The sequence below is a fragment of the Devosia beringensis genome (genome assembly GCF_014926585.1).
In the GTDB taxonomy this organism is placed as follows: domain Bacteria; phylum Pseudomonadota; class Alphaproteobacteria; order Rhizobiales; family Devosiaceae; genus Devosia; species Devosia beringensis.
The window spans coordinates 1,595,707-2,044,570 of the sequence record NZ_CP045422.1; the positions used below are offsets into that span (position 1 = coordinate 1,595,707).

The following is a 448,864-nucleotide window of genomic DNA, read 5'->3' on the forward strand; positions in this document are numbered from 1 at the left end:
CCGGCGCCCACCTTCATGTCCACCGGCTGGCCCTGCTTGAAGACGATCAGCGTGGGCATGTTGCGCACATTGTACTGGCTGGTAATGGCGGGATTGCCGGCGACGTCGAGCTTGACGATCTTGACGGTGCCGGCCAGCGTGACGGCGAGTTCATCCAGCGTCGGCGCCATGGCCAGGCATGGCGCGCACCATTCGGCCCAGAAATCGACGAGGACGGGTTGGTCGGCGGCGAGAACTTCGCGGGCGAAACTGGCATCATCAACGTCCAGGGCCATATGGCTGCTCCCAAGATTAAGCAGGGAGGCTAGACCTGGGGGCTGGCGCCGACAAGGCATACAGCATCTGGTTGCGGCCCGCGGTTAGAAAGTCTTTCCACCGGCGCGGCGCAAAGCAAAACGCCGCCGGATTGCTCCAGCGGCGTCAGAATTCTCGCGGCGCCGATGGTCAGGCGGCAGCGTGGCCTTCGAGCCATTTGGTGAGGCCTGCCTTGGGCGTGCCGGCACCGATCTTCATGTCGGCGGCTTCGCCGCCCTTGAAGAGGATCATGGTCGGGATGGAGCGGACACCATATTTGCTGGCGGTACCCGGATTGTCATCGACGTTGAGCTTGACGATCTTGACCCGGCCGGCCAGTTCCGTGGAAAGCTCGTCGAGAACGGGCGCAATCGCGCGGCAGGGCCCGCACCACTCCGCCCAGAAATCCACGAGGACGGGCTCTTTGGAGTTGAGGACTTCCTCGCCAAAATTGGCGTCGGAAACATGAGTAGTCATGGGAATTTGCCTTTTGTTCTAAGCGGCGGTCTGTGTGCGCCCAAAGCTGGTGAGAGTCCAGCACGGGTACAACGCAGATCACTGCAAGGTGAAGCCTTCAGTGCCCGCCGCCAGCGCGTCTGAGGGCAGTTTCATCAACGATTCCAGTGTTGTCCAGAGAATGGCCGCATGCGCGGTCCGTCCGGGGAAGAGCTGACTTGCAACCAATGCATACAATCCCAGCTGAGTAAGATAGTTCCCCGGCACGGCGCCCGGCCCCCCGGGCACGACCGCATCGGACTTGTAGTCGATCACCATTACCCCGTGGTCGTCAATCACCAGACGATCGATGCGGCCACTGAGGCGCACGGGCTGGCCATGGCGGGAGATGTCCAGCAGGAAGGGCACTTCGGCGCGGCTGCCCGGACCAAAGATGGATGCCAGTTCGGGCCGGCTCAGGATGGCGATCGCCTTGGCGGCGAGACGGGGATGGTCGGCAGGCGAATCAGGCAAGAGGGCAGCCAGCGCCTTGTCGGCGATGGCGGGCCAGATATCCGGATCGAGCTTGCCCAGATGCTGCAGCAAAGCGTGCAGAGCAATGCCCTCGCGCCGGGCGGCATCGGCATCGCGCACCTGTTCGGCCAGGCTATCAAGCGCGGCGCCGGGACCGGTGGCCGTACCGGCCAGCGAGGGCGACAGCAGGGTAATAGTCTGCGCCTCGGGCAGCGGGGCAAAGCTCAGCGGCAGATGGCCGGGACCGGTGGCGGCACGGGCTGGGCCGGCCGGCAGCGGCGCGATGCGTTCGCGCGGATAGACCAGAGCCACTTCGGCGCCGCCGGCATCGGTCTGGCTCTGCGCCTGCGGGCGCAGGGCGGTGTCGATGGCGTCATACCAGCTGCCGGCCAGCTGGGTGGCCGCGTCCGAGCCGGGCGTGAGGGCGCCGGTGACATAGAGCTCGTCCTCGGCGCGAGTCATGGCGACATAGAGCTTGCGCCAGTATTCGCGCTCGAGATTGGCGTCGACCTCCTGCTTGATGGGCAGGGTCGTCGCCACGTGATCGGCAGTGCCCGCGGCGTGCATCAGCAAGGGCCCTGGCGCCTCGGCCAGGACATAGACCGGCTTGCCGATCATCTGCTTGCGCTGTTTGGCGGCGGCATCGGCGAGGATGACGATGGGGGCCTCGAGCCCCTTGGCGCCATGCACGGTCATGACGCGGACGCCGGCGCCCGATTCGGGCAGCTCGCGCTTGATGGTGCCCGAGCGCTGGCGCATGTCGGCGACAAAGCCCTGCAGCGAGGGCTGCGGCCCCTGCTCATGGTTGAGCGCCAGCTCCAGCAGTTCGGCCACCACGTCATCGACCTCGCCGCCAAAGCGGGTGTGGAAACGGCGCAGCCCGCCTTCGGCATAGAGAACTTCCGTCAGGAATTCGAAGGGGCGCTCGAAATCGAGCTCTCCGCGCCACCGGGCGAGGCGGGCGGCGGCGGCGATCGCGGCGGGATGGGCGTGGGCGGCGAGCGCCTGCCAGAGGGTCTGGCCGCGGGCGCGGGGCTGGGCCAAGGCGAAGAGGGTTTCCTCGTCGATGTCGAACAGCGGCGAGCGCAAGAGGGCCGCCAGTTGCAGATCATCAGCGGGATTGAGCAGCACGTCGCAGAGCGCCAGCAGGTCCATGACGGCGATATGGCTGGTGACGCCAAGGCGGTCGGCGCCCGGGGTGGGCAGGCCGGCATTGCGCAGGGCGCGGATGACTTCCTGAAAGACCGGGCCGCGCGACTGCACCAGGATCAGCACATCGTCGGCGGTGACGGCGCGGCCGCGGCCGGTGAGCGGGCGGCGCTGGTCGATCCAGGCCTTGATCTGGGCGGCGATGCGCTCGGCCACCTGGCGCGGCGCGCTGCGCTCGGTTTCAAGCACCGTGGTGGGCCAGGCACTGCCGGCAGGAGCATCGGCCACCTGCTGGGCCGGCGGCCAGAGCGTCACCGAACCGCCGCGCATGGTGCGGGCGGTATTGTGGTGCAGCTTGTCGGCTTCGAGCAGAGCCGCCTGGATATCCTCGCGATCGGCGACGAGATCCACCGCGGCGAGGATTTCGGGCAGGGTGCGGAAGCTGGTGCGCAGTGGCACGGGCTCAAAGGGCAGATCGACCAGGTCGGCCTTGGCGGCAAAATCCTGGCCGGTGGCGCCGAACAGAGCCGGCTCGGCGCCCTGGAAGGAATAGATGGACTGTTTCTGGTCGCCCACGGCAAAGAGCGAGCGCGGCCGGGTGACGGCCCCTGCCCCCGCAAAATACTCTTCGGCAATGGCGCGCACGACGCGCCATTGCTCGCCATTGGTATCCTGGCTTTCATCGACCAGGATATGGTCGATGCCGGAATCGAGCTTGTAGCGCACCCAGTCGCCGGACTGGTGCTGGAAGAGATCGGCTAGACGTTCGACCAGATCGTCGAAATCGAGCAGCGAGCGGGCGCGCTTCTGCGCCTGGTAGCGCTGGCCGACGGCGGCGACGATATCGAGCAGGGCATCGCTGCGTTCGATCAGGGTGGCTGCACGGCGGGCGGCGGCCAGTTCGGCCAGGCGTTCCGCTTCGGCGGTCAGCCGATCGGCTAGATCGGGATCGGCACTGCTGACCGCCTTGACGACGAGACGGGCGGGTACGGTTTCGTCGGCGGTGAGGAAGGCGCGCAGCCAGGCCGCGGGTGACGGATTGGCCGGGTCGATGGCGGCGAGCTTGTCCTCGAGCTTGCGATTGCCGCCCGAGGGCGGGCAGAGGGCAAAGAGCTTGTTCAGGTCATCCTGCGTCACCAGGCGCTCGGCAATGATGGCGGCATCGAGTTCGGCCGGCGAGCGGCTGGCCGCCGCGCCGATCAGGGCGCGCAGATTGGCCTTGGCCCGCTCGGGCTCGGCCAGGACCAGCTTGAGTTTGCGGCCATCGGACAGTGCCGCATTGATGGCATTCTTGATCTGCTCGTCGCTGAGGGTGCGAAACAAGGTTTCCACCGCGCCATCGACATCAAGCCCCTGCGACAGCACGGTTTCGCGGGCGGAGAGCAGCATGGCGGCGCGCTCGTCATCCTCGATGACAGCGAAATCAAAGGGCACGCCGGCCTCGAGCGGGAAGCGGTGCAGCACCGATTCGCAGAAGGCGTGGATGGTGACGATCTTGAGCCCGCCGGGGGTTTCGAGCGCCTTGGCAAAGAGCGTCCGGGCGCGCTCGCGCAGTTCCGGCGTCACGCCGGGGCCCTCGATTTTCGCCAGTTCGATATCGAGCTCGGCATCGTCCAGCAAAGCCCATTTGGCCAGCTCGCCGGCGACGCGGCGGCGCATTTCGGCGGCGGCGGCCTTGGTATAGGTCAGGCACAGCACCGTTTCGGGCGCGGTGCCGGCCAGCAGCAGGCGCAGCACGCGGCGGGTGAGCACGAAGGTCTTGCCCGAGCCGGCATTGGCCGACACCCAGATCGACCAGGCCGGATCGGCGGCGCGCGACTGGTGGGCGCTGGTATCGAAAGGGACGACGAGAGGGCCGCGATCGCTCATGGTTCGCCCTCCGATCCATCGACAGCAGTCCATTCGGCCAGCCGCGACAGGTGATCATAGGCGCCGGCAAAGCGCTGGCCGGGCAGCGGCAGTAGCCGGGCGGGCATGGGCGTGTCGCGCAGCAGGAAGAGTTCGACATGGCGCTGCATGCGCTGCGTGATCTCGTCGGCAGCGCCCATCAGGTCAAAGCCGTCGGCGGGGATGAAGGGCTTGGCCGTGAAGGCATCGGGGCCGAGGCCGACCTTGATATAGGTGAGGGCCGAGGTGGGCGCGGGGGCGATACCATCCTTGAGCGTACCGGCCTGGGCCATCTGGGCTTCGAGCAGCAATTGGGGGACCTCGAAGGCCTGCATGGCGCCCTTGGTGGGGGGCGAACCGGTCTTGAAGTCGATGATCTCAAGGGTGCCGTCAGCGAGCTCGTCGATGCGGTCGGCGCGGCCGCGCAGGGTGAAGGGCTCGCTCAGATGCAGCCTGAGCTCGCCATCGATCTCGGCGTGGCGCTGCGCCACCAGGGGTTCGCGGGCGCGCTCGAAAGCGAGGAACTGGATGGCGGCGGTATGGAAGCGGCGCAGCCAGATATCGCGGCGCTCGCCAATGGCGTCGAGGCCGGAAAACTTGTCGGCGGCGATGGCCATCAGCGTGTCGATGGCATCGGGGGCCGTGACCGCGTGACGGCGGATGACGAAGGTGGCGAAGATGTCGTGGATGATGGTGCCGCGCTCGCGGCTGTCGGGACTGTCGCCCAGCGGATCGAGCGGCCGCAGACCCAGCACGTGCTTGGCATAGACATCATAGGGCGAGCGCATCAGGGTTTCGACTTCGGTGACCGAGAGGGCGCGCGGCCTTGTGCTGGCAGGCGGATTGGGCAGGGGACGCGGGGCTGGCCTGGTCTCCTCCACCGCATCGAGCCGGCGCGCCTGATCGAGCCAGATGGCGCCGGCGGCTTCCCAGGCATCGGCCGTGGCCTTGCCGGCGAAGGCCTGCAGCCGCTGCAGCAGGCGCGAGGCAATGGCAGGGCTGGCGCCGATGCGGTCGGCATGGGCGATGATGACCTGGGGATTGCCCATGGCCTGGGCAAAGTCATGCGCGGCCAGACCCTGGCGGCGCTCGGGCGGGTTGAGCCCGGCAGCCAGGCGCATGCCGCGGCTGAGCCAGGGGCCCGGATCGGCCGGTTCGGGCCATTTGTCCTCGTTGAGCGCGGCCAGGATCAGCAGATCGGGATTTTGCAGCCGGGCTTCGAGCTGGCCCCAGATGGCAATGTCCTGCCCCCGCTCTTCATGCGTGCGCACCTGGGCGCCCAGCATCAGCGCGCTGAGCACCCCGTCGAGCTGGCGCGGGCGGAAGCTGTGGCCCTCGCCACCAAGGCTCGCCATCTGCCCGGCCCAGTCGGCCAGTTCGCGGCGACCCGGGATCTCGGCGCCGTCGGCCACGGCGTCAAAGGCGCTGCAGAGGGAAGCGGCCAGGGCGCCGGCGCGGATGGATTTTTCCCCCAGCAGGGCAAAGAGGGGCGTCAGCGCCGTCTCGATCTGGTCGAACAGCGCCAGGATCGGCGCGCGATCGGCCTCGGTGAGGCGGCGGGCCGGATGGGTGGTGGTCTTGTCGATATTGGCGGCCAGCAATTGGCGCAGGCCGGCCAGACCGGGATTGGCGCGCTGGCCGCGCAACAGGCCCAGCTCTATGGCGTCGGCCAAGGCCGAAATGGCGGCGCGGCTCTGCCCGAAACGGGTGGCGCGGTTGCGCAGCAGGGCCATGAGATCGACGGCCGAGCAACCATTGTTCGCCAGCGCCAGGATCTGGCGCAACAGGCGCCCGGCGGCCGACTGGAATAGGGGCGCGCCGGCGGCATCGTCGACGGCAACGCCAAAGCGGCGCAGTTCGGCGGCGATGCGGCGGGCCAGATTACGATCGGGCGTGACGATGCCGACGGTTTTTTGGTCACTGAGGGCCTGGCGCGCGGCGAGAGCGATGGCGCGGGCCTCCTCGTCCTCGGTGCGAGCGCGGATGACGGACAGGCCATGGCTGGCAAGGGCGAGCTGGTCTGGCGTGAGGCGCTGGGTGGACCAGCGGGCGGTGTCGCGGGTGAGCGCGAGGGCGCGATGGACCAAAGTGGTGCGGGGATGGTCGGTGGGCGCCAGTTCGGTGACGTCGCTGATGGCAGCGCCCATGGCGCGAAGCAATTTAGCCAAGCCATATTGCGGATGGCCATGGGGATTGTTGGCCGGATCGAGCAAAGCCGCGTGATCGGCCGGGGTCATGGCGCAATCGAGGCCCGGCAGCACCACGGCGCCGCGCGGCAGGGCATTGATGGCGGCTAGGAGGCGCGCGGTGGCGACGATCGAGCCGGTGGAGCCGGCGGCAATGACCGGGCGGGTGCCATAGACCAGAGGGGTGGCCGACGCCTGGCGATCGAGGCGCTGGCCGCGCAAGGCGGCGATATCGGCCTGGCCGCTGGCGGCCAGTCGTAGCGGCCAATAGGTCAGGGCGATATCGAGAAAGGTCAGCGTCTGCTGCCAGTATTCGCCCAGATTAGCCTCGATCTCGGGCACGATGGCGCGGATCTCGGCGGCGCCGCGCTCCTCGGTATGCAGATCATCGATCAGTACGCCCAGCGATTCGGCCATGGAGAGGATTTCCCCGGCCGTGGGGGGACTGGAAAAGGCGCGCTGGCCGGCGGGTGAATTGGCCCATTGATCGACGAGGCTGGAGAGCACTAGCCGGCGTTCGAGGCCCGAGGCCGCCGGCAGCGGAATGGGCGCGTCGAAGGGCGGCAGGAAAGGCTCTTCGTCCTCGACCTCGCCGCCAAAGGTGCGGATATCGGGCAACAGGCCATGGCCGCGGCGGGCAAATTCATCGGCCAGAGCCTGCTTGGCGCGGCGGGTGGGGAGGACAATGGTGACATCGGTGAGCCAGAAGGGCGCGGTCTGGTCGGCGCCGCCCAATAGCGTGCCATCGATGACCCGATCGGCCAGGGTAGCGATGAAGCGGGCATGTGGGGCGATGGAGAAGAGGGTCATGGCGCGGTGGGGGCGGCGAGGCGCCGCTCGGCCTCGGCGAGCCCGGCCGGATCGCCAACATGAAACCAAGGGGCATTGAGCGCGACGCCATAGAGGGTTTCGCGCTCAAGGCAGGCATCGAACAGGTCATTGAGCGAGAAGGCGCCATCGGGCGTATCGGCGAAGAGCGCCTTGCCCATAACGGCGACGCCGCAATAGATCACCGGGGCGCCATAGTCGCGGGTGATCTCGCCACTGGGGGCGAGGCAAAAATCATGGCTGCGGGCAAAGCCGGTGGCATCGCGCGGGTGCACGCAAAGCAGCACGATCTCGGCTTTTCCCGCGGCAAAGCGGGCGAGCAGCCGGGCCAGCGGCGCATCGCTGCCGGCAGGCCAGAAGGCATCGGTATTCATCACCAGGATCGGGTCGGAATGCAGCATGGGCAGAGCCCGCTTGACCCCGCCACCGGTATTGAGCAGGTCCTCCTCGCGGCTGAGCTTGAGCAGGCCGCCGAAATGGGCCAGCAGCTGGTCGGCGCGATAATGGCCATTGGCGACGAAGCGCTTGGCGCCCTCGGCCCTGGCATTGTCCATGACCCGCTCGATCAGCGGCACGCCGGCCACCGGCACCAGCGGCTTGGGCATGGAATCGGTGATGGGCCGCAAGCGTGTGCCCAGGCCCGCGGCCAGCAGCATGACGTCGGGGAATCGGCTGGGTTCGGTGGTGTCGGTCATGGGCGGATAAGACCGATGTTAGCTCGCTTCGTCCACCCCTTCCCTGCCCCCTACCCGGGTCCCCGCCATTCGAGCGTAGCTCTCATGGCCTCCTCACCTAAAATCGCTCCACTGGAGCGATTTGCCTGCGGCCGGTTCGAAGCCCCCTGAAGGGGGAGGGGCGGTTCGGTGCGTGGGGTGAGTTCGCCGCGTCAGGTGCGCAGCACGCCGCCGGTGGACTTGGTGACGGCGGCGACGACGGCGGCGGAGACCTGGTCGATGTCTTCGTCGGTCAGGGTCTTGTCCATGGGCTGGATGGTGACGGCGATGGCGACGGACTTCTTGCCGGCTCCGACATGGCTGCCTTCGAAGACGTCAAAGATATTGACGTCGCGGATCAGCGCCTTGTCGGCGCCGCGGGCGGCGCGCAGGATGGTGGCGGCGGTGACTGCGCTGTCGACGACAAAGGCAAAGTCACGGCTGAGCGGCATGAGCGCGGACAGCGCCAGAGCCGGCTTGGTGCGGGTAGCCTTCTTGCGCGACTCGGGCAGCGCGTCGAGATCGATCTCGAAGGCGGCGACCGGGCCGCTCAGATCGAGCGCTGTGGCCCAGGCCGGATGCAGTTCGCCGAACCAGCCCAGGGTGACCTTGGGGCCCAGGGCAATGCGGCCGCCGCGGCCGGGATGGCTCCAGGGTGCCGGTTCGGCCAGGATCTGCACCTTGTCGATATCGACGCCCAGCGCATCGAGCACGGCGGCCAGATCGGCCTTGGCGTCAAAGACACCAACCTTGTCGGCCTTGCCCGACCAGTGACGACCCGAGCCATTCAGGCCGGCCGTGCCGGTGCGGATGCCGGTGGCATAGGTGTGCTGGCCCTCGGGGCTGGCCGAGAGGAAGACCTGGCCGACTTCAAAGAGGCCGAGATCATCCAGGCCGCGATTGGTGTTGCGCAGGGCGGCCGCCAGCAGGCCGGGCAGCAGGGAAGGCCGCATGTCGGTCATGTCGGCGGCGATGGCATTGGCCAACTGCAGCTCTTCCTGGCCGCCACCGAAGCGGGTGGCTTCGGCATGGCTGATGAAGCTCCAGGTGACCGCCTCGTCCAGCCCGCGCGATGCCAAAGCCCGGCGGGCGATGCGGCGACGGTTCTGGATGGTGGTCAGCATGCGCGGGGCGACATGGCTCAGCCGAGCCAGCGGCTCGACCGGGATATTGTCGACGCCGACCATGCGCATGACCTCCTCGACCAGATCGGCCTTGAGGGTGACATCGGGACGCCAGCTGGGGACTTTCACCGTGAAGACATCGCCCTTGGGGGTGAGCTCGAATCCGAGCTTGGAGAGGATGGCGGTGACGATCATCGGCTCGACATCGAGGCCGGTGAGGCGGCGCACTTCGCTGAGCGGGAAGTCGATGGTGGTATCAGCATAGACGTCCTCGCCCGACACAGCCGGCTCCATGGCCTGCCCGCCGCAGAGCTCGAGCACCAGGCGCGTCGCCAGCTCGAGGCCGGGATCGGTCAAGGCCGGATCAACATGGCGCTCGAGGCGATAGCGGGCATCGGAGACGATGCCGGTCTTGCGGCCGGTGCGGGCGATGAGATCAGGATCCCAGCTGGCGCATTCCATGAAGACATTGGTGGTGGCGTCGGTGACGCCGGAGCGGATGCCGCCCATGATACCGCCGAGGCAAAGCGGGCCGGTATCGTCGGCGATGACGGTCATGGTCTCGTCGAGGACATAGACCTTGTTGTCGAGCGCGTCGAAGCTCTCGTTGCGGGCATTTCGCAGCACGGGCTGGCCGTCGAGCTTGTCGGCATCATAGGCGTGCAGCGGCCGGCCCCAGCCGAGCGACACCCAATTGGTGATGTCGACAATGGCATTGATGGGGCGCAGGCCGACGGCGCGCAGGCGCTGCTGTAACCAGGCGGGGGACGGGCCGTTCTTGACGCCCTTGATATAGCGACCGCCGAAGCGGCGGATGGCCTTGGGCTCGTCCGCGCCGAACTGGTGCGGCAGCGGGGCGATGGGGCTTTTGCCCTGCGAGGGCACCGGGGACATATCAGTGGTCTTGAGCGTGCCCAGGCCATAGGCGGCCAGATCGCGGGCAATGCCATAGACGCCGGTGGCGTCGCCACGATTGGGCGTAATGGAAATGTCAAAGACCACGCCGTCAATGCCGGCATAGCTGGGATAGCTGACGCCAATGGGGGCGTCGGCGGGCAGCTCGATAATGCCGTCGTGGTCCTCGGAGAGTTCGAGCTCGGCATTGGAGCAGAGCATGCCATTGGAGACCTGGCCGCGGATATTGCCCTTGCCGATGGTCATGTCCTTGCCCGGGATATAGGTGCCGGGGAAGGCAAAGACGGTCTTGAGGCCGGTGCGCGCATTGGGGGCGCCGCAGACCACGTCGATCAGCTCACCGGTGCCGGCATCGACCTTGCAGACGCGCAGGCGGTCGGCATCGGGGTGTTGCTCGGCCGAGACCACATGGGCGGTGACGAAATTGGCCAGCGCCTTGCCCTGGTCTTCCATGGCCTCGAGTTCGAGCCCGATCAGGGTCAGCGTCGTGCCGATTTCAGTGGCGGACGCATCGGTGTCGAGATGTTCCTTGAGCCAGTCGAGGGTGAATTTCATGGATATGGGCCTTTAGCGGAAGTCGCTGGCGCTGCCGGTAATGGCCGGCAGGCTGCGGGAAATCTTGAACAGTTCGACCAGCACATTGGCAAAGCCGCGGGCGTCGTCGATGGCACGGTGGGTATGGGCGATGTGACCGTAGAATTCGGCCGGCAGCTTGCTCATGCCCCAGTCGAGATAGGGCGCGCCACGCAGGGTGCCGGCCATGGTATAAAGGCAGATGCCGCCGCCGCGAAAAATCTGGCGGCCCTTGAACGGACCGGACAGGGCGCGGGTGCCGGCATATTCATCGAGATAATGATCCATCCACAGCCCGTCAAAGATCATCGGCGCGGCGACGAAGACCTTGGGGCCGGGCAGACTGTCGACCCAATCGGCAAAGCGCGGCATGACCACGGCCGGGTCTTCGGCATTGGTCGTGGCGGCCGCCCAGGCCTCGGGCTGGGTTTCCCACCATTCCATGGTGGTCTCATTGGTGGTGCGGTCGGGGCGCTGCAGCAGCTGGGCCTCGAAGTCGCCATAGGAGGTGCCGTCGGCGGCGATGGCGACCGAGGCAAAGCTCAGCATGGAATTGTGCAGCGGGGTGGGGCCATCGCTTTCGATATCGGTGACGATGAAGATGGGCGTGGCGACCTGGTTATAGACGTCGCGCCCGGCCGGCAGCACGGTTACGAGGCGGAAGGTCTCGCAGACCAGCTCCATATCGGGCGAGAAGCCGCCATTGCGGGCGAAATAGGCCTCGTGGCCGGCGCGCCAGGCGGCGTAGTCGCCCTCGCCTTCCCTGTCGGTGAAGTCCGGGCCAACATCGTCGAAGCGCCTTGTTTCGACGCTGAGCGTCTCGATGACGCAGGCGGGCACACCCGCGCCATTGCGCACCACATCGCGCCGCCCGGGCTCAGGCATGGGCTCGCCGCCGGGACCATAGTCGCGCAGCGCGCCACAGGTCGCGGTCTTCCTGCCGGCCAGCACCAAAGCCAGCAGTTCATCGGCCAGTTCGGGCGAGTCGCCGAAGCTGAACTGGACGGCGTCGGCATAAAGGGGCGGGAGGTCGACCATTGGTCTAGCTGCTCAAGCCGCCAAACAGGGTCGGCAGATCCAGCGGGCGGAAGCCGTAGTGGTCGAGCCAGCGCTGGTCGGCGTCGAAGAAGGCGCGCAGGTCCGGCATGCCGTATTTGAGCATGGCGATGCGATCGATGCCCATGCCCCAGGCAAAACCCTGGTAGATCTCCGGATCGAGCCCGGCATTGGCGATGACATTGGGATGGACCATTCCGCAGCCGAGGATTTCGAGCCAGTCGCTGCCTTCGCCGATCTTGACCTCGGCGCCGGAGCGATCGCACTGCACATCGACTTCCATAGATGGCTCGGTGAAGGGGAAGAAGCTGGGGCGGAAGCGCAGGGTGACGTTGGGGACCTCGAAATAGGCCTTGAGGAATTCCTCGAGCACCCAGCGCAGCTGGCCGATATGGCTGGACTTGTCGATCACCAGGCCTTCGACCTGGTGGAACATGGGCGTGTGGGTCTGGTCGCTGTCATTGCGATAGGTGCGACCGGGCATGACCACCCGGATCGGCGGATCCATGGCGGGGGTCAGATAGGCGGCGGAAGGCTTGTCATTGGTCTTGTGCATGACGCGCATCTGCACCGGCGAGGTATGGGTGCGCAGCACCTTTTTGACGCCATCGGGGCCGGGCTTCATGAAGAAGGTATCGTGCATTTCCCGAGCCGGATGGCCCTCGGGGAAATTGAGCGCGGTGAAGTTGAGATAGTCGGTCTCGATATCGGGACCTTCGGCGATGGAAAAGCCCATGTCGGAAAAGATCGCGGTGATCTCGTCGATGGTCTGGCTGATCGGGTGGATGCGGCCACGCGCGGTGGGCGCCGGTTGCAGCGGCAGGGTGATGTCGAGGGTTTCAGCCGCGAGGCGGGCGTCGAGGGCGGCGGCGCCGAGCGCGGCGCTGCGGGCCTCGATGAGGCCCGCAATTTCGGCCTTGAGGCCGTTGATGGCCGGGCCGGCGCTCTTGCGCTCTTCTGGCGCCATGGAACCAAGCGAAGCCAGCAGCGCCGAGACACTGCCCTTCTTGCCCAGCGCGGCAACGCGGACGGCATCAAGCGCGGCCTCATCGGCGGCGGCGGCAATGGCCGCGCCAAGGTCGGTGCGCAGGGTATCGATCTGGGTATCCAGGGACATGGTATTTCTCGTCAATTCGGTTGGCTGCGTTAGAGCATTTTGAATGCGCGGAGTCAGGTGGAAAGTGCAGATTGGCCCTTTGAGCGCCGCTCTCATAGCCTTCTCACCTGAAGCGCTCCATCGGAGCGATTTGCCTATGGCAGGCTCGAAGGGCAAAGAAAAACGCCCCGCGCCAGCCCAAAGGGCAGCGCAAGGCGTCAAATTCGACCTCAGCAGGGCGGGGGAGAGTTAGGCGGCGGTGACGCGGGCGTGGGTAACGGTGTCCACGCTCTCGAGATATGCCAGAGCAGCCTTGGCCTTAGCGACCAGCACGTTGAACGCTTCAGGCTGGGTGATCGCGAGATCGCTCAGCACCTTACGATCGACGGCAATCTCAGCCTTGCTGAGGCCGTCGATAAATCGACCATAGGTCAGGCCCTGATCGCGCACGGCAGCGTTGATACGCTGGATCCAGAGGGCGCGGAAATTGCGCTTCTTGATACGACGATCGCGATAGGCATACTGGCCGGCCTTTTCGACGGCCTGCTTGGCGATACGGATCGTCGACTTGCGGCGGCCATAATAGCCTTCTGCAGCCTTGAGAACTTTTTTGTGGCGGGCGTGATTGGTAACGCCTCTTTTAACGCGTGACATGTGTCAGCTTCCTTTCAGCGTTAGCGATTGTACGGCATGTACCACTTGACCAGACCCTCGTCGCCCTTGGACAGGATCTTGGTACCGCGGTTCGTGCGAATGTACTTGGCATTGTGGTTGATCAGGCGGTGGCGCTTGCCGGCGACGCCTGCCTTGACACGACCGGTCGCTGTGAAACTGAAACGCTTTTTGGCGCCAGATTTCGTCTTCATCTTGGGCATTTTGCGGGTCCTTATAAGAGATTGGATGGATTTGGCCCATCGCATTCAGAGATCGCCACGGCATGCCTGTTGGCCGGGCGATCCGGAGAAGTCGGCTCTATAGGCGGAAAGCGGGCGCAGAGCAAGAGCCCCAGGGGCTGCAAACGCGCGCTGGCCCCGCCTTGATCACCCCTGCCGGCAGCCGGTGGCCGGACCCGCGGCAAGTCAAGGGCGGCTCGGCCCCGTGCCATGCCCGCGAACGGGTGACCGGGGGACCGGGTCGAGGTGGCAATCCAGACGGGATTGTCAGACGTAAACAAGAGGTCGGTCAAAAAGGCCGGTTTGGCGCGGCATGCGACAATCTGGCACCCGGGTGGCGCTAAACCCCGGAGCGCCCGGCAATTTCAGGAAACATTTTCGACGTTATCACGCGTGAGTGTTCAGTTTATACGAACACCCAGTGAAACCTTTGTGGGGGGCTGAGCGTAACTCCTCCCGAGATCACAAACGACCTCTACCCAGCGTCACAAAGGATTACCCAAAATGAACATCTTCAAGACCTTCGCCCTGACCGCAACCCTGTTGGCCGGCGGCGCCACTGCAACCCTGGCTGCCAGCCCCTATGACGTCATGGACGGCGTGAGCTCGCTCGGCTCGATCCAGGAAGCCCGCGGCGCTACCGTGCTGCAGGTCAATGCGAACGAAGCCTTCACGCTCAAGTTCGACAATGACGTCAGCTCTGTCCAGGCCCGCGTCAAGAACAACCCAAGCCTGATCGAGACCATCGAGCGCCAGGGCTATACGATCGAGCAGATCGTCGGTGTCGCCGGCGACTTGAACAGCCTGACCCTCTACGCACTGTAAGAAGTCGACAGCCAGGGGCGGCTTGAGCCGCCCCCTCCCCTCTCTGCAGACCAGAACTGCCCAGCGACCCGAGCGGGTCGACGGCCGGCCCATGCCGGTCCGCTTCGGGCAGTCCCATCATCACCCAAAGGATATCATCATGACCACTCTCAAGATTCTCGCCCTGACCGCAACGCTGCTGGCCGGCGGCGCCACTGCAACCCTGGCTGCCAGCCCCTATGACGTCATGGACGGCGTGAGCTCGCTCGGCTCGATCCAGGAAGCCGGCAGCGCGACCGTGCTGCAGGTCAATGCCAACGAAGCCTTCACGCTCAAGTTCGACAATGACGTCGCCTCGGTCCAGGCCCGCGTCAAGAACAATGCCCGCCTGCTCAATGCCGTTGAACGCCAGGGCTATACGCTCGAGCAGATCGTCGGCGTCAGCGGCGACCAGAACAGCCTGACCCTCTACGCGCTGTAAGACCTGATCCGTCGCGACAGCATGGCCGGCCCCTCGTGGGCCGGCTTTTTTCGTTCAGGCAAGGCGTGGCTCGAGGTGATCCTCGAACAGCAGGCCGGGCCGGGCGGCCAAAGCCGGGCCGTAAAGCGGCTCGGCGGTGAGGGAAATCTCGAGAAAGCGCGTCAGCCCGGGCAGTTCGGCTGCCGGCAGGCCATAGTGATTGCCGGCCAGGCGCTTCAGCAGGGTGGTCTTGGATTGCATCATGCCGGCGGCAACATTGGCGCCGTTGCTCATCGAGGCGGCGCGCTTGATGTAGTCATGCAGCGGCGTGCCGAGATGGAAAGAAGCCGGCACCTGGCCATAGAGCTGCAGCAGAAATTCCAGATCGGTCATGTTGCTCATGGTGGGGTCATAGCGGCCATCGGCGCGGCGGCGATCCCAGACCAGCATGGAATCCATCGACAGGCTCACCCATTTGTGCTGGCCGGGGGTCAGGAGACGGTCTGGCCCCTGCCCGACAAAGCGCAGGTGCCGAAAGCTGTCATCCATGACATCGAGGGCGGTGGTGACGATGGCATGGTCAGCCAGAGCGGCCACGGCGCGTTCGAGCTTTTGCGGCTTGAAGCGATCATCGGCGTCGAGAATGGCGGCATAGGGGGTAGCGAGGCGGTCGAGCGCCACATTGCGGGCACGCGAGGCGCCCAGGCCCAGACCGCCACTCTCCAGGCAGATGATGCGGGGATCGGCGATGCCCGCGGCGGCCAGGAAGGCGGCATAGTCAAAGCCGTCATCGGCGACCAGCCAGAGCTGCCAATCGGCATGGGTCTGGGCCAGCACGCTCTGCACGGTGGTGACAATGGTGGCCTGCGCCTTGAAGGCCGGCGTGATGATGGAAACAGCCTGCGACATGGCGACCAGATCCTGACCTTGAACGAAGCGCGTTGAGGTCCCATATTTCAGCCAGACGCGCGATGCCACACTTATCGGGTCGCGGGTCGATACGTTGCTTGATGATCAAGGACGGCTGGCATGTCGCGTATTTCGGTATTTTCCGCCCCATTTCTCCTCGGCTTCGACAGCTTCGAGGAGCGTGTCGACCGGTTGGCCAAATCCGCCGACGGGTATCCGCCGTACAATATAGAGCGCACCGTCGATGCAGCGGGCACCGAGCAGTTTCTGGTGTCCATTGCGGTCGCCGGCTTTGGTGCTCACGAGCTCGAAGTGATGGCCGAAGACAACCAGATCATCGTGCGCGGCAAGCAGAAGGATGAAACCGGGCGGGAGTTCCTGCATCGCGGCATTGCCGCACGGCAGTTCCAGCGCGCCTTCCTGCTGGCCGACGGCATGATCGTGAAGGATGCAACTTTGGGGCATGGTATGCTCGTTATTGCCATAGAGCGCCCACAGACGCCCAAGATCGCTCGCCGTATCGAAATTCGCTCAGTCTGAGGAAAGGGCCGACCCATGCATGAAAAACGAAATGAAATGGCCGCCGCCAATCGCGTCATCCATCCGCTGAAATCGCTGACCCGCGCGCAATTTGCCGCGCTGGGCGGGGACGCCGTCGCCTATATGCGGCCCGTCAGCGGCGCCGTGCTTGGCACGATGATCACAGACGCGGTGTTCGAGGCCGAGGCGGAGTATCAGCTGCTGATGGGTGCCGATGGCACGCCGCTGCTGGTGACCGATACCGAAGATTCCGTCAGCGACTGGCTGGGCGAGAACAATCTGGGCCTGGCGACGCTGCATTAGCCGCTCTTCTCCCGAAACGACAAAACCCTCCGGACACGCCGGAGGGTTTTTTGTTGGCCGGCACCCAAGCTCAGGCGGCGTAGGTGACGGGCAGCGGCGCGGTGAGGATGGCATAGAGGCCGACCGGATCAGCGGTGGCGCGCAGCGCGTCGACAACCGATTCGGTGCGCAGCAGGCGGGCGACGCGCGACAGCGCCTTGAGGTGATCGGCGCCGGCCCCCGTGGGGGCCAGCAGCATGACGACCAGATCGACGGGCTGGTCGTCGACCGCATCGAAGTCGATGGGTTGATCGAGTCGGGCAAACAGGGCAGTCACGCTGCCCAGGCCGCCCAGCTTGCCATGCGGAATGGCGATGCCGTTACCGAGCCCCGTCGAGCCGAGGGCCTCGCGGCTGGTGATAGCCTCGAGGATCTCGGCCTGCGGGTGCCCGGTCAATGCAGCGGCACGAACGGCAAGGGTTTCAAAGAGCTGGCGTTTCGCGGTGATGTCCGTGCAAAACAGCACGGCACGCTCAGCCAGAATATCGGCCAGTTCCATTCAAATCGCCTTGAGATCAACTGCGCATATTGCGGCTCAAGGAGCGATCAATTCGCCCCCAGGGCTGGATCAATCCAGCCAATATTGCCATCGGAGCGGCGGTAGACCACATTGAGCCCGCCATGTCCAGCATGGCGGAACATCACAACCTGGCTACCGGTCAGATCAAGCTCCATCACAGCCTCCTCGACGCTGAGCTGGCGCAGGTTCTTGGTGCTTTCGGCGATGACTGGCGGTGCATAATCGGCATCGAGCTCGTCAAACTGGCTGCCGGCGTCAAAGACGGTGTACTGGGCGGTCACATCGTCGCCATTGCCGCGGCGAATCTGCTTGAGCTTGCGATTGTAGCGGCGCAGGCGCTTTTCGATGTTGAGCGCCATGACTTCGTAGGCGGCGGTCGGTTCGCCCCCCTGGGCGCTGGCCTGCAGGGTCGCGCCGGAATCGAGGTGAACCACGCAATCGGCGCGGAAGCCGATGCCGTCGGGGGTGAGGGTGAGATGCCCGTCATAACCACCATCGAAATATTTTCCGACGACGGCGGCGAAATGATCTTCGGCTTTACCCCGCAGGGCATCGCCGACATCCATGTTCTTTCCCGATACGCGTAAGGTCATGGCTTGTCTTTCCTTCTTGTCGTTGTGCGACGTCAGGACCTCCGAAAGCCGTTCCCGGTCTTCGGGATGACGCCTGTCGCCTGCCTTTTGGATATGGGTAGACGACAGGGGCAATGCTAGACCTGCGTGCCCTGCCGGTGCAATGCGCAAGTCCGGCATGAGGTTGGTTTATTGTGCAGACAGGACAAACAAAGCAGACTAACTTCTGCGGCGGCCCTTATCGCTTTGGCAAGCAAACCGGGGCGCTCAGGCCATCTGCTGGGCGTTCTTCATGCGGCGGCGGCGCATGACCGATGAGGGAATATTCATGCCCTCGCGGTATTTGGCGACGGTGCGACGGGCCAGTTCAATGCCCTGTTCCTGCTTGAGCAGGTCGGCAATGGTGTCGTCGCTGAGCACGGCAGTGACCAGTTCGGCCTCGATCAGCTGCCGGATGCGGTGACGCACGGCCTCGGCGGAATGATCATTGCCACCATCGCTGGCGGCAATGGCGGTGGTAAAGAAATACTTCATCTCGAACAGGCCGCGCGGGGTGGCCATGTATTTGTTGGCGGTGACCCGGCTGACGGTGGATTCGTGCATGTCGATGGCTTCGGCCACCATGCGCAGGGTCATCGGCTTGAGATGGGCGATGCCATGGGTGAGAAAGCCGTCCTGCTGGCGGACGATTTCGGCGGAGGCCTTGAGAATGGTCTGGGCGCGCTGGTCGAGGCTCTTGGTGAGCCAGTTGGCGGTGGCCAGGCAATCGGAGAGGAAGGCCTTTTCACCGGGGCCGCGGGCCTGACGGGTGACGCTGGCATAGTAGACGCGGTTGACCAGAACGCGCGGCAGCACCTCGGAATTGAGCTCGATCTGCCATGCGCCGTCAGGGCCGCGCCGCACGAAGACGTCGGGCACCACGGTTTCGACCGGCCCGCTATCAAAGGCCAAGCCGGGGCGTGGATCGAGCCGGCGCAATTCGCCCAGCATGTCGAGCAGGTCCTCGCGGTCGCAGCCGAGGACGCGCATCAGACCGGCCATGTCGTGTTCGGCGACCATGCCGAGATTGCCGAGCAGGGCCTGCATCATCGGATCGAGGCGGTTGCGCTCGCGCAGCTGGATGGCAAGGCATTCGGGCACGGTGCGGGCAAAGACACCGACGGGATCGCAACCCTGCAGGGCCGCGAGCACGGCCTCGATATCGGCCAGCTCGGCGCCCAGCTGATCGGCCAGCGCCTCCAGGTCGGTGGTCAGGTAGCCGGCCTCGTTGAGGCCGTCGATCAGATGGCGGGCGATCAGACGGTCGGCGGGGGTGCGCAGGATGAAGTTGGACTGGCCTTCCAGATGCTCGCTCAGGACCGGGCGGGAGGCGACGAACTGGTCAATATCGGGGGCCTCGCCGGCCGCGCTGGCGCCATTGCGATCGAGCCGGCTGGCGGGATTGAGCTGGTCCTGCGCGCTCTGGTCGGGAAAGACATTGTCCACCGCCGTATCATAGCCATCGGCAATGGAATCGGCGTCCTGGATGCGGTCGCCGCGATCGACGGTGTCCTCATAGGCGCTGATCTCGGTGGAGCGCTCGGGCGCCTCGGCGGGCTCGGCATCGGGCGCGGCGCCATCCTCGCGCTCGAGCAGCGGATTGCGCAGCAGCTCTTCCTCGACGAAGCTGTTGAGCTCAAGATGGCTGAGCTGAAGCAGACGAATGGACTGCATCAGTTGCGGCGTCAGGGTCAGGCTCTGGGCCTGCCGGAATTCCAGACGCGGCGAAAGTGCCATTAAGCTCTAGACCTTTAGCGCAAGGATAGGCCGCATGCGGCCGGGTTCGGAGGCAAAGCATGACGCATTATCGGGCAGCGGGCAAGCAGGCGGCAAAGGCGGCGGCAAAATTCGTGCCAAGTCCGATCACGCCATCGTGCGCCGAACCGCGGCGTCAGATGGCGAAATTCTCGCCGAGATAGACGCGGCGGGCATCGGGATCGGCGCTGATGACTTCAGGGGAGCCCTGAATCATCACCTTGCCGCCATGGATGACATAGGCGCGATCGACCAGGCCCAGCGTCTCGCGCACGGCGTGATCGGTGATCAGCACGCCGATGCCGCGCTGGGTGAGCTGGCGCACCAGGCCCTTGACCTCGGCCACGGCGATGGGATCGACGCCGGCAAAGGGCTCGTCGAGCAGCATGAAGGCCGGATCTGCAGCCAGGGCGCGGGCGAGCTCGACGCGGCGGCGCTCGCCGCCCGACAGGGCCAGCGCATTGGACTTGGCCAGATGCTGGATGGAGAATTCGGCCAGCAGCGCGGCGAGGCGAGCCTGGCGCGCTGCCTTGCCGCTGATATGGTTTTCCAGCACGGCCAGAATATTGCCGGCAACGGTGAGGCCGCGAAAGATCGAGGGCTCCTGCGGCAGATAGCCGATGCCGAGCTGGCCACGCTGGAACAAAGGCAGATGGGTGATGGCGCGGCCATCGAGCTGGATGGAGCCCGAATCGGGTTTGACAAGGCCCATGATCATGGTGAAGACGGTGGTCTTGCCGGCGCCATTGGGGCCGAGCAGGCCCACCGCCTCGCCACGGCGCACGGCAATGGAGACGTCGCGCACGACGACGCGCTTGCCAAAGCTCTTGGCGAGGCTATGGGCGACGAGCCAGCCGGACTGATCGACGCGCGGCTGTGACGGCTGGGTGGACAGGGTCATTGTGAGGAAAAAGTTCCGGTAACCCGGCCGCTCTGGCCACTGGTGAAGGTCGAGACATTGGTCTCCAGATTGACCACGAGCTCGTCGGCATTGACGGTGCCGCCGGCATTGATGACCACGACATTGCCGGTCAGCCGCAGCAACTGGTCGCCGGGGGTGAAGACGGCGTGCTCGCCGGTGGCCTCCTGGTCATCGGTCTTGAGGCGGACATCGCCGGTAGCGTCGAAGGTCTTGAGGTCCGTGGTGCCGCCGGCGCCATAGGTGGCTTCCACCTTGGTGGCCCAGACCGTCACGGTGGGGTGGACGACCACGACATTGCCGGTGAACACGGCCGTGTTGGAGGTCTCGTCGAGGGTGAAGAGAGCGGCGGTGATATTGACCGCCTGCTGGGCAAAAGCCGGGGCAGCGAACAAGGTGAGCGCGAAGAACGCAATCAGGCGCAGCATCATGGGGTTTCCGATCCAGGCGTCGACGGCAGCGTGACGTTCACGCGGGAGAAAGTCCAGACTGCCTCGGTGACATCATAGGTCATGCCGATGCCGTCAAGCGAGGACCCATCGGCATAGTCGACATGCACCCGCCCCCTGGCCACCAGGGTCTGGGCGGCGTAGTCGAACACTAAATCCACAACCGTCGCGGTGGTTCCGGTGGATTCGGCGATGATGGCGACGCCCGGGATGGTCACGGTCTCGGCGCCGCTGTCGAGCCGGGCTGCGTGGGCGGTTACCTCGGTCACCACCCCGCCGGGCCGGTTCATGGAGAGCGCTGCCTCCTCGAGGTCGATCTCGTTAGCGGCCGTAATGGCGGCCTGGGCCGATCGGGCCCAGACGCGGTAGCTGGTGCCATCGTCAAGCACGCCGGAATATTGCGGGGTTTCGATGGTGACCGCCTCGCGCGACACCTCGATGCGGCCGACGCCGAAGCGGGCCGAGAGGCTTGAGAGGTAGATCTGCCCGACCAGCAGGACGAGCACCAGGATGCCGAGCGCCGGCACGCCGACGCGCAGGATGGCCACCAGGCGGTTGCGGCGCGCCAGGCGCTGATAGATGGCCTCGCGCTGGGCGGCATCGGCCTGCAGGTTCATCACCGTCATGGCCATCAGCTATGGGCGAAGATGTCGATCTCGCCCCAGCCCAGCAGATCGAGTTCGCAGCGCGTCTTGAGAAAGTCAAAGCACTGCCGGGCGAGCTCGGTGCGGCCTTCGCGCGCCAGCATGCGATCGAGATGGCGCTTGAGATCGTGCAGGTAGAGCACGTCGGAAGCGGCATATTCGAGCTGGGCGTCGCTGAGCTTGTCGGCGCCCCAGTCCGAGCTCTGCTGCTGCTTGGACAAGTCGACGCCGAGCAGTTCGCGGGTGATGTCTTTCAGGCCGTGGCGATCGGTATAGGTGCGGACCAGCTTGCTGGCGATCTTGGTGCAGTAGATCGGGCCGGTGACGACGTCGAAGCGGTTCTTGAGCGCCGCCACGTCGAAGCGGGCATAGTGGAAGATCTTGGTGACGGCGGGATCGGCCAGCAGCTTGACCAGATTGGGGGCCTGGCTGACATCCTTGGGGAGCTGGACGATATCGGCGCTGCCGTCGCCGGGCGAGAGCTGGATGACGCAGAGCCGATCGCGATGGGGGTGTAGGCCCATGGTCTCGGTATCAATCGCGACTTCGCGGCCGTCGTAATTGGACAGGTTGGGCAGATCGCCGCGGTGCAGACGGATGGCCATGGAAATCCTCGCAGGAAGAGTAGCTCCCTGATGCCACAGCATCACGGCATTGGAAAGGCTGGGCAGGGGACGGGCGGCAGTGCCGCGATCACAAAGCCGGGCGGCGGCGCCGGCGCACCAGGACGGACAGGCCGAGGCCCAGCAGCAGGGCAATGAGCAGGGGCCAGTAGCGGAGCTGGCTGAACGGGGTGGCAGCGAGCCGTTCATCGGGACGCACGTCGAGGGCATCCATCTGCAAGACCGGCAATTGCGCGGTAATGCGGCCGAGCGGATCGGTGGCAAAGGTCAGGCCAGAATTGGCGGCGCGAACCAGGCTCATGCCCTCCTCGACGGCCCGGATGCGGGCATGATGGGCGTGCTGGGCCGGGCCGATGGAGTGATCGAACCAGGCATCATTGGTGATGTTGAAGAGGAACTGGGCCCCTGCCGTATCGCCCAGATCGCCGGAAAACAGGATTTCGTAGCAGATCAGCGCCAGCAGAGCGGGCTTGCCGGGCAGGCTCATCAGGCGGCGGCGGGCGTCGCCATGGCTCCAGCCTTCGGCGCCGGGCACGAACTGCTTGATGCCCAGGCTGGCAAAGAAGGGGGCGAAGGGCAGGAATTCGCCGAAGGGTACCAGATGGGCCTTGTCGTAGCTGGCAATGATCTCGCCATTGCTGTCGATGGCCAGGATGGCATTGAAGGGCGGGCCGGAAGGCGTGGTGGTGCCGGGCTCATATTGCAGGCGCGGCGCCCCGGCCAGCAGGGTGGTGCGCTCGGGCAGCAGGCGGGCAATGCGGGCCAGCGCCTCGGGATAGGTGGAGAGATAAAAGGGCAGGCTGGATTCGGGCCAGACCAAAAGGTCGATATCGCCGAGACCCTGATCATCGGGGCCGGTGCGCATGTCCGAGAGCATGAGCAGGCGATCGATCAACGCCACCGGATCGGCATTGTTCCAGTCGGCATGCTCATAGACCAGCGGCTGCACCAGCCGCAGGGCCGTATCGATGCGTGGGGTGACCGTGGTGCCGGTGAGGCGGTTGTGGCCATAGCCGAGCTGGGCAGCGATGACAGCAATAGCGATGAAGAAGGGCAGGAGGCGCCGGCTGAGGCTGCGCTGGTCGGCCGGCCAGATCAGCGCCGGGGTCATGGCCAACAGCGCGGCCAGCAGGGTCAGGCCATAGATGCCGATAACGGCGGCCAGCTGCATCATCTCGTCATTGGGGGTGAGGGCATAGCCGAGCAGATCGAAGGGGAAGCCGGTCAGCACGTGACCGCGGGCCCATTCGGCCATGGTGAGGAAGGTGGCCAGAGTGACGATGCGCCAGGGGCCGTGGCTCCACAGCAGGTGGGCCAAGGCGCTGGCCAGGCCCCAGAATAGGGCGATCAGGGCGGCCAGCGCCAGGATGGCGAAGGGCATGATGACCAGCATGACCCCGCCCTCGACGAAGAAGGCGGCGCCCAGCCAGTGAAAGGCGACGGTGAAATAGCCCCAGCCAAAGGCAAAGCCGATGGTGAAGGCCGGGCCGAACAGGCGGCGCCAGCCACGGACGGTTTCGGCGCCATCGAGGCACCAGATCCAGACCGGAAAGGCAATGAACAGCGCCGGCAGGACAAAGAGCGGCGGCACCGACAGGCCCGCCAAAGCACCGGCCACCAGCAGCAGCACGAAGCGCCGCCAGCCATGACTGAGCATGGCGGTCTCGGCGAGCCAGGTCATGGCAATGGGCTCAGCGAATCAAAATCCATGGGCGCAAGCTGGCTGGTGGGGCAGAGAGCGTCAAGACGGGCAGGTTACAGCAGGCGGCTTGCCGGTGTCAGCATTGCAAAAGCCAATGCATGGTGTCAAAATCCGCTGCAATATCGATAGAAAGATAAGCCAAACCGATGGACCTCGACCAGCTACGAACCTTTGACAGAATCGTGCGGGAGCAGAGCTTCACCCGCGCGGCGGCCCATCTCAACATTACCCAGGCCACCGCCTCGATGCGGATGCGGGCGCTGGAGGGGTTGCTGGGCGTGACGCTGTTCCGGCGCGGACGCACGGTGACGCTGACCGACCAGGGCATGACCTTCCTGCCGTTTGCGCGGCGCATCATCGGCACGGCGCAGGAGGGGCGCGAAGCGCTGCGGCGGGTGGAGCGCGGCCGGATAGCCGTCGCCTCGCTGCGCAGCCTTGTCACCCCGCTGGTGACCGAGCCGCTGCTGCGCTTTCAGGCGAAATATCCGGGCGTCGACGTGGTGGTCAATGAAGGGCGGCAAAGCCAGATCGTGGCCATGCTGCATGAGCGCGAGGTGGAGATGGGCATCTTGTGCTGGCCCAATATCGATCCGCTGGTGGTGGACCTGGTGCCGCTATTGGTGATGCGCGAACGGGTGCCGCTGGTGGTTTCGCCCGAGATCGCGGCGCAGCTGTCGGCAGAGCCGAGCATCGAAGAGGTGCTGGCGCTGGTGCCGCGGGTGATCTCGCTGCGCTGGTGGCAGGCCGAGCCTGAGACGGCGGCGGCGCTGGTGCGGCTGGCCCAGACCAGCGTCGAACTGCCCACCGGGCCGGCGCGACGGCTGGCCACCAAGGGCCAGGGGCTGGGCTTTTTCGTGCATTCAGCGATTGCTGAGGATGTGGCGGCCGGCCGGCTGGTAGAGATTGCCCCGGTCAATTTTGCGCCGCTGCACCGCGACACCGCCATGGTGGTGCGCTCGACCAGCGCGCTGGAGCGCCCCATGCTGGCCGATTTCGTCGCCGAGATCGCGGCCGAATGCGCCGAGGTCGGCATGATCGTGGAAAACCGGCTGGGCAGCCTGTAAGTGCAGCGACTGGGTGGGCAAGGGGATAGCCGCCGACATCGTCGCCGCCGTCAGGTCAGCAGGCCGGCGGCTTTGACAGCCGTCAGGTAACTCCGGCTGATGGGCACAGTGGTACCGTCTTCGAGCTCCAGTACCGGCTTGCCCGCATGGCGGCTCGTCCTGCGCACGGCATCAAGGGCGATCCAGTGAGAGCGGTGGACCTGGAGACCGCGTACCGGGGCGGTTTCGCGGATGGCGTCGGAAAGACGAAGCAGCAGCAATGCGCGCCCCTTATCGGTGATGACCTCGACATAGTGGTCGGCCACAGCCAGATGTAGCAGCCTTCCCCGTTGCGGATGCGGCAACCGCTCAAGCAAGGCTGGCAAGGCTGACGCCTGCAATGCCGGAGGCGGGGCGACCTGGCGCCCGAGCAGGAAGGAGGCGGTAGTGACACCCAGCGAAACCAGCGGGCAATAGACCAATAGCGTGACGAGGCCCATCAGGTCCGCCTGCCCGAAGCCAAAGCTCAACCCGTTGATGAGAAAGACCATCAGGGCAATAGGAATGCCCGGCAGCACACCCGCTACCGCTATGCGCAGCCATACAGGTCGCAGTCTGCCCTCCAGCCAGGCGCCAAGGCCGGTGGCCACGGCAAAGCCGGCGGCATAGCTGAGAGCACAGACGGCCAGCCAGTAAAGCAGCCGCGGCAGCGGGTCGATAAAGGCAAAGGTGCCGAAGGGGCCGACCAGGCCGACCAGCACGCCTACGATCAGAATGCCCAGCCAGGTCCGCCGGTCCACGAAATGGGCCTGCGTTTGGCGCAGCGTGAAATGCATGGCTTTGTCGTTCACGTATGGCAACGTCCATCGGCGCAGGGGTTCTTGCCGGGGCAATCTAGTCGCGGCATGGCCAAGGGCAAGTGCTAACGGGAACCTTGCCATGTCGCTCACACCGCTGCTTGCCGCAGACCTCGCCATCCAGATCCACGCCTTTGCCGCCATCGCCGCCTTTGGCATCGGCGGCCTCGTGCTCTGGCGCCATAAAGGCACCGCCCTGCACAAGGCGCTGGGGCGGATCTGGGTGCTGTTGATGCTGGTGGTGGCGACCAGTTCGCTCTTCATCAACGAGATCAGAATGATCGGCCCGTTCAGCCCGATCCATCTTTTTGCGGCCCTGACCTATCTTGGCATCGGCCAGGGGCTGTGGGCCATAATGGTGAGGCGGGACGTGCGCGCGCACAAGGCGGCGATGCAGGCCGTCTACATGGGCGCGCTGATGCTGGCTGGAGCCTTCACTTTCCTGCCGGGCCGGCGCATGCATGACGTGCTGTTTGGCGCCGAGGCGGGCTGGATACCGTCACTGGTGCTCATAGCCATCGCCCTGGTGGCGACTGGCACGCTGTGGTTCCGCCTGACGCCGAAGCGGGCCGGCCCGGTGGCCCGCTGAACTAGGCCATGCCGATGAATATGCCCGCAGCAAAGACCAGGGCGCCGCCGACCACGACCTGCAGGGCAGCCCGCCAGAACGGGGTCTGCATGTAGCGGTTCTGGATGAAGGCGATGGCCCAGAGCTCGATGAGCACCACAATCACGGCGATGGTGGTGGCAATGGCGAAATCGTGGATCAGATAGGGCAGCGCGTGGCCGAGGCCACCAAGGGTGGTCATGATGCCGGCGGCAAAGCCGCGCTTGATGGGGGAGCCACGGCCGGTGAGCTTGCCATCGTCAGAGGCCGCTTCGGTAAAGCCCATGGAAATGCCGGCGCCGACCGCGGCGGCGAGGCCCACCAGAAAGGTCTGATGCGTATCGCCGGTGGCAAAGGCAGCGGCAAAAACCGGGGCCAAGGTGGAAACCGAGCCATCCATCAGGCCGGCCAGGCCCGGCTGCACATAGGTCAGCACGAACTGGCGATGGGCCTCGCTCTTTTCGGCGTCGCGGCCGGTTTCACCCAAGACCTCGGCGTCGATGCGATCGGCGGCCTTGGCGTGCTTGCGCTCCTGTTCGGCCAGATCGCCGAGCAGTTTGCGGATGGCAGCGTCGGTGGTCTGCTGAGCGGCGGCGAGATAGAAGCGATAGGCGCTTTCCTCCATCTCCCAGGCCTGCTGGCGGACCGCTTCCAGCTTCATGGTGGCCATCAGCCAGAGCGGCTTGCGGGTCAGAAAGCCGCGCACATGTTCGCGCCGGATCGGCACGAGATGGGGCCCGAAGCGGGTGACATAAAGATCGAGCAGGCGCCTGCGGTGCTCATTTTCTTCGGCCGCCATGCCCTCGAACAGGGCGCCAGACCCGGGATAGGTCGGGCGGAGGCGGGTCGCAAACTCGATATAGATGCGGGCGTCCTCCTCCTCGGCCGAGATCGCCAAGGCGAGGATTTCACGTTCGGAGAGGGAGGAAAAGGCACGACGATTATCGGGCAGGAAGCTGAGCATAGCGGCAACTTATTAGAATGGTTCTAAACAATGTTTAGAACCATTCCAAAGTGAAGGCAAGTGCCTCGGCGCTGCTCTGCCGCTAGACCAGCATGGACTGCTGGGCAAAGATTCCGGCCATGGCGCCATGCGACGAGGCCAGGGTAACGCTGGCCATGGGATTGGCGAGATCGCCGGCGGCATAGATGCCCGGCAGGCTGGTCTGGCGCTGGTCATCGACCTTGAGGGCGATGCCGACGGGGGTCTCCACGGTCTCAAGACCCAGGGCCGCGTGCAGGCTGGCCGATGGCTGGTTGCGCGGATGGGCGAACAGCACGTCCAGCGCGACATGGCGACCGGTGTCGAGATTGACGCTGGCGATCTGGCCGGCCGTGTGGGCGATCTCGACCAGCTTGCCATCGACGACATCGACTTGGCGGGCCACCAGATCAGCGCGAATGTCGGGCGCAATGTCGTGGCCATCGGCAAAGACCGTCAGATGGTCGGTCCAGTCGTGGAACAACGCCACGGCATGCTGGGACTGCGGGCCGGACCAGAGCAGACCCCAATGCTTGTCCGCCACTTCAAAGCCATCGCAATAGGGGCAGGGCACGATGGTCTTACCCCAGCATTCGGCAAAGCCGGGAATGGGGGGCATCTGGTCGGCGACGCCATAGCTGAGCAGGACACGACGGCCCCTGAGGCTGTCGCCGGCATCGGTATGGACGGCAAAATCGTCGATAGTGCCGGTGAGGCTGTCGGCGCGGGCGCTGACCAGCTTCACCGTGACGTAGCGGGCGAGCTGCTGGCGCGCCGCAGCCAGGATATCGAGCGGCGACTTGTGGTCGTGGCCGAGCAGGCCATGGGAATGGGCGGCGAAGCGATTGCGCGGCATGCCGGTGTCCAGCACGGTGACCTGGCGGCGGGCGCGGCCAAGCTGGAGGGCCGCGGCGAGGCCGGCAAAGCTGCCGCCGATGATGATGACGTCATCCATGAGGGGAGGCTCCGAGAGAGGGATGCAGGGGATGGGGGGTAGCCTGTTTGGCAATGTCGGCGAGCGAGACCCGGGCCAGGCGCGCGGCGAGCAGGGCCTCGGCATCGGCGAGGAAGTCGCCCATGACGGAATCGACGGCGCGCACGATGCCGCAACCCTGGTCGCCCGGATCGCTGGCCGTGCGGATCAGCAGGCTTTCACCCATGGCGGCATAGATGGCGTATAGGCTGATGGCTGTGGCGGGCTGCAGCAGGCGCCAGCCGCCGTCATGGCCCTTGGTGGCGCCGACAATGCCGGCTTCGCGCAGGGTGCCCAGCACGCGGCGCACGACGACCGGATTGGTCATCAGGCATTGCGCCAGGGTGGCCGAGGTCATGGCGGCATCGGGCTGCAGGTGCAGATGTACCAGAGCGTGCAAGGCGAGTGAAAGGCGGCTGGATCGTTTCATGTAACAATAATAGTTACATGTGATCCGACCTGTCAACCGTATCGACAGGGACTTGTTTCTGCCGCCACAGGCCGATGCTATGGTGCACTGAGCCTGTGCCAGCCCAAGGGGAGCCAATGCCGATGAAGACCCTGCTTGCCGCGATTGCCCTGAGTCTGGCGTCTGTCGTGACCGCCCACGCGTTCGATGCGGCGACCGAGGCAGTGATCGACGCCCAGAAGACCGGCAAGCCGATGGCGATCGAGGATGTGGCCGCTTTGATGCAGGCGAGCGAGCGCTGGTGCTATCTCGAGGAGGCCGGAAGCTGCGCCTGGACCGATGTCTATCTGGATGTCAGCCCGGACGGGGCGGAATATGAAACCGGCAATGCCTGGGACGAAACGGTCGACATTGCCCTGATCGACCGCGGCCGCTTCGAGAATGGCCGGGCGATCTGCGAGACCCACAGAGACTGGATGCCCAGCCTGCGGGCGACGCGGCGGACCGATGCCAGCCTCGTGAGTGGCCGCGCCCTGCGCGACCTCAAGGCCGAGATCGCCGCGGTGGTGGGCCCACCGAGCCAAGACTGCTTTGACTATGTGTTCCGCGGCGCCAACACGGCGACGCAGACGATTACCCTGCTGCAGCGACAGTCAAGCGAGGGCGTGCATGACCCGGCGCAGGATACGCTGGTGACGCTGCATTTCGACCCCGATACGGCAGCACGGCTGAGCCTGCGCTGGTAGGCGGCGGGCGGGTGGCGTCTGGGCGGTTGACGCCCCGGCGCTGAAACGACATTGTCCGGCCAAATCGAGCCCCGGACCCATGAACTTGCTGCCCAAACTGGTTGTTATCCTTGCCTGGGCGGCGCTGCTCGCCGGGCTGACCCTGCCCACGCCGACCCCCGAAGTGGCCAATATTACGACGCTGGTGCTGATGGGCGTGGGAATGCTGGTGCTGGCCGTGGTGCCGGCGTCGCGCGCCGTGTTGCGGCAGCCCGCCATCGCGCTGTCGCTGGGGGCGGGCCTGGTGCTGCTGGTGGCGCTGGCGTTCACCGCGACCTCGCCGCTGCATATCGCGGTCATCATGGTGCTGGCGCCGCTCTGGCTGGCCGGGGCGCATGCGGGCCTGCTGACGCGACTGGGCGAGACGCTGACGCCGCTGGCGATTGCCAGCTTTGCCCTGCCCGGGGCGGCGGCGGGCGCCGGCATTGCCGGTTATGACGTGCTGGTGCGCCAGTTCGACCGCGGCGGCATGCTGGTGAACAACCCCATCCATCTGGCCGACCTGACCCTGATGCTGGGCTTTGTCGCGCTGGTCGGCCTGCTCGACCGCCGGCCGGTGCGCTTCGTGTTTCTGCTCGGCCCGCTGCTGGCGCTGGTCGCCGTGTGGTTTTCCGGCTCGCGCGGCCCGCTGCTGGCCTTTGTGCCCATGCTGCTGGTGGGGACCGCCATGCTGGCGGCGATGACGCTGCCGCGCCGGCAGGTTGTCATGGTGCTGGTCGCCGTGGTGGCGCTGATCGGGCTGGCGGGTACGGCGGTGCTTGGACTGGGGCTGGGCGGAAGGCTGGGCGAGCTGGGCGGGGCGGCCGTGGCGCTGGTCACGGGCGGGGCGACCGACGGGGCAATCGGGGAACGACTCTACATGTACCAGACCGCCTGGAATGCCTTTTGGGCCTCCCCCCTTTACGGATATGGCATGATCGAGTTCACCACCAGCGCCGCGCCCTTCGCGCCGCCGGGGCCGGGCTATGCCCCCTCCTCGCACCTGCACAATGACTTGGCCGATTTTGCGGTGATCGGCGGGCTTTTAGGCCTGATCAGCTATGGTCTGCTGCTGGCGGCGCCGATTGCCGGGGGGCTGGCCACGCGTGGACGGCACCGCCAAGCCGCGCTCTATCTGGGCGTGCTGGCGAGTCTGGGCTATTTCGCCATGGGCATGACCAATGCCATGTTCGGCATCCTGACGCAGACGGTGGTCTATGGCGTGCTGCTGGCGCTAATCGCGGCGCTGGCGCAGATCGGACAGGAAGACCAGGCATGACCGGCACACCGATCCATATCGCCCTGACCTTTGACGATAATTTCTGGGCCCCAGCCTATGCGCTGATGCGCTCGATATGCCTGGCCAGCAAGCGGCGCGCCGACATTGTGTTCCACCTGCTGCACCTGCCGCTGACCGAGGCGCATCTGGACGATCTCAGGCGCATCGAGAGCGAGTTCGGGGCGACGCTGGTCTGGTACAACCTGGCGCACAATGCCGAATTCGACGCCTTCGTCGCCGGCCTGCCCACCAGCACGCAATGGCCCAAAGTGGTTTATGGGCGGCTGATGCTGGGACGACTGCTGCCCGAGACGGTAACCCGCGTGATCTATCTCGATTGCGACATGATGGTGCGCGATCCGATCGAGGCGCTGTTCGATACGGACCTCAAGGGCTTTCCGCTCGGGGCGGTGCGCGATTCGGTGCATCCCTTCATCGTGGGCAAGCGCGACATGGCCCAAAATAGCGACCTGTTCGACTATGCCGACCCCTATTTCAACTCGGGCATGCTGCTGATCGACCTGGTTGCCTGGCGCGCCATCGACATCCAGGCCGAAGTGAGGGCCCTGGCGGGACGCGGCATCATGGACCGGCTCTATTACGACCAGGACATGCTGAACCTGATCTTCAGGAACAATTGGCTGGAACTGAACTGGCGCTGGAACACCATCGATGCCCATGCCGCCCATGAGGGGATGAACCCGGCTATCCTGCACTATACGCGCAAGAGCAAGCCCTGGGGGATCATGTCAGGGATCTTCCATTCCAGCGCCCATGCCCGGTTCTACCGACATGTGATGACCAATGAACTGTTCTACCGCTTCGCCCGGCACCGCTGGCAGCGCTGGTGGAAGAAGCTGCTGCGGCTGCGCTGACAGCTATCAGCCGAGGGCAATGCCTTCGCGCTGGCACAGGGTCCAGAGGGCGCTGCCCGGCTCGGGCAGCGGCATGTCGGCCCGGCCGCGCCGGGTCAGCTGGCTGCGCCAGAGATGGACGGCCAGGGTATCGGGACCGATGGCGCCATCCACGCTGGAGCCAGACTGCATCAGCGCAGGAATGCCTTCATAGGGAATGGGGTAGAGCGCCGAACTGGGCCGCACCAGATGCTCAAGGCCACGCTGGCGCATGTAATGGGTCAGCGCCATGGGGCCGGTGGCGCCATATTGCATATCCTCGGGCGCGATCTTTTCCCCGAGCAGGCGCCTGGCGGCGACTTCGAGGCGGCGGAACAGCGGCAGGTGAGGCTCCAGCAATGGCCGTTTGCTATCGGTGAAGATCGAGAGCAGGTCGGCCAGCAGCGGCGCGTCGGCCGGAATGTGCAGCACGGCGCCATTGATCGAGCCGGTCCGCTCATAGGCCATCAGGTAGTCGGGCGGGCCCTCAATGGGGCGCACACAATAGACATCAAGATCGGCATAGACCCCCCTGCCCTGGGCCAGCACTGCCATGCGGAAATAATCGGAGAAGACGCCGGGCGTACCCTTGCCCTTGTAGAAAACCAGCTTGTCGCGCGGCAGGACTTCGGTGGCGTCGCACTGGAGGGCGCCGGCGGGCAGGTTGTCGATGGGATCGAAGGAATAGACTTCCACGGCGTGACCGTGGCGGCGGAACGACGCGATGGAGAGCGCCTCCAGCCAGCTCATGGGGCCGTGCCAGAAGCTGACAATGGTGGGCAATTGGGTGGTCAGCGACGTGGGCATGGCAGTCCGGGGTGACGATGGGCCTGCGCTGTGCTTAGCCCAGCGCGGTCCACTCTGTCACCCCGGCGCTATTCGGTCAGGCCAGCACGCCGTCTTTCAGCGAGGTCGCCAGCGGCGCCGGCCGCTCGACGGGCGTCTTGATGTCAATGGTCCGACCCTCGCGCGACGCCGTCTCGAAGGCTTCCATGACCTCAAGCACGTGCAAGGCGAGATCGCCATTGGCGCGGTGCGGCCGGTTGTCGAGAATGCCCAGGGCCATGTCGGCGACGCCGAGCGAGCGGTAATTGCCGTCGGCATAGGGCGCGGTCACCGGGACCGGGGTCCAGGGCTCGTCGCGGCCGCGTTTCTTCATCTCGACATCGCCGCCGAAGAAATTGGGATCGGGGACGATGAGGCTGGCCTCGGTGCCATAGAGTTCGAGCGGCACATGCTTGTGGCCGGCCACGTCAAAGCTCATGGCGACCTGGACGATGGCGCCATTGGCAAAGCCGAGCGCGCCGGTGACATGGGTATCGACATGCACGTCCATGATCTGGCCCTTCTTGGGCTCGGACAGGACCGGGCGCTGCAGGCGCAGGCGCGAGGCCATGGCCGAGACGCGGGCGACCGGGCCCAGCAGGTTGACCAGGTCGGTGATGTAATAGGGGCCCATATCGAGCACCGGGCCGCCGCCGATATCGTAGTAGAAGGCCGGATCGGGGTGCCAGGCCTCGTGGCCGGGGGCCTGCATGAAGGCGGTGCCGCCCACCAGCTGGCCCAAAGCGCCGCTATCGACGACGGCGCGGGCCTGCTGGTGCGAGCCGCCCAGGAAGGTGTCGGGCGCCGAGCCGATGCGCAGGCCGGCCTTGTTGGCAGCGTCGAGCAGGGTGCGGCCCTCGGCAAAATTGATGCCGAGCGGCTTTTCCGAATAGACGTGCTTGCCGGCGGCGAGGCAGCGCAGGCCGACCTCGACATGGGCGCGCGGAATGGTGAGGTTGACGATCAGCCCGATCTCGGGATCGGCCAGCATGGCTTCGATGGACATCGATTTCAGGCCGAACTCGGCAGCGCGCGCCTGCGACGCCTCTGGCCGCATATCGGCCAGGCCCTTGATGTCGAGCACGGGAAAGCCGGCCATGGTCTCGTGGCCGGTCATGGCCCTCAAGTAGGCCGACGAAATATTGCCGGTACCGATAAAGCCGATACCGAGGCGCTTGGTGGTCACTATGCTGTCCTCCCTGACATGTTAGTGGCAAACTAACGGGGAGCGCCGCGCGGCGCCAGAGCGGGGAAAGGTTTATTTGGCTGCTGCAGCCTGTTCGGCAAGCCAGGCCGCGTCAGGCGGGATCGGCGTGATGATGTCGAGCAGCACGCCATCGGGATCCATGGCGATGACGTGGCGCTGACCGAAGACTTCGTCGCGCAGCGGCTGAAGGATCGGCACGCCGGCGGCCGCCAGGCGCGCCGCCTCAATGGCGGCGTCCTCGACCTCGAAGCTGAGAATCAAGCTCCGAGTCGGGCCGCGCCCACGGGCCGGGATGGTTTCATGGTCGTTGGCGATCACCGCCAGTTCGATGGCCGGTCGGGCTGTTGAGCGCAGCTGCACATACCAATTGCTGGAAAACACCCGCTCGAAGCCGAGATGGGTCTCATAGAAGCTGGCACTGGCCTCGACATCGGCGACCTGCAGCAGTGGATAAAAGCCGGTGGTGCGCATGGGATCTCCTTGCTTTACCGATCAATTAGATACATTCTGCGTGTATCTATCCGTAAAATGCAAGGTGTATGTATGCAGGTGCGCCAGAGTCAGAGGGAACGGCGCGAGGGAACGCAGCGGGTGTTGATTGCTGCGGCGCGGCGGCTGTTTGCCAGCCAGGGTTTTGCCGCGACCGGCACGCCGGAGATCGTGGCGGCGGCGGGGGTAACGCGCGGCGCGCTCTATCACCACTTTGCCGACAAGGCGGCGCTGTTCCAGGTGGTGGTGGAGGAAGAGCATGCCCTGCTGGCCATGGCCATCAATGGCGCAACCGCGGGCGAGGACGAGCCCGGCCCGGTCAAGGCGCTGATCGCCGGGGGCGATGCCTTTCTCGACGCCATGCAGGACGAGGGGCGGCGGCGCATTCTGCTGGTCGATGCCCCTTCTGTACTAGGCCGGGCGGCGGTCGACGCCATCGACGCGCGGCATGGGCTGCGCACGCTGATCGAGGGTGTTGCTGCCGCCATCGAGGCCAAGGCCATCCGGGACCTGCCCGTGCTGCCGCTGGCGTATCTGCTCAATGCCCTGTTCGACCGGGCCGCCCTGGCAGCGCCGGCGGAGCTGGCCGACTACCGCAAGACTATCAAGGCACTGATCCGCGGGCTCAAGATCTAGAGTCGAGCGCGGCCAGGCGCGCCGCCAGGGTCTGTACAGCGGCGATCAAGGGGGCGATGAACTGGTCATAACGCAGGCCCTGTTCGCTCTGTGGATCGGCCGGATCGACCAGAACGTGGCCGGCGAAGTCACGTTCGCCCAGCACGGCCTGTACCTGCTGGGCCAGCAGGCCATAATGGGTGCGGCCACCTTTGATCGGCGTGCCATCGACTGCCTGACCGCCCACGGCGTAGCGGAACCTCACGGGCTCCAGCGCCAGGATGAAGTCGAGCCCGAGATCGGTGGGCGCGATGGCGGTCTTCTGCCTGATATCGGAGGTCTGGATGGTGCCGGTGGCCGCCCAGATGGCGGACCAGCGGGCGCCGGAACCGCCCAGGGTCATGGCATTGTCGGTGGCGGGACGCAGGGTGGCCGCGACCGTGGTCGCCCCGGTGGTGGCGTTGACGGCGAGCGCCGTGATCCAGCTGCTGCCATCGGGGCTGACCTTGAGAGACCAGTTGTCGCTGCCGGCCAGACCCATTTCGGCCCGGCCGGACCAATTGGTCTGGAACAGCAGGCTCGCCGTATCGCCCGGTGCCGCCTTGTTGAGCTTGAGCTGATGGCCGGCGCCGGCATGGGTGAAGAGGCTGGCCGGGGAGGCCACGGCGAGACGGTTGGTGGTATCGGCGCCGGTGTTGACGCCCAGGCGCGGCAGGCTGCTGCCGAGCGAGGCCAGGGGGTGCCAGCTGCCGGAATCAAAGACCAGGCCGGTTTGATCGGCCTTGCAGTAGAGCTGCCAGCCAGGCGCCGGATAGAGGAACAGCCAGGCGCCGGACTGGAAGCTGGCGATTTCATCCGCGTGACCGGCCCAAGCGCCGGTGGCGCCGGCGGGCACCAGATAGGTCTGCCCTTCGATCGGGGTAAGTGGCGGGGTGGTCAGGGTGCGGCTTTCGATGGCGGGCTGCACCAGGGCGTCGAGCGCCTGCAGCGCCTCGTTGTGGGTGATGTGCTTTTGCGCCTGGCCCGGCATGATGAAGGGCAGCGTGAGGCGGGGGGTGTGGTCCATGGCGGTCTCCTTTGGCAAGGAGTATCCGGCCGGTGGGCGGGGTCGGGGATAAGTGGATGCTAGAGTGCCACCCGCGGGGGTCATCGCGGGTGGACTGCTTGCGCTCAGGTCGTGGCGAGATCCACGGATCGCCGCGTCGTGGTGACGATTAAGGTCACGATGAAGGTGGCGCTCATCAGCAGCACGATGGTGGGGGCCGGGGCGCTGTCGATGAAGAAGCTGAGATAGATGCCGAGAAGGGAACTGAGCACCGAGATGGTGACGGCGATCAGCATCATGGGCGCGAAGCGCCTGGAGATGAGGAAGGCGATGGCGCCGGGCGCCACCAGCAGGGCAATGACCAGCACGATGCCCACTGCGGTAAGGGCGGCGACGATGGTCAGCGACAGCAGAGCCAGCAGGCCATAATGCAGCAGCCGCACCGGCAGGCCGATGGCCCCGGCCTGCTGCGGATCGAAAATGAACAGCAGCAGGTCGCGCCATTTGGCAAGGACGATGAGGGTGACCGCCAAGGCAATGATGCCGGTCTGCAGCAGGTCGGCCGGGCTGATGCCCAGGATATCTCCGAAGAGGATGTGATCGAGATGCACGTCGGTCTGGATGGAGGTGTAGAGCACGATACCAAGGCCAAAGAGGCCCGAAAACACCACGCCCATGACGGTATCCTCCTTGATGCGGCTGTTTTCCTTGAGGAAGCCGACCGAGAGGGCGCAGGCCATGCCGGCGGCAAAGGCGCCCACGCCGAGCGGCAGGCCGACAATATAGGCCAGGACCACGCCGGGCAGAACGGCATGAGATATGGCGTCGCCCATCAGCGACCAGCCCTTGAGCACGAGAAAGCAGCTGAGCAGGGCCGTCGGCACCGCGACCATGACCGCGATAGCCATGGCATTGGTCATGAAAGGAAACTGGAACGGCCAGAGGGCGTAGATCAGAACCTCGTTCATGGCGTGAGCTCGCTGGCAATATTGGCGTCGCGGCGGCGGCGCGAGGCCAGCATGCCGTGCTTGGGGGCAAAGAAGAAGGCGGCGAGGAAGACGGCGGTCTGCAGCACGACGATGATGCCGCCGGTGGCGCCATCGAGGAAGAAGGAGAGATAGGCGCCAACCAGCGAGGACAGCGCGCCCACCGCAATCGCGATCAGGATCAGGCGGGGGAAGCGGTCGGTCAGCAGATAGGCGGTGGCGCCGGGGGTCACCACCATGGCGATGACGAGAAAGGCGCCGACGGTCTGCATGGCCGCAACGGTGCAGGCGGCCAAGAGGGTGAAGAAGATCACCCGCAGCAAGGGCGGATTGAGCCCGATGGTGCGGGCATGGCTTTCATCGAAGAAGGTAACCATGAGGTCCTTCCAGATGACCAGCATAACGGCCAGCGTCACCATAGCGATGATGACGAGCTGGATGGTGTCCTCGGGAGTGACGGCCAGGATATTGCCCATGACAATGGTCTGGATGTTGACCGAGGTGGGCGATAGCGAAATCATGAACAGGCCGAGGCCGAAAAAGGCGGTGAAGATCAGCCCGATCACCGCATCTTCCTTGAGCTTCGTGCGCTGGGTGAGAAACAGCATGGCCGCCGCGGCCAGACCACCGGAAAAGAAGGCGCCCAGCGAAAAGGGCAGGCCCAGCATATAGGCGCCGGCAACGCCGGGGACGATGGAATGGCTGAGGGCATCGCCGATCAGCGACCAGCCCTTGAGCATGAGATAGGCCGAGAGGAAGGCACAGACGCCGCCGACCAGAGCCGAGACCCAGATGGCGTTGACCATGTAGCCATAGTTGAACGGCAGCAGCAGGGTTTCGATCATTTGCCATCCACCGGATCGGACTGGCGCGTGGTCATCTTGCCCTTCTCGCCATACATGACCAAGGGCCGCTCGTCGTCGGTCAGCACCGAGATGTGGCGCGGATCGTCGTCATCGTGCAGGCCGGCGCCGGCCAGCACGAAGTGGCGCAGGGCGCCGCCAAAGGTCTTTTCCAGCCATTCGCGGGTAAAGATCTCGCTGGTCGGGCCGGAGGCCAGCACGGTGCCCTTGACCAGCACGGTGCGATCGCAGAATTCGGGCACCGAGCCCAGATTGTGGGTCGAGACCAGCATGACCTTGCCCTCGTCGCGCAGGCCGCGCAGCAGGGCGACGATGGCGTCCTCGGTCTGCACATCGACGCCGGTAAAGGGTTCGTCGAGCAGGATGACCTCGCTCTGCTGGGCCAGGGCCCGGGCGAGGAAGACGCGCTTTTTCTGGCCGCCCGAGAGCTCGCCGATCTGGCGATGGCGGAACTCGACCAGGTTCACCCGCTCAAGCGCCTGGGTGACCATGGCGTGGTCGATGGCCTTGGGGCGGCGCAGTGGACCCATATGGCCATAGCGCCCCATCATCACCACGTCCTCGACCAGCACGGGGAAGTTCCAGTCGACGTCTTCCGATTGCGGCACATAGGCGACCAGATTGCGCTTGAGCGCCTGCTTGCCCGGCACGCCGAGGATCTCGACCGAACCGCCGGACAGCGGGACAAAGCCCATAATGGCCTTGAACAGGGTGGACTTGCCCGAGCCATTGACCCCGACCAGAGCGGTGATGGAGCCGCGTGGAATGGCAAAGCTGGCCTGCTTCATGGCCGTGGTGCCATTGCGATAGGCGACGGTGATGTCGCTGACGACGAGGCCGCTGGCGGCAAGGTCATTCATGGGGCAAGGCCTTTGACGATGGTGGAGGTGGTCACCGACAGCAGGTCGAGAAAAGTGGGGACCGGACCGTCGGCTTCGGACAGGGAATCCACGTAGAGCACGCCGCCATAGGCCGCGCCGGTTTCCCAGGCGACCTGCTCGGCCGGCTTGGGCGAGATGGTGGATTCCGAAAAGATCGCCGGAATGGCGTGTTCGCGCATGGCGTCGATGACCAGGCGGACCTGTTGCGGCGTGCCCTGCTGATCAGCATTGATCGGCCAGAGATAGAGCTCCCTGAGGCCGAAATCGCGCGCCAGGTAGGAAAAGGCGCCCTCGGACGTGGCGAGCCAGCGGCGCTCCTCAGGGATGGCGGCAATGGCGGCGCGGATCGGCTCGACGGTGGCGGTGATGGCGGCGCCATAGGCGGCGGCATTGGCATCATAGATGGCGGCATTGGCCGGATCGGCAGCGCCGAAAGCGGCGCGGATATTGTCGACATAGACCAAGGCGTCGCTGGGCGACATCCAGGCATGCGGATTGGGCTTGCCGGCATAGGGCCCGTCGCCAATGCCCATGGGCGCGATGCCATCGGTCACCACAACGGAGGGCACGTCGCCCAGATTGGCAAGGAACTGCTCGAACCACTGCTCGAGATTGAGTCCGTTCCACAGGATGAGGTCGGCGTCCTGGGCGGCGATCAGGTCGCCCGGGGTGGGCTGGTAATTGTGGATTTCCGAGCCGGGCTTGGTGATGGAAACCACGTCGGCCGCGTCGCCGGCCACATTGGCCGCCATGTCGGCGATGATGGTGAAGGTGGTGACCACCTTGAGGCGCTTGGGCGGCGCGTCCTGGGCCATAGACGGCAGGGCAGCAAAGATGGCGGACGAGATGAGCAGGGCAGAAAACAGGCGACGATGCATCTGGCACTCCGAACCGGCGAGGCTTCGTATCTAGTGCAATTGCAAATCATTCGCAAGAAGCAAGTTGATTCCGCAATTGGGTTGGGCGGTCGCTCTAAGCAAAGAAAACCAGACCGGCAGGCCATGCCGGTCTGGTGATACGGTCAACGCTCGACCGGCAGATCAGGCGGCGTTGCGGATGATGGCGGCGATATCGCCGGCGCTGTGATTGGTGAGTTCCTTGTCGAGTGTCAGCGCAATACTGGCCTCGACGGTCTTGTGCATGGCACTGCGCAACTGGCCCAAGGTCTGGGGGTCGGCGACCAGGACCATGTGGTCAAACTTGTTGGCCTGCTTGAGGCTGAAAAGTTCTGCCGCCAGCTGCTTGGCAAAGGTGGCCTCGTCGGTCTGGCGCGGGCTCTGCTCTTCGGGGCGCGAACCGGACGGACCTTCGGCGGCCAGGTTCTGCGGCGTGAGCTGGCGCTCTTCTGTCAGGGTCATGGCGTCATTGACGCCATGGGTGCGGAACAGCACGGCACGATGCCCATCGGCCACCACGACAAGGGTCTGCTCGGGGATGGTCTTTGACTCGGTCATGGCAGGCTCCATTGGTTTGTTGCCCGAAATCCGGGCTCTCAACTCAACGGCTGGCGGCAGTGAACGTTCCGGCGCGGCGGAGCCCAGGCCACCCCGCCTGATGGGGTGGCCTGGGGTGAGGCAGGCGGCTAGTTGTCGTTGACACGGCGGCGATATTCGCTGGCGAGGTAGATCACGGCCAGGGCAAAAACCACGCCGATGCCGACCTGGGTCCAGTCCAGGCCGCCCAATAGATCGCCGGCAAAGGCAAAGCCGTCAAAGCGGGCGGCGCTCATATTGGGCTCGAAGCGATCGCCCAGGCTGGCGATCCAGTTATCGGCATAGTTGGTGGCCGGCGCGGCGGAGCGGTACTCCATGAAGGCCCAGGTGCGGGTGGCAAAGGGGTGCAGTCCGCCCAAAGTCACCCATTCGAGCGCCGAGATGATGGTGGGCAGCAGCAGGGCGATGGGAATGGCCCAGCGCCCGACCACTGTGGCAATGGCGCCGACCAAAGCGATGAAGGGCAGATACCAGATCAGGCCCGCCAGCAGCACGGTGAACAAGGCCAAAGCGACCTGGCCATAGATGACGACGATATCGCCCAAAGCGGCAAAGCCGGCCGTGCCATTGATCAGCATGGTGACGAAGGCGACTGTAAACAGCAGCACGCCGCTGAGCAGGGCCACGGCGAAAACCGTGAATGGCAGCAGGGTGATGGCGGCCACCAGCTTGCTGAGCAGAACCTTGAAATCGCTGACCGGCATGGACTTCCAGAACAGCATGGCATTGTTGCGCTTGTCGGCGGCAAAGCCGTCGGCGCAGTAGAAAAACAGCGTCGCGGCCAGATAGAGCGACCAGCCGAAACCCAGACCGAGAAAGCCCAGTTCATAGACGATCAGCGGCACCACGGTGAGCATGGCGCCCGACAGGTGCACATCGACCCGGCCGACGGTGAAGGCCAGAATGACCAGGCCGAAGATGATGGCCAGCAGCAGCAAGGGTCCGGTCAGGAAGGCGCCCCTGTGCTCGATGAACTCGCGATGGACGAGTGCGGTGAAAGCCTTCATCGCGCGGTCTCCGGATTGGCGGTGGGCCGCTGCATCAGCGCCACGAAAAGATCGGAAAGGGTCGGGGTCGAGAGCTGGCCGAATGGCTCGAGCAGGTTGCGATCGACGCCATCAAAGATCAGCACGGTCTGGCCGAAGCGGGTTTCCTCAAAGACCGGGCCCAAGGCGCGAGCCGGCGCCAGGCGGGCAGGATCGGTTACCACCAGCTGGGTGAACTTGTCGTTGACGGTTTCCATCTGCATGTGCAGCACCAGATTGCCATCGCGGATGAACATGATGTCGGAGAGCATGAACTCGATCTCGTCCACCTGATGGGTGGTGATGAGCAGAGTGCGCTCCTCGGTCATGTAGTCTTCGAGCAGGCGGCGGTAGAAGCGCTTGCGATAGGTGATATCCAAACCAAGCGTGGGCTCGTCGAGGACCAGCAGCTTGGCGTCGATGGCCATGACCACCGCCAGATGCAGCTGGGCCATCATACCCTTGGAAAGGTGCTTGACCTTCATTTCGGGACGGATATCGGTGCCTTCGAGGAAGCTGCGCGCCTTGTCCTGGCTGAAATTGGGATGGATATTGGTGAGCAAAGCAAACAGTTCGCGCACCCGCAGGAAGCGCGGCAGGCTGGCAACGTCGGAAATGAAGGCGACGTTTTCCATCAGTTTGGCACGCTGGGCAAAGGGGTCCTCGCCCAGGACGCGGATGGTGCCCTCGCAATTGGTGAGACCCAGCATGGCGTTGAGCGCAGTGGTCTTGCCGGCGCCATTGTGGCCGATCAGGCCATAGATGCGGCCGGCGGGGATGTCGAAATCGAGCCCGTGCAGCACTTCCTTGCGGCCAAAGCTCTTGCGCAGACCGCGCGCCGAGACGATGGGGGTGCCGCCCTGCGGCAGGGTGTCGAGGGAAAGCTCATTCATGGGTCTGCCCCTGGTCGGTGTTGGCTGGTGTGAGTAGGCTTTTGAGATCGAGGTCGAGCGCCCTGATCTGGGCGGCGATGCGCGGCCAGTCCTGCTTGAGGAACTTGTCCCGCTCATGAGCCAGCAGTTGCGCGCGTGCGCCCGATTTGACGAACATCCCCAGTCCCCTGCGTTTTTCCACCACACCGATATCGACCAGGGCATCGAAGGCCTTGGTGACCGTCAGCGGATTGACCGAGAGCTCGCCGGCAATCTGGCGGACCGAGGGCAGTGCCTCACCCTCCGCCACATTGCCAGCCAGGATCATCTCGGCCAGCCGCTGGCGGATCTGGACGAAGATCGGCTGGCTGGTGTGAAAGTCATCCATGTGTCTTGCCTAACTAGTGTGCTACACACCTAACACACCAATGCAGCCTGTCAACGGGATTTTTCAGCTTGCCGCGCGGCCGCGCCGATACTATCCAATACAATACCAATTGGAGACCACTCATGAGCAGCCACCCGTTCAGAATAGAAATCTGCGTCGAAGGCACCGATGGCCTGATCGCGGCGCAGAATGCCGGGGCGGACCGGGTGGAACTCTGCGCCAGCCTGATCGAAGGCGGGCTGACGCCCAGCCTGGGCGTGATCCGCGAGGCGCTGCGGGTGGCGACCATTCCCTTCCACGTGATCATCCGGCCGCGCGGCGGCGACTTTTTATACTCGGATGTCGAGTTCAATTCGATGCTGGAAGACATCAAGGCGCTGCGCGACATGGGCAGTGTTGCCGGCGTGGTGATCGGGTGCCTGACCGCCGATGGCCGGATCGACGAGGCGCGGACCACGGCGCTGGTCGAGGCTGCCCGGCCGATGAACGTCACCTGCCATCGCGCCTTTGACATGACGGCCGATTATCGCGAGGCGATCGAGGCGCTGGTGCGCTGCGGCGTTGACCGGGTGCTGACCAGCGGCCAGCGCGACACGGCCATCGAGGGCAGCGCCATTCTCAAGGACAGCGTAGCGCTTGCCGCTGGCCGCATCGTCATCATGGGCTGCGGCGAGCTCAATGCCGGCAATATTGCCCAGGTGCGCCGCGAGACCGGCGTCGACGAGATGCATTTTGCCGCGCTCAAGACGCTCAAAAGCGCCATGACGTTCCGCAACCCGCATGTGGGCATGGGCGGCACGGCCATCGAGCGCGAATATGAGGTCACGGTGACCGACGAGGCGGCCGTCCGGGCCACCATTGACGCGGCCCGCGCGGCGGCCTGACACCAAGGGCCGGCCCTGCGGCAGGGCGGCCCTTTTTTCTTTGCTCCGGTGGCGCTAGAAGCGGTGCCATGACCCGCAATTATCTCTTCGCCCAGGACGCAGCCGACGCCGCCACGACGCGGCTGATCGCGACCGCGGCGCAGGTGACCGGCTTCATGAAGGGCGAGCCCGGCCCGGCGCGGGAAGGCTGGTATGTGGCCGGTGGCGACAATGCCTATTTCATGGCGGCGCTGCACCAGGCGCTGGCGGCGACCTATCGGGACGCCGGCCCCCCACTCTGGGCGGTGCGGCTTTGGACCAATCTGATCTGGCAGCCGGCCTATCTGGCTGTCATCGCCACCCATATCCATGGCGCCCTGCCCGACCTCGCCCAGCTCAGCCAGCAGCGGCGCGGCGTTTACGTCGATGGCTACCGACTGGTGCCGGGCATGCAGAGCGGGGGTAGCGAGACAGAGCGCATTGCCCGGGCCACTGCCATGCTCAACACGTTCACTGCGCAGCTGCTCGAAGAGGTCAATGGCCTGGTCAAGCTGCGCCCCCTGAACGCGCGGCGCCTGCTGGCCGACCGCATGCTCAGCCTGATGGTCTGGCTCAGCCAGAAGCGGCGCGACCTGCCGCCGGCGGTGATCGAGGACTATTGCAACCAGTGGCTGGCCGGCATGGGGCTGAGTGGCCAGGGTGCGTTGCAGACCATTGTTGCGCCGGACGGGCGGGCCGTGCTGATCGTCAAGCGCAAGGGCTGTTGCCTGGATTACCTGCTCGATCCGGACCGGCTCTGCGCCAGTTGCCCCAAGCAGGCCGAAAATGTGCGCGTGGCGCGGCAAAGCGCCAATGCGCTGGCGGAACTGGATTAGTCGAAGACCTCGTCGGGATAGACACCCCAGAGCTCTTCCTGGCGGACATAGCCGGCATAGCTGGCGGCGCGGCCATTGCCGGCAGGGCTGGTGGCGCTGACATCGCACCAGGCCCCGTCACACTCGCGGATGATGACCTTGAAACCGGCGCCCAGCCGGGCGCGCAGGCTGGCGGTATCGGACGGGGTGGCGCGGATGGCGACCTCGCCATTGGCCAGCAGCGGGGTGGCATAGCCGGCGCGGGTGCCCTGCAGCAGGTTCTGGTGCACCCAGCCTTCGGTGCCATCCATGTCGCGAATCTTGCGCCAGGTGTCGAATTCCTGGACGATCTCGACCGGAATGACCGATTGCAGGTAGGTCCAGGCGACCTCGTATTTGGTGCCGGGGCCGACGCGCACATTGATGGGATCCGACCGGGTCGAGGCAAAGCGCGGCAGCGGCAGGCCACTGGGATTGCCTGCCTGGGCCAGCACCGGCGGCACACAGAGCAGCAGCGCCAGCAGCAGCCCGACAAGGACGCGCAGCAGAGTAATGGGGCTGGTGTGACGGCCAAAGCCGCCATGAAGGGGCTGGTCAAACATGGCTTTGCAGATGAATTCGAATTGCCTTATCACTAGCCGATGATCCTTAATGGGCACTGAAGGGCGTGGTTTTCCACAGCCCGCGGCCCGCACCCCGGAACCTCATGGCCAGCCACAAACCCAAAATCCTCGTGACCCGGCGCCTGCCCGAGACCATCGAGGCGCGGATGGCGACACTGTTCGAGACCGACGTCAACGAGGCCGACGTCACCCTGACGCAGGACGATATCATTACCGGGCTCGAGGGCAAGGAAGTGCTAGTCTGCTCGATCACTGACACTGTCGATGCCGGGCTGATCGCGCGCCTGCCCAAGAGCGTGCGGCTGATCGCCCAGTTCGGCAATGGCGTGGACAATATCGACGTCGAGGCCGCCTGGGCCGCCGGGCTGACGGTGACCAATACGCCATCGGTACTGACCGAGGACACGGCCGACATGGCCATGGTGCTGATGCTGGCACTGCCGCGGCGGCTGGTGGAAGGCACGCAGATGCTGGTGCGCGACGGGGTCTGGGCCGGCTGGTCGCCGACCTCGATGCTGGGACACCGGCTGCGCGGCAAGGCGCTGGGCATTGTCGGCATGGGCCGCATTGGCACGGCGGTGGCGCAGCGCGCCCGGGCCTTTGGCCTGCATATCCATTATTATTCGCGCAACCGCCGCCCGCCGGCGATCGAAACGCCGCTCGAGGCCACCTACTGGCCCGACCTCGATGCCATGCTGGCGGCGGTCGACATCGTCTCGCTGCATACGCCGCATACGCGCGAGACCTTCCACCTGCTGTCGGCCGAACGGCTGGCGGCGATGAAGCCGGACAGTTTCGTGGTCAATGTCAGCCGGCCCGAACTGCTCGACGAGGCCGCGCTGGTGGCGCAGATCGAGGCCGGTCATCTAAGCGGCGCGGCGCTCGACGTGTTCGAGAACAAGCATGGCATCAATCCGCGGCTGCTGGCGCTGGCCGAGGCCAACAAGGTGGTGCTGACCGCCCATATGGCGTCGGCAACGCTCGAAGCGCGGGTGGAGATGGGCGAGACGGTGATCGTCAATATCCGCGCCTTTATGGACGGGCACCAGCCGCCGCACCGGGTGCTGCCCGAGGGCGGGCGCGGCTCGTTGAGCTGACCGCCGGACGCGACACGCCCGCCGCGCATTGGGGGGCAGATGCGCTGGCGGATTGACGCGGGCCCGCCGAGGGCATAATTCCCGCCCATGAGCAAAGATAACAAGCAAACCGGCCCGACCCAGCGCTCGCTGCGCATGGGTGAACTGGTCCGCCATGCGATGGCGGACATATTCGCCCGCGGCGACATCGATGACGATGCCCTGCGCGGCACGGTGATCACCGTGCCCGAAGTGCGCATGAGCACAGATCTCAAGCTGGCCAATGTCTATATCATGCCGCTGGGCGGCCAGCATGCCGACGAGATCGTCGCGGCGCTGAACCGACACCGCAAATATGTCCGCGGCCGGGTGTCGCCGGCGCTCAACGTCAAATTCGCGCCCGAAGTGCGGTTCTTCGTCGACGAAACCTTCGAGGAAGCCGGCCGTATCGATGCGCTGCTGCGCTCGGAAAAGGTCAAGCGTGACCTGGCCGACGATGACGGCGAGACCGATTGAGCGCCCCCAAACGCGTCAAACGCGCGATTTCCGGTTGGGTTGTCCTCAACAAGCCCTATGACATGACCTCGACCCAGGCGGTGGGCAAGGTGCGCTGGCTGTTCAGCGCGGCCAAGGCCGGCCATGCCGGCACGCTCGATCCGCTGGCCACCGGCATCCTGCCGATCGCGCTGGGCGAGGCGACCAAGGCTGTGCCGCAGGTGCAGGACGGCACCAAGGTCTATCGCTTTGCCATTGCCTGGGGCAGCGCCACCACCACCGACGATACCGAAGGCGCGGTGATCGCTACCTCCGACGTGCGACCCGACAGGGCAGCGCTCGAAGCGGTGCTGCCGGCCTTTACCGGCACGATCCTGCAGCGGCCGCCGATCTTTTCGGCGCTCAAGATCGATGGCGAGCGGGCCTATGACCTGGCGCGGGCCGGTGAAGTCGTCGAGCTGGCGCCGCGCGAAATCGATGTCGACGCCATCACGCTGCTCGAGCATGGCAGCGAAAGCTCGGTGCTGGAGGTAACCTGCGGCAAGGGCACCTATGTGCGATCGCTGGCGCGCGATATCGGCGAGGCGCTGGGTACGCGGGGCCATGTCAGCCTGCTGCACCGCTCCGCCGTCGGGCCGTTCAACGATGCCGATGCACTGACCATCGACCAGCTGGAAGCGCTTACCCTTGAGGAACGCGACCGGCTGCTCAAGCCGGTCTGGTCCGGCTTTGTCGACCTGCCCGAAGTGCGGCTCGATGCGCTGCAGGCCACCGCGGTGCGGCATGGCAATAGCGTGCTGCTGACGGGGGCCGGTGCGCCGGTGACGCTGGACGAGTGCTGGGCCAGCTTCAAGGGCGAGGTGCTGGCAACCGGCTGGGTCGAATTCGGCCAGTTCCAGCCGCGACGCGTATTCAACTGAAAATGAAAAAGGCGGGGATTGCTCCCCGCCTCGGTCTTGTCGTCTCTTAGTTGATAAAGAAGACGATGATGATGATCAGCCAGATCGGCACGCCGAGCAGCCAGAGTCCAATGCCTCGAAACATCTGATTTCCTTTCCTTAGAACCGGCGGAACACGTCAGCAAAGACGCTGTTGTTGTCGCGATGATTGCCACCCTTCTGGGCAGCCCAAAAGGCACCAATGGCCGAGATCAGCAGCGATGCTGCGAGCAGGAAAGCGGCGATGATGGCGGTGTTGCGGGCAATGCGGGCAGCCTCGATGGCTTCCTGGCGGGCAGCTTCAACGCTGGTGATGGCCTGGTCGACGCGGGTTTCGGCTTCAGCCTGGGCAAGACCGGTATTGGCAGCCACGACGCTGGCCAGATAGGTCCGGTCGGCATCGGCAACGGTGCCATCGCCTAGCGCAGCCTGGGCAAAGATACGACCGGCTTCAGCGCGGGCCTGCCCTGCTTCAACCGGCTGGGTGGAGCGGAACATGGTGTCGATGAAGTAGGCGTTCGGATCCATGGCTTCAGCCGAACCTTCGGCCACATTGGAGGCGGCCGTTGTCGCAGTCGCGGCAACATTGCCGGCGGTGGACACAGCAGCGCCAATACCGCCAATAGCAATGACGGAGCCCAGAATGGCGGCGCCAGCCCAGACGAGCAGGCCATGCGCACCGTCGCGCAGGTCACTTTCGTCTTCATTGGCGTCGAAGTGGCGACGGCGCAGGCGGCCGGTCAGGTAGCCGCCAGCCATGAAGCTGGAAATCTGCACCCAGAGGAACCAGCTGGCTGCCACAATGCCGATGACCAGCGGGTTGGCATCGGTGCCATAGCCGAAGTCGAGGAAATTGAGGCCAACGGCGGAGCCAAAGCTGATCAGCACGAGGCTGATGGCGGTGGCCAGCGCAATGCCGGCAAAGATGGCAGGCCAGTCAACATAGCTGGACTGGTCGCGATCGGTGGATTCAGATTCGATAATGGCGACGCCCGCGGGCGCATCAATGCTCATTGTGGCAGCTCCTGAAAAGGTGGGGTTCGGATGGCCGGAAGGCTCAAGCCAGACCAATGAAAGACAGGATTGCCATGACGACAACGACCAGACCGACGAGGTAAATAATGGAGTTCATTTTCAAATGCCTTGTTGAGTGACGCAGGTGCCGTATCAACAGGGCGTGAGCAAATTCGTTCCCGGAGCGCAGCAAATATGTGCAGAACAAGGCAAGCAAAAAGGCGGGACTTGCGCCCCGCCTCTGCTGTTTTGGCAGCCGGAAAAGCCTATTTCAGCGCGTCGGTGACGACGGTGGAATAAGCGCCTTCAGGCTGGGCTTTGATGATCTTCTGGTCGAGCAGGGCCTTGACCGTGCGCTCATAAGTAGCCGTGTCGAGGGCCGGGTCCGTAGCGTCGACCAGCTTGGAGACCTCGCCGGTCATATAGAGCTGATGCTCGAGCGTGGCGGCGCCGGTCTCATCCATATCGACGACGATCTGGGCGGCTTCTTCGGGGTTTTCCAGGGCATAGGCCCAGCCCTGCATGGAGGCCTTCACGAAGCGGGTATAGGCATCGACCTTGGCGGGATCGGCCAGGGTATCTTCCATGACATAGAGCCCGTCTTCGAGCAGGTCATTGCCCATTTCGGAATAGTTGAAGATGGTCAGGTTGTCCGGGCCGTAGCCGGCGTCGAGGGCCTGGCCATATTCGTTATAGGTCATGACCGAAATGCAGTCGGCCTGGCCCTGGATCATGGGCTGGATGTCAAAGCTCTGCTGCAGCACGGTGACGCCGCCTTCCGAACCGTCGGTGGCAATGCCTTCCTTGTTCATCCAGGCAAAGAACGGATATTCATTGCCGAAGAACCAGACGCCCAGCGTGTGGCCGGGGAAATCGGCAGCCGTCTTGATGCCGGTTTCGGTGGGGCAGATCATCATCAGACCCGAGCGCTTGAAGGGCTGGGCGATATTGACCAGCGGCACGCCGGTTTCGCGCGCGGCCATGCCGGCGGCCATCCAGGTGACGATGATGTCGGCACCACCGCCGGCGATCACCTGTTCGGGGGCGATATTGGGGCCGCCCGGCAGAATGGTGACGTCGAGATTTTCCGCGTCATAGAAGCCCTTGGATTCGGCGACCAGATAGCCGGCGAACTGCGCCTGGGTGACCCATTTGAGCTGCAGGGTCAGCGCGTCCTGTGCGAATGCCGGCGTGGCCGCAAGCGCCAGGGCGCTGACGAGCAGACCTCCGATAAGTTTGTTCATTGTCGTTCCCTTTTCCCTGTTACGCCCGTCCACCACGGACAGACGGATGCCAGAAAGTGACCCCGCGCTCGATGAGCGCGATCACCCCGTAGAAGGCGGACCCCGCGATCGCGGCAACCGCGATCTCCGCCCAGACCAGGTCGATGGCGAGACGCCCCACCCCGGTCGATATCCGGAAGCCCATTCCCACAACGGGCGTCCCGAAGAATTCCGCTACGATGGCGCCGATCAAGGCCAGAGTCGAATTGATCTTGAGGGCGTTGAAAATGAAGGGGGCGGCAGCGGGCAGCCGCAACTTCAAGAGCGTCTGCCGATAGGAGGCAGCATAGGTGGCCATGAGGTCGCGCTCGATTGCCGAGGCGGCGTTGAGCCCCGCCACGGTGTTGACCAGCATGGGAAAGAACGTCATGGCGACGACAACGGCAGCCTTGGATTGCCAGTCAAAGCCGAACCACATGACCATGATCGGGGCGATGCCGATAATGGGCAGAGCCGACATGAAATTGCCGATCGGCATGATGCCGGCCTTGAGGAAGGGCGAGCGGTCGACCAGGATGGCGACGCCCAGGCCGGCGAGGCACCCGATGGCATAGCCGGGCAGCACCGACTTGACGAAAGTCTGCACGAAATCGGCCCAGAGGATGGGGATTTCCGTGACGAAGCGCGCGCCGATGGCCGAGGGCGGCGGCAGGATGACCGGGGGCACATTGGCGCCGCGCGTCACCACTTCCCAGATGACCAGCAAGGCCAGGCCGAAAACGGTGGGGATGAGCAGGCTGGTACCGGTTTCAGGGAGGCTGCCGGCGCGGATGGCCGCGGCGAGGCGTTCGACAAAGAGCCAGGCAAAGGCCCAGCCGGCCAGCAAAGCCAGCCAGTGATGACCGGGCAGCGTAACTCCGGTTGTGAGGCCGGCCAGCAGCGCGATGGCAGCCAGAACCGCCAGGGCGCCATCGAGCCATACAGTCAAGGGCAGGACGAAGCGCGCCAGCGACACGGTCGACAGGGCGAAAAACAGCGCCAGCAGCGGCGCAGCGCCCAGGCTGGGCAGACTGAGAACCAAGCCCACCAGGCCGGTCAGCCCAGCAGCGAGGGCCAGCACCATCTGCAGGCGCGAGAGGCCAGCGCGGTTCATACCCGCACCCCCATGCGCGCATTGACCCAGCGCTCGGCGCTACCGACGATGGCGACCAGAATGGCGGCGAGGCCAGCAGCAATGAACAAAGCCGCCCAGATCTGCACCGTCTGGCCGTTATAGGAACCGGTCAGCAGGCGCACACCCAGGCCACCGCCGGCGGCATTTGAAAGCTCGGCCACCACGGCGCCGATCAGCGAAATGGCGATGCCCACCTTCATCGAGGCAAAGAGGAACGGCATGGCAGCGGGCCAGCGCAGCTTCCAGAAGACCTGCCAGGAGCTGGCATCATAGGTGCGGAGCAGGTCGAGCTGGATGGCCTCGGGCGAGCGCAGGCCCTTGACCATGCCGACGACCACCGGGAAGAAGCTGAGATACATCGAGATCAACGATTTGGGCACCAGCCCGGTCAGGCCCATGGCGCCGAGGCCGACCACGACCATGGGCGCCACCGCCAGGATGGGAATGGTCTGGCTGGCAATGATCCAGGGCATGAGCGAGCGGTCCGACGCGTCATTGTGGATGATGGCGACGGCCAGGCCCACACCGAGCACAGTGCCCAAGGCAAAGCCCAGCAAGGTCGCCGACAGGGTAATCCAGGCGTGAAAGGCCAGCGAGCGGCGCGAGGTGAATTCGAGCGCCACGGTGGCGTTCCAGATCTCGCCGACCACCTGATGGGGCGCCGGCAGCACCGGCTTGTCCTGGTTCCAGGTCTGGGTGGCAAAGCTGGCAAAGGACAGATCGACCAGTTCGGCGCGGGTGTTTAGCGTGGTCTGCCAGGCCGCATTCATCGGGATCGCCGCCGCGTACCAGATGACGAGGATGGCCAGAACAATGGTGAGGACGGGGATGAAGCGGTTCATCAACGCGCCCCCTGGGTGAAGAAGACATCGAGGGTAACGGCGCGTCCCGAATGGGCATCGCGCAGCTTGACCGAAAATCCGGCCTGTCCGGCCGGTTCGCCCTCGCCGGTTTCAAAACGCAGGTCCAGCAGGGCCGGATGGAGTATATTGGGGCCCAAATAGGGGCCTTCATAGCAGACTGCATCGGCGGCTACCTGCCGCGCGCCCGCCGGATCGCGCGCGGTGATGTCGCACAGCACGCGTACGGTGCCGTCACGCGGCTCGGGATTGCTGAAGATGATGGCCAGGGACCCCTGTTCGCCGGGGCCATAATGGCTCTTGCCATCGAACTGAGGCGGCTCGGGCCGCTGGAACATGTCGTACCAGTTCATATTGTCCGTTACCACGACAATGCCGGTGAACCTGCCATCGCTCTGCTTGTCCATGCCGGTATCGGCCGCTTGCGACAAAGCCGCGCCGGCGCCACCGAGCGCCAGGAGCATGGCCAAGGCAATGGCACGGATCAAGCCGGACATGGGCCTAAACCTCGTCATAGCTGTGCCCGGCCCGCAACCCGTCGCGGACGCGGGCCGCGATGGCCAGAAATTCGGGGGTTTCGCGGATGTCGAGCGGGCGCTCGGGCGGCAGGGTGCTCTCGATGATGTCGGTGACGCGGCCGGGGCGCGGCGACATGACCACGATCTTGGTCGAGAGATAGACCGCCTCGGGAATGGAGTGGGTGACAAAGCAGATGGTCTTCTGCGTCCGCGCCCAGAGCTTGAGCAGTTCGGAATTGAGGTGGTCGCGGACGATTTCGTCGAGCGCGCCAAAGGGCTCGTCCATCAGCAGCAGATCGGCATCAAAGCTCAGCGCCCGGGCGATGGAGGCGCGCTGCTGCATGCCGCCCGACAGCTGCCAGGGATATTTCTGCTCGAAGCCGGTCAGGTTCACCAGTTCCATGGTGCGGGCGATGCGCTCCGTCTGCTCGGCCTGGGCATAGCCCATGATTTCGAGCGGCAGGGCGATGTTGCGGGCGATGGTGCGCCAGGGATAGAGCGCCGGCGCCTGGAACACATAGCCATAGGCCCGGTCCTTGCGCGCATTTTCGGGCGTCTGGCCATTGATGGTCAGCGTGCCCGAGGTGGGCTGTTCGAGATCGGCAATGGTGCGCAGGAAGGTGGTCTTGCCACAGCCGGAAGGCCCGATGAAGGAGACGAACTCGCCCTTATTGATCGTCAGGTTCACATCGCTGAGGGCAATGACGTCGCCATCATTGGTGGGAAAGGTGAGGCCAAGATTTTGGGCCGAGACGACCAAACTCATGTCAGCGTCCCCGCCGCCTGAGGGAGGCAGAGGGTGAGCGGCCCCATGGGGCCAAGGCCATCGAATTGTACAAAGAACGCCTCATCGGCACTGCCCATCACGGTCACCGTATCAATCCGGCTCTCTTCCTCACCCTCTTCAAAACAGACGCCGCTGACCACCAGGACGTCGTCACTGGACGATACCAAGTCGGCAAAGTCGCAGGCCGAGGCATAGGCAGAAAAGGTATCGGGGGTCAGCAGGAGATAGGCGTCGTCGTCGAAATTGCCGGTGAAATAGGCCTGACAGCCGGCGGGATTGCCATAGATGCCCACAATGGGCAGCACAGCGGCCGACGCGGTACCGCTGAGGCCCATGATGGTCGCAACGGTTGTCAGCGTGAAATGCAAGCTTGCCATCAGACCCCCGACGCCGGAATGCCGCTGCGCTCGACCTTGCGCGGGGCAACGAGGTCTTTCCACTGGCTGAGTGCCTGGTTGACCGGGTTCTTGGCCTCGCGGGCGACGAACTGGCCATGGCCGGGCCGGTGGCGCATCTCGTTTTCCACCACCGCGACCTGACCGCGGCTCAGCACGAAGCGCGGCAGGCCGGTGACCTTAAAGCCCTCAAAGACATTGTAGTCGATGGCCGACTGCTGGCTGGCCGCCGTGATGGTCTTGCTGCGCGCCGGATCCCAGACCACGAGGTCGGCATCGGCGCCGACCAGCACGGCGCCCTTTTTGGGATAGAGGTTGAGTATCTTGGCGATATTGGTCGAGGTCACGGCAACGAACTCGTTCATGGTCAGCCGCCCGGTGGCGACGCCACGGCTCCACAGCACGGCGAGGCGATCTTCGACACCGCCAGTGCCATTGGGGATCTTGGAAAAATCGCCAATGCCATTGCGCTTTTGCGCGGTGGTGAAGGCGCAGTGATCTGTTGCGACCACCGAGAGCGAGCCCGACTGCAGGCCGGCCCAGAGCGAATCCTGGTGCCGCTTGTTGCGGAAGGGCGGCGACATGACGCGACGGGCGGCGTGATCCCAATCGGGATTGGCATATTCGCTGTCGTCGAGCGTCAGATGCTGCACCAAAGGCTCGCCATAGACGCGCATGCCGTTCTGGCGGGCGCGGCGAATGGCTTCATGGGCCTGTTCGGAAGAGACGTGCACGACATAGAGCGGCACGCCGGCCATGTCGGCGATCATGATGGCGCGGTTGGTGGCTTCGCCCTCGACCTCGGGGGGCCGGGAATAGGCGTGCCCCTCGGGGCCATTATTACCCTCAGAAAGCAGCTTCGCGGTCAGCGCGGCGACGACGTCGCCATTTTCGGCATGCACCAGCGGTAGCGCGCCCAGTTCGGCGCAGCGGGAGAAGGACGCGAACATCTCATCGTCATTGACCATGAGCGCACCCTTATAGGCCATGAAATGCTTGAAGCTGGTAATGCCGCGTTTGACCACCTCGTCCATCTCGCGCCAGACCTGCTCGTCCCACCAGGTGATGGCCATGTGGAAGCTGTAATCGGCGCTGGCCTTGCCCGATTTGTTGTCCCACATGGAGAGCGCCTCGAGCAGGCTCTGGCCGGGGCTGGGCAGGCAGAAATCGACCACCATGGTCGTGCCGCCCGACAGGGCGGCGCGGGTGCCGCTCTCGAAATCATCGGCCGAATAGGTGCCCATGAAGGGCATTTCCAGATGGGTGTGCGGGTCGATGCCGCCGGGCATGATGTAGCAACCGGTCGCGTCGAGCACTTCGTCACCGCTCAGGTTCGGGCCGATCTCGACGATGATATCGCCCTCGATCTTCACATCGGCCTTGTAGGTGAGGTCGGCGGTGACGACGGTGCCGTTCTTGATGACTTTTGTCATGGTTTGCCCCTTACTGGTAGTGTTCACCTCAGCACGAAAAACTGATCCGCACCGATACCCCATCATTTGCTTTGATCACGTTCTCTACTAAGAGATCACACTCGGCTAGACGACCAGAAGTAGCGGCTCCGGAAGAGCCAATTTCCGTCATAACTCCGTCCAATGTCACAGGAATTATGTTCTTCTCTTCGTCGTAGTTTCCAATGAGCGCTCTGGTGCCAAAAGCGTGACACGTTGAAACCGCCGAGCCCGCCCTAACAAGCGCGGATACGCCGTCGGGCAGACAGTCAGGTGGGGAAACGGCCAGAAGAGCAGATGGTAGCGCGTCCGCTGCCGCTCTTAAATCACCTTTCTGAATGGCAGCTGAGGCTACCTCCAATGACTCATTGGTTTCGGCAGGCAGGACTTGCTGTACTTCTGGTGATCGCACCACAGCTAGCAAACTTGCCAGTGTTTGGTCCCTATACTCAGCGTTCTCGTACTCTAGTCGAACGTCGTTGCCGCCCTGCGAGTATGAGAGGGCCTTTTCCATCGCGAGCTTCTCACTGATGCCCGCGCCAGCCCAAGCATACCCACCCAAGAAAGAGCCAAGGAGTGCACTACCACCGCCGATCGATCCCCAAAATACCTTCCAGAATGAACCGCTCACTCCACGATCTCCGCCGTCTCGACCACGGCGTGGAACAGCACGTCGGCGCCGGCTGCGGCCCAGTCGCGGGAAATCTCCTCGGCCTCGTTGTGGCTGAGGCCCCCGACGCAGGGGCACATGACCATCGTGGACGGCGCAACGCGGTTGGTCCAGCAGGCGTCGTGGCCAGCGCCGGAAATGATGTCCATATGGCTATAGCCGAGCTTTTCGGCGGCGGCGCGGACGCGGTTGACCAGGGTCGGATCGAAGGCGACCGGGTCGAAATGGCCCACAGCTTCCATCGCATAGCCGACGCCGAGTTCGGCGCAGATCGCCTGCGCCCTGGCCTCGATCTGCTCGCGCATGGAGGTCAGCTTGTCCAGACTGGGCGAGCGGATGTCGACGGTAAAGACCACGCTGCCGGGCAGCACATTGCGCGAATTGGGCGAAAACTTCATCTGGCCGACACCGCCGACAGCGCCGGGCTGGTGCGCCATGGCGATCTCCTGCACCGCCTCGATGGTTCGCGCCGTGGCCAGACCCGCATTGACGCGCATATTCATAGGGGTGGATCCGGTATGGGCTTCCTTGCCGGTGAGGGTGAATTCGAGCCACCACAGGCCCTGGCCATGGGTGACGACGCCGATCTGCCTGTTCTCGGCCTCGAGAATCGGGCCCTGCTCGATGTGATATTCGAAATAGGCGTGCATCTTGCGGGCGCCGACTTCTTCTTCACCACGCCAGCCGATGCGGGCGAGTTCGTCGCCATAGGTCAGGCCCGCCTGGTCCTGGCGGGCATAGGCATAGTCCTGGGTGTGGATGCCGGCAAAGACGCCCGAGGCCAGCATGGCGGGCGCAAAGCGGGCGCCCTCTTCATTGGCCCAGTTGGTGACGACGATGGGGTGGCGGGTTTTGATGCCGAGGTCGTTCATCGAGCGGACCAGTTCGAGCCCGGCGAGGACGCCGAGCACGCCGTCATATTTGCCGCCGGTGGGCTGGGTATCGAGATGGGAGCCGACATAGACCGGCAGCGCCTCGGGGTCGGTGCCCGGCCTTGTCATGAACATGGTGCCCATCTGGTCGACGCCCATGGTGAGCCCGGCTTCGGTGCACCAGCGCTGGAACAGGCGGCGACCTTCGCCGTCTTCATCGGTCAGGGTCTGGCGGTTATTGCCCCCGGCAATGCCGGGGCCAATCCTGGCCATATCCATCAGGCTGTCCCAGAGCCGAACACCATTGATGCGAAGGTTTTCTCCTGGGGCAGACATGATGGCCTATTCCTATTTCACGCTCGGAAAGCTGAATTCGGCGCCGCCCTTGATGCCGGCGGGCCAGCGGGTGGTGACGGTCTTGAGGCGGGTATAGAAGTGGACGCCTTCGGGGCCATAAATGGCGTGATCGCCAAAGAGGCTGCGCTTCCAGCCGCCAAAGGAGTGATAGGCCACGGGCACGGGGATGGGGACATTGATGCCCACCATGCCGACCTCGATCTTGTCGGCAAATTCGCGGGCGGCGTCGCCGTCGCGGGTGAAGATGGCGGTGCCATTGGCGTATTCGTGGCCGTGGATCAGATCGACCGCGTCCTGATAGGTATCGGCGCGTACCACCGAGAGCACCGGCCCGAAGATCTCCTCGCGGTAGATGGTCATGTCGGGGGTGACATTGTCGAACAGGGTGCCGCCGACATAGTAGCCGCCTTCATAGCCCTGCAGCTTGAAACCGCGGCCATCGACGACAAGCTCGGCGCCCTGCTCGACGCCTGAATCGATGTAACCCAGAATCTTGTCGCGGTGCATGGAGGTGACCACCGGGCCCATTTCGGCGTCCTTGTCGGTGGACGGGCCGATCTTGAGGCTTTCGACGCGTGGCTTGAGCTTGGCGATCAGCGCATCGCCGGTCGCCTTGCCCACCGGCACGGCCACGGAAATGGCCATGCAGCGTTCGCCGGCCGAGCCATAGCCGGCGCCCATCAGCGCATCGGCGACCTGGTCGAGATCGGCATCGGGCAGGACGACCATGTGGTTCTTGGCGCCGCCCAAAGCCTGGACGCGCTTACCGGCCTTGGTGCCGCGCTGGTAGACATATTCGGCAATCGGCGTCGAGCCAACGAAGCTCACCGCCTTGATGTCGGGATGGTCGAGAATGCCGTCGACCATTTCCTTGTCGCCGTGGACGACATTGAGAATGCCTTCGGGGAGCCCCGCTTCCATGAAGAGGTTCCAGGCCAGCATGGAGGCTGAGGGATCGCGCTCGGAGGGCTTGAGGATGAAGGCATTGCCGCAGGCAATGGCGGCCGGATACATCCACATCGGCACCATGGCCGGGAAGTTGAACGGGGTGATGCCGGCGACGACGCCGAGCGGCTGGCGGTCGGAATAGGAATCGATGCTCGGGCCTACATTGCGGGAGAATTCGCCCTTGAGCAGCTGGGGGATGCCGCAGGCAAAATCGACGCAGTCGATGCCGCGGGCGACTTCGCCCAAAGCGTCGTCATGCACCTTGCCGTGCTCGCGGGAAATCTCGCGGGCCAGGTCATCGGCATATTGATCGAGCAGCGCCTTGAACTTGAACATGACGCGGGCGCGCTTCATCGGCGGGGTATTGCCCCAGCTCACCTGCGCGGCCTTGGCCGAGGCGACGGCGTCATTGAGCTCGCTCAGGGTCGACAGCGGCAGTTCGGCCGAGACCTCGCCGGTGGCCGGGTTGAAGACCGGCACGCGGCGGCCTGTCGAGACATAGCGTTTGCCGGCGACGGCGTTTTCAATGGTGTTCATCAGTCGATGCTCCGCAGGGCTGTGCGGACGCCATCGATCAGCTCGCCGATCTGGGATTCCGAAATGATCAGGGGTGGGCTCATGGCGATGATGTCGCCGGTGGTGCGCACCAGGAAGCCATCGTCATAGCATTTCAGGAAGGCCGAGAATGCGCGCTTGGTGGGCGCCCCGGCAATGGGCTCGAGCTCGATGGCGCCGACCAGGCCGATATTGCGGATGTCGATGACATGCGGCTCGCCCTTGAGCGAATGCAGCGCGTCCTGGAAGATGGGCGCCAGTTCGGCGCCCCGGGTGAGCAGACCCTCTTCCTTGTAGGTTTCGAGCGTGGCCAGACCCGCCGCCGAAGCCATGGGGTTACCCGAATAGGTATAGCCATGGAAGAACTCGATCATGTGCTCGGGTCCCTGCATGAAGGCATCGTGGATTTCGCCGGACACCAGCACCGCGCCCATGGGAATGACGCCATTGGTCAGGCCCTTGGCGGTGACCATGATATCGGGGGTGACGCCGAAATAGTCGGCGCCAAAGGGGGTGCCGAGGCGCCCGAAGCCGGTGATGACCTCGTCAAAGATCAGCAGGATGCCATGCTTCTTGGTGATGTCACGCAGGCGCTGCAGATAGGCCATGGGCGGGATCAGCACGCCGGTGGAGCCGGCGACGGGCTCGACGATGACGGCGGCAATGGTGGAGGCATCGTGCAGGGTGACGATGCGCTCGAGCTCGTCGGCCAGCTCGGTGCCATATTCGGGCACGCCCTTGGAATAGGCGTTCTTGCTGAGGTTATGGGTGTGCGGCATGTGGTCGACGCCGGTCAGCAGGGTGCCGAACATCTTGCGGTTGGTGACGATGCCGCCGACGGAAATGCCGCCGAAATTGACGCCGTGATAGCCGCGCTCACGACCGATCAGGCGGCTGCGCGCGCCCTCGCCCCTCACGCGGTGATAGGCCAAAGCGACCTTGAGCGCCGTCTCGACCGATTCCGAGCCTGAATTGGTGAACAGCACATGGTCGAGCCCCTTGGGGGCAATGTCGACGAGGCGATTGGCCAGCTCGAAGGCCTTGGGATGGCCCATCTGGAAGGCGGGGGCATAGTCAAGTTCGGCGGCCTGCCTGGCGATGGCCTCGACGATCTTGGGACGCGCATGACCGGCATTGCAGCACCACAGGCCCGCCGTGCCGTCGAGCACCTGGCGGCCATCGGAAGTGGTGTAGTGCATGTCCTTGGCGGCGACGAACATGCGCGGGGATTTCTTGAACTGCCGGTTGGAGGTGAAGGGCATCCAGAAGGCACCCAGATCGTTCGGCACCACGGCGCTAGAATTGGACACGGCTCTCACTCCCCTTATTCCGGACTGATCGCGATTGGCACTTGACGCGCGGCCGCAATGCTTCGAATTTTGACCAGTTGGAAAAATGTTAGCACTCCCAAACATTCTAGCAAGGCGAAAAATGCCGCCGACCAAAATGAACAGTGCCGAGATTGCCGCCAGCCCCAAGCGCCAACACAAGGCCGATGCCAAGGCGGCGAGCCATCCGCCGACAAAAGCCCGGCCGCTGACGCGCATCCAGCGCGAGAAACAGGACGTGATCCTGGAGGCGGCGCTGGAGGTGTTTTCCATGCACGGTTTCCGCGGCGCCACGATCGACCAGATCGCCGAAGTGGCGGGGATGAGCAAACCCAACCTGCTGTATTATTTCCCGCGCAAGGAAGAGATCCACCGCCGGCTGATGGCGGCGCTGCTCGAGACCTGGCTGGCGCCGCTGCAGGAAATGAATGCCGATGGCGACCCCTTCCCGGAAATCCGCTCCTACATTCGCCGCAAGCTCGAAATGGCGCGCGACTATCCGCGAGAGAGCCGGCTGTTTGCCAATGAAATGCTGCAGGGGGCGCCGCGCATCATCGAGATGATCGAGGTGGACCTCAAAAACCTGGTCGATGAAAAGGCCAAGGTGCTGCTGGACTGGATGGATGAGGGCCGGCTGGCCCGCACCGATCCCTATCACCTGATCTTTTCGATCTGGGCGACGACGCAGCACTATGCCGATTTCGACGTGCAGGTGCGGGCGGTACTGGGCAAGGGGCGCAATGGCGAGGGGCGCTTCGAGGATGCGGCGCGCTATCTCGAGCAGTTGTTCCTGCACGGGCTGACGCCGCGGCCGCGGGGTGCAGCGGAGGCGCGCTGAGCGATCAGGCGAAGAGCCGTTCGGCGCGCCCGGCCGGTTCGGGCGCCTTGCCGGCGAATTCGAAATTGCTTCCGGGCCGCGACTTGGCGCGGTAGAGCGCAGCGTCTGCCGCCGCCAGCAGGGTGGCGGGCAGCAGGCCGATATCGATATCGGCAACAATGCCCAGGCTGGCGCCGACCTGGACCGTACGCCCCATGACCGGCACGGGCTGCTCGATCAGGGTGATGCAGGTGCGGGCCAGCAAGGCGAGCGAGGCGGCATCGGGTCGGCTTACACAGAGCAGGACAAATTCGTCGCCGCCCAGCCGCGCCAGCTGATCGCCGGGTTCCAGTAGATCGGAGAGGCGCTGCCCCACGGTGCGCAGCACGAGGTCGCCGGCGGCGTGGCCCAGCGCGTCATTGACGGCCTTGAAGCGATCGAGATCGAAAATGATGATGCCAAAGGGCGTGGCGGCGGCGGTCAGCGCCTCCATGGCGGTTTCAAGCGCCAGGCGGTTGGCGAGGCCGGTGACCAGGTCGGTGCGCGATTGGCGGTGCGCCAGGCGGCGCTGGCGCTCTACATCGCGGACGAGGCCACGCACCCGCATCACCATCGCCAGCACAACGGCCAGCAAGGCCAGCATGAGCGGCACGCGAATGGGCACGAAGCGGGCATAGATCTCGTCGGCATAGCCGCTGGCGGTCCACACCAGATAGGCAACCGTGCCATCTTGCTGGCGCAGCAGGGGCAGGGCCTGCTCCCGTTCACCCGAGGGCAGTGTGGGGGACAGACGGACATCGTCCAGGCCGGCGATCTGGCGGATCAGCGCCATGCTGCGCGGATTAAGGCTCTCACCCTCCTGGGTCAGCAGATCGATGGCGTTGGCCGCGCGTTGCCGTTCGTCGGCGAGAAGGCCGCCATCAAGGATGGTGCGCACCTGCATGGCGGTAACGAGCATGACGACAGCGGTGACCATGAGCATGGCAATGCTGAGCATCAGCCAGCGGCCGATTGACCTGATGGCGTGGTGCTCGTCCAGCGCGGCCGGCGCAACGGGGCGCGGCACGCAAAAGCGGCGTATCGACCTGAATATCATTCCTGCGTCCTACAGCGCGCGAACAGTGAGCCCCAACAGGTTGGCAAATGGTTAGCAAGGGAGGGAATCGCCGGGAAAAACCTGCCGTAATAGCGTCACAATCGAGCCGGACGGCGACAGATTGGGCGCGGGGTTCCCGCCCAACAGCAGAAAACCGACGATTTCTGCGCTTGATGCCGGAACTGTTACCATTCGAGCACACCGGGCAAGATGAATCCTGAACAGCCGGTTTGCGCTATTCGGCATTCTAGCGATGCGGACAATGGCGGATTCATTTCCTCCAGATCTGGCAGGCGTCGGACAATGCGGCGCAGACAAGGCAACAATTACTGCGGCCCGATTGCAACAGAAGGACCCGCGGGGGGCAAATAGGCCAATCCAGGCACATTGTGGCCGGGCGACTGCACTAGTCAGCGGTCAACGCCAACTGCATTGAGATTCCGATTTGACTAGAAAAGCCGTCTCCGTCGCCGCACTTGCTGTGCTTGTGTTCTCCATTGCCACGCCCAGCTTCGCCCAGTGTGGCGGCGCCTCCTGGTACGGTCCAGGGTTCAACGGGAAAACTGCCGCCTCCGGCGAAACCTTCAATGAAAATGCCATGACCGCCGCGCACCGCTCGCTGCCTTTCGGCACCAAGGTCAAGGTGATCGACCAGAGCAGCGGCCGCGAGATCGAAGTGACCATCAATGATCGCGGCCCGTTTGTGGGCAAGCGGATCATCGACCTGTCCAAGGCCGCGGCAACCGAGCTGGGCTTCCGCAATCGCGGCGTCACCTCGGTGTGCATCAGCCAACTCTAGATTTTCGAGCGGAAGCGCTTGTCCAACGGGCCGTCCCCTGCCGGGGGCGGCCCGTCTGCTATAGGCGCAGGCCCAGGGCGTCGATGGCCTCAATCTGGGCGCGCTCGTGCGGGCCGCGCCGTTCGGCGGCCAAAGCCTGTTCCAGTTCGGCCACGTTCTTGACCCCCAGCACCAGCGTATCGACGCCCTCCATGCCCAGGGCATAGCGATGGGCGACGATGGCGGGGTCCTCGCCCCAGTGCCGGCATAGCGCCCGATAGGACGCCGCACGGGTGAAATCGGCGCTGGTGGCCGATTGCTCGGCGCGGTCGAGAGACCCGGTCAGGGCCCCCGCCTGCACCGCCCGCACCCCCATGACGCCGACACCGCGGGCCTTTGCAGCGGCGATAACGTCGCGCGGGCGGGGTGGCAGGCCGGTGCCGTTCATTTCGCCCGGGCTGTCGAGCAGGTTGGCAATGGCCTGCACCGCAGCCGGGCGCGGCGCCTCTTCCAGGGCAGCCATGGTGGCGGCGGCGTGGTTGATGCCGGTAATGCCCCAATGGAAGATCAGGCCCTCGGCCACCAGACGCTCGAAGGCGGGAATGACACTCTCGCGATAAAGGCTCAGACAGGTGGAGCGCTCGTCGCGCGGCGGTTGGCCGGGCGGATAGACGAAGTCATCCGGGCGGATTTCGCTGTGCAGCAGAAACATGTCCACCCGCTGCAGCCGCATGGAGGCGAGGCTGGATTCAAGCGAGGCCCGCAGGCGGGCGTAGACAGTGTCGGCGGGAACGGTGCCCAGGCCGTGCTTGGTGGTGACGCGCACACCCGCGGGCAGATGCCCGTCAAAGGCCTCGCCGATCATCGCCTCGCAGATCTTGTAACCTGGCGCCGCGTCGAGCAGGTTTATGCCGGCATCGACGGCGCGGCGCAGCGTGGCCACCGCGTCAGCAGGCGAGGCCGGCCCCCAGACCGTGCCGATGCCGCCCCCGCCCAGCGTCAGCCGGCTCACAGGCCCGAAGGTTCCCAGGATGTTGGTCTGCATGGTCGAGCTCCAGTTCAATTGCTTTGACGACATCGATGATGGCGTCGCGGGGGGTGCCGATGTCGACGAGCAGGTGATCGTCGAGCCGGCGCAGCTGGTAGATAGTGTTGGCCCGCTGCCAGCGCCGGACCAGAAAGTGCCAGAAAGCATCCAACATGCTTGACTCCAATAGCCAGCCGCACGCCTTGCTGGCGCCATAGCCGGCCTTTCAGATTTGATGGTATGGTGGTGGGCGGCTCACAGGATGTGCGTTCGCCTGTGCGTAATCTGGCGTCCTGCCAGCCAATTCTCTACGGGGAAGAGTGCAAGGCTCATTGCAGAAATGAAAAGCGATCTGAACTGGGACGATCTGCGGGTATTCCTTGATGTCGCCCGGCTGGGCGGCCTGAGTGCCGCCACCGAAACCACGGGCCTGAGTGCGGCAACGCTGGGCCGGCGGGTGACGGCGCTGGAGCGGGCGGTGGGCGAGGCGCTGTTCGTGCGCAGCCAGAGTGGCTACCAGCTGACCCCGGCCGGCGAAGACCTGCTGGCGCGGGCCGAAGATGTGGAGGCGGCCATGCTGTCGCTGCGGCGCTGGAAGGAAGGCAATCACGGCGACCGCATGGTGCGCGTTTCGGCGGGCCCCTGGACCTCGGCCTTCGTGGCCAGCCATATCGGCGACGTCTGGAGCGTGGCCGACCGGTTTGGCCTCGAATTCGTCACCGCCAACCAGAAGGTCGATATCGGCCGACGCAATGCCGATCTGGGCATTCGCAGCCAGCGCCCGACCGAGCAATGGCTGGCGGGCCGGCTGATCGGCCGGGTGGCGCATGCGCTCTATTCCGGGCTGAACCTGGTCAATGGCATTGCTGCCGGCTATTTCGTCGGCGTGGTGGGGGAAGGCGCGCAGATCCAGTCCGCCCGATGGCTGCAGGCCCATCATGGCGACCGCATCGGGTTGCGGGGCAATGATGCCATGAGCGTGCGCGAACTGGTGGCGGCGGGCGCGGGGCTGGGGGTGTTTCCCTGCTTCGTCGGCGACAGCGACACGCGCCTGATCCGCATCGCTTCGCCGATCCGGGAACTGGAAACCGAACAATGGCTGGTCAGCCATCATGAGGAACGTCACGATCCGTCGGTGCGGACGGTGGGCGACCGCCTGGCCGCGCTGATGGGTCAGCACGGCGCGCTGTTTCGCGGCGAGTTGCCGCGGCGATAAAGCCGAGACTCCGTCTTGCGGCGGGCAGTGTGCCCGGCGGGCAACGCTTTAGTGCAACGTTATAATTGCCCGGCTGAAACGTTTTCGTCCCGCTTTCCCTACGACGCGAATTGGCATAGCTTGCCCGCGCCTTCAGCCTCACGAGTGGTTCCAGATGACTATCGGCCTTGCCATGCCGCCGCATATCCGCGTGTTCGCCGCCTTCTTCATCTATTCGTTCTGCATGGGGAGCCTCTATCCGCGCCTGCCGGCCATCCAGGAGGCCCTGGGCGTGGCCGAAGGCGCGCTCGGCCTGGCGCTGATTGGCGCAGCCGTCGGCACCCTGATATCGCTGACCTTTGCCGGGCCGATCATCGAACGCATCGGCTATCGTCGCACGCTGCTGGTCGCCATCCCGCTGCTGTCGGTGTTCTACGCCGTGGCCGTCTGGGCGCAGGGCCCGGTGATGTTCTTCCTGCTGCTGGTACCGGTGGGCATCACAATCGGCTGCATCGAAATCATCATCAACCTCGAAGCCGACCGGGTCGAGCACGCCATGGGTCGCCGCATCATGAACCGCGCCCATGCCTTCTGGAGCTTCGGCTTCTTTTCCGCCGGCCTAGTGGGCTCGTTCATTGCCCAGGCGGGCATCTCGCCGCAGTTGCACCTGGCCATCATGGTGCCGGTCATCGGCGTGGTTTCCCTGCTGCTGCTAGGCCGCTATCAGCCCGCCGGGCATCGCAGCGGCGGCAGCACCGCGGCAGCGCCGCGCTTTGCCCGCCCGAGCGGCGCCATCCTGGTGCTGGTCAGCGTCTGTCTGTCGGCCATGATCCTGGAGGGCGCCGGCATCGACTGGTCGGCCATCTATATGCGCGACATTTTCGGCGCTGCGCCGTTCTGGGCTGGCTTTGCTGTGGCGCTGGGCGCCGGGACCCAGGCGGTGACGCGGTTCTTCGCTGACAGCTTTGTCGAGCGCTGGAGCCCGGCCGTGGTGGCGCGCAGCCTGCTCGCCATCTCCGGCATCGGGGCCCTGCTGGTCTTCTTCACGCCGATCTGGTGGCTGGCCTATGTCGGGTTTGCCCTGATGGGCGTGGGCACGAGTGCGCTCTTCCCGCTGGCCATGTCGGCGGCCGCACAGCGCACCGACCGCCCTGCCGCGGTCAATGTCGCGGCGCTGGCGCAGATTTCCTTTGTGGCCTTCCTGCTCGGGCCGCCGCTGCTGGGCTATATTGCCGAGCATTTCGGTATCCGCTGGGCCTTTGGCATCGCCCTTCCGCTGGTCGTGGTGGGGCTGGTCATGGCCGATGCCGTGGGGACACGCCGTCAGTCCAGCCAGGTTCCGGCCGAATGAGGATCGCGCCGCAACACCGCATCTATGCGTGCTTTTTTTCCTTCGCCCTGATTACCGGTGCGCTGATGTCGCGCCTGCCCGACATCCAGACGCATCTGGGTGTGTCGGAAGGCCAACTGGGCCTGACCATGATCGGCATGGCCGTGGGCTCGCTGATTTCGCTGACCGTGGGCACGCCTATCATTGAGCGGCTCGGCTTTCGCACCGCCGCCTTCATCACCACGCTTGGCTCGGCGATCCTGTTGGCCGTGGTGCCCTGGCTGCCGGTGGCCCCTGCCGTGTTCGCGGTACTACTGCTGGTTGGGCTGCTGGCCGGCGCGCTGGAAATCAATCTCAATGTCGAGATCGACCGACTCGAAACCGCGACCGGCGGGCGCTACATGAACCGCGCCCATGGCTTCTGGAGCGTCGGCTTCTTCTTTACCGCGCTGTTCGGGGCGATGATCCGGCAATCGGGGCTCTCGGCCGGGCTGCATCTGGCCCTGGTGGCGAGTCTCATCGTTGGGGTCACCGGCTATCTGATCTGGGGCGCCACCAATGCGCCGCAGACGGCGCGCAGCCAGACCGAAGCAGGCGGCCAGCGCTTTGCTTTCCCCAATCGCGGCCTGCTGCCGCTTTGCCTGATCGGCTTTGCCGCCTTCCTTGTGGAGGGTGCCGGCATCGACTGGTCGGCCATCTATATGCGCGACGTCTTTGCCGTGGAGCCGCTGGTGGGGGGCATGGGCCTGACGCTGTTTGCCTTTTTCATGGCGCTGATGCGCCTGACCGCCGACCCGATCGTCGCCCGGTACGGGCCGCGCCATGTCGCCATGGTCATGCTGAGCTTTGCCAGCCTGGGCGCGCTGCTGGTGGGTGTAGCGCCAGAAGCCTGGCTGGCCCTGCTGGGTTTTGCGATGATGGGGGCCGGCTGCTCGGCCGTCTATCCGCTGGCGGTTTCGGCAGCGGCGCAGCGCACCGACCGGCCGGCGGCCGTCAATGTCGCAGCCATCGGACAGGTCAGTGTCGTGGTGTTTTTCCTGGCGCCGCCTCTGCTCGGCTTTGTTGCCGAATTCGTTGATATCCGCGCCTCCTATCTGGTCTGCCTGCCGCTGCTGCTGGCCGGGCTCTCGGCTTCGAGCTTCGCACTGGGCACGCGCAAGCTGGAGGACCCAGCGGGTCTGCCGCCCGAGCCCCTGGCGCCGCTGGGCTAGAGCATGCAAGAGCTGCCGCCCATCGTCGATCTGCGCCAGTCGGCCACCGCACTGCGGGTGCAGCGCGGCGTGATGCGGCTGCTGCGGGAAAGCCATGACATGGCCTGCTATGCCGAGGTGACGTTGCGCAGCGGGCGGCGCGCCGATGTGCTGGCGGTGGGCCCCAAGGGCGAGATCTGGATCGTCGAGATCAAGTCGAGCCTGATCGACTTCCAGATCGACCGGAAATGGCCGGAGTATCGCAACTATTCCGACAAGTTCTTTTTCGCCAAGCCGCCGGAGCTGGATGCGTCGATCTTTCCCGACAGCGAGGGGCTGATCGTTGCCGATGGGCATGACGGGGCGATCCTGCGCGACAGCCCGCTGACGCCGCTGGCGCCGGCAAGGCGCAAGGCGCTGATGCTCAAGCTGGCCCGGCTGGGCGCCGACCGGATCCACATTTTGATGGACCCCGGTCCGAAGTGAGCACCGCCTTGAGTTCCGCCTCCAACATCCGCTGGCGCATCGTCGCGCTGTTCTTCGTGCATGCTTTGGCGCTGGGCGCCATCCACACCCGCATTCCCGACATCCAGCTGGCGCTCGGGCTGAGCGAGGCCCAGCTCGGCCTAGTGCTGATCGGCCAGCCGCTGGGCGCGCTCAGCATGTTCCTGTTCGCCAGCCGCATTATCGAACGCTTCAGCCCGCGGCTGGTCATTCTGGTGATGATGCCACTAGTGACGGTCAGCGCCGCCATGATCACCGTGATCCCCAATGCGATCGCCATGTTCGGGCTGCTGGCCGTCAATGGCGTCGGCTTTTCGCTGACCAATATCGCCATCAATGTCGAGGCAGACCGGATCGAAGCCGCATCGGGGGCGCGGATCATGAATACCTGCCACGGCGCCTGGAGCATCGGCTTTCTGGTGACCTCGCTGCTGGGCGCGGCCCTGCGCGGCCTTGATGTGGCCCCCTGGATGCACCTTTGGGCGCTGGTGCCGGTGGTGGGCGTGCTGATCGCGGTGGTGGTGGCGCCCATGCCCGTCACCCCGGCACGCGCCCATGCCGGCGATAACAAGCGGCGCCTCGCATGGCCGACCCTGGCCACCCTGGGCCTGGTGGCCTTCGGGCTGGGCGCTGGCCTCTCGGAAGGGGCGGCACGGGCCTGGTCGATCATCTATCTGCGCGACAGTTTCGAGGTCGCGGCCTGGATCGAGTCGCTGGCCCTGCCCGCGCTGCTGGTGACCATGTCAGTGGGCCGGCTGCTGGCCGACCGCTGGATCGACCGGTTCGGGCCGGTGCGCGTGGCGCGGGCGCTGGCCAGCATCGCCATTGCCGGCCTCGTGCTGCTGGTGGTCGCCCCCAATGCCTGGGCGGCTCTGGGCGGCTTTGGCCTCGTCGGCCTTGGCATCTGTGTGCTCTATCCGCTGATGCTATCGGCGGCGGCGCGGCTGGGTGACCGCCCGGCCTCGGAAAATGTCGCCGCCACCACGCTGATCTTCCAGCTGGTCAATCTGGGCGCACCGGTGCTGATCGGCACGGTGGCCGAGGCCTTCGACCTGCGGACCGCCTTTGCCATGCTGCTGCCGCTGCTGGCGCTGACCTGGCTGATGGCAGGAAAGCTGACGCCTACTCGTCCAGTGACTGGGTCTCCACGGGGGTAATCGGGGTCGGCCGGTGGCCCGGCGAGGACGGCGCCCCCAATGTGGAAAGCTGGTGCTGCAGCGCCTGCATCATGGCCAGTTTCTCCTCATCGCCGAGGGCCTGCAGCTGCTGGCTGAGCCTGATGGTGAAATCGGAAAACTCATTGTGCCAGTCGGTGTGGACCTGGTGGGGATCGATGCGCCTTGTGGCGGGCTGGGCCTTGCCGGCTATGCCGATGGCGGTCAGCTCGAAATAGTCATCGAGCTGGGGCAGGATGAGCTGATCGGCCGCAATGCCGGTGGCCATCAGGGCGTCACGGAGCGCCATGCGCTCCTCGTCTTCGCCATGGGTGAGAAAGATCGCCCCATGGGCGGGCAGGCGCGCCTTGATCCAGGCCATCAGTTCGGAATGGTCGGCATGGGCGGAGTAATTGCCCAGGGCGCGAATGGTGGCGCGGATCGGCACCAGCCGGCCATGGATGCGGGCCTGCTTGGCGCCGGTCAGGATGACATGGCCCAGCGTGCCGGGCGCCTGATAGCCGACAAACAGCACCGTGGCGTCGCGGCGGATCAGGTTGGCGCGCAGATGGTGCTTTATGCGCCCGGCATCGCACATGCCCGAGGCGCTCATGATGATGGCGCCGCCACGAATGGCATTGATGGCCTGGCTGTCGGCCACCGATTCGATGATGCGGAAGCGAGGATCGTTGAACAGCTCGTCGGCGCCCAGTTCGACATCCTCGAACATGCGGGCATATTTGCGATAGACGCCGGTCACCTTGCTGGCGAGCGGGCTGTCGAGAAAGACCAGCTGCGGATTGATGGCGCCCGATTTGATGAGAAAGCCGATATCGTGCAGCAGTTCCTGGCTGCGCTCGACGGCAAAGGTGGGAATGACCAGGTTGCCGCCACGCGCCAAGGCGGTGTTGATCTCGACCCGCAGGGCCTCGCGGCGCTGCAGCAGGGTATAGTCATCGCGCTCGCGCCCGCCATAGGTGGATTCGCAGAGGATGTAGTCAAAGCCGGCCGGGCCCTCGGGATTGCCGTAGAACACCTTCTCGTCGGGCCCGATATCGCCGGAAAACATCAGCCGCACCGGCTTGTCGCCATCCATGACCTCGACCTCGATGGAGGCCGAGCCGATGATATGGCCGGCATTCCAGTAGCGGGCGCGGACGCCCGGGCCGGGCTCGATCCACTGCTCGTAGCGGCAGGTCTGGCGGTGCCGCAGCGCCTCCTCGGCGTCGGCCATGCCGTAGAGCGGCTTGACCGGTTCATCGCCGCGGCGGCCGGCGCGCTCGGCTTCGCTTTCCTGAATGCCGGCGCTGTCGGGCAGCATGTATTCGAGCAGGCCGGAGGTGGGTTCGGTCATCCAGGCCGGGCCGCGCCAACCCTCTGCGTAAAGCTTGGGCAAGAGGCCCACATGGTCGATATGGGCATGGGTGAGCAGCAGGAAGTCGATGGCCTTGGGATCAAAGGGGGTCGGCTTGAGGTTGAGCGCGCGCACGCTGCGATTGCCCTGGAACAGGCCGCAATCGACCAGGAACTGGCCGCCCGGATGCTCGACGCGATAGCAGGAGCCGGTTACGGTTCCGGCCGCGCCGTGGAAATGCAGGGTGACGGTCATGGCGGGTTCCTGATTGTCTGGCTGGTCCGTCGAAGTAAGCGCCGGCAATTCGTCGTTGTCGAGACGGACGCTGCAAGGCGATCGCAAATAGCAAGCAAACACAAGGAGATCGACGATGACCTATATCGATGGATTCGTGGCTGCCGTGCCAAAGGCCAATAAGGAAGCCTATAGCGAGATGGCCCGGCAGGCCGCGACCATGTTCCTGGAATGGGGCGCAACGCGCGTGGTGGAGAACTGGGAGGATGATGTGGCCGACGGCAAGGTCACCGATTTCCGCCGGGCCGTCGCGGCCAAGGCGGACGAGGCCATCGTCTTTTCCTGGATCGAGTATCCCGACAAGGCCACCCGCGACGTGGTGCAGAAGAAGATGATGGAGGACCCCGAAATGGGGGCCATGCAGATGCCCTTCGACATGGGCCGCCTGATCTATGGCGGGTTCGAAACGCTGTTCATCGCCTAGAGCGTTTTCGGCAAAAGTGTCTCCACTTTTGCGGTTCGAAAACGCGACAGATCAAATACCTAGAGCGTTCAGCGCGGGGCGCGCTTGGCCAGGATGCGCTGCAGGGTGCGGCGGTGCATGTTGAGCCGGCGCGCCGTCTCTGAGACGTTGCGGTCGCACAGTTCATAGACGCGCTGGATATGTTCCCAGCGCACGCGATCGGCCGACATCGGGTTTTCCGGCGGCTCGGGCTTGTCCTCGCCGGTGGCCAACAGGGCATTGATGACGTCGTCGGCATCGGCGGGCTTGCTGAGATAATCCACCGCGCCCAGCTTCACCGCGGTGACGGCAGTGGCGATATTGCCATAGCCCGTGAGTACCACGGCGCGGGCATCGGCGCGCTTCTGGTGCAGTGCCGACACGACTTCAAGGCCGTTGCCGTCTTCAAGACGCAGGTCGACCACCGCATAGGCGGGTGGCTGTTCGGCGACGGCGGCGAGGCCCTCGGCGACGCTGCCGGCAATGCGGACTTCAAAGCCGCGACGCGTCATGGCGCGTTCGAGGCGCTGCAGAAAGGCCACATCGTCATCCACAAGCAGGAGGCTGGGGTCGGTGGCGAGAAGGTCTTCGATCGTGCTCATGACTTTCCCATAGGCTGTTGGCATTGATACGTCAAAAGCCGCGCGCTGGATCTATGGCTCGACGCGGTCCCGCGGCCAGACAATGCGCACCTGGGCATGGCCTTCGGGGGCAATATTGTGGAAGGCAAGGCGGGCGCCGGCCCGCTCGAGCAGGGTCTTGGCGATGAAGACGCCGAGGCCAAGACCACCGGGCTGGCTGGCATCGGGACCCTGGGGATCGCGCGGGCGGCTGGTGAGATAGGGCTCGCCCAGACGGGCGATCAGTTCGGGCGCAAAGCCGGGCCCGTCATCGGTGATCGTCACCGAAATGCTGTCGCGATCCCAGCCGGCCTCGATGCGCACGGTCTGGCGGGCGAAATCGGCCGCGTTTTCGATGAGATTGCCCAGGCCATAGAGCAGGCCGACATTGCGGGTGAAGACCGGGGGCGGACCGGCGGCGCGCTCGTAATAGAACAGGATCGCCTTGCCATGGGCCTCATGCGGGCGGGCCACCTCCGCCAGCAGGTCGGTGATGGGCACGGCGGCAAAGGGATCGCCGCCCTCATTGCCCAGATTGCGCAGCTTGGCGAGGATGGCGCGACAACGCGCTGCCTGGGCGATAATCAATTCGACATCATCGGCCAGATCGCTACCGGGCGGGGCGTCGGCGCGCATCTCCTTGGCGGCAAGGGCGATGGTGGAGAGCGGGGTACCCAGCTCATGGGCGGCGGCGGCGGCCAGGCCATCGAGGGCCGAGAGCTGTTCCTTGCGCGACAAAGCCAGTTCGGTGGCGGCCAGGGCATCGGCGATCTGGCGCGCATCATGGGCAACGCGGTTGGTATAGGCGGAGATGAAGACCACGCCGCAGATGATCGAGACCCAGATGCCGATGACATAGATGCGATTAAAGACAATGCGCTCGAGCGGATCCCAGGGCAGCGGCAGGTGCCAGACGGACAGGACAGAGGCGATGAGGGCGGCGAGCAGAGCGATGAAAAAGGTGGCGCGCTGCGGCAGGGTGGTGGCCGAGACCGATACCGGCGCCAGCAGCAGCAGCGAGAACGGGTTCTGCAGCCCGCCAGTCAGCGCCAAAAGGCCACCGAGCTGGCAGAGATCAAAGGCGATCTGGCTGGCGGCAAAGGCCGAGCTGGGCCGGTAGGCGGCGCCAAAACGCAGAACCAGCCAGAGATTGACCGCGGCCGAGAGCGCTATCAGGGCAAAGCATTCCAGCAGGGGCAGCGGAAAGCCCAGACCGAAGGCAACGAACAGCACGCCGATGGCCTGGCCGCCCACCGCCAGCCAGCGCAGCAGCACCAGGGTCTGCAGGCGCAAAGGGCGCCAGGTGGAGGGCAGCGGCAGCCCATCGGCCTGGGTCAGCGCCATGAGAGCACCTGCGGCGAGTAAAAACGGGCTGCGCTATGGGGAGAAAAAATCGTCATTCAAGGGCCATTTTTGCTCAGGCACATGCTTGATCCTGACCCGGGGCGGGCCACGTATTGCACATCGTGACTGGGAGAAAGTAACGGAAATGACCACAGCAATCATCAAACCACAATGGTCACCTTTGACCATCGCGCTCATGGTAATGGGCTTCATCATCTTCTGGCCGCTCGGCTTGGCCGTGCTCGGCTATATAATGTGGGGCGAAAAGTTCGGCGGCTCGCCGGAAAAGGCCCAGGCGTATTTCAACAAGGGCCGCGCCTGGTGCACCTCCAACAAGGGCGCCCACCGCAACTGGACCAACAACCACCGGAGCTATGGCATGAACTCGAGCGGCAATGCAGCCTTTGACGACTATCGCGCCGAACAGCTCAAGCGCCTCGAGGAAGAGCGCGCCCGTCTCGATGCCGAAATCGACGCCTTCCACGAATACATGGCCAACCTCAACAAGGCCAAGGATCGCGAAGAGTTCGACCGCTTCATGAACGAGCGCCGCGGTTCGCGCCAGGGCTTTGGCGACAACAAGCCCGAGCAGAACAATGGCGACCAGAACAACAATGGCTGGACCAACAATAACGGTTAAGCCCGCCTATCCGGCGACGCGCCCCCGCGTCGCCGCCTCCTTCCAAAGCCTGTCGTTCCCAACGACAACCCTAGCGCACTCAACTGGGCGCTTTTTTTGTCCGCATATCTGCCTGGGCGTGGCAAATTCCCGCTATGCTCGCCGCAGCGATTCACCGAGTTTCCATGAACCTGTTCTTCCGCAGCCAGCCCAAGATTCCGACCAGCACCACCATCAGCATTGATGGCGAGCCGGTCAGCGTCAGCGTGCGCATCAATGCGCGGGCGCGGAGCTATCGGCTGTCGCTACCCGCCAGCGGGGGGCCGCTGCTGACCCTGCCGCCACATGGCAAATGGAGCGAGGCGGAAGCCTTCCTGGCTCGCCAGCACAACTGGCTGGCCGCCCGAATCAAGCGGGCGCCGCCGGCGAGCAGCTTTGCCGATGGCGGCGTGGTGCCGCTGCGGGGCGTCGACCACCGCATCATCGGCACCGGCAAGCTGCGCGGGCGGGTAGAGCTGGCCGAGGACGATGGCGAGATGGTGTTGCTGGTGCCGGGCGAGCCCGCGAACCAGGCGCGGCGGCTGACCGACTGGCTCAAGGACGAGGCGCATGCCGATCTGAGCGCAGCCAGCGCCCTGCATGCGGCGCGGCTCGGGGTGACGGTCAAAACCATCCGCATGCGCAGCCAGGCCACCCGCTGGGGCTCGTGCTCATCGTCGGGCACCATCAACTACAACTGGCGGCTGATCATGGCGCCGCCCTTCGTGCTCGACTATGTCGCCGCCCATGAGGTGGCCCACCTGGTGGAGATGAACCATTCGGCCGCCTTCTGGGCCACGGTCAAGCGTACCCTGCCCGAGATGGACAAGGGTCGGGCGTGGCTAGAAGCACACGGTCGCGCGCTAATGGCACGCTAGCCGCCACGGCGGGGCGTGAGCCCGGCTACGGCCACCATGCTGCCGCATTCGCGCCGCTATCACCTCAGTATGCAGCGCCTCGTCGTCCTCATCGCTCTGGTCTTTGCCGTCGCATCCCTTGCCGGGATGACGACAGCGCATGCGCATCGCTATGTCAGCACGCCCATCGTGGTGCTCAATCACGTGAACAGCGACAATGTGGCCATTCCGGTGATGGTCCATATCCAGCGCGGCGAAATCGATCTGGGGTCGGGCATTTTCCTGCCCTGCGGCCCGCACAATGCCATAACCACCACCATGGCACCCGTCCTGCCTGGAGCGCCCGAAGGCGATTCGCCACTGGCAGCGCTGCATGACCAGCTGACACCTTGGCTGGGCGAGCGCCTGCTGCGACCACCGCGAGCCGCCTGAGCACGCCCGCCTCATCCCCATTGTGCTCAGCGCCCCGTTTGACGGGGTAAGGATTATTCATATGTCTATTGCTTTGAACGCGACCTTGTCGCGTCGCGCCGTCATGGCTGGCCTGGCCAGTGCGGGTGCTCTTGCTCTTGCCGGTTGCACCACGACAGGGTCGCGCCATACCGAAACCATGCCGGAACCCGTGGTGGTGCCGATCGACGTGCTGGCCATGTACGGCCCGCGGCTCGACGAGGAATTTCCCGTCCCCGCCGCCCCGATCGCCCAGCTCGATCCGATGTTCTGGCGCCAGGAAGTGGCCAATGTCACGGGCGAGCCCGAAGGCACCGTGGTAGTCGATACGCCCAACCGCTTCTTGTACTGGACCATGCCCGATGGGCGGGCCATGCGCTATGGCGCGGGGATCGGCCGGGACGGCTTTGCCTGGAGCGGCCGGGGCCATATCGCCTATGGCCGCAAATGGCCGGTCTGGACGCCACCCGGCGAAATGGTCGACCGCCAGCCCGAGCTCGAAATCTACCGGAACGGCCAGCCGCCCGGGCTCGACAATGCGCTGGGCGCGCGGGCGCTCTATATCCACAAGGGCAATGTCGACACGATCTACCGCATCCACGGCAATATGGATGTGAGCACGATCGGCAAGGCGGTTTCGAGCGGCTGCGTGCGGCTGCTGTTCCAGGACGTCATCGATCTCTACGACCGGGTGACCTGGGGTAGCCCGATCGTGGTGCTGCAGTAAACTAAAGGGCCGCCCCATGGGGCGGCCCTTTTTGGTTCGCAGTCGCCGGACGGCGGCAGGCTAGTTTTCCTGCCCGCCAAAGATCAGGTCCATCAGCGTGCGCTGGCTGTTTGGATTTTCGATGGGCACGGGCTGGCCCAAGGCGGCCGGCGGCTGGATGCCCTGCTGCTGGGCCGGGGCGCTGGGCACCCAGACCTGCTGGCCCGTCGCGGGATCGATGACCAGCACCATGGGCAGGCCGGTGCTCGGATCGATGGGGGCGGGCCCCACGCCATTGCTCTGGGCCTGCAGCGGCAGTCCGGTGACCGGGTCGATCGCCTGATCGGTGATCACCTGACCCACGGGCATGCCGGTTGCCGGATCGATCTGCTGGCCATTGGCATCGACCAGCATGCCACCAGCGGCCGGGGTCGCCCCGGCCGGCGCCAGCGGCTGGCCCTGGATCGGCTGGGCGCCCATGGGCTGACCGGTGGCGGGATCAATCACCACCTGCTGGCCCGTGGCCGGGTCAGTCATGGTCTGCACCGGCAGGCCGGTGGCGGCGTCGACATATTGCACCTGGGGCTGGCCGGTAGCGGGATCGATCACCACTTGGCCGGTGGCCGGGTCGATGACCTGCTGAGCGGCCAGCTGGCCCTGGTTACTACCGCCTGGAATGGGGGCGATCTGCTTGCCCTCATGCGCCTTGGTCATGAATTCGGACCAGATGGTGGCCGGCACATTGCCGCCCGACAGGGTGGTCTTGGTGGCATTGTCATTGCCCAGCCAGACGCCAGTGACCATGGCCGAGGTAAAGCCGATGAAGAGGGCGTCCTTGGCATCCTGGGTGGTGCCGGTCTTGCCGCCAAAATCCCAGCCGCCGACATTGGCGCGCTTGCCGGTGCCCACCTCGACGGCGGTGCGCAGCATGTCGTCCATCTGCGCCAGCACTTCGGGGGCGATGACGCGACCGGGGCCGGCATCGGAGGCCTCATAGAGCATGTCGCCACTGGTGGACTGGATGGTGGTGATGACATTGGGGATGACGCCATTGCCACCATTGCCGAAGGGCGCATAGGCCGCGGTCAGCTCGAGCAGATTGACTTCCTGGGTGCCCAGGGCAATCGAGGGCACGGCCTCGAGCGGGGAGGAAATGCCCATGCGGGTGGCCACATCGACCACCGCAGCAGGCGTGACGTCGATGGCCAGGCGCGCCGCAATGGTATTGATCGAATAGGCCAGGCCCTGGCGCAGGGTGACCGTACCGGCATATTTGCCGGTGGCATTGCGCGGGCTCCAGCCATTGTAGTCAAACTGGGCGTCTTCGGCGAGCGTGTCGGGCGTATAGCCCTTCTCCATGGCCGCCAGATAGACGAAGGGCTTGAAGGTCGAGCCGGGCTGGCGCTTGGCCGTGACGGCACGGTTATACTGGCTGGCCTGGTAGTCGACGCCGCCCACCATGGCGCGGACCTTGCCGTCGACATCCATGGCCACCAGGGCGCCCTGGGAAAAGCCACGATTGGCGCCTTCGGCAGCTACCTGTTCCTTGACGATGAACTCGGAGTCCTTCTGCATCTTGTAATCGATGGTGGTCTGGACGATCACATCGCTTTCGATGTCGCCGATATAGGCTGTCATCAGGCTTTCGACCCAGTCGGCCACATAGGATTCCGAGCCGGCGACGCGGGTGCGCACGCTCTGATTGGGATCGATCTGGGCGGCGGCGGCCTCTTCGGCGGTGATATAGCCCTCTTCGGCCATGGCGTTCAGCGACAGGCGCTGGCGCTGGATGGCGCGTTCGGGACTGGATTTGGGATTATAGGCCGAGGGTGCGGGCAGGATGCCGGCCAGCATGGCCGCCTGGCCGAGCGACAGGTTGCGCGCCGAGACGCCGAAATAGGTCTGCGCCGCCGCCTCGATACCCGTTGCCCCGGCGCCGAAATAGACGCGGTTCATATAGAGTTCGAGGATTTCTTCCTTGGTATAGTTCTGTTCCAGCCAGACCGCGAGAATGGCTTCCTGGACCTTGCGGCCCAGATTCTGGTCGGGGGTGAGGAAGAGGTTCTTGGCCACCTGCTGGGTGATGGTGGAGGCGCCACGGGTCATGCCGCGCGCCTTGACCATTTCGAGCACCACCGAGGCCATGCCGATCGGATCGACGCCGAAATGGCTCATGAAACGACGGTCTTCGCTGGCGATGAAGGCGGCTGGTACGTAATAGGGCAGTTCGCGATAGGTCACCGCCTCGCCGCCAGTCTGGCCGCGATTGGACAGCAGGGTGCCATCGGCGGCCAGGATGCGGATATTGGGCGGGCGATCGGGAATGGCCCAGGTATTGGACGAGGGCAGCTGGGCGCCGTAATAGACGATGATGCCGATAATGCCGATGCCGACCCAGAGCGAGGCGACAAAGCCCCACCAAAGCAGGCCCATGAGAAAACCGCCGCTGCGCGACTTGCGCGGCTTTTTGGCCCGCGCCGTGCTGGCCTTGCCGCGCCGGGGCGGCTTGCCGCCCCCCTTGGGACCATTGCCCGAGCCGCCGGCTGGGCGCTCGTCCAAGCTGAAGCCGCCGACCGACTGGCCCTTGGCGGACGAGCCCATGACAGGCTCCACCCGGCCGCCCTTGGCGGCAGCAGGCGAGCGGGGCTGGCTCGGCTTTTTGGGCTGGCCGCCAACGCGGTCATCGGCGGAAATGCGAAAATCCATCAAGCGAACCTACAGAAGTGCCTTTGGCCGCTTCTACCCGGTTCCACGCCAATGGGAAACCAGGGGTGAGCAGTTCCCGCCGAGCAATCGTGACCGACTCGCGGCCTGGCGTCCATAAGGCGCTGACCACGCGATCACGGCCAAGCTTCTCAGGGTAAAATGTGGCTGGTTTATGGGTGTTTGCCTGTGGCGGTGCGGCTGTTGCGCGGCGGTCACAGCCAGGGCTGCCAGGCAGCGTGTCAGGCGTAGCGCGCCAGGCCCAGATCATGGGTATCGATCTCGGGGGCGATGCCGCTGATCTGGTCGGCCAGCACCCGGGCCGAGCCGCAAGCCATGGTCCAGCCCAGCGTGCCATGGCCGGTATTGAGATGGAAATTGGCGTAGCGCGTCGGGCCCACGACCGGCGTACCGTCGGGCGTCATCGGCCGCAGCCCGGTCCAGAAGCTGGCCTGGCTGACATCGCCGGCATCGCCATAAAGGTCGGTGACCACATGTTCGAGCGTCTTGCGACGGCGCTCATGCAGGGTCGTGTCGAAGCCGGCGATTTCGGCCATGCCGCCGACGCGGATGCGGTCGCCCAGCCGGGTCACCGCCACCTTGTAGCTCTCGTCGAGCACGGTGGAAACCGGCGCGCGATCGGCGTGAACGACCGGCACGGTGATGGAATAGCCCTTGACCGGATAGACCGGCACATCGAGCCCGAGCGGCTTGACCAGAGCCGGGGTAAAGCTGCCCAGCGCGCCGACGAAAATGTCGGCCTCCAGCTCGCCGACCGAGCTGCGGATGGCGCGGACCTTGTCGCCCTCGGTGATGAGGCCATCGATGGTGACACCAAAACGGAACTCGACGCCCAGGGCACGGGCCATGTCGGCCAGCTTGGTGGTAAAGACAAAGCAATCGCCGGTCTCGTCATGCGGCAGGCGCAGGCCGCCGGCAATGCGGTCGCGCGCCCCGACCAGGCCGGGTTCGGCGGCAATGCAGCCGGCGGCATCGAGAACTTCGAAGGCTACGCCATCGGCCGCCAGCACTTCGGTATCCTTGTGCGCGCCCTCGACCTGCTTTTCGGTGCGGAACAGCTGCAGCGTGCCCTGGCTGCGGTGATCGTATTCGATCCCGGTATCGGCACGCAGGGCAACGAGCTGGTCGCGGCTATATTCGGCCAGTCGCATCATGCGCGACTTGTTGAGCTGGTAGCGCGCCAGCGTGCAGTTGCGCAGAATGGCGAGGCACCACTTTATGGTCGCGGCGTCGAGCCGTGGCTGCACGATGAGCGGGGCATGTTCCATGAACAGCCATTTGAGCGCCTTGCGCGGAATGCCGGGGCCGGCCCAGGGCGAGGAATAGCCGGGGGAGATCTCGCCGGCATTGGCAAAGCTGGTTTCCAGCGCCACGCCGTCCTGGCGCTCGAGCACCGTGACCTGATGACCGGCCCTGGCCAGATAATAGGCCGTGGTCACCCCGATCACGCCGCCGCCCAGAACGATCACCCGCATGCTTGCCATCCACTGCGCCGCCGGACCCGATGGCCCGTCATCAAGCCTTAATTCTGGCGCAGAAGCGATGAAATGTCCTTCGCTTTGTTGGATGAATATTGCAACAATGCGAGTATGACGCACGATCGTGCGGCCATTGTGCAGAAAGTTGTCGTGATGGACCGGATTGACCAAGCCATCGTTGCCCAGCTGCGCCGGGATGGCAGGATCAGCAATGCCAGCCTGGCCACGGCGGTGGGCCTGTCCCCCTCGGCCTGCTTGCGGCGGATGCGCGAACTCGAGACCAGCGGGGTGATCCGCGGCTATACGGCCATTGTCGACGAGCCGAGCACGGGCGAGACCATCGTGGCCATCGTGCAGATCACGCTGGAGCGGCAGACCGATGACGTGCTGCGGCGCTTCGAGCAGGCGCTGCGCGGCTGCGCCGAGGTGCGCGAATGCTATCTGATGGCGGGCCTGACCGACTATCTAGTGCGGGTAGAGGCCTCAAGCGTGGCCGATTACGAGCGGCTGCATACCGAAGTGCTGTCGCGCCTGCCCAGCGTGACCCGCATCCAGTCCAGCTTTGCCATCCGCAATGTGCTGCGGCCGGTACGCAATTGAGCATGGTCTTGCGCATCGCGGTCGCCACGGCGCTGTGCTGCCTCACGCTCGGCGCAAGGGCGGACGATCAGGCCCTGCTCGACCGCGCCCTGGCGACGGCGCTGGCGCAGGCGGAGCGGGCCTTGCCGGCGCTGGATGCCAGTGCGTTCGGCGTCGATGTCGCGGCCTATCATGCGGCCTTGCGGCTGCAGCCGTTTTCAAGCCTGGTCTGGGGTGGCGACATTCAGGTCGAATTGCAGATCCGCAGCGAGCCAACCGGCTCGTGCAGCCGCTATGCCGCCTTTGTGCGCATGCCGCCGGAGAATGGCCGCCTGCCGCTGGTGCTGTGCCCGCAATTCTTCACGTCGGGCGCCGACGCATTGCGCGTGCTCACCGTGCTGCATGAAATGGTGCACGTCGTTGCCGGGCGCGACGAGTGCCAGGCCATGGCCTTTGCGGCCCAGATCGAGCAGTCAGCGACCGGCCGGTTCACGCCCGTCGATGGCTATTGGGCTGCCAGCAATTGCGGGCAGTCGCCCTATTCTCTGCCCTGACATCGCCCTGTCATCTGCTTGTTCGATAGATATCGAAATAGCGCGATGAGGTCGACCATGCTCGAAGACAGTGCTCGCCAGCTCGAAGCCCTGGGTAATCCCACAAGGCTGGCAGCCTATCGCCTGCTGGTGCGGGCCGGACCGAACGGGCTGCCCGTAGGCGGGCTGCAGGCCGGGCTGAGCATTCCGGCCTCGACGCTGTCGCATCACCTGCACCGGCTGGTGGGCGTGGACCTCGTCAGCCAGGACCGGCAGGGCACCCAGCTGATCTGCCGCGCCAACTTTGCGGCGATGGACGGCTTGGTGGATTTCCTCTCCAGCCAGTGCTGTGCCGATGCCCGAGCAGAGACGGCCGCCTGAATTTTCCTGTGATCCCCATTTCCATCTTTCCGGCAGCACCGAAATGACCATTATCGCACCGCGGGCACCGGCCTGGCTGATCTGGGGCCTGGGCCTCACCCAGGTGATCGGCTATGGCACGCTCTACTACAGCTTTGGCCCGCTGGCGCCGCATCTGGCGGCCAGTTTCGGTTGGCCGGAGGCGGCGCTCTATGCCGCGCTGGCCGCCTCGCTGCTGCTCAGTGGCGCGGTGGCCCCCTGGGCGGGACGGCTGGCCGACCGGCATGGCGCCGGGCCGATGATGGGATTGGGTTCGCTGGCTGCTTCGGTAGCGCTGGTGCTCTGCGCCCTGGCACCCAATGGTCCGGCTTTCACCGCAGCGCTGTTTGCCATCGAACTGGCCGCCGCCTTCGTGCTCTATCCGCTCGCCTTTGCCGCGCTGGCACAGATCGCTGGCGCCGGCGCGCAGCGGCAGATCGTGCATCTAACACTGATTGCCGGCTTTGCCTCGACGCTGTTCTGGCCGCTGACCACTTTCCTCGTGGCGCAGCTGGGCTGGCGCGGCACCTATCTCGTCTTTGCCGGGCTCAATCTGGTGGCCTGCGTCCCGCTGCATTTCGCAATCGCCGGCCATATGCGGCAGAGCCGGGCCGCTGGGCGCGTGCCCACCGTACTGGCTGGCCTGGCCAAGCCGGCTCAGGCGCGGACACTGGGCTGGCTGATGCTGGCCGGCTTTGCGCTGACCGGGGTGCTGGCCGCATCGGTGTTGATGCATATGGTGGGCATATTGGCCGGGCTGGGGATCGGCACGGCCGGGGTCGCGGTGGCGGCTCTGTTCGGCCCGGCCCAGGTGCTGAGCCGCGTGGTCAATATGGGCTGGGGCAGCGGCTTGCCGCAGCCCTGGCTGGCGGTGATCGCTGCCGGGCTGATGCCGCTGGGCGTGCTGGTGCTAGTGCTCACCGCGCCCTCGCCCTGGGGCGCCATGGCCTTTGCCGTGCTGTTCGGCTTGGGCTCGGGCCTGTTCAGCATTGTCGGTGGCACGCTGCCGCTGACCCTGTTCGGCACGACGGGCTATGGCGCGCGGCTGGGCCTGGTCAATGCCGGGCGGCAGCTGGCCTCGGCACTGGCGCCGTTCCTGTTCTCGCTGCTGGCCACATTGCTGGGCACAGCGCCCGCCCTGCTGCTGGCAGCGGCGGCGGGCGTCATGGCCGTGCTCGCCTTTGCCGGGATCGGCTGGCTGACGCGCGGACCTAGCGCCAGCCCAGTGCCGGCGCCACAAGCGTCAGGATCGACTCAATGACATGGGCGTTGTAGTCGACGCCGAGCTGGTTGGGCACGGTGAGCAGCAGGGTATCGGCCTCGGCAATGGCCTCGTCCTCGGCCAGTAGCTTGATCAGCGCCTCGGGTTCGGCGGTATAGCCGCGGCCAAAGACGGCGCGCTTTTCCGGCTCGATATAGCCGAACTGGTCCTGCTCGGGACGCCCGCTGCCGAAATAGGCGCGGTCCATGTCATTGACCAGAGCAAAGATCGAGCGGCTCACCGAGACGCGCGGTTCATGGGCATGGCCGGCCTCTTTCCAGGCGGCACGGTAAGCGCGAATCTGCTCGGCCTGCTGGATGTGGAAGGGCTTGCCTGATTCATCGAATTTGAGCGTCGAGCTCTGCAGGTTCATGCCCAGCTTGGCCGCCCAGATGGCGGTGTCATTGGTGGCCGAGCCCCACCAGATGCGTTCGCGCAGGCCAGGCGCATAGGGCTCCAGCCGCAGCTTGCCCGGCGGATTGGGAAACATCGGGCTGGGATTGGGCTCGGCAAAGCCATTGCCCTTGAGCACGTCGAGCAGCACCTCGGTCTGGCCGCGCGCCATGTCGGCATCGGTCTGCCCTTCGGCCGGGGCATAGCCGAAATAGCGATAGCCCTCGATCACCTGTTCGGGCGAGCCGCGGCTGATGCCCAGCTGCAGCCGGCCGCCTGAAATCAGGTCGGCGGCGCCGGCGTCCTCGGCCATGTAGAGCGGGTTTTCGTAGCGCATGTCGATGACGGCGGTGCCGATCTCGATCTTTTTGGTCCTGGCACCGACGGCGGCCAGCAGCGGAAAGGGCGAGGCGAGCTGTCGGGCGAAGTGATGCACGCGGAAATAGGCGCCGTCGGCCCCCAGTTCCTCCGCCGCCACGGCCAGGTCGATGGACTGCAACAGCGCATCGCCGGCCGAGCGGGTGCCCGATTGCGGCGAGGGCGACCAATGGCCGAAGGAAAGGAAACCGATGTTTTTCATGGAAATTGCCTGGGTAGGTGACGCCATGGGTGGCGCAGCGTGCCTTAACTAGGTACGGCCCGGCACCGGGTAAAGGCCGTTTGTCCGAACTATCCGGTCTGTTGGGGTGAACGATCGCCGCCGGTTACTCGGCGGCGTGATAGTATTCGGCGGACGGGCGGATAACCGCCACCACCGCATCTGCCGAAGCCGATCGGAAGTCAGGATCCTGGCGTAGCATCTCCAGGGTCCGCGGGTGAGGCCTCTCACCAGGCCAGTCCTCGAAGGAAAAAGCCAGCACCGAGGCCGCTTCCGCGATGGCATCATCAAGCGTGGTAGCGACCGCAATCACCCCGGGCAGATCGGGAAATGACACGCCATAGCCGGACTCGGGCTCCTTGTGGATCAGGGCAATGTAGTGGAGGTCACGCATCGGTCTCGCTGTCCCAGCCTGCCTGCCGATAGATCGAACGGATGCTACGCTGCCGCGACCAGCGGTCGACATCCTTCCTTTGTGGGAGGGAGCGAGGGCCGGCTGCCATTCGACCACAGGTCTCATGGCCTGCTCGCCTAAAATCGCTCCACCGGAGCGATTTTGCCTGCGGCCGGCTCTCAGACGTCCAGATTGCTCACGCTGAGCGCATTGTCCTGGATGAATTCGCGGCGCGGCTCGACCAGGTCGCCCATCAGGGCGGTAAAGATCTGGTCGGCTTCGTCGGTCTGGGTGACCTCGACCTTGAGCAGGGTGCGGGCATTGGGGTCGAGCGTGGTTTCCCAGAGCTGGGAGGCGTTCATTTCGCCCAGACCCTTGTACCGCTGCAGCGACACGCCCTTGCGACCGGCATCGGTGACGGTCTTGAACAGGCTGGCAGGACCGAAGATCTGCGTCGTCTCGTCCTTGCGGGTGAGCGTGGGGACGCCGCCATAGATCTCGTCCAGACGGGCCGCCAGCTGGCGCAGCTTGCGGGCATCGGCGCTCTGCAGCAGGGCCTTGTCGAGCTGGTGGGTCTCGGTCACGCCGCGCACGGTGCGCGAGAAGGCCAGGCCCTCTTCGTCGGTGATGACGCCGGACCAGCCGCGCTCAAGCTCGTCGGAAATGCGGTCCAGCCGGTTGGCGACGCGGTCCATGGTCTTGTCGATGCGGGCGGGGTCGCTCAGGCCCTCGGGGTCAAGCGCGCCGACAATGGCGGCCTGTTCGACCAGGCTGCGATTATAGCGCGTATTGAGATTGTCGATGGCTTTGACGATGTCGCGGGCCTGCTGGAGGATGCCCATCAGATCGGCGCCGGCATGCTCGATGCCGTGCTGGGTCTTGAACACGGCGTCTTCGAGGCCATAGTCGAGAAGATAGTCCTCGAGCGCCCGCTCGTCCTTGAGATATTGCTCGGAGCGGCCGCGCGTGGCTTTGTAGAGCGGCGGCTGGGCGATGTAGATATGGCCGCGCTCAAGTAGTTCGGGCGTCTGGCGATAGAAAAACGTCAGCAGCAGCGTGCGGATATGGGCGCCGTCCACGTCAGCATCGGTCATGATGATGATCTTGTGGTAGCGCAGCTTGTCGACATTGAACTCTTCGCGGCCGATGCCGGTGCCCAGAGCGGTGATCAGCGTGCCGACCTGGTCGGAGCTGATCATGCGGTCAAAGCGGGCGCGCTCGACATTGAGGATCTTGCCGCGCAGCGGCAGTACGGCCTGGTTGGAGCGGTCGCGGCCCTGCTTGGCGGAGCCACCGGCGGAATCGCCCTCGACGATGAAGATTTCGGACTTGGCAGGATCGCGTTCCTGGCAGTCGGCCAGCTTGCCCGGCAAGGACGAGATTTCGAGCGCGCCCTTGCGGCGGGTCAGTTCGCGCGCCTTGCGGGCGGCCTCGCGGGCGGCGGCGGCCTCGGCCACCTTGCCGACAATGACCTTGGCTTCGGCCGGGTGCTCTTCGAACCACTGGCCGAGCTTGTCATTGACGATGTTTTCCACCACGGGGCGGACTTCTGAGGAGACCAGCTTGTCCTTGGTCTGGCTCGAGAATTTGGGGTCGGGCACCTTGACGGAGAGCACGCAGGTCAGGCCTTCGCGCGTGTCATCGCCGGTCAGCGACACCTTTTCGCGCTTGGCGATGCCCGAGCTTTCGGCATAGGCGGTGACCTGGCGTGTCAGCGCGCCGCGCAGGCCAGCCAGATGGGTGCCGCCGTCGCGCTGGGGGATATTGTTGGTAAAGCACAGCACGTTTTCGTGGTAGCTGTCGTTCCACTGCAGCGCGACCTCGACGGTGATGCCGTCCTTCTCTGATATCATGGTGATGGGCTTGTCGATCACCGCCAGCTTGGACTTGTCGAGATATTGGACGAAGGCTTCGAGGCCACCCTCGTAGTAGAGATCGACACTGACCGGCTCAGGATGACGATTGTCGTTGAGCAGGATATGCACGCCCGAATTGAGGAAGGCGAGCTCGCGCAGGCGATGCTCAAGCGTCTTGAAATCGAACTCGACCATGGTGAAGGTCTGGTCGGACGGGAAGAAGGTGATGGCGGTGCCGCTGCGGCCTTCATAGGTGCCCGGCGTCTTGTTCTCGACATAGCTGTCGATCTGCACCAGCGGCGCGTCGGAATCGCCATGGGTGAAGCTCATTTCGTGGATCTCGCCGTCGCGGCGGATCTTGAGCTTGAGCCAGGCCGAGAGCGCGTTGACCACCGAGACGCCCACGCCATGCAGGCCGCCCGAGACCTTGTAGGAGTTCTGGTCGAATTTGCCGCCCGCATGGAGCTGGGTCATGATGACCTCGGCCGCTGAGATGCCCTCTTCGGTATGGATGCCGGTGGGAATGCCGCGGCCATTGTCGATGACGGTGACCGAACCGTCGGCATTGAGCGTCACCGTCACCAGGTCGGCATGGCCCGCCAGCGCCTCGTCGATGGCATTGTCGACCACCTCGTAGACCATGTGATGCAGGCCCGAACCGTCATCGGTATCGCCGATATACATGCCGGGTCGCTTGCGCACCGCATCAAGACCACGCAGCACCTTGATGCTGTCGGCGCCATATTCTTCGGGGACGGGAGTTTCGCTATCGGTCATGGGGTCCGAATCAGTCGTTTCAGAGTGCATTTGTTCTAACGGAACGGGGTGGTATCCCCAAGCAAAATGGCCGTTTTCAGGGCCGTGGAGCCCGGTTTTACCCTAGTCGTGCTGCAGGCGACCATCGCGCACGGTAATGGCCTGGGCGCGGCTGCCCAAAGCCTCAAACAGCACGCGGTCTGTGCCAGTCAGAAAGCACTGCGTGCCCAGGCCATCGAGGGCGGCAAACAGGGCCCGGCGACGATCCGGATCGAGATGGGCGGCGATCTCGTCGAGCAGCAGGAAGGGGGTGATGGCGGTGCGCAGCTTGACCAGCCGCGCATGCGCCAGGATCAGCCCGATCAGCAGCGCCTTCTGTTCGCCGGTGGAGCCCAGGGCGGCCGGCATGCCCTTTTGCGCATAGGTGACCTCGAGATCGACGCGATGCGGCCCCACCAGCGCCCGCCCGGCGGCGCGATCGCGGCTGCGGCTGGCCCGCCAGGCATCGGCCAGGGCGGCCTCCAGCGCCGCCGATGAGGCCGGCTCGTCGCCATCTTCAAACAGCCGCGTCAGCGCCAGCTGGGCGGCCGGGAAGCTGGCATCGTCCAGACTTTGGCCGATCAGCGCCTGCAGATGGGTGAGACTATCGGTGCGCGCCAGGTGGATGGAGGCGCCCAGCTCGGCCAGTTGCGCCTCGATGGCACTGAGCCAGGCGGCGTCGCCATGGTCCTCGAGCAGCCGGTTGCGCTGACGCAAGGCCTTGTCGTAGTCGCTGACGGCCGCCGAATGGCTGGGGATGAGCGTGGTCACCAGGCGATCGAGAAAGCGGCGCCGGTCGCCTGCCGGGCCCGAGAACAGGCCATCCATGGCGGGGGTGAGCCAGAGCACGCGCAGATAGTCGCTCATGGCCTCGATGGAGCGGGCATTGGCGCCATTGATGCGCACGCGCCGGCCGCCATCGGGCAAGGCGCCGGTGCCGATATCGGCGGGACCGTCAGCGGTTTCCACGGTTGCCGCCACCGCCCAGCCGATATCGGTGCCTTGGGCCTGCACGGTATCGAAGCTGGCGCGGCGCAGGCCGCGGCCCGGCGAAAGCAGCGAAATGGCTTCCAACAAGTTGGTCTTGCCGGCACCATTGGGCCCGGTCAGCACCACGTGGCGGGAATCGAGATCGAGCGCGGCCGCGGCATAATTGCGGAAGGCGGTGAGGCGCAGGCGGGAGAGGTGGCGGATCATATGTGTTTGCCGGCCATCATGTCGTTCAACCCACCGCCCGTCACCCTCGGGCTCGACCCGAGGGTGTTGCCCTTAACTTGCATCTGCAAGTGAAGAGCCCTCGGGTCAAGCCCGAGGGTGACGATCGAGATTGTTGCGAGCAATATCGCCCATTCAAACCCGCATCGGCATCAGCACGTAGAGCGCGCGGGTTTCGCCTTCGTCCTTGACCAGGGTGGGCGAGCCGGCATCGTTGAACATGAAGATGGCGCTTTCGGAGCGGATCTGGCCGATGATGTCGAGCAGGTAGCGGGCGTTGAAGCCGATCTCGAAGCCGTCGGTATCGAATTCGACCGCGAGTTCCTCGGAAGCCGTGCCGTGATCGGGATTGGTCACCGAGAGCTCGAGCAGACCGTCCTTGGCCTGCAGCTTGACGGCCTTGCCGCCGCGCTCGGAGGCAATGGTGGAGACGCGATCGACGGCGGTGGCAAAGCTCGCCCGGTCGACATTCATCTGCTTGTCATTGTTCTTGGGGGTCACCCGATCGTAATCGGGGAAGGTGCCCTCGATCAGCTTGCTCAGCAGCACGACCGAGCCGACGGTGAAGCGGATCTTGGTGTCGGAAACTTCCACCAGCACTTCGCCCTCAGCGCCATCGAGCAGCTTTTGCACTTCGCCGACGGTCTTTTTCGGCACGATGATGCCCGGCATGCCCTTGGCACCCTCGGGCGCGTCGATCTCGGCGCGGGCCATGCGGTGGCCATCGGTGGCCACGGCGCGCAATACGGTGCCGGTGCCGGTAATGTCGATGGTGTGGAAATAGATGCCGTTGAGGTAGTAGCGCGTCTCCTCATTGGAGATGGCGAACTGGGTGCGCTCGATCAGCTCGCGCAGGGCGGTAACCGGCATGGAAAATTCGTGGCCGAAGGCGCCGGACTTGAGATCGGGAAAGCTGTCGGGCGAGAGGCAGGCCAGGTTGAAGCGCGAGCGGCCGGAGGTCAGAACCATGTTCTCGCCGCCATCGGTCTCGAGCCGCACTTCGGCGCCATCGCTGAGCTTGCGGACGATTTCATAAAGCGTGTGGGCGGGGACGGTGGTGGTGCCGGGAGTCGACACCATGGCGGGCACACTCTCGGTGACCTCGATGTCGAGGTCGGTGGCGCGCAGCTCGACCTTGTCATCGCCGGCCTTGAACAGCACGTTAGCCAGGATGGGATAGGTGTTGCGGCGCTCCACAACCCGGTGCACATGGCTCAGCGACTTGAGCAGATGATTGCGTTCGAGCGTGACTTTCATGCGGCAATATCCCTGGCACTACGCGGCTGCACGGCGGCAGCAGAAAACACCCGGCGAGCCGGGCTGTGGACATTTACAATTTGGTGACCAAAAGGCAAGGGCAGCAAGCAGTTTGCCACCAGCTATCGCGGCCGCCCGGCGGGCTGCGCCGGGCCGCATAAGGGGCTAGATTGGCGACAGCACAATCATGAGGAGAGCCCGATGGCCGAGAGTTTTGCAGCCGGCGGCATTGCCGTGATTACCGGGGGCGCCAGCGGCATTGGCCGGGCAGCGGCGCGCCGTGCTGCGGCGGCCGGCATGCGCCTGGCGCTGGTCGATGTCGACGCGGCCAAGCTGGCCGCGACCGCCGAGAGCCTATCTGAGACGATTGGCCGCGACGCCATCATCACCAGCACGGCCGATGTCGCCGACATGACGGCCATGCTGGCCTTGGCCGAGCAGGTGCAGGCGCGCTGGGGCAGCCCGACGCTCTTGATGAACAATGCCGCGGCCTTCGTGGCGGGCGGACCGGGTGGGATCCTCGACGCCAATGAAAACTGGGCCCGGGTCTTTGCAGTGAATGTGCTGGGCGTGGTCAATGGCGTGCAGGCCTTCCTGCCGGGCATGCTGGCGGCGGGCCGGCCAGGCGTGATCGTCAATACCGGCTCCAAGCAGGGATTGACCAATCCGCCGGGCAATCCGGCCTACAACACCTCCAAGGCGGCGGTGAATGCCTATACGCAAAACCTGGCGCGCGACCTGCGCGAGCGGGAAAACTGCGCCATCAGCGCCCATCTATTGATCCCGGGCTGGACCACGACGGGCGAGGCCGAGCATCGCCCCGGCGCCTGGCGGGCCGAGCAGGTCGTCGACCATATGGAAAAGCTCATCGCCGATGACCGCTTCTTCATCCTCTGCCCCGATGACGACACGCCCAATGGGGTCGACCACAAGCGCATCTTGTGGAACGCCATGGACATCATCGAAAACCGCCCGGCTCTGTCGCGCTGGCATCCGGACTACAAGGACGAATTTGCCGCCTTCATGGCGCAGGATTTGCCCCTGAAGCCCAAGGCCTAGGCAGCAACAAAAATGGCGGGCTCAGGGCCCGCCATTTTCGACATCTATTGAATGCGCCCGCTATTCCTCGAGCATGCGCTTGAGCAGTTCGATCTCCTGGCCGAGCTCGACATCGTCCTTGATCATGGCCTCGACCTTGCGCACCGAGTGCAGCACGGTGGTGTGATCGCGGCCGCCGAATCGCCGGCCGATTTCGGGCAGCGAGCGCGAGGTTAGCGCCTTGGCCAGGAACATGGCGATCTGGCGCGGTCGCACCACGTCGCGGCTGCGGCGGGCCGAGAGCAGCTCGTTGCGCGGCACCTTGTAGTGGCGCGAGACGATGCGCAGGATATCCTCGATGCGGACGCGGCGCGCCTCGCGGCTGCGGATCAGGTCGCCCAGGGTCTTTTCAGCCAGCGGCACGGTGATCAGTTCGCCAGTCAGCTGGTTGGCGGCGACGAGGCGATTGACGGCGCCATCGAGGTCACGGCCATGGCTGATGACGGCGCGGGCGATATAGTCGATGACCGGGGTGGGGAAGTGCATGCCATAGCGGGCGGTCGACTGGTCGGCCCGGCGCTGCACGATGGCACGGCGCAGTTCGAGATCAAAGCCGGAGATCGGGACGACCAGGCCACCCGAAAGGCGCGAGCGCACGCGCTCGTCGAGCATTTCAAGATCGCGCGGCGGCGCATCGCCGGCCACCACGACCTGCTTGGCGCCGGTGAGCAGCGTGCCCAGGGTATGGCCGAATTCGGTGGCCGACTTGCCCTGAAGGAACTGCATGTCATCGATCAGCAGCAGGTCGACGCGGCGCAGCCATTCCTTGAAGCCGAGCGCGGACTGGCGCTGCACGGCGGTGATGAAATGGTACATGAAGTGGTCGGCGGTCAGGTAGACGATGTTCTTGGAGGCATCTGCCGACTGCACTGCATGGGCAATGGCATTGAGCAGGTGGGACTTGCCCAGGCCGACCGTGGAGTGGATGTAGACCGGGTTGAAGGTCACCGTATTGTTGGCGGCGGCATTGGCGATCTGCTTGGCCACACCGAAGGCCATTTCATTGGCCTCGCCGGCGACAAAGCTGTCAAAGGTCATGCGCGGATCGATGGCACTGCCCGACAGGGCATCGCCCTTGGCGGTTGCCGCGTCACGGCTGAACCGGGACACATTGGCCATGGGCGCGGCATGGCTGGGCGCCGGCGCACTCGGCGCCTCGCCCGCTACCGGCTCGGCCACTACGGGGGTGAAGCGAGGACGGGCCTGGCCGTTGACGCGCAGCGTCACCTGGATGCGGCCGATCTCGGGAATGTCCTGGCGGAAGGCCTCGAGAATGCGTTCGAGATAGTTGGACTGCACCCAGGAACAGAGAAACCGCGTGGGGGCCGACAGGTGAACAACCTCGTCGACGATCTCCTCGAGTTCGAGGCTGGCAAACCAGGAGGTGAACACATCCACGCCCACGGCGGTCTTGATGCGCGCCCGGACCCGGTTCCAGAGCTCGCGTTGGGCTTGGCCGGAATCGGATGGGGTCATGACAGGGATATCGCCTTTGTTGATCGTGCTTTTCATTGGGGGATTGGCCTGGGGCCAAGTCTCCCTGTCAGCGGTCGCCTGTCGCGTCATTCATTCAGCCCCATATTGGTTCCGACTGGTCCGCAAAGCCCGGCCGGTATCTGTCTAATGCCATGGCTGGCCTGTGTGCCCACGCAGCCATGACTTCGCCCCTGCGCCCGCTCATGCGGACGCACTTGTCTTGTCCGCGGGACGAGCCCGGCGGAGTGTTTGTTACGCAACTGTCATGAACCAGGCCGAAACGGGGCCTAAGGTCTCAAAAAAACTTGCCGGCCCAGATCGGACCGACAGCCACATGAACTGCCAACACAACCTTCACCATTCAAACCATCGCGGCCTTGGCCGACTATTGATCTAGAACAACGCCCCGAATAATCGTAAAAACTACGCCCCGAATATGCCCCGGCCAGCTGTGTCGGACGCTCATTGACGGCGTCTTCTCGCCTGCTGACCAGATCACTTTAGAGGGACGATTTTGGGCTAGCAACCGTGGAATCTGCAAAATGGGGGCTTGACTCTAAGGTTGTATTTTTGCCCCCGGCTTCTGGCTCCAGGCCCGTCAAAGCAAGGCGCTGTGACTCAACGCAGATTCCCCTTCGGAGTGTCCGGACGGGAGCAAAATTTTATTTCTCGGCGGGCCCGTTTTTTTGCATCCGAGGCCGCAGATGACAGTTCCACGACGCGCCGATGTTGGCGCAAAGCTCTGGAAAAACTCAAGAAATACCGAGGCTGTGGTAGCGTAGGCCGTAAAGAGGGCGGTGTCACGCCGATGACACATCCGTGTCAAATCGGAATAGCTTGCTCCCCCTGACCGACCAACAAAAAGGGCTCCTCGCGGAGCCCGTCTCGTCACATGTCGGCAGCCCGGTCAGGGCGCCTTCTGGCAGCCAATCAGGCGCTGAGCGCCTTGACCCGGCTGTTCAGGCGGCTGATCTTGCGGGCGGCCAGATTGGCATGAACAATGCCCTTGGTCGCAGCGCGGTTGATCTCGGGAGCGGCCGCATGCAGCGCTTCCATGGCGACCTTGTGGTCACCGGCAACAATGGCTTCTTCAACCTTGCGGATGAAGGTGCGGACGCGCGAACGGCGCGACTTGTTGACCGCGGTGCGGGCTTCGATCTTGCGGGTAGCCTTTTTGGCTGAAGGCGTATTGGCCATAATGGTCCTCTTGGCGTCCAACCGGCCGATCGCGCCACGAGGTCGCATGCGTCCGGGATGAAAATGAAATCGGCGGCATCTCGATAGCCGCCAAGTTGGCCGGTCTATAGGGGAAGCAGGGGCAAGCGTCAACTGGATTCAGCCCAGCGGGGATCAGGGTTTCTTCTGGCAGACCGGACAAAAGAAGGTCGAGCGCCCCGACTGGACAATACGCTCTACCGTGCCCGTGCACAGCGGCGTGGGACAGGGCTCGCCTTCCCGGTCATAGACGGCAAAGCGATGCTGGAAATAGCCTGAACTGCCATCGGCATGGCGGAAATCGCGCAGGGTCGAGCCGCCCACCTCGATGGCCTCGATCAATACCTGGCGGACGGCACTGGCGAGGTCTTCGAGCGCCGCCTTGGGCTTGCCCTTGGTCGTCACAAGGGTTCCTGCCAGCACGGTGGGCAATATGTGACTGCGATGCAGCGCCTCGGCGACATAGATATTGCCCAGGCCCGCCACCACGCGCTGGTCGAGCAGGGCCGCCTTGATGGGGCTCTTCTTGCCGGCGAATTTGTCGGCCATTTCGGCCGCGTTGAAATCATTGCCCAGCGGCTCGGGGCCGAGATCCTTGAGATAGGGACTGGTCGCCAGGTCGTCATAGAGATCGACAAAGCCGAAGCGGCGCGGATCGGCATAGATCAGGTGGCTCTTGCCGTGCTTGGGGTGGGAAATGTCGAGCACCAGGTGATCATGCTTGGGTTCCGTGCCCGGCTCATAATAGCGCGGCGGCTTGTCGATGCCGTGCTCGGCAAAGCGCCAGGAGCCGGTCATGCCCAGATGGCTGAGCAGGGTCTGGCCGCTCGAGAGCGCCAGCAGCAGATATTTCGCGCGGCGGCCGACCGAGACGATGGTGCTGCCTTCAAGGGCGGCGGCCATGCCGGACGGGAACGGAAAGCGCAGATCGGGGCGGTTGAGCGTCACATGGTCGATGCGGGCGCCTTCAAGCCAGGGCTGCAGCCCCCGGCGCACGGTTTCGACCTCGGGCAGTTCAGGCATTTTATGTCTCTTCACCTGTGCGGCTTTGCGCCATGGCAAAGTCGGTTTGCTTTGAATATGTATCGCTGGGTCAATACAGGTCGTATCGACCAGTACGAAATGCACGAGGCGATCACCATGACCGACGCGCGAGAAACCACTCATTTCGGTGAACAGACCGTGGCGCTGGACGACAAGCAGGGCATGGTCAACCAGGTGTTCCATGGCGTGGCCGACCGCTATGACCTGATGAACGACCTAATGAGCGTGGGCGTGCACCGGCTCTGGAAGAACGCCATGGTGGCCGATCTGGCGCCGCCCAAGGCGGGCTCGCGCCCGTATCGGGTGCTCGACATGGCCGGGGGCACCGGCGACATTGCCGAGCGCATCATCAATGCCTCGGTGGGCTATGCCGAGGTGGTGGTCAGCGACATCAATTCGGACATGCTGCGGGTAGGCGCGGAACGGGCCAAGGCCTGGCGCTATCCGGAACAGGCCAGTTTTGTCGAGGCCAATGCCGAGGAACTGCCCTTCGACGACAACAGCTTTGACGCCTATACGATCGCCTTCGGCATTCGCAATGTGCCGCGCATCCAGAAAGCCCTCAATGAGGCGCATCGCGTGCTCAAGCGCGGCGGTCGCATCCTGGTGCTCGAGTTCAGCCAGGTCGATGTGCCGGGCCTGGACCTGGTCTACAAGGCGTTTTCGGACAACCTCATTCCCCCCATGGGCAGATTGGTGACCGGCGATGCGCAGCCCTACCAGTATCTGGTGGAATCGATCCGCAAGTTTCCCAATCCGGCGCTGTTCCAGTCCATGCTGACCGAGGCCGGCTTCAAGCGCGTCAAGGCCACGGCCTTTTCGGGCAATATCGCGACGCTGTTTTCCGGATGGAAGCTCTAGCGCATGCTGTTTTCCGCCTATTTTCGCCTACTGCATGCCGGCTTTGTGCTGGCCCGCGAAGGTGCGCTGTCGATGATTTCGACCAAGGGCCTGCCGCCTGCTCTGGCGCCGCTGCGCGCCGGCATCTGGCTGGGCCGGCTGATCGAGCGCCCCAGCGTGCGCCAGACCGGCCATGTCGACCGGCTCAACCGGGCGCTCAACCGGCTGGGCCCGACCTATGTCAAGTTCGGCCAGACCCTGGCCACCCGCCCCGACGTGGTGGGCATTACCATCGCCAATGACCTGGCGGGCCTGCAGGATCGCATGGATCCGTTCGACGCCGCGCTGGTGCCGGGCATTCTTGCGGCGGCGCTGGAAGGCAAGGCGGCCGAGCTGACCGAGCTCAGCGCCCCCATCGCGGCAGCCTCGATCGCCCAGGTGCACCGCGCCCGGCTGGTGCCCGCCAAGGGGCCGGCCCGGACGGTTGCCGTCAAGATCCTGCGCCCAGGCGTCCAGGCCCGCTTCATGGCCGATATCGAGAGCTTTTACGCGGCCGCCCGCCTGGCAGACCGCTTCATCGCCTCGACCAAAAGGCTGCGGCCGATCGAGGTGGTCGAGACGCTGGACCGCTCGGCCCGGCTCGAACTCGACCTGCGGCTGGAGGCCGCAGCGATTTCGGAAATGGCCGAGAACATCAAGGACGATACCGGCTTTGTCATCCCGAGCGTCTCCTGGGACCATGTGGCGCAGAACGTGCTCACCACCAGCTGGGTCGACGGCATTCCGATCCGCGACCATGCCGCGCTCGACAGAGCCGGGGTAGACCGCAAGGCGCTGGCGACCAATCTGCTGCAGAGCTTTCTCAAGCATGCCATCCGCGATGGCTTCTTTCATGCCGACATGCATCCGGGAAACCTGTTTGCCGATCCGGCCAATGGCAATGTGATCGCGGTCGATTTTGGTATCATGGGCCGGATCAACCGGCAGGAACGCCGGTTCCTCGCCGATATCCTGTTCGGTTTCATCACCCGCGACTACCGGCTGGTGGCCGAGCGGCATTTTGATATCGGCTATGTCCGCAAGGATCAGTCGGTGGATGATTTTGCCTTGGCGATTCGCTCCATCGGCGAGCCTCTGCACGGCCGCACCGCGGCCGATATCTCGATGGCCCGGGTGCTGGGCCAGCTGTTTGCCATTACCGACCTGTTCGACATGCAGACGCGGCCCGAGCTGGTGCTGCTGCAGAAGTCCATGGTGCTGGTGGAAGGGGTGGCGCGGGCGCTCGATCCCGAGCTCGACATCTGGACGGTGGCCGAGCCGGTGGTAGGCGACTGGCTGCGCCGACAGGCGGGCCCGGTGGGCCAGATCGAAACCCTGGGCACTCATTTCAAGACCATGGCCGAGGCGGCCGGCCGCGTGCCGGTCATCCTGGCGCAGGCCGAATTAGCGCTTGCCGATTATCATGCTGTCAAACATAGGCGCTATGATCCGCTCATGCGCTGGAGCGTCATCGCGCTGATGGCGATTGCCGGGGCGACCCTGCTGGCCGTGCTGTGGCGCGTGCTGACGCTGGCGGGCTGAGCGCGGCTTGTCCGGCCAGCCGGCACGACCTAGAATAGAAAAATCGACAGAACCTGCGAGTGCCCGATGTCTGCCAGCCGCGTCCTGATCCAACTGCGCTGGCTCGAGCATGGCCGTGGATTGGCGCTGCCGGCGCAGCAGACGGCGGGAGCGGCCGGGCTCGACCTGGCGGCGGCGCTGCCGGCCGACGGCACTATGGAGATCGCGCCGGGCGCCTATGGGATGATCCCCACCGGGCTGGCTCTGGCCCTGCCCGAAGGGTTCGAGGCACAGATCCGGCCGCGGTCGGGCCTGGCGGCAAAATACGGCGTGACCGTGCTCAATGCTCCCGGGACGGTGGATGCGGACTACCGGGGTGAGGTCAAGGTGCTGCTGATCAATCACGGCACGGCGCCCTTCACGGTGCGGCGGGGCGATCGAATCGCGCAGATGGTGGTGGCACCGGTCAGCGCAGTGAGTTTAATCGAAGTGGAGGCACTGGATGGCACCGAACGGGGCGAGGGCGGGCATGGTTCGACGGGTCGCTAGCCTTTTTGGGCTGCTGGTCCTTCTCGTCCTGCCGGCAGTGCCGGCGCTGGCGGGCGACCGGGCGCAGATCGACCTGATCGGCTTTTCCGAAGACGGCAGCTATTTTGCCTTCGAGGAATTCGGCGTGCAGGACGGATCGGGCTTTGCCTATGCCAGCGTCTATGTGGTCGATTTGGTCGATGACAGCTGGGTGGTTGGCACGCCCGTTCGTATGCTGGCCGAGGACGAGCTGGTAACGCTGGCCGAGATCCGCGCCGAGGCCAAGCTCAAGGCCGCCAATTACATCACCACGCTGGGCATTAGCGTGCCGGGTGAATTCGTCGCCCTGATCGGCGATGGCGCGCCCGACAATGACGGACAGGCGCTGACTTTCGGCGTGCCGGCCTTCGGGGTCGGCGCGGTCGAGGGCAGCCATAGCCTCGAGCTGAGCCGGTTCGACACCAGTTCGGCCACGCCTTGCCAGGAATGGTTCAGCTCGCCGCCGCGCGGCTACCAGCTCAGCCTTGTCGACGATGCCGGCACGCGCGTGGTGCATCGCGACGACAGCCTGCCGCGTTCGCGCGGCTGTCCCGTCGATTACCGGCTCTTTGGCGTGGTCCTGCCCTTTGCCGCCGAGCCCCTGCGCGACGCCGTGGCCATCATTTCGGTGTTCACCTTTGGTTTTGAAGGGCCGGATCGGCGCTTCATCGTGGTGCCGCTTGGCTTCTGAGCCCCTCTCCCCCGCCGAAACGCGGCGCTATGCGCGCCAGCTGGTGCTCAAGGGCTTCGGCGGCAGCGGCCAGCAGGCGCTCAAGGCGGCTCGGGTGCTGGTGGTGGGCGCGGGCGGGCTGGGCAGTCCGGTCATTGCCTATCTGGCCGGGGCCGGCGTGGGTCGGCTGGGTATTGCCGATCCGGACAGCGTCTCGCTGTCCAACCTGGCGCGGCAGGTGATCCATACCAACGCGGGCATCGGCCAGAGCAAGGCGGCCAGCGCCGGCCATTTCGCGCAGGCCCTCAACCCCGAAGTGCGGCTGGCGCTGCATGACGCGGCGGTGACCGCGGATAATGCGGCGCGGCTCATGGCCGATTATGACCTGGTCATCGATGGCACCGACAATCTGGTGACCCGCCGGGCCGTGGCGGCGGCAGCGGCCGGGCTGGGCCTGCCCCTGGTCTCGGGCGCGGTATCGATGTTTGACGGTCAGGTGACCGTCTTTGCCCCGGGCGGGCCGTCCTTCAGCGCTCTTTATCCCGACAGCGCCAGCGATGCCGACCTGCCCAGCTGCGAGGCCACCGGCATTGTCGGACCGCTTACCGGCGTCATTGGCACGCTGATGGCAATGGAAGCCATCAAGCTCATCACCGGCATTGGCGAGCCGCTGATCGGCAGGGTGCTGACCTATGACAGCCAGGGCGCCCGTTTTGCCGAATTCGCCTTCTAGCCGAGCAGGGCTGCGCCCGCATACGCCGGGACAGCCGGCGCGATCGGCATGCGAAAGGTGAAACAGGATTCCTGCGGAGTCGAGGTCACCGCCAGCGTGCCGCCATGTGCGCGGGCGATCTGGCTGGCGATATAGAGCCCGAGCCCCAGACCCTGCTGGCTTGGCCGCACCCGGGCGCGGAAGAAGGGCTTGAACAGATTGTCGAGCAGATGGGGCGGAATGGCGTCGCCGCCATTGCACACCGACGCCTCGAGCTGGCCATCGACAATCCCCACCGTCACCGTAATGGGCTGGTCGGCGGCGCCATGGGTCAGGGCATTGCCCAAGAGGTTGGAGACCAGCTGCTCGATGCGCGTGCGGTCATAGGAGAGATGGCCGACCCGGCCGAGGCGGGCAATGATCTGCCTGTCAGGATGGGCCGAGCGCAGTTCTTCGACGACCTGTTCGACCACCGCGTGCAGCGTCTCGTCGGTGGCGGTTTCGAGCTGGATGCCGCCGCCCAGCCGGCCGCGGGCCAGGTCGAGCATATTGTCGACCAGCGTCCCCATGCGGCTGACGCTCTTGCGCATCAGGCCGACAATCTGGGCCGAGCGCTCGTCGAGTGGTGCCCTGAGCAGCTGGCGCGTCCCGGCCTCGATGGCGCTGAGGGGGTTGCGCAGGTCATGGCCGAGCACGGCGACGAACTGTTCGCGCAGGTCGGCGGTGAGGCGCTCCTCGGCCAGCTGCGCGCGGCTTTCGGTCAACGCGCGGTCGCTGTCGAGATGGTGGGCGATGAGTTCGGCGAACAGGCGGAGCATGCCGATGGTGACCGGGTTGTCCAGCTTGGCCGGGGCGCTGTCCATGGCGCAGAGCGTGCCGAAGAAGCTGCCGTCCGGCAGGATGATCGGCACCGATATGTAACTCTGCAACCCGTAGATGCGGGGGGTGTGATGGTCGGCATAGAGCGGGTCCTGGCTGACGTGATCGATGACCACCTCGCGATGATCCTGCCGCACCTGGTGGCACAAAGTGGTTTCGACCTTGAGTTCGTCGCCCGGCTTGAGCCCGAAATCGACATTGTCGAGCACCTGGCAGGTCACCCAGCGGTCCTCGGTCACCCGCGCCACCGCGGCAAAACCAACCCCTGTCGCCTCACAGACAACATTGAGGATGGACGGGATGGCGGTAATGCGCTGAACCGCATCAATATCGGCCTGAAAGTCGTGGACGTCGGTCATGAACTCTTTCGTCAGTTCCATGCTGTCAGTCGACAGCGATCGGCGCCCCCGCCGACTGCATTGTCGGTGTGGTGACAGCAAGAATCAATGGTTGAATTGCGGCTGGCTCGGCGCCGGCCGAATCAGCGGCCCCGGCGGGCCGTCAGCAGCAGGGATCAGGCGTCGGGGTGCTTGAAGACCAGAGCCGCATTGGTGCCGCCAAAGCCGAAGGAATTGGACAGCACCACACCCAGATCGACGTCGTCGCGCCGCTGCTGAATGATGGGCATGTCGGCAAAGGCGGGATCGAGATTGTCGATATTGGCGCTGGCTGCGATGAAGCGGTGCTTCATCATCAGGATCGAATAGATCGATTCGTGCACGCCGGTGGCGCCCTGGCTGTGGCCGGTCAGCGATTTGGTGGCCGAGATGGGCGGGCACTTGCCGGCATCGCCGAAGACGGACCGGATGGCCTCGATCTCCTTGAGATCGCCGACCGGGGTCGAGGTGGCGTGCGGGTTGATGTAGTCGACCTTGGGGCCGACATTTTTCAGCGCCATCTGCATGCAGCGCGCCGCGCCCTCGCCGGAAGGGGCCACCATGTCGAGGCCATCGGACGTGGCGCCATAGCCGACCAGTTCCGCCCAGATGCGCGCGCCGCGCGCCTTGGCGTGTTCATATTCCTCGAGCACCAGCACGCCGGCGCCGCCGGAAATGACAAAGCCGTCGCGATCGGCGTCGTAGCAGCGCGAGGCCCTGGCGGGCGTGTCGTTATAGTTCGAACTCATGGCGCCCATGGCATCGAACAGATTGGACAGCGTCCAGTCGAGATCCTCGTGGCCGCCGGCAAAAACGATGTCCTGCTTGCCCAGCATGATCTGTTCCATGCCATTGCCGATGCAATGCTTGGACGTCGCGCAGGCCGCGGTGATGGTATAGTTGACGCCCTTGATGCCAAAGGCGGTCGCCAGCGTGGCCGAGGCCGTCGAGCCCATGGCCTTGGGCACGGCCAGCGGCCCGATGCGCTTGGGGCTGGAATTCTTGCGGGTAATGTCGGCCGCCTCGACAATGGTGCGGGTGGAGGCGCCGCCCGAACCCATGACAATGCCGGTCATGGGATTGGAAATGTCGCTCTCCTCGAGCCCGGCATCGGCAATGGCCTGCTGCATGGCCAGGTAGTTCCAGGCCGCGCCCTTGCCCATGAAGCGGGTGACGCGGCGGTCGAGCAGTTCGAACGGGTCGAGCCGCGGGTCGCCCTTGACCTGGCTGCGAAAGCCCAGTTCGGCATAGTCCTCGGCAAACACGATGCCTGGCGTCGCTGTGCGCAGGCTATGCGTGACCTCGTCGAGCGAATTGCCGATCGAGGAAATGATACCCATGCCGGTGACGACAACTCGTCTCATCTTGGCCTCGTTTAGTTTCGGTCTGACGCCCTTATGGCCGGGCGGTTCTCGTTGATTGAAGCGTCGCTTTTAAGGCGCGTCAGGCGCTCTGCTGCGCCTGCATCTGTACGTCGGTAAACAGGCCGACGCGCAAATCCTTGGCCTCGTAGATCACCTTGCCATCGGCCTTGACCCAGCCATCGGCGATGCCCAGGGTCAGGCGGCCCTTCATGACGCGCTTGAGGTCGATACCGTATTCGACCAGTTTTACGTCATCGGTTACCTGGCCGGTGAACTTTATTTCGCCCGCCAAAGCGCGGCCACGGCCGGGCTGGCCGATCCAGCTGAGGAAGAAGCCGGTCATCTGCCAGATCGCGTCGAGGCCCAGGCAGCCGGGCATGACGGGATCGCCGATGAAATGGCACTTGAAGAACCAGAGATCGGGATTGACGTCGAGCTCGGCGCGCACCTGGCCCTTGCCATAGGCGCCGCCATCCTCTGAAATGGAGGTGATGCGGTCAAACATCAGCATGGGTGGGGCTGGCAGGCGCGCGTCGCCCTGGCCCGGCAATTCGCCGCGGCCATGCGCCAACAGCTCCTGATACCCAAATGCGCTCTGCCGATCGGCCATGCGTCCAACCCCGTTAACCGTGTGTTTGTCTCGTATAGGGGCGCGTGGGGAGGGTCAAGTCAACGCGGGCGCGCGCGGGCCTGACCTGCGACGGCACGGCGCCTTGTGTGGCGCGGGCGTGACGGTTATAAGAACCCCAGTATCTTCCGGCCCTTCAGAGCGCTCAAGGACCCTATGACTGATCGTACCCAGACCGCCCGGTCGCTGCCCTCGCGCAAACCGTGTCTCACCGCCGTGCTGCGCATGGCCGGTCTCCGTCCGACGCGGCAGCGCGTGGCGCTGGCCGAACTGCTGTTCGGCGGCCCGCACCGCCATGTCAGTGCCGAACAATTGCATGGCGAAGCCGATGCTGCGCGGGTCAATGTGTCGCTGGCCACCATCTATAATACGCTGCACCAGTTCCACGAAGCGGGCCTGCTGCGCGAAGTGGCCGTGGATGCGGCGCGCTCCTATTTCGACACCGACACCTCCGATCACCATCACTTCTACGTCGAAGACGAGCAGCGGATGATCGACATTCCGGCCAGTTCGGTTGCCTTCACCAAGCTGCCCGAGCCCCCCAAGGGCATGGAAGTCAGCCATGTCGATGTGGTGATCCGGGTGCGCAAGGCGCAGGGCTGAGCGCAATCGGCGTCGGCCCGCCATAAGCAGCAAATGGCCGCTGTCCAGCCCCCGCAAGGACGAAATTGCCGCCAGGCGGCGGTGACAGGGGGCGCGTGATCACCCATATTGCGCGTCCTGCAACAGCAAAACGGGTGGCCAATGAGCCAAAAGGTCAATCTCAACGGCTATTTCGAGCGAATCGGCTTTGCCGGTTCAATTGCCCCGAGCCTGGCGACCCTGGAACAGCTGCACGCCCTGCATCCAGCCGCCATTGCCTTTGAAAACCTCAACCCGCTGCTGGGCCTGCCGGTCAAACTGGACCTGGGGAGCCTGCAGGCCAAGCTGCTGACCGAGCGGCGCGGCGGCTATTGCTACGAACACAACCTGCTGCTGATGGCGATGCTCCAAGAGCTCGACTTCTCCGTGCGCGGCCTGGCGGCGCGCGTGCTGTGGAACAATCCGGGCAATGTCGACGGCCCGGCCCATCACATGCTGCTGGCCGTCGAGATCAACAGCGCCACCTATATTGCCGATGTCGGCTTTGGCGGGCTGACGCTGACCGGCCCGCTGCGGCTCAAGGCCGATGCCGAGCAGACCACGCCGCATGGCAGCTTCCGGCTGACCGGCGGCGATCCGGTCTGGCAGCTCGAGGCCAAGATGGGCGAGGACTGGGCGCCGCTCTATGCCTTTGACCTGACCGAAAAGACGGCGGCCGATTACGAGGCCTCCAACAGCTTCCTCTCGACCGACCCCACCTCCCCCTTCCGCAACCAGCTGCGCGTCGCCCTGGCCCCTTCCGGCAAGCGCCTGGCTCTCAAGGACAACCACTTCACCACCTATGGCGAAGATGGCCAGGCCGAGAGCCGGGACCTCACCAGCGTGGCCGAAATGCGCGACGTGCTGACAACCAGCTTCGGCATTACCCTGCCGGCCGACGCGGCGCTCGACGCCAAGCTCGGCGAGATCCTGCTGGCGGCCGGCATCGTGCCGCCCGAGCCCGAGATCGCGCCCGAGGCAACGGCGGACTAGCCATGGCGCCGGTAAAGGTCGACCCGGACAAGGTCCGCGAATTTGCCGACAGGGACGCGTTCTACCATTGGCTGGGCCAGCATCACGACCAGGCAGACGAGATCTGGATCCGCATCTTCAAGAAGGCCAGCGGCACCCCGACCATCACGGCCACCGAGGCGATCGACGTGGTGCTATGCTGGGGCTGGATCGACGCCATCCGCAAGAGCTGGGACGAGGTCTCGTTCGTGCAGCGCTATACACGGCGCGGCAGCAAGAGCAGCTGGAGCCAGATCAATCGCGACAATGTCGCCCGGCTGATCGACGAAGGCCACATGACCGACCATGGTCTGCGACATGTCGAGACTGCCAAGGCGGACGGACGCTGGGACGCAGCCTATGCCACCACCATGGAACCGCCCGAGGACCTGATGGCGGCCATAACGGCCCGGCCGGCGGCGCTTGAATTCTACCGCACCCTGACCGCGCAGAACCGCTTCGCGCTGATCTTCCGCACCATCGCGCTCAAGACGCCGGCGGCGCGGGCGCGCAAGATCGCCGGCTTCGTCGCCATGCTCGAGCGCGGCGAGACCATCTATCCGCAAGGCAAGGGAAAGACGACATGAGCGCGCTGTGGTTCGCCTTTCTGCGCGGCATCAATCTGGGCAAGCGGCAGGTCAAGATGGCCGAGCTGCGGACGTGCCTCGAGGCGGCCGGCTTTGCCGATGTGAAAACCGTGGTGGCCAGCGGCAATGTGCGCCTGCGCGCCGAGGGCACTGCCTCGGCCATCAAGGACAAGCTCGAGGCCGCCATCGCGGCGCAATTCGGCTTTGACGTGGGCGTCGTACTGCGCTCGGAGACGGAGTTGACGGCCATGCTCGCGCAGCACCCCTTCGGCCGGCTCGACCCCGAGGCCGACCTCACCCGCCATGTGCTGATGTTCGACCGGGCCCTGCCCCCGGGCATCACGCTGGCCGACCAGCCCGGCCACACCGAAATTGTCCGCATCGACGCGCGCGACATCTATATTGCCGGTTACCGCCAGGCCAATGGCCGCTATACCGAAGGCGTCGAGGACGTGCTCAAGCCGCTTTATGCCCAGTTGGGCAAGGGTGGGCTCGACACCATGCGCAACTGGAACACGATGGAAAAGATGCTGGCATGATCACGGTTTTCGGCTCCACCAATCTCGACCAGATCGGCACCGTGCCGCGCCTGCCCTTGCCGGGCGAAACGGTGGCCGGTGGGGTCTTCTCCATGGCCGCAGGTGGCAAGGGCGCCAACCAGGCGCTCGCGGCCCGCCGCGCCGGGGCCTGCGTGCGCCATGTCTCGGCCGTCGGGCAGGACGCCTTTGCCCAGCCGGCTTTGGCCCTGCTGGCCAAAGCGGGTGTCGATCTGGGCGCCATGCGCCACACGGAAGGCGCCACCGGCATTGCCATGATCTTTGTCGATGCGGCGGGCGAAAATGTCATCGCCGTGCTGCCGGGCGCCAATGGCGCCATCACCCCCGATGATGCCGAGACGGCCATGGCCGGGCTGGGCAGCCAGGACCTGCTGCTGGTGCAGCAGGAAATCCCCCAGGCCGCCACGCGGCGGGCGCTGGAACTGGCCCGGGCGCAGGGCGTCACCAGCCTGCTCAACACGGCCCCTTTCCTCGCCGATACGGCGGACCTTGCCCCGCTGGCCAGTATTGTCGTGGCCAATGAAACCGAATTCGCCCTGCTCAGCGGGCGACCCGAAAGCGAACTGGACGCCGCCATGGCCGACTGGGCGGCCAAGCACGACCAGATCCTCATCGTTACCCTGGGCGGCGCCGGGGTGAAGGCCATTGCCCATGGCCAGACGCTGACCATCCCGGCTTTGCCGATCAAGCCGATCGATACCGTGGGCGCCGGCGATACCTTCGTGGGCTATCTCGCCGCCGGGCTCGATGCCGGCCTCGACCTCGAAACGGCCCTGCGCCGCGCCGCCGCAGCGGGGAGCCTGGCCTGCCTCAAGCCTGGCGCCCAGCCGGCGATCCCCATGGCCGAAGAGGTGGATGCGGCGCTGAAATAGCCGCTGCATGGCGCCTCTCGCAACGCCGTCGACGTGGCTACAGCCGACGCAATCCGGACTGGGCGAGATGGGTCAACAGGTCATCTGCCTCCTCGGCGGTCAAGGCATGGCGCGGCAGCATCTGGAACAGAACCGGCGACTGAAAGAGCAGGATGATGGTCTCGTCGGCCGCCCAGCCGTAATAGTCGTTCCAGGCGGTCGTGCCCGATATGGCCTTGGTCGAGGCCGAATAGGTCGCGCTGTCCCATGAGGCGGTGACAGGATGCTGCATGGTCTTTTGCTGACCCATATATCCGGCGTGCCTGCCGAGGGAACCGGACAAAATAGGTAAAAAGGGACAAGCAGACGAGTGCTATCAAGCCACCTGTCACGCCAATGGTCAGTGACGGATTGATGCCGGACAGTGCCATAGCCAGCAGGATGGCGGCCACTATCCCCACTCCAAAAAGCTTTGGAGCAGGGTTTCTCGCCCAGTAGCGACGCGTATGCAACTTCAAGGCGTTGGCATAGTCCTGGGCGGTGATCGTAAACGACACCAAGGAGCTTGAGCGGTTACTAGTCATAGGACGAGTGTCAACGTCACATACCGAAAGTTGTCAATGCAGCATGTGCGTCCCACGACGCCGAAAATGTCTCGTCCGACTCCCAATTGAACCGCAGATGCGTCGATGCTGCTAAGCGGTGACCCCCGATCACTCTGCCCTGCAAATAGGCCGCAAATCTGTCTGCCGGCAAACCCTATTTGGGTGCCAGCACCAACACCATCTGGTTTAAAACGTCCTAGTTCGAGGAGCTTGTGTCCGGCGGGTCGGCAACGGCAACTCGCTTCAGGCCCTTGCTCGGCATGAACGTGCCTAGCAAAACTTCAAATTGCTAGGCATATCGAAGAACGTCCTTTGAGAGGGTGGGATGCGGCTGGCTGCAGCCCCTCAGGCGATCGTGCAGACCACTTGCCCTCAAACAAAAAGGGCAGGCCCGCCGGGCCTGCCCTTTTCAAATCTGTCGGCCGGCAAAACCCTATTTGGGCGCCAAAACCATCACCATCTGGCGGCCTTCGGAGCGCGGCTGGCTTTCGACCTTGGCGATTTCCTCGGTCTGGGCGCGCACCTTGAGCAGCAATTGCATGCCCAGGTCCTGATGGGCCATTTCGCGGCCACGGAAGCGCATGGTCACCTTGACCCGGTCGCCATCATCGAGGAAGCGCTGCACGGCCTTCATCTTGGTCTCGTAGTCATGCGTGTCGATATTCGGCCGCATCTGGACTTCCTTGACCTCAATCACCTTCTGCTTCTTTCGGGCCTCGGCAGCTTTTTTCTGCGCGGCATATTTGAAGCGTCCCAGGTCGAGCATCTTGGCGACCGGCGGGACAGCGTTGGGAGAGATCAAGACAAGGTCGAGGCCCTGTTCCTGGGCTTCTGCGAGCGCCTCGCGGGTATTGACGATCCCGCGGTTCTCACCTTCAGCGTCGATCAGCTGGACATCGGCGCTGGTGATATCTTCATTGGACGGCGGCCCATCTTTCTGGGGCGTGACTGGTCTCATTGGACGGCGAATGGCAAATGATCCTTGTGTTATTAAGCCAAGCGGTGAATTCGGGCTAAAATCGTGTTACCGGGCCCATAAGTCAACTGGCAAAAGGTCCCATTTCTGGAGCTCTTGCCGCGTTGCCGGCCCGGTCAGACAGTGCCCGCCTGAAACCAGCATATACCCTTTTGCCTCCCCAAGAAAGCGATCCCATGACCGACACCCAAAGCACCACAATCTCCGTCGGTTCCGGCCCCGCCGCGCGCGCCATCGCCGTAGCGCGACGCAACGGCGGCAGTCCGGGCCTGTTGTGGCTTGGCGGGTTCCGCTCGGACATGGCCGGCAGCAAGGCGATGGCGCTGGACGGGCTGGGGGCCGAGCATGGCCTGGCGGTAACGCGCTTTGACTATTCCGGGCACGGGATTTCCGGCGGCGACTTCAACGAGGGCACGATCAGCCGCTGGCTGGAAGAGGCCGAGGCTGTCTATGCAACAACCGAGGGGCCGCAGGTCATCGTCGGATCGTCCATGGGCGGCTGGATCGCCCTGCTGCTGGCGCGGGCGCTGCTGGCCCGCGGCACGCCGGCCAGGGGCCTCGTCCTGATCGCCCCGGCGCCGGACATGACCCATGAGCTGATGTCGCCCAATTTCACCCTTGAGGAACACCAGGCACTGCAGGCCCAGGGTTTTGTCGAGCAGCCCAGCCAGTATTCGGACGCGCCCTATCGCATCAACCAGGCTTTGCTTGAGGATGGCGCACAGCACCTGCTGTTCGGCAGCGTCATCGAAACGGGTTGCCCCGTCACCATCCTGCAAGGCGGGCAGGACCCGGACGTGCCGGCCGCGCATGCCATTCGCCTCGTCACCCATATCCTGCACGATCCCGTTACGCTGACACTGATCCCCGATGGCGACCACCGGTTGAGCCGGGAGGAAGACCTGGCGCGCATGAAGGACGCCGTGCTGCGGCTGGTGGCCTAGACGTCGGGCCGGCCCTACCCCCGCGTCACAAGCTTGCTCTTCTGCACCCCGTCGGCGTCGAAATTGTCCGGGCTGAGCCAGCGCTTGTATTCAGCGCGCAAAGCGGGCCATTCGCTGTCGATGATGGAGAACCAGGCGGTGTCGCGGCTCTCGCCCTTGGTGATACGGTCCTGGCGGAACAGGCCCTCATAGTGAAAGCCGAAGCGTTTCGCGGCAGCTTTGGAGGGACTGTTGCGGTCATTGCATTTCCACTCGAAGCGTCGATAGCCCAAATCGTCAAAGGCGTGGCGGGCGAACAGATAGAGCGCCTCGGTGGCCAAAGGCGTGCGCGCCATGGGCAGTCCCCAATAGACGCCGCCGATCTCGATCGAGGCATGTTCGGGAAAGATGCGCATCCAGGCCTGCTGGCCCACTGCCTTGCCGGTCTGCTGGTCGATGATGGCGACGTAGCGATCGGGGCCGGCATTCACGGTATCGATCCAGTCCTGCAGCCCTTCCAGCGATTCCGGCGCATTGCTGAAGAGCCAGCGATAGCGCTCGGGCCCGCCCGGCATGGTCCCCACCGCGAAGAGGTCGGCGGCGTGACGCTTCTCCAAGGGCTCGAGCCGCACGAAGCGCCCCTCAAGAACGATGCGTTCGGGGGCAGATTTGGCTGGGCTTGGTTGCGTCATGAACGGGTCTCCAGGACCTGGGCCAGGCCCTCGCGATAGGTCGGGTACAGCAGGTCGATGCCCAAGGCCTTTTTGATCGCGGCGTTGGAACAGCGCTTGTTGTCGGCGTAGAAGCTGGCCTGCATCGGCGTCATCGGCGCCGTGGCGAAATCGAGCTCGGCCGGTGGCGCCATGCCCAGCAGCGCGGCGGCATGGACGATGACGTCCTGCGGCGGGGCCGGCTCGTCATCGCCCAGATTGAAAGTGCCATCGAGCCGCGCCGTCGCCGCCAGTTCGGTCACCCGAGCGATGTCGTCGACATGGATGCGGTTGAACACCTGGCCGGGCTTGACCACGCGGCGCGAGGAGCCGTCTTCAAGCTTGTCGAAGGTCGAGCGGCCTGGGCCATAGATGCCGGCCAGCCGCAGAATCGTCAGCTTCACGCCCCGCGTCTCGGCATAGTCGCGCCAGGCCTGTTCGGCGACCACGCGGCGATCGCTGCGCTCATTGCGCGGCACCAGCGGCGCGGATTCATCGATCCAGGCGCCGCCGAAATCCCCATAGACCCCGATGGTGGAATAATAGCAGAGCCATTCCAGACCCTCTGCCGCGTCGAGATCGGCACGATGATGAATGAGCGCCGGGTCGCCATCGGCGTCGGGAGCAATCGAGAACACCACATGGCTGGAAGCCCGCAGGTCGGGGCCCAGGGTCGCGCCGGGTGCCGTACCGTCAAACAGGTGCGTGCGCAGGCCCATGGCGTTCAACCGCGCGACCTTTTCTGCGGTGCGAACGGTGCCCACAATGTTATCATATTGGCCGGAAAGGTGGCATCGCATCGACGCCGCGGTGGCGGAGAATCCGAGGCCGAAAAAGAAAGCGTTCATGCGATATCCACGGTCCATTCCTCGGCAACGTCAGGGTCGGTTTCGGCGGCCAGGCAGGTCGTGCTGACTTCGGCAGCCCGCGCCGGGTCAAGCCGGCGCAGTGCCCAGATGGCGGCGCCGCGCACGAGGGCATTCTCATCGCCCAGCCGCGCCACCACCAGCGGTACGAAGCCAGCATCGCCCGAATTGCCGATGCCGATCAAGACATTGCGCAAAAATCGGCTGAGCCCGATGCGCTTGACCGGCGAGCCGGCAAAGAAGGTGCGAAAGCCCGCATCGTCGAGCTGAACGAGGTCGGCCAAAGCCGGGCGTTCGAGATCGGCGCGGGCCTGCAGCCGGGCCTCGCGGCTCTCCGAAGCAAACTTGTTCCACGGGCAGACGGCGAGGCAATCGTCGCAGCCATAGATGCGATTGCCCATGGGCACGCGGAACTCCAGGGGAATCTGCCCCTTATGCTCGACCGAGAGATAGGCCAGGCACCGCCGCGCATCGAGCTGGAAGGGCGCCGGAAAGGCCTTGGTCGGGCAGATATCGAGGCATCTGGTGCAGGAGCCGCAGCTTTCGGCGTGCGGCTTGTCCCCGGGCAGGTCGGCATCGGTCAGAATGGCGCCCAGAAACAGCCAGGAGCCGAAATCGCGGCTGACCAGAACGGTATGCTTGCCCTGCCAGCCCAGGCCCGCGGCCTCGGCCAGCGGCTTTTCCATCAGCGGGGCGGTATCGACAAACACCTTGACCGCCGCGCCGGAGCGCCGCGCCAACAGGCCCGCCAGCTCCTTGAGCTTGCCCTTGATGATCTCATGATAGTCGCGGTTGCGGGCATAAACGGAAATGGCGCCCAGGCTCGGCTCATCCAGCAGGGCCAGGGGATCGGATTGCGGGCCGTAATTGATGCCCAGCAGGATCACCGATCTGGCTTCGGGCCAGAGCTGGGTCGGGCTGCCGCGCCGTTCGGCGGTCTCTGCCATCCAGTCCATATCGCCATGCCAGCCGGCGGCCAGCGCGGCATTGAGCTTGTCGGGCAGATCGGGCCGCGCATCGGCCGGGGCTATGCCGAAACTGTCAAAGCCAAGCGACGTGGCGCGGGCCTTGAGTTCAACGACGAGGGCTTCGGTTGTCGTCAAAAATCGAGATCCGCATAGCCCTTGTGCGGCGGCATGGCGAGGACGCGGTCATTGAGCAGGGTGCGAAAGGCGGGGCGCGACTTGATGCGCGAATACCAGTCGCGCGTCTCGCCCGCCTTGCCCCAGTCGATATCGCCCAGATAATCGAGGGTGGAGAGATGCGCGGCGAGGGCAAAATCGGCCAGGGTGAGGTCGTCGCCGGTCAGCCAGGAGCGGTTGGCGAAGAGCCAGTTGAAATAGAGCATATGCTCGTTGAGATTGGCCTTGGCGACGCGCAGCACGGCCGGGTCGGGCGTGGCGCCCTTGTGGTCGCGCTTGACGATCTTTTCCTCAAGCACATAGCGGGTGACCTCGTCATTGAGCTTGGAGGTCACCCATTCGATCAGCCGCCACATCTCGGCCCTTGTGATGGGATCGGGCGGGATCAGGCCCGTGACGACGCTGGGGGTATAGAGATCTTCGATCAGGTGGATATTGGCCAGCAGGCCGACAATGGGCTGGTCATTATCGTCGATCAGGATGGGCAGGGTGGCGGCCGGATTGATCTCGAGCAGTTCTGCCGTGCGCAGCCAGGGCTTGATCTCTTCCATGTCCAGCGGCACGCCATATTCGGCGCACATCAGGCGGATAAGCCGGGAGGCAGGATCGAGGGGATGATGCAGCAGGCTGGGCATTAGGGCTCATCTCTTTTTCTGGCGCACCAAACGGGGCTGCTTGGCGCTCTTGGCGAAGCAGGCTAAAGCTTGCGCGCCGCCCATGGCATCGGACAGGATTAGGGGATCAAATGAACGGCGATCAAGGTCTTTTTGTGCCTCTCGTCCTGGGTATTCTTGAAGGGCTTACCGAATTCCTGCCCGTCAGCTCGACCGGTCACCTGCTGCTGGCCGACCATTTCTTCGGGCTGAGCCAGCCCAAGACCTTCATCGTGCTGATTCAGCTTGGCGCCATCCTGGCCATTGTTACCATCTATTTCGCCCGGCTGGGGCTGCTGATCCGCGATGCGCTGACCGGCAAGGCCTATGCCTGGCGCTTCGCGCTGTCGGTGATCCTGGCCTGCATACCGGCGATTATCGTGGGCGTGCTGCTGCGCGACTTCATTCAGGGCGCGCTGTGGGAATCGCCGATGACCATCTGCGTGTCGCTGCTGGTTGGCGGCATCATCCTGCTGTTTGTCGACCGGATGCCCAAGCGGGAAACTTATGACGACATCTACCACTATCCCTGGCATCTTGCTGTTATCATCGGCCTGTTCCAGATGCTCAGTCTCATTCCAGGCGTGTCGCGCTCGGGCTCGACCGTGGTGGGCGCCATGCTCTTTGGGGCGAGCAAGCGCAGCGCGGCCGAGTTCACCTTCTTTGTCGCCCTGCCCATTATGACCGGGGCCTTCGGCTACGACCTCTACAAGAGCCGCGACCTGATCGATACGAGCATCGCCCTGCAGGTGGCCGTCGGCTTCGCCGCCGCCTTCGTGGTCGGCGCCATCGTGGTGCGCTACCTGCTGAACTTTGTTTCCAGCTATGGCTTTGCGCCCTTTGCCTGGTGGCGCATCGCCGTGGGCGGCGCGGGCATCATTGCCCTGTTCATGATGGGCTCGGCCTGACAGGGGCCAGCCTGGCTCAGCCCTGCTTGAGCGGCTTGTAGTTGGCCGGGATGGAGAAGTAGCTGCGCGGAATCTCGCGGTCCTTCTCCACATCGTAAAGCGAGAAGGTCAGCTCTGCGCCACTGGGCTCGACCAGGCTCCACTGCACCAGATCGAGCGTATCGGTACCGAAGACCAGCGACACCTGAACGGTGCCGGCAATGGTCTCGTCGATCACGGTGATCGACATATAGCCGTCCGAGGTCGAGACATCGACCACATTGGCGTCCATCAGGTTGATGGTGTCGCCCAGGAACTGGCGCAGCGGAATGGTGTCCTGGGGATAGGCGTAATAGGTCTCGTCGCGTCGGTTGAGCACGTAGAAGCCGTTGCCGATCGAGACGATTTCGTCGCGGCTGGGCGGCGCATAGCGGAAGGCGATCTTGTTGGGGCGCTCGAGGAAGAAAGTGCCCTCGGTGCGGCCGCCATTGGTATCGATCTGTAGAAAACGGCCCACCATGGTGCGGATGGCCGAGTTGTGCGCACCGATATTGGTGATCATCTGCTGCTCTTCGGGCGTCAGTTCCCGGTCCAGCGCCCAGGCGGAGGTGCTTACGGCAAAGGCGGCAGCAAGGCCGAGCAGCAGGGCATCGCGGCGAATCATGGAAAGGTCCCGGGGTAAGTTGATCAGTTCAGACTAGCTTAGAAAGTAATTGCGGCGACAGCTGGTTCCATCGGGCAACCAGCAGTCACAGACGCTTGAGCAATCCCGCGCCGATGCGGCCCGGTCCAGCTAGTCGTTGCCCACCAGGATTTCGCGCTTGCCGGCATGGTTGGCGGCGCTGATGACGCCTTCGCGTTCCATGCGCTCGATCAAGGTTGCCGCCTTGTTGTAGCCGATGGCGAGGCGCCGCTGCACATAGGAGGTGGAGGCCTTCTTGTCGGTCAGCACGATATGGACGGCCTTGTCATAGAGCTCATCGCCCGAGCCGGCATAGTCGTCGCCCCCGCCGCCGCTGCTATCGCCGCCATATTCGGCGCCCTCGTCCTCTTCCTCGGTGATCGAGTCCAGATAGTCCGGAGAGCCCTGGCTCTTGAGGTGGGCCACCACCGCCTCGACTTCGCTATCGGCCACAAAAGGCCCGTGCAGGCGCTTGGTACGCCCGCCAGAGGCCATATAGAGCATGTCGCCATTGCCCAGCAGCTGCTCGGCGCCCTGCTCGCCCAGAATGGTGCGCGAATCGATCTTGGACGTGACCATGAAGGAGATGCGCGTGGGGAAGTTGGCCTTGATGGTGCCGGTGATGACGTCCACGGACGGGCGCTGGGTGGCTGTGATGATGTGAATGCCGGCGGCGCGGGCCATCTGCGCGAGACGCTGGATGGCGCCTTCAATGTCCTTGCCGGCCACCATCATCAGGTCGGCCATTTCGTCGACCACCACCACGATATAGGGCAGCACCTCGAGCTGGAATTCCTCGGTCTCGAAGATGGCCTCGCCGGTTTCGCGGTCAAAGCCGGTCTGCACGGTGCGGCTGATGATCTTGCCTTCGGTTGCCGCTTCACTGACGCGCTGGTTGAAGCCGTCGATATTGCGCACGCCGATCTTGCTCATCTTGCGATAGCGGTCTTCCATCTCGCGCACGGCCCATTTGAGCGCCACGACGGCTTTTTGCGGGTCGGTGACGACCGGGGTCAGCAGATGGGGAATGCCGTCATAAATGCTCAGTTCGAGCATTTTGGGATCGATCATGATCATGCGGCACTGGGCCGGGGTCATCTGGTAGAGCAGGCTGAGAATGAAGGTATTGATGCCCACCGACTTGCCCGAGCCGGTGGTGCCGGCGATGAGCAGATGCGGCATGCGTGCCAGGTCGGCGATCACCGGCTCGCCACCAATGGTCTTGCCCAGGCAGATGGGCAGCTTGCCCTTCATCTTCTCGAAGTCCGAAGAGGCCAGCATTTCGCGGAAATAGACGGTTTCGCGATGCTGATTGGGCAGTTCGATGCCGATGGCATTGCGACCGGGTACCACGGCCACGCGGGCGGAGATGGCGCTCATGGAGCGGGCAATGTCGTCGGCCAGTGAGATGACGCGGCTCGACTTGATGCCCGGAGCGGGCTCGAGTTCGAACAGGGTCACAACCGGGCCGGGCCGGACATTGATGATGTCGCCCTTGACGCCGAAATCGGCCAGCACAGCCTCGAGCTGGCGCGCCATGGCTTCCAGCCGCTCAGGCGCATGCTCGGGTGAGGGGCCATTATGCTTGGGTTCGGAGAGCAAGCTCAGGGGTGGCAGTTCGAAGCCGCCCGGTTCGCTGAAGAAGGAGGTCTGGGCTTCGCGCAGAATCCGGTTGCCGGGCTGGGGGCGCGGCGCCGGCGCCGTGACGCGGGGCTTGGCCGGATCGACCGGATGAAAGCGCGAATCGCCCTGCTGGCGATGGCTGGCGGGCGCGGCCGCCAGCTCGGGAACGAAGGCGATATCGTCCTCGATCTCGTCGGGATAGTCGATCTCGGTATCGTCATAGCTGGGGCGGGCGTTGATGCGGGCCGAGGGCTCGGTCACGAAGGCGAGCTCGGCACCAAAGCCTGGCTCGGCAGCGAAACCGGGCTCGATGGCGGGCTCCCGTGCGGCATGGATCCGGCGCTGGGTCGGCGCAATCAGGGGTTCCTGCCGGTCCTCGGGCACAGGACGGCCGTCAAGGCTTGGCTCGACATCGTCCTCGCGCCAGCTGCTGGCATCGGCGGCGCGGCGTTCGGCATGGCTCTGGCGGGCGCGGCGGAAGGCGGTGCGCAGGGAATAGCCCATATGCACCACCGCGCCCAGCGCGATATCGACAACCGGGTTGGTCTCGGGTTCGTCGGCGGAGGCTGCGGCAGCGGCCCCGCCCTTGCGGGCGGCGCCGGCGGCTGGCTTGCGCGGGCCGGTCGGCACGGAGCTGCCCAGGCCCATGGCGATCCAGAACAGGGCTAAGGCCGGCACGGCAATGATGATGGCAAACAGCACGCTGGTCACGGCCTGCGGCTGGGCGCCGGTGACCAGGGTCGCCAGCGTGGTGAAACCGGTGCCGACCAGGCCACCCAGGCCGGTGGGCAGCGGCCAGGAGGCCGGCATGGTGACAAAGGAAAGGACGCCGGCGGCGAGCAGGCTGGCGCCGGTCCAGCCGAGCAGGCGCAGGCCCATATGGCTGGGCATGCGGCGGCGCGCCAAGGTCCAGCCCCACAAAGCCGGCGGCACCAGCAGGATCAGCGCGGCCAGGCCAAAGACCTGGAACAGCGTGTCGGCGATCACGGCGCCGGGAAAGCCCAGCCAGTTGGCGACCGGCTTGGTGGTGGCATAGGTAAAGCTGGGATCATCGACCGACCAGGACGCCAAAGCCGCCAGACAGATCGCTACCAATGCCAGCAGCAGAAAACCGGCCAGGCGCACGGGAATGCGGATAGCCAGTGCCGGGGGCGGCGTGGGCAGGGGCTTGGTCGAGGCGCGGGTACCGCGCTGCGGCACCGAGCGGATTTCGTCGAGAACGGGCGAAGGAGAGCTGGGCATGGGCGTGTCCGGAGTGGCCCGGTCCGATCCGGGCCCAATCAGCGCTCATGCTAGTAGGGCCGGGTTAACCTAAGGCTAACCATCGGGCCGCCGTGGCCGCGGCAGGCCGGCCAAAAGGCGAAAAAGGCCCGCCGGAAGGGCGAGCCTTGATCACGTTTTGGGCGGTTGAGCGGGGAGTGCAGCCCGTGCAGTTTGCGAGTGGGAAGCCTCTGTGGCGGGCCAAGAGGGACACGAGCCGCACGCCACGATCAACCGGTGGCCCGGTTGACCCGGTGGCGCAGACGCCACCGGGTCAGGGTCAGGTTAGTTATAGGCGCGTTCGCCATGGCTGGAGAGATCGAGGCCATCGCTTTCGGCCGATTCGGGGACGCGGGCGCCGCCGAAGATGGCCTTGACGATGAACATGGCCACCAGAGCCACGACGCCGGACCACACCACGGCAATGCCGACGGCGGTGAGCTGGATCATGAACTGGCCGCCGATCGAATAGGCTGCCGCGTCACCCAGCGGGTAACCGCCGAAGCCGGGGGCAGCGACGATGGCGGTGCCAAGGGCACCGACAATGCCACCCACACCGTGGATGCCGAACACGTCGAGGCTGTCGTCATACTTGAGCATGGGCTTGAGGTTGACTACGGCCCACAGGCAGACCACGCCGGCAATGGCGCCGAGCACGATGGCGCCACCGATGCCGGCAAAGCCGGCAGCCGGGGTGATGGCCACGAGGCCGGCAACGGCGCCGGAAACGGCACCCAGGGTCGAGGAGTGACCGCGAGTGACCTTTTCACCGATCGCCCAGGCCAGCGCACCGGCAGCCGGGGCCAGCACGGTATTGATCAGGGCGACGGCGGTCAGGGCATTGGCTTCGAGGTTGGAGCCGGCATTGAAACCGAACCAGCCAAACCACAGCAGGCCGGCACCGACATAGGTCCAGACCAGGTTGTGGGGGGCGATGGGCTCGCGCAGATAGCCCAGACGCGGCCCAAGCACGATGGCAGCGACCAGAGCGGCGACACCCGAATTGATATGCACGACGGTGCCGCCGGCAAAGTCATAGGCGCCCATGCCATAGAGCAGGCCGGGACCGGCCCACACCATGTGGGCCATCGGGATGTAGGCAAAGGTGAACCAGATGGCTAGGAACGCCATCAGCGCGCCGAACTTCATGCGTTCGGCAATGGCGCCGACGATGAGGGTCGAGGTGATGCAGGCGAAGGTCATCTGGAAGGCAACGAACACCATTTCGGGCAGTTCGAAGCCGGCCGAGAAGGTAGCCGCCCGCGAATCGAGCGTCACGCCGGAGAGGAAGAACTTGGAGAAGTCGCCGACAAAAGCCGACAGACCGCCTTCGGTCGGGCCGGCAAAGGCGAGCGAATAGCCATAGGCTACCCAGAGGATCGAGATCATGCAGAAGCCCAGGAAGACCTGGGTCAGGGTCGAAAGCACGTTCTTGGAGCGGACGAGACCGCCATAGAACAAAGCCAGGCCCGGCACGGTCATGACGATCACGACCATGGTGGAAACCAGCATCCAGGCCACGTCACCCTTGTCGACAATGGCGGCAGCTTCAACGGCGGCTTCGACCGCTGGCGCGGCAGCGTCCTGGGCAAAGGCTGGCAGCGCCAGCAGGAGGGAGGCCAATGCGGTACCCCCGAGGATTTTTGACGTCTTCATCTTGGTTTCTCCGATGACGCTTACAGGGCGGCCGCGCCGGTTTCACCGGTGCGAATGCGGGTGACGGCCAGCAGGTCGAGCACGAAAATCTTGCCATCGCCGATGCGACCGGTCTGGGCGCTGTCGCGGATGGCATTGGAGACCTCGTCGGCGATGGAATCATCGACGGCGATCTCGAGCTTGAGCTTGGGCAGGAAATGCACGGCATATTCGGTGCCGCGGTAGATTTCCGAGTGCCCCTTTTGGCGGCCGTAACCCTTGACCTCGGTCACGGTCATGCCGTGGACGTCGAGCGAGGTCAGCGCCTGGCGGACCTCTTCGAGGCGGGATGGCTTGATGATGGCAATAACCAGTTTCACGTGTGCCCCCTTTGCAGCTTTGTGCATGGTCTGGAATGGTCCAATAGACTCAAGCGCCGTGCCAACTGCCCGTCGGGGACAAATTCCGAGCATTTCCAATGGTTTACAAAATGCGAATGGCCGTCACTGCGAATGCTCCCCGTATTTTGCCTAGTATTTGGGCAATGCGGCGATTGTCTGTGCACATTTTCGCCACGTTTGCCGCGCCTCCCGAACCAGCCGGCGTGGCCGAGCAGGCCAGACCTCCAGGAGCAGCGCCATTGCCGGAGCGCGACGCGCGCCACGTCGTTGCTGTGGCAGATCGACAGCTTGGCAGCGTAGCGAGATGGGCGTAGGGCTCGACCCAACAGACGGAGGCCAGGATGGCAGACCAGGATCGTTTTGATGTCATCATCGTGGGCGGCGGGCATGTCGGCCTGACGCTAGCGCTGGCGCTGACCCAGTCGGCCCGCGGCATTCGCGTGGCGCTGGTGGATCGACGCCCGCTCTCGGTGCCGCGCGACAACCGCGCCTCAGCCATTGCCGCCGGTGTGCGGCGGGTGTTCGAGGCCCTGGGCGTGTGGCCTGCCATGCTGGCAGAGGCCCAGCCCATCGCCGCCATGCGGATCACCGATTCGGGCGCCGATGACATTGCCCGGCCGCTGTTCCTGACCTTTGAGGGCGCCGTGGCGCCGGGCGAGGCCTTTGCCCATATGGTACCCAACAGCGTCAGCGCACAGGCTTTGCTGGACGGGTTGGGCGACAGCGCGACCATCATCGCGCCGGCCGAAGTGGCCAGCTATTCCAGCCAGGGTGATCTGGCGCAGCTGGTGCTGGCCGATGGCAGGGTGCTGCAGGCGCCGCTGCTGGTCGGTGCGGATGGCAGCCAGTCGCCCTTGCGGGCCATGGCCGGGATCGGCGTCACCGGGCACGACTATGGCCAGACGGGCCTCGTCACCACGATTGCCCATGCCCTGCCCCATGACGGCGTGGCCTATGAACATTTCCGGCCGGCCGGCCCCTTTGCCAGCCTGCCGCTGCCGGGCAACCGCTCGTCGCTGGTCTGGACCGAAACGCGCGACGCCGCGGCCCGTTATCTCGGCCTCGACAATGACACCCTGGCACGGGAGATCGAGGCGGCCATGGGCGCCAGCCTCGGCGCTGTGACGGTAGAAGAAAAACTGATGGGCTTTCCGCTCCGGCTGCAACTGGCGCGCGCCTTTGTGGCGCCGCGCCTGGCGCTGGTCGGCGACGCTGCCCACGTCGTGCACCCGATTTCCGGCCAGGGGCTCAATCTGGGGCTCAAGGACGTAGCGGCCCTGGCCGAAGTGGTGATTGAGGCGGTCCGGCTCGGGCTCGACCATGGCAGCGACGACGTGCTGGAGCGCTACCAGGCCTGGCGGCGGCTCGATACCGCCAGCATGGCGGCGATGACCGACGGGCTCAACCGGCTGTTCTCCAATGATGTGGCGCCGGTGCGGGCGCTGCGCGATTTCGGACTGGGGCTGGTCGATCGGGCCGGGCCGGTCAAAACCGCGCTGATCCGCGCCGCTGCCGGCGTGGCGCCGGGCGGACCGCGCCTGCTGAGCGGATTGCCGATCTAGCTAACGCGTCCGATTGCTGCCCAGCGCCAGCAGCGCTGCCACGGCGTCATGGCGGCGGGGCCAGGGCACGAAGAGATGATCGTGATGAATGGCGGCCACCACATTGGCGGGGATGCCGACCTGTGCCAGCGCGCCCGCCATGGCGGCGGTCATGCCCACGGCCTCGAGCGCGGAATGCACCAACATGGTGATACGGGCCCACTGGCTTTGGGCGGGGAGGCCGGCGCCTGACAGGTCGTCAAGCGTGGCTATCACCGTCAGTCCCTCGGCTTCGCGGATCAGGGCAAAGGGCGAGAGCCCCGCCGGCAGGGCCTGTACGAGCGGGATCAGCGCAAAGCCATAGGGTTGCTCGTGCAGCATCGGGTCAAGCCCGGCGAGCAGGCTATCGAGATCGGTTTCACCGCTCATCCGGCTTGGCCTCGAAATCGGGCAGGCGGCGCAGCGCATCAGGATCGACGCTGCTGGCTTCATCGAGGCTGAGCAGGGGCACGCCGCGCACAATGGGAAAGGCGAGGCGCGCCGCCACCGAGATCAGCGTCTGGCGATCCGAGGACAGCGTCAGCCTGGTCTTGGTCAGCGGACAGACCAGCATTTCGAGCGTCTTGACGTCGACGACGTGGCGCGGATCCGTTTGGGCGGGTGCGACCATCAGTTGAGCGGCGGCGCGCTGCCACCGCTGCCCCGGGCCATTTCATATTCGGTCATGGCAATGAGGGTTTCAGCACGCTGCTCCAGCGTCGGCGCCTCAAGCAAAGCCTGCTTGTCGGCCGGATCATAGGGCCCCACCATGCAGCAGAAATTGACCAGCTCGGCCGTGCCGGTGCGCTCGATCTCGTCCCAGTTGAGCTCGATATTGGCGAATTCGGCATAGTCGCGCATCAGCTTGACGAAGCGCTCGCGGTCCACCGCATCCTCGCCGAAATCGCGGGTGAAATCGGTGGCATAGGCGCTGGCGTCGATCATGCCCTGGCGATAGGGCGTCATGACAGTGAGCTCATGGAGCAGGCGGAAGCGCGTCACCCCTTCGAGGATGATGAAATAGCGCCCCTCGGCGCTTTCCTCAAAATGGGTGATGCGGCCAAGGCAGCCGACCGACTGCAGCGGATCGCGGCCGCGCGGGCTTTCCTCGGTGGTGTCCTCGGGCTGGATCAGGCCGATCAGCCGGTCGCCGCGCAGGGCGGCGTCGACCATGTCGACATAGCGCGGCTCGAACACATTGAGCGGGCGATGCGAAAAGGGCAGCAGGAGCGCGCCCGAGAGCGGGAACAGCGGCACCGATTTGGGCAGGTCAGCGGGGGTGGCGGGGCGCCTCAGCATGCAGATTGAGCCTCACGAAAACAGGGCGGCCGAGAGCAGGCGGCGGCCCTTGGCGGTGGCAGGATCCTTGGGACCCCAGGCGGTGAAGAAATCGAGCAGTTTGGCGCGCGCGCCATCCGCGTTCCAGGTCCGGTCGCGCTTGACGATGGCGACGAGAGCCTCGGCCGCCTCGAGACGCCTTCCGTCGGCATTGAGCGCCAGCGCCAGGTCGAAACGGGCCTGATGGTCATCCGGATTGGCCAGCAGCACCGCCTCGAGCGCTGATGTGTCGCTGAGATTGGCGGCTTCGGCCAGAAGCTTGAGGGAGTTGAGTGCGCTCAGATAGGCGTCGCCCTTGCGCTCGGCCTCGGGCACGAGATCAAGCGTGGCCTCGGCCTGCTCGGCTTCGCCGGCCGCCAGATAGACCTGGGTCAGGCCCACCAAGGCCGCAACATGGTCGGGCTGGTGCTGGATAATCATGCCGAAGACCTGGGCGGCGGTGCTGAGGTCGCCGGCCGCCAGGGCGGCGCTGGCGGCCGTCAGGGCCTCGGCGATCTGGGCGTCGATCGAGCCTGTATCGGGAGCACGGGGCGGGGCGGCGGCGATGACCTTGTCGGCAAATCGGCGCACTTCAGCTTCGGGCATGGCGCCCATGAAGCCATCGACCGGGCGGCCGCCGGCAAAGGCAAAGACGGCGGGGATGGACTGCACGCCGAGTTGGCCGGCAATCTGGGGATGCTCGTCGATATTGATCTTGATCAGCTTGATCGCGCCGGCCTTCTCGGTGACGACCTTTTCAAGGGCCGGCGTGAGCTGGCGGCAGGGGCCGCACCAGGGCGCCCAGAAATCGACCAGCACGGGCTGGTCGAGCGAGGCATCGATGACGTCAGCCTTGAAGGCCGCGTCGCTGGATTCCTTGATCAGCCCGGCCGGGACGGCATTGGCGGGGGCGGAAGCGAGGTCGATCATCGGGGTGGACATCAAAAAGGCCCTTGCAGCTAGGCGAAATCTGGAAGTTCGGAGCCCTTCTTGCGCCCGCGAACCGGGATGTGACAAGCCCCCCAATCCACAAGGCGACGTGAAGATGACGATGGTGTCAAAATGTGGGTTGCAATCGGGGTCACCTTTAGGCATATAGGCCCGCGTCGGCGGCGAACAAGACCAGTCGCAGACAATGGAGTGCGGGTGTAGCTCAGGGGTAGAGCATAACCTTGCCAAGGTTAGGGTCGTGGGTTCGAATCCCATCGCCCGCTCCAATCTTCCCCCTCGCAAGGGAAGACACGATGAAAAGGCCGGACAGCAATGTCCGGCCTTTCGTTTATCCGGCATCACGGTACTGAAAGCGCTGTCGCTGCACGAGAAACCGGACGCCTGCGACAAATAAGCCTGGATTAAGGCAATGTCGGGCGCCAAGGCCCGATGGGCTCCGGCAAGCCTTTCTAAAGGCGGGTCTTTTTCGCCATAACCCCGCCTACCTCCATGCGCGCAAGACATGGGGAGGGCTGCAGATTGACTATTGCCCGGCGCAGAATTTAATAATATTCACTTAACTATGTTGCATGGGTTTGGCTCCTGACGGTTACGTCGCGGCCCCGCCCATCTGACATGCAGGCGATTGGCGCCTGGTCATCGAGAAACTGGAGATCGCTGCGGCGGCAAACCAGTTCCGGTGCAGGTGCCAAAGGCGCGTGGATGCCACACCCACGTCGCTGCCGGTTTCCCGATTTTTCCTGACTCCGCACTGGGGCCTGCCCGGCAATTGCTTGCTGGACGGTTCCGCGTGCGAGTAGCGGCGATGGCTCAGCGGCCAGCGGCCGTTCACTATGAAATGTGCTGAATTCAAATGAGCAAGACGATCCTAGTATTGGGCGGTGACGGCTTTTGCGGCTGGCCCACTGCCCTGCGCCTGTCGGCCGAAGGCCACAGGGTTACCATTATCGACAACCTGTCGCGCCGACGCATTGACGCCGAGCTCGGCGCGGGCAGCCTGACCCCGATCACCGATATGCCGACGCGGCTGGCCGCCTGGCAGCGGGTCACCGGCAGGCATATCGATTTTCTCGCCACCGATATTGCGCAGGACCCCGAGGGCCTGCATGCGGCGATCAAGGCGATCAATCCCGACACCGTCGTGCATTTCGCCGAACAGCGCGCCGCGCCCTATTCGATGCGCGACGCCGCGCATAAGCGCTATACGGTCGACAACAATATCGGCGCCACCCACAATGTGCTGGCGGCCCTGGCTGCCATCAAGCCGGATACCCATCTGGTCCATCTCGGCACCATGGGTGTCTATGGCTATGACGGCGACGGGCTGGAACTGCCCGAGGGCTATCTCGACGTCACGGTCAAAGGACCGGACGACAAGGCCTATGCCCGCTCCATCCTCTATCCTACCCAGCCCGGCAGCATCTATCACCTGACCAAGTCCATGGATCAGCTGCTGTTCCAGTTCTATGCCCGCAATGACGCCCTGCCGATCACCGATCTGCACCAGGGCATTGTCTGGGGCACCCAGACCGCCGATACGCGGCTCGATCACGCGCTGATCAACCGCTTCGACTATGACGGCGACTATGGCACCGTGCTCAACCGCTTCCTGATGCAGGCGGCCGTCGGCCATCCCCTGACCGTGCATGGCACCGGCGGGCAGACCCGCGCCTTCATCAATATCCAGGATACGGTACGCTGCGTCTCGCTGGCCGTGGCCAATCCCCCGCAGCGCGGCGAGCGCGTCAAGATCCTCAACCAGGTGGCCGAGACCCATCGCATTGCCGATCTGGCGGCCCTGGTCGCCGACGTCACCGGCTGCGAGGTCGCCCTGGTCGACAATCCACGCAAGGAAGCCGCCGAGAATACGCTCAAGGTCTCCAATCGCAGCTTCCGCGCCATGGGGCTTGAACCCATGCTGTTGCGCGAGGCGCTGCTGGACGAGACGCTGGAAATCGTCCAGCGCTTCAAGGCTCGGGCCAATATCAATGCCGTGCCCGCCACCGCCCTTTGGACCAGCGAAAACCGTCCCGGCATCGTGCCGGCCAAAGCCGCAGCGGCCTGATGCGCGACCTGTTCCGGCTGATTGCCCTTGCTCTGATCAGCTGCGCCGTGGTCGGCGCCGCCATGGTCTATTCACGCGAGGGCGATGTCGCGACCAGCCTGCGCGGCGTGGCCAGCACGATGGGCGAGACGCTGACCGGGGTCGGCCAGCAGCTGGCCGGCAGTGCCGCCGGCGCGATGGTCGCCACCCCGACGGCGCAAACCTATCCCGTCGTCATCACTCGGGCCAATCCCGCGCAATGGATGGGCCTGGCCGGCTTTCCCGACCAGACCGAACTGAGCTTTCCCATCCCGGCGGGCGGGCATTATCTGGGCGGCGCCCTGGTCCTGACCTTTGACAGCCAGCTGACCCAGGCCGGCGACGGGCTGCTCACCGTCTCTGTCGATGGCAAGACCCGCCAGCAGCTGGTGCTCGATGGGGGGCGCACCAGCCAGACGCTACGGATCGATCTTACCACCGCCGAGCTGGCACAGGACAATATCGTGCTGGGCCTGGCCGGCCGGGGCACCACCAGTGCCGGACAGACCTGCCCCACCGATGCCGCCAATTCGGGCAGCGCCGTGACCCTGTCGGCCGATAGCCGGCTCGAACTCGTCGCCGATCAGCCGCTGACCGACGCCGTGGGCACCCTCATCGCGGCCCCCTCCCCCTTGGTGCTGGCCACCGGCAGCTCGGCGAGCGAGGCGGCCATGGTGGTCTGGGCCAGTCAGCAGCTCAACCGCAACGGCATTGCTGCCCGCATCGGCGTCGCCGGCGCGGACGAAACCGCGGTGACGCTGGTGGACTATGCGGCGAGCGCCGCCGGCATTGCCACGAGCAATCAGTTGATCGGCCAGCAGGCCATCACCCACCTGATCAAGGCAGCCGGCACGACCACGCCCAGTCCCCTCGCCTGGCCGGTGACGGCGGCCGATCTGGGTGCCGAAACCAGTGTGCGCAGCTTTCGCGGCTCGCGGCGCTGGAGCGTGGATTTTGCCGCGGCCGACCTGCCGGGCGGGCAATTGCCCGAACAGTTCACGGCCCGCCTGCAAGCGACACCGCTGACGCAAGCCAATGACTGGATGGTGCGGGTGACGCTCAACGGCAATCTGCTGAAATCGAGCCGCTTTGACGGCAGTGTCGAGTCCATTGCGCTGGTGATCGACCTGCCCGCCGCGCGCTTGCTGCCGCAGAACAGCCTCGTGGTCGACCTTGTCGATACCACGGTCAGGGACGGGACCTGCCGCACCGAACCGGATGCCCAGGCGCAGCTGCTGCCCGAATCGGCGCTGACCAACAATGCCCCGCCCGCTGCGGCTTGGGCCAGGCTGATCGAACAGCTGGCCAGCCAGCCCGCAGTGAACCTTGCCAGCAGCCTGCCGCTGGACGCCGCGCAGGGCACCAAAGCCGGTACCCTGCTCACAATGCTGCTGCCCAGCCAGGCCAAGGTTCGCTTCGACGATAGTGCCGATGCCACGCTGACCCTTGTCGACCGGGCCGGCTTTGCCGCCGCCCTCGGCAATCTGCCCGAGGGGCAGTCTCTCGTGGCGGTACTGCCGCGGTCGGGCGCCGTCCCGTTCGAGGTGATGGCCGTGCCGAGCCCCGCATTGGGGCCGGCGCTGGCGCTGCTGGAGGCCGAGGATGTCTTTGTCATCATCGCCGGGCTCTGAGGGTCTCGCCGGTTCGACCCATCAGTTCTGGTCGGTGGACAGCGCCCCGGCCCGGCTGACGCAAAGCCTCTCCATCTGGGTAGCGCCGGCCGTGCTGGTGCTGTTTACCGCGGTGGCGACGCTGCTGCTGCTGGCGGTCAACAGCGTGCCGATGCTGGTAGCGGCTTTTCCCAATCACGACTTCATCTTTTCCCCCTATGCCGGCACCCATTCGGTGCCGCTGCGCATTTTCATCCTTTCCTTCTACATCGCCTTTGCCGCCGTGGTCGGCGCCAGCGGTCCGGCCCGGCTGCGCTTTCTGGTTGAGCTGATTGCCACGTTCGTGCTGGTCTGCGGACTGTTCGACCTGGGCAATATCCTGGCCTTTCGCGTCTTGGGCCTCGTCTATTCGCTGCATATCGTCGAGATCGTTTCCGGCCTGCTCGGCTATTTCATCTTCTCGCTGAAGCTGCTCGAGCATGGCAGCATGCCGCCTCGTGCCACGGTGCCGCAGCGCCAGCTGAAGCGCCGCCTGTCCTGGCCGCAGCTGGGGCTGGCGACGGCCAGCGCCCTGGTCCTGTCCGTGCTGGTGGATGGGCTCAACCTGCCATTGATCGGCGATCTGCGCAGCATGGCCCTGCTCGGCGGCATCGGGCCGGGCGTCTTTCTCTTTCTGCCAATGACGTTCTTTCTGCTCTATCTGCTGGGCACGCTGCGCAATGTGCTGCGGCCGCCCCGACCGATGGCGCCGCCGGTCACCATCATCATCCCGGCGCATAATGAGTCCCATGTCATCACCCGCACGATCACCGCGGTCGATATTGCGGCCGGGCGCTATGCCGGCGCAGTCAATATTCTCGTGCTGAACAATAATTCGAGCGACGATACGGCAGACGTCGCGCAGCGCGCGCTGGGAGCGATGGATCATGCCACAGGGCACGTGGTGGATGTCCCCATGCCGGGCAAGGCCATTGCCCTCAACCGCGGCGTGATGGCGACCAATTCAAGCTTCCTCGTCCGCATCGATGCCGATACCCAGGTGCTGCCTGACGCGCTGAAGCGGGCGATGCGGCATTTTTCCGATGACAGTGTCGGCGTGGTCGGCGGATTGCCGCTGCCGCCGGGCGACGGGCCCTTTGATCGGGCGCGGCTGCTCGAAGTGCTGCTCAAGCACGGCTATTACCAGACCGCCTATGGCGCCATGAACGGCATTGTCGGGGTGCCCGGCATGTTTGCCGCCTATCGCACCGAGGCGGTGCGGGCGGCCGGTGGCTTCGTGCAGGGCATGAACGGGGAAGATACCGACGTGTCGCTGCGTATCGGCGAGATGGGCTATCGGGTGATCGGCGATCCGACGGTGCAATATGTCTCGGAAGTGCCCCTGACCTATACGCATTTGCGTGAACAGCGCATGCGCTGGTTCCGCTCGGTCTATCACGTGAGTTCGCGCAACCGCGATTATCTGGACAGTCGCACGCCCTCGCTGCGCGGCACGCTGATCCTGCCCTTCATGCTGCTCAATTCGGCACGTCGGGCGATGAATGTGCCGCTGGCCATCTTTGGCCTGCTGCATCTGATGTTGGCACTCGATCCGGGTGCGCCGCTGACCGGACAGGCGGTACTGGCGGTGATGCTGGGCGCGCCGCTGCTGATGGGCGCCTTTGCGGCCCTGGCCAATGGCCGCCCCGACGCCCTGCTCGGGCTGCCCGAATATGTGCTGTTCCGGCTGCTGCGGTCCTATCTGACGCTGGAATCGGTGCTGAGCATCGCCTTTGCCCCAGATCGCAAGACGGCGAAGGCCCGGCCCGGCGCCTAGGCTGAGCGGCGCACCATCTCAGCCTGGCTATCGTGCCGGGCCGGCGCCGGAAGGCGCAGCGCAGCCACGAGGCTGCGATATTCCTGGCGCGCATTGACATGGCTCATGGACGGCGCGCCGCCGAGCAGGTCGGCCTCGAGCGGGTCGAACACCGTCATGCCGATGGGAAACAGCGAGCGGAAGATGACGCGCTCGGCAATGCCGTCGGCGACCCGGCAGCCAAGCTTTGCGGCGACGCGCTCGATGGTGGTCTGCACCTGGCTGGCATTGCGCGAGCCGAGGTTGGAAATGCGGTTGCGCACCAGCACCCAGTCGATACCGGCGCCGGTGGCGGCCAGGCGCTCGGCGCGGGCCTTCTGCACATTGCGCGAATAGGGGCTGGTCTCGATGGGCTCGCCGGTCACCGGATCGACCCGGGCCAGCACGTCCAGATCGATCATGCTGTCATTGACGGGCGTGACGATCGTATCGGCAAAGCCATGCGCCAGCCGCGCCAGATTGCCGTCAAAGCCGGGCGTGTCGATGACGAAATAGTCGACCTCGTCGCGCAGGCCGGCAATGGCCTTGGTGAACATATCGCGCTCGACCACCTGGTTTTCGCGGATCGAATCGCCCCAGGCCGTCGGCATGTGCACATGCTTGGGCATGGGGATCTGGCGGGTGCTGGCCTCGATGGTGGTACGGCGGTTGCGCAGATAGCGGGTCAGCGTCTGCTGCCGGCTGTCGACGTCCATGGTGGCGACGCGATGGCCCTGGTGCAGCAGGTAGACGGCCAGGTGCAGCGCCGTGGTCGACTTGCCCGAGCCACCCTTTTCATTGCCCACGGCAATGATATGCGCGCCGGTCTGGCTCATGTCGGTCTCTCCAAATCAGGCGCTGGTGCCCTGCTCCATCAAGTGGCGTCATGGTTAACAAAGAGCTAAGGCGGCGTTGCACAAGCGGATCGCGGCGGGGTTTTCGACCGTTTGCCGTCACGTTGGCTCCCCTGTCGGTGCGGACACCCGTCATTCGTCGTCAGGTCAGAGGCTCGCCGGTCGACGGCCGGGCCAGACCTGAGGAGAATTGCCATGCAGTACCTGGTCGCCATCTACCGTCCCGATGACTATGACGATGCGCGCGAATCCGCGGCCATGGCCGCCGATATCGATGCGCTCAACCGCGACATGGTCGCGGCAGGTGTCCGAACCTTTGTGGGCGGCCTGCAGCCGGTTCGCCGGGCCAGATCGCTGCGCGCCAGTGCCGCCGGTGACACGGTGATCACCGACGGGCCTTATAGCGAGGCCAAGGAACATATCGGCGGCTTCTGGGTGCTCGAGGTCGCCGATCTCGAGGCCGCCCTGAACTGGGGAAGCCGGGCCGCGGTGGCCTGCCGCGCCCCGGTCGAGGTGCGCCCGTTCTACTGAGGGCGAGACCGGGCGCGGCGCCCTGCCCCCGACAGAACTAGGGCAGCTTGTGGCCGGCGGCGGTGAAGAGGCGGTACCATTCCGGCCGCGTCAGCGTCACGTCAGAGCCGGCGGCCGACTCGGCCACCCGGCCGGGATTGGTGGTGCCCAGCACGACCTGGATATTGGCGGGGTGACGGGTGATCCAGGCCACGGCAATGCCGGTCGGGGTGACGCCATACTGGGCGGCCAGTTCATCAAGGGCGTCGTTTAGCTCGGCGAAGTTTTCGCGGTCGCCCAGGAAGACGCCGTCGAAAAAGCCCTTCTGGAACGGCGACCAGGCCTGCAGCATCATCTTGTTGATGCGCGAGTATTCCAGCAGGCCATTGTCGCGGGAAATCGACTGGTCGAGGCCGGCCATATTGGCGGCCACGCCCTGGGCAAAGAGCGGCGCATGGGTAATGGAGAGCTGGACCTGGTTGGCCACCAGGGGCTGGGCGACCGCAGTCTTGAGCAGCTCGATCTGGCCGGGGGTCTGGTTGGAAACGCCGAAATGGCGGACCTTGCCGGCGGCCGCCAGCGCGTCGAAGGCGGCGGCGACCTCTTCGGGCTCGACCAGCGTATCGGGGCGATGCAGCAGCAGCAGGTCGAGATAATCGGTGCCCAGCGCCTTGAGCGACCCATCGACCGAATTGAGGATGTGCTCGGCGGAGAAATCGAAATAACCGGGGCGAATACCGGCCTTGGACTGGATGAATACCTGGTCACGCTCGGCCGCCGAGAACTGGATGGCCTCGCCGAAGCGCGCCTCGCAGGCATGACGGGCGCCGCCATAGATATCGGCATGGTCAAAGACATTGATGCCGGCGTCCCGCGCCGCGCCGACCAGCGCCTGCACCTCGGCATCGCTCATCTTGACGATGCGCATCAGGCCCAGCACGACGCTGGAAACCGTGCGGTCGGTATGGGGTAGGATATAGGTTTTCACGGGGGCAATATTCCGAATTCAGAGGGCGGGATGGGCAGCGGCAGACTAGCAGCCCGGACGGGGCTTGGCCATGTCAGCCGGGCACCAGCGGGCTGGCCGCCAGATAGTCCAGCAGTTCCCTTGCCGCGGCCGCGCCGGCGCGGTTGGCGCCGATGGTGGAGGCGGAGGGGCCGTAGCCGACCAGATGAATGCGCGGGTCGGCCGCGACCTGGGTGGCCAGCCGCCCGGTCATGGTGATGCCGCCACTGGCCTCGCGCAGCTGCAGTGGCGCCAGGTGGTCGAGGGCGCTGCGAAAGCCGGTGCACCAGAGGATCACATCGACATCGAGCGTGCTGCCATCGGCCCAACGCACGCCTTTGGGGGTGATGGTCTCGAACATGGGCCGGTTGTTGAGCACGCCGCGCGCCGCCATGGCCTCAATGGCCGGGCTGCGCGGCAGGCCGGTGACCGAGACCACCGAGCCGGGCGGCAGGCCCTGGCGCACACGGTCCTCGACCAGCTTGACGGCGGCGCGGCCGTCTTCGGGGGTGAAATTGCCCTCGCGGAAATGCGGCGGGGTGCGACTGACCCAGCTGGTGGTGGTGACGCGGGAAATTTCGTCGAGCAGCTGGATGGCCGAAATGCCGGCGCCGACCACCAGCACGTGCTGGCCGGCAAAGTCGGCGGCGCTCTTATAGTCCCTCGTGTGCAATTGCCGGCCGACAAAGCCCGAGGCGCCGGGATGGTCGGGGATGAAGGGCTTTTCCCAGGTGCCGGTGGCATTGACGAGGCCGCGGGCGGAGAACAGGCCGCGATCGGTTTCGACGCGCAGGCGCGTGCCGCGTTTGCAGACCACGCTGACATTGGTCGGCCGCAGCACCTGCAGGTCGATATGGCTTTCATAGGCGGCAAAATAGGCCGGCACGGCAATGGCGGCCTGGACGCTGGCGTCGCCCCCGGCGCTTTCGGCAAAGCTCATACCGGGCAGGTCATGCACGCGGTTGACGGTCGACAGGGTCAGCGAGGGCCAGCGATATTGCCAGGCGCCGCCCGGCTTGGGGGCAGCATCAAGCACGATAAAGTCGCGTCCGGGCACGAGACCGGCCTGTTTGAGGTGATATGCGGTGCTGAGCCCCGCCTGCCCGGCGCCGATGACGACGATGTCGAGCTTGAGGGCAGTGCGGATGGCGGGACTGTCTGGTGGCACGCACTTGGCTCCTGGTGGGTCAGGCACCATGTAGTATGCAGCCACCCGTGTACAAGCCAGGCAACTTCCTGGCCGCAGCCGGGTTGCTCCCCCACAAGGAGAAGTTCTATGGCGCACGTAACCTATGACATCGTCGAACACGATGGCGGCTATGCCTACAAGGTGGGGGATGTCTTCTCCGAAACCTTCCCTACCCATCAGGCCGCCCACGATGCCGCCGCCGCTGCGGCACAGCGCCAGCAGCTGGGCGGGCAGGACGAGGCCATCCAGTACCAGGACCGCAGCGGCACCTGGCACGAAGAAATGGCCGACGGTGGCGACCGGCCGGAGACCGAGGTGGAGGACGACCTCAAGGACTGAGAAGTCCCAGCGGCACGACATGACAAAGGGGAAGCCGTCGGCTTCCCCTTTTCGTTGCCGCTGCGTCAGGCAGACGAAGACTAGATGGCGTCGCCTGCCGCGTTGAACAGGTGCAGCCGGGCCGGGTCGATATGGGCCGAGACGGTCGAGCCCAGCGTCACCGGGCTCTGGCCTTCCAGCACGATATTGATGGGCTGATTGTCCAGGGTGGTGGCATAGACCACGGTCTGGCCGCCCAGGTTTTCCACCAGGTCGACGCGGACATCGGCCAGCTTGGTGCCGCTGCCCGGGGTCAGGGTGATGTGCTCGGGGCGCACGCCCAGCGTGGTGGCGCCGGTTACCGGGCGATCCAGCGTCAGGCTGCCGCCGGCCACATTGACGACGGTGTCGGTGGCGCTGGCGGTCAGAAAATTCATCTTGGGCGAGCCGATGAAGCCGGCCACGAAGAGGTTTTTCGGCTTGTTGTAGAGATCGAGCGGCGCCCCAGTCTGCTCGATGACGCCGGCCCGCAGCACGACGATCTTGTCGGCCATGGTCATGGCCTCGACCTGGTCATGCGTCACATAGATCATGGTGTTACCCAGATCCTTGTGCAGCTTGGCGATCTCGACGCGCATCTGCACGCGCAGTTCGGCGTCGAGATTGCTCAGCGGTTCGTCGAACAGGAAGATGCGCGGCTCGCGCACAATGGCGCGGCCAATGGCCACGCGCTGGCGTTGACCGCCCGAGAGCTGCTTGGGCTTGCGCTTGAGCAGTGGCTCGATCTTGAGAATGTCGGCGGCCTTGGCGACGCGCTGCTCAATCTCGGCCTTGGGCATCTTGGCAGTTTCCAGCCCGAAGGCCAGGTTCTGGTAGACATTCATATGCGGGTAGAGCGCATAGGACTGGAATACCATGGCGATGCCGCGCTTGGCCGCGGGCACGTCGTTCATGCGCTCGCCGTCGATCAGCAGGTCGCCGCCGGTGATCGGCTCGAGGCCGGCAATCATGCGCAGCAAGGTCGACTTGCCACAGCCCGAAGGCCCGACGAAGACGGTGAATTCGCCGGGATTGATGGTCAGATCAATGCCGTGGATGACCGGGATGTCGCCATAGGACTTGACGATCTTGTTGAGCGCGATGTTGGTCGCCATGGCGAACTCCTATGGGGTCCGGAACTGGGCCGGGACCCAGCTCTGGTAGAGGGGATGGCTTGGACCGAGCGGCAGGACGACATCCTCGCCGGTCGCCGAAGAATGGTAGAAGGCCGTGACCAGTTCTAGCGAGCGCCGCGAATCCGCGCTCGATACGGGCAGCGGCGCCGTGCCGGTCAGCGCGGCGTGGAAGCGCGCCATCTGGGTCTGGAAGCGCGACGGCACGTGCTGCCAATTGGCCAGCAGAGCGTCGATCTTTGCCTTGGTCTCGGTGTTGCGCGGCTGGATCTTCCAGAGCTTTTCACCTGGATTATAGGCCGCGTGATCGCTTTCGATCATGACATTTTCAAAGGCGAGGCGAATGCGGGTGGTGTCGTCGGCGGCACCCAGGGTTGCCGTCAGGCTGCCCAAAGCGCCGTTCTGCATTACCAGCGACGCCGAAATGGTGTCCTCTACTTCGATCGGGTTGACGCGGGTAGCGACGCGGCCGAAGACGCGGGCAATATCGCCCATCAGATAGGTGAAGATGTCGTGTGGGTGGATGGCATGGCCCATCAGCACGCCACCGAGTTCGGTGGCCCACTTGCCGCGCCAGGGCACGGCATAGTAGTCGGCGTCGCGGCGCCAGAAGGTTTCCACAGTGCCAGTATAGGCCTTGCCGGCAATGCCGGCATCGATAATGGCCTTGGTCTGCTCGATGCCGTCGCCGAAGCGATACTGGAATACCGGCATCAGCTTGCCCTTGGAGAGCTTTTCCTGCGCCATGACCTCGTCGACCTGGGCGAGCGAACCGACCAGCGGCTTTTCGCAGATCACGTGCTTGCCGGCCTTGAGGGCGGCGATCACCATGGGGTGGTGCAGCATGGGCGGGGTGCAGACATCGATGATGTCGATGTCGTCCATGGCCAGCACGTCGTCATAGCTGGCGACGCGGCGCTCGACGCCGAACTCGTCGGCCACGGCCGCCATGCGCTCGGCATTGAGGTCGCAGAGCGCGACCACCTTGAACTTGTCGGCATTGGGCAGATAGCCCTCCACCAGATGGCTGCGGCCGATGCCGACGCCGACGATGGCAACCTTGAAAATCTGGCTCATTGTGCCCACTCCGTGCCGCGTTCGGCCATTTCCTGCGCGGTCAGCGCCAGTTTCATGGCGTTGAAGCAGCGCTCCTGCGGCATGGCGGTTTCGGTGCGGTTGCGCACGTCGTCGAGGAACTGGCGGCCGAAGGGCAGGTCGACATTGGAACAGTCGATATGGCGCGGGCCGTCCTGGTTGACGATGAAGAGGTGGTTCTCGCCGGGATGGCCGGCAATATCGATATATTTGCGCAGCTCGATATAGCCTTCGGTGCCCAGAATGGTCAGGCGCCCGTCGCCCCAGGTGGGCAGGCCGGCCGGGGTGAACCAGTCGACGCGGACATAACCGGAGGTGGTGGCGGTCTTCATGTGGACGTCGCCGACATCCTGCAGGCCCGGCCGGTCGGGATGGGCGCGGTTGGCAACGCTGGCCGAGCTGATCTCGGCATCCATGGCGCCCGAGAAGAACAGGAACTGCTCGAACTGGTGGCTGCCGATATCGCAGAGGATGCCACCATAGCGGGCACGCTCGAAGAACCAGTCGGGGCGCTGGTTGTTACGGATGGCGTGGGGGCCAAGGCCCACCGTGTTGATGACCTGGCCGATGGCACCCTGGGCGATCAGGTTGCCGGCCTCGACGGTGGCGCGCACCTCGAAATGCTCGGAATAGATCACCGAATAGATGCGACCGGTCTCGGCCTGCACTTTTTTGATCTCGGCGAGCTGGGCAAAGGTGGTCATGCCCGGCTTGTCGGAGAGCACGTCCTTGCCATGGCGCATGGCGGCGATGGAAATGGCGGCGCGGTCGGCCGGAATGGCCGCCGTGGTGATGACCGCAATCGAGGGATCCTCGAGGATTTCGCGGGCTTCGGCAACGCGCCTTGCCTCGGGAAATTTCTCGGCGAAGGCTGCGGCCAGGTCGTCTTCCACGGCGTGGAAGGCGACAAACTGGGCGCCGGCGCGCTTGAGGCACTCCACCTGGCCGTAGATGTGGCTGTGGTTGATGCCGATGGCGGCAAACTTGATATCGGTCATAGGGCTAACGTTTCATACCAGTGGTGGCGATGCCCTCGATGAGCAGTCGCTGGAAGAACAGGAAGAACAGGAAGATCGGCACGAGACTGAGCACGCTCATGGCGAACAGGCCGCCAAAGTCGCTCTCGCCGGTACTGTCGGTGAAGGTGCGCAGGCCGAGCATGACGGTGTAGGATTTCATTTCGCTCAGATAGATCAGCGGCCCGAAGAAATCGTCCCAGGTCCAGATGAAGGTGAAGATGGCGGCGGTCGCCAGCACCGGCATGGAGAGCGGGATGATGATCTTCCAGTAGATGCGCCAGGGCGAGCAGCCGTCCATCTGGGCAGCCTCGTCGAGTTCCTTGGGCAGGCCGCGGAAGAACTGCACCATCAGGAAGATGAAAAAGCCATCGGCGGCGAGGAACTTGGGCACCACCAGCGGCAAGAACGTATTGACCCAGCCGAGCTGGCGGAACAGCACATATTGCGGGATCAGCGTGACCTGATAGGGCAGCATCAGGGTCATCAGCATCATGGCGAACCAGAAATTCTTGTACTTGAATTCCAGCCGGGCAAAGGCATAGGCGGCCATGGAGCAAGCCAGCACATTGCCCACCACCGACAGGCCCGAAATGATGAAGCTGTTGGTGAAGAAGACGCCAAAGCCGGTGCGCAGCCCGTTCCAGCCGCGGAAATAGGCATCCAGGCTAAACGAGCTCGGGATGATGCTGGCCGAGCTGAAGATCTCGTTTTCCGGCCGCACCGAGGCCGCCAGCAGCCAGAGCAGCGGATAGAGCATGGCGATCGAGGCGCCGATCAGGGCGACATGGATCAGGATCGAGGTCAGGCGCTTGCGACCGGGAGCCGCGGCGCCGGTGACGACCGTCAGGCGAGCAGCATTACTCATCGTAGTGCACCCAGTATTTGGAGGTGAAGAAGGAGAAGGCCGTGAACAGCCCGACCAGCGCCAGCAGCACCCACGCGAGGGCCGAAGCATAGCCCATGCGGAAGAAGCTGAACGCCTCCTGGTAGAGGTAGAGCGTATAAAACAGCGTCGAATTGATGGGATTGCCGGTGCCGCCCGAGATGATGAAAGCGGGGGTGAAGCTCTTGAAGGCCTCGATGGTCTGGATGATGGCGTTGAAGAAGACCACCGGGGTCAGCAGCGGCAGGGTGATCTTGACGAATTGCCGCCACTTGCTGGCGCCATCCAGGCTTGCCGCCTCATACATGTCGGTAGGAATCTGGCGCAGGCCGGCGAGGAAAATGATCATCGGCGAGCCGAACTGCCAGATCGACAGCACGATCAGGGTCCAGAGCGAATAGTTGGGGTTGGAAATCCAGCTCGGGCCGATAATGCCGACCATGGCCAGCAGCTTGTTGACGAGGCCGTCGCCGGCAAAGATCTGCCGCCACAGGATGGCGATGGCCACCGAGGCACCCAGCAGGCTGGGTAGATAGAACAGGGCGCGATAGAGCGGCAGGCCGCGAATGCCGCGGTTGAGCAGCATGGCCACGGCCAGCGCGAAGGCCAGTTTGAGCGGCACCGAGAAGACCACGAAGAACATGGTCACGCGCATCGAGGTCCAGAATTTGGGATCGTTGCTGAACATGCGGATGTAATTGTCCGCGCCCACCCAGTCGGGGCTGGTCAGCAGGTCGAAATCGGTAAAGCTGAGATAAAGCGAGGTTGCCATGGGCCCGATGGTGAGGCCCAGAAAACCGATCAGCCAGGGCAGCAGGAAGAGATAGCCCGGCGCATCATTCTGCCAGAAGCGCGACCAGGCGGTATGGACCACCGGCTGGTGGTCAGTGCTTGAGCGGGAGGTGTCTTGCATGGCCATGGTCAGCGCGCCCCGGGCAGGGTGGCGGTGGCGGCAAGCGCCAGGGGATCAGACAGGTCGTGATCCAGCAGGATCTGGTGGGAGAAAACATGCGACATGAAGGACCGTTCCTAGCGACTGGAATAGAAAACCGCGCGTCCGGGGGGACGCGCGGTCGGGATCAGTCTCAGGCGCGGCTGAGAATGTCGTTGGCGCCATTGACCAGATCGGCACCGGCCTGTTCGGGCGTCTTGGCGCCGAAACCGACTTCCTGGCCGAGGGTACGGATCAGGGAAGCGTCGATTTCACCGGCGGCAGCAGGCGGGGATGGGGGCAGCGGCCCCAGCAGGTCGCCCAGATTGGCCACGAAGTTGAGCGCGATCTGGCTCTGTTCGTCCAGCGTCGGCGCGACGATGTCGCGCGTGGCGGCCGAGCAGGGAATACCGCGCTCGACACCCAGGATCTTGGCCGCTTCCGGATCGGAGATGAAGAAGTTCAGGAACTCGGCAGCCGCTTCCTGCTTGGCCGACGAACCGGCGATCGAGAAGAACATCGACGGCTTGCGGTAATGACCGCCACCCTTGCCGGCTTCGATGCGCGGATAACCGACCATGTCGAGATTGTCCTGCATGATGGCCTGGAAGGCCACGAGCTGGTTGGAGTTGGAGGGCAGCAGCGCCGCCTTGCCCAGCACCAGCATGGTGGTTTCGAGCGGACCGGTATCGAGGGCCTGGTCTTCGGCAGAGACGCAGACGCCGGCTGCGCGCAGCTTGGCCCACATCGTGTACCACTCGACTGCATCGGCCTCGTCGTAGCCCAGCTTGCCGTCGGCAGTGTAGAGGGCCTTGCCGCGCTGGCGCAGCCAGTTGTCGAGCATGGGCTCGGAATAGGAGCCGTCCATGATCGCCTTCATGCCACCGCGGATATTGGCGGTCTTGAAGGCCTCGCCAATGGTCATCAGGTCGTCAAAGGTCCAGGCATTGGTCGGGACCGCGACGCCGACTTCTTCGAAAGCGGCGGTGTTGACCAGCATGGCGACCGAGTTGGCGCCGAGCGAAATACCATAGAGCTTGCCGTCGACCTTGCCGCCTTCGAGCTGATCGGCGTCGAAATCGGCGAGGTTGAGGGCGCCGCCGACGAATTCATCAAGCGGCGCGATGGCGTTGCGCTTGGCGTATTCGACGATGTAGCGATAATCCATCTGGATGATGTCGGGGGCATTGCCGCCGGCCGTCTGGGTGGCCAGCTTGGGCCAATAGTCGTTCCAGGCGAGGAACTCGGCTTCCATCTGGGTGCCCTTGGCAGCCGTATAGAGGTCGGTCACGCCATAGGTACGGTCGGCACGGGCCTGGCCGCCCCAGAAGATCAGGCGCAGGCTCTCGGCCTGGGCAAAGCTGGGCGAAATGCCGGCAGCGCCGGCAGCGAGCAGCGCGGAGCTGCCCATCAGGAATTGACGGCGATCAAGACGAATAGACATCAGGTTTTCCTCCCATGAATGTGGTCGTTCCGAGCCTTGGAACGCTTGTAACGCAGCAGCCTCCCGCCGCTAAATCACTAACCGGTTACATATCCCCGCTACCTGACATCGCTGTCCTTGGCAAGCATCAATGCCTTCTGAGAATTCACGCATTCGCAAATTGCACAAATAACCGACTGGTTACGACATAGCATACTGATTTGGCGGGGCGCAATCGACTTGTATGGAAGATTTCCGAGGGTCGTTAACATACCGCTGACCAGACCATGGTCGTTTGCTAGTTCCTTGAAGTTGTGTGTCTTTATGGCGCAAAATCGGTTTCCGATCTACGCCGCCTCCGCCGTCCTTGGGGGACGAACTGGTCTTGTTGCGGACAAGTCTGGCTCAGACTGGACCAAAAGAAAAATACGAAATACCCTGTCCATTATAGATAAAATCTATGGGAAAGCCGCATGGACAAATTGCTGAACCAGTTCCTGGCGGTCGCCGAGGCGGGCACGATCAGCGGCGCTGCCACTGCGCTGTTCATCACCCAGCCGACGCTGACCTTCAATATGCGCAAGCTCGAGGAAACCATGGGCGTGCCGCTGCTGACGCGCTCGTCGCGCGGGGTGGAACTGACCGCCTATGGCGAAACGCTCTATCAGAACGCCAGGCTGATGCGGCGGCTCTACGACAATACGCTCAAGGCCATCGAGCAGCAGCGCGGCCGCATCGAGCAGGGGCTCAATATCGGCACCGGCTATTCGTGGTGGACGCTGTTCATCCGCGATATGGTGGTGGACTATGCCCGCGAGTTCGGCAGTGCCCGGATCCATGTGAGCCTGGGCAACCAGCTGCGCCTGATGGACCAGTTGCTGACAGGCGATATCTCGCTGTTCGTGGGCCACGAGATCGAAGGGCTCAACCGCAGCACCGGCGCACATTTCGTGCCGCTGACCCGGGTTGGCCAGGGCTATTTCGTGCGCCTGGGCCATGTCTTGCTGCAGGCGCCGCGCAGCCTGGCCGAAATCGAGACCTATCCGGCGGTGACCAGCGCCCTGCCCGAAACGCGGCATCAGCGGTTCTTTGAAACCTGGAGCCGCACCACCGCCGCCAGTGCCAATTTCGATCAGGGCAAATATGCCTTTGCCTCCAACTCGCTGGCGGCGTGTCTGGACTATGTCGAACGCACCGATGCAGTAATCGCCCATACCGAAGTGATGGCGCCCGAATTTGCCCGGCGCGGGCTGGGGCGCATCACGCTGACCGAGCCGACGCGGCAGAACACAATCGGGCTTTATGTGCTAAGCGAGCGGGCCGAGGAGCCGCGCGTGTCAGAACTGATCGGCTGGCTGCAGAGTGCGGCCCGGGCCGTGCTGCCGCCGCTCGGCTAGGCCGGCTTGGTGCGCAGATAGTCGAGCACCATCTGCACCGCTTGGGCCTCGCGCTCCTGCACCATGTCGATGGCGGCCAGGTCGCGGGCAAAGATCGCCGAGAGCGTTGCCATGTTGGACACGTAGAAAAAGCCCAAGGCGGCAATGGAAATATAGAGCTGCACCGGATCGACATCGCGGCGGAAGACACCTGCATCGGCGCCGCGCTCGACAATGGTGGTGATCTGCCCGACCAAAGGCGAATGCAGCGCCTGGATATCGGGCATGGTCTTGAGAAAGCGGGCGTTCTCGATGTTTTCGGTATTGAGCAGGCGCGGGAACCAGGGATTGGCGAGGAAGTGCCGGAAGGTGAAGCGCACCAGCCGGTCCATGGCCTCGACGGGGCCGAACTGGTCCAGGCTCAGCGCCTTCTCGCCGCGACGGATCTCCTGATAGGCGTCAAGCAGCACCGCCCGGTAGAGGTCTTCCTTGTTGCCATAGTAGTGGTAGAGCAGGCGCTTGTTGGCGCCGGCCAGCGCGGCAATGGCATCCACCCGCGCGCCCTCGAAGCCGCGCTCGGCAAATTCGGCCCGTCCGGCGACAAGGATTTCCGCCTTGGTCTTGGCACTGTCGCGCGGGCGCTTGACCCGAGGCGTCTTAGCCTTGGCCGGGGCCGTCGGTTTGGGTGCGGTTGAAGACAGCTCGGACACGCTTGGATACCGCCGGAATGGACATCAGGATGGTGACAACAATAATCCCGCAGATAACAGTACTGATGGGACGGGTAAAGAACGGGCTTGGGTCGCCATTGGTCAGCAAGAGGCCGCGCCGCAGGTTGAGATCGAGCAGGTCGCCCAGGATGATCCCCAGCACCAGCGGCGCCATGGGGTATTTCATCTCGCGCAGGATGAAGCCGATAATGCCGAAGGCCACCATAACATAGACGTCGAACAGGCGCTGGGTAATGGCAAAGGAGCCCACCACGCATAGGACGTAGACCACCGCCATCAGCCGTTCGCGCGGCACCGACAATACCTTGAGCAGCGGCTTGGTCAGTGTCAATCCGAAGGCCAGGATGGCCAGGGTGGAAAACAGCAGGATGGCGACGATCTGGTAGAGGGTTTCCGGGCTTTCGGTCATCAGCAGGGGGCCGGGCCGGATGCCGTGGATGAACATGGCGGCAATCAGCACGGCGGCGGCGGCCGAACCGGGCAGTGCCAAGGTCAGCGTGGGGATCATGGCGCCGGGCACCACCGCCGAATTGCCGGTCTCGGCGGCAATCAGCCCTTCCTGGCTGCCCCGGCCGAACATATGCGGCTCCTTGCTGGCGCGCTTGGCGGCGGCGTAGCTGGCCCAGGAGCCGACATCCTCGCCGACGCCGGGCACGATGCCGACAAACGTGCCGATCAGGCCCGAGCGCAGGATGGTTTTCCAGTATTTGAACACTTCGCCCAGGCTGGGCACGACGCGGTCGCTGGAGGAGACGATGCGGGCCTGGGCGCTGCGTTTCATGACGGCGAGGATTTCAGCGAAGCCGAAGGCACCCACCATGGCCGGGATCAGATCGATGCCGCCGCCCAGAGCCGGCATGCCGAAGGTGAAGCGTTGATGGGCGTGCAGGGTTTCCATGCCGATCATGGCAACCATCAGGCCCAAAATGCCGGCAATATAGCCCTTGAGCGGATCATCCATGGCCGTCAGTTGGCCCGAAATCACCACGCCGAACAAAGCCAGCCAGAAGAATTCATAGGTGCCGAAACGCAGGGCGGCTTCGCCCAAGAGCGGGGCGATCAGCGCCAGGGCGACAATGCCGATAATGGTGCCCAGCGCCGAGGAGGTGGTGGCCAGTCCCATGGCCAGACCCGCCTTGCCCTGCAGGGCGAGGGGGTGGCCATCGAGCGTGGTGGCAGCGCTGGCCGGGGTGCCCGGAATGGCCAGCAGGATGGCCGTGCGGCTGCCACCATAGATTGCCCCGGAATAGATGCACATCAGGCACAGAATCGCTTGGTCGGCGTCCATTTTATAGGTCAGCGTCACCAGCAGGGCGACGCCCATGGTGGCGGTAAGCCCCGGCAAGGCGCCGATCACAATGCCGAGCAGCGTGGCCCAGACGATGTTGAACAGCGAAATGGGGGTCAGGAAATGGGTGATGCCAGTGGCCAACAGGCCCAGACCGTCAAACATGATTCAGCAAGCTCCGGTCAGGGTAGACGGACGAGAAACAGGCGCTCGAACACCAGCGTGACGACGGTTGCGGTCACCACCGCCAATCCAAGGGCCCAGGGCATTGTCGCCAGCAGCGGGCGGCGCGGGGTGGACAGCCAGGTCTCGAAGGTCATGATGAAGGCAAAGACGAAGATCCCGGTTGCCAGCCAGAAGGGCAGCAGCCCCACCAGCAGCAGCGCATAGGTCAGCGTCAGGACCAGAACCGCACCCGCCCGCCGGGCAGCCGACGTGGTGACAGCCTGGCCCAGATCGGTCCAGCCGCCCGGCGCGGCCGTGCGCAGAGAGCGAATGGTCAGAACCAGACCGCAGACGAAGAGGGCCAAAGCAAGCAGGCCGGGAACCAGGCCCGGCACGGTCAGCGGGTTGATGCGGCGCGCCTCAAGGCGATCCATCGTCCAGGCGCTGAAAAATGTCGCGGCAGCCAGAACGAGAAAGAACAGGCCTGCGAGCAGGTCGGCCTTGATCATGGCCGGCGGCTCTGCCCTGTCGGCAGCGGGCGGCGACCCTGTCGTGTCGGCTTGCGTTTCCATATCGGGTCTCATCTGGTGCAGGGGCGGTCGGTCCGGCCTGCGCACAGGCCGGACCAGGCATGTCAACGATCAGACTGCCTATTGCGCGACTTCGGTGCGCGTCTCGCAGTCGATGCCGATCGTGGAAGGGTCGTTGACCGCCTCGCCGCGCTCCACCGAGGAGCAGGCCTCCAGAATCACCACCGGCATGGCCAGGGCCCGCGCCTCGGCGCCATAGGAGGGGGCAAAAACCGCGCCGAAGGTCTCGGCATAGGTCTGGATCGATTCCGACGTCGTCACCTGCTCGGCCCAGATCTTGTCGAGCGTGGCGATGACCTCGTCAGGCACGCCGGTGGGCACGAAAATGCCGAAATAGTCCGGTGCCATCTCCATGTCGGGCAGCCAGTCGGTGATGGGCGGGATCGGGTCGACGCCTTCAAGCTGCAGCGGCTGGTTGGACAGTACCGCCAAGGCCCGCAGCCTTCCGCCGCGGATCAGCTCGGTCTGTTCCACCGCCAACTGGGTGGTGACCATGGCCTCGCCCGAGGCGGTGGCAATGGCAGCCGGGCCGCCGCCGTCATAGGTGATCATGTTATAGTCAAAGCCTTCGGCGGCATCCGAGAGCGCTGCAATGGCCGTGCCGCCCGACGAGGTAATGCCGGCCGTGGCCACGGTGATCTCGCCGCCTCGGGTCTGCAGCGCCTCGAGGAGCTGGCCGAAATCGGTGAATTCGCTGTCGGCGGGCACCGAAACCACCGGCACATTGGCGACCGAGAGATAGATGTGCCAGTCATCGATATCGGTGCCTTCGAGCAGACCGGTCACCGAATAGGTGGCATTGTTGGCAATGGCATTGGCGGTCCAGGTATAGCCGTCGCGCGGGGCGTTGAGCACTTCCTGAGTGCCGATAGCGCCCGACGCGCCTGGCTGGTTGACGACAACCACGTCGACGCCCAGCGCTTCAGCCAGAATCGGCGCGGTGACGCGGGTCACCTGGTCGGTGGAGCCACCGGCGCCCCAGGGCACGATCAGATTGATCGGGCGGTCAGGCTTCCATTCCTGTGCCAAGGTCATCGTGGTCCCCAGCAGCACCGTCGTGGCACTGCAGGTCAGCAAAAGTCGCAGCGTGCGAGTCATGTGATCCTCCCAAAAACAAGTGTGCGGGCTGACTTTTGTCATTGGCCCGCCACCAGACTGAAGTCGCTTTGGCCGCCTGTCAACCAGCAAGTAACCATTCGGTGATTTTGGATTTCTGATCGTGGGCATATTTTCCGATTGCTGTGCAGGAAGTTGCGGGCAACACTGGAGCGGAGTGAATAGGGTCCTGCACCGGACGGTTGGCAAAAATGGGGACATAACGTGGATCTTCAATCGGCATTGCTCATGCTGCTGGCTTTGGGCGCCGGGGCCGTGGTCAAGGGCGCCACGGGCATGGGCCTGCCACTGGTGGCGCTGCCGGTGCTGACCGCCGTATTCGGGCTGCAGCATGCGGTGGGGCTGATGACCATTCCGCTGATCGTCACCAATGCCTGGCAGGTCTGGCGCTTTCGTGCCGAGGCGGAAACGCCGCGTATGGCCTTCATGCCGTGGTTTCTTGTGGGCGGCGCCCTGGGCATCATGCTGGGCACCTGGGCCCTGACCAGCCTGCCCGAGCGCCTGCTCGTGCTGGGGCTCGGCGTGATTCTACTGGCCTATGTCGGGCTGCGCCTGGTCACGCCGCACTGGTCGCTGAACCTGGCCATGGCCAAGCGCTTCGGGCCGCTGGCCGGGCTGGGCGGCGGCACCTTGCAGGGCGCCACCGGCATTTCGGCGCCGATCGGGGTCACCTTCATCCATGCCATGGGGCTGGAGCGCGCCGCCCATGTCTATGCCGTCTCGGCCATGTTCCTGCTGTTCTCGGTGGTGCAGTTGCCGGCGCTCTTTGTGGCCGGCGTGATGCAGCCGCTCTGGCTGCTGCAGGGCCTGCTGGCCCTGGTGCCGATCCTGGTCTTCATGCCGATCGGGCAATGGGCCAGCGGCAAGCTCAGCCGCAAGGCATTCGACCGGATGATCCTGGTGTTTCTGGGCGTCATCGGGGTCAAGATGGTGCTGGGCCTCTAGCCAAAAGCCGACAAATCTGCCGATGCCGGCTTGACGGCGGCCGGGCTGTCCGTATACGCAAGTAACTAATCAGTTACACGCAGATGCGCGCAGGGAGGATTTTTGCAATGGCGGATAGACGGCTTGGCCTGATCATGCACGGGGTGACCGGGCGCATGGGTTACAACCAGCATTTGGTGCGCTCGATCCTGGCGATCCGAGACCAGGGCGGCATCATGCTGGCCAATGGCGACCGGCTGGTGGTCGACCCGATCATCGTTGGCCGCGACGCCGACAAGATCGAGCGGTTGGCCAAAAAGCACGACATCAAGCGCTGGAGCAGCGATCTCGACGCGGCACTGGCCAATCCGGATGACACGGTGTTCTTCGACGCCGGCACGACGCTGATGCGCGCGTCGCTGATCGAAAAGGCGCTGGCCGCCGGCAAGCATGTCTATTGCGAAAAGCCGACCTCGGATTCGCTGGAAATCGCCGTCAATCTGGCCAAGACCGCCCGGGCCTCGGGCCTCAAGCATGGCGTGGTGCAGGACAAGCTGTTCCTGCCCGGCCTGATGAAGCTCAAGATGCTGCGCGATAGCGGCTTTTTCGGCGAGATCCTGTCGGTGCGCGGCGAGTTCGGCTATTGGGTTTTCGAAGGCGACTGGCAGCCGGCGCAGCGCCCGAGCTGGAACTATCGCAAGAAGGATGGTGGCGGCATCATTCTGGATATGCTGTGCCACTGGCGCTATGTGCTCGATAATCTGTTCGGCGAGGTCAAGGCGGTCTCGTGCCTGGGCGCCACCCACATCCCCAATCGCGTTGATGAAAAGGGCCAGCCCTACAAGGCCGATACCGATGACGCGGCCTATGCCACTTTCGAGCTCGAGGGCGGCGTGATCGCCCAGATCAATTCGAGCTGGACCACCCGCGTGCGCCGCGACGACCTGGTGACCTTCCATGTCGATGGCACGCATGGCTCGGCCGTGGCCGGGCTGCACAAATGCTGGACCCAGCATCGCGTCAATACGCCCAAGCCGGTGTGGAACCCCGACCAGCCGCAGACGATGAACTTCTTCAACGACTGGGAAGAAGTGCCGGACAACTGGCCGGCGCAGAATGGCTTCAAGGCGCAGTGGGAGATGTTCCTGCGTCACGTCGCCGAGGACGCGCCCTGGGAATATGGCCTCGAGGCCGGCGCCAAGGGCGTGCAGCTGGCCGAACTCGGGCTCAAGAGCTGGGCAGAACGGCGCTGGCTCGACGTGCCCAAGCTCGAATTCTAGGCGACAGACTAACCATTGCGGGTGTCATTCTGGCGCAAGCCGGGGTGACACCGCGTTTGTTGTGGCTTCCTCCGGAGACGCCCTATGCCAAGCATCAACCTGCCCAATCCCGACCGCTCCATCACCCCCTATACCCTGACCGGCGAACCCATCGCCTTCGTCAAGCACAAGGCCAGCGACTTCAACCGCATCGCCTATGCGGCGGCCCATGTCGTGGCCGATCCGCTGGCCAATAACGATCCCTGGCTGACCCCGGCGATCGACTGGGACACGACGCTCAAATTCCGCCACCGCCTCTGGGATCTGGGGCTCGGCGTTGCCGAGGCCATGGATACCGCCCAGCGCGGCATGGGCCTGGGCTGGGCCGAGGCGCAGGAGCTGATCCGGCGCGCCCAGGCCGAAGCCCGTACAAGGGACGATGCGCTGATCGCCTATGGTGCCGGCACCGATCACCTCATGCCTGGCCCGGATGTGACGATCGACCAGATCATCAAGGCCTATGAGGAGCAGGTCGGCTTTGTCGAAGCCCAGGGCGGCCGCGTCATCCTGATGGCCTCGCGCGCCCTCGCGGCTGCCGCCAAATCCCCCGACGACTATGCCCGCGTCTATGGCCACATCCTCAGCCAGGTGCAGCAGCCGGTGGTGATGCACTGGCTGGGCGAAATGTTCGACCCCGCTTTGCAGGGCTATTGGGGCAATATCGACCACGACAAGGCGATGGATGTCTGTCTCGACGTCATCGCCGCCAATGCCAAAAATGTCGACGGCATCAAGATCTCCCTGCTCTCGGCAGAAAAAGAGATCGCCATGCGCCGGCGCCTGCCGGCAAGCGTCAAGATGTATACCGGCGACGATTTCAACTATGCCGAACTGGTTGCCGGCGATGATCAGGGCTATTCGCACGCCTTGCTCGGTATCTTCGACGCCATCGCTCCGGCCGCCTCCGCCGCCCTGGCGGCGCTCGGCAAGGGCGACGACAAAAACTTCTACGCGCTGCTCGAACCCACGGTACCCTTGAGCCGGCATATCTTTGCCGCCCCGACCCGGTTCTACAAGACCGGCGTGGTGTTCCTGGCCTATCTCAACGGGCTGCAGGATCATTTCCAGATGATCGGTGGCCAGCAATCCACTCGATCGGTGCAGCACCTGGCGGAACTGTTCCGCCTGGCCGACAAGGCACGCGTATTGGGTGACCCCGAACTGGCGGTAAAGCGGATGAATGCGGTGCTCAATGTTAACAGTGTGCTAGCATGAAGGGGCCCCGTGCTATCTCGCTGAACCTGGCGACGACACGCCAGGTTTGGGGCTTTGCCGAGGCGGTCGATGGGTGCCTCAAGGCCGGTATCACCGCCATATCCCCCTGGCGCGACCAGATCGCCGCCATCGGCCTCAATGAAGCCGCGCGCATCGTGCGCGACAACAAGATCCAGGTCACCGGCGTCTGTCGCGGCGGCATGTTCCCGGCGGAAACCGCGGCCGGACGCCAGGCGCAGATCGATGACAACCTCCATGCCATCGACGAGGCGGCTGCGCTCAATGCAGATTGCCTGGTACTGGTCGTCGGCGGATTGCCAGGCAGTTCCAAGGACTTGCCGGGTGCCCGCGGCATGGTCAGTGACGGCATCGCCGCCATGCTGCCTCATGCAAAGGCCTCGGGGGTCAAGATCGCCATCGAGCCGCTGCACCCGATGTATGCGGCAGACCGGGCCTGCGTGAACACGATCGATCAGGCGCTCGATATCTGCGAGACGCTGGGCGAAAATGTCGGTGTCGCGATCGACGTCTACCATGTGTGGTGGGACCCGCGGCTGGCGGGCGCCATTGCCCGGGCCGGACGGATGAACCGTATCTTCGCCCATCACATCTGCGACTGGCTGGCGCCGACCAAGGACATGCTGCTTGATCGCGGCATGATGGGCGACGGCGTCATCGACCTGCCCGCCATCCGGAAGATGATCGAGGATGCGGGGTTTTACGGGCCACAAGAGGTCGAAATCTTCAGCCAGGATAATTGGTGGAAACGCCCCGGCGACGAGGTGCTCGCGGTGATCAAGGAGCGCGTCGCCACCGTCTGCTAAGCAAACAAAACCCCGGGGCCGCACCCCGGGGTTCTTTATTCAAGGAGCTACGAGGCCTTGTTGTAGGACAGCGTCTGGCACAGGATACCGGCACGGCAGCCTTGGATTTCAACGGTATTTTCGCTGACCATGGTGATGGTGGCGGCGGCGCTCAGGCCACCGGCAACGAGTTCGCCCTGCCACTCATTTTCCGCAACCTGCTCGGCTTCGATGACCTGCTTGCCGACAAAGGCCAGGTTATCTTCGGTGGCCGATTCCCCTTCGAGGTTGGTCAGCACGGCGCAGAGGGTGGTGCCGTCGCCACAGGCCTGGAACTCAAACGACGTGCCCCACTCATCGACGAACACGCCGGTCGGGATGGCTTCCTGGGCAAACACGGCTGGCGCGGCAAGGCTGGCGCAGAGGGCAGTCACGGCAAAAGTCGTTTTCAAGATGTTCATGGTGATCTCCATCACGACAGCTCCCGCCCAGGGCCATCGCTATGATTAGTGAATGGTTGCCCAACGCGGGCAAAAGCGCATTGGTTGCCCGACACGACAGGCGCGTCGATCACATCTGCTGATCAGCGCCGGAAGGTTGCCGCCATTTCGATATGGGTGGATTGGGTAAACTGGTCGATGGCGACGAGGTCGCTCATGGCATAGCCGCCGGCCACCAGAATGGCGGCGTCACGGGCAAAGGTGCGCGCATCGCAGGCCGCCATGACCACGGTCTTGACCTTGGACTTGGCCAGTTCGCGCACCTGCGCCTCGGCGCCCGAACGCGGCGGGTCGAGCACGACGAAGTCATAATTGAGTTCGTACTGGGTCAGCGGATCGCGGAACAGGTCCTGGCACTTGGCGGTGATTTCGCGCAGGCCCTTGGTGAAGCGGCGCGCCTGGTCCAGCGCGGCAATGCCGGCCCGGTCATTGTCGAAGGCCTTGACGGGGCGCTCTTCGGCCAGGCGCAGGGCGAAGGGGCCGAGGCCGCAGAACAGGTCAGCAACCGTCTTGACCTTGCGGTCGACCGCATTGAGCACATAGTCGGCCAGCAGGTTTTCGGCCTCTGCCGTGGCCTGCAGGAAACTGCCAATCGGCAGTTCGACGCGGGCGCGGCCCATTTCGACGATGGGCGGCTGCGCCTGCAGTACCATTTCGCCATTGAGCGCCAGGCGCGCCATCTTGAAGCGGGCAACCAGCGGGGCAACGCGATCGTGGCGGGCCTGCTTCTTTTCGGTGCGGATGGCCACGTCGAGGCCCGAGAGGGTCGCAACCAGGCTCACATCAGCCTCGCCCACCGCCTGGAACACGGCGCGGGCAATGTCGGGTGCCTTGTCGAGGCCCGGCACCAGAATGGGGCAGGCATCGATGTCGTGCACCTGGTGGCTGCGCAGCCGCATATAGCCGACGCCTTCGCGCCGGGCATGCAGGGTGGCGCGGCGGCGGCCCGCGCCAGCGGCATCAATGAAGCGCGATACTGATAGCTCGATGCCGGCAAAGCGCAGCGGCGTTTCGATCAGGCCGATCTTGAAGGCCTCGTAGCTCGGGCGATCGAGATGCTGCAGCTGGCAGCCACCGCAGGCGCCAAAATGCGGGCAAAAGGGTTCGATGCGGTTTGCCGCCGGCGCGATCACGCCCAGCAGGGTCGCCCGATCACCATCCAGCTCGAGCTCGACCCGTTCACCGGGCAAGGCGAAGGGCACAAAGACCTTGTGGCCGTCGATCTCGGCGACGCCCTCGCCCTTATGGCCGAGGCTGGTAATGGTCGTGATGCTGGTCATGGTGATCCGGGGCTTGCTGAACCCGTTCAGTAGCGGCAAGCCCCGGTCAGGTCTAGTGCAGTGGGCGGCTGGCCCATTCGAGCAGGCTGGCCAGGCCGACAAAGGGCAGGCCGGCATGTTCGCTCAACCCGGATGCACAGGTGCTGACGGTCGAGACCCCCAAAGTGCAGCCAGCGGGAATGTCGTTTTTGACAAAGCGGGTGGCATGCGCGTTGAGCTCGGGCACGAAGAGACCCTTGTCGCCGGCATAGCCGCAGCAGGTGACCGAGCTCAGCACCGCGATGGTTTGGGCACAGGCGCGGGCAATGGCCTCGGTGAGCGGCTGTTCGGCCAGGCGCTGGGCCGAGCAGTTGTGGTGTACGGCCACGACGGGCAGGGTTTGCGTGATGGTCAGTCGCGGCAGCACCTGGGCGAGCAGGAACTGGGCGGAATCGAGCACCGGGGCGTCGCCGGGAAAGTCGCGCAGATGCTTGGCGCAGGTGGAGGCATCGGTCACCACGCTGAGCCGGCCGGCATCCGAGAGCGCCGAGAGTTCGCGCGACAGGTCGCCGCCGACCCGCGCCGCTTCCTCGGGAAAGCCCTTGGATTGGAAAGGCTGGCCGCAGCATTGGCCATTGAGGTGCTCAGGCATGACCACGTCAAAACCGGCGCGCTCGAGCAAAGCCAGCATGGCGTCGGGCACGGAAAGCAGGCCCTGCTCGGTCGGCGGCGCGCCGAACATGCGGGTGGCGCAGCTGGGGAAATAGACCACCGATGGTCGCCCGCTCTGGGCGATGGGCACGGGAAAACCGCTGCGGCGCGGATCCTGCCGCGTTTCGCGCGGCTCGGGCGCGCCGGGACCGCGATGCAATTGCGGCGAGACCCGCGGGACGCGCTTGCCACTGAGGCGGCGCGCCGTATCCGTCACCGCCGCAACGGCCGGGGCGGGAATTATGGTGCGCGCCACATCGGCGAGACCCAGGCCGGCGCGCATGATGCTCTCGACGCTGCCGCGGTGATCGGCGACAAAACCGGCCACGGCCTGTGCCGTGCCACTGCGACGCTGGGCGCGCTGGCCCATGATCATGGTGCCGGTCTCGATGCCCACCGGGCAGCGCACCGAACACAGATTGCAGGCGGCGCAGGTATCAAGGCCGGGATATTGGAAATCATCATCGAGGCGCTTGAGACGAACAGGGTCCTCGCCACTGGCCCGCAGCCGCTCGCGTTCGCGGGTGACGGCGATGCGCTGGCGCGGCGACAGCGTCATCTGGTGGCTAGGGCAGGCGGGTTCGCAGAAACCGCATTCGATGCAGAGATCGACCAGTTCATCGGCCGGCGGCATGACCTTGAGATGCTTGATATGGATCTTGTCGTCAGTATTGAGCAACACGCCCGGATTGAGCAGGCCTTCGGGATCGAACAGGGCCTTGATGGCCTGCATCAGCCCATAGGCCTTGGCGCCCCATTCGGCCTCGACAAAGGCGGCAATGGCGCGGCCGGTGCCATGCTCGGCCTTGAGCGAGCCCTGATATTGCACCGAGACCAGATCGCTCAGCGCCTTGGAAAACCTGTCGAACCTGTCGGCCGCGTCAGGCTGCGAAAAATCATCGCTCATCTGGAAGTGCAAATTACCGGCCAGAGCGTGGCCGAAGATGATGGCATCGGCATAGCCGTGATCATCGAGCAAAGCGCGCATGTCGAGGACGAATTCGGCGAGGCGCTCGATGGGTGCCGCGACGTCTTCGGTCAGCATGGACGTGCCCTTGGGCCGCGCCGCGCCGCCCGAGGCAAAGAAGCCCTTGCGGATATCCCAGAGGGCATGGCTGCGGTGCTCGTCCGTCGAAAAATCGACATGGGTGGCGCCGTGGCGAGTCAGCAGTTCCACCGCCTTGGCGACTTCGGTCTCAAGCGTGGCCGCATCCGGCGCCGTCACGTCGATCAGCACGGCCGGGGAATTGTCGGTCAGCCAGGGCAGCAGCGGCGCCATGGGCGCCAGATGTTCCACCGTCGCCAAAGCCCGGCGCTCGATATATTCAGCGGCCGTCACGCCGGTGGTCAGCTGTACCCCGCCATTGGCCATTTCGATGATGGCGCGGCCGGCGGTCTGCGGATCGGGGAAAGGTACCAGAGCGGTGGATTTGAAGGGATGTTCGGGGACGGTATTGTAGGTCACCTCGGAAACAAAGCCGAGCGTGCCCTCCGAACCCACCATCAGGTGGATCAGGATATCGAGCGGATCGTGGTAGTCGACCAGCGCATTGAGCGAATAGCCGACGGTATTCTTGATGGCATATTTGCGGGTGATCAGCGCCACCAGCTCGGCATCAGCCATTACCTGGTGATGCAGTTGATGCAGGCCTTCGAGCATGGAAGCGTGGCTCAGGCGAAAGGCGGCGCAGCTATCCGCATCGCCCGAATCGAGCATGGTGCCGTCGGTCAGCACCAGGCGCAGCCGCGCCATCGTGTGATAGGTATTCTGGCTGACGCCGCAGCACATGCCGGACGAATTATTGTTGACCACGCCGCCGATCTTGCAGGTAGCCTGGCTGGCCGGATCGGGGCCGATCTTTTTGTCATAGGGCTTGAGCGCGGCATTGGCCTGGGCGACGATGATCGCGGGTCCCAGCGTGATCTGGTCGGCGCCGGGATGAATGGACAGCTTGCGCCAGCCATCGCCCAGCACGGCCAGCACACCATCGGTCACGGCCTGGCCGGACAGCGAGGTGCCGGCGGCGCGGAAGGTAATGGGCAGGTGCTCGGCTCGCGCTGCGGCCATCACCGCGCGTACCTCATCCTCGGAATTGATGAACACCACCGCTGCCGGTATCAGCCGGTAGGAACTGGCATCGCCGCTCCAGGCATAGGTCATCAATGGGTCGGTAAACATGTTGCCGCGCACCTGGCCCTGGAGCCGGGCGACCAACCGCTCACCGGCGGCGTGCCGTTCGGGGGTGACCTGATGGACCGGCGATGGGGCGATAGGGGCGTGCTGCATGCATCCGTACTAACATGTTAGTCGGGGGCTGCGAAGAGCCTTCGCCCTGCCCCCGACCCAGCTGCGCCTAAAGGCCCACCATTTCAGGCGGTGGACCCGGGAACTTGCTGTAATCGGTCAGGCTTGCCTTGTCGCCGAGCAGGTCATGCACGGCCCGCGCCGCCTGGTCGATGGCGGAATGGACATAGGCATAGGCGCCCGAATCGGAATTGGCGATGGCAATGCGGCCCCAGGGCTGGCGCGCCGTTTCGATGGGCAAGGGACCGTCGGGCCAGAACTGGTCCCAGGGCCGCATATATTCGAGGGCGTAGCCATGGCTCCAGCGGTTGCAGGTAATGGCCTCGATATCGCGGGCGGCATCAAAGCCATAAGATCCCAGCGCCCGCTGCAGCATGTCGCGGATTTCGCGCTCCATATCTTCGAAGGTGATGGCGGTCAGCGCCTGACGGCCGGCGGCCGCCTGCTCGCGCGCTGTCATCGACGGATCGCCGGTCAGCGGGATCTTGGAGAGATGCAGCAGGACCGGATCGGCCGGGACATCGGTGAACTGGTAGTCGCCCATCGACACCGGAAAATCGATCTCGGCGCCGCCCCAGAAGCCGGTCACATCGCTGAAGCCGGCAATCTTGGCGGCATCGAGCGCCTGCCAATTGGCCAGCAGCACATTGGTATAGATCAGCGGCACCTTGTGCTGGTCCTGCAGCGCCTCGACCTGGGCGGCGGCCAGTTCGTCGGTAAGATAGGGGATGACGCGGTGCCAGCAGGCCAGCACGACCTGGGCGCCGGTGACCGTCTTGAGGGTTTCGCCCTCGAGATAGGTCAGCGTTACGCTCTGGGCGGCAGAAGGATCGCCGTCATGCTTGACGCGTACCACCGAGGCATTGAGCCGCAGCCGTACGTCGCTGCCGTCCACATCAAGCCGGTCATAGTCGACCGGGGTGGTTACCAGGTCTTCCATGGTCGAGCCGGGCAAAGCGGCCGGGATCATGGTGCGCACCAGCGAGCGGGCCACGCCCGCATTGCCATCGGGGAAATGGTAGATATAGGGGTCCGGATCGGTGAGGGCCAGGCGCCCGGAGGGGCTCATGGTCTTGTAGGGCATGTCGCCCAGGTCCATGCCGTCAAAGCCTGGATTCCAGTTGCCCCAGGCGTCGAGTGCCGTGGTGCCCTCGATGCCCATGCCGAAATAGGCCTCGGTGGAATGCTGGAAATATTTCACCAGCTCGGCGTCATAGCCGCAGATCGTGGTGAGGAAATCGGCATAGGTGGTGGTGGAGAGGATCTCAAGCTTCTCCTCACGAGTCTTGCCGGGCAGATAATCGGGCGGGGCATCGAGCAGTTCGATCAGATTGGCCTTGGCGGTATCATTGAGCGGCGTCCCTGGCACCCAGTCGGCGGCGGACTCGCTGGTCACCACCAGCAGGTCGCCTGAACTGCCCCAGTCCCCGGCGCGGAACAGGATGGCGTCGCCCAGCCCGCGCTCTTCGTGCCAGGCCTGGTCATAATAGGTTTCGAACTTTTCAACCTGCACGCCGATATCGGCCAGCACATCCTTGACCAGGGGCGAGAAATAGGTGGGCGTCTGCAGCGACTGGCTGCCGCCATAGCCGATAATGGTCTTGCCATTGCCGGCGACAAATTCGTTGCGCCGGGCATGGCCGCCGAAATCGTCATTGTTCTCGAGAATGAGGATCTTGGCGCCGGGCATCTGTCGCTGGTAGAGCCGCGCCGCCGTAAGCCCGGAAATGCCGCCGCCGACGACCACCAGATCATAGCTTTCGCCGGTCTCGACCACCGCCGGGGCGCTGTTCCAGAAGGTGCCGTCGCGCACCGCATGCATGATGTTCATCGCGGTCTCGCTATGGCCGCGCAGGCCGGTGATTTTGGGCGGATAGGATGGCGCCTGGGCCTGGGCCGCCCCAGGCATTAGCGCAGTAGCGGCGAGGCCGGCTGTTGCCAGGGCCACGCCATTGAGGAAATCCCGACGGCTGATCGGGCGGTCCATGCCCAGTTGGCGGTCACGGTCAGACAGTGGCATGCGCATCTCCCTCAACGCGTTACCCGGTAAGGGGAGCATGAAGGGAAATCGGCGTGAAGACAATCGGGCGGCGCGTGCTGTCACCGCCCGATTGGAAAGGCTCAGATGTCGACGTCGTCGTCGCCTAGGGCCTCGATCTCGGCTGCTGCGCGTCTGAGGATTTCGGCAGCATGGCGCTGCTGTTCCTCGCTGGAGCGCCGGGCCTTCTTGAGCGCGGCCTTGAGGGCGCGGCGGGCATCATTGAGCTCGGGCACCACGTCTTTGAGATCGCGATCTCCCTCGGGCGCCGTCGGCTCGGCATCACTGTCAGCAGGCCCTTCCCGGCGTGCCGACCAATCGGCCTTGGCGAATTCGCGGAAGCGCTGCATCCGCTCACCGGCCTTGGCCAGAAAGGCCAGCGTCGATTCGATGGCTTCGCGATTGTCATTGAGGTAGGCGCGGCCCTCGGCGGTGATGGTGTAGAGCTTCTTGTTGCCATCGACATGGGAGGTCACATAGCCGGCCTCCTCGAGGAAAGTCAGGGCCGGATAGACCACGCCGGGGCTGGGCGAATAAAAGCCGCCCGACTTTTCCTCGATCGCCTTGATCAGGTCATAGCCATGGCGGGGCTGTGCCTCGATCAGGTAGAGGGCGACCATGCGCAAATCGCCGGAGGCGAGCATGCGGCCGATACGGAAATTGCCGCCCATATTGCCCCAGTTTTCAGCGCCATCGACCCCTGCGGCCAGCCGTTCCCAGCCACGGCGCGCCATGGCTTCCATGCGGCGCCAATTAGGCTCGCCATCTTTCCAGTAAGTGCTCATGATTGGTCTCCGATATATCTTAAATATGTCTGTACCATCAAGTCGTAGCGCGACGCCCTCAATTCAAGATATATCGCAGAATGAATTTTTCCGATGGGTCGACAGCAAAAAGCCCGCAGCGATGCTGCGGGCTCGGATTGGCGCATGAGGATGGATCAGGCGGCGGTGGCGTCGTCCGCAGGCGTCGTGATCGCCTTGTCGAACTGGCCATGCTTGCGGAAGCGCCAGAGATAGGTGGGCAGGATGGTATCCATCGAGGTGGGCACGATGCCCATGCCGGCAAAGGTACGCTTGTCCTTGATGGCGGCGTCGGACACCACATTGTCGACGCTGAGAAGTTCGACCTGGTCGGCGGTGAGCAGAGCGGGGAAAGGCAGGATCGACATGACCCCGGCCAGCAGCTTGGCGACGCCAAAGGAGAGCGGCAGCAGCGGCCGGCTGCGCAGCGCCTCGCGCTGCACCCGATCCATCAGCTGTCGATAGGTCTCGACCTGCGGCCCGCCCAGTTCATAGACCTTGCCGGTCTTGAGCTTGCCCTCGGCAGCCAGCACGAAGGCCTCGGCAACATCGGTCACATAGGCCGGCTGGAATTTGGTGTCGCCGCCAATCAGCGGCAGCACGGGAAACAGGCGCGCCAGGCCTGCCATCAGGTTGAAGAAGCCATCGCCCTGGCCAAACAGGATGGAGGGCCGCATCACCACCGCATTGGGGAAGGCGGCAAAGACGGCGGCTTCGCCTTCCAGCTTGGAGGCGGCGTATTGGCTGATCCCGGCGGCCTTGTCGACGCCCAGAGCGGACATGTGCACCAGCGCGCTGACACCGGCGGCCTTGGCCGCCTGGGCAATGGCGCGGGCGCCATCGACATGGACGGCGGTAAAGGTCTGGGCGCCGCTATTGGCGCCGATGCCGACCAAGTTGATGACGATATCGGCGCCGGCCACGGCGCGCTCGATCGAGGCCAGGTTGCGGATATTGGCCTGGATGGGCACCACCTGCCCGACCGTGCCCAGGGGACGCACATGGCCGGCCAGGTCGGGGCGGCGCACGGCAACGCGGACGCGGTGGCCCTTGGCGGCCAGCAACTGGACGATCTGGGTGCCAACAAAGCCCGAGCCGCCAAATACGGTGACAAGTTTAGGATCAAGGCTTTCCATAGGGGGCTCCGGCAGAAGGGGGCAAAACGCCTCCGCTTCTAGCGCACGCGCCATATTGCTGTCGAGGCCCGGACCCGCGGCAGAGGGCGCTGCCGCGTAACGGCCGTGCGGTTGGCATGGGCGGTTGCCGTGGCGCGCGCCGTCCGGAGAGAGCGCCAATTGCGGGGCAGCGCGAATAGGTGATTGACATCAGTGCCTGCTGCCCCTAATCACCCCCTGCCTGCCCAGATGGCGGAATTGGTAGACGCGCACGGTTCAGGTCCGTGTACCGCAAGGTGTGGAAGTTCGAGTCTTCTTCTGGGCACCAAGTTTTGACCCCGGTCCGACGAAAGTCGTGGCCGGGGTCTTTGGTTTTGGGCGGTCCGCTGATGACCCGGCGCTTTCGCGTCATCGACGCCGCCCTTGGCATATCGTGTCCGTCAAACGCGCCAAATCATATCAAGCTTTCTTTATATCCGCCTTGACCGGCTAGGCTTTGGATGTCACAAACCTGACAGAAAGGCTCGTTTTTGAGCCGTTTTCAGCAAGCCCAGGGGATGTTGCGTGGTCAGGTCGTCTTTTGTATTCACCTCGGAATCGGTTTCTGAAGGTCATCCGGACAAGGTGTGCGACCGGATCAGCGACGAAATCGTCGACCTGGTATTCCGCGAGGCCAAGAAGGCTGGCATGGATCCCGCCCAGGTGCGCATCGCCTGCGAAACGCTGGCCACCACCAATCGCGTGATCATTGCCGGCGAAGTGCGCGTCCCCGATTCGCTGCTGAAGAAGGACAAGGAGGGTAAGCAGGCGCTCGACGCTGCCGGCAATCCGGTGGTCAACCCGTCCAAGTTCAAGTCCGCCGCCCGCAAGGCCATTCGCGCGATCGGCTATGAGCAGAGCGGCTTCCACTGGAAGACGGCGCGCATCGACGTGCTGCTGCATGGCCAGTCGGCCGACATTGCCCAGGGGGTCGATGCCAGCGGCAACAAGGATGTGGGCGCCGGCGACCAGGGCATCATGTTCGGCTATGCCTCGCGCGAAACGCCCGAGCTGATGCCGGCGCCGATCTTTTACGCCCACAAGATTCTCGAAGTGCTGACCGCCGCCCGCAAGGAAGGCACAGGCCCGGCCAAGGCGCTCGGCCCCGATGCCAAGAGCCAGGTGACCGTGCGCTATGAAGACGGCAAGCCCGTCGGCGTCACCCAGATCGTGCTGTCGACCCAGCACCTAGATGAGACGCTGACCTCGGCCGATGTGCGCAAGATCGTCGAGCCCTATATCCGCCAGGCTTTGCCCGAAGGCTGGATTTCCAAGGACACGGTCTGGCACGTCAACCCGACCGGCAAGTTCGTGGTCGGCGGCCCCGATGGCGATGCGGGCCTGACCGGGCGCAAGATCATCGTGGACACCTATGGTGGCGCAGCCCCGCATGGCGGCGGCGCGTTTTCGGGCAAGGATCCGACCAAGGTGGACCGCTCGGCGGCCTATGCCGCCCGCTATCTGGCCAAGAATGTGGTCGCGGCGGGTCTGGCCGAGCGCGCTACCATCCAGCTCAGCTATGCCATTGGCGTGGCGCATCCGCTGTCGATCAACGTCAACCTGCATGATACCGGCACGGTCGCCGAGGAGGCGGTCGAAGCGGCCCTGTCCAAGGTGATGGATCTGACGCCGCACGGCATCCGCACCCATCTCGACCTCAACAAGCCCATCTATGCCAAGACCTCGGCCTATGGCCATTTCGGCCGCAAGGCCGGCCGCGACGGCAGCTTCTCCTGGGAAAAGACCGACCTGGTCGCCGCCCTCAAGGCTGCCGTGAAGTAACGCTGGTCGATCAATGCCTGCTACACTGGACCTTGCTGCCGATCCGTCGGTGGCGAGGTTCTTTTTTGATGATGCGAGACCGATGAGCAAGCCCGACCACGAATTGCCCAAGACCCGTTCGGGCGAACCGCGCGCCTTCTTTGGCCGCCGCTCGGGCAAGAAACTGCATGGCGGGCAGCAGGCGCTGTTCGATGCCACCCTGCCCGACCTCGAGATCACGCTGAACGGCCCCCTGGATCCGACCAGCCTGTTCCCGGCTGCCGACAAGATCATCGTCGAGATCGGTTATGGCGGGGGCGAGCATCTGGCGCTCGAGGCCGGCCGCCATCCCGATACCGGCTATATTGGCTGCGAAGTGTTCACCGGGGGCATCGGCAAGATGGTGCAGACCATCGCGGCGCAGGACCTGCGCAATATCCGGCTTTATACCGACGACGCGCTCAAGCTGCTAACCGCCCTGCCCGATGCCTGCCTCGATGAAGTCTATCTGCTCTACCCCGACCCCTGGCCCAAGACGCGCCATCACAAGCGGCGCTTCGTGTCCCCGACCACGCTGGCGGCGCTGGCGCGGGTGATCCGGCCGGGTGGCGTGTTTCATTTTGCCACCGATATCGAAGACTATGCCAACTGGACGCTGGCCCATATCGTGCGCAGCCCGGCGTTTGCCTTCGCGCCCGAAAGACCCGGGGCGTGGCACGAGCCCTATCCAGGCTGGCAGGCCACGCGCTACGAGCAGAAGGCCCGCCGCGAGGGCCGCATGATCAGCTTTTACCTGAGCTTTTCGCGCGTTTAGCGACAAGGCGCATGGCAGACCTGTCAGAATTTTAATGCTGCGGACACTAGACTGCGCGCCCCAGCCCCCCATATGCGGAGCTTGATCACTGGTTCTTGAGGCGCGTCATGTCCCTATCGCAAAGCTTTCAGCCCGATGACGACGTGCTGGTGGTACGACCGGGAAAATGGACGCTAATCGTGGTAACGCTGCTGCGCGGCGAAACGTTGCGCTTCTCCGAACTCAAGCGCCATGTCGGCGGCATCTCCCAGAAAATGCTCACCACCACCCTGCGCGATCTCGAGCGGGACGGCTTCGTCACCCGCAAGATTTTTGCGACGATTCCGCCGCGTGTCGATTACGAACTGACTGCGCTGGGTCTGGAACTGCTGCAACTGGCCGATAGCTGGCGGGTCTTTGCGGCGCGCAATCGCGCCCATGTGGAAGCGGCCAGGCGGCAATTCGATGCTGCGGGCGGAGAGCCGGTGATCCGGCTCATCCATCCCGCCTAGCATACGGGCGCCGTCGGACGGATGTCCGGCGGCGCCGTGGTCGGCCAGTCTAGAGGGAGACGGGCTGCAGCTGGACCGGGGTGAAGAACTCCATCGTCTCGGTGCCATCGGCCTGGACGACATAGGCGCGAACCAGGTTGCCCCATTCTTCGACCGACGTGGCAGCGACGCCCTTTTCATGCAGACCGTTCAGAATGATTTCCGAGACGAACTGGCGGGAGTCAGAGTCGCCGTCGCCAAAGGCACCGGCCATTGCGGGAGCGGCAGCACCCAGGAGAGCAGTAGCAGTAGCAAGAGCGATAAGTGTGTGCTTGATCATTTCGAGTGTTCCTTTCGTTTTGAACACCCTGGAAATGATCCTAACCGGAGGGATCCTCAAGTGCAGAAATCGCGCAATCCGGGGCTTGAAGTTCTGCTCGGGCACACGAGAGTTTTGCAAAGGAAATCAAGGCATTACGATGTGCGTCAGTATGCTTTGAGTGACTGTGTTTCGGCTATGTGACGGTACGGAGACACTGGCCTGAGCGCTCGTTATGGCCCTGTCGGAAGGGCGGTGCAGCGGACAAATTCGGCTACAACCTGCCGTCAGCGGCCGGCAAATCCGACGCTTTTTCGGTAGCGCCGCCGACGATAAAAAAACGACAAAAAACCGAAAAAAATCCGGGCCGACCCTGATTATCAGCTGAGCTGACCATCGGGCCGCCCGCTTGGCAAGCCCCAAAGCGGCCAATTCCGGTCACATTCAGGCGGGAGATGGGGCGGCGCCTGCCCAGCCGGCTCCCTCGCAACGCCTGATGGGCCGGCGAGGCCATTGACAGGTGGCGGCCTGGGCCGCCGCAGGGCCTGGCTGCTTAGCCTGCCCTTGCGGTGCATCCGGTTCGGCGCTATACAGAGGCCAACATCTCAGCAGGTTTGCAGAGTGGGCGCCTCCCGGCCCCGCTCTTTTTTATTATCCGAAGGGACCGATGAGCTTCGATCTCACCGCCAAGCGTTATATCAAGGAAACGGGCATGGAAGCCCGGGTGTCGGCCATTGTCGAGCCCGTGGCCAACAGCTTGGGCTATGCCCTGGTCCGGGTGCGCATCACCCAGGAAAACGGCATGACCCTGCAGATCATGGCCGAAGACGAAAACGGCCGCTTCACCATTGTGGACTGCGAGACCCTGTCCAAGGACGTGTCGCCGGTGCTTGATGTGGAAGACCCGATCGAGCGGGAATATCACCTGGAAGTCAGCTCGCCCGGCATCGACCGACCGCTGGTGCGCCAGCGCGACTTTGCCGCCCATATCGGCCACGAGGCCAAGATCGAGCTCAGCGACATGCTCAATGGCCGCAAGCGCTTTCGTGGCTTCATCAAGGCGGTGGATGCCGACACGGTGACCATCACCCTGCCCGACGCGCCTGCCGGCACCGATCCCGACCACCATCTGCCGCTCGTCTCGATTGGCGAAGCCAAGCTGGTGATGACCGATGCCCTGATGGAAAAGGCGCGGCTCGACCAGGAACAGCATCCGCTTGACGACGACGAGACCGAAACGGTCGAAATCGACAATGACGACGACATCTCTGAGGAGACACATTAAATGGCCGTTAGCGCGAACCGACTTGAGCTCCTGCAGATTGCAGATGCTGTAGCCCGTGAAAAGTCGATCGACCGCATGGTCGTGATCGAAGCGATGCAGGACGCCATGGAGAAGGCCGCCAAGGGCCGCTACGGCGCCGAGACCGAGATCAAGGTTGAGATCAATCCGCGCTCGGGCGAGACGCGCATGTGGCGGCTGCTCGAAATCGTCGAGACGGTGGAAGAAACCAGCCGCCAGGTCGATCTCAAGCATGCCCAGATCAAATCCCCCGAGGCCAAGGTCGGCGATTTCCTGACCGAGCCCCTGCCGCCGATGGAATTCGGCCGCATTGCCGCCCAGTCGGCCAAGCAGGTCATCGTGCAGAAGGTGCGCGATGCCGAGCGCGAGCGCATGTATGACGAATACATCAACCGCATCGGCGAGATCGTCAACGGCTCGGTCAAGCGCGTCGAATATGGCAATGTGATTGTCGATCTGGGCCGTGGCGAAGCCATAATCCGCCGCGACGAGCTGATCCCGCGCGAAATGTTCCGCTATGGCGACCGCGTCCGCGCCTATGTCTATGATGTGCGCCGCGAGCAGCGCGGCCCGCAGATTTTCCTCTCCCGCACCCATCCGCAGTTCATGGCCAAGCTGTTCATGCAGGAAGTGCCCGAGATCTATGACGGCGTCATCACCATCCGCTCGATCGCCCGCGATCCGGGCTCCAGGGCCAAGATCGCCGTCACCTCATCGGATTCCTCGATCGATCCCGTGGGCGCATGCGTGGGTATGCGCGGCAGCCGCGTTCAGGCCGTGGTCGGCGAATTGCAGGGCGAAAAGATCGACATCATTCCCTGGACGGACAGCATTGCCGACCTCGTGGTCAGCGCGCTGCAGCCGGCCGATGTCGCCAAGGTCGTGCTCGACGAGCAGGCCGAGCGCATCGAAGTCGTTGTCCCTGACGAGCAACTCTCGCTGGCCATCGGCCGTCGTGGCCAGAATGTGCGCCTCGCCAGCCAGCTGATCGGTTGGGATATCGATATCCTGACCGAACAGGAAGAAAGCGAACGCCGGCAGAAGGAATTCACCGAGCGCTCGAGCCTGTTTATGGCCTCGCTGGACGTCGACGAGATGGTGGCCCAGCTGCTGGCGTCGGAAGGCTTCTCCTCGGTCGAGGAACTGGCCTATATCGACACCAATGAAATCGCCTCTATCGACGGCTTCGACGAAGAAACCGCCGGCGAGATCCAGAACCGTGCGGCCGAATATCTGGCCGCCATCGATCGAGCCCATGACGACGAGCGCAAGGCGCTCGGCGTCGAGGACGAGCTCTATGAGATTGCCGGACTGACAGCCTCCATGCTGGTGGCACTGGGCAAGGAAGACATCAAGACGGTGGAAGACTTTGCCGGCTGTGCAGCCGACGACCTGATCGGTTGGAGCGAACGCAAGGATGGTGAGACCAAGCGCTTTGAAGGGACGTTCAAGGACTTCCCGGTCTCCAGAGAGGAAGCCGAAGACATGATCATGCAGGCCCGCATCAAGGCCGGCTGGATTGCCGCGGAAGACGTGCCGGCCGAAGACGCCGCCGATCTCGACGCGATTGCAACCGACGAGGTTTCGGCCTAGCGGCCGAAACCTTAGCGAGGGCACCAGAAATGGCCCGGCGCGCAGAAACGACCAGGATGTGCGCTCTGACACGGGTTGAAAAACCCGTGGCGGAGCTCATCCGCTTTGTACTGGGCCCCGATGGTGTGCTAGTACCCGACACGGAAGCCAAGGCCGAAGGGCGTGGCGTCTGGATCAGCCTCAACCGGGCCCTGGTGGCGGAAGCCGTCAAGAAGAAGGTTTTTGCGCGCAGCCTCAAGGAAGAGGTGACGCTGCCAGAGGATCTGCCCGGGTTGACCGAGCTGCGGCTGCAGCAGCGCTATCTCAATGCGCTGGGCATGGCGCGCAAGGCCGGACAGCTGACCTTTGGCGCCACCAAGGTACGCAGCCTGATCACCACGGGCAGCCTGATTGCGCTGATTACGGCGACCGATGCGGCCGAAGACGGGCGCAGCAAGATGGTCGGACCACTCAAGGCGCTGCATTACGCTGCGGTGGAAGAAGAAATTAACGGCTTCGACGTGCCCCATTTCGAATTGCTCGACTCAGAGCAAATGGGTTTGGCACTCGGGATGGAAAATGTGATACATGCTGGCCTCACAAGAGGGGCTGCAGCCCAAGCGGCAGTAGAAAAAGCCAGAAGACTGGCGCTTTTCACTGCCAAACTGACGGAAAATGACACCGGCCGCCCTGCGGTTGACGGTGACGTTTTGCCCGAGGAACAGGACGAAAGACGCGAGATACATGGCTGAAAACGACGACAAGCGCACCGACGACAACGGCGCGAAGAAGACGCTGACATTGAAGGGCGGCCCAGGCCTGGGCAACCGTCCGGGCGTGTCGCGCGGTCCTTCCCGCTCGACGGTGGTCGTCGAGAAGCGCACCCGCCTGGTCCCCAAGCCCAATGTGCCGAGCGGCGCCCCACAGCGCCCGCCCGCCAGCACGGCCAATCAGCGCCCCGCCGCCGGCCGTCCTGGCCAGCAGACGCGTGCGCCACTGGGACTGTCGGCGGCAGAAGCCGAGGCCCGTCGCAATGCACTGGCTTTGGCCGGTGCTCGCCAGGCCGAGGACAAGGAACGTTTTGCGGCTGACGAAGCCCGTCGCATGGAAGATGACGCCCGTCGGCGCCAGATCCGTGAGGATGCGGCGCGCGCCGAAGAGGAGCGCCAGGCGGTTGAGACCAGTGTCGAGCAGCCTGCTGCCGAAGCGCCAGCTGCTGCCCCGACCGAGGCCAGCCCGGCCGACGCCGCTGCGCCGACCCCTGCAACAGCCGCAGCGCCAGCTGAGGCTGCTCCGGCAGTCGATGCCGAGCCAGAGACGCCAGCGTCGCAGCGCAATGCCGGCCCGTCCAGCGTGCGCGTGGTTGCCGGCCGTCCCGGCCAGCCGCCGCGGCCACCGCGTGTGGAGCGTCCCAGCAATGCCCGTCCGGAAAGCGAACGCGGCGCCAATGCCTATATCAAGGCCGGTACCACCGCTGCGCGGCCTTCAGGCACGGCAACCCGTCCGCCCGGTGAACGTCGTCCGGTTGGTGCAGGCATGGCGCCGATCGGCAATGTGCCGCCCGCGGGCCCCAACGAGGCCGATGGCCGCAAGATTCGCTCCGGTACGCCGCAGGTGCGTCCGACGACCGAAGCCGAACTCGAAAATGCCCGCCGCGCTTCCCGCGCGACGCCGGAACGGCCGACCCGTCGTGCTGGCGCCGATGCCAATGCGCGCGGCCGCCTGACCGTTACCAATGCCGGCGCCGAAAGCGATCGCGACAAGGGTCCGTCCCTGGCCGCCATGCGTCGTCGCCGCGACAAGAAGATGGGCCGCAACCAGCAGGAAGCGCCCAAGCTGCTGCGCGAAGTGGTCATTCCGGAAGCCATCACGGTTGCCGAACTGGCCAACCGCATGGCCGAACGCTCGGTCACCGTCATCAAGATGCTGATGGCCCAGGGCCAGATGGCAACTATCAATGATGTGCTCGATGCCGATACCGCCGAGCTGATCGCCACCGAGCTGGGCCATACGGTCAAGCGCGTGTCGGAAGCCGACGTTGAAATGGGTCTCTATGACCTGCCGACCGACGACAAGGCCGAAAACCTGACCGATCGCGCACCGGTGGTGACGATCATGGGTCACGTCGATCACGGCAAGACCAGCCTGCTCGACGCGATTCGCGAGGCCAGCGTGGTTTCGGGTGAGGCCGGCGGCATTACCCAGCATATCGGTGCCTATCAGGTCGAAAAGAACGGCGCCCATATCACGTTCCTTGATACCCCGGGCCACGAGGCGTTCACCGCCATGCGTGCCCGCGGCGCCCAGGCAACGGACATTGCCGTGCTTGTGGTGGCGGCCGATGACGGCGTGATGCCGCAGACCATCGAATCCATCAAGCATGCCAAGGCGGCCGGCGTGCCGATCATCGTGGCCATCAACAAGATGGACAAGCCCGATGCCGACCCGCAGCGGGTTCGCACCGAGCTGCTGCAGCATGAAGTGTTCGTCGAATCCATGGGCGGCGACGTGCTGGATGTGGAAGTGTCGGCCAAGACCGGCGAGGGCCTCGACAAGCTGCTCGAGACCATCCAGCTGCAGGCCGAAGTGCTTGAGCTGCGCGTGGCCAAGGATGGCCGTGCCGAGGGCCTGGTGATTGAAGCCAAGCTTGATCGCGGCCGCGGTGCGGTGGCGACGGTGCTGGTGCAGCGCGGCACGCTGGCGATCGGAGACATTCTCGTCGCCGGTACCGAATTTGCCCGCGTGCGTGCCCTGATCAACGACCAGGGCGAGCAGGTCAAGGAAGCCGGGCCATCGGTTCCTGTGGAAGTGCTCGGCTTTACCGGCGTGCCCAATGCCGGCGACCGTTTCTCGGTGGTCGAGACCGAAGCACGGGCTCGCGAAGTCACCGAATATCGTCAGCGCGCCATCCGTGAAAAGACGGCCGGCGGCGGCGCCACCAGCCTCGAGCAGATGATGAATCAGCTCAAGGTTGCCGGCATTGCCAAGTTCCCGCTGATCATCAAGGGCGACGTGCAGGGTTCGGTGGAAGCCATCGTGGCCAGCCTCAACAAGCTCTCGACCGACGAAGTGTCGGCGCAGATCCTGATGAGCGCCGTGGGCGGCATTACCGAGAGCGACGTCACCCTGGCGGCGGCATCCAATGCCATCGTCATCGGCTTCAACGTCCGTGCCAACAAGCAGGCGACCGAGTTGGCCACCCGCGACGGCATCGAAATCCGCTATTACAACATCATCTACGATCTGGTGGATGACGTGAAGAATGCGATGAGCGGCCTGCTCAAGCCGGAACGTCGCGAGACCTTCATCGGCAATGCCTCGATCCTGGAGGTCTTCACGATCACCAAGGTGGGCAAGGTTGCCGGCTGTCGGGTTACCGAGGGCATCGTGGAACGCGGCGCCGGCGTGCGCCTGATCCGCGACAACGTCGTGATCCACGAGGGCAAGCTTAAGACGCTCAAGCGCTTCAAGGACGAAGTCAAGGACGTCCAGACCGGCCAGGAATGCGGCATGGCCTTCGAGAATTACGAAGACATGCGCGAAGGCGACGTCATCGAATGCTTCCGCGTCGAGACCGTGCAGCGCACGCTCTAGTCAGCGGCCATCGAGAACAAGAAAAAGGGCGCGGTGTGAACCGCGCCCTTTTTGCTGTCTGAGGGTCTGCAACCGCCCCGCGCTACTCCGCGGCGGCCTTCTGGTCGCCGCTGCGCTGGTCGGTGATGGCGAGCTGGGCACTGGCATCGCGCTTGCGGATGATGCGCAGGCGCTTGATGCGCCGGCTGTCGGCGGCCAGCACCTCGAAGTCGAAGCCGTCCAGCTTGGTGACGCGTTCACCGCGTTTGGGCACATGGCCGGCCAGGTCAAAGACCAGGCCGCCAATGGTATCGACCTCATCGGCATATTCGCCGGGATCAAATTCAGGGCCGATCAAGGCGACAACGTCGCTGAGTTCGGCACGGGCATCGGCGATATAGGTATCGACGCCGACCTTGCGGATCAGCGAGGCGGCCAGTTCATCGTGCTCATCCTCGATCTCGCCGACGACGGCCTCGAGCAGGTCCTCGATGGTGACAAGGCCATCGGTGCCACCATATTCGTCGACGACGATGGCCATGTGCACCCGGCTGGCGCGCATGGACTGCAGCAGATCGCCCACCGGCATGAAGGTAGGCACGAACATGGCGGTGCGCAGGCCGTCGAACTTGCTCAGCTTCTGCTTGAGCACGGTGGAGATCAGCTTGACCGGCACGGCCTTGGTCGTGTCCTCGACCGGCGCGGTGATCTTGCTCAGGGCATCCTTGACGTGGATGAAGCCCAAAATATTGTCGAGCCCGTTGTCATAGACCGGCAGGCGCGAATGGCCGACATGGCGGAAGCGGGCCAGCAGATCACCCAGATTGGCGTCGATATCGATGGCCTGGATGTCGCTGCGTTCCACCATGACGTCCCCGACCGAGACGTTGGACAGCTTGAGCACGTTCTGCAGGATGGTGCGTTCGCTCTCAGAGAAATCCGCGATTTCGGCGCTGCCCTGTTCGTCGAGGGCGACCTGCAGATCGTCGCGCAGCGAGACCGTGCTGCGGGCCAGCATGGCCTTGAGGCGGTTCCAGATCGATGGCCCCCGTGCAGGCACGGAGGCGGGACTAGAAGGAGGCTCGGATTTGGCAGGCGCCGAGTGGGCCAGAGTGTCGGTGTCGTTCATGTTTGCTCGCTGCGCGCTGGCAGCTCATTTTCCTTGATAGGGGCGAATGTCGCAGGTCGATTCAGGTCCGGTCTCAGTCGGCATAGGGATCGGCGATCCCCAGGCTGGCCAGAATACGGGTTTCGAGGCCCTCCATTTGCAGGGCTTCGGCATCGGTGAGGTGATCATAGCCTAAAATGTGCAGAAATCCATGCACCACAAGATGGGTGAAGTGATCGGGGAAACTGGTCCCCTGTTCAAGCGCCTCGCGCTCGATGGTTTCACGCGCCATGGTGATGTCGCCCAGAATGCCCAGCACCGGCCCGAAGGGCTCGATCTGGGGAAAGCTCAGCACATTGGTTGAGCTGTCCTTGCCGCGCCATTGCTGGTTGAGTTCGTGCTGTTCTTGGTCATCGGTGAGGACGATGGCAAGCTCTGCGGCGCCCTTGACCCGGGCGCCGGACTGCTCAAGCGCTTCCAGCACGGCGCGCTCGGCCAGAGGATCGAGATCCTCCGGCCAGGCGTCATCATTGCGGATGATGGCAATCTCGAGAGGAACGGCGCTCAGCGGGACGCCCCTTCGATGGCCTTTTCGGCCAGACGCTTGGCGGTATCGGCCTCGTAGGCGCGCACGATGCGGCCCACCAGGGCGTGGCGCACCACATCCTTGTCATTGAAGCGGGTGATATGGACGCCCTCGACCCCGTCGAGCAGGTTGACGGCTTCCACGAGCCCGGATTTCTCGCCCCGCGGCAGATCGACCTGGGTCGGATCGCCGGTGATGATCATCTTGGAGTTCTCGCCCAGGCGGGTCAGGAACATCTTCATCTGCATCGAGGTGGTGTTCTGCGCCTCGTCAAGGATGACCACTGCATTGGCGAGGGTCCGGCCACGCATGAAGGCCAGGGGCGCCACTTCGATAATGCCCGAGGTGATGCAGCGCTCGACATTTTCCGGCTTCATCATGTCGTAGAGCGCGTCATAGAGCGGGCGCAGATAGGGATCGACCTTTTCCTTCATGTCGCCGGGCAGAAAGCCCAGGCGCTCGCCGGCTTCGACGGCGGGACGCGACAGGATGATGCGGTTGATGTCGCCGCGTTCGAGAAGGGAGGCAGCATGGGCCACGGCCAGATAGGTCTTGCCGGTACCGGCCGGACCGATACCGAAGACCAGTTCGGCCCGATCCATGGCGCGCATATAGCCGTCCTGGGACGGGGTGCGGGCAACGACGGTGGATTTGCGGGTGGCGATCTGGGCCATGCGCACCTTGCCCTTGCGCTCAAGGGTGGGGAGGGTGAGCTGGCTATCTTCAGTCTGGATCATGCGGATGACGCCGTCGACTTCGGAAATGTCGACGGTGCGGCCTTCTTCGAGACTGCCATAGAGCGATTCGAGCACGCGGCGTGCCTGATCGACGGCGCTGGCGGCGCCCTTGAGCAGAACATGATTGCCGCGGGGAATGGCCGAAACCTTGAGACGCTGTTCGATCAGCGCCAGGTTCTGGTCGAAGTCGCCATACAGCTGGGCAGCCAGGCGATTGTCTTCAAAAGCGAGTTCGAGTTGGGATGCGAGTGCGTTGTCTGCGGTCGGGGACAAATGCCTGCTCAAACTGGTGTGGCTCCACGCTCAGCGCGGCTGCGGGCTTGCGCCGCGACTACGAAACAAGGCTAGGCCGATTTGGTTGCCGTGTCTGTAGCAATATTGTGACGCTTCGAGCCGTTGCCAAGGGCACAAATCGCTTCGGTGGAGCGATTTGAGGCGAGAAGGCCAAGAGGGCTATGCCTGAATGGCATTGGAGCACGCCGTTGACCCACGTTAAGCCGCCACCGCTGCCTTGAGCCGGCCGACCAGCGAATTGGTGCTCGTCCCGACAATTTCCACCTGATGAACCGCGCCGATCAGGTCGGTCGGTCCGTCCAGATGCACAGCCTGCAGATAGGGGGAACGGCCGCCGACCTGACCAGGCATGCGGCCGGGGCGGTCGATCAGCACGGGCAGGGTCTTGCCCACACAGGACGCGTGAAAAGCCGTGGTCTGGGTGTTGACCAGGTCCTGCAGCCGCCACAGGCGCTCGTTCTTGACGGCCTCAGGCACCTGGTCACCCAGATTGGCGCCGGGCGTGCCGGGGCGGGTGGAATATTTGAAGGAATAGGCCGAGGCATAGCCGACATCGGCGATGATCTTGAGCGTGTCCTCGAAATCGGCATCGGTTTCGCCGGGAAAGCCGACGATGAAATCGCCTGACAGTGCCATGTCCGGCCGCGCGGTCTTGATGCGCGCGATGACCTCCATATATTCGGCGGCAGTATGGCGGCGGTTCATGGCCTTGAGAATGCTGTCGCTGCCCGACTGCACCGGCAGGTGCAGATAGGGCATCAGGATATCAAGGTCGCGATGGGCTGATATCAGCGCGTCATCCATGTCGCGGGGATGGCTGGTGGTGTAGCGCAGGCGGTCGAGCCCGTCGATCTCGGCCAACAGATAGGCGAGCTCGCCCAGGGTGACACTGCGGCCACTGGCATCGAGGCCATGATAGGCGTTGACGTTCTGACCCAAGAGGGTGATTTCGCGCACGCCGGCATCGACCAGGCCGCGCGCCTCGGCAATGACCTGGCTGACCGGACGACTGGTTTCGGCGCCGCGGGTATAGGGCACGACGCAAAAGCTGCAGAACTTGTCGCAGCCTTCCTGCACCGTCAGGAAGGCGGTCAGGCCGCGCTTGATGGTGACTTCCTTGCGCGCCGCCGGCAGGTGCTCGAACTTGTCTTCCTCGGGGAAGTCGGTATCGACGATAGGCGTCTTGAGCGCGGGGTGCAGATGGCGCTGCGCCTCCGCGCGCGCCAGCATCTGCGGCAGCCGGTGATAGGCCTGCGGCCCGAACACCATATCGACCACCGGGGCGCGGCGGGCGATTTCCTCGCCCTCGGCCTGCGCCACGCAGCCGGCCACGCCGATCAGCATGTCGCCGCCCATGGCGCGGCGCTCGCCCTGCAATTCCTTGAGGCGCCCCAGTTCGGAAAACACCTTTTCAGAGGCCTTTTCGCGGATATGGCAGGTATTGAGCAGCACCAGATCGGCCTGGGCCATGTCGAGCGTGGTTTCATAGCCGTGCGGCGCCAGCGCATCGCTCATGCGGTCGCTGTCATAGACATTCATCTGACAGCCATAGGTCTTGATGAAGAGCTTCTTGGTATTGGCGCGCATCTCGGTCATGACCGGCTCATACCAGAGGACGCGCGCTTATCAAAGCACCTGCAACCCTTGTGGTCCCTCGGGGGTTCTAATGCGTACCAAGCCCCGGAGAACAGTGATGACCGATACGAGCAAGCCAAAGGCAGACACCACCAAGACAGGTGACGACGCGGCGGCGATGAAGGACGGCAAGAAGCCGGGTCCGGACAAGTCCCCCGTGCAGGTTCGCAATGCCGGCGACGAGGCCCAGGCCGACAAGAGCCAGGACTGGGATGCGCAGGACGAAGCGCTCGACGAGAGCTTTCCGGCCAGCGACGCTACCGCCAAATACTGAGACGTCACCCTCCCCATAAACCGCCGGAGTCCGGCAGGACGAACAGATTTCGCCCCGCCGCCGCTTCGCAGCAGCCGGACACGTCGCTATGGTCGGCGCTGGCCGCAGGCCCTATCCTCACGATCTGCCAAGAAAGCGCGGCATGACCGACCCCTCGCAAGACGTGACCCGACAGGCAGAGCACAGGCGCCCCTCCTGGCTGCCGGCGCGCAGCCTGCCGATCGCGATTTACCTGTTCGCGCTGGTGCTGGTCATCATCCTGCCGGCCCTGCTGGTCTCGCTGGTTCTGCTCAATCGCAACAACCAGGCGCAGGAAGAGGTAGTGCGCAGCCTCACCAATGCCACGGTGCAGGCCATCGGCCAATCGGTGGAGCGGGAAATCTCCAGCATGGTGACCACCCTGCGCGTGCTCTCGACCAGCGAACTGCTCAGGGACAACCAGTTCGCCGATTTCCATGAGCGGGTCGTGACGGCTTTGGCCGGCAGCGGCGCCTATCTGATCGCGCTGGACGACAATTTTGACCAGCTGCTCAATACCCGCGTGCCCTATGGCACGCCGCTGGGCGCCACCTCCGACCCGGTCACGGCGGCACAGGCTCTCGAACGATCCGGAGCCACCGTCTCGGGCCTGTTCTTCGGCAAAACGGCAGAGCGCTGGGTTTTCAACGTGCTGCTGCCCGTCCCGGACAGCGACACGGTGGCCTTGCTGGCGCTGACCCAGAACGCACAGAACCTGGCGGCGGCGCTGCAATCGCGGCAATTGCCGGCCGGCTGGCATGCGGCACTGGTCGATGCGACAAATCTGGTGATTGCCGCCACGCCAGAAGCCGATTTCGTGACCGGCAGCGTCTTGCCCATGCGGCAAAGCCAGGCACAAAATCCGGACGAATGGCAGCGCGAGCGGTTCAGCGGGCAGCAGGTCGTGACGGCCGAGTGGCGTTCGGGTGTCGCCGGATGGCGGGTCATCGCCTGGGCCTCGACCGATGCCGTCGACAGACCACTGGGAGAAAGCCTGATCTGGCTGGCGGCCTGGGGCGTGGTCATCTCAGCCGTGGCGGCCCTGCTGGCCTTTCTGATTGCTGAGCGCATTGCCCTGTCGGTGCGCGGCCTGCGGCGCGACGCCCAGCGGCTGGGCCGCGGCGAGCCGGTCGAAGCCAAATCCTATCCGGTGGCCGAAATCGCCGAAGTGTCGCGGGCACTGGCCGATGCCTCGGCCCTGCGCCAGGCGGCTGACAGCGAAGTGCGCTTCCTGATGCGCGAAGTGGCCCATCGCTCCAAGAACCAGATGACGGTGATTGCCGCCATGGCCCGCCAGACGGCGCGGGGCGCCGAGGATGTGCCGGGCTATGTGCAGTCCTTCGAGCGGCGCATTCTCGGCCTGGCGCGATCCACCGACCTGCTGCTGACGCATGGCCGGGTCGGCGTGGCGCTGCAGGAACTGGTGGAAAGCCAGATCGCCCCGTTCAGCCCGCCCGACCGGGGCCGGGTGAGCCTGGCAGGCCCACCGGTGCGGCTCAATATGCAGGCCGCGCAGATCCTGGGCATGGCGGTGCATGAACTGTCCACCAATGCGGCCAAATATGGCGCCTTTGGCGAGGCAGGCGGCACGCTGACCGTGCAGTGGTCCCTGACCGGGGAGCGGCTGAACCTGGTCTGGCGCGAAAGCGTGCCGCACCTGTTGACCGCCACCGAGCGCGTCGGCTTTGGCACGACGGTGCTCAAATCCATGGTCGGGCACGCGCTGGGGGCCGATGTCGAGCGCACCGTTCATCCGAGCGGCATGGAATGGCGCTTTTCCATCCCGCTCGAGGCAATCGATCCCGAACGCGGGCCGCCGCCGGTCGGGGACGGGACGGGCGAATAATTCTGGCATTATAGCGGCATTTGCCCTATAGGGACGCCTGTTGCCGAGCTATGCACGGCGGCACTCATGGCCCCTCCTGGACGACATCCCGGCCGGGGCGACCCCAATCCTCTTCTGAAAGGATCTATCCGATGTCGATCACTGCTGAGCGCAAGACCGCTCTGATTGAAGAATATGCCATCAAGCCAAACGATACCGGTTCGCCGGAAGTTCAGGTGGCTATCCTGTCCGAGCGCATTGCCAACCTCACCGAGCACTTCAAAGGTCATGGCAAGGACAACCATTCCCGTCGCGGCCTGCTCAAGCTGGTTTCGACCCGTCGCAGCCTGCTTGACTATGTCAAGAAGGTCGATGACGCCCGTTACAAGACCTTGATCGAAAAGCTCGGCCTGCGCCGCTAGGCGCGCCAGTAGAATTGCGAGCGCGGGGAGCAGTCTCCGCGCCCGCCGTCGTTGCATTCATCAGCCGGTCATACCGGTGACGACATGTGACGACTGCGTAGACCGGCGAATGCCGGAGCATGGCAGGATTATTGGCCGCTCCCCCGCCTCACCCCAAAATCAGCCCTGGTTTTGCAGCTGTGAGGCACCTGAAGTTTCAGGAGCGGCTTGTTGTCTTGCCCATGTTTCGTCTTTGCCAGACGCAACAGCGCCTGATTTTGAGCCCGGGTCACACATGGGGTGTGACAGCGGGTGCGGGCGCACCGATCTGAGTTCGCGGGATGACCTACGCCCCTGCGTTACCGCTCAGCCGGCAGAAATGGAAAGACGAAACAGATGACGATCAATTTTGATCACCACAAGGTCGAGCTCAACTGGGGCGGTCAGCCCCTGACGCTCGAAACCGGCAAGATGGCCCGCCAGGCCGATGGCGCCGTGCTGGCCACCCTGGGCGAAACCGTGCTGCTGGCCACCGTGGTCAGCGCCAAGACCGCCAAGCCCGGCATCGACTTCTTCCCCCTCACCGTGAACTACCAGGAAAAGTATTTTGCCGCCGGCAAGATCCCGGGTGGTTATTTCAAGCGTGAAGGCCGCCCGACCGAGAACGAGACGCTCACCAGCCGCCTCATCGATCGCCCGATCCGCCCACTGTTCCCCGCCGGCTACAAGCACGAGACCCAGGTGGTCATCACCGTGCTGCAGCATGACATGGAAAACAATCCGGACGTGCTGGCGATCGTCGCCGCTTCGGCCGCTCTGACCATTTCGGGCGTGCCTTTCATGGGCCCGATCGGCGCTGCCCGCGTCGGCTATGTCGATGGACAATATGTGCTGAACCTGGCCGTTGACCGTCGCGCCGACTCCAAGCTCGACCTCGTCATGGCCGGCACCGACGATGCCGTGCTGATGGTGGAATCGGAAGCCAAGGAACTCAGCGAAGAAGTCATGCTGGGCGCCGTGATGTTCGGCCATGCCGAGAGCCGCAAGGTGATCCAGGCGATCATCAAGCTGGCCGAGCTGGCTGCCAAGGATGCGCGCGATTTCGAGCCGCATGACATGTCGGCGCTGGAAGCCGAAATGCTGGGCGTGATCGAAGCCGATCTGCGCACCGCCTACAAGCAGACCAAGAAGGAAGAGCGCTATGCTGCCGTGGATGCCGTCAAGGCAACCGCCAAGGCGCATTTCGCTGCCCGTGTCGAAGCCGGTGAGATCACCGCCGAGGACGTCGGCGCCGTGTTCAAGGAATTGCAGGGCAAGGTCGTGCGCTGGAACGTGCTCGATACCGGCTTGCGCATCGACGGTCGCGATCTGAGCACCGTGCGCCCGATCATGTCGGAAGTCGGCGTGCTGCCGCGGACCCATGGTTCGGCCATCTTCACCCGTGGCGAAACCCAGGCGCTGGTCGTGGCCACGCTGGGCACCGGTGACGACGAGCAGTATATCGACAGCCTCGAAGGCACCTACAAGCAGAACTTCCTGCTGCACTACAACTTCCCTCCCTATTCGGTGGGTGAAGCTGGCCGCATGGGTTCGCCCGGCCGTCGCGAAATCGGCCATGGCAAGCTGGCCTGGCGCGCCATCAACCCGGTGCGTCCATCGGCTGAAGAGTTCCCCTACACGATCCGCGTCGTCTCCGAGATCACCGAGTCCAACGGCTCGTCCTCGATGGCAACCGTCTGCGGCACCTCGCTGGCGCTGATGGATGCTGGCGTGCCACTGGCACGTCCCGTGGCCGGCATTGCCATGGGCCTGATCATGGAAGGCGAAAAGTTCGCCGTGCTGTCCGATATCCTGGGTGACGAAGATCACCTGGGCGACATGGACTTCAAGGTGGCCGGTACCGAAGCGGGCGTAACCAGCCTGCAGATGGACATCAAGATCGCAGGCATTACCGAGGAGATCATGAAGATCGCCCTCGAGCAGGCCAAGGGCGGCCGTATCCACATCCTGGGCGAAATGGCCAAGGCCATTACCGCGTCCCGTTCGGAAGTGGGCGAGTTCGCACCGCGCATCGAGACCATCAAGATCCCGACCGAGAAAATTCGTGAAGTGATCGGCACCGGCGGCAAGGTGATCCGCGAGATCGTCGAAAAGACCGGCGCCAAGATCAATATCGATGATGACGGCACGATCAAGATTTCGTCCTCGGACGGCAGCCAGATCGAAGCGGCCATCAAGTGGATCAAGTCGATCACCGATGAGGCCGAAGTGGGCGCGATCTACCAGGGCACCGTAGTCAAGACCGCCGATTTCGGCGCGTTCGTGAACTTCTTCGGCGCCAAGGACGGCCTGGTGCATATCAGCCAGCTGGCCGAAGCCCGCGTTGCCAAGACCACCGATGTGGTCAAGGAGGGCGACAAGGTCTGGGTCAAGCTGCTCGGCTTTGACGAGCGCGGCAAGGTCCGCCTGTCGATGAAGATCGTCGACCAGGCAACCGGCAAGGAAATCGCCGAGGCCACTGCCGAATAATCAGCCGGCGCAAGCCGCCTACAATCCCAAAGGCCCGGAGCAATCCGGGCCTTTTCTTTTTGAACATCGCAATGTTGACAATCGAGGGGATTTTCCCTTACGTTTGTAACAATGCAATGTTCGGAGAACAGGAAATGGCACTGGGTGCAGCAGAACGGATGAAGAATTCGCGGTGGGTGAACAAACTCGAGGAGCTGGCCGACCAGCTGCTGGCGCATCTGGACAATGCCCCCTCCCCGCTGCCACGCGAGCCGCTGATCGATCCGCAGCTGGTCGACCAGCTGGCCAAGTTCACCATCCTGCAGGATGACCTCGAGCGGGTTGACGTGCCCAATGTCCGGTTTCTCACCCTTGGGAACGGCTTCCAGATGGCCAATCGCGAGAAGGCGCTGGCGGCCACGCTCAGGCTGATCGCCGGGGTAACGCCGGTCAATGTCAACACCGTCAAGGTCGACGGCATCGGGCGCTGCCATTTCGCTGCCTATACCCATCCCAAGGGGGCGATGATCAGCTCGAGCAAGACCGATGACGGCAGTTTTGGTTCGGCGCCTTGGCATGCCAAGGAACGCATCATGATGTTCCGCGACGCCGGGGACGGGCGCTGCATCATCTATATCGCGCCGATCCGGCCGCTGCTGGATCTGCGCACCATCGGCCAGCACGGGGTGCGCTGGGAGGATGTGGCGCGGACGGCGATCAAGACGCACGTGATCCGCAGTGCGGATGCCTTGGCGGCGATCGCGGCGGGAGCGGCGACCCGCGGCACTATGGCATAAGGGCAACACCGCGATAAATCATCACATTGACGCGAGGAACCGCCCGGCCTGTCGGGCGTTGGCGCAGTGAGGCTTTCCTGCACTAGCGCAGGCGTTAGCCGCACCATAATGGCTTGGCTCCCCGCCCCCGTTCGCGTCAGTCCCGTTTTAGGATACAGTCTTGATCTCTCGTCGTTTATTTATGGTGGGCCTGTCGGCCACTGCCTTGGCCGCCTGCTCCGGTACGCGCACTCCAGTGGTCAGCGAGCCGCAGATCGATCCCTATTACCAGGCCATGTATGGCGCCGATTACAGCGGGAAGTTCCCGGTGGAAGCCACCGATTTGCGGCGCGTCGATCCGCAGTTCTGGCGCCAGGAAGTACCATATGTCACGTCCGAGCGGGCTGGCACGCTGGTGGTCGATACCCCCAACCGTTTCCTCTATCTGGTGATGGAAGGCGGCCGGGCGCTGCGCTATGGCATCGGCGTCGGCAAGACCGAAGCGCTGGTGTTCCGCGGCACCGCCACGGTCGGTCGCAAGGCCGAATGGCCACGCTGGACCCCGACCCAATCGATGATCGCCCGCGAGCCAGAGCGCTATGGCCCATATGCCGGCGGCATGGAGGGCGGCGTCGAGAACCCGCTGGGACCCCGTGCCCTCTATCTCTACAAGGATGGCCGCGACACACTGTTCCGCATCCATGGCACGACCGAGCCCTATACGATCGGCACCAATGTATCCTCGGGATGCATCCGCCTGATGAACCAGGACATCATCGATCTTCATCGCCGCGTCCCCACCGGGGCCAAGGTCGTGGTGATCAACGCCTGATTGCAGATTTCCGGGTCAATGCCGCGGCAGCGGGGGGCCTCGCTTCGGATTCCGTAGTCACCGGGGCGTAATTCACTGCTGTCGCGACACTGGCCCGGATCACAAACAAAAAAGCCCCGATGCATCGCATCGGGGCTTTTTGCTGATGAGGTGATGAAGACTCAGACCTGCTGGACTGATTCCACGCCGGGCACGAAGTGGCGGAGCAGGTTCTCGATGCCGCTCTTGAGCGTGGCGGTCGAGGACGGGCAGCCCGAGCAGGCGCCCTGCATATGCAGGAAGACAGTGCCGTCGCGGAAGCCCTTGAAGGTGATGTCGCCGCCATCCATGGCCACAGCCGGGCGCACGCGGGTGGCCAGCAATTCCTTGATCACCTCGACGGTCTCGCTGTCATCTTCTTCGAAGAATTCGTCGACCTCATCGTGATTGGCCACCTCGACGCCGCCCTCAACGATGACAGGTTTGCCTGAGAGGAAGTGGTCCATGATGACGCCGAGAATTGCCGGCTTGATATGGGCCCAGTTGGTATCGTCCTTGGTCACCGAAATGAAGTCGGCGCCCATGAACACCCCGGTCACCCCGGAAATGGCAAACAGGCCGGTGGCCAGGGGGGAGTTGGCCGAGGCCTCGAGGCTGCGGAAATCGCGCGGCTCGCCCACCAGCACGTCACGCCCGGGCAGGAATTTCAGGGTCGACGGATTGGGGGTGGCTTCGGTCTGGATGAACATCGGTCTGCCTCGGAAACTGCAATTAGAACGCTTCTAAAATAGACTTTTAATGGCTGAGCGCAAGGGCTTTGCGCGCCGCACTGGCATGCATCGCGGCCGCGGCCTAGCAGATGTCGATGATCTCGGCATCGCTCATGCGGCCGGGCACCACGGTGAGCGGGATCGGCAAGGCATGGGCGCGCATGGCAAAGTGGGTCACCAGCGGGCCCGGGCCTTCGCCCATTGAGGAGGCCGCGAGCACCAGAATGGCTATGTCGCGGTCCTGGTTAATGACCTGCTCGATCTGCTCGGGTCCCTCGCCTTCGCGGATCACCGACTCGACCTTGACCTCGCCGATATCGCGCAGGCGAGCAAGCCGGGCGTCAAGGTTGCGCTCGGCCTCTTCGACCGCTTCGGCCCGCAGCACATCCTCGACACCCAGGCCGATGAATTCAGGCTTTTGGACAATGGTCATCAGCACCACGGTGCCGCCGGTGCGCTTGACGCGATAGGCGGCAAAGGTCAGCGCGCGGTCGCATTCGACCGTCTCGTCGATGACCACCAGGAATTTGCGCTTGTATTCGGTCTCGTACATGGCCGGACCTCCTTAGCGGACAAAGCCGACAATGTTGCGGACATCATCCATGACGGGTTGGGCGATCGCCCGGGCGCGTTTGGCGCCGTCGCGCAGAATAGCATCCATTTCGCCGCGATCGGCAACCAGGCGCTGCATTTCGTCAGCAATGGGGGACAGCACCGCCACCGCCAGGTCGGCCAAAGCCGGCTTGAAGCTGCCCCAGCCCTGGCCGCCATATTCGCCCAGCACGTCATCGACGCTGCGATTGGCCAGGGCGGCGAAGATGCCGACGAGGTTTTCCGCCTCAAGGCGCCCGGCAAGGCCGGCTACCTCGCTGGGCAGGGCCTCGGCATCGGTGGTGGCGCGCTTGATCTTTTTGGCGATCAGATCGGCGCCGTCCATCATGTAGATGGTGGAAAGGTCCGACTGGTCGGACTTGCTCATCTTCTTGGAGCCGTCCTTCAGACTCTTCACCCGCATGGCCGGGCCGGTGGCCAGGGTCTCGGTAATGGGGAAGAAGTCGCCCTTGTGGCCGTTGGCCTTGATCTGCTTTTTGAAGTCGTGGTTGAACTTCTTGGCAATGTCGCGGGTCAGTTCGAGATGCTGGCGCTGGTCCTCACCCACCGGCACGGCGGTGGACTGGTAGAGCAGGATATCGGCGGCCATCAGGCTGGGATAGGCAAACAGGCCCAGCGAGACATTCTCGGCGTTTTCGCCGGCCTTGTCCTTGAACTGGGTCATCCGCTCCATCCAGCCCATGCGGGCGACGCAGTTGAAGATCCAGCTCAGCTCGGCATGTTCCATGACCTGGGACTGGTTGAAGATGATGGATTTCTTCGGATCGAGTCCGGAAGCGATGTAGGCGGCGGCGATCTCATAGGTCCAGCGCTTGAGGTCGACCGGGTCCTGCCAGACCGTGATGGCGTGCATGTCGACCACGCAATAGATGGTCTCATGGGTTTCTTGCAGGGGTACAAAACGCCGAATGGCGCCGAGATAGTTGCCCAGATGCAGGTCGCCCGAAGGCTTGATGCCCGAAAACACGCGCGGCGTAAAAGCCATAAGAGAAGTACCCATCAGGAATAGCGGCCTGCCGAATTACACCGGCAGGCGGGGTGGATGCAAGTCAGCGACGGCGCAGGCGAGCCAGCAACTGGCCCAGGGGCTGGGCGCCGGTGATGTGGACGAGGGTGAAATAGGTGATGGTGGCGAAGGTGCAGATGGCCAGCAAAGCCAGCGCCTGGACGGCAAAGAAGGCCCCCGGCGCCATGATGGAATGGGCCCGCGCGGCCAGCACATAGAGCGTCGCTCCCATCACCGCGCTGGCGAACAGCAGCAGACCGTGCTGGCGCAGTTCGCGGCCGGTCAGGGTGAAGTGGCCACGCCGCGCCAGGAAAAAAGCGAGGCAGGCGACATTGATCCAGGCCGAAATGGAGGTGGCCAAGGCGATGCCCACATGCTGCAGGCTGGGGAAGAGCAGCAGCGAGACTGCGATGTTGACGACCACGGACACGCCGGCAAAAATCGTCGGTGTGCGGGTGTCCTGGCGCGAGAAATAACCCGGCTGCAGCACCCGGATCAGCACGAAGGCCGGCAGGCCGACGGCAAAGCCGACCAGGGTGGCGGCCACCTGTTCGGTGGCCAGGGCATCAAAGGCGCCGCGTTCAAACAGCACGCGGACGATGGGCACTGGAATGGCGATCAGCGCCGCGGTCGCCGGCAGGGAAAACAGCATGGAGAGCAGCAGCGACTGGCTCTGGGTGGCGCGTGCCTCGACCTCGCGGCCGGCGCCCAGATGGCGGCTGAGTTCGGGCAGCAGCACGGTGCCGATGGCAATGCCGATAATGCCCAGAGGCAGCTGGTAGAGCCGGTCGGCATTGTAGACGATGGCGATGGCGCCGTCGGCGCCCGAGGCGATGATGGTACCCACGAAGATATTGATCTGGGTAATGCCACCGGCCAGGATGGCGGGGATGGCCAGGATCCAGAAGCGGCGCACATCGCCATCGTAGCGGGGCCAGGAGAAGCGCGGCAGGAAGCCGGAGCGGCGAATGGCCCCATAGACCAGGGCCAGCTGCGCCACCCCACCGGCCAGGGCAGCCATTGCCATCCAGAAGGCCACGTCGGCCGGGTTGTCCAGCGTCAGCACCGCCAGCGGCACCAGCACGGCAATATTGACGATATTGAGCAGCACCGGGGCGAAGGCGGCGGCAAAATAGCGATCGAGGCTGTTGAGAATGGCGCCATAGGCCGCCATCAGCGACATGCAGGCCAGATAGGGAAACATCAGCCGGGTCAGGAAGACGGTCAGCTCGAACTTTGCCGGATCGTCGGTAAAGCCGGGCACGAAGAGCAGCATCAGCTGCGGCATGAAGATTTCGGCCAGCACGGTGACGACGAGAATGGCGGCCACCAGCCAGCTCATGATGCGGCCGGCCAGATCGCGGGCACTGTCGGCGCCATCATTTTCGAGCGCGGTGGAAAACATGGGCACGAAGGCGGTGTTGAAGGCGCCTTCGGCAAACAGCCGCCGGAACAGGTTGGGAAAGCGGAAGGCGGCGTTGAAGGCGTCGGCCGTGGGGCCAATGCCCAGCACGGCCGCCATCAGCGCATCGCGGACAAAGCCGGCCAGGCGCGAGAGCAGGGTCAGCCCGCCCACCGACAGAAAATTGCGGTAGAGGCTCATCGGCTGCGCAACTGCCTAGCCATTGGCCACCTTCTGCTCCGGACGGGGGTGAAACACCGCCATCAGGGCATCATGGATCTTGCGCTGGCGCGGCTTGCTGACGATCTTCTGGCCGGTCAGGTCGGTGACGTAAAAGACGTCGACGGCCTTTTCGCCATAGGTGCCGATATGGGCCGAACCGATGGTCAGGTTGAGGTCGGCAATCTCGCGGGTCAGCGCGTGCAGCAGGCCCGTGCGGTCGAGCCCCGAGACCTCGATGACGGTGAACTTTTCCGACAGGGCGTTGGAGACGGTGACCTCGGTGGGCAGGGCGAAGGGCTTGAGGCGCCGGTTGAGCCGGCTGTCCTTGCCCAGGTCGATCAGGATATGGCGCTTGCCCTGCAGCAGGGCCTTGACCGTATCGATGATGCGGGTGGCGCGGACCTTTTCGTCTTCGTCCGAGGTAAAGGCGCGACGCAGGCGGAAGGTATCGATGGCGCGGCCGTCACGGGTGGAGAATATCTGCGCCCCGATGATGGAGGCATCCTGCATGGTACAGGCACCCGCGATCAGCGAGAGCAGGCGAGGGTGGTCGGGGGTATAGAAGCTGACCTCGGTAATGCCCTCGAAGGCCTTGATGCGGATCGAGCCGGCAAAGGGTTCGTCGGTCTTGTCCGCCAGGCGAATCATGCGGGCATGTTCGACCTGCAGTTCGGGTTCGGCGCGTAGCCAGTAATGGTCATAGTGGCGCGCCACATAGGTCTGCACCTCGGCCTGCGGCCAGGCCTTGAGCGCCTCAGACAGGTCATGGCGGGCCTGGTTGATGCGATCGGACTGGGTGACCTGGCTGTGGCCGCCCGAGAGCAGCGGCTCGGTAGCGTAAAACAGCGCGCGCAGCAGGCTACCTTTCCAACCGGTCCAGACGCCGGGGCCCACGGCGCGGATGTCGCAGGCGGTCAGGATCATCAGCAAGGCCAGGCGCTGGGGTGACTGCACCACATCGGCAAAGGCCTTGGCGGTCTCGGGATCCTGGATGTCACGCGCCTGGGCGATCTCGCTCATCAGCAGGTGATATTCGACCAGCCAGGCGACGGTGTCTGTTTCGGCGGCCGACAGGCCCAGCCGCGGGCAGAAGCGGCGGGCAATGCGGGCGCCGGCAATGGAATGGTCTTCCGGGCGCCCCTTGGCGATGTCGTGCAGGAACAGAGCGACATAGAGCAGGCGGATGTCATTGAGCTGGGGCAGCAGTTCATGGGTCAGCGGCAGCTGATCGGCCAGCCCGCCATTGGCGATGTCGGCCATGACGCCGATCGAGCGGATCAGGTGCTCGTCCACCGTATAGTGGTGGTACATGTTGAACTGCATCAGCGCGACGATCTTGCCGAATTCGGGCACGAACTTGCCCAGCACGCCGCTCTCGTTCATCTGGCGCAGAATGCGCTCGACCGACTGCGGCGCGGTCAGGATGGTGAGGAAAAACTCATTGGCCTTGGGATTGGCCCGCAGCGTGCGGTCGATCAGGCCGAGCGAGCGCGAAATGTGCTTGATCGCGTCGGGGTGGAACAGCAATTGCTCGCGCCCGGCAACCAGGAACATGCGGATGAGGTTGACCGGATCCCGTTCGAAGATATCGGGGCCGGCAATGTTGAGCCGGCCGGTATCGAGCACGAAGTCGGTCTCACCGCGGATCTTGCTCCGGCCGGGCCGGAACGGAGCCAGTACGCGCCCGACCAGATCCATGTCCTTGGCGTGGTTGAATTCGAGGCTGGCGCAGATGATGCGGGTGAGATCGCCGACATCCTTGGCAACGAGGAAATAGCGCTTCATGAAGCGCTCGACGCCCAGCATGCCGATGCGCTGGGCATAGCCCATGCGCTGGGCCAGTTCGGGCTGCATGTCGAAGGTCAGCTTTTCTTCCGAGCGCCCGGTGGCAAAATGGAGGTGGCAGCGCACCGCCCAGAGGAAATCCTCGGCGCGCGAGAAGATGCGGTTCTCGGCGGCGCTGAGTACGCCCTTGCCGACCAGTTCGTGGCTGGTCTTGACCTGGTAGAAATATTTGCCGATCCAGAACAGGGTATTGAGGTCGCGCAGCCCGCCCTTGCCGTCCTTGATATTGGGCTCGACGACATAGCGGGTATTGCCCATGGCCTTGTGGCGCTCGTCGCGCTCGGCCATCTTGGCGGCAATGAATTCGGGGCCGGTGCGCGGCATGATCTCGGTTTCAAAGCGCCGCACCAGCTGGTTGAACAGCGTCTTGTCGCCGGTCAGGAAGCGCGATTCGAGGGTGGCGGTGCGCACGGTCATGTCGGCGCGGGCCATGCGGATGCATTCATCCACCGAGCGGACGGCGTGGCCGACCTTCTGGCCGAGATCCCAGAGCATGTAGAGGATATATTCGGTGACCTGCTCGCCCCAGGGCGTCTGCTTGTAGGGCAGGATGAACAGCAGGTCGATGTCGCTGCCCGGCGCCAGCGTGCCGCGGCCATAGCCGCCGACGGCCGAGAGCGCGATGGTTTCGGCGCCGGAGGGGTTGTCGACAGGATAGACCCGGCGGGTGGCAAACAGGTGCACCGCGGTGATGATCTCGTCCTGGGCATTGCTCAGGTTGTGGGCGCAGCGCAGGCCCTTGCCGCTGGCCAGCAGTTCGGCCTCGGCTTCACGGCGGGCGGTGGCCAGGGTCTGGCGGATATGGGCCAGCACGGCAGCACGGGCGGCAGTCGATTTTGGTTCATGCTCGCCAATGGCGGCATCGAACTCACCGAACAGGGTGTCGGCCGATTTGAGGGCGAACAGCGATTTTCGCGGCTTGGCTTCAGCTTCGACGAGCGTCATCGCGGATTTTCTTCAGTTCGTAGAGCGCTTCGATCGCTTGTTTGGGGGTCATCTCGTCGGGGCGAACCGCGTCGAGCGCTAGGAGGACGGGGTCGGTCTGCGCCGGCGCGGGGGCGGGCTGGTGCGCAAAGAGTGGCAAATCATCTAACACGCTGGCTTTCTGGCTGGAAGAGGCGGTTCCGGCCGAGCGCTGCTCGAGCACGGTCAGCACCTGGCGGGCGCGGGCCAGCACCGGTTCAGGCAGGCCGGCCAGGCGCGCCACCTGAATGCCATAGGAGCGGTCGGCCGCGCCGGGGCCGACCTCGTGCAGGAATACCACGTCGCCCTGCCATTCGCGCACCTTCATGGTGACGTTGGCGACCCGGCTGAGGGTCTTGGCGAGACTGGTCAATTCGTGGAAATGGGTGGCAAACAGCGCCCGGCAGCCGGTGGTTTCGTGCAGGGCCTCCACGGCCGCCCAGGCAATCGAGAGCCCGTCAAAGGTGGCGGTGCCCCGGCCGATTTCGTCCAGCACCACGAGGGAACGTCTTGTGGCACGGTTGAGGATGGCAGCCGTCTCGACCATTTCGACCATGAAAGTGGAGCGGCCATGGGCGATGTCGTCGCTGGCGCCGACGCGCGAGAAGACGCGGTCGATGACGCCGATATGGGCAGAACTGGCGGGCACGAAACTGCCCATCTGGGCGAGGATGGCAATCAGGGCGTTCTGGCGCAGGAAGGTGGACTTGCCGCCCATATTGGGACCGGTCACCAGCCAGAGTCGGCCACCGCCCCCGGCGTCATCGCCCGACAGATCGGCGTCATTGGCGACAAAGCTCTGGCCCTGGGCCATGACCATGTCCTCGACCACCGGATGGCGGCCGTCGGTAATGGCAAAGGCCAGCGAATTGTCCACCTCGGGCCGCGTATAGCGGCGCGTGGCGGCCAGATGGGCCAGCGCCGCCGTCACGTCGAGCTCGGCCAGGGCATCGGCCAGGCCACGCAGTTCAGCGGTGCGGGTGAGCACGTCATACCGCAGGCTGGCAAAGACCCGGACCTCGATATCGAGTGCGGCCTCATGCGCCCGGGCGATGCGGCCCTCGAGATCGGCCAGTTCACTGGTGGTAAAGCGCATGGCATTAGCCATGGTCTGGCGGTGGATGAAGCTCTGGCGGTGCGGCTCCTCGAGCAGGCGGGTGCCGTGCGCGGCGGGCACTTCGACGAAATAGCCGAGCACGCCATTGTGCCGGATCTTGAGCGAGCGGACGTCGGTCTCCTCGATCAGCCTTGCCTGCAGGGCGGCAACGACGTCGCGGGTCTGGCTGGCCAGCGCGCGTTCGTCGTCCAGCGTCTGGTCATAGCCCTTGCGGACAAAGCCGCCATCGCGGCTGAGCAGGGGCAGTTCGTCGTCGAGCGCCACGGCCAGCTGAGAAGCCAGCGGCAGCGGCGCCGCCGCCAGGGTCCCGGCCAGTCGGTCGAGAATGGCGGGGCGGTCCGACAGGCCCGTCAGATGCGTCGACAGCGCCGCGGCGGCACTGACCGCCTTGCCGATGGCGGCCAGGTCACGCGGCCCGCCGCGCTCGAGTACCAGTCGGGTCAGGGCGCGGGCCAGGTCTGGCACGGCCTTGAGCTCGGCCCGCAGCCGGCCAGTCAGCATGGTGTCGTCGGCCAGCAGGCCCACCGCGTCGAGCCGCTCATTGATCGGGGCGGCATCGGCCAGCGGCGCGGCCAGCCGGGCGGCAAGCAGGCGCGAGCCGGGGGCGGTGACGGTCAGGTCGATGACATCGCGCAGCGAGCCGCGCGCCTGACCGCGCTGGGTCTGGTGCAGTTCGAGGCTTGAGCGGGTAGCGGCATCGATGGCCAGATAAGCGTTGGTGGTCTGGCCGCGCGGCGCCCGCAGGGCCACGCCGATACCCTTCTGGCTGTCGCGCACATAGGCAAGCACGGCGCCGAGCGCCGCACGGCTGGCGCGCGAGAGGATGGAGGCGTCAAAATCGCCATCCGGAAAGGCCTGGCGCAGCGTGGCACTAGCCGCTTCGCTGTCAAAGCTCTCGGCGGGCGCCGCATGGGCGATGGCGGCCCAGGCGGGGGCGAACAGATGCCGCTCGACCAGCGCCGCCCTTGTGGCTTCGGTGAGCAGCAGCTCGGCCGGATCGATGCGGGCCAGTTCGTCGGCAAGCTGTTCGGCCGACAGGTCGGCGGTGAAGCTCTCGCCGGTCGAGACATCGGCCCAGGCCAGGGCGAAATCGGTCTCGCCATGCCGCACCATGGCCAGAGCCGCGAGAAAATTGGACGCCCTTGCATTGAGGTGCTCGTCCTCGGTCAGCGTGCCGGCGGTGATAAGCCGGACCACGCCGCGGCGCACCACCGATTTGGCGCCGCGTTTCTTGGCTTCCTTGGGATCCTCCATCTGCTCGCAGATGGCGACTCGGTGGCCCAGCTTGACCAGCTTGTTGAGATAGTCATTGGCGGCGTGGATGGGCACACCGCACATCTGGATGTCCTGGCCCAGATGCTTGCCGCGCTTGGTCAGCACGATGCCCAAAGCGGCGCTGGCGATCTCGGCGTCCTCGAAGAACAGCTCGTAAAAATCGCCCATGCGATAGAACAGCAGATAGCCGGGATTGACCGCCTTGATCTCGAAAAACTGCGCCATCATCGGCGTCAGTGCCGGGCTCGGCTCGGGTTCGATTGTCGACTGATCCATCGGCGCGTTGGGTCTCGGCGGGAAAGCCGAGACCATATGGGCTTTGCCGGCAAATTCCAACCGGGCGAAACCGTCTTTGCCCGTCTCGATCAGAGGCCGCGAATCGCCGAGGCGGGTTCGACCAGCTTGCGATAGAGGTGCCAAGTGGCGTGGCCGAAAATCGGGATGATGATGGCCAGACCGACAAACAGCAGCGCCGCACCCAGCATCAGGCCGGCCCCCACCACAAAGCCCCAGGCCAGCAGCGGCAGCGGGTTTTTCAGCACGGCGCGAAACGAGGTCTCGACCGCCACGAAGGCCCCGACATCGCGGTCCAGCAGCAGCGGAAAGGCGATGACGGTGGTGCACAGGGTAAAAAGGGCAAACAGGGCGCCGAGCAGGGTGCCGGCCAGCAGCAGGGTGATGCCGCCCGGTTCGGTAAAGATCTGTGCCATCAGGCCGCCCAGCGTCTGGGGGGTAGCGGCGCCGAACAGGCTTTCATAGAGCGCCTGGGCTGCGGTGAGCCAGAGCGTGAAGACCACCAGCAGCATGGCCGCGACGGCGATGATGGCGCCGATGGCGGGCGACTTCAGCACCCCGAAGGCATGGCGCCAGGAGGTGTCGAGCCCCAGTTCGCGGCGGCGAGAAATTTCGTAAAGCCCGAGGGCGGCGAAGGGGCCGATCAGGGCGAAACCGCCGATCAGCGGATAGAGCAGCGGCCAGGTATGATAGCCGTTCATCCACACGGTCAGCACGATGCCGATAATGGGATAGATGATGGCCAGCATCGCATAGTGGCTCGGTCGCTCCCAGAAGTCGGCGGCGCCGCGGCGCAGCACATCGCCCAGATCGGCCACGGTAATGCTGCGGATGATGGGCAGATCGAGCTTGTCGCCGGTGCCGGCGATGACGTGAAAATGGGCCATGACTATCCTCCCTCTCGCTGCGAGGGCGCTCGTCGGTTCGGCCGGGATTTATACAGGGCGGCGCGAATGCGAACGCGGTCTGCGAATGGAGAGACTAGGCCTGAACCAGAGGCTTGTCGCCCCTGGTTCCGGAAAACGTGATGCCGGTCAGACTTCGTAGCGATCGCTGTGGTGATGCACCGGCCGGTAGGTGAAATAATCGAAGTCGGCCGGGCTGGCCGTGCCGTTGAGATCCTGGGCGGCGACGCCGACAAAGGCACCGGTAAAGCTGCCATGGGCCTGGTGGCCGCCGCATTCGTCCGAGAGCAGGCTGGCATCGAGCACCGGACCGATCGGCCGCAGTTCCTCGCCTTCCAAGGCATAGAAGAACTGCAGGGCCGAGCCGCGCACGGTCAGAGCCAGCCGGACCTTGCCCGCATTGGGGATCTGTACCGGCGCGGCCGGGAAATTCAGCTTGCCGTCTGGCCAGCTCATTTCCGAGGCCAGGATCAGCAGTTCGCGCTGGCCATCCGAATGGGCCGTTACCGCCAGATAGAAGAAGTTGTAGCGGCTGTAATAGGCGGTGAGCCCGGCCATGGTGCGCTCGTCGGTGGCAGTGAAATCCACCACCGTCTCGGCATCATAGGAAAAATGCGTCTGCCGGCGGGCGACCAGCGCCTGTTCGAACCAGGAGCCGATGGATTCGCGACCAAACAAACGTAGTTTGTTGTCTTGAAGGGAGAATATCCGCTCGGATTCGGGGGTACGCAGCCACTGGAAATCGAGCGGCAGGCCCGCTTCGAAGCTGTAGCGCTGTTCGGCCCAGTATTTTTCCTCGTCGCGGGTGCCGGGCACCTCGACATGCAGCGACGGCACCGGGCCGTTCTTGACATAGAGCCAGTCGTCCTCGCCCCAATAGGCTTCCTGGATCGCGGTTTCCCGGCCCAGCACGCAGCGGCGCTCCTGGGTGGTGGGGCGGCCGGTGAGATGGACGAGGAAGGTCTTGCCGTCCGGCGTCTCGACAATGTCGCCATGGCCGGCGCGCTGCAGCGCGGCAAAGGGCGCGTCCTTACTGGTCAGGATATGCTTGTCGGGATGGGTCTCGTAGGGACCGTCGATATTGCGCGAGCGGGCAAAGGTGACGGCATGGTCATAGGCCGTGCCGCCCTCGGCAGTCAGCAGGTAATACCAGCCGTTGCGCTTGTAGAGATGGGGACCCTCGACCAGCTTGAGATCGGTGCCCTGGTAGATGTTCTTGATCGGCCCGACCAGCTTGCCGGCCTCGGGGTCAAATTGCTGCAGGGCGATGCCGGCAAACAGCAGGGGGCGGACGCGATGGTCCCAGATCATGTTGACGAACCATTTCTTGCCGTCATCATCGTGGAACAGGCTGGGGTCGAAACCGGAAGAATTGGTATAGACCGGGTCGCTCCAGGGGCCTTCGATCCTGTCGGCCCAGACGATGAAATTGTGCGCGTCCTTAAATGAGCCGTCCTTGCGCTTGACGTCGGTATAGACCAGCCAGAATTTTTCGCCGTCATGGGTCAGGCAGGGGGCCCAGACGCCGCAGCTGTCGGGATCGCCGCGCATGTCGAGCTGAGCCTTGCGGGTCAGCGGGCGGGTGACCAGCTCCCAGTTCGCCAGATCCCTGGAGTGATGGATCTGCACGCCGGGAAACCATTCGAAGGTCGAGGTGGCGATATAATAGTCGTCGCCAACCCGCAGGATGGACGGATCCGGATTGAAGCCGGGCAGGATGGGATTGGTAAGCTGGGGCATTTTTGCTCCTCGGTGCGACTGATGGGGTCCCTCACGCATTGTTGAGGGTTGTGGGGTGGAATTTGCCCTTGGCTGTCTGGACTAGCCCGGCCAGGAACGGCAATTCAAAGACCGGCTGTTGCACGCCGACCGCAGAAACGAGAACGGAATTTGGATCATCATATTCGTGAGCTGAGCTACTGGAAGAACGTCAAATCCAAGATGCGGCTGCAGCCTTTTGTGCATGCCGTGGAATCCAGTGCGGTGCCGATCGCCATCTCCGATCCGTTTGAGCCGGACGAGCCGCTGGTCTTCGTCAATGAGGCGTTTCTGCGCCTGACAGGGTATGACGAGGATGACGTGCTGGGGCGCAACTGTCGGTTCCTGCAGGGGCCGGATACGCGCCCGGAGGACCGCGTCGCCATTCGTGCCGCGCTGCAGGAGCGCGCCACCACGAGCGTGGAAATTCTCAACTATCGCAAGGATGGCACCCCGTTCTGGAACGAACTGCATATCGCGCCCATGCTCGATGACAGCGGGGAGCTGCTCTATTTCATTGCCACGCAGGTCGATGTCACCGATCGCGTGCAGCGGCAGAACGATCTGCGCGTGGATCTCGACGCCAAGACCGAGGCGCTGCGCGACCAGGCCGAGCAGACCCATCACATGGCGCGAGAAATGACCCATCGCGTGCGCAATTCGCTGGCCCTGATCCAGGCCATGCTGCGCATGCAACTGTCGAGCCTGAAGGACGATACCGCGCGCAATGCCCTGATCGGGGCGTTGAGCCGCATCGGCGCCATTGTGGAAATCCAGCGCATCATCGAGCATGTCGACCTCGATACCAAACTTGAGGTCAGCGAGATCATCGGCTCGATCTGCGCCAAGCTCGACCATATCAGCCGGGCGCATGTGGCGGCTTCGTCGGACCGGATCGAGATCGGCGAGGCGCTGGTGACGCCCATCGCGCTGATCGTTTCTGAACTGGTGACCAATGCGCAAAAGCATGCCTATGACAGTGAGGATGGCGGCATTATCGCGGTGACGGCCCGACGCGAGAGCGGGGGCATCAGGCTGTCGGTGCGCGATGACGGGCGGGGCGTCAGTCCCGATTTCGACCCCCGCCAGGTCAGCGGTTTTGGCATGCGCATGCTGTTGCGGGAGATCGACCATATCGGCGCTACCCTTTCGGTAGAGCGGCTGGACAAGGGGACTGCCTTTGTCGTCAGCATTCCGCCGGCGGCGCTGCTGCAATAGGGACCCGGAGCGCAGGGCGCCCCGGGTCGGGTTGAGCATCAAACGAAGCGGTTGATCAGGTTTTCGAGGTATTCCTGCTGGCCGGACTTTGGCTGCGGGTTGATGTTGTCGGCTTCGACCTTGGCGGCCAGATCGGCCAGGCTGAGCTTGCCGCCGAGAATGTCCTTGCCCAGGCCTTGGCCCCAGCCGGCGTAGCGCGCGTCGACAATCTTGTCATAGCTGCCGTCTTCGATGATGGCCGCCGCTGCCTTGAGCGAGCGGGCGAGCACATCCAGACCGCCAATGTGACCATGCAGCAGGTCGGCCGGATCGAGCGACTGGCGGCGGACGCGGGCGTCGAAGTTGAAGCCACCCTTGCCCAGACCGCCATTCTTGAGGATCTGGTAGAAGGCCAGGGTGGTCTCGGGAACGCTATTGGGGAACTGGTCGGTATCCCAGCCGGACTGGATGTCATTGCGGTTGGCGTCGACCGAACCCAGCATGCCCAGCGAGGCGGCCAAAGCCAGCTCGTGCTCGAAGGAGTGGTTGGCGAGGAAGGCGTGGCCGACCTCGATATTGCACTTCACCTTGGTGTCGAGATCGTACTTCTTGAGGAAGCCATAGACCGTGGCGACGTCGAAGTCATACTGGTGCTTGCTGGGTTCCTGCGGCTTGGGCTCGATGAGGATCTGGCCGGTAAAGCCGATCTTTTCGGCATGCTCGACCACCAGATGGATGAAGCGGGCCATCTGGTCCTGCTCATGGCCGATCTTGGTATTGAGCAGGGTCTCATAGCCCTCGCGACCACCCCAGAGCACATAGTTCTCGCCGCCCAGTTCATGGGTCAGCTCGAGCACGTTCTTCACCTGGGCGGCGCCATAGGCGAAGACCTCGGGATCGGGGTTGGTGGCGGCGCCGGCCATGTAGCGGCGGTTGGAGAAGAGGTTGGCCGTGCCCCAGAGCAGCTTGGTGCGGCTGGACTGCATCTTCTTGCCGAAGATCTCGCCAATGGTGCGCACATTGCGGTTGCTCTCGGCCAGCGTCGCGCCTTCGGGGGCGATATCGGCATCGTGGAAGCAGAAGAAGGGCGAGTCGAGCAGGTCGAAGAACTCGAAGGCTACCTCGGCCTTGAGCTTGGCACCATCCATGCCGGTATCATACCAGGGGCGATCGAAGGTGCGGCCGCCAAAGGGATCGCCGCCCTCATAGGCAAAGGTGTGCCAATAGGCGATGGCGGGGCGGATATGCTCCTCCATGGTCTTGCCGGCGACGATCTCGTTCTTGTTGTAGTGGCGGAAGGCCAGCGGATTAGCGCTCTTGGCGCCCTCGAACTTGACCGGTGCGATGCCCTTGAAAAAATCACTCACGAAATTGCCTCCTCGATGGCGGGGTAGAGTGCGCGATAGCGCGCATATTGGTCGGCATAGGCAGCGGACAGGGTTCTGTCCGGGGTAATGACGGTCTTGATTGCCGGCATGGTCATGACACTGGCGGGGCTGGCGCCCTCGGCGGCACAGAGGCCGAGCCGGGCGGCGCCCAGGGCGCCACCGAAATCGCCGTCCTCGGGCAAAGCGATTTCCATGTCGAGATTGGTCGCGATCAGCTTGAGCCAGAGCGCGGATTTTGAGCCGCCACCCACCGCCAGCAGGCGATCGATTTTCGTACCGGCATCGGCCAGCACGCGCTGGCTGTCGCGGAAGGCAAAGGTCACGCCCTCCATCACGGCCTGGGCAAGCCGGGCCGGATCGGAGAGGTGGCTGAGGCCGACAAAGGAACCGCGGGCAGCGGCATTGTTGTGCGGCGTGCGCTCGCCCGACAGATAGGGCAGGAAGATTTCCTCGCCCGGGCCGGTGAACTGGGCCTCGGCGGCAGCCGACAAGGCGGCCTGTTGCTGGCCGGTGATCTTGCTCAGCCAGTTCAGCGAATCGGTGGCCGACAGGATCACCCCCATCTGGTGCCAGGTATCGGGCACGGCGTGGCAGAAGGCGTGCACGGCGCCTTCGGTATTGGGGCGGAACCGGTCATTGGAAACGAAGAGCACGCCGGACGTACCCAGCGAGACAAAGCCTTCGCCGGGGCGGATGGCGCCGATGCCGCAGGCGGCAGCCGCATTATCGCCGGCGCCGCCGGCCACGACGACGCTGGCATCCATGCCCCAGCGTTGGGCGAATTCGCGCTTGAGCATGGCGGAGGGATCGGAGCCTTCTACCAGGCGCGGCATGTGGCTGCGATTGAGGCCGGTCACCGCCAGCAGGTCGTCGGACCAGTCTCGCTTGCCGACATCGAGCCAGAGCGTGCCGGCGGCGTCACTCATGTCCTCGACATGCTCGCCGGTCAGCAGCAGGCGGATATAGGCCTTGGGCAGCAGCACCTTGGCGATCTTGGCAAAAATCTGCGGCTCGTGCTTGCGCACCCAGGCGATCTTGGGGGCGGTGAAGCCGGGCATGGCAATATTGCCGGCCAGAGCCCGCAGGGAGGGGAGCGCGGCCTCCATTTCCGTGCACTCGGCGGCCGAGCGGCCGTCATTCCACAGGATGCAGGGGCGGAGGACCTCGTCATTGCTGTCGAGCAGGGTGGCGCCATGCATGTGGCCGGAAAGGCCGATGCCGCGCACCGCCGCCAGCTCGGTCGGATGGGATTTGGACAGCTTGTCCACCGCGGCCAGGGTCGCTGTCCACCAGTTGGCCGGGTTCTGTTCGGACCAGCCGGGATGGGGACGGACGGGCTCGACCGCGGCGGCGGTAGCGTCGCCCAGGGCCCGGCCATGCTCGTCGATGAGGAGCGCCTTGACCCCGGACGTGCCGATATCAATGCCGAGATAGGTCATGAGGCACGTACCTCAGACACGGGCAACAAATACATGTGAACGTCCTCCCAGCCCGATTTTCGGGCCCGCCAGTTTGCTTGATTGGCGCTGTTACTAGCGCAGATTGTCGCGCAGGAAAATACCGATTTCAATGGGGTCGGCCGTGACACTGCCCTGGCCGCCCAAAGCCAGGGTCCGCGCTGCCGCCAAAGCGGCGCGAATTTCGCCCTCCGGATTCTGGTCCAGCACCACGTCGATGGCGCCCGATTGCAGGCCGCGTCGGGTCGGGTCGGTCAGTTCATGGGCGATGACGCGCAGTCTCCCAGCGCTCCCGGAGGCCTCGACGGCGGTGACGAGGCCGCCATTGCCGGCGCCCAGATTGTAAAGGCCGCCGAGATTGGGGTGGCGGGCCAGCAGGTCGCTGACCCGGGCCTCGGTCTCGCGCCTTTCGTCATGGCCCTCGATGGGGCCGATCAGGGTGATGGCGGGAAATTCTTCCGCCAGCGCCGCCGCAAAGCCGGCCAGGCGATCGGCGTGATCGCGCAGGTGCAGCGAACCGGCGATGACGGCAATCGTGCCGCCCTGGGGCAGGAAGCGGCCAAGCAGCGCCGCCGCGGTGCGGCCGGCGGCGATATTGTCGATGCCGATGAAATGGCGGCGCAGCGTGCCGGGGAGGTCGGACACCAGGGTCATCACCACGACGCCGCGCCGGCTGGCGGCATCGACAGCCGCGACCACGACCGGCTCCTGGCTGGCGACAATGATGGCGCAGTCGCAGTCGCGCGGATCAAGGCCATCAAGGCTCTGCGCCAAGGCATGGCCGTCGAGCGCCCGGACGCGCCGGGTCTGGATATGCATGCGCTCTGCAAGGGCCGGGCCGGCCCGGCGCGCCACCGCATCGGCGAGGCTGGCCATGAATTCGTTGGAGCCGTCGGGAATAACGAAAGTCAGCCGCAGATCGCGGGCCCGGGCCAGCAGCGAGGCGCCCAGATCGCGCTGGAAACCGATGCTGGCAATGGCGGCTTCGACCTTGGCGGCGGTGGCCGGGCGTACGCCGGGACGACCGTTGAGCACGCGATCGACCGTGGCCAGCGACACGCCGGCGGCGCGGGCCACATCATGGACGGTGGCGCGGCGTTGCAGACCGATTTCGTTCACGCGAACTCCCTGGGTTGTCTTGCGCGAGCTTTGGCAGGGCTCGATAAAAGGTCAAGGGCAACGTTGCAGCGGGACAGAAAAGCAGGCTACAGCTTTGCGCCAATTGATGGGGGAGCAGACCATGGCCATAGCGGTTTCAACTTTCGGCACGCAGGACGACAAGCGGGTAGACCAGTTTTGTCTGGTCAGCGATACCGGCGTCAGCGTCGATCTGATCGGCTATGGCGTGGCGGTGCGCGACTGGCGCGTGCCGGTAGCGGGCGGCGAACGCACCGTGGTGCTGGGCTTTGATACGCTTGACGCCTATGTCGAACACAGCCCGCATTTCGGCGCGCTGGCCGGGCGCGTGGCCAACCGCATCAAGGGCGCGGCCTTTGATCTCAACGGCATGACCTATCGCCTGCCCGCCAATGCGGGTGACCTGCAACTGCATGGCGGCGCCGAGGGTCTCGGGCGCCAAGTGTGGACAGGACAGGCCGACGAGGCCAACAATGCCGTGCGCTTCACGCATTTTTCGCCCGACGGCGCCATGGGCTATCCGGGCAATGTCAATTTTTCGGCGACCTATAGTCTCAAGGGCAATGTGCTGCGGCTCGAACTGGCGGCCACTACTGACACGGCCACCCCGATCAGCCTGGTGCAGCACCAGTATTTCAACCTGGGCACCACTGACACCGTGCTCGACCATACCATCGCGGTCAATTCGAGCGCCTATACCGAACTGGGCGCGGACCTGGCGCCGACCGGCGCCATATTGCCGTCGCGTGGCACCATCTATGACCTGCGCCGGGCGCGGACCATGCGCGACGCCGCCGGGCAGCCGGTGGATTATGACATGGGCCTGGTGCTCGACACCGGCCGCAAGCTGACCGATCCGATTGCCACCGTGGTGGGCCCGGACCAGGCCCTGACGCTCAAGCTGTGGAGCGACCGGCCGGGCGTGCAGGTCTATAACGGCGTCTGGACCGACATCCCGGTGCCGGGACTGGGCGGCAGGAGCTACAAGAAGCACGCCGGCTTCTGCCTCGAGGACCAGGCCTTTGCCGATGCCGTGCACAATCCGCACTTCCCCCATGTGATCTATTCGCCCGAGCGGCCCTATAGCCACTGGTGCGAGATCGAAATCGCCTGAGGCGCCAGCCAGCGGGCGCCGTTGAGCGCCTGCTGACGCCATCTGTCAGGGCATTCAGCAATGGTCTCTCCAACGATCTCTGGAGAAACCCCCATGCAAGCCTTCACCATCGCTATCCCCGACGCCGAGATTGCCGACCTCAAGACCCGCCTTGCCGCAACGCGCTTCCCGAAGAGCCTGGAAGGCGTCGGCTGGGATTATGGCATCGAGGACGGCTTCCTGCGCCGTTTCGTCGCCTATTGGGGCAATGAGTACGATTGGCGCGCCGCCGAGGCCCGGCTCAACAGTTTTGCCCATTTCATCGAGGAGATCGATGGCGAGACGGTGCATTTCGTGCATGTGCGCGGCCGCGGCCAGACCAATGTGCCGATCCTGCTCACCAATGGCTGGCCGTCCAATTTCGTCGAGCTGCTGCCGCTGGTGCCGCTGCTGACCGCGCCGGTGGATGGCGTGGCCTTCGATGTCGTCATTCCCTCGCTGCCCGGCTTTGGCTTTTCGGGCCAGCCGACCCGGCCCGGCATGAATCTCAGTGCCGTAGCGCCGCTGTGGGCCGAGCTGATGACGCGGCTGGGCTATGACAAATTCCTCATTTCCGGTTCGGATATGGGCGGCGGCACCGAAATGGCGCTGGTGCGCGACTTTCCGCAGCGGCTGATCGGGGCGCATTACGTCAATGTCTATTCGGGCTTTGCTCGCCCGGACGAGCCGACTTCCGAAGAACAGGCCTATTTCGGCAAGGTCGATTACTGGACCTTTGCCGAGAGCGCCTATGCCATGATCCAGGGCACCAAGCCGGCGACGCTGGCGGTGGGGCTCAATGATTCCCCGGCCGGGCTGGCCGCCTGGATACTCGAGAAGTATCGCAGCTGGAGCGATGATGGCGGGGACATTGCCAATGCCTTCGAGTTCGAAGACCTGGCGACGATTCTTTCGGTCTACTGGTTCACCCAGACCATTGGCAGTTCGGTGCGGCTCTACAAGGAGGCCTTTGCCGATAGCGAGCTGACCCAGAAGGCGCCCGAACACGACGTGCCGCATGCCGTGCTGCTGCCGCCAGCCGACAATCCGGCGCCGCGCGCCTGGGGCGAACGGCATCTGCGCAATATCGTGCGCTGGACGGCACTCGACCAGGGCGGACATTTTCCGGCGCTCGAAGTGCCCGAGGCAATGGCGCATGACATCAGGGCCTTCCATGGGCAGATATCCTAGCCACCGCCCGGAGTTTGGCGGTGTTGGCGCCGTGCGTAAAATCTGGCATCCAAGACGCCCAGGAGTGAACCAAGCATGGACAAGACCGAGCGCCTGTTTGCCGTCATGGACGCGCTGCGCCGCCACCGACGGCCGGTCACGGCGGCGAGCCTGGCCGAAGAGCAGGGCGTTTCGGTACGCACGCTCTATCGCGACGTGCAGACGCTTATCGGACTGGGCGCGCCGATCGATGGCGAGGCGGGGGTCGGCTATATGCTGAAACCCGGCTTTTTCCTGCCGCCGCTGATGTTTACCCCCGAGGAACTCGAGGCGCTGGTGCTGGGCGCGCGCTGGGTGGGGGCGCAGCCCGATGACGGACTGGGCGCGGCGGCGCAGAACGCGCTGGCCAAGATCGCCACCGCCTCGCCAGAGGACCTGCGCGACCGGATCAATGATACGGGGCTGTGGCCGGTGGCGGTATGGAGCGCCAATTCACGACGCCCGATGCCGATTCTGGGCCAGGTGCGCCAGGCCATGCGCACGGAAAAGGCGCTGCAGATATCCTATCAGGACGAGGCCGGCACCCCCAGCGAGCGGGTGATCTGGCCGGTGCAGCTGGCCTATTACGAGGGCAAGCAGACCATTGCCGCCTGGTGCTGCCTGCGCCAGGCCTTCCGCAATTTCCGCACCGACCGCATCGTCGCGCTGACGGTGACCGATGCGCGCTATGGCAAGCGCCGAGCGGTGCTGGAAAAGGAATGGCGCGACAGCTGGCAGCATGACTGGCCCAGCAATGGCGGGCAGGGGCGCTAGGCCACGACCAGCGCCGCGGTCAATCCGCGAGGATACCCTTGAGCGCGCGCCGGGCTGCCTTGAGCACGGCCGGATCGGTGCGGTAGAACCAGTTTCGCCCCTGCTTGTCGAGCAGCAGCAGGCCGGCGGTGCGCAGCACCCGCAGATGCTCGGATACGGTGGCTACCGCCAGGCTGGAGAGGTCGGCCAGTTCCCCGGCGGCGCGCGGCCGGTCGCGGCAGGCGAGCAGGAACAGCCTTCGATCGGGATGCGACAAAGCCCGGAGCACGGCATCGAGATCGATTTCGCTCACGCCTGGATCAGGGTCAGGACATTGCCGGCGGGATCGGCGATGCGGGCTTTTTTCACCCAGCCATTGTCGGTCGCTGGCAGCACGACCTGCCCACCCTGCTGCTCGGCCAGCTCAAGGGCGGCCGGCAGGTCGGCCACAACCACGCCGAAGATCAGCGATGCGCTGGGGGTTTCGACCAGCGCGCCATCGGGGCTGCCGGGTGGTGTCGCCACCATGGCATAGCCCGGTCCCCGGGGCGTGACATCCCAGCCAAACAGCGCGGTGTAGAAGCGCTGCAGGGGTTCGAGCTCGGGGCCGGCAATGTCGAAATGGCCGAAGCCATTGATGGAATGAGGTTTTTGAAGCTGCGCCATGGCAGTCTCCATAGTTCGTATAGAGCCGAAGTATCCAATAGATAATTCGTCGTTAGCCGAACTGTCAACGGCTAGGCCATGCGGCCGTAGAGGCTTTCCGGCCGGATATTGGCATCGAGTTCGAAGCGGTGATCGGCGGGGGGATGGGCGCGCTGACCACATTGCAGGCGCGGGCAGATGCGGCAGCCCACGCCGATGGGCACCAGCTGGCTGTCGCCGGCCAGGTCCATGCCATCGGCATAGATCATTTCCCTGGCGTGCTGGATGGCGCAGCCCAGGCCGATGGACATGTAGCGGCGCGGCGCATTGTAGCGATGATCACCTTTGACGATGGTGCGGGCAATGCAGAAATAACGTTGGCCGTCGGGCATCTGGCTCAATTGCAGGTTGATGCGCTCGGGGGCGAGGAAGGCCGAATAGATGTTCCAGCGTGGGCAGGCGCCAGAATGGCGCGGGATGTGAATGCCTGACAGCGAGAAGCGCTTGGAGATATTGCCGGCAATGTCGGTGCGCACCAGATGCAGGGGAATGCCGGCGGCGCCGGGCCGCTGCAGCGTCGTCATGCGGTGGCATACCTGCTCGAAGCTGGCGCCGAAACGACGGCCGATGCGCTCGATGTCATAGCGATAATCGCGGCAGGCGCGCAGGAAGGGTGCATAGGGCATCAGCAAAGCCGCGGCGAAATAGGCGGCCAGCACATTGCGCGCCAGCGCCGGCGCGTCGCCCTCGGGCAGTTCGGCAGCGGCAATGATCGCCTCGATCTCGGCACTGGCGGCCAACTGGCCCAGATGGTGGGCGGTCAGGAACAGGCCCGATTCCGCGGGCAGGATGTCGGAGATCAGCAGATGGTTGCGCTGCGGGTCGAACTGACGCGCAATGCCGTGCGGCAGCGAGGCCAGGCTCTGCTCGATACCAAAGACATTGAGCAGATAGCTGCGCAGGCCAAGCTCGAGATTGTCGGCGGCGCGGTCGATATCGGCGCGAATGCGCTCGGCCGCGGCCTCGAGCGCCGGGAAGTGGTTGGCATTTTCCTGCAGGAAATCGGAAATGGCGTCGGTGGCGAGATGAAAGGGTTCGGTGACGCCCGCCACCGCCGGCGCCGGGCCGGTACGGGCCACCAGACGGTAGCGGTCATAAAGCCGGAGCATGGCGCGAGCGGCGGCCGGATTGGCCTGGACCAGGTCGCGGATATCAAGATTGGTCACGTCGCTGTCGGCAAAGAGATCATCGCCGAAGGCCTCCATCAGGTCGCCCAACAGCCGGCCCTCATCGCTGTCGACCAGATCGCCCGGCTCGACGCCGAAATAACCGGCAATGGCAAACAGCAGCGGCACGGTGACCTTGCGGCGATTGTGCTCGATCAGGTTGAGATAGCTGGCCGAAATCCCCAGGCCCGCTGCCAGGTCGGCCTGGGCCAGGTGACGGGCGCGGCGCAGCCGCTTGATGGCGCCGCCAATCTGGCTGTCCGGACTGTTGTTCACGCTGGCCTCCTCGCCACTCTTTACAGGCTTTACAAAACCGTCTGCCATCTTGTGTGGCGATTTACAGCTTTACTGGGCTTGTAGCGCTTATTTCTTGCATATCACTGCCGCTTGTCAAATATTTACAGCAACAGCGTGAGGAGACTTTAGGATGAGCCCAGCCAGCAGCGAACGCGAGGAATATCTGACCATCATTGCCCCCACGGCCAGTGCGGCCATGGCCCAGTTCAAGGCGCGGGACCTGGCCGCGCAGGGCTATGCCATTGCCAACAAGATCGGCCGGCACCAGTTTTCGCTGGTCGGCGCCGAAGGCAGCAGCACGCTGTTTTCCGGCGAGGGGCTGATCGCCGCCACCTTCAGCCGCAGGGTGGCCGGCTAGGAGCCAGCTTTCGACAGCGCTCCTGGTGAGTCTGTCGAACCGAACCCCTTGTTCCACGTGAATCAGCAACACCGCCGGCCCACCGGACCGGCGGAGCCATGTCCAAACCGAGGAGAACCGACATGCTCGACAAGCCAAGACTGCCCGCCGCCTTTCCCACCCCCGATTATGCGCCCGATCGCTGGCGGCTGATCGAGCGGACCTATGGTCCGGCCGATGTGACCCGGCTGGCTGGCTCGCTGCCGATCCGGCATACGCTCGCCGAGAACGGCGCGCAGCGGCTCTGGGAACTGCTCAGGAGCGAGGATTTCGTGCCGACACTGGGTACCTTTACCGGCAACCAGGCGGTGCAGCAGGTCAAGGCGGGGCTCAAGGCCATCTATCTCAGCGGCTGGCAGGTGGCGGCCGATGCCAATAGCTCGGGCAATATGTATCCCGACCAGAGCCTTTATCCGGTCGACAGCGTGCCCAGCGTGGTCAAGCGCATCAACAAGGCGCTGCAGCGCGCCGACCAGATCCAGACCATGGAACAGGCGGAGGGCGTGGCCACCACCGATCTCGACTTCTTCGTGCCGATCATTGCCGATGCCGAGGCCGGTTTCGGCGGTGCGCTCAATGCCTTCGAGCTGATGAAGGCGATGATCGAGGCGGGCGCCGCGGCGGTGCATTTCGAGGACCAGCTGGCCAGCGAAAAGAAATGCGGCCATCTGGGTGGCAAGGTGCTGGTGCCGACCAGCCAGTTCATCCGCACGCTCAATGCGGCGCGGCTGGCCGCCGATGTGATGGGCGTGCCCACGCTGATCATGGCGCGCACCGATGCCGAGGCGGCCCGACTGATCACCTCCGATATCGATCCCTATGACGCGCCCTTCGTCACCGACGAGCGGACGCCGGAGGGCTTTTACAAGCTCAAGGGCGGCATCGATGCGGCCATTGCCCGGGGCATTGCCTATGCGCCCTATGCTGACCTGATCTGGTGCGAGACCTCAAAGCCGGACCTGGCCGAGGCGCGCAAGTTCGCCGAGGCGGTGCGCAAGGTCCATCCCGAGCAGATGCTGGCCTATAACTGCTCGCCGAGCTTTAACTGGGCCAAGCATATGGACGAGGCGGCGATGGCCTCGTTCCAGCGCGAGATCGCGGCGATGGGCTACAAATACCAGTTCATCACGCTGGCGGGCTTCCATAATCTGAGCCTAACCACGTTCGAGCTGGCCCGCGCCTACAAGGAAGAGGGCATGGCTGGCTACAGCCGGCTGCAACAGGCCGAGTTTGCCGCCGAGAAGCATGGTTTTTCCGCGGTGCGGCACCAGCGCGAGGTGGGCACCAGCTATTTCGACGCCGTCTCGATGGCGGTGAGCGAAGGCAAGAGTGCGACGACCGCCATGAGCGAAAGCACCGAAACGGCGCAGTTCCACTAGGCCCCTAGGGCAGGGCGACGCTGACCCAACCCATGGCCAGCGCCGCCAGGCCGATGACATGAAGCAGGGCAATGGCCCAGGTGGTGGCGACAAAGCGCGGCTTGACCGTCTTGTGGCGATAGACTTCCTGGGCCGCCAGGCCGCCGATAATGCCGAAGCAGAAGTCAACGACATGCAGGTTGAGTTCGCTGACGCGCCAGCGACCGCTGAGCGCGTAAAGCTTGTCGAAGCGATAGAGCAGGGCCGAGGCGGCGCCCATCAGGGCATAGGTGCCGCCCAGCCAGACCGGCGCCCGATCGGTGCCGATGGCCAGCAGGATCAGCAGGGTCATCATGGTAGCGGCGGCCGTCCGCAGCCCGACCTTGTAGCGCGAGACCGCGCCGGATGGCCGCTTGATGTCGGCCATGCTGCGCTCGGGCAGCGGCGCGGCAACGGCCACCGCGACATTGATTGCCGCCGGACGGCCATTGCGACCACTGGCAACGTCATAGGACAGTCGATCGCCGATGCGCGGACGCGTCTGGCCCTCGGCCAGCTTGGAAATATGGACATAAAAGTCGTTGCCGGCGGCGTCACGCACGAAGCCGAAGCCACCCTTGTTGTTCCACTGCACCAGTTCGCCAGATCTTGGCATAGCATCCTTCGCATCGCAGCCGGCAAGCCAGGCGACGGGCCTGCATCGAGGTCCGCACGGGGGGCTTGATTGCGCTTGTTGTCCGGCGTTAGGCTTTGCCCATTGCGGGCCACCAGTCATTGCGTCGAATTGCCGAGCCATTCAACCAATTCTTGTCATTGCCATGTCAGAATCAGCCAAACGGTTTGTCATCAGCCAGCTCGAGCGGACCGGCCTTGTCCCCAACGGACCCGATCCTGCCGATCCGCGGATCCACAATGATGCCCTCTGGGGCCGGGTGTTGCGCGACGGCACGCTGGGGCTGGGCGAGGCCTATATGGATGGCTGGTGGGATGCCGAAGCGCTCGACCAGTTTCTGTTCCGGCTGATCAGGGCCGATGTGCAGAAGGCTTTTCCCAGGGACCTGGCAGTGATGTGGAGCCTGGCGCGGGGCAAGCTGCTCAACCTGCAGCGGCTGCGCGTCACCGAGGTGGCCGAGAAGCACTATGACATCGGCAATGACCTTTACGCCGCCATGCTGGACAGGCGCATGATCTATTCGTGCGGCTACTGGAAGGACGCCAGCGATCTGGACGCGGCGCAGGAGGCCAAGCTCGACCTGATCTGCCGCAAGATCGGGCTGGCGCCGGGCATGCGCATTCTCGATATCGGTTCGGGCTGGGGTGGCTTTCTGCAGTTCGCCGCCGAGCGCTATGGCGTCTCCGGCGTCGGCGTCACCGTCAGCAAGGAACAGGCGGCGCTGGCCAATGCGCGGACGGCACATCTGCCGGTGGAAACAAGGCTGCTCGACTACCAGGCGCTCGATGGCAGCTTTGACCGGATCATCTCGATCGGCATGTTCGAGCATGTCGGCTACAAGAATTACCGGGCCTATTTCGAGAAGGCGGCGAGGCTGCTGGTACCGGACGGGCTGATGCTGCTGCATACCATCGGCGGCAATACCAGCACCACCCATGGCGACCCCTGGAGCGAAAAGCACATCTTCCCCAATGGCATGCTGCCGTCGGTGAGCCAGGTCGGCCGGGCCATCGAGGGGCTGTTCGTGATGGAAGACTGGCACAATTTCGGCGCCGATTACGACACCACGCTGATGGCCTGGCTGGCGCGTTTCGAGGCCGCCTGGCCGCAATTGGCAAGTCGCTATGACCAGCGCTTCTACCGGATGTGGCGCTATTATCTCAACGTCTTTGCCGCCTCCTTCCGGGCGCGGCAGATCAGCCTCTGGCAGGTGGTGCTCTCGCCCCGCGGCGTGCTGGGCGGCTATACCAGCCGGCGCTGAGGCGGATTCACGTGAAACACTTATGCACAGTTTGTGCACAGGCTGTCGCCTCACCGGGCGCCGGCCGGTTCACGCCTTGCCCAGATTGAGCCGATAGCTCAGCGCTTCGGCGATATGGGGGCGGGTGACGCGGTCGCTCCCGGCCAGGTCGGCCAGGGTGCGCGCGACCTTGAGCACGCGGTGATAGGCGCGGGCGGAGAGGTTGAAGCGCTCGGCGGCCTGCAGCAGCAGCGCCTGGCTCTCCCGGTCCGGATTGACCATGGCCTCGATCAGGCTGGGGCCGGCGGCGGCATTGGTATGCAGCCCTGTGGCGCCGTGTTCGAGGAAGCGCTGGCGCTGGCGGTCGCGCGCCGCGGCGACCCGGGCGGCCACGGCAGCAGAGCTTTCGCTGGCGGTGGCGGGCGCGATCATGTCGGCGGCGGTCACGGCGGGCACATCGATACGGATATCGATGCGATCAAGGAAAGGGCCGGAGACACGGGCCTGATAATCGTCGGCGCAGGCGGCGCCGCGGCGGCAGGTATGGCCGGGCGTGCCGGCCAGACCGCATTTGCAGGGGTTCATGGCGGCAATCAGCTGCACCCGGCTGGGATAGGAAATGCGGGCATTGGCGCGGGCAATGACGGTCTCGCCCGATTCAAGTGGCTGGCGCAGGCTGTCGAGCACGCCGGGCGCGAATTCGGGCAGTTCGTCGAGGAACAGCACGCCATTATGGGCCAGGCTGACTTCACCGGGGCGGACCCTGAGGCCGCCGCCCACCAGGGCCGCCATGGAGGCGGAGTGATGCGGCGCGCGGAACGGCCGGCGGTCGGAAATCGCCCCGCCGACCAGTTCGCCGGCAATCGACTGGATCATCGAGACATCGAGCAGTTCGCGCGGGTTGAGCGGCGGCAGGATGGAGGGCAGCCGTGCCGCCAGCATGGACTTGCCGGCGCCGGGCGGGCCGATCATCAGCAGGTTATGGCCGCCGGCGGCGGCGACTTCGAGGGCCCGCCGCGCCACCTGCTGGCCGCGGACCTCGCTGAGGTCGGGCAGGGCGGCGCCGGGCACGTGCCGAGCCGGCAGCGGGCGGGGCGCGCGCTGGTGGCCGGTCAGGTGATTGGCCAGCGCCAGCAGGCTCTCGGCGGCGACGATGTCGAGGCCCTCGCCGGCCCAGGCCGCCTCCGGACCGGAGGGGGCGGCGCAGATCAACCCCAGATCGCGGCTCTGGGCGGCGATGGCGGCCGGCAGCACGCCCCCGACATGGGCCAGCCGCCCGTCCAGCCCCAGTTCGCCCAGCGCCAGATAGCCATCGAGCGCATCCTGGGGGATGGCGCCGATGGCCGCCATGACGCCCAGGGCAATCGGCAGGTCATAATGGCTGCCCTCCTTGGGCAGGTCGGCAGGTGCCAGATTGACGGTAATGCGCTTGGGCGGCAGGCCGATGCCCGAGGCGAACAGCGCGGCGCGCACCCGTTCGCCCGATTCCTTGACCGCCTTGTCGGGCAGGCCGACCAGGATGAAGTTGGGGTTGCCCGGCGCAATCTGCACCTGGACGTCGACCGGCACGGCCTCGATACCCTCAAACGCGACGGTGGCGACACGGGTGCCCATGCCTGTTCCCTCTGACCCCACTGACAAATCTAGCAAAGCCGGTGGCGCCAAACAAGAACGTAGAGCGAACGAAAAATGGCCTGTTAACTACGGCATGCGCCACAATGGTTAATCTAAGCTTTGATTAACCGCGACATGTTGATTGAAAGGCAGGTTTTTGTTCCGCGTAGAGTGCTGCCCTCATGAAGTTCCGCCGACCTTTTCCCTCGTCCGTCACGATCGCAAAGGGTGTGCTGGGGGCGCTGCTGGCCGGCATTCTGGTGGCCTGTTCCTCGGGCGGCGGCCTCTATGGCCCGATCCAGGGCGATAACCGCCCACATGCCGGGGTCGATCGCGCCCGCGCCATGCCGGTGCAGGGGATCGACGTGGCCCGCTATCAGGAGAACATCGATTTTCGCGCCGCCTTCCAGGCCGGCACGCATTTCGTCTTCATGAAGGCGACCGAGGGCAAGGATTACCTGGACCCCAATTTCCGCACCAACTGGGCGCGGGCGCGCGAGGCCGGCATGCCGCGCGGCGCCTATCACTTCATGGCCTGGTGTTCGCTGGCCTCCGAGCAGGCTGCCTGGTTCGTGGCCAATGTGCCCAATGATCCCGATGCCCTGCCGCCCGTGCTGGACCTCGAGTGGAATCACCTCTCGAGCTGCAAGAACAAGCCGAGCCGCGCCGATGCGCTGGAGAAGATCCGGGTGATGCTGGACGCCATGGAGCGGCATACCGGCAAGCTGCCGATCATCTACACCGACATGACCTTCCACCGCGAGGTGCTGGAAAACGAGTATTTCCCCAATGCGTTCTGGCTGCGCTCGACCGCGGCCGAGCCGCATGAGCGCTATAGCAACCGCACCTGGACCTTCTGGCAGTGGACGCAGACCGGGGTGGTGCGCGGCGTGCGTGGCGAGGTCGACCGCAACGCGTTCTACGGCAACCAGAATGACTGGCTGACCTTCCTGATGACCGGCTGCGATCCGCGCGCCATTGCCACCCTGGCGCCAACCGGGCGTTGCCTGCCGTCCAAGTAGGCCGACACGCGAGCCAGCGGGCAAGGCAGGCCTTGCCAGCGCTGGGGGGCGGGGCTAGCGTCAAACGGTATTGATGCGGGTCCTGTGGCCCGCACTGAGGAGATCGATGATGGCCAAGGGTCAGATGAAGAGCAACAAGGAAGCCAAGAAGCCGAAAAAGGACAAGGTGGCTGCCGTCAAGCAGGTCACGGGTCTGGGTTCAGGCAGCGCCGGCAATTCGGCCAAAAAGTAGGATCGTGGATGATGTGGGGGCGGTCGACAGGGTCGATCGCCCTTTTTGCCGACTGGCGCCAGGCAGAGCCGCCGCGCTCAGGCCGCGCCGGTCGATAGCGGCAGCAGGATTTCCGAGCGGGGCGCCGCCACCGAGCCGGCATTGGCAGCGCAGAGCGCCAGAATCAACAGGGTCAGGACGACGGCAATCCGCATGATGGCACCTTGCGTTGCGGCAGGTCCCTTGATGTGAACCGATCGACCCGGCCGGTCAACGCCGGCCTTAAGAGTTGATTAACGCTGCAGACCCCGCTGCCGGTTGCACCCGGGACGGTTCAGGCGCCAAACAGGGCGCTGGAGCGGATACCGTCAAAAACGAACTGCACGGCCAGGGCCGCCAGCAGGATACCGACGACGCGGGACACCACGGCCAGGCCGGTGACCCCGAGCAGGCGCTGGATGGGAATGGCCAGCAGCAGCGTCAGCCAGGCCAGGAACAAAATCACCACCACCGCGGCCAGCACGGCCCAGTATTCGGCAGGGGACCGCGTGCCCGTGCTCAGCAGAATCACCGCGCTGATGGCGCCTGGTCCGGCCAGCAGCGGCATGGCCAGCGGAAAGACGGCGATGTCGTCGCGCGAGCGCGCCTCTACCTCTTCTTCGTCGGTTATATCGGTGCCACCGGAATGGCGGGCAAAGACCATGTCGATGGCGATCAGGAACAGCAGCAGGCCGCCGGCGGTGCGCAAAGCCGGAATGGTGATGCCGAAGACACCCAGAATGGCGTTTCCCAGCACAGCGAACAGCAGCAGGATGACGCCGGCAATGATGACGCCGCGGGTGGCAAAGGCAAAGCGCTGCTTGGCGGTATTGCGCTTGGTCAACGCGGCAAAGATGAAGGCGATATCGGCCACGCCCACGGTGGCAAACAGGGTGGCAAAGGCGGCCAGGAAGGTCGTGGTGGGCATGACGCTGCTCCAGTTTTCTTCCTTCTACGGCATTTGCGACACGCGGCCAACCTTGCCAGTGCCGGCCGGCCCTCCTAGGGTCGCGCCTGGTCAGCCGGAGCCCCATGATGCGCGACACAGGCGAAATTCGCGGCATCCTGTTCGACAAGGACGGGACGCTGATCGATTTCAACCAGACCTGGTTCGGCATCATCACCGCTCTGGCCCGTCAGGCCAGCGGCGGGGATGAAAGCGCCGCACGCACGCTGATCGGGCAGGGCGGCTATGACTGGAGCCAGCAGAAATTCGTCGGCGGTTCGGTGGTGGCGGCCGGCACGATCGAGGATCTCGTCGATCTCTGGCACCCGAGCTTGCCCGAGTCGGAACGCCTGGCTCGCATTGCCGCCTATGACGCCGTGGCCGTCGCCGAAGGCAGCCGCCGGGCCGTGGGCATTGGTCCCTTGCAGCAGACGCTGACAGCGCTGGGGGAACGCGGCCTGCTGCTGGGCATCGCCACCAATGATTCGGTCGCCGGCGCCCGGGCCACCGCCGCGGCGCTGGGAGTGACTGATCACTTTGCCACCATTATCGGCTATGATTGTGTTGCCCGGCCCAAGCCCTGGCCGGACCAGCTGGCGCTGTTTGCCGCCCGCACGGGCCTAGTGCCCAGCGCCATCGCCATGGTGGGCGACAACAGCCATGACCTCGACATGGCCCATGCCGCCGGGGCCGGCCTGGCCATCGGCGTGCTGTCGGGCAATAGCAGCCGCGCCGAACTGGCGGGCCTGGCCGATATCATCGTCGATAGCATTGCCGACCTGCCAGCGCTGTTTGCGGGGCGCTAGAGCAGCCGCGCCAGCGTCGCCAGACCGGCCAAAGCGAGCAGGGCCAGGGCATCGAGCCAGCCGCGCGAGCGGCCGAGCCAGGCCGGCTTTGGTCGGGTGCTTGGCAAAAACCTGACCAGCCAGAGCGCGCCAAAGAGCACCCAGACGCCAAAGAAGGCCACCATAACCAGATCGGCCCAGCCAGATCGGTTGAAGCCGACCATGATGCGGGTAATGCCGGCGCCGAGCAGGATGAACAGCAGATAGGCGCCGGTCATGGCGGCGGAGTTGCGCCAATAGGGCAGGGTCAGGGTCTGGCTAGCCTGCTGGTTGCGACGCCAGCGGCGGAACAGGAACCAGGACAGCGCCGCCAGGACCAGCCCGACCAGCAGCGCCATCAGGCGCGGCGCTTTTCGATGGCGTCCCAGATCAGCACGGCGATGTCGGGGCCACCGAAGCGCTTGATCTCGCGGATGCCGGTGGGGGAGGTGACGTTGATCTCGGTGAGATAGTCACCGATGACGTCGATGCCGACAAAGATCATGTCTCGCGCCTTCAGCGCCGGGGCGATCGTCGCGCAGATTTCCCGCTCGCGGGCCGTGAGTTCGCTCAGTTCCGGCCGGCCGCCGACATGCATGTTGGAGCGCGCCTCGCCATCGGCGGGGATGCGGTTGAGCCCGGCCACCGGCTCGCCATCGACGATGATGATGCGCTTGTCGCCCTTGCGCACGTCGGGGAGATATTTCTGGATCATGAAGGGTTCGCGGTAATTGGCCTCGAACAGTTCCAAAAGACTGGCGAGGTTATGGTCACCCTCCTGGATGAAGAACACGCCGGCGCCGCCATTGCCGTAGAGCGGCTTGACGATGATATTGCCATGTTCGCGGCGGAAGGCGTGGATCATGGCACGGTCGCGCGTCACCAAAGTTGGCGGCATCAGCTCGGGGAATTCGGTGACGAGGATTTTTTCGGGCGCATTGCGCACGGCGGCGGGCGGATTGACCACCAGCGTCTTGGGGTGCAGCCGCTCGAGCATGTGGGTGAGCGTGATATAGTTCATGTCAAAGGGCGGATCCTGGCGCATATGGATCACGTCCTGGGTCGAGAGATCCACACGGCTGGCCTCGCCCAGCGTGAAGTGCTCGCCCCGGGGCTTGTCGAAGACCTCGATCGGGGCCGCCAGCGCCGTCACCACATTGTCGCGTAGCGCCAGGGTGTCGGGGGTGTAGTGCAGCAGCTTGTGGCCGCGCGCCTGCGCCTCGAGCATCAGGGCGAAGGTGGAATCGCCATTGGGGTTGATGGTGGCGACATGGTCCATCTGGACCGCGACGTTGAGTTTCATTCTGGCCTCATCTGCACTGGCATGGCGCGCGAAGGCCCTGGTCGGGCGAAACGCGCTGCGCGTTGATGGCACGGCGGGGCGGCGCTGTCGATTGCTGCGGCCGCTGGAGGGCCGTTGCGGCGGTGGCGCTCAGCCGCCAAAGGCGTTGGCCAGGTGATAGGGCCAGCGCCAGCGCGCCAGGAAGATGACGTCGAAGCGCCGGTCCCGGCCGGCCAGACGGGGGTTTCGGGATAGCCAGTAATCCGCCGCCCGGACGATGCGGCCCCGGTTGATAGATTCAAAGGTTGCCAGCAGGCTCTCCGCCCGGGCGCGCGCCTTGACCTCGACAAAGACGATCGTGCCCCAGCGCTCGGCGATCAGATCGATTTCGCCCAGGGGCGTCCTGTAGCGCCGGGCCAGGATGCGGTAGAATTTGAGCCGCAGATACCAGGCGGCCAAAGCCTCGCCGCGATGGCCACCGCGATAGGCAGCGATGCGCGCCTTACTGCCGGGCTTTAAGGGCGAGCGCGGCATCATAGACATCCTTGCGCTTGAGCTTGTACTGGGCGGCGATAACGTCAACGGCGGCGCGCAGCGGCTGGTCAGCCATAGCGGCCAATAGCGCCGCCTGCCAGTCGGCCGCCTCGGGGGCAGCAGGCGCGGCGGCACCGGCCACCACAACTACTGCCTCGCCCTTGGTTTCGGTGCCGGCAAACTCGGCGGCGAGCGCTGCTAGCGTGCCGCGATGGACGCGTTCAAAGCGCTTGGTCAGTTCCAAAGCCACCGCCGCCTGACGATCACCAAAGACCTCGGCCATGGCGGCCAGGCTATCGTCGAGCCGGCGCGGGCTTTCGTAGAACACCATGGTTTCACGTGAATCGCTGAGCGCTTTGAGCGCATTGAGGCGGGCGCCGGCCTTGGGCGGCAGGAAGCCGTGAAAGGCAAAGGCGTCGGTGGGCAGGCCGGCCACGACCAAAGCCGAGAGCAGAGCGGAGGCGCCGGGAATGGCAAAGACGGGCAGGGCGGCCTCGGCCATGGCGCGGATCAGCGGGAAGCCGGGATCAGAGAGCAGCGGCGTGCCGGCATCGGAGATCAGCGCGAAACAGCCGCCGGCGGCGATGCGGGCGACGATGTCGTCGGCCTTGGCGCGCTCATTGTGCTCGTGCATCGCGATGCGGCGGGTGCGGATGCCATAGTGATCGAGCAGGCGGGCGGACATGCGGGTGTCCTCGCAGAGCACGGCGTCGACGGCGGCCAGGGTTTCCAGCGCCCTTATGGTGATGTCGCGCAGATTGCCGATCGGGGTCGCCACGACATAGAGGCCGGGAGCGAGCGGGGGCGCGACAAAGGTGGTACCGGCGATGAAATAGCCGGGGGTGGGATCAGCCATGCGCGACGGTTTCCTGGCAACTAGAGGGCATTGAGACTTGGTTAAGCAATTGCGACCAGAATGTTAACATACTGTTCGCAATTTACGGCCAAGGGCGACGTTAGATCGAATGGCAGGTGATGGCATAGCACGGGTACTGGGCGCCGTCGGCCTCTTGGTGCTGGCGGGCTGTTCGCCGATCCATATTGCCTCGCGCACCATCGATTTCGGCTTGGGCCCGAGCCAGCAGCAGGCCGCGGCCAATCCCGCCCTGACGCCGCTGACACCGACCGGCCCCAGCCAGCAATTCGGCCGCGGCCCGGTACAGGTGAGCCTCTTGCTACCGCTGAGCGGGGATCCAGGCCTTGCCGCCGTCGGGCAATCGATGGCCAATGCCAGCCAGCTGGCCATGGCCTTCATCGAGGCCAATCCGAACATTGCGGAAAATACCACCATCACGCTGCGCGATACCGGCGGCTCGGTCGCCGGCGCGACAGCCGCCACCAGCGCCGCCATCGCGGCTGGCGCCAAGCTCATCCTGGGGCCGCTGCAGGGCGATGCGGTGATGGCCGCCGGGGCCGTAGCCCGCTCGGCCGGGGTGCCGCTGATCGGCTTTTCCAACAATCCGGCGGCGGCCGTGCCCGGCGTCTACCTGCTCAGCGTCCTGCCGGACATGGAAATGAAGCGGGCCCTCGACGCGGTCAAGGCTGGCGGCCGGCGCGGCGTCGCCGGGGCCTTTCCGGGCTCGGCCTTCGGCCAAGCGCAGCAGGCCGCCTTCCGGCAGCAGGCCATGCTGGCCGGCTTCGCGCCGAGTGCGGTTTATACTTTCAGCAGCCCCGCCGAGGCGGCCCAGATCGTGGCCCAGGCCAAGCCGCTGATCGACAAGGGGATGATCGATACGCTGTTCCTGCCCGACCGGGCGAGCGCCCCTGGCTTTGCCGCCGCCCTGACCCAGGCGGGGGTGAGTCCGACGGACGTGCAGATCGTCGGCTCGGCCGACTGGCAGGGCGATACCACGATTCTAGCGACCCCAGGCCTGGCGGGGGCAATCTATCCGGCGGTCGACCCGGCCGGCCTGACTGCGATCCGGGCCGATTACCAGGCGCGCTTCGGCGCCGCGCCGCATGCTTTGGCGACCCTGGCCTATACCGCCACGATCCTGGCCAATGTGAATACGCTGTCGCTGGCCAATCCGCCCTATGGCGCGGCGCTGCTAACCAGCCCCACCGGCTTTAATGGCCGCGACGGTGTGTTCCGCTTCCGCGCCGACGGACGCAGCGATTATGCGCTGGCCATCATGCGCGTGGCGCCGGGCGGGGCGGTCCAGGTCGAGGGCGCAAAACTCTAGCAGGGTATTTTCCCGTGTCCGTCGTCGTGTAATCTGGTCCCGAACCGGAGATGTCCGATGACAGTATGGATCTGCAAGACCTGTGGTGCCCACCATCCCCCTGGCGATGCGCCTCCGCTTGGCTGCGCCATCTGCCTGGACGAGCGGCAATATGTCGGTGCGAACGGGCAGGAATGGCTTGATCGCGACAGCCTCCGTACCAGCCATGCCAATGACTGGCGCGAGATCGAACCGGGACTGAGCGGCATCGGCCTGGTACCGACAATCGCCATTGGCCAGCGGGCGCTGCTCGTGCAGACGCCGGCTGGCAATGTGCTGTGGGACTGCGTGCCGATGCTGGACGACACCACCGCGGCGCGCCTGCTGGCGCTGGGCGGGGTCAAGGCGATGTGCTTTTCGCACCCGCATTTTTATACCGGCATGGTGGAATGGAGCGAGGCGCTGGGCGGCGTGCCGATCCGGCTGCCCGAGGCGGACCTGGCCCATGTGATGCGGCCCAGCCCGCTGATCGAGCCCTGGAGCGGCGACCGGCTGGACATCCTGCCCGGCGTCACCGTGCATCGGCTGGGCGGGCATTTTGCGGGCAGCAGCGTGCTCGAATGGGCGGCGGGCGCCGAGGGCAAGGGGGCGCTACTGGTCGGCGACACCATTCAGGTCGTCCCGGCCGCAGGCTGGGTGAGCTTCATGCGCTCCTATCCCAACCTGATCCCGCTGCCGGCCCACGAGGTCGGACGAATCGCCGGTCGCGTCGCCGGCCTCACCTTTGACCGGATCTATGGCGGCTGGTGGGACAAGGTCATTGCCAGTGATGCCAAGGCCGCGGTGGCCCGCTCGGCGGCGCGCTATATCAGGGCGCTGGATTAGGCGGCCAGATCGGCCACCACGGCATCCAGCACCGGCCAGCCGCGGTCGGTGACGCGCAGATTGCCATTGGGCAGGGTTTCGACAAAGCCATAGCCCTTGAGCGCGGCGATCTGGGCCGGGTTGATCTGGCGGCCCGACAGCGCGGTAAAGCGGGCCGGGGAAATGCCCTCCTTGAGGCGCAGGCCCATGACGAGGAATTCGTCGCCCTGCTCCTCCCAGGTCAGCACGTCGTCGACCACCATGCCATGGCCCTTGGCAAGCACATGCTTCTGCCACTCGAAGGGCAGCTTCTCATCGGCGGTGGCGTGGCGCTGATTGTTGATCATCAGCCGGCCATGGGCGCCCGGGCCGATGCCGGCATATTCGCCGTAGCGCCAGTAGAGCATGTTGTGCTCGCTCTCCTGGCCGGGGCGGGCGTGGTTGGAAATCTCATAGGCCGGTAGGCCCGCTGCCGCGGTCAATTCCTGCGTCATTTCATAGAAATCGGCGGCCAGGTCCTCGCCGGGGATGGTGAGCTTGCCGGCGGTCTGCAGGTCAAAATAGCGCGTGCCCTGCTCGATGGTGAGCTGGTAGAGGCTGATATGGCCCTGCGCCATCCACAGCGCTTCCTTGAGCTCGTCTTCCCAATCTTCCAGCGTCTGGCGCGGCCTTGCATAGATCAGGTCAAAGCTGGAGCGCTCGAAGACGGACTGGGCGACGCGCACGGCAGCCACGGCCTCCTCGACGGAATGGCGCCGGCCCAGTTCGGCCAGGGGGCCCGGGCGCAGCGACTGTACGCCAAGGGACACGCGGTTGACGCCGGCGGCGCGGAAACCGCGGAAGCGGTCGACCTCGACGCTGGTCGGATTGGCCTCAAGGGTGATCTCGGCCTGCGGCTCGACGGTCCAGTGCTTGGCAATGGCGTCGATGATGCGGGCCGTGCTCGACGGCGACATCAGCGAGGGCGTGCCACCGCCGAAAAAGATCGACTGCACGACGCGGCCGGGTGCCAGCTGGGCGGCATAGGCAATTTCGCGCTCATAGGCGGCGACATAGCCTTCCTCGTCGAAGGCGCCGCGATGGACGTGGCTATTGAAGTCGCAATAGGGGCATTTGGCCGCGCAGAAGGGCCAGTGCACATAGACCCCGAACAGATCGTTGGGGTTATTTTTCAATCTGGGCCTCGTAGAACTGCGCAAAGGCGCGGGCGCGGTGGCTGAGGCCGGACTGGCCGGGGGCCCAGGAATGCTTCATCTCCGCCGGCATCTGGCCAAAGGTGATGTCAAAACCCTTGGGCATGAAGACCGGGTCATAGCCATGGCCGACCGTGCCACGGGGCGGCCAGACCAGGGTGCCCTCGATTTTGCCGACATAGAGCACGTCGCGGCCATCGGGATGGGCCAGGCACATGGTGGCATTGAACGAGGCGCTGCGCAGGCCCGGCGAGGTGGCATTGGCGGCCTGCAGCGCATCTTCGACCCGCTTCATGGCGTGGTTGAAATCGCGCGGCACGCCGGCCCAGTCGGCGGTATAGACGCCCGGATCGCCATTGAGCGCATCGACGCAGAGCCCCGAATCATCGCTGAGCGCCAAGAGGCCGGTGGCCTGGGCGGCAGCATGGGCTTTGAGCCGGGCATTTTCTGCAAAGGTCGTGCCGGTCTCTTCCGGCTCGGGCAGGCCGAGTTCGCCGGCCGAAACGATGTCGAGACCAAAGGGCTCAAACAGCTCGCGGAATTCGGTGAGCTTGCCCGCATTGTGGGTGGCCAGCACCAGCCGATCGCCCGAACGCAGGCGCGGCAGGCTCATTTGCCGCTGCCCATCTTGGAAGTGCCCATGCCGGCATTCTTGGGCTTGGCATCGAGCGCGCGGGCTACGTCGCGCCAGAGGGCGCAGTTTTCCGGCGAGGCCTGGCGCGAGGCGCTGGCCTGGTGGGGGGCGGTTTTGCCGGCGACGAGTTTTTTGAACCAGGTGATCATGCTGCCAGGGCTGCCTGCTGGAGAAGGGTAAGGTCGGCAATGCCCTGTTCGGCCAGGGTCATCAGAGAATTGAGTTCGTCGCGGCTGAAGGGGGCCTGTTCGGCCGTGCCCTGGATCTCGACGAACTTGCCGCTGCCGGTCATGACGAAATTGGCGTCGGTATGGGCCTCGACATCCTCGAGATAGTCGAGGTCGAGCACCGGGGCGCCGCGATAGATGCCGCAGGAGACGGCGGCGACCGAATCACGCAGCGGGTTGGAGCGGGTGAGCTTGCGCTCCTCCATCCACTTGATGGCGTCGACCAGCGCCACATAGGCGCCGGTAATGGCGGCGGTGCGGGTGCCGCCATCGGCCTCGAGCACGTCGCAGTCGAGCGTGATCTGGGCTTCGCCCAAAGCCTGCATGTCGACCACGGCACGGAGGCTGCGGCCGATCAGGCGCTGGATTTCCTGGGTGCGGCCGGTCTGCTTGCCGGCGGTGGCCTCGCGGCGGTTGCGACTGCCGGTGGCGCGGGGCAGCATGCCATATTCGGCGGTGACCCAGCCCTGGCCCTTGCCGCGCAGCCAGCCTGGCAGGCTGGTTTCCACCGAAGCGGTGACCAGTACCTTGGTATTGCCGAACGAGACGAGGCAGGAGCCCTCCGCCTTCATGGCGACGTTGCGTTCGATCACGACGGCGCGCAGCTGGTTGGGTTGACGTCCGGAAGGCCGCATCAGTTTTCCACTTGGCAATTGCTGTTAACCGCCTCTTAACCCTCCTTGAGCCGGCTCACAAGCCGCGGGCGCTTGGCGGATGGCAGCAATGCGCCTAAATGAGTGACCACAGTTAAAGCGGACGATTTTAGCAAAAACCATGAGCCAGCTGCCGCAAGACTTTCTGAGCGTGCTCAATGCCCGCAGCCAGGACATTTTTCGCCGCATCGTCGAGCGCTATCTCGATACCGGCGCGCCGGTGGGCTCGCGCGACCTTTCCAGAATGCTGCAGGGCGGGCTGTCGCCGGCCTCGGTGCGCAATGTCATGGCCGATCTCGAAGATCTCGGGCTGATCGCGGCGCCGCATACTTCGGCGGGCCGGGCGCCGACCCAGGAGGGGTTGCGGTTTTTCGTCGATGCCATGCTCGAAGTGGGCGCGGTCAATGAAAGCGAGCGCAGCCAGATCGCCCAGTCGATCCAGGGTCAGAAGGGCCAGGTCGAAGACGTGCTCACCGAAGCCAGCCAGCTGCTCAGCGGCCTCAGCCATGGCGCCGGGGTGGTGATCGCCACCAAGGCCGACATGGTGTTGCGGCATCTCGAATTCGTGCGACTCGATTCGACCCGGGCCATGGCGATCCTGGTCGGTCAGGACGGGCAGGTGGAAAACCGCATCATGGAGACCCCGCCCGGGCTCACCGCCAGCGCGCTGACCCAGGCCGGCAATTTCATTGCCCATCACGTGGTGGGGCGGACCCTGGCCGAAGCACGCAAGGTGCTGGCGGCGCAGCGGGCCGAACAGCGGGCCGAGCTCGACGAGCTGACGCAGAAGCTGGTCGATGCCGGCATTGCCACGCTGAGCCAGAGCTCGCCCTCCAGCGCGCCGACGGTGATCGTGCGCGGCCGGGCGAACCTCCTCAACGACACCATGGCATCAGACGAATTGCTACGCATGCGGCAATTGTTCGACGAGCTCGAAAGCAAGGACGGGCTGCTTGAGCTGCTCGGCGATGCCGACAAGGCGCAGGGCGTGCGCATCTTCATCGGTTCGGAGAACAAGCTGTTTTCCCTGTCGGGCTCCTCGGTGATCCTGAGCCCCTACAAGGATGCCAATGACAAGGTGGTGGGCGTGCTGGGGGTGATCGGGCCGACACGGCTCAACTATGCGCGCATCGTGCCGGTGGTGGATTACACCGCCCATGTCATCACCGCGATGATGGCCCGCAAGCACTGATCGGGGGCCCCGGCAGGGGCGAGGGTCACCGGCGCGGGGCAGGCATCGGCGCAGGCAGGGTTGAAATCACCCCGATATTAGCCGATATGCGGATCAAATCCTTTGGTATGTGCGGAAACAGCAATGATGAGCGACGAGAACGCCGCCTCAGGCGAAGTGCCTGAAGTCGAAGTCCCGGTTGAAGAGACCGATGATAACATCGAGAGCATCGATCCGACCGTGGCCCTGCGGGCGGAAAACAGCGAGCTCAAGGACCGCGTGCTGCGCACCGTTGCCGAGATGGAAAACCTGCGCAAGCGTACCGAGCGCGAAGTCAACGATACGCGCAGCTATGCCATTGCCGGCTTTGCCCGCGACATGCTGAGCGCCACCGATGCGCTGAGCCGGGCGCTGATGATGCTGCCGCCCGAGGCCCGCGATTCTGGCGACGCCACGACCAAGACGCTGATCGAAGGCATCGAGATGGCCGAGCGCGAAATGCAGCGCCTGCTGGCCAAGCATGGCGTCAAGCCGATCGAGGCCGAAGGGCAGAAATTCGACCCGCACCGGCATCAGGCCATGTTCGAGGTTCCCGATCCCAGCAAGCCCGAGGGCACGGTGGTGCAGGTGGTGCAGGCCGGCTTTGCCATTGGCGACCGCATCCTGCGCCCCGCCATGGTGGGCGTCGCCAAGGGCGGCCCGAGCCACGCCCCGGCCGACGAGGCGATCGACAAGAGTGTCTGATTTGGCGCTGCCATTCGGCCGCAGCCCTCATGGCCTTTTCGGCTAAGATCCTTCCGCCGGAAGGATTTTACGGCGGTGCCGCCGCTTCGACGTTTCACGTGAATCCCCGCACCAGCGGGGATTTTCGTTTTGGGGGGCGGCTTAGCCCAGAATATCCCTGCTCATCACGCGCTCGACACCGGCCTCTGCCATGTCGGCCCAGGCCCGGGCGAGGCTGCCTTCATTGTCGATGGCCCGCGTGGCATCCTCGATGACGGTGACGTCAAAGCCGGCAGCAGCGCCGTCGATGGCGGTCCAGCCAACGCAGAAATCGGTGGCCAGCCCCACGATATAGAGCCGGCCGATATCGCGCTCATTGAGGTAGCCGGCCAGACCCGTCAGGGTCTCCCGATCGGCTTCCTGGAAGCCGGAATAGGAATCGATGGCGCGGTTATAGCCCTTGCGCAGGATCAGCTGGGCTTGCGGGATATCGAGATCGGCCGAGAGCGCCGCGCCATGGCTATTCCAGACGCAGTGGTCGGGCCAGAGCACCTGGCTGCCATAGGGCAGTTGCACGGTCTCGAAGGGGGCCTTGCCGGGATGCTGGCTGGCAAAGGAGATGTGGTCGGCCGGGTGCCAGTCCTGGGTGCAGACGACATGGGTGAACTTTTTGGCCAGGGCATTGATCAGCGGCACCACGGCGTCGCCATCGGCCACCGCCAGACTGCCGCCGGGCAGGAAGTCATATTGCACATCGACGACGACCAGCAGGTCGCTCGGGGAAATCTGCAGCGTCATCGGGCCATACTCCAGCTCAAATCAGGGTTGCACCCATTGTGCCGGCAGCAGGCCGCGCACGGAATTGCCCAGCCAGACTGCCTCGGCGCCGGCAAGGTCGGCAAGCGTCAAAACCGCCTCGGCCGCCCGGCCGGTGGCCAAGAGCTCGGCGCGCAGCGTGCCGGGCAGCAGGCCCGATGCCAGAGGGGGGGTCAGCAGCATGCCGTCCCGCTCGACAAACAGACTGGTGATCGAGCCCTCGGTCAGCTCGCCGCGCTCGTTGAGAAAGACCACCTCGTCCACCCCATGGGTGGCATGGGCGCGCTGGCGCGGGGTGTCATAGAAATCGCGGTTGGTGGTCTTGTGCGCCAGCCAGAGGCTCTGGCTGTCGAGGCGGTCATCGGCGATCATGAAGCGGAAGACCGGCGGATTGGGCGGCAGCGGCATGGCGGTCAGCGCCGGACCCTGGGCGTCGAGGGTCAGTCGGACGCGCATGGGCTGGGTGAAGGCCTGCCTGTCGAGCAGTGTCTCGATGCCGGCAAGGTCACAGGCCAAGCCGAAATAGGCGGCCGAGGCTGCCAGCCGGTCGAGGTGGCGCTGGCGCAGGGCGTAGCCCTCAGCTGGTGTCCAGAGCAGGGTTTCGATCAGGGTGACCGGGTCGGCGGGGTCGGTGAAGAAGGCCATTTTGAGCAAAGCCTCGCGATACTCGTCTTCGGCAGTGGAGTCGGCGACGATACCACCGCCAATGCCGATGCGGCCCTTGCCTGTCTCGTCGATGACCGCGGTGCGGATGGCGACGTTGAATTGAAGGTCGCCACTGGGCGCCACATAGCCGATCGAGCCGGTATAGACGCCGCGCGGACCGGCCTCGACATCATGGATGATTTCCATGGCGCGCAGCTTGGGCGCGCCGGTGATGGAGCCACAGGGGAAGAGGTTTTCCAGCAGGGCCGTGGTGCCGATGCCGGGACGGGCCGTCGCGGTAATGCCCGAGGTCAGGGTGTGGAGGGTACGGTAGGTTTCGACGGTGAAGAGGTCGGTGACTTTCACCGAGCCGATCTCCGCAATGCGGCCCAGGTCATTGCGCAGCAGATCGGTGATCATGAGGTTTTCAGCGCGGTTCTTGGGGTCGGCGGCCAGGGCGGCGCGGCCCGCCGCGTCCTCGGCAAGGCTGCGGCCGCGCTTGAGCGTGCCCTTCATCGGCCTTGCGCTCAACCTGTCCCCGTGACGGGCGACGAAGAGTTCGGGCGAGCGCGACAGGATCCAGTGACTGCCGGTATTGAGCAGGGCGCCAAAGGCCGCCTTCTGCTGGCGCACCAAAGCGGCGTAAAGCGCGACTGGATCGCCCTCGAGGCGAAAATCGGCGGGGAAGGTGAGGTTGACCTGATAGGTGTCGCCCGCCGCGATCAGGGCTTTGACCCGGGCGAAGGCCTTGGCATATTGCGCCAGGCTGAGGCTGGGCACGATATCGCGGGCATGGCCGGTGCGGGTGCCGACAAGATCGACCAGATAGGCGGCGACGGCGGCGGCATCAAGCCGCTGCGGGGCATCATAGAGGCCGAACCAGAGCAGGGGTGTCTCGCTGGATGCTGACAGCAGCGGGATGAGACGCTCTTCAAAAGCAAAGCCGGCCTCATAGGCGAGGTAACCGGCGGCCCAGAGGCCCTGGCGCTGGGCGTCCTCCAGCCGGGCCAGCGCGGCGCGCACACCATCGGCGTCATGGGCCGCGATCACGTCGCTTGGGGCGGTGAACAGCAGGCTGGTCGCGCCGGGGTTGAGCGTATCGTGCAGCAGGATGGAGCCGGGCGTGAACATGGCGTGGTTCTAGGGCTTCGCAGGGGCAAAGAAAAGTGCGCCGCCGCGCGGCGGCATCTTGATTAATTCCTGCCGCTGAAGATAGTGCGGTGCCGGCCGCCGATGCGCCCGGCTTTGGGGACATTTGTCATGAATACCTTCCTGAAGGGCAGCCTTGCCGCCCTCGTGCTGCTGGCTGGCGCCGTGCCCGCCTGGGCCGAAACCGTCGAGTTCACACTGATCAATGACAGCAGCCAGTCGCTGCATTATTTCTACACCAATCCGAGCAATATGGAGGAGTGGGGCGAGGACCTGCTCGGTGAGGACGGCACGCTGGAGCCGGGCGAGCAGGGCGTCGTTACCATCGGCGATGGCTCGGACCAGTGTGAGTATGATTTCCGCTTCGAGACCGGCGAGGGCGCCGTGCTTGAGGTGATGGCCATCGATATCTGTTCGCTCAACAGCTATACGCTGCAGGACTAGGCGTGACGGGGGACCGGCGCCCGCCGGTTCCCCAGTGCCGTCGATTTCGCCCAGAGCCCCCGCAAAGCGGCGCCAGGCGGCAAATGTGCCCTATGAGCGCTTGAAGCCGTACGGGGACCCCCCTATATACCCGACAGGCCCGGCAATGGGCGCAATTTCAATTGCAAGGAACCCGGTCCTTCGGGGCCACGGAACTGCCTCGCGAGAGGGGCTCCAGCATGGGTTTGCTGAATAGAGAGGCTAGAGTAATGGCTAAAGTCATCGGTATTGATCTGGGCACCACCAATAGCTGCGTCGCAGTGATGGACGGCGCCAATCCCAAGGTTATCGAAAACGCTGAGGGTGCGCGTACCACCCCCTCCATGGTCGCCTTCTCCAAGGATGGCGAGCGTCTGGTCGGCCAGCCGGCCAAGCGCCAGGCCGTGACCAATCCCGAGGGCACGCTGTTTGCCGTCAAGCGCCTGATCGGTCGTCGCTATGACGACAAGGTCGTGGGCAAGGACAAGAATCTGGTGCCGTTCAAGATCGTGGCCGCCGACAATGGCGATGCCTGGGTCGAGGCATCGGGCGAGAAGTATTCGCCCAGCCAGGTCTCGGCCATGATCCTGCAGAAGATGAAGGAAACCGCCGAAAGCTATCTCGGCGAGTCCGTCACGCAGGCCGTCATCACCGTGCCCGCCTATTTCAACGACAGCCAGCGTCAGGCCACCAAGGATGCCGGCAAGATTGCCGGTCTCGAAGTGCTGCGCATCATCAATGAGCCGACCGCGGCGGCGCTGGCCTATGGCCTCGACAAGAAGAATACCGGCACGATCGCGGTCTATGACCTTGGCGGCGGCACCTTCGACGTCTCGATCCTCGAGATCGGCGACGGCGTGTTCGAGGTGAAGTCGACCAATGGCGACACGTTCCTCGGCGGCGAGGATTTCGATCATCGCCTGGTCGACTATCTGGCCGACGAGTTCAAGAAAGAGCAGGGCATCGACCTGCGCACCGACAAGCTGGCGCTGCAGCGCCTCAAGGAAGCGGCTGAAAAGGCCAAGATCGAGCTCTCGAGCTCGACCCAGACCGAAATCAACCTGCCCTTCATCACTGCCGACGCCTCGGGCCCCAAGCATCTGACGCTCAAGCTGAGCCGCTCGAAGCTTGAAAGCCTGGTCGATGACCTGATCCAGAAGACCATCGAGCCCTGCAAGATGGCCATGAAGGATGCCGGCGTTACTGCCGCGCAGATCGACGAAGTCGTGCTGGTCGGCGGCATGAGCCGCATGCCCAAGGTGCAGGAAATCGTCAAGCAACTGTTCGGCAAGGAGCCCCATAAGGGCGTCAATCCGGACGAAGTCGTGGCGCTGGGCGCGGCCATCCAGGCCGGCGTGCTGCAGGGCGACGTCAAGGACGTGCTGCTGCTTGACGTGACCCCGCTGTCGCTGGGCATCGAGACCCTGGGTGGCGTGTTCACCCGGTTGATCGATCGCAACACGACCATTCCGACCAAGAAGAGCCAGACCTTCTCGACCGCCGAGGACAACCAGAGCGCCGTGACGATCCGGGTGTTCCAGGGCGAGCGCGAAATGGCCGCCAACAACAAGCTGCTGGGCAATTTCGATCTGGCCGGCATTCCCCCCGCACCGCGCGGCGTGCCGCAGGTGGAAGTGACCTTCGACATCGACGCCAATGGCATCGTGCAGGTGTCGGCCAAGGACAAGGGCACCGGCAAGGAGCAGCAGATCCGCATCCAGGCCTCGGGTGGCCTGAGCGACGCCGATATCGAAGCCATGGTCAAGGAAGCCGAGCTCAATGCTGACGCCGACAAGCGCAAGCGCGAAGCGGTGGAAGCCAAGAACCAGGGCGAGAGCCTGATCCACTCGACCGAGAAGTCACTCACCGAATATGCCGACAAGGTTTCGGCCGAGGACAAGGCCGCCATCGAAAGCGCCATTGGCGCGCTCAAGGCGGTGATCGATGGCGACGATGCCGAGGTGATCAAGGAAAAGACCGACGCGCTCGGCCAGGCCGCGATGAAGCTGGGCGAGGCCATGTACAAGGCCAGCCAGGCGGAAGCCGAAGCCAAGGCCAATGGTTCGGACGATGACGGCGATGACGACGTGGTTGACGCCGATTTCGAAGAAGTCAGCGACGACGACGACAAGAAGTCTGCTTAAGCGACATCAATCCACCAGATAAAGGGGTCCGGCAGCAGCCGGGCCCCTTTTGGTTTGAAATAGAAGTGGGTATGGTGATCCATGAACATTCCAGACCCCCAAACTTTCACCGACCCAGACAAGTTGCGCAAGCTGATGGCCAATGCCGTCCGCCTTGGCTACGACGATCTGGCGTTTCAATGCAAAATGCGCATCGCCGAACTGGTGGGCGCCGCCCACAATGAAAGCGCCGTCGAGCGCGAGTTCTGGACCGGCCTGGCCGCGGCCGAAGAACTGCGCACCGCCGACAATGGCCGGGTGACCCGCCTGGTCAAGGTGCGCGCCAAGCACAAGCGCGTCGGCGCCGAAAAGGTGCTGAGCGACCAGATGATGGAAGACGCGCTCAGCGACGGCTTCGACAAGCTGGTCGAGCATGGCCGGGGCGACCTGACCGGCGAAGCCATTGTCATGCGCCATGAAGAAACCTTCAGCGTCGATGTGGTCAATGCAGCGCGCAAGAAGCTGATGGACAAGGGCGTGGCCGTCGCCGACGTGGCCGGCTAAGTCCACTTTTCTATGGCCGCCGGCCTGCGGGCGCGGCCAGGATGGTTCCATCGGGCCGCCAATCGATTCCATGCCTGGCGGCCTGTTGGTCACGCACAGCGCGGCAGATTTTGTCGCCTCAAATCGCGCCGGTGGCGCGATTTACCCGGCAGGAGCTTCCTGCCATCAGAGCACCGCTCTCCCCGGACCGCCAGATCTTCGGCCCCGCGGACAATTGCGAGGGCCGGCTCGGCGTTTCACGTGAATCAGGCCGGTGCGACTGGCGGGGCCGGGTTCGCCATTGCCGCAAATTCATCATGATTGAGCCCAATTGCGGGCCGGTTCCCCCTGTCCAAAGGGGGCACCGCAACCGACAAGGCGTGCCCATGACCGACAGCATTCCCGCCCCGGGCGATCCGCAGGAATCGATCGGCCGACTTGCCGAACTGATCGGCGGCGATCCGACCGCCGGGCTCGACGCCGACATGAAGGCGGTACTCGATATGCTGACGCAACTTGGCGCGCAGCGGCTGGAACAGTTGACCCCCGCGGCAGCCAGAGCGCAGCCAGGCCTGCCCGATGCGGTGAAGGCCCTGATGGCGGTGGCGGGAACCGTCGCCGACGATGATGGCGTCGCCAGCGCGGACGTGACCATCAACAGCGCGGCGGGCGACCTGGCGGCGCGGCTCTACCGGCCAGGCGAGCTGTTGCCGCGCCTCAATCCAATGGTCCTCTATTTCCATGGCGGCGGCTTTGTCACCGGCGATCTCGACAGCCATGACGGCTCGGCCCGCGCCCTGGCGCGTCGGACAGGCGCCATCGTGCTGTCGGTGGGCTATCGCCTGGCGCCCGAGCATGCCTGGCCTGCAGCCCATGACGATGCCTGGACCGCGTGGACCTGGCTGGGTGATCAGGCCCATCGCCTGGGCGGGGATCCGCGCCGGGTGGCTGTGGCCGGCGAGGATGCTGGCGCCAATCTGGCCCTGCAAGTGGCGCTGCGTGCGCGCGATGGCCGCGGCCACCGGCCCCTTCATCAGGCGCTGATCCATCCCATGGCCGGGACCGATTTCAGCATGCCCTCCTATGGCGAGACGCTGCGGACGCTGCCGGTGGACATGCCGGCCATGCGCTGGCGGCTGCGGCAGATCTTTGCCGATGGCCTGCCCGAAGACGAGCCGCTGCTCAATCTGGCGACGCGTCACGACCTGGCAGGCCTCGCGCCGGCCAGCATTATCCTGGCGCGGATCGACCCGCTGCGCTCGGAGGGCGAACTGCTGGCGGCGGCGTTGCAGCGGGCAGGGGTGCCGGTCAGCTGCACGATTTATGAGGGCGTGACGCAGGGATTTTTTGGGCTGGGCCAGATCGTTACCAAGGCGCTGTTTGCCCAGGCCGAACTGGCCGACGCCCTGGCGCGGGCCTTTGCACCACCGGCGCGTTAGCCAAAGCCTGCTCAGCCATGTTGAAGACGGCGCGCGCTCTTGCTACAGAGCGGGGAATTGGTTGGCCCTCTGGCCCCGGCACGACTGGCGTTGCCCAAAGTTGCCTTCCGGGGCGGTGAATGGCAGTGATGTGCCCGCGCCCCCTTGCGGGCCGCGGGGTCGATGGCCATCTAGGGGCTAGATTTGGTCGGGCGCGCCTGTCGCGACCGGCAATGCATTGGAGACGTGCTTCTTGTCAAAACGCGATTTCTACGAAGTGCTCGGCGTCGACAAGGGCGCCGATGACGCTGCGCTCAAGAGCGCCTATCGCAAGCTTGCCATGGCCCATCACCCGGACCGCAATCCGGGCAATGACGCGGCCGAGGCCAAGTTCAAGGAAATCAGCGAGGCCTATGACACGCTCAAGGATGGCCAGAAGCGGGCCGCCTATGACCGGTTCGGCCATGCCGCCTTCGAAAATGGTGGCGGCCGCGGCCCGGCTGGCTTCGGGCCCGAATTCACATCCTCGATGTCCGATATCTTCGACGATATCTTCGGCGACTTCATGGGTGGCGGTGGCGGCCGGCGCGGTGGCGGCGGCGCGGCCAAGCTGCGCGGCAGCGACCTGCGCTATAATCTTGAAATCAGCCTGGAAGAAAGCTTTGAGGGCCGTACCGTCGAAATCGACGTGCCGACCCTGGTGGGCTGCACGACCTGCGAGGGCTCGGGTGCCAAGCCGGGCACCGGCACCCATACCTGCCGTCAGTGCAATGGCCATGGCAAAGTACGCGCGGCACAGGGCTTTTTCACCATCGAGCGGACCTGCCCGGTCTGCCAGGGCCGCGGCCAGATGATGGACCAGCCCTGTACCGATTGCGGTGGCCAGGGCCGCCGCCAGGAAAACCGCACGCTCAGCGTCGATATTCCCCAAGGCATCGAGGACGGCACCCGTATCCGCCTGGCCAATGAGGGCGAGGCGGGGCTACGCGGGGGCCCGCCGGGCGATCTTTACATCTTCATCTCGCTACGGCCGCATGACCTGTTCCAGCGCGATGGCGCCGATCTCTTCGCCCGCGTGCCTATCGCCATGACCACCGCCGCCTTGGGCGGCGAGTTCGAAGTGCCGACCCTTGACGGCGCCCGGGCCAAGGTCAAGGTGGCCGCCGGCACCCAGCCGGGGCAGCGGGTGCGGCTCAAGGGCAAGGGCATGCCGGTGCTCCGATCCAAGGATGTCGGTGACCTCTATGTGCAGCTCGATATCGAGACGCCGCAGGCGCTCAGCCGCAGGCAGCGCGAACTGCTCGAGGAATTTGCCAAGCTCGAAACCCAGGAAACCAACCCGACCTCGGGCGGCTTCTTCGACAAGCTCAAGAAGATGTTTGAGGCTTGAGGCGGAAACGAAATCGCTCCGGTGGAGCGATTTCCCGCATCAAGGCCATGAGAGCTAGGCTCGAATGGTACGACGCTTTCGCGCATGCCGGCCCCTTGCTTCTCAAAGGCCTTCACGCCCCCTGCTGCGGGCTGAACTCCATCCAGAAATATTCCCAGACATGGCCGTCGAGATCGGCGATGGAGCGGCCATACATGAAGCCGTGGTCCTGCGCCTCGCGCACCTCGGTGCCACCCACCTTCAGCGCCGTTTCGGCGATGGCGTCCACGGCGGCACGACTGTCGCGCGACAAGGCGTAAAGCGCCTGGGTATGGGTCTTGGGATCAGGGATAGGCAGCGGCGAGAAGGCCAGGAACTTCTCATGCGTCAGCAGCATGAAATAGATGGTCTCGCTGAACACGATGCAGGCGCCGTCCTCGTTGCTGAACTGGGCATTATGGTCAAAACCGATGGCCTTGTAATAGGCCATGGATGCCGGCAGGTCGCGCACCGGGATATTGACGAAGATCGAAGCGGCCATTGATTGTCTCCCTATGGTGGCAAGCTGCCGAATGATCGCCGGCTCGCCATTTATCTTGCAGCGACGCGCCAGTCGGGTCAATTTCGACGCTTCGGCAACAGGAATGCAAGATGAAGACCGCATTGACGCTTTCGGGCTCCATCCGCAAGGGCTCGCAGAACCGCAAATTGCAGGCCCATATGGGCCGCCAGCTCGACGCCGCCGGGGTCGCCGTCACCGCGCTCGACCTGGGCGATTTCGACCTGCCTATCTTCAACGAGGATCTCGAGGCCGACAATGTGCCCGCTGCGGCTGTCCGGCTGGCAGCGCTGTGGCGCAGCCACGACATCGTCTTCATCGCCACGCCCGAATATAATGGCGGGGTGCCGCCGCTGCTAGTCAATGCCATCACCTGGATCAGCCGGCAGAAGCCGAGCCCGTTCCGCCACGCCATCTTTGGCATTGGCGGGGTCAGCTCGGGCAAATATGGCACCATCTGGTCGCTCAGCCACCTGCGCGAATCGCTGACCAAGGTGGGCGCCCTGGTGGTGCCGACGCTGCTGGGCATCGGCCCGGCCGAGGAGGCGTTTGACGTCAACGGCGATTTTCTCGAGCCGGCGATCATCCGCAAGGTCGAGCAGATGGTGCATGAACTGACCCATTTCAGCCGGGGCTGAGTCATGCGCGCGCTCTATGTGACCCATCCGCAGGTAGAAATGGATGCCCAGATCCCGGTACCGCTCTGGCGCCTGTCCGAACTGGGTCGGCAGCGGGCAGAGGCCTTTGCCGCGCGCGGCGTGGTGCCGGCGGGGGCGATGATCTTTACCAGCCGCGAGACCAAGGCCATGGAGCTGGCCGATATCCTCGCCGCTGCTACCGGCACGCCGGTGCTGAGCGACCACCTGATGGGCGAGAATGACCGCAGCGCCACGGGCTTTCTGCCGCCGAGCCTGTTCGAAGCCATGGCGGACCGGTTCTTTGCCGAACCCGAGGTGAGTGCCGAGGGCTGGGAAAGGGCGGTGGACGCCCAACGGCGCATTGTCGACACCGTCACCACCGCCCTGGCCAGCGTGCCGCCCGACGTGCCGGCCGTGTTCTGTGGCCATGGCGCGGTGGGCACGCTGCTCAAATGTCACCTGGCCGGACGGCCCATCGCGCGCAGCGAAGACCAGAGCCGGCACGCCAACAAAGGCGGCGGCAACTGCTTTGCCTTTGACCTCGATCCAGCGCGCCTGAGCGGCGAATGGCAGGCCATGGAAGATTTTGCGCCAGGCTGGTTTGGCTAGGTTTTAGGCGAGGGCGCCTCGATCTCGGCCGCGGCCAGTTCAGCCGAGAGGGCCCGCACCGCGGCGACAGCCTCGCGCTCGGCATCGGCCAGCGTGGTGCCGAACGGCACAACCATGCCCAGCCGGCGGTTCGGATCATCGGACCAGACGACATGCACATAGGACGTGTTGTTGGTCAGGTCGTGATTGAGGTGGGTGAGCAACAGCTTGGACATCAGCAATATCCTGTGGTGGCAATGGGCAGAGGATAGGCCCGGCCGGCATCGAGTGACAAGATTGCCGCCGCCAGTTGCGGCGCGGCAGCAAATCCACTAGGTGCAAGCCATCAAACACATCGGAGGGAAGACCATGGCTGGCCAGTTGATCGTGGGTCTGGACGTTTCGTCACGCGCGCGCGCCGAGGAAATCGTGGCGCTGCTGGGCGACAGCGTCGACTTCTACAAGATCGGTTATCAGTGCTTTTATGGTGCCGACGGCTTTGCCCTGGGAAAGGCGCTGCTGGCCGCCGGCAAGAAAGTGTTCTTCGACCTCAAGCTGCTCGATATCGACAACACGGTTGAACAGGGCGTCGCGGCCATCGCCGAGACCGGCGCCACCATGCTGACGGTGCACGCCTATCCGCAGTGCATGCGCGCCGCCGCCAAGGGTGCGGCTGGTTCGACCCTCTCCATCCTGGGCGTCTCGGTGCTGACCTCGATGGACGATGCCGACCTCAAGGAAGCCGGCTTTGCCCGCGACACCGCCGGCCTTGTCGCGCTGCGGGCGCAGCAGGCGCATGATGCTGGCATTGGCGGGCTGGTGGCTTCAGCACATGAAGCACAGATGGTGCGCACGATTGTCGGGCCCGCCATGGCCGTGGTGACCCCCGGTATCCGCCCGGCGGGCAGCCCCCCGGGCGATCAGAAGCGGGTAATGAGCCCGGCCGAAGCGCTCAGCGCCGGCGCCAGTCATCTGGTGGTGGCACGCCCCATCATCGCGGCGGCCGATCCGGCGGCAGCAGCCCGGGCGATCCTGGCCGAAATGGCCGGCGGGACCCGTTTGGCATGACGACATACTCCGCCTGCATCGAAATGCTGTTCGTCCCCGAGACGACAGATTTCCCGCACCGCATCGCGCTGGCCAAGGCTGCCGGCTTCGACCTCGTCGAATTCTGGCTGTGGTCGAACAAGGATCTCGATGCCGTCGAACGGGCGCTAGCGCAGACAGGCGTCAGGCTGGCCGGCATTGTCGCCGAGCCTTTTGCTGACCTCACCCGCGAGGACGACCATGACCGGTTCCTGGCCGGTCTCGAAAAGAGCCGCGACGTCGCGCTGCGCCTGGGCGCACCGATCATGATCTGCCAGTCAGGGCCGCTGCTTGAGGGCGTCGAGCGCGCGCGCCAGCATGATGATCTGGTCACCGCCATGGCCCGCTCGGCCGAGGTGCTGGCCGGTTCGGGCGTCAGACTGGCGCTCGAGCCGCTCAATGACCGCGTCGATCACCCCGGCTATTACCTCACCAGCACCGCCGAGGCGCTCGACATTGTCGACGCCGTCAACCGTCCCGAAATCGGCCTCACCTATGACCTCTACCATTCCATGGTGATGGGCGAGGACCCCGAGACGGTCCTCTTGGGCCGGCTGGACCGGGTATTCCACGTCCACATCGCCGATCATCCCGGCCGCAACCAGCCCGGCAGCGGCGACCTGCCCATCAAGCAGAAGCTGGCCTGGCTCGAGGCGCAGGGTTATGCCGGCGCGGTGGGTCTGGAATTCCGGCCCACCGGCTCGACGGCGGATGCACTGGCGATGATGCAAAAGAGCCTGGGATAGATCAGGCGCTCGTCAGAGCCGAAACGTCCAGCCGCACAAGGGTGGGCGACGACCTTGGCCAATTCCCACCATGCCAGAGGTTTGCGGCCTTACCCCGCCAGTCCATGCTTGGCCACCAGGCCATCGAGCGCTACCTGTGGCCGCGCGCCGATATGGCTGATGACTTCGTGGGCGGCCAGGCACCCGGTCTTGAGGGCGGATTCCATGGACTGGTTGCGCGCGAGGCCAAGCAGGAAGCCCGAGGCAAAGAGGTCGCCGGCGCCGGTGGCGTCGACCACCTTGTCGATGGGGAAGGCGGGGACCGAGGTGATCTCGCCATTGAACACGGCCATGGCGCCATCGGCGCCCATGGTGATGGCGGCGACTTCGGCGTCCTTGGCGATCTGGCGCACGGCCTCGCCCAGGTCGTCGGTCTCGTAGAGCGACTTGAGCTCGTGCACATTGGCAAAGACATAGTCGATGGTCTTGGAGCGAATCAGATCCAGGAATTCGGCGCGGAAGCGGTCGACGCAGAAGGGATCGGACAGGGTCAGCGCGGCGGCGCGCTCATGCTTGTGGGCATAGTGGGCGGCCAGCACGAAGGCCTTCTTGGCTTCCACGGGATCCCAGAGAAAGCCTTCCATGAAGGTTATGGCGGCGCCACCGATCTCGTCGGGATGGATATCGGCCTCGGTCAGCTGGTGGCAGGCGCCCAGATAGGTGTTCATGGTGCGCTCGCCATCTTCGCTCAGGAAGATCATCGAGCGGGCGGTCAGCGCGCCGTTCTTGAGGCGGCTGGTATTGTAGTGCACGCCGATATCGTTGAGATCGGCCTCAAAGACATCCCCCAGCACGTCATCGGCCACCTTGCCGACAAAGGCGGCGCGGCCGCCCAGCGAGGCGATGCCGGCGGCGGTATTGGCGGCACTGCCGCCCGAGATCTGCTGCCGGCTGATCGGCATCTTGGCATAGAGGTCTTCGGCCCGATCGGTGTCGATCAGGTGCATGATGCCTTCCTGCATGCCTTCGCGCTCGATGAAGCCCGGCTCGACCGGGGCAATGATATCGACGATAGCATTGCCGATGGTGAGGACGTCAAAGCGGGTCTGGGTCATGAACGGATCCGGGGTGAGAAAGCCGGATGCCGGTTTAGAGCAAGGCCGGACCCGGCGCAACGCCTGCCGTTCAGTGCTGGTCGATGATAGCCGTGACCAGGGCCTCGATATCCTCGCCGGCCTCGATGGCGATCTGGCCATCGAGCAGCAGCACGGCCAGGCCATGCACCCGCGCCCAGGCGGCCAAAGCCGCCACCCGGCCACTGGCCAGATCCTGGCCGGTGACGTGGCGCAGCGTCTGGTAGGCGGCATGCGCGGCCATCTGCAGACCGGGGCGATTGTCGCGCCTCAGCACGGGGGAGAACATCAGGCGGAAGAGGTTGGGGTTATCGAGGGCGAACTTGACATAGATGCGCCCCATGGCCGTCATCGGGTCAAGCGTGTCGCTGCCGGCCATGGCCTGCATCAGCCCGGTAAAGCGCTGATAGCCGGTGACGGCCAGCGCCTCGAGCAAAGCGGCGCGGCTGTCGAAATGGCGATAGGGCGCGGCCGGCGACACGCCCACGGCCCGCGCCAGATCGCGCAGGCCGAGACCAGCCTCGCCCTCCTTCTCCAGAATCACCAGGGCGGCCTCAAGCAGCGCTTGGCGCAGATTGCCGTGATGATAGGGGGCATTGGCGATGGATGTTGACATTGTTTACTTCTGGCTGTCATTATGTATGCAGTGATAACATGACCTCGGGGTCCGGCCAATGCCTGTCGATCTGCTGCTGACCATCGCCCACCACCTGTCGGTGTTCACCCTGGTGGGCATCTTTGCCGCCGAATTCGCGCTGCTGCGACCGGGCCTGAGCGGACCACGCATCAGCCAGCTGGCCAAACTCGACGCGGCCTATGGCGCGGTGGCAGGCTTCGTCATCGTCGTCGGCGTGCTGCGGGTGATGTTTGGCGCGGCGGGCTGGGAATATTATGTGTCCAGCCACGCCTTCTGGAGCAAGATGGGCGCTTTCCTCATCATGGGCCTGCTCACCATTCCCCCGACGCTGGCGATCCGCAAATGGCAGGGCGCCTTCAAGGCCGACGCCGGCTACAGCCCCGACACCGCCGCGATTCGCAGCAACCGGCGCTTCCTGCACATCCAGGCCGGCTTCCTGCTGCTGATCCCGATTTTTGCCGCCATCATGGCGCGCGGCTAGGCTCTAGCCCTGGTGTTTTGCCGCAGGGACACTGGGCATCGGCGTCTTGGGGGTGAAGCGGCACCATTGCGCGATCGGACAGCGCCAGCATTCCGGCTTGCGCGCCTTGCAGATATAGCGCCCGTGCAGGATCAGCCAGTGATGGGCATGCAGCAGATAGGGCGCGGGGATGACCTTGAGCAGGATCTGCTCGACGGCCAGGGGCGTCTTTGCCGGGGCCAGCCCGGTGCGGTTGCTGACGCGGAACAGATGGGTATCCACCGCGATGGCCGGTTGCTTGAAGAAGATATTGAGCACGACATTGGCGGTCTTGCGGCCAACGCCGGGCAGGGCCTCGAGCGCTTCGCGGTCGGCCGGCACCTCGCCGCCATGGCGTTCCAGCAAGAGCTGGCTCAGCGCATAGACGTTCTTGGCCTTGGTGCGGAACAGGCCGATGGTGCGCACCAGCTCTTCGATCCGCTGCGGACCCAGTGCCACCATGGCGGCCGGCGTCGGGGCCACCTGGAACAGTAATTTGGTTGCCTTGTTGACCCCCACATCGGTGGCCTGGGCCGAGAGCACGACCGCCACGAGCAGGGTGAACGCACTGGAATAATCAAGCTCGCCCTTGGGTTCTGGTTCGATCTCGGCGAAGCGGGCAAAAATGGCTTCGACATCGGCCTTGGGCAGGCTCTTCACTTTTTTGATTGCAGGCATTTTCTCGCCTCTCATTCTGGGCCTATAGTTAGTCTCGAAGAGACCGACATGCCAATGCAACAAGCCACGACCACCACACCGCTGTTTGTCGCCGATCTGACGCCCAACCGCCGGATGAGCACGGCCGGCATCTGGCTGGCGGCTGGTCTGGCCCTGCTGCTGTTTGCCGCACCAGGCCTGTTATTGCTGGCGCCAGGCACAATGCCGGTCATGATCGTGCTGGCTCTGGCGGCAGGTGGCGTGGTGACCGGCCTTTATCTTGGCCTGCGGCAGGGCAAGCGGCGCGAGCGGATCACCGTCTGGGCCGAGCAGGTGGAATGGGAAGTGACCGACCGGCGCGGCGCCAGGACGCTGCGCCGCTTTGATCCGGCCACAGCGCGATTGATGCTGACCCGCGACGCCTATGAAAGAACCACCGCCATACAGATGCGCGACGGGGACGAGCTGTGCGAACTGGGCGCGTTCATGAGCCCGGAAGACAAGTCGAGCTTTGCCAAGGCGCTCGGCACCGCGCTGCGTCGCGCCCGCAGCTAGAGGCCGGTAAAAACCGGGTCGCGCCGGATCGCGATCGGTTCTACAGCAGACGCCCAGGACAACAGCTGACAATGGGTGTGGCGATGAACCAGATGGCACATGTGACCCCCGATGGCGACTACGACACGATTCGGGCCGCCATTCGCTATCTCAGCGAAAACGGCCCCGATATTGCCGATCTCAGCCGCTTTGCCCGGGCGCTGGGCCTCAGCGAACGGCAGTTGACCGACCTGTTCCGCCGCTGGTGCGGCCTTTCCCCCAAGAGCTTTGCCCAGGCCGTGGCGCTTGACCATGCCAAGAGCCTGCTGCGCGCCAAGGAGAGCGTGCTCGATACCACCTATGCGGTGGGCCTGAGTTCGACCTCGCGGCTGCACGATCTCTTCGTGGCCTATGAGGCCATGCCGCCCGGCGTGTTCCGGGCCGGCGGGGCGGGGCTCGACATGATCTGGGGCGCGGCGCCCTCGCCCTTTGGCATGGCAGTGGTCACCGCCACCGAATACGGCATGAGCGGGCTGGGCTTTGCCGATGCCGAGACCACAATCGAGCAGGCCTTTGCCGACCTGGCCAATCGCTGGCCGCCGGCGCGCTTCACCCGCGACGATGCGCGCATCGCCCCGCTGGTGGCGCAGGCCTTCGATCCCCGGCGCTGGTCGGCCGAGCAGCCGGTGCGGGTGGTGCTGATCGGCACCGATTTCGAGGTCAAGGTTTGGGAGACGCTGCTGCGCATTCCGGTTGGCCAGGCGACGACCTATTCGGCCGTGGCCCGGCAGATCGGGCGGCCCACGGCATCGCGCGCCGTCGGCGCGGCTGTGGGCAAGAATCCGATCAGCTTCGTGGTGCCCTGCCATCGCGTCGTGGGCACGTCAGGCGCATTGACCGGCTATCACTGGGGCGTGCCGCGCAAGCGGGCGATCCTGGGCTGGGAAGCCGGGGTGATCTCGGCGGCGCATTGAGGGGCGAGGGTTCCGCCTAATTTCGCTCCACCGGCGCGAAATTGTCTTTGGCACGGCGCGAAGTTTCACGTGAATCGGCGCGGGCCTGGAACAAACGGCTGTCCCGCGGCTTGGTCAGGCACAACCCAGCCCTGGAGGCCCGATGCCCATCAGCGTTCATCCCTTGCTCATTGCCGTGTTCGTCGCTGCAGCGTTGATGCTGGCCTGGCATGTGTCGCATTCGCTGCTGGTGATCTTTTCCGGCATCCTGATCGCCACGGTGCTTGACGCTGCGGTGCGTGGGCTGCGCCGCCTGCTGCCGCTGCCACGCCCGGTGCTGCTGACGATCGTGACCATCGTCATTGCTGCCATCCTCGCTCTCGCCTTCAGCCTTGGCGGCGTCAGCCTGTGGCGCAGTGTGCTCGATCTGTGGGATCTGCTGAGCACAGAAACGGCCCAGCTCTATGGCCAGCTCGAGGAACAGGGGCTGGTGGGTGGCGTCGATCAGACCGAACTCGAAACCACTGTGCGCGAGATGTTGCCGGACCCGACAGGCCTGTTCACCCAGGCCAGCTCGCTGTTCGGCAGCACGCTGGGCATTATCGGCGATTTCGTGGTCGTGCTTTTTCTCGGCCTGTTCTTCGCCATCAATCCCGGCGGTTATCGCGACGGCTTTCTGCTGCTGATGCCGCCGCAGCACCGCGCCCGCATTCTGGATGCCCTGGGCGCCACCGGGGAATCACTGCGCGGCTGGATGGTTACCCAGCTCGCCCTGATGGTGCTGATCGGCGCCCTGGTGGGCACCATGCTCTGGGTGCTCGGCGTTCCCAATGCGCTGATCCTGGGCATTCTGGCGGGCGCGCTGAACTTCATTCCGTTTCTGGGCCCGATCATCTCCGCCGTGCCCGTACTGCTGGTGCTGGCGGCCGAGGACGGCAATACCCTGCTGATCGGCGCCATCGGCCTGCTGCTGATCCAGAATCTGGAAGGCTATGTACTGACGCCCATGCTGCAGCAGCGCATCATCAAGCTGTCGCCCGCCTGGTCGCTGAGCGTCATGGCGGTGCTGGGGAGCCTGTTCGGGCTGATGGGCGTCGCCCTGGCGACGCCCATCTTTGCGGTGGTGCGCACATTGGTGCTCAAGCTCTATGTCGAGCCGCGCGAAGAGCATCCGGTCCTGTTGGGAACCGGCAGGCCTCAGAGCATCACGCGTTCGACCAGCTTGCCGTCCGGGCCAATGCGATAGACCGTCGGCTCGCCGGTGCCGATTTCGCGGGCCAGAATCTGCTCGGGGGTCAGGCCCTCGATGGCCATGACCAGAGCGCGCAGCGAATTGCCATGCGCGGCGATCAGCACGGTCTTGCCGGCCTTGAGCTGGGGCAGGATCTCGGCCTCGTAATAGGGCAGGGTGCGCGCGGCGGTGTCCTTGAGGCTCTCGCCGCCGGGCGGTGGCACGTCAAAGCTGCGGCGCCAGATATGGACCTGCTCCTCGCCCCATTTGGCGCGAGCGTCATCCTTGTTGAGACCGCTCAGATCACCATAGTCGCGCTCATTGAGCGCGGTATTGCGGATGATGGTGACATTGGCGATGCCCATTTCCTCGAGCATCAGGTCGAGCGTGTGCTGGGCGCGACGGAGCGAGGAGGTGTAGTAGAGATCGGGGACGATACCCTTGGCCTTGAGCGCCTGGCCGGTGGCCCGCGCCTCCTCGATGCCGAGCTCGGTGAGGTTTGGATTACGCCAGCCGGTAAAGAGGTTCTTGAGGTTCCACTCGCTCTGGCCGTGGCGGACGAGGATCAGGGTTCCGGTCATCAATAGGGTCCTTGTTCAGTCGTTGAGGCCGAGCACGTCGACCATGGAATAAAGCCCCGGCGCCTGGCCGGCAGCCCAGATTGCGGCGCGCACGGCGCCATTGGCAAAGATCGAGCGGTCCTCGGCGCGGTGGTTGAGCTCAAGCCGTTCGCCCGGCCCGGCCAGGATCACCGAGTGATCGCCCACCACGGTGCCGCCGCGCAGCGTGGCAAAGCCGATGCTGCCGGCTTCGCGCGGACCGGTATGGCCGTCGCGGACGCGAACCGAATGGGCCTTGAGGGAAATGTCGCGCCCCTTGGCGGCGGCTTCGCCGAGCAGCAGGGCGCTACCCGACGGGGCATCGACCTTGCGGTTGTGGTGCATTTCAAGAATTTCAATGTCGTAATCGGCCAGCGCTGCCGCGGCCTTTTCGACGAGATTGGCCAGCACCACCATGCCCATGGAAAAATTGCCGGACTTGACGATGCGGGCGCCGTCGCCGGCAGCGCGGGCAATGGCCGCGTCGTCGGCTTCCGAGCAGCCGGTGGTGCCGATGATATGGACCAGGCCCAGAGCCGCCGCGCGCGCTGCCAAAGTGAGCGTGGCCTGGGGCGCGGTGAAGTCGATGATGACATCGGCGCCGGCCAGAGCCGCGTCCATATCATCGGTAATGGTGACGCCCAAAGCGGCAATGCCGGCAAAGAGCCCGGCATCCTGGCCCACGGCGGCACTGCCGGCGCGGTCGACCGCCGCATGCAGGCGCAGGCTGGTCAGGGCGCCATGCAGGACCAGGCCCGACTGGGCCGCCACGGCACGGATATTGGCTGCGCCCATGCGCCCGCCGGCACCGGCTGCCACCACCTTGAGTTCGGCCATTCTGCTCTCCCGCTTTGGTCTGGCCTATAGCAGCGCCGTGACAAAAGGCCAACAGCGTGCCCCATTGCCGTCACCATGGTAGGGTTGAGGTGGCAACAAAACCAAGGACGCTGATTTGACCATCACCAACGCGCTGGCCGGTATCGCGGTGGACGACATGACCGAGGCGCTTGAATTCTACGAGCGGCTGTTCGGGCGGACCGCCGATGCGCGGCCGATGAGCGATGTCGCCGAATGGAAGCTGCCGGGCGGCGGCTGGGTCCAGGTCGTCACCGACAGCGACCGGGCCGGCGCCGCCGTGCTGACCCTGGTGGTGGATGACCTGGCCGAAGAGCTGGGGCGGCTCAGCCTGCACGGGCTGACGCCGGTAGCCAAGTCGATGGGCGACTTCTTCAAGACCGCCAAGTTCCGTGACGCCGACGGCAACCAGATCGTCCTCAGCCAGCCCCAGCACGGGACGTACTGAGAGCTACGCTACGCCGTGGTCAGCAAGTGATATTTGGGGAGAAGGGGAATAGCCGCTCGGGTAGACACCGTATTTCCGTAGGTACTGCGCCTCATAATGTTCAAACCGGCTCAGTTTCTCGATTAGTGCAGCTCCTGGAGAAATCGCCCAAACATAAAGTGCCAGCGTCCACGCACCTGCCAAAAAAATGCCAGTCGTTCTCGTGGTGGCAGGGAGGCCAGGGGGAATGTCTAACGACAGAAGAAGCGTGGTACCAATTATTGTAATTAAAACAATCATGAAACCGTATTGCGTAGCGCTGGTCGAATGTCGATTTAGCCTTAGTTCACGCTGCAAAGGGCAAAGCAACAGATGTTGTAGGTCTTTTAGCTCTGCGGCATCACCAACCCTTCGTTTCTCGGCTGACTGAGCAATTCGTGCAGATCGCCAAGCTGAAAGGATGGGGGGCGCGGCATTGGCGGCGACGCTTACAACAAATGGTACCACAATCAGAGAGACAATAAGCACCATGATATCGAGAGTAATTTGCATCACGCCCTCCGCCTGATTGTACATTCTCTCCACTGAACGGGAGGTGTCAAGGACACCGCATTGGCCCAGTGCGCGGCCCTTAGATCTCCAAACCCATAAGTTAGATATTGATTAGACCCGGCGCAGCTGAACTTCCTCGATCAGGTGGCTCTTGCCCTTTTTGAGGATCAGGTCGGCGCGGCCGCGCGTCGGCAGCACATTGTCGAGCAGGTTGGGCAGGTTGATGGTGCGCCAGACCATGCGGCCAAACTCGCCGGCCTCCTCTTCGTTCATCTCGGCAAAGCGACGGAAGAACGAGCTGGGGTCCTTGAAGGCGGTTTCGCGCAGGCGAAAGAAGCGCTCCATGAACCAGGCTTCGAGATCATCATTGTCGGCGTCGATATAGATGGAAAAATCGATGAAGTCGGACGCGAAGAGGATCGGCGCGCCGGTCTTGGGCAGTTCGCCCGGCTGCAGGATATTGAGCCCCTCGACGATCAGGATGTCGGGGCGGTCGATCACCACCTCGCTGCCGGGCACCACGTCATAGACCAGGTGGGAATAGACCGGCACCTTGACGCCGGACTTGCCCGACTTGATGTCGGCGAGAAACTGCACGAAGCGCTGGCGGTCATAGCTTTCGGGAAAACCCTTGCGGGCCATGATGCCGCGCTTTTCGAGCCCGGCATTGGGATGAAGGAAGCCGTCGGTGGTCACCAGATCGACCTTGGGGCTGGCGGGCCAGCGCTGTAGCAGGGCCTGCAGGATACGCGCCGTGGTGGACTTTCCCACCGCCACCGAGCCGGCGACGCCGATGATGAAGGGCACCTTCTGGTCGGCGGTCTCGAGAAACCGCGTCGACACCGAGTGCAGGTTCTGGATGGCCTCGACATAGAAAGACAGGAGGCGGGTCAGCGGCAGATAGGTCTCTTCGGCCTCTTCGAGCGAGATGGGATCGCTGAGGGTACGCAGCCGGGCAATGTCCTCGCGCGTCAGCGTCATGGGTTCGTCGGCGCGCAGCGCCCCCCACTGGGCCTTGGTGAAATGGTGATAGGGGGCGAGGACCGGTTTGCGCTTGCTCATCAGGATTGGTCCGACCGGGCGGCTTTTTCAGCCAGGCCCGACTGGGCGGTGCGGGCATCGAGTTCGGCCATCACATCGGTCAGCGGTACGCCAGACGCGCGCAGCAGCACCAGCAGGTGATAGAGCACATCGGCACTTTCCTTGACCAGTTCGGGCCGGTTGCCGGTGACCGCGGCGATCACCGCTTCGGTGGCTTCCTCGCCCAGCTTCTGCGCGCATTTTTCCACGCCGCGGCTGATCAGCTTGGCGGTGTAGCTCTCGTCGGGAGAGGCCGCAGCGCGCAGGGCGAGGCGGGCGTCGAGGTCGTCCAGGGTCATGGCAGTCACGGCTCCTCATCCACGATGTCATCCCGGCGCAGGCCGGGATCCATCTTGAGATCTCGGGATGGACCCCGGCCTGCGCCGGGGTGCCACCTCAGTTTGGATTGGCTTAGAGCAAAATTTTGCGTTGCCGTCACTACGACCTAAGCCGGGCGGTCCATGCGCACGGCAACGCCGTGTTCGGCCAGATAGGCCTTGGCCTGGGGGATGGTGAAGGTGCCGAAGTGGAAGATCGAGGCGGCCAGCACGGCGCTGGCATGGCCTTCGAGCACGCCATCGACCAGATCCTGCAGCGAGCCGACGCCGCCCGAGGCGATCACCGGCACGGCCACCGCATCGGCAATGGCGCGGGTCAGCTCGAGGTCGAAACCGGATTTGGTGCCGTCGCGATCCATCGAGGTCACCAGCAGTTCACCGGCGCCGCGCTCGACCATGCGGATGGCAAAGTCCACCGCGTCGAGACCGCTCGCCTTGCGCCCGCCATGGGTGAACACTTCCCATTCGCTGCGATTGTCGCCGCCAATGGCCTGGCTTAACCGCTGCCGGGCATCGACCGAGACGACGATGCACTGGTTGCCGAACTTGTCGGCGGCGCGGGCGATGAAGTCGGGGTCGTTCACCGCCGCCGAATTGATCGCCACCTTGTCGGCGCCGGCCAGCAGCAGTTTTCGAATGTCTTCGATGCTGCGCACGCCACCGCCAACGGTCAACGGCATGAAGCAGTGTTCGGCCGTGCGCGAGACAACGTCGAAAATGGTGTCGCGGCCCTCATGGCTGGCGGTGATGTCGAGAAAGGTCAGCTCGTCAGCGCCGGCGGCGTCATAGGCCATGGCGGCCTCGACCGGGTCGCCGGCATCGCGCAGGTCGACAAAGTTGACGCCCTTGACGACGCGGCCGTCCATGACATCGAGGCAGGGAATGAGACGGGTCTTGAGAGTCATGCGACGCCCTTCAAGAGTGCCAGTGCTTCACGTGAATCAATGCGGCCATCGTAAAGCGCGCGGCCGGAAATGGCGCCTTCGAGCACGGCGCAATCGGGCTGGGTCAGGCGGGTGATATCGGCCATCGAGGCCAGGCCCCCCGAGGCGATCACCGGAATGGATGTGGACTGGGCCAATGCGATGGTGGCGTCCCAGTTGATCCCGGCCAGAATGCCGTCGCGGTCGATGTCGGTATAGATGATGGCCGCGACGCCAGCGCCCTCGAAGCGCTTGGCCAGCTCGATGACGCTGAGCTCGGAGGTCTCGGCCCAGCCCTCCACCGCCACCATGCCCTTGCGGGCATCAATGCCGACGGCGACCTGACCGGGCCATTTCTTTGCGGCTTCCTTCACCAGTTCGGGATCGCGCACGGCGACCGTGCCGAGGATCACCCGGGCCAGGCCCTTGTCGAGCCAGCTTTCGATATGGGCCATTGTGCGGATGCCACCTCCCAGCTGGACGGGAAAGTCCACTGCCTTGAGAATAGCCTCCACCGCCGCGCCATTGACGCTCTCACCGGCGAAGGCGCCATTGAGATCGACGACGTGCAGATACTCGAACCCCTGGTCCTCAAAGCTTTTCGCCTGGGCCGCCGGGTTGTCGTTGAACACGGTGGCCTGATCCATGTCGCCCAGCTTGAGGCGCACGCACTGGCCGTCCTTGAGGTCGATGGCAGGAAACAGGATCACGGCGTCCACCTCAGGAAATTCTCGATCAGTTGCAGACCCAGCGCCTGGCTCTTTTCCGGATGAAACTGGGCGCCGAACATATTGTCGCGGCCGACACAGGCGGTCAGCGGACCACCGTAATCGGTGGTGGCGAGCAGGTGACCGGGATCCTCGGGGACCAGGTGATAGGAGTGCACGAAATAGGCGTGCAGCCCGTCGGGACCATCCTGGATCTGGTCGAACAGCGGATGGGCCCGGGTGATGGAAATCGTGTTCCAGCCCATATGCGGCACCTTGAGCGCCGGATCGGACGGGGTGATGAACTGCACCGCGCCGGGGATCCAGCCCAGGCCGGCGGTCACGGTCTTTTCGCGGCCTTCGCTGGCCATCAGCTGCATGCCGACGCAGACGCCCAGAAACGGCGTGCCGCCCTGGATGACCCGTTCGGTCAGCACCTCGACCATGCCCGGCACGGCATCGAGCCCGGCCTTGCAATCGGCAAAGGCGCCGACGCCGGGCAGCATGATGCGGTCGGCACGACGGACGCGGTCGGGATCGGCGGTGACCTCAACGGTGATGTCGCCGACGACAGCAGCCATGCGCTCAAATGCCTTGGCGGCCGAGTGCAGATTGCCGGCGCCGTAATCCACGATGGTGACCAGACTCATGACAGGGCCTCCAGCTGGGCCAGATCGGCGCTGGCGGCGACATGCGGCCCGCGTTCGCTCCAGCCACCGCGGCGCAGGCCCGCCCGACGCAGGCTGGAGGCGGCAAAGCCGAGCCAGAGGGCGCCGAGCAGATAGAGCAGGAAGGCCGCATCGTCGCCGATGACGGCAGCCGCCAGCACCAGCGCCGTCACGGCCAGCACGAAGAAGACCAGTTCCAGCCAGAGGCCATGGCGCAGCAGGAAGACCGGCGGCAGGATGACGGCCAACCAGGAGAACTGTTCGGGGATCGCGGCGGGCAGGGCGGCACGGCCGGGTTTGGGATCAAGAATGGCGTAAAGGGTCACATTATTCTCCAGCACCTCGATGTCATTCCGGCGCAGGCCGGAATCCATCGTGAGATCTCAGGATGGACCCCGGCCTTCGCCGGGTGACACCGTGCTTGTGGGTGAATTAGTGCAAATGAGGCGAAAACAAAAGCCTAGAGCGTGCCCTTGGTGCTGGGCACCCGGTCGGCGGCGCGCGGATCGATCTCCACGGCAACCCGCAGCGCCCGCGCCACCGCCTTGAACATGGACTCAGCCAGATGGTGGTTGTTGTCGGTGTAGAAGTTCTCGATATGCAGGGTAATGCCGGCATTCATGGCAAAGGCCTGGAAGAATTCGCGGAACAGTTCGGTGTCGATCTCGCCAACCTTGTCGCGGCTGAATTCGGCGCGGAACACCAGGAAGGGCCGGCCCGAAACATCGAGCGCGGCGCGGGTCAGCGTGCCGTCCATGGGCAGGTCGGACGAGGCATAGCGGACAATGCCCTTCTTGTCGCCGAGGGCCTGGCTCACGGCCTGGCCCAAGGCAATGCCGACATCTTCCACGGTGTGATGAAAATCGATGTGCAGGTCACCCTTGCAGGCGACATCCATGTCGATCAGCGAGTGGCGGCTGAGCTGGTCGAGCATGTGATCGAAAAAACCGATGCCGGTGGCCATGGCGTGGGCGCCCGTGCCATCGAGATTGATCGAGACTTTGATCTCGGTCTCGTTGGTCTTGCGGGCAATACTGGCGGTACGCATGGGCGGCTCTTTTGCTCGAGTTCGGCGCTGTCCTAGCAGATAAGCCCAAGCGCATAAAGATTGCGTTGCTGCGCCAGCGATTGGCTTGGCGATGGGCCAACGCCCGGTCTGTCACCCGGCGGGCAGCGAAAACGTATCCATCTTATCCCCGCCCCGAAAACCTGGCGCATACTCATGCCCATCACCCCGCATGGGCGGCCTGCAGGCGAACAGTGGTGGGGTGAGCCGGGTGGGGGCTTTGCCTCTCCCACAGGTTCCGAGACGGCCGTGCGAGGACGAGCGATCCCGTGCCGCCGAACAGTTCCAAAAACCGGCGCCCCGAGGCGGTTACCGTCTCACTATTTAACTTACTCAGGGGCGATAACCGCTTCGGGGCCCGCTCACCTGTCTCAACCGGCCGGTCCGCGACCGCGCGGCGCCTTGGCACGCATTGCAATCGCGTTGTCACCACCTAAATATCACTCAACAGTTCTGGAGTATTTCCCATCATGAGTGATTCAGCATTCCCCGGCTGGCACGGGACGACGATCGTTTCCGTGCGCAAGGGCAATAAGGTGGTGATTGCGGGCGACGGCCAGGTTTCCATGGGCCAGACCGTCATGAAGCACACCGCCAGAAAAGTCCGGCGCTTGGCCGGCGGCACGGTGATCGGCGGCTTTGCCGGCTCCACCGCTGACGCCTTCACGCTGTTTGAGCGGCTCGAGGCCAAGCTCGAGCAATATCCCGACCAGCTGATGCGCGCCGCGGTCGAGCTGGCCAAGGACTGGCGCACCGACCGCTATCTGCGCAAGCTTGAGGCCATGATGATCGTCGCCGACAAGAAGGATACGCTGGTGCTCACCGGCAATGGCGACGTGCTGACCCCCGATCATGGCGTCATCGCCATCGGTTCGGGCGGCAATTATGCGCATTCGGCGGCGCTGGCCTTGCATCAGGCGACCGAGCTCGATGCCGAGGACGTGGCGCGCCGCGCCATGAAGATCGCCGAAGAGATCTGCGTCTATACCAATGGCAATGTGACGGTCGAAACCATCGAGCTCGATGCATGAGCTTTTCCGTCCGGCGCCTCACCCGCGATGACGTCGACGCCTATCGCGCCATAAGGCTCGAGGCACTGACCCTGCATCCGGAAGCCTTTACCCGCACGGCCGAAGACTTTGCCCTGCAGGCGGTGGTCGATCTGGCGGCGGTGCTCGACAAGCTGGCCTTTTTCGGCGCCGAAGGCCCCGACGGGCAGCTGGTCGGCATCATGGCCTTCGACCAGGGCCAAAAGCGTGAAGCCCACCGTGGCTGGCTGCTGCAGGTCTATGTGCGGCAGGCATGGCGCGGCAAAGGCTGTGCCCAGGCGCTGCTCGAGGCGGTACTCGCCCATGCCAGTGACCATGTGCTGCAGGTGCATCTGGGCGTGGCGGCGGACAATGCGCCGGCGCTGCGCCTCTACCGACAGGCCGGCTTTGAGATTTACGGGACCGATCCGCGTTTCATGAAAGTGGACGGTCGCTTTATCGACGAACATTTGATGGTGCGCTTCCTCGACAAGGCACCAGGAAAGACCACTGAAAATGACTGAAACCAATTTCTCCCCCCGCGAAATCGTCAGCGAGCTGGACCGGCATATCGTCGGCCAGAACGACGCCAAGCGCGCCGTGGCCGTGGCCCTGCGCAATCGCTGGCGCCGCCAGCAGCTGCCGCCCGAATTGCGGCGCGAGGTCAGCCCCAAGAATATCCTGATGATCGGGCCGACCGGCGTCGGCAAGACGGAGATTTCCCGACGCCTGGCCCGCCTGGCCCAAGCCCCTTTCATCAAGGTGGAAGCCACCAAGTTTACCGAAGTGGGCTATGTCGGCCGCGATGTCGAACAGATCATCCGCGACCTGGTGGAAGCCGGCATCGCCGTGCTGCGCGAAAAGCGCCGCGCCGACGTGCAGGCGCAGGCGCACCAGAATGCCGAGGACCGCGTGCTGGACGCGCTGGTGGGCACTTCCGCCACCCCTTCGACGCGCGATTCATTCCGCAAGAAGCTGCGCAACAACGACATCGATGACAGCGAAATCGAGATCGAGATGCAGCCGGCGGGCAATACCGGCGGCTTTGAAATGCCCGGCATGCCCAATGGCGGCATCGGCATGATCAATTTGAGCGACATGTTCAAGCAGGCCATGGGCGGGCGCGGGGTCAAACGCAAGATCAAGGTCAAGGATGCCTATGCGCCGCTGATCGCCGAAGAGGCCGACAAGCTGCTCGATCAGGACCAGCTCAAGAGCGAAGCCATCGACCTGGTGGAAAACCACGGCATCGTCTTCATCGACGAGATCGACAAGGTGGCCCATCGCGAAGGTGGCGCCCAGGGCGGTCCGTCGCGCGAAGGCGTGCAGCGCGATCTGCTGCCACTGATCGAGGGCACCACCGTTGCGACCAAATATGGCCCGGTCAATACCGACCATATCCTGTTCATCGCCTCTGGCGCCTTCCATGTCAGCAAGCCCAGCGATCTGCTGCCCGAGCTGCAGGGGCGGCTGCCGATTCGGGTCGAGCTCAAGGCGCTGACGCGCGGCGATTTCATCCGCATCCTCAACGATACCGAGGCGAGCCTGATCAAGCAGTATATTGCGCTGATGGCGACCGAGGGGGTGACGCTGGCGTTCAGCCAGGATGCCATCGAGGCGATTGCCGATGCGGCCGTGCTGGTCAATGACACGGTGGAAAATATCGGTGCCCGGAGGCTGATGACGGTGATGGAGCGGCTGGTGGAGGACATCAGCTTTGACGCGCCGGACAAGCATGGCCAGACCATCGCCATCGACGCGGCCTTTGTCGCCGACAAGGTGGGCAAGCTGGCCGGCGATACCGATCTCAGCAAGTTCGTCTTGTAGCTCTGATCTCCCTCCCCCCACGGGGAGGGAGGTCACCGCGCCTTGCCGCTGCGGCGGACCAGCTCGTCGCGCAAGGCCCGCAAATCCTCGGCGTCAAGCTTGCCGATATCGGTGGCCAGCCGGTTGCTCAGCTCGGTGGCTTCGGGCAGCAGCCCGGCAGTATCAATGGTGATGCGGGGGTCGCTGATCTCGGCCAGGCGCTGGAATTCCTCGGCCTCGTCCCAGATGACATTGAAAAAAGTGATCATCCGGTGAAGCAGAAAGCCGGTGGGCTTGCCGCGGCGGCCATGCTCGAGCGCCGAGAGATAGGCGCTCGAAATGTTGAGCGCCTTGGCCATGTCCTTGAGGGAAATGCCGCGCTCCTCGCGCAATTGCCTGATCTTGGCGCCAAGCGGGGTCATCGGCGGCGCAGGCGCACATACCACGCCCCCTCTCCACCATGGCCGCGACTGGCCATGGACCAGCCCGATACCAGCGGCGCCAGCGATGGCTCATTGAGCCAGATCGGCAGCATGGTGCGCAGTATTCCCCGCCCGGTCATGGCGGCGATATAATCGTCATCGGACTTGAGCCCCTTGCCGGTAATTACCAGGACGGTGCGGGCGCCTTGCGCCACCTTGGCATGGACAAAGCGCTGCAGCGCCCCCCGTGCCTCAGATTGGGTCATGTCATGCAGGTCAATCCGCCCATCGATATCGAGCTTGCCGCGGCCCAGCTTCTTGCGGATGGCCGGATCGACCGCCTTGTCGGGTGCAGCGCTGCCCGGGGCCGGCGCCTGGTAGGGCGGCAGGAAAGGCTGACGCGGCGCCTGGCGCTTGGGCGCGGCTTTGGTCGGGGGGGTGGGCGGTTCTTCGGGCACCGGCAGCGGCAAGGGCCCGTGGCTCAGCTTGAGCAGGCCCTTGCGGCGCAGAGGATCGACCGTCGCGGCGACGGCCGTCCAGAGGTGAAAATCGTGCGGCAGGCGCTTGGGATCGCGCTTGGACATGGCGCTGAACCGGGCGCGAGGGGCCTTGGACTAGTCGAGCTGGCTGGTGGAGACGACTTTCCAGTTCGGATCGCGCGACTTGGGATTGCGCGCAAAGGTCCATTCATCGGCAATGGTCTGGACCTGGTCGGCATTGCCCTCAACCAGATTGCCATCCTTGTCGCGGGTGGCCGAAACCACCTCGGCATGGAAGCGGACGGTGAGCATGACGTTCTTCTTGTCGTATTCGGCGTCGGCATATTCCACCTTGGGCAGGCCGACAAAGGTGAAGTCGACGGTCTGGCCGGCGGCCTCGCGCTCGCTGATGGCGCGCTGGAAGCCGTCAAACACGTCCTTTTCCAGCAGGTTCTTGAGCGTGGTGCGGTCGCCGGTGGCGTAACCGGTCACGATCATCTCATAGGCCTGCTTGGCGCCTTCGAGGAAGGATTTGGGCGTGAAGGTCACGTCGGCTTCGGCGACATCGCGGAAGCCGGCGGCCAGTTCGGCGTCGCCATGAGCAAACTGCTCGATCTCGGCCTCCACCTTGCGGGCCCGGCGATCATCATCGAGTTCGGGGGCAGCGGCGGTACGGGGGCGCAGCGGCACCACCGTATCCTCATTGGCCGGCGCATCGGCGGGCTTGCGGCGCTCGAGCGGCGGCCGTTCCGTGCCCGTGCGGGTGCCCAGCACCGAGCGCAGGCGGAACAACACGAAGACCGCGATGGCAATGACGATGAGGGTAGGCAGATCGAAGAATTCGTCCATTGGGCAAGCACCTTACGGTCGGCTACGTCGGAAAATGACGCGGGAACGCTCGTGGAGCGCGCGATTTAGCCTATATATAGGCAAAGGCTCACCCCAAAACCAGTTCACGATGGGGTCAATGCCGTTTTGCCGCGCTTTTTGCGAGAAGGATACCCCGATCTTGGCCCGATTTTTTGTTCTGAGCCTGCTCCTGCTGCCGCTGATCGAGATCGCCATCTTCATCAAGGTGGGGCAAAGCATCGGCCTGCTGCCCACCTTGGCCCTGATCATCGGCGCCGCGCTGGCCGGCGGCCTCTTGCTGAGGGCGCAAGGAATGCAGGTGATCGGCCAGTTGCGCAGCAATATGGGCAGCGGCAGATTGCCCGGCCGCACCATTGCCGATGCGATGATGATCGGGCTGGCAGCGCTGCTGCTGCTGCTGCCGGGCTTTCTGAGCGATGTGGTGGCACTGGCGCTGCTGCTGCCGCCGGTACGCGGCTGGATCTATGCGCGCCTGGCCAGCCGGGTCACCGTGGTCAGTGCCACGACCGGCTATCGCGCGCCGCACCAGCCGGATGACCCGCGCGTCGGGGGCCCAGGCACCATTGATCTTGATGAAGACGATTACCGGCCACACTAGCCGGTTGAACGGGGCCCTGCTTGTGGCACACCGGCAAAGATGGTAGCCAGCAGCAAAGCTTTTCGACAAAGGAACCGTCTATGACCGACGAGAACCAGGGCGGCGCAACAGCCCAGGAAAACCCACCCAGCATGAACATGGTGGGCCAGTATATCCGCGACCTGTCGTTCGAAAATCCCGGCGCACCGGGCTCGATCATGGCCGGTGGCGGCAATCCTGCCTTCAACGTCTCGATTTCGGTCGCGGTCAAGAAGCAGGCTGACGATATCTATGCGGTCGAGCTGACGCTGAACGCCAAGGCCAATCGCGAAGCGGTCGTGCTGTTCAATGTCGAGCTGATCTATGGCGGCGTCTTCCGCCTCAAGAACGTGCCCGAGGCAACGCTCAGCCAGCTGCTGATGATCGAATGCCCGCGGCTGATCTTCCCGTTTGCCCGCCAGGTGCTGGCCAGCGTCACCCAGCAGGGCGGCTTCCCGCCGCTGATGATGGAGCCCGTCGATTTTGCCGCCATCTACCGGCAGAACCTGGCCAAGCTGGCCGCCCAGCAGGGCGCCGCGCCGCTCGCCGCACCCACCGACGGGTCGGGCAAGCCGAACTGATTGTTCGACACGGAAAAGAATAAACCCCGGATCGCTCCGGGGTTTTTTTATGGGGTAGAGCCTAGGACGCTGCGCTGCTGTCGTCCTGATAACGCTGCCACAGCGCCGCTTCACCCATGGCGGCGATGAACAGGCCATGGGCCGCCACTTCATCGTCGGTCAGGCGGGGAGGCAGCGGCGTGGGCCGGCGGGTCGCCGTGACACGCGTGGCGATGGCATCGGCGCCCGAAACGGTATTTTCGGCGATCAGCGCCAGGCTGACCTGCTTGCCACCGATCAGCTCGAGATAGACTTCGGCCAGGATCTCGCTGTCGAGCAGGGCGCCATGCAGGGTGCGGCGGCCATTGTCGATGCCGTAATGCTTGCACAGGGCATCAAGGCTCACCCGGGCACCCGGATGCTTCTGGCGCGCCAGCATGACGGTATCGATCACCGGATTGGACAGCCGCTTGTGCCCGGCGCGCTCGAGCTCGGCATTGAGAAAGCCCATATCGAAGGGGGCATTGTGAATGACCAGCGTGGCGTCGCCGATAAAGGCCCGGAAATCGTCCACTACGGTGCCAAACAACGGCTTGTCGGCCAGGAACTCGTCGCTCAGTCCGTGCACGCGAAACGCCTCTTCCGGCATTGAACGCTGCGGATTGACATAGACATGGAAGTGCTGGCCGGAGGGGATGTGGTTGATCAACTCGACGCAGCCGATTTCCACCAGGCGATCGCCACTGGCTGGCGACAGGCCGGTGGTTTCGGTATCGAGCACGATCTCACGGTTCATTGTCTTGGCTCTCTTGCTCGGATGGCCGCCACCAGCGCCTCCACCATCTCCACCGTTCTGGCGATGGGCAGGCCGGTATCGAACAGATAGGTGGCCCTGGCCTTCTTGTCGTCCTGCGGCAGCTGGCGAGCAAGGATGGCGTCGAGCTTTTCCCCGCTCATTGCCGGCCGGGCCAAAGCACGCTGGCGCTGGGTGGCCGGGTCCACCCAGGTGACACCCACGGCGTCAAAGCCATAGTCATAGCCGCTCTCGAACAGCAGCGGCACTTCCACCACGGCCAGGGCATGACCCTGCGCCTCAGCCGTGTCGAGAAAGGCAGCGATGCGGGCGCGGACCAGGGGATGCACGACGGCCTCAAGGCGAGCAAAGCCTGCGGGGTCAGCGGCAAGCCGTTGCGAAAGGGCGGTCCGGTCGATCACCCCATCCCGGGCCACACCGGGGAACAGGGCCTCGACGGGTTCGACAGCATCACCGGCATAGAGCTCGGCCACGGCAGCATCGGCGGAAAAAACCGGTACGCCCAGATCGGCAAAGGCCTTGAGCACCGTTGACTTGCCCGTGGCGATGGAACCGGTGAGTCCGATGCGCCACATGTCAGGACTCCAGCGTTGCTTCGATACGGGCGCGCAGGGAAGCTGTCACCGTCGGCTGGACGCCGAACCAGGCCGCAAAGCCCGGTACCGCCTGATGCAGCAGCATGCCCAGGCCGTCGACCGTGCGCAGCCCCTGAGCCGCCGCTTCAACTAGCAGCGGGGTCAGCAGCGGGGTGTAGACGATATCGGTCACGAGCGTGGTTTTGGGCAGAAGGGCCAGGTCGAGCCAGTCGAAGCGTGTGCCATGCATGCCGATCGCGCTGGTGTTGACCACCAGGCCGATCTGCGGCGCGAGTTCGGCAAAGGCGTCGAAACCATGTGCCTCGAAGGGCCCGTCGATATCGGCGACGAGGGCCTGGGCCTTTTCCAGCGTCCGGTTGAGCACGTGTACCTTGCCGCCATTGCGCCGGCGCAGCGCGACCAAAACGGCCCGGGCAGCGCCGCCGGCGCCGATGATCATGGCGTCGTTGGGCCCGTCGGACCAGCCAGGCGCATTGGCGTCGAGATTGCCGAGAAAACCAAGATAGTCGGTATTGGTTCCATGCACCTTGCCATTCGTGACCACCAGCGTGTTGACCGCGCCAATAGTGGCGGCCAGCGGGTCGACGCTGTCGCAGAGCGCAAATACGGCTTCCTTGTGCGGAATGGTGACATTGCCGCCGGCGAATTCGCCGCGGCGCAGACGCTCGAAGAAGACGGGCAGAGCCTCAGGGGCCACATCGATGGCTTCATAGCTGCCGTCAATGCCGTGTTCTTCCAGCCACTGGCCATGGATCAGCGGTGAGCGCGAGTGATTGATCGGGTGGCCGATCACGAAGGCTTTGCGGGTCACTTGAGGGTCTCGGGGTCGATGGTACGCAAAGCGGCCAATAATGGCAGCAGTGGCAGACCCAGAATCGTGAAGTAGTCCCCCACGACCTTTTCGAACAGATGGATGGACGGTCCCTCAAGGCGATAGCCGCCCACCGAGGCCAGAACGGCGTCTCCTTCGCGGTCGAGTACATCGTCGCGTTCGGCCGGCGTGAAGTCCCGCATCGTCAGTTCGGCGGTCTGCACATCAGACCACAGCAGCTGGCTGTCGCGGACCAGGGCAATTCCGGCATGCAGGCGATGGGTCTTGCCGCGCAGATGCTCGAGCTGGGCGACCGCGTCAGCACGGTCGAGCGGCTTGTGCAAAAGTTCAGTGCCCAGGCTCAGGGTCTGGTCGGCGCCGATCACGATCGCGCCGGGATGGTCGCGGGCCACCCATTCGGCCTTGTGCCGGGCCAGCACGGCCGCCACGTCGCGACCATCGCCGCCGGCCGCCAAAGCAGCCGATTCCAGCGCCCTCTCGTCCAGCTGGGCAGGGGCAGTGGAAAAGCGCAATCCGGCCTGCTCCAGCAAGGCTTTGCGCGTGGTACTCTGGGAAGCGAGGATCAACATGGCTAGCATGTTTTCCACACTGTCATGCACAGCTCAAGCCCAAGCTGTGACAATGACTCATGACTTCGGCCAATCGGCAAAGTTGTTCGACTTGGTTACCGAACTGTTAACACTCCGGCCCGGGGCGCCGGTCTCGACCGCCTACTGATAGCTGTGGGGATAACTGTTCGCGGCAGCGCCATGGCTGCCAAGCGCTTATGCACATGCCAAAGCGAATCGTTGACTCCGGAGTCGGCCGTTAACGCTTCGTTAAGGAGTGTTAAGCAGAGGTGAAGCGCTGGGCTGCCAGACTCTATTAACAGCGCGTTAAGCATCAGGCTGCGCGCTTGTGCCACGAGGCAGGGTGATTGTGGACGGGCGTGAATTGCCCCAAAACACCGCCATGATAATACAAATACGAAGTCAGAAAGACTCTTTGGGGTTTTGGAAGGGAAGTCGAACGTGATCCATAAACCTCTGCTCGCCACCGTGCTCGGCGAGCGCCAGGCGCGGCCACCGATCTGGATCATGCGCCAGGCCGGACGCTATCTGCCGGAATACCGGGCGACCCGGACCAAGGCGAAGAACTTCCTCGACCTCTGCTATACGCCTGAGCTCGCCATCGAAGTCTCGCTGCAGCCGCTGCGCCGCTTCGATCTTGACGCTGCCATCATGTTCTCGGACATTCTCGTAATCCCCGACGCGCTCGGTCAGAAAGTTCGCTTTGAACAAGGCGAGGGACCGATCCTGGATGCGGTGGACGAGACCAGCATCGCCCAACTGCAGCCCCAACGGGCATTAGCGCACCTGGCGCCAGTGCTGGAGACGCTCAAGGGGCTTAAAGCTGCGCTGGCTCCTGAGAAGACCCTGATCGGCTTCTGTGGCTCTCCCTGGACGGTGGCGACCTATATGATCGGCGGTCGGGGATCGACAGATCAGGCCGCCGCGCGGCTGTTTGCCGTTCGCCATACGGATGCCTTCGCAAACCTGATGGATATTCTGGTCGCCACGAGCATCGACTATCTGGTGGCCCAGTTCGAAGCGGGCGCCGATGTGGTGCAGCTGTTTGAAAGCTGGGCGCTCAATCTGGACGACCTGGCTTTTGACGAGCGGGTCATCGGCCCCAACCGCCGTATCGTCGAGGGCGTGCGGGCGCGTATTCCCAATGCGCCCATTATCGGCTTTCCGCGCGGTGCCGCTGGCAATTTGGCGCGCTATGCCGCGCAGACCGGGGTGAATGCGCTAGGGCTGGATTACGCGACGCCGCTCGATTTTGTGTCCGGGCATTTGCCCAAGACGCTGCCGGTGCAAGGCAATCTGGACCCTTTGCGGCTGGTGGCTGGTGGCGCCCAGATGGATGAACGGGTGGATGCCATCATCGCCGCCTTCAGCGATCGCCCGCATATCTTCAATCTGGGCCATGGGATCGTGCCGGAGACCCCGATCGATCATGTCGCGCGCCTGATCGACCGGGTGAAAAACGGCTAGGCGTTCGCGCTGATGGGGGCTCTGGAATGATTGAATGGGTCACGGCACTGCATGTGCTCTCGGTAATCGCCTGGATGGCCGGCCTGCTGTATCTGCCGCGGCTCTTTGTCTATCACGCCGGCGTCGCCGTTGGTTCGGAGGCCTCCGAGACCTTCAAGATCATGGAGCGCAAGCTCTATCGCGGCATCATGGTGCCGGCGATGATCGCGACCTGGATCTTCGGGTTGTGGCTGGCCTTCGGCCTTGGGCTGGTGGATTTTTCCATGGGCTGGATGTGGGTCAAGGCGGCGATGGTCATTGCACTGACCGGGATGCAGGGGTTTTACGGCTCTCTGCGGCGGGCCTTTGCCGAAGATCGCAATACGCGTAGCCACAAATTCTTCCGGGCGATCAATGAAATCCCCTTCGTCCTGGCCATCATCATCGTCATCATGGTGATCGTGAAGCCTTTCTAGGCGCACGGTTTCACGTGAATCTGCAACAGGCACAGCGGTTCAACCTTGAAACGGCCGCGGGTTCGCGTTATGTGGGTTGTCACGCATCCCATTTCACAAGCTGGCCCGCCCGGGTCGCTGCGCGGTGCCTGCCCTCCCCAATCGACTAGCGTCCAGATTTCCCTCAAGGGTTTATCGTTTACATGCAGAATATGAAGCTCAGCGAGCTCAAGGCCAAATCTCCGGCCGAATTGCTGGTGTTCGCCGAAGAACACGAGGTCGAGAACGCCTCGACCATGCGCAAACAGGAATTGATGTTTGCCATCCTCAAGGAACTGGCCGCCCAGGAAGTGGACATTACCGGGGAAGGCGTCGTCGAGATCCTGCCGGACGGCTTCGGCTTCCTGCGCTCGCCCGACGCCAATTACCTGCCAGGCCCGGACGACATCTATGTCAGCCCGAGCCAGATCCGTCGCTTTGGTCTGCGGACCGGCGACACGGTTGAAGGCCAGATCCGGTCTCCCAAGGATGGCGAGCGCTATTTTGCGCTGCTCAAGGTCAATACCATCAATTTCGAAGATCCCGAGGCCGTGCGCCACAAGGTCAACTTCGACAATCTGACACCGCTTTATCCCGAGGAACGTCTCCGCATGGAGATGCCCGATCCGACCATCAAGGATCGTTCGGCGCGTCTGCTGGATCTGGTGGCGCCGCTTGGCAAGGGCCAGCGCGCCCTGATCGTTGCTCCGCCACGTACCGGTAAGACGGTACTGTTGCAGAATATTGCACAATCCATCGCTGCCAATCATCCGGAATGCTATCTGATCGTGCTGCTGATCGACGAGCGGCCCGAAGAAGTGACCGACATGCAGCGCTCGGTGCGCGGCGAAGTCATTTCCTCGACCTTTGATGAGCCCGCCAGCCGCCACGTCCAAGTCGCCGAAATGGTGATCGAAAAGGCCAAGCGCCTCGTCGAGCATAAGCATGACGTCGTAATCCTGCTCGATTCGATCACTCGCCTGGGCCGCGCCTACAACACGGTCGTGCCGTCGTCCGGCAAGGTGCTGACCGGTGGTGTCGACGCCAATGCGCTGCAGCGCCCCAAGCGCTTCTTCGGCGCCGCGCGCAATATCGAGGATGGCGGTTCGCTGACCATCATTTCGACGGCACTGATCGATACCGGTTCGCGCATGGACGAAGTGATCTTTGAAGAATTCAAGGGTACCGGCAATTCGGAAATCATTCTTGATCGCAAGGTCGCTGACAAGCGCATCTTCCCGGCTCTCGACATCACCAAGTCGGGTACCCGCAAGGAAGAGCTGCTAATCGAGCCCGATATCCTCAAGAAGATGTATGTGCTGCGCCGTATCCTCAATCCGATGGGGACGATCGACGCCATGGAATTCCTGATGGACAAGGTCCGCCAGACCAAGACGAATTCCGACTTCTTCGATTCGATGAACACCTAACCGGCATGGGCGCGTCGCAACTGGCACACGCCCCTAGCCTCGTCTGATCGCCATGCGATCGGGCGATACCATTGTGGCGTTGTCCTCCGGGGCAACGCCGTCCGGCGTCGCCGTCATCCGCCTTTCCGGACCTGACGTCCCGGCATTGCTACAAGCTGTCGCCGGTACCGTCCCCGAACCGCGTCGATTGACCCTCCGCCCCATTGGCCAGGATTCGCTGCTCGATCGCGGACTCGTTGCATACTTTCCAGCGCCGCACAGCTTTACCGGCGAGGATTGTGCCGAACTGCAGGTGCATGGGTCACCCGCCGGTGTAAAGGCCATCCTGCGGCTCCTCACAGCATTGGGCGCCCGTCTGGCTGAAGCCGGTGAGTTCACGCGACGCGCTTTCGAGAATGGCAAGCTTGACCTCGTTGAGATCGAGGGTCTGGGTGACCTCCTCGACGCCGAAACCGAAAATCAACGGCGCCAGGCACTGGCCCGCTTTGAGGGCGGCTTGAGTCAGCGCGTGGCGGATTGGCGTCATCAATTGCTTGATTTGCGGGCCGAGATCGAAGCGCGGCTGGATTTCTCCGATGAAGGCGATGTTGCCGATGCGCTGCCGGAGAGTTTTGCCGACAGCATCATGGCACTGCAGAGCGACATCATCGCGGCACTGGCTGCGGCGGAAAGCGGCCGTATCATTCGCGAAGGCATCAGAGTGGCGCTGGCAGGCGCTCCCAATGCGGGCAAATCGAGCCTGCTCAATGCGTTGGCGCGATCCGACATTGCCATTGTCACCGATGAAGCGGGCACCACCAGGGATGTGCGCGAAGTGCCGCTCGATATTGGCGGACAGCTTTATATAATACTCGATCTTGCCGGCCTGCGTGACGCTGACAGCAAGGCTGAGGCCGAGGGCGTGCGTCGGGCGCGCGCTGCAATCGAGCAGGCCGACATTGTGCTCTGGCTCACGGCGCCAGATATCGCCGATAGTGATGAGACGTTGAAAGCCAAGGCCGATCTGCGTATCGGTACCAAAGCCGACCTGGGCAAGCCGGTGGCTGCTGAACTGCCGGTCTCGGCTGCCACTGGGCAAGGACTGGAAGAACTGATCGCCGCCATAGCGCTTATTGGCGCCAGCAAGACCGGAGGCGAGCCCAGCCTGCTCAGTCGGGAGCGCGACCGCCTGGCTCTGACAGCGGCGCAGGACGCACTGCAGGCCGCCGCGGCACAGCTAGTGCAGCCGGAACTCGCCGCTGAAAGTCTGCGTATTGCCTCCCAGGCGCTGGAGCGGCTGATCGGCAAGATAGATGCCGAGCGGGTGTTGGATCGCCTATTTGCCAGCTTTTGCATCGGTAAATGATTCACGTGAAACATTGCGATGCCTCGACCGGGCTTAGCGACTGCACCCAAATCGACCCGTGAATTGATTCACGTGAAACATTGGCCTATTGAGCCCATCTGGAGATCAGTGCCATGAGCGACTATGCCGTCATCGTTGTTGGAGGTGGCCACGCCGGCTGTGAGGCCGCGGCCGCTTCGGCTCGCCTGGGCGTACCGACGGCTTTGGTGACCCACAAGTTCGCTACCATTGGCGAAATGAGCTGCAATCCCGCCATAGGTGGCCTGGGCAAGGGTCACCTCGTACGGGAGATCGATGCGCTTGATGGGTTGATGGGCCATGTCGCGGACGCCGCCGGCATCCAATTCCGCGTGCTCAATCGCCGCAAGGGGCCAGCTGTGCGCGGCCCGCGCGCCCAGGCCGACCGCAAGCTCTATCGTCAGGCGATGCAGGCGGCGATCTCCAGCCAGCCGAACCTTGACGTCATCGAGGGTGAGGTCGACGATATAGACGTGACCGATGGAAAGGTATCGGGAGTCCGCCTTCTCGATGGCCGCCGGTTTTCAACTCAAGCGGTCGTTCTGACGACCGGGACCTTTCTGCGCGGTCTGATCCATCGGGGCGAAGAGACCACGCCTGCCGGGCGCATGGGCGAGGCGCCAGTACTTGGCCTTTCGACACGCCTGGAGACCATGGGTCTGGCGCTGGGTCGCCTCAAGACCGGTACACCGGCGCGACTGAATGGTTCGACGATCGACTTTTCCGTCCTTGAAGAGCAGCCCGGGGACACACCGCCAGAGCCCTTCTCCGCGCTGACGGCGGCCATTACCACGAGGCAGGTCAGCTGTCATATCACCCGCACGACGGCAGAGACGCACAAGATCATCGCCGATAACCTACATCGCTCGGCGATGTATTCCGGCAGGATCAGCAGCCGCGGCCCACGCTATTGTCCGTCCATTGAGGACAAGGTGGTGCGGTTTGCTGATCGTGACAGCCACCAGATCTTTCTGGAGCCTGAAGGACTCGACGACACGACCATCTATCCCAATGGGCTGTCGACCTCACTGCCGGCAGAGGTCCAGGAGACCTTCCTCCGCTCCATGCCCGGTCTCGAGCAGGTGCGCATAGTCCGGCCTGGCTACGCCATCGAATATGACTATGTCGATCCGCGCGAACTGCGGCCCACGCTGGAGGTGAAGCGACAGCCAGGCCTCTATCTGGCCGGCCAGATCAACGGCACCACGGGATATGAGGAAGCAGGGGCGCAGGGTCTGCTGGCGGGCGCCAATGCGGCGCTGGCCGCCGTGGGTCGCGATCCATTGGTGCTGTCGCGCACGGAAAGTTATCTTGGCGTCATGGTCGATGACCTGGTAACGCGCGGTGTCAGCGAACCCTATCGCATGTTTACCTCACGGGCCGAGTTCCGCCTGCATTTGCGCGCCGATAATGCCGACCAGAGACTGACGCCCCTGGGCGTGGCAACGGGCCTGGTGGGCCCGCAGCGCGGGGCCCTGTTCGGCGAGAAGGCGGACGCCTTGAGCCGCGGCAGGGCCATGCTGACGGGCTTGACGACCACACCCAGCGCCGCCCGGAAGGCGGGTATTGCCATCAATGAAGACGGCAAGTCCCGTTCGGCCTTCGAACTGCTGTCCTATCCTGACATGAGCACCGCTGAGGTTGTGCAACTCTGGCCGGAGATCGCCGAGATTGCGGAGCCGGTGATGGAGCAATTGGTCGTCGACGCCCAATATGCGGTTTATCTGGAGCGGCAGCGCGATGATATCGCCGCGGTCCGCCGCGATGAACACAAGTCGATTCCGGATGGGATTGACTATGCAATCATTCCCGGGCTCTCCATGGAGCTTCGGCAAAAGCTGGCCCAGCACCGACCCCAAACCATCGCCCAGGCGCAGGCCATGGATGGCATGACGCCGGCAGCGGTGACACTGCTGCTGGCCGTGATTCGCCGTGGCGAACTGCGCAAGGCGAGCTGATGACTGATTATTCCGCCATTGAACCCTATGCCGCCTATTTCACGCGCTCTCTGGGCGCCGTCGGCGCAGATCTGGAATCTTATGCTGTCCTGTTGGCCAAATGGCAGGTGGTACAGAATCTTGTTTCACGTGAAACACTCGAAGCGGTCTGGTCACGACACTTTGCCGACAGCCTGCAGGTTCTAAGTCTGCTGCAACCAGGTGATCAATCCTTTCTGGATATCGGCAGTGGCGGCGGCTTTCCCGCCTTGCCGCTGGCCATCGCGCTCAAGGGATCAAATCGGCAGTTCACCCTGGTTGAGCCCAATGGCCGAAAGGTCAGCTTTCTGCGCACGGTAACGCGCGAGCTTGGTCTGCTGGTTGCGGTCGAGGGGCGCCGCAGCGATCAGATTGATTCACGTGAAACACCGGTGCCCGACGTGATCACATGTCGCGCTCTTGCCAGCCTGCCGCAGCTCTGTGAGTGGATGGCGCCGTTCTTTGGCCCCCACACACGGGCGATCCTGCATAAAGGGCGGGAACATGTTGAAGAACTCGCTGAAACGGTTACCCGGTGGGACTTTAACGTGGTATCAACAGCCAGCGACACCGATCCAAGCGGTGTTCTGCTCACGCTCACGAATCTGAGCGCGAAAACAGTACGTTAGCGGCAAACGAGCTGGAGGCCGATAGTGGCGCCCCGTATCCTGACACTGGCCAATCAAAAAGGCGGCGTGGGCAAAACCACGACGGCCATCAACCTTGCCACGGCTTTGGCTGCCGTCGGTGAACGCGTGCTGATTGTGGATATCGACCCGCAGGGTAATGCGTCCACGGGACTGGGGATTTCGCGGAATGATCGCGAAGTGTCTTCCTATGACCTGCTGGTGGGCGATGCGACGGTGGCCCAGGCCGCCATCATGACTAGTGTGCCCAATGTGGCTATCGTGCCCTCGACCATGGATCTGCTGGGCGTCGAGCTGACCATCGCCGACCATGGCGACCGCGCCTTCAAGCTGCGCAATGCCTTCAAGCAGCTGGGCGATCTGACGATCAACGAAAAGCCGGTAAGCTATATCCTGATCGACTGCCCGCCCTCGCTGAACCTGTTGACCATCAATTCGCTGGTGGCCGCCGACGCCGTGCTGGTGCCGCTGCAGTGCGAGTTCTTTGCGCTGGAGGGACTCAGCCAGTTGCTGCAGACCATTGAGCAGATCCGTTCCACGCTCAATCCCGGCCTGTCGATCCAGGGCGTGGTGATGACCATGTTCGACAAGCGCAATAATCTGAGTGAACAGGTGCTGGCTGACGTGCGCAGCGAAATGGGCTCGCTGGTCTATGACACGGTGATCCCGCGCAATGTGCGCTTGTCGGAGGCGCCATCCTATGGCAAGCCCGCTTTGCTTTATGACTTGAAATGTGCCGGCAGCCAGGCCTATCTGCGGCTGGCCACCGAAGTGATCCGCCGCGAGCGGCAGCTCAACGCGGCATAGGAGCCCGACCATGAACGAAAAACCGACACGTCTTGGTCGCGGGCTGGCCGCGCTGATTGGCGATATGGCTACGGTTGAAGGTGCCCGGGTCACCGAATCGGGTGGCATCAAGCGGCTCCCGGTCGATTTCATCATCGCCAACCGGTCCAATCCGCGGCGCTCCTTCAATGACGAGCAGCTCGAAGAGCTGACCAATTCGATTCGCGAGAAGGGCGTCATGCAGCCCCTGCTGGTGCGCCCGAGCAATGATCCCAACATTTTTGAGCTGATTGCCGGTGAACGGCGCTGGCGCGCCTCGCAGCGCGCTGGTCTGCATGACGTGCCGGTTATCATCCGGGATGTTGACGACAAAGAAGCGCTCGAGCTTGCCATTATCGAGAATGTGCAGCGCGCCGACCTCAATCCGCTTGAGGAGGCCATGGGCTATGGCCAGTTGATCGAGCAATTCGAATATACCCAGCAGGACCTGGCGCAGGTGATCGGCAAGAGCCGTTCGCATGTGGCCAATACGCTCCGCCTGCTGCGTCTGCCGGAAGATGTGCGCGAGATGGTGGCCAGCGGCACGCTGACCGCCGGTCATGCGCGCACGCTGATCACGGCGGAAGATCCGGCGACGCTGGCGCGGCAGATCGTGTCCGGCGGTCTCTCCGTGCGCGAGGCCGAGGCCTTGAGCCAGCAGCGCGACATTGCCGGCACCAAGAAGCCCACCGCTTCCGCGAGCGAGCGCGATGCCGATACCGTGGCGCTGGAGCGCCGTCTGTCGGATGCCCTGGGCCTGTCGGTATCGCTGGCGCACGGCGATCGCGGCGGCAAGTTGGAAATCCGCTACAAGACCCTCGAGCAGCTTGACGGGATTTGTCTCAGGCTGACAGGTACCAACTAGGTCTGGTGCGTTTCACGTGAAACGCTGCGGCTAGTGCGCTGCCGCCATCATGCAGATGGCCAGCAGGGCCCGGCGCAGGCTGGCTTCAGCCAGACCAGGACGGCGTCTCGTGTCCGCCGTGGTCTGCAGTAGCCGGGCGCTGGCGCCTGCCAGGGCGGTATCCGACCAGAGTCGCAATTGCTGTTCCAGGGCGCCGGCTCTTGAGAAATGCGGCTTGGGCCGCTGTCCATCCAGTACGGCGCGCGGTAATTTGCCCGCATCCACCTCGATACGCCAGCGCCGCAGATTGGCAAAATGCATGGCACAGATGGCCAGCAGCCGCTGCGGATCGACAGCGGATGACAGGGCGCGATTGAGAGCCAGTTCCAGACGCTCGGCATGGCCACCGGCGGCAGCATCGACGATAGCGTCTATCACCAGCATGCCATTGTCGGCACACAGCAACAACACATCCTCGCGGGTCAGTACCTTGGTGGCGGCGGCATAGAGGCAGAGCTTTTCCAGTTCGCGGCGCGTGATCTCGCGGTCATTGCCGAGGATTTCGCGCAGGGTCGCCACGACGTCAGCATCGACGCGGATGGCCTGCTGATTGAAGGTCTCGCGAATCAGCGCCTGCAGGGCCTCGTCACTGTCGGGATAGCAGGGCAGGGCCCGCCCGTTCCTTGCGGCCTCCACCAGGGCGCGCAGGGCGTCCTTGGGGGTGAGATTGCCGGCCTCGAGTACGATGGCGGCACCCTGGAGGTCGTCGCGCAGTTCGGTAAGGGTCATGACCAGGGATTTGCCGGCGCCACGCACGCGCACAATGCGCTTGCCGCCAAACAGGGAAATGGTTTTGGCTTCCACGGCGAGGATAGAGGGGTCGGCATCCACCTCGGCGCCGTCCAGGGTCACGATGCTGGCCGCTTCCGGGTCATCCCCAGCCAGTTTTCGAATCAGTTGCTGGGCGGTTTCACGGACGAGACCGGTATCTGGCCCATAGGCGAGGAAAATCCCCTCATCAATGTCGGGCCGCGTGACAAAGCGCGCGACTTCATGGGCCTTGAGCGCAGTCATCAGCGGCGTTGTGCCGCCAGCACAGCCAGGCGCAGCGATTCGGCGGCGCCACGCGCGGCCCGTTCGGCCGCCTCGGTCGCGGCTGCATTGTCGGCCAGAACCTGACCGGATCGGGTATATTCTGCCGACGCCGTTCGGGCCAGGACGGTGGGTTCGGTATCGCTGCCGTCGCGGGCGGTGATGGTCAGCGTCGCCGTCACGGTGACGCTGACGGGCTTGGCCGGGTTGGTGGTGGTGGTCACCACCATGTCTGCCCCGCTGCTGGCGGCCGATACGGTCGCCAGGCGGGCTGTGGGCGCGGTTGAGCTGCCAAAGCGGAGCGACAGCTCCTGGTAGATGATCTGTTCCAGGCGGCTGGTTGGCTTGGCATAGGCGAGGTTGAGGGACGGCTGGTCGGCCAGCGTGCCGCTATAGACGGGCGAAAAGCTACAGGCCCCCAGAGTGGCGCCCATGCCGAGCAACAGCCCTGCCAGTACGGTGCGCCGGAGCGCGTCAGACCACGACATTGACGATCCTGTCCGGCACGATGACGATCTTCTTGGGTGCCTTGCCGTCGAGCATGCGGACAATCTCGTCCATAGACAAGACCAGTTGTTCCACGGTCGCGGCCGGCGTGCCCTTGGCGACGGTGATTTCGCCGCGGCGCTTGCCGTTCACCTGGATGGGCAGGGTCACCTCGTCGTCAACCAGCAGTGCTGAATCAACATCGGGCCACAGCGCATCGGCCACGAGGCCCGGTTTGCCCAGAGCTTCCCAGCAGGTTTCGGCCAGGTGCGGCATCATCGGGGCGATCAGCTGGATCAGATGGGAAACGCCCAGTTCCAGGGCGCCCAGCCGTCCAGCGGGTGCCACGGCGCAGATGCCGGCGGTGCGGACCAGGGCATTGGTCAGCTCATAGATCTGGGCCACGGCGCGGTTGAAGCGCAGGCCCTCGATGTCATTGCCGACATTGTGCACGGCGCGGTGAATGATCTTGCGCAGGGCCAGCCCTTCGCTGTCGTCGCTTTCGCGAACAGTGCCGGATGACTGTTGCACAATGTCGATGGTTTCACCTACCAAGCGCCATACGCGCTGCTGGAAGCGGCTGGCGCCTTCGACGCCGGCCTCGGTCCACTGCACGTCACGTTCAGGCGGCGAATCCGACAGCATGAACCAGCGCGCGGTATCGGCGCCGTAGGTGGCGACGATCTCGTCGGGATCGATGACGTTCTTCTTGGATTTGCTCATCTTCTCGATCGACCCGATCGAGATCCGCTCGCCTGACTTCAGATGCTGGGCGCGGCGGCCCTCGCCAAAGGTCTCGACCACCACGTCCACCGGGGCGACCCAGTCGCCCTTGGGCGACTTGTAGGTCTCGTGGGTCACCATGCCCTGGGTGAAGAGGCCCTTGAAGGGTTCATCAAGACCGACATGGCCGGTCGCCTTCATGGCGCGGGTGAAGTAGCGCGAATATAGCAGATGCAGGATCGCGTGCTCGACGCCGCCGATATACTGATCAACGGGCAACCAGCGGTTGGCGATCTCGGGAACAGTGGGGGTCGCCGCGTGGGGCGCGGTGAAGCGGGCATAGTACCAGGACGAATCGACGAACGTGTCCATCGTATCGGTTTCACGTCTTGCGGCGCCGCCGCATTGCGGGCAGTGGACATGCTTCCAGGTCGGATGATGATCGAGTGCATTGCCGGGCTTGTCGAAACTGACATCCTCGGGCAGCACGACGGGCAGGTCCTTCTTGGGCACGGGCAGGGTGCCGCACACCTCGCAATGGATCACCGGGATCGGGCAGCCCCAATAGCGCTGGCGGGAGACGCCCCAGTCGCGCAAACGGTAGTTGACCTCCACCGTGCCCTGGGGCCGGCCATCGACTTCACGCTTAGCAAAATGGGCCGCAATCGTCCGCTTGGCATCCTCGATGGTCTTGCCGTCGAGGAACCCCGAATTGAAAATGGTGCCCGCATCGGTGAAGGCCTCGTCAGCCACCGCAAAGGTAGCTGCATCGGCGCCGGCCGGCAGCACGACGGGCGTGACGGGCAAATCATACTTGCGCGCGAAGTCTAGATCGCGCTGGTCATGCGCCGGGCACCCGAAAATCGCTCCGGTACCATATTCCATCAGCACAAAATTGGCGACATAGACGGGCAAAGTCGCGCCCTCGATAACCGGGTGCTTTGCGTAAAGCCCGGTGAATACGCCCTTTTTCTCTGCCTTTTCGAGGGCTTCGGTCGCGGTGCCCAGCGAACGGCATTCGGCGATGAAACTCGCCAGGCCGGCATTGTCGGCTGCCAATTGCGTGCTCAGCGGATGATCGGCCGACAGCGCGATAAAGGAAGCGCCGAATATGGTGTCGGGTCTGGTGGTGAACACCTCGACGGCCGTGGCATCGGTCTGATTGGGCATCAATGCGAACTGGAGGCGCAGCCCTTCGGACTTGCCGATCCAGTTGCGCTGCATGACGCGGACCTTTTCGGGCCATTCGGTCAGCGTATCGAGGCCGGCCAGCAGTTCTTCGGCAAAATCGGAGATCTTGAAGAACCACTGCGTCAGTTCGCGCTGCTCGACCGGGGCGCCGGAACGCCAGCCCTTGCCGTCAATGACCTGCTCATTGGCCAGCACGGTCATGTCGATGGGGTCCCAGTTGACCTTGGACTGCTTGCGGGTGACCAGGCCGGCCGCCATCATGTCGATGAACATGGCCTGCTGGTGCTGGTAATATTCCGGCTCGCAGGTGGCAATCTCGCGCGTCCAGTCGATGGCCAGGCCCATGGACTGCAACTGGGCCTTCATGGCGGCGATATTCTGCCTGGTCCAGGTGCCGGGATGGGTCTTGCGCTCGATGGCGGCGTTTTCGGCCGGCAGGCCAAACGCGTCCCAGCCCATGGGGTGCAGCACATTCTTGCCCCTGGCGCGGTGATAGCGCGCAACGACGTCGCCCATGGAATAATTGCGGACGTGGCCCATATGGATGCGGCCCGACGGATAGGGGAACATCTCAAGGACGTAATAGGGCTCGCGCGGGTCATCATTGCTGGTGACAAAGCTCTGGGCATCGTCCCAGACCTTCTGCCATTTGGGTTCCATTTCGCGCGGATTGTAGCGTTCGACGCTCACTTGGGCTCGTCCTTGGGTACATCTCGCAAAGTGCCGCGGAAGGTGGGAGCGGCTTGCGTTTATGGGGGATTTTGTCTACCGGACCATCACCAGAAATACCAAGCTAGGTCAACAGGAACAGGGCGAAAGCATGGATGTCAGTGCCGCCGACAAGCTTGCCGCCATCCAGGAACGCATCGCCCGAGCGCAGCAGCGCTTTGGTCCGCCACCCACAGCGGTTACCCTGGTGGCCGTATCCAAAACCTTTCCCGCAGAGGCGATAGAGCCGTTCCTTGAGGCAGGCCAGCGCGTCTTCGGAGAAAACCGGGTGCAGGAGGCCAAGGACAAGTGGCCGGCACTGCGGGAGCGCTATCCCGATGTGAAACTGCATCTGATCGGGCCGTTGCAGACCAACAAGGCACGCGAGGCCGTGGCGCTGTTCGACGTGATCGAAACGCTTGACCGTGACCGCCTGGCCGGGGTGCTGGCCGAGGAGATGACCAAAGCCGGGCGGCAATTGCCGTGCTTCGTGCAGGTCAATATCGGGCTTGAGCCGCAAAAGGCCGGCATCGCGCCGGACGAGACGGTGGATTTTGTGGCACGCTGCCGCAGCCCGCATGGGCTCAACGTGGTCGGGCTCATGTGCATCCCGCCCGACGGGGTGCCGCCGGGACCGTATTTTGCCCAAATGATGGCGCTGGCGCGCGATGCCGGCGTGGCGGAGCTGTCGATGGGCATGAGTGGCGATTTCGAAATCGCCATCGGCATGGGGGCAAGCCATGTGCGGCTTGGCTCGGCCCTGTTCGGCGGTCGTCCGCCCGCGGCTTAACGGCCGCACCGGAAAATAGTCCTCCTGTGAGCGAACGGCTGCAACTTCTGGGCCTGGGACGTCGTTGTTGTTCTGTATAACGCCGTTGTGATTGGCTGGTCAAAAACTGGTTGCAATAGTGTGGCCCAAGGCCGGGTCGATGCGAAAAGACCGGAGAAAACAATGAACAAGCGACGCATCCTGCTGGTGGACGACGATGCAGACCTGCGCCAGACGCTGGTCGAGCAACTCGAGGCCCACCCCGAGTTCGAAATTCTCCAGGCGGGCACGGCCAATGACGCCCTCAAGTCTACACGTGAAAATAATATCGATCTGACCATTCTCGATGTCGGTCTGCCCGACATGGACGGACGGGATGCGGTAAAGCTGTTGCGCGCGGAGGGCTATAACAGCCCCATCCTGATGCTCACCGGCCATGACAGCGATGCCGACCAGATCCTGGGCCTTGATTCGGGCGCCAATGACTACCTGACCAAGCCATTCCGCTTTCCGGTGCTGCTGGCGCGCATCAATGCGGCATTGCGCCAGCATGACCAGAGCGAAGATGTGGTGTTCACCATCGGGCCCTACAGCTTCCAGCCCTCGGTGAAGATGCTCGAGACCAATGACGGCATCAAGGTGCGCCTTACGGACAAGGAAACCTCGATCCTCAAATATCTCTACCGTCAGGGTCCCAAGACGATTTCCCGCGATATCCTGCTCAAGGAAGTCTGGGGCTACAACAATCGGGTAACCACCCATACGCTGGAAACCCATATTTATCGCCTGCGCCAGAAGATCGAACGCGACCCCTCCAATGCTCGCCTGCTGGTGACCCAGGAGGGTGGATACCGCCTGGTGCCGTGAAAGCCGTGGACGGCGGCCCGGAAACACAAAATCGGGTATAAATGCGCGTCAAATGCCCTATAGGATGGCATGGCTTTGCTGCGACACGGCCAAAGTGCATCCGGAACGGGGCTTATGATCAGGGACGAGGCGGCCGCCGCACTGGCGCAAGCCGAATTTTTCGATATCTGCGACGATGAGCAGCGCCGCATGCTGGCGTTCGCTGGTGATCGTCGGCATTTCGACGCCGACGCGGTGCTCTACCAGGCCGGCAGCGTGCCGCACGGCGCCCATGTGCTGATCTCGGGTACGCTCAAGGCCAAACCCGAGGGAAAGGGCGCCAGCAAGCCCTATGCGATCTCCGAGCCGGGCAGCGTGGTGTCGTCCATGGCGTTGATCCTGGACAAGCCGCGCCAGGTTACATTCACGGCAGTGACCGATTGCGAAACTCTCTTCGTGCCGCGCCACGCCTTTCTCAAGCTGCTGCAGCAGTCGCCTGATCTGGCGCAGCGCGCGGTGGCGCGCATCGAGCGCGACCTGGGCAGTTATCTCGGGGCGCTCGAGCCCGTGGGTCGCCGGATGCGGGCTGGCGAGAGCTAGACGCCGGCGAAGCGGGCAATGACCGGCACGTGGTCGCTCGGCTTGTCGGTCCAGCCGCGAGCCGGTTTGATGATTTCCGCACCAATGCAATGGGCCGCAACATCGGCGGTTGACCAGATATGGTCGAGCCGGCGGCCCTTGTTGGCCAGCTCCCAATCGGCGCTGCGATAGCTCCACCAGGAATAGAGCTTCTGGTCATAGGGCACATGCTTGCGCACTAGGTCGATCCAGCCATGGCCGCCACTGAGCAGGGCGTCGAGCGCTTCGGTTTCCACCGGGGTATGGCTGACGATCTTGAGCAACTGCTTGTGGCTCCAGACGTCATTTTCATGCGGCGCGATGTTGAAATCGCCGGCGATCAAATGACCGCGCTGGAAGATGGGCTCGTTGAACCAGCTGGTCAGTTCGCTCAAGAATCCCAGCTTGTGCTTGAATTTGGGGTTGATGGCCGGGTCGGGCTCGTCGCCGCCGGCGGGAATGTAGAAATCGTGCAGCGTCACCGGGCCATGGCCGAAATCGGTCAAGGCGGAGACGTGGCGCGATTCGGGAATGTCGCAGAACACGCGGCTTGAAACGTCGGTCAGGGGAAATTTCGAGACGATGGCGACGCCGTGATAGCCCTTCTGGCCATGCACTGCCTGGTGCGGATAGCCGGCCTCGGCAAAGGCCTTGGCTGGGAACTGGTCATTGGTGCACTTGATCTCCTGCAGCATCAGCACATCGGGGTGATACTGGGCGATGAAATCGAGCACCATGGGCAGGCGCAGGCGCACCGAATTGATGTTCCAGGTGACGATGGAGACGGTCATGACGGGCCTTTGCGCTTGCGGGCCCCTCTTATCGCGGAGGCGCAAGGAGAGGTAAAGCCGGAAATGGCGGTGTTGCTGCGGAGGGTTTCACGTGAATCGGTGACAGGGCACACGAAAAAGCCCGGCACCTTGCGGGGCCGGGCTCTGATCCTGATCGCTCCGGTGGGAGCGGCTGGCTTAGGCCAGATTATTCAGCCTTTGGCTCGGCGCTGGCGGCTTCAGCCTCGGCAGCGGCGGCCTGTTCAGCGGCCTTCGCTGCTGCTGCGGCTTCGGCTTCCTTGGCGGCCTGTTCGGCGGCGAAAGCCTGGGCAGCTGCAACCTTTTCGGCCTCGCGGGCTTCCTTGGCCGCCACAGCGGCGGTGCGCTCGGTAGCTTCGATCTTCTTGGTACGCGAATTGGTCGATTCGAAAATGCGGGCAGATTTGCCGCGACGATCGCGCAGGTAGTACAGCTTGGCGCGACGGACCTTGCCGCGCTTGAGCACTTCCACCGACGCCACGTTGGGCGAATAGAGCGGGAAGACGCGCTCGACGCCTTCGCCATAGGAAATCTTGCGCACGGTGAAGGATTCCATCACGCCGCCGCCGTTGAAAGCGATCACAATGCCTTCATAGGCCTGCAGACGCTCCTTGGTGCCTTCGGTGATGCGGACCCACACCTTGACGGTGTCGCCGTGGGTAAATTCGGGCAGCTGGCGCTTGGCGGCGACAGCGGCCATCTGCTCGGCTTCGAGCTGTTCGATGATGCTGGACATGTCGATTCCGTTCTGAATCTTTTCAAAGGAGCGTTTATTCGAGCCTTGCGGTCCGATCGCCCGGTCTTGGTTGGTAACGGAGTTTGGTCGTCTTTTTATTGGTGCGCGGCAGGTCCGATTAGCCCGACACGCGGATAGTGGCGCGGCTATAGGGGAAAAGCGCCCAAGAGTCTAGCGTTTGATGGTGCTTTGTGGCTTGGGCGGCAGAAGATCGGGGCGGCGCGCCTGCGTCAGGGCCAGGCTCTGCTCGGCCCGCCACTTGGCGATCTTGCCGTGATCGCCTGATGTCAGCACCGGGGGAATATCGAGGCCCTCGAAGGATTGCGGCCTGGTATATTGCGGATATTCGAGCTGGCCGTTTTCAAAACTCTCGTCGGCATGGCTGTCAGCCCCGCCCAGCACGCCCGGAATGAGGCGCACAACGGCCTCCAGCAGCACCATGGCGGCGACTTCGCCCCCCGCCAGCACATAGTCGCCGATCGAGATTTCCTCCAGCCCGCGGGCGTCGATGACCCGTTGGTCGATACCCTCGAAACGGCCGCAGACGATCACGGCGCCTGGCCCCAAAGCCAGCTGGCGGGCGCGCTGCTGCGTCAGGGGTGTGCCGCGCGGCGACATCAGGATGCGCGGGCGGTAGTCGCCCTGCGGTGAGACTGTGTCGATGGCGCGGGCCAGGATGTCGGGCTTGAGCACCATGCCGGCGCCGCCACCCGATGGGGTATCATCGACGGTGTGGTGGCGATCGGTGGCAAAGCTGCGCAATTGCACGGCGTTGAGCGACCACAGGCCGTCCGCCAGGCCGCGGCCCAGTACGGAGGCGCCCAGCGGGCCGGGAAACAGCTCGGGAAAGAGCGTGATGATTGATGCCGAGAAGCTCAATCGGGCTCTTCCTCGCCCTCGGGCGCCTCGAGCGGCACTTCGATGACGAGATAGCCCTCGGCAATGCGGACGGCCGGCACTACAGCGCGGGTGAATGGATAGAGGTAGGTGTCGCCGCTCTGGGGATCGCGAATTTCAATCAGGTCGCCGGCGCCGAAATTGGGCAGGGCCGACACCTGGCCGATGATCTGGCCCGATTGCAGTCGTGCCTCGAGACCGATCAGGTCGGCATGGTAGAAATCGTCCTCGTCTTCCGGTTCGGGCAGCCGGTCACGGTCGACAAAGAGGCTGACGCCGTTGAGCTTTTCGGCAGCGTCGCGGTCAGCAATGCCCTTGATGTGAGCAACGACCACATTCTTGTGCAGGCGCAGCTTGTCGATGGTTATGACCAGGCCCGGCCGGTCGGTATGCAGCGGGCCATAGGAGCCAATGGCCAGCGGATCCTGGGTATGGGCGGCGATGCGGACGGCGCCCTTGATGCCGTGGGCGGCGCCGATCTGGCCGAGCAGGATGCGATTGCTGTTCTGGGTGGTCATGGCGGCTCCGGGCGGTCTAAGGTGCTCTTAGCAGGCAATGCCCGGATTGGGAATTGTCGCGGAACCATACCCCATCCGGACGGCTTGTCCGGAGACGTTTTACAGCAGGAGTGCATGCCATGGCCAAGATTCTGACCGACCGAGAAGAGATCCGCGAATGGGCCGCAGCGCGGGGTGGCAATCCAATGCTGATGGAAACCCCGGAGGGGACCGGTACGCGCACGCTGCTGCAACTGACCTTCGGCCAGTATGAGATCAATACCGATGGCAATCAGGGTCCGGACCGGATCGGTGGCTTTGACCTGGTCAGCTGGGACGAATGGTTTGACGCGCTGGACGCCAACAACCTTGCCCTGCGGGTGTCGGATGATCCGTCTGGAGGCAGCGAGGCCGAATTCGAGTTTGTCGAAAAAGTCTAGATATTGGTCAGAGATCAAATCAGGCTTTAGCAGGCAGGCTCGGCTCGCGGCGTGAAGCCGCCTCCAGAGGGGTCAGGCGGCTCACTCAGGCGTCGCGAGCGAGTTCAGGCCGGCTTCGTACAGGCGCATCGTGGCTTCAATGTCCGCGATGTGCATGGACAGGCCCTGCTCGACGGCTTCGGCCTGGCGACGGACGAGGTCGCGGCGCGACAGCAGCTCGAAGCGCTCGCTCTCGAGTTCCTTGACGGCGAGGTCGATGCGGTCGCGGTGAGCGGCCAATCGCTGCACCATCGGTGCGGTCTGCTTCGCGGCTTCCTGCATCACGGCTTCCATCTGCTCGATTTCTGGCTGGACGATCTTCAGGTTCATCTTGGCTCGGGTGGTCATTTGGTCTTCCCACATTATCGTTGGATCTGCTGGCCCGGCTGGGTCATGCAGACGTTAATGTAACGTAATAGCCAAATTGCAGGAAATCCCAATCTTTACTGCATATTTACCTTAACAACGGGCGCGCTGAATTGATGCAGTATTGAATCAATTGCAAGCAACGTCGGGCTGTCAGGAGACGTCGGCTGCAGCCTCGATGGCTTCCATGTCACTGTCAGACAAGCCGAAATGGTGGCCAAGCTCATGAATCAGCACGTGAGCAACGACGTCGCCGAGCGTGTTGTCATCGTTCTCGGCCCAGTAATCGAGAATGGCGCGGCGGTAGAGGAACACCGTGTTGGGCAACTGGCCGGTTTGCGGCACGGCGCCGTCTTCAGTGAGGCCGACGCCGGAAAACAGGCCCATGAGTTCGAAGGGGCCCTCCATGCCAAAGCCTTCCAGCACGTCGTCCTCGGCATAATCGGCCACGGTGCAGGTGACGTCTGCCGAAAGCGATTTGAACGGCTCTGGCAGGCCGGCCAGCGCGCGGCTGGCCAGGGCCTCAATGTCGTCAAGGGTGGGCGCGAAGCGCGCCCCCCAGTCGAGCTCGCTCACTGCCACTCGCGAATGTCGACGAAGTGGCCGGCAATGGCCGCTGCCGCCGCCATGGCGGGGGAGACCAGGTGCGTCCGCCCCTTGAAGCCCTGACGGCCCTCGAAGTTGCGGTTGGATGTGGAGGCGCAGCGTTCCTGCGGCTTGAGCTTGTCCGGGTTCATGGCCAGGCACATCGAGCAGCCGGGCTCACGCCATTCAAAGCCGGCATCCTTGAAAATAACGTCGAGGCCCTCGGCCTCGGCCTGGTCCTTGACCAGGCCGGAGCCCGGCACGACCATGGCGCTGACCGTGGAGGCCACCTTGCGGCCACCGATGACGGCTGCGGCAGCGCGCAGGTCCTCGATGCGGCCATTGGTGCAGGAGCCGATGAAGACGCGGTCAATGCCGATCTCGGTGATCGGCGTGCCGGGCTTGAGGCCCATATAGTCCAGCGCTCGCCACTTGGAGGCGCGCTTGTTTTCATCATCGATCGCGTCAGGATCGGGAACGGCGCCGGTTACCGAGATCACGTCCTCGGGCGATGAGCCCCAGGAGACGATGGGCGGCAGGTTGGCTGCGTCGAGCACCACGACCTTGTCATAGACGGCGCCTTCGTCGGTATAGAGCGTCTTCCAGTAGTCGAGCGCCATGTCCCAGGCCTGGCCGGTTGGCGCGCGGTTGCGGCCCTTGACGTAGTCATAGGTGGTCTGGTCGGGGGCGATCAGGCCGGCGCGGGCGCCGCCCTCGATGGTCATGTTGCAGACGGTCATGCGGCCTTCCATGGAGAGGGCCTGGATGGCCTCGCCGGCAAACTCGATGACATGGCCATTGCCGCCGGCCGTGCCGATCTCGCCGATAATGGCGAGAATGATGTCCTTGGCCGTGACGTGCGGCGGCAGCTTGCCGTCCACCCGCACCAGCATGTTCTTGGCCTTCTGCTGGATCAGCGTCTGGGTCGCGAGCACGTGCTCGACCTCGGAGGTGCCGATGCCATGGGCCAGCGCGCCAAAGGCGCCATGGGTGGAGGTATGGCTGTCGCCACAGACAATGGTCATGCCGGGCAGGGTGAACCCCTGCTCTGGCCCGACGATGTGGACGATGCCCTGGCGCTTGTCGAAGGGGTCGAAATATTCGATGCCGAAATCGGCCGTGTTTTCGGCCAGCGTGGCGATCTGGATGGCGCTTTCGGGGTCCGGATTGGGCAGCGAGCGGTCGGTGGTGGGGACATTGTGGTCCACCACCGCCAGGGTGCGCTCGGGGTGCCGTACCTTGCGATTGTTCAGCCGCAGACCCTCGAAGGCCTGGGGGCTCGTGACTTCATGCACCAGGTGCCGGTCGATATAGAGCAGCGAGGTACCATCCTCGTTGTTCTGCACCAGGTGGTCGTCCCAGATCTTGTCGTAGAGCGTACGGGCCTTGGTCATAGCGGTATTCCGGCAGGGAAAGTTTGGAGTGGTTCTAAGCCGGTGCGGCAGAAGGGTCAAGCATTACCGTACTCTCGGGTACGCTTGAGTTACTGCGGCAGACGGTCCTGCGTACCCCTGACCGCGAAAACACCCAGCACGCTGGTGTCGAGGCCAATGCGCAACCGACACCACAGGGCGATCGACAGCTGGGCGAGGATGCGGGCGCCCATATTGGCTGCGGCCGCGCCGATCACCCCATAGGTGGGAATGATGAGGATCTGCACGATCAGGCCGGCGCCCATGATGCCGCCGAAAATCATGGCATAGGCGCGTTCATGCCCGGTCATCATCATCACGATCTTGGACGGACCGGTGGCGGCGTCAAACAGCAGCCCGAGGGCCAGCAGGACCAGCACCAGCCAGCCTTCGGCATAGGCAGGTCCGAACAGGCTGAGGATCCACTCGCCCCAGCCGAAGAAGGCGACAAAGACCAGCAGGGAAAAGGCAAAGCCGGCAAACGAGGCCATGGCCGCAATGGCCTGGGCCTTGCGCATCTCGCCGGCATGGAAATGCTGGGCGATCATCGGGGCAATCACCAGTTCGATGGCAAAGGTGAAGAGCGTCATCAGGCCGGCGGTGCGGAAGGCGTTGAAGTAGAGGCCCGAGCTTTCGAGGTTGAGCATCAATCCCACGAGGACCACGTCGGCATTGAGAGCGACCGTCTCTATCAAGGTGCCGAGCAGGAACCAGCGGCTGAGGCCGCCCCAGCGCTGCCAGTAGGGTCCAACGACGCCCACCACGGGACTCAAGACATAGCGGCGGGTTATGGCGCCCCAGAACTGCAGTGCCAGCATGCCCGACAGCAGGGCGGCCGAGAGCACCAGCGCATCGGGGCCGCTGAGCACGATACCGACGCTGAACAGGCCCAGAACCACGGCGGGCAGAGCGATGCGCCAGAGAATGTCGCGCGGCACCAAGGCGGTCCAGAGCGAGCCCTGGGCCCGCAGGGCCGAGGAATTGTACTCCGCCAGTGCCATGGGGAGAATCAGGAAGGCGGCGCCATAAAAATGGTTGGCCGTATCCTCCAAGGGTAGCAGGAGCACCCAGAGAAAGACCACCAGACACATGACCAAAGCGATGGTCAGGCCAGACAGGATGGTGAGCATGGAGCCGGCCTGCACCGCTGCAGTGGCAGCGGCCCGGTTGCCGGCAACCGTCTCCTGCGACCAGAGACGCAGGATGGCGGTGGGCTGGCCCACGCCGGCGGCAATGGCCAGCACGGTGGCCAGAGCCAGGCCAAAGGCAAAATGGCCGTATTCCGGCACCGTCATGGTGCGGGAAAGCACGACATAGGTCAGGTAGGTCAGGCCCGCAGTCGCGACCTTGATGCCCAGTGAGCCGATGACGCGCCACAGGCCAGCATGGAGCAATGCCGACAGGTCTGAAGGAATGGTAAGCCGCATCGAAAGCCTCTGGGCCGCGCCTCAAGCGCGACCCGGGCAATCTGTCATGCCATTCTCAAGAAACAATTACCTTCCGCGGACATACCTAATTATGGTTTGGTAATGTTGCAGTCTCGTCCCTAGTGGCGGAAGTGGCGCATGCCGGTCATCACCATGGCAATGCCCGCGGCATCGGCGGCGGCGATGACCTCATCATCGCGCATCGAGCCGCCCGGCTGGATGACGGCGGTGGCGCCGGCGGCAACCAGGGCCTCAAGCCCGTCGGCAAAGGGGAAGAAAGCATCCGAAGCGGCCACCGAGCCCGTGGTCAATGCGCCTTCAAGGCCCGCGGCCTTGGCTGCGTCGATGGACTTGCGATGGGCGGTGAGGGCGGAATCGACCCTGGACATCTGGCCGGCGCCGATGCCGACGGTGGCGCCGTCCTTGACATAGACGATGGCGTTGGACTTGACGTGCTTGGCGACCTTGGCGGCCAGGCGCAGGTCGGCCATCTCAGCTTCGGTAGGCTGGCGCTTGGTCACGATCCTGAGCTCGCAGTCGTCGACATTGCGGTTATCGCGCGACTGGACCAGCAGGCCCCCGGCCACCGATTTAACCATGAGGCCATCTGCCTTGGGGTCGGCCAGCCCGCCGGTCAGCAGCAGGCGCAGGTTCTTCTTGGCGGCGATGATGTCCTGGGCTTCCTGGGTCGCCGACGGCGCCACGATCACTTCGGTAAACACCTTGACGATCTCAGTGGCGGTGGCGGCATCGATCTCGCGGTTGGTGGCGACAATGCCGCCGAAGGCGGAGACCGGATCGGTGCGCAGGGCGTTCTGATAGGCGGTCAGCAGGTCGCCGGCCACGCCGACACCACATGGATTGGCGTGCTTGATGATGGCAACGGCGGCGACCTCGGCAGCGTCGAACTCGCTGACCAGCTCGAAAGCGGCGTCGGTGTCGTTGATATTGTTGTAGCTCAGGGTCTTGCCCTGCACCTGGGTGGCGGTGGCCACACCGGGACGGGTATCGCCATTGGCATAGAAACCGGCCCATTGATGGGGGTTTTCGCCATAGCGCATGACTTCGCGCAGGTTGCCGGCAAAGCTGCGATAGGGAATTTCAGGATAGTCGATCGCCTTGGCGAACCAGGTTGAGATAGCGCTGTCATAGGCGGCGGTGCGGGCATAGGCCTTGGCGGCCAGCTGCTGGCGCATGGGGTAGGGCACGCCACCGGTCTCGGCGATGGCGGCCAGAATGGCGGGATAGTCGGCCGGGTCGACAACAACCGTCACGAAGGCGTGGTTTTTGGCCGCCGAGCGGACCATGGCCGGACCACCAATATCGATATTCTCGATGATCTCGTCATAGCTGGCGCCGGAGGCGACAGTCTTCTCGAAGGGGTAGAGATTGACCGCGACAAGGTCGATGGCACTGATGGCGTGCTCGGCCATGGATGCGGCATGGTCGGGCTTGTCGCGCACGGCCAGCAGGCCGCCATGCACCTTGGGGTGCAGGGTCTTGACGCGGCCATCCATCATTTCGGGAAAGCCGGTCAGGTCGGCGATCTCGCGGACGGGCAGGCCGGCATCCTTGATCAGCTTGTGGGTGCCGCCGGTCGAGACCAGCTCCACGCCCGCCGCGCTCAGGCCCCTGGCAAAGTCGGCCATGCCGGATTTGTCGAATACCGAAAGCAGTGCGCGCCCGACCGTGACCGTCTTGCCCATGAGGTGTGTGCCCTATTTGGTGGTGAATTGGGGCGCTCGCTAGCACGAAGCCGCCAGAACGCCAAGTGCGGGTCAAAGCACTAGGGCTGCTCGAGGGTGAAAATCCAGGCGATTTCGCTGCCGGCGACGACCCGGGTTTCAAGCACCAGCTGGCGCGTCTTGTGCAGGCCGACATAGGCCGACTGGCGCACGCTTTCCTCGTCGCGGCAGGCTGCCCCCTCCCAGAGAAAGCTCCAGATAGCGCCATTGGGCAGGTGCAGGCGGACCATGCTTTCGTCGCGATTGCGCTGCAGCCGCACGCCGGGCGCCAGATGAAAGCGCACAGCAATGGTGCCCGAGGCGGTGCCGTGGGCGATCATGCGGTCCTGGCCAACCAAAGTCGTGCCGCCCGAGAGCAGGGTGATGCGGCGTTCGAGATCGACGCCAAAACGCCGGGCATAGGCGGCGGTGGTAATGGACAGCAACTGATCAGCTGGCGCGAGGGTCATCTGCGCCGGCGGCGTTGGGGAGGCATTTTCCGAATCGATGGTGGGCGCGGAGTGGGCGATACCCTGGCGGAACAGAGCCTTGCTGGCGGCCAGATCGGCCGGGGCGGGGCCGCAACTGCCCAGGATCAGCTCGCTGCCATGGGAAAATTCGAGCGCCAGGGGGCTGGCATGGACGTTTTCGGCAAAGCCCGGTGGCGGGATGCGGCCGGAATCGGCGATGACCACGGCCTCGCCGGCGCGCAAAATGCCGTAGCCACCCAACAACTTGGAGCGCCGCTGATGGCCGGCGGCATTGGCCTGGATGGCGATTAGCACGTCATGGGGGAGATGACCGCCGCCGTTGAAATAGGCCGGCTCGCCGCTCGACAGCGTCAGGGCATCGAGGCTTTCATGCATGCGGTCGATCTGGGCCGCCAGTTCAAGGGAGGCATCGGACTTGAGCTGGCTGGCGACGCGGCGAACACTGACCAGCTCGACCAGCAACTGCAATTGCAGCTTGGGGTTGCGCGAGCGATGCAGGCCATCGGCATCGAGCTGGGCGGCCAGGATGCGATTGAGTCGGTCGATGCGGCGAGTGTCGGTGTGTTCGCCCTGCTCGCAATATTGCGCGCCGGCCAGGGCGATGGCGGCAAACAGGGCATCGCCGGGGTCGGCGGCGAGGCGCCCGCGCAGCTTGAGGCTCTGGATCTGGGCACCCAGCACGCGCTGGATGGTCTTGGCCTGCTCGGGAGTGGCGCCATCAAGCAGCAGCGGCAGGTGCCGCAGCCAGTTGAGCACGCGCTGCGCGGTCAGGGCTGGCGCCCAGGTCTGTCGGCCGAAGCGGCCTTCGCGGCCAATCCAGTCGAGCACCAGGGTGCGGGCAAAATGGCGCTCACCGCTATCGTCCACGTCGCGGAAATGGCGCAGCCAGGAAAAGCCGTGCAGGTTGAACCACCAGTCGGCATGGTCGACCGGGATGGCAAAGGGCGACAGGCCATGGGTTTCGATCAGTTTGCTGGCCAGCAGATAGCGCCCCGCCATCATGTCGCGCACGGCCTCGCGGTCGGCGGGACGAAATTCGTGCAGCGCACCGGTAAAGGCATCGTCGGCCAGTCCCCGCCAGGTCCAGCGCAAGATGGGCAGGGTCACCATGGTGTCAGCCAGGCCAAAGGCAAAGCGCCGCACGGCGAAGCCCAGCCGGGACCGCATGGTGTTCCTGCCGTCCGCCGCGGCCATTGCCTGCGTGGCTGATTGTCTGCCCGTCAATGACACGTCCCTAGTTTGGCGCCTTCCCCGTCAGCGCCCGTCGATCATCCTATCTCGCTGCGGCGAAAGCGTGCCACGAAGAAGCCATCCATGCCGCCGGCGCGGCCACCGGGCAACATGCCCGGATGGGTCCGTACCAGCCCGCGTGGCGAAACGGCGGCTTCCAGCCCCGCCATTTCATCACCGGTCACTGGCCAAAGGCTTAACCCGGGCAAAGATTGCAGCGCCCAGTCGACCTGTTCTTCCCCTTCGGCCGGCTCGAGCGAACACACGCAATAGATGAGGACGCCGTCTCGATCAAGGCAGCGGAGGGCGTTGGCAAGCAAGGCGCGTTGCAGGCGGACGCGCCCAGCCACGTCGCCCACCGAGCGATGCCAGATCACTTCGGGATGGCGGCGGAAGGTGCCGGTGGCCGAGCAGGGTGCATCCAGCAGGACGCCCTGAAAGCGGGTTTCGGGCACGAACTTGCCGGCATCGTCGACAATAGTCTCGGCGGTGTAATCGAGGCGCGCCAGGTTTTCCTTGAGGCGTTCCATGCGCTTGGCATCGGCATCGAGCGCGGTGACGGCGTAGCCGGCCTTGACCAGCTGGGCCGTCTTGCCGCCGGGGGCCGCGCAAAGGTCAAGCACGCGCGCGCCAGATGGCAGGCCGAGCAGGCGCGCCGGAATGGCGGAAGCCGCATCCTGCACCCACCAGCTGCCCTCGACAAAGCCGGGCAGGGCTTCGACCGGGCGATCGCGCTGCTCGATGCGCACGGTGTCGGCCATGACGGGTTCGGCGCCCAGCGAATCAATCAGCTCGGCATCGTTGTGCTTGAGCGTCAGGTCGAGTGCGGCGCCGGCCAGAAGGGCATCGGAAAACGCATCGATGGCGTCTTCGCCATAGGCATTGAGCCAGGTATCGCCGAAGGTTTCGGGGATAAGCAGGTCATCGCTGAGCATGCCGAACTTGGCTGAATTGGCCTGGGCATTGCGCAGCACAGCATTCATCAGGCCCGAGAGGTGGCGCGCCTTGGGATCGCGCTTGGTGGCTTCGACCGCGAGAAAAAGCGCGCTGTGCGCGCCCAGGTCAGGCAGGAAGACCAGTTGCGCCAGACTCAGGCGCAGCACGGCCTCGAAAGTGCCCGACTTGCCCGGCATGCCCTTGTCGAGCAAGGCATGCAGCATGAAATTGAGTTGGCCATGGCGCCGCAGCGCGGTGGTGATCAGCCGGTTGGCCAGGGCACGATCGCGTCCATCGGCGAGCTCGGCGGCCCCCAAAGGGACGAAATTGTCGCCCGCCAGAACAGATTTCAGCCGCTCTGCGGCCACGAGGCGGAGCTTGAGCCCCGCCGGTTCAGGTTTGTACGCCACGCTTGCATCTATCCCCAGGGACCGCGTTGTCCGCCATCCTCGTCGGTCCGTCCGACGGTCGGCACGCGCCAGCCGCCGCCAATGTCGCGACCGGTACTGGTCGGGGCAGGGCGAGGCTGAGGCCTGCGGCCCTTATCGTCCACATGGCTCGAAGCTGCAAGCTTACGTAGCGCGGCAATACGATTGGCCGTATCGGGATGGGTCGAGAACAGATTGTCCATGCGCTGACCCGACAGCGGATTGATGATGTACATATGGGCCATGGCCGGGTTGCGCTCGGCCGCGACATTGACCTCGCGACCGGCCAGGGCGGCGATCTTGGCCAAAGCCGAGGCCAGCGCCAGCGGATCACTGGCAATCTCGGCGCCAAGCCGGTCGGCCTCGTATTCACGGGTGCGGCTGACCGCCATCTGCACCAGCATGGCGGCCACGGGCGCCAGAAACACCATCAGCAGCGCGCCGACGCCGCCCAGCGGATTGTCGCGATTATTGCCGCCGCCGAAGAACAGGCCGAACTGGGCCAGGGCCGAGATGGCGCCGGCAAAGGTGGCCGTGATGGTCATGGTCAGGGTGTCTCGGTTGCGGATATGGGCCAGCTCATGGGCGACCACGGCAGCCACCTCGCGCGTTTCGAGATGACGCAGCAAGCCGGCCGAAACCGCCACGGCGGCGTTTTGCGGGTTGCGGCCGGTGGCAAAGGCATTGGGCTGGTCGGACTGGATCAGATAGACGGCCGGGGTCGGGATGCCGGCCTTGCGGGCGAGGATGTCGACCATGTCGTAGAGTTCAGGCACGCGACTGCGCTCCACCGGCACGGCATTCTGCATGCGCAGCACCAGCTTGTCCGAGTTCCAGTAGCCGAACAGATTGGTCACCAGGGCAAAGCCGAAGGCGATCATCATGCCACCCGTGCCGCCGATGAAATAGCCCACGGTCATGAACAGGGCCGTCAGCGCCGCCAGCAGGACAAAGGTACGAAACGTATTGAACATCAGGAGCCCTTGGGTTTGAGATCTTGCGGCATTATGTTGGGTGACGAGCAGATGCATGCAAGCGCATGACCAAAACGTAATGTGGGAAGGTCCCTACCATGAACGAGTCCGATAGCGCGCCTGAACAGACCCCGCGTGCGCCACTGACACCGGCGGCCGAGCGCGCGCTCGCCGAGGCCGCTGCGCGCCGCGCGGCGATTGACGGAAAGGGCGCCTTTGCGCCCAAGGAACAGGGCGGTCGCGGCGGTCTCGAGCCGGGGCGTTATGGCGACTGGGAGATCAAGGGGCTGACGAGCGACTTCTAGGTCGGCTCAATCTCGCGGTGCGGTGCCCAGCAGGTCATGGAGCGTATAGCCGGCGGCCGAGGCGGCGGCCGTGGCGAAAACCACGATGATGGCGGCGATCAGGCCATATTCAATCGGGGTTACCCCGGCTTCGTCACGGATGAAGGATTGGATCGCGGTCAACATGGCAAGCTTTCAACACCAGAACATTGCCAGGACTATGGCAAGGTCTGGCTGAACCCAGACTGAACGGCGTGTTCACTCGCTCGCCCGGGCGATGGCGGGCAGGAGGTCGCTCTGCAGCGTCTGCGGCGTCAGGGGCCCGACATGCTTGAAGGTGATGATGCCATCGGCATCGACCACGAAGGTTTCCGGGACGCCATAGACGCCCCAGTCGATGGACACGCGGCGGTCGCGGTCGGCGCCGACCGCATCATAGGGATTGCCCAGTTCGGCCAGGAAGGCGCGGGCATTTTCTGGCGCGTCGTTCTGGTTGATGCCCAGCAGGCGGATATCGGCCGTGTCCCGCAGCGCCATCAGCAAGGGATGTTCGTCGCGGCAGGGAATGCACCAACTGGCAAAGACATTGACCACGCTGACCTGGCCCTTGAGGGATGCCGTATCAAATCCGGGTACGCCCAGTTCCGGTACGGCCTGGAGGGCGAAGGCGGGTACCGGCTTGTCGATGAGCACCGAGCGCACGAGGTTGGGATCGCGATTGATGGAAAAGGCAAAGACGGCGACAAGAGCCACCAAGGCGAGCAGCGGCAGGCCGAACAGAACATAACGCATCAGGCCTGAGTCTCCCGGACGGGTCGGCGCGGTGCCTGTGCTTCGAGGGCCGCGAGGCGGGCCGCGGTGATGCGCGCGTCCATCAGTGTCCAGGCCAGGAGCCCGAACACGCCCAGGGCGACGCCGAGATAGGCCCAGACGATATAGACGGCATGCGGTCCTAGGTCGATCATGCCTGCACTCCCTGCGCCAGCCTGCGTTCCAGGGTCATGACCCGGCGGCGTTTGACCTCGGTGTGCATGGCCTTGAGATGGAGCGCCAAAAACAGAAAGGTAAAGGCAAAGAACATTACGAAAAGGGGCGTCAGGATCGAGCCCGGCATGGTCGGGCCGTCGGCGCGGAAGACACTGGCGGGCTGGTGCAGCGTGCTCCACCAGTCGACGGAAAACTTGATGATGGGAATGTTGATGGCGCCCACCAGGGTGAACACCGCCACGACGCGGGCGGCGCGGAGCTGGTCGTCAAAGGCGCGCCAGAGCGCGATGATGCCCAGATAGATGAAGAGCAGGACCAGGGTCGAGGTCATGCGCCCGTCCCATTCCCAGAAGGTGCCCCAGGTCGGACGGCCCCAGAGCGCGCCGGTGAACAGGGCCAGCGCAGTGAACAGCGCGCCCAGGGGGGCGGCGGCCTTCATCGACACATCGGCCATGGGGTGGCGCCAGACCAGGGTGCCCAGGGCCGAGACCGTCATCACGGCATAGACGAACTGGCTGAGCCAGGCATTGGGCACGTGGACATACATGATGCGCACGGTGTCGCCCATCTGGTAGTCCTGGGGTGAATTGAAGAAGGCGAACCACAGGCCCAGCGCGAACAGGGCGGCGGTGAGCGCCGTCAGCGGCCAGAGCAGCGGCGTCGTCCAGGCGACAAACTGCCCCGGATGGGCGATCCGCTGCCACCAGTTCTGCCGCTGTGTCGTCTCATCGTGCATGGGAATTTCCGGCAACCATCTGACAATATGGGGCGCTTGGCGCTAGTCTTCCGCCGTTCCTAGCGCAAACGCGGCGACAAAGGGAGCCAATGCCACCGCCATGAGGCTCAATGCCGCAAGAAACAGCGTGGCCGACCCGGACTGGGGGGAGGTGATGGCGCCAACGCCGAAGATCAGCGCCGGGACCGACAGCGGCGCGATCAGAATGGGGGCGATCAGGCCACCGTGTCGGATCGGCACGGTCACGGCGGCACCGATGGCGCCAAAGGCCGCCAAGGCTGGGGTTCCCAGCAGCAACGACAGCAGGGTGCGACCGAAGGCGTCCAGATCCATGGCCAGCAGTACAGCCAGGACCGGGCTGGCCAAAAGCAGCGGCACGGCCGAAACCAGCCAGTGGGCGATCAATTTTGCGGCAACAATGGCGCTCAGGGGCAGTTCCGCGTGGCGCAGCAGGATCAGCGAGCCGTCTTCGTGATCGGGGCGAAACAGGCGCTCCAGCCCGAGCAGCATGGCGAGGAACGCGGCGATCCAGACAATGCCCGGCGCAATGGCGGCCAGCAGCGTCTGGTCGGGACCGACCGCGAAGGGGACGATCGCCCCGACAATGACAAAGAACAGCACCAGCGTCAGCACGTCGCCGCCGCCACGCAGGGCCAGCCGCAGTTCGCGGGCCAGCATGGTCATGAAAGCCCTCACCAGATGCCCTCCAGCTGCAGCACGCGCGGGGCGCGGTCAGGCAGGCTGATGGGATCGTGTGTTGCCGCGATGGCGAGGCCTCCTTTGGCCAGATGGGCATCGAGCAGGCGGGCCACCAGGCCATGTCCGGCCGCGTCAAGGGCAGCGGTGGGTTCGTCAAGCAGCCAGAGCGGCCGCAGGCTGACCAGGAGGCGTGCCAGGGCCAAGCGACGGGCCTGACCGGCCGACAGGTAGCCGGCGTCCAGTCCGGCCAGCCTGGCCAGCCCCACCTCGGCCAGTGCCGCTTCCGGTTCCAGGCCGGTGGGGCCGTTGAGTTCAGCCCAGAAGCCCAGATTTTCCAGCACGCTGAGGCGCGGCTTGATGGCATTGCGGTGGCCGCAATAGTGCAGCAATGGCATCTCGTCGCCGGGCCTCTCCGGGGCAAAGCGGCCTGCCAGTGGGGCAACAATCCCGGCCATGGTCAGCAACAGCGTGGTCTTGCCGGTGCCGTTGGGACCGCGCAGCAGCAGGCACTCGCCGCTGGTCAGGGAAAAATCCAGATTTTCGTTGAGTACCAGACCGCTGCGACCACAGCTGAGGCCGCTGGCGCGCAGGGTGAGCGGGGAATAGACTTGCTGATCGGTCATGGCCCCTTCTCGTATTGAACGAAAGGTCGGGCTGGCAAGCCCAATCGTCTTTCTCTATAAGCCCTTATAGATTGGAGTCATTCCAGGAAAGGCAGTGCTGCCGAGCGGTTTTGGACGCAATTCCCGAACCGGCGCGCCTGCCGCAACACCAGATGACGGGCGGAAACACAGTGACATCGATAAACAGCTTCAAGTCCAAATCGACCCTGGTGGTCGGTGGCAAGACCTACACCTACTACTCGATCCTGGAAGCCGAAAAGAACGGGTTGGCCGGTGTGTCGAGCCTGCCGCACTCGATGAAGGTGGTGCTGGAAAACCTGCTGCGCTTCGAGGACAACAGCACCGTCACCAAGGCCGATATCCAGGCGGTGGCGACCTGGCTGACCACCCGCACCTCCGAACAGGAAATTTCCTACCGCCCGGCGCGCGTGCTGATGCAGGATTTCACCGGCGTCCCCGCCGTGGTGGATCTGGCCGCGATGCGCGACGCGACAGCCAAGCTGGGTGCCGATCCGCAGAAGATCAATCCGCTGGTACCCGTCGACCTGGTCATCGACCACTCGGTGATGGTGGACAGTTTCGGCACCGCGCAGTCATTCGGGCAGAATGTCGAGCTCGAATATGAGCGCAATGGCGAACGCTACGAGTTCCTGCGCTGGGGCCAGTCGGCCTTTGACAATTTCCGCGTGGTGCCCCCCGGCACCGGCATCTGTCACCAGGTGAACCTGGAATACCTGGCCCAGACCGTGTGGATCAAGGAAGAGAACGGCGAGACCGTGGCTTATCCCGACACGCTGGTGGGCACCGATTCGCACACCACCATGGTCAATGGCCTGGCGGTGCTGGGCTGGGGCGTGGGTGGCATCGAGGCGGAAGCGGCCATGCTGGGCCAGCCGATCACCATGATGATCCCCGAAGTGGTCGGCTTCAAGATGACCGGCAAGATCAATGAAGGCATCACCGCCACCGATCTGGTGCTGACCGTCACCGAAATGCTGCGCAAGAAGGGCGTGGTCGGCAAGTTCGTCGAGTTCTACGGCCCGGGCCTTGATTATCTCAGCCTCGAAGACCAGGCGACGATCGCCAATATGGCGCCCGAATATGGCGCCACCTGCGGCTATTTCCCGGTCGATGCCGATACGCTGAAATACCTGACCACGTCGGGTCGCGATCCCGAGCGCGTGGCGCTGGTTGAGGCCTATTCCAAGGCACAGGGCATGTTCCGCGAGACGACGTCGGCCGATCCGGTATTCACCTCGACACTCGAGCTGGACCTGACCACCGTGGTGCCCTCGATCTCGGGTCCAAAGCGTCCGCAGGACCGCATCGCGCTCGATCAGGCCAAGGACAAGTTCATCACCGGCCTGCCGACCGAATTCGGCAAGACCGACAGTCCCCGCATTGCCGTTGAAGGCACAGACTACAGCATCGGCCATGGCGATGTGGTGATCGCCGCGATCACCTCGTGCACCAATACGTCCAATCCCTCGGTCCTCGTGGCCGCGGGCCTCGTGGCCCGCAAGGCCCGGGCGCTGGGGCTGGATTCCAAGCCCTGGGTGAAGACCTCGCTGGCCCCAGGCTCGCAGGTGGTGACCGACTATCTCGACAGCGCCGGCCTCTCGGTAGACCTCGACGCGATCGGCTTCAACCTGGTGGGCTATGGCTGCACGACCTGCATCGGCAATTCGGGCCCGCTGCCCGTGGAAATCTCCAAGGCGGTGCAGGCCGGCGATCTGGTCGCCGCCTCGGTCCTTTCCGGCAATCGCAATTTCGAAGGCCGCGTGAACCCGGATGTGAAGGCCAACTATCTGGCCTCGCCGCCGCTGGTGGTGGCCTACGCCATTGCCGGGTCGATGAATATCGATATCACCAAGGATCCGCTGGGCATCTCCAAGGACGGCAAGCCGGTCTATCTCAAGGATATCTGGCCCTCCAACCATGAGGTCGCCGAGATCGTGCGCACGCATGTGACCAAGGAAATGTTCCAGGGTCGCTATTCGGACGTGTTCAAGGGCGACAAGAACTGGCAGGGCATCCCGGTCGATGGCGGGGAAACCTACAAGTGGAACAGCGCGTCCACCTATGTGCAGAACCCGCCCTATTTCGAAGGCATGACGATGGAGCCCAAGCCCATCACCAATGTCGAGAATGCCAAGGTGCTGGCGCTGTTCCTCGATTCGATCACCACCGACCACATCTCCCCGGCCGGTTCGTTCAAGGCCAGCACGCCGGCCGGCAAGTATCTCGAAGAGCGCCAGGTCGCGCCGAAGGACTTCAACTCCTATGGCGCCCGCCGCGGCAATCATGAGGTGATGATGCGCGGCACCTTTGCCAATATCCGTATCAAGAACCAGATGCTGCCCGGCGTCGAAGGCGGCTATACCAAGGGGCCGGACGGCTCGCAGATGGCCATCTATGATGCCGCCATGGCCTATCAGGCCGCCGGCGTGCCGCTGGTGGTGTTTGCCGGAAAGGAATATGGCACGGGGTCAAGCCGTGACTGGGCCGCCAAGGGCACCAACCTCTTAGGCGTGCGCGCCGTCATCGCCCAGAGCTTTGAGCGCATCCACCGCTCCAACCTGGTGGGCATGGGCGTGATCCCGCTGCAGTTCAAGGATGGCGAGAGCTGGCAGAGCCTGGGGCTCGATGGCAGCGAGACGGTTTCGATCGAGGGCGTCACCTCCATCGCGCCGCGCGCCATGGTGCCGGTCAAGATCACCCGGGCCGATGGCTCGGTGCTGACCATCGAAACACGCTGCCGCATCGATACGGCCAATGAGCTCGACTATTACAAGAATGGCGGCATCCTGCAGTATGTGCTGCGCAGCCTCGTCGCCGCCTAGTTTTTAGGGCCCAAAGTGACAATGGCGGCCCTTGTGGCCGCCATTTTCTTGCGCTGCAGGGCGGTTTTAACCGTCTCACCCTCTTTTGACTGGCGGGGGCCGGCACGGCCAGCTTACAACCATGGCCATGAAACATGTGTCCTGGTGTTCAGCCCTTGTCGGGGTTGCCGTCCTGTGGAGCCTGGCCGCGCCGGCCAGCGCAGAAACGCGTATGAGTCCGCGGGCGGTGGTGGAGCTGTTCACCAGCCAGGGCTGTTCCTCCTGTCCACCAGCCGACGCCTTGCTGACCAGCCTGGCCGAGCAGGACGATGTGGTGGCGCTGGCCTATCACGTCGACTACTGGGACTATGTGGGCTGGGAGGACACCTTCGGCGCGGAAGACTATTCCGATCGCCAGCGCGCGTATGCCCAGAGCTGGGGCTCCTCGCGCATCTTTACCCCGCAAATGGTGGTCAACGGCACCAAGGGTGTCGTCGGTTCGCGCCGCGGCGAGGTGCATGGGGCGATCGAACGGGCCAGCCTTTCCCTGCCGGTGGGCATTGCGGAAGACGGGGACATGCTCAAGATCACCATTCCGCCCGATCCGTCGCTGCAGGATGCGGTGGTCTGGCTGGTGACCTATATCGACCGGGCCGATGTGGCCATCGAGCGCGGCAACAATGCCGGCAAGACCATGGCCTATACCCAGGTCGTCACCGGCCGGCAGGCCTTGGGGGTCTGGGAATACGAGACCGGTGCCACCATCAAGCTGCCGCTTCCCGAAGTGCTGGCGCACAAGAGCACGGGCATCGCCGTGATCGTGCAGCAGGAGCATGATGGCCTGCCGGGTCCCATCCTGGGCGCAGCAAGCTTCGAACGCTAGACACTACCGCAAAAGAAAAACCCCGCCCCTGGGGGACAAGGGCGGGGGCAGTTCTGACTGGTCAACTCAATAGGAGAGGCTGGCGCCAAGGCTTCAAGGTTTGGGGGCTCAGTCGGCCCGGGCGCCAGCCCCTGTAGGCAATGGTGCTAACCTGATCGCGCATTTGGGCGGGTTCAGGGATAAATTGTGACCGCATTGGGGTATTTCGGGCGGCCTCGGGGGCCTTGCGTCGCGGCGCAAATGCCGCAATCATGACACTGCGTTGACAATGGAGCAGGCGGACTGGTGCAAAGCGGCACACCAACCGACAAGCCGGGTTCGCTCGTGCTGGTACATACCGGCGAGCCGACTGCCAGTGGCAGCAAGGTGCCCGTTATCGTGACCTTTGATCGTCGTGAGCTGACGACCATTCTGGCCGTCTATGGTCGCAAAGTGGGGCAGGGCGAGTGGCGCGACTATGCCATGGATTTCCTGCGCGACCGGGCGGTGTTTTCCATCTATGCCCGCGTCTCGGAACGGCCGCTGTTCATCGTGGAAAAGACCCCCAAGCTGCGCAATCGCCAGGGCCAGTACAGCGTTACCAACCAGCAGGGCCGCATCCTCAAGCGCGGGCACGACATCGCCCAGGTGCTGCGCGTACTGGATCCGCAACTGGCGGTGGTGGGTTAGCATGACGCCGCGCGCGCCGGCTCCGGTGCGCAAGGGTCTGATTACCATCAGACCAGCGCGCCTGCAGGATGCCGAAGCGATGAGTGCGATCAGGATCGCCTCCATAACCGCGCTGTGCGCGCCCGACCACGACAATGACGCCGATACCATTGCGGACTGGATTGCCAACAAGGATGGCGCGGCTTTCCGCAGCATGCTGGCGCGCGATGCGATATTGCTGGTGGCCGAGCGGGATGGGCGCGTGGTCGGGCTGGGCGGCGCCCGTGGGGCCAGAGTTACGTTGAACTATGTCGATCCCGACTGCCGCTTTGCCGGTGTCAGCACCGCGCTGCTGGCGGCCCTGGAAGCCGCCATTGCAGCGCAGGGCTTTGCCAGCGCCGGCCTTGACAGCACCGCCACGGCGCTGCGCTTTTATGCCGGACGTGGCTGGCGCCAGACCGGCCTCGGCTCGCGCCTTGCGGGCTATCCGATGGTCAAGCTGCTCTGACTATAGCGCCAGCTGCAGGTGCACGATGTCGTGCCAGCGGTCGAACTTATAGCCCACCGCTTCGTAGCGGCCGACATGGCGGAAGCCGAATTTTTCATGGATGGCGACAGAATTGGCGGTTTCGGCGGTGATCACGGCGATCATCTGCTTGAACCCGAAGGCCCTGGACTGGACCAGCAATTCGGTCAACATCGCTTTGCCGATGCCGCGACCCTTGGCGTCGGGATGCAGGTAGATCGAATCTTCGCAGGTGAACCGATAGGCGGCGCGGGGGCGGTAGAAGCTGGCATAGGCATAGCCTACCGCTTCGCCAGCGGACTCCGCGACAATCAACGGGTGACCGAGCTTGACCAGGCCGGCGAATTTTTCCGCCATGGCCGCCTCGCCCGGCACCTCGGTGTCAAAGGTGATCGCCGTTTCTTCCACATAGTGCTTGTAAATGGTGGTGATGGCGGGGACGTCGGCCCAGCGGAAGGGGCGCAGCAGGAATTCGGACACGGCTTGTCATCCAGGCAAAGAAAAGACCGCAGCCCTTGTAGGCTGCGGTCCGATTTGTCGTCCAACCAAATTCCTTGATCATGCAATCAAGGATGCTGGGTCCTATTCGCGATTGCCGAAGAGGCGCAGCATCATCAGGAACAGGTTGATGAAGTCGAGGTAGAGGCTGAGCGCGCCCATGATGGCACCCTTGGCCAGGACTTCGGCACCATGGGACTCGTCATAGCCTTCCTTGATCTTCTGGGTATCGTAGGCGGTCAGGCCGACAAAGATCAGCACGCCCACCACCGAGATGATGAATTCCATCATCGAGGACTGCATGAACATGTTGACCACCGAGGCAATGATCAGGCCGATCAGGCCCATCATCAGGAAGCTGCCCATGCCGGTCAGGTCACGCTTGGTGGTGTAGCCATAAAGGCTCATGGCGCCAAAGGTGGCCGCGGTGATGAAGAATACCTTGGCGATCGAGGCGTCGGTATAAACGAGGAAAATGGAGCTGAGCGACAGGCCCATGATGGCGGCAAAGCCCCAGAAGGTCGCCTGGGCGGCCGGCACCGAGAGCTTGTTGATGCCGAAGCTGAGCACCAGCACAAAGGCCAGCGGAGCGAGCATCACTACCCACTGCAGCGGGCTGGCGAACAGCAGGTAACCCCACTGGGTGACCATGGTGCCATTGGCAAGCGTGCCGACGGCGGCGGCCGGATCGGTGGTGACGGCAGCAGCGGCGGCGAACCAAGCGGCAAGGCCGGTTACGACCAGGCCAATGCCCATATAGTTGTAAACGCGCAGCATGTAGCTGCGAAGGCCCTCGTCAATGGCCGCGGCCGAGTGGGCCCGCGCGCCGAGGGTCTGACGGTCAAATTCAGCCATTAGTCGGTTCCTTTCCCGTAAAAAAGCGGTCTGTTGCACCGCCGGTGGGCATTTGTGCCACTTGACGAACAATATGGAGGCGGGATCAGGCGTTTACAAGGCTCCAGGCTTGGCTGCGACGAATAGACTGGCCGGATGGATCGGCTGTGCTAGGGTCTAGGCACGAATCGCGTTGATCTGCGTACAAGAGGAGGGCCCGATGCCCCGGCTCTTCACCGGTCTCGAAATCCCCGCTTCGGTGGGATTTGCCCTGTCGTTGAAGCGGGGTGGCCTCTCCGGCGCACGCTGGATCGATGCCGACAATTATCACATTACCTTGAGATTCATCGGCGATGTCGATCATCAGACCGCCGATGAGGTTGCCGATGGTCTCGACCGGCTGTCGAACTCACTGCGTTTTGATGTCCGGCTGACGCATCTGGGCAGCTTTGGCGGCGACAAGCCGCGGGCGCTCTATGCCGGCATCGAGCCCAGCGAGGCGCTCAACCGGCTGCAGGCGGCGCAGGAGCGGGTGCTGCAGCGCATCGGCCTGCCGGCGGAAGGGCGCAAGTTCGTGCCCCATGTGACGCTGGCCCGGCTGCGTGGCGCGACGGCGCTGGAGGTGGCCCGGTTCATGGCGGATGCGGGCCGGTTTGAGCCGCTCAGCTTTCCGGTGGGTCGTTTCGTGCTCTATTCGAGCAAGGATTCGGTAGGGGGCGGGCCCTATGTGGTGGAGCAGAGCTATCCGCTGGCGGCGTGAATGCTGGGCCCGTGACAGCGTTAGCCTGATCTTAACCCTGACGGCGCAAACCGGATGGCAGTTGTGTCCCGCCGTCAAAGTGCTGCCGCGTTTGACAGGCAATTGAAACAAATTCGTTCAGATGTGGCGGCATTTGACGCCTTGGTAACGATGTCGGGGGCAGACTCTGCGGGCAGCCCACCTCCATAGCGGACCGTAAAGATGAGGAATAAATTGGCGATGACGAGGAAAACCGGAAGCCTTGTGCTTGGGCTCGCGGTCGGCGCGATCATGGCTCTGGCCCCTGCCGCCCAGGCGCAGCAGGCGACCGAGCTGGGGACATTCAATGCCTGGACCGCCTGGCAGGCGACCGATGCCAGCGGGGTGATCTGCTATATTTCGGCGACGCCGGAATCCAGTGAGCCGGCTGGCGCCAACCGCGACCCGATCCATTTCATGATCATTCACCGCAAGGGCATGGGCACCAAGAACGAGGTGCAGACCATTATCGGTTATCCGTTCAACAGCACCAATGCCCAGGCCAGTGCCAGCATTGACGGCAAGTCCTATCCCATGGTCACCGAAGGTTCGGCAGGCTGGCTGGCCTCGACCGGCGACGAGGGCGGTTTCGTGCAGGCCTTCAAGGCGGGCACCAGGCTGACCATCAAGGGCACCAGCCAGCGTGGCACCAATACCAGCGACAACTATTCGCTGAGCGGGGCCACGGCAGCCATGAATGCCATTGATACCGCCTGCCAGTAAGCCGTAGTTTGCGATTGCCCGGTCCGGGCAATCCGCCCATAACCGGGCGACGGGCTGCTCAGCCCGCGCCCCTTTCGTTTGAGGCCTCGATGTCCAAGTCTGCTGTGGCGCTTGCTCTTGCCGGCACGCTTTTTCTGACCGGCGTTGCCAGTGCGCAGCAGGTCCGGCTGCTGGGTGAACACCGGGCCTGGTCGAGCTATGGCGCTACCGACACGGCTGGCGAAGTGTGCTTTGCCATGACCAAGCCGGAAAGCGTCACGCCGGCGCCCGACGGCTATACGCAGGCCTATATCTACATCACCAACCGGCCGGCCGAGAATGTTGCCACCGAATTCAACGTGGTGGCCGGCTTTACCTTCCAGCCCGACAGCATGGCCACGGTCAGTGTCGATGGCCAGGTGTTCAACCTGTTCACCCAGAATGATGCCGCCTGGCTCGACGATGCCGGCCAGGCCGAAGCCCTTGCCACCGCGATCCGGGCCGGGTCGAGCATGAGCGTGGAAGGCACCAGTGCCGCCGGCATCAAGGTGACCCAGGCCTATTCCCTGTCCGGCGCCACGGCGGCGCAGCAGTCGATTGCCTCGGCCTGCTAGGCCGGCTTTGGCGCTGGCGACCTGACCGCGGCGCATTCCAGCTCCGCGACCGGTGATTTTGCCTAAAGCGCCCCCATATGCTATGTGCCGCGCCAATCCCGCAATTTCCGGACCCGTCGCACGCCATGAGCATTGCGCTGAACCTTGACCATTCCTCTGCCATCCGGCCTGCCAGCAGCAGCCGGCCGTCGCTGATTGGCCTCAGTAAACCCCAGCTGGCCACGGCGCTGACCGAGGCGGGGATTGCGGCCGACAAGGAAGCGCGCATGCGGGCCAGCCAGCTGTGGAACTGGCTCTATGTGCATGGCACCACCGATTTCGACCGCATGAGCAATGTGGCGGCGCCGGTGCGGCAGAAGCTGGCCGACGTGTTCAACCTCGACCGTCCGGAGATCGTCTCCGAACAGGTTTCGAGCGATGGCACGCGCAAATGGCTGTTCCGTTTCCGCGATCCGGCCAATCCAAACTATCCGCCGGTCGAGGTGGAGACCGTCTATATCCCCGAGGAAGACCGCGGCACGCTCTGCGTTTCCTCGCAGGTGGGCTGCACGCTGACCTGTTCCTTCTGCCATACCGGCACGCAGAAGCTGGTGCGCAACCTGACCGCCGGCGAGATCCTGGGGCAGATCCTGATGGCGCGCGAGCAGCTGGGCGATTTCCCCGGCGGCACGCGCCCCGATGATGGTGGCCTGGTGCCCGCCGCTGGTACTCGTGCCATCACCAATGTGGTGATGATGGGCATGGGCGAGCCGCTCTACAATTATGACAACGTCAAGCAGGCGCTGCTGATCGCCTCGGCCGGCGACGGCATGAGCCTGTCCAAACGCCGCATCACCCTGTCGACCTCGGGCGTCGTGCCCTTCATCGAGCCGACCGGGCGCGAAATCGACGTGATGCTGGCGATCTCCCTGCATGCGACCAATAATGACCTGCGCGACGTGCTGGTGCCGATCAACAAGAAGTGGCCGCTCGAAGAGCTGCTGGAAGCCTGCCGCACCTATCCGGGCGTTTCCAATTCGCGCCGCATCACCTTTGAATATGTGATGCTGGACGGCATCAATGACAGCGACGCCGAGGCGCGCGAACTGGTGCGGCTGCTGGCCGGCATTCCGGCCAAGATCAACCTGATCCCGTTCAATCCCTGGCCCGGCGCCAATTATGGCACCTCGCCCTCGAGCCGGATCGAGCGCTTTGCCGATATCGTCAACAAGGCCGGCTATGCCAGCCCCGTGCGCACGCCGCGTGGCCGCGATATCTTCGCCGCCTGCGGGCAGCTCAAGAGCGAAAGCGAACGGCTGAGCAAGAAAGACCGCGAGGCCCTGGCCGGGTAATGGCTGCCGTACTGGTCCCCGAGCTTTCGGTCAGCGATATCGGCCGCAGTCTTGCCTTTTATTGCGGTGTGCTGGGTTTTGGCCTGCGCTACCAGCGACCCGACGAGGGCTTCGCCTTTGTCGACATCGGTGGCGCCGGCCTGATGCTCGATCAACTCGGGCTGGGCCGCGACTGGGTGACCGGTGCCCTGGAGCCGCCGTTTGGACGGGGCGTCAATTTCCAGTTCGAGCTGGACGATCTGGAGCCGTTGCTGCGGCGCCTGGCTGAAGGCAGGATCACGCCCTTTGTGCCCGTCGAAACCAGAACCTATGCGGTGGGTGACCGGCAGGTGACGCAGCGGCAGTGCTGTGTGCAGGATCCGGATGGCTATCTGCTGCGGTTCTGCGAAAGCATCTAGCTGCTTGTTGGCCGCCATTGCTGGCAATAAGCTGGCTCAAGGTCTGCCATTTCGCAGGTTGAGCAATGCCGTTTCGGGTCCATCGCGTCTCTGCCGGGGATGCGGCGTTGTTTTCGTCGGTCGCCGATGTGTTTGACGAACCCATCGATCCCGCCCGGCTGGCGCGATATCTTGATGCCCCCGGTCACCTCATGGTGGTGGCACTGGATGGCGATCTGGTCGTGGGCCAGTGCGCCGGCGTGTTGCACCACCATCCCGACAAGGTCAGCGAGCTCTATATCGATGAAGTCGGTACGGCGACGTCGCATCTGCGCCAGGGCGTCGCCACGGCAATGCTGACCGAACTGTTCGTCTGGGGGCGAGAACTGGGCTGCGCGGATGCCTGGCTGGGCACCGAGCTCGACAATGACGCGGCCAATGGCCTCTACCGCCGTTTCGACGGGGCAGAGGACACCATCAAATATTACGAGTTCAAGCTCTAGCCCGTAGCGGCACGCCTATTTGCGCAGGATGATCCAGACGGCGTGGATCAGACCGGGGAAATAGCCCAGCAGCGTCAGCAGGATATTGAGCCAGAAGTGCAGGCCAAGGCCGACCTGCAAAAAGACCCCGACGGGCGGGATGATGACTGACAGAATGATGCGCAGAACGTCCATGGCTTGGCCCCTTTGTGACCCAACCCAACGGGCAAAACGCCCAGGCGTTCCTATTTCCGCCCTTCGGCCAGCAATATAGTCGCCGCGAAGGCCATGAAGACGGCAGCAAAACTCCAGTTCAGCGCCTTGGAAACCCAGGCATTGTCGCGCAGCGTGGTGGTCAGCCACTGGGCGAACAGCACGATGGCTATGACGACGGGCAGCGAGACGGCGACGAATTCCACCCCCAGGAACAGCAGCTTGCCCACGGCATCCGGATCACCGGCCGAGACGAACTGGGGCAGGAAGGTCACGAAGAACAGCGCCACTTTGGGGTTGGTCAGGTTGATGCCGAGGCCGGTCATATAGCTCTGGGCAAAACTGGGGACCTTGCCGCCGGCCCGGGTGACCAGAATGCCGCCACCACTGCGGATGGCCTGGATGGCCAGCCAGACCAGATAGAGCGCACCGACAATCTTGAGCGCCCAGAAGGCGGCCGGCGCCGCCACGATCAGCACGGAAATGCCGAAGGCCACCAGCATGGTGTGGACGGCGATGCCGGTCAGGGCACCCAGCACGGTGGCAAAGCCGTGCAGCTTGCCAAAATTCATGGTGCGCGAGACAAACAGCGCCATATCCGGTCCGGGCGTGACGGCCAGGACGAAGCCGGCCAGGGCAAAGGCCAGGATGACGGCAAGATCGGGAACAAAGGCGGGCATGGCGGTTTCCGGGAGAAGCGGCTCAGCATGCCACCAGCTCTAGCGCAGGGCCGAGCCGCTTGCCAGTGCGTGTCCGCAATCAGAGCAAAGGCAGTTCGGTGCTGGCCTTGATGGTTTCCATCGGCACGTCGGTCTTGACGCTCTGCACGCTGGGGATGCGGGTCAGGTGGTCGGACTGGAAGCGCCAATAGGCGTGCAGGTCGGCGGTGACCACCCGCATGATGGCGTCGCATTCGCCGGTGGTCAGATAGCATTCCACCACCTCGGGAAAGCCGCGCACCGTCTCGGCAAACTGATGGGTGATGGCGGCGTCCTGGGTCTTGAACCAGACCCGCACGAAGACGGTGAGGCCGACGCCCACCTTGGCGGGGTTGAGCACGGCGACATAGCGGTCGATGATGCCGGACTGCTCGAGCAGGCGCACCCGGCGCAGGCAGGGCGAGGGCGACAGGCCGACCTGGTTGGCCAGCTCGACATTGGAGATGCGACCATCATGTTGCAGCACGCGCAGAATGCGGCGATCGATGGCATCAAGCGTTGGTGGCATAATTGTGCGTCCTTAGGCGGCTGTGTTGGTGATTTATGCCACAACCGGGCTTTGGGGTGAAGTTTTGGCAAGATTATTGCGTTTGAGTTGGTCTATCCTTCCACATCATCACCGTTTGAACGACAGAGCTCATGGCAAAAGACATCAAAAAAGTCGTGCTGGCCTATTCGGGAGGTCTCGACACCTCGATCATCCTGAAATGGCTGCAGGAAACCTATCAGTGTGAAGTGGTGACCTTCACCGCCGATCTCGGCCAGGGCGAAGAGCTCGAGCCGGCGCGCAAGAAGGCCGAGCTGATGGGGATCAAGGATATCCGCATCGAGGACCTGCGCGAGGAATTCGTGCGCGACTTCGTGTTCCCCATGTTCCGCGCCAATGCGGTCTATGAGGGCGTCTATCTGCTGGGTACGTCGATTGCCCGGCCGCTGATCGCCAAGCGCCTGGTGCAGATCGCCCAGGAAGTCGGTGCCGATGCCATTTCCCATGGCGCCACCGGCAAGGGCAATGACCAGGTGCGGTTCGAACTGACCGCCAATGCGCTCGACCCCTCGATCAAGGTGATCGCCCCGTGGCGCGAATGGGATATCTCTTCGCGCACCCAGTTGCTCGACTATGCCGAAAAGCACCAGATCCAGGTGCCCAAGGACAAGCGCGGCGAGGCCCCGTTCTCTGTCGACGCCAATCTGCTGCACACCTCCTCGGAGGGCAAGGTGCTGGAAGATCCCGCCGATGTGGCGCCCGAATATGTCTATCAGCGCACCGTTGATCCGGTCGATGCGCCGAACGAGCCCGAGATCATCACCGTGGGCTTTGACAAGGGCGATGCCGTGTCGGTCAATGGCGTGACCCTGTCGCCGGCCGCGCTGCTGACCAAGCTCAATGAGCTGGGCGGCAAGCATGGCGTGGGTCGGCTCGACCTGGTGGAAAACCGCTTTGTCGGCATGAAAAGCCGCGGCGTCTACGAAACCCCGGGCGGCACCATCCTGCTGGTGGCCCATCGCGGTATCGAATCCATCACGCTCGATCGCGGCGCGGCCCATCTCAAGGACGAGATCATGCCGCGCTATGCCGAGCTGATCTATAATGGCTTCTGGTACGCGCCCGAGCGCGAAATGCTGCAGGCGCTGATCGACAAGAGCCAGGAATTCGTGGCCGGCGAAGTCACCATAAAGCTCTACAAGGGTCAGGCCAGCGTCATCGCGCGGACCTCGCCCATGTCGCTCTATTCGATGGATCTGGTCACGTTTGAAGAAGGCAGCGGCAGCTACGACCATCATGATGCCGAGGGCTTCATCCGGCTTAACGGGTTGCGGCTCAAGACTTTTGCCGCCCGCAAGAAGCTGATGGGGCGTTCCTGAGGTCACAATCGGGCCGGCGGGACGATTCGCCGGCCCCTGCGCCATTGTCCTTAATGGCTCGTTAAGCGGTTGCCACTAGCGTTCACATCGGCGTCACATTAGTCGCCGAACGAAAGGGTTCGTCGAGTGCGGGCAGCAGACGCTGGCAACTTGAGCGACATGGCGGAAGCATTGCTGCTTGATGCCGCGCTTGAAAATATTCCTTATGGGTTTTGTGTCTGGTCGCCGCAGTTCCGCCTGGTCATGTGGAACCAGCACTATAGCGACTTCTATGGCTTTTCCGACGAGGTCCTGCATCGCGGCATGAGCCTTGAGGATGTGGTGCAGCTCAGCGCGCGGCTGGGTAACCACCCCGATATGAGCCCGGAAGAATTCTACGAAACCTATACCGGCGAGCTGCTGGCCAATCGCAATGGCGCGCGGCTCAAGAGCCAGGAAGTGGTGCGGGGCGGCCGCACCATCGAAACGGCACATGCCTATTCGCCGGCGCTGGGCTGGGTGGTGACCCATGAGGACATTACCGACGAGGTGGCGCTGACCGAGGTGGTGCAGAAGCGCAAGCTCGAACTGGAGCGGCAGAACATCAGGCTCGACGCGGCCGTCAACAATATCAGCCAGGGCCTGTGCATGATGGATGCGCGCGGCAGGCTGGTGATCTGCAACGAACCCTATGCGCGCATCTACAGCCTGCCCGAACACCTGCTGCGTGCGGGTACCCAGCTCGAGGACATTTTGGGGCACCTGTTCGACATGGGCATGAGCACGGGCGGCACGCGCGATGACTATATCGCCTGGCGCCGCGACGTCATCGCCCGGCGTGAATATGGCAAGAACATCCATGAGCTGAACAACCGGACCATCATGATGCAGCACCATCCGATGAAGGATGGCGGCTGGGTGTCCACCCATGAGGACATTACCGAGCAGCGGCAGAATGAGGCGCGCATCCAGCACCTGGCGCGCCACGATGCGCTGACCGACCTGCCCAACCGCATCGAGTTCCTCGACCAGATGGCCAAGGCAGAGTCTGGACTGAGCCGCGGCGAGATGGCGGCGGTGCTCTATATCGACCTCGATCATTTCAAGGCCGTCAACGACACGCTGGGCCATGCGGTGGGCGACGAGGTCATCAAGCAGGCCTCGGCGCGGCTGTGGGGCGCCACGCGGGAAACCGACGTGCTGGCGCGGCTGGGGGGTGACGAATTTGCCCTGCTGATGCGGCCCATCGATGGACCCGACGCCGCTGCCCGGGTGGCGGACCGGATCATCCAGTCGATCGGCCAGCCCATGCTGATCGGCGGCCAGATGATCGAGATCGGTGCCAGTGTCGGCATTGCCGTGGGTCCCGGCGACGGGGTCAAGACCGACACACTGGTCAAGAATGCCGACCTGGCCCTCTACAAGGCCAAGAGCGAGGGCCGCTCGACCTACCATTTCTTCGAAGCGGGCATGGATGCCGAGCTGCAGCAGCGCCGGTCCATCGAGGCCGGGCTGCGGCTGGCGCTGGCCCGCAACGAGTTGCGCCTGGTTTACCAGCCGCTGCTGGGGCTGGCAGAGAACCGGGTCATCTGCGTCGAGGCGCTGCTGCGCTGGGACCATGGCGACCGGACGGTGTCGCCTGTCGAATTCATCCCCATTGCCGAGGAAACCGGGCTGATCGTGCCGATCGGCGAATGGGTGCTGCGCGAAGCCACCAAGGCGGCGGCCAAATGGCCCGGCGCGGTGCGAGTGGCGGTCAATCTCTCGCCCATCCAGTTCAAGAACCGCGACCTGGTGAGCCTGGTACAGTCGGCGCTGACCGATGCAAAGTTACCCGCGTCACGGCTGGAGCTGGAAATCACCGAATCGCTGCTGCTGGCGGAAAACGAGACCACGCTCAGGGCGCTGCACGATCTGCGCGGCATGGGCGTGCGCATCTCCATGGATGATTTCGGCACCGGCTATTCCTCGCTGAGCTATCTGCGCAGCTTTCCCTTCGACAAGATCAAGATCGACCGCTCCTTCATGCATGACCTGACCTCGCGCAAGGACAGCCAGGCCATCATGCAGGCGGTGATCGGCCTGGGCCGCTCGCTGGGCATGTCGACCACGGCCGAGGGCGTGGAAACTGAGGAGCAGCTGGCGCTGGTGCGGGCGCAAGGCGCCACCGAAGTGCAGGGCTTCCTGTTTTCGCCGCCCCTGCCGCCCAAGGCGCTGCTCAACCTGCTGCTGGCCGAGGCCAAGGCGGCGGCACCCGCCCTGCAGAAGCGGGCCGGCTGAGGCGCTGATCGGCGCGGCCCATTGCGCCAGCCATCGGGTAACCATCGGGCGCGGCGTTCGACACCGCAAACCACCCCTGCATCGCTCGCGCTTGTGGAAAAGCCCATCTTCCTGTAATGCAGCCCCGAATGCGCCAATCCGCCTTTTGTCGGCGGAGCTGGCGCGCGTTCATTCCTGCATGGTTCAGCCGTTTGTTGCCGCCCCTATCGCGGCCCGAGGTTTTGGGATCATGCCAAACAGGCCGGATCCATATGTCCTTGCGCAATATTGCTATCATCGCCCACGTTGACCACGGTAAGACCACGCTGATCGACGTCCTGCTCAAGCAGTCGGGTTCGTTCCGCGAGAACGAGCGCGTCGAAGAGCGCGCCATGGACAGCAATGATATCGAGCGCGAGCGCGGCATCACCATTCTGGCCAAGGTGACTTCGCTGCTGTGGAAAGACACCCGCATCAATATCGTGGACACCCCCGGCCACGCCGATTTCGGCGGCGAAGTCGAGCGCATCCTGTCGATGGTCGATGGCGTGGTGATCCTGGTGGACGCGGCCGAAGGCCCGATGCCCCAGACCAAGTTCGTGCTCGGCAAGGCGCTGGCCCAGGGCCTGCGCCCGATCGTGGCGATCAACAAGATCGACAAGTCGGACGAACGCCACCTCGAAGTGCTCGAAGAAATCTTTGATCTGTTCATCGCGCTCGACGCGTCGCCCGAGCAGCTCGATTTCCCCGTGCTCTACGGTTCGGCCAAGCAGGGCTGGATGGCCATGGAGCCAGAGGGCCCCAAGGACGATCTGGGCCCACTGCTCGACAAGGTCATCGAGCATGTGCCTGAGCCAACCGTGGAAGAAGGCCAGTTCCGCATGCTGGTCACCACCATCGAGCGCAACCCCTTCCTGGGCCGCATCCTGACCGGTCGCATCACTTCGGGCACCGTCAAGTCGAACGATCCGATCCACACCCTCAACCGCGAGGGCAAGGAAGTCGAAAAGGGCCGCGTCTCCAAGGTGCTGGCTTTCCGTGGCCTCGAGCGCACCCCGGTGGATTCGGGCGAAGCGGGCGACATCGTCGCCATTGCCGGTCTCGTCACCTCCACCGTGGCCGACACCATCTGCGCGCCACAGGTGAGCAAGCCGATCGCGTCCAAGCCGATCGATCCGCCCACCCTGTCGGTGACCTTCCGCATCAATGACGGCCCGCTGGCCGGCCGCGAAGGCGACAAGGTGCAGTCGCGCGTGATCCGTGAACGCCTGATGCGTGAAGCCGAGGGCAATGTGGCCATCCGCGTCACGCCCGGCGAAGACAATGACAGCTATGACGTGGCCGGCCGCGGCGAGTTGCAGCTGGCCGTGCTGATCGAAAACATGCGCCGCGAAGGCTTTGAGCTCACCATTGGTCGTCCCAAGGTGCTGTTCAAGGAAGAAAATGGCCAGAAGCTCGAGCCGATCGAGGAAGTCATCATCGACGTCGATGACGAGCATACCGGCACCGTGGTGCAGAAGCTGACCGAGCGGAAGGGCGAACTGACCGACATGCGCCCGTCCGGCATCGGCCGCACCCGCATCCAGCTGCTGGTGCCAACCCGCTCGCTGATCGGCTACCAGCCGGAACTGCTCAGCGACACCCGCGGCACGGCGATCTTCAACCGCCTGTTCCACTCCTTCGTGCCGTTCAAGGGCGATCTCCCCGGCCGCCGTACCGGCGTGCTGATCTCCAATGGCGCGGGCCAGTCCGTGGCGTTCGCGCTGTGGAACCTGGAAGACCGTGGCCAGATCATGATCGACTCGGGCGTGGACATCTATGAAGGCATGATCATCGGCGAGCACAACCGCGAGAACGATCTCGAGGTCAACGCGCTCAAGGGCAAGCAGCTCACCAATATCCGCACCACGTCCAAGGACGAAGCGGTGCGCCTGACCACGCCCAAGAAGCTGACCCTCGAGCAGTCGCTGGGCTATATCGCTGAAGACGAATATGTCGAGGTGACGCCAAAGTCGCTGCGCCTGCGCAAGATCTGGCTCGACCCCAATGATCGCAAGCGCATGAGCCGCGTTTCCAAGTCGGCCTAAGCCTGCCGGGGGTGCGCCTGAGGCCCACCCCCTCCGACCTCCCCAATCAGGGGAGGTTTTTCTACTCTTGGGCAAGATCGCGCCATTTCACAGTTCCATAGCGCCCTCCGGGGAGGCCAGGAGGGGGTGATGATTGGCCCCCATCCTGCATATTGAGAGGCAGACGCATGACTGACTGGATCATCCAGACCATAGCCGAGCTTGGCTATGTCGGCATTTTTCTCGTCATGCTGGCGGAATCGATCTTTCCGCCCATCCCGTCCGAACTCATCATTCCCTTTGCCGGCTTTGCCGCCGCCAGCGGCGATCTCAACCTGTTCGGCGTCATTGCCACCGCCACCCTTGGCGCGGTGGTGGGCATGCTGCCCTGGTATTATGCCGGGCGCCTGTTCGGGCTCGCTCGGGTGCGGTTTCTGGCCGACAGGTTCGGCCGCTTCATGGCCTTCAATGCCGACGAGATCGACATTGCCGTGGGCTGGTTCACCCGCTTCGGGCCGATCATCGTGCTGTTTGGCCGGCTGATGCCGCTGATCCGCACCCTGATCTCCATTCCGGCCGGGCTATCGCGCATGAGCCTGCCGGTATTCCTGGCAGCCTCCACCGCCGGTGCGCTGATCTGGAATACCATCCTGACCATGGCCGGCTATATCCTGCATGAGCACTACCATGTCATCGAGGTGGTGCTCGATCCGCTCAGCTATGGCGTGCTGGCGCTGGTGGTGCTGGTCTATCTCTTCCGCGTCGTCACCTGGAAGCCGAGCAAGCAGCCCGGCTAGTCTCCAACGGGGCGCCGGCGAACGCTTTGCGGCATTGACGGCTTGACCGCGGGCGCGGTTTTGCGCCAAGACCGTTGCCAAAGCGAGGTTTCCTCATGGACAAGTTCATCAGCCTGACCGGTGTCGCGGCGCCCCTGCCGTTCATTAATATCGATACCGATATGATCATCCCCAAGCAGTATCTGAAAACCATCAAGCGCACCGGCCTGGGCACGGCGCTGTTTTCCGAGATGCGCTACAAGGATGACGGCAGCGAAAACCCCGACTTCGTGCTCAACAAGCCGGCCTATCGCGACGCCCAGATCATCGTGGCCGGCGACAATTTCGGCTGTGGCTCGAGCCGCGAGCACGCGCCCTGGGCGCTGCTGGATTTCGGTATTCGCTGCGTGATCTCGACCAGTTTTGCCGACATCTTCTACAATAACTGCTTCAAGAACGGCATCCTGCCGGTCGTGGTGTCGGCTGAGCAGCTTAAACTGCTGCTGGACGATGCCGAGCGCGGCTCCAATGCCACGCTGACGGTGGACCTCGAAAGCCAGACCATCAAGGGCCCCGATGGCGGCACGCTGCATTTCGACATCGATCCGAGCCGCAAGCAGATCCTGCTTGAAGGCCTTGACGACATTGCCGGCACGCTGAAGTCCGATCCCTCGATCAGTTCTTTCGAAACCAAGATGGCGGCTGACCGCCCCTGGCTCTGAGTCCATGGTCGAGATCGGCTATGAGGCCGAGCTGCAGCCGGACAGTGCGGCGGCAATCAGCGCCGCGCTGACCGCCTTCAACCGGTCCAAGGCGCCGCAGTTTCCGGCGCCGCGCGATATCGGGCTGACCCTGCGAGATCCGGCCTCCGGCGTCGTGGATGGCGGCCTCACCGCGCGCATCAGCTTGAACTGGATGTTCGTTGAACTGCTGATCGTGCCAGAGCGCCCGCGCGGGCAGGGCGTGGGCAGCCAGATCATGGCCAAGGCCGAAGACGTGGCCCGCCAGCATGGCTGCGATGGCATCTGGCTGGATACCTTCAGCTTCCAGGCGCCGGGCTTTTACGCCAAGCTGGGCTATGTCGTGTTCGGCGAAATCGCCCATTATCCCCCCGGCGCCAGCCGGTTCTTCCTTCACAAACACCTGAGTTGATCATGGTCCAGCGCGTTTCCACCGGCTCCCCCTTCGAGGCTACCTTCGGCTATTCCCGTGCAGTCCGGCATGAGGACACGGTCTATGTGTCCGGCACCACCGGCTATGACTATGCCAGCATGACCATGCCCGACGACGTTAGCGCCCAGGCAGCCAATGCCCTGGCGACCATAGACAAGGCGCTCAAGGAAGCCGGCTCGTCGATCCAGGACACGGTGCGGGTGGTCTACTATGTCGGCGACCGCGCCGATGTCGAGGCGGTGGTCAAGGCCGTCGGTCCGGTGTTCAAGGATATCCGGCCGGCAGCCTCGATGCTGATCGTGCAGATGATCGAGGCCGGCATGAAGATCGAGATCGAGGTCACCGCCCGCATCGGCGCCGCCGGCAGCCATAGCTGAGCCGGGCCGGGTGATGTCCGGTCGGCAGATCGCCCTTGTCATGCATGCAGCGCTCCTCATCGGGGCGCTGTTTTTCATCGTGCCCCGGCTCACCGCCTGGGATGGCCGGGCCGGCTATCTGCTCGTTCTCGGCTTCTACTGGCTGGCCTTTTGCCTCCCGGTCATTGTGCTGCATGCCCTGCCAGGCAATGACGGGCGCCTGTTTTCCGAGAAACTGCCTTGGCGCGACTGGTGGATCCTGCCGCTGCTGCTGGCGCAGGCGGGACTGGTGGCAGCGATCTATTTCGTGCCCCATACGGCCTTGCTCAGCACGAACGGGATGTGGCTGGCCTTTCTCGTCGCGGCGATCCATGCGCCGCTCGAGGAGCTGGCCTGGCGCGGCGGGTTCATCGCCACCTTCCGGACCTTGCCGCGCTTGGGCTTCTGGCTGGGCTGGGCGCTGTTTGTGGCCTGGCATGTGCCGCTTACGCTCAGCGTCGGCATGGTGTTTGCGGGCGGCGCCCTGACGCTGATCGGCGGCGCGGCTGCACTTGGCTTGCTTTGGAGCTGGATCGCCTGGCGGACCGGTTCGGTCTTCTATGTGGGCCTGGCCCATTTCATCAGCAGTTTTGTCGCCTTCTGGGTCCTGTTCGAGCACAATGGCTTTGTCGGGAGCTAAGTCAGCGTCGGGGGCCGACCGGCAAGGCGATGAGACGTTTTCAGCTGGGCACAGCTTGCGCAGATGTGACGATTGCCGCTATGAGCAAGGTCAAAGGCGTAACCACCAGTACGGCAAGGATCCCTCATGGCCACCCATTCCCTCTTCCTGCTCCCCGGCGACGGCATCGGCACCGAGATCATGGCCGAGGTCGACAAGCTGATTTCCTGGAGCAATGGCGAGCAGCTGACCGACTTTGCCACCGAGCGCGGCCTGGCCGGCGGCGCGGCCTATGATGTCCACCAGGTGGCCATTACCGATGAGGATACCGAAAAGGCCAAGGCCGCCGATGCGGTGCTGTTTGGCGCGGTAGGCGGGCCTAAATGGGACAATGTGCCCTATGAGCAGCGGCCCGAGGCGGCGCTGCTGCGGCTGCGCATGGAAATGGCCGTATTCGCCAATCTGCGCCCCGCCATCTGCTATCCGGCTTTGGCCGATGCCTCCTCGCTCAAGCGCGAGCTGGTGGAAGGGCTCGATATCCTGATCGTGCGCGAACTGACGGGCGGCGTCTATTTCGGCGAGCCCAAGACCATTACCGATCTGGGCGACGGGCAGAAGCGCGCCATCGATACCCAGGTCTACGAGACCTATGAGATCGACCGCATTGCCCGCGTCGCTTTCGATCTGGCGCGCACGCGCAACAACAAGGTGCATTCGGCCGACAAGAAGAACGTGATGAAGTCCGGCGTGCTGTGGGACGAAGTGGTCAAGGGCGTCGGCAAGGATTATGCCGATGTCGAGCTGCACCATATCCTGGCCGACAATGCGGCCATGCAGCTGGTGCGCAATCCCAAGCAGTTCGACGTCATGGTCACCGACAACCTGTTCGGCGATATTCTCTCGGACGTCGCGGCCATGCTGACGGGTTCGCTGGGCATGCTGCCCTCGGCCTCGCTGGGCGCGCCCGATCCCGTCACCGGCAAGCGCAAGGCCTTCTACGAGCCTGTACACGGTTCGGCCCCCGACATTGCCGGAAAGGGCATTGCCAATCCGATCGCCATGATCGCCAGCGTCGCCATGGCGCTGCGCTACAGCTTCGGCATGATCGAGCTGGCCACCCGCATCGAAAACGCCATCTCGGCCGTCCTCAGCGACGGGCTGCGCACCGGCGACATCGCCCAGGACAACCGCAAGACGGTCGGCACCGAAGAAATGGGCGCGGCCATCCTGGCCAAGCTCAAGGCCTAGCCGCGGCAGCCCCTCGCTGAGGGGTTGCGCAACAGAATGCAAAAAGGCCCCGGTGTTTCCACCGGGGCCTTTGTCATTCAGCGCTGCGCCAGACTTATTCGGCGGCAGGGGCTTCTTCAGCAGGCGCTTCTTCGACAGGAGCCTCGACGACCTTGGGGGCGTTCTTGAGCTCTTCGGCAGCAGCCAGCTTGGCGGCCTTTTCTTCGGCGCGCTGGGTGGCCTTTTCGCCGGGCTTGCCCTTGTCAGGGTTGTTGCGGGCTTCGCGGTTCATCACGCCGGCGACGTCGAGGAAGCGCAGCACGCGGTCGGTCGGCTGGGCGCCAACGCTCAGCCAATGCTTGGAGCGCTCGAGGTCGAGCACGACGCGGCCCTCATTGTCCTTGGCCAGCAGCGGGTTGAAGGTGCCGAGCTTTTCGATGAAGCGGCCATCGCGGGGCGAACGGGCATCGGCAACGACGATCTGGTAGAATGGGCGCTTCTTGGTGCCACCACGGGCCAGACGGATCTTGAGGGACATATTGGTATCCTAGGGTTGGTTGAAAGGGTTACTTTTTCTTGCCCAGGCCAGGCAGGCCGGGGAAACGGGGAGCGGCGGAGAAGCCGGGCAAAGCCGGTCCGCCAGCGGATTTGAGCAGGGCGCCGACATCGCTCGGCAGCGCCTTGGATGCGGGGGCTGAAGGGCCGGGCAGGCCCTTGAGCTGGCTGGGGTCGATACCGGCCTGGCGGGCCATCTGCTCGAGCTGGGCGGGGTCCATCTTGGAGAGGTCGGGCATGCCGCCCATGCCACCCATCATCTGGCCCATCTTGCCACCCATCATGCCGCCCAGCGCGCCCATGCCACCCTTGCCGACCTTTTTCATCATGTCGGCCATCTGGCGGTGCTGCTTGGCCAGCTTGTTGATTTCGCTGACCTCAACGCCGGCGCCGGCGGCAATGCGCTTGCGGCGGCTGGCATTGAGCAGGTCGGGGGCGGCGCGCTCTTTCTTGGTCATCGAATTGATGATGGCGATCTGACGATCGAACACCTTCTCGTCGACATTGGCGCCGGCCATGGCCTTTTTCATCTGGCCCATGCCCGGCATCATGGCCATCAGGCCACCCATGCCACCCATCTTCTTCATCTGGATCAGCTGGCTGCGCAGGTCGTCGAGGTCGAAGGAGCCCTTCTTGAGCTTCTTGGCCATCTTCTGGGCGTCTTCGGCCGAGACGTGTTCGGCGGCCTTTTCGACGAGGCTGACAATGTCGCCCATGCCCAGGATGCGGTCGGCAATGCGGCTGGGGTGGAAATCCTCCAGCGCATCCATCTTTTCGCCGGTACCGATCAGCTTGATCGGCTTGCCGGTGGCGGCGCGCATCGAGAGCGCCGCGCCGCCACGGCCATCGCCGTCGACGCGGGTCAGCACGATGCCGGTAATGTCGAGGCGCCCGTCAAAGGAGCGCGCCACATTGATGGCGTCCTGGCCGGTGAGGGCGTCAACCACCAGCAGGATTTCGTGCGGGTTGGCAATGTCGCGGATGCTGACGGTCTCGGCCATCAGCTCGTCATCGATATGGGTGCGGCCGGCGGTGTCGAGGATCAGCACGTCATAGCCGCCGAGGCGACCTTCGCGCTCGGCGCGGCGGGCGATCTCGACCGGGGTCTCGCTGGTGACGATGGGCAGCGTATCGACGCCTACCTGTTCGCCCAGCACGCGCAGCTGCTCCATGGCAGCGGGGCGGCGGGTATCGAGCGAGGCCAGCAGAACCTTCTTCTTCTGGCGGTCCCTGAGGCGCTTGGCGATCTTGGCGGTGGTGGTGGTCTTGCCCGAGCCCTGCAGGCCGACCATCAGCAAGGTCACCGGGGCCTTGGCATTGAGGTCGATGGCGACGCTGGTTTCGCCCAGCACCGCAACCAGCTCGTCATGGACGATCTTGATGACCTGCTGGCCGGGGGTCACCGAACGGGTGACCTCGGCGCCGACGGCGCGGTCGCGGACCTGTTCGACAAAGGCCTTGACCACTTCGAGCGACACGTCGGCCTCGAGCAGCGCGCGGCGGATTTCGCGCAGCGCCAGATCGACGTCGTCGGCGCTCAGCGCGCCGCGGCCGCGTAGTCCATCAAAGATTTTGCCAAGCCGGTCGCTTAAGCTGTCAAACATGCGGTTTCCTTGCTCTCCGCGGATAATCGCAAAGATGTAAGATCCATCAGTCCAAACGCCAAGCACACCCACGGGCGCAACGCGCTGGTGGATGGTGGCCTCCGGGATCGTCGATACCCGCAAGGGGTCCCGGTCGGCTGGTCAGGAGCAAGGCCTGATGAATGGGCTGGCTTTAGGGGAAAGCCAGATACGAGTCAAGAAAATCAGGCCCGTTGGCACGGCCCCGACATTGAAATGCGCTTTGTGGGTAAAGACGGCACCACGCCATGCGGTCATTAATCAAATCCTGCCCATTAGCCGTTAGCCTAGCCGTCCGATCCCTTGCACGGACCAAGCCGACTGATGACGTTGCTGACAGGGCGCAAAGCCGGACAGGGGCCAATACCGCCCCACAAGGCGTTTGACGTCGCGATTTTCCACGCCATGGATGTGGCCGAGGCCGAATGGCGGGCGTTTGAGGCGGTTGCCGTGCTGACGCCTTATCAGCGCTTTGACTGGGTCAAGGCACTGATCGCGGCCGGCCTGGAAAGCGAGGCGGGACTGGCAATCGCCGTGATCCGCCGCGATGGCGAAACCGTGGCGCTGCTGCCCTTGGCCATAAGGCAGCGTTTCGGCTTACGCGTGGCCACCATGCTGGGCACGACGTCATCAAATGGCGACTGGCTGATGGCGCTGCCCCGGTTCAATCCCGACGCGGCGACGCTGCAGGTGCTGTTGCGGCGCATCTGCCAGGCGGCCGGGGGCGCGGACCTCGTGACGCTCTACAACCAGCCCGCCAGCTGGCAGGGCATGGACAATCCGGTGCTGGCGCTAGCCAAGGCGCCGGGCGCCTCCAACACCTATGTGGCGACCATCGGTCCCACGCCGGTGCCCTATATCGAGCACAGGCTGAGCACCAAGCGGCGCAACAATATCACCCGCGGCATGCGGCGGCTGGCGGAGAGTTTTGGCCCGCTGCGGACCGTGCGGGTCAACGATCTGCCCACGCTGGAAGCGGCGCATCAGGTGTTTCTCGAGCAGCGCGCGGCGCGCTTCGTCGAGATGGGCGTGCGCAATATCTTTGCCGAGGATGGATTTGTCCGCCTGTTCCGGCAATTGGCCCCGGCAAGCTTTGGCCAGGCCCGGCCGGCGCTGTGCCTGCATGTGCTTTATGCCGGCGAGGAGATCGTGGCCACCTGCTGGGGTGCCATGGCGGGCAATCACTATTCGCAATATATCAATTCGACCAGTTCGGGCCCGGCCTCGCAATATAGCCTGATGGCTATCCTGATCGGCACGGTGATGGATGATCTCACCCAGGCCGGGATCGTGACCATGGATATGGGGCTGGGTGACTTTGCCTATAAAAGCGAGTGGGCCGAGCGCGAACCGGTGTTTCATAGCGTCATCGCTCTGACCCGCCGGGGTCAGTTGGCCGCCGCCGCGTCGGGGCTGCGCGACGGTCTCAAGCGCCAGATCAAGCAGACGCCCTGGCTGTGGACCGCGGCCAAGCGGCTGCGCCAGCTGCTGTTCAGCCTCACCCGAAAATCCTGACAAAAAAGGCGGCCGGTTGCCCGACCGCCTGCTGTCTCGGACAATGCCGCGCCGGCTTTACATGCCCGGCTTGGGCTTGGCCTTGTCGCGGTAGTAATAGTTGGCGTCCTTGCCCAGGACCAGCGAGCGCAGCAGCTTGCGCACGCCCTCGCTCTGGCGCAGCGGCGCGGCCAGCAGGGCCAGGGTCTGCATGGCGGCGACCTTGATTCCGTCCAGGGCTGGGCTGACGCCGGGCGCCTGCTGGGGAAAGCCGCGGTCGCGCAGCATGGAATTGGCGACATAGAGATGGTTGCGGCGCTTCACTTCGGGCGTCTTCCAGGTGATGGCCAGCGAGATCGAATAGGTGTCCTTGGTCTTGACCCAGTGCGGCCAGATATAGGGCACGAAGACGCCCTCGCCCGGCTTGAGTTCGTTGACCGTGCCGCGGCCGGCATAGGCGTCGTCGAACTTGAGGTTGCGGTGCTTGGTGATCGCGTGCTCGATCTGGTCCTCGCTGGCAATGCTGCGATCGGTATTGTCGTAGATGGCAAACTGCTTGTCGCCATGGACCTGCACGAAGAAATTGTCCTCGCTGTCGAGATGGAACGGCGTCGTCGAGTTGGGCGAGGAGACAAACATGAAGCCCTGGATATCGGTGAACCTGGCATCCCTGACGCCGGCAAAGCCGCGGGCCTTGGCCACCGAATCCAGCACTTCGTCGAGCAGGGCCTTGTAGGTGGGGTGATGCTCGACGCGCTTGAGCACCATCCAGGCGCCGGCGGTCTCGATCTGGGTGATGACGTCTTCGGGGTCGAGATCGACCAGCGGCGTCGAGGAGGGGTCCTGGCTGACGGCTGCCTTGCCGGAATTGTACTCGATGCGGTCACGGGGCAAGGCCTTGACCAGGTCGAGGATGGCCGGCAGCGTCAGGCGCGCATCGCCCACCAGGCCATGATTGATGCGGAAGGGCCGGTCGGGGAACAGGGTTTCAAAGGCGGCCGGTTCGGCGGTCAGCAATGGGTTCACGGACGTTTCTCCTTGGGGTTGGCCAGGGCATGCAGCAGCCGCTTGGCAAGGCTGCGGGCTGTGCGGCGAGCGGCCATCAGCGCGATGATGGCGCCGGCGATCGGATCATTGGGCATGGTGGGGATCAGCAGATCGCCAATCGGCAGCCGTTCCCGCCAGACATGGTCGATCATCGGATGGCCCGCATCGGCGGTGGAATCGACCAGGGCAATGGCCGGGTCGGCGGCAAAATGGTGGGTCAGTTCAAGCGTCAGCTGCACGCCCGGCGAATAGCGCGCCTGGGTCTCGTCATAGGCAATCTTGAAGAACAGCGCCTGAGGACCTTGGCGGATCACCAGGCCGGAGGCAATCACGGCGGCGTCCAGGGTCAGTTCGGCGATCTGGATGCGCCCATCGACGCTGAGCCCGGCGGCGGCAGCGCGGATGAAAGCTGCGTCGTTTGCATTCTGGCCCAGGCCGGTGCCACCGGCGCCCTTCCAGCCCATGGCTTCGAGGGCGAGAAAGCGTTCCAGCGCTGCCGCCACGTCGGCCGGCGTGCTGGCAATGGCAAAGGCCACCGCACCGTCATCGGCAAGCCGGTTGCGCAGGCGCCGCAATTCCTTGAGCCGTTTGCCCCCCAGGCCGGCCCGCAGATAGGGCTCGGACTCCTGCGTGGCGTCGAACGCGGCGCGCTCGTGCCGGTTGTGAATGACAGTGCGCAGGCCGCGCCGCGACATGGCCGCCTGCAGCGCCGCAAAGGCGGGACCGTCAAGGGTCATTGCCGGCAGCGAGAGCACGCGGGCGCCAGCGGCCGCTGCTGCATCGATCAGGGCGCCGGCGGCGGTGACCGCCGCGTCCCGGTGCAGCAGGGGCACGCTGAGCGGACTATAGGCCTGACGGGCGATCAGCGCCGGCACCGGCAGGTGCAGCGCATGCCAGGCCGAGACCACGGGCAGCAGGCCGATCAAGTCGCGATCGGCATTGTCGGCATGGGCCAGCAGCAGGCCGGGCCTGTGGCTGAGCGTGGCGGCCGCCAGCGCGTAGTCGGCAGCATAAAAGCCGTTGGCCTGGACCGCGGCATCGCCCAGCCGATGCCAGGCGGCGCGCGGCACCGACGTCATGGGGACCACGGCAGGCCGCGTCGCCGCGCGTGCCACGCCCGCTACCTTGTCTGCGCTCTCCGCCGCCGTCGTATCCAAACCTCATCTCCCTTAGAGCCCCAACCATAGGGCAAAGGGCTGTCGCCCGGGAAATTGCCTGTTCCCCTGGTTAAAGCGGGATGAAACGGCCTTCACGAGCGAAACCCTTACAAAATATGAACATTTCCGGCGTCTGGCAGGTGCCGCTCGTCCCGAGCGTCGGGGAGCGTGGCGCGGGCCGCGCCGCCCACTGGCATTTTTGGACTGCATCAGCCATATAGGGACATTCATTCCAATGCTGGGCGAGGCAGACAGTGAGCGGTGTGCCGTTTCTCAAGATGAACGGGCTGGGCAACCAGATCATCGTGGTCGACATGCGCGGCCGCGCCGACCGCGTCACGCCCGCCGCGGCCATCGCCATCAACGCCATGCCGGGCACCAAGTTCGACCAGATCATGGCCATCCACGATTCCCGCACCGCGGGCACCGTGGCCTATATCGACATCATCAATTCGGACGGGTCGCGGGCCCAGGCCTGCGGCAATGGCATGCGTTGCGTAGTGCAGGCGCTGACCGCCGAACAGGGCCGACAGGCTTTCACCTTTGAAACCGTTGCCGGCATCCTGTTTGGCGAAGAGCAGCCCGACGGGCTGATCACCGTCGACATGGGCACGCCCAAATTTGCCTGGTACGACATTCCCCTGGCCGAGGAATTTGCCGATACGCGCAAGATCGAGCTGCAGATCGGGCCGATCGATGCGCCCGTGCTGCACTCGCCGTCGGTGGCCTCGATGGGCAATCCGCAGGCCACCTTCTGGGTCTATGACGATGTGTGGAACTATGCGCTGGACCGGTTCGGGCCCATGCTGGAAAACCATCCGATCTTCCCCGAGCGCGCCAATATCTCGATTGCGCAGGTGCTGGCGCCCGACCGGATAATCCTGCGCACCTGGGAACGCGGCGCCGGCCTCACCGAGGCCTGCGGCACGGCGGCCTGCGCGGCGGTGGTCAATGGCGCGCGCACCAAGCGCAGCGCCCGGGCCGCGACCGTCACCGTGCCCGGTGGCGATCTGCGCGTCGAATGGCGCGCCGACGACCATGTGGTGCTGACCGGCCCGGCGGAACGGGAATGGGCCGGCACGCTCGATCCCGCCACTGGCGTCTGGGCGCGCGCGGAGGTTGCGGCCTGATGGCCGTGGAAACGCTGACCTTTGGCTGTCGCCTCAATGCCTATGAAGCCACGGTGATGAAGGCGGAGGCCGAAAAGGCCGGGCTCGACAATGCCGTCCTCATCAATACCTGCGCTGTGACGGAGGAGGCCGTGCGTCAGGCCAGGCGGGCCGTACGCAAGGCCCGGCGGGACCATCCGGCGGCGCGCATCATCGTCACCGGTTGCGCCGCGCAGACCCAGGCGCGCAGCTTTGGCGACATGGAAGAGGTCGATCTGGTCATCGGCAACAATGACAAGATGCAGGCGGCAAGCTACGCCCCCCTGGTGTTCGGCACGCCGCTCAATGACAAGGTCCAGGTCAACGACATCATGAGCGTGCGGGAAACCGCCGGCCACCTGATCGAGGGCATGGATGGCCGCGCCCGCGCCTTCGTGCAGGTCCAGAATGGTTGCGACCACCGCTGCACCTTCTGCATCATCCCGTTCGGCCGCGGCCCGTCGCGCTCGGTGCCGATGGGCGTGGTGGTCGAACAGGTCAAGAAGCTGGTGGCCAATGGCTATGGCGAAGTGGTGCTGACCGGGGTGGATATAACCTCCTATGGCCCCGATCTGCCGGGCACGCCCAGTCTGGGCAAGCTGGTCCAGGCGATCCTGCGGCATGTGCCCGACCTGCCGCGACTGCGGATTTCCTCGATCGACAGTATCGAGGCCGACGCGGCGCTCTATGACACGGTCGCCAGCGAGCGCCGGCTGATGCCGCATATGCACCTGTCGCTGCAATCGGGCGATGACATGGTGCTCAAGCGCATGAAGCGCCGGCACAGCCGCGACGATGCGCTGGCCATCATGGCCAAGCTGCGCGCGCTGCGGCCCGAGATGGTGTTCGGGGCCGATATCATTGCCGGCTTCCCCACCGAGGATGACGCGATGTTTGCCAATACGCTGGCCATTGTCAGCGAGGCCAGGCTGACGCATCTGCACGTCTTTCCCTATTCGCCGCGAGAGGGAACGCCGGCCGCGCGCATGCCGCAGGTCAGCCAATCCATCGCCCGGGAGCGGGCGAAGCTGCTGCGGGCAGCGGGCGAGGCCGAGTTCAAGGCCCTGTGCGCCAGCCGCGTCGGCAGAGTCGAAACCGTGCTGATGGAACGCAATGGCGTGGGTCGCACCGAGCAATACCTGCCCGTCCGGGTGCCGGCTGCGCAACCGGGTGACCTGCTGGCCGTTCGGATCATGGCGAGCCGAGATGCCGGCCTTGTGGGCGAAGCGGTGCGCGAAGCTGCCTAATATTCAGAAAGTCCGCCGATGACCGACAAGAAGCCGGGTTTTTTCAAGCGCCTGATCACGGGTGAGGTGTTCCAGCCTGCGCCTATGCCCGCAGCCGATCCGCGGCCGGCTCCTTTGGAGGCGCTGCCCGAGGCCGAGCCGGTGGCGCTGACCCCCGATGTCGTCCTGCCGGCGGAAACCCCGGAAGCAGCGCCCGAGTCCCCGGCGCCGGCGCCCGCCGCCGCAGAAGACCATGTGCCTCTGCCCGGCCCGCCGGAAACCACGCCGGACTATGTCGAGGCCGTCGAGGCGCGCGCCCATGCCGTGGTGCCCGCCGCGGCGGCAACGAATGTTCCTGTCGAGCCGGAAGGCTGGCTGGCGCGCCTGGCTTCAGGGCTCAAGCGCTCCTCCAATCAGTTGAGCGGGTCGATCACGGCGGTCTTCACCAAGCGCAAGCTGGACAATGCGACGCTCGATGAGCTCGAGGATGTGCTGATCCAGGCCGATCTGGGGATCGAAACCGCCACCAGCATTACCGATATCCTGCGCCGTGACCGCTTTGACCGCGATGTCTCGGGCGAAGATGTGCGGGCCGTGCTGGCGGCCGAAGTGGAAAAGGTACTGGGCCCGGTGGCACGGCCGCTGGTGATCGACACGGTGCAAAAGCCGTTCATCATCCTGATGATCGGAGTCAATGGCTCGGGCAAGACCACCACGATCGGCAAGCTGGCGCAGAAATTTGCCGGCGAGGGCCGCTCGGTGATGCTGGCGGCGGGTGACACGTTTCGCGCCGCGGCCATCGAACAATTGCAGGTCTGGGGCCAGCGGACCGGCGCTACCGTCGTGTCCCGCCCCGCCGGGTCGGATGCGTCGGGCCTGGCCTTTGACGCGGTGACACAGGCGAAGGCTGAAGGCCGTGACGTGCTGATCATCGACACGGCCGGGCGGTTGCAGAACCGCGACGAGCTGATGAACGAGCTCGAGAAGATCATCCGGGTGATCAAGAAGGTCGATCCGAGCGCGCCCCATGCCACCGTGCTGACGCTGGACGCCACCACCGGGCAGAACGCGCTCAAGCAGGTGGAGATCTTCGGCCAGCGGGCCGGCGTCACCGGGCTGGTCATGACCAAGCTCGATGGTACCGCAAGGGGCGGCATTCTCGTCGCCATCGCCCGCAAGTTCGGCCTGCCGGTGCATTTCATCGGCGTGGGCGAAGGGGTGGGCGATCTGCAGGCCTTTACTGCCGCCGACTTCGCCCAGGCCATTGCCGGGCGCGAACAGCCCTAATCTGACCATGCTTGGCCCCTAACGAGGCCTTGCATGCTCAGGCCGCAGCGCTCACATTGCCGCCATGCGAAACGAGAAACACCATGTCTGAAAAAGCCACGCCGCAAGCCGAACCCGAGATCAAGTGGGATGAGCTGCGTCCGCAACTGATCAAGATGGCGCTGGAGCTGGGGCCGCTGGTGATCTTCTTCATCGTCAATGCGCGGGCCGACATCTTTGCCGCCACCGCCTGGTTCATGGGCGCCATGGTGATCTCGCTGCTGGCCAGCTGGCTGATCCTGAAGAAGATCGCCGTCATGCCGCTGGTCACCGGCGTTGTCGTGCTGGTCTTCGGCGGGCTGACGCTATGGCTGCAGGACGATACCTTCATCAAGATCAAGCCGACCATCACCAATGGCCTGTTCGCCGCGGTGCTGCTGGGCGGACTGGTGTTCGGGCATTCGCTGCTGAAATATGTGTTCGGTGACGTCTACAAGCTGCGGCCGGAAGGCTGGAGCAAGCTGACGCTGAACTGGGGCCTGTTCTTCGTGCTGCTGGCAGTGATCAACGAGGTGGTATGGCGCGGCGCGGCCTTTTATCACCCCACCGATCCCAAGGCGGCGACGGACCTCTGGGTTTCGTTCAAGACCTTTGGCGTGATGCCGCTGACGATCCTGTTTTCGATCAGCCAGGTCAGCCTGCTCAACAAATATGCGCCGCCCAGCGAGCCCCAGCATATCCCGCCCATCGTGGTGGATAACTGAGGCGCAGCGGCGCCTCAGTCCAGGCCATCCGTTTTCAGCCAAATAGGCCGATCACCACACCCGCGAGCAGCAGCACGCCGAGCAGGTAACCGCCATCGATCAGCGTGCGCGACCAGGGCGCGCCCTGGTAGCGGTGGTTGAGCACCATGGCGGTGATGATGAATCCCAGCCACATCTGTGCGCCGACCAGCAGGCCATTGGCGACCGTGGTCGCCCCGGTCAGGGCCGGCGTCAGCACGGCCAGGAAATAGGCCATGATGAAGATGCACAGCACCGACCACAGATAGGGCGTGTAGTCGCTGCGATCGATCTGGTCGGCCGTCTTGCCGATGGAGGCCAGCCAGGGCTTGGCCAGTGCCATATACCAGGCGGCGCCAAAGGCCCAGGCGACGACGGTGGCCAGGACGACGGCCAGCCAGTTGACGGCAAAGTGCAGCATGTTCTTCTCCCCCCGAGATTGGATGCAGGCACAGACTAGCGCTTGCCGCCGGCCTTGGGTAGCCGGGGCTCAGAGCCCGCCCATTTGGCAGATCAGCGCCCATTCGTCGGGGCTGACCTTGGAGACCGAGAGGCGCGACAGCTTGACCAGTTCAAGCTCGGCCAGTTCGGGCGTCGCCTTGACACTGGCCAGGGTGACCGGCTTGGGCATGGGTTTGACCGCGGCGACGTCGACGCATTCCCACACCACTTCGCTCTTGGCGTTGAGCTCGGCCGTGTCATCGGGATGGGCGAGGCCGACGATCTCGATAATGCCGACAATCTCCTTGCCGATATTGGAATGGTAGAAGAAGGCTTGGTCGCCCAGGGCCATGGCCCGCATATTGTTGCGGGCAGCATAGTTGCGCACGCCATGCCAGGCCTCGGTCTCGCCGCGCTTGGTCTTGGCGACCATGTCATCGAACGAGAAGACATCGGGCTCCGATTTCATCAGCCAGTAGGCCATTGGCGTCAGTCCTTTTTGGCCATGTTGTTGATGGCGACGCGCCAAGGCTTGATTTCGGTGGTGCCGAAAATGCCTTCCTTGATGAAGGGATCGGCCATGAACATGGCCGTCGCCGCTTCAAGGCTCTCGGCTTCCACCACCATGAGTGAGCCCTCGGGCTTGTCCTCGCCATCCAGCAGGGCGCCGGCCAGGACCAGTTTCTCGCCCAGGGCATGGAGGTGGTCGAGATGGACAGGACGCGTCGCGGTGCGCTTGTCGCCCATTCCCGGCTTGTCCTTGGCGATCATGGCATAGAGCATAAGTCAGTCCTCACGTTTGAGCGGGCGGGCCATCAGGCCGGCAACGACGGTAGCAATAGTAGCCTCTGCACTGAGCACGGCGTGCACGGCGGCAATCAGGGGGGCGTCGACGTCAAGGCTCCTGGCCAAGGCATCGGCGACAGGCGTGGTGGCAACGCCCTCGGCCAGCTTGGCGCCAGAGGCCATGATCTGCTCCACAGTCTGGCCGCGGCCGAGTTCCATGCCGAACTGGTAATTGCGCGACTGCACCGAGGTGCAGGTCAACGTCAGGTCGCCCAGGCCGGCCAGGCCGGTCAGGGTCGAGGCCGAGCCGCCCATGGCCGAGACCATGCGGGCCATTTCAGCAAAGGCGCGGGCAATCAAAGCCGAACGGGCCGAGGCGCCCAGTTGGGCGCCCTCGATAGCGCCGCAGGCCAGGGCATAGACATTCTTGAGCGCCCCGGCGATTTCGACGCCGATACGGTCATCGCTGGCATAGGGGCGAAAGCTCGGGCCGGCGAGCGCCGCCGCCAGCAGGGAGGTATGGTCGGCATCGTCACCTGCCAGGGTCACGGCGGTGGGCCGGCCGGCAGCGACGTCGCTGGCAAAGCTGGGTCCGGAAAGCACATAGGGGACAGCATGCGGCGCCATGTCGGCGAGGATTTCGCTCTGGCGCTCCAGGGTACCGGTTTCGAGCCCCTTGGCGGCCAGCACGACAGGCCGGTGCGCCAGCAGAGCCGGGTCGAGGGCGGCCAGCGCGGTGCGGCTCGACTGCGCCGGTACTGCCAGGATGACGATATCGGCCGGTCCGGCGATCAGGCTGGCGCGGATGCGCTCATGCAGGATCTGGTGGCCCAGATAGGCCTGGTTGGTGTGGTGGCCATTGATCTCGTCCAGCTGGGCGGGGTCGCGGACAATGAGGGACACCTCGCGCCCGGCCATGGCCGCAGCCTGGGCCAGAGCGGTGCCCCAGGCGCCGCCGCCGATGACAGAGACAGTCTCATGGGACATGGACGGGTACCTTCATGTCGGGCAGGTCAAGCGGCCAGCGCGGGCGGGCGGTAAACGCCAGCGAATCGGTAACGCCCAGGGCGAAGCGTTCGGCCCCGGCCCAGGCGACCATGGCGCCATTGTCGGTGCACAGCGCAATGGGCGGCACGATCAATGTCGCGCCGGCCTTGGCACAAACCTCGGCCAGGGCCGCGGCAATGGCGCGGTTGGCAGCGACGCCGCCAGCGACCACCAGTTGCGGGCTGGCTTCGGGCAGTTCGGCCCGGAAACGCGCCAGCGCCTGCGTGGCGCGCACCGAAACCACTTCGGCGACGGCCGCCTGGAAGCTGGCAGCAATGTCGGCCACGTCCTGGTCGCTGAGGGGCGCCAGTGCCTCGGCCTGCAGCCGCACGGCGGTCTTGAGGCCGGAAAAGGAAAAATCGAGCCGTGCCTCGCGCAGCAAGGGCCGCGGGAACTTGAAACGCCTTGCATCGCCCATTTTGGCAATGGCCTCCACCGCCGGCCCGCCGGGATGGCCCAGGCTCAGCAGCTTGGCGACCTTGTCGAAGGCCTCGCCCAAGGCATCATCGATGGTGGTGCCCCAGCGTTGGTAGTCGCCGACGCCGCGCACCAGCACGAACTGGCTATGCCCGCCCGAGACCAGCAGCATCAGATAGGGGAAGGCAATGCCATCGGTCATCCGGGCGGTCAGGGCATGGGCTTCGAGGTGGTTGATGGCCAGCAGCGGCTTGTCGAGCGCGGCGGCCAGCGCCTTGGCCGTGGTCAGGCCCACCAGCACGCCGCCGATCAGGCCGGGACCCGCGGTGGCGGCAATGGCATCGACGTCGGCCAGGGCAATATCGGCCTCGCGGCAGGCCTGGGCGATGATATGGTCGAGAAAGGTGACATGGGCGCGCGCTGCCAGCTCAGGCACCACGCCGCCGAATGCCGCATGTTCATCGAGCTGGCTGCGCACCACATTGGAACGAATCGTGGAATGGCCGAATTGGTCCCGCATGACGATAGCGGCGGCGGTTTCGTCGCAGCTGGTCTCGATACCAAGAATGATGGCTGGCGCTTGCCCGGTCACGATGAACTGGTTACTCCCTGAAGGGTCTCTCTGCCTACTATAGGACCAAATCACATTGCAATCGCCCCCTGTCTTCGCCCGAATCGGAACCCGCGGCAGTCCCCTGGCGCTGATGCAGGCGCAGCTGGTGCGCAGCCTGCTGGCGCATGCGCATGGGGTGAGCGAGGACGAGATCACCATCGAGGTGCTCTCGACCGGTGGTGATCGCAGCCAGGCCAGCAATGCCAGCCTCAGCGAAATTGGCGGCAAGGGCCTGTTCACCAAGGAAATCGACGACGCCATGCTGAGTGGCCGCGTCGATATCGGCGTGCATTCAAGCAAGGACGTGGCCACGCGACTGCCCGACGGGCTGGCGCTGGTGGCGTTTTTGGAGCGCGAGGATGTGCGCGACGCCTTCATGTCGGTGAAAGTGCAAAGTCTGGATCACCTGGCCGAGCGCGCCAAGTTCGGCACCTCTTCGATCCGGCGGGCGGCGCAGGTGCTGCGGCAGCGCCCGGACCTGCAGATCGTGCCGTTTCGCGGCAATGTCGGCACGCGGTTGCAAAAGCTGATCGACGGGGTGGCCGATGCCACGCTGCTGGCCATGGCGGGGCTCAACCGGCTGGGTGAAGGGCATCGGGCGACCGGGCAGATGGATCCTGACCTCTTCATGCCCGCGCCGGCGCAGGGCGCCATCGGGCTGGCGGTGCGCAGCGATGACGCGCGCATGGCCGCTCTGGTGGCCGCTATCGACCATGGTCCGACCAACCGGGCGCTCAGCGCCGAACGCGCCATGCTGGCAGTGCTCGATGGCTCCTGCCGGACGCCGGTGGGCGCACTGACGCGGCTTGACGGCGAGGGGTTGACCCTCAAGGGGCAGATTCTCAGCCTGGATGGCCAGACCGCCTTTGACAGCGTGGCGAGCGGCAATGATCCCTTCGCTTTGGGTCGCCAAGTCGGCGACGACCTGCTGGCCCAGGCCGGCACGGAATTTCTGGCCAGATGGGCCGCAGTCACATGACCCGGATGCTGGTGACCCGACCCGAGCCCGATGCGCAATCGAGCCTGGCCCGGTTGCAGGCGCTGGGCATCGAGGCGGTGGCAGCGCCGCTGATGGAGCGCGTTGCCATCGAGGTCAGCCTGCCCCCGGCTCATGGCTTTGCCGCCGTGGTGCTGACCAGCGCCAATGCCGTGCGCAGCCTGGTCGAGCGCGGCGTGGTGGGCGACTATGCGCATCTGCCCGTACTGGCGGTGGGCGATCGCACGGCGCGTGACGCACAAGCGGCCGGGTTCACCAAGGTCAGCAGCGCCGCGGGCAGCTTTGGCGATCTGGTCAATGCCATCAGCCTCTCCGGACTCAAGGGTCCGCTGTTTTATCCGACCGGCAAGCACCAGAGCGCCGACCTCGGCAAGGCGCTGGCGCCGCTGGGGGTGATGGTGGCCACGGCCAAGATCTATGACATGGTGGCCGTGCCGGCCCTGCCGCCGGCCATCCTGGAAGCGCTGGCAGATGGGGAAATCGACGCGGCCCTGGTCTATTCGCGGCGGACTGCCGAAATCTTTGCGCAATTGACGCAGAGTCTGGAACGGACACAGCGCCAGCGACTTGGCATGCTATGCCTCAGTGAGGCGGTGGCCGAGCCCTTGCTCGAGGCGCATTTCAACCGCATCAGCCTGGCTGATCGGCCTGACGAAGAAGCGATGATGGTCCTGGCGCTGGGTTTTGCCCGCGCGCAAACTGGGCCATAGTCGGTCATGAACATGAGGACTACCCGATATGGCGGATAGCAAGGGCACCGATCCCAAGGCCAACGAGGCCAAGGCCAGTGACGCCAAGGCCGGCGATGTGCGGTCCGGTGCGGTCAAGCCGCCCGTGCTGGATCTGACGGCACGATCGGTCGGTGCCGAATCGGCAAAGCCGGAGCCGGCCAAACCCGCAGCCGCCACGCCTGGCGCCGCCCCGTCTGCCACCGCCGGGACAGCAAGCGCCGGCAAACCGGCGGGGACCACCGCGCCCGGCGCCGCGCCATCCGGCTTCGCCGCTGCTGCCGACAAGGCCAAGGCGGGCGACAAGCCAGCTGACAAGCCCCGGCCGGCCGCGGCCGCGCCCGTACCTGCTGCCGGTTTCGGCTTTGGTGCCGCTTTGGTCGGTGGTCTGCTCGGACTGGGCGCCGCCTATGGCCTGGCCTATGCCGGTCTCTGGCCCGCGGCGCCAGTCGAGACGGTGGCCGCCGATCCGCGTCTGGCTGCCTATGGCAGGGCGATTCCCGAACTTGAAACGGTTACCCAGACCACCCAGGCTGAACTGGCTACGCTCAAACAGCGGGTGGCCATGCTGGAACGTGTGCCCGACGCGGATGCACCATCGGCCCCGGCCGCTGGCCCCGACCTTGCCGGCGATCTGGCTGCGCTCAGCGCCCGCATCGACAGTCTGGCGCAGGCGGAAGCACCGGCGGTCGACACCACGGCCCTTGATGGTCTGCGCAGCGATTTTGCGGCGCTGGGCGGCCGGATTGACGAGCTGGCCGCGCGTCTTGGCACGGCGGAGTCGGGCCTGCGTAGCCTCGATAGCAGTGTTACCGAAACGACGGCGGCGCTGGCGGCACAGCCCAGCGATATCGGTGCGGTACTGGCTTTGCCGCTGATCCTTTCCGGCTTTGAAACTGCCTTTGCCACCGGTCGCCCCTATGAGACCGAACTGGCGGCCTTGCGGTCAGCCGCCCCCGATGCCGTCATCCCCACGCGGATTGCCAATCAGGCGGTGCAGGGCCTGATTCGCCCGGACGAGATCGCGCGGCGGTTCGATGCCGTGCTGCCGGCGATCCTGGCGGGCCGGCCCGCCGACCCGAACGCGCCCTGGCAGACCGGGGCGCTTGACTGGTTCGCCGGCGCGATTGCCCTGCGTCCCACCGACGAAATGGCGGGCGATACGCCCGAGGCGATCGCCTCGCGCCTGATCGGCGCGGTGGAGCGACGCGAATTTGCCAGCGCGCTGGCGCTGCTCGAGAGCCTGCCGGCGCCGATGCAGGCTGCTGCCGGGGATGTGCCAGCGCTGCTGGCCGAGCAGGCCGAGGCCGAGACATTCCTGCAGGATCTGCGCGATGCCGCGCTGGGTGGCGAGGTCGCCCGATGATCCGCCTGGCATCCTGGATTGTCGGCAGCCTTGTCATCGCGGCCCTCGCCGCCTGGATGATATCGCTGCCCGGCACGCTGACCCTCGAAGTGGCCGGCTATCGCATGCAGCCGCGGCTGGGTGCGGCGGTGTTCATGTTCATGCTCCTCGCCATCGTGGTGATCCTGGTCTGGGCTATTGTCCGGCGGATCATTTCGGCGCCCAAGGCCATGGCGCGACGCAGTCGCGAGCGGCGCCGCGAGCAGGGCGTCGAGGCGTTGAGCGACGCCATGATTGCGCTGCAGGCCGGCGATCCGGCCCGGGCCCGTGCATTGGCGCGCGATGCCCAGGCGCGGCTGCCGGCCAATGCGGCAGCCAAGCTGCTCGAAGCGCGGGCCGATCTGGCGCTGGGCGACATGCCGGCCGCGCGCGAGCATTACCGGGCGCTGATTGCCGATGACAAGACGGCGCTGGCGGCGCTGACCGGGCTTTATGACCAGGCAAGGGCGCAGCAGCGGCCGCAGGCGGCGCTGACCTTTGCCCGCAAGGCGCTGACCCTGGCGCCCGGCAGTGGCTGGGCGGGGGAAGCGGTGTTTGATGATCTGGCGCGGCGCGGGCAATGGGCCGAGGCGGTGGCCATGGTCAATGCCGAGCAGGCCGGTAGCCGGGAAGAGCGGGCGCGCAAGCGCCGCCGCCAGGCGGTGATCGAAACGGCCCGGGCCCGTGAAGCCGAAACAAGACAGCCCCTGGCCGGGCTCGAACATGCGCTGACGGCGCTCAAGCTGCTGCCCGATTTCGTGCCCGCCGCGCTGATCGCGGCCCGCATCCACATCAATCGCGGCGAAACGCGCAAGGCGATGAGCCTGCTGCGGCGGATCTGGCGCGCCACCGGGCATCCCGACATTGCCGCGCTCTATGCTCATGCCCAGCCGGGCGCCTCGGCGGTCGACCGGCTCAAGCGGCTGGGCGAGCTCATCGAGGTGCCGCCGCCGCACCGGGCCGCCGGCATGGCCTTGGCCCGCGCCGCCATCGATGCCTATGACTGGTCGCTGGCCCGCAATGCGCTGGCGCCGTTCGAGGGTCCCGATGCCACCCAGGGCGTGGCCAGCCTGATGGCCGAGATCGAGGAAGGCCAGAATGGCGACCAGGGCAAGGCGCGTGAATGGCTGGCCCGTGCGGTGCGGGCGCCACGCGATCCGGCCTGGACGGCCGATGGCATGGTCAGCGATGAATGGGAGCCGGTGTCCCCGGTGACCGGACGGCTGGACGCCTTCGAATGGAAGGTGCCGATGACCGCCACCCAGGCGGCGACGGCCCGGGCTGGCGACACGCTACCTACCCAATTGCCGACCCAGATTGCCTTGCCTCTTGCACCGGCCCAAAACCCGACGTAAAAGGCCAACCGTTGCCGCTTTAGCTCAGTTGGTAGAGCACATCATTCGTAATGATGGGGTCAGGTGTTCGAGTCACCTAAGCGGCACCAGTTTTTTCCCCCATCCACGCCCCGTCGCCGCCCTTGCCAGTGAGAGCCGGAGCGATATTGTCCGTGTCCCTCAGACCAGACCGGGACTTCCCGGGTCAATGTTGGGCGGTGCGGGCGCCGTTTTGGGGCAGCAAGGGCAGTGGCGCGGCCAGGCGGGATCAAACTTTAAGTCTTGGTTAACTGTATTAAGCCTTTGGCCAAAAATACCTAATTGGCCGGGAACTTGCACGGACCGACTACCGCGCCACGGGCACCATTTGATTGTCTGCGTTAATTCAAGTTTAATGATACCAACAGTTTAGTTGGAGCTTGTCGGATGAACCTGGGTCTCCAGCAGCACGCGCCTGACGACACGCCATACGAGTTTGCCGTCGAGGTCCCCGACCTTGTACCCGCGACGACATCGGAAATTGCCCGTTTCTGGCCAGAGCTTGGCCAGATCGACTGTGCCCATGACATCTCCAACGCGACCTTGTGGAGTTTCATGGATTTTCGCGGGCGGCCTTCCTACAATCTTGACCTGCTGGCCGATTTCCATCGCTGGCAGGACAATATCCGGGCCCTCAAATCGGCGCACCCGCCTTTGCTCAAATATGTGGTGCTGGGCTCGCGCCAGCCGGGCGTGTTCTGCTTTGGCGGTGATCTCGATTATTTCCTCGACTGCATCGGCCGGCGCGATCGTCAGGGGCTGACGGACTATGGCCTGTCCTGCGTCAAGATCCTGCATCAGAACTGGAGCGCGCTGAACAGCGACATCATCACCATTGGCCTGGCCCAGGGCGATGCCTTGGGCGGCGGCTTTGAATCGCTGCTGTCCTTCGACGTCATCTGCGCCGAAAAGGGCACCAAGTTCGGCTTTCCCGAGCAATTGTTCGGCCTGTTCCCGGGCATGGGCGCGCTGTCCTTTCTGGGCCGCAAGCTGGGCTTTGCCAAAGCCGAGTGGATGGTGCGCAGCGGCAAGATGGTGACGGCCGAGGAACTGCATGCGCTCGGTCTCGTGCATATCCTGGCCGAGCCCGGCAAGGGCGTGACGGCGGTCAGCACCTTCATCCAGAAAAACAGCGCCCGCCACGCCGGTCAGCTGCAGATGCATCGCGCCAGCAAACGCGCCAACCCGATCCCCTTTGACGAGCTGAGCGACATTGTCGATCTGTGGGTAGAGGCCTGCATGCAGCTCGAGCCGCACAATATGCAGGTCATGCGCCGGCTCGTCGGCGCCCAGTCCAGGATGGTCGGCACCGCCTGACGTCCCGGCCGCTCAGGCGGCCAGCAAGCTGCGCATCCGGGCGGTGGAATATTCCGCCAGCACGGTGGCCAGACGCTCCTGTGGTGCCGGCCGGCCGAGCAGATAGCCCTGCACATGGCTGCAGCCGGCGGTGGAGAGGAACTGCAGCTGTTGCTGGGTTTCCACCCCTTCGGCAACCACGGCAATGCCCAGGATCTGGCCGATATTGCAGACGGCGCGGATCACCGCGACCGCACTGGCGCTGCCGGGCAGGTCCTGCACGAAGGAGCCGTCGATCTTGATCTTGGTGAAGGGGAAGGTGCGCAGGTGGCTCAGCGAGGAATAGCCGGTGCCGAAGTCATCCAGCGAGACGCCGACGCCAAGCCGGCCCAGTTCGGCAAGCATGTCGCGGGTGCTGGAGGAATCGTCGAGCAGGGCGGTTTCGGTGATCTCGAATTCGAGGCGTGCCGGCTTTATCCCGTGGGCCTGCAGCGTGTGCGCGAGGAAGTCGGGAAAGCTCTTGTCCTGGAACTGCACGGCGGAAAAATTGACCGCACAGACCATCTCGCCATCGAGCGTCTTGAGGACCCGGCAGGCCTCCTCGACCACCCAGCGACCGATGCCGATGATCTGGCCGGTATCTTCGGCCACCGGGATGAATTCGGCGGGCGACACCAGGCCGCGTGACGGATGCTGCCAGCGGATGAGGGCTTCGAGGGCGGTAATCCTGCCCGAGGCGACTTCCACAATGGGCTGGAAGGCCAGGCTGAACTGGTCATTGGCCATGGCCACGCGGATATCGAGCTCGAGCTGCCGGCGCAGCTGTACCTGCACGTCGAGCGCATGCTCGAAAACCACGATGGTCTGGCGGCCATTGGCCTTGGCCTTGTAGAGCGCCATGTCGGCCCGTTTGAGCAGCACATCGTCGGTATCGGCATGGTCTGGTGACAGGGCAATGCCGATACTGGCGCCGATGGTGATATTGTGTCCGCTGATGTCGAAGGGTTCGCCCAGGCCGGCCAGAATGGCGTCGGCCAAAGCCTGGTAATCGGCGGCCTGGCCGTGCAGCGGCTGGATGACGACAAATTCGTCGCCGCCCAGTCGGGCGACGTGACCACGACCGGCAACGGTGGCGACGATGCGCCGGGCGACGTCGACCAGCAGATGGTCACCCACGGGATGGCCCAGCGTGTCGTTGACGGCCTTGAAATTGTCCAGGTCGATCAGATGCAGCGCCAGCGGCGGCGCGTGGTCGGCCCTGCTGAGCGACTTCTTGAGCCGCTCGTTGAAGGAAGCCCGGTTCATCAGCCCGGTCAGCTCGTCGTTCCAGGCCAGTTGCCTTATGCGATCATGTGCCTCGGTCTGCTCGGTGACGTCTTCGAGCACCAGCACGACATTGCCGTTCCGCATGGTCTGGTGGGAAACCGCGACGGCGGCGCCATCGGACAGACGGGCAAAGCTCTTGCGCGCGCCCGTCGATTGCACGCTGTCCCGGATGGCCTCGATCAGCTGGACATTGCGCGCCGGGGTGCCTTGCCGGCGAGCGCTCTGCAGCAGGTCCTGCAGCTGCATGCCCTTGGCAATGCCCCGGCCATCGTGCTGCAGCAGGTCGAGGAACTTCTGGTTCCAGACCAGCAGGTTGCTGTCGCTGTCGAACATGCACAGGCCATGCGACATGTTGTTGAGGGCATCATCGAACAGGGCCGCCTGCTGCTGGGAGGCCTGGGCGAGTTCGGCATTGAGCCGTTGCGTCTCCAGCGCGCCCACAATGGTCTGGCGGACCGAAAGCGTGATGTCGGTCATGCCGAACATGAACAGCAGCAGGGTCGCGCCGACAATCTGGTAGAAAGCGATGGGGTTCAGCATCAGCCCCAGGCACATCGGGGCGGCGGCCAGATAGAGCTGGCTCAGCGCGATCCAGGGGCGGCCGGCATTGCGGCCGGTAATGCTGGCGGCATAGGCGGCGGTGGTCGTGGTGAGCATGAGATGGAGCGGCTCATTGTCGACCCGCAGCAGCGCCAGGAAGGTCACGAGGCCCAGCGAGAGCGCGAACAGGCCGGCGCCGGTGGCATAGACCAGCTCCCAGGTGGCGACCGAAGCGGGGGTAACCTGCTTGCCGCGGATATAGGCGAGGCCGATGGCGATGCGTGCGATGGCGATGGCCACGATGATGTCGGCGGTAATGCGCACCAGGATGTCATCGACGAGGATGGTAACGGTGACGGCGATCCATAGGCCAGCCAGTGCACCCGCAATGAGCGAGGCAAACGGATAGAACAGTCCGTTGACGAGCTGCAGTCGAATATCCAGCGACAGGGCTCGTTCAGAACGCAACATCGAGAGGAAGCGTTTGAACATCGCGTAATACCTCCGCGCGCATCATGCCCAGAAGATGTGAATATTTGTTTGCTTGGGGAGGGGACTAGCCGGGGGCTGCCGGCGCCTTGGAAGGGTCGCTTTGCGCGCCTATAGGTGAGAGGCAATGGAAAGGACGCGAAAATGGTCGACAGACTGAACGACGCCGAGCGCGAAGCGGCTCTGCAGGGGCTCAAGGGCTGGGTCTATGATGCGGCGGCCGATGCCATCAGCCATGTGTTCAAGTTCAAGGATTTCTCCGAGGCCTTCGGCTTCATGAGCCGGGTGGCGCTGGAAGCCGAGAAGGCAGGGCATCATCCGGACTGGTCCAACAGCTACAATGTGGTGACGATCCGGCTCTCGACCCATGATGCGGGTGGGCTGAGCGCCAAGGATATCGCGCTGGCCAAGGCGATCGACCAGATCGTGGCCTAGCGCGTTTTCAGCAAAAGTGACCCACTTTTGCGGTTCGAAAACGTGACAAACCAAAGAGCTGGAGCCATTGAGCCGTTTCAGCGAAACGGTGAAATGCTCTAGCGCCGGCCCGGGCTCAATGGAAATTGCGCCCCCCGGGCAGGGCGGCATAGGCGGTGCGGCGGGCCTTTTCGATCTCGATCATGGCGTTGCGGTCGCGGCTGGGATAGGGACCGGACTTGCCCTCGTCGCCCCGCGCCAGGATCCGGTCGCCGATATCGACGCCATGCGCCAGATCGAGCAGATGGCTGGTCATGTCGGTCAATTGCTCGGCAATGATATGAATCACGAGGCCCTCGCGCTGCAGCTTGCCGCGTACGGCCAGCATACGTGAGCCCAGCACGGTCTTGCGGTTCTTTTCAAAAACCTGCGGCCAGATCACGACATTGGCCACCCCGGCCTCATCCTCGAGCGTGGCAAAGATGATCCCCTTGGCTGTCCCCGGTCGCTGGCGCACCAGCACCAGGCCGGCCACTTCCACCTGGCTGCCGGGCCTGGCGTCGCGCAACTGATCCGACCGCAGGATGCGTCTGGCTTCCAGGACCGGGCGGATGAACTGCAGCGGGTGACCTTTGAGCGAAAAGGACAGGGTCGAATAGTCGTGGATCACTTCCTCGCCCATCAGCATCTTGGGCAGGTTGGCTTCGACATCGGCGTCGGTCTCCACCCGTCCGGCCGCCTCGAACAGAGGCAGGGTGTCCGCGCCATGCGTGCCGATCAGGCCCTTGACTACCCATAGCGCTTCGCGGCGATTAAGGCCGAGATCGGCAAAGGCATCGGCATGCGCCAGCTTTTCCAGCGCGGCTATCGGCAATTGCGTGCGCAGCCAGAGGTCGCGGATGGAATCGTAGCCGGCGCCGCGCCTGTCCACGATCTGCTGCTGGGCGTGCTTGCTCAAGCCGATGACGGCACTGAAACCGAGCAGGATCGACCGGCTGCTCCAGATATCGTGGCGCATGTCCTCGTGTTGCGACCAGACATGATCGCCGGCACTGCGTTCCTGCTCGGGCTTGACCAGAACATGCTCGACCTGGGAGCTGTTGATCTGCACTTCCTGCACATCGACACCATGCTCTATCGCGTCGCGGATGATCTGGCTGGGCGCGTAAAAGCCCATGGGCTGCGAATTGAGCAGGGCGGTGGCAAAGACATCGGGATAATGGCATTTGAGCCAGCAGGAGGCATAGACCAGAAGCGCAAAGCTGGCCGCATGGCTTTCGGGAAAGCCGTATTCGGCAAAGCCCTGGATCTGGGCGAAGCAGTTCCTGGCGAATTCGGGCGGATAGCCATTGGCCTGCATGCCCGTCATGAACTCGTCGCCGAACTGGGCGATCTTGCCCGTCCGCCGCCATGCCGCCATGGCCCGGCGCAGGCTGTCGGCCTTGCCGGGTGAAAACCCGGCGCCTTCGATGGCGATCTGCATCGCCTGCTCCTGAAACAGCGGCACGCCCATCGTGCGTTCGAGAACCGCCTTGAGCTTGTCGCCGTAATAGACCGGCTCTTCCAGCCCCTGGCGGCGGCGCAGATAGGGATGGACCATATTGCCCTGGATCGGGCCGGGCCGGACGATGGCGACCTCGATGATCAGGTCGTAGAACTTTGCCGGCTTCAGGCGCGGCAGCATGCTCATCTGCGCCCGGCTTTCGATCTGGAACACGCCCAGCGTATCGGCCCGCTGGATCATGGCATAGACGCGCGCCTTCTTGCCCTGGTCGGGATCGGCCTCTTCGCTCAGCAGGTCGACCAGCTTGAGCTGTTGCCCATAATGCTCATCCATCAGCTCGAACGCCCGGCGCAGGCAGCTCAGCATGCCCAGGGCCAATATATCGACCTTGAGGATGGCCAAGGCATCGATGTCGTCCTTGTTCCATTCGATGATCTGCCGGCTCTCCATGGCCGTCTTGCCGATCGGCACCAGGCTTTCGAGCGAATCGCGGGTGATGACGAAGCCGCCGACATGCTGGCTGAGATGGCGGGGAAAGCCGCGCAGCACCTTGACCACCTCGAACATCTGGGCAAGCACCGGATCATCCGGGCTGAGCCCGATCGTCCCCAGGTCACCCAGATCGAGTTTCTGCCCCCAGCCCCAATGCAGCTGGTTCAGCGCGGCAACCGTGTCGTCGGACACACCGAACACTTTTGCGGTTTCGCGAATGGCGCTCTTGGAGCGGTAGGAGATGACATTGGCGGTCAGGCCGGTGCGCTTGCCGCCATACTTTTTATAGACATATTGCATCACCTCTTCACGCCGCTCATGCTCGAAATCGACGTCGATATCGGGCGGTTCGTCGCGCTCGGTCGAGATGAAGCGACCAAAGACCAGCGTGCCGGTCTCGGGATTGACCTCGGTGATCTCGAGGCAAAAGCAGACCGTGGAATTGGCCGCCGAGCCGCGCCCCTGGCAGAGGATATTGAGCGTATAGCGGGCATGCTGGACAATATCGTGCACGGTCAGGAAATAGGCCGCATAGCCTTTGAAGCCGATCAGGCACAGCTCGGTCCAGATCGTCTTCTTGATGCTGTCGGGCACGCCCTGGGGGAAGCGCTTCGCCGCACCCTGCCAGGTCAGCCGTTCCAGCGTCTGCTGCGCCGTCTCGCCATTGCCGATGGTTTCTTCGGGATAGTTGTATTTCAGCTGGTCGAGCGCGAAGTCGATGCGGGCGATGAAAAGCTGCGTTTGCGTGATGGCATGGGGATGCTCGCGGAACAGCCGGGCCATTTCAGAGGCCGGCTTGAGATGCCGCTCGGCATTGGCGGCAAGCCGGAAGCCGGCGCTTTCCAGCGTCAGGTGCTCGCGGATGCAGGTCACCACATCCTGGACGATGCGCCGGTCCGGCTCGTGGTAGCGCACGTCATTGCTGGCCAGCATGGTGGCGCGATGCCGCCTGGCCAGTTCATCGATCCGGTTGAGCCGGGCGCGATCCTGGCCATCAAAGCGCGGGGCCCCGGCGACCCAGACAGAGCCGGGCGACCTTGTGGTGAGCGTCTCCAGCGTCCTTTCGGTCAGGCCCCAATCGGTTTCGTCGGGGATGAGAATGAAGAGCTGGCCCTGGGCATGGTTTTCCGATGGACCCTGCTCGACCGCCGAGACCGGATCACCCGAACCGAACAGGTCGCTCAGATAGAGGACGGGCTTGCCCTTCTCCCCCCGCTGATTGCCCCGGGTGAGCAGCTTGCACAGCCGGCCATAGGCCACCCGGTCGGTGGGATAGGCGATGATATCAGGCGTGCCGTCGGCAAAGCACAGGCGCACGCCGACCAGATAGCGGAAGTCGGAGAAGCGGTCTTCGTCCCGGTCGCGGGCAATGACATAGCCGCGCACCACGCCGGCAAAGCTGTTGCGATCGGTCACGCCAAAGGCCTTGAGGCCCAGATGCATGGCGGCAGAGACCATTTCTTCGGGCGATGACCCGCTCTGCAGGAAGGAAAAATTGGTGGTCGATACCAGTTCGGCAAAGTCAGGTACCGGCGGCGACTGCAGCCGCCCGCCCTGCCGGGGCTGCAGATGGATGATGTCGCTCATGCGAAAAATCCGTGCAGATACCAGTTGCCGTCACCATAGGCGCCCTGCCGATAAATCCAGAACCGTCGGCCCTGGGCATCCTCGGCTACATAATAGTCCCGGCTTCCGGCGTCGGGATCGTGCAGCGCCAGGTCGGGCAGATAGGGTGGCTGTTCCGGCTTTTCGCCCGGCTCGGGCGGTTTTGGCACAAAGGGCGGCACCAGTTGCAGGCGCTGCCCGGTGCGCCACCATTCGGCCCCCAGCCGTTCGGGACCTTCCGCCTTGATCAGCCGGTAACTCGCCCGCCGCCAGATCATCGACGCCGGCAGGCCATCGGGCACTTCGGCATTGATGGCCACCAGTTCGGGCACCGGCAGCAGGCGCAGCGGACGGTCCAGCCCTATGGAGGGCTCTGCCGAAGCCTGCGGGACATAAGCCATCGCCGGCACCAGCCGCGCTGCCCGTTCGGGAATATGGGTGGCGACGAATTGCGTGCGCAGCACGGCCAGAGGCCCCAAGCGGCTGCTCATCCGGTCCTGCAGTTGATCGAGGTCCTCGCTGCCGTCGCGGGTGGCAAAGGCCCCCAGCTGAACCGCATCGAGTTCCCCCACCGAACTCACCGCCAACCGGATCATGTCGATGCCGAAGCCGGCATCATATTCGCCTTCAAGCCGCTCGGAGCGGTTGGAAAAGAGCTTGCTGATATGATCGGGATCGCGCGTCAGCCGGGCCGCGTTGATCGACAGCGTGATGATCTTGTGATCGACGCGATAGAGGAAAAGATGAAAGGCCTGTCCGCCAAGGCCTTCGGCTTCCAGCCTGATGGCGAGCTGGATGGCCAGGTCATGGGTGGTCATCAGCACGTCGTCCATCAGCCCGATCGGATCGGTGAAGCGCCGTTCGGCATAGCGCTCGGCGACCGGAATGCGCGGCACCATGCGCTCTTGCAGCAAGCCATAGGCCTGGTCGAGCCGCTGCAACAGCGACAGCCCGAAGCGGGCCTGCAACGGCTTGCGCTCGCGCGGCCGCAGCTGGCCGATGGTCTTGAGACCCATCTGGCTCAGCCCGGCGATCTGCGCCGGGCTCAGGCGCAAGGCATTGACCGGCAGCGCATCGAGCACGGCTTCCAGGTCGGGGTTTTCGACCACCTGGCTGCGGGCAAAATGGCTGACCGCCCAGGCAGCGCCAATGGTGGGAGCAATGGCGCCGGCGACCGTATAGCCAAGCGCGCGCAGGCGGGTGAGCAGCAGGCGCAGCATGGGGCCTTCGCCCCCAAACAGGTGGGCGACCCCGGTAATGTCGAGCACCAGGTCGCCAAAACGGGTGACATCGTCCATCACCGCGACCAGCGGGCTGGCATTGGAATGCCAGTCGGCAAAATCGGCAAAGACCGCCTCCAGCACAGGCCGGTCGATCTCACGGACCGTCAGCGTCGGCACCATGGCGCGCGCATCGGCCAGGTTTTGCCCCACGCTGAGCCCGGCCCGGCCGGCCTCGGCATCCAGCGCCGCGAGCCGCAGCCCGCCCTTGATGCGCTCATAGAGCGCCAGCGGACCCTTGAGCCCCGGCTCACGCCGTTTCAGCCAATCGGTCGGCCAGGTGGGCAGGAACAGCGCCAGGAAACGGCGGCCCGGCAGCAGAGCCGGTTGCGTTGCGGCGTGCAGCATCGAGTGTGGTGAATCCATCTTGCGTCCAACCCAGGAGCCATTCGGTTTGCTGATTGAGGAGAACCCCCTTTTCCAGCTGTGCCCGCCACTGCGGGGCGCCGGGGGCAAAGGGATCAAAGCGCTTGCGGGCGCTCAGTGCCGGGGTCAGTCGCCAGCGCAGATGCGCCGCGCTGGCCTCCCGGTCGGTGCCATAACGCAACATGAGAATAGAACTGCCGGCACTGGCGGCCCGCAGGCTGAGCCGACGGCTGGCGGTGAAATCGAGGATCTTGTTGTGCCCGGCGATATCGGCCAGCACGGCCGCCACCGCCTTGCAGGCCAGCGCCTCTTCGGCCGCCCACAGCAGCTCGACCATGGTGGCGGCCCGCACCAGCACCAGCGCATCGGGGTCAAAGCCGAAGCTGAGCAGGCCCGGCCCATAGGGCAGGCCCATTTCCTGGCTGTCCTTGACCAGCTGCAGATAGATGACGGCCGGGCGCTGGCGGGTCAGCAGGCCCCTGGCCTGGGCCAGGGCAAAGCCCAGCACGGCCCCGGCATGGCGGCGCTCATCGGTGAACACTTCCTGCAGCAAGCCGCCCGCCGGCAGCGGAAAACCGGCTGCAGGATCGCGGGTCACTACCCGCGCTTCGGCCAAAGCCGGCTTGCGCTCGATATCGGCAATAGCGTCCCGCAGCGCGGCAAGGCGCTGTTGGTGGTCTGGCGAGCCCATTGGCGCAGCCTTATGAGTGAACAAAACAGGAACACTTAGACTCCGAATCCGGCGAGAGTCGAGTCCTTTTTCGGGGTCCCTGGTGTGGCCATTGCGCATCAAACCCGGTCAAGAGCGCGTGAGCCAGGCAACTGACCATTGAGCAAATGGCTTTGATGACTAAGTCTGGCTTGCCTGCCCTCCCGGCGCCGCCTGCCAGAGCTGTTCCGTCGCACCCCGAAAAGAGGCACCTGCCATGTTCGAGGCCCTTACCCGCCTGTTCTCCAGACCCGAAGAAGCCATCGACAGCAACGATCCCCAGCTGGCCGTGGCGGCGCTGCTGGTGCATCTGGCCGCGGTCGACGGACAGATGACCGAGGCCGAGCGGCAGGTGATCAAGAATGCGCTGATGGATCAGTACGCGCTGGACGAGCCCAGCGTCGGCCGGCTGATCAAGGAGGCGGCGCTGCGCGATGCCGAGGCGGTGGACCTTTACCGGTTCACCTCAAGCCTGGCCTCGCTGGAACTGGCCGAGCGCCTCGAGATCATCCGCATGATGTGGACGGTGGTGTTTGCCGACCAGAGCAATCACGAGATGGAAGACAATATGGTCTGGCGCGTCGCCGAACTGATCGGCGTCTCCAGCCGCGACCGCACCATCCTGCGCCGGCAGATCGGCAAGGCCGAAGAGGCTTGATCGTATCCGGCAGGGCAAATCGCGCCAGTGGCGCGATTTGAGCGCGCAAGACCAGGAGACCTATGGTCGAGTGGCACGAACCCTCCATAGACGGCCCGTCCCAAACAAAACAGCCTCCGGATCACGCCGGAGGCTGCTGCTTATTCAGCGATCGATCAGGCCTAAGCCGCCTGGCGTTCCACCATCATCTTCTTGATTTCGGCGATAGCCTTGGCCGGGTTCAGCCCCTTGGGGCAGACCTTGGCGCAGTTCATGATGGTGTGGCAGCGGAACAGCTTGAAGGGGTCTTCGAGGTCATCAAGGCGTTCCTGGGTGGTCTCGTCGCGGCTGTCGATCAGCCAGCGATAGGCCTGCAGCAGGGCGGCAGGCCCCAGATACTTGTCGCCATTCCACCAATAGCTCGGGCACGAGGTCGAGCAGCAGGCGCAGAGGATGCATTCATAGAGCCCGTCCAGCTTGGCGCGCTGGGGCACTGTCTGCGTCCATTCCTTTTCCGGAGTGGGCGAGGTGGTCTTGAGCCAGGGCTCGATGGCGCGGTGCTGGGCGTAAAAGGTGCTGAGGTCCGGCACCAGATCCTTGACCACCGGCATATGCGGCAGCGGATAGATCTTGATGGGGCCCGAGCTCTCTTCCATGCCCTTGGTGCAGGCCAGGGTGTTGAGCCCGTTGATATTCATCGAGCAGGAGCCGCAAATGCCCTCGCGGCAGGAGCGGCGCAGGGTCAGCGTGGGGTCGACCTTGTTCTTGATCCAGAGCAGGCCATCCAGGATCATCGGGCCGCAATCGTCGAGGTCGACGAAATAGGTGTCGATGCGCGGATTGGCCGACTGGTCGGGGTCATAGCGATAGATGTGGTATTCGCGCAGCCGCTTGGCCGCAGCCGGCTTGGGCCAGGATTTGCCCTTGGCGGGGCGATCGGCCTTGGGGAGCATCAGTTCGACCATGGGTCGGTCTTCCTTTTTTACGCACGCTGCTCAACACAGCGCGAAATCCTAGTAGTCCGGCTTGCAGACCTGGTTGCTCTTGGCGACATAGGTATTGTAGGCGACGAAATCGCTGTCGGCCGGGGTGCCGCCCTTCATGGAGGCGATCACCACCCCCATGAAGCGCTCGTCGATCAGCGTCATGGCCGCCTCGGCCTTGCAGGCGCACAGCGTGTCGTTCTGGGCAATGCCCATGCAGACACGATAAAACTCGTCCTTTTGCTCTGCTGTGGGTGCTGCGGCGAAAGCCGGCACGCTCAGCAGGCCCAGCATGGCCAGCACGGCTAAAAATCTCATCTCAGCTCCTTGCGGATCACCAGTTTCAGCCCCGACCAGGTCTGGTCGACAGCACAGACCTTCACATCAACCAGCCCGATGGGCAGCAGCACCGTGCGGATCACATCCTCGGTGATGTCGGTGGCCAGTTTGGCCGCCTTTTTGGGCCAGCTCACCCAGATCATGCCGTCCCGGGCGATCAGGTCGAGCAGGCGCTGGCCCAGCGTCTCGAGCACGGCGCGGGCACTGGTGAAGATATGGATGACGTCATAACCGGGCGCCGCATCGCCGAGCTGGTCGAGCGTGACCCGGCTGGATTCAGCAAAGGCGCGGGCCGTGGCGAGCTCGGCCAGGGACGAGGGCAGGTCGATGAACAGCGCCCGCTGCCCATCCTTGAGCCCGAGCTTTTGCGCCAAAGGCGTGCCCGAATATTGAGTATCCGGCATCAGTCCACCCGCCTCTGATAGCGAGCGTCATCGAGAGAGCCCACGACTGCTCCGTCTGCGGCATGACCCAGGCAACCGTGCAGCTCCAGGGCCTTGCCGGGAACCAGGCGCACGTCGCAACTGACCATCTGGCCATCCGGCGTGTCATCGGCAAAATAACGCCAGAACTTCTCCGCCTTGAATTCGTAGCCGCCGTGCTGGTCCCAGCAATCGATCAGCGGGCGCCCCTCGCAGGAATAGGCGTCCAGCTCACCGGTAATGCCACCTTCAAGGCACATCCCCGCAGCAATGGTGAAGTCGGGGTCCGTGCGCAAGTTTTCGATTTCCGGGCCCCATTGAGTCTGCGTCCAGCAGCCCTGCATGGCCGCGGCAAAGCCTTCGGCGGTCTCCGACACAGCCAGCGCCGGGAGCGACGTCCCCAGCGCGAAGGGTACTGCAGCGAGGGCCGCCAGGCGCATGATCAGTACACCCGTGCCTTGGGCGCGATCTTCTTGAGGTCGATGCCGCCTTCGCTTTCGGGGGTCAGCGGGTCGAGATGAACCGGGCGATAGCCCAGCTTGACCGCGCCGGTATCGGTGTCGATCCAGCCCAAAGTGTGCTTGCGCCAGTTGACGTCGTCGCGGGAGGCAAAATCCTCGCGGGCATGGGCGCCGCGGCTTTCCTCGCGCGCTTCGGCCGAGACCACGGTAACCATGGCATTGGCCATCAGGTTCTCCAGCTCGAGCGTCTCGACCAGATCGGAATTCCAGATCAGCGAGCGGTCACTAACCGCGACGTCCTTGAGCTGGCCATAGATTTCGCTCATGCGCCGGACGCCGGACTGCAGCGTTTCGCCGGTGCGGAACACGGCGGCGTCTTCCTGCATGGTGTGCTGCATGGCGTCGCGGATGGCGGCGGTCGGCTTGGTGCCGGCAGCGTGGCGCAGGCGATCGAAGCGGGCCAGAATCTTGTCGTCCTGGGCCTTGTTGATGGAAGGGATCGGGCTGGCACGGTCGATCACCTTGCCGGCGCGGATGGCGGCGGCGCGGCCGAACACCACCAGATCGGTCAGCGAATTGGAGCCCAGGCGATTGGCGCCATGCACCGAGGCGCAGGCGGCTTCGCCCACGGCCATCAGGCCGGGCACCACGGCGTCGGGGTTTTCCGGCGTCGGGTTGAGCACTTCGCCATGATAATTGGCGGGGATGCCGCCCATATTGTAGTGCACCGTGGGGATCACCGGGATCGGCTCGCGCGTCAGGTCGACGCCGGCAAAGATCTTGGCGCTCTCGGTGATGCCGGGGAGGCGCACGGCCAGCACGGCGGGATCGAGATGATCGAGGTGCAGGTAGATGTGGTCCTTCTTGGGACCGACGCCGCGGCCTTCGCGGATTTCCAGGGTCATGCAGCGGCTGACGACGTCGCGCGATGCCAGGTCCTTGGCATTGGGGGCATAGCGCTCCATGAAGCGCTCGCCTTCCGAATTGGTGAGGTAGCCGCCCTCGCCGCGGGCGCCCTCGGTGATCAGCACGCCGGCGCCATAGATGCCGGTGGGATGGAACTGCACGAATTCCATGTCCTGCAGCGGCAGGCCGGCGCGGGCGACCATGCCATTGCCGTCGCCGGTGCAGGTATGGGCCGAGGTGGCCGAGAAATAGGAGCGGCCATAGCCGCCGGTGGCCAGAACCGTGGTCTTGGCGCGGAAGCGGTGCAGCGTGCCGTCATCGAGCTTCCAGGCGATCACGCCCTCGCAGGCGCCGTTCTCGCCCATGATCAGGTCGAGGGCGAAATATTCGATATAGAATTCGGCATTGTGGCGCAGGCTCTGGCCATAGAGCGTGTGGAGAATCGCGTGGCCGGTACGGTCGGCGGCGGCGCAGGTGCGCTGCACCGGCGGGCCATCGCCGAATTCGGTCATGTGGCCGCCAAAGGGGCGCTGGTAGATCTTGCCGTCTTCGGTGCGCGAGAAGGGCACGCCGTAATGCTCGAGCTCATAGATGGCGGCCGGGGCCTCGCGCGCCAGATATTCCATGGCGTCATTGTCGCCCAGCCAGTCCGACCCCTTGACGGTGTCGTACATGTGCCATTTCCAGCTGTCGGGACCCATGTTCTGCAGCGAGGCGGCAATGCCGCCCTGCGCGGCCACGGTATGGCTGCGGGTGGGGAAGACCTTGGTGATGCAGGCGGTGCGGAGGCCCTGTTCGGCCATGCCCAGCGTGGCGCGGAGGCCCGCGCCGCCGGCGCCCACCACCACCACGTCGAATTCGTGGTCGATGAGTTCGTATTGCGCCATGACCATTAACCCCAGAAGACGAGCTTGAGAATGGCGGCCAGGCCGGCCACCGCGATGAAGATGCAGAAGGCGGTATTGAGTGCCATGAAGCGGGCAAAGGCGGCGCCGTGGAAATAGTCTTCCAGCGTGTCGCGCATGCCGTTGCGCATATGCACGGTGACGATCACCAGCAGCACGGCGAGCGGCAGGCCGATAAAGGCGTTGCCGATGGTGGCTACCATGTCGGTGCGGTCCTGCCCGGCCAGACGCAGCACGATATAGGCCAGCAGGCCGATGAACAGGATATTGATCGCGCCGGTCACCCGCTGGGTGATGAAATGGCGCGTCGAGGCTTTGGCATTGCCATACTTGGTCTTGGGATTGGCGACCACGGCGTCAGGAATGCGATCGCTCATCTCAGCCCACCCATACAAAAACGGTCCAGACCAAGAGGGTCAGGACGATCGAGGCCACCAGATTGGCCCAGGCCAGGGCTTCGCGCTGGCCCGGCTCCATGCCGAGGGTGAAATCCCAGATGAAATGGCGCAGGCCGCCCAGCATGTGGTGCAGCAGGCTCCAGGTATAGGCGAACAGCACCAGTTGGCCGAACCAGCTGGCAAACAGGTCATTGACCGGGTTGAGCGCCTCCTGGCCGATGGCGGCGGCGCCCAGCCAGAGCACCAGCAGCAGCGTGCCGGCATAGTTGGCAATGCCGGTGGCGCGGTGGGCGATGGACATCGCCATGGTGATGGTCCAGCGATAGATCTGGAGATGGGGAGAAAGCGGGCGGGATCGAACCGTCATGGGGCCTCGCTGGCGGCCGGTCAAAGCCGCTGCAGTTTGGAATGGTTCGAGACTTCTAGCGCCCAAAGGTTACAAATTCAAAGCGGTTAACCGGTATCGGGATGCTACTTTTGGCGGAAAGCGCACTTTGTTCGCATGGCGCACGCAATGTGCGAAGGGCGGACGGGTTGGGCGCCGCTATTGCCGGCGGCCATCCCGTCAACGTCGCATGCCCAGAGGCAATCCGACCCGGGGACACCACGGCAAGTGGGTGCCCCGGGCCGGATCCGTACCGGCTAGTGGGCCGCCGGCCGGCCGAAATCGAGATTGGTCGGCCTGGGCAGGACCGGTCCCTTGCGGCTATTGGTCGGTACGCTGGCATCGACCTCGACCAGGCTGAACCGACGGGCCCAGCAGCGGCCCGTGCCCTTGAGGAAAAAGCCATAGTGCAGGCTCAGCGCGGTGTCGGGCACGTCAAATACCACCGAGCGCTCGGCCCAGTCCTGCGTGCCCACCAAGGGGCCATCGGGCCGCTGCAATTCCAGATTGTCGAACAGCAGGGTGCCGCCGGCGCCGTCGATGCGGAACCAGACAGTCGCGCCGGTGCCGACATCCTCGGTGCGCAACTCACCGGCCAGCCGCATGCGCCTGTGCCTGAAGGCTTCGGCGTCAACGCTTTGCATGATGGTGCAGAAGTCGTCGCCGCGCACCTCATCGAGCAGGTCCGGGCGGGAGGCGATCAAGGCGGTGGCGCCATTCTCCTGGTCAATCCGGGTGTCATATAATTGCGGACTCTTGCCCGCCTTGAACCAGCCGTCGGGCAGGGGGCCGCTGCCGGCTATGGCCCGGTCGATCCGGGCGCTGAGCATGTTCCAGTTCGCAAAGCCGAACTGGCGGGAGACAAGCTCAAGGCTGTCACTATGGGTGATGTCGATGTGGCGCTCGCCCAGGGCCTGCCGGAGCAGTTTGGCCATGGCCTTGGCATTCATGAAACTATGCATGAGGTCGATCCTTCTCATCGGGCAGAAGAAGCATCAGTGCTCGCATTGCTGAAAGCCTGCCCGGATGGTCAGGGTCAATCAGGTCAAAAGGTGCATTCACCATCCATTGAAGGCGCGAGCGGCAGGCTGCACCAGCCTTGGATCAAGCCTATCGTCGCAGGCGGCTTTGTCAATGTCAGACCAACTGGCCAGGCGGCCGGCGATGACGGCGAAATTTCCGTGCGCCACACCGGCTTGCGCATGGCGGTTGTGAGTCTGGCTCACTGGCTCTCGCGCCCAAGTTGGGCCATAGCTGGCCCGATTGTCCCGGGAGCCTTCATGTCCAGCAGCGTCAAGATCAACAGCGTCACCAAGCTCAGCCACAATTGGGGGCGGTTCGACAATTACGAGGTCACCCATGGCCGGCGCGATGGCAGCACGCAGACCGTGCTGCGCGAGGTCTATGACCATGGCAGTGCCGCGGCCGTGCTGCTGCATGCGCCCGAGACGGACACGGTCATCCTGACCCGGCAGTTCCGCCTGCCGCCCCATCTCAATGGCGATCCGGCCTGGCTGATCGAAGTGCCGGCCGGGCTGCTCGATGGCGAGGCGCCCGAGATCGCGGCGCGGCGCGAGGCGCTGGAGGAAACCGGCTATGCCGGCGAGGATCTGGTGCTGCTGTGCAATGCCTATATGAGCCCGGGCGCGGTGACGGAAAAATGCGCCTGCTTCATCGGGCGCTATACGCCGGGCCAGCAGGCCCATGATGGCGGAGGCCTCGCGCATGAGGGCGAAGATATCGAAGTGCTCGAGCTGGGCTTCGCGCAGGCCTATGGCATGATCGCCAGCGGGGAGATCACCGATGCCAAGACGATTCTGCTGCTGCAGGGCCTGGCGCTGCAGCTGGCTGCCGGCCCGGCAAGCTCGCCGGCCTAGTAGTCCACCAGCTTCTTGTCGGGATCATAGGGCTGATCCTTGGCCGAGCGGGTGACTGCCTGGCCGGCCTTCATCTTCTTGGCGTGGCCGTCAAAGGCATAGGTCGGGCTGCCATGCAACTGCCAGCCTTCGCTGAGGGCCTTGGTCACCTTGTGGCAGAAGGCGGCATCGTCCTCGCCGGTCAGAAATCGATAGATAAGCATGGGCGTCCCCAACAGGCGGGCGCGCAGGCGCCCGATTGATCTTGCAGCTTCTTAGCGCTAATCGAAGAACCATGCACAACTTTCCAGAACACCTGCTCAAGGGCCACGCCAATTTCATGTCGGACCGCTATGTCCGCGAAAAGGCGCGCTATCGTGAACTGGCCGCATCGGGCCAGACCCCGACCACCATGATCATTGCCTGCTGCGACAGCCGCGCGGCGCCCGAGGTGATCTTCGGTTCAGAGCCGGGCGAACTGTTCGTGCTGCGCAATGTCGCCAATCTGGTGCCGACCTACCAGCCCGATGGCGGCCAGCACGGCACCTCGGCGGGTATCGAATTTGCCGTCAAGGCGCTCGGCATCGCCAATATCGTGATCATGGGCCATGGCCGCTGCGGCGGCATCAAGGCGGCGCTCAGCCCCGATTCCAGCCCGCTCGACAGCGGCGACTTCATCGGCAAATGGATGAGCATGCTGGGCGGCCTGCCCGAGCAGGTGGCCCAGAACGCGCTGATGACCGAGAGTGAACGGCAGACAGCGCTCGAGCGCATCTCGATCCGCAACTCGATCGCCAATCTGCGCACCTTCCCCTATGTCGCTGAGCTCGAGGCACAGGGCAAATTGGCGCTGCACGGCGCCTGGTTCGATATTTCGACCGGCGAATTGTGGATCATGGATGCCAGCGGCGACTTCATGCGGCCCGAGATCTGACGCTTTGCAATAGTGCGACCGCATGGATGGGCCGTGGGCAGTTGTCACGGCCGCGTGATCGTGCGCGAAAAATGCCGCGCCCTTGACATATGGGCGCTCTGTCTTGCGCGCGATTTAGAAAGTCACAAATCTTTCAGGCGCCGCTGGCCGTTATATTGTGTATCGAGGGGCTCGCTCGAGAGCACAGTGCTGAATTCAAGCGAATATCGGCCTTCATCGTCTATGCCTTGATTGGGCACTTGCTGCCCCGAACATGCCCGATATTCTCCCGGCCCGCGCCTTTTTTCAAACCTTTGCCGGTCACATTGCCCGGTCATTGTCTATCTCATGGGTTGCAGGAGAGCAGCCCGTCGGCAGCCGGCTAACCGGGTACCGCTTTTATCTCCCCAATGTTGGAGCTCAACTCCCATGAAAAAGATCATTCTCTCGACTCTCGTCGTCCTCGGCATGTCCGGCGCTGCCTTTGCGCAGGGCGCCACCGATCTCGTATCCGTCGATACCGACGTGAACGGCTCCGTGTCCTTTGAAGAGGCGGTTGTTGCCTGGCCGGATCTGACCGCTGAGGCCTTTGCCGCAGCCGATACCGATGCCAATGGCGAATTGTCGGCCGAAGAATATGCGCTGCTGACCTCGGCAGCGCCCGCGCCTGCCGCGATGTAAATCAGACGCCTCCCTCCCGGGCGTTACGGAGCCACCCCACCGCGTGTGGGGTGGCTTTTTGTTGTGACGGTTGTGGTCAGAGCAGCGGCGTCGCCCGCGGCCGCAGCAGCGTCACCAGCAGGCCGGCGATCACCAGCACGGCGCCGGCGATCTCGATGGGCGTAATGGTTTCGCCCAGCACCAGATAGCCTGAGGCGAGGCCGGTAATGGGCACCAGCAGGGTGAAAGGCGCCACCACCGAGGCGGGATGCCGCGCCATCAGCCAGCTCCAGATCGCCATGCCGAGCAGTGTTGCCGGATAGGCGAGAAAGGCGATGAGGGCGGCGTCGCCCCAATCAAAGCCGGCCATCGCGGTGGTTACGGCAGCGGGCCCTTCCACCAGCAGCGACAGGGCCAGCAGGGGCAGCGGCGCGACCAGCGCGCCCCAGACGGTCAGCGCCAGCGGATCGACGCGACCGGCCTTCTTGATCAGGATATTGGCGAGGCCCCAGCACAAAGCGGCCAGCAGCGTCATGCCCAGCGGCAGCAGGGCGGCATCGGCCAGGCGCTCGGCGCCGATCACGGCTATGCCGGCAAAGGCAATGGCGGCGCCCAGGATCTGCACGCGGCGCGGCCGTTCGCCGAGCAGGAAAAAGGCCAGCGCCATGGTGAAGAAGGCCTGGGTCTGCAGCGCCAGGGAACTGAGTCCTGCCGACATGCCCCAGGCCATGGAGAGGTTCAAAAAGCCATAGAGGCCGACGCCGAAGGCAAAGCCATAGGCCACCACCAATTGCCAGGCCACCCGGGGCGGCTTGATGAAAAAGACCAGCGGCAAAGCGGCAAAGAGGAAGCGCAGAGCGGCAGCCAGCAGCGGCGGCAGGGCGGCGACGCTGAGCTTGATGACGACGAAGTTGAAGCCCCAGATGGCCACCACCAGCAAAGCCAGCGCGACATGACGGATCGGCATCAGGCCGGCCGCAGTCGCGCCAGCAGGCGCGGTCCGAAGACGTTGAGCATCAGGCCGAGAAAGATCAGCACGCTGCCGGCCAGTTCGAGCCCGCTGATGGCCTCGCCCAGGAAGACGAAGGCGGCGGCAAAGCCGACAATGGGCACCAGAAGCGCAAAGGGCGCGACGAGGCCCGAGGGGTGGCGCCCCAGCAGCACGGCCCAGCCGCCATAGCCGAGCAGGGTCGAGCCATAGGCAATGAACAGCACCGAAAAGATGGCCTGCGGGCTGATGAAGGGCAAGGCCAGCAGCGGCCCGGGGCCCTCGAGCAGCAGCGAGAGCGCCAGCATGGGCAGAGGCGGGACGAGGCTCCCCCAGATGACAAAGGCGAACATGTCGACATTGCCGGCGCGCTTGGTGACGATATTGGAGACGGACCAGAAGAAGGCGGCGGCCAGGGTCATCAGCAGCGGCACCAGCACGGCGCCGCCGATATGTTCGGCGCCAATGGTCACAAGGCCCGCCAGGGCAATGCCGGCGCCGGCCAGGCGCAGCGGGGTGGGTCGTTCACCCAGGAAGAGCGCGGCCAGGCCCAGGGTGAAAAACACCTGCATCTGCATCACGAGGCTGGCCAGCCCGGCCGGCATGCCCAGGCCGATGGCGGAAAACAGGAAGCTGAACTGCAGCACGCCCACGGTCATGCCATAGGTGATGAGCAGGCTCCAGCTGACGGCCGGGCGGCGCACGAAGAAGATCGCCGGCAAGGCGCAGCCGATATAGCGCAGGGCGGTCAGCAGGTAGGGCGAGACCTCGTCGACGCCCCATTTGATGGCGACGAAGTTGAGGCCCCAGAGCGTCACGACGCCAAGGGCCAGAAGAAGGTCGCGAATCGGCATGATGACCTGCGGGGGGGTGAGGGCTGGCTTGGCCATATCATGCTGGCCTGGCCGAATAAACCGGCAGAGGGTCCACCCCGGCAGGCGCCGGGGCAGACCAGTCGCTATCGTCTCAGGCGGCGTCGCGCGGCTTGAGGCCGAGCTCGATCAGCGTTTCGGCGATCTGGATGGTGTTGAGCGCGGCGCCCTTGCGCAGATTGTCGCTGACGATCCAGATATTGAGGCCGTTTTCGATCGTGGCGTCCTCGCGGATGCGGCTCACGAAGGTGTCATATTCGCCGACGCATTCGACCGGGGTGGCGTAGCCACCGGGTTCGCGCTTGTCGAGCACGGTCACGCCGGGCGCGTCGCGCAGGGCGTCGCGCGCCTCATCCGCCGAAATGGGATTCTCGAACTCGATATTGACCGCTTCGGAATGGCCGACAAAGACCGGCACGCGCACGGCGGTGCAGGTCACCTTGATCTTCTGGTCGAGGATCTTCTTGGTCTCGGCCATGACCTTCCACTCTTCCTTGGTCGAGCCGTCTTCCATGAAGATGTCGATATGGGGAATGACGTTGAAGGCGATCTGCTTGGGGAACTTGGAGCCGCCGCCCGGGCTGTCATTGACGAAAATGCCCTTGGTCTGGTTCCACAGCTCGTCGACGCCTTCCTTGCCGGCGCCCGACACCGACTGATAGGTCGAGACGACGATGCGGCGGATCTTGGCCAGGTCATGCAGGGGCTTGAGCGCCACGACCAGCTGGGCGGTCGAGCAATTTGGATTGGCGATGATGTTCTTGCGGGTGGCGCTGGCCAGCCAGCCGGCCAAAACCTGCCCGTTCACCTCGGGCACGATCAGCGGCACATTGGAATCATAGCGCCAGAAGCTCGAATTATCGATGACGATGCAGCCACTGGCGGCAATGCGCGGGCCCCAGTCCTTGGAAATGTCCGAGCCGGCCGACATGATGGCGAAATCGACGCCGGCAAAGTCGAAATTGTCGAGATTCTTGGCCTTGAGGATCTTGTCGCCATAGGAGATCTCGCGCCCGGTGGAGCGCGAGGAGGCGAGAGCGATCACCTCGGTGGCCGGGAACTTGCGTTCGGCCAGAATATTGAGAACTTCACGGCCCACATTGCCTGTGGCACCGACGACGGCGACGCGATAACCCATTTTTTGGAACTCCAGTCCCTTACCAGTTTCGCCTCCCGCGCCAGTCATGCGACTGGCGGTGATCCGGTTGCGCCGCTCCCCGTCGGGAGGCGACCCGGGGAAAAGCGTCAGGCGGTTTTGGTGGTTTTGGTCATGCGCGCAACGACGCGCCCGGCGGGGCGCCGGGTGGTGGTCCGATCAGCAAAGACAGAAACGCTGCGCATCAAGTGACTGCTTGTTTGGAAAAGCAGGCGAAGTCATACGCCACTATAGGATTTAGTCAATGCTGCATTGGTCGCTGCGCTGCCGGGCTGCATTGGCCGCTGCGCGGCTCAGGCCGCTCTGGCCACGGCGGCTTGGCAGAACTGCCCGCTTGCAATAGACCGGGCTTCGCAGCTGACAGGATCTCCCCATGCCCCATTATGATGTCGTCATCCTTGGCGCCGGCGCTGCCGGCATGATGGCCGCCATCGAGGCGGGCCGGCGCGGCCGCTCGGTGCTGGTGGTCGATCACGCCAAATATGCCGGCGAGAAGATCCGCATTTCGGGCGGCGGGCGCTGCAACTTCACCAATGTGAACGCCACCATCGACAAGGGCCGTGATCGCTTTCTCAGCGCCAATCCGCGCTTTGCCCTCTCGGCGCTCAGCCGCTACACGCCCGACATGTTCATCGCCATGGTCCGGGATCACGGCATCCAGTTTCATGAAAAGACCCTGGGCCAGCTGTTCTGCGACGGGCCGGCGACGCAGATCAATTCCATGCTGCTCAATGAAATGCGCAAGGCCGGCGTCACCATGGTGCTCGAAACCTCAGTCGAGGCCGTGGACCGCGGCAGCGACGGTTTTTCCCTGCAGCTGAGCACCAGTTCGATCACCTGCGAAGCTCTCGTGGTGGCTACCGGCGGCAAATCCATTCCCAAGATGGGGGCTTCGGGCCTGGGCTATCAGCTGGCCACCCAGTTCGGCCTGCGGCTGACCGAGACGCGGCCCGCCCTGGTGCCGCTGACCTTTGAGACCGGGGCGCTGGACAAGCTCAAGGAGCTCTCGGGCATCGCTACCGATGCCATTGTCAGCCACGGCAAGACGGCGTTCGAGGAGGCGCTGCTGTTCACCCATCGCGGCCTGTCCGGCCCGGCCATCCTGCAGATTTCCTCCTATTGGCGCGAGGGCGACGCCATTGCGGTCGATCTGTTGCCGCATCAGGATGCCGGCGAAAAGCTGCGCGCCGCCCGCAGCGCCACGCCCAAGCTGCAGGTGCAGACGGTGCTGGCGGGCTTTCTGCCACGCAAGCTGGCGCAGCTGCTGGGCGAAGAGCTCGACATGAGCGGGATGATCGGGGATTTTTCCGACAAGAAGCTGGCTCTGGTCGAGGCCGTGCTCAAGGAGTGGACGCTCAAGCCGGTCGGCTCGGAAGGCTATCGCACCGCCGAAGTGACGCTGGGGGGCGTGGATACGCGCGATCTCGATGCCAAGACCATGGGCGCCCGGGATGTCCCGGGGCTCTATTTCGTCGGCGAAGTGGTCGATGTCACCGGCTGGCTAGGCGGCTACAATTTCCAGTGGGCCTGGGCCTCGGGCTGGGCAGCCGGACAGGTCGCCTAGCGCCGATTGTTGCCTAAAACTTCCAGCCGAGCCGCAGGCCGACATTGGACAGGCCCTGGTTCTTCTCGCACCAGCCATTATTGGAGGTGTGCTCATAGGTCAGGGTGGCGGTGACGTTCTCGCTGACATGGGCGCCGACGCCGTAGCGCTCGTAGAAGTTCAGGCGGCAGCCGAAATTGGCGTGGCGCGTGTCGTCGGGCGAGCCGGTCAGATAGCCATTGTGCACCGCGCCGCCAAAGGCGCCTTCGAGATAGAGCGGGGTGTCAAAAATGGGCAGCTGCCAGGTCAGGCTCAGATGCAGCAGGCTGTCCTGGCCATCGGTATTGAGGGTGACGCCCAGATCGGGCCGCGGCGAGCCGATCCAGCGGAAGGCCTCGAGGTCGGGCGACTTGAACAGGACGTCAAAGCTGATGTCCTCGATCTGGTTGAGCTTGTACTCCCAGGGCGGCGGAAACAGGATATAGCTGACGTCATGGGCGTGCAGGCCCACGCGGATTTCGTCGACGACCTCGGCAAAGGGGCTCGGCGTCAGCAGGCTCTGGGCCTGGGCCGGCAGGGCGAGCAGGGCCGATACTGCGATGGCAAAAGCGGCGGTAAGCAGTTTCGACACGGCGATTCCTCTAGTGGCGCTCCAGTAGAAGCCGCAAAGCGGGCAATGAGTCAACGCAGGGTGGCACATTCAGGCGCGAAGTGACCGTCGCGCCACGCGACAGGCCTCGCTTTCATCGTAATTTGACGATAGAAGGGCGCGATTGCTGTAAAGGATTGACGCCATGACTGCTCCATTCGCCCTGTCGCTGCAGGATCTCGCCCCCATTGCCGAAGGCTCCAGCACCGCCGAGGCCCTGGGCGAAACCATTGCCCTGGCCCAGGCGGCCGACCAGCTGGGCTATACGCGGCTGTGGTATGCCGAGCATCACGGCATGCCCTCGATCGCCTCGTCGGTGCCCGAGATCCTGATCGCCAGCGCCGCGGCGCATACCAAATCCATCCGCGTCGGCTCGGGCGGCGTCATGCTTCTCAACCACGCGCCGCTGCATATTGCCGAGGCCTATCGCACGCTCGAGGCGCTGCATCCGGGCCGCATCGATCTGGGGCTGGGCCGGGCGCCGGGGGGCGACGGCTATGCCATGCGGGCCCTGCGCAGTGGCGGCGGCGAGGAATTTTCCAGTTACCTGGCCGAGCTGATGGCGTTTGACGAGGACAGCTTTCCGCCCGAGCATCCATTCTCGCGCGTGCCGGTCTCGCCGGGCGGCATTGCCCTGCCACCCAAATGGCTGCTCGGCTCATCGGGCAACAGTGCCCAGGCCGCCGGCCAGCTGGGCATCGGCTATGCCTTTGCCGCCCATTTCAGCCATACCCCAGCCGCCCCGGCCTTTGACGCCTATCGGCGGGCCTTCGTACCCAGTGATGCCTTCCCCAGGCCGCAGACCATGCTGTGCGTTTCAGTGGTCTGTGCGCCGACCGACGAGGAGGCGCAGTATCTCTCGCGCTCGCAGGCCGTCAGCTGGGCGCTGTTCACCTCGGGCGAGCAGCGCAAGCTGATGAGCCCGGAAGAGGCGCATGCCCGCGTGCTGACCCCGCAGCAGCAGGCGGTGATCGACCATCAGTCGAGCCTGTGGATCGTCGGTTCGCCCGAGACGGTGCGCGACGTGATCGCCGAAAAGGCCGAGGCCAGTGCAGCCGACGAGGTGATGATCACCACCACCATCCACTCCTATGCGCAGCGCCGCCGCTCCTACAAGCTGGTGGCCGAGGCCTTCGACGTGGCGCCACGCTGGTGAAATAGCTGCAAAACCGTCGATTTCGGGCAGAATCGGGCATAGCGTTAAGCTCTCCTTGGCGGTTGCGGCCTAGCGTGCGCAAGGTTGGGGGACAGGCTGGACATGAGCGCAGCGTTTTTCATCTTGGCGATCAATGTCTGCGTTGCCGGCATCTTTGCCACGGCCTTTGCCGTGGTGGCGGTGACGACGCGCGCCGCCATCAGCGCCCGCTGGCTGTCGGCCGCCTATGGCATGGGCGCGCTCTATGCAGTGCTCGAATTCATCCTGCCGCTGCACGGTCCGATGCCGGTGCGCAGCGTCGCCGTGTTCACGGCCTTCCTGCTGGCCGAGGGGCTGATGGTGATTGGCCTGGCCTGGCACTATAATGTACCGCCGCCCTGGCGCGTGCTGCTGGGCCTGGTGCTGGTTTCGATCTTGATCAATGTGGCGATCCTGGACATGCCGCGCCCATCCCTGGTGCGGGCACTGCTCTATCAGGGGCCCTATGCGGCCATGCAGGTGATTGCCGTGGTGGTGATGCTGGCGGCGCCGCCGGCGCGGCGCGGCGCGCTCGATCTGCTGCTGCTCTCGCTCTATACGATCGGCGCCATGCAGTTCCTTGGCAAGGCGGTGCTGTCATCGGTGCTGGGGCCAGGCGCCACCGAGCAGGATTACGTCACCACCACCTATGCGGCGATCTCGCAGGCCAGCGGCGCTGTCCTGCTGGTGGCCCATGGCCTGCTGCTGCTGCTGCTGCTGGTGCGGGCCAGTATGGACGAGATGACGACACGCTCGGAAACCGACACGCTCTCGGGGCTGCTCAACCGGCGTGGCTTTGAGGGGCGGGCCGAAAAAATGCTGGTGCGGGCGCATCGCATCGGCCTGCCGATGACGCTGCTGGTCGCCGATCTCGATCACTTCAAATCGATCAATGACAACCATGGTCACGCCGTGGGCGACCGGGTGATTGCCGCCTTCGCCAAGGTGTTCAAGACCGCGGTGGATCATCGTTCGGTGCTGGGGCGGCTGGGCGGCGAGGAATTTGCTGTGCTGGTGCCGGCCTCCACGCTGGTCAGCGCGCAGGCGTTGGGACACGGCATCAGGCAGGAATTTTCCGCGCTCAGCGGCGCGCTGACGCCCGGCCAGCGGCTGAGCGTCAGTCTGGGCGTGGCGCAGATGCGCAGCGGCGAGGGCCTGTTCGAGCTGATGCACCGCGCCGATGCCGCCCTCTATCAGGCCAAGCGTACCGGTCGCGACCGGGTCTGCGTGGCCAGTGGACCGGATTCGCCAGACCTGCCGGTGGAAACAGAAGGCACGCTGCCGCGCTAGTTGGCCTGGCTGCGTTCGACCAGTTCAAAACCGTCCGTATCGGGGCCGATGCGCAGCGCCAGCTGCTGGCGATCGAGTTCGGCCAGCCAGGCCGTCCAGGAGCAGGGGCTGAGGTCGTCTTGTGCGCCCGGCGCAACGGGCTTGTCGGCCCGGGCAAAGCGCAGCTTGAGCTGGGCCCGCTCCTCGCCGAAGCGATTGCGAATCCGGGCGATGGCCGGCACGCCATGCCGGTCGGCCACCCAGTTCTGGATGTCGCGGTGGCGGATCAAGGTCTTGTCAGTGCTGGATTTGCTGTCGGTCATGATGGTCTCCCTCCTCAAAGAGCCATGGGTTCAGGCTAACGGCGCAGGTCCTCCACCCGTTCCGTCCGCAACGCATCACTTCTGCAGGAAGTCCGTGACGAGCTTGAGACTCACCATCTCGTCACGCGAGAAATAGTAGAGCTGTTCGGGCGGGGTTTCCAGTGCATGCAGCCAGAGCGCCGGATCGACGCCGCTGCGCGTGAGGCTGGCAATGATGGTGCCGGTAATGGTCTGGGCGTCGCTCATGGCCATGCCCGCGACCCGGGCCTTGTCCTCTGCGCTGCCGGCCAGCGCCGCGGCATAGATCTGGTGCACGCCGATGGCGGCGTCGGGGCTGGCCAGCCGCGTGGTGCCGGCAGCAAAGATCAGCGGGCAGGACGAGGCGCAGAGGGCGCCGGCCCTTACCTCGGTGGCGAGGTCCCGCTCATGGACCAGATCGCCGATGGCGAGGGCATCACGCACCGAGCCGCCGGGGGAATCGAGCACGACGCTGCGCACATATTCGCCGCGGGCGTCGATCTCGTTGGCAAAGCGCTCGGCCGCGCCCGGGTCGATCGTGCCGGTCAGGGTCAGCTGGCCGGCGCTGCCCAGGGCGATATCCAGCGGCTGCTGCAGCAGGTCGGGCGCGGTGGTGATGTCGGGCCGGGCGCTGGGTTCCGGGCCCGTCGTTGCGGGCGGCAGGATGGGCTGCAATGGCATGGGCAGCGCCGGGCTGGCTGCGGCCAGTTCGGTCAGTTCGCGATAATCGACAAACAGCACCGATGCCGTGCCGGCCAGCAGCGCGAAAAAGGCCACCCGCAGGATATTGCCGTCATCCACGGCGGCAATTCTGTCGATCAGCCGCCGGTAGAGAGAGCCCCGGGCGGCGCCGGCGCGGGCATTGGCCGGGCTGGTCATGCCGGGCGCGGCCCGTCGCCGCGCGCGCGGGTGCGCTGCGCCGCGTCGATGGGGGTGACGACGGCCTCGCTGGCCGGCGTTTCGGTTGCGGTAGCGGCGGTTTCAGCGGGTTGCGCCGGGGCTGGCTCTGCCGTGGGCTGTGGTTCGGGCACCACGAGAGGCCGGGGCTGGCCGCTGGCCACGTCAATGCCGGCGGCCTCCATCTGGCGGAATAAAGCCATGGCGCGCAGCATTTCGGCGGCGGTGATGTTTTCGGCCGCTTCCAACGATTCCGATTCTTGGCGCATGGCGTCATTGACGATCATCAGCACCAGGACCAGCACGACCGGCAGCAGATCGATGGAAATGGCGCCGGCCCAGCTCGGAATGAAATCCTGCCAGTAGCGCAGCACCGCCTCGGCGCTGGACAGCGGCACGAAGCGGCGCTGTTCCACCGCCGGGGTGGCGAGAATTTCGTCGGCCGCGGTGCTCAGGGCAGCCGACTGGGCGGCCACGGAAGCCCGCACGGTTTCCATCACCTGGTCCTGCCGATTGGCCAGATCGGCCGAGCCGCCATCGGCCACCGGGGCGATGAAGCCGGCGCTGAGATCGGCCGAGGCGCGCTTGACCGAGGCGGCTACGCCGGTCTGCTGCAGGGCGGCAATGATGGCCGAAAGCTGGACAGCCTCGGTCTGGAAGCTGTCGGCGCGCGGCTCGACCGCGCCGGGCGTGGAGACCAGTTCGCGCATGGTGGCCAGGCGCGCCGAGCCCTGTTCGAACTGCAGCGCTACCTCGTCGCGGCTGCCGGTAATGGTGGCGGCCAGCTGGTTCATCTGCGTGCCCATCTGGGTGAGCAATTGTACCACGCTGCCCGAGCCGGTGGTGCCGGTCAGGGCGCCGGATTCGCGCTCGTCGGCGGCGAGGCCGGCAAAGCGTTCGGCGGCGCGCTGCACGTCGGGCAGCAGGCTCTGGGCGGCCAGGGCATTGGAATGGGCTTGGTCCAGATCCTCGGCATAGCCCTGCAGCGTCACCGCCATATGCTGCTCGGTGGCTGCCGAACCGGCCAAAGCGGCGGCATTGAGCCAGGAGCTCATGGCCATGATCATGACGCAGCCAATGGCCATGGTGACAAAGAGCCCGACGCGCTGCACGCCCGAGGTCACCAGCGGCACGAAGCGCAGCATGAAGCTCCAGAAGGCGTAAATGGCGACCGAGACCGCGGCCGAATAGATGATGGCGGCAAAGAAGACAAAGCTGGCCGAGCCATCGAGCAGGCCGCGCACGCCCAGATAGGTATAGACGCCCGAGGCCAGCGCCAGCACCGCCAGGGCAAAGCGCGTCATCGTCTCGACGCCCTTGACGGTTTCGTTGAGGCGATAGGCATTCGGCTTGAGCTGCATGTGCGCGTCCCCGGGAGATTAAGGCGAGGTTAACACAGCGATGGCGGCGAGATGGTGGCAGAAGCGGGCAGGGTTAATGACGAAGCGGTGAGGGGAGGGCAGGACGCATGAGGCCTCATGGTGAGCCTGTCGAACCACGCGGTCGGTCACGCCGATCCTGCCACGACCTCGTCCTTCGACAGGTTCAGGATGAGGTCTACGGCCGCTATCCCTTGATCGCCACTTCCAGCGCCAGGGTCACCATTTCCTTGAGCGAGCTCTGGCGTTCCTCGGCGTCGATTTCGGCGCCGGTGATCAGGCAATCGGTCATGGTGCAGATGGCGAGCGCCCGGACGTCGAAGCGGGCGGCCAGGGTATAGAGCGCGGCCGCTTCCATTTCGACGCCGATGACGCCGTGCTGGGGCAGGGTGTCGTAACCGGCCATGCCATTGGCGTGGTAGAATATGTCCGAGCTCAGCATATTGCCGGCGTGATAGGTCATGCCGGCTGCCTCGGCCTTTTCGGCGGCCGAGCGCAGCAGGCCGAAATCGGCGATGGGGGCGAAGTTGAAGGCGCCAAAGCGGCCCTTCACAATAGAACTGTCGGTGGTGGCGGCCTGGGCCAGCACCAGGTCGCGTACCTTGACCTTGGCATTGAGCCCGCCGCAGGTGCCCACCCGGATCAGCGTCTTGACGCCGTAAGTGTTGATCAGCTCATGCACATAGATCGAGAGCGACGGCTGGCCCATGCCGCTGGCCTGCACCGAGACGGGCTTGCCCTTATAGGTGCCGGTATAGCCCAGGCAATTGCGCACCGAATTGACCAGGCGCGCCTCGTCGAAAAACGTTTCGGCAATCCACTTGGCGCGCAGCGGGTCGCCGGGCAGCAGCACCACTTCGGCATAATCGCCGGCTTTGGCATGGTTGTGAGGGGTCATCTTTTTGTCCTTGCTGGTGTCCGGTTGCCAAAGCAATGCCATCGGCGGGGCAGATCGGCAAGCCGGAGCGACCCGGATCGGGAGAGCGAAGAAAGGACCCGCAGTCTTGACCCCGACATGATCGCGGTCCATTTACGCTGCCCAAACGGGAGAACGCCAATGGTCGCCAGGATTTTCATCGACGGGGAAGCCGGAACCACGGGTCTGCAGATCCGCGAGCGGCTGGCCGGGCGGCGCGATCTCGAGGTGATCTCGATCGATGCGGACAAGCGCAAGGATATCAATGAGCGCGCGCGGCTGCTCAATGCGGCCGATATCGCCATCCTCTGCCTGCCCGATGATGCCGCCAAGGAGAGCGTGGCGCTGATCGACAATGGCACCACGCGGGTGATCGACGCCTCCTCGGCCTTTCGCGTCCATCCCGACTGGGCCTATGGCTTTGCCGAAATGGACAAGGGCCAATCTGCTGTCATCGCCAAGGCGCGCTTCGTTTCCAATCCGGGCTGCTATCCGCAGGGGCCGATTGCCACTTTGCGGCCGCTCATCCAGGCCGGGCTGCTGCCCGCCGCCTATCCGGTCAGCGTCAATGCCATTTCCGGCTATACCGGCGGCGGCAAGGCGATGATTGCCGAATATGAGGCGGCCGGCGCAAGCGCCAGCCATTTCATGCCCTATGGGCTGACCTTCGAGCACAAGCATGTGCCCGAAATGACCGCCTATACAAAACTCGCCCAAGCGCCGCTCTTCGTGCCTTCGGTGGGCGACTATGCCCAGGGCATGGTGACCTTCGTGCCGCTGCAGCTGGGCCATCTGGGCGTGGTGCCGCGCGGCGAGGAACTGCATGCCGCCATTGCCGACCATTTTGCCGCCATCCCCGACAGCTTTGTCAGCGTGGCGCCCTATGCGGCACTGGCCAAGACGCCCGAACTCGACCCGCAGATCTACAACAATACCAATACGATGCGGCTGCATGTCTTTGCCAATGACGCGCGGGCGCAGGCCGTGCTGGTGGCGGTCTATGACAATCTGGGCAAGGGCGCCTCGGGCGCGGCGGTGCAGAACCTCAACCTGATGCTGGGCGTCAGCCCGCGCGAGGGCCTGGCATAGCGGGCGTCGCAATATGCGAGCCCGCTCGCATTCTGCGACGCGGGATGTGACGCAAAACGCGATTGTTTACAGCACTTTAATACCTGTGCCCTAGATTTGCTGGTGCAGCGATCTGGCACGGAATGTGCAAGAGAGCGCCTATCCGGATCTTGTACTGCGTACCGGATGTCAGTCATTGAGGCCCCGTTCTGTGCGACCAGAACGGGGTCTTCATGCTTTAGGGGCGCCGCTCTTGTCGGGCGGGGCGCTTGCGCCTAAATAAGGCAGCGAAAACAGGGAGACTGCAATGAAGGCCGTACTCGATGTGATCATGGTGATCCTCCAGTTGTACTGGTGGGTGCTGCTGATCATGATCATCATGAGCTGGCTGATCTCGTTCAACGTGATCAACACGCGCAATCAGTTCGTCGAGAGCGTCTGGCGGGTGGTCAACCAGCTGACCGAGCCGCTGCTCAACCCGATCCGCCGGGTCATGCCGAATTTTTCCGGCCTCGATATTTCCCCGATCATCCTGTTCCTGGGCATCTTCTTCATCCAGCAGCTGATCCTGCGCTATGGCTATGCCTACGTGCCCTGAGGGGCGCGACAGATGGCAGACTGCTACCGGCTCGGCCCCCAGGGGCTGAGCCTTTTTGTTCGGGTCACCCCCAATGCCGGGCGCGATGCCATCGAGGGCGTCGAGCAGCGCGACGATGGCAGCGCCGTGCTGCGGGTGCGGGTGAAGGCCGTGCCCGACAAGGGCAAGGCGACGGCGGCCGTGATTGTTCTCCTCGCCAAGGCGCTGGGCGTGCCGAAATCGGCCATTACCGTCACCAGCGGCGATACCGCCCGGCTCAAGACGCTGGCGGTGACGGGGGACGGGCCGGCGCTCGTGGCGGCGTTGATGAGGACAGCCCCCACCTAACCTCCCCCTGAAGGGGGAGGGATTGATCGGGGGTGCCGGACGATCTCGCCCGATCCACTGCGCGGTCCCTCCCCCTTGTATGTTTGCTTGGAGGCCGTGATTGGCGATGATCGGCCTGGGAGCTTTGGGTTTACCGGGCTCCCGGGCTGGATAGCGTGTGTCCCCCAAGAGCCAGCAAGCTCGCCCCTGAGCAGACGCGTCCGGCCCATCTTGACTGTCTCGAACGGTTGGTTGGGCGACATGCCCGCATACAAGGCAGAGCGATCATGATTTTTTCCCCAGACTATGTTGGTGTCGACGTCTCCAAGAAGCACCTGGATCTGGCCATCACCGGCTCGAGCAGGTTGCGCGTGTCCAATAATCCGGCTGGCATGGCTCGGTTGGTGCAAAAGATCTCCAGCCTGACCCGGCCCCATCTGGTCTGTGAGGCCACCGGCAGCTATACGCGGCTGATGGCCCGCTCGCTCAGCCAGCATGGCATCGCGCTGAGCACGATTAACCCGCGCCGGGTGCGCGATCTGGCTCGGGCCGACGGGCTGCTGGCCAAGACCGATGCGATTGACGCCGCGGCGATCCTGCGCTTCGCTCACCTGATGCACCCAGATCCCGACCCCCTCTACGATCCAAATGCCGTGGAAATGGCCGATCTGGTGCGCCGGCGCCGCCAGATGGTGGATATGCTGGCCATGGAAAAGCAGCGTCGCGAGCACCCTGAAGCTGCGCTGGCGCAAGCCAGCATCGATGCTCATATAGGCTTCTTGAGCAGCCAGATCGGCGAGATGGATCGGGCCATTACCCGCCAGATCGATAGCGATGCGACGCTACGGCGCCGGGCCGAACTACTCACCACCATCCCCGGCATCGGCCAGACTACGGCCGCCGTGCTGCTGGCCGAAATGCCCGAGCTGGGCGGCATCGGCAACAAGCAGGCGGCCGCCTTGGCCGGAGTCGCCCCCTTCAACCGCGATAGTGGTGAGATGCGCGGCCAGGCCCATATCGCCGGCGGACGCCTCTCGGTGCGCTGCGCTCTCTATATGGCCACCCTGTCGGCCATCCGTGCTAACCCGCCCATCCGCGACTTCTACAAAAGGCTGCGCGCCCAGGGCAAACCGGGAAAGCTCGCCATCGTCGCCGCCATGCGCAAACTCATCACGACAGCCAATGCCGTCCTTGCCAACAACACCCCCTGGCACACCAACACAGCTTGACCGCAAACACGGTTGCTCAGGGGGAGGTTAGGTGGGGGTCTTCGCCAGGACGCTCACATCTCCCCAGCCCGCGACAATTCACCGCAATATCCATTGCTTAAGCAGACAATCCGGCTAATCTCGACGGCGGAGGGGGCTCTTAGGAGGGCTGGCCGATCCGGGTTGGAGGACCCGCTCGGCCTGGCATGGAGTCCCTGGAGGAAATCGAGAGGGACTATTCTATGACTTTGGCACTCTGGCTGATCGTCATCTGCGGCGCTCTGGCCATCATCTATGGCGTCATCACCACACGACAATTGCTCGCTGCCGATGCCGGCTCGGCCCGCATGCAGGAAATCTCGGCCGCCGTGCGCGAAGGCGCCTCGGCCTATCTCAAGCGGCAATATACCACCATCGCCATCGTGGGCGTTGTCATCCTGATCGCGGCCTGGTTTCTGCTGGGCATCTATGCGGCGGTGGGCTTCCTGCTCGGCGCGGTGCTATCAGGCGCGGCCGGTTTCATCGGCATGAATGTGTCGGTGCGCGCCAATGTGCGGGTGGCGCAGGCGGCCATCGGCTCGCTCGCCAAGGGGCTGGACCTGGCCTTCAAGTCGGGCGCGGTCACCGGCATGCTGGTGGCGGGGCTCGGGCTCCTGGGTGTCACGCTTTACTTCATCGTGCTGACGCAGTTTTTGGGCTTTGCCTTCAATGACCGGGTGGTCATCGATGCGCTGGTCGCCCTGTCGTTCGGTGCCTCGCTGATTTCCATCTTCGCCCGGCTGGGCGGGGGCATTTTCACCAAGGGCGCCGATGTCGGCGGCGACATGGTGGGCAAGGTCGAGGCGGGCATTCCCGAGGATGATCCGCGCAACCCGGCCACCATTGCCGACAATGTGGGCGACAATGTCGGCGACTGCGCCGGCATGGCGGCAGATCTCTTCGAAACCTATGTGGTGACCCTGGTGGCCACCATGGTGCTGGCCGCCATCATCCTGCCCGATGCGTTCAAGCTGGCCGGCATGGTGCTGCCGCTGGCCATCGGCGGCGCCTGCGTCGTGACGTCCATTATCGGCACCTATTTCGTCAAGCTGGGCGCCTCCAACAATATCATGGGCGCGCTCTACAAGGGCATTATCGCTACCGGCGTCTTTTCGCTGGTGGCCCTGCTGCCGGTGCTGTGGATGGTTTTTGGCGACCTCAACGTCGCCATTGCTGCCACTGACAAGACCTTTACCCCAATGAGCCTGTTCTGGTGCGGCGTGGCGGGCCTGGTCATTACCGGGCTCATCATCGTCATCACCGAATATTATACCGGCACCAATCGGCGCCCGGTCAATTCCATCGCCGAGGCCTCGGTCACCGGCCATGGCACCAATGTCATCCAGGGCCTCGCCGTCTCGCTGGAGTCGACCGCCCTGCCGGCTTTGGTGATCATTGCCGGCATCATCGTCACCTATAATCTGGCCGGTCTCTTCGGCATTGCCTTTGCCGTGGCAACCATGCTGGCGCTGGCCGGCATGGTGGTCGCGCTCGATGCCTTCGGGCCGGTTACCGACAATGCCGGTGGCATCGCCGAAATGGCCGGGCTCGACAAGGAAGTGCGGCACAATACCGATGCGCTCGACGCGGTGGGCAATACGACCAAGGCCGTCACCAAGGGCTATGCCATCGGCTCGGCGGGCCTGGGCGCCCTCGTCCTGTTTGCCGCCTATACGCAGGACCTGATCTACTTTGCCAACCTGCCCGATGCGCCGGCGATCTTTGCCGGCATGGGCACGCTCACCTTCTCGCTGGCCGATCCCTATGTGGTGGTGGGTCTGCTGTTTGGTGGCCTGCTGCCCTTCCTCTTCTCGGGCATGAGCATGACGGCGGTGGGTCGCGCCGCCCAATCGGTGGTGGTGGAAGTGCGCCGCCAGTTCAAGGCTGATCCGGGCATCATGGCCGGCACGTCCAAGCCCGATTATGCGCGGGCCGTCGACATGCTGACCCAGGCGGCGATCAAGGAAATGATCGTGCCGTCATTGCTGCCGGTGCTCAGCCCCATCGTGGTGTTCTTCGTGATCTACTGGATCGCCGGCGCGGCGGCGGGCTTTTCGGCCCTGGGCGCCATGCTGATGGGCGTCATCGTCACCGGGCTCTTCGTCGCCATTTCCATGACCGCCGGCGGCGGCGCCTGGGACAATGCCAAAAAGAGCTTCGAGGACGGCTTTACCGACAGCCACGGCGTCACCCACCACAAGGGCAGCGACGCCCACAAGGCCTCGGTCACCGGCGACACCGTCGGCGACCCCTACAAGGACACGGCGGGCCCCGCCGTCAATCCGATGATCAAGATCACCAATATCGTGGCCCTGTTGCTGATCGCGGTGCTGGCGCATTGGGGCTGACCAGACGTCGTCTGGACTGAACTGAAGAAGGCCCGGGAGTGATCCTGGGCCTTCTCGCTAATATATGGTGGACGGTCAGTGTGCCGCAGCGGTCATGGGTTCGGGGGCGCCGTCCATCCAGCTCACCAGTTGCGTCAGGGCCTCGATCTGCCAGCCGGCCGTCGTGCGGCGCAGGGCATTGATATAGCTGCCATGCATGACAAAGACCGGCCCGCTGGCCGCGCCCGGCTGATAGTGCTGGGCGTACATGTACGACGTGCAGGTGGCCCGGTCGGGATCGACAGGGTCAAAGGTGATGACATGGTTGGGGCTCAGATGCTGACGCGCCTTGAAGCCGCTGAGGCCAGCGCTGGCGAAGGCGACGAAGTCGGTGCGGTCAAAGTCCTGGGCCGGCATGCCGGCGGCGGAAAAATCAACATGCACACTGTCGGTAAAACAGGCACCAAATCCGGCCCAGTCGCCGGCGTCGATGCTGGTGGCATAGGTGATGACGCGCTCGCTGATGGTGTGGCGGTCTTCAAGGCGCTGCAGGCGCTGGGCGAGGTCTAGGCTCATGACGGCTCCAATTTCCATTGGCGTGCCAGATTGGCAACGCACTGTTTGTGCGTTGGTATATGCTGGTGACTAAAACCTGCCGCAAGAACGCATGAAAAGCTGCGTAACGATCAGCGATGTACGTTGCCGACCAAAGGGAGCCCTCCATGAGCACCGAACCCGCCGATGCCACCGGCGTCACGCCACGCAGCGAATGCCTTGCACTGGGGCAGGTGATCGCCCGGATCGGCGACAAGTGGACCGTCATGGTGGTCGGCCATCTTTCGGGCGGCCCCATGCGGTTCAATGCGATCATGCGGGCCATTCCGGGCATTTCCCATCGCATGCTGACGCTGACCCTGCGCGGACTACAGCGCGACGGCATGGTCAGCCGCACGGTATTTCCCACCATTCCCCCCGGTGTCGAGTATGAACTGACCCCGCTCGGGCGCTCTCTGACTGGCCCGCTCTCGCTGCTGGCCGGCTGGGCCGGCGCCAACCGCGCCGATATCGAAGCGGCGCAGCGTGATTATGATCTGGACCTGGCGGCTGTGGCGCCATCTCGGGATGGATCCCGGCCTGCGCCGGGATGACAGCGCGCGTGTGGTAGCCTTGGTGCCAACCCCACCCACCGCGCGTCACCCTCGGGCTTGATCCGAGGGCTCTGTACTGACGGGGGCGCCGGGCAAGTGCAGCCCCCTCGGGTCAAGCCCGAGGGTGACGACCGCCTAGATTTGGCATTGCAGTGATCACCCCGTTATCCCGCTTATCCCCGCCGCCAAAACCGCGCGCATAATCCCCCCATCACCCCACGCGGCGGCCTGCAGGCGAACAGTGGTGGGGTGAGCCGGGTGGGGGTTTTGCCTCTCCCACAGGTTCCGAGACGGCCGTGCGAGGACGAGCGATCCCGTGCCGCCGAACAGTTCCAAAAACCGGCACCCCGAGGCGGCTATCGTCTCACTATTTTAACTTACCAGAGGCGAAAGCGGCCTCGGGGTCCGCTCTGCTGTGACAACCGCGACCCAGGCGGCGATGACGCTTGCGCGGTCGCCATCCCTCTTGACTTGTCCCGTGCCCTGGCCTTTGCCTCATGCTGAAATTCCGGAGATATCCCGCCATGCGTCAGGCGCTTGTTCAACTGCTCGGCTCCCGCCGTTGGGAGCAGGCCATCGTGGCCGTCATCCTGCTCAATTCACTGATCCTGGGGCTCGAAACCGATGCCGGCCTCGTCGCCCGCTTCGGGCCGCTGCTGCACGCACTCGATACCTTGATCCTGGCCATCTTCGTGGTCGAGATCGCGCTGCGGCTCTATGCCTTCGGGCCCGCCTTCTTCCGCGATCCCTGGAGCCTGTTCGATTTCTTCGTCGTCGCCATCGCCCTGGTGCCGGCCAGCGGGCCGTTCCAGGTGCTGCGCGCCCTGCGCATCCTGCGGGCGCTGCGGCTGGTGTCGACCCTGCCGGCCTTGCGCCGGGTGGTGGGCGGCCTGGTCGCCGCGCTGCCGGGCATGAGCTCGATCGTCATGCTGATGGGCATGCTGTTCTATGTGGCGGCAGTGATGGCGACAAACCTCTTCGGGGCGCAGTTTCCCGACTGGTTCGGCAGCCTGGGCGCCTCGCTCTATACGCTGTTCCAGGTGATGACGCTCGAAAGCTGGTCCATGGGCATTGTCCGGCCGGTGATGGAGGCCTTTCCTTTGGCCTGGCTGTTCTTCGTGCCCTTCATCCTGCTCTCCACCTATGCGGTGCTCAACCTCTTCATCGGCGTCATCGTCTCGGCCATGCAGGAAGAGACCGAGGCCACCGCCACGGCCGACCGGCAGGCGCTGCATGACGATACCGTGCATATCCTCGCCGAACTGCGCGCCCTGCGGGCCGAGGTGGCGGCCTTGCGGGCCGAGACGCCGCCACGCGGCTGAGGGGCCAGAAAAATCGCGCCGCCGGTCGAAATGGCCGGTGCCGCATCGTCTTGTTGGCAAGGGCCCGCCAAGGGGCGGCCCTCTGGTGGGGAGAAAGCTTGATGCGCAAGGTTACTGCAGGTCTGTTCCATGCCCTTGACGGGGTGGTGGAGGCGCCCAACCAGTTCCAGTTCGACAGTTTCGATGCCGATCTGGGCGGCATGCTGGGCGCCATCATGGGCCGCGTCGATACGGTGCTGATGGGCCGGGTCGGCTACCAGGAATGGGCCGGCTACTGGCCCCAGGCCACGGCCGATGGCGACTTTGCCGATTTTATCAATGGCGTGCCCAAATTCGTGGCTTCCGACACGCTGAGCGGGCCGCTGGAGTGGAACAATGCCAGGCTGATCGAGGGCGATATGCTCGATTTCGTGCGGACGCTCAAGGCCGGCCCGGGCGGGGAAATCTCGGCCATGGGCGGGATTTCGCTGGTACGGCAGCTGCTGTTTGCCGGCCTGCTCGACGAATTGACGCTGATCACCCATCCGGTGGTGGCAGGAAGCGGGCGGCCGCTATTCGAAAAGGGCGATCCGGTGACGCGGCTGACCCTGCTGGGCAGCCAGCACACGGAAAAGGGCAATGTGGTCTCGACCTATGGGCTGCGGGGCTAGGGGCGCGAGCGGCGCAGCCAATAGAACAGCGCCGCGCCGAGGAGGGCCACGACCAGGCCGATATAGAGCCACTGGCTCTGCCCGGACATGAAGCTGCCGCCCAGCAGATTGGCGCCCTGCAGCATCCATACTGCGCCCAGAAGGATCAGCACCAGGCTGACAATGCTGCCCAACCGTCTCATGTCACGCTCCCCGTTTGCCCGGACTGTGCGCGCCGGCCGGCGGGGCAGCAAATCACGAATGCAGGGCTGGCGTCGCCAGGGTGGTGAAGGCGCGGATCCGGGGCGGCGATGCCAGGGCCTCGCCAATGGCCGCTACTGCTTCGGTCGGCGTCAGCGTGCCGGTGTCGAGTTTGAGGTCATAGAGGCCCGGCACATGCACTTCGTCCTGCCAGCGCTGCACCGGCGCCGGCACGCCCTCGCCTTTTACATACAGACTGTCTGGATCGGCATTGCGCCGCGCCATGATGATCTCGAGCGGGCAGTGCACGCCGACAAACAGCACGTCGAGCCCGACCAGAATGGCGGCGCATTCGGGCAGGATGCCGAGCGGGCGGGAATAGGCATCGTGGTGGCCGATATCGACCACGACGTCAAAGCCGGCGCGGGCATGGGCGGCGATGGACTGGTAGAGCGCGGCATAGAGCTGCTGCACAACCGGCTCGAGGTCGGGGCGCTCGCCGCCGGGCCGCAGGCCAATGCCGGGCAACAGGCTTTGGGGCAGGGTGCGGTTCTGCGCGTCGACGCCCAGATTGATCCAGCTTCCGGGCAGCGTCTGCTGCATGGCGGCGGCGATGGACGACTTTCCAGAACGCGGTGCGCCGTTGAGAATGACGATGCGGCCGGTCATGGCAGCTCCCGAAAAGGAAAAGGGGCGCATGGCGCCCCCTTGGTCATTCGATCAGGCCGCGGCGTGGGCGGCGATGGAGTCGAGGATGACCTTCTTGGCATCCTCATAGCCGCCGACATGGCTGATCTTGGCCCATTTGCCGGGCTCGAGATCCTTGTAATGGGTGAAGAAGTGCTTGACCCGCTCGACCTGGATTTCCTGCATGTCGCCGATATCCTTGATGGCGTCATACATGCGGGTGAGCTTGGAGACGGGCACGGCAAGGATCTTTTCGTCCTGGCCGCCATCGTCTTCCATGAACAGCACGCCGATCGGCCGGCATCGCACCACGGCGCCGGGCACCAGGGGCCGCGAATTCATCACGATGACGTCGAGCGGATCGCCGTCGCCGCACAGGGTATGCGGCACGAAGCCGTAATTGCCCGGATAGCGCATCGGCGTATAGAGGAAGCGATCAACGAACAGCGCGCCGCTGGCCTTGTCGATCTCGTATTTGATCGGCTCGCCGCCCATGGGGACTTCGATGATGACATTGAGGTCGTCGGGCGGGTTCTTGCCGGTAGGAATGGCGTCGATGTTCATTTGGTTTCATGCCGTTCGGTGGAGGGCCGGATGGGGCAGGTTCTGCCCAAAACGGCCCGCGAAGGCAAGTCCAATAGCGCTGCGGCAGCCATGCCTATTTGACGATCAGCACCGCTACGCTGGCCCGGGCCAGCACTTCGGCGGCCTGGCTGCCGAGCAGCAGTCGCTGGAATCCCCGTCGGCCATGCGAGCCCATGATGATAGTATCGCAACCCAGTTCGGTCGCGGTCTGCACGATGGCATCGGCCGGGCGGTGCTGGGGCACATGCAACGTCTGGGCGGTGATGCCGGCCTCGAGGGCCTTGGCGGCGGCGGCGGCCAGGATGGTCTGGGCCTCCTCGGCATAGCGCTCTTCCAGCTGGATCAGGATGGGGCCGGCATCGATGCTGCCAAAGCCGCCGGCGCCGATGGCGCTGCTTACCGGGTCGCTTGCCGTCATGATGGTGATCTTGGCGCCATGCAGCTTGGCCAAGTCCAGCCCGGCCGCCAGCGCCTTGTTGCCCAGTTCGGAGCCGTCAGTAGCAATCAGCAAAGTGTTGAACATGGAATTGTCTCCTATGACCCAAGTTTGCTACGGCCTTGCTCGGGGCACATTGATCTGGATCATGACGATGGATTTTACGGAGTATCGTGCCATGCCGATAGCGATCAAGATGGGTAGTCTGCTGGCCTTGCCGGTCCTGGCATGGGGATTGGCGAGTGCGCCGGTGCTGGCGCAGGCCGGGTTTACCAGCGCCTATACCGACCTCAATCTGGACACCGATTGCCTGGTGCTGGAGGCCGATGATTTCGGGGTCAGCTGGGCCTGTCCGGGCTACAAGGGCTATCCGGTCCATGTCAGCGAGGGCGATCTGCGCTTTTCCGTCGTCTATGGCTTCAATATCGATGCCGAGCCGGGCGGTCAGACCTTGAGCCCGTTCAACCGGCTGGACGAGAAGCTCGAATGGCGGCTGAGCAATCAATCAGGGCGCTGGCTGCCGGTGGCTACTATTGTGCGCTACCACACCGCCGATATCGATACCGGCGAGGATAGCGGCCAAGTGCTGGTGGTGACCCAGCTGGTCGAGGGCAATAGCTGCCACATCGCCTATGTCGATGCCCGGGCCAACAAGGATGCCAACGATCTGGCGCGCGCCGCCGCCGATGCGGCGGGGGATTTTGACTGCGACAGCGACGAGATCGCCATGCCGGGCAAATTCGAGGTCTGGTAGCGGAAACAGCAAAGGCAGGGTCACCCCTGCCTCTGTCCGGATCCGATCGACCTGCCGGTTATGCTCGCTAGACCTCGCCCTCGCGCAGCATCACCGTGCCCGCCTCATAGGCGGCGCGGCAGTCGCCGGCGTCGCGGCTGATATCGGTGTCGAGCTGGTAGCCGGCGGCGCCCGGCCCTTCAAAGCGCGGGTCGTCGCATTCGTCGTCGCCGGCGTAATCGGAGCTGTCATCGCCAAAGTCGATGTCGCTGCTGTCATAAGGCGCGCCGGCGGCATAGCCGGGGCTATAGACCGTGCGAATGCTGACCTGGCCTTCGGCCTCGAGCGCCCGGCAGTCGCTGGCATCGGCCAGCATGTCGTCATCGAGCAGCTTCTTGTCAGTGCCGGCGCCGGTAAAGCGCGGATCATCGCATTCGCCGTCATAGGCCCACTGGCTGGTATCGCTGCCATAGTCAAAGCTGGGCGTGCCCTGGGCGCTGGCCGAACCCAGCCAGATGGTGCCCAGATCGAAGGCGGCGCGGCAATCGCTGGCATCGCGCAGCCGGCTCTCTGGGCCCGGCTTGGCGGCCATGCCGGCGCCGGCAAAATCGGGGTCGTCGCATTCGCCATCATAGGTCCATTCGCCGCTATCATCGCCAAAGTCGATGCGGCTGGTGGCGCCGGCCGCGACCACCGTCTTAGGGACGTCGCCGGACTCGACGAGGTTCACGCGACCATCGGCAAAGGCTGTGCTGCAGTCGGTGGCGTCGTGCAGGATATCGGCATCGAGCAGTTCTGCAGCTGATCCCGGCCCGGTGAAGCGCGGATCGTCGCATTCGCCGTCATTGGCCCATTCGCTGGCGTCATCGCCGAAGTCGATCTCGGCGACCGGTTCGGGCGCCGGGGTCGCCGCGACATCCGCATCCTCGGGGTCGGCAAGGCTCACCGTGCCCTCGGCAAAGGCGGCGCTGCAGTCGGTCGCGTCATGGCCACGGTCGGCGTCGAGCAGTTCCTCGGCCGCACCGGTGCCGGTAAAGCGGGGATCGTCGCACTCGCCATCATTGGCCCAGTCGCTGCTGTCATCGCCGAAATCAATCGCCGGTGCCGGTTCGGCGGGCGCGGTCTCGGTCGCCGGCGCATCCGGGGCCGCCTGCTGGGCCAGAGCGGGCGCCACGGGGCCTGCCATCAGGGCCAGGCTCAGGGCAGTGCCGGCCAGAATTGTGTGCAAGGCATTCATCGTCTGTCCCTCCCGAAGGTAACGTCCCCGTGTGTTGCGGCATAGTAAAGCGGCTTTAAGGCAGCTGACAGCCCCAGCGCAAAATTTCTGCCGGCTCGGTCAGGGCAGCTGTCGCTGCGCCATGCGCTCGGCGCGGGTGAACAGCACCGAGCCGGCCAGCACCAGGGCGGTGCCCAGGGCATGAAAGAGCGTAAAGGGCTCGCCCAGCACCCAGACGGCGATGACAATGGTGACGATGGGGCCGAAGGCGGCGGTGGAGGAGGTGGCCCGGGCGCCGATGCGGGCCATGCCCATATTCATCAGAAAGCTTGGCAGCACCGTGCCCAGCAGGCCCAGCGCCAGGCCATAGGACCAGATGGCTGGCGTCAGGGTCAGGTAGCTGGCGGGTCCCACCAGCACCAGGTTCTGGGCAATGGCGACGACGGCGGCGGTGGACATGCCGATACAGGTGAAAAGGCCCGCCCCGATAACCAGCATCTGCCGCTTGGCCAGGTGCTGGTAAAGGGCAAAGGTAATGGCCGAGCCCAGCACCAGCAGCGTGCCAGCGAGCAGGCCATCGGGGTTGACCGCCAGGTTCCAGCCAAAGATCACCAGCAGGCCCGCATAGGAGACCAGCATGGCCGGCACGACGCGCCAGAGCATGGCATCGCCAAAGAACCAGACGCCGAACAGCAGCACGAAGAAGGGATAGGTGAACAGCACCAGCCGCTCATATTGGGCGCTGACAAAGGCCAGGCCCAAAAAATCGAGATAGCTCGACAGATAGTAACCCAGAATGCCTACCGCCATGCTGGCCAGCACCACTTTGGGGGTCAGCAGGCGGCGCAAACTGTCCCCGCGCCGCAGCAGCGTCGCTAGAATGACCAGATAGACCGGCAGCGCCACCAGCATGCGCAGGCTGAGCAGCATCTCGGTGGAGACGCCATGGCCATAGGCGAGCTTGATGAAAATGCCCTTGGTGGAAAACAGCACCGCCCCGGCCACGGCGAAGCCATAGCCCAGCGGGTCATTGACGGGAGCGATGGATGAGGTGGCGGTCATTGGCCGCACCGTATCGGGGCGAATATGTCAGAGACAAGTCGCGCCGGACGATAACGGTTCGGCACAAAAGGTGGCGAGAGATCGAATGCGGTGTCAGCCGCGCGGATGGGCCTTGCGATAGCTGTCGAGCAGGCGGTCGGTGTCGACAGCGGTATAGATCTGCGTCGAGGAAAGGCTGGCATGGCCAAGCAGTTCCTGGATGGCGCGCAAATCTCCGCCCTTGCCCAGAAGGTGGGTGGCAAAGGAATGGCGCAGGGCATGCGGCGTCGCCGAAGGCGGCAGGCCCAAGGCGCCGCGCAATTGCGCCACCCGCAGCTGGATCAGCCGCGGGGACAGAACCCCGCCCCGCACCCCGCGGAACAGCGGTTCTTCGGGCCAGGACTTGAACGGACAGAGTTCGAGATAGAGGTCGATGGCGCGACGCACCGGGGCGATCAGCGGCACCATGCGCGTCTTGCCGCCCTTGCCGGTGACCCGCAAAACCGCGCTTTCAAGGTCCGCCCGGGTCAGGCTCAGTGCTTCGGCAATGCGCAGTCCGGCGCCATAGCATAGGCTGAGCACCGCCATGTCGCGCGCCGCCACCCAGGGGCGGTCTTCCATCTCCTTGGTGGTGGATATGGTGTCGCGGGCCTCGATGACGGTCAGCGCCTTGGGCAGGGATCTGGGCAGTTTGGGGGTGCGGATGACATTGAGCGCCTCGGTGGCCATCACCCCCTCGCGCTCGAGAAAGCGGAAGAAGCTCTTGAGCGCCGACAGCACCCGGGCCAGCGAGCGCGAGCCGAGGCTTTCGCTGCGCCGCTGGGCCATGAAGGCGCGCACATCGGCGCCGCGCAAGTCCTTGAGCGTCTTGAGGGAAACCGGGCCGCCAGTATGGCCGGCGAGAAACTGCAGGAACTGGTCGAGATCGCGGCCATAGGCTTCAAGCGTATTGTCGGCCAGGCGCCGGACGGCACCGAGCTCGCGCTGCCAGGCATGGATGCGGGCGCGGATGACGTCATCGGTGGCAAAGGCGGAGTCGACCATGGCGCCAGTCTCGACTTTGTCGGTAAACGGATGCTTAACTGAACCCTGCCAGTGTTTCATCGGCAGAAGGGCGCCGACATGACACAACCAAGATATGGCGCTACCGCGGCGCTGCTCGCCGTCTTGCTGGCCCTGGGCACGGCTACGGCTATGGCACAGAGCTATAGCCATGCCAGTGCCGACGGATCGGTGCAGATTTCCGGCAGCGTCGGCGCCATGTATCTGGAAGGCAATGAATATGTCTTCAATGGCGACGCCACGCTGAGCCGGCTGATCTGGCAGAGCCGGGTGCCGGTGCTGCGCGGCACCATGACCGTCGAGCTCTCTGGCGGCTGGTCGGTCAGCGCCGAGGGGAGCCTGGCCGGTTTCGGCTCGAGCTATATGGAAGACTATGACTGGCTGGTCAAAACCAATAATTTCGATGCCTGGACCGACCGTTCGCAGCATCCCGATACACGGCTGAACCATTATGTCACCGGCGCGGCGGCGGTGGGCTATGCGCTCACCGATGTCGACGATGCCGTAGTGCGGCTGCATGCGGGGATAAAGTACACCGACGTCAAATGGTCGTCCTATGGCGGCTCGTTCGTCTACAGCCGCAATGGCGGCTACCGCAACAGTACCGGCAATTTCGCCGATGGCGCGCCGGCGATCAGCTATCGCCAGCAATTGCCCGAGATCTTTGTCGGCTTTGACGGCGACCAGCATTACGACAATGTCCGGATTGGCGGCATGCTGCGCGGCGGGCTGACCGTGCTGGCGCAGAGCCATGACGATCACTGGATGCGGAACCTGCGGGTCGAAGACAGTTTTCGTCCGGCCCCGACACTGGAGCTGGGCGCCGATATCGGCTTTGCGCTGGGCCCGACCTCGGAATTCACCATTGCCGGGCGCTACAGCCAGACCTTTGTGATGCGCGGCAAGTCGGAATATTTCAACACCATTACCGGCGCCCGAACCATCGTCGGGGATGATCTGGGCGGCGCCGAACTGCGCAGCGCCGAGATCACCGCCGGTCTGCGCGGCGCGTTTTAGGCGCCTTTTCCCCGCCAGCCGGCTTTGGCAGAATCACTTGCGCTCCCTATGTTCGGATGCGAACAGAACGGGCACAAATGGAACATCGTCCAGACATCGTTGCAGTCATGGTGGGGGTCGCCGTCGAGGGCCCCTATAGCTATCGCGTGCCCGCCGGCATGGCGGTCAGCCGCGGCTCGATCGTCTCGGTGCCGCTGGGGCCGCGGCTGGTGCTCGGCGTCGTCTGGGGGCCGCCCAAGGACATGGTGGCGCATAACCGGCTGCGCGATATTGCCGTGGCCCATGATGTGCCCCCGCTCAGCGAGGAACTGCTCAAGCTGGTCGACTGGGTGGCGCGTTATACGCTGGCCGCCCCCGGCCAGGTCTTGCGGGCCGTGCTGCGGTCCACCGAGGCGCTCGATCCGCCCAGGCCCGTGGTGGCGTTTCGCCGCACCGGAAGGGATCCCGACAAGCTGACGCCGGCGCGGCTGCGCGTGCTCGACGTGCTGATGGACGACATGGCCTGGCCCAAGGCGGCGCTGATTGGCGCGGCCGGGGTGTCGGCTTCTGTCGTCGACGGGCTGGAACGGGCCGGGGCAGTAGAGCGGCTAGAAATGCCCGCGCCTCCCATTGTCGAGCAGCCCGATCCGGAGGCGGCGATCGCCACGCTGTCGGAAGGCCAGCAGTTTGCGCTCGACAAAATCCTGGCGCTGGACCCGCACCAGTTCGGCGTGGCGCTGCTCGATGGCGTCACGGGCGGCGGCAAGACCGAAGTCTTCTTCGAGGCGGTGGCCGATACGCTGCGGGCGGGCCGGCAGGCGCTGATCCTGCTGCCGGAAATCGCGCTGACCAATACCTTTATCGACCGCTTCACCAAGAGGTTCGGCACGCGGCCGGCCGAATGGCATTCGGACATGACGCCGGTGCAGCGGGCCAAGGTGTGGCGCGGTGTGCTCGATGGCACCGTGAGGGCGGTGGTCGGGGCGCGCTCGGCGCTATTCCTGCCGTTCCGCGAACTGGGCATGCTGGTGCTCGATGAGGAGCATGACGGCGCCTATAAGCAGGCCGACGGCATTACCTATCATGCCCGCGACATGGCGGTGGTGCGGGCGCATCTGAGCCAGGCACGGGTGATTCTGTCGTCGGCCACGCCGTCGGTGGAGACGCGCAACAATGCCAATGTCGGCCGCTATGCCCATGTGCTGCTGACCGCGCGCTATGCCGAAGCGGCCATGCCCAATATCACCACCATCGACATGCGGATCGACGGCCCGCCAAAGGGCGAATGGATAGCGCCGCTGCTGGCACGCGAGATTTTTGCCGCGCTCGACCGGGGCGAGCAGGCGCTGCTGTTTCTCAACCGGCGCGGTTATGCCCCGCTGACGCTGTGCCGTTCCTGCGGTCACCAGTATCAGTGTCCGGACTGCTCGGCCTGGATGGTCGAGCACCGCTTCCGCGGCGTCTTGATGTGCCACCATTGCGGGCACGAGGTGCGCACGCCGACGGTCTGCGGCGCCTGTGGCGCCGCCGATGCGCTGATCGCGGTGGGGCCGGGAATCGAGCGGGTGGCCGAGGAGGCGGCGGCGCGCTTTCCCGATGCCCGGCGGGTGATCCTGTCCTCGGATATGGGCAGCAATGCCCAGCTCAAGCAGCGCCTCGCCGAAATCGAGCGGGGTGAATATGACCTGATCATCGGCACCCAGCTGGTGTCCAAGGGGCATCACTTCGAAAAGCTCACGGTGGTGGGCGTGCTCGATGCCGATCTCGGCCTGGCGCATGGCGACCCACGTGCCGCCGAGAAGACCTTCCAGATCCTGACCCAGGTGGCGGGCCGGGCCGGGCGCGCCTCAAAGAACGGCAAAGCGTTCCTCCAGACCTATCATCCCGATCATGCGGTGATGAAGGCCATGGTCAGCGGCGACCGCGAGGCCTTCTATGCCCATGAACTGGCGGCACGGGAAGCGGGCGGCTTGCCGCCCTTCGGACGGCTGGCGGCGCTGATCGTCTCGGCCAGCGAGCATGACGTGGCGATGGGCTACGCCAAAAAGCTGCTGTCTGCGGCACCAATGGCCGAGGGCGTGCGCCTGTTCGGCCCGGCCGATGCTCCGATCGCCATGGTGCGCGGGCGGCATCGCGTACGGCTACTGGCACAGTCGGGCAAGGATTTCGATCTCTCGGGCTATGTGCGGTTCTGGCTGGGCTCGGCCGAAAAGGCCACCGGCAATCTGCGCGTTCAGGTCGATATCGACCCGATGAGCTTCATGTGAGGCACCACGGCCGTGCGGCCGTGGTGCTGATCGGGATCACAGGATGAAATCAGCCGCGGTCAGGTTGATCAGCCCGGTGAGCTCGATCTGGAAGTCGGCAATGCCGTCGCCATCATAATCGCCCTGGATCAGCGTTCGGTCATTGACGGTGCCGGCCGGATTTTGCTGGGACCAGATCAGCGAGCCGGCCCCGGCAAAGGCGCCGTTCTTGGTGGCGTTGAAGACAAAGGCATCGTCGGAGCCGCCAAAGACCGAGGCATCAAGATCGGACAGGTCGATCAGGTCACGATTGCCCAGGCCCTGGGAGAAGTCGGTGATGATGTCACGCTGGGCGAGCTTGCCGAGATCGAGTGCGAGGTCGAGGTCGAAGATGTCGTCGCCAAGGCCGCCGGTCATGATGTCGCGGCCAAAGCCACCGGTCAGGCGGTCATTGTCGGCATCGCCGAACAGGGTGTCATTGCCCTCGCCGCCCAGCAGCGTATCCTGGCCATTGCCACCCGTCAGCACATTGCTGGCGCCATTGCCGCGCAGCAGGTTGTCGGCCTCGTTGCCGGTGCCGTCGATCGCGATATTGCCTTCCAGGGTCAGGTTTTCGATGAAATTCCAGCTGGCCAGGCTGCGTGTAATTGTCGAGAACACGGTGTCGGTGCCCGAAATTTCCCAGATGCTGTCGATCCCGGTGGCTTCATTGTCCAGCACATAGCTGTCATCGCCCTCGCCGCCGCCCAGGATATCGGTCCCGGCGCCGCCGATCAGCACATCGTCAAAGGCGCCGTCGCCGCCATAGATGTCGTCATCGCCCGCGCCGCCATGGAGGACGTCAGCGCCCAGGCCGCCATTGATCGCGTCATTGCCGTTGCCACCTTCGAGATGGTCGCCGGCATCGCCGCCATCCAGCTCGTCTTCGCCTTCGCCGCCTTCCAGCCAGTCCTCGGCATTGCCGCCCCGGATGATGTCGTCGCCGTGGCCGCCATAGAGGAAGTCCTGGTCGTCCTGGCCCTCGATGACGTCATGGCCGTAGCCGCCATAAATGGTGTCGATGCCGGCGCCGCCATTGAGCCGGTCATTGCCGCCGGCGGCATCGGTCGAGGCGGCATCGTCACCATGGATGGTGTCATCGCCGTCGTCGCCTTCGATGCGATCGTCGCCAAGCCCGCCGATCAGCGTGTCATTGTCGTCGCCGCCGAAGATGCGGTCGTCACCCGCATCACCCAGAATGGTGTCGCTGCCGCGGCTGCCTTCAAGTTCATCATCGCCGTCGCCGCCGCTGATGGTGTCGTCGCCATCGTCGCCATTGGCAAAGTCATTGCCGGCCTCGCCATAGAGGAAGTCGCCGCCGCTGCCGCCACCCAGATCGTCCCGTCCGGCGCCGCCAAAGAGTGTGTCCACCCCGTCATCGCCATTGAGCGAGTCCTTGCCGGCATCACCATAGAGCGTGTCATTGCCGCTGCCGCCGCCGATATTGTCGTTGCCAGCGGCGCCGGTCAGGGAGTCGTCGCCATCATCGCCGCGCAGATAGTCATTGCCGGCCCCGCCATTGGCGGTGTCGTTGTCGCGGCCGCCGTGGAACTGGTCGGCGCCGGTGCCGCCGGTGAAATTGTCGTCGCCGTCGCGGCCGCGCACGAAGACGGCAGCGGCGCCGGCAAAGAAGTGGTCATTGGTGTCGGTCAGCTCAAAGGCGACCACGCCATTGATCGTATCTGTATTGCCCCAGGTGTCGCGTGCCTTGCCAGAAGCGACATTGCCGAAACCGGCAACCTGCTTGGCGCTGGCACTCAGATTGACGACGACACCAGGTTCGCCACCATCGCCCCAGCGATAGCCGTTGTCGTCGCGGAAGTCGGGATGGCTCCACTGCTCTTCATGATAATTGATCTTGAGCAGGCCGGTTGCGGCGGTGTCGTTGAAGGTGTCATTGCCCTTGCCACCCACCAGCTCGAAGGCACCCAGGCCGGTCCGCAGGGGATCACCAAAGCTCTCGCCGGTATCCTCGGTATTGCTGAAGCCGGTACCCATGGTGAAGGTGTCATTGCCTTCAGTGCCGCGGATGCGCTCGAGATTGACGAAGGTCTGGCTGAGCGCCAGCTTGGTGGGCGTGACCTTGGTCGAATTGATGCCGAAAAAGCCGGTAATGGTCCCGGCGCCAATGCCGTTCTGCAGGGTTACGGTGATGCTGTCGGCGGCATGTTCGTTCTGGCCACCGGGATTGCCGTCATTATTGGCGTCTTCCTGGCGGTCGAAGGAGTCGAAGCTGTACATGTCGTAGCCGGTATTGCCGTCGACCGTGTCATTGCCCGCCGAGCCGGCAATAAAGTCGAAAGCGCCGCTGCCGGCGTCGATGGTGTCATTGCCCTCGCCGGCGCTGATGAAGTCGTCGCCGGCATCGCCGTTGATCAGATCATTGCCAATGCCGCCGAGCAGCTCGTCGCGGCCATCCCCGCCATAGAGGAAGTCGTTGCCGTCGCCGCCGCTCAGCCGGTCATTGCCGCCATTGCCATAAAGCCGATCGATGCCGGCATAGCCGCGGAACTCGTTGTCCTTGCTGTCGCCGATCAGGCGGTCATTGACATCGGTGCCGTTGATATTTTCGATGCTGAGCAGCGTGTCGATCTTGCCCTGGCGGTCGAGCGCGGTGTGCGCCGCCACGGTCACGGTTGCCGTGCCCGTCACAGCACCGGTATTGGCTGTATCGGAGAGGTTGACGAAGACGCCGCGGGTGCCGAGCTCGGCGCGGTAGTTCACCCGGTCGTCGCCGCCGCTGCCATTGAAGCTGTCGGCGCCATCCATGCCCTCGAACTCGTCGTTCCAGACGCTGCCATAGAAACTGTCGGCGTAATTGGTGCCCTGGATGGTGGTGATATCGGAGAAGGAGTCGATGCCGGCACTACCGGGCTTGAGCACGGTACCCAGCGCGGCATTGACGGTGATGCCGCCGGTCAGGCCGGTCTGCTCCGCGAAAAAGCGATAGGACAGGCGTGAATAGGAGGCCTGGTGTCCTTCATAGCGGTCATTGCCGAGCGAACCCTCAAAGAAGAATTCGTCACTGCCATTGGCAGAAGCGATGATGAGGTCGTCGAACTGGGTGCCGCCGGTCTCTTCGAAATCCGAAAAATTGGCGAAGAGGGCAAAGCTGGCCATGTCGCGCGCCTGGCCGCTGTCGAAATCGACGATGACGCCGGCGCTGCGCTGGAAGCCGAAATCGAGATAGTCGTAGCCGCTGCCGCCATCGACGGTGACCGCAGCAGCGGGCGTGTCGATGATATAGGCGTCATTGCCGCCATTGAGCACGACCACGTCGCCGCCGACGATGGAGGTGCCAAACTGGTCACGGTCATTGGAGCCGATGACATTGAAGGGCTGCATCAGCAACAGGGCGGCAATCCCCGCCTGAATGGCGGCGAAATCGGGCCCTGGCTGGTCAAAGCCGGTGAGGACGGTCTGCAGGTCGGCGAAATTGCCGGCGGTGGTCAGCTGGTCGATGCGCACCACTTCCTGGCCGTCGCTGATCACCGTGAAGCCGGTAATATTGCCAGCTGTCAGGTGGCGGGCGCCATCGGCCCGCAGGTTGGTGCCGGCGATCACGATCTGCAGACCGCCCGGGGCGGTCATGGTCAGCGTGGTCTGGGGCGAATTGTCCGTGATGTTGAACGTACCAAGGTCAAGCACCGTCTGGTAGATGGCATTCCAGCTATAAGTCGGCTCGCCGACTGTAAAAACAACGTTAGACAACTTGGTCTTCCCCCATTAAACGGCCGCGACCGAAGCATAGTACTATATTTAACAGATCGTAAACGCTGCAATTAAAGAAGTGACTGGCCTGGTCCGCGGCGCAGGGTCGGGTCGGGCTATCCGGGTCGGGCTATCCCGGCACCCCTGCGACACTTTCACCGCCTTTGAATCTCCTCCCCTACCCTTGCAAGGCGCGCGAGGCCTGTGCTAGAGCGAGCGCGACTTTGAAGGGGGCTCCGGACGTCCTCTTTTCCAAACAAGAACAAGCGTCAGCGACCGCCCGGGTTTTCCAACCAGTACAGGCGGCAAGCAGGCAAGCAACCAAGAGGGTGATGCGGCATTGGCAGCGCAGAATTCAGTGCTTACCCAGATCGCCCGGCCATATGCGTCGGCGCTGTTCGATCTCGCTAGCAGCGAGAACCAATTGGCATCGGTGGAGACGTCGCTTTCCGACGTGACGCGGCTTATCGGCGAGAGCGCCGATTTTTCGCGCTTCCTGCGCTCCCCGGTGATTTCCGCTGACACCAAGGCCAGCGCGCTCGATGCGCTGCTGGACAAGGCCAAGACCCATCCACTGGTGGCCAATTTCTTGCGTCTGGTCGCCAAGAATGGCCGGCTGTTTGCGCTCGATGCCATCATTGCCGGTTTCCGCGATCTGGCCGCCAAGGCCCGCGGCGAGGTTACGGCCGACGTGACCTCGGCCGCGCCGCTCAATGCCGAGCAGGTCAAGGCCCTGGGCGATACGCTCAAGGTCAAGATCGGCAAGACCGTCACGCTCAATCAATTCGTCGATCCGTCGCTGATTGGCGGCCTTCAGGTGAAGGTCGGCAGCCAGATGATCGACAGCTCGCTCAAGACAAAACTCGCTGCGATGAAGATCGCCATGAAAGAGGTCGGATAATGGACATCAAAGCCGCGGAAATTTCTGCGATCCTCAAGGACCAGATCAAGAATTTCGGCCAGGAAGCCCAGGTTTCCGAAGTCGGTCAGGTGCTTTCCGTCGGTGACGGTATTGCCCGCGTCTATGGTCTGGACAAGGTGCAGGCCGGTGAGCTCGTCGAGTTCCCGGGCGGCATCAAGGGCATGGCCCTCAACCTTGAAACCGACAATGTTGGCGTCGTGATTTTCGGCAATGACCGTTCCATCAAGGAAGGCGATGTCGTCAAGCGGACCGGCTCGATCGTGGACACTCCCGTGGGCATGGGCCTGCTGGGTCGCGTGGTCGATGGTCTGGGCAATCCGATCGACGGCAAGGGCCCGATCGAGCACACCGAACGCCGCCGCGTCGACGTCAAGGCGCCCGGCATTCTGCCGCGCAAGTCGGTGCATGAGCCCATGTCGACCGGCCTCAAGGCCATCGATGCGCTGATCCCGATCGGCCGTGGCCAGCGCGAGCTGATCATTGGCGACCGTCAGACCGGCAAGTCGGCCATCATTCTGGATACTTTCCTCAACCAGAAGCCGGCCCATGACGCCAATGCGTCCGATACCGACAAGCTCTATTGCATCTATGTCGCCGTCGGCCAGAAGCGCTCCACCGTTGCCCAGTTCGTGCGCCAGCTCGAAGAAGCCGGTGCGCTGCAGTATTCGGTGGTGATCGCGGCAACCGCATCCGATCCGGCCCCGCTGCAGTACATTGCGCCCTTCACCGGCTGCGCCATCGGCGAGTTCTTCCGCGACAATGGCAAGCATGCCGTGATCGCCTATGACGATCTGACCAAGCAGGCCGTTGCCTACCGTCAGATGAGCCTGCTGCTGCGCCGTCCACCAGGCCGCGAAGCCTATCCCGGCGACGTGTTCTACCTGCATTCGCGTCTGCTCGAGCGCGCCGCCAAGCTCAACGAAGCCCATGGCCTCGGTTCGCTGACCGCGCTACCCGTGATCGAGACGCAGGCCAATGACGTGTCGGCCTATATCCCGACCAACGTGATTTCGATCACCGATGGCCAGATCTTCCTTGAAACCAACCTGTTCTTCCAGGGCATCCGCCCGGCCGTGAACGTTGGTCTGTCGGTGAGCCGCGTGGGCTCGTCGGCCCAGGTCAAGGCGATGAAGCAGGTTGCCGGTTCGCTCAAGGGCGAGCTCAGCCAGTATCGCGAAATGGCGGCCTTCGCCCAGTTCGGTTCCGATCTGGATGCGGCCACCCAGCGTCTGCTCAACCGTGGTGCGCGCCTGACCGAGCTGCTCAAGCAGCCCCAGTTCAGCCCGCTCAAGATGGAAGAACAGGTTGCGGTGATCTTTGCCGGCGCCAATGGCTATCTCGATAGCGTTGCCGTCAACAAGGTCGGCGATTTCGAGCAGTCGGTGCTGTCGGCGCTGCGCGGCAAATATGCGGCGCTGCTGACCACCATCGCCACCGAGAAAGCCCTGAGCGACGACACCCGTGCCCAGCTCAAGGCTGCACTCGACGAGATCAAGAAGACCTACGCGGCCTAAGGCCAGCAGGGAGATCGACGGCCAATGGCTTCGCTAAAGGACCTCAAGAACCGGATCGACTCGGTCCGGTCGACCCAGAAGATCACCAAGGCCATGCAGATGGTCGCGGCGGCCAAGCTCCGCCGCGCCCAGGAAGCGGCCGAGGCAGCGCGCCCCTATGCCGAGCGCATGGGCAAGGTGCTTGCGGCGCTGGGTGCCGTTTATGACGGCCAGGAAAATGCGCCGGTGCTGCTGGGCGGCACGGGCAAGGACAAGGTGCATCTGCTGGTGGTTGCCACCGGCGAGCGCGGCCTGGCCGGCGGCTTCAACTCGTCGATCGCTCGGCTGGCGCGCGAGCATGCCGCCAAGCTGCTCAGCGAAGGCAAGACCGTCAAGATCCTTACCGTGGGCCGCAAGGGCCACGATATCCTGCGCCGGCAATATGCCGACAATATCGTCGACACCTTCAACTTCCGCGAGATCAAGCGGGTCGGTTTCGTCCAGGCCCAGCAGGTCACGGACAAGGTGCTCGAGATGTTCAATGCGGGCGAGTTCGACGTGGCGACGCTCTATTTCGCCAAGTTCGGCAGCGTCATCAGCCAGGTGCCCACGGCCCAGCAGCTGATCCCGGCCAAGCTGCCCGCCAAGGCAGAGGGCGAGGTCGAAGCCTCGGCCGTGCCCTACGAATACGAGCCGAGCGAAGAGGCGATCGTGGAAGACCTGCTGCCGCGCAATATTGCGGTGCAGGTGCTGCGGGCGCTGCTGGAAAACAGTGCCTCCTTCTATGGCGCGCAGATGTCGGCAATGGACAATGCGACGCGGAACGCCGGCGAAATGATCGGGCAGCTGCAGCTCAGCTACAACCGTCAGCGCCAGGCGCAGATCACCAAAGAACTCATCGAAATCATTTCGGGCGCGGAAGCGCTCTAAGCAATCGAAGCGAAGGACGAAACAAATGGCAGAGAAAAAGGCCGGTCGCGTATCGCAGGTCATCGGTGCCGTCGTGGACGTCGTGTTCGACGGCCACCTGCCCGCGATCCTGAACGCCCTCGAAACCACCAATAATGGCCAGCGTCTGGTCCTGGAAGTGGCGCAGCACCTGGGCGAAAACGCCGTGCGCACCATTGCCATGGACACGACCGAAGGCCTGGTGCGCGGCGCCGAAGTGATCGATCTGGGCACGGCCATCACCGTCCCGGTCGGCGAAGCCACGCTGGGTCGCATCATGAACGTGATCGGCGAGCCCATCGACGAAGCCGGTCCGATTGCCTCGACCGATCGTCGCGAAATCCACCAGGATGCGCCGACCTTTGCCGAGCAGAATCCGGAAAGCACCGTGCTGGTCACCGGCATCAAGGTCGTTGACCTGATCGCGCCCTATGCGCGTGGCGGCAAGATCGGCCTGATGGGCGGCGCCGGCGTGGGCAAGACCGTGCTGATCCAGGAACTGATCAACAACGTCGCCAAGGCGCATGGTGGTTATTCGGTGTTTGCCGGCGTGGGTGAACGCACCCGCGAAGGCAACGATCTCTACTACGAAATGATCGAATCGGGCGTGAACAAGAACCCGACCGAACATGGTGGCTCGGCTGCCGGTTCGAAGTGCGCCCTGGTATTCGGCCAGATGAACGAGCCCCCTGGTGCCCGTGCCCGCGTGGCGCTGACCGGCCTCACCATTGCGGAAAACTTCCGCGACCAGGGCCAGGACGTGCTGTTCTTCGTGGACAACATCTTCCGCTTTACCCAGGCCGGCGCCGAAATGTCGGCTCTGCTGGGTCGCATTCCTTCGGCCGTGGGCTATCAGCCGACGCTGGCCACCGATATGGGCCAGATGCAGGAGCGCATCACGACCACCAACAAGGGTTCGATCACCTCGGTGCAGGCCGTGTACGTGCCCGCCGACGATCTGACCGATCCGGCGCCGGCGACCTCGTTTGCCCACTTTGACGCCGTGACCGTGCTGAACCGCGCGATCTCGGAAAAGGGCATCTACCCGGCCGTGGATCCGCTGGCTTCCAACTCGCGCATCCTCGATGCGAACGTGGTTGGTCAGGAGCATTACGACGTGGCCCGCCGCGTGCAGGAAGTGCTGCAGAAGTACAAGGCGCTGCAGGACATCATCGCCATCCTGGGCATGGACGAGCTGAGCGAAGAAGACAAGCTGATCGTGGCCCGCGCCCGCAAGGTCGAGCGCTTCATGAGCCAGCCCTTCGACGTGGCCGAAGTGTTCACCGGCACGCCCGGCGTGTTCGTGGCACTGGAAGACACCATCAAGGGCTTCAAGGGCCTGGTGGCCGGCGAGTACGATCACCTGCCCGAAGGCGCCTTCTACATGGTCGGCACCATCGAAGATGCCGTCAAGAAGGCCCAGAAGCTGGCTGCTCAGGCGGCCTGATCCATCCATCGGGCTTGCCGCACGCGGCGAGCCCAAGCTGCCGTTAAGGGACCAAAACTATGGCTGAAGGCCTCAAGATCGAGATCGTGTCGCCCGAGCGCCTGGTGCTGTCGGAAGTGGTGACCTCCGTCACCGTGCCGGGCAGCGAAGGCTATTTCACGGTGATGGAAGATCACGCGCCCTTCATGACCACGCTGCGTTCGGGTTTCATTACCGTGAACGGGCTCAATGGCCGCGACGAGATCTTCTTCGTCAAGGGCGGCTTTGCCGACGTCTCGTCCGAGGGTCTGACGATCCTGGCCGAGCAGTCTGCGCCCTTCTCCGAATTCGACCATGCCGACCTCGCCACCCAGATCAAGGCCGCCGAGGCGGAACTGGCTGCAGCGCCGACGCCGGAAGCCAAGTCCTACGCGCAGGAAGTGGTCAGTGCCCTGCTGAACCTGGCCATCGAAGCCGGCCAGATCAATGGCGGCCACGTCCACTAAAGCTCTATCGCCGCCGTATAAATAGCGCCCGCAGACTTCGGTCTGAGGGCGTTTTTTATTGCCTTATTGGTGCGCATAATCCGGTGTCGGCGCGGCGCAGCAGTAAATCCTGCACAAAAAACGTGCATATACAAAAATTGATCATGAAATTCTCATGACATCAATATTGCGTTAACACAGCAGCGGCCACAGTCCGCCTCCAGCACGGTCCCATCGCCGTACACTGGTCGGAGACGCATCATGACATCGCTCTTGGGCAATATTCGCCTCACCGCTGCCATCGCCGCCATGGCCATCGGCTCGATCACCATCGCCATTGCCGCCGTGGTCGCCGGATTGTTCGTCAGCCTCTCGGGCAGCGCCAGTGCCGACGTGGACAAGGCGCTCCAGAGCGCGACCCGGATCACCGCACAGATCCTCAGCGTCAACCTGCCCAGCCTTGAAGTGGGGCCGGACGAGGCGGGTAATGTCGCCAGCCTGACCATGCGGTCGATGCCGCGCTTCCGCAATGACGGCGTCATCGACACGGTGGCTAGCGTGTCGGCGCAGGATGCCAGCATCTATGTGTTCGACGCCGAACTCGGTCCCGATTTCAGCATCGGTACCACCAGCCTGACCGGTGCCGATGGGGCGCGTCTGGTCGATCGACCCATTGTCGCCGGCACGGCGCTGTTTGAGGCAATGATGGCCAATGAGGCCGTGGTCGGCAACGAGACCATCAATGAGGTGGCCTATGCCACCCGCTACCAGCCCATCGCCATGGCCGATGGCACGGTGATCGGGGCCCTGTTCGTGGCGGTGGCGCGCGCACCCATCGAGGCGGTGGTTGGGCAGAGCCTGACCATGATGGCCATTGTCGGTGGTCTGGCGCTGCTGGTGATCGGCATCGTGGCGCTGCTGCTGTCGCGCGCTCTGACCCGACCCATACCGCGGCTGTCGGCCACCATGAATGCCATTGCCGAGGGCCAGCTCGATACCGAGGTGCCCTATACCGCCAATCGCAACGAGATTGGCAGCATGGCGCGGGCGGTGGAAGTGTTCCGCACCAATTCGCTCCGCATCGCCGAGCTGGGCGCAGAAACCGGGCGGCATCTGGAGATCGCGGCGGACCATACCGGCCAGCTCAATGCCATTTCCATGTCGCAGCTGGTTGCCGAATTCACCCTGAGCGGCGAGCTGATCACGGCAAACCCGCTGTTCCTTGACCTGATGGGCTATCGGCTTGCCGATCTGGTGGGGCAGCCCAATGCCCGATTGCTGTTTGGCGCGCAGTCGACCGACCCCACCTATCAGCAGTTCTGGCGCGATCTGGCAGAAGGCGCGTTCAAGAGCGGCGAATATCGACGCCGCACCAGCAATGGCGGCGAAGTGTGGATCCAGAGTACCTTCACGCCGATCCTGGGGCTCGACGGCGCGCCCTACAAGGTCGTGCAGTTCGCCACCGATGTCACCGCCCGCAAGCAGGCCGTGACGGCCGTCGGCGCCGCCCTCGTGGCGCTGGCCAAGGGTGATCTGAGCCACGGCATCGATACCCAGTTTGACGCCGAATTCGAAGATCTGCGCCAGGCGCTCAACAGCACAGTGGCGCGCTTTGCCGATGTGGTCGGTCAGCTGCGCCAGGCGTCCCGCTCGATCCGCGTGGCCACGGGAGAAATCCTGTCCGGCGCCAATGATCTGAGCGAACGCACCACCAGGCAGGCTGCCACCATCGAGGAAACTTCGGCTGCCATGGAACAGCTGGCCGGCACGGTGGCGGACAATGCCAAACGGGCCCAGGACGCGGCCAGCAAGGCGCTGGCGGTTTCCGGCAGTGCCTCGGCCAGTGGCGAGGTCATGACCCAGGCCAGCGCCGCCATGGAGCGCATTACCTCCAGTTCAGCCAAGATCTCGAGCATTATCGGCATGATCGACGACATTGCCTTCCAGACCAACCTGCTGGCCCTCAATGCTTCAGTGGAAGCGGCCCGCGCCGGCGATGCCGGCAAGGGCTTTGCCGTGGTGGCGGTGGAAGTACGCCGGCTGGCGCAATCGGCAGCGTCGGCCTCGGCCGACGTCAAGGTGCTGATCGAACAGAGTGCCCGCGAGGTCAAGGCCGGCAGCACGCTGGTCAGCGATGCCGCCGAGCGGCTGTCGGACATGCTGGGCGCTGCCGAACAGAATACGGCGCTGGTGGAGGGCATTGCCCGCGCCAGCCGCGATCAGGCCACCGCCATTGACGAGGTCAGCATCTCGGTGCGCACGCTCGATGAGATGACCCAGCACAATGCAGCGCTGGTCGAGGAGACGAATGCGGCCATCGAGCAGACCGAATCGGAAGCGCGGACACTGGACCAGATCGTCGATATCTTTGTTCTTGCGGAAGAAGTTCAGCAAAAACAAGTAGTTGACCGGCGCCGCAGCGCGGCGTGAGCGGTTAAATTCCCCTGAGCTAATTAATTTAGAGATTATTCATAGAGCTCAAGGATGCTTGTGCCCACGCCGCCATTGTGCGCGGCAGAGGAGAACAAGCTCATGACCATCCATTCCATGCTGCGGCCGGGCCTGGCGGCGCTGACTCTCGCAGCCCTGCTGTCGACCAGTGCCGCACTGCAGGCACAGGATGAATTCACCGCGCCGCTGACCGAACTGGCCAAAAGCGAGATCGCGGCCTTTGCTGCCAATCCCGCTCTGATCGAGGCCATCAACGCCCAGAACGCCATGAGCGGCGCCTATGACCAGGCCAAGATCGATGCGCTGGACACGCAGTGGCGCGCCGAGGTCGATGCCTCCGCCAAGCCGCTGATCGATGCCACGATGGGAAATGCGGCCTCGGCCTATCTCAAGTCCGTCCAGGACGAGTCGCTGGGCAAATATACCGAAATCTTCGCCATGGATGCCAAGGGCCTCAATGTGGCCCAGAGCACGCTGACCTCTGACTATTGGCAGGGTGATGAAGACAAGTTCACCGCCAGCTTTGGTGCCGGCGCGGATGCCGTCCATATCGGCGAGATCGAACAGGACGAAAGCACGCAGGCCTTCCAGAGCCAGGTTTCGGTGCCGATCACCGATCCGGCGACCGGCGCGCTGATTGGCGCCATCACGGTCGGCGTCGACGTCTCGATGCTCTGATCGCTCGCTACACTTTGCCACCTGTGCTGTACGAGGACCAATGATGATCAAACTTACACTCACCCAGAAAATCGTTGGCCTCGTGCTGCTTGCGCTCATCGCGGGTTCCGCTGCGATCAGCTATGTCGGTGCCAGCCAGAATGCGGCCCTGCTGCGCTCGGAGCTGGAAAAGGCCAATATGGCCCTGTCTGCGGGCAGTACCGAGCAGCTCGCCGGCGGCATCCGGTTCGGCAAGGCCGACGCGCTGATGACGGCCTATGCCGGGCTGGAAAAATCGCTGGGCGAGCAGTTCAAGGCCGGCGCCAGTTACAATATGGAATCGGCAATCATCGTCACGACGTCCGAGGATGCGCCCACCAACGCTGCCATGGCTGACGTGGCTGGCAAGGCGCTGGCCAGCGGCAAGACCGAGATCGTTTCGGAAGGCGCCATTGCCTATGTCGCCGTGCCGGCACGTTTTGGCCCCGAGGCGAGCACTGTGGGTGTCGCCGCCTATGCCTGGGACTTGAGCAAGAGTCTGGCCGAACAGGGCAAGACCCTGGTCACCGCTGCCCTGGCCGGCGTTGCGGTCACCGCGGTGCTGGTTGTGGCCCTCTACTTCTTCATTCGCCTGTCGATCACCGGACCCCTGTTGAACCTGGTGCGGATCGCCACGCAGATTGCCGAGGATCCCGCCTCGGTCGATGTGGTACCGGCGACAAACCGTACCGACGAGCTGGGCGCCATGGCCCGGGCCGTGGAAGTGTTCCGCGAGAACGGCCAGAAGGTGGCGCAGATGACCGAGGCCGAAGCCGCCCAGGTGATCCGCAGCCAGGCCGAACGCGCCCAGATGATGCAGGAACTGCAGCGGGCCTTTGGCAATGTGGTGGATGCCGCCATTGCCGGGGACTTTTCGCGGCGTGTCGACGCCGAATTCCCCGATGCCGAACTCAATGCGCTGGCCGGTTCGGTCAATACCCTGGTCGAAACGGTCGATGGCGGGCTCAGCGAAACCGGCCAGGTACTGGCGGCCCTGGCCGAGACCGACCTGACCCATCGGGTCAAGGGCGACTACAAGGGCGCCTTCGGCAAGCTGCGCGACGATACCAATGCGGTGGCCGACAAGCTGACCGATATCGTCGGGCAGTTGCGCAAGACCTCACGCGGCGTGCGTTCGGCCACGAGCGAAATCCTGGCCGGCGCCAATGACCTTTCCGAGCGCACCACCAAGCAGGCCGCCACCATCGAAGAGACTTCGGCCACCGTCGAGCAGCTGGCCAATACGGTGCTGGCCAATGCCAACAAGGCGCAGGCAGCCAGCCTCAAGTCACAAGACGTATCGCGCACCGCCGAAGAGGGCGGCGTGGTGATGGGCCAGGCGACCGGAGCGATGGAGCGCATCACCAGTTCCTCGGCCAAGATCTCCAATATCATCGGGCTGATCGACGACATCGCCTTCCAGACCAACCTTTTGGCGCTCAACGCCTCGGTGGAAGCGGCCCGTGCCGGCGATGCCGGCAAGGGCTTTGCCGTGGTGGCGGTGGAAGTGCGGCGGCTGGCGCAGTCGGCGGCCAGCGCCTCGGCTGACGTCAAGGTGCTGATCGAGCAAAGCGCGGGCGAGGTGGCGGGTGGCTCCAAGCTGGTGGCAGAAGCGGCCAGCAAGCTGGGCGCCATCCTTGAGGGCATCCGCGAGAACAGTGCCGTCATGGAGGGCATTGCCCGCGACAGCAAGGAACAGGCGACCGCCATCGACGAGGTCAATGTCGCGGTGCGGCAGATGGACGAGATGACCCAGCACAATGCGGCGCTGGTGGAAGAGACCAATGCGGCCATCGAGCAGACCGAGGGTCAGGCCAGCGAACTCGACCGGATCGTGGACATCTTCGTGCTCGACGACACCGCCCGGCCGGCCCGCGCCGAGGCAGCCAGCCAGAGCGCGCCGCGGAATGGCATCAAGGGATTGCAGGACAAGGTCCGGCATGCCGCCAAGGCCCTGACCAGCCACGGCAATGCCGCCGTCGCCCAGGACTGGAACGAGTTCTAGGCCGCGCTCGAAAGCGCATGGCCGATGCCGATCGCGGTGGGCCCTAGGCCAGGGCCGCCGCGACCAGGGCCTTGGCGTGCAGGTCGGTGGTGTCATAGACCGGCAGCGGGCTCACATCGTCGTCGATCAGCATGGTGATCTCGGTGCAGCCCAGGATGACGGCTTCGGCGCCACGGGCGGCGAGGCGGGTAATGGCATCGACATAGACCCGGCGAGACTCGTCACGCACGATGCCGCGACAGAGTTCGTCATAGATGATGCCGTTGAGATTGGTGCGGTCGACCTCGGGGATCAGCGACACCAGGCCCCGCGCGCTCAGGCGATCGCGGTAGAAATCCATTTCCATGGTGAAGCGGGTGCCCAACAGGCCCACCGTGCCAAAGCCGTCCGCCAGCAGCGCGTCGCTGGTCGGGTCGGCAATATGGATGAAGGGCACGTTCAGGTCGGCGGTGATGGCCTCAGCCACGACATGCATGGTGTTGGTGGCCAGGCCAATGACTTCGGCCCCCGCGGCCTGCAACTGCCGGGCTATCCCGGCCAGTACCGCACCGGCGCCGGCCCAGTCGCCGTCAGACTGCATCTGGGCTATGGGGGCAAAATCTACCGAATGCAGGATCACCGGAGCGGAATGCAGCCCGCCCAGGCGGCGCGCCGTCTCCTGGTTGAGCACGCGGTAATAGTGCGCCGAGGATTCCCAGCTCATGCCGCCGATAAGGCCGATGGTCTTCATGGCTCAGGTATGGGTGAAGCGTTGGGGAATGTCGGCAAAGGCGGCGACGACGCGGTCATAGGCGTCCTTCTTGAACGGCACGATCAGCGCCGGCACGTGGCTGAGCCGCTCCCAGCGCCAGGCGTCGAACTCGGCAGGGTATTTGCCGGCGCCGGGGGTCAGGACATCGATCTCGCTGTCCTTGCCGGTAAAGGCAAAGGCGAACCAGCGCTGGCGCTGGCCGCGATACTTGCCCTTGAGCGCAATGCCCAGCGCTTCATCGGGCAGGTCGTAGTGAATCCATTCAGGGGCTTCGGCCAGCAGGCTGACCGAGGTAATATTGGTTTCCTCGTGCAGTTCACGCAAGGCGGCGCGCAGCGGATCCTCGCCCTTGTCGATGCCGCCCTGCGGCATCTGCCAGGGGGCCTCTACTTCGGAGCGGTCTTCGGCGTCACGATCGGCCAGGCGCCGGCCAATGAAGACATTGCCCTGCTGGTTGAAGATGGCGACACCCACGCAGTCGCGATAGGGCAGGGATTGGCGGTCGGGGCGCGGAGACGTCATGGCTAAGCTCTATTTCATCAATGCGCTGGCGGGCACCAGCAGAATGCCCTTGGATTCAAGATCCCGGGCCCACTCGGCCAGGGTATTGATCGAGATGGGCAGCGCGCTGACAATACCGATTGCGTGCCCATTCTCCAGCGCCGTCGCCTCAAGGCTGGCAAGCGCTGACAGAATGGATGCGCGCGCCGGATTGGCGTCGATCAGCAGGTCGGCCCGCGAGAAGGGCACCTTGTTGCCCTCGGCCAGTTGCGGGGCGAGCGAACGGTTGGACGAGCCGTCATCAAGATAGCCGAGGCCGCGCGCGCCCAGCTCTTCCATCAACGGCGAAAAATCGGCAGCCGAGGCGGTGAAGCGGGCCCCCATATTGTTGATCAGGCCGACATAGCCGCCAAAGCGCGACATCAGCCAGAACAGCTTGTCCAGGTTGGCGCGGGCGGGTTCGCCGGTCAGCAGGGTCTGGGGACCCGGATCGTTCTGCGGATAGTCGAAGGGCTCCAGCGGCACTTCGAGCAGCACTTCGTGGTCAGCGGTGCGGGCCGCGGCGACCGTGGTGCTGAGGGCCTTGCCATAGGGGGCAAAGGCCAGCGTGATCTCGCTGGGCAGGGCATCGATGGCCTCGAGCGAGCCCTGCTCGTTGATGCCCAGGCCGGTCACGACGATGGCGATCATCGGGCTGCCGCTGGCCACGGCGTCGCCACTAGGGTGGGCATAGGCGGCAAAGGGCGTGAGGCCGGTGGCCGAGATGCGTGGGATCGGGCCATTGGCCGTTTCCTCGCTCAGATCGGGCAGGGCGCCAAAGATGTCGGGCAGGCCGATGACCGAACTGCGCCCGCCGGCCCCGGTGGTGATGGCGGTGATCGAGCCGTCGGTGGGGAATTGCTGGGGATCGGCTGTGATCGTCACCGGGCCGTCCGCGACATTGTTGGCCACCTCGTTGGCGTCGCGGGTGCTGGTGACGGCGACTTCCTGGCTGGGCCGTCCGCCATCGGGATCATCCACCATCAGCACGCGCGCCACAAAGCCGATGGCGAGCAGCGCCAGCAGGCCGAACAGGATGCGGGCGATCGGCAGCCTCCTGGTGGCGCCGGGTCGCGGCCGGCGACCGGTCAGAGGCGTGGTCAGATCATCGGTCATCGCGCGGGATCCCAATAAAAGCTGGGGCGAGGCAGCGAATCAGCTGCCCCGCCCCAGCAATTTCATACCACAGGGACGGACTATTCCGCCTTGGGCGGAAAGGCGTCGTCGGTTTCCCCGCCATCGATCAGGCGGATAGCATATTGCAGCTGGGTATCTTCAGCCTTGTCGGCGGGCACGTAAACCGAGGAGCCGACGGTGGTCTCCTCCTGGCCCTCGATGGTGATGTGGCCGGCCAGGCCTGCCTCGCCGATGATCTCGTCGCGGCCCTGGAGTTCTTCGGGCACGTTCTGGAAGATCTCGATGTCGGGGGTAATGCCGACGGCCTGGATGGAGCGGTTGTTGGGCGTGTAGTAACGCGCGGTCGTCAGGCGCATGGCGCCGTCGGGACCTAGCGAGATGATCGACTGCACCGAGCCCTTGCCGAAGGAACGGGTTCCCACGACCGTGGCACGCTTGTGATCCTGCAAGGCGCCGGCAACAATTTCGGAGGCCGAGGCCGAGCCGCCATTGATCAGCACCACCAGCGGCACGTCGGCGATCTGGGCGTCCAGCGCGTCTGGCTGGGCGTCATAGCGGGCGCTTTCCTCGGGCAGGCGACCACGGGTGAGCACCACGGCGCCCTGCTTGAGGAAGGCATCGGCCACATAGACGGACTGATCGACCAGGCCGCCCGGATTGTTGCGCAGATCGAGGATAATGCCCTTGGGCGCCACGCCGTCACGATCGGCATAGACATCCTTGATGGCCTTTTCGATGCCCACAAACGCCTGTTCGGAGAAGCGCGACAGGCGGATCACGGCGACATCGCCCGCTTCGCCTTCAAGCGAATAGCGCACGGCGCGCATGGCGATGACAGCGCGGGTCAGTTCGAAGTCCAGCGGCTTTTCGACCCCTTCGCGTACCACGGTGACCTTGATGCCGGTGCCGATGGGGCCGCGCATCTTGCCGACGGCCTCGTCCAGGGTAAGGCCCTGGACCTGGACACCGTCGAGTTCGACGATCAGGTCATTGGCCATGATGCCGGCCTTGGCGGCCGGTGTGTCATCGATGGGCGAGACCACCTTGATGACGCCCTCTTCCATGGTCACTTCAATGCCCAGGCCGCCAAACTCGCCGGACGTGTCCTGGCGCATGTCGTCATAGTCGGCTGGCGGCAGATAGCCCGAATGGGGGTCGAGCGAGGTCAGCATGCCCTGGATGGCGGCGCGGATCAGCTCCTGCTCATCGGGTGGATCGACATATTCGGCGCGAATGCGGTCGAAGATTTCGCCGAACAGGTTGAGGTCGGCATAGATTTCGAGCGGATCGCGGGGCTTGCCGGCCGCAGCGGCGGGATCGGGCTCGATCTCCTCGGCCCCGGGAACGGGCTCGACCTGCGCCGGTGCGTCCTGCGCATGCAGGGGGGCAAGGGGCAGCAGCAGCGCCAAGGCAAGGATGGTGGCGCGGAAGGGAAGCAGGCGCATGAGGGTTCTATCCACTCTGTGTCGGGGTCGCCCACCAGCCGGTGGGATCGACGGGCTCATTGTTTTGTCGAAGTTCAATATAGAGGGTCGGCTGGTCCGCGCCAGCATTGGTGGTGACCGTGCGGCCAATTGTGCGTGAACCCATGGTGCCCAGCGGCATGCCCATTTGCACGAACTGACCGATATCGACCGTGACGGCATCCAGCCCGGCCAGCAGCATGGTGTAGCCTTGACCGCTATTGAGGATGACGATTTGGCCATAATTGAGGTAGGGGCCCTTATACAGCACCCAGCCATCGGCCGGAGCCACAACCTGGGCCTCGGCCCGGGTGACCAAGGAGATGCCGTGATTGATGCCGCCAAAGCCATCGCTGGCCCCGTAATCGAGCACGTTGACGCCATTGGCCGGCATGGTGAGATAGCCGCGGGCAACGCCAAAGGGGATGGCCGGCTCGGTACGGGCGCTGTTGGCCAGGGCCAGCTGGATGGCTTCGGGGGTCATCACCGGCAGGTCGGGGTCGAGGCCGGCATCAGCCGCCGCGGCTGCCTCGGACACCGAGCTGACCTGGGCCGAAAGCGAATCGACCAGTTCCTTGAGCGTGGAAGCCCTGGCTGCCAGGGCGACGGCCTCTTGCTCTTCGGCCGCCAGCTGCGTCGTGCGCACGCCAATGCCTTGCTTGCGCGCGGCAATGAGGGTGGCGATGCGCAACTGCTCTTCCTCGAGCACGGCATGGTTGGCGCGCAGCGTGGCTTCCTCGGCCAGAGCGGCGGTCTTGATGCGGGTCAGCTCGGTCAGGTCGGCGGTGACCGATTCGGCCTTGGCGCGCAGCTGAGGCACGATGGCGGCGATCAGGATGGCGCTGCGGGCCGAGCCCAGGGCGTCGTCGGGATCGACGATCAGCGCCGGCGGCGGGTTGAGCGAGATGCGTTCGAGGGCCGCCAGCACATTGGCGATCTCGGCCTGTGAGCCATCGAGCCTGCCGCGTACTTCCAGTTCGGCGACGATGAGGTCGGAGAGGCGTGTCTCGACATCGGCAACTTCGATTTCGGCCAGCTTGACGCGCTGGGCCGCCGCGATCAGGGCGGCGTTCTGCTGGGTGCGATCGCCTTCCATGGCGGCGATTTCGGCCTTGAGCTCGTCAATGCGCTGCTGGCTGAGGGAAAGCGAGGATTCGACGGCCTCGAGGTCCGACTGGGTGGGGGCGGCGACGGTGGCGGGCTGTTCGGCGGCTGCGGGCGTTACAGCAGCGGGCGCTGCCGCGGGCGGGGCGGTCGGCGCGGGCGTTTCGGACTGGGCCAGCAGCGGCAGGCTCGACAAAGCCGCCAGCAGCGTGCCGGCAAGCCACAGTCCCCGTCTCTTGCCCGGCGCCAGCGCCATCATGTCTCCAGCAGGGCGATCTGCGCCCGAATCAATGCCGCACCATAGCAATGGTGCAGAAAACCGCAGGTTAACGCTGCTTAACCATGTCGTGAGCGGGATGGTCAATCGCCGCGATGATAGGGGTGGCCGGCCAGAATGGTGGTGGTGCGATAAAGCTGCTCGGCCAGCATGATGCGCACCAGCTGGTGTGGCCAGGTCAGGGGGGAAAAGCTCAGCACCAGGTCGGCGGCAGCAACGAAATCGGGGTCGAGGCCATCGGCGCCACCGATGACAAAGCTTACGGCCGGGCGGCCGTCATCGCGCCAGCGGCCGATCTGGTTGGCGAGTGCCTCCGAAGCGATGGCCTTGCCGCGTTCGTCCAGCGCCACGATCAGGCCCTCGGGCAAGGCGGCGCGCAGCGCCTTGGCTTCGTCGGCCTTGCGGCTGGCGGACGAGGAGGCGCGCGACTCGGTCTGCTCGATGACGTCAAAGCCCGTCAGCGCCAGCGGCTTGCCGCCGCCGACGGCGCGGTCGAGATAGCGGGATACCATCTCGCGCTCCGGCCCGGCCTTCATGCGACCGACGGCCGCAATGGTGAGGCGCACGGGGTCGCTCTAGTGCGCGTCAGCCGCGAAATCGGCCTGCCACATCTTTTCGATGTTGTAGAACTCGCGCACTTCGGGGCGGAAGATGTGGACGATGACATCGCCGGCATCGACCAGGACCCAATCGCAATGGGGCAGGCCCTCAATGCGGGGCTTGCCGTGACCGGCATCGCGCAGGGCGTTGACCAGCTGGTCCGCCACGGCGCCGACATGGCGCTGCGAGCGGCCCGAGGCGACGACCATGTGATCGGCCAGCGAGGACTTGCCAATGATATCGACGGCAACGATGCCCTCGGCCTTGGCATCGTCAAGGCAGTTCAGGATCACATCGATCATGGGGCGTTCCGGGGTCGCGAGCGTAGGGGCGACGGGAGTGGCGGTGTTTTCGGGCAGGGCGGCCATCATCAATGGCCTTCCGCCCATGCGCGTGCATGGGTCATGCGGGGGATCAGCATCCTTGGTAGTTGATCGGAATGTGCAGGCGTCTTTGCAAACGGCAAGCAGGCAGTTCCTGTCTGGTGACGTATATCACACTAGGTCAATATGCGCTTTTGATGACGGTTTATCAAGATTGCGTCTTCATTTTGGCTTAACGTCCTGCCGACGGGCCCGAATGGCCGATGACGAGAGCGGCGACTGGCGGCCATGGAGGTACACCCAGGCGGGTGCCGGCAGGCGCGCCAGGGTGGTGGCATCGTCCTCATCCACCCGCCACTGGGCCAGGGCGCTGGCCGCCATGGAGACCGGGGCCAGCCGCCCGGAGCCGGGCCGCACATAGACCGCCAGCGGCACCATGGCGGCGATATCGCGCCAGCGTTCCCAGCGGCTGAAATTGACCAGATTGTCGGCGCCCATGATCCAGACGAAGTGCCGATCGGGCATGGAACTGGTCAAAAACCGGATGGTCTGCCAGGAATAGGTGAAGCCATGCGCCGCTTCAAAGCCGGTGACCCGCACCCGGGGATGGTCGAGCAACTCGCGCGCCGCGGTAACGCGATCGGCCAGCGGCGCCAGGTCATGGTTGTCTTTGAGCGGGTTGCCGGGCGTCACCAGCACCCAGATCGCGTCGAGGTCGAGCCGCCGCAGCGTTTCCTCGACGACAAGCCGGTGACCCTGATGGATCGGGTTGAAGCTGCCGCCGAACAGGCCGATGCGCATGCCGGTCCCGGAGGGCGGCAGCTCGGTAATGCCGGGAATATGAAGGGGATGGCGCAGGGTCAAAAGGGGTCAGGGTCTCGTCTGGCCGGTGCCGCGGACACGGTATTTGAAACTGGTGAGCTGTTCGACGCCGACGGGCCCGCGGGCATGCATTTTGCCGGTGGCAATGCCGATCTCGCCGCCAAAGCCGAACTCGCCGCCATCGGCGAACTGGGTCGAGGCATTGTGTACGAGGATGGCGCTGTCGATCTCGTTGAAGAATTTTTCGACCGCCGCAGGGTCCTCGGCGATGATCGCCTCGGTGTGGTGGCTGGAATACTTTTCAATGTGCGCGATCGCGGCTTCGAGGCTGTCGACGACCTTTACCGAGATGATGGCGTCCTCGTATTCGGTGCGCCAGTCCTGCTCGGTCGCCGCCGTGGCCTGGGGGATCATCGCCATCACGGCCGCGTCGCCACGGATCTCACAGCCCTTGGCGAGCAGGGCGTTGATGATGGGCCGGAGATGGGTGGCCACCACGTCCTGGTGCACGAGCAGGGTCTCGGCCGCGCCACAAACGCCGGTGCGCCGCATCTTGGCATTGAGGGTGACGGCGACGGCCTTGTCGAGGTCGGCTGACTTGTCGATATAGACATGCACCAGGCCCTCGAGATGGGCAAAGACCGGCACGCGGGCGTCGGCCTGGACGCGGGCGACCAGGGTCTTGCCGCCGCGCGGCACGATAACGTCGATATTGCCGTCCAGGCCCTTGAGCATTTCGCCGACCGCGGCGCGATCGGTGGTGGGCACCAGCTGCACACATTCCACCGGCAGGCCGGCCAGGTGCAGGCCGTCAAGTATGCAGTCGACCAGAGCGTGGCTGGAATGAAAGCTGTCGCTGCCGCCACGCAGGATCACCGCATTGCCCGACTTGATGGCCAGCGCGCCGGCATCGGCGGTCACATTGGGGCGCGATTCAAAGATCACGCCGATGACGCCGAGCGGCGTCCGAACGCGCTCGATATGGAGGCCATTGGGCCGGTCCCATTCGGCGATGATGCTGCCGACCGGATCGGGCAGTTCGGCAATGGTCTTGACGGCTTCGACGATGCCGTCGATGCGGGCATCGGTCAGTTCAAGCCGGTCGAGAAAGGCGGCCGAAATGCCTTTAGTCCGGGCGGCTGCCATATCCTTGGCATTGGCGCCCAGGATGGCCTTGCGATGGGCATTGATGGCGCCGGCCGCGGTCAGCAGCGCCGTGCGCTTCTGCTCGGGCGTCGCCAAAGCCAGGGCCCTGGCGCCGATGCGGGCGTTGCGGCCGATTTCGGCCATGATCTCGGTCAGGGCGACGGGGTTTTCAGCTTGGCTCATGATGGTTCTCATGGCTGTCCTCCTTGGCGCCCACCAGCACCAGATTGTCGCGGTGGATCAGCGCGGGGCGATTGCCGGCACCCAGCAGCTCAACCACGGTATCGCTATGCTTGCCCATGACGAGGCGCGCCTCCTCGCTGTGCAGCGAGGCCAGGCCGCGGGCGATTTCGACGCCGTCGGGATTGTTGACGCCGATGGCGTCGCCCCGGCCGAAGGCGCCGCTGACCTTGGTGACGCCCACCGGCAGCAGCGACTTGCCGGTCTGCAGCGCCCTGGCGGCGCCGGCATCGACCTGCACGGTTCCCGAGACCGTCAACGTGCCCATGATCCAGCGCTTGCGCGCCTGGGCTCGGCTCTGGGCAGGATGGAACAGGGTGTGGCGGGCGCCCTCGGCCAGCGCCTGGAGCGGATGGCTCTCGGTGCCCTTGGCAATCAGCATGGCCGTGCCGGCCTGGGTGGCAATCTTGCCGGCCTCGATTTTGGTGGTCATGCCGCCGCGCGACAGGTGGCTGGCGGCGCCGCCCGCCATGGCCTCGATCGCCGGGGTGATGCTGGCGACTTCGGGCAGATGTCGGGCGTCGGGATGGGTCGCGGGCGGGGCGGTATAGAGCCCGTCAATGTCGCTGAGCAGGACAAGGCAATCGGCCTCGATCATGGTAGCGACGCGGGCCGACAGGCGATCATTGTCGCCATAGCGGATTTCGGCGGTGGCGACGCTGTCATTCTCGTTGATGATGGGCACCGCGCCCAGGCCCAGCAGGGTGGAAATCGTGGTGCGGGCATTGAGATAATAGCGCCGCTCTTCGGTAATATTGGGGGTGATCAGGATCTGCCCCGTGACGATGGCGTGGCGCCCCAGAGCCGTCGCCCAGGCCTGGCTGAGGGCGATCTGGCCGGCGCTGGCGGCGGCCTGGCTCTGTTCGAGCGTCAGGGCCGTGGCCGAAAGGCCCAAGAGGCCCCGTCCCAGCGCAATGGCGCCGGACGAGACGATGACGATATCGCGTCCCTGCGCTTTGAGTGCGGCAATGTCCTCGGCCAGATCGGCCAGCCATGCCGAACGCAGCTCGCCCTGCTTGTCGACAAGCAGGGCCGAGCCGATCTTGATGGTCAGGCGCTTATAGGGCGCGAGGGCATTGGCACGCATCAGGGGGCCCAGTTCGGCTCGACCTTGCGCCGCGCCGCCTCGAGCTTGGCAGCCTTTTGCGCATCGAGGGCTTCGATGATGCCGTAGAGCACCATGTCGGTGCCCTTGCCGGTCACGGCCGAGACCTGCAGCACGTCCTGCTTGCTCAGCTTTTTGAGCAGCTTGACCTTTTCCTTGAGCTCGTCGGCCGGGATGGAGTCGATCTTGTTGAGCACCACGATTTCCTGCTTTTCGCCCAGACGTTCGTCATAGGCGGCCAGCTCGTAGCGGATCGACTTGTAGGCCCGGCCGACATCGTCCTGGGTGCCATCGATGAGATGGATCAGCACGCCGCAGCGCTCGATATGACCGAGGAACCGGTCGCCAATGCCGACGCCTTCGCTGGCACCCTCGATCAGGCCGGGAATATCGGCCAGCACGAAATCGCGCTCGCCGATCGAGACCACGCCCAGATTGGGGTGCAGGGTGGTGAAGGGATAGGCGGCGATCTTGGGCTTGGCGGCCGAGACGGCGGCCAGGAAGGTCGACTTGCCGGCATTGGGTTCGCCGACCAGGCCCGCGTCAGCGATCAGCTTGAGCCGCAGCCAGACCCATTTTTCCACGCCCAGCTGGCCGGGATTGGCGTGGCGCGGGGCCTGGTTGGCTGATGTCTTGAAGTGCGCATTGCCAAAGCCGCCATTACCGCCCGAGAGCAGCACGACGCGCTGGCCCACTTCGGTCATGTCGGCGATCAGGGTTTCGTTGTCGTCTTCAAAGACCTGGGTGCCGACGGGCACGCGCAGTACCGAATCCACGCCATCGGCGCCGGTACGGTTCTTGCCCATGCCATGGGTGCCGGTATTGGCCTTGAAGTGCTGCTGGTAGCGATAATCGATCAGGGTATTGAGCCCGTCGACGCATTCGAGCACGACGTCACCGCCGCGCCCGCCATTGCCGCCATTGGGTCCGCCGAATTCGACGAACTTTTCACGCAGGAAGGACACGGCGCCGCCCCCGCCATCGCCGGAGCGGATAAAGACTTTGGCTTGATCGAGAAATTTCATTTCGGTCTGGCCTTCCAGACGCCACGCGTCATTTGTGTGTCGATATGCTCCACCTCGGCGTCGCGCGCAAGGCAGAGCAGGGTGGAGCGTCCGGTTTGGGTAAACCCGAGCTTGGTTTGAATGGCCAGCGAGGCCGTGTTGAAGGCGAAAACGCCCGAAATAACCGTCTCGGCCCGTACGGCGCCGAAAAACCAGTCGAGACTGGCAATCACCGCTTCGGTCATGATGCCCCGGTTCCAGAACGGCCGCCCCAGCCAGTAGCCCAGAATGGGACCCTTGGGCCCGGCATGAAAGCCGATATGGCCGACAAAGCCCTGGTCGGGCAGTTCGATGGAAAACGTGGTTTCCATCGCCGGCAGGCCAGGCTTGCGCGTGCGCAGCCAGGCCCTGGCATCGCTGATATGGTACGGGAAGGGCACGCGCGCCAGATTGCCGGCCACTTCAAAATCATTGAGGTAGCGCGCAATGGGTTCGGCATCGCCGACCTGGGGCGGCCGCAGGATCAGGCGCGGCGTATGCAAGGTGGTGTTTATGATGCCGTCCACCCCATGACCAGCAGCGGCTTGCCGGCATGGCGCTCGACCACGCTGGTGGTGCGCTCGGTGGCGGTAAAGCCGGCTTTTTCCAGCACGCGGATCGAGGCCGGATTGCTCAGCAGCACGCGCGCGGTCACACGGGGGATAGCGCCAGTGGCCTGCACGGCGCCCAGCAGAGCGGTCACCGCCTCAGGCGCATAGCCCTGGCCCCAGAAGGGCTCGCCCAGCCAATAGCCCAGCTCGGGCACCGCCTGGGCAAATTTCAGACTGACCACGCCCATGAAGGTGCCGGCGGTGCTGATGGCATAGGCGCGCGGATTGGCGGGGTCGTCGAGACCGCCGAGAAAGGCCAGGCCATCGGCCGGCCGATAGGGAAAGGGCATGACCGCGGTGGATTCGACGACCTTCCAGTTGTTGGCCAGGGCCACCAACTGGTCGAGGTCGGCCAGAACGGGTGCCCGCAGGGTCAGCCGGGCACTGGTGATGACAACGGGCAGGGCATCCCTGGTGGTCATGGCGCGAACTCCAGCCGCATCAGGGCCAGGGGCTTGCCCGCCAGGTTGCCCGTCTTGTCGGTGCCCTCGCCGATAATGCTGAAGCCCAGCTTGCGCAGCACGTTGTGCGAGGGCGTATTGGTCAGCAGCGCGCGCGAGCGCAAGGCCGGGATGCCGGCGGCCCGGGCTGCGGCGACAACGGCGCTGGCCGCTTCGGTGGCATAGCCATGGCCCCAGAAGGGTTCACCCAGCCAGTAGCCGAGCTCGGGCAGTGCATTGGCGTCGAAACGCAGGCCGACCACGCCCATGAAGCTGCCGGCGCCGTCGAGAATGGCGTAGCAGCGCTCATCGGGGTCGGGAACGACCTGCTCGACAAAAAACCGGGCGTCGTCCTCGGTATAGGGAAAGGGCAGGCGCGACATCACCTGATGCACGCGCGCATTATTGGCGAGCCGGGCAATGTCGGGGACATGGGCCAGGGTCGGCGTGGTCAGCAGCAGGCGATCCGTCGCAAGCGAGGCGGGGAGGCGGTCCTTGAAGCTGTCCATGGTTGTGCTCAAATCAATAATGCGAAAAGGGGAACCGGCGAACCGGTTCCCCTTATCAATTTCGCTTGGTCGCGAACACGAGCCGGGGAACAGGTCACCGGCCGGGTTCGAGAAACCTGCCGGGTTATTCGGCGGCCATAGCCGGGTCGACAGAAACGAACACCTTCGAATTGGCCTTGGTGCGGAACGACACATTGCCGTCGACCAGTGCGTAGATGGTGTGATCCTTGCCCAGGCCAACGCCCGTGCCGGGGTGCCACTTGGTACCGCGCTGACGGATGATGATGTTGCCGGCAACGACAACTTCGCCACCGAACTTCTTGACGCCGAGACGACGGCCAGCGGTATCACGACCGTTGCGGGATGAACCGCCTGCTTTTTTGTGTGCCATCTTCTAGCTCCTTATTCCTTGTCGGCCTTGGGTGCAGCCTTCTTGGCCGCGGCCTTCTTTGCCGGCTTTTCAGCGGCAGCGTCGTCGGTGGCGGCTGGCTTGGCAGCGGCCTTGGGGGCAGCCTTCTTGGCCGGAGCCTTCTTTGCCGGAGCCTTCTTTGCCGGGGCCTTGGCCTCGGTGGCTTCAGTCGCGGCGGCTGCCTTGGCGGCGGCGCGAACCTTGGCCGGCTTGCCGGCGACTACGGTTTCGGTTGGGGCAGCAATACCAGCCGCCTTGATGGTTGGCTTGGCGCCGCCCGTCAGGATCTCGGTGATGCGCACGGTCGAGAGCAACTGGCGGTGGCCGTTGCGACGACGGTAATTGTGGCGACGGTTCTTCTTGAAGATGATGACCGTCTTCTGCTTGCGAGTCTCCAGCAGTTCGGCGGCGACGGTAGCGCCCTCGATCAGCGGTGCGCCCACTTCGCCGTCAATCATCAGCACCTGGTCGAAGGTGACGATGGTGCCGGCTTCAGCATCGAGCTTTTCAATCTTGAGAACGTCGTTGGCGGCAACCTTGTACTGCTTGCCACCGGTTTTGATCACGGCAAAAGTCATAGCTTAACCGGGAGCGTCAAACGCCCGGTCCCATTGTGTCGCGTCCTGTGGCGCCGCAGGGCAAGCCCCGAATCCTGCGGTCTTCGTGAATGCGTGCCGGCGATCAGGCCGGCGGGCAACCTCGAACAGCGTTTTCAAACAAAGGCAGCGCGCAAGACCAGCCTGCGCGCAATTCCGAGGGCGCTTATCAGGGCAAATGCCCCAAGAGTCAAGCGGAACGGGCGGTTCAGCCGCCGTTGGGATACCAGTTGGCCAGGCGCAGTTCGGTGTCGGCATTGATGCCGGTTTCGAGCACGCTGAGGTCACTGTCGCCATAGTGATAGGGGTAGACGATTGCCGGCTTGAAGGTGTTGATCGCCTCGAGCGCCTGCTCTGGCGTCATGGTATAGGGCAGGTTCATCGGCAGGAAGGCCACGGCAATGCCGGTCAGCGCCAGCATTTCGGGCGTGGGCTCGGTATCGCCGGCCACATAGACCACCTTGTCGCCCAGGGTGATGAGATAGCCATTGCCCACGCCCACGGGGTGATAGTTCATGCGGTCGGCGGTGGTATTATGCGCGGGAATGGCGCTGACGGCGATGCCGTTGAGCGTGCCGCCGCTGCCATTGGCCAGCGCTGTTGCCTGGGCCTTGAGCCCCTCGGGCAGCTGGTCGAAGACTTCCTGGCTGGTGATGATCGGCGCGCTGCCGGCAATGGCCTCGAGCGTAGCCAGATCGAAATGGTCGCCATGGCCATGGGTGATGAGGATGGCGGTGGCGGCGGGCAGGCCTTCATACAGCGCGGCGCCGCCGACCGGATCGACATAGATCACCTGGTCGCCGTAGCCGAGCAGCAGGCTGGCATGGTCGATCGGGTGGACGATGATGTCGCCGTCAGCGGTGGGGATCGCGTCGCCGTCAAGGGTGGCATCCTGAGCAAAGGCTGCTCCCAGATGGCCGCCGCCGATGGACAGCAGGGATAGGGTGGCCATGCCGGCCATCAGTTCACGCCGTTTTACCATTGTCGTCTCCCGTTGTTGTGCATTGCAGGGCTTGAACGCAACGGGTTGGCGCTTGGATGGTCAACGCACAAAAATGTGACGGGGCGGCCGGTGCCGGCCTGGCCCGGGCGCAAAGCCAGGCGAATGCGGCAAAGGGGAGTTGCAGGCCGGTTGCGGCTATGCCATAAGCCGCCCCGTGTCGACTGCACGGGCCCCTCGGGGCTTTCATCGATCTCGCGGAGAGATGGCAGAGTGGTCGATTGCACCGCACTCGAAATGCGGCATGGGGGCAACTCCATCGGGGGTTCAAATCCCTCTCTCTCCGCCATCGATCCTTAAGCAAGCTACTGAAAATCAACTGCTTTATGGACGCTAGCCTGCCGTCGCGCTTGGGGCAAGGGCTTGGCGCGTGTGGCCACCGGGAGCGGAACTCCGGTTGAACTGATGTGACCTCCGTGTGACAGACACCTCCTCGCTCAAATCCGGAGATGACCTCAAGCTGCGACTCGTGGTTGGTTGCATCCTCTAGGTAAAGGGGGCGGTGATGGTGTTGTAGATTAAGGGTTGCCCGGTAACAGGATACGCGGAAGCGACCGTCATTGTTGGGGGGGACTACAGGCGCATCCACTGTAGGCCGCTGGGTGGGGAGTACCGGCTATCCGGCACCACTGTGGAGTGGGTTGGGGCGCTCAGTCTGGTTGAGAAGGCGAAGCTTGCGGTCTGGATTGTAGACCAGATGCGACTGGGCGCAGAGACAGCGGTGGTGACCACAAGCAACCTTCAGGAAATCACCTCCCGGCCTCGCATGGCAGTGCTTGAGCGCGTCCAACGACTCTATCAGTTCCTGGGGCGCCAACTTTCTAGCATTGGAGCATCCACGCGCTGGATACAGCGTCAGGATATGGACACAGAGAGCTTGGCGCGGGTCACCTATACACGCACTGGAGCACGGGCTTGGAGTGAATGCGCAGACGACGGGGAGCTGGATGCCTTAGCTTCCTATGGGTTCGCGCAGGGGATGCTGATGGATGGTAAGTACCGTGGAGATATTGCACTAACAATCGCTGGTTGGAATTACCTAGAGCAGCTCGACAAGACGACTTTCAGGTCCGATCAAGCGTTTGTCGCCATGTGGTTCGACCCCGAAGTCTCATCTGCCTATAAGGACGGCATAGAGCCAGCCATCCGTGATGCCGGATATGTCCCCATGAGGATCGACCAGAAGGAACATGCCAACCGCATAGACGATGAGATCATTGCGGAGATACGCCGGTCCCGCTTTGTCGTGGCAGACTTCACGTGTGGCCTATGACGTGAGCCCCCGACTTCATCCAGCCGAGAGCAGAGTCCTTTCGTCGTTTGAGCCTTTCGGGCTCGGTGGTGCAATGGGAGGGAGCGCGGTGCTCCCCAGTTGCTCAAGCGCTCCGTCCCATTGCATGCCGGGAGCGTTGAGTTTTGCGTAGATGGCCGGCGGCAGATTGCCAAGGCTGCCATGTGGTCTGACTGTGTTGTAGTCCTCCTTCCAGGCCGCCAGGTTGAACCTGGCGTGTGCCAATGAGGTGAACAGGGTCTCGTTGAGCAGTTCGTCACGCAGCCGGCCGTTGAAGCTCTCCACGAACGCGTTCTGTGTCGGCTTGCCGGGCGCGGTGTAGTGCCATTCAATCCGCCGATCCTGGCTCCAGCGCAGGATTGCCATACTGGTCAGTTCCGTCCCGTTGTCACTGACCACAGTGTGCGGTCGGCCACGCTGGACCATGAGCAGATCCAGTTCTCGCGCCACCCGAAGCCCGGACAGCGATGTATCGGCGATCAGGCAGAGGCATTCCCTGGTATAGTCATCGACAATGCACAGGATGCGGAAGCGTCGACCATCGGTCAGCGCATCGCTGACAAAATCGAGGGACCAACGCTGGTTCGGACCTGACGGCAGGACCATGGGCGCCCGTGTACCCAAGGCTCTTTTGCGGCCGCCGCGACGGCGAACCTGCAGCCGTTCCTCGGCATAGATCCGACGCAGCTTCTTGTGGTTGAGCATGATCCCCTCCCGATCCAACAGCACATGCAGCCGGCGATAGCCGAACCGGCGGCGCACGGCCGCCAGTTCGCGCAGCCGTGCCCGAACGGCCTGATCATCGGATCGCGTGCTCACATGACGCACCGATGTTCGATCAACCCCGATCACCGAACACGCCCGACGCTGGCTCACCGCGAAGGCCTCGCAGAGGTAAGCCACGGCTTCTCGCCTGACGGCGGGCGTTACCATTTTTTTGTGCTGAGATCCTTGAGCATGGCGTTGTCCAGCATCGCCTCGGCCAACAGCTTCTTGAGCCGGGCGTTCTCGTCTTCCAGGACCTTGAGCCGCCGTGCCTCGCTGACGTCCATGCCGCCGAACTTGGCCTTGTACTTGTAAAACGTCGCGCTGCTCACGCCATGCTTGCGGCACACATCGGCAGTCGGCATCCCGGCCTCCTGCTCCTTGATCATGCCGATAATCTGTTCCTCGCTGAACCGCGAAGCCTTCATTGTCCGTCTCCTTTAATGGACGGACTCTACTCATTTTTGGAGGAGATCTAAGGGCTCACGTCACCTAGCGAAGGATGCGAAGGGAGTGGTGGTGCTCGATAAGAAGGGCGACCCAACTCCCCTCCCTAGGGGCGGGGTCTACTACGAGGCCGGTTTTGCTCAGGGCTTAGGCATTCCAGTCATCTGGACCGTGAAGGCCGACCACATCGATCATGTGCATTTCGACACACGCCAGTTCAACCACATCACGTGGACCGACGCGGCGGACCTACGGGAGAAGCTTAAGAACCGCATCGGGGCGGTGCTCGGGCCGAATGTCCAGCACTAGGGGTAGTCGGCCCCTAGGTCCCGGTCACTAATCCAGTCTTCGCGGAACCCCTTGAGTGGGGACATCAGGTCGTACGGCTCACCCCATATTGCTCGGCGCTCGGGCGCCTCTAGACCCCAGAAATCCTCCAGCAACTTCTTACTGCCCAAGCGCAAGGCGAGGTCTGAGTCTGAGAGGATGCGGTGAAGGACGTAGCGGGCAAGTTCCGAAACCATCACCTCCATCTTCGCAATCTCTAGGCGCTTGGTCCGGTCGAACTCCACCAAGCTCTCATCCTCATGTAAGTGCTCCACCTCGCTCCTCTTGTCGAAGATAGCTCCCATCAGCTCGTGGTGATTTGGGCCGATGAACAGCTCCGTTCGACTCTTGAAGCGAGACCTAGAGTTGCCGGTGGTTGTCGCCAACATGCCCTCAATGCAGCGGACGAATTGATGAACACGATCCATAGGGTCGGCAAGGGTCCTAGCCTTCTGGTAGATTTCAAGGCACCGCATTAGCCGCCATAAGTGCGGGCCTGGGTTCTCCATTAGGCGTTCAAGCACGGTGACAATGCCGGCCGCATCTACCAGGTGATCCACCGAAACCTCACGGCGAAGGTCAATGAGGTTGTCATGGAAGCGGTGCAAGGTGCCCACTTGGCGGACATCAAGTTCACCGTTGAGGAAGCAGCCGCTTGCGTTGATTGGCTCTTCGTAGACGCTCAGCGGGCAGACTAGTTGTAGCCCCGTGAGCCACCGACCCACCTTATGGCCCAGAAACTGGTTCTCACCATCCAGGACTTTTGGACTCCGCGACTTCTGGCGGCTGACGAGGATTAGGGTGCTGGCCTCGATGTCTTCCACCCTCATGGTCCCAAGCCATTCCCGCCAGTGTCCGGGCATGTCCAGCTTCAAGGACGTGTAGGCTTCGAGCCCCTCGGCAATCGGCCCATCGGACACGCTGCTGTCAGTGGCAGTCTGAAGCCCGATTAGAGAAAACTTCTCACCCTCCGCAATCCACGGGATCATTCGGCCACGTCCTGTTGGCCCTTAAAGCTCTCTTGCAACGCCACAATGCCGGTAATCCCACTCCCGGCCAGCAGGCCCCCCAAGAGGAGAGACACCGCGTCGCCAAACCCATTCTGCACAACCGCCAGCAGCGTCGAGTACCCGATGGCGAGAGAAGCAACCAACAGCACTAGGGCCTTCGCCCATTTTGGTGCCGTCTTTTGGCCTACGAACTGGCCGAGAGACCACATGTAGACAATCGGGAACCCCGCCCCGACAGCGATAAAGGCCAGCGTTCCAAAGAAGCCCTGCACGTCGTCACCTCATGTAACGGTAAAATAATACCACATCGACCCTAGTCAGGCTGACTGGTGATACCATATGATGCGGTAACATAATACCGCAAGTGGTGCCATCATGTCGTCTCATCTGACCCTTCGAGCCCTCCTCGAAGTCAACCGCATGTTCATCGCTGAGCAACGCGAAATCAATGCTGCCCTCATCGCCACCTTTCTAGGCGTGGCTTTGGGTAGCCGCGATACGGGTGCGGGAAGGCATCTATCCATGCGGGAGCTTGCAGCTCAGATCGCCCTACCGCCTTCCACCGTGTCGCGCCACGTGCGCTACTTGGGGCCGGGCATAAGGGAAGGTGAGGAGGGCATGGGTCTAGTGGAGCTTGTGCCGTCGCTCGATGATGGCCGCGCCAAGCACGTCCGGTTGACGCTCAAGGGTGAGGCGCTATTGGGGCGCGTCCTCATGGCCAGTGGCTAAAGCCCCCGGTATTACTCGGAGGACTCTTCCTTGAGCCGCTTTGCGAGTTTGGCGATGGTATGGGCCGATGGCACAGACATCTTGCGCTTGCCGTTTTCAAACACGGCCTTCCCGTTCTTCGTCATGGGGTGCGCCATGTGTTCCTGAATGCTTCCATAGCTCCATCCCTGTCGCAGCAGATCCATGATTCGCGTGTTGCGGGCCTCGTCCTCAGGGCGGCCCTTGTAGACCCCATTGGCTTTGGCCTTTGCAATCCCCTCTGCTGCTCGCCTCCTTCGGTCCACATAGTCTTTTCGAGCGAACAGAGCCAACATGTCGAGCATCATGTTGTTAAAGGCCTCAACCATCCAGGCCGTATATTCATCCGCGCTCGTGGCCATCTGGTAGGAAGGGGGCAGGTCGAGAGCCACCACCTTCACCCCTCGACTCCTTATCTCGCCCTTGAGCCGTTCCCAGTCGTCGGCCCTAAGTCGGCTTAGGCGGTCCACCTGTTCGGTCAGCAGAATGTCGCCCGGATGGCAGTCCTCTAGAAGGCGGAACAACTCGGGTCGGTCGAGCTTCGCGCCGCTCTCGTTCTCCACATAGAAGGCCGCCACCTTGAGGCCCCGTTCCTCACAGAACCTTTCAAGCGCTGCCTTTGCCCGCGTTGCGTCCTGCTCTTCAGTGGAAGCGCGGAGATATGCTCGGATGAACATGGGGTCTCACTCCTCCGTCAGGAAGGCATTGCGCCGGGGGTTGCGGTCCACAGCTTCTAGGCGTTGGTCGTACGGTACCGCACCATCCGACAACATGCAGTCCACAAAGATCATATGCCGGGTGTCGCTATCCAGGCGCGGCCACCAACGGGCCAGCGTGTCGCCTCCCCTGTGGTCTGCCATGAAGTCGGGGCGCCGGGCCGGCTCAAGGTAGCGCTCCGCAAATACGGCCGCATCGCCATCCGTCACGGGGGCAATGCCCGGCATGAAGGAGGGCAGGGGGTCTAGGGTACGCCAAGAGGACATGGTGGCAATCATCGGGCTATCTCCGTTATGAAAAATGCACTGATAGGGAGAGGGAGGAGGCGGACCAACGCCCGCCCCCAAGTGTCAAACCCGTTCGATAAGGATGTGAACAGGTCCCATCCAGATGTCCCAACCCGTGTGGTCTTCATCGGGCCCGTCAAAGCCCAGCTGCCAGCTTCCCACCTTGTGCAGCTCAACAAAGCTGTCCAAGCCAAACGGCCGAAGCACCAAATTCAGGAAGCGCTCGGCGCCGTTTGACGAGGCCCAGTCAGCGGTCAGTCTCATTCGTTCTCTCCAATGTTGCCCAATGCATTTTGGGTATGTGCATATAAGGCACTGCATTATGGGTCTGTCAACAGGTATTGGTGCATTAAGTGCATGGCGCTGCATTTTGTGCATAGCCTAAGTGCATGGCCAAAGGACAGACACCAAGGGAGAAGGCGGCGAGGGCGCTATGTCAGAAGCAAGGGCACCCAGAGAACGCCACCTTTAAGGGCAAGCCGATGTGGATGAGCTACCTTGAGGAGGTGGACATCGTATTGAGAGCCGCACTCAGTTCGGACGAATGGCAGCGCTTGCGGGACCTTGACGGGCAATGACGCATCCAGGGGACACCTCACGGGAGGACGGGCGGCGACAACCTCACGATCTGAAAAGCCTGCCACCCCCCCCAGGGGGGGAAAGCGCCGCGCCGCCACGTATATTGTAGATGTCCCGCGACCGACCCCAAAATCCGTCCGGTATATCTGCCTCCGTTAGTAGCCCATCTTGGTCAGCATATCGCGGACGCTGGGCCGCTCTGACTGTTTCCCCCGCTGGGCTTCCTGAAGCTGGGCCCGGTGATCCATCTGCCCTTGGGAGAACATCTGGCGCAGCTCGGGGTACCTACGGATCATTTGCGCCTCGCCCATGTTGCGGTACTTGATGACGACATCCATAAGAACCCCGACCTTGGTGCCGGGAAGGTCCGGGTCGCCATCTATGAGTCGAGCATAGCCAGGCGATCCGATGATTTTGGTCAGTTGCTCCTTTAGGCTGATACCGGTGGCCGGCTCGGCGCTCAGCTCTTGGTACACATCATAGGCATTGCGGCCATCCGAGAGGGTAACCGTACGCAGGTCCACGCCGTATTTCTGAGGGGTCGGAGGACGAATGCCGAAGCCAGTCTCTAGGATGATGCGGTTGTGCTCACCCTCCACCACGTCAGTTGCCCCGCCAGTCGTCAGCCCGCGCTTACGCCAGATGGGCTCCCCGAAGCTGTCCCGCTGTGGAGGCAGCTTGTCGGAGTATCCCGGCATCCCGGCCATGGTGCGGTCCAAGAAGGTGCGGGCCTCACGCATATACTCATCGCCATTGGCGTAGGCCTTGATGGCAGACGAGCCGGGGATGAGGTTGGACGAGAGGTTGCCCACGTACCTGCCGATATTCTCGCCCCCATCGCCCGGATTGGCAATCGCTTGGATCACCTGGTTGAGGTTCATCAGGAAGGTCTTCTCGGAGAACCCCGAGGCGAGGGCAACACCAATGGCCATGATGCCGTCCGTGCTCTTCTTGCTGCCGGGATTGGTCACCATCATGTCCACCACATCAGCCACCATACCGAATGGCATCCCCACGGGGTCAAAGCGCCCAATCGGGAAGTAGGTCTTCTGGCCATCCTCACCCTCGAAGACGAAGCTATAGGGCTGCCATCCCGTGGCCTGGAGCTGCTTGCGGAGAGCTAGATCGCTGGGGCCTGAGCCCGTTATCTTCCCACTCAATGCCAGGCTTGCAGCGACACCCATGAAGGTTGAACCAAGTGCGAACTGCCCGATGGCGTGGGCCTGAGCTTCGGTGCCCAGCTTGCCGTGGAGCATCTGCCGGTATTCTTTCTGCAAATAACTCAGGCCGGGGGTCATCTTGGTGGCGTACCGGAGAACGTTCACAGGGGTCCTCACGAAGGGCAGGATGAAGGCCGCTGCTGGCCAGTTGTGGCGGAAGTTCTGGACGCCTTTGCCCAGCGTTCCCTCAAGGAGGTCCTGCTGGAAGGTGGTCGTGCGGGCTTCCTGAATTGCCGCGTTGTTGATCCCCCGACCCTCGGCATCAAAGGCGTCTTCGAGGGACCGCTTGATGTGGTTCCTTAGGGCATCGCCCTTCAGGCCGGCATCAACCCCCTCAACGGAGGCTCTGGCCTGCACCACAGAGCGATAACGGAGCTGCTGAACAAACTCGTCCACGGCGCCGAGACCCCGAGTAGGCATACCCACGCCGGTACGATACGCACCCTTCGCCGTAGCACCCGCAGCTTGCCCCATCTTGGCCATGTCGAGCGATAGGAGCCCGTTGTAGAACAGGTCCCAGGTACTCTTGATGGGCTTCCACCCGAGCTGTGGCTGGACGATGCGTGAGCCGCCCCCAGTGTACTCATTGCCGTGCGGAGCCAGCGGGGAGTCGGCCCTCATAAAAGCGTCCACCATGCCAGCCCAAGCGTCTGACACTGAGTACACCGTATAGGCGTATTCCTTCATGGCCTGCCTACGGATGGCTGAACCCCGGCTGCCCATGGCAATCGAGCCGATGAGCTTCTCGGTGGGACGTGCGGCCAGCATGTAGAGGTTGGTGGAGGTGTTCACCGCGTGGGTCGTCCAGTTCCACAGCAGATTGTTGGTGAGGAGGAAGGTCCCCTCGTCAATCACCCGCCGCATGAAGCTTGGCTTGACCATCTCACGCAGCTTGGCGGGGTCACCCCCAGTCTGGTTCAGCAGGTCCACGAGGCGCTCCGGAGGGAGGTCCTTGAACTTGGCGATGTCCGCAGCCTTGACGCCGAACTCCGCACGTTGCCGACGAAGGCCGCGCCCGAAAGCAGCCCGCATGGACGCACCCTGAGCCATCATGTCGGCCGCAGCGGTGAGGCGCCGTGTCAGCTCCTTGTAAGCAGCCGCAGGGTCACCCCCGAAGTCGTCCAACATGCCGGCCTTGATACGCACGGCCAGCGCATGGGAGTCATCGAAGAGCTTGCGGGAGATGATGAAGGAGGCTTCAAGATCGGCCACCATGTGGGTAGCGGCCTCGCCCGACTTGGAGATTTCCCCCATGACGACTTCAGGGTCAGCCCCGAAGTGCCGCGCCGCGTTGTCGATCATCTGGCGGACCTTGGCGTCGGTCAGCACGGACCCACCCTTGGCGGCATCCATCTGGCTCTGGATCGAGCGCGTGGTGGACGCAATGAGCGACTCCACATCCTCGGTCGCATTGAGCTTCTGCCAAGGTAGGTCCGCACGGGGCACCGGCTCGCCGGCTTCAAGGGCTGCTTGACGGCTACCGAACCTGTCGATCACCTCGGCCTCATGCCGTGCCGCCGCAACGATACGGACAACGCTGTCCTCGGGGACCTCCACGCTGGGCTTGTAGGTCTGGTCCTGAGGGCGGAGAGGGACGGCCGAGGCCTCCGACTTGATGGGCTCTATGTCACCCACGGCACCAGTTGGTGTGTCACCCTTGCCGGCCGGCGTGATGTCGCTCACCGAGATGTCGGCCGTGCCGCGCTCACCCGTTGGGACTTCCATATCGTCGGCCACCTTGGCGGCAGGCGCTGCATCGAACATGTCGTCCACGGCCTCAACGGTGCCCTCAATGGACTCCCGTGCGGCCCGGTCTAGGTCGGCCTTGGCCTGAAGCTCATCCACTTGGGCCAGCGCTGCCTGGGCACCCGCCTCATCACCGTTGCGGAACGCCTTGATGGCCTTGAGGCTCATCTCGAAGACGCCAACCATGGCGAGGTCCATGCCGATGCCTTCAAGGGCGTTCTTCACGCGGCCCTCAACGCCAGTGTCACCCGGAGCAGCAGCGAGGTATTCCGTGATGGGGTTCCGCAGCGGCTCGTACTGCTGGATGAGGTTCGAGAGGCGCTCCTCGTGGGGGTCCATTGCGAAGAACCCAGCGACGGCACCCTTGGCCACCTCGAAGCCGACACGACCAGCCTTGGTGGCCTCTGCGGCGCCTTTGAGCGGCCCCAGAAGCTTGCCCGCACCGACCAGCCCCGTGACGAACTGCGACACGTCCACCGTGAGGCTATTGACCCAGCCGTTTTCCTTTAGGTCGCCTCGGGTGGCCTCATGGGCGCGGCGGAACCACGACTTTTCCTCCTCGGCGGGCTCACCCGTGAAGAAGTCCTTGGTCTGGAACCCAGCGTCCACGATGCCAGCACCGATGGAGTTGATGAAGCCAGCCGGGCCCTGCCGCGTCCAGTCTTCCTCGGTACCCTCAATGCGCTCCCCCATGGGGTCCACTGGTGCGGCCCCTTCGGCTACAAGGGGGGGCTGCTGTTCGGCAACGGCGGGGGCTCCTTCGGGCTGGCGGAGCTTGGCGATACGGGCGTCCACTAGGTCCAGCAATGCGGCATCAATCGCGGGGCTTGCGTTCGGGGCGGCTTCGGTCACTTCGGCCGGAACTTGTGGCACTTCGTCGGGTGGTGAAACATCAGGCCCCTCCAGGCCCCCTTGAAGGCGGGCGTTAATCTCGTCAAATACGTTGTCAGCCATTGTGCTTCTTTCATGGAGTATCGCGGCCCGAAGCTGGTGCTTGGGGTCGGAGTGCGGTGGTCGTTATGGTGGGTGTGGTGGTTGCCTTCGGCGGCCTATTCGGAGCAGGCATCGGGTGCATTATGCGGGCGGCATTGAGCCCAATTCGCCATCGGACTCTTGGTCCAATGACTTCGATATAAGTGTTATCAAACTCCGGAAATGTGCCACTGGATGAGGGAGTAACGGGGGTGTTCGGGGGGTATCCCTCGCGGGCTTTTTCGGACCCCATTATCCGTGGCGGTGGTGCTGGGGGCAGAACTGGGGGTAGTGACGCGGAGTAGGGCTTGCGGTAGGCAGGTCTCCTCAGACCTCATCTCCCTCCTGCTTAAGGGAGCCCGTGAGCTTGTCCGGTAAGTGTCCAGTCACACTGAGCACATACTCATGGTGGCAGACACCAGGTGTCCTACTTCGAGTATCGAAGGGATGATGGAGGTCTAATCCCTCTCTCCTCACTTGATGCAACACCGGGAGGGGGGACACCGGGAGGCCATTAGGTGGCCGTTAAAGGGCCACTGCTTTGGCAGTTAACTTGAGAGCCACAGGAAACCTGAAGCCGGTAACATTGTGGGCCACTGCCTCCATGACCTCGGTGCAGACCTCCGCATGTGTATCCGCGACCAGCAGCCCATCATGTATCGGCAGAGCGACGATCCCGCGCCGGATCAACCCCAGTAAGACCGACACCATGATCTGGCTCTCAGTGAACATCAGGCGAGGCCAGATGCCCTGCCCGAACAGGGGCGCAATGTGTGGATGCTTGGCGGCCACGGCGGCGGTGACACGGCTCCCACTCCAGCCTGCCCCAAGCTCTGACTTGAGGTCATCGGGTAGGCGCACCATCGGCCCCTCTCGGCAGAGGAGGGCGGAGACGGCAGTCTTGGCAGCAGGGCGGGACATTCCCAGGTCTTCATAGAGGTCCCCTTCGGGCGGCTCCATGCCGGCCTCAGCGTATGCCAGGCGGGCGAACATCCCTGAGTAGTCCAGCTCGGCCACCGGATGCTCGTCTATGCGGAGTGATGCCCTCCTGTCGCGCTCCAAGCTCTGCCAGAAACCCCAGTAAAGGCGACCATGGCCATCGAACCTTGGAGGGCTGGTGCTGGAGGGGATGTGGAATTGCCGGATGAGATGGACCGGGGGTTGCTTCTGGCCATCCATGGTGATGCTGGCCGCGTTGATGGCGCCGTTGATGGTGTCCATCTCGCCCCGAAGGCGGTGGGTCTCTGCCGTGTCCTGATAGTCCACCAAGACCTTCACCTTGGCGCGTGGCACGGGCGCCTTGATGTAGATGCTTTCCGCCCCCTCAAGGCGGCCAAGGGCAGGACTAGCCCCAAGTGGGGACAGATGGTGCCGGAGCCGCTCGGTCGGCCCCAGCGTGGTCCTGAGTCCATTGTAGGTGCCGGCCACACGGTCCAGATACCCGAGTTGTTCCAGCGTCCCCACTACGGCCATGAAGGTCTTGGGAGGAAACTGGTGGCGCATGTAGCGGTTGTGCTTGGGGCGGCGTGTCGAGATGATGAGTCGGGACCCCTCCGGGCGATAGGCTGCAAGGAGCGCGAGGTTGGCCAGGAGGTTCGCCACCATGTCCTGCCTCCGGGTTGCGGCGTCTTGGCGGACCCTCTCAGGCCGTGGCGTGGCCGCTTCCACCTCAAGGAACAACCGTTTGGAGAGCTGCCAGAGGGCACGGGATGAGGGGATGAGCCAGCTGTCATAATGCAGGTCGGCCGCGCTCTCCGCTCTTTCCACATCGTCCGCACTACTCATTGCGTTCGGCAAGGGGGTTCGGGGTGCTGCCGTCTTCGAGCATCCACCAGTCGGGATGATCCTTGCGGTGGCTGGGGAACTCAACGGCCCTCTCACGGGCAACCCATAGGGCCCGCTGTGCAAGGCGCTGGGCGGTGTCGTAATCACCCGGCTCCTCACCTCCACCGAATGCTTGAAGGTGCCACTCACCACGCCTCAGGGCCGCCTCCACCGAGTCGAACAGGGCGTAGGCTGCAAAGGGAGTACGCTTGTTCTTGCCGGACCTCATGCCTCCGTTAAGCCGGGCAGCGGGGACATGCTTTAGGGCGTCCATCCCATTGGACCACACCAAGAGCTGCGGTGAGGCTTCGCGGTGGAGGGTGAGGAGGTGTTGGACCATTGCCGCCCGCGCCATGTCATCGGACTTCGCGTAGCCCGCCAGCCAGTGCGGAGAGACCCCGGAAAGGCTTCGGACCACGGCGGCGACGCCCACGGCCCCCATGCTGCCGTCTAGTGATTGGGACACCGGGCGGGCCACTGCAAGGACGGCTTGAGGGGTATCGGGTGTAGGCATTGGGTTGGGCGCAAAGGATTGCTGGGAGGCGGGCATGATGCCTTCCTTTCGGGAGTGTGGGTGATGGGAGGTGAGGGGGTCTAGGGAGAGGTTCCGTGCGCAGCCACGCCGGGATCGGACACTGATGGTACGACGCTTAAGGGCCAAACCCTTGGGCCACTAAAAGCAACAGGGAGGGGGACTTAACGGCCACACCAGTCGGAGTCTGGAGGCTGATCTTATATCTGGATGGACGCCTATCACGATATCCGCTCAATCAGATACCGGGGCGTTATCAGACCCCTATGTAATTTGCTCAGTGCCGTTCTCTATTGGGAGCCTATTCTAACAGACGCCCCATTGGTGCTGGTCTTCATATGGACGCCTGTTTCTAATAGACGCCCAATTGATGCCAACTTTCTTATGGAAGGCCAATTGAAGTAAGGCGGCCTACCAAGTGGCTACCCGTTATGAGATAGACGCCTGTTTCATATGGGAGGAAAACCGCCTGTTGCTCTATTGGACGCTTAATTCCCTTCCTGCTCTATCAGATAGCTACCTATTGCGCCGCACAGCCTCACACCCCCGGTGTCAATCGCTCGGGCAACTTTGCAAGGACTGACCCTGGGGCGGCATGGGCGTAGCGGAACAACTGGCCGATGGTCTTGTGGCCGCTGATGGATGCCACCTCAGGGACGGTGAGCCCCACCTCAAACAGCCGGGAGATGGCCTCGTGTCGCAAGTCGTGAAACCTGAGGTCCACCACCTGGGCCCGCCGGACCAATGCCCGCCAGCTAGAGTGCAGCGTCACGACTGCGATGGGGAACACCAGCCGGCCATCAGTATCTCCGTGCAGTTTGGCCGCCTCGTGCAGTGCCTCAATGGCCCCGCGTGTGAGGGGGATGGTGCGGCCGATACCGGCTTTCGCCTCTCGTATGCTTGCAGTGCGCCGGGCTAGGTCCACATCGCGCCAGACCAGTGAGAGTAGCTCTCCCCGGCGCATTGCCGTCTCCAAGGCGAAGCGGATCACCGGGAGCGTCAACGGATTGGTGTCCGGTCTTACTGATCCTTGGAGCCGCGCCCATTCGGTGCCACTAAGTCGGCGCTGGCGGGTGTTGTCTCCGGTGGGCAGCTTAAGGCCGACCAACGGGTTCGCCTTCAGCGGAACATCCCAGTCTGTCATTGCCTTGGTCAGGACCGCTTGGATGGTCATCAACTGTCTGCGCACAGAGGCCGGCTTCACCCTCGCCAGTCGGGCATCACGGAATGCAGCAAAGTCGGACCTGGAGAGGCCTCCAAGGGGCAGCTTGCAGATCGGATGGCGGAGGAAGGCATTGAGCATCACCACTTCCGTTCGGGCGCCCTTCTTTCGCGGGGTCTCATTGTCGCGATAGCGGGTCACGAGGTCTTCCAGCGTGGTGGACCTGAGGTCGTGCCTCTTGGGCTCCAGCTCTTGGCGGTCGGCCCTGACCTCCATCGTTCGTGCCCATTCCTTTGCGTCGGCCAGCCTGGTGAATGTCTGTGCTTGAGGTTCAAATCCCTGCCGTCTGACTTGGGCCTGGTACTTGCCGTTTCGCTTGCGGATGGACGCCATGTGGGAACCGTTTGCTGTGACAACGCTGTGACAGCAGTGGGTATTTCCAGTTCGGCAGGCCACCGGATCGGCGCAAAGACGTTGTGCGACAACACCTTATGGCAACAGAGAGGAGGCTCTAGGTACAATCCCGCCCGCACTCGAAATGCGGCATGGGGGCAACTCCATCGGGGGTTCAAATCCCTCTCTCTCCGCCATCGATCCTTCCTGACGCCAGATTTGCAGCGATATGCCCCGCCTGTGCGGTCGCTGTCGGGTGCACGCGCGCCAGCCCGCGCATGACAAAGGGACGGCGTGCGCCGTCCCTTCCACTATCGGTCAGACCTGACTTGAACGGCCAGGTCGCGTTGGCGCCGGCGCGCGTTAGCGGCGGAAGCCGCTGGCGGCCTGGCGTAGGTGCTGGACGTCCCGGTCGGGCAGCGTGCTGCGCGATCGGGCCGGGGCAGCGCCATCGGTCTTGAACACTTCGACGATCCGGTCGATCTCGCGGGCCTGATCCTCGGTCTGGGTGATGGCGGCGTTGGTCTGTTCGACAAGGGCCGCATTGTGCTGGGTCATCTGGTCGATCTGGCGCACGGCGCCCGAGACTTCCTCGATGGCCGAGGCCTGTTCGCGGCTGTTGCGGGCAATGCCTTCCATCAGGGTATTGTTGGCGCGGGCGGCCTCCATCATGGCTGCCAGCTTGCTGGCCGCTTCCGCCACCAGCTTGGTGCCTGCGCCCACTTCGCCGGCAGAAGCCTCGACCAGGGTCTTCACATCGGCCGAAGCCTGGGCGGCGGACTGGGCCAGACGGCGCACCTCGACGGCGACCACCGCAAAGCCCTGGCCGGCATCGCCGGCGCGGGCGGCTTCCACCGAGGCGTTCAGCGCCAGCAGGTTGGTCTGGAAGGCGATATCGTCGATCAGCCCGATGATATTGGAGATCTTGGACGAGGATTCGGTGATGCGGGACATGGCGTCATTGGCCTGGCGCATGACGGCGCCGCCCTCTTCGCCGACCTGGTTGACCTTTTGCGCATTGGTATTGGCGTCGCGGGCCCGATCGGCGTTTTCCAGCACGGTCGCCGCCAGCTGCTCGATGGCGGCCGAGGTCTCCTCGATGGTCGCGGCCTGCTTGGTGGTGCGTTCTGAGAGGTCATTGGTGCCGATGACGATCTCGCTGGTGGCGGACCGCATGCTGGAAATGGCGCTGCGCAGCCCGCTCATGATGGTGGTCAGCGTATCGGCGAGCGCATTGGTATCAGCCTGCAGCGTGGCGAAGGCGCCCTGATACTGGCCGCTCATGCGAGCCCGCAGATCGGCATTGGCCAGGCTGGACAGCACGCGGGCGGTTTCGCCCAGGCTGCCGCCCACGGTTTCGATCAGACCGTTGATCGAGGTGGCCAGATTGGCCAGTTCGGGGTCCTTGTAGCTGGTTTCGATACGGGCCGAGAAATCGCCCTGGCCGGCGGCGTCGACCACGCGGTTGAAATCGCTGGAGAGCTGCTGCATCGTCGCCTGGCGCTCCTGGCGGCCCGTCGCGGTGGTGCGCTGGACTTCGTCGGCCAGCAGTTCGGCTTCCTGCGCGCTGGTCTGGGCCTGCTCCGAGCGTTCGTCGGAGATTTGCAGCAGATGCTGGGTGTTGACGGTCATCCAGATCAGGCTGACGGTCTCGATGATCAGGATCACGGCATGCAGCAGGACCCGGGTAAAGCCGCCGCCGCCATAGAAGATCAGGTCGTCCAGGGTCATGCCCAGCACCAGATGGTGCACGGCGACCAGGGCGGCGCCTAGGATGATGGCCTTGGTGTCGTAGAGCAGGGCGCAGACGGCGAGCCCGGCAAAGAAGGCCATGTGAATGTCGGTCTGCAGCGGCTGGCCGCGGGCGGCGATCAGCAGGGCCATGACCTCGGCCATCATGACGGCGACCGCCATGTAGCGGAAGGTGGCCGACTGCCGGTTGACAAAGAAGGTGGTGAGCAGGGCGGCCAGGCCCAGCGCGGCCAGCGTGCCGGCCAGGCTGAAGTCGCCGTGAAAGACCATTTCGAGGATGATGGCGATGGCGGCCATGATGGCGGCGAGGCCGGCCACCAGGATAGATGCGCGACTGCGGATGGTATCGAGGGTCATGTTGTCTCGTGATCGAGTTGGGGCGCACAAAGCCCGGTGGCGTTGAGAAAGAACAGAGCGCCCAGATCTCGGGCGCGCTCCTGGAAGCCGGCATCGCCGGCATAGGCGACCACCACATTAGGCAGTTTGGTCGGGGCAACGGCGTAGCCGCCCGCGGCGCGGACGATGGACCAGGCGGTTGCTTCGCTGGTGAAGGGCGGGAAGGCCACGGCCATTTGGCCCCGGTCGGCGGGGGCGAGCAGATAGGCGCTCACCAGCAGCACCGACAGGCCCGAAAAAAGCAAAGCAGGCGCAAGCTGTCGCACAATCGGTCCCCGGAGATGCCCAAAATGCTTGAATTATAGGCAGCAGCTTTCGCCCGAAATGGTTACCAATTCGATTAAATTCCGGCGGAACGAAAAATACAGTGTGTTTGGCTGGCGAGGCGTTGTGGTCAGTTCAGCAGGACCCGCACCGTATCGCCGCGGCCTTCGGCATCGACCACCGAGAGGGTGACATAGCCGGGGCCGTCCGGTTGCCAGCTGTCCTGGCGGGCGAAATTGGGGCGGCCGAAGGGGGCGCCATTGGCAAAGTAGGTGAAGGGCGGCACGCCATTGCGCACCTTGACCATGAGCGGGGAAATGTCGCCGGCGGCGAGGCCGAGATCGACGGCGACTCCATCGCCGGGAAAGGCGATTTCGGGCGCGGCGTCGCGGGCGACGAGGCCACTATCGGGGTGGCGAAACCGTCGCAGCGGCGCCGGCAGTTCAGTGGTCGAGGCCAATAGTGCGCCCTGCGGTGCGCGTGGCAGCGCGGCGCGGCGGCTGCCCAGGCGGTCAAAGGCCTCAAACAATATGGGCGCGGCGCCGGTAATGCCGGACAGACCGGGCAGCGGGGCGCCATCGGGGCGGCCGGCCCAGACGCCGACCACCGTCTTGCCGTCAAAGCCGATGGCCCAGGCGTCGCGATAGCCATAGGAGGTGCCGGTCTTGTAGGCGACGCGGCCAGGTGAGCCGTTGAGCGGCGGGGGCACATCGGCCAGGATATCGGCGACATACCAGGCGCTGACCGGGTCGAGGACTGGCGCGGCAATGGCCGGGGCGGGCAGGGGCGTGGTGCCGTCATGCAGGCGCACCGGCACGCCGCCATGGGCGATGGCGGCATAGACCGAAACGAGGTCGCGCAGGGAAATGCCGACGCCGCCGAGGCCGACGGCGAGACTCGGCGCGGTATCGACGGGCAGGCGCGGGTCGGCATGAGCGCGGCGCAGGCGCGAGACCAGGCGGGCCGGGCCGACAGCGTCGAGCACCACCACGGCGGGGATGTTGAGCGAGAGCGTCAGCGCGTCGTGAATGCTCACCGTGCCGCGGCTGAAGCCGTCGAAATTGACCGGCACATAGGCGCCAAAGGCGGTGGGGCGGTCTTCGATCAGGCTTTGCGGATGGGCCAGGCCCAGCTCGAAGGCGAGGCCATAGATCAGCGGCTTGAGCGTGGAACCCGGAGACCGAATTGCCGTGGTCATGTCGACATAGCCGTCGCTCTGGGTAGCAAACAGCCCGGCCGAGCCGATGGAGGCCAGGATTTCGCCACTCTCGATATCGGCGGCGACGATGGCTACGGAAACGCGGGGGTCGATCAGCCGGGCGCGGGCGGCAGCGAGCTGTTCGAGCGCGTCCTGCAGGCGCCGGTCGATGGTCAGAGGCAGGGTGCGGGCATCGGGTCGGGCGCGCACGGCCTGTTCGGCCAGGTGGGCGGCCAGCATGGGAAAATCGCGGCGCATGGTGGGCAGAGGCTCGAGTTTGGCGGCAAGCGCCTCCTCGGCGGGCAGGGCGCCCAGGGCGACGAGCCGGTCGAGCACCTTGTCGCGGCCGGCGCGGGCCGCTTCGGGGTGGCGGTCGGGGCGGCGCGCCTCGGGCGATTGCGGCAGGGCAACCAGCAGAGCGGCCTGGGCGGTGGTCAGCCGGGCCGGCTCCTTGCCGAAATAGGCCAGACTTGCCGCGCGGATGCCCTCGATATTGCCGCCATAGGGGGCCAGCGTCAGGTAGAGATCAAGGATCGCGTCCTTGTCCAGGTCCTGCTCGAGCGCACTTGCATGCACCATCTGGCGCAGCTTGCCCCAGGCATTGCGGGTGGGCTGGCCCTCGAGCAGGCGCGCCACCTGCATGGTCAGCGTCGAGCCGCCCGAGACTACCTGCCCGCCCGCCAGCACATACTGGCTGGCCGCGCGCAGCATGGAGCTCCAGGCAATGCCGTCATGCTCAGCAAAGCTGCGATCCTCATAGGCCACCAGCATGTCGAGGAACCTTGGATCGACCTGATCACGGCTGACCGGCAGGCGCCAATTGCCGTCCGGCGTGGTGAAGGGGCGCAAGAGGTTGCCGTCGCGATCGGTTACCGCGGCGGAAACCGGCATGCTCGTCAGGTCCGGGGTCGGCGGCAGGGCGCTGCTGATCGTGGCGATTGTTGCGGTCAGCTGCACGGTGGCGGCGCAGAACAACACGAAAAGGCTGAAGCCGGCCAGCACCAGATACCGCGCCCAGGGGCGCGGTGTGGTGGCGTCTCTATGGGCGTCCGGCCCCGTCATGGCCCGGTCGCGGTGACCTCGACCGTGCCCGATGCCGTATTGGCGCGGCGTTCGGGGCGATACATGTCTTCCACGGTGGCGCCGGGGAGGGCAAAGGTGCCGGGGCTCACCGCGCGCACCAGATAGGCGGTGGTGACGCTGCTCGTCTCGCTGAAATAGCGGAAGGCGGCGACATATTGGTCGGTGCGCGATTCCACATGGGCGGGCGTATCGAGCTGGAGCCAGTTGAAATCGGAAACGCCGTCGCCAGCCGAGAGATCGGGATTTTCAATCTCGAAACCCGCCGGCAGCGGGTCGGCCAGCACATATTGCCCGGAGCCCAGCGCCTCGGGATAGGCCGTCAGCACGACCACCAAGCGGTCGTTCTGGGCAATGGACCCGTCCATGGGGTCGATGGGCGTGCCATCGGGCAGGTAGTAGTCGCGCGTCAGGGTAAAGCCATTGCTGGTTGGTTCGGGCGGGGTAGCCGGGTAGCCGGTGACGGTCACCTTGGCCTGGGTTGCAGCGGCGTCGTTGTTGCTAATCTCGACGGGTGCAAAGCCCATGGCGTCGAAGCGACGGTAGAGCGGGGCGCTCAGTGCTTCGCCATCAAGGCTGATGCTGCCATCGGTGCCGGCTCCACCCAAGGCGGCGGCAGCCAGCAGTGTCCAGCTATCTTCCTGGGTCGAGGTATAGTCGGCATTGTCGCGCCGGTCGGCGAGCTGGTTGGCCAGAGCCAGCAGGTCAACGCCGGCGGGCTTGAACTCGGCCGCCAGAGCCAGCACGCCGGCGGTGTCGCGCAGGGCGCTGCCATAGTCGGTGCGGTAGCGATTGCTGTCCTCGGTATCGGCCAGGCTGGCGACGGCCGCGGTGAAGGCGGTGTTGGCGCGGGTGGTATCGCCATAGAGCGCGAGGGCAGCCCCGAGCTGGGCTTGGGCTAAGGGCGAGCCGAAGGCGTCGAGGCGGGCTTCGAGATAGTAGCGCAGATCGCCCATAGTGGCGCGGCCGGCACGGGCGAGGTCATACAGCGCATAGGCCACGTCCTCGCCGCCCTGCTCGAAATCGCTGGCATAGGCGAGCTGGTTGGAGAGGTTGTCCAGCGCCCTTGTCATGGCCTGTTCGGGCACGGCATAGCCGGCCGCCTTGGCGCGCAGCAGCATGTCGGTGACATAGGCGTCCAGCCAGGCGTCGCCGCCGTCAAAGGGACCCCAGAGGCCAAAGCCGCCGCCCGAATTCTGCTTGGAGAGCAGGTCGGCAATCGCGGCGGTGACGGTAGTGCTGAGGGCTTCATCGCCGGCCAGGCCGATCAGCTTGGCGACGTCATTGAGGTAGAGCAGGGGGAGAGCCCGGCTCGAAACCTGCTCGGCGCAGCCATAGGGGTAGCGGTCGAGCGAGACCAGCAGGCCTGGGATATCGAGCTGGGCCAGGGGGCCAATGGCCAGCGTCATGGACCCGGTATTGGCCAGATAGCTGGCAAAGAAGCTGTCATCGACAATGGTGCTGGCGCCGGGCTTGAGGGCAATGAGCCGACTGGTGGTGACCGGCGCGCTGGGCGGGCGGACGCCCAGGGTGAGCTGCTTGACGCTGGTGCTGCCATCGGGCGCGGTGACAGTCAGTTCGAGCGGCCAATCGCCAATGGCGGTGCCGGTGAGGCTCAGGTTGAGCGCGGTGCGCTCGCCCTGTTCCAGGGTGACGTCTGTGGCCGCGGCGTCGGTGGCGAGGCCCGTGCCGGTCGAGAGAGCAATGCCATAGGTGCCGGCGGCACCGTCGACATTGTTGATCTCGACGAGCAGGCGCGAGACGTCGTCGAGGCGCAGGAAGCGCGGTGGGCTGAGCGTGACGACGACCGGGTCGCGGACCACGACATCAGCCTCTGCGTGGCCCACGGCGGTGTCGGTCCAGGCCATGGCCATGACCCGCACGGTGCCGGAAAAGTCGGGCATGTCGAAGGTCACGCTGGCCTTGCCGTCACTGTCGAGCTGGACGATGCCGGAATGCAGCGCCACCAGCACCGAGGTGGGCGGTGGCGTGCCGAGGCGCGCGGCCCCGCCATCGCCGCCCGAGCGCAGTGCGCCGGCCATGCCCTGGGTCGGATCGATCAGCGAGCCATAAAGGTCGCGCAGGTCCATGCCGAGCTGGCGCTGGCCGAAATACCAGCCATCGGGGCTGGGGGTCTTGAAATTGGTGAGATTGAGAATGCCCAGGTCCACGGCGGCGACGCTGACATAGGCGGTCTGGCCGGCGGCCAGATTGCCCAGCGCGACATCGACGGTAAAGCTCTGGCGCGGCAATGATACCGCGGGCGCGGAGAGGGTCACGTCGAGCTGGCGGTCACCCGGCTCGACATCGGCAAAGGCCAGGCCCATGGCGCGTGAGGGCATGCGCTTTTCCCCGGCATCGGCGGGTCGATAGAGAATGGCCGTCACATAGGCGCCCGGACCCCATTCTTCGGTGACCTCGAGATCGACCGTCGTGCCTTCGGCGGGCACATCGACGGCCTGCATGGCGATGACGCGGTTGTCGACGACCATGACCAAAGCCGTGCCGGCAAATTGCGGGTCGAGCTTGAGTTTTGCCGTATCGCCCAGGCGATAGGCGGGCCTGTCGAGCGCCACCTGCAGCGTATCTGGCGTGTCCGAGCCGGCCTCGGCATAGTAATAGCCGGCATAGAATTCATAGGTCGACGAGGTGGCGTCGGGAACGGTGCTGTTGACCTCGAGGCGGTAGCTGCCCCAGTCGACATTGGCGCCAACGGTGACCGGGCCGCCATCGGGCGTATCTACGGTGCCGCTGGCAATGTCGCGCGTCGTGGTGATGGCTTCCCACTGCCAGGCGGTGCCATTGCGATACCATTGATAGCTGGTTTCAAGGCGCGACAGGGTCCAGTTCAGGCCGGTTTTCGCCACGGCTTCGCCCGCTGGCGAGACGGCAATGATGTCGAACTGCGCTTCGCTCCCAGAAGCCAGCCCGGTCGGGTCCGAAAAGACGGGCTTGATGCCGATGCGGTCGGCATCGGCCAGAACGGGGCGGGACAGGCTGCGTTCGATGCTGCGGCCATTGGTATCGACCAGGCGCAGCAGGATCTGCGCCGTCAGCGGCTTTGTAGTGGTCTGGATTTCCGGCAGCTGCACCTCGGCCACGGCATTGCCGGCCTCATCGGTGGTGCCGACGACGCCCAGCGGCTCGCGCGTGGTCTCCATCGTGTCGTCGAGCCGGCCAAAGCTGTAACCGGGGAAATCCTTGAGCGTGCTGACCGGGCTGATCACGGCGTCGGCCTCGATGGCGAGGCCCGGCGCGGTGGCGCCGTAGAGATACTTAGCGGCAACGTCGATGGCGGTGACGGCGCCCAGGGCAAAGGGGGCGGTGTCGGGCGTGCTCAGCTCGAAGGCCAGCCGCTCTGGCTCGAAATCTTCGACGAGAAAACTGGTGGACGAGAGCGCATCGGCATGGGGATCGGCATAAAGGCGCAGCGTCCAGGAGCCGCGCATGGCCTCCTCGACCATGGGCAAAGCGGTGAAATAGCCGCCGGCACCCTGGTCGGAGAGCAGTTCCGTACTGGCAACGACGCCATCAGGGCGCTCGACCTCCAGTGTCAGGGGCAGGCCAGTCACGGCATTGGCGCGCTCGTCGCGCAGCAAGGCGGTGAGGAAGACGGTCTCGCCGGGGCGGTAGACGCCGCGCTCGGTGGTGGCAAAGAGGTCAAGCGGGCCGGGCGAGGGGCGGCCCTCGACACCGCGATCGGTGAGGTCGAAGGCCGGCCGGCTGAGATCGAGAAAGGCGTAATCGCCGTCAGCGGTCTCGGCCACCAGCAGCTGCGGCGCGGCGCCGCCGGTGCCCCGGGCGAGGCCGGGAGCAAACAAGGCCCGACCATCGGCGTCGGTTTTGGCTTCGCCGAGCACTTCATTGTTGACGGCAACCAGGCGCACTGTCGCATCGGCAATGGGTTGGGCGTCGGTCAGGCCGCGCACGAAGGCATGGACGCCATCATCTCCGGCCAGGGTGGTCAGGCCCAGATCGGTGACGATGAACCACTGCGTGGCCTGCTCGCTCCAGTAGTCGTCATCGGATGCGCCCTTGATGCGGGCCGTCACCACATAGGCGCCGGCCGCCATGTCGCCGATGGCCTCGGCGACCGGAATGGCCGTGGTGGTGAGTTCATTGAGCGGACCGCGGGCCAGGTCGATCTCGCCGCTCCACACCGCCTCGCCGACGCGGTCGGCAATATCCTCGGCGGCATATTGGGTCAGATTGCCCTGAAAGATGCCGTCGCGCACGGCCGTGGCGACGCTGCGGTCGCCGATGCGGTAGATCATCAGCTCGGCGCTGTCGGCATTGACCGAGGTGATGGGCAGGCCGCCGCCGAGGCCGGCCGGCATGACATAGGCATTGTTGGCAAAGCCGACAAAGGGGGCGCGGTCGGGCACATAGACGTCCAGATCGACATCCTTGGCCAGCACTTCGCCATCGGCCGAGTTCAGGCCGGCGCGCAGCTTGATAGCGTAGCGGCTGCCATGGGTGACGCCTTCGACGCAGACCTGGTCAGCTTCGGTTTCGACCGAGGTCTGGGGCGCGTCGGCAACCACGACATAGGCGGACAGGTCCGTGCTGCCGAGCGGATCGGAAAAGACGGCGCAGATGCGCGGGGCAGCGGCTTCGGCGTCGACCACGTGATTGACGACGCGGAAGCCATGCTGGGCCACGACCTCTTCGAGATGGGCAGCGACATCGGCATCGGGAACCAGGTTGAGGCTCAGGCGATAGCTGGCAATGGCCTCGCGCCAGCTGCTGGAATATTCCAGGCCATTGGCCAAAGCGCGCAGGCCCAGTGCCCGCTCCTCGATGGTCTGTGCGCGCAGATAGGCATTGAGCGCTGCCGATACGGCGGTGGCGCCCAGTTCATAGCTATTGTCGCCTTCGGCCTGGCCGGCAACGGCTTCGGCGCGGGTCAGGGTGGCCACGGCCAAAGCCTGCCAGACGCCGCCGTCATTGGGGTTGATGGCGAGGGACTGGCGATAGGCAGTGATGGCGCCGGCGGGATTTTCCGCGGCGCTGGCGGCGTCACCCTCGGCTACAAGATCGGCATAGCTCACCTTGGGCGGCGGCGCATCGGTCTGGGGCAGTTCCTCGGCGAGGCGCCGGGCGGCGTCGATCAGGTCCTGGGCCGGGAAGGGCAGTTCGGCCTGGCGGACCACGGCGGTGCTGAGCTGGGAGGTGCTGCGGTCGAGCGTGCCGGAAACGGCGCTCTTGAATTCTGTCGCTTCGCCGGCCTCGCTCTTGAGGAAGCACCAGTTCGATTTCTGGTTGAAGGTGAAGGCCAGGCAGATCTGGTCATCGGTACAGGCGGCGGTGCAGGCGTCGAGATCGGTATCCTTGACGATGGCGTAGTCAAAGCCGGGCAGGTCGGTATCGGGCAGGAGGGTTACTTTGGGGTCAGCCGCCTGCGCCAGGCCCAGGGCCAGAATCAGTGCCGTGCCAACCAGACCAATCGTGCCAAGACCACGCCGCATGCTGCCCTCCCAAGCGTCAAGCTTTGGCTGCATATGGAGGCCAGGCGCAGCCAGAATGCAAGCGCGATACGCGCTATGCAATGGTCACAATTGAGGGGCGCTCAATCGTCCCTGTTGCTCAGCGCGCCCGGCTTGAACAGCGAGAGCGGGCGGATCTCATAGGCGCCCGAACCGGGATTGGCCGCGGCCAGATCCTTGGCAAAGCCAACCGCCTCATCGAGGCTGTCGCAATCGGCAACGTAGAAGCCCAAAAACTGCTCCTTGGTCTCGGCAAACGGGCCGTCGACCACCAGCGGTGCGCCATTGTTCTTGCGCAGGGTGGTGGCCGCCTTGGTGTTGTGCAGGCGCGCCACCGGGCCGAGCTTGCCTTTGGCGCCCATGGTCTGGTGCACCAGGTCGAGCCGCGCCATGCAGGCGTCGTCCTCGGCCTTGGTCCAGGCGCCAACGGCCTTTTCGTCTTCATAGCAAAGGATGGCATAGAGCATGAGCTGTCTCCCTTTACGCGGCATGCGCCGCCACTATGCCCAGATTCTGGCGCAGGAAAAGGGACTTGTCCGAACAAAGTGTGGCTCGCGCCCTTCGCGGCCATTGCGGCTTGGTTTATGTAATGTTCTGGTCTGCGCCGTGAATCGCTGTCATTGGGAGAAGAGAGCATGGAGTATCGTTATCTGGGTCGTTCGGGCCTCAAGGTTTCTGTGCTGACCATGGGGACCATGACCTTTGGCGGCTCGGTCGAGGTCGGTCATACCGACCAGGCCGATGCCAATCGGCAGATCGATCTGTGCCTTGATGCCGGGATCAACCTGCTCGACACGGCCAATGTCTACAATGCCGGGGTCTCCGAGGAGATGATCGGGGTGGCTTTGGCCGAGAATGGCCGGCGGCAGAAGACGCTGGTGGCCACCAAAGTGCGCTTCAAGATGGGCGAGGGTCCCAACGAGATCGGTCTTTCCCGCCATCACATCATCGAGCAGTGCAAGGCGAGTCTGAAACGCCTCAAGACCGACGTCATCGACCTCTACCAGGTGCATGAATGGGACGGCATGACGCCGATCGAGGAGACCATGGAGGCGCTCGATACCCTCGTGCGCCATGGCCATGTCCGCTATATCGGCTGTTCGAACTATTCAGGCTGGCATATTTCCAAGGCACTGGCGGCAGCCAAGGAGCGGGCCGGCGAGCGCTTCGTCAGCCAGCAGATCCACTATACCCTGCATTCCCGCGAAGCCGAGTATGAGCTGGTGCCGATCAGCCAGGACCAGGGGCTGGGCATACTGGTCTGGTCGCCGCTAGCCGGCGGGCTGCTGTCGGGCAAATATCGTCGCGACGGCGGGCCGGAATCAGGCCGCCATGTCGGGGGCTTCCGCGAGCCGCCGGTGCCCGATTGGGACAAGCTCTACGACATTGTCGACGTGATCGTGTCGATCGCCGATGAGCGCCGCGTCTCGGGGGCGCAAGTGGCGCTGGCCTGGACGCTGGGCCGGCCGGGGGTGACCTCGGTGATCATTGGCGGGCGCAGCCAGGCCCAGTTTGCCGACAATCTGGCCGCGGCCGATCTGGTGCTGAGCCACCAGGAGCGGGCGCGGCTCGACGCGGTCAGCCAGCCGCCGCTGCTCTATCCCTACTGGCACCAGACCTATACCGCCAATGACCGGTTGGGCGCGGTCGACAGCGATCTTTTGGCCCCTTATGTGGAAGCGTTCAAGCGTGGGTGATTTTCTGTTTGCGCCGTATAATCCGGTGACCGTGCCGATTGCGCGGGGCGGCCTGTTTGCCGTGCGCCGCGTCTATTGCGTGGGCCGCAACTATGCCGAGCACATCATCGAGATGGGCAATGACACGCGCGATCCGCCGTTCTTCTTCGCCAAGCCGGCCGATGCGGTGGTGGTGGGCGGCGCCGCCATTCCCTATCCGCCCCAGACGGCCGATTTCCACCACGAGATCGAGCTGGTGGTGGCCATCGGCAAGGACGGCAGCGCCATCGCCAGAGAAGACGCGCTCAGCCACGTCTATGGCTATGCGGCCGGGCTCGACATGACACGGCGCGACCTGCAGGCTGTGGCCAAGAAGGCCGGGCGCCCCTGGGAAATGGCCAAGGGCTTTGATTTTTCCGCGCCGATCGGCACGATCGAGCCGGTCAGCGCCATCGGCCATCCCGACAAGGGCGCCATTACGCTCAGCGTCAATGGCGTGGTGCGGCAGCGCGGCGATCTCAGTGACCAGATCTGGAGCGTGGCCGAGACCATTGCCTATCTCAGCGGTTTCGTGACGCTGCGGGCCGGCGACCTGATCATGACCGGCACGCCGGCCGGGGTCGGCGCGGTGGTGGCGGGCGACCTGCTCGAGGGCAGCATTGCCGGCGTCGGCACCGTGCGGACAGCCATCAGTCAATGACCGTCTGGTCGCCCCAGCAGGATGCGGCGCTGCTGGCCGTCTCGGCCTGGCTCAAGGACACGGATGGCCCGCAGGTCTTCCGCCTGTTCGGCTGGGCCGGCACGGGCAAGTCGACGCTGGCGGTGCATCTGGCGCAGGATGTGCGATCAGTCAAATTCGCCGCCTTTACCGGCAAGGCGGCTCTGGTCATGCGCAAGCGCGGCTGCAAGGGCGCCCAGACCATCCATAGCCTGATCTATACCCTGGTGAGCGAAAAGGATGGCGAGCCGCGCTTCGTGCTCGACGGTGAAAGCCCCGCCGCCGATGCCGATCTCATCGTCATCGACGAGGTGTCGATGGTGGACGAGCAGCTCGGCCGGGACCTCCTGAGCTTTGGGGTCAAGGTGTTGGTGCTGGGCGATCCGTTCCAGCTGCCGCCGGTGCAGGGGGCGGGGTTCTTCATCGCCGACGAGCCCGACATCATGCTGACCGAAATCCACCGCCAGGCGGCGGACAATCCGATCATTCATCTCTCCATGCAGGTGCGCGAGGGCGGCTTTCTCGAGCGCGGCAGCTATGGCGAATCGGTGGTGGTGGGGCGCGACAGCGTCGACCGCGATGCGGTGATGGTGGCCGACCAGGTGCTGGTGGGCCGCAACAAGACGCGGCTGCAATACAATGACCGGCTGCGCGAGCTCAAGGGCCTGCCCTTCCACGAGCCGGTCGAGGGCGACCGCATGGTCTGCCTGCGCAATAATCCCCGCAAGAAGCTGCTCAACGGGCAGATCTGGATCGTCACCGAGGCGACGCGACGCTCCAACGGCAAATGGAGCCTGCTGTTGGGCGCCGACGAGGGCAAGGGCGAGGCCAAGGTGCTGACGCACAAGGCCTTCTTTGCGGGCGAAGAGGATGCGATGAGCTGGCCCGAGCGGCGGCAGTTCGACGAGTTCACCTTTGGCTATTGCCTGACCGTGCACAAGGCGCAGGGCAGCCAGTGGGACAATGTCTATCTATTCGACGAGAGCTTCGTGTTCCGCGAGGAGCGGGCGCGCTGGCTCTATACCGGCATTACGCGGGCGGCAGAAAAGATCACGGTGGTGTCATGACCCTTCTGTCGGTGCGGCACGAGACGGTCTATCGCTATGCGCGGCCGGTCCAGTTCGGCGATCACCGCATGCTGGTGCGGCCGCGCGACAGCATGGAGCAGCGGCTCGACCAGTTCCGCCTCGAAATCACACCCGAACCTGCCGGTATCCGCTGGATTCTGGACGTATTCGGCAATGGCATCGCCATTGCCAGTTTTGAAGAGCCGGCCGAGGAGCTGCGCATCGTGGCCAGCATGGTGCTCGATCATACCCATGTCCTGGTCCCCGAATTCGAGATCGACAACCGCGCCAAGAGCTACCCGTTCGACTATGGCACGCCGGACGGGCTTGATCTGGCACCCAATATGGCCCGGCTGTTTCCCGAGGAAACAGAGGTTGATGCCTGGGCGCGGCGATTCCTCGATTCGACGGGCAAGACGGGCACGATCCATCTGCTGGTCGGCATGACGGCGGCCATCAAGTCCGACTTCACCTATCTGCGCCGCCCCGATCCGGGCACGCAGCGGCCCGCGACCACGTTGAGCAGCCGGGCCGGCACCTGTCGGGATTTTGCGCTGCTGATGATCGAGGCGGTGCGTTCGCTGGGCTTTGCGGCCCGCTTTGTCACCGGCTATCTCTATTCGCCGGCCCGAGACGGCAATCATCGCGGCGGCGGGGCGACCCATGCCTGGTGCCAGGTCTATCTGCCGGGCGCGGGCTGGGTCGAGTTCGACCCGACCAATGGCATTATCGGCACGCGCGACCTGATCCGGGTGGGCGTGGCGCGGGAGCCGCGCCAGGCCATTCCGATTTCGGGGACCTTTGTGGGCAAGAAGGACGACTATATCGGCATGGATGTCGAGGTCATGGTCGAGCGCGTCAAGAGCGTTCAGGACGGCATGGGTTAGTCCCGCGTCACGCTCACCGCGTCGGTGGTCCATTCCTGGGCCCGGTCGCCATTGATGGCGTCGGTCCAGACGCGGATGGGGTAGGAGTTCACCTGGCCATAAATGGTGGCAAAGGCGGTGTCGGCCGCGTCGCGACCGACGCCGATGCGCACCATGCCGTCAAGCGCAGCCATGCGGGTGGCGTCGAACAGGTACCAGCGATCGCCTAGGTAGGCCTCAAAGACCGCGTGGAAATCCTGCGGCTCAAGCTGCCAAGCATAGCAGGAGACGAAGCGGGCCGGGATGCCCAAAGCGCGGCAGAAGGTAATGCCCAGATGGGCAAAGTCGCGACAGACGCCGGCACGCAGCGAAAACGTGTCCGCGGCGGTGGTGGTGGTGTCGCTGGTGCCGAACAGGTAGTCGACCTCGGCATTGATCCAGTTGCAGATCTCGACGACGCGGCCGAAGCCGGGCTCGATATTGCCGAACTGGCGGTTGGCGAAGCGGGCCAGCTGGTCACTGGGGCAATAGCGCGACGGATTGAGGAAGGGCAGGGTGTCGAGCGGCAGCTTGGCAATGGGCACTTCATGGATCACGGCGGGCGCCCGGTGCAGGGCGTCGAGCTCGATCTGGGCCTCGTAGCGCAGCGTCACCTGGCCCTGCGGCACGGTGAGCCGCAGATAGCGGTTGCCGCTTTCCTCGGAGGTCTTCTCGTCGGCGGGCAGGTCGGGGGTGATGGTCAGGCGTTCGCTGACCACGCGCTGGCGGCCGCCGCGCATGGCCTCGATGTTGAAAATCAAGGTCGTCGTATCGAAGACCTCGTAGCCAATCTCGCACCCCAGGGATAAACGCACGGCGCATCCTTTTTATCTTGATGGTCTCGCGCCGGCACGCCGTGCGGCGGGCGCGGGTGATGACCTCTGCTGGTTACAATACCATGCCGGCGCAAAGGTTTCATGGCGTCGATGCGCAACCGCCCGGCCCTGACTGCATGGCAGCACCGCGCCGTGCGGGCATGGGCGCAAATTCGCCTCCTTGGCTCGCTAGGGGGAGGGCACAAGCGCTTGCGGATCGTGGGCGCATACTCCATCTTGGCGCTAGAGATTGCTTTCCGCGCCGGGATCACACAGCCTCCAGGAGACGCCATGCACCACGAGATCCCCCTGATCACGACGATCGTAGCGGGTCTGGTGCTGGCCTATATTTTTGGCATGATCGCCCATCGGCTGCGCATGCCGCCGCTGGTCGGCTATCTTTTCGCCGGTATCCTGGCTGGTCCCTATACGCCCGGCTTTGTCGCCGACCAGGCGCTGGGGGCCGAACTGGCCGAACTGGGCGTGATCCTGCTGATGTTCGGGGTGGGGCTGCACTTTTCGCTCAAGGACCTGATGAGCGTGCGGGCGCTGGCCATTCCTGGCGCGCTGGCCCAGATCGCCTTTGCGACGCTGCTTGGCCTGGGGCTGGCGAGCCTGATGGGCTGGAGCCTCGGCGCCGGCCTGTTGTTTGGCCTGGCCTTGTCGGTGGCCTCCACCGTGGTGCTGCTCAAGGCGCTGCAGGAGCGCCGCCTGATCGAGACCGAGCGTGGCCGCATCGCCGTCGGCTGGCTGATCGTGGAAGATCTTGCCATGGTGCTGGCGCTGGTCATGGTTCCGGCCATTGCCAGCCTCAACGGCAATACCGGCGTGCACGATCCCTTCGTTTCCTTCGTGACCCGGCTGGCGGGCATCGAGATCGGTGTCTGGGGCATTCTGGGCCTCACCGTGCTCAAGGTCGCCGCCTTTGTCGGCTTCATGCTGGTGGTGGGCCGGCGGGTCATCCCCTGGGCGCTGCATGGCACGGCCCATACCGGCAGTCGCGAGCTGTTCCGGCTGGCCGTGCTGGCCATTGCCCTGGGCGTCGCGCTGGGCTCGGCATTGCTGTTTGGCGTCTCGCTGGCGCTGGGCGCCTTCTTTGCGGGCATGATTCTCTCTGAAAGCGAACTGTCGCACCGCGCCGCGCAGGAAACCCTGCCGCTGCGCGATGCCTTTGCCGTGCTGTTCTTTGTCTCGGTCGGCATGCTGTTTGATCCCTCGATCATCATCACCGACCCGCTGCCGGTGCTGGCGACGGTGTTCATCATCGTCATCGGCAAGTCGCTGGCGGCCTTTGCCATTGTGCTGCTGTTCAAGCGACCGGTTGGCACGGCGCTGACCATTTCGGCATCGCTGGCGCAGATCGGCGAGTTTTCCTTCATCCTGGCCAGCATGGGCGTGTCGCTGGCCATCCTGCCGCCCGAAGGGCAGGACCTGATCCTGGCCGGGGCGCTGATATCCATCGTGCTCAATCCGGTGGTGTTCTGGGCCATCGACCTGGCCAAGCCGGGGCTCGAGGCCAGGGCGGCCCAGCGCAAGGCCGGTCGGCATGCCGGCGAGGATGTGCGGGTGGAGCCGGGTGTCGAGCAGGCCAGTGTGGCGGCCGATGCAGCCGGCCTCAGCGTGGCCGAGGCGGCCGAATCCGCGGAAGACGACGGCGTCGAGGCCTCGCAACAGACTGGCCATACCGTGCTGGTCGGCTTTGGCCGTGTCGGGCAGGTGGTCGGCAAGGGCCTGCACGACGCCGGCGCGCCGGTGGTGCTGATCGAGGATACCGACCACTTCGTGGCGACCGCCCGCGCGCTGGGCATCGAGACGGTGCTGGGCAATGCGGCCCAGGCCGATGTGCTCAAGCTGGCCAACCTGCCGGCGGCCAAATGCCTGCTGATCGCCATTCCCAACGGCTTTGAAGCCGGGACGATCTGCGAGGTCGGGCGCAAGCTCAGCCCCTCGGTGCGGATCATTGCGCGGGCGCACTCGGCCGAGGAGGAAGAGCATCTGCGCCGGTTGGGCGCCGATGTGGTGATCATGGGCGAACGCGAAATCGGCATGGGCATGCTGGCCTGGCTGCGCGGCGAGCGGGTGGAAGGGGAGGCCGGCGAAACCGAAGCTAGCGGCCCGCGCCTGCCCCCGGGCGAGAACCTGCTGGCCAAGGCCGGCATTGCGCCGGCCGTGGTGGCAGCAGCGGTGGCCAGCACTGATGAAACGGCCGACCGGGTCATACCAGCCAACGGCGTGACGGCCGAGCTGGTCGCGGTGGCAGAAACCGCGCCGGCGGATGACGTCATTGAATTACCCGCGCCGGCGATTGTCGAACGCATGCTGGATGGCAGCTCGGCGCCAATTCTGGAGACGCCGGAACAGCCGGATTTGGCACCTGTCCCTGAGCCTGAGCCGGCGCCTGAGGTGGCATTTGCGCCTGAAGTCGTGGTGGCAGAGCTTGTAGCGATTGTCCCCGCCGAGACTGCGGTGGAGGACGGTAAACCCGAGCCGGTCGACGCCGAGCCCGTTGCGTTGGTGGCTGCGGTCGATACGCCGCCGGCCGCGGAGGCTGAACAGGCCCCTATCGTCGTGACTCTGGAACCCCCGCCGGCGATGCCGCTGATCGAAACGGCGAGCGCCGCGGCCGAGATGGTGGCCGAACAGAAGGCCGACGAGATCAGCGAAGGCGGGCCGGTAGAGCCTGCGGTCGAGTCCGACAGTGCTGCAACTGATACCGAGGCCAAGACGGACAGACCGGCGCCGGGCGCGGCACCCGCCGTGGTGCCCGAGCCGAAGAACTGAGGCCGAGATGATCTCGCAGAAAGCCAAGTATGCCTTGCGCGCCCTGGTGTCGCTGGCGCGCGCCGAGCGCGGCCAGACCATGATGATCGGGGAGATCTCCAAGGAACAGGCGATTCCCAAGAAGTTCCTCGAGCAGATCCTGCTCGAGCTCAAGCGGGCGGGCCTTGTCGGCAGCCGCCGCGGCCGCTCGGGCGGCTATGAGCTGCTCAAGGCACCCGAGGAGATCATGTTCGGCGAGGTGCTGCGGCTGATCGACGGGCCGATTGCGCCGCTGCCGTGCCTCTCCAAGATCGCCTATCGCAAATGCGAGGATTGCCGGGACGAAACCAGCTGCGAAATTCGCCATGTCTTCGAGCGGGTGACGCTGGCGACGCGCGCCGTGCTCGACAGCACCACGCTGGCTGATTCCCTGCGGCTGGAAGAACTGCCGGTCTAGCTGGCGTCGGCCTCAGCTGAAAAAGCCGGTGACGGTATTGAGCAGGCTCTGCAGCATGGCCGGGTTGTTCCACAGCACATAGGCGCCGATGACCAGGGCGGCCAGCAGCACCAGGCCGAAGACCTTCTTGACCAGCGAAAACACCAGCCAGACGATGAACAGCCCGGCCAGGCCGAGGCCGATCAGTGTGATATTGTCAGCGGGCATGGTGGTTTCCTGGTGGTTTGGGTCGGGGAGCGCAGCGGTCAGCCGAAGACCACGGTCTTCTTGCCGTTGAGCATGACGCGGTTTTCCAGGTGCAGCTTGACGGCGCGGGCCAGCACGCGGCTTTCGATGTCGCGGCCGGCAGCGACCAGATCCTCGGCGCTCATGGCATGGGTGACGCGGGCGGTTTCCTGCTCGATGATCGGGCCCTCGTCGAGGTCGGGCGTCACATAGTGCGCCGTGGCGCCGATCAGCTTGACGCCACGCTCATGGGCCTGGTGATAGGGCTTGGCGCCCTTGAAGCTGGGCAGGAAGGAATGGTGGATATTGATCACCTGGCCGAAGAGCCGCGTCGACAGCGTATCGGAGAGCACCTGCATATAGCGCGCCAGCACGACGAGATCGGCGCCGGTCTGGTGGACGATGTCGAGAATGCGGGCTTCCTGCTCGGCCTTGGTGTCTTTGGTCACCGGCAGCAGGTGGAAGGCAATGCCGGCATCTTCGGCGACTTTCCGGGCGTCGGGATGGTTGGAAATCACCGCCGCCACATCGGCGTCGAGCCAGCCGACGCGAATCTGGTAGAGCAGGTGCAGCAGGGTATGGTCGAATTTGGAGACCAGGATGACGATGCGCTTGCGCTGGCTTTCGGCGACCAGGCTGGTCTTCATCGAAAAGCGCTCGATGGGAGATTTGAGCGCGCGCTCGATGGCGTCGCGGGCGATCTCGGCCGGCGCGGCAAAGGCCAGGCGCATGAAGAAGCGGCCAGTTTCGCGATCCCAGAACTGGTTGGATTCGGCGATATTGGCATTGAGCCCGGCCAGTTCGGTGGTGACGGCGGCAACGATGCCCGGGCGATCGGCGCAGGACAGGGTCAAGACGAAATTGGCCGTGGACATCAAGGCACTCCGGTAAATCTGGCAGCGGTATCCATGGCTTGGGCGCATTCGTCAAGGCAAGCAAAAAGGGCCACCCTGATGGGCGGCCCTTCCTGAGACTTTTCGGCCTCGAGAGCCGAGGAGGTGGGTGCTAGCCGAGATCACTCCCAGCCGTCACCTTAAATCCACGACCTGCTTCGAGAACCATAACCTCAAAAGACATTGGATCACCTCCTTCACGTTGGTTGAACATGACGAGGATGGTGCGCTGATTTTTTCGACCTGTCCAGAGCCAGGCGTTCACGAAATCAGGCGGGTGCAATTGTCCCGCCCGCGGGGGCGATCAGGCAGCGGGGCGCCGCGGGCGCGACCGCAATTGCACCACGGTAGCGGCAAAGACCCCCAGGGCGACGATGCCGATGATGATGGTGGCCAGGGCATTGACGTCGGGCGAGACGCCCAGCTTGACCTTGGAGAAGATCACCATGGGCAGGGTGGACGAGCCGGGCCCGGAGACGAAGCTGGCGATCACCAGATCGTCGAGCGAGAGGGTAAAGGCCAGCAGCCACCCCGAGATCAGTGCCGGGGCGATGATGGGCAGGGTGATGTCGAAAAATACCCGTACCGGGGTGGCACCCAGATCCATGGCGGCCTCTTCGAGGCTGATATCCATGTCGCTCAGCCGCGACTGCACCACAACCACGACATAGGCCATGCAGAAGGTGGAATGGGCGATGATGATGGTCATCAGGCCGCGCCCGGCGGGCCAGCCCAAAGTGGCTTCCATGGCCACGAAAAGCAGCAGCAGCGACAGGCCGGTGATGACATCGGGCATAACTAAAGGGGCCGAAACGGTGCCGGCGAGCAGGGTGCGGCCGCGGAACTTGCGGAAGCGCACCAAAGCCACGGCACACAGCGTGCCCAGTACCAGCGCAATGCTGGCGCTGACAAAGGCCACCTGGACGCTGAGCCAGGCGGCGCTCAGGATCTGCGGATCCTCCAGCAGCGCGCCATACCATTTGGTGGAAAAGCCTGACCAGACGGTCACGAGGCTATTCTCGTTGAAGGAGAACACCACCAGCGAGATGATGGGCGCATAGAGAAACGCAAATCCCAGGCTTGCCGTTACGGGAAGAAACCAGCCGCGCCGCATCTCAGACTCCCCGTTCCTTGTCCTGCATCGCATCCTGGGCGCGCTGCAGCAGCATGATGGGCACGACCACGGCCACCAGCATGGCAATGGCGACGGCCGCGGCGCGCGGCCAGTTGGTATTGGCAAAGAACTCGTCCCACAGCACGCGGCCGATCATCAGCGTCGAGGGGCCGCCGAGCAGGGCGGGAATGACGAATTCGCCAATGGCCGGGATGAAGACCAGCATGCAGCCGGCAATGATGCCGGGCATGGACAAAGGCAGGGTGATGGAGAGGAAGCTGCGCACCGGGCGGGCGCCCAGGTCGGCGGCCGCTTCGAGCAGGGCGCCGTCGAGTTTGACCAGATTGGTATAGAGCGGCAGGATCATGAAGGGCAGGTAGGTATAGACGATGCCGACATAGACGGCGAAATCGGTCTGCATCATCACCACGGGCGGAATGCCGAAGAGGCCCAGGAACTGGTTGATCACGCCATTGCCGCGCATGAAGCCGGAAAGGGCATAGACGCGCAGCAGGAACGAGGTCCAGAACGGCAGGATGACCAGCATGAGCAGGATATTGCGCCACTGGTCGGGGGCGCGGGCAATGGCATAGGCCATCGGATAGCCGATGCAGAGGGCGACGACGGTCGAGATAAAGGCGATCTTGATCGAGCTCAGATAGGCGGCGACATAAAGATTGTCGGTGAACAGACGCAGATAGTTGTTCAGATGCAGCGTCAGCTGCACCGTGCCGTCCTCATTGGTCAGCAGCGGCGTATAAGGCGGCCGGCCGAACTGCTTCATGGTCAGGGAGATGGAAAAGACCACGGCCAGCGGCACGAGGAAGAATATCGCCAGCCAGATGGCCGGCGCGGCAATGACCAGGGCCTTGCCGGAAATGCCGACAGCGGCCAAAGCGCGCTCGACGCCCGACCAGACCCGGGGACGCGGCGGCGGAGAATGGCTGTCGAAGCTGCTCATACCGTCAGCACCGAGCCGGCGCTGTGGCCCCAGGTCAGGAAGACCGGTTCGTCCCAGGTGATGGCGTCGGGATTGCCGCGCATGGTGTTGGTCTGGGTGACACGCAGGCGTTTGCCGCTGGCCAGCAGCACCTGGTAGACGCTGACATCGCCCAGATAGCTGATCTCCTCGACCGTGCCGGCGGTGACATTGGCGTCATGCACGCCGGCGGGACGCTCGCGGCTGAGGGTGAGCTTTTCCGGCCGGATGGCCCAGCTCAGGCGCTGGTCGGGGGCGCAGTCGACGCCATGGCCGACATAGATATCGCAGCCCAGTTCTTCGGAGCGGATGCGCACATGGGCCGGCTCGTCCTCGGTGACGACGCCCTCGACCATGTTGACCGAGCCGATAAAACCGGCGACGAATTTGGAATTGGGGAATTCATAGATGTCGGTGGGCTCGCCGATCATGGCGATCTCGCCCTGGTTCATCACCCCGATGCGGGTGGCCAGACTCATGGCCTCTTCCTGGTCATGGGTGACGACGATGAAGGTGACGCCAAGCGTCTCCTGGATCTTGACCAGTTCGAACTGGGTTTCCTCGCGCAGCTTCTTGTCGAGCGCGCCTAGCGGCTCGTCGAGCAGCAAGAGTTTCGGCCGCTTGGCCAAGGCGCGGGCCAGGGCGACGCGCTGGCGCTGGCCGCCGGAGAGCTGGTGCGGCTTGCGCGCGCCATAGTCGGCCAGCTTGACCAGGGTCAGCAGTTCGGCGACGCGGTCGGCGATCTCGCCGCGCGGCAGGCCGTCGCGCTTGAGGCCATAGGCAATGTTCTGCTCGACATTCATATGCGGGAACAGCGCATAGGACTGGAACATCATGTTCACGGGCCGGTTATAGGGCGCGACATGGGTCATGTCCTGGCCGTCGATCTCGATGCTGCCAGAGGTGGGCTCCTCAAAGCCGGCCAGCATGCGCAACAGGGTCGACTTGCCCGAGCCCGAACCACCCAGAAGGCAGAACAATTCGCTCTTGTAGATATCGAGCGACACATCGGCCACGGCGAAGATGTCACCGAATTTCTTGGTGACATTCCTGATGCGCACAAAGGGCTTGGCCGCTGGATCGCGCCAGGGGCGGGTATCGATGGCGAGCTGGGGTTTTTTGACCATGTCGGACCCTGTGGGAGGCAGAAAGGGCGGCTCATGCCGCCCCTTTGGGATTGGGCTTACTGGCCGGTCTTGATGCGCGTCCAGGTGCGGGTCAGCACTTCCTCGAATTCGGGGTTGTGCGCCGCCATGACGAAGGCCTTGGCGATGGTCTCGGCCGGCGGATAGATGCCGGGATTGGACTTGACCTCATCGGCCACGAACTCGGTCGCGGCCAGGTTGGGGTTGGCGTAGAACACGTAATTGGTGATCGCGGCCACGACCTCGGGCTCGAGGATGTAGTTGATGAACTTGTGCGCATTTTCCGGGTGCGGCGCGTCAACCGGGATGGCGAGGAAGTCGAACAGGGTCGCGGCGCCTTCCTTGGAGATGACATACTGCACTTCGACGCCGGCCGCGGCAGCCGCAGCGGCATCGGCAGCGATGAAGATATCGCCCGAATAGCCCAGGGCCACGCAGGTTTCGCCATTGCCCAGGTCATCGATATACTGGGACGAATTGAAGTAGCGGATGAAGGGCTTGATCGAGGTCAGCAGTTCCTCGGCCTTGAGCAGGTCTTCCTCGGCTTCCGAATTGGGGTCGAGGCCGAGATAGTTGAGCGCAATGCCGACCACTTCGGAGGGGCTGTCGAGCAGGCTGATGCCGCAGGCGGAAAGCTTTTCGGCAAATTCGGGCTTGAAGATCAGGTCCCAGCTGTCGGTGGGCGCATCGGCGCCCAGGATCTCGGTGACCTTGGCGACATTGTAGCCATAGCCGATGGTGTTGATCATATAGGGCACGGCGTGGGCGTTGTCGGGGTCCTGGTTGGCGGCGGTGGCCATCACGGCAGGGTCGAGATTGCCCAGATTGGTCAGCTTGGCCTTGTCGAGCGGCAGGATCAGGCCGGCCTGGATCTGGCGCTCGAGGAAATTGCCCGAGGGCACGACAATGTCATAGCCCGAGCTGCCGGCCAGCAGCTTGGCATCAACGATCTCGTTATTGTCATAGACGTCGTAGTTCACCTTGATGCCGGTAGCGGCCTCGAAATTGGCAATGGTGTCTTCGGCGATATAATCGGACCAGTTATAGACGTTGAGCACGGGTTCTTCCTGAGCCAGCGCTGGGCTGGCCACCAGGAGAGCGCCGAGGGCGAGGACAAGCTTTTGGTTCATGTAACGGGAGCTCCTGTTCGCGTGGTTCTTGGTTTTGGGGGCGCTGCACCTTGTGCAGCTATTGTCGTGATGCTGCCCCTGCCGGGACAGCCGCCGCTGCGGCCGGCGCTTAGCTTTCCAGGCCCGGCTTACGGCCAATCTGATGGTTGTGGATTGCAGAAACCCTGCGCGCCGCGGCGCCCGGCAACTTTACTGAACCGGCCCCGTTACGGGGCGCATAGCGATCTGCGGCGGTGGCGAGATCAACCGGAAACGTGTTCAGTGCAGTGCCCTCTCTGCATTGGAGTATGGGCAAAGCGTAAAGTGAAATTGCCGGGCGGACAAGGGATTTGGATGCGGTATCGGCGGGGGGTTGACGCTGTGCGACAACAAGGCGCAAAACCCGCGCCAACAGGGTCGATATGGCCCGCTTTTCGATCCTTCAGGAAGACCTCATGACCGCTACGGCCTATCTTTCGATCAGCCCCGATGTGCAGCAGGCGCTTGACGCTGGTGCGCCGGTGGTGGCGCTGGAATCGACCATCATCACCCATGGCATGCCCTATCCGCAGAACCTCGAAATGGCCAAGAACGTCGAGGCGGTCGTCCGCCAGCATGGCGCCGTGCCCGCCACCATCGCCATCATGGACGGCAAGTTCTGTGTCGGCGTCTCGGGCGATGATCTGCAGCGGCTGGCGCTGGCCGGCGGCTCGGCGGCCAAGGCCAGCCGACGCGATGTCAGTGCGCTCCTGGTCAAGGGCGCGATCGCCGGCACCACGGTGGCCACCACCATGCAGATCGCGGCTCTGGCCGGCATCAAGGTGTTCGCCACCGGCGGCATTGGCGGGGTGCATCGCGGCGCCGAGACGACCTTCGACATTTCCGCGGACCTCCAGGAGTTGAGCCGCACGCCGGTGGCAGTGGTCTGTGCCGGGGCCAAGTCGATCCTCGATATCGCCAAGACGCTCGAAGTGCTCGAAACCAATGGCGTGCCGGTGCTGGGCTTCGGCACCGACGAGTTCCCCGCTTTCTGGGCGCGCCAGAGCGGCTTTCCGGTCGATCACCGCTTTGACGATGTCGCCGATATCGCAGCCGTGATCGCCAATCAGATCGCTTTGGGCATGGGCGGCGTATTGGTGGCCAATCCAATTCCGGTAGCCGACGAACTCGACCCGGCCGCCATCGAGGCGCGCATTGCCGAAGCCATTGCCGGAGCCGAGGCCGAGGGTGTGTCGCGCAAGGCGCTGACGCCGTTCCTGCTCAACCGCATTTTCGAGCTGACCGGCGGCAAGTCGCTGGTCGCCAATATTGCCCTGGTGGAAAACAACGCCATGGTCGCCGCCCAGATCGCGGTGGCACTGGCAGCCCGCGCCGCATGAGTGGCAGGGTGCTGGTGGTCGGGGATGTGATGACCGATGTCATCGTCATTCCCGACGGGCCGATCATCAAGGGCAGTGACCGGCGCGCCAGCGTGCGCAGTCGACCAGGCGGATCGGGTGCCAACCAAGCCGTCTGGCTGGGGGCCATGGATGCCGATGTGTGGTTTGCCGCCCGGGTCGGCGCCGCCGACCGCAGCATGTATGAGAATTATTTCCGCGGCCGCGGCGTGATGCCGATGCTGGCGGGCGACAGCGAGCAGCCCTCGGGTGTGCTGGTCACGCTGGTCGATCCCGATGGCGAGCGCAGCTTTCTCACCGATCGCGGCGCCAATCTCAACCTGTGCGCGGCCGACCTGAACGAGAGCCTGCTCGATGGGGTGAGCCTCGTCATGGTGTCGGGCTATAGCCTCTTTGCCCCCGGGCCCCGCGCCGCGGTGCTGGGGCTGCTGGCGCGTGCCAAGGCGCGTGGCGTCGCCATCGCAATCGACCCGGCCTCAACCGGCTTTCTCACCGATATCGGCCCGCGCCAATTTCTCGACTGGACGGCGGGCGCCGACTGGATCTTTGCCAATGCCGAGGAGGCCGAACTGCTGACCGGCGCGGCCGGGCTCGAGGACCAGGTGCGGGCGCTGGGGACATGCTTTGCCAATGTCATCGTCAAGCGGGGCCGGCTGGGCGCCGTATTGGGCGGAAGCGACGGGATACGCCTCGACCTGCCCGCGCCCAGCGTCATCATGCGCGATTCCACCGGGGCGGGCGATGCCTTTGCCGCCGGCTTTATCGCCGCCTTTCTTGATGGCCAGGACGAGGCCGCCGCCATGAAAGCGGGCATTGCCGCCGGCGCCAGGGCCGTGCAGGTCATTGGCGGCCAGCCGCAGGAAGATGGCGGGCCGACAGCGCCGGCAGGCTAGCCAAGCGGCAGCGGCGCCGCTAAGCCTTGCGCAACAGGGAGGCATGACATGAGCGGCAAAAAAGTACGGTGGGGCATTCTGTCCACGGCCAATATCGGCCTGCAGAAGGTCATTCCCGGCATCCAGAAGTCGGCGCATTCCGAGGTGGTGGCGATCGCCTCGCGCGACCTGGGCAAGGCCCAGGCGGCAGCCGACACGCTGGGCATTGCCAAGGCCTATGGCTCCTATGAAGAGCTGTTTGCCGATCCGGACATCGACGCCATCTACAATCCCCTCCCCAATCATCTGCATGTGCCCATGACCGTGGCCGCCGCCAAGGCGGGCAAGCATGTGCTGTGCGAAAAGCCGATGGCGCTGAGCGCCGCCGATGCGCAGGCGCTGCGTGCCTGCCCGCCTGACCGGCTGGTGCTGGAAGCCTTCATGATCCGCTTTCATCCCCAATGGGCGCGCGCCCGCGAGATCGTGCGCTCGGGCGAGCTGGGCGAAATCCGCTCGATCAATGCGGTCTTTACCTATTTCAATGCCGACCCGGCCAATGTGCGCAACCAGGCCGATATCGGCGGCGGCGGCATCATGGATATCGGCTGCTACCCGATCACCGCGGCGCGCTATCTGTTCGAGAGCGAACCTTTGCGCGTGGTGTCGCTGGTCGAACGCGATCCGGCCTTCGGCACCGATAGGCTGGCCAGCGTGCTGGCCGATTTCGGCGGCGGGCGGCAGCTGAGCTTTACCTGCTCGACCCAGACCGTGCCGCATCAGCGCGTGCAGGTCTTTGGCAGCAAGGGCAAGCTCGAGGTGATCATTCCCTTCAACGCCCCCGCCGATGAGCGCACCGCCATTACCGTGGATACCGGCGCGCCGTTTGACGGCTCGCTGGCGCGGCGGGAAATCCTGCCGGCGGTCGATCAATATGCCGAACAGGCCGAAGCCTTTGCCTTGGCCGTGCTGGGCCAATCCAGCCTGCCCTGGGGCATCGAGGACGCCATTGCCAGCATGAAGGTTATCGACGCGATCTTTGCCAGCGAAAAGAGCGGCGGCTGGGCTCGCGTCTAGCCAGTCCGGCCCCGCATTGGCTCTTGCCCGGCGCGCGATCTTTCTCCTATCATCGGTCTCGGCATGGGGCTGTAGCTCAGTTGGGAGAGCGCGTCGTTCGCAATGACGAGGTCAGCGGTTCGATCCCGCTCAGCTCCACCAGCCATCGATCAAGCGACAATTTTCATGGTCTGGCCCTTACCCGGCCGGAGACGCGCTTATGGCGGCGCGCAGCGCGTCGGGGTCGACGGGCTTGCTGAGAAAGGCCACGTGTTCGGGGAGTTCGCCCTGCATCGGCGTGCGCGCGGCCGAGACGATGATGATGACGATATGGGGCCAGATGAAGCGGACATGGTTGGCCAGCACGACGCCGCTGCGATTGCCCGGCATGTTGATGTCGGTGACGAGGCCCGCAAAGGTCTCGCCCCGCGCATCGAGCAACGCCAGGGCATCGGCCGTGTTGCCCGCCTCGATCACGTCAAAGCCGCAATCGCGCACTCGTTCCGCCAGTTCCATGCGCGCCAGAGGCTCGTCGTCAACGATCAGGAAGGCGGGGCGCGGCGCAGGCAGGGCGGTGCTGTTCATGGCAGAGGAATGGGGCAGGGCGCGCCGGGGTTCCGCCCCGCCGCGCTAATTGGCTGGCACGGCTGGGGGAACCCCGGCCTAACCGCCACCGGGTGCGGAGAGGCCGGCTTTCATGACGCAGCCGATGGCGACAGGAATCTGCGCAGAATGGGTCGCTGGATGCGGGTTTGCACTTCATAATAACGTTGCAATGGCGTAGTGAAGTCGGCGAGCGGCGCGGTGGTGCGCCGGCTGAGACCCTATCAGGATTTCCGGGAGAGCATATTTGCGTGCACATCGTGATCGCCAGCGCACCCTCGTGCAGTTGCAGCAGCGCCTGGGCGCGTGGGCCGACGAGCTGACCGCCTGGGAGGTGCAGCAGCATTTCCCCATTACCGGCTGGACGGTAGCGGCGCCCGATGCCGCGCCGCGGTCGATCAGCGTCGGCGAGGCCTGGGACAACCGGATCGGCATCCACACCTTCCGCACGACCGAACTGATCCAGGCGCCCCAGGGCAGCGTGATCGAGCTGCGGCTCGATTTCGGCGGCGAGGCCCTGGTGCGCCTCCTCGATGCGCAGGGCAACCGCATCGAGGCCTTCGGTGCCAATCCCTATCATCCGCGCTTTGAGGTCGTGCCCGAGCAGCCCTTCCATATCGTGGCCGAAGTGGCGGCGCGGACACTGTTCGGCATTCCCCAGCGCGATCCCCGGCTGGTCAAGGCCGAGATCCTGGCCTTCCATCCGGCCATCAGGGCGCTGCGGCAGCGCATCGACGTGGCGCGCAATGCCAGCGAGCATGCGACCGATCCGGAGCTGGCGCGGGCGCTGTGCGAAGTGGTCGAGATCGCCATGGTGCAACTGCGCCTGCCCACGGCCACGGCCGAGGTAGGGCCGCGGCTGGCCGACCAGGGATGGGCGCGCCGTATCTGGGAGCGCAGCTTCGAGCCCACCGATATCCCCGCCGCGGTGCCGGCTTCGGCCCTTGAATCGGTGGACGCGGCCCTGGCCGTGTTCGATGACGGGCTGGCCACCTTGCGCAAGGCCTATCCCAAGCAGGGCAAGGTGCTGATCACCGGCCATGCCCATATCGATTATGCCTGGCTATGGCCGCAGCCGGAAACCGTGCGCAAGATCGTGCGCACCTTTTCCAATGTGGAAGCGCTGATGCGCAGCCATCCCGAGTTCAAGTTCGCTCAGTCCTCCTCGATGATGTATCGCCATATCGAAGAGGAAGACCCGGCTTTGCTCAAGGCGATCCAGGCCCGGGTAGCCGACGGGCAGTGGGAGCCGATCGGCGGCATGCTGATCGAATGCGACACCAATATGCCCTCGGCCGAGGCCTTCCTGCGCCAGTTCCTCATCGGCCAGCAGGATTTCCAGCGCTATTTCGGCGATATCAGCCGCACCGCCTGGCTGCCCGACACCTTTGGGTTCACTGGCGCCATGCCGCAGATTATGCGCCATGCCGGCATCGATGCCCTGGTCACCATCAAGGTGACGTGGAACGAGACCAATCCGCTGCCGGAAAACCTCTTCGTCTGGGCCGGCAATGATGGCTCGGAAGTGCTCACCCATACCTATGATGCCTATAAGAGCGAAGGCTATAATATGTGGATGACGCCCGGGGCGCTGTCCGAAGTCTGGGGCAATCACAAGGCCAAGGATCTCACCGATACGGTGATCGCCAGTTATGGCTGGGGCGATGGCGGCGGCGGGCCCGATCCCGAGCAGATCGCTACTATGCCCATCATCAACCTGATGCCGGCCATTCCCCATGTCGAGCACGGCAATATCCAGAACCATCTCGACACCATCCGTGGCGAGCTGGATGAGAGCATTCTGCCGCGCTGGAGCGGGGAAATGTATCTCGAATATCACCGCGCGACCCTGACCACCCAGGCGCGCACCAAGCAGCTTAATCGGCGGGCCGAATTCGGTCTCGTCGCGGCCGAGGCGCTCGAGGCCCTGGCCGGCATGGCCGGCGCCGATGGCACGCCGACGGATCTCGAAGAGGACTGGGTGCTGACGCTGCGCAACCAGTTCCACGACATCCTGCCGGGCAGCTCGATTCGCGAAGTCTATGAGCAGACCGAGGCCGAACTCGAAGGCGTGGTGGCCAAGGCCGAAGCCATTGCCCAAAAGAGCCTGGGCGATATTGCTGCCGCCCAACGGGGCGAGGGCACGCTGCGGCAGGGGCTTGCCGTCGCCAATATTTCCGGCACGGCCAAGCGCCAGTTCCAGCTGGTCTCGGCCACGCCGCTGCCGGAAGGCCTCGGGGCTCAGGCAGTCGATGGCGACTTTGTCGCCTGTATCGACCAGGATTTGGCGCCGTTGTCGGTGTCCTTTGTCGCGGCCAGTGCGCCGGGCCAGGTGACGGCAACGACCAGCCTGCTCGAAAACGCCTTCGTGCGTGCCACGCTGGACGCCTCGGGCCGTCTGGTCAGCGTCTTTGACAAGCGCTGCGGCCGCGAACTGGTCGCAGCAGGCGGCGCCGCCAACAAGCTGATGGTCTATCGCAACGAGCTGCCGCGCACCTATGACGCCTGGGACATCGAATCGAGCTTTGCCCTGGGGGGCGAGGAGCTGACTGCACTCGACAGCCTCACCGTCACCGCCCAAGGCCCGCATCTGGGCGAGATCACCATTGTGCGCAAGCTCAGCGCCAGCACCATTACCCAGCGCCTGCGGCTATGGGCCAACAGCCCGCGCATCGACTTTGTCACCGACATCGACTGGCATGACCGGCGCACCTATGTGCGGGCGGCCTTTGATCTGACCGTGCTGGCCAATGAGGCGCAGTTCGACCAGGCCATCGGCATTACCGGCCGCGCCACGCATAACAATACGACCTGGCAGCAGGCGCAGTTCGAGGCCTGCGGGCACCGGTTTGTCAGCCTGTCGGAAACCGACTGGGGCGCGGCGATCCTGTCATCCGACAAATATGGCTTTTCCGCCAAGGGCAATGTGCTCACGATCAGCCTCGTGCGCGGGCCGATGTATCCCGACATGCTGGCCGATGAGGGAGCGCATCACTTCACCTATGCGCTGCTGCCCCATGACGGGCGCTGGTGGAGCGATGACGTGCAGGCGGAAGCCGATCTCGTGGTCGATCCGCTGCGCTTCGTGCTTGCCGACGCGGCCCAGGCCTATGCCTTCGCGCCCATCGGCTGGCAGGGTCAGAGCATGCGGCTGCATGCGCTCAAGCCGGCCGAAGATGGCCAGGGCCATGTGCTGCGCCTGTCGGAAAGCGCCGGGCGACGCGGGGGCTTTGCCCTGACCTTGCCGGACGGCCGCAAAGCCAGTCCGGTCGATGGCCTCGAACGGGCGCAGGACGACGGGCGGCTCGACCAGTTGCGGCCGTTCCAGCTGATCAGCGCCCGTATCGGGTCGTAAAGCTCAAGCCGCCGGCAATGCCGGCGGCTATTTTCAGGCGCTTGCGGCCTGGTCGTCGGCCAGGCGCTTGAGCTGGCGGTCGAGGCCGACGGTGATCACGGCCTTCATCGCCATGCGGGCCTCGTCGGCATCGCCGGCAGCGATGGCCTCGGCGATGCGGCCATGCGCCTTGACCGTGGCACTCATGGCGGCGGGGTCCTTGATGGGCGAGCTGATGGTGAAGGCAGCCGTCAATGCCAGCTCGACCAGCGTGCTGATTGAGGCCATGAAGGGATTGCCCGAGGCCTCGGCCACGGTGCGGTGAAACTCAAGGTCGGTGCGGGCGAATTCCTCGGCACTCGTGGCTTCGCCCATGCGCTGGGCGCAGGCGATCAGGGCCTGGGCCTGGTCGTCGCTGCGGCGGGTCGCGGCGAGAGCCGCCGATTCCAGTTCGACGCCGATACGGATTTCCGACAGGCTGGCCAGGAAGTCGACATCCGGCCCGGTCTCGAAGTGCCAGGACAGCACGTCGGCATCGAACAGGTTCCAGCGGCGCCGCGGCAGCACGCGGGTGCCGATGCGGGCCCGGGCTTCGATCATGCCCTTGGCGGCCAGGGTCTTGAGGGCCTCGCGCAGCACGGTGCGCGATACGCCGAAGCGCTGCAGCAGTTCGGCATCGGCGGGCAGGATGCTCCCCTCGGGATAATCCCCGCCGACAATGGCAACGCCGAGCAGCCAGAGCACCTGGGAATGCAGGTTGCGCGTGGGGACGCGACCGGCAATCGAAGCGATCAGGTCGCCCGAAGTGCGGTGTCGGGCGGTGTGCGGCGTCATCCAGGATCCTCTCCCAATAGGGGTATTGACCTAAGCATGGGGTCAATAGTGTTACAATATGAAATGGCGCGCGCCGGGCAGATGGGCAGGGGGTGGACAGGCAAGACGGGCTCGGCCAAGGGTAGCGGCAACAGGAGTTTGCCCCCATGAACGAGCCAAAGAGCGATCCCAAGACCGACCAGATTGACGCGGTGCTGAACCATGTCGATGCCGGGCTCGACCAGAGCCTTGAACGTCTCTATGCGCTGCTGCGCATCAAATCCATCTCGACCGACCCGGCCTACAAGGCAGAGTGCCAGCGCGCCGCCGACTGGATCGTGGGCGAGCTCCAGGGCATCGGCTTTGACGCGACGGCGCATGCCACGCCGGGCCATCCGGTGGTCTGGGCCAAGGGGCCCGAACAAGCCGGCCCACATGTGCTGTTCTACGCCCATTATGACGTGCAGCCGGTCGATCCGCTCAACCTCTGGCACTCCGATCCCTTCGAGCCTGTGCTCAAGCAGGATGCGGCTGGCCGCCAGATCATCGTGGCGCGCGGCGCCTCGGACGACAAGGGCCAGATGCTGACCTTCATCGAGGCCTGCCGCGCCTGGCAGGCGGTGACGGGATCGCTGCCGGTCAAGGTGTCGCTGATGCTCGAAGGCGAGGAAGAAAGCGGCGGCAAGAACCTGCCGCCCTTCATGGAGGCCAACAAGGTCGCTTTGGGTGCGGCCGATATCGCGCTGGTCTGCGACACCGACATGTGGGACCGGGAAACGCCCTCGATCACCACCATGCTGCGCGGCATGGTGGCCGAAGAGGTGGAAATCACCTGCGCCGACAAGGACCTGCATTCGGGCATGTTCGGCAATGCGGCGCGCAATCCCAACCAGCTCTTGGCCGAGATCATTGCCAGCCTGCGGGCGCCCGATGGCAGCGTGACGCTGCCCGGCTTTTACGACGACGTCGCCGAGGTCAGCCCCGAGATCAAGGCGCAGTGGGCGGGCCTGGGCTTTGACGACGCGGATTTTCTCGGCGAAGCGGGCCTGTCGGTGCCGGCCGGCGAGAAGGGCCGCAGCGTGCTCGAAATGCTCTGGGCGCGGCCGACCTGCGAAATCAACGGCATGATCGGCGGCTATACCGGGGACGGCTTCAAGACGGTCATTCCGGCCAAGGCCAGCGCCAAGATCAGCTTCCGGCTGGTCTCGAACATGGATCCGGTCAAGATCCGCGCCGCCTTCCGGGCCCATGTCGAGGCGATGATCCCCGCCGACTGTTCGGTGCGCTTTACCGCCCATGGCGGCTCGCCCGCCATTACGGTGCCCAGCGACGGCACCCATCTCAAGCGGGCCCTGACCGGCCTCAGCAATGAATGGGGCAAGCCGGCGGTGATCACCGGCTCGGGCGGCTCGATCCCGGTGGCCGGCGACTTCAAGCGCATTCTGGGGCTCGACACGCTGCTGATCGGCTTTGCCCAGATCGACGACGCGATCCACAGCCCCAACGAGAAATATGACTTGGCCAGCTATCACCGCGGCATCCGCTCCTGGGTGCGGGTGCTGGCGTCGCTGGCGGGCTAGGCAGCACGGACGGCCCCACCCACGATCGTCACCCTCGGGCCTGACCCGAGGGCTTTGCACTTGCAGCGTCTTCCGTCAGTGCAGTCCCCTCGGGTCAAGCCCGAGGGTGACGGCGGTGAATGGACGCATAAGGCGCCTCACACAAACATCAGCGCCAGCATGGCCAGCACGGCCGGCACGGTCTGGATGAAGAGGATGCGGCGGCTGGACGTCACAGCGCCAAAAATGCCAGCCACGGCGATGCAGGCCAGAAAGAACATGGCCAGCTGCCAGGCGAAGCCGGGCACGGGGTAGACGAGGCTCCAGATCAGGCCGGCGGCGAGAAAGCCGTTATAGAGCCCCTGATTGGCGGCCAGGACCTTGGTCTCAGCCGCAAATTCGGGCGTCAGGCCGAAGGCCTTGAGCGCGCGCGGCGTGGTCCAGAGGAACATTTCGAGGACCATGATATAAACATGCAGCAGCGCGATCAGCGCCACCAGCGTGGTTGCGAGGATACTCATGACCTGGCTCATGGCGAGGGCCTTTCCGGGCAGGCGCCGACCGGATTGGTAGCGCGGGGATGGTCCCGTTCCATGTCACGCCGCACCCGGTTCGGGCAAGCCTGCCGCTAATGGTCCTGCTGGGCGTCCGCCATGCCACGCTGCCAGTAGCCGGCGGCCCGGACATAGTCGGGGTTGAAGCCGCGCGCCTCGGTGAGATGCGCGCGCACGGCTCTGCTCATGGCGGCCTCGCCGGCAACATAGGCATAGGCGGTGCCGGTGGGGAAGCGCATGGTCCGGATCCGGTCGAGAATGCGGCTGCCCGTGCCGGCGGCGGCGCCATTGCGATAGACATAGGTGAGCGCGACATCGGCAGCGCCGGCAAAGGGCTGGTGTTCGGAGAGGTTGTCGACCTCGATCACCGCGAGCACGCGGGCGCCTGCCGGCAGTTCGGCCATGCGGCGGGCCAGAGCCGGGATGGCGGTTTCGTCGCCGGCCAGCAGATACCAGTCAAAATTCATTGGGACGATCAGCGAGCCGCGCGGGCCGCCGATGACCAGGGTCTGGCCGATGGCCGCCTGTGCGGCCCAAGTCGCGGCCGGGCCGTCGCCATGCAGCACGAAATCGAGGTCGAGCGTGCCCTTGTCCACGTCATAGGCGCGCGGGGTATAATCGCGCATCTGCGGCCGTTCGCCGGGGGCGAATTGCGCGCCATCGGGGCCGATCGGCACGGCGCGGGGCGCGACGCCGGGCGGAAAGAAGAAGACCTTGATGTGATCGGCATGGCCCGGCGCGGCAAAGCCGGCCATGTCGCCCTTGAGGTGAATGCGGCGCATGCGCGGCGTCAGCGTGGTGACGCCGGTCACTTCGAGCAGGCGCATGCGGGTTTCATGGCGAAGGCGCTGCGGCGCCCGGGGATCGGCAAGCACGTCCATGGTCACTATCCTGATTATTTATATCAGGATTTACGCGGTTGGCGTGACAGATTCAAGGCGTCAGGCGCGCTCGATGCTAACAGTCTGCTAACCGATTGGCCCAATCGGTGAGGCGAGATCGAAGGGACTGCTAGAGCAGACCCAGCATGCGGTCCTGGGCCTGGCGCAGGGCGAAAAGCCGTGTCGTGGTGTCCGGCTGGCTATTGGCCGTGGTCAGCAATTGCCCCTTCTTGACCGCCGCCGTGACCTTGCCGCCCTCGAGCAGGCCGACCGGCACCGCCTTGGCGGCGCGGCTGTCGCCGATGGTCATGGTAAAGCTGCGATAGCAGGTTTCACCAATGGCATCAAAGGTTTCGCCCGGCTTGAGGTCGCGCTTGGCGACGGCGCAGACTTCCGCGACAGGGCTGGGCAGGGGCACCATGTCGGGCTTACCGTGCAGCATGATGCGGGCACAGGTCAGCGGGACTTCAAGGCTTGTCAGATGATAGGGACGGAAGAAGGCATAGTAGGGCCCGTGGCCGATATGCAGATCGTCCATGCGCTCGATGATGCGCTTGTGCTCGGGTTTGACGATGACGAAGACGCCGGGGGCAACGCCCTTGCCGACGGTAAAATCGACCACGCCCCTGCCGTTGAGAATGCCGCCATCTTCCTTTGGAATCAGTACCTTGGCCATGTTGTCGCGGTCGGTATTGGGGCCGTGCATGCCGGGGACATCGGGCACGAGGCCGGTGGCATTGGCGATGGCCGCCATTTCCACCATGGTCTTGGAGCCATCGACGAACTCGACCAGCATGCGCGGGTTCATGTTCCGCCGCAGCGCCTCTTCGCGATAGTCGTCAGGCACGGCATCATGCTTGAGTGGATTGTTCTTGCCCTTGCCGGCGGCAATGATGGGCAGGCCCAAAGCGGTAACGAATTCAATCAGTTCCATGCAGGAGCTGGGCTCGTCGCCGGCGCCCACCGAATAGATCACGCCCAGCCGATCGGCCTGCGCCTTGAGATAAGGACCGATGGTGACATCGGCCTCGACATTCATCATCACCAGATGCTTGCCGTGTTCCATGGCCAGCAAGTCATAGTCGGCGGCAACGCCCGGCTTGCCGGTGGCGTCGATGACGACATCGATATTGGGCGTGGTGACCAGGGTTTCGGCGGAGGTGATGGCGATCTTGCCAGCGGCAATGGCCGCCGTGGCCTGGGCTGGCGTATCGGCGGTGCGGCCCATGGCGTGGTCGCCATAGGCAATGGTCATGGCATCCAGCGCCGTCTGCGGACGGCGGGTGGCAATGGCGGCCATCTCGATGCCGGTCATCAGGCTCATCTGGGTCACCAGATCGGTGCCCATTTCGCCTGAACCGATGACGCCCACCCGGATCGGCTTGCCGGATTCGGCGCGGGCGGCAAGTTCGCGCGCCAGGCCAGTGAGGGCGATGGGGTTGGTCATGGGGGATCCGATCTCGACTGCTGGCACTGCGTTACCCTTCCGCCCGCAGCCAAGGCAAGAGAAACCACAGGCGAATAGGGAGCAGGACGCGACCAGAATAAATTTATCGGTGGAATTTTATGGTGCGAAGCCGCGAAATAACAGTGTCTTGGGCAGTCTGGCGACTAGACTTTAGCACTTCTTAAACCGTTCCAGTGGAAACTGGCGTCTGGAGTACCTCTCGGGGCGGGCTGAAGACATGAGCAAGACGGCCGACAAGTCTATCGCTTTACCGGCGGTAATCGACCTTGATTCGCTGGACGGGATCAGGGACGGGCTGCTCGATGCGGTCGAAGAGGGTCCTGTCACCCTTGCTGCCGGCGCTGTCGAGCGTGTCAGCACCAATGCGCTGTTCATGCTGATGAGTGCAGCTGAAACCGCGCGGCGCAACCAATTCGAATTTGCTATCGAACA

At 64.4% G+C, this 448,864-nt stretch carries 446 protein-coding genes, 5 tRNA genes and 2 pseudogenes (2 of these 453 running past the window's edge); 190 read left to right on the top strand and 263 right to left on the bottom strand.

From position 1 onward, the window contains the following. The 10 genes from trxA (GDR53_RS07770) to rpmI all read right to left on the bottom strand — a co-directional run. Positions 1-275: the 5' portion of a thioredoxin gene (trxA, locus tag GDR53_RS07770; RefSeq protein ID WP_193337487.1), read on the bottom strand. The gene continues 49 nt to the left of window position 1, outside the view; 275 of the gene's 324 nt are visible here — the first part of the coding sequence; the start codon lies at positions 273-275; the stop codon falls past the left edge of the window. Positions 276-444: 169 nt separating this feature from the next. Then, complete coding sequence (gene trxA / locus GDR53_RS07775) at positions 445-771, bottom strand: thioredoxin (protein ID WP_193337488.1); 327 nt, start codon at positions 769-771, stop codon at positions 445-447. 78 nt (positions 772-849) lie between these two features. Beyond that, positions 850-4,281, bottom strand: coding sequence for a double-strand break repair helicase AddA (gene addA, locus GDR53_RS07780; RefSeq protein ID WP_193337489.1), 3,432 nt, complete (start codon positions 4,279-4,281; stop codon positions 850-852). Then, entirely contained in the window at positions 4,278-7,295 is a 3,018-nt protein-coding gene (gene addB, locus GDR53_RS07785) for a double-strand break repair protein AddB (RefSeq protein WP_193337490.1), read from the bottom strand. The genes addA and addB overlap by 4 nt, the downstream gene beginning before the upstream one ends. Further along, entirely contained in the window at positions 7,292-8,008 is a 717-nt protein-coding gene (locus GDR53_RS07790; RefSeq protein ID WP_193337491.1) for a nucleotidyltransferase family protein, read from the bottom strand. The genes addB and GDR53_RS07790 overlap by 4 nt, the downstream gene beginning before the upstream one ends. A 191-nt stretch (positions 8,009-8,199) precedes the next feature. After that, a complete protein-coding gene (pheT, locus tag GDR53_RS07795; protein ID WP_193337492.1) occupies positions 8,200-10,620 on the bottom strand; it encodes a phenylalanine--tRNA ligase subunit beta in 2,421 nt (806 codons plus the stop codon). Between the two features lie 12 nt (positions 10,621-10,632). Continuing rightward, positions 10,633-11,676 (bottom strand): ASCH domain-containing protein, encoded by a 1,044-nt coding sequence (locus tag GDR53_RS19925; protein WP_193337493.1) that lies wholly within the window; start codon positions 11,674-11,676, stop codon positions 10,633-10,635. A 4-nt stretch (positions 11,677-11,680) separates the two neighbouring features. Continuing rightward, the gene (pheS, locus tag GDR53_RS07805; RefSeq protein ID WP_193337494.1) at positions 11,681-12,811 is read right to left on the bottom strand and encodes a phenylalanine--tRNA ligase subunit alpha; all 1,131 of its coding nucleotides are present in this window, start codon (positions 12,809-12,811) and stop codon (positions 11,681-11,683) included. A gap of 228 nt (positions 12,812-13,039) precedes the next feature. After that, the gene (gene rplT, locus GDR53_RS07810) at positions 13,040-13,444 is read right to left on the bottom strand and encodes a 50S ribosomal protein L20 (RefSeq protein ID WP_193337495.1); all 405 of its coding nucleotides are present in this window, start codon (positions 13,442-13,444) and stop codon (positions 13,040-13,042) included. Between the two features lie 20 nt (positions 13,445-13,464). Next, positions 13,465-13,665: a 50S ribosomal protein L35 gene (gene rpmI / locus GDR53_RS07815; protein ID WP_035099236.1), complete on the bottom strand. Its 201-nt coding sequence runs from the start codon at positions 13,663-13,665 to the stop codon at positions 13,465-13,467. Between the two features lie 522 nt (positions 13,666-14,187). Between rpmI and GDR53_RS07820 the strand changes: the two genes are divergently transcribed. Continuing rightward, complete coding sequence (locus GDR53_RS07820; protein WP_193337496.1) at positions 14,188-14,508, top strand: hypothetical protein; 321 nt, start codon at positions 14,188-14,190, stop codon at positions 14,506-14,508. 139 nt (positions 14,509-14,647) lie between these two features. Next, positions 14,648-14,968 (top strand): hypothetical protein, encoded by a 321-nt coding sequence (locus tag GDR53_RS07825; RefSeq protein ID WP_193337497.1) that lies wholly within the window; start codon positions 14,648-14,650, stop codon positions 14,966-14,968. Positions 14,969-15,022: 54 nt separating this feature from the next. Here the strand turns inward: GDR53_RS07825 and GDR53_RS07830 are convergent, their stop codons facing one another. Further along, a complete protein-coding gene (locus tag GDR53_RS07830; protein WP_193337498.1) occupies positions 15,023-15,856 on the bottom strand; it encodes a glycosyltransferase family 2 protein in 834 nt (277 codons plus the stop codon). A 120-nt stretch (positions 15,857-15,976) separates the two neighbouring features. Between GDR53_RS07830 and GDR53_RS07835 the strand changes: the two genes are divergently transcribed. After that, positions 15,977-16,396 (top strand): Hsp20 family protein, encoded by a 420-nt coding sequence (locus GDR53_RS07835; RefSeq protein WP_193337499.1) that lies wholly within the window; start codon positions 15,977-15,979, stop codon positions 16,394-16,396. 15 nt (positions 16,397-16,411) lie between these two features. Continuing rightward, a complete protein-coding gene (locus tag GDR53_RS07840; RefSeq protein WP_193337500.1) occupies positions 16,412-16,699 on the top strand; it encodes a DUF1150 family protein in 288 nt (95 codons plus the stop codon). Between the two features lie 70 nt (positions 16,700-16,769). On the opposite strand, the gene GDR53_RS07845 is transcribed toward GDR53_RS07840, so the two are convergent. The 8 genes from GDR53_RS07845 to lnt form a co-directional block, all read right to left on the bottom strand. After that, complete coding sequence (locus GDR53_RS07845; RefSeq protein ID WP_193337501.1) at positions 16,770-17,237, bottom strand: PTS sugar transporter subunit IIA; 468 nt, start codon at positions 17,235-17,237, stop codon at positions 16,770-16,772. 47 nt (positions 17,238-17,284) lie between these two features. Next, positions 17,285-17,851 carry a ribosome hibernation promotion factor gene (locus GDR53_RS07850; protein ID WP_193337502.1) on the bottom strand — a complete coding sequence of 189 codons (567 nt, stop codon included), beginning with the start codon at positions 17,849-17,851 and terminating at the stop codon, positions 17,285-17,287. A 246-nt stretch (positions 17,852-18,097) separates the two neighbouring features. Beyond that, entirely contained in the window at positions 18,098-19,606 is a 1,509-nt protein-coding gene (gene rpoN / locus GDR53_RS07855) for an RNA polymerase factor sigma-54 (protein ID WP_193337503.1), read from the bottom strand. A gap of 154 nt (positions 19,607-19,760) precedes the next feature. Continuing rightward, entirely contained in the window at positions 19,761-20,525 is a 765-nt protein-coding gene (lptB, locus tag GDR53_RS07860) for an LPS export ABC transporter ATP-binding protein (RefSeq protein WP_193337504.1), read from the bottom strand. Then, complete coding sequence (locus GDR53_RS07865; RefSeq protein ID WP_193337505.1) at positions 20,522-20,974, bottom strand: LptA/OstA family protein; 453 nt, start codon at positions 20,972-20,974, stop codon at positions 20,522-20,524. Before GDR53_RS07865 ends, lptB begins: the two co-directional genes overlap by 4 nt. Further along, a complete protein-coding gene (locus tag GDR53_RS07870) occupies positions 20,971-21,618 on the bottom strand; it encodes a hypothetical protein (protein WP_193337506.1) in 648 nt (215 codons plus the stop codon). Before GDR53_RS07870 ends, GDR53_RS07865 begins: the two co-directional genes overlap by 4 nt. Positions 21,619-21,623: 5 nt before the next feature. Then, the gene (locus GDR53_RS07875) at positions 21,624-22,241 is read right to left on the bottom strand and encodes a ribonuclease D (protein WP_193337507.1); all 618 of its coding nucleotides are present in this window, start codon (positions 22,239-22,241) and stop codon (positions 21,624-21,626) included. An 88-nt stretch (positions 22,242-22,329) separates the two neighbouring features. After that, positions 22,330-23,940 carry an apolipoprotein N-acyltransferase gene (gene lnt, locus GDR53_RS07880; RefSeq protein ID WP_193337508.1) on the bottom strand — a complete coding sequence of 537 codons (1,611 nt, stop codon included), beginning with the start codon at positions 23,938-23,940 and terminating at the stop codon, positions 22,330-22,332. A 167-nt stretch (positions 23,941-24,107) separates the two neighbouring features. Here lnt and GDR53_RS07885 point away from each other — a divergent pair, with 167 nt between their 5' ends. Further along, complete coding sequence (locus GDR53_RS07885) at positions 24,108-25,025, top strand: LysR family transcriptional regulator (protein ID WP_193337509.1); 918 nt, start codon at positions 24,108-24,110, stop codon at positions 25,023-25,025. A 50-nt stretch (positions 25,026-25,075) separates the two neighbouring features. Here GDR53_RS07885 and GDR53_RS07890 read toward each other — a convergent pair whose 3' ends face one another. Further along, positions 25,076-25,855, bottom strand: coding sequence for a LytTR family DNA-binding domain-containing protein (locus GDR53_RS07890; RefSeq protein ID WP_193337510.1), 780 nt, complete (start codon positions 25,853-25,855; stop codon positions 25,076-25,078). A gap of 88 nt (positions 25,856-25,943) precedes the next feature. Here GDR53_RS07890 and GDR53_RS07895 point away from each other — a divergent pair, with 88 nt between their 5' ends. Further along, a complete protein-coding gene (locus tag GDR53_RS07895; protein WP_193337511.1) occupies positions 25,944-26,450 on the top strand; it encodes a DUF2306 domain-containing protein in 507 nt (168 codons plus the stop codon). 1 nt (position 26,451) lies between these two features. Here the strand turns inward: GDR53_RS07895 and mbfA are convergent, their stop codons facing one another. From mbfA to GDR53_RS07910, 3 genes are all read right to left on the bottom strand, one after another. Then, positions 26,452-27,432, bottom strand: coding sequence for an iron exporter MbfA (gene mbfA / locus GDR53_RS07900; protein ID WP_193337512.1), 981 nt, complete (start codon positions 27,430-27,432; stop codon positions 26,452-26,454). 82 nt (positions 27,433-27,514) lie between these two features. Beyond that, a complete protein-coding gene (locus tag GDR53_RS07905; RefSeq protein ID WP_193337513.1) occupies positions 27,515-28,405 on the bottom strand; it encodes an NAD(P)/FAD-dependent oxidoreductase in 891 nt (296 codons plus the stop codon). Then, positions 28,398-28,853 carry an RrF2 family transcriptional regulator gene (locus GDR53_RS07910; RefSeq protein ID WP_193337514.1) on the bottom strand — a complete coding sequence of 152 codons (456 nt, stop codon included), beginning with the start codon at positions 28,851-28,853 and terminating at the stop codon, positions 28,398-28,400. Before GDR53_RS07910 ends, GDR53_RS07905 begins: the two co-directional genes overlap by 8 nt. 122 nt (positions 28,854-28,975) lie before the next feature. On the opposite strand from GDR53_RS07910, the gene GDR53_RS07915 reads away from it, so the two are divergent. The 3 genes from GDR53_RS07915 to GDR53_RS07925 all read left to right on the top strand — a co-directional run bounded on the left by GDR53_RS07915 (position 28,976) and on the right by GDR53_RS07925 (position 31,750). Then, a complete protein-coding gene (locus GDR53_RS07915) occupies positions 28,976-29,578 on the top strand; it encodes a hypothetical protein (RefSeq protein ID WP_193337515.1) in 603 nt (200 codons plus the stop codon). A 79-nt stretch (positions 29,579-29,657) separates the two neighbouring features. Then, complete coding sequence (locus tag GDR53_RS07920) at positions 29,658-30,875, top strand: O-antigen ligase family protein (RefSeq protein WP_193337516.1); 1,218 nt, start codon at positions 29,658-29,660, stop codon at positions 30,873-30,875. After that, the gene (locus GDR53_RS07925; RefSeq protein WP_193337517.1) at positions 30,872-31,750 is read left to right on the top strand and encodes a glycosyltransferase family 8 protein; all 879 of its coding nucleotides are present in this window, start codon (positions 30,872-30,874) and stop codon (positions 31,748-31,750) included. Before GDR53_RS07920 ends, GDR53_RS07925 begins: the two co-directional genes overlap by 4 nt. Positions 31,751-31,756: 6 nt before the next feature. Here the strand turns inward: GDR53_RS07925 and GDR53_RS07930 are convergent, their stop codons facing one another. From GDR53_RS07930 to GDR53_RS07940, 3 genes are all read right to left on the bottom strand, one after another. After that, positions 31,757-32,575: a glycosyltransferase gene (locus GDR53_RS07930; RefSeq protein ID WP_193337518.1), complete on the bottom strand. Its 819-nt coding sequence runs from the start codon at positions 32,573-32,575 to the stop codon at positions 31,757-31,759. 76 nt (positions 32,576-32,651) lie between these two features. Beyond that, a complete protein-coding gene (locus tag GDR53_RS07935; protein ID WP_193337519.1) occupies positions 32,652-33,779 on the bottom strand; it encodes a Gfo/Idh/MocA family protein in 1,128 nt (375 codons plus the stop codon). 72 nt (positions 33,780-33,851) lie between these two features. Next, positions 33,852-34,271 carry a VOC family protein gene (locus GDR53_RS07940; protein WP_193337520.1) on the bottom strand — a complete coding sequence of 140 codons (420 nt, stop codon included), beginning with the start codon at positions 34,269-34,271 and terminating at the stop codon, positions 33,852-33,854. Between the two features lie 57 nt (positions 34,272-34,328). Here GDR53_RS07940 and GDR53_RS07945 point away from each other — a divergent pair, with 57 nt between their 5' ends. Beyond that, a complete protein-coding gene (locus GDR53_RS07945) occupies positions 34,329-34,925 on the top strand; it encodes a TetR/AcrR family transcriptional regulator (RefSeq protein WP_408639789.1) in 597 nt (198 codons plus the stop codon). Here GDR53_RS07945 and GDR53_RS07950 read toward each other — a convergent pair. The 9 genes from GDR53_RS07950 to GDR53_RS07990 all read right to left on the bottom strand — a co-directional run bounded on the left by GDR53_RS07950 (position 34,915) and on the right by GDR53_RS07990 (position 42,457). Beyond that, on the bottom strand, positions 34,915-35,970 hold the full coding sequence (locus GDR53_RS07950; RefSeq protein ID WP_193337522.1) for a DUF2793 domain-containing protein: 1,056 nt from the start codon (positions 35,968-35,970) through the stop codon (positions 34,915-34,917). The genes GDR53_RS07945 and GDR53_RS07950 overlap by 11 nt on opposite strands. A gap of 104 nt (positions 35,971-36,074) precedes the next feature. Then, entirely contained in the window at positions 36,075-36,917 is an 843-nt protein-coding gene (locus tag GDR53_RS07955; protein ID WP_193337523.1) for a metal ABC transporter permease, read from the bottom strand. Continuing rightward, the gene (locus GDR53_RS07960) at positions 36,914-37,780 is read right to left on the bottom strand and encodes a metal ABC transporter permease (RefSeq protein WP_193337524.1); all 867 of its coding nucleotides are present in this window, start codon (positions 37,778-37,780) and stop codon (positions 36,914-36,916) included. Before GDR53_RS07960 ends, GDR53_RS07955 begins: the two co-directional genes overlap by 4 nt. Then, entirely contained in the window at positions 37,777-38,658 is an 882-nt protein-coding gene (locus GDR53_RS07965) for a manganese/iron ABC transporter ATP-binding protein (RefSeq protein WP_193337525.1), read from the bottom strand. Before GDR53_RS07965 ends, GDR53_RS07960 begins: the two co-directional genes overlap by 4 nt. Continuing rightward, entirely contained in the window at positions 38,655-39,557 is a 903-nt protein-coding gene (locus GDR53_RS07970; protein WP_193337526.1) for a metal ABC transporter substrate-binding protein, read from the bottom strand. The genes GDR53_RS07965 and GDR53_RS07970 overlap by 4 nt, the downstream gene beginning before the upstream one ends. 162 nt (positions 39,558-39,719) lie before the next feature. After that, positions 39,720-40,133: a host attachment family protein gene (locus GDR53_RS07975; RefSeq protein ID WP_193337527.1), complete on the bottom strand. Its 414-nt coding sequence runs from the start codon at positions 40,131-40,133 to the stop codon at positions 39,720-39,722. Positions 40,134-40,261: 128 nt separating this feature from the next. Continuing rightward, a complete protein-coding gene (locus GDR53_RS07980; protein WP_193337528.1) occupies positions 40,262-41,179 on the bottom strand; it encodes a hypothetical protein in 918 nt (305 codons plus the stop codon). Then, positions 41,176-42,090, bottom strand: a complete 915-nt coding sequence (locus tag GDR53_RS07985) for an ABC transporter ATP-binding protein (RefSeq protein WP_193337529.1) — start codon at positions 42,088-42,090, stop codon at positions 41,176-41,178. The genes GDR53_RS07980 and GDR53_RS07985 overlap by 4 nt, the downstream gene beginning before the upstream one ends. Next, entirely contained in the window at positions 42,083-42,457 is a 375-nt protein-coding gene (locus GDR53_RS07990; RefSeq protein ID WP_193337530.1) for a GntR family transcriptional regulator, read from the bottom strand. Before GDR53_RS07990 ends, GDR53_RS07985 begins: the two co-directional genes overlap by 8 nt. 122 nt (positions 42,458-42,579) lie before the next feature. On the opposite strand from GDR53_RS07990, the gene GDR53_RS07995 reads away from it, so the two are divergent. Both GDR53_RS07995 and GDR53_RS08000 read left to right on the top strand, forming a co-directional pair. Further along, positions 42,580-43,341, top strand: coding sequence for a copper homeostasis protein CutC (locus GDR53_RS07995; RefSeq protein WP_193337531.1), 762 nt, complete (start codon positions 42,580-42,582; stop codon positions 43,339-43,341). A 68-nt stretch (positions 43,342-43,409) separates the two neighbouring features. Continuing rightward, positions 43,410-44,195 (top strand): siderophore ferric iron reductase, encoded by a 786-nt coding sequence (locus GDR53_RS08000; protein ID WP_193337532.1) that lies wholly within the window; start codon positions 43,410-43,412, stop codon positions 44,193-44,195. Here GDR53_RS08000 and GDR53_RS08005 read toward each other — a convergent pair. After that, on the bottom strand, positions 44,192-44,776 hold the full coding sequence (locus GDR53_RS08005; RefSeq protein WP_210321412.1) for an SH3 domain-containing protein: 585 nt from the start codon (positions 44,774-44,776) through the stop codon (positions 44,192-44,194). The two genes, GDR53_RS08000 and GDR53_RS08005, sit on opposite strands and share 4 nt — an antisense overlap. A 104-nt stretch (positions 44,777-44,880) precedes the next feature. Here GDR53_RS08005 and GDR53_RS08010 point away from each other — a divergent pair, with 104 nt between their 5' ends. The 3 genes from GDR53_RS08010 (at position 44,881) to truB (ending at position 47,288) form a co-directional block, all read left to right on the top strand. After that, positions 44,881-45,894 carry a 2-hydroxyacid dehydrogenase gene (locus GDR53_RS08010; protein ID WP_193337533.1) on the top strand — a complete coding sequence of 338 codons (1,014 nt, stop codon included), beginning with the start codon at positions 44,881-44,883 and terminating at the stop codon, positions 45,892-45,894. 87 nt (positions 45,895-45,981) lie between these two features. Continuing rightward, a complete protein-coding gene (gene rbfA, locus GDR53_RS08015; protein ID WP_193337534.1) occupies positions 45,982-46,389 on the top strand; it encodes a 30S ribosome-binding factor RbfA in 408 nt (135 codons plus the stop codon). Then, complete coding sequence (truB, locus tag GDR53_RS08020; RefSeq protein ID WP_193337535.1) at positions 46,386-47,288, top strand: tRNA pseudouridine(55) synthase TruB; 903 nt, start codon at positions 46,386-46,388, stop codon at positions 47,286-47,288. The genes rbfA and truB overlap by 4 nt, the downstream gene beginning before the upstream one ends. A 138-nt stretch (positions 47,289-47,426) precedes the next feature. Here truB and GDR53_RS08025 read toward each other — a convergent pair whose 3' ends face one another. The 12 genes from GDR53_RS08025 to GDR53_RS08080 all read right to left on the bottom strand — a co-directional run bounded on the left by GDR53_RS08025 (position 47,427) and on the right by GDR53_RS08080 (position 59,392). After that, positions 47,427-48,320 (bottom strand): hypothetical protein, encoded by an 894-nt coding sequence (locus GDR53_RS08025; protein WP_193337536.1) that lies wholly within the window; start codon positions 48,318-48,320, stop codon positions 47,427-47,429. A gap of 266 nt (positions 48,321-48,586) precedes the next feature. Next, positions 48,587-49,564: an ABC transporter substrate-binding protein gene (locus GDR53_RS08030; RefSeq protein ID WP_193337537.1), complete on the bottom strand. Its 978-nt coding sequence runs from the start codon at positions 49,562-49,564 to the stop codon at positions 48,587-48,589. A gap of 19 nt (positions 49,565-49,583) precedes the next feature. Beyond that, a complete protein-coding gene (locus GDR53_RS08035) occupies positions 49,584-50,696 on the bottom strand; it encodes an ABC transporter permease (protein ID WP_193337538.1) in 1,113 nt (370 codons plus the stop codon). Beyond that, a complete protein-coding gene (locus tag GDR53_RS08040) occupies positions 50,693-51,559 on the bottom strand; it encodes an ABC transporter permease (RefSeq protein ID WP_193337539.1) in 867 nt (288 codons plus the stop codon). Before GDR53_RS08040 ends, GDR53_RS08035 begins: the two co-directional genes overlap by 4 nt. Next, positions 51,559-52,074, bottom strand: coding sequence for a hypothetical protein (locus GDR53_RS08045; RefSeq protein ID WP_193337540.1), 516 nt, complete (start codon positions 52,072-52,074; stop codon positions 51,559-51,561). The genes GDR53_RS08040 and GDR53_RS08045 overlap by 1 nt, the downstream gene beginning before the upstream one ends. A gap of 4 nt (positions 52,075-52,078) precedes the next feature. Next, the gene (locus tag GDR53_RS08050) at positions 52,079-52,861 is read right to left on the bottom strand and encodes an ABC transporter ATP-binding protein (RefSeq protein WP_193337541.1); all 783 of its coding nucleotides are present in this window, start codon (positions 52,859-52,861) and stop codon (positions 52,079-52,081) included. Next, entirely contained in the window at positions 52,858-53,259 is a 402-nt protein-coding gene (locus GDR53_RS08055) for a hypothetical protein (RefSeq protein WP_193337542.1), read from the bottom strand. The genes GDR53_RS08050 and GDR53_RS08055 overlap by 4 nt, the downstream gene beginning before the upstream one ends. Further along, complete coding sequence (gene hydA / locus GDR53_RS08060; protein ID WP_193337543.1) at positions 53,259-54,710, bottom strand: dihydropyrimidinase; 1,452 nt, start codon at positions 54,708-54,710, stop codon at positions 53,259-53,261. The genes GDR53_RS08055 and hydA overlap by 1 nt, the downstream gene beginning before the upstream one ends. A gap of 28 nt (positions 54,711-54,738) precedes the next feature. Continuing rightward, entirely contained in the window at positions 54,739-55,359 is a 621-nt protein-coding gene (locus GDR53_RS08065; RefSeq protein WP_193337544.1) for a hypothetical protein, read from the bottom strand. After that, positions 55,356-56,606 carry a Zn-dependent hydrolase gene (locus tag GDR53_RS08070; RefSeq protein WP_193337545.1) on the bottom strand — a complete coding sequence of 417 codons (1,251 nt, stop codon included), beginning with the start codon at positions 56,604-56,606 and terminating at the stop codon, positions 55,356-55,358. Before GDR53_RS08070 ends, GDR53_RS08065 begins: the two co-directional genes overlap by 4 nt. A 12-nt stretch (positions 56,607-56,618) precedes the next feature. Then, positions 56,619-58,112, bottom strand: coding sequence for a CoA-acylating methylmalonate-semialdehyde dehydrogenase (locus GDR53_RS08075; protein ID WP_193337546.1), 1,494 nt, complete (start codon positions 58,110-58,112; stop codon positions 56,619-56,621). Further along, a complete protein-coding gene (locus GDR53_RS08080; protein ID WP_210321433.1) occupies positions 58,112-59,392 on the bottom strand; it encodes an aspartate aminotransferase family protein in 1,281 nt (426 codons plus the stop codon). Before GDR53_RS08080 ends, GDR53_RS08075 begins: the two co-directional genes overlap by 1 nt. Positions 59,393-59,561: 169 nt before the next feature. On the opposite strand from GDR53_RS08080, the gene GDR53_RS08085 reads away from it, so the two are divergent. Continuing rightward, positions 59,562-60,296 (top strand): TetR family transcriptional regulator C-terminal domain-containing protein, encoded by a 735-nt coding sequence (locus GDR53_RS08085; protein WP_232846757.1) that lies wholly within the window; start codon positions 59,562-59,564, stop codon positions 60,294-60,296. Positions 60,297-60,300: 4 nt separating this feature from the next. Here GDR53_RS08085 and GDR53_RS08090 read toward each other — a convergent pair whose 3' ends face one another. Next, positions 60,301-61,371, bottom strand: a complete 1,071-nt coding sequence (locus tag GDR53_RS08090; RefSeq protein WP_193337548.1) for a GGDEF domain-containing protein — start codon at positions 61,369-61,371, stop codon at positions 60,301-60,303. 445 nt (positions 61,372-61,816) lie between these two features. Between GDR53_RS08090 and GDR53_RS08095 the strand changes: the two genes are divergently transcribed. Continuing rightward, positions 61,817-62,170 carry a septal ring lytic transglycosylase RlpA family protein gene (locus GDR53_RS08095; RefSeq protein ID WP_232846758.1) on the top strand — a complete coding sequence of 118 codons (354 nt, stop codon included), beginning with the start codon at positions 61,817-61,819 and terminating at the stop codon, positions 62,168-62,170. Between the two features lie 58 nt (positions 62,171-62,228). Here GDR53_RS08095 and GDR53_RS08100 read toward each other — a convergent pair whose 3' ends face one another. Both GDR53_RS08100 and GDR53_RS19930 read right to left on the bottom strand, forming a co-directional pair. Next, positions 62,229-63,194: an aldo/keto reductase gene (locus tag GDR53_RS08100; protein ID WP_193337549.1), complete on the bottom strand. Its 966-nt coding sequence runs from the start codon at positions 63,192-63,194 to the stop codon at positions 62,229-62,231. After that, a complete protein-coding gene (locus GDR53_RS19930; RefSeq protein WP_193337550.1) occupies positions 63,097-63,351 on the bottom strand; it encodes a DUF1127 domain-containing protein in 255 nt (84 codons plus the stop codon). Before GDR53_RS19930 ends, GDR53_RS08100 begins: the two co-directional genes overlap by 98 nt. Positions 63,352-63,516: 165 nt before the next feature. Here GDR53_RS19930 and GDR53_RS08110 point away from each other — a divergent pair, with 165 nt between their 5' ends. From GDR53_RS08110 to GDR53_RS08130, 5 genes are all read left to right on the top strand, one after another. After that, on the top strand, positions 63,517-64,392 hold the full coding sequence (locus GDR53_RS08110) for a LysR family transcriptional regulator (protein WP_193337551.1): 876 nt from the start codon (positions 63,517-63,519) through the stop codon (positions 64,390-64,392). Between the two features lie 154 nt (positions 64,393-64,546). Next, on the top strand, positions 64,547-65,722 hold the full coding sequence (locus GDR53_RS08115) for an MFS transporter (RefSeq protein WP_193337552.1): 1,176 nt from the start codon (positions 64,547-64,549) through the stop codon (positions 65,720-65,722). Continuing rightward, on the top strand, positions 65,719-66,912 hold the full coding sequence (locus tag GDR53_RS08120; protein ID WP_193337553.1) for an MFS transporter: 1,194 nt from the start codon (positions 65,719-65,721) through the stop codon (positions 66,910-66,912). The genes GDR53_RS08115 and GDR53_RS08120 overlap by 4 nt, the downstream gene beginning before the upstream one ends. A 3-nt stretch (positions 66,913-66,915) precedes the next feature. Continuing rightward, positions 66,916-67,377 carry an MmcB family DNA repair protein gene (locus tag GDR53_RS08125; protein WP_193337554.1) on the top strand — a complete coding sequence of 154 codons (462 nt, stop codon included), beginning with the start codon at positions 66,916-66,918 and terminating at the stop codon, positions 67,375-67,377. Between the two features lie 8 nt (positions 67,378-67,385). After that, a complete protein-coding gene (locus GDR53_RS08130) occupies positions 67,386-68,552 on the top strand; it encodes an MFS transporter (protein WP_193337555.1) in 1,167 nt (388 codons plus the stop codon). On the opposite strand, the gene GDR53_RS08135 is transcribed toward GDR53_RS08130, so the two are convergent. Continuing rightward, positions 68,518-70,158 carry an MBL fold metallo-hydrolase RNA specificity domain-containing protein gene (locus GDR53_RS08135; RefSeq protein ID WP_193337556.1) on the bottom strand — a complete coding sequence of 547 codons (1,641 nt, stop codon included), beginning with the start codon at positions 70,156-70,158 and terminating at the stop codon, positions 68,518-68,520. The two genes, GDR53_RS08130 and GDR53_RS08135, sit on opposite strands and share 35 nt — an antisense overlap. Positions 70,159-70,273: 115 nt before the next feature. On the opposite strand from GDR53_RS08135, the gene GDR53_RS08140 reads away from it, so the two are divergent. Beyond that, positions 70,274-70,621, top strand: coding sequence for a DUF1428 domain-containing protein (locus tag GDR53_RS08140; protein WP_193337557.1), 348 nt, complete (start codon positions 70,274-70,276; stop codon positions 70,619-70,621). Between the two features lie 68 nt (positions 70,622-70,689). Here the strand turns inward: GDR53_RS08140 and GDR53_RS08145 are convergent, their stop codons facing one another. Both GDR53_RS08145 and GDR53_RS08150 read right to left on the bottom strand, forming a co-directional pair. Then, on the bottom strand, positions 70,690-71,241 hold the full coding sequence (locus GDR53_RS08145; RefSeq protein ID WP_193337558.1) for an ActR/PrrA/RegA family redox response regulator transcription factor: 552 nt from the start codon (positions 71,239-71,241) through the stop codon (positions 70,690-70,692). A gap of 51 nt (positions 71,242-71,292) precedes the next feature. Further along, positions 71,293-72,603 carry an ActS/PrrB/RegB family redox-sensitive histidine kinase gene (locus tag GDR53_RS08150; RefSeq protein WP_193337559.1) on the bottom strand — a complete coding sequence of 437 codons (1,311 nt, stop codon included), beginning with the start codon at positions 72,601-72,603 and terminating at the stop codon, positions 71,293-71,295. 145 nt (positions 72,604-72,748) lie between these two features. Here GDR53_RS08150 and GDR53_RS08155 point away from each other — a divergent pair, with 145 nt between their 5' ends. From GDR53_RS08155 to GDR53_RS08170, 4 genes are all read left to right on the top strand, one after another. Further along, positions 72,749-73,243 carry a DUF2852 domain-containing protein gene (locus GDR53_RS08155; RefSeq protein ID WP_193337560.1) on the top strand — a complete coding sequence of 165 codons (495 nt, stop codon included), beginning with the start codon at positions 72,749-72,751 and terminating at the stop codon, positions 73,241-73,243. Between the two features lie 164 nt (positions 73,244-73,407). Then, complete coding sequence (locus GDR53_RS08160; RefSeq protein ID WP_193337561.1) at positions 73,408-74,139, top strand: M48 family metallopeptidase; 732 nt, start codon at positions 73,408-73,410, stop codon at positions 74,137-74,139. A gap of 15 nt (positions 74,140-74,154) precedes the next feature. Beyond that, positions 74,155-74,550 (top strand): hypothetical protein, encoded by a 396-nt coding sequence (locus GDR53_RS08165; protein ID WP_193337562.1) that lies wholly within the window; start codon positions 74,155-74,157, stop codon positions 74,548-74,550. Between the two features lie 61 nt (positions 74,551-74,611). Next, positions 74,612-75,295: a L,D-transpeptidase gene (locus GDR53_RS08170; protein ID WP_193337563.1), complete on the top strand. Its 684-nt coding sequence runs from the start codon at positions 74,612-74,614 to the stop codon at positions 75,293-75,295. Between the two features lie 60 nt (positions 75,296-75,355). Here GDR53_RS08170 and GDR53_RS08175 read toward each other — a convergent pair whose 3' ends face one another. Together GDR53_RS08175 and GDR53_RS08180 are read right to left on the bottom strand one after the other, a co-directional pair. Continuing rightward, positions 75,356-77,980: a transglycosylase domain-containing protein gene (locus tag GDR53_RS08175; RefSeq protein ID WP_193337564.1), complete on the bottom strand. Its 2,625-nt coding sequence runs from the start codon at positions 77,978-77,980 to the stop codon at positions 75,356-75,358. A 239-nt stretch (positions 77,981-78,219) separates the two neighbouring features. Next, a complete protein-coding gene (locus GDR53_RS08180; RefSeq protein WP_332872444.1) occupies positions 78,220-79,596 on the bottom strand; it encodes a D-amino acid dehydrogenase in 1,377 nt (458 codons plus the stop codon). Between GDR53_RS08180 and GDR53_RS08185 the strand changes: the two genes are divergently transcribed. Genes GDR53_RS08185 through arsK form a run of 4 tightly spaced genes read left to right on the top strand, consistent with a single transcriptional unit; the run spans position 79,588 to position 82,248 of the window. Continuing rightward, positions 79,588-80,076, top strand: coding sequence for an Lrp/AsnC family transcriptional regulator (locus tag GDR53_RS08185; protein ID WP_193337565.1), 489 nt, complete (start codon positions 79,588-79,590; stop codon positions 80,074-80,076). The genes GDR53_RS08180 and GDR53_RS08185 overlap by 9 nt on opposite strands. Positions 80,077-80,078: 2 nt before the next feature. Next, positions 80,079-80,609: a hypothetical protein gene (locus GDR53_RS08190; protein ID WP_193337566.1), complete on the top strand. Its 531-nt coding sequence runs from the start codon at positions 80,079-80,081 to the stop codon at positions 80,607-80,609. A 57-nt stretch (positions 80,610-80,666) separates the two neighbouring features. Further along, positions 80,667-80,969, top strand: coding sequence for an ArsR/SmtB family transcription factor (locus GDR53_RS08195; protein ID WP_232846761.1), 303 nt, complete (start codon positions 80,667-80,669; stop codon positions 80,967-80,969). Between the two features lie 43 nt (positions 80,970-81,012). After that, entirely contained in the window at positions 81,013-82,248 is a 1,236-nt protein-coding gene (arsK, locus tag GDR53_RS08200) for an arsenite efflux MFS transporter ArsK (protein ID WP_193337568.1), read from the top strand. On the opposite strand, the gene GDR53_RS08205 is transcribed toward arsK, so the two are convergent. The 5 genes from GDR53_RS08205 to dnaN all read right to left on the bottom strand — a co-directional run bounded on the left by GDR53_RS08205 (position 82,199) and on the right by dnaN (position 88,756). Beyond that, positions 82,199-83,221 (bottom strand): LLM class flavin-dependent oxidoreductase, encoded by a 1,023-nt coding sequence (locus GDR53_RS08205; RefSeq protein WP_193337569.1) that lies wholly within the window; start codon positions 83,219-83,221, stop codon positions 82,199-82,201. The two genes, arsK and GDR53_RS08205, sit on opposite strands and share 50 nt — an antisense overlap. A 124-nt stretch (positions 83,222-83,345) precedes the next feature. After that, entirely contained in the window at positions 83,346-83,633 is a 288-nt protein-coding gene (locus tag GDR53_RS08210; RefSeq protein WP_193337570.1) for a type II toxin-antitoxin system HicB family antitoxin, read from the bottom strand. A 179-nt stretch (positions 83,634-83,812) separates the two neighbouring features. After that, positions 83,813-86,266 carry a DNA topoisomerase (ATP-hydrolyzing) subunit B gene (gene gyrB / locus GDR53_RS08215; RefSeq protein WP_193337571.1) on the bottom strand — a complete coding sequence of 818 codons (2,454 nt, stop codon included), beginning with the start codon at positions 86,264-86,266 and terminating at the stop codon, positions 83,813-83,815. Positions 86,267-86,368: 102 nt separating this feature from the next. Continuing rightward, a complete protein-coding gene (recF, locus tag GDR53_RS08220) occupies positions 86,369-87,481 on the bottom strand; it encodes a DNA replication/repair protein RecF (RefSeq protein WP_193337572.1) in 1,113 nt (370 codons plus the stop codon). A 153-nt stretch (positions 87,482-87,634) separates the two neighbouring features. Beyond that, a complete protein-coding gene (gene dnaN / locus GDR53_RS08225) occupies positions 87,635-88,756 on the bottom strand; it encodes a DNA polymerase III subunit beta (protein WP_193337573.1) in 1,122 nt (373 codons plus the stop codon). Between the two features lie 201 nt (positions 88,757-88,957). Here dnaN and GDR53_RS08230 point away from each other — a divergent pair, with 201 nt between their 5' ends. Further along, positions 88,958-89,815: an SDR family NAD(P)-dependent oxidoreductase gene (locus GDR53_RS08230; protein ID WP_193337574.1), complete on the top strand. Its 858-nt coding sequence runs from the start codon at positions 88,958-88,960 to the stop codon at positions 89,813-89,815. Positions 89,816-89,875: 60 nt separating this feature from the next. On the opposite strand, the gene dnaA is transcribed toward GDR53_RS08230, so the two are convergent. The 3 genes from dnaA to mutM form a co-directional block, all read right to left on the bottom strand. After that, positions 89,876-91,330, bottom strand: coding sequence for a chromosomal replication initiator protein DnaA (gene dnaA, locus GDR53_RS08235; protein WP_232846762.1), 1,455 nt, complete (start codon positions 91,328-91,330; stop codon positions 89,876-89,878). A 930-nt stretch (positions 91,331-92,260) separates the two neighbouring features. Continuing rightward, entirely contained in the window at positions 92,261-92,527 is a 267-nt protein-coding gene (gene rpsT / locus GDR53_RS08240; RefSeq protein WP_193337576.1) for a 30S ribosomal protein S20, read from the bottom strand. 153 nt (positions 92,528-92,680) lie between these two features. Next, positions 92,681-93,568 (bottom strand): bifunctional DNA-formamidopyrimidine glycosylase/DNA-(apurinic or apyrimidinic site) lyase, encoded by an 888-nt coding sequence (gene mutM / locus GDR53_RS08245; protein ID WP_193337577.1) that lies wholly within the window; start codon positions 93,566-93,568, stop codon positions 92,681-92,683. Between the two features lie 99 nt (positions 93,569-93,667). Here mutM and ubiE point away from each other — a divergent pair, with 99 nt between their 5' ends. The 5 genes from ubiE (at position 93,668) to GDR53_RS08270 (ending at position 97,959) form a co-directional block, all read left to right on the top strand. Beyond that, positions 93,668-94,450, top strand: a complete 783-nt coding sequence (ubiE, locus tag GDR53_RS08250) for a bifunctional demethylmenaquinone methyltransferase/2-methoxy-6-polyprenyl-1,4-benzoquinol methylase UbiE (protein WP_408639801.1) — start codon at positions 93,668-93,670, stop codon at positions 94,448-94,450. A 3-nt stretch (positions 94,451-94,453) separates the two neighbouring features. Beyond that, entirely contained in the window at positions 94,454-96,010 is a 1,557-nt protein-coding gene (gene ubiB, locus GDR53_RS08255; RefSeq protein WP_193337579.1) for a 2-polyprenylphenol 6-hydroxylase, read from the top strand. A 66-nt stretch (positions 96,011-96,076) separates the two neighbouring features. After that, positions 96,077-96,538, top strand: coding sequence for a dUTP diphosphatase (gene dut / locus GDR53_RS08260; RefSeq protein WP_193337580.1), 462 nt, complete (start codon positions 96,077-96,079; stop codon positions 96,536-96,538). Continuing rightward, positions 96,519-97,247, top strand: a complete 729-nt coding sequence (locus GDR53_RS08265; RefSeq protein WP_193337581.1) for a DUF2259 domain-containing protein — start codon at positions 96,519-96,521, stop codon at positions 97,245-97,247. The genes dut and GDR53_RS08265 overlap by 20 nt, the downstream gene beginning before the upstream one ends. Then, entirely contained in the window at positions 97,237-97,959 is a 723-nt protein-coding gene (locus GDR53_RS08270) for a HesA/MoeB/ThiF family protein (RefSeq protein WP_193337582.1), read from the top strand. Before GDR53_RS08265 ends, GDR53_RS08270 begins: the two co-directional genes overlap by 11 nt. On the opposite strand, the gene GDR53_RS08275 is transcribed toward GDR53_RS08270, so the two are convergent. The 3 genes from GDR53_RS08275 to fabA all read right to left on the bottom strand — a co-directional run bounded on the left by GDR53_RS08275 (position 97,956) and on the right by fabA (position 101,168). After that, the gene (locus GDR53_RS08275) at positions 97,956-99,197 is read right to left on the bottom strand and encodes a GAF domain-containing sensor histidine kinase (protein WP_193337583.1); all 1,242 of its coding nucleotides are present in this window, start codon (positions 99,195-99,197) and stop codon (positions 97,956-97,958) included. The two genes, GDR53_RS08270 and GDR53_RS08275, sit on opposite strands and share 4 nt — an antisense overlap. A 134-nt stretch (positions 99,198-99,331) precedes the next feature. Continuing rightward, positions 99,332-100,558 (bottom strand): beta-ketoacyl-ACP synthase I, encoded by a 1,227-nt coding sequence (gene fabB, locus GDR53_RS08280; RefSeq protein ID WP_193337584.1) that lies wholly within the window; start codon positions 100,556-100,558, stop codon positions 99,332-99,334. A gap of 79 nt (positions 100,559-100,637) precedes the next feature. Further along, positions 100,638-101,168, bottom strand: a complete 531-nt coding sequence (gene fabA / locus GDR53_RS08285) for a 3-hydroxyacyl-[acyl-carrier-protein] dehydratase FabA (RefSeq protein ID WP_193337585.1) — start codon at positions 101,166-101,168, stop codon at positions 100,638-100,640. A gap of 243 nt (positions 101,169-101,411) precedes the next feature. Between fabA and irrA the strand changes: the two genes are divergently transcribed. From irrA to GDR53_RS08310, 5 genes are all read left to right on the top strand, one after another. Beyond that, entirely contained in the window at positions 101,412-101,789 is a 378-nt protein-coding gene (irrA, locus tag GDR53_RS08290) for an iron response transcriptional regulator IrrA (RefSeq protein ID WP_232846800.1), read from the top strand. Positions 101,790-101,930: 141 nt separating this feature from the next. Further along, positions 101,931-102,800, top strand: coding sequence for an arylamine N-acetyltransferase family protein (locus GDR53_RS08295; RefSeq protein ID WP_193337587.1), 870 nt, complete (start codon positions 101,931-101,933; stop codon positions 102,798-102,800). Positions 102,801-102,802: 2 nt separating this feature from the next. Next, positions 102,803-103,405 (top strand): YdeI/OmpD-associated family protein, encoded by a 603-nt coding sequence (locus GDR53_RS08300; protein ID WP_193337588.1) that lies wholly within the window; start codon positions 102,803-102,805, stop codon positions 103,403-103,405. Then, a complete protein-coding gene (locus tag GDR53_RS08305) occupies positions 103,402-103,944 on the top strand; it encodes a DUF1697 domain-containing protein (RefSeq protein ID WP_193337589.1) in 543 nt (180 codons plus the stop codon). Before GDR53_RS08300 ends, GDR53_RS08305 begins: the two co-directional genes overlap by 4 nt. Then, positions 103,941-104,834, top strand: a complete 894-nt coding sequence (locus GDR53_RS08310; protein WP_193337590.1) for a ribokinase — start codon at positions 103,941-103,943, stop codon at positions 104,832-104,834. The genes GDR53_RS08305 and GDR53_RS08310 overlap by 4 nt, the downstream gene beginning before the upstream one ends. A gap of 37 nt (positions 104,835-104,871) precedes the next feature. On the opposite strand, the gene GDR53_RS08315 is transcribed toward GDR53_RS08310, so the two are convergent. Together GDR53_RS08315 and infC are read right to left on the bottom strand one after the other, a co-directional pair. After that, positions 104,872-105,105 carry a YcxB family protein gene (locus GDR53_RS08315; RefSeq protein WP_193337591.1) on the bottom strand — a complete coding sequence of 78 codons (234 nt, stop codon included), beginning with the start codon at positions 105,103-105,105 and terminating at the stop codon, positions 104,872-104,874. Between the two features lie 746 nt (positions 105,106-105,851). Continuing rightward, positions 105,852-106,388, bottom strand: coding sequence for a translation initiation factor IF-3 (gene infC, locus GDR53_RS08320; RefSeq protein ID WP_193338018.1), 537 nt, complete (start codon positions 106,386-106,388; stop codon positions 105,852-105,854). Positions 106,389-106,570: 182 nt separating this feature from the next. Here infC and GDR53_RS08325 point away from each other — a divergent pair, with 182 nt between their 5' ends. Then, the gene (locus tag GDR53_RS08325) at positions 106,571-107,338 is read left to right on the top strand and encodes an alpha/beta hydrolase (RefSeq protein WP_193337592.1); all 768 of its coding nucleotides are present in this window, start codon (positions 106,571-106,573) and stop codon (positions 107,336-107,338) included. A 14-nt stretch (positions 107,339-107,352) separates the two neighbouring features. Here the strand turns inward: GDR53_RS08325 and GDR53_RS08330 are convergent, their stop codons facing one another. From GDR53_RS08330 to GDR53_RS08345, 4 genes are all read right to left on the bottom strand, one after another. Beyond that, positions 107,353-108,009 carry a GNAT family N-acetyltransferase gene (locus GDR53_RS08330; RefSeq protein WP_193337593.1) on the bottom strand — a complete coding sequence of 219 codons (657 nt, stop codon included), beginning with the start codon at positions 108,007-108,009 and terminating at the stop codon, positions 107,353-107,355. Next, positions 108,006-108,791 carry an NAD-dependent epimerase/dehydratase family protein gene (locus GDR53_RS08335; RefSeq protein ID WP_232846763.1) on the bottom strand — a complete coding sequence of 262 codons (786 nt, stop codon included), beginning with the start codon at positions 108,789-108,791 and terminating at the stop codon, positions 108,006-108,008. Before GDR53_RS08335 ends, GDR53_RS08330 begins: the two co-directional genes overlap by 4 nt. Before the next feature lie 80 nt (positions 108,792-108,871). Beyond that, the gene (queG, locus tag GDR53_RS08340) at positions 108,872-109,996 is read right to left on the bottom strand and encodes a tRNA epoxyqueuosine(34) reductase QueG (RefSeq protein WP_193337595.1); all 1,125 of its coding nucleotides are present in this window, start codon (positions 109,994-109,996) and stop codon (positions 108,872-108,874) included. Continuing rightward, positions 109,993-110,670: a glutathione S-transferase family protein gene (locus tag GDR53_RS08345; RefSeq protein ID WP_193337596.1), complete on the bottom strand. Its 678-nt coding sequence runs from the start codon at positions 110,668-110,670 to the stop codon at positions 109,993-109,995. Before GDR53_RS08345 ends, queG begins: the two co-directional genes overlap by 4 nt. Before the next feature lie 110 nt (positions 110,671-110,780). Between GDR53_RS08345 and GDR53_RS08350 the strand changes: the two genes are divergently transcribed. Next, positions 110,781-111,596, top strand: coding sequence for an undecaprenyl-diphosphate phosphatase (locus GDR53_RS08350; protein ID WP_193337597.1), 816 nt, complete (start codon positions 110,781-110,783; stop codon positions 111,594-111,596). A 16-nt stretch (positions 111,597-111,612) separates the two neighbouring features. Here the strand turns inward: GDR53_RS08350 and GDR53_RS08355 are convergent, their stop codons facing one another. From GDR53_RS08355 to GDR53_RS08370, 4 genes are all read right to left on the bottom strand, one after another. Next, positions 111,613-112,239 (bottom strand): LolA family protein, encoded by a 627-nt coding sequence (locus GDR53_RS08355; RefSeq protein WP_193337598.1) that lies wholly within the window; start codon positions 112,237-112,239, stop codon positions 111,613-111,615. Between the two features lie 129 nt (positions 112,240-112,368). Further along, complete coding sequence (locus GDR53_RS08360) at positions 112,369-115,122, bottom strand: DNA translocase FtsK (RefSeq protein WP_193337599.1); 2,754 nt, start codon at positions 115,120-115,122, stop codon at positions 112,369-112,371. A gap of 303 nt (positions 115,123-115,425) precedes the next feature. Then, the gene (locus GDR53_RS08365; protein WP_193337600.1) at positions 115,426-116,796 is read right to left on the bottom strand and encodes an ammonium transporter; all 1,371 of its coding nucleotides are present in this window, start codon (positions 116,794-116,796) and stop codon (positions 115,426-115,428) included. 20 nt (positions 116,797-116,816) lie between these two features. Further along, positions 116,817-117,155, bottom strand: a complete 339-nt coding sequence (locus GDR53_RS08370; RefSeq protein WP_193337601.1) for a P-II family nitrogen regulator — start codon at positions 117,153-117,155, stop codon at positions 116,817-116,819. Positions 117,156-117,517: 362 nt separating this feature from the next. Here GDR53_RS08370 and GDR53_RS08375 point away from each other — a divergent pair, with 362 nt between their 5' ends. Then, positions 117,518-118,738: an FAD-dependent monooxygenase gene (locus GDR53_RS08375; RefSeq protein WP_193337602.1), complete on the top strand. Its 1,221-nt coding sequence runs from the start codon at positions 117,518-117,520 to the stop codon at positions 118,736-118,738. Here the strand turns inward: GDR53_RS08375 and GDR53_RS08380 are convergent, their stop codons facing one another. Genes GDR53_RS08380 through GDR53_RS08395 form a run of 4 tightly spaced genes read right to left on the bottom strand, consistent with a single transcriptional unit; the run spans position 118,739 to position 121,015 of the window. After that, positions 118,739-119,146, bottom strand: coding sequence for an ACT domain-containing protein (locus GDR53_RS08380; protein ID WP_193337603.1), 408 nt, complete (start codon positions 119,144-119,146; stop codon positions 118,739-118,741). Beyond that, entirely contained in the window at positions 119,136-119,387 is a 252-nt protein-coding gene (locus GDR53_RS08385) for a Trm112 family protein (RefSeq protein WP_193337604.1), read from the bottom strand. Before GDR53_RS08385 ends, GDR53_RS08380 begins: the two co-directional genes overlap by 11 nt. Further along, complete coding sequence (locus tag GDR53_RS08390) at positions 119,387-120,055, bottom strand: LON peptidase substrate-binding domain-containing protein (RefSeq protein WP_193337605.1); 669 nt, start codon at positions 120,053-120,055, stop codon at positions 119,387-119,389. The genes GDR53_RS08385 and GDR53_RS08390 overlap by 1 nt, the downstream gene beginning before the upstream one ends. Positions 120,056-120,067: 12 nt before the next feature. Continuing rightward, positions 120,068-121,015, bottom strand: a complete 948-nt coding sequence (locus GDR53_RS08395) for a thioredoxin family protein (protein ID WP_232846764.1) — start codon at positions 121,013-121,015, stop codon at positions 120,068-120,070. 200 nt (positions 121,016-121,215) lie between these two features. Here GDR53_RS08395 and GDR53_RS08400 point away from each other — a divergent pair. The 4 genes from GDR53_RS08400 (at position 121,216) to GDR53_RS08415 (ending at position 126,533) form a co-directional block, all read left to right on the top strand. Continuing rightward, positions 121,216-121,290 (top strand) — tRNA-Gly (locus GDR53_RS08400). Positions 121,291-121,877: 587 nt separating this feature from the next. Next, positions 121,878-123,089: an NAD-dependent epimerase/dehydratase family protein gene (locus GDR53_RS08405; RefSeq protein WP_193337606.1), complete on the top strand. Its 1,212-nt coding sequence runs from the start codon at positions 121,878-121,880 to the stop codon at positions 123,087-123,089. Then, positions 123,089-124,738 carry a hypothetical protein gene (locus tag GDR53_RS08410; RefSeq protein WP_193337607.1) on the top strand — a complete coding sequence of 550 codons (1,650 nt, stop codon included), beginning with the start codon at positions 123,089-123,091 and terminating at the stop codon, positions 124,736-124,738. Before GDR53_RS08405 ends, GDR53_RS08410 begins: the two co-directional genes overlap by 1 nt. Further along, a complete protein-coding gene (locus GDR53_RS08415; RefSeq protein WP_193337608.1) occupies positions 124,710-126,533 on the top strand; it encodes a glycosyltransferase in 1,824 nt (607 codons plus the stop codon). The genes GDR53_RS08410 and GDR53_RS08415 overlap by 29 nt, the downstream gene beginning before the upstream one ends. On the opposite strand, the gene GDR53_RS08420 is transcribed toward GDR53_RS08415, so the two are convergent. Continuing rightward, positions 126,530-127,387: a division plane positioning ATPase MipZ gene (locus GDR53_RS08420; RefSeq protein WP_193337609.1), complete on the bottom strand. Its 858-nt coding sequence runs from the start codon at positions 127,385-127,387 to the stop codon at positions 126,530-126,532. The two genes, GDR53_RS08415 and GDR53_RS08420, sit on opposite strands and share 4 nt — an antisense overlap. Positions 127,388-127,600: 213 nt before the next feature. Between GDR53_RS08420 and GDR53_RS08425 the strand changes: the two genes are divergently transcribed. Next, complete coding sequence (locus GDR53_RS08425) at positions 127,601-127,936, top strand: YciI family protein (protein ID WP_193337610.1); 336 nt, start codon at positions 127,601-127,603, stop codon at positions 127,934-127,936. Positions 127,937-127,973: 37 nt separating this feature from the next. Here the strand turns inward: GDR53_RS08425 and GDR53_RS08430 are convergent, their stop codons facing one another. Both GDR53_RS08430 and GDR53_RS08435 read right to left on the bottom strand, forming a co-directional pair. After that, complete coding sequence (locus GDR53_RS08430) at positions 127,974-128,903, bottom strand: aldo/keto reductase (RefSeq protein WP_193337611.1); 930 nt, start codon at positions 128,901-128,903, stop codon at positions 127,974-127,976. 73 nt (positions 128,904-128,976) lie between these two features. Further along, on the bottom strand, positions 128,977-130,089 hold the full coding sequence (locus GDR53_RS08435) for an FAD-dependent oxidoreductase (RefSeq protein ID WP_232846765.1): 1,113 nt from the start codon (positions 130,087-130,089) through the stop codon (positions 128,977-128,979). A gap of 108 nt (positions 130,090-130,197) precedes the next feature. On the opposite strand from GDR53_RS08435, the gene GDR53_RS08440 reads away from it, so the two are divergent. Continuing rightward, positions 130,198-130,449, top strand: coding sequence for a DUF2188 domain-containing protein (locus GDR53_RS08440; RefSeq protein WP_193337613.1), 252 nt, complete (start codon positions 130,198-130,200; stop codon positions 130,447-130,449). A gap of 80 nt (positions 130,450-130,529) precedes the next feature. Here the strand turns inward: GDR53_RS08440 and GDR53_RS08445 are convergent, their stop codons facing one another. From GDR53_RS08445 to GDR53_RS08470, 6 genes are all read right to left on the bottom strand, one after another. Continuing rightward, positions 130,530-131,582, bottom strand: coding sequence for an ABC transporter ATP-binding protein (locus tag GDR53_RS08445; RefSeq protein WP_193337614.1), 1,053 nt, complete (start codon positions 131,580-131,582; stop codon positions 130,530-130,532). Between the two features lie 9 nt (positions 131,583-131,591). Then, positions 131,592-132,677, bottom strand: coding sequence for a Gfo/Idh/MocA family protein (locus GDR53_RS08450; RefSeq protein ID WP_193337615.1), 1,086 nt, complete (start codon positions 132,675-132,677; stop codon positions 131,592-131,594). Continuing rightward, positions 132,674-133,693 carry a Gfo/Idh/MocA family protein gene (locus GDR53_RS08455; RefSeq protein ID WP_193337616.1) on the bottom strand — a complete coding sequence of 340 codons (1,020 nt, stop codon included), beginning with the start codon at positions 133,691-133,693 and terminating at the stop codon, positions 132,674-132,676. Before GDR53_RS08455 ends, GDR53_RS08450 begins: the two co-directional genes overlap by 4 nt. Positions 133,694-133,697: 4 nt before the next feature. Next, entirely contained in the window at positions 133,698-134,579 is an 882-nt protein-coding gene (locus GDR53_RS08460; protein WP_193337617.1) for a carbohydrate ABC transporter permease, read from the bottom strand. Continuing rightward, positions 134,572-135,510: a carbohydrate ABC transporter permease gene (locus GDR53_RS08465; RefSeq protein ID WP_193338020.1), complete on the bottom strand. Its 939-nt coding sequence runs from the start codon at positions 135,508-135,510 to the stop codon at positions 134,572-134,574. The genes GDR53_RS08460 and GDR53_RS08465 overlap by 8 nt, the downstream gene beginning before the upstream one ends. Before the next feature lie 172 nt (positions 135,511-135,682). Beyond that, the gene (locus GDR53_RS08470; RefSeq protein ID WP_193337618.1) at positions 135,683-136,972 is read right to left on the bottom strand and encodes an ABC transporter substrate-binding protein; all 1,290 of its coding nucleotides are present in this window, start codon (positions 136,970-136,972) and stop codon (positions 135,683-135,685) included. 452 nt (positions 136,973-137,424) lie between these two features. Between GDR53_RS08470 and GDR53_RS08475 the strand changes: the two genes are divergently transcribed. Further along, positions 137,425-138,348 (top strand): LysR family transcriptional regulator, encoded by a 924-nt coding sequence (locus GDR53_RS08475; protein ID WP_193337619.1) that lies wholly within the window; start codon positions 137,425-137,427, stop codon positions 138,346-138,348. Here the strand turns inward: GDR53_RS08475 and GDR53_RS08480 are convergent. The 4 genes from GDR53_RS08480 to GDR53_RS08495 form a co-directional block, all read right to left on the bottom strand. Further along, the gene (locus GDR53_RS08480) at positions 138,345-139,037 is read right to left on the bottom strand and encodes a TetR/AcrR family transcriptional regulator (RefSeq protein ID WP_193337620.1); all 693 of its coding nucleotides are present in this window, start codon (positions 139,035-139,037) and stop codon (positions 138,345-138,347) included. The genes GDR53_RS08475 and GDR53_RS08480 overlap by 4 nt on opposite strands. Next, complete coding sequence (locus GDR53_RS08485) at positions 138,985-140,511, bottom strand: tripartite tricarboxylate transporter permease (protein ID WP_193337621.1); 1,527 nt, start codon at positions 140,509-140,511, stop codon at positions 138,985-138,987. The genes GDR53_RS08480 and GDR53_RS08485 overlap by 53 nt, the downstream gene beginning before the upstream one ends. A gap of 17 nt (positions 140,512-140,528) precedes the next feature. After that, a complete protein-coding gene (locus tag GDR53_RS08490) occupies positions 140,529-141,083 on the bottom strand; it encodes a tripartite tricarboxylate transporter TctB family protein (RefSeq protein WP_193337622.1) in 555 nt (184 codons plus the stop codon). A gap of 78 nt (positions 141,084-141,161) precedes the next feature. Further along, a complete protein-coding gene (locus tag GDR53_RS08495; protein WP_232846766.1) occupies positions 141,162-142,199 on the bottom strand; it encodes a Bug family tripartite tricarboxylate transporter substrate binding protein in 1,038 nt (345 codons plus the stop codon). 222 nt (positions 142,200-142,421) lie between these two features. Here GDR53_RS08495 and GDR53_RS08500 point away from each other — a divergent pair, with 222 nt between their 5' ends. From GDR53_RS08500 to GDR53_RS08515, 4 genes are all read left to right on the top strand, one after another. Then, positions 142,422-143,162: a sulfite exporter TauE/SafE family protein gene (locus GDR53_RS08500; RefSeq protein WP_193337623.1), complete on the top strand. Its 741-nt coding sequence runs from the start codon at positions 142,422-142,424 to the stop codon at positions 143,160-143,162. A gap of 107 nt (positions 143,163-143,269) precedes the next feature. Continuing rightward, positions 143,270-144,421: a Gfo/Idh/MocA family protein gene (locus GDR53_RS08505; RefSeq protein ID WP_193337624.1), complete on the top strand. Its 1,152-nt coding sequence runs from the start codon at positions 143,270-143,272 to the stop codon at positions 144,419-144,421. Between the two features lie 84 nt (positions 144,422-144,505). Next, a complete protein-coding gene (locus GDR53_RS08510) occupies positions 144,506-145,675 on the top strand; it encodes a dihydrodipicolinate synthase family protein (RefSeq protein WP_193337625.1) in 1,170 nt (389 codons plus the stop codon). After that, positions 145,672-146,499 (top strand): sugar phosphate isomerase/epimerase family protein, encoded by an 828-nt coding sequence (locus GDR53_RS08515; protein ID WP_193337626.1) that lies wholly within the window; start codon positions 145,672-145,674, stop codon positions 146,497-146,499. The genes GDR53_RS08510 and GDR53_RS08515 overlap by 4 nt, the downstream gene beginning before the upstream one ends. Before the next feature lie 47 nt (positions 146,500-146,546). Here GDR53_RS08515 and GDR53_RS08520 read toward each other — a convergent pair whose 3' ends face one another. The 6 genes from GDR53_RS08520 to GDR53_RS08545 all read right to left on the bottom strand — a co-directional run bounded on the left by GDR53_RS08520 (position 146,547) and on the right by GDR53_RS08545 (position 155,230). Continuing rightward, the gene (locus GDR53_RS08520; RefSeq protein WP_193337627.1) at positions 146,547-146,939 is read right to left on the bottom strand and encodes a hypothetical protein; all 393 of its coding nucleotides are present in this window, start codon (positions 146,937-146,939) and stop codon (positions 146,547-146,549) included. Positions 146,940-147,061: 122 nt separating this feature from the next. Beyond that, a complete protein-coding gene (locus tag GDR53_RS08525; RefSeq protein ID WP_193337628.1) occupies positions 147,062-148,258 on the bottom strand; it encodes a class I SAM-dependent RNA methyltransferase in 1,197 nt (398 codons plus the stop codon). Positions 148,259-148,310: 52 nt separating this feature from the next. Further along, on the bottom strand, positions 148,311-151,235 hold the full coding sequence (locus tag GDR53_RS08530; RefSeq protein ID WP_193337629.1) for an FAD-binding and (Fe-S)-binding domain-containing protein: 2,925 nt from the start codon (positions 151,233-151,235) through the stop codon (positions 148,311-148,313). Between the two features lie 67 nt (positions 151,236-151,302). Further along, positions 151,303-153,273, bottom strand: coding sequence for an NAD(P)-binding protein (locus GDR53_RS08535; protein ID WP_193337630.1), 1,971 nt, complete (start codon positions 153,271-153,273; stop codon positions 151,303-151,305). Positions 153,274-153,374: 101 nt separating this feature from the next. Continuing rightward, entirely contained in the window at positions 153,375-154,076 is a 702-nt protein-coding gene (locus GDR53_RS08540) for a PadR family transcriptional regulator (protein WP_193337631.1), read from the bottom strand. 155 nt (positions 154,077-154,231) lie between these two features. Next, the gene (locus tag GDR53_RS08545) at positions 154,232-155,230 is read right to left on the bottom strand and encodes a complex I NDUFA9 subunit family protein (protein WP_193337632.1); all 999 of its coding nucleotides are present in this window, start codon (positions 155,228-155,230) and stop codon (positions 154,232-154,234) included. Positions 155,231-155,452: 222 nt separating this feature from the next. On the opposite strand from GDR53_RS08545, the gene GDR53_RS08550 reads away from it, so the two are divergent. The 4 genes from GDR53_RS08550 to GDR53_RS08565 all read left to right on the top strand — a co-directional run bounded on the left by GDR53_RS08550 (position 155,453) and on the right by GDR53_RS08565 (position 158,314). Then, positions 155,453-155,537, top strand: a tRNA-Leu gene (locus GDR53_RS08550). Between the two features lie 236 nt (positions 155,538-155,773). Beyond that, positions 155,774-157,030, top strand: a complete 1,257-nt coding sequence (metK, locus tag GDR53_RS08555; RefSeq protein ID WP_193337633.1) for a methionine adenosyltransferase — start codon at positions 155,774-155,776, stop codon at positions 157,028-157,030. Positions 157,031-157,112: 82 nt separating this feature from the next. Next, a complete protein-coding gene (trmB, locus tag GDR53_RS08560) occupies positions 157,113-157,823 on the top strand; it encodes a tRNA (guanosine(46)-N7)-methyltransferase TrmB (protein WP_193337634.1) in 711 nt (236 codons plus the stop codon). Between the two features lie 107 nt (positions 157,824-157,930). After that, positions 157,931-158,314: a winged helix-turn-helix transcriptional regulator gene (locus GDR53_RS08565; RefSeq protein ID WP_193337635.1), complete on the top strand. Its 384-nt coding sequence runs from the start codon at positions 157,931-157,933 to the stop codon at positions 158,312-158,314. A gap of 49 nt (positions 158,315-158,363) precedes the next feature. Here GDR53_RS08565 and GDR53_RS08570 read toward each other — a convergent pair whose 3' ends face one another. Continuing rightward, on the bottom strand, positions 158,364-158,633 hold the full coding sequence (locus GDR53_RS08570; RefSeq protein ID WP_193337636.1) for a hypothetical protein: 270 nt from the start codon (positions 158,631-158,633) through the stop codon (positions 158,364-158,366). Between the two features lie 646 nt (positions 158,634-159,279). Between GDR53_RS08570 and rimP the strand changes: the two genes are divergently transcribed. The 4 genes from rimP to infB are packed head-to-tail and all read left to right on the top strand — an operon-like array spanning position 159,280 to position 165,081. Further along, positions 159,280-159,897, top strand: a complete 618-nt coding sequence (rimP, locus tag GDR53_RS08575; protein WP_193337637.1) for a ribosome maturation factor RimP — start codon at positions 159,280-159,282, stop codon at positions 159,895-159,897. Continuing rightward, the gene (gene nusA, locus GDR53_RS08580; protein ID WP_193337638.1) at positions 159,898-161,508 is read left to right on the top strand and encodes a transcription termination factor NusA; all 1,611 of its coding nucleotides are present in this window, start codon (positions 159,898-159,900) and stop codon (positions 161,506-161,508) included. It abuts the gene before it with no gap. A 56-nt stretch (positions 161,509-161,564) separates the two neighbouring features. After that, positions 161,565-162,239, top strand: coding sequence for an RNA-binding protein (locus GDR53_RS08585; protein ID WP_232846802.1), 675 nt, complete (start codon positions 161,565-161,567; stop codon positions 162,237-162,239). Beyond that, positions 162,232-165,081: a translation initiation factor IF-2 gene (gene infB, locus GDR53_RS08590; protein ID WP_193337640.1), complete on the top strand. Its 2,850-nt coding sequence runs from the start codon at positions 162,232-162,234 to the stop codon at positions 165,079-165,081. Before GDR53_RS08585 ends, infB begins: the two co-directional genes overlap by 8 nt. A gap of 82 nt (positions 165,082-165,163) precedes the next feature. Here the strand turns inward: infB and GDR53_RS08595 are convergent, their stop codons facing one another. From GDR53_RS08595 to miaB, 4 genes are all read right to left on the bottom strand, one after another. After that, a complete protein-coding gene (locus tag GDR53_RS08595) occupies positions 165,164-166,189 on the bottom strand; it encodes a hemolysin family protein (protein WP_193337641.1) in 1,026 nt (341 codons plus the stop codon). 73 nt (positions 166,190-166,262) lie between these two features. Next, positions 166,263-166,736, bottom strand: a complete 474-nt coding sequence (ybeY, locus tag GDR53_RS08600) for an rRNA maturation RNase YbeY (RefSeq protein ID WP_193338022.1) — start codon at positions 166,734-166,736, stop codon at positions 166,263-166,265. Beyond that, on the bottom strand, positions 166,733-167,764 hold the full coding sequence (locus GDR53_RS08605; RefSeq protein WP_232846768.1) for a PhoH family protein: 1,032 nt from the start codon (positions 167,762-167,764) through the stop codon (positions 166,733-166,735). The genes ybeY and GDR53_RS08605 overlap by 4 nt, the downstream gene beginning before the upstream one ends. Positions 167,765-167,983: 219 nt before the next feature. After that, entirely contained in the window at positions 167,984-169,381 is a 1,398-nt protein-coding gene (gene miaB / locus GDR53_RS08610) for a tRNA (N6-isopentenyl adenosine(37)-C2)-methylthiotransferase MiaB (protein WP_193337643.1), read from the bottom strand. Positions 169,382-169,478: 97 nt separating this feature from the next. Between miaB and GDR53_RS08615 the strand changes: the two genes are divergently transcribed. From GDR53_RS08615 to GDR53_RS08640, 6 genes are all read left to right on the top strand, one after another. Beyond that, positions 169,479-169,694 (top strand): hypothetical protein, encoded by a 216-nt coding sequence (locus GDR53_RS08615; RefSeq protein ID WP_193338190.1) that lies wholly within the window; start codon positions 169,479-169,481, stop codon positions 169,692-169,694. A 142-nt stretch (positions 169,695-169,836) separates the two neighbouring features. After that, complete coding sequence (locus tag GDR53_RS08620) at positions 169,837-171,558, top strand: sensor histidine kinase (protein WP_193337644.1); 1,722 nt, start codon at positions 169,837-169,839, stop codon at positions 171,556-171,558. Positions 171,559-171,608: 50 nt separating this feature from the next. Beyond that, entirely contained in the window at positions 171,609-171,959 is a 351-nt protein-coding gene (rpsO, locus tag GDR53_RS08625) for a 30S ribosomal protein S15 (protein ID WP_232846769.1), read from the top strand. A 375-nt stretch (positions 171,960-172,334) separates the two neighbouring features. Continuing rightward, a complete protein-coding gene (gene pnp, locus GDR53_RS08630) occupies positions 172,335-174,467 on the top strand; it encodes a polyribonucleotide nucleotidyltransferase (RefSeq protein ID WP_193337646.1) in 2,133 nt (710 codons plus the stop codon). 134 nt (positions 174,468-174,601) lie between these two features. After that, a complete protein-coding gene (locus GDR53_RS08635) occupies positions 174,602-175,243 on the top strand; it encodes a hypothetical protein (RefSeq protein WP_193337647.1) in 642 nt (213 codons plus the stop codon). A gap of 181 nt (positions 175,244-175,424) precedes the next feature. Continuing rightward, complete coding sequence (locus GDR53_RS08640) at positions 175,425-176,054, top strand: L,D-transpeptidase (RefSeq protein ID WP_193338023.1); 630 nt, start codon at positions 175,425-175,427, stop codon at positions 176,052-176,054. A gap of 161 nt (positions 176,055-176,215) precedes the next feature. Here GDR53_RS08640 and GDR53_RS08645 read toward each other — a convergent pair whose 3' ends face one another. From GDR53_RS08645 to GDR53_RS08680, 8 genes are all read right to left on the bottom strand, one after another. Further along, the gene (locus GDR53_RS08645) at positions 176,216-176,782 is read right to left on the bottom strand and encodes a NifU family protein (protein ID WP_193337648.1); all 567 of its coding nucleotides are present in this window, start codon (positions 176,780-176,782) and stop codon (positions 176,216-176,218) included. Positions 176,783-176,885: 103 nt separating this feature from the next. Continuing rightward, a complete protein-coding gene (locus GDR53_RS08650; RefSeq protein WP_193337649.1) occupies positions 176,886-177,356 on the bottom strand; it encodes a universal stress protein in 471 nt (156 codons plus the stop codon). A 12-nt stretch (positions 177,357-177,368) separates the two neighbouring features. Next, the gene (gene trpS / locus GDR53_RS08655) at positions 177,369-178,400 is read right to left on the bottom strand and encodes a tryptophan--tRNA ligase (protein ID WP_193337650.1); all 1,032 of its coding nucleotides are present in this window, start codon (positions 178,398-178,400) and stop codon (positions 177,369-177,371) included. Between the two features lie 64 nt (positions 178,401-178,464). After that, positions 178,465-180,024 carry a murein biosynthesis integral membrane protein MurJ gene (gene murJ, locus GDR53_RS08660; RefSeq protein ID WP_193337651.1) on the bottom strand — a complete coding sequence of 520 codons (1,560 nt, stop codon included), beginning with the start codon at positions 180,022-180,024 and terminating at the stop codon, positions 178,465-178,467. 15 nt (positions 180,025-180,039) lie between these two features. After that, the gene (locus GDR53_RS08665; protein WP_193337652.1) at positions 180,040-182,835 is read right to left on the bottom strand and encodes a [protein-PII] uridylyltransferase; all 2,796 of its coding nucleotides are present in this window, start codon (positions 182,833-182,835) and stop codon (positions 180,040-180,042) included. Then, positions 182,816-185,521 carry a DNA mismatch repair protein MutS gene (gene mutS / locus GDR53_RS08670; protein ID WP_232846770.1) on the bottom strand — a complete coding sequence of 902 codons (2,706 nt, stop codon included), beginning with the start codon at positions 185,519-185,521 and terminating at the stop codon, positions 182,816-182,818. Before mutS ends, GDR53_RS08665 begins: the two co-directional genes overlap by 20 nt. An 89-nt stretch (positions 185,522-185,610) precedes the next feature. Then, positions 185,611-186,426 carry a DUF2189 domain-containing protein gene (locus GDR53_RS08675; RefSeq protein ID WP_193337653.1) on the bottom strand — a complete coding sequence of 272 codons (816 nt, stop codon included), beginning with the start codon at positions 186,424-186,426 and terminating at the stop codon, positions 185,611-185,613. Between the two features lie 147 nt (positions 186,427-186,573). Beyond that, positions 186,574-188,184, bottom strand: coding sequence for a glycoside hydrolase family 43 protein (locus GDR53_RS08680; RefSeq protein WP_193337654.1), 1,611 nt, complete (start codon positions 188,182-188,184; stop codon positions 186,574-186,576). A 150-nt stretch (positions 188,185-188,334) separates the two neighbouring features. Between GDR53_RS08680 and GDR53_RS08685 the strand changes: the two genes are divergently transcribed. Further along, a complete protein-coding gene (locus GDR53_RS08685) occupies positions 188,335-189,420 on the top strand; it encodes a PAS domain-containing protein (protein WP_193337655.1) in 1,086 nt (361 codons plus the stop codon). A 38-nt stretch (positions 189,421-189,458) separates the two neighbouring features. Here the strand turns inward: GDR53_RS08685 and xylA are convergent, their stop codons facing one another. From xylA to GDR53_RS08700, 3 genes are all read right to left on the bottom strand, one after another. After that, positions 189,459-190,766, bottom strand: coding sequence for a xylose isomerase (xylA, locus tag GDR53_RS08690; protein ID WP_193337656.1), 1,308 nt, complete (start codon positions 190,764-190,766; stop codon positions 189,459-189,461). Next, entirely contained in the window at positions 190,763-192,226 is a 1,464-nt protein-coding gene (xylB, locus tag GDR53_RS08695) for a xylulokinase (RefSeq protein WP_193337657.1), read from the bottom strand. The genes xylA and xylB overlap by 4 nt, the downstream gene beginning before the upstream one ends. A 93-nt stretch (positions 192,227-192,319) precedes the next feature. Next, complete coding sequence (locus GDR53_RS08700; RefSeq protein WP_193337658.1) at positions 192,320-193,363, bottom strand: LacI family DNA-binding transcriptional regulator; 1,044 nt, start codon at positions 193,361-193,363, stop codon at positions 192,320-192,322. A 121-nt stretch (positions 193,364-193,484) separates the two neighbouring features. Here GDR53_RS08700 and GDR53_RS08705 point away from each other — a divergent pair, with 121 nt between their 5' ends. From GDR53_RS08705 to GDR53_RS08715, 3 genes are all read left to right on the top strand, one after another. Beyond that, positions 193,485-194,495, top strand: coding sequence for an aldose epimerase family protein (locus tag GDR53_RS08705; protein WP_193337659.1), 1,011 nt, complete (start codon positions 193,485-193,487; stop codon positions 194,493-194,495). A gap of 93 nt (positions 194,496-194,588) precedes the next feature. Further along, positions 194,589-195,704 (top strand): epoxide hydrolase family protein, encoded by a 1,116-nt coding sequence (locus GDR53_RS08710; RefSeq protein ID WP_193337660.1) that lies wholly within the window; start codon positions 194,589-194,591, stop codon positions 195,702-195,704. Between the two features lie 75 nt (positions 195,705-195,779). Next, entirely contained in the window at positions 195,780-196,496 is a 717-nt protein-coding gene (locus GDR53_RS08715; RefSeq protein WP_193337661.1) for a helix-turn-helix transcriptional regulator, read from the top strand. Positions 196,497-196,515: 19 nt separating this feature from the next. Here GDR53_RS08715 and GDR53_RS08720 read toward each other — a convergent pair whose 3' ends face one another. The 3 genes from GDR53_RS08720 to GDR53_RS08730 form a co-directional block, all read right to left on the bottom strand. Then, positions 196,516-196,788: an ArsR/SmtB family transcription factor gene (locus GDR53_RS08720; protein ID WP_193337662.1), complete on the bottom strand. Its 273-nt coding sequence runs from the start codon at positions 196,786-196,788 to the stop codon at positions 196,516-196,518. Beyond that, the gene (locus GDR53_RS08725) at positions 196,785-197,141 is read right to left on the bottom strand and encodes a VOC family protein (protein WP_193337663.1); all 357 of its coding nucleotides are present in this window, start codon (positions 197,139-197,141) and stop codon (positions 196,785-196,787) included. Before GDR53_RS08725 ends, GDR53_RS08720 begins: the two co-directional genes overlap by 4 nt. Before the next feature lie 71 nt (positions 197,142-197,212). Then, positions 197,213-198,622 (bottom strand): helix-turn-helix domain-containing protein, encoded by a 1,410-nt coding sequence (locus GDR53_RS08730; protein ID WP_210321414.1) that lies wholly within the window; start codon positions 198,620-198,622, stop codon positions 197,213-197,215. A 151-nt stretch (positions 198,623-198,773) separates the two neighbouring features. Here GDR53_RS08730 and GDR53_RS08735 point away from each other — a divergent pair, with 151 nt between their 5' ends. Beyond that, positions 198,774-199,001 carry a hypothetical protein gene (locus GDR53_RS08735; protein WP_193337665.1) on the top strand — a complete coding sequence of 76 codons (228 nt, stop codon included), beginning with the start codon at positions 198,774-198,776 and terminating at the stop codon, positions 198,999-199,001. 122 nt (positions 199,002-199,123) lie between these two features. Then, positions 199,124-200,419: an isocitrate lyase gene (gene aceA / locus GDR53_RS08740; protein WP_193337666.1), complete on the top strand. Its 1,296-nt coding sequence runs from the start codon at positions 199,124-199,126 to the stop codon at positions 200,417-200,419. Positions 200,420-200,423: 4 nt separating this feature from the next. On the opposite strand, the gene GDR53_RS08745 is transcribed toward aceA, so the two are convergent. Then, positions 200,424-201,053, bottom strand: coding sequence for a DUF1294 domain-containing protein (locus tag GDR53_RS08745; protein WP_193337667.1), 630 nt, complete (start codon positions 201,051-201,053; stop codon positions 200,424-200,426). A gap of 163 nt (positions 201,054-201,216) precedes the next feature. On the opposite strand from GDR53_RS08745, the gene cfa reads away from it, so the two are divergent. Next, the gene (cfa, locus tag GDR53_RS08750; RefSeq protein WP_193337668.1) at positions 201,217-202,332 is read left to right on the top strand and encodes a cyclopropane fatty acyl phospholipid synthase; all 1,116 of its coding nucleotides are present in this window, start codon (positions 201,217-201,219) and stop codon (positions 202,330-202,332) included. Between the two features lie 69 nt (positions 202,333-202,401). Here cfa and GDR53_RS08755 read toward each other — a convergent pair whose 3' ends face one another. Next, positions 202,402-203,925, bottom strand: a complete 1,524-nt coding sequence (locus GDR53_RS08755) for a YifB family Mg chelatase-like AAA ATPase (RefSeq protein ID WP_193337669.1) — start codon at positions 203,923-203,925, stop codon at positions 202,402-202,404. A 182-nt stretch (positions 203,926-204,107) separates the two neighbouring features. On the opposite strand from GDR53_RS08755, the gene GDR53_RS08760 reads away from it, so the two are divergent. Both GDR53_RS08760 and GDR53_RS19870 read left to right on the top strand, forming a co-directional pair. After that, on the top strand, positions 204,108-204,947 hold the full coding sequence (locus GDR53_RS08760; protein WP_193337670.1) for a glycoside hydrolase family 25 protein: 840 nt from the start codon (positions 204,108-204,110) through the stop codon (positions 204,945-204,947). Positions 204,948-205,056: 109 nt separating this feature from the next. Beyond that, positions 205,057-205,179: a hypothetical protein gene (locus GDR53_RS19870; protein WP_269802206.1), complete on the top strand. Its 123-nt coding sequence runs from the start codon at positions 205,057-205,059 to the stop codon at positions 205,177-205,179. Positions 205,180-205,492: 313 nt separating this feature from the next. Here the strand turns inward: GDR53_RS19870 and GDR53_RS08765 are convergent, their stop codons facing one another. After that, positions 205,493-206,125, bottom strand: coding sequence for a MarC family protein (locus tag GDR53_RS08765; protein ID WP_193337671.1), 633 nt, complete (start codon positions 206,123-206,125; stop codon positions 205,493-205,495). Positions 206,126-206,232: 107 nt separating this feature from the next. On the opposite strand from GDR53_RS08765, the gene GDR53_RS08770 reads away from it, so the two are divergent. Beyond that, the gene (locus tag GDR53_RS08770) at positions 206,233-206,949 is read left to right on the top strand and encodes an HAD family hydrolase (RefSeq protein ID WP_193338025.1); all 717 of its coding nucleotides are present in this window, start codon (positions 206,233-206,235) and stop codon (positions 206,947-206,949) included. Here the strand turns inward: GDR53_RS08770 and GDR53_RS08775 are convergent. From GDR53_RS08775 to rsmI, 4 genes are all read right to left on the bottom strand, one after another. Next, positions 206,946-207,326, bottom strand: coding sequence for a hypothetical protein (locus GDR53_RS08775; RefSeq protein WP_193337672.1), 381 nt, complete (start codon positions 207,324-207,326; stop codon positions 206,946-206,948). The two genes, GDR53_RS08770 and GDR53_RS08775, sit on opposite strands and share 4 nt — an antisense overlap. Next, positions 207,326-208,270, bottom strand: coding sequence for a glutathione synthase (gene gshB, locus GDR53_RS08780; RefSeq protein ID WP_193337673.1), 945 nt, complete (start codon positions 208,268-208,270; stop codon positions 207,326-207,328). The genes GDR53_RS08775 and gshB overlap by 1 nt, the downstream gene beginning before the upstream one ends. A 129-nt stretch (positions 208,271-208,399) precedes the next feature. Continuing rightward, on the bottom strand, positions 208,400-208,783 hold the full coding sequence (locus tag GDR53_RS08785; protein WP_193337674.1) for a YraN family protein: 384 nt from the start codon (positions 208,781-208,783) through the stop codon (positions 208,400-208,402). Further along, positions 208,752-209,639: a 16S rRNA (cytidine(1402)-2'-O)-methyltransferase gene (gene rsmI / locus GDR53_RS08790; protein ID WP_193337675.1), complete on the bottom strand. Its 888-nt coding sequence runs from the start codon at positions 209,637-209,639 to the stop codon at positions 208,752-208,754. The genes GDR53_RS08785 and rsmI overlap by 32 nt, the downstream gene beginning before the upstream one ends. A gap of 109 nt (positions 209,640-209,748) precedes the next feature. Between rsmI and GDR53_RS08795 the strand changes: the two genes are divergently transcribed. Then, entirely contained in the window at positions 209,749-210,966 is a 1,218-nt protein-coding gene (locus tag GDR53_RS08795) for a type 1 periplasmic-binding domain-containing protein (protein WP_193337676.1), read from the top strand. Positions 210,967-211,023: 57 nt separating this feature from the next. Continuing rightward, the gene (locus GDR53_RS08800) at positions 211,024-211,830 is read left to right on the top strand and encodes an MBL fold metallo-hydrolase (protein WP_193337677.1); all 807 of its coding nucleotides are present in this window, start codon (positions 211,024-211,026) and stop codon (positions 211,828-211,830) included. On the opposite strand, the gene hemW is transcribed toward GDR53_RS08800, so the two are convergent. The 4 genes from hemW to rph are packed head-to-tail and all read right to left on the bottom strand — an operon-like array spanning position 211,827 to position 214,498. Next, positions 211,827-212,984, bottom strand: a complete 1,158-nt coding sequence (gene hemW, locus GDR53_RS08805) for a radical SAM family heme chaperone HemW (protein ID WP_193337678.1) — start codon at positions 212,982-212,984, stop codon at positions 211,827-211,829. The two genes, GDR53_RS08800 and hemW, sit on opposite strands and share 4 nt — an antisense overlap. Beyond that, entirely contained in the window at positions 212,974-213,615 is a 642-nt protein-coding gene (locus GDR53_RS08810; protein WP_193337679.1) for a non-canonical purine NTP pyrophosphatase, read from the bottom strand. Before GDR53_RS08810 ends, hemW begins: the two co-directional genes overlap by 11 nt. Further along, the gene (locus GDR53_RS08815; RefSeq protein WP_193337680.1) at positions 213,612-213,785 is read right to left on the bottom strand and encodes a hypothetical protein; all 174 of its coding nucleotides are present in this window, start codon (positions 213,783-213,785) and stop codon (positions 213,612-213,614) included. Before GDR53_RS08815 ends, GDR53_RS08810 begins: the two co-directional genes overlap by 4 nt. After that, entirely contained in the window at positions 213,782-214,498 is a 717-nt protein-coding gene (rph, locus tag GDR53_RS08820) for a ribonuclease PH (RefSeq protein WP_193337681.1), read from the bottom strand. The genes GDR53_RS08815 and rph overlap by 4 nt, the downstream gene beginning before the upstream one ends. 139 nt (positions 214,499-214,637) lie before the next feature. On the opposite strand from rph, the gene hrcA reads away from it, so the two are divergent. Both hrcA and grpE read left to right on the top strand, forming a co-directional pair. Beyond that, a complete protein-coding gene (hrcA, locus tag GDR53_RS08825; protein WP_193337682.1) occupies positions 214,638-215,708 on the top strand; it encodes a heat-inducible transcriptional repressor HrcA in 1,071 nt (356 codons plus the stop codon). Positions 215,709-215,834: 126 nt separating this feature from the next. Beyond that, positions 215,835-216,431 carry a nucleotide exchange factor GrpE gene (gene grpE / locus GDR53_RS08830; protein WP_232846771.1) on the top strand — a complete coding sequence of 199 codons (597 nt, stop codon included), beginning with the start codon at positions 215,835-215,837 and terminating at the stop codon, positions 216,429-216,431. A gap of 141 nt (positions 216,432-216,572) precedes the next feature. Here the strand turns inward: grpE and pncA are convergent, their stop codons facing one another. Both pncA and pabB read right to left on the bottom strand, forming a co-directional pair. Then, positions 216,573-217,208, bottom strand: a complete 636-nt coding sequence (pncA, locus tag GDR53_RS08835) for a bifunctional nicotinamidase/pyrazinamidase (RefSeq protein WP_193337684.1) — start codon at positions 217,206-217,208, stop codon at positions 216,573-216,575. A gap of 21 nt (positions 217,209-217,229) precedes the next feature. Further along, complete coding sequence (gene pabB / locus GDR53_RS08840; RefSeq protein WP_193337685.1) at positions 217,230-219,002, bottom strand: aminodeoxychorismate synthase component I; 1,773 nt, start codon at positions 219,000-219,002, stop codon at positions 217,230-217,232. A gap of 129 nt (positions 219,003-219,131) precedes the next feature. On the opposite strand from pabB, the gene GDR53_RS08845 reads away from it, so the two are divergent. From GDR53_RS08845 to dnaJ, 5 genes are all read left to right on the top strand, one after another. Further along, positions 219,132-219,464 (top strand): hypothetical protein, encoded by a 333-nt coding sequence (locus GDR53_RS08845; protein WP_193337686.1) that lies wholly within the window; start codon positions 219,132-219,134, stop codon positions 219,462-219,464. Between the two features lie 248 nt (positions 219,465-219,712). Then, complete coding sequence (gene dnaK, locus GDR53_RS08850) at positions 219,713-221,626, top strand: molecular chaperone DnaK (protein ID WP_193337687.1); 1,914 nt, start codon at positions 219,713-219,715, stop codon at positions 221,624-221,626. An 81-nt stretch (positions 221,627-221,707) separates the two neighbouring features. After that, positions 221,708-222,169: a hypothetical protein gene (locus GDR53_RS08855; protein WP_193337688.1), complete on the top strand. Its 462-nt coding sequence runs from the start codon at positions 221,708-221,710 to the stop codon at positions 222,167-222,169. A 365-nt stretch (positions 222,170-222,534) separates the two neighbouring features. Beyond that, entirely contained in the window at positions 222,535-223,587 is a 1,053-nt protein-coding gene (locus GDR53_RS08860; RefSeq protein WP_193337689.1) for an alpha/beta hydrolase, read from the top strand. A 232-nt stretch (positions 223,588-223,819) separates the two neighbouring features. Continuing rightward, positions 223,820-224,956, top strand: coding sequence for a molecular chaperone DnaJ (dnaJ, locus tag GDR53_RS08865; RefSeq protein ID WP_193337690.1), 1,137 nt, complete (start codon positions 223,820-223,822; stop codon positions 224,954-224,956). 112 nt (positions 224,957-225,068) lie between these two features. Here dnaJ and GDR53_RS08870 read toward each other — a convergent pair whose 3' ends face one another. Beyond that, a complete protein-coding gene (locus tag GDR53_RS08870) occupies positions 225,069-225,476 on the bottom strand; it encodes a VOC family protein (protein ID WP_193337691.1) in 408 nt (135 codons plus the stop codon). Positions 225,477-225,586: 110 nt separating this feature from the next. On the opposite strand from GDR53_RS08870, the gene GDR53_RS08875 reads away from it, so the two are divergent. Beyond that, the gene (locus GDR53_RS08875; RefSeq protein ID WP_193337692.1) at positions 225,587-226,132 is read left to right on the top strand and encodes an NADPH-dependent FMN reductase; all 546 of its coding nucleotides are present in this window, start codon (positions 225,587-225,589) and stop codon (positions 226,130-226,132) included. Positions 226,133-226,135: 3 nt separating this feature from the next. Then, entirely contained in the window at positions 226,136-226,741 is a 606-nt protein-coding gene (locus tag GDR53_RS08880) for a histidine phosphatase family protein (protein ID WP_193337693.1), read from the top strand. On the opposite strand, the gene GDR53_RS08885 is transcribed toward GDR53_RS08880, so the two are convergent. Further along, positions 226,738-226,956: a hypothetical protein gene (locus tag GDR53_RS08885; protein WP_193337694.1), complete on the bottom strand. Its 219-nt coding sequence runs from the start codon at positions 226,954-226,956 to the stop codon at positions 226,738-226,740. The two genes, GDR53_RS08880 and GDR53_RS08885, sit on opposite strands and share 4 nt — an antisense overlap. A gap of 133 nt (positions 226,957-227,089) precedes the next feature. Between GDR53_RS08885 and pyrF the strand changes: the two genes are divergently transcribed. After that, positions 227,090-227,788 (top strand): orotidine-5'-phosphate decarboxylase, encoded by a 699-nt coding sequence (gene pyrF, locus GDR53_RS08890; RefSeq protein ID WP_193337695.1) that lies wholly within the window; start codon positions 227,090-227,092, stop codon positions 227,786-227,788. Then, positions 227,785-228,552 carry a TIM barrel protein gene (locus GDR53_RS08895; protein ID WP_193337696.1) on the top strand — a complete coding sequence of 256 codons (768 nt, stop codon included), beginning with the start codon at positions 227,785-227,787 and terminating at the stop codon, positions 228,550-228,552. Before pyrF ends, GDR53_RS08895 begins: the two co-directional genes overlap by 4 nt. Before the next feature lie 89 nt (positions 228,553-228,641). Here GDR53_RS08895 and GDR53_RS08900 read toward each other — a convergent pair whose 3' ends face one another. Together GDR53_RS08900 and GDR53_RS08905 are read right to left on the bottom strand one after the other, a co-directional pair. Next, positions 228,642-229,646 (bottom strand): adenosine kinase, encoded by a 1,005-nt coding sequence (locus tag GDR53_RS08900; RefSeq protein ID WP_193337697.1) that lies wholly within the window; start codon positions 229,644-229,646, stop codon positions 228,642-228,644. A gap of 70 nt (positions 229,647-229,716) precedes the next feature. Then, positions 229,717-230,280, bottom strand: a complete 564-nt coding sequence (locus GDR53_RS08905; protein ID WP_193337698.1) for a TetR/AcrR family transcriptional regulator — start codon at positions 230,278-230,280, stop codon at positions 229,717-229,719. A 58-nt stretch (positions 230,281-230,338) separates the two neighbouring features. On the opposite strand from GDR53_RS08905, the gene GDR53_RS08910 reads away from it, so the two are divergent. Then, on the top strand, positions 230,339-230,782 hold the full coding sequence (locus GDR53_RS08910; RefSeq protein WP_193337699.1) for a DUF2214 family protein: 444 nt from the start codon (positions 230,339-230,341) through the stop codon (positions 230,780-230,782). Between the two features lie 3 nt (positions 230,783-230,785). Here the strand turns inward: GDR53_RS08910 and nth are convergent, their stop codons facing one another. Then, entirely contained in the window at positions 230,786-231,478 is a 693-nt protein-coding gene (gene nth, locus GDR53_RS08915; protein ID WP_232846772.1) for an endonuclease III, read from the bottom strand. Between the two features lie 48 nt (positions 231,479-231,526). Here nth and GDR53_RS08920 point away from each other — a divergent pair, with 48 nt between their 5' ends. The 3 genes from GDR53_RS08920 (at position 231,527) to GDR53_RS08930 (ending at position 234,190) form a co-directional block, all read left to right on the top strand. Continuing rightward, a complete protein-coding gene (locus GDR53_RS08920) occupies positions 231,527-232,012 on the top strand; it encodes a DUF2244 domain-containing protein (protein ID WP_193337701.1) in 486 nt (161 codons plus the stop codon). Between the two features lie 71 nt (positions 232,013-232,083). Beyond that, a complete protein-coding gene (locus tag GDR53_RS08925; RefSeq protein ID WP_193337702.1) occupies positions 232,084-232,965 on the top strand; it encodes a methylated-DNA--[protein]-cysteine S-methyltransferase in 882 nt (293 codons plus the stop codon). Between the two features lie 142 nt (positions 232,966-233,107). Next, on the top strand, positions 233,108-234,190 hold the full coding sequence (locus GDR53_RS08930; RefSeq protein WP_193337703.1) for an AI-2E family transporter: 1,083 nt from the start codon (positions 233,108-233,110) through the stop codon (positions 234,188-234,190). Here GDR53_RS08930 and GDR53_RS08935 read toward each other — a convergent pair. Together GDR53_RS08935 and dapB are read right to left on the bottom strand one after the other, a co-directional pair. Then, positions 234,142-234,756, bottom strand: a complete 615-nt coding sequence (locus tag GDR53_RS08935) for a 2,3-bisphosphoglycerate-dependent phosphoglycerate mutase (protein WP_193337704.1) — start codon at positions 234,754-234,756, stop codon at positions 234,142-234,144. The genes GDR53_RS08930 and GDR53_RS08935 overlap by 49 nt on opposite strands. Positions 234,757-234,771: 15 nt before the next feature. After that, positions 234,772-235,611 carry a 4-hydroxy-tetrahydrodipicolinate reductase gene (dapB, locus tag GDR53_RS08940; RefSeq protein ID WP_193337705.1) on the bottom strand — a complete coding sequence of 280 codons (840 nt, stop codon included), beginning with the start codon at positions 235,609-235,611 and terminating at the stop codon, positions 234,772-234,774. A gap of 115 nt (positions 235,612-235,726) precedes the next feature. Here dapB and GDR53_RS08945 point away from each other — a divergent pair, with 115 nt between their 5' ends. After that, positions 235,727-236,077, top strand: a complete 351-nt coding sequence (locus GDR53_RS08945; RefSeq protein WP_193337706.1) for a VOC family protein — start codon at positions 235,727-235,729, stop codon at positions 236,075-236,077. A gap of 3 nt (positions 236,078-236,080) precedes the next feature. Here GDR53_RS08945 and GDR53_RS08950 read toward each other — a convergent pair whose 3' ends face one another. From GDR53_RS08950 to hisB, 8 genes are all read right to left on the bottom strand, one after another. After that, positions 236,081-236,608: a hypothetical protein gene (locus GDR53_RS08950; protein ID WP_193337707.1), complete on the bottom strand. Its 528-nt coding sequence runs from the start codon at positions 236,606-236,608 to the stop codon at positions 236,081-236,083. 111 nt (positions 236,609-236,719) lie between these two features. Beyond that, a complete protein-coding gene (gene coaA / locus GDR53_RS08955; RefSeq protein WP_193337708.1) occupies positions 236,720-237,670 on the bottom strand; it encodes a type I pantothenate kinase in 951 nt (316 codons plus the stop codon). Next, on the bottom strand, positions 237,670-237,996 hold the full coding sequence (locus GDR53_RS08960) for a phosphoribosyl-ATP diphosphatase (RefSeq protein WP_193337709.1): 327 nt from the start codon (positions 237,994-237,996) through the stop codon (positions 237,670-237,672). Before GDR53_RS08960 ends, coaA begins: the two co-directional genes overlap by 1 nt. Positions 237,997-238,133: 137 nt before the next feature. Further along, entirely contained in the window at positions 238,134-238,931 is a 798-nt protein-coding gene (gene hisF / locus GDR53_RS08965) for an imidazole glycerol phosphate synthase subunit HisF (RefSeq protein WP_193337710.1), read from the bottom strand. After that, positions 238,928-239,659: a 1-(5-phosphoribosyl)-5-[(5-phosphoribosylamino)methylideneamino]imidazole-4-carboxamide isomerase gene (gene hisA / locus GDR53_RS08970; protein ID WP_193337711.1), complete on the bottom strand. Its 732-nt coding sequence runs from the start codon at positions 239,657-239,659 to the stop codon at positions 238,928-238,930. The genes hisF and hisA overlap by 4 nt, the downstream gene beginning before the upstream one ends. Then, the gene (gene hisH, locus GDR53_RS08975) at positions 239,656-240,306 is read right to left on the bottom strand and encodes an imidazole glycerol phosphate synthase subunit HisH (protein WP_193337712.1); all 651 of its coding nucleotides are present in this window, start codon (positions 240,304-240,306) and stop codon (positions 239,656-239,658) included. Before hisH ends, hisA begins: the two co-directional genes overlap by 4 nt. Continuing rightward, complete coding sequence (locus GDR53_RS08980) at positions 240,303-240,698, bottom strand: DUF2628 domain-containing protein (RefSeq protein ID WP_193337713.1); 396 nt, start codon at positions 240,696-240,698, stop codon at positions 240,303-240,305. The genes hisH and GDR53_RS08980 overlap by 4 nt, the downstream gene beginning before the upstream one ends. A gap of 86 nt (positions 240,699-240,784) precedes the next feature. Then, positions 240,785-241,372: an imidazoleglycerol-phosphate dehydratase HisB gene (gene hisB, locus GDR53_RS08985; RefSeq protein ID WP_193337714.1), complete on the bottom strand. Its 588-nt coding sequence runs from the start codon at positions 241,370-241,372 to the stop codon at positions 240,785-240,787. Positions 241,373-241,860: 488 nt separating this feature from the next. On the opposite strand from hisB, the gene hslV reads away from it, so the two are divergent. The 3 genes from hslV to hslU are packed head-to-tail and all read left to right on the top strand — an operon-like array spanning position 241,861 to position 244,245. Further along, entirely contained in the window at positions 241,861-242,421 is a 561-nt protein-coding gene (gene hslV / locus GDR53_RS08990) for an ATP-dependent protease subunit HslV (protein ID WP_193337715.1), read from the top strand. Continuing rightward, entirely contained in the window at positions 242,418-242,942 is a 525-nt protein-coding gene (locus tag GDR53_RS08995) for a GNAT family N-acetyltransferase (RefSeq protein WP_193337716.1), read from the top strand. Before hslV ends, GDR53_RS08995 begins: the two co-directional genes overlap by 4 nt. After that, complete coding sequence (hslU, locus tag GDR53_RS09000; protein ID WP_193337717.1) at positions 242,935-244,245, top strand: ATP-dependent protease ATPase subunit HslU; 1,311 nt, start codon at positions 242,935-242,937, stop codon at positions 244,243-244,245. Before GDR53_RS08995 ends, hslU begins: the two co-directional genes overlap by 8 nt. 32 nt (positions 244,246-244,277) lie before the next feature. On the opposite strand, the gene GDR53_RS09005 is transcribed toward hslU, so the two are convergent. Genes GDR53_RS09005 through GDR53_RS09015 form a run of 3 tightly spaced genes read right to left on the bottom strand, consistent with a single transcriptional unit; the run spans position 244,278 to position 245,974 of the window. Next, a complete protein-coding gene (locus tag GDR53_RS09005; RefSeq protein WP_193337718.1) occupies positions 244,278-244,646 on the bottom strand; it encodes a helix-turn-helix domain-containing protein in 369 nt (122 codons plus the stop codon). Then, complete coding sequence (locus GDR53_RS09010; protein WP_193337719.1) at positions 244,643-245,230, bottom strand: Smr/MutS family protein; 588 nt, start codon at positions 245,228-245,230, stop codon at positions 244,643-244,645. Before GDR53_RS09010 ends, GDR53_RS09005 begins: the two co-directional genes overlap by 4 nt. 30 nt (positions 245,231-245,260) lie before the next feature. Continuing rightward, positions 245,261-245,974 carry a Tim44/TimA family putative adaptor protein gene (locus GDR53_RS09015; protein ID WP_193337720.1) on the bottom strand — a complete coding sequence of 238 codons (714 nt, stop codon included), beginning with the start codon at positions 245,972-245,974 and terminating at the stop codon, positions 245,261-245,263. Between the two features lie 160 nt (positions 245,975-246,134). On the opposite strand from GDR53_RS09015, the gene GDR53_RS09020 reads away from it, so the two are divergent. Then, a complete protein-coding gene (locus GDR53_RS09020) occupies positions 246,135-246,593 on the top strand; it encodes an FxsA family protein (protein ID WP_193337721.1) in 459 nt (152 codons plus the stop codon). 80 nt (positions 246,594-246,673) lie between these two features. Further along, positions 246,674-247,192 (top strand): protein-export chaperone SecB, encoded by a 519-nt coding sequence (secB, locus tag GDR53_RS09025; protein WP_193337722.1) that lies wholly within the window; start codon positions 246,674-246,676, stop codon positions 247,190-247,192. Positions 247,193-247,253: 61 nt separating this feature from the next. Here secB and dnaQ read toward each other — a convergent pair whose 3' ends face one another. Genes dnaQ through GDR53_RS09045 form a run of 4 tightly spaced genes read right to left on the bottom strand, consistent with a single transcriptional unit; the run spans position 247,254 to position 249,991 of the window. After that, positions 247,254-247,967, bottom strand: coding sequence for a DNA polymerase III subunit epsilon (gene dnaQ / locus GDR53_RS09030; protein WP_193337723.1), 714 nt, complete (start codon positions 247,965-247,967; stop codon positions 247,254-247,256). After that, positions 247,964-248,560 (bottom strand): dephospho-CoA kinase, encoded by a 597-nt coding sequence (coaE, locus tag GDR53_RS09035; RefSeq protein ID WP_193337724.1) that lies wholly within the window; start codon positions 248,558-248,560, stop codon positions 247,964-247,966. The genes dnaQ and coaE overlap by 4 nt, the downstream gene beginning before the upstream one ends. Position 248,561: 1 nt before the next feature. After that, positions 248,562-249,392 carry a shikimate dehydrogenase gene (locus GDR53_RS09040; protein WP_193337725.1) on the bottom strand — a complete coding sequence of 277 codons (831 nt, stop codon included), beginning with the start codon at positions 249,390-249,392 and terminating at the stop codon, positions 248,562-248,564. Next, the gene (locus tag GDR53_RS09045; protein WP_193337726.1) at positions 249,389-249,991 is read right to left on the bottom strand and encodes a Maf family protein; all 603 of its coding nucleotides are present in this window, start codon (positions 249,989-249,991) and stop codon (positions 249,389-249,391) included. Before GDR53_RS09045 ends, GDR53_RS09040 begins: the two co-directional genes overlap by 4 nt. Before the next feature lie 432 nt (positions 249,992-250,423). On the opposite strand from GDR53_RS09045, the gene hemE reads away from it, so the two are divergent. The 8 genes from hemE (at position 250,424) to GDR53_RS09085 (ending at position 259,028) form a co-directional block, all read left to right on the top strand. Further along, a complete protein-coding gene (hemE, locus tag GDR53_RS09050) occupies positions 250,424-251,449 on the top strand; it encodes a uroporphyrinogen decarboxylase (RefSeq protein WP_193337727.1) in 1,026 nt (341 codons plus the stop codon). Positions 251,450-251,475: 26 nt separating this feature from the next. Continuing rightward, positions 251,476-251,904 carry a protoporphyrinogen oxidase HemJ gene (gene hemJ / locus GDR53_RS09055; protein ID WP_193337728.1) on the top strand — a complete coding sequence of 143 codons (429 nt, stop codon included), beginning with the start codon at positions 251,476-251,478 and terminating at the stop codon, positions 251,902-251,904. A gap of 182 nt (positions 251,905-252,086) precedes the next feature. Further along, a complete protein-coding gene (gene rho, locus GDR53_RS09060; protein ID WP_193337729.1) occupies positions 252,087-253,352 on the top strand; it encodes a transcription termination factor Rho in 1,266 nt (421 codons plus the stop codon). Positions 253,353-253,404: 52 nt separating this feature from the next. After that, positions 253,405-254,697: a tRNA uridine-5-carboxymethylaminomethyl(34) synthesis GTPase MnmE gene (mnmE, locus tag GDR53_RS09065; RefSeq protein WP_193337730.1), complete on the top strand. Its 1,293-nt coding sequence runs from the start codon at positions 253,405-253,407 to the stop codon at positions 254,695-254,697. A gap of 113 nt (positions 254,698-254,810) precedes the next feature. Beyond that, positions 254,811-256,673 carry a tRNA uridine-5-carboxymethylaminomethyl(34) synthesis enzyme MnmG gene (gene mnmG / locus GDR53_RS09070; protein WP_193337731.1) on the top strand — a complete coding sequence of 621 codons (1,863 nt, stop codon included), beginning with the start codon at positions 254,811-254,813 and terminating at the stop codon, positions 256,671-256,673. Next, on the top strand, positions 256,673-257,320 hold the full coding sequence (rsmG, locus tag GDR53_RS09075; RefSeq protein ID WP_193337732.1) for a 16S rRNA (guanine(527)-N(7))-methyltransferase RsmG: 648 nt from the start codon (positions 256,673-256,675) through the stop codon (positions 257,318-257,320). Before mnmG ends, rsmG begins: the two co-directional genes overlap by 1 nt. A gap of 24 nt (positions 257,321-257,344) precedes the next feature. Further along, entirely contained in the window at positions 257,345-258,145 is an 801-nt protein-coding gene (locus GDR53_RS09080; protein ID WP_193337733.1) for a ParA family protein, read from the top strand. 10 nt (positions 258,146-258,155) lie between these two features. Next, complete coding sequence (locus tag GDR53_RS09085; protein ID WP_193337734.1) at positions 258,156-259,028, top strand: ParB/RepB/Spo0J family partition protein; 873 nt, start codon at positions 258,156-258,158, stop codon at positions 259,026-259,028. A 30-nt stretch (positions 259,029-259,058) separates the two neighbouring features. On the opposite strand, the gene holA is transcribed toward GDR53_RS09085, so the two are convergent. Genes holA through leuS form a run of 3 tightly spaced genes read right to left on the bottom strand, consistent with a single transcriptional unit; the run spans position 259,059 to position 263,189 of the window. Then, positions 259,059-260,081: a DNA polymerase III subunit delta gene (gene holA / locus GDR53_RS09090; RefSeq protein ID WP_193337735.1), complete on the bottom strand. Its 1,023-nt coding sequence runs from the start codon at positions 260,079-260,081 to the stop codon at positions 259,059-259,061. Next, positions 260,081-260,587, bottom strand: a complete 507-nt coding sequence (gene lptE, locus GDR53_RS09095) for an LPS assembly lipoprotein LptE (protein ID WP_193337736.1) — start codon at positions 260,585-260,587, stop codon at positions 260,081-260,083. Before lptE ends, holA begins: the two co-directional genes overlap by 1 nt. Beyond that, positions 260,574-263,189 (bottom strand): leucine--tRNA ligase, encoded by a 2,616-nt coding sequence (leuS, locus tag GDR53_RS09100; RefSeq protein ID WP_193337737.1) that lies wholly within the window; start codon positions 263,187-263,189, stop codon positions 260,574-260,576. The genes lptE and leuS overlap by 14 nt, the downstream gene beginning before the upstream one ends. Before the next feature lie 130 nt (positions 263,190-263,319). Between leuS and GDR53_RS09105 the strand changes: the two genes are divergently transcribed. The 3 genes from GDR53_RS09105 (at position 263,320) to GDR53_RS09115 (ending at position 265,422) form a co-directional block, all read left to right on the top strand. After that, positions 263,320-263,997 (top strand): YggS family pyridoxal phosphate-dependent enzyme, encoded by a 678-nt coding sequence (locus tag GDR53_RS09105; protein WP_193337738.1) that lies wholly within the window; start codon positions 263,320-263,322, stop codon positions 263,995-263,997. A gap of 162 nt (positions 263,998-264,159) precedes the next feature. Continuing rightward, positions 264,160-264,843, top strand: a complete 684-nt coding sequence (locus tag GDR53_RS09110) for a response regulator transcription factor (RefSeq protein WP_193337739.1) — start codon at positions 264,160-264,162, stop codon at positions 264,841-264,843. A gap of 114 nt (positions 264,844-264,957) precedes the next feature. Further along, a complete protein-coding gene (locus GDR53_RS09115; RefSeq protein WP_193337740.1) occupies positions 264,958-265,422 on the top strand; it encodes a Crp/Fnr family transcriptional regulator in 465 nt (154 codons plus the stop codon). Here the strand turns inward: GDR53_RS09115 and GDR53_RS09120 are convergent. From GDR53_RS09120 to rimM, 4 genes are all read right to left on the bottom strand, one after another. Next, complete coding sequence (locus GDR53_RS09120) at positions 265,419-266,231, bottom strand: exodeoxyribonuclease III (protein WP_193337741.1); 813 nt, start codon at positions 266,229-266,231, stop codon at positions 265,419-265,421. The two genes, GDR53_RS09115 and GDR53_RS09120, sit on opposite strands and share 4 nt — an antisense overlap. Positions 266,232-266,418: 187 nt before the next feature. Beyond that, positions 266,419-266,985, bottom strand: coding sequence for a 50S ribosomal protein L19 (rplS, locus tag GDR53_RS09125; RefSeq protein ID WP_193337742.1), 567 nt, complete (start codon positions 266,983-266,985; stop codon positions 266,419-266,421). A 171-nt stretch (positions 266,986-267,156) separates the two neighbouring features. Continuing rightward, entirely contained in the window at positions 267,157-267,864 is a 708-nt protein-coding gene (trmD, locus tag GDR53_RS09130; RefSeq protein ID WP_193337743.1) for a tRNA (guanosine(37)-N1)-methyltransferase TrmD, read from the bottom strand. Beyond that, positions 267,861-268,400, bottom strand: coding sequence for a ribosome maturation factor RimM (gene rimM, locus GDR53_RS09135; protein ID WP_193337744.1), 540 nt, complete (start codon positions 268,398-268,400; stop codon positions 267,861-267,863). The genes trmD and rimM overlap by 4 nt, the downstream gene beginning before the upstream one ends. 119 nt (positions 268,401-268,519) lie before the next feature. On the opposite strand from rimM, the gene GDR53_RS09140 reads away from it, so the two are divergent. After that, positions 268,520-268,819, top strand: coding sequence for a hypothetical protein (locus GDR53_RS09140; protein WP_193337745.1), 300 nt, complete (start codon positions 268,520-268,522; stop codon positions 268,817-268,819). Between the two features lie 81 nt (positions 268,820-268,900). Here the strand turns inward: GDR53_RS09140 and GDR53_RS09145 are convergent, their stop codons facing one another. The 8 genes from GDR53_RS09145 to htpX all read right to left on the bottom strand — a co-directional run bounded on the left by GDR53_RS09145 (position 268,901) and on the right by htpX (position 278,431). After that, positions 268,901-269,206, bottom strand: a complete 306-nt coding sequence (locus GDR53_RS09145; RefSeq protein WP_193337746.1) for a hypothetical protein — start codon at positions 269,204-269,206, stop codon at positions 268,901-268,903. Between the two features lie 171 nt (positions 269,207-269,377). Next, a complete protein-coding gene (locus GDR53_RS09150) occupies positions 269,378-269,800 on the bottom strand; it encodes a metallopeptidase family protein (RefSeq protein WP_193337747.1) in 423 nt (140 codons plus the stop codon). Further along, on the bottom strand, positions 269,797-271,203 hold the full coding sequence (gene leuC, locus GDR53_RS09155; protein ID WP_193337748.1) for a 3-isopropylmalate dehydratase large subunit: 1,407 nt from the start codon (positions 271,201-271,203) through the stop codon (positions 269,797-269,799). Before leuC ends, GDR53_RS09150 begins: the two co-directional genes overlap by 4 nt. An 89-nt stretch (positions 271,204-271,292) precedes the next feature. Further along, positions 271,293-272,648 (bottom strand): lipopolysaccharide biosynthesis protein, encoded by a 1,356-nt coding sequence (locus tag GDR53_RS09160; protein WP_193337749.1) that lies wholly within the window; start codon positions 272,646-272,648, stop codon positions 271,293-271,295. Between the two features lie 119 nt (positions 272,649-272,767). After that, entirely contained in the window at positions 272,768-274,354 is a 1,587-nt protein-coding gene (gene purH / locus GDR53_RS09165; protein ID WP_193337750.1) for a bifunctional phosphoribosylaminoimidazolecarboxamide formyltransferase/IMP cyclohydrolase, read from the bottom strand. 80 nt (positions 274,355-274,434) lie between these two features. Continuing rightward, complete coding sequence (locus GDR53_RS09170) at positions 274,435-276,030, bottom strand: heparinase II/III family protein (protein WP_193337751.1); 1,596 nt, start codon at positions 276,028-276,030, stop codon at positions 274,435-274,437. Positions 276,031-276,131: 101 nt separating this feature from the next. Beyond that, complete coding sequence (locus tag GDR53_RS09175; RefSeq protein ID WP_193337752.1) at positions 276,132-277,439, bottom strand: RsmB/NOP family class I SAM-dependent RNA methyltransferase; 1,308 nt, start codon at positions 277,437-277,439, stop codon at positions 276,132-276,134. 8 nt (positions 277,440-277,447) lie between these two features. Next, positions 277,448-278,431, bottom strand: coding sequence for a zinc metalloprotease HtpX (htpX, locus tag GDR53_RS09180; protein ID WP_193337753.1), 984 nt, complete (start codon positions 278,429-278,431; stop codon positions 277,448-277,450). Between the two features lie 98 nt (positions 278,432-278,529). On the opposite strand from htpX, the gene GDR53_RS09185 reads away from it, so the two are divergent. Next, entirely contained in the window at positions 278,530-278,736 is a 207-nt protein-coding gene (locus GDR53_RS09185; RefSeq protein WP_193337754.1) for a DUF1674 domain-containing protein, read from the top strand. Positions 278,737-278,742: 6 nt separating this feature from the next. Here GDR53_RS09185 and GDR53_RS09190 read toward each other — a convergent pair whose 3' ends face one another. From GDR53_RS09190 to ccmA, 6 genes are all read right to left on the bottom strand, one after another. Then, a complete protein-coding gene (locus GDR53_RS09190; protein WP_193337755.1) occupies positions 278,743-278,901 on the bottom strand; it encodes a Flp family type IVb pilin in 159 nt (52 codons plus the stop codon). 72 nt (positions 278,902-278,973) lie between these two features. After that, positions 278,974-279,507: a DsbE family thiol:disulfide interchange protein gene (locus GDR53_RS09195; RefSeq protein ID WP_193337756.1), complete on the bottom strand. Its 534-nt coding sequence runs from the start codon at positions 279,505-279,507 to the stop codon at positions 278,974-278,976. After that, positions 279,507-279,680 (bottom strand): heme exporter protein CcmD, encoded by a 174-nt coding sequence (gene ccmD / locus GDR53_RS09200; protein WP_332872438.1) that lies wholly within the window; start codon positions 279,678-279,680, stop codon positions 279,507-279,509. Before ccmD ends, GDR53_RS09195 begins: the two co-directional genes overlap by 1 nt. After that, on the bottom strand, positions 279,677-280,438 hold the full coding sequence (locus GDR53_RS09205) for a heme ABC transporter permease (RefSeq protein WP_193337757.1): 762 nt from the start codon (positions 280,436-280,438) through the stop codon (positions 279,677-279,679). Before GDR53_RS09205 ends, ccmD begins: the two co-directional genes overlap by 4 nt. Before the next feature lie 42 nt (positions 280,439-280,480). Continuing rightward, positions 280,481-281,122, bottom strand: coding sequence for a heme exporter protein CcmB (gene ccmB, locus GDR53_RS09210; RefSeq protein ID WP_193337758.1), 642 nt, complete (start codon positions 281,120-281,122; stop codon positions 280,481-280,483). An 8-nt stretch (positions 281,123-281,130) separates the two neighbouring features. Further along, positions 281,131-281,760 (bottom strand): heme ABC exporter ATP-binding protein CcmA, encoded by a 630-nt coding sequence (gene ccmA / locus GDR53_RS09215; protein ID WP_193337759.1) that lies wholly within the window; start codon positions 281,758-281,760, stop codon positions 281,131-281,133. A 152-nt stretch (positions 281,761-281,912) separates the two neighbouring features. On the opposite strand from ccmA, the gene acnA reads away from it, so the two are divergent. From acnA to GDR53_RS09235, 4 genes are all read left to right on the top strand, one after another. Continuing rightward, positions 281,913-284,603, top strand: coding sequence for an aconitate hydratase AcnA (gene acnA, locus GDR53_RS09220; RefSeq protein WP_193337760.1), 2,691 nt, complete (start codon positions 281,913-281,915; stop codon positions 284,601-284,603). Between the two features lie 121 nt (positions 284,604-284,724). Further along, on the top strand, positions 284,725-285,465 hold the full coding sequence (locus GDR53_RS09225) for a DUF1223 domain-containing protein (RefSeq protein ID WP_193337761.1): 741 nt from the start codon (positions 284,725-284,727) through the stop codon (positions 285,463-285,465). A 324-nt stretch (positions 285,466-285,789) separates the two neighbouring features. After that, positions 285,790-286,134, top strand: coding sequence for a DUF2794 domain-containing protein (locus tag GDR53_RS09230; RefSeq protein WP_232846803.1), 345 nt, complete (start codon positions 285,790-285,792; stop codon positions 286,132-286,134). Position 286,135: 1 nt separating this feature from the next. Further along, positions 286,136-286,621: a GNAT family N-acetyltransferase gene (locus GDR53_RS09235; RefSeq protein WP_193337762.1), complete on the top strand. Its 486-nt coding sequence runs from the start codon at positions 286,136-286,138 to the stop codon at positions 286,619-286,621. On the opposite strand, the gene GDR53_RS09240 is transcribed toward GDR53_RS09235, so the two are convergent. Together GDR53_RS09240 and GDR53_RS09245 are read right to left on the bottom strand one after the other, a co-directional pair. Beyond that, the gene (locus GDR53_RS09240) at positions 286,622-287,119 is read right to left on the bottom strand and encodes a GNAT family N-acetyltransferase (RefSeq protein WP_193337763.1); all 498 of its coding nucleotides are present in this window, start codon (positions 287,117-287,119) and stop codon (positions 286,622-286,624) included. A gap of 102 nt (positions 287,120-287,221) precedes the next feature. Next, positions 287,222-287,992, bottom strand: a complete 771-nt coding sequence (locus tag GDR53_RS09245) for a Bax inhibitor-1/YccA family protein (protein ID WP_193337764.1) — start codon at positions 287,990-287,992, stop codon at positions 287,222-287,224. A gap of 199 nt (positions 287,993-288,191) precedes the next feature. Between GDR53_RS09245 and thpR the strand changes: the two genes are divergently transcribed. From thpR to GDR53_RS09275, 6 genes are all read left to right on the top strand, one after another. Next, on the top strand, positions 288,192-288,731 hold the full coding sequence (gene thpR / locus GDR53_RS09250; protein WP_193337765.1) for an RNA 2',3'-cyclic phosphodiesterase: 540 nt from the start codon (positions 288,192-288,194) through the stop codon (positions 288,729-288,731). Between the two features lie 270 nt (positions 288,732-289,001). Beyond that, entirely contained in the window at positions 289,002-289,472 is a 471-nt protein-coding gene (locus GDR53_RS09255; RefSeq protein ID WP_193337766.1) for an invasion associated locus B family protein, read from the top strand. Between the two features lie 236 nt (positions 289,473-289,708). After that, positions 289,709-290,065 (top strand): invasion associated locus B family protein, encoded by a 357-nt coding sequence (locus tag GDR53_RS09260; RefSeq protein ID WP_408639790.1) that lies wholly within the window; start codon positions 289,709-289,711, stop codon positions 290,063-290,065. A gap of 125 nt (positions 290,066-290,190) precedes the next feature. Further along, on the top strand, positions 290,191-291,396 hold the full coding sequence (gene rlmN / locus GDR53_RS09265) for a 23S rRNA (adenine(2503)-C(2))-methyltransferase RlmN (RefSeq protein ID WP_193337768.1): 1,206 nt from the start codon (positions 290,191-290,193) through the stop codon (positions 291,394-291,396). After that, a complete protein-coding gene (locus tag GDR53_RS09270) occupies positions 291,396-291,794 on the top strand; it encodes a bleomycin resistance protein (protein ID WP_193337769.1) in 399 nt (132 codons plus the stop codon). Before rlmN ends, GDR53_RS09270 begins: the two co-directional genes overlap by 1 nt. A gap of 65 nt (positions 291,795-291,859) precedes the next feature. Continuing rightward, positions 291,860-292,276, top strand: a complete 417-nt coding sequence (locus GDR53_RS09275; protein WP_193337770.1) for a GNAT family N-acetyltransferase — start codon at positions 291,860-291,862, stop codon at positions 292,274-292,276. A gap of 15 nt (positions 292,277-292,291) precedes the next feature. On the opposite strand, the gene GDR53_RS09280 is transcribed toward GDR53_RS09275, so the two are convergent. The 3 genes from GDR53_RS09280 to GDR53_RS09290 all read right to left on the bottom strand — a co-directional run bounded on the left by GDR53_RS09280 (position 292,292) and on the right by GDR53_RS09290 (position 293,695). After that, entirely contained in the window at positions 292,292-292,450 is a 159-nt protein-coding gene (locus GDR53_RS09280) for a YqaE/Pmp3 family membrane protein (protein WP_193337771.1), read from the bottom strand. Positions 292,451-292,500: 50 nt separating this feature from the next. Then, positions 292,501-293,148: a LysE family translocator gene (locus tag GDR53_RS09285; protein WP_193337772.1), complete on the bottom strand. Its 648-nt coding sequence runs from the start codon at positions 293,146-293,148 to the stop codon at positions 292,501-292,503. A gap of 79 nt (positions 293,149-293,227) precedes the next feature. After that, positions 293,228-293,695 (bottom strand): Lrp/AsnC family transcriptional regulator, encoded by a 468-nt coding sequence (locus tag GDR53_RS09290; RefSeq protein ID WP_193337773.1) that lies wholly within the window; start codon positions 293,693-293,695, stop codon positions 293,228-293,230. A 131-nt stretch (positions 293,696-293,826) separates the two neighbouring features. On the opposite strand from GDR53_RS09290, the gene GDR53_RS09295 reads away from it, so the two are divergent. The 9 genes from GDR53_RS09295 to leuB all read left to right on the top strand — a co-directional run bounded on the left by GDR53_RS09295 (position 293,827) and on the right by leuB (position 303,568). Next, positions 293,827-295,053: an argininosuccinate synthase gene (locus GDR53_RS09295; protein ID WP_193337774.1), complete on the top strand. Its 1,227-nt coding sequence runs from the start codon at positions 293,827-293,829 to the stop codon at positions 295,051-295,053. Positions 295,054-295,212: 159 nt separating this feature from the next. Further along, on the top strand, positions 295,213-297,312 hold the full coding sequence (locus GDR53_RS09300) for a putative bifunctional diguanylate cyclase/phosphodiesterase (RefSeq protein ID WP_193337775.1): 2,100 nt from the start codon (positions 295,213-295,215) through the stop codon (positions 297,310-297,312). 251 nt (positions 297,313-297,563) lie between these two features. Then, entirely contained in the window at positions 297,564-299,378 is a 1,815-nt protein-coding gene (typA, locus tag GDR53_RS09305) for a translational GTPase TypA (protein WP_193337776.1), read from the top strand. Positions 299,379-299,545: 167 nt separating this feature from the next. Further along, entirely contained in the window at positions 299,546-300,154 is a 609-nt protein-coding gene (locus tag GDR53_RS09310) for a DedA family protein (protein WP_193337777.1), read from the top strand. 95 nt (positions 300,155-300,249) lie between these two features. Beyond that, complete coding sequence (gene leuD, locus GDR53_RS09315) at positions 300,250-300,855, top strand: 3-isopropylmalate dehydratase small subunit (protein ID WP_193337778.1); 606 nt, start codon at positions 300,250-300,252, stop codon at positions 300,853-300,855. A 4-nt stretch (positions 300,856-300,859) separates the two neighbouring features. Beyond that, complete coding sequence (locus tag GDR53_RS09320) at positions 300,860-301,285, top strand: GNAT family N-acetyltransferase (protein WP_193337779.1); 426 nt, start codon at positions 300,860-300,862, stop codon at positions 301,283-301,285. 2 nt (positions 301,286-301,287) lie between these two features. Continuing rightward, on the top strand, positions 301,288-301,683 hold the full coding sequence (locus tag GDR53_RS09325; RefSeq protein ID WP_193337780.1) for a RidA family protein: 396 nt from the start codon (positions 301,288-301,290) through the stop codon (positions 301,681-301,683). Positions 301,684-301,723: 40 nt separating this feature from the next. Next, complete coding sequence (locus GDR53_RS09330; protein ID WP_193337781.1) at positions 301,724-302,341, top strand: CPBP family glutamic-type intramembrane protease; 618 nt, start codon at positions 301,724-301,726, stop codon at positions 302,339-302,341. A gap of 126 nt (positions 302,342-302,467) precedes the next feature. Next, complete coding sequence (gene leuB / locus GDR53_RS09335) at positions 302,468-303,568, top strand: 3-isopropylmalate dehydrogenase (protein WP_193337782.1); 1,101 nt, start codon at positions 302,468-302,470, stop codon at positions 303,566-303,568. A gap of 94 nt (positions 303,569-303,662) precedes the next feature. On the opposite strand, the gene rpsP is transcribed toward leuB, so the two are convergent. Together rpsP and ffh are read right to left on the bottom strand one after the other, a co-directional pair. After that, on the bottom strand, positions 303,663-304,085 hold the full coding sequence (gene rpsP, locus GDR53_RS09340) for a 30S ribosomal protein S16 (RefSeq protein ID WP_193337783.1): 423 nt from the start codon (positions 304,083-304,085) through the stop codon (positions 303,663-303,665). Positions 304,086-304,113: 28 nt separating this feature from the next. Then, a complete protein-coding gene (ffh, locus tag GDR53_RS09345; RefSeq protein ID WP_193337784.1) occupies positions 304,114-305,706 on the bottom strand; it encodes a signal recognition particle protein in 1,593 nt (530 codons plus the stop codon). Positions 305,707-306,048: 342 nt separating this feature from the next. Here ffh and GDR53_RS09350 point away from each other — a divergent pair, with 342 nt between their 5' ends. Then, a complete protein-coding gene (locus GDR53_RS09350) occupies positions 306,049-307,239 on the top strand; it encodes a GNAT family N-acetyltransferase (protein ID WP_193337785.1) in 1,191 nt (396 codons plus the stop codon). A 57-nt stretch (positions 307,240-307,296) separates the two neighbouring features. On the opposite strand, the gene GDR53_RS09355 is transcribed toward GDR53_RS09350, so the two are convergent. Together GDR53_RS09355 and GDR53_RS09360 are read right to left on the bottom strand one after the other, a co-directional pair. After that, positions 307,297-308,244 carry a cupin-like domain-containing protein gene (locus tag GDR53_RS09355; RefSeq protein ID WP_193337786.1) on the bottom strand — a complete coding sequence of 316 codons (948 nt, stop codon included), beginning with the start codon at positions 308,242-308,244 and terminating at the stop codon, positions 307,297-307,299. Further along, positions 308,241-309,422 (bottom strand): GNAT family N-acetyltransferase, encoded by a 1,182-nt coding sequence (locus tag GDR53_RS09360; protein WP_193337787.1) that lies wholly within the window; start codon positions 309,420-309,422, stop codon positions 308,241-308,243. Before GDR53_RS09360 ends, GDR53_RS09355 begins: the two co-directional genes overlap by 4 nt. Before the next feature lie 278 nt (positions 309,423-309,700). On the opposite strand from GDR53_RS09360, the gene dapF reads away from it, so the two are divergent. From dapF to GDR53_RS09380, 4 genes are all read left to right on the top strand, one after another. Next, positions 309,701-310,552: a diaminopimelate epimerase gene (gene dapF, locus GDR53_RS09365; RefSeq protein WP_193338028.1), complete on the top strand. Its 852-nt coding sequence runs from the start codon at positions 309,701-309,703 to the stop codon at positions 310,550-310,552. Beyond that, a complete protein-coding gene (gene mtaB, locus GDR53_RS09370) occupies positions 310,552-311,817 on the top strand; it encodes a tRNA (N(6)-L-threonylcarbamoyladenosine(37)-C(2))-methylthiotransferase MtaB (protein WP_193337788.1) in 1,266 nt (421 codons plus the stop codon). The genes dapF and mtaB overlap by 1 nt, the downstream gene beginning before the upstream one ends. Before the next feature lie 18 nt (positions 311,818-311,835). Next, positions 311,836-313,083, top strand: a complete 1,248-nt coding sequence (gene ftsY, locus GDR53_RS09375) for a signal recognition particle-docking protein FtsY (RefSeq protein WP_193337789.1) — start codon at positions 311,836-311,838, stop codon at positions 313,081-313,083. A gap of 83 nt (positions 313,084-313,166) precedes the next feature. Next, the gene (locus tag GDR53_RS09380; protein WP_193337790.1) at positions 313,167-313,826 is read left to right on the top strand and encodes a septation protein A; all 660 of its coding nucleotides are present in this window, start codon (positions 313,167-313,169) and stop codon (positions 313,824-313,826) included. Positions 313,827-313,860: 34 nt separating this feature from the next. On the opposite strand, the gene GDR53_RS09385 is transcribed toward GDR53_RS09380, so the two are convergent. The 5 genes from GDR53_RS09385 to tsaD all read right to left on the bottom strand — a co-directional run bounded on the left by GDR53_RS09385 (position 313,861) and on the right by tsaD (position 317,055). Beyond that, positions 313,861-314,265: a DUF1761 domain-containing protein gene (locus GDR53_RS09385; RefSeq protein ID WP_193337791.1), complete on the bottom strand. Its 405-nt coding sequence runs from the start codon at positions 314,263-314,265 to the stop codon at positions 313,861-313,863. Positions 314,266-314,334: 69 nt separating this feature from the next. Beyond that, positions 314,335-314,769 (bottom strand): EVE domain-containing protein, encoded by a 435-nt coding sequence (locus tag GDR53_RS09390; RefSeq protein ID WP_193337792.1) that lies wholly within the window; start codon positions 314,767-314,769, stop codon positions 314,335-314,337. Between the two features lie 5 nt (positions 314,770-314,774). Further along, the gene (locus GDR53_RS09395) at positions 314,775-315,068 is read right to left on the bottom strand and encodes a YciI family protein (protein WP_193337793.1); all 294 of its coding nucleotides are present in this window, start codon (positions 315,066-315,068) and stop codon (positions 314,775-314,777) included. Positions 315,069-315,071: 3 nt separating this feature from the next. Continuing rightward, a complete protein-coding gene (locus GDR53_RS09400; RefSeq protein WP_193337794.1) occupies positions 315,072-316,058 on the bottom strand; it encodes an NAD(P)H-dependent glycerol-3-phosphate dehydrogenase in 987 nt (328 codons plus the stop codon). Then, positions 316,048-317,055, bottom strand: a complete 1,008-nt coding sequence (gene tsaD / locus GDR53_RS09405) for a tRNA (adenosine(37)-N6)-threonylcarbamoyltransferase complex transferase subunit TsaD (RefSeq protein ID WP_232846804.1) — start codon at positions 317,053-317,055, stop codon at positions 316,048-316,050. The genes GDR53_RS09400 and tsaD overlap by 11 nt, the downstream gene beginning before the upstream one ends. Before the next feature lie 127 nt (positions 317,056-317,182). Here tsaD and hemC point away from each other — a divergent pair, with 127 nt between their 5' ends. The 6 genes from hemC to GDR53_RS09435 all read left to right on the top strand — a co-directional run bounded on the left by hemC (position 317,183) and on the right by GDR53_RS09435 (position 322,947). Next, the gene (gene hemC, locus GDR53_RS09410) at positions 317,183-318,127 is read left to right on the top strand and encodes a hydroxymethylbilane synthase (RefSeq protein ID WP_193337796.1); all 945 of its coding nucleotides are present in this window, start codon (positions 317,183-317,185) and stop codon (positions 318,125-318,127) included. Then, positions 318,124-318,855: a uroporphyrinogen-III synthase gene (locus GDR53_RS09415; RefSeq protein ID WP_193337797.1), complete on the top strand. Its 732-nt coding sequence runs from the start codon at positions 318,124-318,126 to the stop codon at positions 318,853-318,855. The genes hemC and GDR53_RS09415 overlap by 4 nt, the downstream gene beginning before the upstream one ends. Positions 318,856-318,883: 28 nt before the next feature. Continuing rightward, a complete protein-coding gene (locus GDR53_RS09420; protein WP_193337798.1) occupies positions 318,884-320,239 on the top strand; it encodes a COG4223 family protein in 1,356 nt (451 codons plus the stop codon). After that, on the top strand, positions 320,236-321,612 hold the full coding sequence (locus GDR53_RS09425) for a heme biosynthesis protein HemY (protein ID WP_193337799.1): 1,377 nt from the start codon (positions 320,236-320,238) through the stop codon (positions 321,610-321,612). Before GDR53_RS09420 ends, GDR53_RS09425 begins: the two co-directional genes overlap by 4 nt. Positions 321,613-321,625: 13 nt before the next feature. After that, positions 321,626-321,701: transfer RNA gene (locus tag GDR53_RS09430), tRNA-Thr, on the top strand. A gap of 316 nt (positions 321,702-322,017) precedes the next feature. Beyond that, complete coding sequence (locus tag GDR53_RS09435) at positions 322,018-322,947, top strand: crotonase/enoyl-CoA hydratase family protein (protein ID WP_193337800.1); 930 nt, start codon at positions 322,018-322,020, stop codon at positions 322,945-322,947. 12 nt (positions 322,948-322,959) lie between these two features. Here GDR53_RS09435 and GDR53_RS09440 read toward each other — a convergent pair whose 3' ends face one another. Beyond that, entirely contained in the window at positions 322,960-325,284 is a 2,325-nt protein-coding gene (locus GDR53_RS09440; protein ID WP_193337801.1) for a putative bifunctional diguanylate cyclase/phosphodiesterase, read from the bottom strand. 141 nt (positions 325,285-325,425) lie between these two features. On the opposite strand from GDR53_RS09440, the gene GDR53_RS09445 reads away from it, so the two are divergent. After that, on the top strand, positions 325,426-325,716 hold the full coding sequence (locus tag GDR53_RS09445) for a 4a-hydroxytetrahydrobiopterin dehydratase (protein ID WP_193337802.1): 291 nt from the start codon (positions 325,426-325,428) through the stop codon (positions 325,714-325,716). A gap of 115 nt (positions 325,717-325,831) precedes the next feature. On the opposite strand, the gene GDR53_RS09450 is transcribed toward GDR53_RS09445, so the two are convergent. From GDR53_RS09450 to GDR53_RS09460, 3 genes are read right to left on the bottom strand one after another with little or no spacing between them, the layout of a single operon-like run. Further along, positions 325,832-329,278 (bottom strand): error-prone DNA polymerase, encoded by a 3,447-nt coding sequence (locus GDR53_RS09450; protein ID WP_193337803.1) that lies wholly within the window; start codon positions 329,276-329,278, stop codon positions 325,832-325,834. After that, on the bottom strand, positions 329,275-330,942 hold the full coding sequence (locus GDR53_RS09455; RefSeq protein WP_193337804.1) for a Y-family DNA polymerase: 1,668 nt from the start codon (positions 330,940-330,942) through the stop codon (positions 329,275-329,277). The genes GDR53_RS09450 and GDR53_RS09455 overlap by 4 nt, the downstream gene beginning before the upstream one ends. Next, the gene (locus GDR53_RS09460; RefSeq protein ID WP_193337805.1) at positions 330,827-331,633 is read right to left on the bottom strand and encodes an ImuA family protein; all 807 of its coding nucleotides are present in this window, start codon (positions 331,631-331,633) and stop codon (positions 330,827-330,829) included. The genes GDR53_RS09455 and GDR53_RS09460 overlap by 116 nt, the downstream gene beginning before the upstream one ends. A 235-nt stretch (positions 331,634-331,868) precedes the next feature. Here GDR53_RS09460 and GDR53_RS09465 point away from each other — a divergent pair, with 235 nt between their 5' ends. Next, a complete protein-coding gene (locus GDR53_RS09465) occupies positions 331,869-332,309 on the top strand; it encodes a tellurite resistance TerB family protein (protein WP_193337806.1) in 441 nt (146 codons plus the stop codon). Positions 332,310-332,470: 161 nt separating this feature from the next. Here GDR53_RS09465 and GDR53_RS09470 read toward each other — a convergent pair whose 3' ends face one another. From GDR53_RS09470 to GDR53_RS09505, 8 genes are all read right to left on the bottom strand, one after another. Further along, complete coding sequence (locus GDR53_RS09470) at positions 332,471-333,253, bottom strand: succinate dehydrogenase iron-sulfur subunit (RefSeq protein WP_193337807.1); 783 nt, start codon at positions 333,251-333,253, stop codon at positions 332,471-332,473. Between the two features lie 48 nt (positions 333,254-333,301). Continuing rightward, positions 333,302-333,589, bottom strand: a complete 288-nt coding sequence (locus GDR53_RS09475) for a hypothetical protein (RefSeq protein WP_193337808.1) — start codon at positions 333,587-333,589, stop codon at positions 333,302-333,304. Next, on the bottom strand, positions 333,586-334,014 hold the full coding sequence (locus tag GDR53_RS09480) for a DUF3052 domain-containing protein (RefSeq protein ID WP_193337809.1): 429 nt from the start codon (positions 334,012-334,014) through the stop codon (positions 333,586-333,588). The genes GDR53_RS09475 and GDR53_RS09480 overlap by 4 nt, the downstream gene beginning before the upstream one ends. Next, the gene (locus GDR53_RS09485; RefSeq protein WP_193337810.1) at positions 334,014-334,472 is read right to left on the bottom strand and encodes a hypothetical protein; all 459 of its coding nucleotides are present in this window, start codon (positions 334,470-334,472) and stop codon (positions 334,014-334,016) included. Before GDR53_RS09485 ends, GDR53_RS09480 begins: the two co-directional genes overlap by 1 nt. Before the next feature lie 2 nt (positions 334,473-334,474). After that, entirely contained in the window at positions 334,475-336,286 is a 1,812-nt protein-coding gene (gene sdhA / locus GDR53_RS09490; protein ID WP_193337811.1) for a succinate dehydrogenase flavoprotein subunit, read from the bottom strand. 5 nt (positions 336,287-336,291) lie between these two features. Beyond that, positions 336,292-336,681, bottom strand: coding sequence for a succinate dehydrogenase, hydrophobic membrane anchor protein (sdhD, locus tag GDR53_RS09495; protein WP_193337812.1), 390 nt, complete (start codon positions 336,679-336,681; stop codon positions 336,292-336,294). Position 336,682: 1 nt separating this feature from the next. Beyond that, positions 336,683-337,069 carry a succinate dehydrogenase, cytochrome b556 subunit gene (sdhC, locus tag GDR53_RS09500; RefSeq protein ID WP_193337813.1) on the bottom strand — a complete coding sequence of 129 codons (387 nt, stop codon included), beginning with the start codon at positions 337,067-337,069 and terminating at the stop codon, positions 336,683-336,685. Between the two features lie 275 nt (positions 337,070-337,344). After that, a complete protein-coding gene (locus GDR53_RS09505; RefSeq protein ID WP_193337814.1) occupies positions 337,345-338,049 on the bottom strand; it encodes a glyoxalase superfamily protein in 705 nt (234 codons plus the stop codon). A gap of 318 nt (positions 338,050-338,367) precedes the next feature. On the opposite strand from GDR53_RS09505, the gene GDR53_RS09510 reads away from it, so the two are divergent. After that, entirely contained in the window at positions 338,368-338,964 is a 597-nt protein-coding gene (locus tag GDR53_RS09510; protein WP_193337815.1) for an NUDIX domain-containing protein, read from the top strand. Here the strand turns inward: GDR53_RS09510 and GDR53_RS09515 are convergent. After that, positions 338,961-339,167, bottom strand: coding sequence for a DUF1737 domain-containing protein (locus tag GDR53_RS09515; protein WP_193337816.1), 207 nt, complete (start codon positions 339,165-339,167; stop codon positions 338,961-338,963). The genes GDR53_RS09510 and GDR53_RS09515 overlap by 4 nt on opposite strands. Positions 339,168-339,238: 71 nt before the next feature. On the opposite strand from GDR53_RS09515, the gene GDR53_RS09520 reads away from it, so the two are divergent. Both GDR53_RS09520 and GDR53_RS09525 read left to right on the top strand, forming a co-directional pair. Then, entirely contained in the window at positions 339,239-339,877 is a 639-nt protein-coding gene (locus GDR53_RS09520; RefSeq protein WP_193337817.1) for a carbonic anhydrase, read from the top strand. 408 nt (positions 339,878-340,285) lie between these two features. Further along, the gene (locus GDR53_RS09525) at positions 340,286-340,537 is read left to right on the top strand and encodes an EF-hand domain-containing protein (protein ID WP_193337818.1); all 252 of its coding nucleotides are present in this window, start codon (positions 340,286-340,288) and stop codon (positions 340,535-340,537) included. Between the two features lie 76 nt (positions 340,538-340,613). Here GDR53_RS09525 and GDR53_RS09530 read toward each other — a convergent pair whose 3' ends face one another. From GDR53_RS09530 to GDR53_RS09540, 3 genes are all read right to left on the bottom strand, one after another. After that, positions 340,614-341,483 (bottom strand): EamA family transporter, encoded by an 870-nt coding sequence (locus tag GDR53_RS09530; RefSeq protein ID WP_193337819.1) that lies wholly within the window; start codon positions 341,481-341,483, stop codon positions 340,614-340,616. Further along, complete coding sequence (locus GDR53_RS09535) at positions 341,483-342,358, bottom strand: EamA family transporter (RefSeq protein WP_193338029.1); 876 nt, start codon at positions 342,356-342,358, stop codon at positions 341,483-341,485. The genes GDR53_RS09530 and GDR53_RS09535 overlap by 1 nt, the downstream gene beginning before the upstream one ends. 112 nt (positions 342,359-342,470) lie before the next feature. Next, a complete protein-coding gene (locus tag GDR53_RS09540; RefSeq protein WP_193337820.1) occupies positions 342,471-343,514 on the bottom strand; it encodes an aspartate-semialdehyde dehydrogenase in 1,044 nt (347 codons plus the stop codon). A 391-nt stretch (positions 343,515-343,905) separates the two neighbouring features. Between GDR53_RS09540 and GDR53_RS09545 the strand changes: the two genes are divergently transcribed. Continuing rightward, the gene (locus tag GDR53_RS09545) at positions 343,906-345,096 is read left to right on the top strand and encodes a BaiN/RdsA family NAD(P)/FAD-dependent oxidoreductase (protein WP_193337821.1); all 1,191 of its coding nucleotides are present in this window, start codon (positions 343,906-343,908) and stop codon (positions 345,094-345,096) included. A gap of 13 nt (positions 345,097-345,109) precedes the next feature. On the opposite strand, the gene GDR53_RS09550 is transcribed toward GDR53_RS09545, so the two are convergent. Continuing rightward, positions 345,110-345,706 (bottom strand): acyloxyacyl hydrolase, encoded by a 597-nt coding sequence (locus GDR53_RS09550; protein ID WP_193337822.1) that lies wholly within the window; start codon positions 345,704-345,706, stop codon positions 345,110-345,112. A 163-nt stretch (positions 345,707-345,869) separates the two neighbouring features. Between GDR53_RS09550 and GDR53_RS09555 the strand changes: the two genes are divergently transcribed. Beyond that, positions 345,870-346,880, top strand: coding sequence for an LLM class flavin-dependent oxidoreductase (locus GDR53_RS09555; protein WP_193337823.1), 1,011 nt, complete (start codon positions 345,870-345,872; stop codon positions 346,878-346,880). Between the two features lie 102 nt (positions 346,881-346,982). Further along, positions 346,983-348,188, top strand: a complete 1,206-nt coding sequence (locus tag GDR53_RS09560; protein ID WP_193337824.1) for a GGDEF domain-containing protein — start codon at positions 346,983-346,985, stop codon at positions 348,186-348,188. Here the strand turns inward: GDR53_RS09560 and GDR53_RS09565 are convergent. The 4 genes from GDR53_RS09565 to deoD all read right to left on the bottom strand — a co-directional run bounded on the left by GDR53_RS09565 (position 348,185) and on the right by deoD (position 351,682). Continuing rightward, positions 348,185-348,490: a hypothetical protein gene (locus tag GDR53_RS09565; protein WP_193337825.1), complete on the bottom strand. Its 306-nt coding sequence runs from the start codon at positions 348,488-348,490 to the stop codon at positions 348,185-348,187. The two genes, GDR53_RS09560 and GDR53_RS09565, sit on opposite strands and share 4 nt — an antisense overlap. A 75-nt stretch (positions 348,491-348,565) precedes the next feature. After that, positions 348,566-349,387 carry a COG3904 family protein gene (locus GDR53_RS09570; protein ID WP_193337826.1) on the bottom strand — a complete coding sequence of 274 codons (822 nt, stop codon included), beginning with the start codon at positions 349,385-349,387 and terminating at the stop codon, positions 348,566-348,568. Next, positions 349,384-350,766 (bottom strand): hypothetical protein, encoded by a 1,383-nt coding sequence (locus tag GDR53_RS09575; protein WP_193337827.1) that lies wholly within the window; start codon positions 350,764-350,766, stop codon positions 349,384-349,386. The genes GDR53_RS09570 and GDR53_RS09575 overlap by 4 nt, the downstream gene beginning before the upstream one ends. Before the next feature lie 205 nt (positions 350,767-350,971). After that, positions 350,972-351,682: a purine-nucleoside phosphorylase gene (gene deoD, locus GDR53_RS09580; protein WP_193337828.1), complete on the bottom strand. Its 711-nt coding sequence runs from the start codon at positions 351,680-351,682 to the stop codon at positions 350,972-350,974. A 159-nt stretch (positions 351,683-351,841) separates the two neighbouring features. On the opposite strand from deoD, the gene argC reads away from it, so the two are divergent. The 5 genes from argC (at position 351,842) to GDR53_RS09605 (ending at position 357,267) form a co-directional block, all read left to right on the top strand. After that, a complete protein-coding gene (argC, locus tag GDR53_RS09585; protein ID WP_193337829.1) occupies positions 351,842-352,789 on the top strand; it encodes an N-acetyl-gamma-glutamyl-phosphate reductase in 948 nt (315 codons plus the stop codon). A gap of 286 nt (positions 352,790-353,075) precedes the next feature. After that, complete coding sequence (locus GDR53_RS09590; RefSeq protein WP_193337830.1) at positions 353,076-353,366, top strand: YggT family protein; 291 nt, start codon at positions 353,076-353,078, stop codon at positions 353,364-353,366. 12 nt (positions 353,367-353,378) lie between these two features. Continuing rightward, positions 353,379-353,693: a DUF167 family protein gene (locus GDR53_RS09595; RefSeq protein ID WP_193337831.1), complete on the top strand. Its 315-nt coding sequence runs from the start codon at positions 353,379-353,381 to the stop codon at positions 353,691-353,693. A 266-nt stretch (positions 353,694-353,959) separates the two neighbouring features. Further along, positions 353,960-354,901, top strand: coding sequence for an IS110 family RNA-guided transposase (locus tag GDR53_RS09600; RefSeq protein WP_193336481.1), 942 nt, complete (start codon positions 353,960-353,962; stop codon positions 354,899-354,901). Positions 354,902-355,122: 221 nt separating this feature from the next. Further along, positions 355,123-357,267 (top strand): sodium-translocating pyrophosphatase, encoded by a 2,145-nt coding sequence (locus tag GDR53_RS09605; protein WP_193337832.1) that lies wholly within the window; start codon positions 355,123-355,125, stop codon positions 357,265-357,267. 75 nt (positions 357,268-357,342) lie between these two features. Here the strand turns inward: GDR53_RS09605 and GDR53_RS09610 are convergent, their stop codons facing one another. Beyond that, on the bottom strand, positions 357,343-357,822 hold the full coding sequence (locus GDR53_RS09610) for a nuclear transport factor 2 family protein (protein WP_193337833.1): 480 nt from the start codon (positions 357,820-357,822) through the stop codon (positions 357,343-357,345). Positions 357,823-357,968: 146 nt separating this feature from the next. Here GDR53_RS09610 and GDR53_RS09615 point away from each other — a divergent pair, with 146 nt between their 5' ends. The 3 genes from GDR53_RS09615 (at position 357,969) to GDR53_RS09625 (ending at position 360,366) form a co-directional block, all read left to right on the top strand. Continuing rightward, entirely contained in the window at positions 357,969-358,394 is a 426-nt protein-coding gene (locus GDR53_RS09615; protein WP_193337834.1) for a winged helix-turn-helix transcriptional regulator, read from the top strand. Between the two features lie 524 nt (positions 358,395-358,918). Continuing rightward, positions 358,919-359,716 (top strand): ion transporter, encoded by a 798-nt coding sequence (locus GDR53_RS09620; protein WP_193337835.1) that lies wholly within the window; start codon positions 358,919-358,921, stop codon positions 359,714-359,716. Between the two features lie 101 nt (positions 359,717-359,817). Next, entirely contained in the window at positions 359,818-360,366 is a 549-nt protein-coding gene (locus GDR53_RS09625) for a dihydrofolate reductase family protein (protein ID WP_193337836.1), read from the top strand. Here GDR53_RS09625 and GDR53_RS09630 read toward each other — a convergent pair. The 4 genes from GDR53_RS09630 to GDR53_RS09645 form a co-directional block, all read right to left on the bottom strand. Further along, positions 360,363-360,548, bottom strand: coding sequence for a hypothetical protein (locus tag GDR53_RS09630; protein WP_193337837.1), 186 nt, complete (start codon positions 360,546-360,548; stop codon positions 360,363-360,365). The genes GDR53_RS09625 and GDR53_RS09630 overlap by 4 nt on opposite strands. Before the next feature lie 52 nt (positions 360,549-360,600). Next, entirely contained in the window at positions 360,601-361,215 is a 615-nt protein-coding gene (locus GDR53_RS09635) for a chloramphenicol phosphotransferase CPT family protein (protein ID WP_193337838.1), read from the bottom strand. Positions 361,216-361,266: 51 nt separating this feature from the next. Beyond that, positions 361,267-361,797 carry an inorganic diphosphatase gene (ppa, locus tag GDR53_RS09640; protein WP_193337839.1) on the bottom strand — a complete coding sequence of 177 codons (531 nt, stop codon included), beginning with the start codon at positions 361,795-361,797 and terminating at the stop codon, positions 361,267-361,269. Positions 361,798-361,891: 94 nt separating this feature from the next. Beyond that, positions 361,892-362,341, bottom strand: coding sequence for a universal stress protein (locus tag GDR53_RS09645; RefSeq protein ID WP_193337840.1), 450 nt, complete (start codon positions 362,339-362,341; stop codon positions 361,892-361,894). Positions 362,342-362,432: 91 nt separating this feature from the next. On the opposite strand from GDR53_RS09645, the gene GDR53_RS09650 reads away from it, so the two are divergent. Then, positions 362,433-363,008: a hypothetical protein gene (locus tag GDR53_RS09650; protein WP_210321415.1), complete on the top strand. Its 576-nt coding sequence runs from the start codon at positions 362,433-362,435 to the stop codon at positions 363,006-363,008. Between the two features lie 67 nt (positions 363,009-363,075). Here GDR53_RS09650 and GDR53_RS09655 read toward each other — a convergent pair whose 3' ends face one another. The 3 genes from GDR53_RS09655 to GDR53_RS09665 form a co-directional block, all read right to left on the bottom strand. Continuing rightward, entirely contained in the window at positions 363,076-364,224 is a 1,149-nt protein-coding gene (locus GDR53_RS09655; RefSeq protein ID WP_193337841.1) for a hypothetical protein, read from the bottom strand. Positions 364,225-364,323: 99 nt separating this feature from the next. Then, entirely contained in the window at positions 364,324-365,265 is a 942-nt protein-coding gene (locus tag GDR53_RS09660) for a DMT family transporter (RefSeq protein WP_193337842.1), read from the bottom strand. 93 nt (positions 365,266-365,358) lie between these two features. Continuing rightward, a complete protein-coding gene (locus GDR53_RS09665) occupies positions 365,359-366,288 on the bottom strand; it encodes a tyrosine recombinase XerC (RefSeq protein WP_193337843.1) in 930 nt (309 codons plus the stop codon). A gap of 78 nt (positions 366,289-366,366) precedes the next feature. On the opposite strand from GDR53_RS09665, the gene GDR53_RS09670 reads away from it, so the two are divergent. Both GDR53_RS09670 and GDR53_RS09675 read left to right on the top strand, forming a co-directional pair. Further along, positions 366,367-367,323 (top strand): omptin family outer membrane protease, encoded by a 957-nt coding sequence (locus GDR53_RS09670; RefSeq protein ID WP_193337844.1) that lies wholly within the window; start codon positions 366,367-366,369, stop codon positions 367,321-367,323. 77 nt (positions 367,324-367,400) lie between these two features. Beyond that, positions 367,401-369,569 (top strand): primosomal protein N', encoded by a 2,169-nt coding sequence (locus tag GDR53_RS09675; protein WP_193337845.1) that lies wholly within the window; start codon positions 367,401-367,403, stop codon positions 369,567-369,569. Positions 369,570-369,605: 36 nt separating this feature from the next. Here GDR53_RS09675 and GDR53_RS09680 read toward each other — a convergent pair whose 3' ends face one another. Continuing rightward, positions 369,606-373,298 (bottom strand): calcium-binding protein, encoded by a 3,693-nt coding sequence (locus tag GDR53_RS09680; RefSeq protein ID WP_193337846.1) that lies wholly within the window; start codon positions 373,296-373,298, stop codon positions 369,606-369,608. Between the two features lie 358 nt (positions 373,299-373,656). Here GDR53_RS09680 and GDR53_RS09685 point away from each other — a divergent pair, with 358 nt between their 5' ends. The 8 genes and pseudogenes from GDR53_RS09685 to GDR53_RS09720 all read left to right on the top strand — a co-directional run bounded on the left by GDR53_RS09685 (position 373,657) and on the right by GDR53_RS09720 (position 383,724). Further along, positions 373,657-374,199, top strand: coding sequence for a F0F1 ATP synthase subunit delta (locus tag GDR53_RS09685; RefSeq protein WP_232846774.1), 543 nt, complete (start codon positions 373,657-373,659; stop codon positions 374,197-374,199). Next, the gene (atpA, locus tag GDR53_RS09690) at positions 374,199-375,734 is read left to right on the top strand and encodes a F0F1 ATP synthase subunit alpha (protein WP_193337848.1); all 1,536 of its coding nucleotides are present in this window, start codon (positions 374,199-374,201) and stop codon (positions 375,732-375,734) included. Before GDR53_RS09685 ends, atpA begins: the two co-directional genes overlap by 1 nt. A 24-nt stretch (positions 375,735-375,758) precedes the next feature. Beyond that, positions 375,759-376,643 carry a F0F1 ATP synthase subunit gamma gene (locus GDR53_RS09695; protein ID WP_193337849.1) on the top strand — a complete coding sequence of 295 codons (885 nt, stop codon included), beginning with the start codon at positions 375,759-375,761 and terminating at the stop codon, positions 376,641-376,643. 37 nt (positions 376,644-376,680) lie between these two features. Continuing rightward, positions 376,681-378,108, top strand: a pseudogene (gene atpD, locus GDR53_RS09700) (F0F1 ATP synthase subunit beta); the annotation flags it as partial. 59 nt (positions 378,109-378,167) lie between these two features. Continuing rightward, positions 378,168-378,593 (top strand): F0F1 ATP synthase subunit epsilon, encoded by a 426-nt coding sequence (locus tag GDR53_RS09705; RefSeq protein ID WP_193337851.1) that lies wholly within the window; start codon positions 378,168-378,170, stop codon positions 378,591-378,593. 240 nt (positions 378,594-378,833) lie between these two features. Further along, positions 378,834-381,002, top strand: coding sequence for a methyl-accepting chemotaxis protein (locus GDR53_RS09710; protein ID WP_193337852.1), 2,169 nt, complete (start codon positions 378,834-378,836; stop codon positions 381,000-381,002). Between the two features lie 102 nt (positions 381,003-381,104). Then, a complete protein-coding gene (locus GDR53_RS09715) occupies positions 381,105-381,701 on the top strand; it encodes a hypothetical protein (RefSeq protein WP_193337853.1) in 597 nt (198 codons plus the stop codon). A 43-nt stretch (positions 381,702-381,744) separates the two neighbouring features. Beyond that, positions 381,745-383,724, top strand: coding sequence for a methyl-accepting chemotaxis protein (locus GDR53_RS09720; RefSeq protein WP_232846775.1), 1,980 nt, complete (start codon positions 381,745-381,747; stop codon positions 383,722-383,724). A 43-nt stretch (positions 383,725-383,767) separates the two neighbouring features. Here GDR53_RS09720 and GDR53_RS09725 read toward each other — a convergent pair whose 3' ends face one another. The 17 genes from GDR53_RS09725 to GDR53_RS09805 form a co-directional block, all read right to left on the bottom strand. Further along, positions 383,768-384,454, bottom strand: a complete 687-nt coding sequence (locus GDR53_RS09725; RefSeq protein WP_193337854.1) for an aspartate/glutamate racemase family protein — start codon at positions 384,452-384,454, stop codon at positions 383,768-383,770. 3 nt (positions 384,455-384,457) lie between these two features. Beyond that, positions 384,458-384,997, bottom strand: coding sequence for an RNA pyrophosphohydrolase (locus GDR53_RS09730; RefSeq protein ID WP_193337855.1), 540 nt, complete (start codon positions 384,995-384,997; stop codon positions 384,458-384,460). A 9-nt stretch (positions 384,998-385,006) separates the two neighbouring features. Further along, positions 385,007-386,131, bottom strand: coding sequence for a divergent polysaccharide deacetylase family protein (locus tag GDR53_RS09735; RefSeq protein ID WP_193337856.1), 1,125 nt, complete (start codon positions 386,129-386,131; stop codon positions 385,007-385,009). Positions 386,132-386,211: 80 nt separating this feature from the next. Continuing rightward, positions 386,212-387,597, bottom strand: a complete 1,386-nt coding sequence (locus tag GDR53_RS09740; protein ID WP_193337857.1) for a S41 family peptidase — start codon at positions 387,595-387,597, stop codon at positions 386,212-386,214. Positions 387,598-387,604: 7 nt separating this feature from the next. Next, entirely contained in the window at positions 387,605-388,975 is a 1,371-nt protein-coding gene (locus tag GDR53_RS09745; protein WP_193337858.1) for a murein hydrolase activator EnvC family protein, read from the bottom strand. Positions 388,976-389,079: 104 nt separating this feature from the next. Further along, positions 389,080-389,562: a 23S rRNA (pseudouridine(1915)-N(3))-methyltransferase RlmH gene (gene rlmH, locus GDR53_RS09750; protein WP_193337859.1), complete on the bottom strand. Its 483-nt coding sequence runs from the start codon at positions 389,560-389,562 to the stop codon at positions 389,080-389,082. Positions 389,563-389,571: 9 nt separating this feature from the next. Next, a complete protein-coding gene (gene rsfS / locus GDR53_RS09755; RefSeq protein WP_193338032.1) occupies positions 389,572-389,898 on the bottom strand; it encodes a ribosome silencing factor in 327 nt (108 codons plus the stop codon). Between the two features lie 243 nt (positions 389,899-390,141). Next, complete coding sequence (locus GDR53_RS09760) at positions 390,142-390,783, bottom strand: nicotinate-nucleotide adenylyltransferase (protein WP_332872440.1); 642 nt, start codon at positions 390,781-390,783, stop codon at positions 390,142-390,144. A 6-nt stretch (positions 390,784-390,789) separates the two neighbouring features. Further along, positions 390,790-392,073, bottom strand: a complete 1,284-nt coding sequence (locus tag GDR53_RS09765; protein WP_193338034.1) for a glutamate-5-semialdehyde dehydrogenase — start codon at positions 392,071-392,073, stop codon at positions 390,790-390,792. Further along, positions 392,057-393,214 carry a glutamate 5-kinase gene (gene proB / locus GDR53_RS09770; RefSeq protein WP_408639791.1) on the bottom strand — a complete coding sequence of 386 codons (1,158 nt, stop codon included), beginning with the start codon at positions 393,212-393,214 and terminating at the stop codon, positions 392,057-392,059. Before proB ends, GDR53_RS09765 begins: the two co-directional genes overlap by 17 nt. Continuing rightward, the gene (gene obgE, locus GDR53_RS09775; RefSeq protein WP_193337860.1) at positions 393,214-394,257 is read right to left on the bottom strand and encodes a GTPase ObgE; all 1,044 of its coding nucleotides are present in this window, start codon (positions 394,255-394,257) and stop codon (positions 393,214-393,216) included. The genes proB and obgE overlap by 1 nt, the downstream gene beginning before the upstream one ends. Next, positions 394,254-394,778, bottom strand: a complete 525-nt coding sequence (locus tag GDR53_RS09780) for a GNAT family N-acetyltransferase (protein WP_193337861.1) — start codon at positions 394,776-394,778, stop codon at positions 394,254-394,256. The genes obgE and GDR53_RS09780 overlap by 4 nt, the downstream gene beginning before the upstream one ends. Positions 394,779-394,786: 8 nt before the next feature. Beyond that, positions 394,787-395,308 (bottom strand): GNAT family N-acetyltransferase, encoded by a 522-nt coding sequence (locus GDR53_RS09785; RefSeq protein WP_193337862.1) that lies wholly within the window; start codon positions 395,306-395,308, stop codon positions 394,787-394,789. Next, positions 395,305-395,835, bottom strand: coding sequence for a GNAT family N-acetyltransferase (locus GDR53_RS09790; protein WP_193337863.1), 531 nt, complete (start codon positions 395,833-395,835; stop codon positions 395,305-395,307). The genes GDR53_RS09785 and GDR53_RS09790 overlap by 4 nt, the downstream gene beginning before the upstream one ends. A 124-nt stretch (positions 395,836-395,959) precedes the next feature. Next, on the bottom strand, positions 395,960-396,226 hold the full coding sequence (gene rpmA / locus GDR53_RS09795) for a 50S ribosomal protein L27 (RefSeq protein WP_193337864.1): 267 nt from the start codon (positions 396,224-396,226) through the stop codon (positions 395,960-395,962). Positions 396,227-396,237: 11 nt separating this feature from the next. Then, the gene (rplU, locus tag GDR53_RS09800) at positions 396,238-396,822 is read right to left on the bottom strand and encodes a 50S ribosomal protein L21 (RefSeq protein WP_193337865.1); all 585 of its coding nucleotides are present in this window, start codon (positions 396,820-396,822) and stop codon (positions 396,238-396,240) included. A gap of 226 nt (positions 396,823-397,048) precedes the next feature. Beyond that, on the bottom strand, positions 397,049-397,822 hold the full coding sequence (locus GDR53_RS09805; protein ID WP_193337866.1) for an MBL fold metallo-hydrolase: 774 nt from the start codon (positions 397,820-397,822) through the stop codon (positions 397,049-397,051). 217 nt (positions 397,823-398,039) lie between these two features. Here GDR53_RS09805 and GDR53_RS09810 point away from each other — a divergent pair. Next, positions 398,040-398,129: transfer RNA gene (locus GDR53_RS09810), tRNA-Ser, on the top strand. A gap of 696 nt (positions 398,130-398,825) precedes the next feature. After that, on the top strand, positions 398,826-399,113 hold the full coding sequence (locus tag GDR53_RS09815) for a hypothetical protein (protein WP_193337867.1): 288 nt from the start codon (positions 398,826-398,828) through the stop codon (positions 399,111-399,113). A gap of 15 nt (positions 399,114-399,128) precedes the next feature. Here GDR53_RS09815 and GDR53_RS09820 read toward each other — a convergent pair. Next, positions 399,129-400,324, bottom strand: a protein-coding gene (locus GDR53_RS09820; protein ID WP_193335575.1) for an IS3 family transposase whose coding sequence is annotated in 2 segments (ribosomal slippage) — positions 399,129-400,075 and positions 400,075-400,324 — 1,197 coding nt in all. Because the reading frame shifts where the segments join, the coding sequence is not laid out codon by codon here. Positions 400,325-400,415: 91 nt separating this feature from the next. Between GDR53_RS09820 and GDR53_RS09825 the strand changes: the two genes are divergently transcribed. Next, complete coding sequence (locus GDR53_RS09825; protein WP_193337868.1) at positions 400,416-400,652, top strand: hypothetical protein; 237 nt, start codon at positions 400,416-400,418, stop codon at positions 400,650-400,652. On the opposite strand, the gene GDR53_RS09830 is transcribed toward GDR53_RS09825, so the two are convergent. Next, positions 400,649-401,659 carry a hypothetical protein gene (locus GDR53_RS09830; RefSeq protein ID WP_193337869.1) on the bottom strand — a complete coding sequence of 337 codons (1,011 nt, stop codon included), beginning with the start codon at positions 401,657-401,659 and terminating at the stop codon, positions 400,649-400,651. The genes GDR53_RS09825 and GDR53_RS09830 overlap by 4 nt on opposite strands. Next, positions 401,656-401,952, bottom strand: coding sequence for a hypothetical protein (locus GDR53_RS09835; RefSeq protein ID WP_193337870.1), 297 nt, complete (start codon positions 401,950-401,952; stop codon positions 401,656-401,658). The genes GDR53_RS09830 and GDR53_RS09835 overlap by 4 nt, the downstream gene beginning before the upstream one ends. A 148-nt stretch (positions 401,953-402,100) precedes the next feature. Here GDR53_RS09835 and GDR53_RS09840 point away from each other — a divergent pair, with 148 nt between their 5' ends. After that, positions 402,101-402,409, top strand: a complete 309-nt coding sequence (locus tag GDR53_RS09840) for a helix-turn-helix domain-containing protein (RefSeq protein ID WP_193337871.1) — start codon at positions 402,101-402,103, stop codon at positions 402,407-402,409. 11 nt (positions 402,410-402,420) lie between these two features. Here the strand turns inward: GDR53_RS09840 and GDR53_RS09845 are convergent, their stop codons facing one another. The 12 genes from GDR53_RS09845 to GDR53_RS09900 form a co-directional block, all read right to left on the bottom strand. Next, positions 402,421-403,104: a recombinase family protein gene (locus GDR53_RS09845; RefSeq protein WP_193337872.1), complete on the bottom strand. Its 684-nt coding sequence runs from the start codon at positions 403,102-403,104 to the stop codon at positions 402,421-402,423. A 6-nt stretch (positions 403,105-403,110) separates the two neighbouring features. Continuing rightward, complete coding sequence (locus GDR53_RS09850) at positions 403,111-403,422, bottom strand: hypothetical protein (protein ID WP_193337873.1); 312 nt, start codon at positions 403,420-403,422, stop codon at positions 403,111-403,113. Between the two features lie 72 nt (positions 403,423-403,494). After that, positions 403,495-403,695: a hypothetical protein gene (locus GDR53_RS09855; RefSeq protein WP_193337874.1), complete on the bottom strand. Its 201-nt coding sequence runs from the start codon at positions 403,693-403,695 to the stop codon at positions 403,495-403,497. Positions 403,696-404,165: 470 nt separating this feature from the next. Beyond that, positions 404,166-407,930, bottom strand: a complete 3,765-nt coding sequence (locus tag GDR53_RS09860) for a hypothetical protein (protein ID WP_193337875.1) — start codon at positions 407,928-407,930, stop codon at positions 404,166-404,168. Positions 407,931-408,473: 543 nt separating this feature from the next. Beyond that, a complete protein-coding gene (locus GDR53_RS09865) occupies positions 408,474-409,553 on the bottom strand; it encodes a hypothetical protein (protein WP_193337876.1) in 1,080 nt (359 codons plus the stop codon). A gap of 172 nt (positions 409,554-409,725) precedes the next feature. Next, positions 409,726-410,205 carry a hypothetical protein gene (locus GDR53_RS09870; RefSeq protein ID WP_193337877.1) on the bottom strand — a complete coding sequence of 160 codons (480 nt, stop codon included), beginning with the start codon at positions 410,203-410,205 and terminating at the stop codon, positions 409,726-409,728. Between the two features lie 637 nt (positions 410,206-410,842). Continuing rightward, positions 410,843-411,859, bottom strand: coding sequence for a site-specific integrase (locus GDR53_RS09875; protein ID WP_193337878.1), 1,017 nt, complete (start codon positions 411,857-411,859; stop codon positions 410,843-410,845). A gap of 363 nt (positions 411,860-412,222) precedes the next feature. Beyond that, positions 412,223-413,968 (bottom strand): methyl-accepting chemotaxis protein, encoded by a 1,746-nt coding sequence (locus GDR53_RS09880; RefSeq protein WP_232846776.1) that lies wholly within the window; start codon positions 413,966-413,968, stop codon positions 412,223-412,225. Further along, positions 413,965-414,273, bottom strand: a complete 309-nt coding sequence (locus tag GDR53_RS09885) for a hypothetical protein (RefSeq protein ID WP_193337879.1) — start codon at positions 414,271-414,273, stop codon at positions 413,965-413,967. Before GDR53_RS09885 ends, GDR53_RS09880 begins: the two co-directional genes overlap by 4 nt. Positions 414,274-414,401: 128 nt before the next feature. Further along, the gene (gene pbpC / locus GDR53_RS09890) at positions 414,402-416,531 is read right to left on the bottom strand and encodes a penicillin-binding protein 1C (RefSeq protein WP_193337880.1); all 2,130 of its coding nucleotides are present in this window, start codon (positions 416,529-416,531) and stop codon (positions 414,402-414,404) included. After that, complete coding sequence (locus GDR53_RS09895; protein WP_193337881.1) at positions 416,528-422,017, bottom strand: alpha-2-macroglobulin family protein; 5,490 nt, start codon at positions 422,015-422,017, stop codon at positions 416,528-416,530. Before GDR53_RS09895 ends, pbpC begins: the two co-directional genes overlap by 4 nt. 101 nt (positions 422,018-422,118) lie before the next feature. Then, positions 422,119-422,502: a YciI family protein gene (locus GDR53_RS09900; protein ID WP_193337882.1), complete on the bottom strand. Its 384-nt coding sequence runs from the start codon at positions 422,500-422,502 to the stop codon at positions 422,119-422,121. Positions 422,503-422,670: 168 nt separating this feature from the next. On the opposite strand from GDR53_RS09900, the gene GDR53_RS09905 reads away from it, so the two are divergent. The 4 genes from GDR53_RS09905 to GDR53_RS09920 are packed head-to-tail and all read left to right on the top strand — an operon-like array spanning position 422,671 to position 426,383. Further along, a complete protein-coding gene (locus GDR53_RS09905) occupies positions 422,671-423,732 on the top strand; it encodes an aldo/keto reductase (RefSeq protein WP_193337883.1) in 1,062 nt (353 codons plus the stop codon). Next, positions 423,725-424,411, top strand: a complete 687-nt coding sequence (locus GDR53_RS09910; RefSeq protein ID WP_408639792.1) for a fumarylacetoacetate hydrolase family protein — start codon at positions 423,725-423,727, stop codon at positions 424,409-424,411. Before GDR53_RS09905 ends, GDR53_RS09910 begins: the two co-directional genes overlap by 8 nt. After that, entirely contained in the window at positions 424,408-425,496 is a 1,089-nt protein-coding gene (locus tag GDR53_RS09915) for an ATP-dependent DNA helicase (protein WP_193337885.1), read from the top strand. Before GDR53_RS09910 ends, GDR53_RS09915 begins: the two co-directional genes overlap by 4 nt. Further along, positions 425,493-426,383, top strand: coding sequence for a transglutaminase family protein (locus GDR53_RS09920; protein ID WP_193337886.1), 891 nt, complete (start codon positions 425,493-425,495; stop codon positions 426,381-426,383). The genes GDR53_RS09915 and GDR53_RS09920 overlap by 4 nt, the downstream gene beginning before the upstream one ends. On the opposite strand, the gene GDR53_RS09925 is transcribed toward GDR53_RS09920, so the two are convergent. Beyond that, positions 426,380-427,216 carry a transglutaminase-like domain-containing protein gene (locus GDR53_RS09925; RefSeq protein ID WP_193337887.1) on the bottom strand — a complete coding sequence of 279 codons (837 nt, stop codon included), beginning with the start codon at positions 427,214-427,216 and terminating at the stop codon, positions 426,380-426,382. The two genes, GDR53_RS09920 and GDR53_RS09925, sit on opposite strands and share 4 nt — an antisense overlap. Positions 427,217-427,507: 291 nt before the next feature. Between GDR53_RS09925 and GDR53_RS09930 the strand changes: the two are divergent. Both GDR53_RS09930 and GDR53_RS09935 read left to right on the top strand, forming a co-directional pair. Continuing rightward, positions 427,508-429,334, top strand: a pseudogene (locus GDR53_RS09930) (cation:proton antiporter domain-containing protein); the annotation flags it as partial. A gap of 670 nt (positions 429,335-430,004) precedes the next feature. Beyond that, positions 430,005-430,433, top strand: coding sequence for an RrF2 family transcriptional regulator (locus GDR53_RS09935; RefSeq protein WP_193334365.1), 429 nt, complete (start codon positions 430,005-430,007; stop codon positions 430,431-430,433). Positions 430,434-430,445: 12 nt separating this feature from the next. Here the strand turns inward: GDR53_RS09935 and GDR53_RS09940 are convergent, their stop codons facing one another. The 6 genes from GDR53_RS09940 to GDR53_RS09965 all read right to left on the bottom strand — a co-directional run bounded on the left by GDR53_RS09940 (position 430,446) and on the right by GDR53_RS09965 (position 435,919). Then, positions 430,446-430,640 carry a hypothetical protein gene (locus GDR53_RS09940; protein WP_193334366.1) on the bottom strand — a complete coding sequence of 65 codons (195 nt, stop codon included), beginning with the start codon at positions 430,638-430,640 and terminating at the stop codon, positions 430,446-430,448. Between the two features lie 38 nt (positions 430,641-430,678). Continuing rightward, positions 430,679-431,533, bottom strand: coding sequence for a formyltetrahydrofolate deformylase (gene purU, locus GDR53_RS09945; protein WP_193334367.1), 855 nt, complete (start codon positions 431,531-431,533; stop codon positions 430,679-430,681). 322 nt (positions 431,534-431,855) lie between these two features. Continuing rightward, on the bottom strand, positions 431,856-432,665 hold the full coding sequence (locus GDR53_RS09950) for an ABC transporter permease subunit (protein WP_193334368.1): 810 nt from the start codon (positions 432,663-432,665) through the stop codon (positions 431,856-431,858). Between the two features lies 1 nt (position 432,666). Further along, positions 432,667-433,626 (bottom strand): ABC transporter permease subunit, encoded by a 960-nt coding sequence (locus GDR53_RS09955; RefSeq protein WP_193334369.1) that lies wholly within the window; start codon positions 433,624-433,626, stop codon positions 432,667-432,669. Continuing rightward, positions 433,623-434,771 (bottom strand): ABC transporter ATP-binding protein, encoded by a 1,149-nt coding sequence (locus tag GDR53_RS09960; RefSeq protein WP_193334370.1) that lies wholly within the window; start codon positions 434,769-434,771, stop codon positions 433,623-433,625. The genes GDR53_RS09955 and GDR53_RS09960 overlap by 4 nt, the downstream gene beginning before the upstream one ends. Before the next feature lie 56 nt (positions 434,772-434,827). Beyond that, positions 434,828-435,919, bottom strand: a complete 1,092-nt coding sequence (locus tag GDR53_RS09965; protein ID WP_193334371.1) for a polyamine ABC transporter substrate-binding protein — start codon at positions 435,917-435,919, stop codon at positions 434,828-434,830. Positions 435,920-436,353: 434 nt separating this feature from the next. On the opposite strand from GDR53_RS09965, the gene GDR53_RS09970 reads away from it, so the two are divergent. From GDR53_RS09970 to GDR53_RS09985, 4 genes are all read left to right on the top strand, one after another. Beyond that, positions 436,354-437,277: a pseudouridine-5'-phosphate glycosidase gene (locus GDR53_RS09970; RefSeq protein WP_193334372.1), complete on the top strand. Its 924-nt coding sequence runs from the start codon at positions 436,354-436,356 to the stop codon at positions 437,275-437,277. After that, a complete protein-coding gene (locus GDR53_RS09975; protein ID WP_193334373.1) occupies positions 437,274-438,188 on the top strand; it encodes a carbohydrate kinase family protein in 915 nt (304 codons plus the stop codon). Before GDR53_RS09970 ends, GDR53_RS09975 begins: the two co-directional genes overlap by 4 nt. Before the next feature lie 48 nt (positions 438,189-438,236). Next, positions 438,237-439,241 (top strand): Gfo/Idh/MocA family protein, encoded by a 1,005-nt coding sequence (locus GDR53_RS09980; RefSeq protein WP_193334374.1) that lies wholly within the window; start codon positions 438,237-438,239, stop codon positions 439,239-439,241. Between the two features lie 65 nt (positions 439,242-439,306). Next, positions 439,307-439,382 (top strand) — tRNA-Ala (locus GDR53_RS09985). Positions 439,383-439,418: 36 nt separating this feature from the next. Here the strand turns inward: GDR53_RS09985 and GDR53_RS09990 are convergent. Beyond that, positions 439,419-439,805: a response regulator gene (locus tag GDR53_RS09990; RefSeq protein WP_193334375.1), complete on the bottom strand. Its 387-nt coding sequence runs from the start codon at positions 439,803-439,805 to the stop codon at positions 439,419-439,421. 265 nt (positions 439,806-440,070) lie between these two features. On the opposite strand from GDR53_RS09990, the gene GDR53_RS09995 reads away from it, so the two are divergent. Beyond that, the gene (locus GDR53_RS09995; protein ID WP_193334376.1) at positions 440,071-443,178 is read left to right on the top strand and encodes an alpha-mannosidase; all 3,108 of its coding nucleotides are present in this window, start codon (positions 440,071-440,073) and stop codon (positions 443,176-443,178) included. Positions 443,179-443,211: 33 nt separating this feature from the next. Here GDR53_RS09995 and GDR53_RS10000 read toward each other — a convergent pair whose 3' ends face one another. Continuing rightward, entirely contained in the window at positions 443,212-443,991 is a 780-nt protein-coding gene (locus GDR53_RS10000; RefSeq protein WP_193334377.1) for a FadR/GntR family transcriptional regulator, read from the bottom strand. A 146-nt stretch (positions 443,992-444,137) separates the two neighbouring features. On the opposite strand from GDR53_RS10000, the gene GDR53_RS10005 reads away from it, so the two are divergent. Beyond that, positions 444,138-445,550, top strand: coding sequence for a M20/M25/M40 family metallo-hydrolase (locus GDR53_RS10005; RefSeq protein WP_193334378.1), 1,413 nt, complete (start codon positions 444,138-444,140; stop codon positions 445,548-445,550). Positions 445,551-445,687: 137 nt separating this feature from the next. Here the strand turns inward: GDR53_RS10005 and GDR53_RS10010 are convergent, their stop codons facing one another. The 3 genes from GDR53_RS10010 to GDR53_RS10020 form a co-directional block, all read right to left on the bottom strand. Further along, positions 445,688-446,050, bottom strand: a complete 363-nt coding sequence (locus GDR53_RS10010) for a DUF1304 domain-containing protein (protein ID WP_193334379.1) — start codon at positions 446,048-446,050, stop codon at positions 445,688-445,690. Between the two features lie 107 nt (positions 446,051-446,157). Continuing rightward, entirely contained in the window at positions 446,158-446,964 is an 807-nt protein-coding gene (locus GDR53_RS10015; RefSeq protein ID WP_193334380.1) for a siderophore-interacting protein, read from the bottom strand. 130 nt (positions 446,965-447,094) lie between these two features. Further along, on the bottom strand, positions 447,095-448,411 hold the full coding sequence (locus GDR53_RS10020; RefSeq protein WP_193334381.1) for an NAD(P)H-dependent oxidoreductase: 1,317 nt from the start codon (positions 448,409-448,411) through the stop codon (positions 447,095-447,097). A 238-nt stretch (positions 448,412-448,649) separates the two neighbouring features. On the opposite strand from GDR53_RS10020, the gene GDR53_RS10025 reads away from it, so the two are divergent. Continuing rightward, positions 448,650-448,864: the 5' portion of an STAS domain-containing protein gene (locus GDR53_RS10025; protein WP_193334382.1), read on the top strand. The gene runs 76 nt beyond the window's last position; only the first 215 of its 291 coding nucleotides appear in the window; the start codon lies at positions 448,650-448,652; the stop codon falls past the right edge of the window.

Bases quoted from the DNA above. Each gene is read 5' to 3' on its own strand.
- trxA (WP_193337488.1), bottom strand. From the start codon at position 771: ATGACTACTCATGTTTCCGACGCCAATTTTGGCGAGGAAGTCCTCAAC.
- addA (WP_193337489.1), bottom strand. From the start codon at position 4,281: ATGAGCGATCGCGGCCCTCTCGTCGTCCCTTTCGATACCAGCGCCCAC.
- addB (WP_193337490.1), bottom strand. From the start codon at position 7,295: ATGACCCTCTTCTCCATCGCCCCACATGCCCGCTTCATCGCTACCCTG.
- GDR53_RS07790 (WP_193337491.1), bottom strand. From the start codon at position 8,008: ATGACCGACACCACCGAACCCAGCCGATTCCCCGACGTCATGCTGCTG.
- pheT (WP_193337492.1), bottom strand. From the start codon at position 10,620: ATGAAATTCACCCTCGACTGGCTCAAGGAACATCTCGACACCGATGCG.
- GDR53_RS19925 (WP_193337493.1), bottom strand. From the start codon at position 11,676: ATGGTCGACCTCCCGCCCCTTTATGCCGACGCCGTCCAGTTCAGCTTC.
- pheS (WP_193337494.1), bottom strand. From the start codon at position 12,811: ATGTCCCTGGATACCCAGATCGATACCCTGCGCACCGACCTTGGCGCG.
- rplT (WP_193337495.1), bottom strand. From the start codon at position 13,444: ATGTCACGCGTTAAAAGAGGCGTTACCAATCACGCCCGCCACAAAAAA.
- rpmI (WP_035099236.1), bottom strand. From the start codon at position 13,665: ATGCCCAAGATGAAGACGAAATCTGGCGCCAAAAAGCGTTTCAGTTTC.
- GDR53_RS07820 (WP_193337496.1), top strand. From the start codon at position 14,188: ATGAACATCTTCAAGACCTTCGCCCTGACCGCAACCCTGTTGGCCGGC.
- GDR53_RS07825 (WP_193337497.1), top strand. From the start codon at position 14,648: ATGACCACTCTCAAGATTCTCGCCCTGACCGCAACGCTGCTGGCCGGC.
- GDR53_RS07830 (WP_193337498.1), bottom strand. From the start codon at position 15,856: ATGTCGCAGGCTGTTTCCATCATCACGCCGGCCTTCAAGGCGCAGGCC.
- GDR53_RS07835 (WP_193337499.1), top strand. From the start codon at position 15,977: ATGTCGCGTATTTCGGTATTTTCCGCCCCATTTCTCCTCGGCTTCGAC.
- GDR53_RS07840 (WP_193337500.1), top strand. From the start codon at position 16,412: ATGCATGAAAAACGAAATGAAATGGCCGCCGCCAATCGCGTCATCCAT.
- GDR53_RS07845 (WP_193337501.1), bottom strand. From the start codon at position 17,237: ATGGAACTGGCCGATATTCTGGCTGAGCGTGCCGTGCTGTTTTGCACG.
- GDR53_RS07850 (WP_193337502.1), bottom strand. From the start codon at position 17,851: ATGACCTTACGCGTATCGGGAAAGAACATGGATGTCGGCGATGCCCTG.
- rpoN (WP_193337503.1), bottom strand. From the start codon at position 19,606: ATGGCACTTTCGCCGCGTCTGGAATTCCGGCAGGCCCAGAGCCTGACC.
- lptB (WP_193337504.1), bottom strand. From the start codon at position 20,525: ATGACCCTGTCCACCCAGCCGTCACAGCCGCGCGTCGATCAGTCCGGC.
- GDR53_RS07865 (WP_193337505.1), bottom strand. From the start codon at position 20,974: ATGATGCTGCGCCTGATTGCGTTCTTCGCGCTCACCTTGTTCGCTGCC.
- GDR53_RS07870 (WP_193337506.1), bottom strand. From the start codon at position 21,618: ATGACGGTGATGAACCTGCAGGCCGATGCCGCCCAGCGCGAGGCCATC.
- GDR53_RS07875 (WP_193337507.1), bottom strand. From the start codon at position 22,241: ATGGCCATCCGTCTGCACCGCGGCGATCTGCCCAACCTGTCCAATTAC.
- lnt (WP_193337508.1), bottom strand. From the start codon at position 23,940: ATGACCTGGCTCGCCGAGACCGCCATGCTCAGTCATGGCTGGCGGCGC.
- GDR53_RS07885 (WP_193337509.1), top strand. From the start codon at position 24,108: ATGGACCTCGACCAGCTACGAACCTTTGACAGAATCGTGCGGGAGCAG.
- GDR53_RS07895 (WP_193337511.1), top strand. From the start codon at position 25,944: ATGTCGCTCACACCGCTGCTTGCCGCAGACCTCGCCATCCAGATCCAC.
- mbfA (WP_193337512.1), bottom strand. From the start codon at position 27,432: ATGCTCAGCTTCCTGCCCGATAATCGTCGTGCCTTTTCCTCCCTCTCC.
- GDR53_RS07905 (WP_193337513.1), bottom strand. From the start codon at position 28,405: ATGGATGACGTCATCATCATCGGCGGCAGCTTTGCCGGCCTCGCCGCG.
- GDR53_RS07910 (WP_193337514.1), bottom strand. From the start codon at position 28,853: ATGAAACGATCCAGCCGCCTTTCACTCGCCTTGCACGCTCTGGTACAT.
- GDR53_RS07915 (WP_193337515.1), top strand. From the start codon at position 28,976: ATGAAGACCCTGCTTGCCGCGATTGCCCTGAGTCTGGCGTCTGTCGTG.
- GDR53_RS07920 (WP_193337516.1), top strand. From the start codon at position 29,658: ATGAACTTGCTGCCCAAACTGGTTGTTATCCTTGCCTGGGCGGCGCTG.
- GDR53_RS07925 (WP_193337517.1), top strand. From the start codon at position 30,872: ATGACCGGCACACCGATCCATATCGCCCTGACCTTTGACGATAATTTC.
- GDR53_RS07930 (WP_193337518.1), bottom strand. From the start codon at position 32,575: ATGCCCACGTCGCTGACCACCCAATTGCCCACCATTGTCAGCTTCTGG.
- GDR53_RS07940 (WP_193337520.1), bottom strand. From the start codon at position 34,271: ATGCGCACCACCGGCTTTTATCCACTGCTGCAGGTCGCCGATGTCGAG.
- GDR53_RS07945 (WP_408639789.1), top strand. From the start codon at position 34,329: ATGCAAGGTGTATGTATGCAGGTGCGCCAGAGTCAGAGGGAACGGCGC.
- GDR53_RS07950 (WP_193337522.1), bottom strand. From the start codon at position 35,970: ATGGACCACACCCCCCGCCTCACGCTGCCCTTCATCATGCCGGGCCAG.
- GDR53_RS07955 (WP_193337523.1), bottom strand. From the start codon at position 36,917: ATGAACGAGGTTCTGATCTACGCCCTCTGGCCGTTCCAGTTTCCTTTC.
- GDR53_RS07960 (WP_193337524.1), bottom strand. From the start codon at position 37,780: ATGATCGAAACCCTGCTGCTGCCGTTCAACTATGGCTACATGGTCAAC.
- GDR53_RS07965 (WP_193337525.1), bottom strand. From the start codon at position 38,658: ATGAATGACCTTGCCGCCAGCGGCCTCGTCGTCAGCGACATCACCGTC.
- GDR53_RS07970 (WP_193337526.1), bottom strand. From the start codon at position 39,557: ATGCATCGTCGCCTGTTTTCTGCCCTGCTCATCTCGTCCGCCATCTTT.
- GDR53_RS07975 (WP_193337527.1), bottom strand. From the start codon at position 40,133: ATGACCGAGTCAAAGACCATCCCCGAGCAGACCCTTGTCGTGGTGGCC.
- GDR53_RS07980 (WP_193337528.1), bottom strand. From the start codon at position 41,179: ATGAAGGCTTTCACCGCACTCGTCCATCGCGAGTTCATCGAGCACAGG.
- GDR53_RS07985 (WP_193337529.1), bottom strand. From the start codon at position 42,090: ATGAATGAGCTTTCCCTCGACACCCTGCCGCAGGGCGGCACCCCCATC.
- GDR53_RS07990 (WP_193337530.1), bottom strand. From the start codon at position 42,457: ATGGATGACTTTCACACCAGCCAGCCGATCTTCGTCCAGATCCGCCAG.
- GDR53_RS07995 (WP_193337531.1), top strand. From the start codon at position 42,580: ATGAGCAGCCACCCGTTCAGAATAGAAATCTGCGTCGAAGGCACCGAT.
- GDR53_RS08000 (WP_193337532.1), top strand. From the start codon at position 43,410: ATGACCCGCAATTATCTCTTCGCCCAGGACGCAGCCGACGCCGCCACG.
- GDR53_RS08005 (WP_210321412.1), bottom strand. From the start codon at position 44,776: ATGTTTGACCAGCCCCTTCATGGCGGCTTTGGCCGTCACACCAGCCCC.
- GDR53_RS08010 (WP_193337533.1), top strand. From the start codon at position 44,881: ATGGCCAGCCACAAACCCAAAATCCTCGTGACCCGGCGCCTGCCCGAG.
- rbfA (WP_193337534.1), top strand. From the start codon at position 45,982: ATGAGCAAAGATAACAAGCAAACCGGCCCGACCCAGCGCTCGCTGCGC.
- GDR53_RS08025 (WP_193337536.1), bottom strand. From the start codon at position 48,320: ATGAGCATTGATGCGCCCGCGGGCGTCGCCATTATCGAATCTGAATCC.
- GDR53_RS08030 (WP_193337537.1), bottom strand. From the start codon at position 49,564: ATGAACAAACTTATCGGAGGTCTGCTCGTCAGCGCCCTGGCGCTTGCG.
- GDR53_RS08035 (WP_193337538.1), bottom strand. From the start codon at position 50,696: ATGAACCGCGCTGGCCTCTCGCGCCTGCAGATGGTGCTGGCCCTCGCT.
- GDR53_RS08040 (WP_193337539.1), bottom strand. From the start codon at position 51,559: ATGAACCGCTTCATCCCCGTCCTCACCATTGTTCTGGCCATCCTCGTC.
- GDR53_RS08045 (WP_193337540.1), bottom strand. From the start codon at position 52,074: ATGTCCGGCTTGATCCGTGCCATTGCCTTGGCCATGCTCCTGGCGCTC.
- GDR53_RS08050 (WP_193337541.1), bottom strand. From the start codon at position 52,861: ATGAGTTTGGTCGTCTCGGCCCAAAATCTTGGCCTCACCTTTCCCACC.
- GDR53_RS08055 (WP_193337542.1), bottom strand. From the start codon at position 53,259: ATGGCAAGCTTGCATTTCACGCTGACAACCGTTGCGACCATCATGGGC.
- hydA (WP_193337543.1), bottom strand. From the start codon at position 54,710: ATGACAAAAGTCATCAAGAACGGCACCGTCGTCACCGCCGACCTCACC.
- GDR53_RS08070 (WP_193337545.1), bottom strand. From the start codon at position 56,606: ATGTCTGCCCCAGGAGAAAACCTTCGCATCAATGGTGTTCGGCTCTGG.
- GDR53_RS08075 (WP_193337546.1), bottom strand. From the start codon at position 58,112: ATGAACACCATTGAAAACGCCGTCGCCGGCAAACGCTATGTCTCGACA.
- GDR53_RS08080 (WP_210321433.1), bottom strand. From the start codon at position 59,392: ATGCCCTTCACCTCCAACCGGCAGTTCAAGAAATCCCCGCGCATGTTC.
- GDR53_RS08085 (WP_232846757.1), top strand. From the start codon at position 59,562: ATGCCGCCGACCAAAATGAACAGTGCCGAGATTGCCGCCAGCCCCAAG.
- GDR53_RS08090 (WP_193337548.1), bottom strand. From the start codon at position 61,371: ATGATATTCAGGTCGATACGCCGCTTTTGCGTGCCGCGCCCCGTTGCG.
- GDR53_RS08100 (WP_193337549.1), bottom strand. From the start codon at position 63,194: ATGCAGACCAACATCCTGGGAACCTTCGGGCCTGTGAGCCGGCTGACG.
- GDR53_RS19930 (WP_193337550.1), bottom strand. From the start codon at position 63,351: ATGTTGGATGCTTTCTGGCACTTTCTGGTCCGGCGCTGGCAGCGGGCC.
- GDR53_RS08110 (WP_193337551.1), top strand. From the start codon at position 63,517: ATGAAAAGCGATCTGAACTGGGACGATCTGCGGGTATTCCTTGATGTC.
- GDR53_RS08115 (WP_193337552.1), top strand. From the start codon at position 64,547: ATGACTATCGGCCTTGCCATGCCGCCGCATATCCGCGTGTTCGCCGCC.
- GDR53_RS08120 (WP_193337553.1), top strand. From the start codon at position 65,719: ATGAGGATCGCGCCGCAACACCGCATCTATGCGTGCTTTTTTTCCTTC.
- GDR53_RS08125 (WP_193337554.1), top strand. From the start codon at position 66,916: ATGCAAGAGCTGCCGCCCATCGTCGATCTGCGCCAGTCGGCCACCGCA.
- GDR53_RS08135 (WP_193337556.1), bottom strand. From the start codon at position 70,158: ATGACCGTCACCCTGCATTTCCACGGCGCGGCCGGAACCGTAACCGGC.
- GDR53_RS08140 (WP_193337557.1), top strand. From the start codon at position 70,274: ATGACCTATATCGATGGATTCGTGGCTGCCGTGCCAAAGGCCAATAAG.
- GDR53_RS08145 (WP_193337558.1), bottom strand. From the start codon at position 71,241: ATGAGCACGATCGAAGACCTTCTCGCCACCGACCCCAGCCTCCTGCTT.
- GDR53_RS08150 (WP_193337559.1), bottom strand. From the start codon at position 72,603: ATGGCGCTGACCCAGGCCGATGGGCTGCCGCTGCCCTCCACCTGGCGC.
- GDR53_RS08155 (WP_193337560.1), top strand. From the start codon at position 72,749: ATGACCACAGCAATCATCAAACCACAATGGTCACCTTTGACCATCGCG.
- GDR53_RS08160 (WP_193337561.1), top strand. From the start codon at position 73,408: ATGAACCTGTTCTTCCGCAGCCAGCCCAAGATTCCGACCAGCACCACC.
- GDR53_RS08170 (WP_193337563.1), top strand. From the start codon at position 74,612: ATGTCTATTGCTTTGAACGCGACCTTGTCGCGTCGCGCCGTCATGGCT.
- GDR53_RS08175 (WP_193337564.1), bottom strand. From the start codon at position 77,980: ATGGATTTTCGCATTTCCGCCGATGACCGCGTTGGCGGCCAGCCCAAA.
- GDR53_RS08185 (WP_193337565.1), top strand. From the start codon at position 79,588: ATGACGCACGATCGTGCGGCCATTGTGCAGAAAGTTGTCGTGATGGAC.
- GDR53_RS08190 (WP_193337566.1), top strand. From the start codon at position 80,079: ATGGTCTTGCGCATCGCGGTCGCCACGGCGCTGTGCTGCCTCACGCTC.
- GDR53_RS08195 (WP_232846761.1), top strand. From the start codon at position 80,667: ATGCTCGAAGACAGTGCTCGCCAGCTCGAAGCCCTGGGTAATCCCACA.
- arsK (WP_193337568.1), top strand. From the start codon at position 81,013: ATGACCATTATCGCACCGCGGGCACCGGCCTGGCTGATCTGGGGCCTG.
- GDR53_RS08205 (WP_193337569.1), bottom strand. From the start codon at position 83,221: ATGAAAAACATCGGTTTCCTTTCCTTCGGCCATTGGTCGCCCTCGCCG.
- GDR53_RS08210 (WP_193337570.1), bottom strand. From the start codon at position 83,633: ATGCGTGACCTCCACTACATTGCCCTGATCCACAAGGAGCCCGAGTCC.
- gyrB (WP_193337571.1), bottom strand. From the start codon at position 86,266: ATGACCGATAGCGAAACTCCCGTCCCCGAAGAATATGGCGCCGACAGC.
- recF (WP_193337572.1), bottom strand. From the start codon at position 87,481: ATGATCCGCCACCTCTCCCGCCTGCGCCTCACCGCCTTCCGCAATTAT.
- dnaN (WP_193337573.1), bottom strand. From the start codon at position 88,756: ATGAAAGTCACGCTCGAACGCAATCATCTGCTCAAGTCGCTGAGCCAT.
- GDR53_RS08230 (WP_193337574.1), top strand. From the start codon at position 88,958: ATGGCCGAGAGTTTTGCAGCCGGCGGCATTGCCGTGATTACCGGGGGC.
- dnaA (WP_232846762.1), bottom strand. From the start codon at position 91,330: ATGACCCCATCCGATTCCGGCCAAGCCCAACGCGAGCTCTGGAACCGG.
- rpsT (WP_193337576.1), bottom strand. From the start codon at position 92,527: ATGGCCAATACGCCTTCAGCCAAAAAGGCTACCCGCAAGATCGAAGCC.
- mutM (WP_193337577.1), bottom strand. From the start codon at position 93,568: ATGCCTGAACTGCCCGAGGTCGAAACCGTGCGCCGGGGGCTGCAGCCC.
- ubiE (WP_408639801.1), top strand. From the start codon at position 93,668: ATGCACGAGGCGATCACCATGACCGACGCGCGAGAAACCACTCATTTC.
- ubiB (WP_193337579.1), top strand. From the start codon at position 94,454: ATGCTGTTTTCCGCCTATTTTCGCCTACTGCATGCCGGCTTTGTGCTG.
- dut (WP_193337580.1), top strand. From the start codon at position 96,077: ATGTCTGCCAGCCGCGTCCTGATCCAACTGCGCTGGCTCGAGCATGGC.
- GDR53_RS08265 (WP_193337581.1), top strand. From the start codon at position 96,519: ATGGTTCGACGGGTCGCTAGCCTTTTTGGGCTGCTGGTCCTTCTCGTC.
- GDR53_RS08275 (WP_193337583.1), bottom strand. From the start codon at position 99,197: ATGGAACTGACGAAAGAGTTCATGACCGACGTCCACGACTTTCAGGCC.
- fabB (WP_193337584.1), bottom strand. From the start codon at position 100,558: ATGAGACGAGTTGTCGTCACCGGCATGGGTATCATTTCCTCGATCGGC.
- fabA (WP_193337585.1), bottom strand. From the start codon at position 101,168: ATGGCCGATCGGCAGAGCGCATTTGGGTATCAGGAGCTGTTGGCGCAT.
- irrA (WP_232846800.1), top strand. From the start codon at position 101,412: ATGGCCGGTCTCCGTCCGACGCGGCAGCGCGTGGCGCTGGCCGAACTG.
- GDR53_RS08295 (WP_193337587.1), top strand. From the start codon at position 101,931: ATGAGCCAAAAGGTCAATCTCAACGGCTATTTCGAGCGAATCGGCTTT.
- GDR53_RS08300 (WP_193337588.1), top strand. From the start codon at position 102,803: ATGGCGCCGGTAAAGGTCGACCCGGACAAGGTCCGCGAATTTGCCGAC.
- GDR53_RS08305 (WP_193337589.1), top strand. From the start codon at position 103,402: ATGAGCGCGCTGTGGTTCGCCTTTCTGCGCGGCATCAATCTGGGCAAG.
- GDR53_RS08310 (WP_193337590.1), top strand. From the start codon at position 103,941: ATGATCACGGTTTTCGGCTCCACCAATCTCGACCAGATCGGCACCGTG.
- GDR53_RS08315 (WP_193337591.1), bottom strand. From the start codon at position 105,105: ATGCAGCATCCTGTCACCGCCTCATGGGACAGCGCGACCTATTCGGCC.
- GDR53_RS08325 (WP_193337592.1), top strand. From the start codon at position 106,571: ATGACCGACACCCAAAGCACCACAATCTCCGTCGGTTCCGGCCCCGCC.
- GDR53_RS08330 (WP_193337593.1), bottom strand. From the start codon at position 108,009: ATGACGCAACCAAGCCCAGCCAAATCTGCCCCCGAACGCATCGTTCTT.
- GDR53_RS08345 (WP_193337596.1), bottom strand. From the start codon at position 110,670: ATGCCCAGCCTGCTGCATCATCCCCTCGATCCTGCCTCCCGGCTTATC.
- GDR53_RS08350 (WP_193337597.1), top strand. From the start codon at position 110,781: ATGAACGGCGATCAAGGTCTTTTTGTGCCTCTCGTCCTGGGTATTCTT.
- GDR53_RS08355 (WP_193337598.1), bottom strand. From the start codon at position 112,239: ATGATTCGCCGCGATGCCCTGCTGCTCGGCCTTGCTGCCGCCTTTGCC.
- GDR53_RS08360 (WP_193337599.1), bottom strand. From the start codon at position 115,122: ATGCCCAGCTCTCCTTCGCCCGTTCTCGACGAAATCCGCTCGGTGCCG.
- GDR53_RS08365 (WP_193337600.1), bottom strand. From the start codon at position 116,796: ATGAAGACGTCAAAAATCCTCGGGGGTACCGCATTGGCCTCCCTCCTG.
- GDR53_RS08375 (WP_193337602.1), top strand. From the start codon at position 117,518: ATGGCAGACCAGGATCGTTTTGATGTCATCATCGTGGGCGGCGGGCAT.
- GDR53_RS08380 (WP_193337603.1), bottom strand. From the start codon at position 119,146: ATGAGCGGTGAAACCGATCTCGATAGCCTGCTCGCCGGGCTTGACCCG.
- GDR53_RS08385 (WP_193337604.1), bottom strand. From the start codon at position 119,387: ATGGTCGCACCCGCCCAAACGGATCCGCGCCACGTCGTCGACGTCAAG.
- GDR53_RS08390 (WP_193337605.1), bottom strand. From the start codon at position 120,055: ATGCTGAGGCGCCCCGCCACCCCCGCTGACCTGCCCAAATCGGTGCCG.
- GDR53_RS08395 (WP_232846764.1), bottom strand. From the start codon at position 121,015: ATGTCCACCCCGATGATCGACCTCGCTTCCGCCCCCGCCAATGCCGTC.
- GDR53_RS08405 (WP_193337606.1), top strand. From the start codon at position 121,878: ATGAGCAAGACGATCCTAGTATTGGGCGGTGACGGCTTTTGCGGCTGG.
- GDR53_RS08410 (WP_193337607.1), top strand. From the start codon at position 123,089: ATGCGCGACCTGTTCCGGCTGATTGCCCTTGCTCTGATCAGCTGCGCC.
- GDR53_RS08415 (WP_193337608.1), top strand. From the start codon at position 124,710: ATGTCTTTGTCATCATCGCCGGGCTCTGAGGGTCTCGCCGGTTCGACC.
- GDR53_RS08420 (WP_193337609.1), bottom strand. From the start codon at position 127,387: ATGAGCCAGACCGGCGCGCATATCATTGCCGTGGGCAATGAAAAGGGT.
- GDR53_RS08425 (WP_193337610.1), top strand. From the start codon at position 127,601: ATGCAGTACCTGGTCGCCATCTACCGTCCCGATGACTATGACGATGCG.
- GDR53_RS08440 (WP_193337613.1), top strand. From the start codon at position 130,198: ATGGCGCACGTAACCTATGACATCGTCGAACACGATGGCGGCTATGCC.
- GDR53_RS08445 (WP_193337614.1), bottom strand. From the start codon at position 131,582: ATGGCGACCAACATCGCGCTCAACAAGATCGTCAAGTCCTATGGCGAC.
- GDR53_RS08450 (WP_193337615.1), bottom strand. From the start codon at position 132,677: ATGAGCCAGATTTTCAAGGTTGCCATCGTCGGCGTCGGCATCGGCCGC.
- GDR53_RS08455 (WP_193337616.1), bottom strand. From the start codon at position 133,693: ATGACCGATATCAAGTTTGCCGCCATCGGCATCAACCACAGCCACATC.
- GDR53_RS08460 (WP_193337617.1), bottom strand. From the start codon at position 134,579: ATGAGTAATGCTGCTCGCCTGACGGTCGTCACCGGCGCCGCGGCTCCC.
- GDR53_RS08465 (WP_193338020.1), bottom strand. From the start codon at position 135,510: ATGCAAGACACCTCCCGCTCAAGCACTGACCACCAGCCGGTGGTCCAT.
- GDR53_RS08470 (WP_193337618.1), bottom strand. From the start codon at position 136,972: ATGTCTATTCGTCTTGATCGCCGTCAATTCCTGATGGGCAGCTCCGCG.
- GDR53_RS08475 (WP_193337619.1), top strand. From the start codon at position 137,425: ATGGACAAATTGCTGAACCAGTTCCTGGCGGTCGCCGAGGCGGGCACG.
- GDR53_RS08485 (WP_193337621.1), bottom strand. From the start codon at position 140,511: ATGTTTGACGGTCTGGGCCTGTTGGCCACTGGCATCACCCATTTCCTG.
- GDR53_RS08490 (WP_193337622.1), bottom strand. From the start codon at position 141,083: ATGGAAACGCAAGCCGACACGACAGGGTCGCCGCCCGCTGCCGACAGG.
- GDR53_RS08495 (WP_232846766.1), bottom strand. From the start codon at position 142,199: ATGACTCGCACGCTGCGACTTTTGCTGACCTGCAGTGCCACGACGGTG.
- GDR53_RS08505 (WP_193337624.1), top strand. From the start codon at position 143,270: ATGGCGGATAGACGGCTTGGCCTGATCATGCACGGGGTGACCGGGCGC.
- GDR53_RS08510 (WP_193337625.1), top strand. From the start codon at position 144,506: ATGCCAAGCATCAACCTGCCCAATCCCGACCGCTCCATCACCCCCTAT.
- GDR53_RS08515 (WP_193337626.1), top strand. From the start codon at position 145,672: ATGAAGGGGCCCCGTGCTATCTCGCTGAACCTGGCGACGACACGCCAG.
- GDR53_RS08520 (WP_193337627.1), bottom strand. From the start codon at position 146,939: ATGAACATCTTGAAAACGACTTTTGCCGTGACTGCCCTCTGCGCCAGC.
- GDR53_RS08525 (WP_193337628.1), bottom strand. From the start codon at position 148,258: ATGACCAGCATCACGACCATTACCAGCCTCGGCCATAAGGGCGAGGGC.
- GDR53_RS08530 (WP_193337629.1), bottom strand. From the start codon at position 151,235: ATGCAGCACGCCCCTATCGCCCCATCGCCGGTCCATCAGGTCACCCCC.
- GDR53_RS08535 (WP_193337630.1), bottom strand. From the start codon at position 153,273: ATGCCACTGTCTGACCGTGACCGCCAACTGGGCATGGACCGCCCGATC.
- GDR53_RS08540 (WP_193337631.1), bottom strand. From the start codon at position 154,076: ATGAGCACTTACTGGAAAGATGGCGAGCCTAATTGGCGCCGCATGGAA.
- GDR53_RS08545 (WP_193337632.1), bottom strand. From the start codon at position 155,230: ATGGAAAGCCTTGATCCTAAACTTGTCACCGTATTTGGCGGCTCGGGC.
- trmB (WP_193337634.1), top strand. From the start codon at position 157,113: ATGAGCAAGCCCGACCACGAATTGCCCAAGACCCGTTCGGGCGAACCG.
- GDR53_RS08565 (WP_193337635.1), top strand. From the start codon at position 157,931: ATGTCCCTATCGCAAAGCTTTCAGCCCGATGACGACGTGCTGGTGGTA.
- GDR53_RS08570 (WP_193337636.1), bottom strand. From the start codon at position 158,633: ATGATCAAGCACACACTTATCGCTCTTGCTACTGCTACTGCTCTCCTG.
- rimP (WP_193337637.1), top strand. From the start codon at position 159,280: ATGAGCTTCGATCTCACCGCCAAGCGTTATATCAAGGAAACGGGCATG.
- nusA (WP_193337638.1), top strand. From the start codon at position 159,898: ATGGCCGTTAGCGCGAACCGACTTGAGCTCCTGCAGATTGCAGATGCT.
- GDR53_RS08585 (WP_232846802.1), top strand. From the start codon at position 161,565: ATGTGCGCTCTGACACGGGTTGAAAAACCCGTGGCGGAGCTCATCCGC.
- infB (WP_193337640.1), top strand. From the start codon at position 162,232: ATGGCTGAAAACGACGACAAGCGCACCGACGACAACGGCGCGAAGAAG.
- GDR53_RS08595 (WP_193337641.1), bottom strand. From the start codon at position 166,189: ATGAACGACACCGACACTCTGGCCCACTCGGCGCCTGCCAAATCCGAG.
- miaB (WP_193337643.1), bottom strand. From the start codon at position 169,381: ATGACCGAGATGCGCGCCAATACCAAGAAGCTCTTCATCAAGACCTAT.
- GDR53_RS08615 (WP_193338190.1), top strand. From the start codon at position 169,479: ATGACCGATACGAGCAAGCCAAAGGCAGACACCACCAAGACAGGTGAC.
- GDR53_RS08620 (WP_193337644.1), top strand. From the start codon at position 169,837: ATGACCGACCCCTCGCAAGACGTGACCCGACAGGCAGAGCACAGGCGC.
- rpsO (WP_232846769.1), top strand. From the start codon at position 171,609: ATGCACGGCGGCACTCATGGCCCCTCCTGGACGACATCCCGGCCGGGG.
- pnp (WP_193337646.1), top strand. From the start codon at position 172,335: ATGACGATCAATTTTGATCACCACAAGGTCGAGCTCAACTGGGGCGGT.
- GDR53_RS08635 (WP_193337647.1), top strand. From the start codon at position 174,602: ATGGCACTGGGTGCAGCAGAACGGATGAAGAATTCGCGGTGGGTGAAC.
- GDR53_RS08640 (WP_193338023.1), top strand. From the start codon at position 175,425: ATGGTGGGCCTGTCGGCCACTGCCTTGGCCGCCTGCTCCGGTACGCGC.
- GDR53_RS08645 (WP_193337648.1), bottom strand. From the start codon at position 176,782: ATGTTCATCCAGACCGAAGCCACCCCCAATCCGTCGACCCTGAAATTC.
- GDR53_RS08650 (WP_193337649.1), bottom strand. From the start codon at position 177,356: ATGTACGAGACCGAATACAAGCGCAAATTCCTGGTGGTCATCGACGAG.
- trpS (WP_193337650.1), bottom strand. From the start codon at position 178,400: ATGGCTTTTACGCCGCGCGTGTTTTCGGGCATCAAGCCTTCGGGCGAC.
- murJ (WP_193337651.1), bottom strand. From the start codon at position 180,024: ATGAGCCTCTACCGCAATTTTCTGTCGGTGGGCGGGCTGACCCTGCTC.
- GDR53_RS08665 (WP_193337652.1), bottom strand. From the start codon at position 182,835: ATGACGCTCGTCGAAGCTGAAGCCAAGCCGCGAAAATCGCTGTTCGCC.
- mutS (WP_232846770.1), bottom strand. From the start codon at position 185,521: ATGGATCAGTCGACAATCGAACCCGAGCCGAGCCCGGCACTGACGCCG.
- GDR53_RS08675 (WP_193337653.1), bottom strand. From the start codon at position 186,426: ATGGCCCATTTTCACGTCATCGCCGGCACCGGCGACAAGCTCGATCTG.
- GDR53_RS08680 (WP_193337654.1), bottom strand. From the start codon at position 188,184: ATGCCCCAGCTTACCAATCCCATCCTGCCCGGCTTCAATCCGGATCCG.
- xylB (WP_193337657.1), bottom strand. From the start codon at position 192,226: ATGACCTATCTCGGCATTGATATCGGCACGTCCGGGGTCAAGGCGCTC.
- GDR53_RS08705 (WP_193337659.1), top strand. From the start codon at position 193,485: ATGGCCATAGCGGTTTCAACTTTCGGCACGCAGGACGACAAGCGGGTA.
- GDR53_RS08710 (WP_193337660.1), top strand. From the start codon at position 194,589: ATGCAAGCCTTCACCATCGCTATCCCCGACGCCGAGATTGCCGACCTC.
- GDR53_RS08715 (WP_193337661.1), top strand. From the start codon at position 195,780: ATGGACAAGACCGAGCGCCTGTTTGCCGTCATGGACGCGCTGCGCCGC.
- GDR53_RS08725 (WP_193337663.1), bottom strand. From the start codon at position 197,141: ATGGCGCAGCTTCAAAAACCTCATTCCATCAATGGCTTCGGCCATTTC.
- GDR53_RS08735 (WP_193337665.1), top strand. From the start codon at position 198,774: ATGAGCCCAGCCAGCAGCGAACGCGAGGAATATCTGACCATCATTGCC.
- aceA (WP_193337666.1), top strand. From the start codon at position 199,124: ATGCTCGACAAGCCAAGACTGCCCGCCGCCTTTCCCACCCCCGATTAT.
- GDR53_RS08745 (WP_193337667.1), bottom strand. From the start codon at position 201,053: ATGCCAAGATCTGGCGAACTGGTGCAGTGGAACAACAAGGGTGGCTTC.
- cfa (WP_193337668.1), top strand. From the start codon at position 201,217: ATGTCAGAATCAGCCAAACGGTTTGTCATCAGCCAGCTCGAGCGGACC.
- GDR53_RS08755 (WP_193337669.1), bottom strand. From the start codon at position 203,925: ATGGGCACCCGTGTCGCCACCGTCGCGTTTGAGGGTATCGAGGCCGTG.
- GDR53_RS08760 (WP_193337670.1), top strand. From the start codon at position 204,108: ATGAAGTTCCGCCGACCTTTTCCCTCGTCCGTCACGATCGCAAAGGGT.
- GDR53_RS19870 (WP_269802206.1), top strand. From the start codon at position 205,057: ATGGCCAAGGGTCAGATGAAGAGCAACAAGGAAGCCAAGAAGCCGAAA.
- GDR53_RS08765 (WP_193337671.1), bottom strand. From the start codon at position 206,125: ATGCCCACCACGACCTTCCTGGCCGCCTTTGCCACCCTGTTTGCCACC.
- GDR53_RS08770 (WP_193338025.1), top strand. From the start codon at position 206,233: ATGCGCGACACAGGCGAAATTCGCGGCATCCTGTTCGACAAGGACGGG.
- GDR53_RS08775 (WP_193337672.1), bottom strand. From the start codon at position 207,326: ATGGCGCTGCTGGTCGGGCTGGTCCTGGCGGCGCTGTCCTGGTTCCTG.
- gshB (WP_193337673.1), bottom strand. From the start codon at position 208,270: ATGAAACTCAACGTCGCGGTCCAGATGGACCATGTCGCCACCATCAAC.
- GDR53_RS08785 (WP_193337674.1), bottom strand. From the start codon at position 208,783: ATGCCGCGCTCGCCCTTAAAGCCCGGCAGTAAGGCGCGCATCGCTGCC.
- rsmI (WP_193337675.1), bottom strand. From the start codon at position 209,639: ATGGCTGATCCCACCCCCGGCTATTTCATCGCCGGTACCACCTTTGTC.
- GDR53_RS08795 (WP_193337676.1), top strand. From the start codon at position 209,749: ATGGCAGGTGATGGCATAGCACGGGTACTGGGCGCCGTCGGCCTCTTG.
- GDR53_RS08800 (WP_193337677.1), top strand. From the start codon at position 211,024: ATGACAGTATGGATCTGCAAGACCTGTGGTGCCCACCATCCCCCTGGC.
- GDR53_RS08810 (WP_193337679.1), bottom strand. From the start codon at position 213,615: ATGAGCCTGCCGCGCCTGCGTTCGGGCGATCGGCTGGTGCTGGCCACC.
- GDR53_RS08815 (WP_193337680.1), bottom strand. From the start codon at position 213,785: ATGATCACCTGGTTCAAAAAACTCGTCGCCGGCAAAACCGCCCCCCAC.
- rph (WP_193337681.1), bottom strand. From the start codon at position 214,498: ATGCGGCCTTCCGGACGTCAACCCAACCAGCTGCGCGCCGTCGTGATC.
- hrcA (WP_193337682.1), top strand. From the start codon at position 214,638: ATGAGCCAGCTGCCGCAAGACTTTCTGAGCGTGCTCAATGCCCGCAGC.
- grpE (WP_232846771.1), top strand. From the start codon at position 215,835: ATGAGCGACGAGAACGCCGCCTCAGGCGAAGTGCCTGAAGTCGAAGTC.
- pncA (WP_193337684.1), bottom strand. From the start codon at position 217,208: ATGACGCTGCAGATTTCCCCGAGCGACCTGCTGGTCGTCGTCGATGTG.
- pabB (WP_193337685.1), bottom strand. From the start codon at position 219,002: ATGTTCACGCCCGGCTCCATCCTGCTGCACGATACGCTCAACCCCGGC.
- GDR53_RS08845 (WP_193337686.1), top strand. From the start codon at position 219,132: ATGAATACCTTCCTGAAGGGCAGCCTTGCCGCCCTCGTGCTGCTGGCT.
- dnaK (WP_193337687.1), top strand. From the start codon at position 219,713: ATGGCTAAAGTCATCGGTATTGATCTGGGCACCACCAATAGCTGCGTC.
- GDR53_RS08855 (WP_193337688.1), top strand. From the start codon at position 221,708: ATGAACATTCCAGACCCCCAAACTTTCACCGACCCAGACAAGTTGCGC.
- GDR53_RS08860 (WP_193337689.1), top strand. From the start codon at position 222,535: ATGACCGACAGCATTCCCGCCCCGGGCGATCCGCAGGAATCGATCGGC.
- GDR53_RS08870 (WP_193337691.1), bottom strand. From the start codon at position 225,476: ATGGCCGCTTCGATCTTCGTCAATATCCCGGTGCGCGACCTGCCGGCA.
- GDR53_RS08875 (WP_193337692.1), top strand. From the start codon at position 225,587: ATGAAGACCGCATTGACGCTTTCGGGCTCCATCCGCAAGGGCTCGCAG.
- GDR53_RS08880 (WP_193337693.1), top strand. From the start codon at position 226,136: ATGCGCGCGCTCTATGTGACCCATCCGCAGGTAGAAATGGATGCCCAG.
- GDR53_RS08885 (WP_193337694.1), bottom strand. From the start codon at position 226,956: ATGTCCAAGCTGTTGCTCACCCACCTCAATCACGACCTGACCAACAAC.
- pyrF (WP_193337695.1), top strand. From the start codon at position 227,090: ATGGCTGGCCAGTTGATCGTGGGTCTGGACGTTTCGTCACGCGCGCGC.
- GDR53_RS08895 (WP_193337696.1), top strand. From the start codon at position 227,785: ATGACGACATACTCCGCCTGCATCGAAATGCTGTTCGTCCCCGAGACG.
- GDR53_RS08900 (WP_193337697.1), bottom strand. From the start codon at position 229,646: ATGACCCAGACCCGCTTTGACGTCCTCACCATCGGCAATGCTATCGTC.
- GDR53_RS08905 (WP_193337698.1), bottom strand. From the start codon at position 230,280: ATGTCAACATCCATCGCCAATGCCCCCTATCATCACGGCAATCTGCGC.
- GDR53_RS08910 (WP_193337699.1), top strand. From the start codon at position 230,339: ATGCCTGTCGATCTGCTGCTGACCATCGCCCACCACCTGTCGGTGTTC.
- nth (WP_232846772.1), bottom strand. From the start codon at position 231,478: ATGCCTGCAATCAAAAAAGTGAAGAGCCTGCCCAAGGCCGATGTCGAA.
- GDR53_RS08920 (WP_193337701.1), top strand. From the start codon at position 231,527: ATGCCAATGCAACAAGCCACGACCACCACACCGCTGTTTGTCGCCGAT.
- GDR53_RS08925 (WP_193337702.1), top strand. From the start codon at position 232,084: ATGGGTGTGGCGATGAACCAGATGGCACATGTGACCCCCGATGGCGAC.
- GDR53_RS08930 (WP_193337703.1), top strand. From the start codon at position 233,108: ATGCCCATCAGCGTTCATCCCTTGCTCATTGCCGTGTTCGTCGCTGCA.
- GDR53_RS08935 (WP_193337704.1), bottom strand. From the start codon at position 234,756: ATGACCGGAACCCTGATCCTCGTCCGCCACGGCCAGAGCGAGTGGAAC.
- dapB (WP_193337705.1), bottom strand. From the start codon at position 235,611: ATGGCCGAACTCAAGGTGGTGGCAGCCGGTGCCGGCGGGCGCATGGGC.
- GDR53_RS08950 (WP_193337707.1), bottom strand. From the start codon at position 236,608: ATGCAAATTACTCTCGATATCATGGTGCTTATTGTCTCTCTGATTGTG.
- coaA (WP_193337708.1), bottom strand. From the start codon at position 237,670: ATGAGCAAGCGCAAACCGGTCCTCGCCCCCTATCACCATTTCACCAAG.
- hisF (WP_193337710.1), bottom strand. From the start codon at position 238,931: ATGACTCTCAAGACCCGTCTCATTCCCTGCCTCGATGTCATGGACGGC.
- hisH (WP_193337712.1), bottom strand. From the start codon at position 240,306: ATGAGTCTGGTCACCATCGTGGATTACGGCGCCGGCAATCTGCACTCG.
- GDR53_RS08980 (WP_193337713.1), bottom strand. From the start codon at position 240,698: ATGGATTCCGGCCTGCGCCGGAATGACATCGAGGTGCTGGAGAATAAT.
- hisB (WP_193337714.1), bottom strand. From the start codon at position 241,372: ATGCGTACCGCCAGTATTGCCCGCAAGACCAACGAGACCGAGATCAAA.
- hslV (WP_193337715.1), top strand. From the start codon at position 241,861: ATGAGTGATTCAGCATTCCCCGGCTGGCACGGGACGACGATCGTTTCC.
- GDR53_RS08995 (WP_193337716.1), top strand. From the start codon at position 242,418: ATGAGCTTTTCCGTCCGGCGCCTCACCCGCGATGACGTCGACGCCTAT.
- hslU (WP_193337717.1), top strand. From the start codon at position 242,935: ATGACTGAAACCAATTTCTCCCCCCGCGAAATCGTCAGCGAGCTGGAC.
- GDR53_RS09005 (WP_193337718.1), bottom strand. From the start codon at position 244,646: ATGACCCCGCTTGGCGCCAAGATCAGGCAATTGCGCGAGGAGCGCGGC.
- GDR53_RS09010 (WP_193337719.1), bottom strand. From the start codon at position 245,230: ATGTCCAAGCGCGATCCCAAGCGCCTGCCGCACGATTTTCACCTCTGG.
- GDR53_RS09015 (WP_193337720.1), bottom strand. From the start codon at position 245,974: ATGGACGAATTCTTCGATCTGCCTACCCTCATCGTCATTGCCATCGCG.
- secB (WP_193337722.1), top strand. From the start codon at position 246,674: ATGACCGACGAGAACCAGGGCGGCGCAACAGCCCAGGAAAACCCACCC.
- dnaQ (WP_193337723.1), bottom strand. From the start codon at position 247,967: ATGAACCGTGAGATCGTGCTCGATACCGAAACCACCGGCCTGTCGCCA.
- coaE (WP_193337724.1), bottom strand. From the start codon at position 248,560: ATGTGGCGCATCGGACTCACCGGTTCCATCGCCACGGGCAAGTCAACG.
- GDR53_RS09045 (WP_193337726.1), bottom strand. From the start codon at position 249,991: ATGCTAGCCATGTTGATCCTCGCTTCCCAGAGTACCACGCGCAAAGCC.
- hemJ (WP_193337728.1), top strand. From the start codon at position 251,476: ATGATTGAATGGGTCACGGCACTGCATGTGCTCTCGGTAATCGCCTGG.
- rho (WP_193337729.1), top strand. From the start codon at position 252,087: ATGCAGAATATGAAGCTCAGCGAGCTCAAGGCCAAATCTCCGGCCGAA.
- mnmE (WP_193337730.1), top strand. From the start codon at position 253,405: ATGCGATCGGGCGATACCATTGTGGCGTTGTCCTCCGGGGCAACGCCG.
- mnmG (WP_193337731.1), top strand. From the start codon at position 254,811: ATGAGCGACTATGCCGTCATCGTTGTTGGAGGTGGCCACGCCGGCTGT.
- rsmG (WP_193337732.1), top strand. From the start codon at position 256,673: ATGACTGATTATTCCGCCATTGAACCCTATGCCGCCTATTTCACGCGC.
- GDR53_RS09085 (WP_193337734.1), top strand. From the start codon at position 258,156: ATGAACGAAAAACCGACACGTCTTGGTCGCGGGCTGGCCGCGCTGATT.
- holA (WP_193337735.1), bottom strand. From the start codon at position 260,081: ATGACTGCGCTCAAGGCCCATGAAGTCGCGCGCTTTGTCACGCGGCCC.
- lptE (WP_193337736.1), bottom strand. From the start codon at position 260,587: ATGTCGTGGTCTGACGCGCTCCGGCGCACCGTACTGGCAGGGCTGTTG.
- GDR53_RS09105 (WP_193337738.1), top strand. From the start codon at position 263,320: ATGGATGTCAGTGCCGCCGACAAGCTTGCCGCCATCCAGGAACGCATC.
- GDR53_RS09110 (WP_193337739.1), top strand. From the start codon at position 264,160: ATGAACAAGCGACGCATCCTGCTGGTGGACGACGATGCAGACCTGCGC.
- GDR53_RS09115 (WP_193337740.1), top strand. From the start codon at position 264,958: ATGATCAGGGACGAGGCGGCCGCCGCACTGGCGCAAGCCGAATTTTTC.
- GDR53_RS09120 (WP_193337741.1), bottom strand. From the start codon at position 266,231: ATGACCGTCTCCATCGTCACCTGGAACATCAATTCGGTGCGCCTGCGC.
- rplS (WP_193337742.1), bottom strand. From the start codon at position 266,985: ATGTCCAGCATCATCGAACAGCTCGAAGCCGAGCAGATGGCCGCTGTC.
- rimM (WP_193337744.1), bottom strand. From the start codon at position 268,400: ATGACCACCCAGAACAGCAATCGCATCCTGCTCGGCCAGATCGGCGCC.
- GDR53_RS09140 (WP_193337745.1), top strand. From the start codon at position 268,520: ATGGCCAAGATTCTGACCGACCGAGAAGAGATCCGCGAATGGGCCGCA.
- GDR53_RS09145 (WP_193337746.1), bottom strand. From the start codon at position 269,206: ATGACCACCCGAGCCAAGATGAACCTGAAGATCGTCCAGCCAGAAATC.
- leuC (WP_193337748.1), bottom strand. From the start codon at position 271,203: ATGACCAAGGCCCGTACGCTCTACGACAAGATCTGGGACGACCACCTG.
- GDR53_RS09160 (WP_193337749.1), bottom strand. From the start codon at position 272,648: ATGCGGCTTACCATTCCTTCAGACCTGTCGGCATTGCTCCATGCTGGC.
- purH (WP_193337750.1), bottom strand. From the start codon at position 274,354: ATGGGCAAGACGGTCACGGTCGGGCGCGCACTGCTTTCGGTATTCGAC.
- GDR53_RS09170 (WP_193337751.1), bottom strand. From the start codon at position 276,030: ATGCGGTCCCGGCTGGGCTTCGCCGTGCGGCGCTTTGCCTTTGGCCTG.
- htpX (WP_193337753.1), bottom strand. From the start codon at position 278,431: ATGTTCAATACGTTTCGTACCTTTGTCCTGCTGGCGGCGCTGACGGCC.
- GDR53_RS09185 (WP_193337754.1), top strand. From the start codon at position 278,530: ATGAACGAGTCCGATAGCGCGCCTGAACAGACCCCGCGTGCGCCACTG.
- GDR53_RS09190 (WP_193337755.1), bottom strand. From the start codon at position 278,901: ATGTTGACCGCGATCCAATCCTTCATCCGTGACGAAGCCGGGGTAACC.
- GDR53_RS09195 (WP_193337756.1), bottom strand. From the start codon at position 279,507: ATGCGTTATGTTCTGTTCGGCCTGCCGCTGCTCGCCTTGGTGGCTCTT.
- ccmD (WP_332872438.1), bottom strand. From the start codon at position 279,680: ATGATCGACCTAGGACCGCATGCCGTCTATATCGTCTGGGCCTATCTC.
- GDR53_RS09205 (WP_193337757.1), bottom strand. From the start codon at position 280,438: ATGCACGATGAGACGACACAGCGGCAGAACTGGTGGCAGCGGATCGCC.
- ccmB (WP_193337758.1), bottom strand. From the start codon at position 281,122: ATGACCATGCTGGCCCGCGAACTGCGGCTGGCCCTGCGTGGCGGCGGC.
- ccmA (WP_193337759.1), bottom strand. From the start codon at position 281,760: ATGACCGATCAGCAAGTCTATTCCCCGCTCACCCTGCGCGCCAGCGGC.
- acnA (WP_193337760.1), top strand. From the start codon at position 281,913: ATGACGGGCGGAAACACAGTGACATCGATAAACAGCTTCAAGTCCAAA.
- GDR53_RS09225 (WP_193337761.1), top strand. From the start codon at position 284,725: ATGGCCATGAAACATGTGTCCTGGTGTTCAGCCCTTGTCGGGGTTGCC.
- GDR53_RS09235 (WP_193337762.1), top strand. From the start codon at position 286,136: ATGACGCCGCGCGCGCCGGCTCCGGTGCGCAAGGGTCTGATTACCATC.
- GDR53_RS09245 (WP_193337764.1), bottom strand. From the start codon at position 287,992: ATGGCTGAATTTGACCGTCAGACCCTCGGCGCGCGGGCCCACTCGGCC.
- thpR (WP_193337765.1), top strand. From the start codon at position 288,192: ATGCCCCGGCTCTTCACCGGTCTCGAAATCCCCGCTTCGGTGGGATTT.
- GDR53_RS09255 (WP_193337766.1), top strand. From the start codon at position 289,002: ATGGCTCTGGCCCCTGCCGCCCAGGCGCAGCAGGCGACCGAGCTGGGG.
- GDR53_RS09260 (WP_408639790.1), top strand. From the start codon at position 289,709: ATGACCAAGCCGGAAAGCGTCACGCCGGCGCCCGACGGCTATACGCAG.
- rlmN (WP_193337768.1), top strand. From the start codon at position 290,191: ATGAGCATTGCGCTGAACCTTGACCATTCCTCTGCCATCCGGCCTGCC.
- GDR53_RS09270 (WP_193337769.1), top strand. From the start codon at position 291,396: ATGGCTGCCGTACTGGTCCCCGAGCTTTCGGTCAGCGATATCGGCCGC.
- GDR53_RS09275 (WP_193337770.1), top strand. From the start codon at position 291,860: ATGCCGTTTCGGGTCCATCGCGTCTCTGCCGGGGATGCGGCGTTGTTT.
- GDR53_RS09280 (WP_193337771.1), bottom strand. From the start codon at position 292,450: ATGGACGTTCTGCGCATCATTCTGTCAGTCATCATCCCGCCCGTCGGG.
- GDR53_RS09285 (WP_193337772.1), bottom strand. From the start codon at position 293,148: ATGCCCGCCTTTGTTCCCGATCTTGCCGTCATCCTGGCCTTTGCCCTG.
- GDR53_RS09290 (WP_193337773.1), bottom strand. From the start codon at position 293,695: ATGCCACCAACGCTTGATGCCATCGATCGCCGCATTCTGCGCGTGCTG.
- GDR53_RS09295 (WP_193337774.1), top strand. From the start codon at position 293,827: ATGGCAAAAGACATCAAAAAAGTCGTGCTGGCCTATTCGGGAGGTCTC.
- GDR53_RS09300 (WP_193337775.1), top strand. From the start codon at position 295,213: ATGGCGGAAGCATTGCTGCTTGATGCCGCGCTTGAAAATATTCCTTAT.
- typA (WP_193337776.1), top strand. From the start codon at position 297,564: ATGTCCTTGCGCAATATTGCTATCATCGCCCACGTTGACCACGGTAAG.
- GDR53_RS09310 (WP_193337777.1), top strand. From the start codon at position 299,546: ATGACTGACTGGATCATCCAGACCATAGCCGAGCTTGGCTATGTCGGC.
- leuD (WP_193337778.1), top strand. From the start codon at position 300,250: ATGGACAAGTTCATCAGCCTGACCGGTGTCGCGGCGCCCCTGCCGTTC.
- GDR53_RS09320 (WP_193337779.1), top strand. From the start codon at position 300,860: ATGGTCGAGATCGGCTATGAGGCCGAGCTGCAGCCGGACAGTGCGGCG.
- GDR53_RS09325 (WP_193337780.1), top strand. From the start codon at position 301,288: ATGGTCCAGCGCGTTTCCACCGGCTCCCCCTTCGAGGCTACCTTCGGC.
- GDR53_RS09330 (WP_193337781.1), top strand. From the start codon at position 301,724: ATGCATGCAGCGCTCCTCATCGGGGCGCTGTTTTTCATCGTGCCCCGG.
- leuB (WP_193337782.1), top strand. From the start codon at position 302,468: ATGGCCACCCATTCCCTCTTCCTGCTCCCCGGCGACGGCATCGGCACC.
- rpsP (WP_193337783.1), bottom strand. From the start codon at position 304,085: ATGTCCCTCAAGATCCGTCTGGCCCGTGGTGGCACCAAGAAGCGCCCA.
- ffh (WP_193337784.1), bottom strand. From the start codon at position 305,706: ATGTTTGACAGCTTAAGCGACCGGCTTGGCAAAATCTTTGATGGACTA.
- GDR53_RS09350 (WP_193337785.1), top strand. From the start codon at position 306,049: ATGACGTTGCTGACAGGGCGCAAAGCCGGACAGGGGCCAATACCGCCC.
- dapF (WP_193338028.1), top strand. From the start codon at position 309,701: ATGAACGGGCTGGGCAACCAGATCATCGTGGTCGACATGCGCGGCCGC.
- mtaB (WP_193337788.1), top strand. From the start codon at position 310,552: ATGGCCGTGGAAACGCTGACCTTTGGCTGTCGCCTCAATGCCTATGAA.
- ftsY (WP_193337789.1), top strand. From the start codon at position 311,836: ATGACCGACAAGAAGCCGGGTTTTTTCAAGCGCCTGATCACGGGTGAG.
- GDR53_RS09380 (WP_193337790.1), top strand. From the start codon at position 313,167: ATGTCTGAAAAAGCCACGCCGCAAGCCGAACCCGAGATCAAGTGGGAT.
- GDR53_RS09385 (WP_193337791.1), bottom strand. From the start codon at position 314,265: ATGCTGCACTTTGCCGTCAACTGGCTGGCCGTCGTCCTGGCCACCGTC.
- GDR53_RS09390 (WP_193337792.1), bottom strand. From the start codon at position 314,769: ATGGCCTACTGGCTGATGAAATCGGAGCCCGATGTCTTCTCGTTCGAT.
- GDR53_RS09395 (WP_193337793.1), bottom strand. From the start codon at position 315,068: ATGCTCTATGCCATGATCGCCAAGGACAAGCCGGGAATGGGCGACAAG.
- GDR53_RS09400 (WP_193337794.1), bottom strand. From the start codon at position 316,058: ATGTCCCATGAGACTGTCTCTGTCATCGGCGGCGGCGCCTGGGGCACC.
- tsaD (WP_232846804.1), bottom strand. From the start codon at position 317,055: ATGCGGGACCAATTCGGCCATTCCACGATTCGTTCCAATGTGGTGCGC.
- GDR53_RS09415 (WP_193337797.1), top strand. From the start codon at position 318,124: ATGACCCGGATGCTGGTGACCCGACCCGAGCCCGATGCGCAATCGAGC.
- GDR53_RS09420 (WP_193337798.1), top strand. From the start codon at position 318,884: ATGGCGGATAGCAAGGGCACCGATCCCAAGGCCAACGAGGCCAAGGCC.
- GDR53_RS09425 (WP_193337799.1), top strand. From the start codon at position 320,236: ATGATCCGCCTGGCATCCTGGATTGTCGGCAGCCTTGTCATCGCGGCC.
- GDR53_RS09435 (WP_193337800.1), top strand. From the start codon at position 322,018: ATGAACCTGGGTCTCCAGCAGCACGCGCCTGACGACACGCCATACGAG.
- GDR53_RS09440 (WP_193337801.1), bottom strand. From the start codon at position 325,284: ATGTTCAAACGCTTCCTCTCGATGTTGCGTTCTGAACGAGCCCTGTCG.
- GDR53_RS09445 (WP_193337802.1), top strand. From the start codon at position 325,426: ATGGTCGACAGACTGAACGACGCCGAGCGCGAAGCGGCTCTGCAGGGG.
- GDR53_RS09450 (WP_193337803.1), bottom strand. From the start codon at position 329,278: ATGAGCGACATCATCCATCTGCAGCCCCGGCAGGGCGGGCGGCTGCAG.
- GDR53_RS09455 (WP_193337804.1), bottom strand. From the start codon at position 330,942: ATGGATTCACCACACTCGATGCTGCACGCCGCAACGCAACCGGCTCTG.
- GDR53_RS09460 (WP_193337805.1), bottom strand. From the start codon at position 331,633: ATGGGCTCGCCAGACCACCAACAGCGCCTTGCCGCGCTGCGGGACGCT.
- GDR53_RS09465 (WP_193337806.1), top strand. From the start codon at position 331,869: ATGTTCGAGGCCCTTACCCGCCTGTTCTCCAGACCCGAAGAAGCCATC.
- GDR53_RS09470 (WP_193337807.1), bottom strand. From the start codon at position 333,253: ATGGTCGAACTGATGCTCCCCAAGGCCGATCGCCCCGCCAAGGGCAAA.
- GDR53_RS09475 (WP_193337808.1), bottom strand. From the start codon at position 333,589: ATGAGATTTTTAGCCGTGCTGGCCATGCTGGGCCTGCTGAGCGTGCCG.
- GDR53_RS09480 (WP_193337809.1), bottom strand. From the start codon at position 334,014: ATGCCGGATACTCAATATTCGGGCACGCCTTTGGCGCAAAAGCTCGGG.
- GDR53_RS09485 (WP_193337810.1), bottom strand. From the start codon at position 334,472: ATGCGCCTGGCGGCCCTCGCTGCAGTACCCTTCGCGCTGGGGACGTCG.
- sdhA (WP_193337811.1), bottom strand. From the start codon at position 336,286: ATGGCGCAATACGAACTCATCGACCACGAATTCGACGTGGTGGTGGTG.
- sdhD (WP_193337812.1), bottom strand. From the start codon at position 336,681: ATGAGCGATCGCATTCCTGACGCCGTGGTCGCCAATCCCAAGACCAAG.
- sdhC (WP_193337813.1), bottom strand. From the start codon at position 337,069: ATGACGGTTCGATCCCGCCCGCTTTCTCCCCATCTCCAGATCTATCGC.
- GDR53_RS09505 (WP_193337814.1), bottom strand. From the start codon at position 338,049: ATGCATAGTTTCATGAATGCCAAGGCCATGGCCAAACTGCTCCGGCAG.
- GDR53_RS09510 (WP_193337815.1), top strand. From the start codon at position 338,368: ATGTCCAGCAGCGTCAAGATCAACAGCGTCACCAAGCTCAGCCACAAT.
- GDR53_RS09515 (WP_193337816.1), bottom strand. From the start codon at position 339,167: ATGCTTATCTATCGATTTCTGACCGGCGAGGACGATGCCGCCTTCTGC.
- GDR53_RS09520 (WP_193337817.1), top strand. From the start codon at position 339,239: ATGCACAACTTTCCAGAACACCTGCTCAAGGGCCACGCCAATTTCATG.
- GDR53_RS09525 (WP_193337818.1), top strand. From the start codon at position 340,286: ATGAAAAAGATCATTCTCTCGACTCTCGTCGTCCTCGGCATGTCCGGC.
- GDR53_RS09530 (WP_193337819.1), bottom strand. From the start codon at position 341,483: ATGCCGATCCGTCATGTCGCGCTGGCTTTGCTGGTGGTGGCCATCTGG.
- GDR53_RS09535 (WP_193338029.1), bottom strand. From the start codon at position 342,358: ATGCCGATTCGCGACCTTCTTCTGGCCCTTGGCGTCGTGACGCTCTGG.
- GDR53_RS09540 (WP_193337820.1), bottom strand. From the start codon at position 343,514: ATGGGTTATCGCGTCGCCGTCGTCGGTGCCACAGGCAATGTGGGCCGT.
- GDR53_RS09545 (WP_193337821.1), top strand. From the start codon at position 343,906: ATGCCCCATTATGATGTCGTCATCCTTGGCGCCGGCGCTGCCGGCATG.
- GDR53_RS09555 (WP_193337823.1), top strand. From the start codon at position 345,870: ATGACTGCTCCATTCGCCCTGTCGCTGCAGGATCTCGCCCCCATTGCC.
- GDR53_RS09560 (WP_193337824.1), top strand. From the start codon at position 346,983: ATGAGCGCAGCGTTTTTCATCTTGGCGATCAATGTCTGCGTTGCCGGC.
- GDR53_RS09565 (WP_193337825.1), bottom strand. From the start codon at position 348,490: ATGACCGACAGCAAATCCAGCACTGACAAGACCTTGATCCGCCACCGC.
- GDR53_RS09570 (WP_193337826.1), bottom strand. From the start codon at position 349,387: ATGACCAGCCCGGCCAATGCCCGCGCCGGCGCCGCCCGGGGCTCTCTC.
- GDR53_RS09575 (WP_193337827.1), bottom strand. From the start codon at position 350,766: ATGCAGCTCAAGCCGAATGCCTATCGCCTCAACGAAACCGTCAAGGGC.
- deoD (WP_193337828.1), bottom strand. From the start codon at position 351,682: ATGACCCCTCACAACCATGCCAAAGCCGGCGATTATGCCGAAGTGGTG.
- argC (WP_193337829.1), top strand. From the start codon at position 351,842: ATGGTCGCCAGGATTTTCATCGACGGGGAAGCCGGAACCACGGGTCTG.
- GDR53_RS09590 (WP_193337830.1), top strand. From the start codon at position 353,076: ATGAAGGCCGTACTCGATGTGATCATGGTGATCCTCCAGTTGTACTGG.
- GDR53_RS09595 (WP_193337831.1), top strand. From the start codon at position 353,379: ATGGCAGACTGCTACCGGCTCGGCCCCCAGGGGCTGAGCCTTTTTGTT.
- GDR53_RS09600 (WP_193336481.1), top strand. From the start codon at position 353,960: ATGATTTTTTCCCCAGACTATGTTGGTGTCGACGTCTCCAAGAAGCAC.
- GDR53_RS09605 (WP_193337832.1), top strand. From the start codon at position 355,123: ATGACTTTGGCACTCTGGCTGATCGTCATCTGCGGCGCTCTGGCCATC.
- GDR53_RS09610 (WP_193337833.1), bottom strand. From the start codon at position 357,822: ATGAGCCTAGACCTCGCCCAGCGCCTGCAGCGCCTTGAAGACCGCCAC.
- GDR53_RS09615 (WP_193337834.1), top strand. From the start codon at position 357,969: ATGAGCACCGAACCCGCCGATGCCACCGGCGTCACGCCACGCAGCGAA.
- GDR53_RS09620 (WP_193337835.1), top strand. From the start codon at position 358,919: ATGCGTCAGGCGCTTGTTCAACTGCTCGGCTCCCGCCGTTGGGAGCAG.
- GDR53_RS09625 (WP_193337836.1), top strand. From the start codon at position 359,818: ATGCGCAAGGTTACTGCAGGTCTGTTCCATGCCCTTGACGGGGTGGTG.
- GDR53_RS09630 (WP_193337837.1), bottom strand. From the start codon at position 360,548: ATGAGACGGTTGGGCAGCATTGTCAGCCTGGTGCTGATCCTTCTGGGC.
- GDR53_RS09635 (WP_193337838.1), bottom strand. From the start codon at position 361,215: ATGACCGGCCGCATCGTCATTCTCAACGGCGCACCGCGTTCTGGAAAG.
- ppa (WP_193337839.1), bottom strand. From the start codon at position 361,797: ATGAACATCGACGCCATTCCTACCGGCAAGAACCCGCCCGACGACCTC.
- GDR53_RS09645 (WP_193337840.1), bottom strand. From the start codon at position 362,341: ATGTTCAACACTTTGCTGATTGCTACTGACGGCTCCGAACTGGGCAAC.
- GDR53_RS09650 (WP_210321415.1), top strand. From the start codon at position 362,433: ATGCCGATAGCGATCAAGATGGGTAGTCTGCTGGCCTTGCCGGTCCTG.
- GDR53_RS09655 (WP_193337841.1), bottom strand. From the start codon at position 364,224: ATGAATGCCTTGCACACAATTCTGGCCGGCACTGCCCTGAGCCTGGCC.
- GDR53_RS09660 (WP_193337842.1), bottom strand. From the start codon at position 365,265: ATGACCGCCACCTCATCCATCGCTCCCGTCAATGACCCGCTGGGCTAT.
- GDR53_RS09665 (WP_193337843.1), bottom strand. From the start codon at position 366,288: ATGGTCGACTCCGCCTTTGCCACCGATGACGTCATCCGCGCCCGCATC.
- GDR53_RS09670 (WP_193337844.1), top strand. From the start codon at position 366,367: ATGACACAACCAAGATATGGCGCTACCGCGGCGCTGCTCGCCGTCTTG.
- GDR53_RS09675 (WP_193337845.1), top strand. From the start codon at position 367,401: ATGGAACATCGTCCAGACATCGTTGCAGTCATGGTGGGGGTCGCCGTC.
- atpA (WP_193337848.1), top strand. From the start codon at position 374,199: ATGGACATCAAAGCCGCGGAAATTTCTGCGATCCTCAAGGACCAGATC.
- GDR53_RS09695 (WP_193337849.1), top strand. From the start codon at position 375,759: ATGGCTTCGCTAAAGGACCTCAAGAACCGGATCGACTCGGTCCGGTCG.
- GDR53_RS09705 (WP_193337851.1), top strand. From the start codon at position 378,168: ATGGCTGAAGGCCTCAAGATCGAGATCGTGTCGCCCGAGCGCCTGGTG.
- GDR53_RS09710 (WP_193337852.1), top strand. From the start codon at position 378,834: ATGACATCGCTCTTGGGCAATATTCGCCTCACCGCTGCCATCGCCGCC.
- GDR53_RS09715 (WP_193337853.1), top strand. From the start codon at position 381,105: ATGACCATCCATTCCATGCTGCGGCCGGGCCTGGCGGCGCTGACTCTC.
- GDR53_RS09720 (WP_232846775.1), top strand. From the start codon at position 381,745: ATGATCAAACTTACACTCACCCAGAAAATCGTTGGCCTCGTGCTGCTT.
- GDR53_RS09725 (WP_193337854.1), bottom strand. From the start codon at position 384,454: ATGAAGACCATCGGCCTTATCGGCGGCATGAGCTGGGAATCCTCGGCG.
- GDR53_RS09730 (WP_193337855.1), bottom strand. From the start codon at position 384,997: ATGACGTCTCCGCGCCCCGACCGCCAATCCCTGCCCTATCGCGACTGC.
- GDR53_RS09735 (WP_193337856.1), bottom strand. From the start codon at position 386,131: ATGACCGATGATCTGACCACGCCTCTGACCGGTCGCCGGCCGCGACCC.
- GDR53_RS09740 (WP_193337857.1), bottom strand. From the start codon at position 387,597: ATGCGCCTGCTTCCCTTCCGCGCCACCATCCTTGCCTTGGCGCTGCTG.
- GDR53_RS09745 (WP_193337858.1), bottom strand. From the start codon at position 388,975: ATGGCGCTGGCGCCGGGCAAGAGACGGGGACTGTGGCTTGCCGGCACG.
- rsfS (WP_193338032.1), bottom strand. From the start codon at position 389,898: ATGATCGATGTGATCCTGAACTGCCTTGACGATGCCAAGGCCGAGGGC.
- proB (WP_408639791.1), bottom strand. From the start codon at position 393,214: ATGCGTGCCAATGCCCTCGCGCCCTATAAGCGCCTGACCATCAAGATC.
- obgE (WP_193337860.1), bottom strand. From the start codon at position 394,257: ATGAAATTTCTCGATCAAGCCAAAGTCTTTATCCGCTCCGGCGATGGC.
- GDR53_RS09785 (WP_193337862.1), bottom strand. From the start codon at position 395,308: ATGACCACCAGGGATGCCCTGCCCGTTGTCATCACCAGTGCCCGGCTG.
- GDR53_RS09790 (WP_193337863.1), bottom strand. From the start codon at position 395,835: ATGGACAGCTTCAAGGACCGCCTCCCCGCCTCGCTTGCGACGGATCGC.
- rpmA (WP_193337864.1), bottom strand. From the start codon at position 396,226: ATGGCACACAAAAAAGCAGGCGGTTCATCCCGCAACGGTCGTGATACC.
- rplU (WP_193337865.1), bottom strand. From the start codon at position 396,822: ATGACTTTTGCCGTGATCAAAACCGGTGGCAAGCAGTACAAGGTTGCC.
- GDR53_RS09805 (WP_193337866.1), bottom strand. From the start codon at position 397,822: ATGGTAAAACGGCGTGAACTGATGGCCGGCATGGCCACCCTATCCCTG.
- GDR53_RS09815 (WP_193337867.1), top strand. From the start codon at position 398,826: ATGGATGGTAAGTACCGTGGAGATATTGCACTAACAATCGCTGGTTGG.
- GDR53_RS09830 (WP_193337869.1), bottom strand. From the start codon at position 401,659: ATGATCCCGTGGATTGCGGAGGGTGAGAAGTTTTCTCTAATCGGGCTT.
- GDR53_RS09840 (WP_193337871.1), top strand. From the start codon at position 402,101: ATGTTCATCGCTGAGCAACGCGAAATCAATGCTGCCCTCATCGCCACC.
- GDR53_RS09845 (WP_193337872.1), bottom strand. From the start codon at position 403,104: ATGTTCATCCGAGCATATCTCCGCGCTTCCACTGAAGAGCAGGACGCA.
- GDR53_RS09850 (WP_193337873.1), bottom strand. From the start codon at position 403,422: ATGATTGCCACCATGTCCTCTTGGCGTACCCTAGACCCCCTGCCCTCC.
- GDR53_RS09855 (WP_193337874.1), bottom strand. From the start codon at position 403,695: ATGAGACTGACCGCTGACTGGGCCTCGTCAAACGGCGCCGAGCGCTTC.
- GDR53_RS09860 (WP_193337875.1), bottom strand. From the start codon at position 407,930: ATGGCTGACAACGTATTTGACGAGATTAACGCCCGCCTTCAAGGGGGC.
- GDR53_RS09865 (WP_193337876.1), bottom strand. From the start codon at position 409,553: ATGGTGGCGAACCTCCTGGCCAACCTCGCGCTCCTTGCAGCCTATCGC.
- GDR53_RS09875 (WP_193337878.1), bottom strand. From the start codon at position 411,859: ATGGCGTCCATCCGCAAGCGAAACGGCAAGTACCAGGCCCAAGTCAGA.
- GDR53_RS09880 (WP_232846776.1), bottom strand. From the start codon at position 413,968: ATGACCCTCGATACCATCCGCAGTCGCGCATCTATCCTGGTGGCCGGC.
- pbpC (WP_193337880.1), bottom strand. From the start codon at position 416,531: ATGACGGGGCCGGACGCCCATAGAGACGCCACCACACCGCGCCCCTGG.
- GDR53_RS09895 (WP_193337881.1), bottom strand. From the start codon at position 422,017: ATGCGGCGTGGTCTTGGCACGATTGGTCTGGTTGGCACGGCACTGATT.
- GDR53_RS09900 (WP_193337882.1), bottom strand. From the start codon at position 422,502: ATGCTCTATGCCATCCTTTGCTATGAAGACGAAAAGGCCGTTGGCGCC.
- GDR53_RS09905 (WP_193337883.1), top strand. From the start codon at position 422,671: ATGGAGTATCGTTATCTGGGTCGTTCGGGCCTCAAGGTTTCTGTGCTG.
- GDR53_RS09915 (WP_193337885.1), top strand. From the start codon at position 424,408: ATGACCGTCTGGTCGCCCCAGCAGGATGCGGCGCTGCTGGCCGTCTCG.
- GDR53_RS09920 (WP_193337886.1), top strand. From the start codon at position 425,493: ATGACCCTTCTGTCGGTGCGGCACGAGACGGTCTATCGCTATGCGCGG.
- GDR53_RS09935 (WP_193334365.1), top strand. From the start codon at position 430,005: ATGATCTCGCAGAAAGCCAAGTATGCCTTGCGCGCCCTGGTGTCGCTG.
- GDR53_RS09940 (WP_193334366.1), bottom strand. From the start codon at position 430,640: ATGCCCGCTGACAATATCACACTGATCGGCCTCGGCCTGGCCGGGCTG.
- purU (WP_193334367.1), bottom strand. From the start codon at position 431,533: ATGTCCACGGCCAATTTCGTCTTGACCCTGTCCTGCGCCGATCGCCCG.
- GDR53_RS09950 (WP_193334368.1), bottom strand. From the start codon at position 432,665: ATGCGGCGCGGCTGGTTTCTTCCCGTAACGGCAAGCCTGGGATTTGCG.
- GDR53_RS09955 (WP_193334369.1), bottom strand. From the start codon at position 433,626: ATGAGCAGCTTCGACAGCCATTCTCCGCCGCCGCGTCCCCGGGTCTGG.
- GDR53_RS09960 (WP_193334370.1), bottom strand. From the start codon at position 434,771: ATGGTCAAAAAACCCCAGCTCGCCATCGATACCCGCCCCTGGCGCGAT.
- GDR53_RS09965 (WP_193334371.1), bottom strand. From the start codon at position 435,919: ATGAACCAAAAGCTTGTCCTCGCCCTCGGCGCTCTCCTGGTGGCCAGC.
- GDR53_RS09970 (WP_193334372.1), top strand. From the start codon at position 436,354: ATGACCGCTACGGCCTATCTTTCGATCAGCCCCGATGTGCAGCAGGCG.
- GDR53_RS09975 (WP_193334373.1), top strand. From the start codon at position 437,274: ATGAGTGGCAGGGTGCTGGTGGTCGGGGATGTGATGACCGATGTCATC.
- GDR53_RS09980 (WP_193334374.1), top strand. From the start codon at position 438,237: ATGAGCGGCAAAAAAGTACGGTGGGGCATTCTGTCCACGGCCAATATC.
- GDR53_RS09990 (WP_193334375.1), bottom strand. From the start codon at position 439,805: ATGAACAGCACCGCCCTGCCTGCGCCGCGCCCCGCCTTCCTGATCGTT.
- GDR53_RS10000 (WP_193334377.1), bottom strand. From the start codon at position 443,991: ATGACGCCGCACACCGCCCGACACCGCACTTCGGGCGACCTGATCGCT.
- GDR53_RS10005 (WP_193334378.1), top strand. From the start codon at position 444,138: ATGAACGAGCCAAAGAGCGATCCCAAGACCGACCAGATTGACGCGGTG.
- GDR53_RS10010 (WP_193334379.1), bottom strand. From the start codon at position 446,050: ATGAGTATCCTCGCAACCACGCTGGTGGCGCTGATCGCGCTGCTGCAT.
- GDR53_RS10015 (WP_193334380.1), bottom strand. From the start codon at position 446,964: ATGGACGTGCTTGCCGATCCCCGGGCGCCGCAGCGCCTTCGCCATGAA.
- GDR53_RS10020 (WP_193334381.1), bottom strand. From the start codon at position 448,411: ATGACCAACCCCATCGCCCTCACTGGCCTGGCGCGCGAACTTGCCGCC.